The organism is Sphingomonas sp. GW821-FHT10F11 (assembly GCF_058809095.1).
On sequence record NZ_JBXASH010000002.1, the window covers coordinates 217409 to 665760 of the forward strand.

General features: G+C 66.1%; 451 protein-coding genes and 2 tRNA genes (2 of these 453 running past the window's edge). 226 read left to right on the plus strand and 227 right to left on the minus strand.

Annotated elements, in window-relative coordinates; genetic code table 11:
* From AC1RT8_RS07225 to AC1RT8_RS07345, 25 genes are all read left to right on the plus strand, one after another.
* Nucleotides 1–592, plus strand: the 3' portion of a protein-coding gene (locus tag AC1RT8_RS07225) for a hypothetical protein (RefSeq protein ID WP_493074926.1). The gene continues 56 nt to the left of window position 1, outside the view; 592 of the gene's 648 nt are visible here — the last part of the coding sequence; its start codon lies beyond the left edge, outside the window; it ends in the stop codon at nt 590–592.
* Between the two features lie 138 nt (nt 593–730).
* Nucleotides 731–2206, plus strand: coding sequence for a bifunctional DNA primase/helicase (locus AC1RT8_RS07230; RefSeq protein WP_493074927.1), 1476 nt, complete (start codon nt 731–733; stop codon nt 2204–2206).
* 115 nt (nt 2207–2321) lie between these two features.
* Nucleotides 2322–2669: a hypothetical protein gene (locus AC1RT8_RS07235; RefSeq protein ID WP_493074928.1), complete on the plus strand. Its 348-nt coding sequence runs from the start codon at nt 2322–2324 to the stop codon at nt 2667–2669.
* Nucleotides 2670–2817: 148 nt separating this feature from the next.
* On the plus strand, nt 2818–2982 hold the full coding sequence (locus tag AC1RT8_RS07240; protein WP_493074929.1) for a hypothetical protein: 165 nt from the start codon (nt 2818–2820) through the stop codon (nt 2980–2982).
* Complete coding sequence (locus tag AC1RT8_RS07245) at nt 2979–3149, plus strand: hypothetical protein (protein WP_493074930.1); 171 nt, start codon at nt 2979–2981, stop codon at nt 3147–3149. Before AC1RT8_RS07240 ends, AC1RT8_RS07245 begins: the two co-directional genes overlap by 4 nt.
* 53 nt (nt 3150–3202) lie before the next feature.
* Nucleotides 3203–3700, plus strand: a complete 498-nt coding sequence (locus AC1RT8_RS07250; protein WP_493074931.1) for a helix-turn-helix domain-containing protein — start codon at nt 3203–3205, stop codon at nt 3698–3700.
* A 1-nt stretch (nt 3701) separates the two neighbouring features.
* Nucleotides 3702–4970 (plus strand): PBSX family phage terminase large subunit, encoded by a 1269-nt coding sequence (locus tag AC1RT8_RS07255; protein WP_493074932.1) that lies wholly within the window; start codon nt 3702–3704, stop codon nt 4968–4970.
* The gene (locus AC1RT8_RS07260) at nt 4967–7150 is read left to right on the plus strand and encodes a portal protein (RefSeq protein WP_493074933.1); all 2184 of its coding nucleotides are present in this window, start codon (nt 4967–4969) and stop codon (nt 7148–7150) included. The genes AC1RT8_RS07255 and AC1RT8_RS07260 overlap by 4 nt, the downstream gene beginning before the upstream one ends.
* Complete coding sequence (locus AC1RT8_RS07265) at nt 7147–7518, plus strand: helix-turn-helix transcriptional regulator (protein ID WP_493074934.1); 372 nt, start codon at nt 7147–7149, stop codon at nt 7516–7518. Before AC1RT8_RS07260 ends, AC1RT8_RS07265 begins: the two co-directional genes overlap by 4 nt.
* Complete coding sequence (locus AC1RT8_RS07270; RefSeq protein WP_493074935.1) at nt 7515–7703, plus strand: hypothetical protein; 189 nt, start codon at nt 7515–7517, stop codon at nt 7701–7703. Before AC1RT8_RS07265 ends, AC1RT8_RS07270 begins: the two co-directional genes overlap by 4 nt.
* The gene (locus tag AC1RT8_RS07275) at nt 7697–8011 is read left to right on the plus strand and encodes a hypothetical protein (RefSeq protein WP_493074936.1); all 315 of its coding nucleotides are present in this window, start codon (nt 7697–7699) and stop codon (nt 8009–8011) included. Before AC1RT8_RS07270 ends, AC1RT8_RS07275 begins: the two co-directional genes overlap by 7 nt.
* 11 nt (nt 8012–8022) lie before the next feature.
* Nucleotides 8023–8154, plus strand: a complete 132-nt coding sequence (locus AC1RT8_RS07280; protein ID WP_493074937.1) for a hypothetical protein — start codon at nt 8023–8025, stop codon at nt 8152–8154.
* Complete coding sequence (locus AC1RT8_RS07285) at nt 8154–8348, plus strand: hypothetical protein (RefSeq protein WP_493074938.1); 195 nt, start codon at nt 8154–8156, stop codon at nt 8346–8348. The genes AC1RT8_RS07280 and AC1RT8_RS07285 overlap by 1 nt, the downstream gene beginning before the upstream one ends.
* Before the next feature lie 2 nt (nt 8349–8350).
* Nucleotides 8351–9340, plus strand: a complete 990-nt coding sequence (locus AC1RT8_RS07290) for a hypothetical protein (protein ID WP_493074939.1) — start codon at nt 8351–8353, stop codon at nt 9338–9340.
* 37 nt (nt 9341–9377) lie between these two features.
* The gene (locus AC1RT8_RS07295) at nt 9378–10400 is read left to right on the plus strand and encodes a major capsid protein (RefSeq protein ID WP_493074940.1); all 1023 of its coding nucleotides are present in this window, start codon (nt 9378–9380) and stop codon (nt 10398–10400) included.
* A gap of 22 nt (nt 10401–10422) precedes the next feature.
* Nucleotides 10423–10866, plus strand: coding sequence for a Bbp16 family capsid cement protein (locus AC1RT8_RS07300; RefSeq protein WP_493074941.1), 444 nt, complete (start codon nt 10423–10425; stop codon nt 10864–10866).
* Between the two features lie 7 nt (nt 10867–10873).
* The gene (locus AC1RT8_RS07305) at nt 10874–11185 is read left to right on the plus strand and encodes a hypothetical protein (protein WP_493074942.1); all 312 of its coding nucleotides are present in this window, start codon (nt 10874–10876) and stop codon (nt 11183–11185) included.
* 57 nt (nt 11186–11242) lie between these two features.
* Nucleotides 11243–11845 carry a hypothetical protein gene (locus AC1RT8_RS07310; protein ID WP_493074943.1) on the plus strand — a complete coding sequence of 201 codons (603 nt, stop codon included), beginning with the start codon at nt 11243–11245 and terminating at the stop codon, nt 11843–11845.
* A gap of 4 nt (nt 11846–11849) precedes the next feature.
* On the plus strand, nt 11850–12515 hold the full coding sequence (locus AC1RT8_RS07315) for a phage adaptor protein (RefSeq protein WP_493074944.1): 666 nt from the start codon (nt 11850–11852) through the stop codon (nt 12513–12515).
* On the plus strand, nt 12512–13945 hold the full coding sequence (locus tag AC1RT8_RS07320; protein WP_493074945.1) for a hypothetical protein: 1434 nt from the start codon (nt 12512–12514) through the stop codon (nt 13943–13945). Before AC1RT8_RS07315 ends, AC1RT8_RS07320 begins: the two co-directional genes overlap by 4 nt.
* Entirely contained in the window at nt 13942–14277 is a 336-nt protein-coding gene (locus AC1RT8_RS07325; protein ID WP_493074946.1) for a hypothetical protein, read from the plus strand. The genes AC1RT8_RS07320 and AC1RT8_RS07325 overlap by 4 nt, the downstream gene beginning before the upstream one ends.
* Nucleotides 14278–14352: 75 nt before the next feature.
* Nucleotides 14353–14790 (plus strand): hypothetical protein, encoded by a 438-nt coding sequence (locus tag AC1RT8_RS07330; protein ID WP_493074947.1) that lies wholly within the window; start codon nt 14353–14355, stop codon nt 14788–14790.
* Complete coding sequence (locus AC1RT8_RS07335; protein ID WP_493074948.1) at nt 14790–15647, plus strand: tail fiber domain-containing protein; 858 nt, start codon at nt 14790–14792, stop codon at nt 15645–15647. Before AC1RT8_RS07330 ends, AC1RT8_RS07335 begins: the two co-directional genes overlap by 1 nt.
* On the plus strand, nt 15634–16494 hold the full coding sequence (locus AC1RT8_RS07340) for a D-Ala-D-Ala carboxypeptidase family metallohydrolase (RefSeq protein WP_493074949.1): 861 nt from the start codon (nt 15634–15636) through the stop codon (nt 16492–16494). Before AC1RT8_RS07335 ends, AC1RT8_RS07340 begins: the two co-directional genes overlap by 14 nt.
* A complete protein-coding gene (locus AC1RT8_RS07345) occupies nt 16494–19154 on the plus strand; it encodes a hypothetical protein (RefSeq protein WP_493074950.1) in 2661 nt (886 codons plus the stop codon). Before AC1RT8_RS07340 ends, AC1RT8_RS07345 begins: the two co-directional genes overlap by 1 nt.
* Before the next feature lie 74 nt (nt 19155–19228).
* Here AC1RT8_RS07345 and AC1RT8_RS07350 read toward each other — a convergent pair whose 3' ends face one another.
* Nucleotides 19229–19603, minus strand: coding sequence for a hypothetical protein (locus AC1RT8_RS07350; RefSeq protein WP_493074951.1), 375 nt, complete (start codon nt 19601–19603; stop codon nt 19229–19231).
* A gap of 58 nt (nt 19604–19661) precedes the next feature.
* On the opposite strand from AC1RT8_RS07350, the gene AC1RT8_RS07355 reads away from it, so the two are divergent.
* From AC1RT8_RS07355 to AC1RT8_RS07405, 11 genes are all read left to right on the plus strand, one after another.
* On the plus strand, nt 19662–20195 hold the full coding sequence (locus AC1RT8_RS07355; RefSeq protein WP_493074952.1) for an NUMOD4 motif-containing HNH endonuclease: 534 nt from the start codon (nt 19662–19664) through the stop codon (nt 20193–20195).
* Nucleotides 20192–20560, plus strand: a complete 369-nt coding sequence (locus tag AC1RT8_RS07360; RefSeq protein WP_493074953.1) for a hypothetical protein — start codon at nt 20192–20194, stop codon at nt 20558–20560. The genes AC1RT8_RS07355 and AC1RT8_RS07360 overlap by 4 nt, the downstream gene beginning before the upstream one ends.
* Complete coding sequence (locus tag AC1RT8_RS07365; protein ID WP_493074954.1) at nt 20557–21024, plus strand: hypothetical protein; 468 nt, start codon at nt 20557–20559, stop codon at nt 21022–21024. The genes AC1RT8_RS07360 and AC1RT8_RS07365 overlap by 4 nt, the downstream gene beginning before the upstream one ends.
* 1 nt (nt 21025) lies before the next feature.
* The gene (locus AC1RT8_RS07370) at nt 21026–24607 is read left to right on the plus strand and encodes a hypothetical protein (RefSeq protein WP_493074956.1); all 3582 of its coding nucleotides are present in this window, start codon (nt 21026–21028) and stop codon (nt 24605–24607) included.
* 2 nt (nt 24608–24609) lie between these two features.
* The gene (locus AC1RT8_RS07375; protein WP_493074957.1) at nt 24610–24933 is read left to right on the plus strand and encodes a hypothetical protein; all 324 of its coding nucleotides are present in this window, start codon (nt 24610–24612) and stop codon (nt 24931–24933) included.
* Between the two features lie 100 nt (nt 24934–25033).
* Nucleotides 25034–25516, plus strand: a complete 483-nt coding sequence (locus tag AC1RT8_RS07380) for a hypothetical protein (protein WP_493074958.1) — start codon at nt 25034–25036, stop codon at nt 25514–25516.
* Nucleotide 25517: 1 nt separating this feature from the next.
* Nucleotides 25518–25994, plus strand: a complete 477-nt coding sequence (locus tag AC1RT8_RS07385; protein ID WP_493074959.1) for a M15 family metallopeptidase — start codon at nt 25518–25520, stop codon at nt 25992–25994.
* Complete coding sequence (locus AC1RT8_RS07390) at nt 25991–26254, plus strand: hypothetical protein (RefSeq protein WP_493074960.1); 264 nt, start codon at nt 25991–25993, stop codon at nt 26252–26254. The genes AC1RT8_RS07385 and AC1RT8_RS07390 overlap by 4 nt, the downstream gene beginning before the upstream one ends.
* Nucleotides 26251–26607 carry a hypothetical protein gene (locus tag AC1RT8_RS07395; protein WP_493074961.1) on the plus strand — a complete coding sequence of 119 codons (357 nt, stop codon included), beginning with the start codon at nt 26251–26253 and terminating at the stop codon, nt 26605–26607. The genes AC1RT8_RS07390 and AC1RT8_RS07395 overlap by 4 nt, the downstream gene beginning before the upstream one ends.
* A 10-nt stretch (nt 26608–26617) precedes the next feature.
* On the plus strand, nt 26618–26833 hold the full coding sequence (locus AC1RT8_RS07400) for a hypothetical protein (protein ID WP_493074962.1): 216 nt from the start codon (nt 26618–26620) through the stop codon (nt 26831–26833).
* Between the two features lie 72 nt (nt 26834–26905).
* On the plus strand, nt 26906–27082 hold the full coding sequence (locus AC1RT8_RS07405) for a hypothetical protein (RefSeq protein ID WP_493074963.1): 177 nt from the start codon (nt 26906–26908) through the stop codon (nt 27080–27082).
* On the opposite strand, the gene AC1RT8_RS07410 is transcribed toward AC1RT8_RS07405, so the two are convergent.
* Both AC1RT8_RS07410 and AC1RT8_RS07415 read right to left on the minus strand, forming a co-directional pair.
* Nucleotides 27035–28156, minus strand: coding sequence for an acyltransferase family protein (locus AC1RT8_RS07410; protein WP_493074965.1), 1122 nt, complete (start codon nt 28154–28156; stop codon nt 27035–27037). The genes AC1RT8_RS07405 and AC1RT8_RS07410 overlap by 48 nt on opposite strands.
* Nucleotides 28157–28554: 398 nt before the next feature.
* Nucleotides 28555–29193: an SOS response-associated peptidase family protein gene (locus AC1RT8_RS07415; RefSeq protein WP_493074966.1), complete on the minus strand. Its 639-nt coding sequence runs from the start codon at nt 29191–29193 to the stop codon at nt 28555–28557.
* A gap of 104 nt (nt 29194–29297) precedes the next feature.
* Between AC1RT8_RS07415 and AC1RT8_RS07420 the strand changes: the two genes are divergently transcribed.
* Nucleotides 29298–29630, plus strand: a complete 333-nt coding sequence (locus AC1RT8_RS07420; protein WP_493074967.1) for a hypothetical protein — start codon at nt 29298–29300, stop codon at nt 29628–29630.
* Here the strand turns inward: AC1RT8_RS07420 and AC1RT8_RS07425 are convergent.
* The 15 genes from AC1RT8_RS07425 to AC1RT8_RS07495 all read right to left on the minus strand — a co-directional run bounded on the left by AC1RT8_RS07425 (nt 29627) and on the right by AC1RT8_RS07495 (nt 41066).
* Nucleotides 29627–29755, minus strand: coding sequence for a hypothetical protein (locus tag AC1RT8_RS07425; protein WP_493074968.1), 129 nt, complete (start codon nt 29753–29755; stop codon nt 29627–29629). The genes AC1RT8_RS07420 and AC1RT8_RS07425 overlap by 4 nt on opposite strands.
* A 32-nt stretch (nt 29756–29787) precedes the next feature.
* Nucleotides 29788–30045, minus strand: coding sequence for a hypothetical protein (locus tag AC1RT8_RS07430; protein ID WP_493074969.1), 258 nt, complete (start codon nt 30043–30045; stop codon nt 29788–29790).
* A gap of 217 nt (nt 30046–30262) precedes the next feature.
* Complete coding sequence (locus AC1RT8_RS07435) at nt 30263–30496, minus strand: hypothetical protein (RefSeq protein ID WP_493074970.1); 234 nt, start codon at nt 30494–30496, stop codon at nt 30263–30265.
* Nucleotides 30493–30771 carry a hypothetical protein gene (locus AC1RT8_RS07440; protein ID WP_493074971.1) on the minus strand — a complete coding sequence of 93 codons (279 nt, stop codon included), beginning with the start codon at nt 30769–30771 and terminating at the stop codon, nt 30493–30495. Before AC1RT8_RS07440 ends, AC1RT8_RS07435 begins: the two co-directional genes overlap by 4 nt.
* On the minus strand, nt 30764–31240 hold the full coding sequence (locus AC1RT8_RS07445) for a hypothetical protein (RefSeq protein ID WP_493074972.1): 477 nt from the start codon (nt 31238–31240) through the stop codon (nt 30764–30766). Before AC1RT8_RS07445 ends, AC1RT8_RS07440 begins: the two co-directional genes overlap by 8 nt.
* Nucleotides 31240–31464: a hypothetical protein gene (locus tag AC1RT8_RS07450; RefSeq protein WP_493074973.1), complete on the minus strand. Its 225-nt coding sequence runs from the start codon at nt 31462–31464 to the stop codon at nt 31240–31242. The genes AC1RT8_RS07445 and AC1RT8_RS07450 overlap by 1 nt, the downstream gene beginning before the upstream one ends.
* A 28-nt stretch (nt 31465–31492) precedes the next feature.
* A complete protein-coding gene (locus AC1RT8_RS07455) occupies nt 31493–31672 on the minus strand; it encodes a hypothetical protein (protein WP_493074974.1) in 180 nt (59 codons plus the stop codon).
* Nucleotides 31673–31706: 34 nt separating this feature from the next.
* Nucleotides 31707–32423: a hypothetical protein gene (locus AC1RT8_RS07460; RefSeq protein ID WP_493074975.1), complete on the minus strand. Its 717-nt coding sequence runs from the start codon at nt 32421–32423 to the stop codon at nt 31707–31709.
* Nucleotides 32424–32649: 226 nt separating this feature from the next.
* Nucleotides 32650–32726, minus strand: a tRNA-Arg gene (locus tag AC1RT8_RS07465).
* Between the two features lie 57 nt (nt 32727–32783).
* A complete protein-coding gene (locus AC1RT8_RS07470; protein WP_493074976.1) occupies nt 32784–33155 on the minus strand; it encodes a hypothetical protein in 372 nt (123 codons plus the stop codon).
* Between the two features lie 2 nt (nt 33156–33157).
* Complete coding sequence (gene nth, locus AC1RT8_RS07475) at nt 33158–33820, minus strand: endonuclease III (protein ID WP_493074977.1); 663 nt, start codon at nt 33818–33820, stop codon at nt 33158–33160.
* Between the two features lie 47 nt (nt 33821–33867).
* Nucleotides 33868–34596 (minus strand): 4-hydroxy-tetrahydrodipicolinate reductase, encoded by a 729-nt coding sequence (gene dapB, locus AC1RT8_RS07480; RefSeq protein ID WP_493074978.1) that lies wholly within the window; start codon nt 34594–34596, stop codon nt 33868–33870.
* Between the two features lie 82 nt (nt 34597–34678).
* Nucleotides 34679–35368 (minus strand): phosphatase PAP2 family protein, encoded by a 690-nt coding sequence (locus AC1RT8_RS07485; protein ID WP_493074979.1) that lies wholly within the window; start codon nt 35366–35368, stop codon nt 34679–34681.
* On the minus strand, nt 35368–37692 hold the full coding sequence (locus AC1RT8_RS07490; protein ID WP_493074980.1) for a TonB-dependent receptor: 2325 nt from the start codon (nt 37690–37692) through the stop codon (nt 35368–35370). Before AC1RT8_RS07490 ends, AC1RT8_RS07485 begins: the two co-directional genes overlap by 1 nt.
* A gap of 239 nt (nt 37693–37931) precedes the next feature.
* Entirely contained in the window at nt 37932–41066 is a 3135-nt protein-coding gene (locus AC1RT8_RS07495; protein WP_493074981.1) for a TonB-dependent receptor, read from the minus strand.
* 348 nt (nt 41067–41414) lie between these two features.
* Here AC1RT8_RS07495 and AC1RT8_RS07500 point away from each other — a divergent pair, with 348 nt between their 5' ends.
* Both AC1RT8_RS07500 and AC1RT8_RS07505 read left to right on the plus strand, forming a co-directional pair.
* Nucleotides 41415–42386 (plus strand): hypothetical protein, encoded by a 972-nt coding sequence (locus AC1RT8_RS07500; RefSeq protein ID WP_493074982.1) that lies wholly within the window; start codon nt 41415–41417, stop codon nt 42384–42386.
* A 44-nt stretch (nt 42387–42430) separates the two neighbouring features.
* Complete coding sequence (locus AC1RT8_RS07505; RefSeq protein ID WP_493074983.1) at nt 42431–43129, plus strand: NAD-dependent deacylase; 699 nt, start codon at nt 42431–42433, stop codon at nt 43127–43129.
* 26 nt (nt 43130–43155) lie between these two features.
* On the opposite strand, the gene era is transcribed toward AC1RT8_RS07505, so the two are convergent.
* Nucleotides 43156–44052, minus strand: a complete 897-nt coding sequence (era, locus tag AC1RT8_RS07510; RefSeq protein ID WP_493074984.1) for a GTPase Era — start codon at nt 44050–44052, stop codon at nt 43156–43158.
* 149 nt (nt 44053–44201) lie between these two features.
* On the opposite strand from era, the gene AC1RT8_RS07515 reads away from it, so the two are divergent.
* From AC1RT8_RS07515 to AC1RT8_RS07525, 3 genes are all read left to right on the plus strand, one after another.
* Nucleotides 44202–45785: a DUF4261 domain-containing protein gene (locus AC1RT8_RS07515; protein ID WP_493074986.1), complete on the plus strand. Its 1584-nt coding sequence runs from the start codon at nt 44202–44204 to the stop codon at nt 45783–45785.
* 76 nt (nt 45786–45861) lie between these two features.
* Nucleotides 45862–46248, plus strand: a complete 387-nt coding sequence (locus AC1RT8_RS07520; protein ID WP_493074987.1) for a ribosomal maturation YjgA family protein — start codon at nt 45862–45864, stop codon at nt 46246–46248.
* Nucleotides 46249–46331: 83 nt separating this feature from the next.
* The gene (locus AC1RT8_RS07525) at nt 46332–47507 is read left to right on the plus strand and encodes a GGDEF domain-containing protein (protein ID WP_493074988.1); all 1176 of its coding nucleotides are present in this window, start codon (nt 46332–46334) and stop codon (nt 47505–47507) included.
* A gap of 5 nt (nt 47508–47512) precedes the next feature.
* Here the strand turns inward: AC1RT8_RS07525 and AC1RT8_RS07530 are convergent, their stop codons facing one another.
* The 3 genes from AC1RT8_RS07530 to lepB all read right to left on the minus strand — a co-directional run bounded on the left by AC1RT8_RS07530 (nt 47513) and on the right by lepB (nt 49807).
* A complete protein-coding gene (locus AC1RT8_RS07530; RefSeq protein ID WP_493074989.1) occupies nt 47513–47839 on the minus strand; it encodes a PilZ domain-containing protein in 327 nt (108 codons plus the stop codon).
* Nucleotides 47840–48293: 454 nt separating this feature from the next.
* Entirely contained in the window at nt 48294–48965 is a 672-nt protein-coding gene (gene rnc, locus AC1RT8_RS07535) for a ribonuclease III (RefSeq protein ID WP_493074990.1), read from the minus strand.
* Complete coding sequence (gene lepB / locus AC1RT8_RS07540; RefSeq protein ID WP_493075564.1) at nt 48962–49807, minus strand: signal peptidase I; 846 nt, start codon at nt 49805–49807, stop codon at nt 48962–48964. The genes rnc and lepB overlap by 4 nt, the downstream gene beginning before the upstream one ends.
* A 203-nt stretch (nt 49808–50010) precedes the next feature.
* On the opposite strand from lepB, the gene pgi reads away from it, so the two are divergent.
* From pgi to AC1RT8_RS07560, 4 genes are all read left to right on the plus strand, one after another.
* Nucleotides 50011–51525: a glucose-6-phosphate isomerase gene (gene pgi, locus AC1RT8_RS07545; protein WP_493074991.1), complete on the plus strand. Its 1515-nt coding sequence runs from the start codon at nt 50011–50013 to the stop codon at nt 51523–51525.
* A gap of 103 nt (nt 51526–51628) precedes the next feature.
* Nucleotides 51629–52981 (plus strand): glutathione-disulfide reductase, encoded by a 1353-nt coding sequence (gene gor / locus AC1RT8_RS07550; RefSeq protein ID WP_493074992.1) that lies wholly within the window; start codon nt 51629–51631, stop codon nt 52979–52981.
* A 35-nt stretch (nt 52982–53016) separates the two neighbouring features.
* Entirely contained in the window at nt 53017–53262 is a 246-nt protein-coding gene (locus AC1RT8_RS07555) for a type II toxin-antitoxin system ParD family antitoxin (RefSeq protein ID WP_372849943.1), read from the plus strand.
* Nucleotides 53255–53548: a type II toxin-antitoxin system RelE/ParE family toxin gene (locus AC1RT8_RS07560; RefSeq protein WP_372849941.1), complete on the plus strand. Its 294-nt coding sequence runs from the start codon at nt 53255–53257 to the stop codon at nt 53546–53548. The genes AC1RT8_RS07555 and AC1RT8_RS07560 overlap by 8 nt, the downstream gene beginning before the upstream one ends.
* Here AC1RT8_RS07560 and AC1RT8_RS07565 read toward each other — a convergent pair.
* The 5 genes from AC1RT8_RS07565 to acs all read right to left on the minus strand — a co-directional run bounded on the left by AC1RT8_RS07565 (nt 53545) and on the right by acs (nt 58310).
* A complete protein-coding gene (locus AC1RT8_RS07565; RefSeq protein ID WP_493074993.1) occupies nt 53545–54609 on the minus strand; it encodes an AbrB family transcriptional regulator in 1065 nt (354 codons plus the stop codon). The genes AC1RT8_RS07560 and AC1RT8_RS07565 overlap by 4 nt on opposite strands.
* Before the next feature lie 108 nt (nt 54610–54717).
* Entirely contained in the window at nt 54718–55389 is a 672-nt protein-coding gene (locus tag AC1RT8_RS07570) for a glutathione S-transferase family protein (RefSeq protein WP_493074994.1), read from the minus strand.
* Entirely contained in the window at nt 55386–55856 is a 471-nt protein-coding gene (locus AC1RT8_RS07575; RefSeq protein ID WP_493074995.1) for an SRPBCC family protein, read from the minus strand. Before AC1RT8_RS07575 ends, AC1RT8_RS07570 begins: the two co-directional genes overlap by 4 nt.
* Nucleotides 55853–56176 carry an ArsR/SmtB family transcription factor gene (locus tag AC1RT8_RS07580; protein ID WP_493074996.1) on the minus strand — a complete coding sequence of 108 codons (324 nt, stop codon included), beginning with the start codon at nt 56174–56176 and terminating at the stop codon, nt 55853–55855. Before AC1RT8_RS07580 ends, AC1RT8_RS07575 begins: the two co-directional genes overlap by 4 nt.
* Nucleotides 56177–56369: 193 nt before the next feature.
* Nucleotides 56370–58310, minus strand: a complete 1941-nt coding sequence (gene acs, locus AC1RT8_RS07585) for an acetate--CoA ligase (RefSeq protein WP_493074997.1) — start codon at nt 58308–58310, stop codon at nt 56370–56372.
* 112 nt (nt 58311–58422) lie between these two features.
* Here acs and AC1RT8_RS07590 point away from each other — a divergent pair, with 112 nt between their 5' ends.
* Nucleotides 58423–59436 (plus strand): SDR family oxidoreductase, encoded by a 1014-nt coding sequence (locus AC1RT8_RS07590; RefSeq protein WP_493074998.1) that lies wholly within the window; start codon nt 58423–58425, stop codon nt 59434–59436.
* Here the strand turns inward: AC1RT8_RS07590 and AC1RT8_RS07595 are convergent.
* Together AC1RT8_RS07595 and AC1RT8_RS07600 are read right to left on the minus strand one after the other, a co-directional pair.
* Nucleotides 59433–60347 (minus strand): DMT family transporter, encoded by a 915-nt coding sequence (locus AC1RT8_RS07595; RefSeq protein WP_493074999.1) that lies wholly within the window; start codon nt 60345–60347, stop codon nt 59433–59435. The genes AC1RT8_RS07590 and AC1RT8_RS07595 overlap by 4 nt on opposite strands.
* A gap of 48 nt (nt 60348–60395) precedes the next feature.
* Complete coding sequence (locus tag AC1RT8_RS07600) at nt 60396–61784, minus strand: helix-turn-helix domain-containing protein (protein ID WP_493075000.1); 1389 nt, start codon at nt 61782–61784, stop codon at nt 60396–60398.
* Between the two features lie 145 nt (nt 61785–61929).
* Between AC1RT8_RS07600 and AC1RT8_RS07605 the strand changes: the two genes are divergently transcribed.
* The 12 genes from AC1RT8_RS07605 to AC1RT8_RS07660 all read left to right on the plus strand — a co-directional run bounded on the left by AC1RT8_RS07605 (nt 61930) and on the right by AC1RT8_RS07660 (nt 75980).
* Nucleotides 61930–63456 carry an acyl-CoA carboxylase subunit beta gene (locus AC1RT8_RS07605; RefSeq protein ID WP_493075001.1) on the plus strand — a complete coding sequence of 509 codons (1527 nt, stop codon included), beginning with the start codon at nt 61930–61932 and terminating at the stop codon, nt 63454–63456.
* 67 nt (nt 63457–63523) lie between these two features.
* Nucleotides 63524–64060, plus strand: a complete 537-nt coding sequence (locus AC1RT8_RS07610) for a hypothetical protein (RefSeq protein WP_493075002.1) — start codon at nt 63524–63526, stop codon at nt 64058–64060.
* Complete coding sequence (mce, locus tag AC1RT8_RS07615) at nt 64057–64476, plus strand: methylmalonyl-CoA epimerase (RefSeq protein WP_493075003.1); 420 nt, start codon at nt 64057–64059, stop codon at nt 64474–64476. The genes AC1RT8_RS07610 and mce overlap by 4 nt, the downstream gene beginning before the upstream one ends.
* On the plus strand, nt 64476–65258 hold the full coding sequence (locus AC1RT8_RS07620) for an enoyl-CoA hydratase-related protein (RefSeq protein WP_493075004.1): 783 nt from the start codon (nt 64476–64478) through the stop codon (nt 65256–65258). The genes mce and AC1RT8_RS07620 overlap by 1 nt, the downstream gene beginning before the upstream one ends.
* 4 nt (nt 65259–65262) lie before the next feature.
* Complete coding sequence (gene scpA, locus AC1RT8_RS07625) at nt 65263–67404, plus strand: methylmalonyl-CoA mutase (protein WP_493075005.1); 2142 nt, start codon at nt 65263–65265, stop codon at nt 67402–67404.
* A gap of 110 nt (nt 67405–67514) precedes the next feature.
* Complete coding sequence (gene bioB / locus AC1RT8_RS07630; RefSeq protein ID WP_493075565.1) at nt 67515–68501, plus strand: biotin synthase BioB; 987 nt, start codon at nt 67515–67517, stop codon at nt 68499–68501.
* The gene (locus AC1RT8_RS07635; RefSeq protein WP_493075006.1) at nt 68498–68752 is read left to right on the plus strand and encodes a hypothetical protein; all 255 of its coding nucleotides are present in this window, start codon (nt 68498–68500) and stop codon (nt 68750–68752) included. Before bioB ends, AC1RT8_RS07635 begins: the two co-directional genes overlap by 4 nt.
* On the plus strand, nt 68749–70770 hold the full coding sequence (locus AC1RT8_RS07640; protein ID WP_493075007.1) for an ATP-binding protein: 2022 nt from the start codon (nt 68749–68751) through the stop codon (nt 70768–70770). The genes AC1RT8_RS07635 and AC1RT8_RS07640 overlap by 4 nt, the downstream gene beginning before the upstream one ends.
* Before the next feature lie 256 nt (nt 70771–71026).
* Entirely contained in the window at nt 71027–72439 is a 1413-nt protein-coding gene (locus AC1RT8_RS07645) for an efflux transporter outer membrane subunit (RefSeq protein WP_493075008.1), read from the plus strand.
* A 9-nt stretch (nt 72440–72448) separates the two neighbouring features.
* Complete coding sequence (locus AC1RT8_RS07650; RefSeq protein WP_493075009.1) at nt 72449–73834, plus strand: efflux RND transporter periplasmic adaptor subunit; 1386 nt, start codon at nt 72449–72451, stop codon at nt 73832–73834.
* A complete protein-coding gene (locus AC1RT8_RS07655; RefSeq protein ID WP_493075010.1) occupies nt 73824–74555 on the plus strand; it encodes an ABC transporter ATP-binding protein in 732 nt (243 codons plus the stop codon). The genes AC1RT8_RS07650 and AC1RT8_RS07655 overlap by 11 nt, the downstream gene beginning before the upstream one ends.
* Before the next feature lie 216 nt (nt 74556–74771).
* Nucleotides 74772–75980, plus strand: coding sequence for an ABC transporter permease (locus tag AC1RT8_RS07660; RefSeq protein WP_493075011.1), 1209 nt, complete (start codon nt 74772–74774; stop codon nt 75978–75980).
* A 39-nt stretch (nt 75981–76019) separates the two neighbouring features.
* Here AC1RT8_RS07660 and AC1RT8_RS07665 read toward each other — a convergent pair whose 3' ends face one another.
* The 5 genes from AC1RT8_RS07665 to AC1RT8_RS07685 form a co-directional block, all read right to left on the minus strand.
* The gene (locus AC1RT8_RS07665; RefSeq protein ID WP_493075012.1) at nt 76020–76595 is read right to left on the minus strand and encodes a nucleotidyltransferase family protein; all 576 of its coding nucleotides are present in this window, start codon (nt 76593–76595) and stop codon (nt 76020–76022) included.
* Nucleotides 76592–77527, minus strand: a complete 936-nt coding sequence (locus tag AC1RT8_RS07670; RefSeq protein ID WP_493075014.1) for an XdhC family protein — start codon at nt 77525–77527, stop codon at nt 76592–76594. Before AC1RT8_RS07670 ends, AC1RT8_RS07665 begins: the two co-directional genes overlap by 4 nt.
* Before the next feature lie 143 nt (nt 77528–77670).
* Nucleotides 77671–79875 carry a molybdopterin cofactor-binding domain-containing protein gene (locus tag AC1RT8_RS07675; RefSeq protein ID WP_493075015.1) on the minus strand — a complete coding sequence of 735 codons (2205 nt, stop codon included), beginning with the start codon at nt 79873–79875 and terminating at the stop codon, nt 77671–77673.
* Nucleotides 79872–80846 carry an FAD binding domain-containing protein gene (locus AC1RT8_RS07680; RefSeq protein WP_493075016.1) on the minus strand — a complete coding sequence of 325 codons (975 nt, stop codon included), beginning with the start codon at nt 80844–80846 and terminating at the stop codon, nt 79872–79874. The genes AC1RT8_RS07675 and AC1RT8_RS07680 overlap by 4 nt, the downstream gene beginning before the upstream one ends.
* Nucleotides 80843–81364, minus strand: a complete 522-nt coding sequence (locus AC1RT8_RS07685; protein ID WP_493075017.1) for a 2Fe-2S iron-sulfur cluster-binding protein — start codon at nt 81362–81364, stop codon at nt 80843–80845. The genes AC1RT8_RS07680 and AC1RT8_RS07685 overlap by 4 nt, the downstream gene beginning before the upstream one ends.
* A gap of 144 nt (nt 81365–81508) precedes the next feature.
* On the opposite strand from AC1RT8_RS07685, the gene AC1RT8_RS07690 reads away from it, so the two are divergent.
* On the plus strand, nt 81509–82543 hold the full coding sequence (locus AC1RT8_RS07690) for a glycerophosphodiester phosphodiesterase (protein WP_493075566.1): 1035 nt from the start codon (nt 81509–81511) through the stop codon (nt 82541–82543).
* Nucleotides 82544–82554: 11 nt separating this feature from the next.
* Nucleotides 82555–82803 carry a hypothetical protein gene (locus tag AC1RT8_RS07695; RefSeq protein ID WP_493075019.1) on the plus strand — a complete coding sequence of 83 codons (249 nt, stop codon included), beginning with the start codon at nt 82555–82557 and terminating at the stop codon, nt 82801–82803.
* A 40-nt stretch (nt 82804–82843) separates the two neighbouring features.
* On the opposite strand, the gene AC1RT8_RS07700 is transcribed toward AC1RT8_RS07695, so the two are convergent.
* Both AC1RT8_RS07700 and AC1RT8_RS07705 read right to left on the minus strand, forming a co-directional pair.
* A complete protein-coding gene (locus tag AC1RT8_RS07700) occupies nt 82844–83545 on the minus strand; it encodes an esterase/lipase family protein (protein WP_493075020.1) in 702 nt (233 codons plus the stop codon).
* On the minus strand, nt 83542–84234 hold the full coding sequence (locus AC1RT8_RS07705; RefSeq protein ID WP_493075021.1) for a TIGR02117 family protein: 693 nt from the start codon (nt 84232–84234) through the stop codon (nt 83542–83544). The genes AC1RT8_RS07700 and AC1RT8_RS07705 overlap by 4 nt, the downstream gene beginning before the upstream one ends.
* Nucleotides 84235–84257: 23 nt before the next feature.
* Here AC1RT8_RS07705 and phhA point away from each other — a divergent pair, with 23 nt between their 5' ends.
* Nucleotides 84258–85133, plus strand: coding sequence for a phenylalanine 4-monooxygenase (gene phhA, locus AC1RT8_RS07710; protein ID WP_493075023.1), 876 nt, complete (start codon nt 84258–84260; stop codon nt 85131–85133).
* 28 nt (nt 85134–85161) lie between these two features.
* On the opposite strand, the gene AC1RT8_RS07715 is transcribed toward phhA, so the two are convergent.
* Nucleotides 85162–86139 carry a 50S ribosomal protein L11 methyltransferase gene (locus AC1RT8_RS07715; protein ID WP_493075024.1) on the minus strand — a complete coding sequence of 326 codons (978 nt, stop codon included), beginning with the start codon at nt 86137–86139 and terminating at the stop codon, nt 85162–85164.
* Nucleotides 86140–86364: 225 nt separating this feature from the next.
* Between AC1RT8_RS07715 and AC1RT8_RS07720 the strand changes: the two genes are divergently transcribed.
* On the plus strand, nt 86365–86838 hold the full coding sequence (locus AC1RT8_RS07720) for a cytochrome P460 family protein (RefSeq protein WP_493075025.1): 474 nt from the start codon (nt 86365–86367) through the stop codon (nt 86836–86838).
* Between the two features lie 158 nt (nt 86839–86996).
* Nucleotides 86997–89402, plus strand: a complete 2406-nt coding sequence (locus tag AC1RT8_RS07725; RefSeq protein WP_493075026.1) for a TonB-dependent receptor — start codon at nt 86997–86999, stop codon at nt 89400–89402.
* 11 nt (nt 89403–89413) lie between these two features.
* On the opposite strand, the gene AC1RT8_RS07730 is transcribed toward AC1RT8_RS07725, so the two are convergent.
* Nucleotides 89414–90112, minus strand: coding sequence for an SDR family NAD(P)-dependent oxidoreductase (locus tag AC1RT8_RS07730; RefSeq protein ID WP_493075027.1), 699 nt, complete (start codon nt 90110–90112; stop codon nt 89414–89416).
* Between the two features lie 333 nt (nt 90113–90445).
* Here AC1RT8_RS07730 and AC1RT8_RS07735 point away from each other — a divergent pair, with 333 nt between their 5' ends.
* Both AC1RT8_RS07735 and AC1RT8_RS07740 read left to right on the plus strand, forming a co-directional pair.
* Nucleotides 90446–91042, plus strand: coding sequence for a septal ring lytic transglycosylase RlpA family protein (locus AC1RT8_RS07735; protein WP_493075028.1), 597 nt, complete (start codon nt 90446–90448; stop codon nt 91040–91042).
* Between the two features lie 11 nt (nt 91043–91053).
* Nucleotides 91054–91704 carry a hypothetical protein gene (locus tag AC1RT8_RS07740; protein ID WP_493075029.1) on the plus strand — a complete coding sequence of 217 codons (651 nt, stop codon included), beginning with the start codon at nt 91054–91056 and terminating at the stop codon, nt 91702–91704.
* Here the strand turns inward: AC1RT8_RS07740 and AC1RT8_RS07745 are convergent.
* Both AC1RT8_RS07745 and AC1RT8_RS07750 read right to left on the minus strand, forming a co-directional pair.
* A complete protein-coding gene (locus AC1RT8_RS07745) occupies nt 91701–93071 on the minus strand; it encodes a methyl-accepting chemotaxis protein (RefSeq protein WP_493075030.1) in 1371 nt (456 codons plus the stop codon). The two genes, AC1RT8_RS07740 and AC1RT8_RS07745, sit on opposite strands and share 4 nt — an antisense overlap.
* Before the next feature lie 34 nt (nt 93072–93105).
* Entirely contained in the window at nt 93106–94458 is a 1353-nt protein-coding gene (locus AC1RT8_RS07750) for a methyl-accepting chemotaxis protein (RefSeq protein ID WP_493075031.1), read from the minus strand.
* Nucleotides 94459–94623: 165 nt separating this feature from the next.
* Here AC1RT8_RS07750 and AC1RT8_RS07755 point away from each other — a divergent pair, with 165 nt between their 5' ends.
* From AC1RT8_RS07755 to creD, 8 genes are all read left to right on the plus strand, one after another.
* Nucleotides 94624–94938: an ArsR/SmtB family transcription factor gene (locus AC1RT8_RS07755; protein WP_493075033.1), complete on the plus strand. Its 315-nt coding sequence runs from the start codon at nt 94624–94626 to the stop codon at nt 94936–94938.
* Complete coding sequence (locus tag AC1RT8_RS07760) at nt 94935–95291, plus strand: SRPBCC family protein (RefSeq protein ID WP_493075034.1); 357 nt, start codon at nt 94935–94937, stop codon at nt 95289–95291. Before AC1RT8_RS07755 ends, AC1RT8_RS07760 begins: the two co-directional genes overlap by 4 nt.
* A gap of 59 nt (nt 95292–95350) precedes the next feature.
* A complete protein-coding gene (locus tag AC1RT8_RS07765; RefSeq protein ID WP_493075567.1) occupies nt 95351–95995 on the plus strand; it encodes an ATP-dependent Clp protease proteolytic subunit in 645 nt (214 codons plus the stop codon).
* A gap of 806 nt (nt 95996–96801) precedes the next feature.
* Entirely contained in the window at nt 96802–97218 is a 417-nt protein-coding gene (gene sdhC, locus AC1RT8_RS07770) for a succinate dehydrogenase, cytochrome b556 subunit (RefSeq protein ID WP_493075035.1), read from the plus strand.
* 1 nt (nt 97219) lies between these two features.
* Nucleotides 97220–97609, plus strand: a complete 390-nt coding sequence (sdhD, locus tag AC1RT8_RS07775) for a succinate dehydrogenase, hydrophobic membrane anchor protein (protein WP_493075036.1) — start codon at nt 97220–97222, stop codon at nt 97607–97609.
* Nucleotides 97609–99411, plus strand: coding sequence for a succinate dehydrogenase flavoprotein subunit (gene sdhA / locus AC1RT8_RS07780; protein WP_493075037.1), 1803 nt, complete (start codon nt 97609–97611; stop codon nt 99409–99411). Before sdhD ends, sdhA begins: the two co-directional genes overlap by 1 nt.
* A 117-nt stretch (nt 99412–99528) precedes the next feature.
* Entirely contained in the window at nt 99529–100422 is an 894-nt protein-coding gene (locus AC1RT8_RS07785; protein ID WP_493075038.1) for a glycoside hydrolase, read from the plus strand.
* Nucleotides 100423–100649: 227 nt separating this feature from the next.
* The gene (gene creD, locus AC1RT8_RS07790; RefSeq protein WP_493075039.1) at nt 100650–102044 is read left to right on the plus strand and encodes a cell envelope integrity protein CreD; all 1395 of its coding nucleotides are present in this window, start codon (nt 100650–100652) and stop codon (nt 102042–102044) included.
* A gap of 132 nt (nt 102045–102176) precedes the next feature.
* Here creD and AC1RT8_RS07795 read toward each other — a convergent pair whose 3' ends face one another.
* Nucleotides 102177–103325, minus strand: coding sequence for an alpha-hydroxy acid oxidase (locus AC1RT8_RS07795; RefSeq protein ID WP_493075040.1), 1149 nt, complete (start codon nt 103323–103325; stop codon nt 102177–102179).
* Between the two features lie 180 nt (nt 103326–103505).
* Between AC1RT8_RS07795 and AC1RT8_RS07800 the strand changes: the two genes are divergently transcribed.
* The 12 genes from AC1RT8_RS07800 (at nt 103506) to AC1RT8_RS07855 (ending at nt 115147) form a co-directional block, all read left to right on the plus strand.
* Nucleotides 103506–104291, plus strand: a complete 786-nt coding sequence (locus tag AC1RT8_RS07800; RefSeq protein WP_493075041.1) for a succinate dehydrogenase iron-sulfur subunit — start codon at nt 103506–103508, stop codon at nt 104289–104291.
* 10 nt (nt 104292–104301) lie between these two features.
* The gene (locus AC1RT8_RS07805; protein WP_493075042.1) at nt 104302–104781 is read left to right on the plus strand and encodes a PaaI family thioesterase; all 480 of its coding nucleotides are present in this window, start codon (nt 104302–104304) and stop codon (nt 104779–104781) included.
* A 4-nt stretch (nt 104782–104785) separates the two neighbouring features.
* On the plus strand, nt 104786–105898 hold the full coding sequence (zapE, locus tag AC1RT8_RS07810; RefSeq protein ID WP_493075043.1) for a cell division protein ZapE: 1113 nt from the start codon (nt 104786–104788) through the stop codon (nt 105896–105898).
* 58 nt (nt 105899–105956) lie between these two features.
* Nucleotides 105957–106283 carry a YbjQ family protein gene (locus tag AC1RT8_RS07815; RefSeq protein ID WP_493075044.1) on the plus strand — a complete coding sequence of 109 codons (327 nt, stop codon included), beginning with the start codon at nt 105957–105959 and terminating at the stop codon, nt 106281–106283.
* The gene (locus tag AC1RT8_RS07820; protein WP_493075045.1) at nt 106280–106579 is read left to right on the plus strand and encodes a hypothetical protein; all 300 of its coding nucleotides are present in this window, start codon (nt 106280–106282) and stop codon (nt 106577–106579) included. The genes AC1RT8_RS07815 and AC1RT8_RS07820 overlap by 4 nt, the downstream gene beginning before the upstream one ends.
* Before the next feature lie 134 nt (nt 106580–106713).
* Entirely contained in the window at nt 106714–107676 is a 963-nt protein-coding gene (gene mdh, locus AC1RT8_RS07825) for a malate dehydrogenase (RefSeq protein WP_493075046.1), read from the plus strand.
* A gap of 74 nt (nt 107677–107750) precedes the next feature.
* Entirely contained in the window at nt 107751–108047 is a 297-nt protein-coding gene (locus tag AC1RT8_RS07830; RefSeq protein ID WP_493075047.1) for a GIY-YIG nuclease family protein, read from the plus strand.
* A gap of 50 nt (nt 108048–108097) precedes the next feature.
* Complete coding sequence (gene sucD, locus AC1RT8_RS07835; RefSeq protein ID WP_493075048.1) at nt 108098–108982, plus strand: succinate--CoA ligase subunit alpha; 885 nt, start codon at nt 108098–108100, stop codon at nt 108980–108982.
* Nucleotides 108983–109043: 61 nt separating this feature from the next.
* Nucleotides 109044–111980: a 2-oxoglutarate dehydrogenase E1 component gene (locus AC1RT8_RS07840; protein ID WP_493075049.1), complete on the plus strand. Its 2937-nt coding sequence runs from the start codon at nt 109044–109046 to the stop codon at nt 111978–111980.
* A 30-nt stretch (nt 111981–112010) separates the two neighbouring features.
* Nucleotides 112011–113237 carry a 2-oxoglutarate dehydrogenase complex dihydrolipoyllysine-residue succinyltransferase gene (gene odhB, locus AC1RT8_RS07845; RefSeq protein ID WP_493075050.1) on the plus strand — a complete coding sequence of 409 codons (1227 nt, stop codon included), beginning with the start codon at nt 112011–112013 and terminating at the stop codon, nt 113235–113237.
* A 79-nt stretch (nt 113238–113316) separates the two neighbouring features.
* A complete protein-coding gene (lpdA, locus tag AC1RT8_RS07850; protein WP_493075051.1) occupies nt 113317–114708 on the plus strand; it encodes a dihydrolipoyl dehydrogenase in 1392 nt (463 codons plus the stop codon).
* Nucleotides 114709–114721: 13 nt separating this feature from the next.
* A complete protein-coding gene (locus AC1RT8_RS07855) occupies nt 114722–115147 on the plus strand; it encodes a hypothetical protein (RefSeq protein WP_493075052.1) in 426 nt (141 codons plus the stop codon).
* Here AC1RT8_RS07855 and AC1RT8_RS07860 read toward each other — a convergent pair.
* The gene (locus AC1RT8_RS07860; protein WP_493075053.1) at nt 115144–115821 is read right to left on the minus strand and encodes a YoaK family protein; all 678 of its coding nucleotides are present in this window, start codon (nt 115819–115821) and stop codon (nt 115144–115146) included. The genes AC1RT8_RS07855 and AC1RT8_RS07860 overlap by 4 nt on opposite strands.
* A gap of 76 nt (nt 115822–115897) precedes the next feature.
* Between AC1RT8_RS07860 and AC1RT8_RS07865 the strand changes: the two genes are divergently transcribed.
* On the plus strand, nt 115898–116530 hold the full coding sequence (locus tag AC1RT8_RS07865) for a trimeric intracellular cation channel family protein (protein WP_493075054.1): 633 nt from the start codon (nt 115898–115900) through the stop codon (nt 116528–116530).
* A gap of 3 nt (nt 116531–116533) precedes the next feature.
* Here the strand turns inward: AC1RT8_RS07865 and AC1RT8_RS07870 are convergent, their stop codons facing one another.
* The 4 genes from AC1RT8_RS07870 to AC1RT8_RS07885 form a co-directional block, all read right to left on the minus strand.
* Nucleotides 116534–117910, minus strand: a complete 1377-nt coding sequence (locus AC1RT8_RS07870; RefSeq protein ID WP_493075055.1) for a glycoside hydrolase family 47 protein — start codon at nt 117908–117910, stop codon at nt 116534–116536.
* A gap of 70 nt (nt 117911–117980) precedes the next feature.
* Entirely contained in the window at nt 117981–119744 is a 1764-nt protein-coding gene (locus AC1RT8_RS07875; protein ID WP_493075056.1) for a hypothetical protein, read from the minus strand.
* 100 nt (nt 119745–119844) lie between these two features.
* Nucleotides 119845–120993: a lipase family protein gene (locus tag AC1RT8_RS07880; RefSeq protein WP_493075057.1), complete on the minus strand. Its 1149-nt coding sequence runs from the start codon at nt 120991–120993 to the stop codon at nt 119845–119847.
* A gap of 20 nt (nt 120994–121013) precedes the next feature.
* Nucleotides 121014–121499, minus strand: a complete 486-nt coding sequence (locus AC1RT8_RS07885) for a beta/gamma crystallin-related protein (RefSeq protein ID WP_493075058.1) — start codon at nt 121497–121499, stop codon at nt 121014–121016.
* A gap of 231 nt (nt 121500–121730) precedes the next feature.
* Here AC1RT8_RS07885 and AC1RT8_RS07890 point away from each other — a divergent pair, with 231 nt between their 5' ends.
* The 4 genes from AC1RT8_RS07890 (at nt 121731) to AC1RT8_RS07905 (ending at nt 125240) form a co-directional block, all read left to right on the plus strand.
* Nucleotides 121731–122795, plus strand: coding sequence for a sensor histidine kinase (locus AC1RT8_RS07890; RefSeq protein WP_493075059.1), 1065 nt, complete (start codon nt 121731–121733; stop codon nt 122793–122795).
* Nucleotides 122792–123532 (plus strand): LytR/AlgR family response regulator transcription factor, encoded by a 741-nt coding sequence (locus AC1RT8_RS07895; protein WP_493075060.1) that lies wholly within the window; start codon nt 122792–122794, stop codon nt 123530–123532. Before AC1RT8_RS07890 ends, AC1RT8_RS07895 begins: the two co-directional genes overlap by 4 nt.
* A gap of 99 nt (nt 123533–123631) precedes the next feature.
* Complete coding sequence (locus AC1RT8_RS07900; protein WP_493075061.1) at nt 123632–124714, plus strand: alpha/beta hydrolase-fold protein; 1083 nt, start codon at nt 123632–123634, stop codon at nt 124712–124714.
* Nucleotides 124704–125240, plus strand: coding sequence for a DUF6265 family protein (locus tag AC1RT8_RS07905; protein WP_493075062.1), 537 nt, complete (start codon nt 124704–124706; stop codon nt 125238–125240). Before AC1RT8_RS07900 ends, AC1RT8_RS07905 begins: the two co-directional genes overlap by 11 nt.
* A 147-nt stretch (nt 125241–125387) precedes the next feature.
* On the opposite strand, the gene AC1RT8_RS07910 is transcribed toward AC1RT8_RS07905, so the two are convergent.
* Both AC1RT8_RS07910 and AC1RT8_RS07915 read right to left on the minus strand, forming a co-directional pair.
* Nucleotides 125388–127241 carry a tyrosinase family protein gene (locus AC1RT8_RS07910; protein ID WP_493075063.1) on the minus strand — a complete coding sequence of 618 codons (1854 nt, stop codon included), beginning with the start codon at nt 127239–127241 and terminating at the stop codon, nt 125388–125390.
* A 216-nt stretch (nt 127242–127457) separates the two neighbouring features.
* Nucleotides 127458–128372 (minus strand): LysR family transcriptional regulator, encoded by a 915-nt coding sequence (locus AC1RT8_RS07915; RefSeq protein ID WP_493075064.1) that lies wholly within the window; start codon nt 128370–128372, stop codon nt 127458–127460.
* Nucleotides 128373–128466: 94 nt separating this feature from the next.
* Between AC1RT8_RS07915 and AC1RT8_RS07920 the strand changes: the two genes are divergently transcribed.
* The gene (locus AC1RT8_RS07920) at nt 128467–129882 is read left to right on the plus strand and encodes an aldehyde dehydrogenase family protein (protein ID WP_493075065.1); all 1416 of its coding nucleotides are present in this window, start codon (nt 128467–128469) and stop codon (nt 129880–129882) included.
* Nucleotides 129883–129935: 53 nt separating this feature from the next.
* Here the strand turns inward: AC1RT8_RS07920 and AC1RT8_RS07925 are convergent, their stop codons facing one another.
* The 3 genes from AC1RT8_RS07925 to AC1RT8_RS07935 all read right to left on the minus strand — a co-directional run bounded on the left by AC1RT8_RS07925 (nt 129936) and on the right by AC1RT8_RS07935 (nt 132359).
* Nucleotides 129936–130322 carry a hypothetical protein gene (locus tag AC1RT8_RS07925; RefSeq protein WP_493075066.1) on the minus strand — a complete coding sequence of 129 codons (387 nt, stop codon included), beginning with the start codon at nt 130320–130322 and terminating at the stop codon, nt 129936–129938.
* Nucleotides 130322–131332 carry a hypothetical protein gene (locus tag AC1RT8_RS07930; RefSeq protein ID WP_493075067.1) on the minus strand — a complete coding sequence of 337 codons (1011 nt, stop codon included), beginning with the start codon at nt 131330–131332 and terminating at the stop codon, nt 130322–130324. The genes AC1RT8_RS07925 and AC1RT8_RS07930 overlap by 1 nt, the downstream gene beginning before the upstream one ends.
* 127 nt (nt 131333–131459) lie before the next feature.
* The gene (locus AC1RT8_RS07935; protein WP_493075068.1) at nt 131460–132359 is read right to left on the minus strand and encodes a LysR family transcriptional regulator; all 900 of its coding nucleotides are present in this window, start codon (nt 132357–132359) and stop codon (nt 131460–131462) included.
* A 117-nt stretch (nt 132360–132476) separates the two neighbouring features.
* Between AC1RT8_RS07935 and AC1RT8_RS07940 the strand changes: the two genes are divergently transcribed.
* Nucleotides 132477–133397: an alpha/beta fold hydrolase gene (locus AC1RT8_RS07940; RefSeq protein ID WP_493075069.1), complete on the plus strand. Its 921-nt coding sequence runs from the start codon at nt 132477–132479 to the stop codon at nt 133395–133397.
* A 123-nt stretch (nt 133398–133520) separates the two neighbouring features.
* Here the strand turns inward: AC1RT8_RS07940 and AC1RT8_RS07945 are convergent, their stop codons facing one another.
* Both AC1RT8_RS07945 and AC1RT8_RS07950 read right to left on the minus strand, forming a co-directional pair.
* Complete coding sequence (locus AC1RT8_RS07945; RefSeq protein WP_493075070.1) at nt 133521–134642, minus strand: hypothetical protein; 1122 nt, start codon at nt 134640–134642, stop codon at nt 133521–133523.
* Between the two features lie 20 nt (nt 134643–134662).
* Nucleotides 134663–134962 carry a hypothetical protein gene (locus AC1RT8_RS07950; protein ID WP_493075071.1) on the minus strand — a complete coding sequence of 100 codons (300 nt, stop codon included), beginning with the start codon at nt 134960–134962 and terminating at the stop codon, nt 134663–134665.
* A gap of 192 nt (nt 134963–135154) precedes the next feature.
* Here AC1RT8_RS07950 and uvrA point away from each other — a divergent pair, with 192 nt between their 5' ends.
* Complete coding sequence (uvrA, locus tag AC1RT8_RS07955) at nt 135155–138112, plus strand: excinuclease ABC subunit UvrA (protein WP_493075072.1); 2958 nt, start codon at nt 135155–135157, stop codon at nt 138110–138112.
* Nucleotides 138113–138125: 13 nt separating this feature from the next.
* On the opposite strand, the gene AC1RT8_RS07960 is transcribed toward uvrA, so the two are convergent.
* A complete protein-coding gene (locus tag AC1RT8_RS07960; protein ID WP_493075073.1) occupies nt 138126–139721 on the minus strand; it encodes a pentapeptide repeat-containing protein in 1596 nt (531 codons plus the stop codon).
* Between the two features lie 199 nt (nt 139722–139920).
* Here AC1RT8_RS07960 and AC1RT8_RS07965 point away from each other — a divergent pair, with 199 nt between their 5' ends.
* Nucleotides 139921–140070, plus strand: coding sequence for a helix-turn-helix domain-containing protein (locus AC1RT8_RS07965; protein ID WP_493075074.1), 150 nt, complete (start codon nt 139921–139923; stop codon nt 140068–140070).
* 104 nt (nt 140071–140174) lie between these two features.
* The gene (locus AC1RT8_RS07970) at nt 140175–140384 is read left to right on the plus strand and encodes a hypothetical protein (RefSeq protein ID WP_493075075.1); all 210 of its coding nucleotides are present in this window, start codon (nt 140175–140177) and stop codon (nt 140382–140384) included.
* Nucleotides 140385–140523: 139 nt separating this feature from the next.
* On the opposite strand, the gene AC1RT8_RS07975 is transcribed toward AC1RT8_RS07970, so the two are convergent.
* From AC1RT8_RS07975 to AC1RT8_RS07990, 4 genes are read right to left on the minus strand one after another with little or no spacing between them, the layout of a single operon-like run.
* A complete protein-coding gene (locus AC1RT8_RS07975) occupies nt 140524–140874 on the minus strand; it encodes a hypothetical protein (protein WP_493075076.1) in 351 nt (116 codons plus the stop codon).
* Nucleotides 140871–141455: a RebB family R body protein gene (locus tag AC1RT8_RS07980; RefSeq protein WP_493075077.1), complete on the minus strand. Its 585-nt coding sequence runs from the start codon at nt 141453–141455 to the stop codon at nt 140871–140873. Before AC1RT8_RS07980 ends, AC1RT8_RS07975 begins: the two co-directional genes overlap by 4 nt.
* A gap of 25 nt (nt 141456–141480) precedes the next feature.
* The gene (locus tag AC1RT8_RS07985; protein ID WP_493075078.1) at nt 141481–141786 is read right to left on the minus strand and encodes a RebB family R body protein; all 306 of its coding nucleotides are present in this window, start codon (nt 141784–141786) and stop codon (nt 141481–141483) included.
* A gap of 35 nt (nt 141787–141821) precedes the next feature.
* On the minus strand, nt 141822–142121 hold the full coding sequence (locus AC1RT8_RS07990; RefSeq protein WP_493075079.1) for a RebB family R body protein: 300 nt from the start codon (nt 142119–142121) through the stop codon (nt 141822–141824).
* A 401-nt stretch (nt 142122–142522) separates the two neighbouring features.
* Between AC1RT8_RS07990 and AC1RT8_RS07995 the strand changes: the two genes are divergently transcribed.
* Nucleotides 142523–143359, plus strand: a complete 837-nt coding sequence (locus AC1RT8_RS07995; protein ID WP_493075080.1) for an NYN domain-containing protein — start codon at nt 142523–142525, stop codon at nt 143357–143359.
* Nucleotides 143360–143462: 103 nt separating this feature from the next.
* Here AC1RT8_RS07995 and AC1RT8_RS08000 read toward each other — a convergent pair whose 3' ends face one another.
* The gene (locus AC1RT8_RS08000; protein WP_493075081.1) at nt 143463–144269 is read right to left on the minus strand and encodes a hypothetical protein; all 807 of its coding nucleotides are present in this window, start codon (nt 144267–144269) and stop codon (nt 143463–143465) included.
* 293 nt (nt 144270–144562) lie between these two features.
* On the opposite strand from AC1RT8_RS08000, the gene AC1RT8_RS08005 reads away from it, so the two are divergent.
* Entirely contained in the window at nt 144563–144748 is a 186-nt protein-coding gene (locus tag AC1RT8_RS08005; protein WP_493075082.1) for a hypothetical protein, read from the plus strand.
* A 105-nt stretch (nt 144749–144853) separates the two neighbouring features.
* On the opposite strand, the gene AC1RT8_RS08010 is transcribed toward AC1RT8_RS08005, so the two are convergent.
* Nucleotides 144854–145768, minus strand: a complete 915-nt coding sequence (locus AC1RT8_RS08010) for an OmpA family protein (RefSeq protein WP_493075568.1) — start codon at nt 145766–145768, stop codon at nt 144854–144856.
* A gap of 408 nt (nt 145769–146176) precedes the next feature.
* On the opposite strand from AC1RT8_RS08010, the gene AC1RT8_RS08015 reads away from it, so the two are divergent.
* Nucleotides 146177–147253 carry an LLM class flavin-dependent oxidoreductase gene (locus tag AC1RT8_RS08015; RefSeq protein ID WP_493075083.1) on the plus strand — a complete coding sequence of 359 codons (1077 nt, stop codon included), beginning with the start codon at nt 146177–146179 and terminating at the stop codon, nt 147251–147253.
* 274 nt (nt 147254–147527) lie between these two features.
* Here the strand turns inward: AC1RT8_RS08015 and AC1RT8_RS08020 are convergent, their stop codons facing one another.
* Nucleotides 147528–148280: a sterol desaturase family protein gene (locus tag AC1RT8_RS08020; RefSeq protein WP_493075084.1), complete on the minus strand. Its 753-nt coding sequence runs from the start codon at nt 148278–148280 to the stop codon at nt 147528–147530.
* A 209-nt stretch (nt 148281–148489) separates the two neighbouring features.
* Complete coding sequence (locus AC1RT8_RS08025) at nt 148490–148909, minus strand: hypothetical protein (RefSeq protein WP_493075085.1); 420 nt, start codon at nt 148907–148909, stop codon at nt 148490–148492.
* Between the two features lie 148 nt (nt 148910–149057).
* Here AC1RT8_RS08025 and AC1RT8_RS08030 point away from each other — a divergent pair, with 148 nt between their 5' ends.
* On the plus strand, nt 149058–149579 hold the full coding sequence (locus AC1RT8_RS08030) for a hypothetical protein (RefSeq protein WP_493075086.1): 522 nt from the start codon (nt 149058–149060) through the stop codon (nt 149577–149579).
* 89 nt (nt 149580–149668) lie between these two features.
* Here the strand turns inward: AC1RT8_RS08030 and AC1RT8_RS08035 are convergent, their stop codons facing one another.
* Both AC1RT8_RS08035 and AC1RT8_RS08040 read right to left on the minus strand, forming a co-directional pair.
* Entirely contained in the window at nt 149669–149875 is a 207-nt protein-coding gene (locus tag AC1RT8_RS08035; protein WP_493075087.1) for a hypothetical protein, read from the minus strand.
* Nucleotides 149872–150237: a hypothetical protein gene (locus tag AC1RT8_RS08040; protein WP_493075088.1), complete on the minus strand. Its 366-nt coding sequence runs from the start codon at nt 150235–150237 to the stop codon at nt 149872–149874. Before AC1RT8_RS08040 ends, AC1RT8_RS08035 begins: the two co-directional genes overlap by 4 nt.
* 223 nt (nt 150238–150460) lie before the next feature.
* Between AC1RT8_RS08040 and AC1RT8_RS08045 the strand changes: the two genes are divergently transcribed.
* A complete protein-coding gene (locus tag AC1RT8_RS08045; protein WP_493075089.1) occupies nt 150461–151306 on the plus strand; it encodes a hypothetical protein in 846 nt (281 codons plus the stop codon).
* 31 nt (nt 151307–151337) lie between these two features.
* Nucleotides 151338–151520, plus strand: a complete 183-nt coding sequence (locus AC1RT8_RS08050; RefSeq protein WP_493075090.1) for a hypothetical protein — start codon at nt 151338–151340, stop codon at nt 151518–151520.
* A gap of 30 nt (nt 151521–151550) precedes the next feature.
* Here AC1RT8_RS08050 and AC1RT8_RS08055 read toward each other — a convergent pair whose 3' ends face one another.
* Entirely contained in the window at nt 151551–152054 is a 504-nt protein-coding gene (locus tag AC1RT8_RS08055; protein WP_493075091.1) for a hypothetical protein, read from the minus strand.
* Nucleotides 152055–152160: 106 nt separating this feature from the next.
* On the opposite strand from AC1RT8_RS08055, the gene AC1RT8_RS08060 reads away from it, so the two are divergent.
* The 3 genes from AC1RT8_RS08060 to AC1RT8_RS08070 all read left to right on the plus strand — a co-directional run bounded on the left by AC1RT8_RS08060 (nt 152161) and on the right by AC1RT8_RS08070 (nt 153563).
* Nucleotides 152161–152292 carry a hypothetical protein gene (locus AC1RT8_RS08060; protein WP_493075092.1) on the plus strand — a complete coding sequence of 44 codons (132 nt, stop codon included), beginning with the start codon at nt 152161–152163 and terminating at the stop codon, nt 152290–152292.
* An 8-nt stretch (nt 152293–152300) separates the two neighbouring features.
* Entirely contained in the window at nt 152301–152783 is a 483-nt protein-coding gene (locus AC1RT8_RS08065; RefSeq protein ID WP_493075093.1) for a hypothetical protein, read from the plus strand.
* 240 nt (nt 152784–153023) lie between these two features.
* Nucleotides 153024–153563, plus strand: coding sequence for a helix-turn-helix domain-containing protein (locus AC1RT8_RS08070; RefSeq protein ID WP_493075094.1), 540 nt, complete (start codon nt 153024–153026; stop codon nt 153561–153563).
* A 28-nt stretch (nt 153564–153591) separates the two neighbouring features.
* Here the strand turns inward: AC1RT8_RS08070 and AC1RT8_RS08075 are convergent, their stop codons facing one another.
* Together AC1RT8_RS08075 and AC1RT8_RS08080 are read right to left on the minus strand one after the other, a co-directional pair.
* Entirely contained in the window at nt 153592–154953 is a 1362-nt protein-coding gene (locus tag AC1RT8_RS08075) for an aminotransferase-like domain-containing protein (RefSeq protein ID WP_493075095.1), read from the minus strand.
* Entirely contained in the window at nt 154946–155386 is a 441-nt protein-coding gene (locus AC1RT8_RS08080) for a DUF983 domain-containing protein (RefSeq protein WP_493075569.1), read from the minus strand. Before AC1RT8_RS08080 ends, AC1RT8_RS08075 begins: the two co-directional genes overlap by 8 nt.
* A 133-nt stretch (nt 155387–155519) precedes the next feature.
* On the opposite strand from AC1RT8_RS08080, the gene AC1RT8_RS08085 reads away from it, so the two are divergent.
* Nucleotides 155520–156095, plus strand: coding sequence for a hypothetical protein (locus AC1RT8_RS08085; protein ID WP_493075096.1), 576 nt, complete (start codon nt 155520–155522; stop codon nt 156093–156095).
* Nucleotides 156096–156131: 36 nt separating this feature from the next.
* On the opposite strand, the gene AC1RT8_RS08090 is transcribed toward AC1RT8_RS08085, so the two are convergent.
* A complete protein-coding gene (locus AC1RT8_RS08090; protein ID WP_493075097.1) occupies nt 156132–156590 on the minus strand; it encodes a UrcA family protein in 459 nt (152 codons plus the stop codon).
* Between the two features lie 103 nt (nt 156591–156693).
* Nucleotides 156694–157773: a phosphatidylinositol-specific phospholipase C1-like protein gene (locus tag AC1RT8_RS08095; RefSeq protein WP_493075098.1), complete on the minus strand. Its 1080-nt coding sequence runs from the start codon at nt 157771–157773 to the stop codon at nt 156694–156696.
* A 142-nt stretch (nt 157774–157915) separates the two neighbouring features.
* Between AC1RT8_RS08095 and AC1RT8_RS08100 the strand changes: the two genes are divergently transcribed.
* Nucleotides 157916–158257: a hypothetical protein gene (locus tag AC1RT8_RS08100; RefSeq protein ID WP_493075099.1), complete on the plus strand. Its 342-nt coding sequence runs from the start codon at nt 157916–157918 to the stop codon at nt 158255–158257.
* Nucleotides 158258–158276: 19 nt separating this feature from the next.
* On the opposite strand, the gene yghU is transcribed toward AC1RT8_RS08100, so the two are convergent.
* The gene (yghU, locus tag AC1RT8_RS08105; RefSeq protein ID WP_493075100.1) at nt 158277–159152 is read right to left on the minus strand and encodes a glutathione-dependent disulfide-bond oxidoreductase; all 876 of its coding nucleotides are present in this window, start codon (nt 159150–159152) and stop codon (nt 158277–158279) included.
* Between the two features lie 126 nt (nt 159153–159278).
* On the opposite strand from yghU, the gene AC1RT8_RS08110 reads away from it, so the two are divergent.
* Nucleotides 159279–159764, plus strand: coding sequence for a cysteine hydrolase family protein (locus AC1RT8_RS08110; RefSeq protein WP_493075101.1), 486 nt, complete (start codon nt 159279–159281; stop codon nt 159762–159764).
* On the opposite strand, the gene AC1RT8_RS08115 is transcribed toward AC1RT8_RS08110, so the two are convergent.
* Entirely contained in the window at nt 159755–160174 is a 420-nt protein-coding gene (locus tag AC1RT8_RS08115) for a hypothetical protein (RefSeq protein ID WP_493075102.1), read from the minus strand. The two genes, AC1RT8_RS08110 and AC1RT8_RS08115, sit on opposite strands and share 10 nt — an antisense overlap.
* Before the next feature lie 80 nt (nt 160175–160254).
* Complete coding sequence (locus AC1RT8_RS08120) at nt 160255–160866, minus strand: DUF4126 domain-containing protein (protein WP_493075103.1); 612 nt, start codon at nt 160864–160866, stop codon at nt 160255–160257.
* 140 nt (nt 160867–161006) lie between these two features.
* On the opposite strand from AC1RT8_RS08120, the gene AC1RT8_RS08125 reads away from it, so the two are divergent.
* The 3 genes from AC1RT8_RS08125 (at nt 161007) to AC1RT8_RS08135 (ending at nt 163115) form a co-directional block, all read left to right on the plus strand.
* Nucleotides 161007–161267, plus strand: coding sequence for a hypothetical protein (locus tag AC1RT8_RS08125; RefSeq protein WP_493075104.1), 261 nt, complete (start codon nt 161007–161009; stop codon nt 161265–161267).
* Between the two features lie 67 nt (nt 161268–161334).
* Nucleotides 161335–161757 (plus strand): glycine zipper 2TM domain-containing protein, encoded by a 423-nt coding sequence (locus AC1RT8_RS08130; RefSeq protein ID WP_493075105.1) that lies wholly within the window; start codon nt 161335–161337, stop codon nt 161755–161757.
* A gap of 125 nt (nt 161758–161882) precedes the next feature.
* The gene (locus AC1RT8_RS08135; protein WP_493075106.1) at nt 161883–163115 is read left to right on the plus strand and encodes a hypothetical protein; all 1233 of its coding nucleotides are present in this window, start codon (nt 161883–161885) and stop codon (nt 163113–163115) included.
* Here AC1RT8_RS08135 and AC1RT8_RS08140 read toward each other — a convergent pair whose 3' ends face one another.
* On the minus strand, nt 163116–163757 hold the full coding sequence (locus tag AC1RT8_RS08140; RefSeq protein WP_493075107.1) for a TMEM175 family protein: 642 nt from the start codon (nt 163755–163757) through the stop codon (nt 163116–163118).
* Between the two features lie 110 nt (nt 163758–163867).
* On the opposite strand from AC1RT8_RS08140, the gene hslV reads away from it, so the two are divergent.
* Both hslV and hslU read left to right on the plus strand, forming a co-directional pair.
* Nucleotides 163868–164422, plus strand: a complete 555-nt coding sequence (gene hslV / locus AC1RT8_RS08145) for an ATP-dependent protease subunit HslV (RefSeq protein ID WP_493075108.1) — start codon at nt 163868–163870, stop codon at nt 164420–164422.
* A 131-nt stretch (nt 164423–164553) separates the two neighbouring features.
* Nucleotides 164554–165849: an ATP-dependent protease ATPase subunit HslU gene (gene hslU, locus AC1RT8_RS08150; RefSeq protein ID WP_493075109.1), complete on the plus strand. Its 1296-nt coding sequence runs from the start codon at nt 164554–164556 to the stop codon at nt 165847–165849.
* A 3-nt stretch (nt 165850–165852) separates the two neighbouring features.
* On the opposite strand, the gene AC1RT8_RS08155 is transcribed toward hslU, so the two are convergent.
* The 11 genes from AC1RT8_RS08155 to AC1RT8_RS08205 form a co-directional block, all read right to left on the minus strand.
* A complete protein-coding gene (locus AC1RT8_RS08155; RefSeq protein ID WP_493075110.1) occupies nt 165853–166245 on the minus strand; it encodes a hypothetical protein in 393 nt (130 codons plus the stop codon).
* 50 nt (nt 166246–166295) lie between these two features.
* Nucleotides 166296–167030: a hydroxyacylglutathione hydrolase gene (gene gloB / locus AC1RT8_RS08160; protein ID WP_493075111.1), complete on the minus strand. Its 735-nt coding sequence runs from the start codon at nt 167028–167030 to the stop codon at nt 166296–166298.
* Nucleotides 167027–168082: an NAD(P)H-dependent flavin oxidoreductase gene (locus tag AC1RT8_RS08165; protein ID WP_493075112.1), complete on the minus strand. Its 1056-nt coding sequence runs from the start codon at nt 168080–168082 to the stop codon at nt 167027–167029. Before AC1RT8_RS08165 ends, gloB begins: the two co-directional genes overlap by 4 nt.
* Before the next feature lies 1 nt (nt 168083).
* The gene (locus tag AC1RT8_RS08170) at nt 168084–168500 is read right to left on the minus strand and encodes a VOC family protein (protein WP_493075113.1); all 417 of its coding nucleotides are present in this window, start codon (nt 168498–168500) and stop codon (nt 168084–168086) included.
* A 108-nt stretch (nt 168501–168608) separates the two neighbouring features.
* The gene (locus tag AC1RT8_RS08175; RefSeq protein WP_493075114.1) at nt 168609–169403 is read right to left on the minus strand and encodes a tetratricopeptide repeat protein; all 795 of its coding nucleotides are present in this window, start codon (nt 169401–169403) and stop codon (nt 168609–168611) included.
* Nucleotides 169400–170134: an alpha/beta hydrolase gene (locus tag AC1RT8_RS08180; protein WP_493075115.1), complete on the minus strand. Its 735-nt coding sequence runs from the start codon at nt 170132–170134 to the stop codon at nt 169400–169402. The genes AC1RT8_RS08175 and AC1RT8_RS08180 overlap by 4 nt, the downstream gene beginning before the upstream one ends.
* A gap of 238 nt (nt 170135–170372) precedes the next feature.
* Nucleotides 170373–171488, minus strand: a complete 1116-nt coding sequence (locus AC1RT8_RS08185; RefSeq protein WP_493075116.1) for a M48 family metallopeptidase — start codon at nt 171486–171488, stop codon at nt 170373–170375.
* A complete protein-coding gene (locus AC1RT8_RS08190) occupies nt 171463–172572 on the minus strand; it encodes a YjgN family protein (protein WP_493075117.1) in 1110 nt (369 codons plus the stop codon). The genes AC1RT8_RS08185 and AC1RT8_RS08190 overlap by 26 nt, the downstream gene beginning before the upstream one ends.
* Before the next feature lie 100 nt (nt 172573–172672).
* Complete coding sequence (locus AC1RT8_RS08195) at nt 172673–173608, minus strand: alpha/beta fold hydrolase (protein ID WP_493075118.1); 936 nt, start codon at nt 173606–173608, stop codon at nt 172673–172675.
* The gene (locus tag AC1RT8_RS08200; RefSeq protein ID WP_372849665.1) at nt 173605–173814 is read right to left on the minus strand and encodes a helix-turn-helix transcriptional regulator; all 210 of its coding nucleotides are present in this window, start codon (nt 173812–173814) and stop codon (nt 173605–173607) included. Before AC1RT8_RS08200 ends, AC1RT8_RS08195 begins: the two co-directional genes overlap by 4 nt.
* Nucleotides 173811–174218: a hypothetical protein gene (locus AC1RT8_RS08205; protein WP_493075120.1), complete on the minus strand. Its 408-nt coding sequence runs from the start codon at nt 174216–174218 to the stop codon at nt 173811–173813. Before AC1RT8_RS08205 ends, AC1RT8_RS08200 begins: the two co-directional genes overlap by 4 nt.
* 322 nt (nt 174219–174540) lie before the next feature.
* Between AC1RT8_RS08205 and AC1RT8_RS08210 the strand changes: the two genes are divergently transcribed.
* The gene (locus AC1RT8_RS08210) at nt 174541–177102 is read left to right on the plus strand and encodes a TonB-dependent receptor (RefSeq protein ID WP_493075121.1); all 2562 of its coding nucleotides are present in this window, start codon (nt 174541–174543) and stop codon (nt 177100–177102) included.
* Entirely contained in the window at nt 177102–179159 is a 2058-nt protein-coding gene (locus tag AC1RT8_RS08215; RefSeq protein ID WP_493075122.1) for a hypothetical protein, read from the plus strand. The genes AC1RT8_RS08210 and AC1RT8_RS08215 overlap by 1 nt, the downstream gene beginning before the upstream one ends.
* Here AC1RT8_RS08215 and AC1RT8_RS08220 read toward each other — a convergent pair.
* The 4 genes from AC1RT8_RS08220 to AC1RT8_RS08235 all read right to left on the minus strand — a co-directional run bounded on the left by AC1RT8_RS08220 (nt 179134) and on the right by AC1RT8_RS08235 (nt 183185).
* The gene (locus tag AC1RT8_RS08220) at nt 179134–179802 is read right to left on the minus strand and encodes a DUF6445 family protein (protein ID WP_493075123.1); all 669 of its coding nucleotides are present in this window, start codon (nt 179800–179802) and stop codon (nt 179134–179136) included. The two genes, AC1RT8_RS08215 and AC1RT8_RS08220, sit on opposite strands and share 26 nt — an antisense overlap.
* Nucleotides 179799–181283 carry a tryptophan halogenase family protein gene (locus tag AC1RT8_RS08225; RefSeq protein ID WP_493075570.1) on the minus strand — a complete coding sequence of 495 codons (1485 nt, stop codon included), beginning with the start codon at nt 181281–181283 and terminating at the stop codon, nt 179799–179801. Before AC1RT8_RS08225 ends, AC1RT8_RS08220 begins: the two co-directional genes overlap by 4 nt.
* Before the next feature lie 190 nt (nt 181284–181473).
* Nucleotides 181474–181728 (minus strand): DUF6356 family protein, encoded by a 255-nt coding sequence (locus AC1RT8_RS08230; protein ID WP_493075124.1) that lies wholly within the window; start codon nt 181726–181728, stop codon nt 181474–181476.
* 35 nt (nt 181729–181763) lie between these two features.
* Entirely contained in the window at nt 181764–183185 is a 1422-nt protein-coding gene (locus AC1RT8_RS08235; RefSeq protein WP_493075125.1) for a glutamate ligase domain-containing protein, read from the minus strand.
* Nucleotides 183186–183236: 51 nt separating this feature from the next.
* Between AC1RT8_RS08235 and AC1RT8_RS08240 the strand changes: the two genes are divergently transcribed.
* A complete protein-coding gene (locus AC1RT8_RS08240) occupies nt 183237–184055 on the plus strand; it encodes an LD-carboxypeptidase (protein ID WP_493075126.1) in 819 nt (272 codons plus the stop codon).
* Between the two features lie 16 nt (nt 184056–184071).
* Here AC1RT8_RS08240 and AC1RT8_RS08245 read toward each other — a convergent pair whose 3' ends face one another.
* Both AC1RT8_RS08245 and AC1RT8_RS08250 read right to left on the minus strand, forming a co-directional pair.
* The gene (locus AC1RT8_RS08245; RefSeq protein WP_493075127.1) at nt 184072–184365 is read right to left on the minus strand and encodes a YciI family protein; all 294 of its coding nucleotides are present in this window, start codon (nt 184363–184365) and stop codon (nt 184072–184074) included.
* Nucleotides 184366–184394: 29 nt separating this feature from the next.
* Nucleotides 184395–184766 carry a VOC family protein gene (locus AC1RT8_RS08250; RefSeq protein ID WP_493075128.1) on the minus strand — a complete coding sequence of 124 codons (372 nt, stop codon included), beginning with the start codon at nt 184764–184766 and terminating at the stop codon, nt 184395–184397.
* Between the two features lie 141 nt (nt 184767–184907).
* Between AC1RT8_RS08250 and thrS the strand changes: the two genes are divergently transcribed.
* The 3 genes from thrS to AC1RT8_RS08265 all read left to right on the plus strand — a co-directional run bounded on the left by thrS (nt 184908) and on the right by AC1RT8_RS08265 (nt 190565).
* Entirely contained in the window at nt 184908–186899 is a 1992-nt protein-coding gene (thrS, locus tag AC1RT8_RS08255; RefSeq protein WP_493075129.1) for a threonine--tRNA ligase, read from the plus strand.
* A 111-nt stretch (nt 186900–187010) separates the two neighbouring features.
* Nucleotides 187011–187547: a translation initiation factor IF-3 gene (gene infC, locus AC1RT8_RS08260; protein ID WP_299913759.1), complete on the plus strand. Its 537-nt coding sequence runs from the start codon at nt 187011–187013 to the stop codon at nt 187545–187547.
* 255 nt (nt 187548–187802) lie between these two features.
* On the plus strand, nt 187803–190565 hold the full coding sequence (locus AC1RT8_RS08265) for a TonB-dependent receptor (RefSeq protein WP_493075130.1): 2763 nt from the start codon (nt 187803–187805) through the stop codon (nt 190563–190565).
* A gap of 216 nt (nt 190566–190781) precedes the next feature.
* On the opposite strand, the gene AC1RT8_RS08270 is transcribed toward AC1RT8_RS08265, so the two are convergent.
* Both AC1RT8_RS08270 and AC1RT8_RS08275 read right to left on the minus strand, forming a co-directional pair.
* On the minus strand, nt 190782–191162 hold the full coding sequence (locus AC1RT8_RS08270; RefSeq protein WP_493075131.1) for a VOC family protein: 381 nt from the start codon (nt 191160–191162) through the stop codon (nt 190782–190784).
* A 20-nt stretch (nt 191163–191182) separates the two neighbouring features.
* Nucleotides 191183–193930 (minus strand): [protein-PII] uridylyltransferase, encoded by a 2748-nt coding sequence (locus AC1RT8_RS08275; RefSeq protein ID WP_493075132.1) that lies wholly within the window; start codon nt 193928–193930, stop codon nt 191183–191185.
* Nucleotides 193931–194073: 143 nt separating this feature from the next.
* Here AC1RT8_RS08275 and AC1RT8_RS08280 point away from each other — a divergent pair, with 143 nt between their 5' ends.
* Nucleotides 194074–194829: a DoxX family membrane protein gene (locus tag AC1RT8_RS08280; protein WP_493075133.1), complete on the plus strand. Its 756-nt coding sequence runs from the start codon at nt 194074–194076 to the stop codon at nt 194827–194829.
* Between the two features lie 172 nt (nt 194830–195001).
* On the opposite strand, the gene mutS is transcribed toward AC1RT8_RS08280, so the two are convergent.
* Nucleotides 195002–197581: a DNA mismatch repair protein MutS gene (gene mutS, locus AC1RT8_RS08285; RefSeq protein ID WP_493075571.1), complete on the minus strand. Its 2580-nt coding sequence runs from the start codon at nt 197579–197581 to the stop codon at nt 195002–195004.
* Nucleotides 197582–198299: 718 nt separating this feature from the next.
* Between mutS and AC1RT8_RS08290 the strand changes: the two genes are divergently transcribed.
* Nucleotides 198300–198605 (plus strand): hypothetical protein, encoded by a 306-nt coding sequence (locus AC1RT8_RS08290; RefSeq protein WP_493075134.1) that lies wholly within the window; start codon nt 198300–198302, stop codon nt 198603–198605.
* Nucleotides 198606–198612: 7 nt separating this feature from the next.
* Here AC1RT8_RS08290 and AC1RT8_RS08295 read toward each other — a convergent pair whose 3' ends face one another.
* Nucleotides 198613–199524 carry a hypothetical protein gene (locus AC1RT8_RS08295; RefSeq protein WP_493075135.1) on the minus strand — a complete coding sequence of 304 codons (912 nt, stop codon included), beginning with the start codon at nt 199522–199524 and terminating at the stop codon, nt 198613–198615.
* Between the two features lie 212 nt (nt 199525–199736).
* On the opposite strand from AC1RT8_RS08295, the gene AC1RT8_RS08300 reads away from it, so the two are divergent.
* Entirely contained in the window at nt 199737–200045 is a 309-nt protein-coding gene (locus tag AC1RT8_RS08300; RefSeq protein WP_493075136.1) for a hypothetical protein, read from the plus strand.
* A gap of 52 nt (nt 200046–200097) precedes the next feature.
* Here AC1RT8_RS08300 and AC1RT8_RS08305 read toward each other — a convergent pair whose 3' ends face one another.
* The 4 genes from AC1RT8_RS08305 to AC1RT8_RS08320 form a co-directional block, all read right to left on the minus strand.
* On the minus strand, nt 200098–200598 hold the full coding sequence (locus AC1RT8_RS08305) for a RidA family protein (RefSeq protein ID WP_493075137.1): 501 nt from the start codon (nt 200596–200598) through the stop codon (nt 200098–200100).
* Between the two features lie 81 nt (nt 200599–200679).
* Nucleotides 200680–203160, minus strand: coding sequence for a TonB-dependent receptor plug domain-containing protein (locus AC1RT8_RS08310; protein ID WP_493075138.1), 2481 nt, complete (start codon nt 203158–203160; stop codon nt 200680–200682).
* Between the two features lie 342 nt (nt 203161–203502).
* Nucleotides 203503–205089, minus strand: a complete 1587-nt coding sequence (locus AC1RT8_RS08315) for a flavin monoamine oxidase family protein (RefSeq protein WP_493075139.1) — start codon at nt 205087–205089, stop codon at nt 203503–203505.
* A gap of 1172 nt (nt 205090–206261) precedes the next feature.
* A complete protein-coding gene (locus AC1RT8_RS08320; RefSeq protein ID WP_493075140.1) occupies nt 206262–208184 on the minus strand; it encodes a TonB-dependent receptor domain-containing protein in 1923 nt (640 codons plus the stop codon).
* Between the two features lie 414 nt (nt 208185–208598).
* Between AC1RT8_RS08320 and AC1RT8_RS08325 the strand changes: the two genes are divergently transcribed.
* On the plus strand, nt 208599–209147 hold the full coding sequence (locus AC1RT8_RS08325) for a hypothetical protein (protein WP_493075141.1): 549 nt from the start codon (nt 208599–208601) through the stop codon (nt 209145–209147).
* On the opposite strand, the gene AC1RT8_RS08330 is transcribed toward AC1RT8_RS08325, so the two are convergent.
* Nucleotides 209113–209997 (minus strand): hypothetical protein, encoded by an 885-nt coding sequence (locus AC1RT8_RS08330; RefSeq protein WP_493075142.1) that lies wholly within the window; start codon nt 209995–209997, stop codon nt 209113–209115. The two genes, AC1RT8_RS08325 and AC1RT8_RS08330, sit on opposite strands and share 35 nt — an antisense overlap.
* Nucleotides 209994–210629, minus strand: a complete 636-nt coding sequence (locus tag AC1RT8_RS08335; protein WP_493075143.1) for a hypothetical protein — start codon at nt 210627–210629, stop codon at nt 209994–209996. Before AC1RT8_RS08335 ends, AC1RT8_RS08330 begins: the two co-directional genes overlap by 4 nt.
* A 232-nt stretch (nt 210630–210861) precedes the next feature.
* On the opposite strand from AC1RT8_RS08335, the gene AC1RT8_RS08340 reads away from it, so the two are divergent.
* Nucleotides 210862–211869, plus strand: coding sequence for an alpha/beta fold hydrolase (locus tag AC1RT8_RS08340; protein WP_493075144.1), 1008 nt, complete (start codon nt 210862–210864; stop codon nt 211867–211869).
* Between the two features lie 57 nt (nt 211870–211926).
* Here the strand turns inward: AC1RT8_RS08340 and AC1RT8_RS08345 are convergent, their stop codons facing one another.
* The gene (locus tag AC1RT8_RS08345) at nt 211927–213270 is read right to left on the minus strand and encodes a methyl-accepting chemotaxis protein (protein WP_493075572.1); all 1344 of its coding nucleotides are present in this window, start codon (nt 213268–213270) and stop codon (nt 211927–211929) included.
* 357 nt (nt 213271–213627) lie between these two features.
* Here AC1RT8_RS08345 and AC1RT8_RS08350 point away from each other — a divergent pair, with 357 nt between their 5' ends.
* On the plus strand, nt 213628–215889 hold the full coding sequence (locus tag AC1RT8_RS08350; RefSeq protein ID WP_493075145.1) for an NADP-dependent malic enzyme: 2262 nt from the start codon (nt 213628–213630) through the stop codon (nt 215887–215889).
* 31 nt (nt 215890–215920) lie between these two features.
* Here the strand turns inward: AC1RT8_RS08350 and AC1RT8_RS08355 are convergent, their stop codons facing one another.
* The 3 genes from AC1RT8_RS08355 to AC1RT8_RS08365 all read right to left on the minus strand — a co-directional run bounded on the left by AC1RT8_RS08355 (nt 215921) and on the right by AC1RT8_RS08365 (nt 218820).
* Complete coding sequence (locus AC1RT8_RS08355; RefSeq protein WP_493075146.1) at nt 215921–216646, minus strand: hypothetical protein; 726 nt, start codon at nt 216644–216646, stop codon at nt 215921–215923.
* A 117-nt stretch (nt 216647–216763) separates the two neighbouring features.
* The gene (locus tag AC1RT8_RS08360; RefSeq protein WP_493075147.1) at nt 216764–217552 is read right to left on the minus strand and encodes an SDR family oxidoreductase; all 789 of its coding nucleotides are present in this window, start codon (nt 217550–217552) and stop codon (nt 216764–216766) included.
* Nucleotides 217553–217674: 122 nt separating this feature from the next.
* Nucleotides 217675–218820, minus strand: coding sequence for an acyl-CoA dehydrogenase family protein (locus AC1RT8_RS08365; protein WP_493075149.1), 1146 nt, complete (start codon nt 218818–218820; stop codon nt 217675–217677).
* A gap of 224 nt (nt 218821–219044) precedes the next feature.
* Between AC1RT8_RS08365 and AC1RT8_RS08370 the strand changes: the two genes are divergently transcribed.
* Both AC1RT8_RS08370 and AC1RT8_RS08375 read left to right on the plus strand, forming a co-directional pair.
* Nucleotides 219045–219875 carry an SDR family NAD(P)-dependent oxidoreductase gene (locus AC1RT8_RS08370; protein WP_493075573.1) on the plus strand — a complete coding sequence of 277 codons (831 nt, stop codon included), beginning with the start codon at nt 219045–219047 and terminating at the stop codon, nt 219873–219875.
* Entirely contained in the window at nt 219872–221335 is a 1464-nt protein-coding gene (locus AC1RT8_RS08375) for an MFS transporter (protein WP_493075150.1), read from the plus strand. Before AC1RT8_RS08370 ends, AC1RT8_RS08375 begins: the two co-directional genes overlap by 4 nt.
* 16 nt (nt 221336–221351) lie before the next feature.
* Here AC1RT8_RS08375 and AC1RT8_RS08380 read toward each other — a convergent pair whose 3' ends face one another.
* Nucleotides 221352–221810, minus strand: coding sequence for a hypothetical protein (locus tag AC1RT8_RS08380; protein WP_493075151.1), 459 nt, complete (start codon nt 221808–221810; stop codon nt 221352–221354).
* Between the two features lie 203 nt (nt 221811–222013).
* Here AC1RT8_RS08380 and AC1RT8_RS08385 point away from each other — a divergent pair, with 203 nt between their 5' ends.
* Nucleotides 222014–222562 (plus strand): CHAP domain-containing protein, encoded by a 549-nt coding sequence (locus tag AC1RT8_RS08385; RefSeq protein WP_493075152.1) that lies wholly within the window; start codon nt 222014–222016, stop codon nt 222560–222562.
* A gap of 197 nt (nt 222563–222759) precedes the next feature.
* Here the strand turns inward: AC1RT8_RS08385 and msrB are convergent, their stop codons facing one another.
* The gene (msrB, locus tag AC1RT8_RS08390) at nt 222760–223257 is read right to left on the minus strand and encodes a peptide-methionine (R)-S-oxide reductase MsrB (RefSeq protein WP_493075153.1); all 498 of its coding nucleotides are present in this window, start codon (nt 223255–223257) and stop codon (nt 222760–222762) included.
* 182 nt (nt 223258–223439) lie between these two features.
* Here msrB and AC1RT8_RS08395 point away from each other — a divergent pair, with 182 nt between their 5' ends.
* From AC1RT8_RS08395 to AC1RT8_RS08405, 3 genes are read left to right on the plus strand one after another with little or no spacing between them, the layout of a single operon-like run.
* Nucleotides 223440–223904 carry a carboxymuconolactone decarboxylase family protein gene (locus AC1RT8_RS08395; RefSeq protein WP_493075154.1) on the plus strand — a complete coding sequence of 155 codons (465 nt, stop codon included), beginning with the start codon at nt 223440–223442 and terminating at the stop codon, nt 223902–223904.
* Nucleotides 223891–224787, plus strand: coding sequence for a sigma-70 family RNA polymerase sigma factor (locus tag AC1RT8_RS08400; RefSeq protein WP_493075155.1), 897 nt, complete (start codon nt 223891–223893; stop codon nt 224785–224787). The genes AC1RT8_RS08395 and AC1RT8_RS08400 overlap by 14 nt, the downstream gene beginning before the upstream one ends.
* The gene (locus tag AC1RT8_RS08405; protein WP_493075156.1) at nt 224787–225188 is read left to right on the plus strand and encodes a hypothetical protein; all 402 of its coding nucleotides are present in this window, start codon (nt 224787–224789) and stop codon (nt 225186–225188) included. Before AC1RT8_RS08400 ends, AC1RT8_RS08405 begins: the two co-directional genes overlap by 1 nt.
* Before the next feature lie 41 nt (nt 225189–225229).
* Here AC1RT8_RS08405 and AC1RT8_RS08410 read toward each other — a convergent pair whose 3' ends face one another.
* The 3 genes from AC1RT8_RS08410 to AC1RT8_RS08420 form a co-directional block, all read right to left on the minus strand.
* Nucleotides 225230–226471, minus strand: coding sequence for a cytochrome P450 (locus tag AC1RT8_RS08410; RefSeq protein ID WP_493075157.1), 1242 nt, complete (start codon nt 226469–226471; stop codon nt 225230–225232).
* A gap of 138 nt (nt 226472–226609) precedes the next feature.
* Entirely contained in the window at nt 226610–227851 is a 1242-nt protein-coding gene (locus tag AC1RT8_RS08415) for an ABC transporter permease (RefSeq protein ID WP_493075158.1), read from the minus strand.
* On the minus strand, nt 227848–228786 hold the full coding sequence (locus tag AC1RT8_RS08420; protein WP_493075574.1) for an ABC transporter ATP-binding protein: 939 nt from the start codon (nt 228784–228786) through the stop codon (nt 227848–227850). The genes AC1RT8_RS08415 and AC1RT8_RS08420 overlap by 4 nt, the downstream gene beginning before the upstream one ends.
* Nucleotides 228787–228917: 131 nt before the next feature.
* Here AC1RT8_RS08420 and queG point away from each other — a divergent pair, with 131 nt between their 5' ends.
* A complete protein-coding gene (gene queG, locus AC1RT8_RS08425) occupies nt 228918–230132 on the plus strand; it encodes a tRNA epoxyqueuosine(34) reductase QueG (protein ID WP_493075159.1) in 1215 nt (404 codons plus the stop codon).
* Here the strand turns inward: queG and AC1RT8_RS08430 are convergent.
* Together AC1RT8_RS08430 and AC1RT8_RS08435 are read right to left on the minus strand one after the other, a co-directional pair.
* Nucleotides 230074–230463, minus strand: a complete 390-nt coding sequence (locus AC1RT8_RS08430; protein WP_493075160.1) for a hypothetical protein — start codon at nt 230461–230463, stop codon at nt 230074–230076. The genes queG and AC1RT8_RS08430 overlap by 59 nt on opposite strands.
* Before the next feature lie 13 nt (nt 230464–230476).
* Entirely contained in the window at nt 230477–231157 is a 681-nt protein-coding gene (locus AC1RT8_RS08435; protein ID WP_493075161.1) for an EI24 domain-containing protein, read from the minus strand.
* Between the two features lie 97 nt (nt 231158–231254).
* Here AC1RT8_RS08435 and AC1RT8_RS08440 point away from each other — a divergent pair, with 97 nt between their 5' ends.
* The gene (locus tag AC1RT8_RS08440) at nt 231255–232253 is read left to right on the plus strand and encodes an adenosine kinase (RefSeq protein WP_493075162.1); all 999 of its coding nucleotides are present in this window, start codon (nt 231255–231257) and stop codon (nt 232251–232253) included.
* An 80-nt stretch (nt 232254–232333) separates the two neighbouring features.
* On the opposite strand, the gene AC1RT8_RS08445 is transcribed toward AC1RT8_RS08440, so the two are convergent.
* The 8 genes from AC1RT8_RS08445 to hisB form a co-directional block, all read right to left on the minus strand.
* Nucleotides 232334–233860, minus strand: coding sequence for an amino acid permease (locus AC1RT8_RS08445; RefSeq protein WP_493075163.1), 1527 nt, complete (start codon nt 233858–233860; stop codon nt 232334–232336).
* A gap of 156 nt (nt 233861–234016) precedes the next feature.
* The gene (locus tag AC1RT8_RS08450) at nt 234017–234394 is read right to left on the minus strand and encodes a histidine triad nucleotide-binding protein (RefSeq protein WP_493075164.1); all 378 of its coding nucleotides are present in this window, start codon (nt 234392–234394) and stop codon (nt 234017–234019) included.
* A gap of 16 nt (nt 234395–234410) precedes the next feature.
* Nucleotides 234411–234731, minus strand: coding sequence for a phosphoribosyl-ATP diphosphatase (locus tag AC1RT8_RS08455; protein ID WP_493075165.1), 321 nt, complete (start codon nt 234729–234731; stop codon nt 234411–234413).
* A gap of 31 nt (nt 234732–234762) precedes the next feature.
* Nucleotides 234763–234957 (minus strand): hypothetical protein, encoded by a 195-nt coding sequence (locus AC1RT8_RS08460; protein ID WP_493075166.1) that lies wholly within the window; start codon nt 234955–234957, stop codon nt 234763–234765.
* 136 nt (nt 234958–235093) lie between these two features.
* Entirely contained in the window at nt 235094–235864 is a 771-nt protein-coding gene (hisF, locus tag AC1RT8_RS08465) for an imidazole glycerol phosphate synthase subunit HisF (protein ID WP_493075167.1), read from the minus strand.
* Nucleotide 235865: 1 nt separating this feature from the next.
* Complete coding sequence (gene hisA, locus AC1RT8_RS08470) at nt 235866–236600, minus strand: 1-(5-phosphoribosyl)-5-[(5-phosphoribosylamino)methylideneamino]imidazole-4-carboxamide isomerase (protein ID WP_493075168.1); 735 nt, start codon at nt 236598–236600, stop codon at nt 235866–235868.
* The gene (gene hisH, locus AC1RT8_RS08475) at nt 236597–237208 is read right to left on the minus strand and encodes an imidazole glycerol phosphate synthase subunit HisH (RefSeq protein WP_493075169.1); all 612 of its coding nucleotides are present in this window, start codon (nt 237206–237208) and stop codon (nt 236597–236599) included. The genes hisA and hisH overlap by 4 nt, the downstream gene beginning before the upstream one ends.
* Nucleotides 237201–237806 carry an imidazoleglycerol-phosphate dehydratase HisB gene (gene hisB, locus AC1RT8_RS08480; protein WP_493075170.1) on the minus strand — a complete coding sequence of 202 codons (606 nt, stop codon included), beginning with the start codon at nt 237804–237806 and terminating at the stop codon, nt 237201–237203. The genes hisH and hisB overlap by 8 nt, the downstream gene beginning before the upstream one ends.
* Before the next feature lie 86 nt (nt 237807–237892).
* Between hisB and AC1RT8_RS08485 the strand changes: the two genes are divergently transcribed.
* From AC1RT8_RS08485 to gmk, 4 genes are all read left to right on the plus strand, one after another.
* Nucleotides 237893–238375 (plus strand): SspB family protein, encoded by a 483-nt coding sequence (locus AC1RT8_RS08485; protein ID WP_372849525.1) that lies wholly within the window; start codon nt 237893–237895, stop codon nt 238373–238375.
* Between the two features lie 150 nt (nt 238376–238525).
* A complete protein-coding gene (fumC, locus tag AC1RT8_RS08490) occupies nt 238526–239911 on the plus strand; it encodes a class II fumarate hydratase (RefSeq protein WP_493075171.1) in 1386 nt (461 codons plus the stop codon).
* Nucleotides 239912–240110: 199 nt separating this feature from the next.
* Nucleotides 240111–240332, plus strand: a complete 222-nt coding sequence (locus AC1RT8_RS08495; RefSeq protein WP_493075172.1) for a hypothetical protein — start codon at nt 240111–240113, stop codon at nt 240330–240332.
* Between the two features lie 51 nt (nt 240333–240383).
* Nucleotides 240384–241049, plus strand: coding sequence for a guanylate kinase (gene gmk, locus AC1RT8_RS08500; protein WP_493075173.1), 666 nt, complete (start codon nt 240384–240386; stop codon nt 241047–241049).
* A 180-nt stretch (nt 241050–241229) separates the two neighbouring features.
* Here the strand turns inward: gmk and AC1RT8_RS08505 are convergent, their stop codons facing one another.
* The 4 genes from AC1RT8_RS08505 to AC1RT8_RS08520 are packed head-to-tail and all read right to left on the minus strand — an operon-like array spanning nt 241230 to nt 243389.
* The gene (locus tag AC1RT8_RS08505; RefSeq protein ID WP_493075174.1) at nt 241230–241910 is read right to left on the minus strand and encodes an ATP12 family chaperone protein; all 681 of its coding nucleotides are present in this window, start codon (nt 241908–241910) and stop codon (nt 241230–241232) included.
* A gap of 2 nt (nt 241911–241912) precedes the next feature.
* Nucleotides 241913–242134: a hypothetical protein gene (locus tag AC1RT8_RS08510; RefSeq protein ID WP_465170096.1), complete on the minus strand. Its 222-nt coding sequence runs from the start codon at nt 242132–242134 to the stop codon at nt 241913–241915.
* Nucleotides 242131–242793, minus strand: a complete 663-nt coding sequence (locus AC1RT8_RS08515) for an HAD-IA family hydrolase (RefSeq protein ID WP_493075175.1) — start codon at nt 242791–242793, stop codon at nt 242131–242133. The genes AC1RT8_RS08510 and AC1RT8_RS08515 overlap by 4 nt, the downstream gene beginning before the upstream one ends.
* Nucleotides 242790–243389, minus strand: coding sequence for an FMN-binding negative transcriptional regulator (locus AC1RT8_RS08520; protein ID WP_493075176.1), 600 nt, complete (start codon nt 243387–243389; stop codon nt 242790–242792). The genes AC1RT8_RS08515 and AC1RT8_RS08520 overlap by 4 nt, the downstream gene beginning before the upstream one ends.
* A 137-nt stretch (nt 243390–243526) precedes the next feature.
* Between AC1RT8_RS08520 and AC1RT8_RS08525 the strand changes: the two genes are divergently transcribed.
* Nucleotides 243527–243706 carry a hypothetical protein gene (locus tag AC1RT8_RS08525; protein ID WP_493075177.1) on the plus strand — a complete coding sequence of 60 codons (180 nt, stop codon included), beginning with the start codon at nt 243527–243529 and terminating at the stop codon, nt 243704–243706.
* 284 nt (nt 243707–243990) lie between these two features.
* Here AC1RT8_RS08525 and AC1RT8_RS08530 read toward each other — a convergent pair whose 3' ends face one another.
* From AC1RT8_RS08530 to AC1RT8_RS08545, 4 genes are all read right to left on the minus strand, one after another.
* Complete coding sequence (locus AC1RT8_RS08530) at nt 243991–244530, minus strand: DUF6714 family protein (RefSeq protein WP_493075178.1); 540 nt, start codon at nt 244528–244530, stop codon at nt 243991–243993.
* Complete coding sequence (locus AC1RT8_RS08535) at nt 244527–245636, minus strand: RluA family pseudouridine synthase (RefSeq protein WP_493075179.1); 1110 nt, start codon at nt 245634–245636, stop codon at nt 244527–244529. The genes AC1RT8_RS08530 and AC1RT8_RS08535 overlap by 4 nt, the downstream gene beginning before the upstream one ends.
* Entirely contained in the window at nt 245633–246010 is a 378-nt protein-coding gene (gene crcB / locus AC1RT8_RS08540; RefSeq protein ID WP_493075180.1) for a fluoride efflux transporter CrcB, read from the minus strand. Before crcB ends, AC1RT8_RS08535 begins: the two co-directional genes overlap by 4 nt.
* 99 nt (nt 246011–246109) lie before the next feature.
* Nucleotides 246110–246925 (minus strand): hypothetical protein, encoded by an 816-nt coding sequence (locus tag AC1RT8_RS08545; RefSeq protein WP_493075181.1) that lies wholly within the window; start codon nt 246923–246925, stop codon nt 246110–246112.
* Nucleotides 246926–247030: 105 nt separating this feature from the next.
* On the opposite strand from AC1RT8_RS08545, the gene AC1RT8_RS08550 reads away from it, so the two are divergent.
* Entirely contained in the window at nt 247031–247252 is a 222-nt protein-coding gene (locus AC1RT8_RS08550) for a hypothetical protein (protein ID WP_493075182.1), read from the plus strand.
* An 83-nt stretch (nt 247253–247335) separates the two neighbouring features.
* Here the strand turns inward: AC1RT8_RS08550 and AC1RT8_RS08555 are convergent, their stop codons facing one another.
* The 6 genes from AC1RT8_RS08555 to AC1RT8_RS08580 form a co-directional block, all read right to left on the minus strand.
* Nucleotides 247336–247764, minus strand: a complete 429-nt coding sequence (locus AC1RT8_RS08555) for an OsmC family protein (RefSeq protein WP_493075184.1) — start codon at nt 247762–247764, stop codon at nt 247336–247338.
* Between the two features lie 88 nt (nt 247765–247852).
* On the minus strand, nt 247853–248170 hold the full coding sequence (locus AC1RT8_RS08560) for a glycine zipper 2TM domain-containing protein (RefSeq protein ID WP_493075185.1): 318 nt from the start codon (nt 248168–248170) through the stop codon (nt 247853–247855).
* A 976-nt stretch (nt 248171–249146) separates the two neighbouring features.
* Nucleotides 249147–250073, minus strand: coding sequence for a bifunctional riboflavin kinase/FAD synthetase (locus AC1RT8_RS08565; RefSeq protein WP_493075186.1), 927 nt, complete (start codon nt 250071–250073; stop codon nt 249147–249149).
* Between the two features lie 57 nt (nt 250074–250130).
* Nucleotides 250131–251294, minus strand: coding sequence for a dipeptidase (locus AC1RT8_RS08570; RefSeq protein ID WP_493075187.1), 1164 nt, complete (start codon nt 251292–251294; stop codon nt 250131–250133).
* Between the two features lie 108 nt (nt 251295–251402).
* On the minus strand, nt 251403–251888 hold the full coding sequence (locus AC1RT8_RS08575) for a dihydrofolate reductase (RefSeq protein WP_493075188.1): 486 nt from the start codon (nt 251886–251888) through the stop codon (nt 251403–251405).
* A 49-nt stretch (nt 251889–251937) separates the two neighbouring features.
* The gene (locus tag AC1RT8_RS08580; protein WP_493075189.1) at nt 251938–252108 is read right to left on the minus strand and encodes a hypothetical protein; all 171 of its coding nucleotides are present in this window, start codon (nt 252106–252108) and stop codon (nt 251938–251940) included.
* A gap of 156 nt (nt 252109–252264) precedes the next feature.
* Between AC1RT8_RS08580 and AC1RT8_RS08585 the strand changes: the two genes are divergently transcribed.
* Nucleotides 252265–253512, plus strand: coding sequence for a phage tail sheath family protein (locus AC1RT8_RS08585; protein WP_493075190.1), 1248 nt, complete (start codon nt 252265–252267; stop codon nt 253510–253512).
* Here the strand turns inward: AC1RT8_RS08585 and AC1RT8_RS08590 are convergent.
* The 8 genes from AC1RT8_RS08590 to AC1RT8_RS08625 all read right to left on the minus strand — a co-directional run bounded on the left by AC1RT8_RS08590 (nt 253509) and on the right by AC1RT8_RS08625 (nt 263681).
* A complete protein-coding gene (locus AC1RT8_RS08590; RefSeq protein WP_493075191.1) occupies nt 253509–254303 on the minus strand; it encodes a thymidylate synthase in 795 nt (264 codons plus the stop codon). The two genes, AC1RT8_RS08585 and AC1RT8_RS08590, sit on opposite strands and share 4 nt — an antisense overlap.
* A gap of 82 nt (nt 254304–254385) precedes the next feature.
* Nucleotides 254386–254745, minus strand: coding sequence for a beta/gamma crystallin-related protein (locus tag AC1RT8_RS08595; protein ID WP_493075192.1), 360 nt, complete (start codon nt 254743–254745; stop codon nt 254386–254388).
* A gap of 124 nt (nt 254746–254869) precedes the next feature.
* On the minus strand, nt 254870–256888 hold the full coding sequence (locus AC1RT8_RS08600; RefSeq protein ID WP_493075193.1) for an SPFH domain-containing protein: 2019 nt from the start codon (nt 256886–256888) through the stop codon (nt 254870–254872).
* Between the two features lie 68 nt (nt 256889–256956).
* Nucleotides 256957–257631 carry a hypothetical protein gene (locus tag AC1RT8_RS08605; protein ID WP_493075194.1) on the minus strand — a complete coding sequence of 225 codons (675 nt, stop codon included), beginning with the start codon at nt 257629–257631 and terminating at the stop codon, nt 256957–256959.
* 15 nt (nt 257632–257646) lie between these two features.
* Nucleotides 257647–258342 carry a class I SAM-dependent methyltransferase gene (locus AC1RT8_RS08610; protein ID WP_493075195.1) on the minus strand — a complete coding sequence of 232 codons (696 nt, stop codon included), beginning with the start codon at nt 258340–258342 and terminating at the stop codon, nt 257647–257649.
* A gap of 20 nt (nt 258343–258362) precedes the next feature.
* Complete coding sequence (gene prfB / locus AC1RT8_RS08615; RefSeq protein ID WP_493075196.1) at nt 258363–259490, minus strand: peptide chain release factor 2; 1128 nt, start codon at nt 259488–259490, stop codon at nt 258363–258365.
* Nucleotides 259491–259656: 166 nt separating this feature from the next.
* On the minus strand, nt 259657–262179 hold the full coding sequence (locus AC1RT8_RS08620; protein WP_493075197.1) for a penicillin-binding protein 1A: 2523 nt from the start codon (nt 262177–262179) through the stop codon (nt 259657–259659).
* 221 nt (nt 262180–262400) lie between these two features.
* Nucleotides 262401–263681 (minus strand): N-acetylmuramoyl-L-alanine amidase, encoded by a 1281-nt coding sequence (locus AC1RT8_RS08625; RefSeq protein ID WP_493075198.1) that lies wholly within the window; start codon nt 263679–263681, stop codon nt 262401–262403.
* A 481-nt stretch (nt 263682–264162) separates the two neighbouring features.
* On the opposite strand from AC1RT8_RS08625, the gene AC1RT8_RS08630 reads away from it, so the two are divergent.
* From AC1RT8_RS08630 to AC1RT8_RS08650, 5 genes are all read left to right on the plus strand, one after another.
* Complete coding sequence (locus tag AC1RT8_RS08630) at nt 264163–266838, plus strand: Rne/Rng family ribonuclease (RefSeq protein WP_493075199.1); 2676 nt, start codon at nt 264163–264165, stop codon at nt 266836–266838.
* Nucleotides 266839–267172: 334 nt separating this feature from the next.
* Nucleotides 267173–268525: a M48 family metalloprotease gene (locus AC1RT8_RS08635; protein ID WP_493075200.1), complete on the plus strand. Its 1353-nt coding sequence runs from the start codon at nt 267173–267175 to the stop codon at nt 268523–268525.
* Entirely contained in the window at nt 268522–269268 is a 747-nt protein-coding gene (locus tag AC1RT8_RS08640) for a DsbA family protein (RefSeq protein WP_493075201.1), read from the plus strand. The genes AC1RT8_RS08635 and AC1RT8_RS08640 overlap by 4 nt, the downstream gene beginning before the upstream one ends.
* 66 nt (nt 269269–269334) lie before the next feature.
* Nucleotides 269335–270270 (plus strand): ABC transporter ATP-binding protein, encoded by a 936-nt coding sequence (locus AC1RT8_RS08645; protein ID WP_493075202.1) that lies wholly within the window; start codon nt 269335–269337, stop codon nt 270268–270270.
* Nucleotides 270267–271040 carry an ABC transporter permease gene (locus AC1RT8_RS08650; RefSeq protein ID WP_493075203.1) on the plus strand — a complete coding sequence of 258 codons (774 nt, stop codon included), beginning with the start codon at nt 270267–270269 and terminating at the stop codon, nt 271038–271040. Before AC1RT8_RS08645 ends, AC1RT8_RS08650 begins: the two co-directional genes overlap by 4 nt.
* Nucleotides 271041–271189: 149 nt before the next feature.
* Here the strand turns inward: AC1RT8_RS08650 and AC1RT8_RS08655 are convergent, their stop codons facing one another.
* Nucleotides 271190–273055 carry a CocE/NonD family hydrolase gene (locus tag AC1RT8_RS08655; protein ID WP_493075204.1) on the minus strand — a complete coding sequence of 622 codons (1866 nt, stop codon included), beginning with the start codon at nt 273053–273055 and terminating at the stop codon, nt 271190–271192.
* A 77-nt stretch (nt 273056–273132) separates the two neighbouring features.
* Nucleotides 273133–273792, minus strand: a complete 660-nt coding sequence (locus AC1RT8_RS08660) for an FABP family protein (protein WP_493075205.1) — start codon at nt 273790–273792, stop codon at nt 273133–273135.
* Between the two features lie 168 nt (nt 273793–273960).
* Between AC1RT8_RS08660 and AC1RT8_RS08665 the strand changes: the two genes are divergently transcribed.
* From AC1RT8_RS08665 to AC1RT8_RS08680, 4 genes are all read left to right on the plus strand, one after another.
* Nucleotides 273961–274662 (plus strand): glycine zipper 2TM domain-containing protein, encoded by a 702-nt coding sequence (locus AC1RT8_RS08665; RefSeq protein ID WP_493075206.1) that lies wholly within the window; start codon nt 273961–273963, stop codon nt 274660–274662.
* A gap of 130 nt (nt 274663–274792) precedes the next feature.
* The gene (locus AC1RT8_RS08670) at nt 274793–275140 is read left to right on the plus strand and encodes a DUF6152 family protein (protein WP_493075207.1); all 348 of its coding nucleotides are present in this window, start codon (nt 274793–274795) and stop codon (nt 275138–275140) included.
* Nucleotide 275141: 1 nt separating this feature from the next.
* Nucleotides 275142–275603 (plus strand): DUF6644 family protein, encoded by a 462-nt coding sequence (locus AC1RT8_RS08675; protein WP_493075208.1) that lies wholly within the window; start codon nt 275142–275144, stop codon nt 275601–275603.
* 66 nt (nt 275604–275669) lie between these two features.
* Nucleotides 275670–276626 (plus strand): tetratricopeptide repeat protein, encoded by a 957-nt coding sequence (locus tag AC1RT8_RS08680; protein WP_493075209.1) that lies wholly within the window; start codon nt 275670–275672, stop codon nt 276624–276626.
* A gap of 67 nt (nt 276627–276693) precedes the next feature.
* Here the strand turns inward: AC1RT8_RS08680 and AC1RT8_RS08685 are convergent, their stop codons facing one another.
* Nucleotides 276694–276918 carry a hypothetical protein gene (locus AC1RT8_RS08685; protein ID WP_493075210.1) on the minus strand — a complete coding sequence of 75 codons (225 nt, stop codon included), beginning with the start codon at nt 276916–276918 and terminating at the stop codon, nt 276694–276696.
* Nucleotides 276919–277078: 160 nt separating this feature from the next.
* Between AC1RT8_RS08685 and AC1RT8_RS08690 the strand changes: the two genes are divergently transcribed.
* From AC1RT8_RS08690 to AC1RT8_RS08710, 5 genes are all read left to right on the plus strand, one after another.
* Complete coding sequence (locus AC1RT8_RS08690) at nt 277079–277810, plus strand: response regulator (RefSeq protein WP_493075211.1); 732 nt, start codon at nt 277079–277081, stop codon at nt 277808–277810.
* On the plus strand, nt 277807–279138 hold the full coding sequence (locus AC1RT8_RS08695; protein ID WP_493075212.1) for an ATP-binding protein: 1332 nt from the start codon (nt 277807–277809) through the stop codon (nt 279136–279138). The genes AC1RT8_RS08690 and AC1RT8_RS08695 overlap by 4 nt, the downstream gene beginning before the upstream one ends.
* An 84-nt stretch (nt 279139–279222) precedes the next feature.
* Entirely contained in the window at nt 279223–279918 is a 696-nt protein-coding gene (locus AC1RT8_RS08700) for a carbonic anhydrase (protein ID WP_493075213.1), read from the plus strand.
* Nucleotides 279915–281423 carry a SulP family inorganic anion transporter gene (locus tag AC1RT8_RS08705; protein WP_493075214.1) on the plus strand — a complete coding sequence of 503 codons (1509 nt, stop codon included), beginning with the start codon at nt 279915–279917 and terminating at the stop codon, nt 281421–281423. Before AC1RT8_RS08700 ends, AC1RT8_RS08705 begins: the two co-directional genes overlap by 4 nt.
* Nucleotides 281424–281579: 156 nt before the next feature.
* Nucleotides 281580–282395 carry a TorF family putative porin gene (locus tag AC1RT8_RS08710; RefSeq protein WP_493075215.1) on the plus strand — a complete coding sequence of 272 codons (816 nt, stop codon included), beginning with the start codon at nt 281580–281582 and terminating at the stop codon, nt 282393–282395.
* A 205-nt stretch (nt 282396–282600) separates the two neighbouring features.
* On the opposite strand, the gene AC1RT8_RS08715 is transcribed toward AC1RT8_RS08710, so the two are convergent.
* Both AC1RT8_RS08715 and AC1RT8_RS08720 read right to left on the minus strand, forming a co-directional pair.
* A complete protein-coding gene (locus AC1RT8_RS08715; protein WP_493075216.1) occupies nt 282601–284295 on the minus strand; it encodes a hypothetical protein in 1695 nt (564 codons plus the stop codon).
* A gap of 160 nt (nt 284296–284455) precedes the next feature.
* The gene (locus tag AC1RT8_RS08720) at nt 284456–284827 is read right to left on the minus strand and encodes a hypothetical protein (RefSeq protein ID WP_493075217.1); all 372 of its coding nucleotides are present in this window, start codon (nt 284825–284827) and stop codon (nt 284456–284458) included.
* Nucleotides 284828–285051: 224 nt separating this feature from the next.
* Here AC1RT8_RS08720 and AC1RT8_RS08725 point away from each other — a divergent pair, with 224 nt between their 5' ends.
* Nucleotides 285052–287556 (plus strand): TonB-dependent receptor, encoded by a 2505-nt coding sequence (locus AC1RT8_RS08725; protein WP_493075218.1) that lies wholly within the window; start codon nt 285052–285054, stop codon nt 287554–287556.
* On the plus strand, nt 287556–289019 hold the full coding sequence (locus AC1RT8_RS08730; RefSeq protein ID WP_493075219.1) for a CehA/McbA family metallohydrolase: 1464 nt from the start codon (nt 287556–287558) through the stop codon (nt 289017–289019). Before AC1RT8_RS08725 ends, AC1RT8_RS08730 begins: the two co-directional genes overlap by 1 nt.
* A gap of 31 nt (nt 289020–289050) precedes the next feature.
* Here AC1RT8_RS08730 and AC1RT8_RS08735 read toward each other — a convergent pair whose 3' ends face one another.
* Both AC1RT8_RS08735 and AC1RT8_RS08740 read right to left on the minus strand, forming a co-directional pair.
* Nucleotides 289051–289893 (minus strand): MBL fold metallo-hydrolase, encoded by an 843-nt coding sequence (locus AC1RT8_RS08735; RefSeq protein WP_493075220.1) that lies wholly within the window; start codon nt 289891–289893, stop codon nt 289051–289053.
* A complete protein-coding gene (locus AC1RT8_RS08740) occupies nt 289890–290192 on the minus strand; it encodes a hypothetical protein (RefSeq protein WP_493075221.1) in 303 nt (100 codons plus the stop codon). Before AC1RT8_RS08740 ends, AC1RT8_RS08735 begins: the two co-directional genes overlap by 4 nt.
* A 110-nt stretch (nt 290193–290302) precedes the next feature.
* Here AC1RT8_RS08740 and AC1RT8_RS08745 point away from each other — a divergent pair, with 110 nt between their 5' ends.
* A complete protein-coding gene (locus tag AC1RT8_RS08745; protein WP_493075222.1) occupies nt 290303–290737 on the plus strand; it encodes an Lrp/AsnC family transcriptional regulator in 435 nt (144 codons plus the stop codon).
* Between the two features lie 18 nt (nt 290738–290755).
* Here the strand turns inward: AC1RT8_RS08745 and AC1RT8_RS08750 are convergent, their stop codons facing one another.
* The 6 genes from AC1RT8_RS08750 to AC1RT8_RS08775 form a co-directional block, all read right to left on the minus strand.
* Nucleotides 290756–292045, minus strand: coding sequence for an OmpP1/FadL family transporter (locus AC1RT8_RS08750; RefSeq protein WP_493075223.1), 1290 nt, complete (start codon nt 292043–292045; stop codon nt 290756–290758).
* A gap of 49 nt (nt 292046–292094) precedes the next feature.
* Complete coding sequence (locus AC1RT8_RS08755) at nt 292095–292502, minus strand: DUF2147 domain-containing protein (protein WP_493075224.1); 408 nt, start codon at nt 292500–292502, stop codon at nt 292095–292097.
* Nucleotides 292503–292777: 275 nt separating this feature from the next.
* The gene (locus AC1RT8_RS08760; protein WP_493075225.1) at nt 292778–293347 is read right to left on the minus strand and encodes an NAD-dependent epimerase/dehydratase family protein; all 570 of its coding nucleotides are present in this window, start codon (nt 293345–293347) and stop codon (nt 292778–292780) included.
* 56 nt (nt 293348–293403) lie between these two features.
* Nucleotides 293404–294756: a sensor histidine kinase gene (locus AC1RT8_RS08765; RefSeq protein WP_493075226.1), complete on the minus strand. Its 1353-nt coding sequence runs from the start codon at nt 294754–294756 to the stop codon at nt 293404–293406.
* On the minus strand, nt 294753–295418 hold the full coding sequence (locus tag AC1RT8_RS08770; RefSeq protein WP_493075227.1) for a response regulator transcription factor: 666 nt from the start codon (nt 295416–295418) through the stop codon (nt 294753–294755). The genes AC1RT8_RS08765 and AC1RT8_RS08770 overlap by 4 nt, the downstream gene beginning before the upstream one ends.
* Entirely contained in the window at nt 295418–295783 is a 366-nt protein-coding gene (locus tag AC1RT8_RS08775) for a PepSY domain-containing protein (RefSeq protein ID WP_493075228.1), read from the minus strand. Before AC1RT8_RS08775 ends, AC1RT8_RS08770 begins: the two co-directional genes overlap by 1 nt.
* Nucleotides 295784–295899: 116 nt before the next feature.
* Between AC1RT8_RS08775 and AC1RT8_RS08780 the strand changes: the two genes are divergently transcribed.
* On the plus strand, nt 295900–297936 hold the full coding sequence (locus tag AC1RT8_RS08780; RefSeq protein ID WP_493075229.1) for a TonB-dependent receptor plug domain-containing protein: 2037 nt from the start codon (nt 295900–295902) through the stop codon (nt 297934–297936).
* Between the two features lie 13 nt (nt 297937–297949).
* On the opposite strand, the gene AC1RT8_RS08785 is transcribed toward AC1RT8_RS08780, so the two are convergent.
* The 4 genes from AC1RT8_RS08785 to AC1RT8_RS08800 form a co-directional block, all read right to left on the minus strand.
* On the minus strand, nt 297950–298549 hold the full coding sequence (locus AC1RT8_RS08785) for a YdeI/OmpD-associated family protein (protein WP_493075230.1): 600 nt from the start codon (nt 298547–298549) through the stop codon (nt 297950–297952).
* A gap of 93 nt (nt 298550–298642) precedes the next feature.
* Nucleotides 298643–299608, minus strand: a complete 966-nt coding sequence (gene glpX, locus AC1RT8_RS08790) for a class II fructose-bisphosphatase (RefSeq protein ID WP_372849403.1) — start codon at nt 299606–299608, stop codon at nt 298643–298645.
* Nucleotides 299609–299704: 96 nt separating this feature from the next.
* Nucleotides 299705–300529 carry a 2,3,4,5-tetrahydropyridine-2,6-dicarboxylate N-succinyltransferase gene (gene dapD / locus AC1RT8_RS08795; protein ID WP_493075231.1) on the minus strand — a complete coding sequence of 275 codons (825 nt, stop codon included), beginning with the start codon at nt 300527–300529 and terminating at the stop codon, nt 299705–299707.
* Entirely contained in the window at nt 300529–301191 is a 663-nt protein-coding gene (locus AC1RT8_RS08800) for a pyrimidine 5'-nucleotidase (protein WP_493075232.1), read from the minus strand. Before AC1RT8_RS08800 ends, dapD begins: the two co-directional genes overlap by 1 nt.
* Nucleotides 301192–301314: 123 nt before the next feature.
* On the opposite strand from AC1RT8_RS08800, the gene AC1RT8_RS08805 reads away from it, so the two are divergent.
* On the plus strand, nt 301315–303666 hold the full coding sequence (locus tag AC1RT8_RS08805; protein WP_493075233.1) for a S8 family peptidase: 2352 nt from the start codon (nt 301315–301317) through the stop codon (nt 303664–303666).
* On the opposite strand, the gene AC1RT8_RS08810 is transcribed toward AC1RT8_RS08805, so the two are convergent.
* A complete protein-coding gene (locus tag AC1RT8_RS08810; protein WP_493075234.1) occupies nt 303663–303899 on the minus strand; it encodes a hypothetical protein in 237 nt (78 codons plus the stop codon). The two genes, AC1RT8_RS08805 and AC1RT8_RS08810, sit on opposite strands and share 4 nt — an antisense overlap.
* Nucleotides 303900–303979: 80 nt before the next feature.
* On the opposite strand from AC1RT8_RS08810, the gene AC1RT8_RS08815 reads away from it, so the two are divergent.
* Together AC1RT8_RS08815 and AC1RT8_RS08820 are read left to right on the plus strand one after the other, a co-directional pair.
* Nucleotides 303980–304567 (plus strand): TetR/AcrR family transcriptional regulator, encoded by a 588-nt coding sequence (locus AC1RT8_RS08815; RefSeq protein ID WP_493075235.1) that lies wholly within the window; start codon nt 303980–303982, stop codon nt 304565–304567.
* 100 nt (nt 304568–304667) lie between these two features.
* On the plus strand, nt 304668–305666 hold the full coding sequence (locus AC1RT8_RS08820) for an LLM class flavin-dependent oxidoreductase (protein WP_493075236.1): 999 nt from the start codon (nt 304668–304670) through the stop codon (nt 305664–305666).
* Between the two features lie 27 nt (nt 305667–305693).
* Here AC1RT8_RS08820 and AC1RT8_RS08825 read toward each other — a convergent pair whose 3' ends face one another.
* From AC1RT8_RS08825 to AC1RT8_RS08835, 3 genes are all read right to left on the minus strand, one after another.
* Nucleotides 305694–307001 (minus strand): sensor histidine kinase, encoded by a 1308-nt coding sequence (locus tag AC1RT8_RS08825; protein WP_493075575.1) that lies wholly within the window; start codon nt 306999–307001, stop codon nt 305694–305696.
* Nucleotides 307002–307147: 146 nt separating this feature from the next.
* Nucleotides 307148–307813, minus strand: coding sequence for a response regulator transcription factor (locus AC1RT8_RS08830; protein WP_272625383.1), 666 nt, complete (start codon nt 307811–307813; stop codon nt 307148–307150).
* Between the two features lie 34 nt (nt 307814–307847).
* Nucleotides 307848–308147 (minus strand): PepSY domain-containing protein, encoded by a 300-nt coding sequence (locus tag AC1RT8_RS08835; protein ID WP_493075238.1) that lies wholly within the window; start codon nt 308145–308147, stop codon nt 307848–307850.
* 118 nt (nt 308148–308265) lie between these two features.
* Between AC1RT8_RS08835 and AC1RT8_RS08840 the strand changes: the two genes are divergently transcribed.
* On the plus strand, nt 308266–310047 hold the full coding sequence (locus AC1RT8_RS08840; RefSeq protein WP_493075239.1) for an ABC-F family ATP-binding cassette domain-containing protein: 1782 nt from the start codon (nt 308266–308268) through the stop codon (nt 310045–310047).
* A 116-nt stretch (nt 310048–310163) separates the two neighbouring features.
* Complete coding sequence (locus tag AC1RT8_RS08845) at nt 310164–311078, plus strand: DUF3829 domain-containing protein (RefSeq protein ID WP_493075240.1); 915 nt, start codon at nt 310164–310166, stop codon at nt 311076–311078.
* 1 nt (nt 311079) lies between these two features.
* On the opposite strand, the gene AC1RT8_RS08850 is transcribed toward AC1RT8_RS08845, so the two are convergent.
* The 9 genes from AC1RT8_RS08850 to AC1RT8_RS08890 form a co-directional block, all read right to left on the minus strand.
* Nucleotides 311080–313590, minus strand: coding sequence for an Hsp70 family protein (locus AC1RT8_RS08850; protein ID WP_493075241.1), 2511 nt, complete (start codon nt 313588–313590; stop codon nt 311080–311082).
* Entirely contained in the window at nt 313591–313923 is a 333-nt protein-coding gene (locus tag AC1RT8_RS08855) for a hypothetical protein (RefSeq protein WP_493075242.1), read from the minus strand.
* Nucleotides 313920–315386: a hypothetical protein gene (locus tag AC1RT8_RS08860; protein WP_493075243.1), complete on the minus strand. Its 1467-nt coding sequence runs from the start codon at nt 315384–315386 to the stop codon at nt 313920–313922. The genes AC1RT8_RS08855 and AC1RT8_RS08860 overlap by 4 nt, the downstream gene beginning before the upstream one ends.
* Nucleotides 315387–315486: 100 nt before the next feature.
* The gene (locus AC1RT8_RS08865; protein ID WP_493075244.1) at nt 315487–316443 is read right to left on the minus strand and encodes a sensor histidine kinase; all 957 of its coding nucleotides are present in this window, start codon (nt 316441–316443) and stop codon (nt 315487–315489) included.
* 128 nt (nt 316444–316571) lie between these two features.
* Nucleotides 316572–317384 carry an ATP-binding protein gene (locus AC1RT8_RS08870; protein WP_493075245.1) on the minus strand — a complete coding sequence of 271 codons (813 nt, stop codon included), beginning with the start codon at nt 317382–317384 and terminating at the stop codon, nt 316572–316574.
* Nucleotides 317385–317500: 116 nt separating this feature from the next.
* Nucleotides 317501–319675: a tetratricopeptide repeat protein gene (locus tag AC1RT8_RS08875; RefSeq protein WP_493075246.1), complete on the minus strand. Its 2175-nt coding sequence runs from the start codon at nt 319673–319675 to the stop codon at nt 317501–317503.
* Nucleotides 319659–321023, minus strand: a complete 1365-nt coding sequence (prsR, locus tag AC1RT8_RS08880) for a PEP-CTERM-box response regulator transcription factor (RefSeq protein WP_493075247.1) — start codon at nt 321021–321023, stop codon at nt 319659–319661. The genes AC1RT8_RS08875 and prsR overlap by 17 nt, the downstream gene beginning before the upstream one ends.
* The gene (prsK, locus tag AC1RT8_RS08885) at nt 321020–323080 is read right to left on the minus strand and encodes an XrtA/PEP-CTERM system histidine kinase PrsK (protein ID WP_493075248.1); all 2061 of its coding nucleotides are present in this window, start codon (nt 323078–323080) and stop codon (nt 321020–321022) included. Before prsK ends, prsR begins: the two co-directional genes overlap by 4 nt.
* Nucleotides 323081–323084: 4 nt before the next feature.
* Nucleotides 323085–324473 (minus strand): TIGR03013 family XrtA/PEP-CTERM system glycosyltransferase, encoded by a 1389-nt coding sequence (locus tag AC1RT8_RS08890; protein WP_493075249.1) that lies wholly within the window; start codon nt 324471–324473, stop codon nt 323085–323087.
* 229 nt (nt 324474–324702) lie between these two features.
* Here AC1RT8_RS08890 and AC1RT8_RS08895 point away from each other — a divergent pair, with 229 nt between their 5' ends.
* The gene (locus AC1RT8_RS08895) at nt 324703–325755 is read left to right on the plus strand and encodes a mannose-1-phosphate guanylyltransferase/mannose-6-phosphate isomerase (protein WP_493075250.1); all 1053 of its coding nucleotides are present in this window, start codon (nt 324703–324705) and stop codon (nt 325753–325755) included.
* A 215-nt stretch (nt 325756–325970) separates the two neighbouring features.
* Nucleotides 325971–326921, plus strand: a complete 951-nt coding sequence (locus AC1RT8_RS08900) for a bifunctional helix-turn-helix transcriptional regulator/GNAT family N-acetyltransferase (protein WP_493075251.1) — start codon at nt 325971–325973, stop codon at nt 326919–326921.
* Nucleotides 326922–327070: 149 nt separating this feature from the next.
* On the opposite strand, the gene pepF is transcribed toward AC1RT8_RS08900, so the two are convergent.
* The 5 genes from pepF to groES all read right to left on the minus strand — a co-directional run bounded on the left by pepF (nt 327071) and on the right by groES (nt 334751).
* Complete coding sequence (gene pepF, locus AC1RT8_RS08905) at nt 327071–328939, minus strand: oligoendopeptidase F (protein ID WP_493075252.1); 1869 nt, start codon at nt 328937–328939, stop codon at nt 327071–327073.
* Nucleotides 328940–329057: 118 nt separating this feature from the next.
* Nucleotides 329058–330680, minus strand: coding sequence for a DUF6311 domain-containing protein (locus AC1RT8_RS08910; protein WP_493075253.1), 1623 nt, complete (start codon nt 330678–330680; stop codon nt 329058–329060).
* 34 nt (nt 330681–330714) lie between these two features.
* Entirely contained in the window at nt 330715–332370 is a 1656-nt protein-coding gene (locus AC1RT8_RS08915) for a DUF6311 domain-containing protein (protein ID WP_493075254.1), read from the minus strand.
* A gap of 328 nt (nt 332371–332698) precedes the next feature.
* On the minus strand, nt 332699–334342 hold the full coding sequence (gene groL / locus AC1RT8_RS08920; RefSeq protein WP_493075255.1) for a chaperonin GroEL: 1644 nt from the start codon (nt 334340–334342) through the stop codon (nt 332699–332701).
* A 121-nt stretch (nt 334343–334463) separates the two neighbouring features.
* Complete coding sequence (groES, locus tag AC1RT8_RS08925; RefSeq protein WP_332720394.1) at nt 334464–334751, minus strand: co-chaperone GroES; 288 nt, start codon at nt 334749–334751, stop codon at nt 334464–334466.
* A 268-nt stretch (nt 334752–335019) separates the two neighbouring features.
* Between groES and sppA the strand changes: the two genes are divergently transcribed.
* Together sppA and AC1RT8_RS08935 are read left to right on the plus strand one after the other, a co-directional pair.
* Nucleotides 335020–336915: a signal peptide peptidase SppA gene (gene sppA, locus AC1RT8_RS08930; protein WP_493075256.1), complete on the plus strand. Its 1896-nt coding sequence runs from the start codon at nt 335020–335022 to the stop codon at nt 336913–336915.
* The gene (locus AC1RT8_RS08935) at nt 336912–337475 is read left to right on the plus strand and encodes a GNAT family N-acetyltransferase (RefSeq protein ID WP_493075257.1); all 564 of its coding nucleotides are present in this window, start codon (nt 336912–336914) and stop codon (nt 337473–337475) included. Before sppA ends, AC1RT8_RS08935 begins: the two co-directional genes overlap by 4 nt.
* Nucleotides 337476–337586: 111 nt before the next feature.
* Here AC1RT8_RS08935 and AC1RT8_RS08940 read toward each other — a convergent pair whose 3' ends face one another.
* The 4 genes from AC1RT8_RS08940 to AC1RT8_RS08955 form a co-directional block, all read right to left on the minus strand.
* On the minus strand, nt 337587–340418 hold the full coding sequence (locus tag AC1RT8_RS08940) for a M16 family metallopeptidase (RefSeq protein WP_493075258.1): 2832 nt from the start codon (nt 340416–340418) through the stop codon (nt 337587–337589).
* Nucleotides 340419–340512: 94 nt separating this feature from the next.
* Nucleotides 340513–341016 (minus strand): EF-hand domain-containing protein, encoded by a 504-nt coding sequence (locus tag AC1RT8_RS08945; protein WP_493075259.1) that lies wholly within the window; start codon nt 341014–341016, stop codon nt 340513–340515.
* Between the two features lie 122 nt (nt 341017–341138).
* Nucleotides 341139–341507, minus strand: coding sequence for a hypothetical protein (locus AC1RT8_RS08950; RefSeq protein ID WP_493075260.1), 369 nt, complete (start codon nt 341505–341507; stop codon nt 341139–341141).
* 101 nt (nt 341508–341608) lie between these two features.
* Nucleotides 341609–342283, minus strand: coding sequence for a Rossmann-fold NAD(P)-binding domain-containing protein (locus AC1RT8_RS08955; RefSeq protein ID WP_493075261.1), 675 nt, complete (start codon nt 342281–342283; stop codon nt 341609–341611).
* A 476-nt stretch (nt 342284–342759) separates the two neighbouring features.
* On the opposite strand from AC1RT8_RS08955, the gene AC1RT8_RS08960 reads away from it, so the two are divergent.
* The 3 genes from AC1RT8_RS08960 to AC1RT8_RS08970 all read left to right on the plus strand — a co-directional run bounded on the left by AC1RT8_RS08960 (nt 342760) and on the right by AC1RT8_RS08970 (nt 347220).
* Entirely contained in the window at nt 342760–345708 is a 2949-nt protein-coding gene (locus AC1RT8_RS08960) for a TonB-dependent receptor plug domain-containing protein (protein WP_493075262.1), read from the plus strand.
* A 101-nt stretch (nt 345709–345809) separates the two neighbouring features.
* Nucleotides 345810–346385: a glycine-rich domain-containing protein gene (locus AC1RT8_RS08965; RefSeq protein ID WP_493075263.1), complete on the plus strand. Its 576-nt coding sequence runs from the start codon at nt 345810–345812 to the stop codon at nt 346383–346385.
* A 13-nt stretch (nt 346386–346398) separates the two neighbouring features.
* On the plus strand, nt 346399–347220 hold the full coding sequence (locus AC1RT8_RS08970) for a TIGR04222 domain-containing membrane protein (protein ID WP_493075264.1): 822 nt from the start codon (nt 346399–346401) through the stop codon (nt 347218–347220).
* 16 nt (nt 347221–347236) lie between these two features.
* Here AC1RT8_RS08970 and AC1RT8_RS08975 read toward each other — a convergent pair whose 3' ends face one another.
* Nucleotides 347237–347437, minus strand: coding sequence for a hypothetical protein (locus AC1RT8_RS08975; RefSeq protein WP_493075265.1), 201 nt, complete (start codon nt 347435–347437; stop codon nt 347237–347239).
* Between the two features lies 1 nt (nt 347438).
* Nucleotides 347439–348578: a tRNA guanosine(34) transglycosylase Tgt gene (gene tgt, locus AC1RT8_RS08980; protein WP_493075266.1), complete on the minus strand. Its 1140-nt coding sequence runs from the start codon at nt 348576–348578 to the stop codon at nt 347439–347441.
* Between the two features lie 73 nt (nt 348579–348651).
* Here tgt and AC1RT8_RS08985 point away from each other — a divergent pair, with 73 nt between their 5' ends.
* Nucleotides 348652–349314, plus strand: a complete 663-nt coding sequence (locus AC1RT8_RS08985; protein ID WP_493075267.1) for a cupin domain-containing protein — start codon at nt 348652–348654, stop codon at nt 349312–349314.
* On the opposite strand, the gene AC1RT8_RS08990 is transcribed toward AC1RT8_RS08985, so the two are convergent.
* The 6 genes from AC1RT8_RS08990 to AC1RT8_RS09015 form a co-directional block, all read right to left on the minus strand.
* On the minus strand, nt 349311–350216 hold the full coding sequence (locus AC1RT8_RS08990) for a bifunctional helix-turn-helix transcriptional regulator/GNAT family N-acetyltransferase (RefSeq protein ID WP_493075268.1): 906 nt from the start codon (nt 350214–350216) through the stop codon (nt 349311–349313). The genes AC1RT8_RS08985 and AC1RT8_RS08990 overlap by 4 nt on opposite strands.
* Nucleotides 350217–350255: 39 nt before the next feature.
* Nucleotides 350256–351059: a nucleotidyltransferase domain-containing protein gene (locus AC1RT8_RS08995; protein WP_493075269.1), complete on the minus strand. Its 804-nt coding sequence runs from the start codon at nt 351057–351059 to the stop codon at nt 350256–350258.
* Nucleotides 351059–351784, minus strand: a complete 726-nt coding sequence (locus AC1RT8_RS09000; protein ID WP_493075270.1) for an HAD hydrolase-like protein — start codon at nt 351782–351784, stop codon at nt 351059–351061. Before AC1RT8_RS09000 ends, AC1RT8_RS08995 begins: the two co-directional genes overlap by 1 nt.
* Nucleotide 351785: 1 nt before the next feature.
* Entirely contained in the window at nt 351786–352346 is a 561-nt protein-coding gene (locus AC1RT8_RS09005; RefSeq protein ID WP_493075271.1) for an EF-hand domain-containing protein, read from the minus strand.
* Between the two features lie 286 nt (nt 352347–352632).
* Nucleotides 352633–353154: a hypothetical protein gene (locus AC1RT8_RS09010; RefSeq protein ID WP_493075272.1), complete on the minus strand. Its 522-nt coding sequence runs from the start codon at nt 353152–353154 to the stop codon at nt 352633–352635.
* 69 nt (nt 353155–353223) lie between these two features.
* Nucleotides 353224–354507 carry a BNR-4 repeat-containing protein gene (locus AC1RT8_RS09015; protein ID WP_493075273.1) on the minus strand — a complete coding sequence of 428 codons (1284 nt, stop codon included), beginning with the start codon at nt 354505–354507 and terminating at the stop codon, nt 353224–353226.
* Between the two features lie 323 nt (nt 354508–354830).
* On the opposite strand from AC1RT8_RS09015, the gene AC1RT8_RS09020 reads away from it, so the two are divergent.
* Complete coding sequence (locus AC1RT8_RS09020; protein WP_493075274.1) at nt 354831–355709, plus strand: S1C family serine protease; 879 nt, start codon at nt 354831–354833, stop codon at nt 355707–355709.
* Nucleotides 355706–356074, plus strand: a complete 369-nt coding sequence (locus AC1RT8_RS09025; RefSeq protein WP_493075275.1) for a response regulator transcription factor — start codon at nt 355706–355708, stop codon at nt 356072–356074. The genes AC1RT8_RS09020 and AC1RT8_RS09025 overlap by 4 nt, the downstream gene beginning before the upstream one ends.
* 58 nt (nt 356075–356132) lie before the next feature.
* On the opposite strand, the gene queA is transcribed toward AC1RT8_RS09025, so the two are convergent.
* The 10 genes from queA to AC1RT8_RS09075 form a co-directional block, all read right to left on the minus strand.
* The gene (queA, locus tag AC1RT8_RS09030; RefSeq protein WP_493075276.1) at nt 356133–357158 is read right to left on the minus strand and encodes a tRNA preQ1(34) S-adenosylmethionine ribosyltransferase-isomerase QueA; all 1026 of its coding nucleotides are present in this window, start codon (nt 357156–357158) and stop codon (nt 356133–356135) included.
* A 34-nt stretch (nt 357159–357192) separates the two neighbouring features.
* The gene (locus AC1RT8_RS09035; protein WP_493075277.1) at nt 357193–357927 is read right to left on the minus strand and encodes a peptidylprolyl isomerase; all 735 of its coding nucleotides are present in this window, start codon (nt 357925–357927) and stop codon (nt 357193–357195) included.
* A 157-nt stretch (nt 357928–358084) separates the two neighbouring features.
* On the minus strand, nt 358085–358585 hold the full coding sequence (gene coaD, locus AC1RT8_RS09040; RefSeq protein ID WP_493075576.1) for a pantetheine-phosphate adenylyltransferase: 501 nt from the start codon (nt 358583–358585) through the stop codon (nt 358085–358087).
* Between the two features lie 82 nt (nt 358586–358667).
* Nucleotides 358668–359351 carry a glycoside hydrolase family 25 protein gene (locus AC1RT8_RS09045; protein ID WP_493075577.1) on the minus strand — a complete coding sequence of 228 codons (684 nt, stop codon included), beginning with the start codon at nt 359349–359351 and terminating at the stop codon, nt 358668–358670.
* On the minus strand, nt 359348–360244 hold the full coding sequence (locus tag AC1RT8_RS09050; protein WP_493075278.1) for a polyprenyl synthetase family protein: 897 nt from the start codon (nt 360242–360244) through the stop codon (nt 359348–359350). The genes AC1RT8_RS09045 and AC1RT8_RS09050 overlap by 4 nt, the downstream gene beginning before the upstream one ends.
* 4 nt (nt 360245–360248) lie before the next feature.
* Nucleotides 360249–360488, minus strand: coding sequence for an exodeoxyribonuclease VII small subunit (locus tag AC1RT8_RS09055; protein ID WP_493075578.1), 240 nt, complete (start codon nt 360486–360488; stop codon nt 360249–360251).
* A 244-nt stretch (nt 360489–360732) separates the two neighbouring features.
* Complete coding sequence (locus tag AC1RT8_RS09060) at nt 360733–362436, minus strand: long-chain-fatty-acid--CoA ligase (RefSeq protein ID WP_493075279.1); 1704 nt, start codon at nt 362434–362436, stop codon at nt 360733–360735.
* 39 nt (nt 362437–362475) lie between these two features.
* Complete coding sequence (locus AC1RT8_RS09065) at nt 362476–362673, minus strand: hypothetical protein (RefSeq protein WP_493075280.1); 198 nt, start codon at nt 362671–362673, stop codon at nt 362476–362478.
* Between the two features lie 56 nt (nt 362674–362729).
* Nucleotides 362730–364424: a GGDEF domain-containing protein gene (locus AC1RT8_RS09070; protein WP_493075579.1), complete on the minus strand. Its 1695-nt coding sequence runs from the start codon at nt 364422–364424 to the stop codon at nt 362730–362732.
* 156 nt (nt 364425–364580) lie between these two features.
* On the minus strand, nt 364581–365162 hold the full coding sequence (locus tag AC1RT8_RS09075; RefSeq protein ID WP_493075281.1) for a hypothetical protein: 582 nt from the start codon (nt 365160–365162) through the stop codon (nt 364581–364583).
* A 190-nt stretch (nt 365163–365352) separates the two neighbouring features.
* On the opposite strand from AC1RT8_RS09075, the gene AC1RT8_RS09080 reads away from it, so the two are divergent.
* On the plus strand, nt 365353–367155 hold the full coding sequence (locus AC1RT8_RS09080; protein WP_493075282.1) for a hypothetical protein: 1803 nt from the start codon (nt 365353–365355) through the stop codon (nt 367153–367155).
* 18 nt (nt 367156–367173) lie between these two features.
* On the opposite strand, the gene AC1RT8_RS09085 is transcribed toward AC1RT8_RS09080, so the two are convergent.
* Both AC1RT8_RS09085 and AC1RT8_RS09090 read right to left on the minus strand, forming a co-directional pair.
* Nucleotides 367174–368568, minus strand: coding sequence for a hypothetical protein (locus AC1RT8_RS09085; protein ID WP_493075283.1), 1395 nt, complete (start codon nt 368566–368568; stop codon nt 367174–367176).
* Nucleotides 368552–368860 (minus strand): hypothetical protein, encoded by a 309-nt coding sequence (locus AC1RT8_RS09090; protein ID WP_493075284.1) that lies wholly within the window; start codon nt 368858–368860, stop codon nt 368552–368554. Before AC1RT8_RS09090 ends, AC1RT8_RS09085 begins: the two co-directional genes overlap by 17 nt.
* 216 nt (nt 368861–369076) lie before the next feature.
* On the opposite strand from AC1RT8_RS09090, the gene AC1RT8_RS09095 reads away from it, so the two are divergent.
* Together AC1RT8_RS09095 and AC1RT8_RS09100 are read left to right on the plus strand one after the other, a co-directional pair.
* Nucleotides 369077–369601 (plus strand): rhodanese-like domain-containing protein, encoded by a 525-nt coding sequence (locus tag AC1RT8_RS09095; protein ID WP_493075285.1) that lies wholly within the window; start codon nt 369077–369079, stop codon nt 369599–369601.
* A gap of 92 nt (nt 369602–369693) precedes the next feature.
* Nucleotides 369694–370140 carry a UrcA family protein gene (locus tag AC1RT8_RS09100; protein ID WP_493075286.1) on the plus strand — a complete coding sequence of 149 codons (447 nt, stop codon included), beginning with the start codon at nt 369694–369696 and terminating at the stop codon, nt 370138–370140.
* Nucleotides 370141–370195: 55 nt separating this feature from the next.
* On the opposite strand, the gene clpA is transcribed toward AC1RT8_RS09100, so the two are convergent.
* Nucleotides 370196–372511, minus strand: a complete 2316-nt coding sequence (gene clpA, locus AC1RT8_RS09105) for an ATP-dependent Clp protease ATP-binding subunit ClpA (protein WP_493075287.1) — start codon at nt 372509–372511, stop codon at nt 370196–370198.
* A 124-nt stretch (nt 372512–372635) separates the two neighbouring features.
* On the minus strand, nt 372636–372833 hold the full coding sequence (locus AC1RT8_RS09110; protein ID WP_493075288.1) for a DUF1192 domain-containing protein: 198 nt from the start codon (nt 372831–372833) through the stop codon (nt 372636–372638).
* Nucleotides 372834–372909: 76 nt separating this feature from the next.
* On the opposite strand from AC1RT8_RS09110, the gene AC1RT8_RS09115 reads away from it, so the two are divergent.
* Together AC1RT8_RS09115 and AC1RT8_RS09120 are read left to right on the plus strand one after the other, a co-directional pair.
* Nucleotides 372910–373911, plus strand: coding sequence for an NAD(P)H-quinone oxidoreductase (locus AC1RT8_RS09115; RefSeq protein ID WP_493075289.1), 1002 nt, complete (start codon nt 372910–372912; stop codon nt 373909–373911).
* A 28-nt stretch (nt 373912–373939) separates the two neighbouring features.
* Complete coding sequence (locus AC1RT8_RS09120; protein WP_493075290.1) at nt 373940–374530, plus strand: hypothetical protein; 591 nt, start codon at nt 373940–373942, stop codon at nt 374528–374530.
* Between the two features lie 93 nt (nt 374531–374623).
* On the opposite strand, the gene AC1RT8_RS09125 is transcribed toward AC1RT8_RS09120, so the two are convergent.
* Nucleotides 374624–375898, minus strand: coding sequence for an acyltransferase family protein (locus tag AC1RT8_RS09125; protein WP_493075291.1), 1275 nt, complete (start codon nt 375896–375898; stop codon nt 374624–374626).
* A gap of 97 nt (nt 375899–375995) precedes the next feature.
* Between AC1RT8_RS09125 and AC1RT8_RS09130 the strand changes: the two genes are divergently transcribed.
* The 7 genes from AC1RT8_RS09130 (at nt 375996) to AC1RT8_RS09160 (ending at nt 382197) form a co-directional block, all read left to right on the plus strand.
* Nucleotides 375996–376613 carry a glutathione S-transferase family protein gene (locus tag AC1RT8_RS09130; RefSeq protein WP_493075292.1) on the plus strand — a complete coding sequence of 206 codons (618 nt, stop codon included), beginning with the start codon at nt 375996–375998 and terminating at the stop codon, nt 376611–376613.
* A gap of 86 nt (nt 376614–376699) precedes the next feature.
* Complete coding sequence (locus AC1RT8_RS09135; protein ID WP_493075293.1) at nt 376700–377575, plus strand: UDP-2,3-diacylglucosamine diphosphatase; 876 nt, start codon at nt 376700–376702, stop codon at nt 377573–377575.
* Between the two features lie 5 nt (nt 377576–377580).
* Nucleotides 377581–378606 carry a glycosyltransferase family 4 protein gene (locus tag AC1RT8_RS09140; RefSeq protein ID WP_493075294.1) on the plus strand — a complete coding sequence of 342 codons (1026 nt, stop codon included), beginning with the start codon at nt 377581–377583 and terminating at the stop codon, nt 378604–378606.
* 106 nt (nt 378607–378712) lie between these two features.
* A complete protein-coding gene (locus AC1RT8_RS09145) occupies nt 378713–379393 on the plus strand; it encodes a cell cycle transcriptional regulator TrcR (protein WP_493075295.1) in 681 nt (226 codons plus the stop codon).
* 198 nt (nt 379394–379591) lie between these two features.
* On the plus strand, nt 379592–380680 hold the full coding sequence (locus AC1RT8_RS09150) for an MBL fold metallo-hydrolase (protein WP_493075296.1): 1089 nt from the start codon (nt 379592–379594) through the stop codon (nt 380678–380680).
* 260 nt (nt 380681–380940) lie between these two features.
* A complete protein-coding gene (locus tag AC1RT8_RS09155) occupies nt 380941–381432 on the plus strand; it encodes a dienelactone hydrolase family protein (protein ID WP_493075297.1) in 492 nt (163 codons plus the stop codon).
* Nucleotides 381433–381561: 129 nt separating this feature from the next.
* Nucleotides 381562–382197 (plus strand): glutathione S-transferase family protein, encoded by a 636-nt coding sequence (locus AC1RT8_RS09160; protein WP_493075298.1) that lies wholly within the window; start codon nt 381562–381564, stop codon nt 382195–382197.
* Nucleotides 382198–382274: 77 nt separating this feature from the next.
* Here AC1RT8_RS09160 and AC1RT8_RS09165 read toward each other — a convergent pair whose 3' ends face one another.
* Nucleotides 382275–382523 carry a hypothetical protein gene (locus AC1RT8_RS09165; protein WP_493075299.1) on the minus strand — a complete coding sequence of 83 codons (249 nt, stop codon included), beginning with the start codon at nt 382521–382523 and terminating at the stop codon, nt 382275–382277.
* Nucleotides 382524–383051: 528 nt separating this feature from the next.
* On the opposite strand from AC1RT8_RS09165, the gene ileS reads away from it, so the two are divergent.
* Genes ileS through AC1RT8_RS09200 form a run of 7 tightly spaced genes read left to right on the plus strand, consistent with a single transcriptional unit; the run spans nt 383052 to nt 390353 of the window.
* Complete coding sequence (gene ileS, locus AC1RT8_RS09170; protein WP_493075300.1) at nt 383052–385889, plus strand: isoleucine--tRNA ligase; 2838 nt, start codon at nt 383052–383054, stop codon at nt 385887–385889.
* On the plus strand, nt 385886–386404 hold the full coding sequence (lspA, locus tag AC1RT8_RS09175) for a signal peptidase II (RefSeq protein ID WP_493075301.1): 519 nt from the start codon (nt 385886–385888) through the stop codon (nt 386402–386404). Before ileS ends, lspA begins: the two co-directional genes overlap by 4 nt.
* Nucleotides 386397–386813, plus strand: coding sequence for a DUF3035 domain-containing protein (locus tag AC1RT8_RS09180; protein ID WP_493075302.1), 417 nt, complete (start codon nt 386397–386399; stop codon nt 386811–386813). Before lspA ends, AC1RT8_RS09180 begins: the two co-directional genes overlap by 8 nt.
* 45 nt (nt 386814–386858) lie before the next feature.
* Complete coding sequence (locus AC1RT8_RS09185; RefSeq protein ID WP_493075303.1) at nt 386859–387134, plus strand: endonuclease domain-containing protein; 276 nt, start codon at nt 386859–386861, stop codon at nt 387132–387134.
* On the plus strand, nt 387119–388033 hold the full coding sequence (locus tag AC1RT8_RS09190) for an ABC transporter permease (protein ID WP_493075304.1): 915 nt from the start codon (nt 387119–387121) through the stop codon (nt 388031–388033). The genes AC1RT8_RS09185 and AC1RT8_RS09190 overlap by 16 nt, the downstream gene beginning before the upstream one ends.
* Nucleotides 388030–388812, plus strand: coding sequence for an ABC transporter permease (locus AC1RT8_RS09195; RefSeq protein ID WP_493075305.1), 783 nt, complete (start codon nt 388030–388032; stop codon nt 388810–388812). Before AC1RT8_RS09190 ends, AC1RT8_RS09195 begins: the two co-directional genes overlap by 4 nt.
* Nucleotides 388809–390353, plus strand: coding sequence for an ATP-binding cassette domain-containing protein (locus AC1RT8_RS09200; RefSeq protein ID WP_493075306.1), 1545 nt, complete (start codon nt 388809–388811; stop codon nt 390351–390353). Before AC1RT8_RS09195 ends, AC1RT8_RS09200 begins: the two co-directional genes overlap by 4 nt.
* Before the next feature lie 48 nt (nt 390354–390401).
* Here the strand turns inward: AC1RT8_RS09200 and AC1RT8_RS09205 are convergent, their stop codons facing one another.
* The 4 genes from AC1RT8_RS09205 to sseA form a co-directional block, all read right to left on the minus strand.
* On the minus strand, nt 390402–391145 hold the full coding sequence (locus tag AC1RT8_RS09205) for a TorF family putative porin (RefSeq protein ID WP_493075307.1): 744 nt from the start codon (nt 391143–391145) through the stop codon (nt 390402–390404).
* A gap of 205 nt (nt 391146–391350) precedes the next feature.
* On the minus strand, nt 391351–392637 hold the full coding sequence (locus AC1RT8_RS09210) for a mechanosensitive ion channel family protein (RefSeq protein ID WP_493075308.1): 1287 nt from the start codon (nt 392635–392637) through the stop codon (nt 391351–391353).
* Complete coding sequence (gene metC, locus AC1RT8_RS09215) at nt 392634–393833, minus strand: cystathionine beta-lyase (RefSeq protein WP_493075309.1); 1200 nt, start codon at nt 393831–393833, stop codon at nt 392634–392636. The genes AC1RT8_RS09210 and metC overlap by 4 nt, the downstream gene beginning before the upstream one ends.
* A 10-nt stretch (nt 393834–393843) precedes the next feature.
* Nucleotides 393844–394692 carry a 3-mercaptopyruvate sulfurtransferase gene (gene sseA / locus AC1RT8_RS09220; protein ID WP_493075310.1) on the minus strand — a complete coding sequence of 283 codons (849 nt, stop codon included), beginning with the start codon at nt 394690–394692 and terminating at the stop codon, nt 393844–393846.
* A gap of 218 nt (nt 394693–394910) precedes the next feature.
* Here sseA and queF point away from each other — a divergent pair, with 218 nt between their 5' ends.
* From queF to AC1RT8_RS09235, 3 genes are all read left to right on the plus strand, one after another.
* Nucleotides 394911–395357, plus strand: a complete 447-nt coding sequence (queF, locus tag AC1RT8_RS09225) for a preQ(1) synthase (protein ID WP_493075311.1) — start codon at nt 394911–394913, stop codon at nt 395355–395357.
* A gap of 144 nt (nt 395358–395501) precedes the next feature.
* Nucleotides 395502–397772 (plus strand): glycosyltransferase family 4 protein, encoded by a 2271-nt coding sequence (locus AC1RT8_RS09230; protein WP_493075312.1) that lies wholly within the window; start codon nt 395502–395504, stop codon nt 397770–397772.
* 46 nt (nt 397773–397818) lie between these two features.
* Nucleotides 397819–399096 (plus strand): glycoside hydrolase family 130 protein, encoded by a 1278-nt coding sequence (locus AC1RT8_RS09235; protein WP_493075313.1) that lies wholly within the window; start codon nt 397819–397821, stop codon nt 399094–399096.
* A gap of 87 nt (nt 399097–399183) precedes the next feature.
* On the opposite strand, the gene AC1RT8_RS09240 is transcribed toward AC1RT8_RS09235, so the two are convergent.
* The 4 genes from AC1RT8_RS09240 to AC1RT8_RS09255 form a co-directional block, all read right to left on the minus strand.
* Nucleotides 399184–401142: an OPT family oligopeptide transporter gene (locus AC1RT8_RS09240; RefSeq protein WP_493075314.1), complete on the minus strand. Its 1959-nt coding sequence runs from the start codon at nt 401140–401142 to the stop codon at nt 399184–399186.
* A 179-nt stretch (nt 401143–401321) separates the two neighbouring features.
* Nucleotides 401322–401738: a hypothetical protein gene (locus AC1RT8_RS09245; RefSeq protein WP_493075315.1), complete on the minus strand. Its 417-nt coding sequence runs from the start codon at nt 401736–401738 to the stop codon at nt 401322–401324.
* 442 nt (nt 401739–402180) lie between these two features.
* A complete protein-coding gene (locus tag AC1RT8_RS09250; RefSeq protein WP_493075316.1) occupies nt 402181–403398 on the minus strand; it encodes a M20 metallopeptidase family protein in 1218 nt (405 codons plus the stop codon).
* A 57-nt stretch (nt 403399–403455) separates the two neighbouring features.
* Nucleotides 403456–404505 carry a phytase gene (locus tag AC1RT8_RS09255; RefSeq protein WP_493075317.1) on the minus strand — a complete coding sequence of 350 codons (1050 nt, stop codon included), beginning with the start codon at nt 404503–404505 and terminating at the stop codon, nt 403456–403458.
* A 134-nt stretch (nt 404506–404639) separates the two neighbouring features.
* Between AC1RT8_RS09255 and AC1RT8_RS09260 the strand changes: the two genes are divergently transcribed.
* The gene (locus AC1RT8_RS09260; protein WP_493075318.1) at nt 404640–407402 is read left to right on the plus strand and encodes a TonB-dependent receptor; all 2763 of its coding nucleotides are present in this window, start codon (nt 404640–404642) and stop codon (nt 407400–407402) included.
* Nucleotides 407403–407474: 72 nt separating this feature from the next.
* Here the strand turns inward: AC1RT8_RS09260 and AC1RT8_RS09265 are convergent, their stop codons facing one another.
* The 4 genes from AC1RT8_RS09265 to hflK all read right to left on the minus strand — a co-directional run bounded on the left by AC1RT8_RS09265 (nt 407475) and on the right by hflK (nt 412921).
* Nucleotides 407475–409139, minus strand: coding sequence for a helicase HerA-like domain-containing protein (locus AC1RT8_RS09265; RefSeq protein WP_493075319.1), 1665 nt, complete (start codon nt 409137–409139; stop codon nt 407475–407477).
* A 105-nt stretch (nt 409140–409244) separates the two neighbouring features.
* Nucleotides 409245–410786: a Do family serine endopeptidase gene (locus tag AC1RT8_RS09270; protein ID WP_493075320.1), complete on the minus strand. Its 1542-nt coding sequence runs from the start codon at nt 410784–410786 to the stop codon at nt 409245–409247.
* Between the two features lie 111 nt (nt 410787–410897).
* A complete protein-coding gene (hflC, locus tag AC1RT8_RS09275) occupies nt 410898–411773 on the minus strand; it encodes a protease modulator HflC (RefSeq protein ID WP_493075321.1) in 876 nt (291 codons plus the stop codon).
* The gene (gene hflK / locus AC1RT8_RS09280) at nt 411770–412921 is read right to left on the minus strand and encodes a protease modulator HflK (RefSeq protein ID WP_493075322.1); all 1152 of its coding nucleotides are present in this window, start codon (nt 412919–412921) and stop codon (nt 411770–411772) included. The genes hflC and hflK overlap by 4 nt, the downstream gene beginning before the upstream one ends.
* 70 nt (nt 412922–412991) lie before the next feature.
* Here hflK and AC1RT8_RS09285 point away from each other — a divergent pair, with 70 nt between their 5' ends.
* The 5 genes from AC1RT8_RS09285 to AC1RT8_RS09305 all read left to right on the plus strand — a co-directional run bounded on the left by AC1RT8_RS09285 (nt 412992) and on the right by AC1RT8_RS09305 (nt 415719).
* Complete coding sequence (locus tag AC1RT8_RS09285; protein ID WP_493075323.1) at nt 412992–413954, plus strand: Mrp/NBP35 family ATP-binding protein; 963 nt, start codon at nt 412992–412994, stop codon at nt 413952–413954.
* A 1-nt stretch (nt 413955) separates the two neighbouring features.
* On the plus strand, nt 413956–414387 hold the full coding sequence (locus tag AC1RT8_RS09290; RefSeq protein WP_493075324.1) for a CoA-binding protein: 432 nt from the start codon (nt 413956–413958) through the stop codon (nt 414385–414387).
* A gap of 71 nt (nt 414388–414458) precedes the next feature.
* Nucleotides 414459–414932 (plus strand): hypothetical protein, encoded by a 474-nt coding sequence (locus tag AC1RT8_RS09295; RefSeq protein ID WP_493075325.1) that lies wholly within the window; start codon nt 414459–414461, stop codon nt 414930–414932.
* Nucleotides 414932–415273, plus strand: a complete 342-nt coding sequence (locus AC1RT8_RS09300; protein WP_493075326.1) for a hypothetical protein — start codon at nt 414932–414934, stop codon at nt 415271–415273. The genes AC1RT8_RS09295 and AC1RT8_RS09300 overlap by 1 nt, the downstream gene beginning before the upstream one ends.
* A gap of 65 nt (nt 415274–415338) precedes the next feature.
* The gene (locus AC1RT8_RS09305; protein WP_493075327.1) at nt 415339–415719 is read left to right on the plus strand and encodes a hypothetical protein; all 381 of its coding nucleotides are present in this window, start codon (nt 415339–415341) and stop codon (nt 415717–415719) included.
* A gap of 6 nt (nt 415720–415725) precedes the next feature.
* Here AC1RT8_RS09305 and AC1RT8_RS09310 read toward each other — a convergent pair whose 3' ends face one another.
* Both AC1RT8_RS09310 and AC1RT8_RS09315 read right to left on the minus strand, forming a co-directional pair.
* Nucleotides 415726–417015 carry a homoserine dehydrogenase gene (locus tag AC1RT8_RS09310; protein ID WP_493075328.1) on the minus strand — a complete coding sequence of 430 codons (1290 nt, stop codon included), beginning with the start codon at nt 417013–417015 and terminating at the stop codon, nt 415726–415728.
* Between the two features lie 136 nt (nt 417016–417151).
* Nucleotides 417152–418105: an isopenicillin N synthase family dioxygenase gene (locus AC1RT8_RS09315; RefSeq protein ID WP_493075329.1), complete on the minus strand. Its 954-nt coding sequence runs from the start codon at nt 418103–418105 to the stop codon at nt 417152–417154.
* A gap of 214 nt (nt 418106–418319) precedes the next feature.
* Between AC1RT8_RS09315 and AC1RT8_RS09320 the strand changes: the two genes are divergently transcribed.
* Nucleotides 418320–419033, plus strand: coding sequence for a carbonic anhydrase (locus AC1RT8_RS09320; RefSeq protein ID WP_493075330.1), 714 nt, complete (start codon nt 418320–418322; stop codon nt 419031–419033).
* A gap of 46 nt (nt 419034–419079) precedes the next feature.
* Here AC1RT8_RS09320 and AC1RT8_RS09325 read toward each other — a convergent pair whose 3' ends face one another.
* Complete coding sequence (locus AC1RT8_RS09325) at nt 419080–419598, minus strand: hypothetical protein (RefSeq protein ID WP_493075331.1); 519 nt, start codon at nt 419596–419598, stop codon at nt 419080–419082.
* A gap of 119 nt (nt 419599–419717) precedes the next feature.
* On the opposite strand from AC1RT8_RS09325, the gene AC1RT8_RS09330 reads away from it, so the two are divergent.
* The 3 genes from AC1RT8_RS09330 to AC1RT8_RS09340 all read left to right on the plus strand — a co-directional run bounded on the left by AC1RT8_RS09330 (nt 419718) and on the right by AC1RT8_RS09340 (nt 422033).
* Entirely contained in the window at nt 419718–420944 is a 1227-nt protein-coding gene (locus AC1RT8_RS09330; protein WP_493075332.1) for a multidrug effflux MFS transporter, read from the plus strand.
* A 93-nt stretch (nt 420945–421037) separates the two neighbouring features.
* On the plus strand, nt 421038–421370 hold the full coding sequence (locus AC1RT8_RS09335) for a DNA primase (protein WP_493075580.1): 333 nt from the start codon (nt 421038–421040) through the stop codon (nt 421368–421370).
* Between the two features lie 72 nt (nt 421371–421442).
* On the plus strand, nt 421443–422033 hold the full coding sequence (locus AC1RT8_RS09340; protein ID WP_493075333.1) for a YdeI/OmpD-associated family protein: 591 nt from the start codon (nt 421443–421445) through the stop codon (nt 422031–422033).
* Between the two features lie 51 nt (nt 422034–422084).
* Here AC1RT8_RS09340 and AC1RT8_RS09345 read toward each other — a convergent pair whose 3' ends face one another.
* On the minus strand, nt 422085–423614 hold the full coding sequence (locus tag AC1RT8_RS09345; protein ID WP_493075334.1) for a GGDEF domain-containing protein: 1530 nt from the start codon (nt 423612–423614) through the stop codon (nt 422085–422087).
* A 146-nt stretch (nt 423615–423760) separates the two neighbouring features.
* On the opposite strand from AC1RT8_RS09345, the gene AC1RT8_RS09350 reads away from it, so the two are divergent.
* From AC1RT8_RS09350 to AC1RT8_RS09360, 3 genes are all read left to right on the plus strand, one after another.
* Entirely contained in the window at nt 423761–424204 is a 444-nt protein-coding gene (locus AC1RT8_RS09350; RefSeq protein WP_493075335.1) for an ExbD/TolR family protein, read from the plus strand.
* Between the two features lie 85 nt (nt 424205–424289).
* Entirely contained in the window at nt 424290–425192 is a 903-nt protein-coding gene (locus AC1RT8_RS09355) for an MliC family protein (protein ID WP_493075336.1), read from the plus strand.
* A gap of 37 nt (nt 425193–425229) precedes the next feature.
* A complete protein-coding gene (locus AC1RT8_RS09360) occupies nt 425230–425565 on the plus strand; it encodes a DMT family protein (RefSeq protein WP_493075337.1) in 336 nt (111 codons plus the stop codon).
* On the opposite strand, the gene AC1RT8_RS09365 is transcribed toward AC1RT8_RS09360, so the two are convergent.
* On the minus strand, nt 425562–425768 hold the full coding sequence (locus AC1RT8_RS09365) for a hypothetical protein (protein ID WP_493075338.1): 207 nt from the start codon (nt 425766–425768) through the stop codon (nt 425562–425564). The genes AC1RT8_RS09360 and AC1RT8_RS09365 overlap by 4 nt on opposite strands.
* A 60-nt stretch (nt 425769–425828) precedes the next feature.
* Nucleotides 425829–426014 (minus strand): hypothetical protein, encoded by a 186-nt coding sequence (locus tag AC1RT8_RS09370; RefSeq protein WP_493075339.1) that lies wholly within the window; start codon nt 426012–426014, stop codon nt 425829–425831.
* A gap of 69 nt (nt 426015–426083) precedes the next feature.
* On the opposite strand from AC1RT8_RS09370, the gene AC1RT8_RS09375 reads away from it, so the two are divergent.
* Complete coding sequence (locus AC1RT8_RS09375) at nt 426084–426791, plus strand: Crp/Fnr family transcriptional regulator (protein ID WP_493075340.1); 708 nt, start codon at nt 426084–426086, stop codon at nt 426789–426791.
* A gap of 36 nt (nt 426792–426827) precedes the next feature.
* Here AC1RT8_RS09375 and AC1RT8_RS09380 read toward each other — a convergent pair whose 3' ends face one another.
* The gene (locus tag AC1RT8_RS09380) at nt 426828–427508 is read right to left on the minus strand and encodes an RBBP9/YdeN family alpha/beta hydrolase (protein WP_493075341.1); all 681 of its coding nucleotides are present in this window, start codon (nt 427506–427508) and stop codon (nt 426828–426830) included.
* Nucleotides 427509–427772: 264 nt separating this feature from the next.
* Here AC1RT8_RS09380 and AC1RT8_RS09385 point away from each other — a divergent pair, with 264 nt between their 5' ends.
* The 6 genes from AC1RT8_RS09385 to AC1RT8_RS09410 all read left to right on the plus strand — a co-directional run bounded on the left by AC1RT8_RS09385 (nt 427773) and on the right by AC1RT8_RS09410 (nt 432850).
* Complete coding sequence (locus tag AC1RT8_RS09385; protein ID WP_493075342.1) at nt 427773–428522, plus strand: TlyA family RNA methyltransferase; 750 nt, start codon at nt 427773–427775, stop codon at nt 428520–428522.
* Between the two features lie 138 nt (nt 428523–428660).
* Nucleotides 428661–429218, plus strand: coding sequence for a TspO/MBR family protein (locus AC1RT8_RS09390; protein ID WP_493075343.1), 558 nt, complete (start codon nt 428661–428663; stop codon nt 429216–429218).
* A 22-nt stretch (nt 429219–429240) separates the two neighbouring features.
* Nucleotides 429241–429519, plus strand: coding sequence for an accessory factor UbiK family protein (locus AC1RT8_RS09395; protein WP_493075344.1), 279 nt, complete (start codon nt 429241–429243; stop codon nt 429517–429519).
* 112 nt (nt 429520–429631) lie between these two features.
* On the plus strand, nt 429632–430132 hold the full coding sequence (locus AC1RT8_RS09400) for a type III secretion system chaperone family protein (RefSeq protein ID WP_301087995.1): 501 nt from the start codon (nt 429632–429634) through the stop codon (nt 430130–430132).
* 43 nt (nt 430133–430175) lie between these two features.
* Nucleotides 430176–430937: a pyrroline-5-carboxylate reductase family protein gene (locus AC1RT8_RS09405; protein ID WP_493075581.1), complete on the plus strand. Its 762-nt coding sequence runs from the start codon at nt 430176–430178 to the stop codon at nt 430935–430937.
* A gap of 176 nt (nt 430938–431113) precedes the next feature.
* Entirely contained in the window at nt 431114–432850 is a 1737-nt protein-coding gene (locus AC1RT8_RS09410) for a di-heme-cytochrome C peroxidase (RefSeq protein WP_493075345.1), read from the plus strand.
* Nucleotides 432851–432864: 14 nt separating this feature from the next.
* On the opposite strand, the gene AC1RT8_RS09415 is transcribed toward AC1RT8_RS09410, so the two are convergent.
* Nucleotides 432865–433353, minus strand: coding sequence for a MarR family winged helix-turn-helix transcriptional regulator (locus tag AC1RT8_RS09415; protein ID WP_493075346.1), 489 nt, complete (start codon nt 433351–433353; stop codon nt 432865–432867).
* Between the two features lie 71 nt (nt 433354–433424).
* Between AC1RT8_RS09415 and AC1RT8_RS09420 the strand changes: the two genes are divergently transcribed.
* Together AC1RT8_RS09420 and AC1RT8_RS09425 are read left to right on the plus strand one after the other, a co-directional pair.
* Nucleotides 433425–434546 (plus strand): branched-chain amino acid aminotransferase, encoded by a 1122-nt coding sequence (locus AC1RT8_RS09420; RefSeq protein WP_493075347.1) that lies wholly within the window; start codon nt 433425–433427, stop codon nt 434544–434546.
* A 94-nt stretch (nt 434547–434640) separates the two neighbouring features.
* A tRNA-Gln gene (locus AC1RT8_RS09425) sits at nt 434641–434715 on the plus strand.
* A gap of 31 nt (nt 434716–434746) precedes the next feature.
* Here AC1RT8_RS09425 and AC1RT8_RS09430 read toward each other — a convergent pair.
* A complete protein-coding gene (locus tag AC1RT8_RS09430) occupies nt 434747–435490 on the minus strand; it encodes a 2OG-Fe dioxygenase family protein (RefSeq protein ID WP_493075348.1) in 744 nt (247 codons plus the stop codon).
* Nucleotides 435491–435587: 97 nt separating this feature from the next.
* Entirely contained in the window at nt 435588–438272 is a 2685-nt protein-coding gene (locus AC1RT8_RS09435) for a PAS domain S-box protein (protein WP_493075349.1), read from the minus strand.
* Nucleotides 438273–438525: 253 nt separating this feature from the next.
* On the opposite strand from AC1RT8_RS09435, the gene AC1RT8_RS09440 reads away from it, so the two are divergent.
* Genes AC1RT8_RS09440 through AC1RT8_RS09465 form a run of 6 tightly spaced genes read left to right on the plus strand, consistent with a single transcriptional unit; the run spans nt 438526 to nt 445530 of the window.
* A complete protein-coding gene (locus AC1RT8_RS09440) occupies nt 438526–439146 on the plus strand; it encodes a CerR family C-terminal domain-containing protein (protein ID WP_493075350.1) in 621 nt (206 codons plus the stop codon).
* Complete coding sequence (locus AC1RT8_RS09445) at nt 439143–440150, plus strand: HlyD family secretion protein (protein ID WP_493075351.1); 1008 nt, start codon at nt 439143–439145, stop codon at nt 440148–440150. Before AC1RT8_RS09440 ends, AC1RT8_RS09445 begins: the two co-directional genes overlap by 4 nt.
* 4 nt (nt 440151–440154) lie before the next feature.
* A complete protein-coding gene (locus AC1RT8_RS09450) occupies nt 440155–441891 on the plus strand; it encodes an ATP-binding cassette domain-containing protein (protein WP_493075352.1) in 1737 nt (578 codons plus the stop codon).
* Nucleotides 441888–443018, plus strand: a complete 1131-nt coding sequence (locus tag AC1RT8_RS09455) for an ABC transporter permease (protein ID WP_493075353.1) — start codon at nt 441888–441890, stop codon at nt 443016–443018. Before AC1RT8_RS09450 ends, AC1RT8_RS09455 begins: the two co-directional genes overlap by 4 nt.
* Nucleotides 443018–444127 carry an ABC transporter permease gene (locus AC1RT8_RS09460; RefSeq protein WP_493075354.1) on the plus strand — a complete coding sequence of 370 codons (1110 nt, stop codon included), beginning with the start codon at nt 443018–443020 and terminating at the stop codon, nt 444125–444127. Before AC1RT8_RS09455 ends, AC1RT8_RS09460 begins: the two co-directional genes overlap by 1 nt.
* 5 nt (nt 444128–444132) lie before the next feature.
* Nucleotides 444133–445530 (plus strand): efflux transporter outer membrane subunit, encoded by a 1398-nt coding sequence (locus tag AC1RT8_RS09465; RefSeq protein WP_493075356.1) that lies wholly within the window; start codon nt 444133–444135, stop codon nt 445528–445530.
* Here AC1RT8_RS09465 and AC1RT8_RS09470 read toward each other — a convergent pair.
* Nucleotides 445438–447114 carry a DHA2 family efflux MFS transporter permease subunit gene (locus AC1RT8_RS09470; protein ID WP_493075357.1) on the minus strand — a complete coding sequence of 559 codons (1677 nt, stop codon included), beginning with the start codon at nt 447112–447114 and terminating at the stop codon, nt 445438–445440. The two genes, AC1RT8_RS09465 and AC1RT8_RS09470, sit on opposite strands and share 93 nt — an antisense overlap.
* Before the next feature lie 61 nt (nt 447115–447175).
* On the opposite strand from AC1RT8_RS09470, the gene AC1RT8_RS09475 reads away from it, so the two are divergent.
* The 3 genes in view from AC1RT8_RS09475 to AC1RT8_RS09485 are tightly spaced (at most 2 nt apart) and all read left to right on the plus strand, a layout consistent with a single transcriptional unit that may run on beyond the window.
* On the plus strand, nt 447176–447769 hold the full coding sequence (locus AC1RT8_RS09475) for a TetR/AcrR family transcriptional regulator (protein WP_493075358.1): 594 nt from the start codon (nt 447176–447178) through the stop codon (nt 447767–447769).
* Nucleotides 447766–448212 (plus strand): PaaI family thioesterase, encoded by a 447-nt coding sequence (locus tag AC1RT8_RS09480; RefSeq protein ID WP_493075359.1) that lies wholly within the window; start codon nt 447766–447768, stop codon nt 448210–448212. The genes AC1RT8_RS09475 and AC1RT8_RS09480 overlap by 4 nt, the downstream gene beginning before the upstream one ends.
* A gap of 2 nt (nt 448213–448214) precedes the next feature.
* Nucleotides 448215–448352: the beginning of an HlyD family secretion protein gene (locus AC1RT8_RS09485; RefSeq protein ID WP_493075582.1), read on the plus strand. The gene runs 966 nt beyond the window's last position; the window shows 138 of its 1104 coding nt (coding positions 1–138); its start codon is at nt 448215–448217; its stop codon lies off the right edge, out of view.

Sequence of the window (448352 nt, forward strand, 5' to 3'; positions counted from 1 at the left end):
CCTTTCGGATAAGGAGTTCCGCCTGTGGGTCAAACTGATGGCCGTGGCGTCCGAAAATGAGGGTTCGATTCCTTGCATGGATGACCTCAAGCACGTCCTCAGCATGCGCTTAGACCACCTATCATCGGGCGTTGATCGGCTGATAAGTGGTGGGTTGATCGACGCATTAGGCAATGGATACGAGCCGCATAACTGGAAGAAGTTTCAATATAAATCAGACACTTCTACAGAACGTGTAACCAAACATCGCGCGAAACGAAACGTTTCAGAAACGCCCCCAGAGACAGAGACAGAGACAGAGACAGAGAAAAGAGAAGAAGAAGGTGGCGCGGCTGACGCCGCCAGCGGTCGATATGCGTTCAGTGGAAGCACGATCCGCCTGACCAAGTTCGACCTCTCGAAATGGCGCCGCGTCTATCACGCGATCCCGGATATCGAGGCTGAGCTTCTGTCCCTTGATGGTTGGTTCGAAGCGAACCCCGAGAAGCGCAAATCGTGGTTTCACATCGCGGGCGGTGCGCTCAACCGGAAGCATCAGGAATGGCTCGGCTCGTCCGCAGCGGCGGGGGCCGTCCATGAGCCGATATGCTGAGCCTCTACGAGCAACTTTCAGCGGCGAGGATTTCGCTGCGATCGACCGGCCAGGGCGAGCATCGGGCGACGTGCCCGGAATGTTCGCTCAAGCGGAAGAAGAAAACAGAGCGGTGCCTCGCGGTGCTGATCGACGCGGATGGATGGGCCGCTTTTTGCCATCACTGCCAATGGTCTGGAGGAAGTCGTGGAATTGAAGAAACCGCACGCCGATTGGCTGGACGCCCGGGGTATCGACCCGACTCTGGCGCAAAAATTCGGGCTTCACACCGTGCAGCGGGGCGGCCGCAACTGGCTCGCGGTGCCCTATGTGGAACGGGGCGCGACCGTGAACCACAAGTACCGGGTCACGTCGGAAAAGCATGCCTACCAGATGGACGAGGATGCGCCCCTCACCATCTGGAACCACGACGTGTTGCTGGACGAGTCGCTCGCCAGCCAGCCGCTGATTGTGACGGAGGGGGAATGGGACGCTCTCACGATCCTTTCCGCCGGCAAGTCCCGGGTCGTGTCCATCCCCAACGGGGCGCCCCAGCGCTCGAGCGATGATGACCAGCTTACCGAGGGCAAGCGGTATCAATGGTTCTGGCGTTGCGAGGCGCTGCTGTCGAAAGTCGGCAAGGTGATTTTGTGCGTCGATGGCGACGAGGCGGGCCAGGCGCTCGCGGCCGATCTGTGTCGCCTGTTCGGCCCGGAGCGGTGCCTGTTCGTCACCTATCCCGAGATGTGCAAGGACGCGGGCGACGTGGTTCTGATGAATGGCCACGACGCGCTTGTCCGAATGCTCGACGCGGCGAAACCCTATCCAATCAAGGGGCTTTACGCGCTCTCCGATTTCCCGGAGCGCGGGGAAGTCACATCGATGTCAACGGGCATTGTCCCGCTAGATGAGTTGATGGCGATCGTCCTGGGTACGCTCACCGCGGTCACAGGCTACGCCAACATGGGCAAATCCACGCTGCTCAACGCGGTGCTAGGCCACCTCGTCCGGCACAATATTCCGATCTGCGTCGCGTCATTCGAGACGGACGTTAAGCCGATCCTGCGCGAGCATCTCAGGGCGGCTACGGCTCTTTGCTCGCTTCACGACGCCCGCACAAAAGACATGGCAGCGATTGACGCGCTTATTGAGGACAATGTCCGGATCATTACGCAGCTCGTCGATGAAGACGATGAGATGGATCTCGATTATTTCCTCGACCTCTGCCGAACCGCGGTGCTGCGCGATGGCGTCAAATTCATCCTGCTCGACCCGTGGAACGAACTGGAGCATAAGCGCCGCCCGCGCGAGGAAGAGACGGATTATACCGGCCGCGCGCTGCGGGCGATCAAGAAATTCGCCAAGCAATATCAGGTGGCGTTCTGGATCGTCGCGCACCCCACCAAGCCGCAAGAGGGCAAGGCGGGAGTCCCTGGCCTGTACAACATCAGCGGCTCGGCGAACTGGGCGAACAAGCCTGATTACGGCCTGACCTATCACCGCGCCCAGCCCGACGCCAACCGCGCTGAAATCCGCGTGACCAAGGTGCGCATGGGGCTTCCAGGCAAAAAGGGCAGCGTGTTCGTCACGTTCGATCACCGCGATAGCACCTTCAAATCGGCTGACGCGGCATGAGCCGCCAGACATTCCACTGCTACTGCGGCTTCACCTCCGACCACCCCGGCACCTGCACAACATGTGGGGACACCCTGCATCCGAAGCGGCCCAACCCAATCACCAATGGAAGGAAATGAAAATGAACGATTATGGAATGCAGCGCGCAAATCTTGGCGGCGGCTCGATCGCAGGCGCATCGCTCGGTGGCGACAAGGCATGTGCGGAAATCCCAGTCCGCACGTTTCAGCATATCCGCCAGACAATCCAGATCGGCGAGCAGGCTGGGGCAGAGGCGCGCAAGAATCTGACGGAACTGATGGGGCGGCTCGGCATCCAGAGCATGTACGGCAACCCATGCGCCGGCACGGCAATCGCCCCCTCTGCTGGCGAGATCGAGGAAACGGATCGCGACCTCACCGAACTGGTGGACATGCTGCGCGAACTGCGCGGCCTGTCCGAGACCCTGGCCGCTCGCCTGTAATGGTTACCGTCCCTCCACATTCAAATCCGGGTGCGCGCCGGATCGAGGCCCGAGATGCGTCATGCGTCAAGTCGGTGGAGGGGTTGCGGGGTAGTAGTGCCGGCAATCTCGGGAATAGCGCAATTTTGCATCCGAAGCGGAGGGCGTGATGGGGCAGACCGAAGCAGAGAGGGTGAGCAAGCTGAGACAAGTCGGCTTCGACGACACTGCTGACGCCGTTCGCGACGCAGAGGGGGTGGTTATTCAGTCATGGGTGGTGATCGACCTCCTCGCTGAGCGCATGACCCACATCAACACAGGGAGGGAAGGGTGACGCATAGCACCAACCGCGGACGGCCGGCGCACCAGCGCGCGCGCATCATCAACGCTGCGGATTGCATGCTGGTGTCGCACGGTCGCGTGAACAAATCCCGCATCGCCCGCGAGCTGCGCGTCAACATCCGCACGGTATTTCGCGTCCTGCCAAGAATTTCGATCTAGCGAATTATGCCATATGCACAGGGGTTCGATTTTGTGACAGATGGGCTCCCGCCATGCCAGCGGATGACGCCACAATCATCGAGCACAGCGGCCTCCCTGTACCCGGACCGGGACGCGAGACCGGCTATCGCGTCGAGTATAACGAGCAGGCTCGAAAGCTATGCCTGCTCGGCTACATCGATACTGAGCTAGCCTCATTCTTTGGTGTCTGCGAGCGGACCATCAATAACTGGAAAGCTGAGTTCCCCGCTTTCTTGCAGTCCATCCGAGACGGGAAGGAAGCTGCTGACGCCGAAGTGGCAGACAGCCTGTACCGCCGTGCGACGGGCGAGAACATCATCATCGAAAAGGCCATCAAAAAGAGCGACGGATCGTATGAAGTCCTCTCCCTCAAGCAGTTCGTCCCGGGCGAGGTGCAGGCCCAGCGCCTGTGGCTGCTCAACCGCCGCAAGGGGAACTGGCGCGACAAGGTCGAGACCGAACATTCCGGCAATGTAACGGTCAATCGAGTGGAGCGTGTCATTGTCGACCCTTCAAATCCGGACCGCTAGGGTGTTCGCCCCCCTGCTTGAACCCGCGCGCGACAAAGCGGCGCATGGTGGGCGCGGTTCGGGTAAGTCGCATTTCTTCGCCGAGAGGATGGTGGAAGACTGCTTGGCTGAGCCAGGGGAGTCCGGCGGGGAGGGGTTGCGCTGCGTCTGCATCCGCGAAGTCCAGAAGGATCTGGCGCAGTCGAGCAAGGCCCTGATCGAGGATAAGTTGAGCCGTTTCAAGCTCGGCGATGCGGATGGCTTCAAGGTCTACCGCGACGTGATCGCGACCCCTGGCGATGGGATTATCATCTTCAAGGGGATGCAGGACTATACCGCCGACAGCATCAAGTCGCTGGAGAACTTCAAGCGCTCGTGGTGGGAGGAGGCGCAAGGGGCAACGCAGAACTCGATCGAGCTGCTGCGCCCGACGATCCGCGCTCCCGGCTCGCAGCGCTGGTGGAGCTGGAACCCGCGCCGCAAGGTGGATCCAGTCGATGTGATGTTCCGGGGCGAGGAGAAGCCGACAGGCTCTATCGTGGTTCAGGCCAACTGGCGTGACAACCCGTGGTTCACCGACGAACTGGAGCAGGAACGCCTGGACTGCCAGCGCATGAACCCGGACCAGTACGACCACATCTGGGATGGTGACTATGTCAGCGTCGTGTCGGGTGCCTATTTCGCCAAGCACCTGACCACGGCTCGCGCAGAGCATCGCATCGGCCGTGTTGCGGCTGATCCGCTCATGACGATCCGCGCCGTTTGGGACATCGGCGGGACCGGCGCAAAGGCCGATGCGACCGCCATCTGGATCGTCCAGTACATCGGGCGCGAAATTCGCTTCCTCGATTATTACGAGGCGAAGGGCCAGCCCTTGGCAACGCACCTCAACTGGCTTCGCGACAACGGCTACAGCAAAGCTCTTTGCGTCCTGCCGCATGATGGCGCGGCACATGAGAAGATCACGGACTCCACCTATGAGGGCGCGCTGATCGCGGCCGGCTTCAGTGTCCGCGTCGTGCCCAACCAAGGCGTCGGCGCGGCGATGCAGCGCGTCGAGGCAGCCCGGCGCCTGTTCCCGCAGATGTGGTTCGACGCTGACAAGTGCGCGGGCGGGCTGGAAGCCATCGGCTGGTATCACGAAAAGAAGGACGACAAGCGCGGGATTGGCCTTGGCCCTGAGCATGACTGGGCAAGCCACGGCGCAGACGCCTTCGGGCTCGTTGCCGTCGCCTACGAGCCGCCTCAGCAGCACCGCGAGATCACCTATTCGTCGAGGGGCATAGCATGACCGAAGACCCTGCATTGACGGAAGAGGCAGAGTTCGAGTTTGTGAACTTCCTGCGCCAGGAGCAGGAACGTGCGATCGATGTGACGCTGGACGATCGCCGCGCTGTGGCCATCGAGTTCTATCAGGGCGCTCCGTTCGGCGATGAGGTCGAGGGCCGCAGCCAGGTCGTCACCCGCGACGTGTCGGAAGTCGTCGACACGATGACGGTCGGCATTCTCGGCACGATCATCGCCAGTGGCAAGGTGGTCGAGTTCGAGACCGAGCCAGAGCCCAAGATCGGCGATGATGGGCAGCCCGAGGTCGGAGAGAACGGCCAGCCGGTCATGGTCGACTACGGCGAGGAAGCCACGGCTGCGATCCAGTATTATTTCATGCGGAAGCAAAAGGGCTACCGCATCCTGCACGACAGCCTGAAGGCTGGGCAGATCGAGAAATCCGGCATCGTGAAGACGTATGTCGAGGACCAGCCACCGATCATCGAGACGCGCGATGTGCTGGCCGGGGAGATCGACGTTGGCGACGATGGCCCGAACATTGGAGGCGTGCCCGTCACCGAGGCCGTCGCGACAGATGAGGGATGGGCGCCAGGCATGGAGTCCGTAGGCTGGCGCGTGAAGCTCTCCAAGCCTGTGCCGCCAAAGATTTGCGACGCGACGATCCCGAACGAGTTCTTCCGCGTCGCGCCCGACTGCGGTCCCGATCTGGACGAAGCGATCTATGTCGGCGAGCGCATGCCCAAGACGCTCAGCGATCTGGTGAAGCTCGGCTATGACCGCGCGGCACTCGATGACATCTGGAGCGCGGCGCCGGCAGACACGATCGTTGAGCAGGCGCGTGACAGCGAGCGCAGCCAGTCGCGGCTGAGTATCGGACAGCGGACAGGCGCGGCCAAGCTACTCTGGCTGGACGAAGAGTACCCGCTCTACGATCTGGACGGCGACGGCATTGCCGAGCGTCTGTTCGTGCACCGCATCGGCAATCAGATCCTCAAGGTCATGCCAGTCGATGAGCAGCCCTATTCGCTGTGGTCGCCGTTCCCGATGCAGCACCGGCTGATCGGCCAGTCCACGGCCGACAAGACGATGGACATCCAGCGTGTGCGCTCCGTGCTGCTGCGCCAGGGTCTGGACTCGATCTACATTTCCAACAGCCCGCGCACGCTGGTGGATGAGTCGAGCATCACCGTCGACACGATCGATGACCTGCTGACGGTTCGCGCTGGTGGACTGGTCCGGTACAAGAACACTGCGCCGCAGCCTCTAGTGCAGAACGATACGTCGCAGACCGCATTCCAGGCCATGGAGATGATGTCGAGCGAGCGGGAAAGCCGCACGGGCCTCACCCGCCAGTCGCAGGGGCTCAACCCCGACACAACCAACAAGACCGCGACCGGTATGGCGATGCTCCAGCAGAACGCGGACCAGATCGAACTCTACATCACGCGGAATTATGCCGAGGGCATCGTGATGTCGATCTTTGCCAAGCGGTATCGGCTCATGCGGAAGTACGGGAAGCCGTTCCGCATGAAGATCGAGGGCAGGTATCGCACGGTTGACCCGTCGAAATGGCCCGAGGACATCGACATGTCGATCAACGTCGGTCTCGGCACCGGCAACAAGGATCAGCGCCTCCAATACCGCATGTCGCTGCTGGGCGTGCAGAAAGAGGCGATGCAGGTCGGCATGCGCATCGTCGGCGAAGAGCAGGTCTATCAGAACATCCGCGGGCTGGTGCAGGACAGCGGTATCGGGTCGCCCAGCCAGTACGTCCTCGATCCGTCCACACTGCCACCTGAGGAGCCCAAGCAGGACCCTGGGGTGCTGAAGGTGCAGGCAGAGGCGCAACAGGCCCAGCAGGACGCCCAGAACGCTCATGAGCTGGCAATGGCGAAGCTGACGCTCCAGCAGCAGGCGCAGCAGGCGAGCGACGCCCTGAAGGCTCAGGCGAACGAACAGACGCTGGCGCTTCAGGCCGCAGCCGCTGAGCAGGCCGCGCAGCTCGCTCGCGACAAGGCAGCCGAAGAGGCGCGGCTGGCGCAGGGCAAGCAGGCATTCGAGATGGAGTTGGCGGAGCGCCGGTTCGCGTTCGAGCAGGAGATGGCGGCCAAGAAGCATGAGGCGGAGGCCGCCAATGACGACAGCATTCCGAGCAATCGGCCGGGCGGGAGTTTGGCGGAATGAACATCAAGCAAGCCCGCAAAGCCATGGGTATGACGCAAGCCCAGCTTGCCGCAGCGATCGGCGTAACAGGAACCTGGTTAGGCCTAATGGAGCGCGACAAGCGCCCGGTTGGGCGAAGGACCGAGCTTGCGATCCGACAGTTGCTATCTGACCGCGGGCTCCATGGGGAGATCAGCCCGCCAGTCGACGGCATCGCACGCAATCAACTCGTGACGGACGGGAAGGGTCGTGCCTTCCATGCCGCTGTTGCGTCATCCCCGTTCGGGACGGTTCACGTGGACGAGCAACTACTCGCGCTGTGTGGTGACCCGGCGGCTTACGTAGCAGGCGAGATGGAGCGGCTCCGCTTCTTAGCGGCGTCAAAATGAGCCGTTATTTCGCCGCCCCACGCAAGCCCGAGCACGCCGACGTGTTCGACGATTGCTATCCGCTGCTACCCGACCTGCATGTGCCCGAGCACCAGCCCGTGGACACCGGCTTAGTCGACATACGAGGCGCCGCGATCATGCGCGCGCCGAACCCCATTGGTTTTGGCCGGGACGGTGAATGGTGAACGACGAAGCCCTACGCATCGCGCGCGCCGAACAGGCAAAAGCCGCGCTCGACCAGTTCATCACGCCGGCCTTCACGGTCCTTCGCGCCGACTACCTGACCAAGCTGGCAGAGGTGGCGGCCAAGCCACTGACCGCGGACCTGCGCGCCGGCATGGAAAAGCTCGCGCTGGCGGTCAAGGTCGCGAACGAGGTGGAGGCACAGGTTCGGTCGCTTGTCGCAGACGGCGAGTTCGCCCGAGCCGATATGGACCGCGCCCTGCAAATCCAGAAGCTGCCCGCTGAAAAGCGCGCCTGGGCGGTGCTGTGATGAGCGCCGCCATGGACGCCTACAATCGCCTGCTCGCTGCTCGCCGAGTCGTAACGCCGGAAGAACAGGCAGAGACCGCCAAGGCCGACAAGCGCGATGCCCAGAACGCCCGCATCCGCCGTAAACTCGTGAAGGTGCTGTGATGCCGACCGACGAACGCGACCCCGTGATCATCAACCTGCGGGCGCAGGAGAAGACATGCCGCGACTTCGCGACCGCCTGCGATGCGAAGGCACAGGATGCCCGCAACAAGATGCAGGAAAACGAGCGCGCCGCGACTGAATCGCGCGCCCGTGCCGACAAATTCCGTGACGCAATCGAAGCCTTGGGAGCCTGACCGTGAACCTTGATGACCAGCCCGCACCCGTCGACACCGCAGTGGACGCGATCGATCCGGCCGCAGCGCCGCCCGCTATCGCCGAGCCGCAGCAGCGCGCCGAGGATGTAGACCCGGCCGACTTCTATGCGGAGGATCCTGCGCGCGAAGCCGCAACTGATCCCGACGCGGAGCCGGTCGACCCGGGTGCAGACCCTGACGCGCCAGTCGATCCTGATCGCGGCGCCGAACCTATCGCCGCGCCGCTGTCGTGGGCGAAGGACGCAAAGGACCAGTTCGCTAAGTTGCCGCGCGAGGCGCAGGAGATCATCGCGACGCGCGAGCGCGACCGCGAGACGTTCTTGCAGGCCAAGAGCCGGGAAGCCGCCCAGACCCGCCAGACGGTCGAAACCGAGGCGCGCACGGCGCTTCAAACCATCATGACGAACCACCAGCAGGCGCTGGCGCAGTACGCCGCGCAGATCGAAGTGCAGGCGCCCGACCTCCGCTTACTGAGCAGCGACGACCCGGCGCATCGGACGCTTTACTTCCAGCAGGAAGCAGCGTATCGTGCGACCTCTGCCCAGCGGGAGCAACTCACGCAGCAGATGCAGGAAGCCCAGCAGCATGCTGAGGCCATTGCCCACCACCAGCATCAGGCAGAGCTTCAAGCCGAGCATCAGTTGCTGGAGGAAAAGCTAGGTACGGATTGGTCCGATCCATCCTCGCGCGCGAAGCTGTTAGAGACCCTAACGCCCATCGCGGCAGAACTCGGATATCCCCAGGAATTGATCAACCAGGCTCGCGCCTGTGACATTCTCGCGATGAAGAACGTCGCCACACTCAAGGCCAAGGCCGACAAGTGGGACGCGTACAACAAGGCGAAGATGGTCCCGGTCCGTGACGCCAAGGGCGCAATTCCTCCCACTGCACGCCCGATCGCACCACATGGCTCCCGAGCCCCGGTCAGCATCGAAGCGCAGATGTATCCCGACGACGTTCGCCGCAACTGAGGGGGCTTGAGGGCTCCCCGAAACAAGGGAGGCCTGCATGGCCACGATTGGAAACAGCTTTCTCGGCCTCGCCGATGTCTACAAGCGCACCGACCAGAACCGCAACATCACGCCCGTGATCGAGGCGCTGAACATCATCAACCCCATCATGGAAGATGCGGTGATGATCGAGGCGAACCAGGGCACCAAGCATCTCTCGACCATCCGCACGGGCCTTCCGTCCGTCGCATGGGGCAAGCTCTATCAGGGCATCCCGCAGTCCAAGTCCGGCACGCAGCAGGTCGAGGACACGACCGGCTTCGTCGAGGGCATGTCGACCGTCGATGAGCGCCTGCTCGAGATCAGCAAGAACCCGGCCGCCGTCCGCATGAGCGAGGCTGAACCGTTCCTCGAATCCATGTCGCAGGACGTGGCGACCAACTTCTTCTATTCCGACACGGCCACCACCCCCGAGCGCTTCAAGGGCCTCGCGGCTCGTTACGGCGTTCTCGGCGGCAATGGCGCGGGCAACCAGATCGTCAACGCGGCTGGTGCAGGTTCCGACAACACCAGCATCTGGTTCGTCACCTGGGGCACGGCGCAGACCTCGCTGATCTATCCCGAGGGCACGACCGCGGGCATCAGCCGGCAGGACATGGGCCGTCAGCGCGTCCTCGATACGCTCGGAAATCCCTACTATGCCAAGGAAGAGATGTTCCGCCAGCATATCGGCGTGCGCGTCGGCGACTGGCGCTACAATGCGCGCATCGCGAACATCGACGTTTCGGACGTCGCCGCCGGCACGGTCGACCTCTACAAGTTCATGCGCCAGGCTTATTACAAGCTGCAGGTTCGCCGGAATCGCAAGATCCAGAACGGCGGCATGGTCTCGGCCGGTCGCACGGTCATCTACATGAACCGCACGATCCTGGAGGCGCTGGACGCACTCGGCACGCAGAGCACCAACGCGGCGCTGAAGCTGACGCCGATGGAACTCGAAGGCCGCGAGGTCATGACCTACCGGGGCATGCCGATCCGCGAGACCGACAGCATCATCAACGCCGAAACGGTCGTCAGCTAACGCTGGGCAAGGGAGACACGAAATGATTTTCGACACAACCGAACAGTTCAGCAACGCTCAGGCCATCACGGCAACCGCTGCGTCCACCAACGTCCTCGACACTGGCGCCACGGGCACGTCCTACGGGGCCGCTGCGGCCCATCGGCGCGATATGGGCAAGGGCACGTCCGTCCCGCTCGCCGTCCGCGTGGTGCAGAGCTTCAACAACCTGACCTCGCTCATCATCACCTACGAGGTGGCGGACGACGCAGCGTTCACGACCAACAAGACGACGGTCTTCACGTCGCCGACCTATGCGCTGGCCGACCTGGCTTCCGGTGCCCGCCACCTGTTGCCCGACGCCATCCCGGTCGGTGCCGATCGCCGCTATCACCGGCTGCTCTACACGGTCGCGGGCACTGCGCCCACGCTCGGGCAGATCACGGCTGGCGTCGTCGCCGGCAACCAGACCAACCAGACTCTGTGAGGGCGTCATGACCAAAGCAAAGCAGCCAAAGGCCTATATCTCGACCAGCGATGTCTTCGCCGCTGGAAAGTACACCAAGGCCGGTGAGCCGTTCGTGACCGACGCCCCAAAGGGCGACGGCTGGACGGAGAAAACGCCGGAAGAGGCGCACGCGATCGAGGGTTCGCTGAACAAGATTCCGGGCGATCCTCCGATTACCGAGAGCTTGGGCCTCGATGTTCTCCGCGCCCTCGCGATCACGGCGAAGGTCAATCCTGACGGCCTGAGCGCCAAGCAGCTCGTGGCTGCAATCAAGGCGGCAAACGAGCCGACGCTGTAATTCCTCGGGCGCTCGTTCGCGCGGGCGCCCGAGTCCATTTGCTGGAAGGGCGAGTAAATGACGTTCAGTCTGAGGGATCGCGTTTCCGATGCAAACCCGATGCCGGTCACTCCGGGAACATCGGCAAAATTTCCGCTCGCCAACGCGTCCGGCGTTGCGGCTGGCAGCCCCACCTACCGTGCGACCGGCGTGGGCTATGCCGCTTACGCCACCCCGACCGACATGATCACCATCACCGGTTCCGCTACCAAGACCGTCATCGTCACGGCACTGTCGGTGCAGATCCAGTCGACCGCGGCGGCGCTGCAGACGCTCTATTTCGTCAAGCGCAGCACGGCGAACACGGGGGGCACCGCGACCCAGCCAACCCCATTCCCGCTCGATAGCGCGAGCGCGGCTGCGACAGCGGTGGTGAACCTCTACAGCGCTGCGCCAACCACGGGAACCCTCGTGGGCAACGTCAATATCCTGCAGTTCTCGTCATCGACCCTGACCGCGAGCGGTGCGGCCGCGGCGCTCGGAACGGCTTCCAGCTTGGTCGATCTGCGTCAGGGCCTCGTCCTGCGCAGCGTCGCTGAGAGCCTGAGCCTCAATTACAACGGCGCGGCTTTGACGAGTGGGTTCACGGCCACGTGGTTCGTCGAGTGGATCGAGGTCTAGGCTGATGACCATCTTCATCGACGCAGAAACGGCGGACGATCTCACTACCTACGACGGGCTACTCCTATCTGTCGCCCGCTGGCTCGAACGCGACGACCTGACAGACCGGATCCCGGACTTTGTCCGTATGGCAGAAGCGCGATTCCGCGATGTGTTGGTTATGCCGGACATGGAAGTCCGAATATCGCTGACGCCAGCCGCGTTGGTGGCGCTTCCGACCGACTTCGACAGCATCCGCACGCTCGGCATTCCCGGCTATGCTGCGATGGACCAACTTTCGCCGGCTGATTTCTATGCCCTACCCAACGATATTGACAGCTCGCCACCCCTCGCGCGGCCGACAAAGTTCGCGATCGACGCAGGGAATTTCGCTTTCTGGCCGACTCCCGATCAAGCGTACACGGCAAAGCTGACCTACCGCGCCAATCTCCCCGCGCTCACTCTTCTGACGCAGACCAACTGGCTCTACAGGCGGCGCCCGGACCTTTATCTGTTCGCCTCGCTGCTCCACGCCGAGTTCTACGGCTGGAACGACGCCCGCCTGTCGCTGATCAAGGCCGCAGTCGATGAGATGCTGAGCGAGACGATGATGGCGGGCGTGCGTCGGCGCTATGGCTCAGGGCCACTGACAATGAAGCCGGCGGTGAATGAGCGCATCGGGCTGCGGTGAGCACGGCAACGACCATCTTCGGCGCCTATGAGCCGGACAAGCCGCTTCACCTCCAAGATGGCCTGACTGACATGGCCAATGCTTATGCGGGGGCGACAGGCTACCGGCCCGTAGGGCAGTTCCAATCGTTCACGGCCGCACTTCCGGGCGCGTTCAAGGGCGGAACGGCATTCGTCGCGTCCGACAACTCCGGCGCGCTGCTGGCGGGCACCGATGACGCGATCTACCGCTATTCTGGCACCGCATGGTCCGCGCTCGACACCGGTCTGACCGTACCCGAGCGCTGGCAGTTCACGCAGTTCGGCGACCTGGCTATTGCGGTCAACGGCGGCACGACGACGAAGATCGACCTGATCGCCAACACCATCGCAGACGTGCCCGATGCCCCGATCGCTGTTTGCGTCGCGACGGTGCGCGATTTCGTGGTCTACGGCCAGGCGGACGGCAACGCTGCGATGATTCAGTGGTCGGCGTTCAACAATGCTGACGGCAACACACCGGGGGTCGATCAGGCGGGGTTTCAGCCGATGCTGGCGGGCGGCCCTGTCATGGGCATCTCAAGCGGCGAGTATGGGGTCATCCTCCAGCGCTCCCGCGTCGTGCGGATGACCTATACCGGCGACCCGGATAACCCATTCCAGTTCGACCCGATCGCAGACAACATCGGCGCCATCTCGCGCGGGTCGATCATCCAGGCCGGTCTCGATGGCAGGCAGGTGTTCTTCTATTCCGACCGCGGCTTCATGCGCTGCGACGGCAACGCAGTAACCCCGATCGGCAATGAGCGCGTCGATGAGACGTTCCGTAAGCTCTACGCCCGGTCGATCGTCAACCAGATGTACGCTGCGGTAGATCCGCGCCGGAGCGTCGTCGCGTGGATGATGCCCGGCAATCCCGGCCTGACCCTGCTCTACGATTGGGCGCTTGATCGCTGGTCGAACATACGCGGCACGTTCAACGCGACGTTTTCGGGATTCTCGGCCAACACCTCACTGGAGGCACTGGATGCGCTTTACCCTGGCGGCGTCGATACTATCCCCTATTCGCTGGACGATCCGCGGTTTGCAGGCGGCGACCCGCTGTTTCTCGTGGTCGATCCGACCAACACGATCGGCACGCTGTCAGGGGCCAACGCAGCGGCGTGGTTTCAGGCGCCCTTCTCGGAATATGTGCCGGGGGTGAGCGCGCGGGTTCGGACGACGCGTCCACTCGGCGATGCTGTGTCAGGACTGACGGTCACGCTCGATGGACGTGCGCGGCTCGGCGATCCGGCGGCTACTTCTGCGCGAGGGACGCTCAACCCTTCCGGGCTCATGCCGGTTCGCATGAACAAGCGCTATATCGCGCCGCGCCTCGACTTCGCGGCTGATGCGGTCTGGACCTATGCGCAGGGCATCCAGCTTGAGGTAGAGCCGGGGAGCGGTCGGTGATCCTCCGCGTTCCCGTAACCGCCTCCAGCTCGCCGGAATGGGTTCGCCGGGCAGCGGAGGCCATCAATCGGGTGATTGAGGCCGTAGCGGGCGTCACGGCACGCGTCGACACGCTGGAAATGACGGATGCCGCAACTGATGCGGCACTGTCGGCGCTCGATGCTCGGGCGACGGCGCTGGAAACCTTCGCCGCTACCCCATTCACGCTCGCCAGCATCACGCTTCCGCCAGCTGCACTGCCTGGGTCGCCAGTCCACGGCATGCTTGCGGCCGACAGCGTGGACGGCAAGCTGAAGTTCTATGACGGCGCGGTGTGGCAGGCGCTTTACTAGGTGCCCGGCCTCTGATATCGTCCCCAGCACGCGCCCAGCCTCATTGGCAGCCGTCCACTCGAAAATGGACAGGCAATGAGCGCACTCCCCAAGACAGAGCCGCCCGAACTCATCATCGGCATGATCCGCGACCCGCTTTCGTGGGCAATGTGGCCGGTTGCGCGAGACATGCTCACTCCGGCGGCCGAACGCGGCGGCGAGGACTGGCAGGCGGTTGAGGCTGAAATCGCAGCCGATACGATGCAGCTTTGGGCGGTCATCGAGAATGGCACGCTTGCAGCTTCGGCGGTTACCCGAATTGCTCAATCCAACAGAGGGGAGGTGGTCGAAGTCTTCCTTGTGGGGGGAGAGGGTCACGTTCGCTGGCTCGCCCCCCTCAATGATCAGATCGAGCAGGCGGCTCGCAGCGTCGGCGCCGTCGCGATGCGCGCATGGGGCCGCGAGGGCTGGAAAAAGCCGCTGTCCGCGCTCGGATGGCAGTCAGTGGCCACGGCCTATGAGAAGGCGCTGTAATGGGCAAGAAATCGAAAACCGAGACAGGCCCGTCGAAGTTCAGCCAGCCGTACATCACGGCAGGCGCGAACGCGGTGCAGGGTGCTTACAACGCCAACCAGCCCAACATCGCCAACATTAGCAGCTTTCTGCAGAACAACATGGGCCGTGTCGCCGCATCGACGCTCGACAACCCCGGCTTGGCCGCGGCGGGCCAGTACAATCAGGACGTGCTCGGCGGGAAGTATCTGGGCGGTAATCCGCATCTGCAGGGCATCATCGACAGCACGAACAGCGACGTTGCCAACAAGGTCAATGGCGCGATCGGTATGCGCGGTGGGGCAGGGGGCTCTGCGCAGGCGCAGCTTCTCGCGCGCGAGCTGGCCCGCAATGAGACCGGCCTCCGCTATCAGGATTATTCGACGGAACGCGGCTATCAGGACAAGGGCGTCGCGAACGCTGCGGCACTGTCGGGCGCGAACGACAACAACATCCAGACGCTGCTCGCATACCTCACCGGCCAGGCGCAGATTCCGCAATCGGGCGCGAATAGCTACGCCAATGCGCTCGGCGGCTTGCTCGGCAATTACAACACGCAGACTTCGACGCCATCTACCGGCTCCAGCATCATGCAAGGCCTCGGGACCGCAGCCAGCATCGCCGGTATCTTCTCCGATCGGCGCCTGAAGATGGAAATCCGCAAGATTGGCGAGCATGCGGACGGGCTCGGGCGCTATGTCTATCGCTACATATTCGGCGGCCCGTCGCATGAGGGCGTGATGGCCGACGAAGTGGCGCAGCTTCGGCCGTGGGCTCTTGGCCCTGAAGTCGGAGGCTTCCTGACCGTCAACTACGAGGCCCTTCATGTTCGGCATTAAGCCCAAGGGCGGCATGTTCGGTGCACCGATGGGGCAGGCGCCGATCGGCACGCCTCCAATCTACGCGCCACCCGGCACCGAAGGAATGCCCGGCGCGGGAATGGCACCCAAGCCACAGGGCGGCTTCAACGCACCCGGGGGATGGGCGGAAAAGCTCGGCATGCTCGGCGACCTCCTGACCGGCAACCAGATGTTCACGCCGCAGATCCGCGCACGCCAGCAGCAGGCGATTGCCGAACAGCAGTATCAGCGCCAGCGTGAGGATGAACAGGCGACGTGGCTTGCACGCCAGCAATGGGCGCGGGAGAACCCTGCGCCGGTCGCTCCGCACTATTTCGAGACGAACGACGGCAGCCAAGCAGTCATCGGCCCCGATGGCAAGCCGCAGATCGTCTACAAGGACCCGACGCCCAAGGTTACGTGGATCACGTCAGACAACGGCGACGGGACGAAGTCGCTTATCCCGATGGTCAACGGCATGCCTGCGGGCGCCCCCGCTCCTGGTGGCGCTCCGGCGGCTGGCGGGCTCCCTCCCGGTTATACCGTGCGCAAGAAGGGAGGTGCGGCTTCTGGGCCGTCCACCTTTCCCGATCCGATGAAAGCGCCAGGCACCATGACAAGCGGCCGGCGCACGCCAGCGGGGAACCGACTGGTAGGCGGGGTTCCGAATAGCCATCACCTTACCGGCGATGCGGCGGACTATACCGGGGCAACGCCGGCGCAGCTCCGCGCCTATTTCGGTCCCGGCGCGCGTATCCTGCCAGAAGGTGACCACAACCACGTCACTCTGCCCGGCTACGGCCAGGTTCCTTATTTCGGCCGGCGCGGCACGACGGGGCTTCGATAATGTACGAAGAAGGCGATATCGCAGACGGCCCCAACGGCCCGCTGGTGTTCAAGGGCGGGAAGTGGGTGCCGATGGGTACCGCGCCTGCAGGTCCGCAGCCGCTGACGATCGGGCGACCTAATCCAGCGCGCCAGTACGAGGCGCCGATGGCCGCAGCAAACCTCGCCGCCAAGCAGGCCGATCTTGCGACCGCGCCGTATGATGAACGCAAAGCCAAGGCAGATGCCGCAAAGGCGGAGGCCGATGCCACAAAGGCCCAGCGGGAAGCGCAGGCCGGCGGGCTCGATCCTCGCCAAACGCAGCTCCAGAAGGATCTGTCGCTCGATGAAGTACTGACGGCGATCGACACCGCGCGCGGTCAAGCGTCGGGCTGGTCTACAGGCTTTGTCGGCAAGCGTCTCCAAGGTATCGGCGGGACGCAGGCAGACGATTTGCACGGCACGATTAGCACCATCGGCTCACGCGTGACACAGGACGTGCTGTCGCAGCTCAAGAGCCAGTCGTCGACCGGCGCTTCCGGCTTCGGTGCGCTGAGTGAGCGTGAGGGTGAAATGCTGCGCAATTCGGTCGCTGCACTGGACCAGTCGCAGAGCGCCGAGCAGTTCAAGCGGAACCTCGATAACGTCGAACTGCACTATCGCCGCATCAAGGCGATCCAGGCGGGACAGGACCCAGCAGACCCGAAGGTGCAAGAGACGTTCGGTATCGGCAAAAAGAAGGAATTCGTCCTTCCCGCAATGGGCGGGCAGGGCGGGGCACCCGGCAGTGGGCCAACGATTCCTCCCGGCGGCGCGCGGCCAGATGAGACGCAGCAATATTACGGTGGGCCGGGAGGTGGCGGCGGCCTCGCGCTCAACAACGACGGCTTCACGACCGTTCCCGATCCGACCCGCAAGGGCGCGATTGCGACGCTCGACAAGATGCTCCGTAGTGGCGTCTCCGATGCTCGGATCATGCAGTTCGCGACGAACCTTGACGCGAGTCCCGCTTCAGTCGCAGCGGCACTCAAGTTCCGACACGACAATCCCACCTACAAGGGCGGCTACAACCTCGACGCGCTGGGATTCAAAAAGGTGCCGGTCGGTTTGATCCAGCAGGGCACGAACCTCGCCGCGCAAAGCCCTGTGGGCGCGTTCGGCATGGCCGCAGGCAATGCTGTGACCGGCAACAACCTTGACAGCCTCGTTGGCCTGACGGGCGGCAACGCCGATCTCGCGCGCGCGGGGATGGCAGGGGTGGCGAATGCCAATCCAATTTCCTCGACTGCCGGCAATATCGCAGGCGGTGCCCTCGCTGCGGGCGGCTTGGAAGCGGGTCTGGGCAATGCCGCAGCGCGCTTTGGTGTCACGCGCCTTGGCCCCACTGGCATCGCTCGGGGTGCTGATGCGCTGTACGGCGGGATTTCTGGCGCTGGAGCGGCAGACAATGGCGATCGTCTCTCAGGCGGCAGCTTCGGCGCTGTAGGCGGCACACTCGGCGGCATGTTCGGGCGCGGCGTTGCGCGGGGCACGGGGGCACTGGCGCGCGGCGTTACTGATCCCGCGGTGACATTCCTGCAGCGCGCTGGCGTGCCCGTGACGGCGGGGCAGGCGCTTGGAGGCGGCGCAAAGGCACTCGAAGACAAGTTGACGAGTTTCCCCATCCTCGGCGACATGATCAACGCTCGGCGCCAAGAGGGCATTCGGGGTTTCAACGTTGCTGGATTCAACGAGGGATTGGCACCGATCGGGCAGACTGCGACAGGCCAGGTGGCAGAGCAGGGCGTCGATAACGCGCGCCAGCTTGTCGGGGATGCTTTCTCGAACGCTCTCGATGGCGTGCGCGTCAATGGAGATGCACCTTTCGAGGCGCAGATGAGGCCAATCTTCAATGCGGCCCGCAACCTCCCTGATCCGATGGCGGCCCGAGCTGAGTACACGCTCAACACCCGCGTCGGAAACTCATTCGGCCCGAATGGGGAACTGACCGGCAACGGCTTTCAGCAGTCAGTGCGTGGCCTCCAGCGTGATGCGCGCGCGGTGCAGAACGAGCCTTACGGCTACGACTTCGGCACGGTCGCACGCGATACGCAGGGCGCGCTAGAGGGCATATTGCAGCGCCAGGCGCCAGATGTCTTGCCCGCGTTCAGCAATGCGAATGAGGCATACCGGAATGTCAGCGTCCTGCGCGAGGCGGTGAACAGCGCGCGCAATGGGAACCGCTCCGGAGACACGGGCATGTTCATGCCTTCGCAGTTGGCCGACGAAGCTGCGAAGAACTCGCGCCGCTTCGGCGGGACACACGGCACTACGAACCAGCCATTTTTCGAGCTTGCGCGGGCTGGGCAGAACGTCTTGCCAAGCCGCGTCCCTGACAGCGGAACGGCGGGCAGGCTCATGGTCCTTGGCGGCCTCACCGCCGCCGGGTCGGGCGCTGGTGGCATATCTGGCGGGGATGTAGATTCTGCGAAGACTGGCGGGCTCGGAACGGCAGGTTCGGTGCTGGGTGCGGGCGCGCTCGGCTCGCTACTCTACACGCGGCGCGGGCAGCAGCTTCTGGTGAGTACGTTGCTCGATCGCCCGGATGCGCTGCGGACGCTCGGCGGTCAGTTGACGCGGGCCGCACCAGTCGCCGGCATGTTCGGCGCGGGCACTGCGCCATTGCTCCTGTCGGGCCAGTGACCGCATTTTCCAGCGACCGATCACCCCAAAAACGACCGACTTGAGCGCGACCGCGGCGGCGATTTCAAAAGCGGTCATGCTCGAGTCTCACCAATCTCGCGTTCCATCATGCGCAGAACGACGAGGTTACCCCAATAGGGCATATCCCGGCCCTCAGCTTCCCAAGCGTCCTGAGAATCTTTCATGCGGTAGGCGAGCTCTGCTGCCAACGTATCGCCATGGACGGCGCGAAACTGGCGAATCTCTGAGAGAACAAGAGCCATTCCTTCGGTGCGGTCCATGCCCACCAATTCAGGGACGTGTTCTGCGATGGTCGCCTGGTCGTCATTCAAATCTACAGTCCGTCTTGGGAACAGACCGGAGAGCCATTTTGGGAAGAGCATGTCGCGCTCAATAGCATGCCGCAGGGCCTTGGCATAGCCTCCCGCCTCTGTTACAGTTCCGCCCACGCGCCCAGCTCATCGCGAGCAGCCGTTTCCACCAGAGAAACGAGCGAGGCGCTTCCCGATGATCTCCGACGACGGTATTGTTTCCTACGAGCAGTGGAAGCCTGTGCCCGGTTGGGAGGCGCGATACGAGGCCAGCACTTTTGGCCGTGTCCGCAGCGCTGGCACAGGCGCCATCCGTGCCACCTCATGGAACAACGGTTACGAGAACGTCTCATTCTACATTGGTCGGAAATCATTTTCCAAGCGCATCGGACGCGTCATCTGCGAGACATTCCATGGCTCGCCGGTAGACGACGAGCAGGCGAACCACATTAACGCGCAGCGTTGGGATAATCGCCCTGAAAATCTTGAGTGGGTCACTCCCAAGCAGAACACCGCTCACAAGTTCGTTACCGGCACCGCGCAGATTGGGAATCGACACTGGCGACCCATTATCTCCGAAGATCAGGCCTATGAGATCCGGGAGCGCTGCGATCGGGGCGCGGAAACCCTGAGGGAAATTGCAAAAGACTACGGCATGACTGCCTCGGGCGTTTGCCACATCAAAAAGAGGACGTCGTGGCGGTACCTTCCCGAGAGGAACGCCGCATGAGTTTCGCAGATTGGAGCGCTACAGCAGCCGACAACACCTCGGTTGGCGGGGTGAGTATTGCCGAGAACTGTCCGCCGTCGAACCTGAATAACGCCGAGCGCGAGATCATGGCGGAGTTGCGGGCTGCGTTCAGCACCGCGCTGGACGCGTTTTTCGCCGCTCCGGACCTTGCAACCGCGCGCACCGCCTTGGCCGTGCTGGCAAGCGCTGGCGGCGCGGTATCAGGCAACATCACTCGCGCCAGTGCCGGGCCGCACCTTTACCACACGACTGCGGCCTTCACATCCGGCCGCGTCTTTTACACCGCAGCGGGCGCGAGCGACCCGACCTCACTGGCGGGTGATATCTGGATCACTGGGTCGTGAGCCTCTTTTGGCGCGATAGCGCTGCGGTAAAGCGCTCGGCAGGGGCTGTGTCCTTCCGCACGGCGGACGGCGTCAGCGCAGGAGATCTGAAGGCAGTCGACCAGATCCGCGTGCGCATCGCGGATGGCACGGACCCGGGCGACCTGAAGGAGGGGTACAAGCAGGGTATCCGCCTGGCAGCGCTTCCCGACAGCGCGAGCGGCTATTCCAGCGCCAAGACGGGGCCGATCACCAGCAGTTCGGTGACGGTCAACGTCGCTGGCGGGACGCCCCCCTACTCGCACTCATGGGCGCCCTCAGGCGGCGTGTCTGCGACCAATCCGACATCCGCGTCCACAGCTTTTGTCGGCACGCCACCCGCGATCGAGGGGGAGGTCGAGGGCGAACCTACCGACACGGTGACTGACGCCAACGGGCTGACGAACTCGATTTCCGTCCCCGTTTTTATCCAGCGGGGGGCATAGCGTGCGCAAATATCAGGACAGCATCAGCAGCGCGACGAGCGGCCTCCCGGTCTATCAGGCTCAGATCAGCCTCACCACGGCGGACGGCGACCCGGTGCAGGTCTATTCCGACGAAGGCGTGACACCACTTGCCCAGCCGGTGCTTACGGATGGGTTCGGCGAGTTCTGGTTCTACGTGCCCGATGGCACCTATACGCTGATCGTCGCCGATCCTGATGGCAGCAACCCGCGCCCGTTTCCGAAGACAGAAATATACGAGGACGCGCGCAACGTTTCCGTGCCGATAGGCGAGCCTGGAATCTCGCTTCCTTCCGTTGGCGCTCGTGCAGGAACGGTCGCAGCTTTCGACGGTGCCGGCAATTTCACCACGACGGTTTCGCTGGCCAGTTTCAATGCCGATGTGGCGTCTGTGGAGGCGGCCGTAACAGCCACCGCAGTAAGCGCCTCAGCAGCGTCGATCAGCGCCCTTGCCGCCAGCGTGTCCGCCAGCGTCGCAGCGGGCTCGGCAAGCAGCGCGAGCGCCAGCGCGGCGGCGGGCGCCATCTCGGCCGCATCCGCTGCAGGCTCGGCAGCAACAGCCCTCGCAGCATCGAACAGCAGCGGCAACATCGCGTTCTTCGCAACGAAGGCGGCATATACTGCGGCTCTGGCCGCACAGAGCAACCTTCAGGTGTCCGAAGTCACGGCCGACGAAAGCCGTGAAGGCCGCGTGGTGCGCTACCAGAAGGTCGGTGGAGTCGCGACGTTCGTCCGTTACATGCCGATGCAGGCCGATGTCTATGTGGATCAGGTCCGCGGCAACGACGCCAGCGACGGGCGCATCGCCTCGACCGCGGTCAAGACGCTGGCGGCTGGGCTACTGTTGACCAGTTCGGCAACGCAAAACATCTACCTCGCGCGCGGAGCGACGTGGTTCGAGAAGAATCCGCAGTTCGCCAATTGCCCGAACGCGCATGTGCAAGCCTATGGCAATGGCCGCAAGCCGCGCATCACGCCGCGCTTTGCCTTTGTCGGCACATGGACGCAGCCGGACGCGGGGACTTATCCGAACTATTGGGAGCTTCAGGCGCCGGCCTTTGCCGCCACGATCGTCAACAGCGCGTCGCTGATCTGGCAGCCTGCGCTCTATTGGGAGCGCTCCGGCGTGCGGCTGGAGGATAGCGGCATCCCCCGGTATTTCTCGGGCGGGTCGATCGCGGCCAACCGCGCTTATTGTCAGGCGCATTTCGGCACGTTCACCTGCTACCAGAGCGCCACAAGCAACTGGAATCCGCAGGCAATCGGGACCTGGGGCACGCTCTACACCTATGGCCTGACCATGCCGGACGGGAGCAACCCGAACAGCATCGCGGCCGGGCAGTTCTTCTCGACGGTGGATCAGAGCTACGCGGCCACGGTCGGGTTTTCGCAGCGCCTGAGCGACATTCGGTTCGAATGCACCGGATCGAAGGACATGATCTCGACCTATACGGGCAACGGCACCACCACGGCGGGGCTCGCGTGGAAGGTCGAGACGGTTAGCAACTGCGAATGCATCGAGGCGGCGATCCACGGCGGCGTGTGGGGCGGTGTTAACTTCGTCGGGCACCGCGCGACGGCGGCTTATCACGGGGGGCCGGTCGCCTATAGCGGCGGCGGCATCCACAACTTCCGCGCGAACAGCCAGGACGGGATGAGCGCGGGCTTTGAGATTCTCGACAGCTACGTAAAAGGCTTCGCGATCGGCATCTACACCCATGGGAGCGGCACCAACCCAGACGGGACAACCGAGCAGCACGAATCGGTGATGGTGACGAACACCCAACTGGTGAGCTGCAGTGCTGCTGTTGGGCTGGGCTTGATCCGTCGTAGCGTCGTCTTGCGCGGGCTCAGCACCTGGGATTGCAACAGTTTCACCGACGTAGGCGCGCCAACCCTGATCGCCGAGGATTGCAGGATCAGGCTTCGTGCCGGCGCGTTCGGCGATCATCGCCAGTTGTTCACCCACAACAATGATGGCGCGTCGGTCTACATGATCAACAGCTTCATCGACGCACCTTCGACCGGGACCGCGATCGGCTACACGCATGTGGCAGTCGGTTCCGGGGCTCCATCGAGCCAGAGCCAAGTGCTGAACATCTACCTGCAGGATTCGACGATCCGTGGCGTGTTCCAGTTTTCGAACACGACGCGTTCGGCCTTCAACATCCGCTCCACGCGGGGCATCTTCGGCGTCTATTACGACCAGAACAATTCGCCCTGGGCATATGGCACGGCCTGGACCGCGGATTCGTCGAGCGTCATCGAGTGCAACAAGTACACGGTCGCCGATCTCAGGACTGCCCACAGCACGAACATCGACGCCGCGGTCCTCACCGGCATCTCGGCAGTATCAGTCAGCCGCACGCTCGCCGAAGCGGATTTGACGATCGGCACGCAAGCGCAGGTAAGCAGCCGCCTCGTTACCTATGCGGGCACGCACACGGGCACCCCGGGCGATCCGACATCGACGGCGACAGTGACGTTCAACAACAACGACCGGACCTACGGGCACGGGATTTATATCTCGGATGGTAACGGCGACGTCGCGGTGGTCACCGCCTCGATCGCGGCGACCGTATTGACAGTCACAGCCGTCACAAGCGGGGCGCTGGCGGTCGGTCACTCGTTGCGGGGCACGGGCGTCGGATTCGGCACGATCATCACCGCGCTTGGAACCGGGACTGGCGGGACCGGGACCTATACCGTGAGCGTGTCTCAGACGACGTCGAGCACGACGGTAACCAGTGCGCTTCCCTATTACGGGCGCATCACGGATATCGGCACGGCCGGCGGTTCGGGCACTGCCACGATCTCCCCGGCGCCGCTCGCGAACTTCACCTCGAAGTCGTTTGCGCGCACTCATTTCAGCCGCAAGTTGTTCGATGCGACCTATATCGCGACCTATGGGGGCACCGTCACTATCTCGGCGGACGGAACGCAGATCAAGGTGGCTGACGGCACCATGTTCCCGGTCGGCATGCCGCTGCGCCTGACCCTCAACAGCAAGACGGTGCTACGGACGGTCTCGGCTGTGTCGAGCAATGTCCTGACGCTCAACCGCGCCTTCGAGTGGAAGAACGCGAGCGACGCGCGCACCTTCAATTCGGTGGACGGCACGACGGTCACAAACAAGGCGCCGCTCCCAACCGTGACACTCTCGCTGGGCACGCCCTACACCTATCGCGCGACCTTCCCGAAATGGACGGTCTCCAAGTTCGAGGGCGTGGCGAACGCGAATCCGACCGAGACGAACATCTACAACCAAGTTGGCGGGGTGTTCTCGAACGGCGCGGCACAGGTGCTGGCGGGCTATACCACGGGCGCCGTCGCGTCCGCGCAGAACGTCGGCAACCCGGCAACGGCGGACTTTAGCGCCGGGACGTTCGACCTGGGTCTGACTGTCGGGGTCAGTGACACAGTGACGATGGATGCCCAGTTCACGATCGCCGAACACCGGATGGAGACGGCTCTCGTCTCCGATCCTCAGGCAACGGGCGCGATGCTGATGGCGCTCGACCACGAGTTCACGCGCCGGGGTGCCGGCTACAAGAGCAGGATCTGACCATGGCGAAGGCAAGCAGCATTCCGCCCGCGTTCGAGCATATCGGCGCGTCTGTCATGTTCCACGACGGCGGCGAATGGATCGAGGCGACGATCTATTTCGCGATCGACGATGAGGACATGCACGCCTCGCTGACAGTCAAGCGGCCGAACGTTGAACCGGAATATGTCGAGGACGTGCCGCACTCTTCGGCGACCAGGGGCAAGCGCTTCTGGATGTGGCCTCTGGAGGCTGACACGCTGCGAGGCGCGCTGGACTCGGTTATTCCTCGCCCGGCGGCTCGCGGCGCTGTTGCTGCGAAATCTCCCAGCGGGCAACGCGCATGAAGATCGGCAACAGGATCGCAACACCAGCGGTGACGATGGCGGCTAGTATCAGGAAGTTCATGGCGCCGCATACCGCGCGCGGTGGGCAGGGTCTAGCGGCGTGAGTCTCGCGACGGTCGCACAAGCCGCAATCCGCACCACCTCGGGCGGCAGCATTAATGCCGGCATCTGGACGCTGGTAGGAATCGCCGTCGTTACAGCCGGAGGGATCGTGGTCGCGATCATCAAGCAATGGGGCCCGTGGAAGAACAGCGACAGCGCTGCGCGAGAGGCTGATTTTGCGCGGCTGCGGTCAGAGATCGCCGAACAGAAGGCCGAGCAAAAGGACCGCATCGACAAGCTCGAGGCGCGTGTCGAGAAGGCCGACACAGCGGCTGCGGCCGCGGAGCAACACGCCCTGCGATCGGACGCCAAGCTGCAAGCCGCCCTGACCGCCTGCGAGGTGCTGCTGAGCCTGGTCGAACGCGAGATGCCGGAGGCCAAGGAGATCGCGCTGGTGAAGCGCCTGCTGGCCCAGGCCGCGTCTGACGACATGGGCATTGGCGCGGGCATGCGGAAGCTGGCGATGATGAAGGGAGTTTGAGATGACATACGCACTAGGCCCGGCGTCCCGGGAGGAGATGGTCGGCGTTCACCCCAAGCTGGTGGGCGTCGTCGAGCGGGCGATCGTCCTCACGGCGCAGGACTTCACTGTCCATGACGGCTTGCGCACCGAAGCCGAACAGCGCGAGTATGTGCGCCGCGGTGTGTCGAAGGCCATGGCGTCGAAGCACATGAAGCAGGCGGACGGATTCGGCCATGCAGTCGATCTGGTGCCGTTCATCAATGGTCAGCTTCGGTGGGAATGGAAGCCCATCTACGCCATCGCTGCAGCTGTTCGAAAGGCTGCGGTCGAGCAAGGCGTCGCGCTGATCTGGGGCGGAGTCTGGGATAGGCCGTTCGAACAGCTGCCAGGCACGGCGGCCGAACTGGAGCAGGCGGTCAATTCCTATGTCGCCAGGCGCCGGGGTATGGGGAAGACGGCGTTTATCGATGGGCCGCATTACGAGTTAGCCTCGTGAACGTCCCGCACCTCCGCATCATCATCGCGTTCTGCGTAGCCGCGATCGTCGGCTACGCGATCTTCAGCGGCTGGGTAGTGTTCTATTCCAACGATGCGGCCCAGCGCGGCGACGTGATTGGCACATGGAAGAGCTTCGCGGTCGCGGCGTTCGCTTTCTGGCTCGGGTCGAGCAGCGGCGGGAAGGCCCAGCCTATGCCCGCGCCAGCGTCCGGGAAGCCAGATGACCCTATCCACACAGTAGAGGAACCCCAGCCATGAAAACCCTATTCCTCGCCCCGCTCCTGCTCGCGCTGTCCGCATGCGCGGGGCTCGGCGGACTGCTCAGCCCGCCAGCGCCTGTCACGATCACCGACAAGACCGTCCTCGACGAACAGGTCGATACGGCGGTGCAACTCAGCTATAAAGCCGCGCGCATGGCCGTCGAACTGGCTGTCGATTCTGGCAAATTGAAGGGTGCCAAGGCTGCGCAGTTTGCCGCGCTGGACAACAAGGCGTTCGCCGCGGCTGACGGCGTGCACCGCGCCTACCTCGCCGGCAACGCACCGAATTACAAGGTCGCTGCGATCGAGGCGCAGAAGGCCGTCGCCGACATCCTTTCCCTGCTGAACTAGGAGCATCGCCGTGTTCAACCTCGCCACGATCCTGAAGGCACTTCCGGTCATCGGCCCCGTCATCGCTGCGGCGCCGGAGTTCAAGGAACTGTTCGACGAAGCGGTTGCCATGCTGCACCCTGCCGACCAGGAGACGGCGAAGGCTGCGCTGGCGGACCTGTATGCGGACAATGTCGAGGGGCATGCTCGCCTGCAGGAGAAGCTGGCAGCGGCGGCCAGGCGATGACACGCGCGCAGGCCGGGCTCGACACGAACGGCGGACCCGAATAATATGGAAGCTCGCAACAAGGGTGTGAGCATGATCGCCAAGGCAGTCGAATACAACGTGAGCGGCCCGCACGCAGGGCGCTATATCGTCGAACGGGCAGACTGGAAGCTGACCGATACGGGAATGAGCCGCACCTCAACCGAGGTCAGCAAGCACGCGTCACTGGACGAGGCCAACGCCGCTCGGGGCAAGCTCGTCTCTGCGTGACAGGCGCCTCTTGATCGCTCGGCGCACGGTGTTCGTGTGCTTCTCGAACGCCAGATAGAAGCCGTATGCGACGATGATCGCAACGACCACCTCGACGAAATAGGCGGTGACACTTTTCGCGTTGACGCCCTGTCCCGTGCGGAAGCCGAGATAGGATAGCAGGCTCAGCGTCGGCCAGTGCGTGAGGTACAGGCTGTACGAGAATGCGGCGAGCGCGGTGCCGGTCGTGTTGATGCGACTGGCCAGAGCGCCACGAGGCCTCATCATCACGAGTTGCTGAATCACCAGCGCCATACCGGCGGATGCGATGATCTGCCCCGAGCGCCAGCCGCCAGGCCCCACAGTGACCGCGCGCACGCTGGCAAAAACCTCGTTGCTCAGGAATAGACCGGCGCCGGTTACGACGATCCCGGCCGCCAGCAAGCGGTTCGATCGTAGCGCGTATCGCGCCGCCAGCGCGCCGATCACCCAGCAGAACAGCAGCCCCGCATCCAGCACGCTGAACACGATCAGGCAGGCGATGATCGCCGCACTAGGCCATGGCCGAAACGCCTTGCTCGCCATGACGATCGCGAGCGCGCCGCCAAGGACATAGAACCACGCCTCGTAATTCAGGCTCCAGACGACGTTATTATAGGGAGGCACCTCCACGGCGAGCCCTTGGAGGAATGCGACGTTGCCGGCGAACAGGAGCGGGTCGAACGTCCCGAATCGCAGGTATTCCACGACCGCACCATAAGCCAGGGCAGGCACCAGCGGGAGCATGAGGCGCGTCGCTCGGTCGATCGAATAATCCAGCGGCCGGAAAGTGCCCGCTGCCGCTCGCTCGATCAGGTTGCCGCCAACAAGGAAGCCGCTGAGCACGAAAAACACCAGGACCGCCTCACGCCCGAAATGCGTCGCGCCAAACCACATGTTGACGACTGCGGTGCGATCTTCTGGCGGAAGCTTCGGGTAGAGTGCGAACACCCAAGGTCGAGTGTGATAGAGAAGCACCTGAAACGCCGCCAGAAACCGGATCCAGTCCAGCCAGGGCAATTCGCCCTTTACTTCACCCGGTGTTGCGTCCCCCATGCCCGACCCATAACGGGGTTGGCGAGCGGCATCAACTGCGACCACCCCCTTCCCGAATCGTTCGCGATCTGTTCCAGTTGCCTCCATGGGATGTGGAGGATCATCGGCCTGGGGCCCGCAATATCTGACGATCGGCGCGATGCATGACGCGGGCGTGAAGATACGCGTGCTTTGCGATCGAGAGGATCTGCCTCATTGCCCGTACAAAGACCTCGACCTGTCCGTGTTGATCGCAGCGAAGGGGCGCGATTATCGCCTCATCAATCGCCGGTGCCGCTGTCGGTTGACGCCGGGCTGCACGGGATGGAACCGCTTCTATTATCTGTGCGGTGTATATCGGCCACTATGGGACGTTGGGGCCGGCGCTCATTGGGCCGTGCTCGACGAGCGCAGGAAGGCTATTTCTCGCCCGGCCGGCGCGTCGGAAACACCGGCCCGCGCACCGTCATCCTCACAGCCGGATAGGGCCGCTGCAGCGCCACCACTTCGTCATAGGAACCGGTGAGCCAGGTATCCCAGTCCGCTTCGTCGAGGATCGTCACCATCGCCTTAGGATGGACCGGCGCGACGAGCTCGTTCGGATCGCACGTCACCATCGTGAAGCCCATCCCCTTGACCGTCTGCTGCCAGAATCCGGCGACCGCGAATATGGGCTGCGTCGTCACACCGAACCACATCTCGCCACGAAGCGGCTTCTTGCCATCGCCAAGGTCGAAGGGTTCCGGCGTCCACTCGCAGAACTCGGTGAGCGGCACGAGGCAGCGGTTCTCGGGGTTCTCGGCCAGACGACGCCACTGCGGCAAGCCGAGCTGGCGCACATTCGTCATCGCCCATTTCGCCTGACCGCCAAGCACATCCCATGACATGATATCGATGCCCCGAAGCCCGTCTTCCTCGCGCACGACCCATGCCCGGCCCTCGGGCCGTAGCTCCTTCGGGTTGAACCGGTTGTCCATCGGTGTTTCGGTGCGCCACATCGCGTTGAAGCGAGTGTGGAGCGTCTCGGGCTCGTTGTCGAAGCGGGCGCGGTTGCACATCGGGGCAGTCCAGCGTGAATCGGCACGGTCGTCAATAACTTGACTCGTCGTTCCGCGTTTGTTCTCATGTGACCGACCCCAGCCGAGTCGTATCGAGAGCAACAATGAGCACTTACATATCGATCGTCGTCACGCGCCCGGACATGGTGCCGATGATAAAGGCGTCCGGCGATATTGGCGCCTTCCTGGAAATCCTGCCGGAGCAGGATCCGGGAGATCAGTTCTTCGTCGCGACGAGTGATGGCACGCTGTTACGCGGTTCGGCCGGCGACGGGTTTCGGCTTGAGATGGTCGGGAACGCCGATGTTCTGATTGAGGGCAGGATGGCGACGTTCGATAGCCCGATAGAATGGGTATCCGTTGGCCGTACCTGGGCGGATCACCCGACACGGTACACGGCCGCACAGACGGTGCGGGACCGGGAGACGGCGGCTTAGAAGTCCAGCTCGCGGCGCTCCATTTCAGCGGCGATAGCGTCTGCCTCGGCATTGCCGGGCTCGCCATCGGTCTGCTGGAAGGCGGCGACCAGTTCCTTGTCAGTGAGGGTTGCGGGGTCGGTCATCCCCACCTCCTACCATTCCCGTGCCTTGAAAGCTATGGAGCGGGAGAGAGCGCGGCGTCGATCATTACTTCCCAACGCTCGCGCACCTCGTGCAGTCCGTAAGGCGCGTCAGGCCCAACATCGCGGCCGGCGTCTGTCATGTCGGGCGTCGGATCGCGCATCGCTTCGATCGCAGCGCGAGCGAGAGCCCTTGGATCGGCGTCCACGTTGTCCCGATCGGCACCCAGCATGATATGCGCTTCAGCAGCAGCGATCGCCCGCGCGACCCGGATAATCATCTCGTTTTCCATACCTCAATTCCTATCCCATTTCGCCCTCAAAAGCCACGCATTCCTTGACTTTCGCGGGCGGATTCGGTAGTCGGGTGGGGCTGCGGCGGCGTGGATGGACACGCGGTGGCAACGCTGCTGGACGCTGGCTGGTGTGGCCGGGAAAGACCAGCGCAGCCGGTATCAAGCCCGGCCCGCAGCAACACCCTCGCCAAGCATCTTCCACCGTCAGCCGGGATCATCGGCCGCGCAGGTATTTCGACCGGCGCGTCAATTCCGCGGCCAGGGCGTCGCATGTGTCTGCGTCGATGTGGTCGAAGTGCCATATGCCCGGCTTTCTCTCCATCATCACCTCAATGCGCAGATGGTCGCCCCATGCGCGTTGGCCGTCCGAGATCGCGAGGCGCAGGAACCCATTCGCACCGTTGATGACGCCGAACCTCCGCAAGCGCTCGCCCTCTACCTCGCTCACCCCATCTTCTCCTCAAGGGCGGAGCGGGCATTGCGCAGATAGGACACGCGAACAGTTACTCCCATCGTGTCGTCATCGTCTGGCCGCACCGCGTCTGCGCACCGGTCTGCAAACGGCTCCAGCGCCTCCGTCAGAGCATCGATCCGGGCCTCCAGCGCATCGATCACCTTCACTGCATCAGGACCGTCCGGGTTGATAAAGTGCGTCGGATAGGGTTTGTGCGGGTAGCTGCCCATCGTCAGCAGCTTCGCCTTCAGGTCGGCTGGCTCACTCATCACAGGTTCCTTCCTTGAGGCTGGGGATATGGGATTCCAGCCGCACGACCCTCGATCGATCCCACATGCAGCTAACGTGGCCATGTCCACGCATTTGGCGCTCGGTCGGGTTGATGATCTCGCCGGCAAAGCTCTCGTGGCTGAAGCCTTCGCCTGGGTAGATGCGGATACGAATACCCGAATCCATGATGGCGATCTCGGCGGCGTCGATGTCGAGCGGTGCCTGCGGTTCTGGCGCCGCGACGGCTTCCGCGACCGGAGGCTGCGTCAGCTTCAGATGCCGCTGGTAAAGCAGATCGCCGCACCAACGGGCTTCGGCGTCGGTCATGCACGCAATCTCCGCGTCGTTCAGATCCACGACATCAATGTGGCGCCAGTTCGGACGCACACCGTCTTCCGCTCCTGACAAGCCCTCGACACGGGCGGCAAGGGATAGGAGAGGGGTCAGTTTGCGTTCTGCTCGGGCCATCATACTGACCTCCCTAGGAAGGCCTGATTCCGGGTGATCTGGCCGTTGCGCTTGGCGGCGCGCTTGATCGCTGCTAGTTCAGCCTGAACCTGCTCTAGCGTCATTTCGCCAGCGTCCATACGCGCGATCAGGGCGCGCCGAACTTCCATGCTGTCCGCGACGTTGCCAGCGGCTTCCTGCTCGCGCTGGTGAGCGAACCGAGATCTGCGTTCGTCGTAGTCCATCATCCATTCCTCTCGGCAAGGTCGGGGGTCATGCGGGGGAGCCTGGGGCTTGGGGCGGCTCTGTCGTCAGGCCGATGAGATAGTTGCGGACGATGCGCCATTGTTTGGCGATCTCCGGCAATTCACACTCCATCACGCCATCGAGATAGGCGACCGAGAACGCGACATTGATCGGCAGTTCTTCCGGCGTTTCTGGCTTCTCGCTCACCGATTATCCTCCTGTACCGTCGTTGGGGGTGGGGTCATGCTGCGAGCCGACCGAACAAATCAGGCTGTTCCATATTCTGGGTCTCATTTCGTTCAGACCCAGAATATGTGACATTGCCCGACAGCCATTCGCCGAACTGGCCCGCGAGCATTTCCGCAATTCCTGGGTACGTCTGCGAGCGGTCGGACCAGCGATCATCGGAAGGCGTGAGCGCGTTCTGGCCGCTGTCGGTCTGGTTCGACCAGCGCTCGACCAACTTGCCTGAACCGCGCGGCCATTCGACCATGCGCCCGGCAAAGCGCTTGGCGGGATCCAGTATCAGTGCGGGCGGATCGTCGCCCTCGACCCAGAAGCACGTTCGCTTGCTGGCGTCCTCGCCGACCTGATAAGGCTGCACCGTGAGCCGCGGCTTCCCGTAGCGCGTCGAGAGCACGCCCACGGGGTTCTCTGCAATCTTGCGGGGTATGCGCGACTTCATCAGGCGCCGGAACTGGAACACGGCGCGGTCGGTCAGCAGATTGCGACCCGGGACGCGATGATTCCAGTGGAAGCCGGAGCCGCAGACATAGGTGCATGTCGGGAACATGACCGCGCCCGACCAGCCATCGTCCAGATGATCGAAGCAGTCGCCGACGATATGCGGACCGGGTGACTGCGTTTCGCGAATATCGATCGACACGGCATCGTAGCCGCGCGCAAGCAGGGCGTCACGCACGAGGCCGCTAGCCTCGAACATGACGGCGATGGTCACGCAGCACCCGGCACGAGCAGCGGCTCATTCCCCGGTTTCCATGCCTTCTTGGATTGAAGGCGCGCGATCCTGGCCCCGCCCTCTGGCCCCGCCAGATATGGGAGCACCCGGCTCACAGCGCGACTCGCGTACGGGATTTGTACGAGCGTACGCGGATTGTTCCCGCAAGTTCCTGCAAAGTTCTGCAGGAGCGGGGGCGTGAGGCGGCGGGAAAGTGCCAGAAAACTGGCGCACCCGACAGGATTCGAACCTGTGGCCTCTGCCTTCGGAGGGCAGCGCTCTATCCAGCTGAGCTACGGGTGCCTGGAGGCAGGCGCCTAGCAAAGCGCGGAGCCCCGCGCCAGCCGTTTTGCGCAGGGCCTATTTCTTGACGAGCTTGACCGGCTGGAATTCGCCCAGGCCGCAGGTCGGGCCGCGCGTGCCGGCGCCCGTCCGGATCACCGTGATCGTGTCGACCGAACAGAGCTGGCCAGTATGGGTTTCATAACCGAACGCCTCGTCGAAACCCAGGCTCGGGCAGCTATAGGGCAGGGTGTTGCGATAGACCTGGCCGCCGTTCATCTCGAAATCGATCACCGAGTCACTGCGCACATGACTGGCGCGGATGCGGCTGGTGGTGATGCAGCTCTCAGGTTTGCCGGTCGGGGTCGCCTCGGGGACGCGCCCCCGATCCCTCGCCGCGCCAGGTGCGGCAGCGGCGGCAACGGCAAGGGCGATCAGGATCATCCGCATGGTCAGGCCTCCTTGGGGGCGCCGCGCTTCGGGGCTGGCGTCTTCGGTTTATAGGCGCACAGATCCTCTACCACACAGCGCCAGCATTCGGGAGTGCGCGCCTTGCAGACATACCGTCCGTGCAGGATCAGCCAGTGATGGGCATGGAGGCGGAAGGGCTGGGGCACGACCTTCTCCAGCCCGAGCTCGACCGCCAGCGGCGTCTTGCCGCGCGCCAGGCCGGTGCGGTTGCCGACGCGGAAGATATGCGTGTCGACAGCGAAGGTCTCGGCGCCGAACGCGGTGTTCATCACCACGTTCGCCGTCTTGCGGCCGACGCCAGGCAGGGTCTCCAGCGCGTCGCGGTCGGCCGGCACCTCGCCGCCATAGTCGGCGATCAGCTTTTCGGAGAGGGCGATGACATTCTTCGCCTTGGTGTTGAACAGGCCGATCGTCTTGATGTGCTGCTTCAGTTCCTCTTCGCCCAGCGCCACCATCTTCTCGGGCGTATCGACCTCGGCGAACAGGCGGCGGGTGGCCTTGTTGACGCCGACATCGGTCGCCTGGGCCGACAGCGCGACCGCGACGAGCAGGGTATAGGGATTGGTGTAGTCGAGTTCGGTCTCGGGATGCGGGTTGTCCGCCGCGAGCCGCGCGAAGAACTCGACGACATCCGCTTTCTTCAAAGCCCCAGCCCCTTCAAAGACCCGACCCCTTCAAAGACCCAGCCCCTTCAAAGACCAAGCACCTCTGCCATCTGGTAACGCCCCGCCGGCTTGTCGACGAGCCACAGTGCGGCAGTAATCGCGCCCTTGGCGAAGATCGTGCGGTCCTCGGCGCGGTGGCCGATCTCGACGCGCTCGCCGGTGCCGGCGAAGATCACCTGATGGTCGCCCGCGACCGATCCGCCGCGCAGGCTTGCGAACCCGATCGTCCCTTCGGCCCGCGCGCCGACCAGGCCGGCGCGGTCGGTCACCTTGGCCTCGGCCAGCGTCGTGCCGCGGCCGGCGGCCGCTGCCTCGCCGAGCAGCAGGGCCGTGCCGGACGGGGCATCGACCTTGTGGCGGTGATGCGTCTCGACGATCTCAATGTCCCAGTCAGTGCCCAGCCGCGCCGCCGCCTCGCGTACCAGCCGCGCGATCAGCGTCACGCCGAGCGAGACGGTCCCGGTCTGCAGCACCGCGACCTGCTTGGCCGCTTCGTCGATCATCGCATGATGCTGCGGCTGGAGCCCGGTGGTGCCGACCAGGATCGGCGTGCCGGTCGCGACGGCCGCCGCCAAATTCGCCTCGAGCGCCGAGGGTGCCGAGAAATCGACCAGTACCTCGCATCCGTGCGCGAGCGTCGCCGGGTCGCCGCCGGCGTCGATCCCGCCGGCGATCGTCGCGCCGAGATCGGGCCCGACGCGGGCCAGCGCCTGGCCCATGCGTCCAGCGCTGCCGATGATTCCGATGGTGGTCATGACCCTCTTCCCGCGTACCCGATGACGTCCCGCGTCCTTGCCACAGAAGGGCGGTCCTGGGACAGGGTGGGCGGGAAATTTCCTAGGCCGCGGCGACCCCGGCCGCGACCAGCTCCTTGCGCGCGGCTTCGAACGCCGTCCGGAATGGCGGTTCTGCCATCAGCCTTTCCGCGATCAGGAGGCCGAGCATCTGGCCCGCGCTCACATCGCTGCGGAAATGCTGGCCGCAGACGATCCGGCTCTGGCCGTAACGCGCAGCACGGGCGAGGATCGGCCCGGCCTTTTCCGGCACCAGCCGCGCCAGGATTTCGCCCATCGAAAAGGCCATGGAGGTGTGCCCGCTCGGATAGCTGGAGAGCGGATCGTCATTGCGCTTGCAGCTCTTCAGCGCCGGATCGACGATATAGGGGCGCGGCCGCCTGAATTCGTCCTTGCCGCGATCGACCGTCGCCTTTTCGGTCGCGCGGACCATGTCGAGCAGGGCGCTGGTCGCGGGCAGCTTCGCCAGGTCGAAGCCGGATCCCAGCGCCACGGCGAAGATCGACCCGTTCTTGGTGTCGCCGTCAGTGCGGGCATCGGCCTCGTCGGCCGGCGACCGTGCCGTCTCGATCGCGTGAAGCTCCGCCAGCTCGGCCAGCGCCTGCGGGCTGCCGGCGAGGGGCGGCGGCGGCAGCACGCGGACCGGATCGAGATCGCCGAGCAGGGCGGGCGCCTTGTCGGCAGCGGGGGCCGCGGCGGCCAATGCCACCGCGGCCAGGATCAGGACCTTCATCAGAAGGTCAGCGTGATGTCGCCGGTGAAGGACCGGCCGGTCTGGTAATAATATTGGTCGAAATTGGTCGCGGTGGCATGGCCGATATCGGCCAGCGCGGTCTTGCTGTTCGGGCCGATATTGGTGACCGGCCGGGCGTCGAACAGGTTGTTCACTTCGACCCCGACCCGCACCGGCCCGATATCGTAGCGGGCGGAAAGGATCGCGGTGTTGTAGCCGTTGCTCTTGTAGCTGTTGTACACCGCCAGGCTGTTGGTGGTGGGGTCGGCGAACCATTGCCGCCCGATATATTTGTCGATCAGCGAGAAGCGCATCGGCCCGCTCTTGAACAACACGCCCCCGGCGGCGGTCCATTCGGGCGCGTTCGCGACCTGAAGATTGGCGGTGCCGGGATTGTCAGTCTTGGCATAGTTGCGCGACCCGTTGGCGAAGACCGCAATGCCGTGCGGCAGGGCATAGGTCACCTGGCCTTCGACGCCCTTGTACTGGACGGCGCCCTGGTTGATGAACACCGTGCCTTCGCTCGCCGGCGCGGACGGGTCAGTCGCGAACTTGTTCTTGAAATCGATCTTGTAGACATCGGCGTCGATGCTGAGGTTGCTGCCGTGATAGACCACGCCAGCCTGGTAGTTGGTCGAACGTTCCGGCTCCACCGTCGAGAAGTTGGGGCTGGCGACGTAGAGCACCGACAGCGACGGGGCGAGGAAGCCGCGCGCATATTGCGCATAGACCGCCAGGCGATCGTCGACCGCATAGTTCACCGTCGCGAAGGGCAGGTTGGCGCTATAGGTGTCGCTCAGCTTTTGCGGGAAGCGCGTCGTCTGGTTGTACTGCGCGTCGATCCGCCGGTTGAAATCGACATGCTTGAAGCCGGGCGTGATCTTCAGCCCCGGGATCGGCCGCAGCTCCAGCTCGACGAATTCCTCGGTGTGGTTGGTGTTGCTGTTCTGGTCGAACTTGATGTTGGCCGGCGTCGCGATGTTGGTCACCGGGTCCTTGGCCGCCTTCTCCGCGTAATTGGGCGCGCCGGTGACGAGGTTGACGTCGCGCTGCTGGCGATAGGTGTTCGACCATTCGATCCACGCGCCGGCGGTGATCGCACCGAAGCCGAAATCGATCCGCGTCTTCGCGATGTCGCCGAACATCCGGTATTTGTTGGTCTTGGTATAGCCCGGCACGCCGGTGGTCTTGGCGCCGCCCGGGGTGAGCGTCACCAGGTTGGCGGTGGCGATCGCGGCTGGCGTGGCGGTCGCGTAGAGCGTCACGTCGCTGCCGCTCAGCGTCTCGTTGTCATAGCTATAGGTATAGGCGCGGTTCTCGAACACCGAATTGGGCGCGATGTTGGCCTCGAACTTCACCACCTCGAAATCGGTGGTCTTGTGGGTGTGGTTGTACCCGTAATAGCTCTGCGAGGCCGGGTCGTTGTTCAGGCTGAAATATTTGCCGAACTGCGCGACCTGCGACAGCGTCGCGCCGTCCTTGTCGGGCTGGTTGAAGGTGTTTTCGTTATAGGTGCCCAGGATGGTCAGCTTCGCGTCGGGGCCGATCGGGATCATCACCTTGCCGAACACATTGTTCGAGCGGAACGGGCTGAAGGTACGGGCGCCGTCCGATCCGATATGCTGGCCGCTCAGGACGATCTCGGTGCCGCCGAGCTTCTCGATCGCGCCGCTCTGCGCGACGCCGCGCAGCATCCAGGTATTGTAGCTGCCATAAGTGCCCTTGGCCTCGATGCTCGCATCCTCGCGCGTCGCGCGGGAGAACAGGTTGATGTTGCCGCCAAAGGTCGCCTGGCCGAGCTGGCTGGCATTGCCGGGGCCGCGATCGACGATCAGCGTCTCGATCGTGTTCGACGGGAAGAAGGTGTTCGAATGGTGCGTCGGATCATTGGTGTCGCCGAACGGCACGCCATCATAGGTGACGTTGTATTCGCCGTCCTGGAAACCGCGGATCTGCGCCTTGGACTCGGACAGGCCCGGGCCGTTTGAATTGCCATAGCCGGAGACGCTGGGGGAGATCAGCGCGATCTGGTTGAAGTCGGAGGTCGCGGGCAGCGAATCCTCGATGAAGGAGCGAGAGATCACCGATTGCGGCTGCGTGGTCTGCAGCGAGGCAGTGACCGGCGCGATCTCGTTCGCGCGGGTCGCGGTCACGACGATATCGGAGCCCTCGGCCAGGTCGGTCTTCGGCTTCTGGTCGGCCGGCGTCTCGTCGGCGGGCGCCACCGCGGGCGGGGTTTCCGCATAGGCGCCAGTGGATGGAATCGAGAGCGCAAGCATGCTCACGCCGAGCAGCAGCCGCTGCGGCCTGGTGGAGGTCGACATTGATCTGGTTTTCCCTGACGCCGCCGATCGGCGCGAGGGCTGGCCTATGGAGGCTGTGTGACTCTTTTACTGCCGTGACGTTACGGATGCGTGTCAAACGCCAACATGACAGATTTTCAATGTTGCCGTTAGGAACCGGCAATGTGCAACGCTCGGGTCCGCTCCATCGTTGCCCGGAAAGAAAAGGGGCCGGCCGGTAACCGGCCAGCCCCAGTAAGCGCATGAACGCGCCGGGGAGATCAGAAGCGCCCGCGCAGACCCAGCATGACCTGACGGCCCGGATTGAAATCCGAATAGGTCGCATTGGCGAACTGGAAATAGCTGCGCTGCCGTGCCTTGAAGATATTCTGCACGTCGAAAGTCAGCTCCGGGAGACGCTTGTTGCCGAAGATCTCCCCGAGATCGAGCGAACTGCCGAAATCCCATTGCTGATATTTGTCGCTGTAGAGCGCGGCCGCCGGGATGCCGTTCTGGTTGGTGCCGGAGGCGACGAAGCCATCGGTGAAGGTCGTCGACAGCCGTGCCGAGATGCCGCCCCGCTCGTAATAGGCGGTGATGTTGTAGGTCGTGGGCGCAATGCCCGTGGCGATCGCCGGTGCCGCGCCCGATCCCTTCTGGTCGATCAAGGTCACATTGGCGCTGAAGCCGAAGCCGTTGAGCCCGAGATAGCGGCCGAGCAGGAAGTCGAGCGGCTGCACCCAGTTCCCCTCCAGGCCCTTGACCGTCAGCACGCCGCTGGCGTTGACCTGTTGGGTCAGCACCACCGTGGCCGCGGTGGGGCCGCCGCGCGAGTTGATCGCTGCCTGCTGGGTCGGCGACAGCGTGTCGAAGGTCACGCCATAGGCACCCAGCGCGCTGAACGGCACGGTGACGTTGCCGTTGACGGTGAAGCCGGTCACGTCCTTCTGGAAGGCAGCGATGCCGATATAGCCTTCCTGCCCGGTATAATATTCGGCGCCGAAATCGATATTGGTCGAGATGAACGGCGCCAGCGACGGGTTGCCGACGCTGCCGACATCGGCCGACGGGCTCGAGAAGTTGAGACCGGGCAGCATCGAGGAGGGGTTGGGCCGCGTCATGGTGCGCGACACCGCCATGCGCAACACTGCCTTGCTGCCGATATGGAACGCGGTCGTGAAGGACGGCAGCCAATTGTCGTATTTGGCGTTCGTGTACACGAAGTTCAGGATGTTGGGGTAGCAGCTGCCGTCGCGGACACCGCCCGTGCCAGGGCAACCGGCGGGCAGCGGCCCCAGGCCATCCGGGTCCTGCGCGTTGCGCGGATCGGAGATCGAGACATAGCCGCCGATCTGCTGATCGGTCTTCACCCAGCGCAGGCCGGCATTGAAGGTCAGCCGGTCGTTTGCGATCGGCAGGTCGCCATTCACTTCGCCATAGAGGCCGAGCGTCTTTTCACGGACGTAACCGCCCGAGGCGCCGGTGTTCGAGCCCGTAGCCGGCGGCGACGCGTCATGGAACGCGTCATAGTTCGATGCCTTTTTGAACTTCTCCCAGTCGACCGTGATGAAGCCGAACGAACCGGGCAGCAGATAGCCCGGAAGAGCGCTGTTCGGGATCAGGGATCCGCCATAGGTCAGCGGGCCCAGGCCGGTCGAGAATCCGGTGCCCAGCGCCGGATAGGTGGGATATCCCGCGCCCGGCGTGCCGGTGTTGAGGCCTTCGCAGGGCGGCTGGGTGTTCGGGCCGGGCACGAACACGCTCGGGCGGTCGCCGCACACCGCATTCTGGAATGCCTGGGTGTTGTCGGTCGCGCTGATCGACCGTGAGACGTCGTCATAGGCGCCGCCGACCTTCAGGTTCAGATGGGTGTCGCCCCAGGTCAGGTCGCCGCGGACGCCCTTGGTATTGGTCTCGCGATATTCGTCCTGGATGTTCACGCGGCCGCCGGGCCAGCCGAACTTGCTCGGATCGTTGAGGTTGATGTTGGATTTGATGATCGGGATGCCGCCCGCGCTATTGTCGAATTCGACCGTGACGCCGGAATTCGCCAGCGTGCTGACCAGCACGGTCGGCACTTCGCGGTGGAACTTGCTCCTGGTGTAATTGCCGTTGAGGTTGACCTTCAGAGTGTCGGTCGCTTCCCATTCCACGCCGGGGTTGACCCCCCAATAGCTCGTATCCTCGATGAACGGCCGATATTCGAGGAAGAATTGCGCGTTGTAATAGGTGCCCTTGGTCACCACGCAACCGGCCGAGCAATCGCTGCGGTCATATTGCGTATTGACCGGGATGACCGCGCCGTTGCGCCCGACCCAGTTCATGTCGATGCGGCGAAGATCGTTGTTCTTCTTCGAATACATGCCGTCGACATAGGCATGCAGGCTCTCGCCCTTATACTCCAGGCTGCCGATGAAGCTGATCCGGTCCTTGGTACCGAACTCGGTCACCGGGCGTCCGAGGCGCGGCAATAGGCCGTTATCGATCTGCCCGATATTCGCGCCCGGATTCTGCGCGAGCAGAAAGGCTTGATCGATGACGGTCCCGGCGGCCACGCCGGGAATACCTGCGTTGGAGGGCACGGTGCCGGGGATGGTGAAGTTGCCGCCGCCGGTGTTGTTTCGGTTGGCCGCGATATTCTGCGTCGCGCTCAGGTTCGGGTTGGTCAGCCCGACGGTCTCATAGCCGTTGACGTTGACCTGGTTCCGCACCCCGGCAAAGCCGACCAGCACGCCGAAATCGCCCATCGTCGTGCTGGCCAGCACCGATCCGCGATAGCCCCATTTGCCGGTATTGCTGATGTTGGTGGTCTGCGCCGAATAGGTGACGCGGGTGCCCTCGCGATCGAACGGCCGTGCGCTGCGCAAATTGACGGTGCCCGCGGCGCCGCCTTCCAGCATGTCGGGCACCGAGCTTTTGTTGACGGTCAGGCTGGTGAACAGCTCGGTCGGGAACACGTCCAGATCGACCTCGCGGTTGGTGCTCTGCGCGCCGTCGCGGCCGGTCGAGGCGACGGCGATCGGCGCGTTGTTCAGCAGCACGCGGGTGAAGTTGGTGCCGAGGCCGCGGATCGTGACCTGCAGGCCCTCGCCGGTGATGTCGCGGCTGATCGTCACGCCGGGCACGCGGTTCAGCGACTCGGCGATGTTGGTGTCGGGGAATTTGCCGATATCCTCGGCGAAGATCGAATCGGAAAAGCCGGTCGCGTTCTTCTTCGCCTGGGTCGCGCTCTCGAGGCTGGCGCGATAGCCCTGGACGACGATGTCGGCGCTGGTGTCGTCCTCCTGGGCCACTGTCCGATCCTGCGCTGCCGGGGCCGATTGGGCCGTCGCTGGTATCGCGATCATAAGGGCCGGCAGGGATCCCGCGGCGAGCAGGGTCGCACGGATATTATTCTGGCGTCGGTTGGAAATCATCTCACCCCTCCTTTGCCTCCGCTTCATGGTCGGATGGCCTGTTCAGCGCATATGGTAGCGCTATCAGGATTGTTAATAGTCAGAGTTATTAAAGTCAAGATATGCCCGGATCGGGCTGATGCCCCCAAAATGGCTATATCATGTCGGACATAAGGGCGCCGAATGGCGTCATGACGCCGACCATCGCGACTTCCGGATATTGTTGCGCTTTGCGCGGCAAACTATTGGCATTATATATGTCAGAAGTTGCCAGCGACACCCGATCGGCATTTCCCCGACCCGTCGGCGGAAAACCGATTGTCGCGGGGGCATGGTGCCGCCGCGCGCTGGCCTGACGGGAGAAAGACAATGGCCAATGGTTCCACGATTCTGGGTCCCAACCAGCTCGTCACCGGCGTGCGCGGCTGGGCCGGTTCCGACGTGGTGCTGACCGGGTCGAGCGTAAGCGACGGTGTGACCAGCGCCTTGCTCTATCTCGGTCCGCTCTATCCGACCGATAGTTCGGGCATCTGTCTCCTCACGCCCGAAATCCCGGGACAGGAAGTGACCAGCGCGACCTTCTACGGACCCGACACCTATATGTTCAATCCGGATCTGGGCGCGGGCAAAGTCCGCGCGGTCGGCAGCTACCAATATAGCGGGAGCGGGGTGCGCAATTGCGGCATGGTCTATCAGGGTCCGCCCCAGGGCGGCGGCGGCTGGTCCCCGCTCGACGTGCCGAGCAGCGAGGTCGGCGGGCAAACCGTGTGGAACACCATCGCGCACAGCACGATGGGCGATCTGGTTGTCGGCAATTACGATCTGCTCGACGTGCGCCTTTCGGGCAACGCCTTCATCTACGATATCGCGAAGGGGACCTGGCGGCTGTTCGATTTCCCCGGCTGCACCCTGACCACGGCTTACGGCATCTGGCAGAACGAGATCGGCGGCACGCGCTATACGATCGTCGGCGGCACGCAGGACGGGCACGGCATCAACAAGGGCTTCGTGGTCGCCTATGATTCGGCAACGCGCGCCTTCAGCCACCTGAAACTGTACAGCTATCTGAACCAACCCCAGCTCGTCACCCATTTCGAAGGGATCGTGGCGACGCCGAAGGGCTTCAACCTGGCGGGCGGCTCGACCGGTTCGCTTGCCTTGTTCGCCTCGATCGAGGTCAATCCCGACGGCTCGTTCGGCGACGCGACCTGGGTGCCCTATTCCTTTACCGGATCGACCATCACCACCGGCAACAGCATCTACGACAATGTCCTGATGGGCATTTATGCCGAAGCCGGGGTGGCCGGGGTCCAGAGCTATGTCGTGCCGATCGAGCCATAGGACAGATATCGCGCTCGCCCGATGGCGGGACTATCATCGAGGTCATGAGCGACATCCGAAACCTGGTGATTCTGACTGGCGCCGGCATCTCCGCCGAGAGCGGGCTGGCGACCTTTCGCGGGCCGGGCGGGCTATGGGAGGGGCACCGGGTCGAGGACGTGTGCACGCCTCAGGCGCTCGCGCGCGACCCCGATCTCGTCCACCGTTTCTACGACGCTCGCCGCGCGGCGCTGGGGACGGTCGAGCCCAATGCCGCGCACCGCGCGCTGGCGCGGCTCGACGCGAAATGGCCGGGCCAGCTGCTGATCGTCACCCAGAATGTCGACGACCTGCATGAGCGGGCCGGGGCCAGGCGGATGCTCCACATGCATGGCGAGCTGAATTCGGCGCTCTGCGCGGCGTGCGAAGCGCGGTTGCCCTGGACCGGCGACATGCTCCCGGGCACGCGCTGCGATGCGTGCGGCGCGCCGATGATGCGGCCCGACATCGTGTTCTTCGGGGAGATGCCGTACGAGATGGACCGGATCGAGCGGGCCCTGTCGGATGCCGACCTGTTCGTCTCGATCGGCACCTCGGGCGCGGTCTATCCCGCCGCGGGCTATGTCCAGACCGCGCGCTATCACGCGGCGAAGACGCTCGAGATGAACCTCGAGCCGTCGGCCGGCAGCGGCTATTTCCACGAGACGAGGCTGGGCGCAGCGAGCGAGCTGGTGCCGGCATGGGTGGACGAAATGCTCGCTTAAGATCCTCCCCGTGCCGGGAGGAACGATCACTCCACCCAGTCGAGGCCCATCTCGCGGTAGATATCCCGCTCGTCGTCCCAGCCGGGCTTCACCTTCACGTGCAGATAGAGATGCACAGGCTTGCCCATGATATTGCTCAGCTCGGCCCGCGCCCGCGCGCCGATCTCCTTGATCCGCGCGCCGCCCTTGCCCAGCACGATCGCGCGCTGGGTCGGGCGTTCGACCAGGATCTGCTGGTGGATCTCGACCGATCCGTCCTCGCGTTCCTTATACTGCTCGGTCTCGATCGCGCTGGCATAAGGGAGCTCCGCATGGAGCTGCAGATAGAGCTGCTCGCGCGTCACCTCGGAGGCGAGGCTGCGTTCCGTCGCGTCGGACACCTGGTCCTCGGGGAAATGCCAGGGCCCCTCGGGCATTGCCCTGGCCAGCGTGCGCTTCAATTCGGGCAACCCGTCCCCGGTCGTGGCACTGACGAAGAAGGTTTCGGCGAAATCGACGATGCCGTTGAGGCGCTCGGCATGAAGCAGCAGCTTCGCCTTGTCGGCCAGATCGACCTTGTTGAGGATGAGATATTTGGGTTCCGAGCGCGACGCGATCGACTCAGCGATCGGGATCACCCTGGGGCCGAGCCCGCCCTTGGCATCGACCACCAGGGCGATCACGTCCGCGCCTTCGGTCCCGCCCCAGGCGGCGGAAACCATCGCCCGGTCGAGCCGGCGCTTGGGCTCGAAGATGCCGGGCGTGTCGACCAGCAGCAGCTGGGTTTCGCCTTCGATCGCGACGCCCATCAGCCGGGCGCGCGTGGTCTGCGCCTTGGGGCTGACGATCGCGACCTTCTGGCCGACCAGCGCGTTGACGAGGGTGGATTTGCCGGCATTGGGCGCGCCGAGCACGGCGACGAGGCCGCAATGGGGTTCAGTCATATCTACCTCAGGTGATCAACGCCCCGGCACCGGGCCGGGGCGAATGTGGAGCAAGCCCCTACACTTTTGCCCCTGGCTTGTCGAAGCCTCGCGTAACCGCATCTTAAGCGCGCTCGGCTAAGCCCTGCCTGCGCAGCGGGAGCCCAGGCGTGGCAGTCATCACCTTCAGCAGACCGGTTTCCTTCCCCACCGCGCCGCTGCGCGAATTGCTGCAGAAGCATTTGCCCCTGTTCAAATGGCAATGCGGCGAACAGGATATGGGCGGTGCGAAGGAGATGGGCCGCTTCCTCGATCACATGCTGATCGTCGGCCGCTCGCCCGACACCGCGATCTTCACCGAATTGCGCAGCGTGGAGGCGAAGCTCCCCGGCCCGGCGCCGCAGCATGTCTGGCATTTGCAGGTCGGCGCCCCGACCACCGACATCTCCACCATCGCCGACCGCGTCACGCTGATCATCTGCATGACCGTGATGATCCTCGACGAGCATGACGCGATGTGCCAGCTCCGCCCGGGCGGCAACTGGCTCGGCCCGCACGACCTGCTGCGCGTGTTCAAGGTGATACTCGCCGGCGAATCCATCTCGGTCGCGGATGGGTTGGGCGTTCCGCCCGGCCATTTCGGTGCCGCGCCGGCCGCCCCCCAGGCGCCGACGATCGGCCGCGATCCGCCGCGCGACGTCACCGAACGCATGCTCGCGCCGTTGGTGCTGATGCTCGAGCGTAACCTCCAGCCGGACTGGCCGACGATCGAGCGCTTCGCCCGCGAGCTGGACCCGGACGGCGACTGGCGCCATCGCACCATGCCGGATGCCGACGTCTTGTTCGGGCGCGGTGTGCGGGTGATGGTCGATACCAGGGACGAGCCCCTCCCGCCCTTCGTCTATGAGGAAGGTTATAGCCGCAGCTTCTGGTTCAAGGGCGACAAGGGCGCCGTCGCAGCACATCGCCGCCACACGACGGTCGGCTGCGCGCTCGATACCAGCGCGGCGGACTGGGTGACGATCCGCCAGACCGCCAAGGTCATCACCCTGGTGACGGGCATGCTCGCGCGCCTGCCCGGCACGGTCGCCGTCTTCAATATGGATATCGGCACGATCTACGAGCCGGCGATGGTGGGCGGTTTCCTCAAGATGCTCGGACGCGACCAGCTTCCGGTGGCGCTGTGGAGCTGGAGCCAATGGCATTCGATGGCTGACGGGGATGTCAGCATGTCGACCAGCGGCCTCACCCCGTTCCTGGGCCATGAGATCGAAGCCTGGAACGCGCCGCTCACCTGCGAGGAAGTGCGGAGCCAGGCGAGCGATATCATCATCTATCTGCTCGATGCCGGGCCGACGATTGGGCATGGCGATACGGCGGGCCGGACCAGGGACGACCAGTCGATCCGCTGTTTCTTCGGCCCCGGCCGCGCCCGGCGCGACAAGCCGGTACGGGCGATGTTCCTCGAGTTCGGCGATCGCGGGGAGGTGCGCCCCCAGGCCGACCCGCCCCGATCGGCAGCGCCGGTCGACGCCGCCAGGATGGCGGCGCAGATGATCGATGGCGCGCTGGAGTCGGTGATCGCGAGCACCGGTTCCGAGCCGCTGCGCCGGTTGCTGTCGGATGTCGCGGCCGAGCGCGCCGGTCGACCCGTTCCGCCCGCCCCGCCGCCGACAACGCCGTCGCCGACAGCGTCGCCGCCGGCCGCATCGCCGCTTCGCCGGGCGGGAGGGTTCGGCCGCAAGGGGCTCTGACACCCGGGGGTTTCTGCGCGCGATCCAGCCCATGCCTCCATATTTTCTGGATGGGGTGCGGTGTAGTCCGGCGCCGATGACGATCCGACCGCCCCATGCCGCCGCTGCCATCGGCTTGCTCGCGATCGAGATCGCCATTGCCCTGTTCGTGCATGACGCGGTCGTGCGGCCGTTCATCGGCGACGGCCTGGCAGTGATGCTGATCTATTGCGCGCTGCGGGCCCTGACGCCGCTGAGGGTGCGGGCGGCGGTTGCCGCTGCCCTGGCGACGGCCTTCGCCATCGAGCTCGGCCAGCTCGTCGGCGTGCTCGATCTGCTCGGGTTGCGCGCCAACCGGTTCGCGGCGGTGCTGCTCGGCACCGGCTTCGATCCGATGGATTTCGCCGCCTATATCGGTGGTGCGCTGTGTGTCGTGGCGGCCGGGGCGATGCCTTCATTCCGGATGCAACAGCGGCGCACCTAAGGCCTATCCCTTAAGCAATTCTTGCCCGTTGTTAACGAATTGGGCGCAGTATCGGCCTCGATCACAATGAAACGAGGCAGAACGTGGCGACGACGCGGGATGGGATATGGATCCTTCCGTCGGGCAAGGCGATGATGGCCATCGAGAGCGGATTCGATCTTCTGACGCGCCCGGATGCGCCTCTGGACCGCGATCTGCGGCCGGAGCTGGTCGGCACCATCCTCGGCACGATCGGCATGATGACCTTCGGCGCGGTCTGCGTCGTGCTGACCATTCTTCTCTATGCCTGGCTGGCGGATGCGACGACAGGCCTGGCCCTGCTGCTGGTGGCGGGCGTCGGGCTGGCGGCGCGGCTTTCGGTGCTGGCGCGGGCGGGTCGCGCGACCGCCGCGGCCGAGCGGTGCGAGGCGGAGCGCGGGGTGATCGCCACCGGCCTGGCCTGGGCCGCCATCGTCGGCATCACCGGATCGGCCTGCGCGCTGACCGGCGACACCATCCTGCTGACGCTTTCCGCGCTGGTCGTCACCGGCCTCACCTTCGGCATGGCCTTCGCCAATGCCGGCGCGCCGATGTTCGCCCGGGTGCAGGTCGCCATCACCCTGACGCCGTTCATGCTCGCCATCGCCTTTTCGGGCGTGCCCGGCATCCGGCTGGTCGCGCTGCAGGGGCCGTTATGGCTGGTCGGCATTTTCGGCATCATCGGGCGCAGCCACCGGCTGCTCGCCGAACTGGCCCGGTCGCACCGCACCAATCGTGAACTCGCGTTCAGCGATTCCCTGACGGGTCTCGCGAACCGCGCCCGGATCATGGAGACGCTCGCCGCGCGCTGCGCCATGCCCGCCCCGCAGGATATCCGGTCGACCTATCTGCTCTATGTCGATCTGGACGGGTTCAAGGCGGTCAACGACAATTACGGGCACGGCGCGGGCGATCATTTGCTGTGCGAGATGGCGGTACGCTTTCGCGCGGTGGTGCGCTCCGGTGATATCATCGGGCGGATCGGCGGGGACGAGTTCATCATCCTCCTCGTCGATGTGACCGAGGCGCAGATCAGGTCGGTGGCCGAACGGCTGGTCATCGCCGCCGGGCTGCCGATCGACCTGGTCGGGGCGCCGGCGAGGGTGCAGATCGGCGCCAGCGTGGGCGGCGCCCGCATCGTGCCGCGCGATCCGCAGCGATCGATCCAGGCGGCCGACGCGATGCTCTACCGCGCCAAGCAGGAGGGCAAGGGCAGGCCGTGCCTCGCGGGGCTGGGCTGAGGGCCTCAGGAAAGGGTGAACTTGCGCATCGTCTCGCGCGGCAGAATGTCGTCGAAGCGGCAGCCGATCCGCCCTTCCGAGCACCAGATCACCGTCGCCGCCAGCGGCAGGCCGCCATTCAGCCTCAGCCACAGCCGTTCGCCCGGGGGATGCTCCACCGGGGACAGGAGCCGGCAGCCATAGGTCGATACGTCGCACAGAATGGCATCCGAAGGTTTCCTGCGGTGCGCCCGCGCGGTCGCGCGGGTGATCTGCACGGGATGGCGGGGCTCGGCGCGCCGGTCGAGCGACGCCGCTTGCACGGTGCGATATTGGGTTGCCCTGGAAGCCATGATTTCCCCGCCCTGCCCAAGGGGATAAGGCTGTATCGGTGAGCAAATCGTTAAGGGCGGCGGGCGCGCCGCCGGCCCCTTCGATTCAAGCGGGGGCGGTGCCTCGCTATCCTGGACCACAGCCTCCTCGCCGTGACGTCGCGACTGTTCCGGTAGAGGCGAGTAACGAGCAGGAAGCGATATGCGCGCGATGAAGAGCCTCAATACCAGCCGACCGATTCTCATAAATCGGGAAATGTTCGTCGATTTTCTGGAGGTGTTCGTTCGCCTGCCTGATGACGAACCATGTTGGAGCAAGCGCGGATCGCGGACGAATAGGGATCCTGTTCATGGATTCCCAAAGACCATCGTCAAAAAATCGAGGTCGATGTTGGCTGGCAAAAATCGCGTTTTTCTATCGGATCGACAGTATCGCGCCACCGGCTTTACTTGCATCGTTGCGGGTTCAACCCCGTCAGCTCCCCAGCTTCTCCAGCAGCGCCGCGGCCGCCGCGGTTTCGGCCTCCTGCTTGGAGCTTCCCGTCGCGGTCGCCTCGGCCAGCGTGCCGATCGAGGCTTTCACCGTGAAGCGCGGCGCATGGTGCGGGCCGGACCGCTCGACCACCTCATAAGCGGGCGTGCGCCGGTTGTTCGCCGCCGCCCATTCCTGCAGTGCCGATTTCGGGTGCTGCGGCGCTGCCGACCCCTGAGTCTTCACCCGGTCGCCCCAGGCCTTGCGGATCGCCGTGCGTGCCGGCTCCAGCCCCGCATCGAGATAGAGCGCGCCGATCAGCGCCTCCATCACGTCGCCCAGCACATTGTCGCTGTCCGCCGCGCCGTCGTCTCGCGCCTGCTTGCCGAGCTTGAGCTGCGTGCTCACGCCGATACCGCGCGCCACGTCGGCACAGACCGCGCCCGTCACCAACGCGTTCAGCCGCTTCGACAGCGCGCCTTCGGGCTCGCCCGGAAAGGTTTCGAACAGCCATTCGGCCATGACGAGGCCGAGCACCCGGTCGCCGAGGAACTCGAGCCGCTCGTAATTCGCCGCCGCCTGGCTGCCATGGGTCAGCGCGCGTTCGTACCCGGCCAGGTCGCGGGGCTTGTGGCCGAAACTTTCCTTGATCCAGTCGGAGAGCGCCCCGCTCAAAAGCCTTCCCCGATCCTCGACCAGCGCGCCGCGGTGAACCAGGTCCAGGGCAGGAGCCAGCTAGCCGAGCCGTCGGTGGAGAAGAAGCTGACCACCGCCTTGCCCTCGATCCGGTCCATCGGGACATAGCCCATGCCCGCCGGCGGATCGAAGCGGCTGTCGCCGCTGTCGTCGCGATTGTCGCCCATCACGAACACGGTGCCCGTCGGCACCGAATAGACCTGGGTCTCGTCCGCCGAGACATTCTCGCCCCGGTCGAGCACCATATAGGACTTGCCGTTGGGCAGGGTCTCGCGGAACTGCTGGTAGCGGCAGATCGGCTTGCCCTTGGCGTCATTGTCGAGGAATTCGGCCGGACATTCGCTGCCCGCCGGATAATTGGGCGTGATCGGCAAGGTGAAATCCGCCACGCGCTCCTTGGGAATCGCGGTGCCGTTCAGGATCAGCTGGCCATGGCGCATCTGGATCGTGTCGCCTGGCAGGCCGATCACACGCTTGATCACGTCATGGTCGCCGGTCGGCGCGCGGAACACGACAACGTCGCCCCGCGCCGGATCGCGGCCGAAGATGCGGCCGGGGATCAGCGGCACGCTCAGCGGCAGCGAGTGGCGCGAATAGCCGTAATTCCATTTCGACACGAACAGATAGTCGCCGATATAGAGCCGCGGCAGCATCGATTGCGACGGGATGTTGAACGGCGAGAAGACGAAGCTGCGGAAGATCAGCACCGCGATGACCAGCTTCACCAGGAAGAAGATCGTGTCGCGCGTCTCCGAACGCGGCTTTGCCGCCTCTATGGTCGCGCCGGGTTCGGGCGCGGCGGCGGGGTCGGATGCGGGCATGTCTTCGGTATCGGCCATGCGCGGCGGTTTGCGGTGGCAGCGGCGGGGCGTCAAGCCAAGCCGTCGTGAACGGTGGTTTGGAGCGGGACAGATGGGATGGCGCAGAAGGTGGAGAAGGCGGGTGATGGATGGTTTGCCGGTTCGAGGTGGCATATTGGCCGGCGCGCGCTTACCTCACGCGGACGATTAGCGGAGATGTTTCCATGCCTGCCGACTGGACCTCGATCGAAGCCTTGCCCTCGCCCAGGCTTGAGACCCTGTTCGCCGATGATCCGGATCGGCTGAAGAAACTCAGCCTCGACGTTGCCGGCCTGCATTTCGACTGGTCCAAGACTCATCTGACCCCCGAGGCGATCGCGGCGTTCGAGGCACTGGCCAAGGCGCAGGGCCTTGCGGCCAAGCGCGAGGCGCTGTTCGCGGGCGAGATCGTCAACGTCACCGAGGGTCGCGCCGCCACCCACACCGCGGAGCGCGGCGAGGGCAAGCCGGAGGATGTCGGCCTCGCCCAGGCGCTCCACGCCCGCATGCGCGCGCTGATCGACGCGATCGAGGCCGAGGCGCTTGGGCCGATCCGTCATGTCCTGCATGTCGGCATCGGCGGTTCGGCGCTCGGGCCCGACCTGCTGGTCGATGCGCTTGGCCGCGAATCCGGGCGCTATGACACGGCGATCGTCTCCAATGTCGATGGCGTCGCGCTCGAGGAAGCGTTCGGCCGTTTCGATCCGGCCGCGACCCTGCTGGTCGTCGCGTCCAAGACCTTCACCACGACCGAGACCATGCTCAACGCGGAGAGCGTGCTCGAATGGATGCAGGAAGGCGGGGTCGAGGACCCCTATGGCCGAGTCGTCGCGCTGACCGCCTCGCCCGACAAGGCGGTCGAATGGGGCGTGGACGAGACGCGGGTGCTGCCCTTCATGGAATCGGTTGGCGGGCGCTATTCGCTCTGGTCGTCGATCGGCTTCCCCGCCGCGCTCGCTTTGGGCTGGGACTGTTTCGAGGAGCTGCTCGACGGCGCCGCCGAAATGGACCGCCATTTCCGCCTCGCGTCGCTGAGCGAGAATGCCCCGGCGCTCGCTGCCTTTGCCGATCTCTATTACACGCAGGTTCGCCACGCCGAGACGCGTGCCACCTTCGCCTATGACGAACGGCTCCGGCTGCTGCCCTCCTATCTCCAGCAGCTCGAGATGGAATCGAACGGCAAGGGCGTGACGGTCGACGGCAAGCCGCTCGGCCGGCCGAGCGCGGCGATCACCTGGGGCGGCGTCGGCACCGACGCGCAGCATGCGGTGTTCCAGCTGCTCCACCAGGGTACGCATCTCGTGCCGGTCGAGTTCGTCGCGGTGATCGAACCCGGAGACAGTCTCGCCGATGATCATCATCGGCAGCTGCTGCTCAACGCCTTTGCGCAAGGCGCGGCCCTGATGAAGGGCCGCGCCAACGACAAGGATCCGGCACGCAGCTATTCGGGCGACCGGCCCAGCTCGACCATATTGCTCGACGTGCTCGACGCCCGCACGCTCGGCGCATTGATCGCCTTTTACGAGCAGCGCGTGTTCGTGAACGCCACGCTGCTCGGCATCAACCCGTTCGACCAGTTCGGGGTGGAGCTCGGCAAGGAAATGGCCAAGGCAGCGGGCGCCAGTCTGGAAGAGGGGGGCGGGCAGAAGTTCGACGTCTCGACCGAGGACCTGATCAAGCGGGCCTTCGGGGACCAATAGAACGTCATGCCGGACTTGTTCCGGCATCCACCGTGCAGCAACGCATGGCGGTCATTGTGGAAGAATGGACCCCGGAACAAGTCCGGGGTGACGAGGAACTGAGATGTCCGAGACCTACGACTACGACCTTTTCGTCATCGGCGCCGGCTCCGGCGGCGTCCGCGCGTCGCGCGTCGCAGCGGCGCACGGCGCCAAGGTCGCGGTTGCCGAGGAATATCGCGTCGGCGGCACCTGCGTGATCCGCGGCTGCGTGCCCAAGAAGCTGCTCGTCTATGGTGCGCATTTCGCCGAGGATCTGGCCGATGCCCGCCGCTTCGGCTGGAACGTGCCGGATGATTGCGCCTTCGACTGGAAGATACTGATCAAGAACGTGCTCGACGAGGTCGACCGGATCAACGGCGCCTATACCGACACGCTGAGCAACAATGGCGTCGAGATCATCCATGAGCGCGCGACGGTCACCGGCCCGCACGGCATCCGGCTCGCAAGCGGGCGCGAGGTCACCGCTAAGACCATCCTGGTCGCAACCGGCGCCACGCCGTCGGTGCCGAAATGCCCCGGCCATGAATATGGCATCACCTCGAACGAGGCCTTCCATCTCGAAGCGGTGCCGAAGCGCATCCTGATCGCCGGCGCCGGCTATATCGCCAACGAGTTCGCCGGCATCTTCCATCAGTTCGGCGCGCATGTGACCCTGATCAACCGCACCGACGTGATCCTGCGCGGTTATGACGAGCAGATCCGCGACCGGCTGCTTCAGATCTCGATGATGAAGGGGCTCGAATTCCGCTTCCATGCCGATTTCCAGGGCATCGAGAAGATGGACGATGGTTGCCTGAAGGTCAGCATGTCGGGCCATGAGCCGATCATCGTCGATTGCGTGATGTTCGCGACCGGGCGCGACCCCAACACCGCCGACCTCGGCCTCGAAACGGCCGGCGTCGAGCTCGATCCCAAGGGCGCGATCGTGGTCGACGACGACAACCGATCGACCTGCGACAGCATCTTTGCGGTGGGCGACGTGACCAACCGCATCCAGCTCACCCCGATCGCGATCCGCGAGGGCCAGGCCTTTGCCGATACGATGTTCGGCAACAAGCCGACCCGGGTCGATTACGAGAACGTCCCCTCGGCGGTGTTCAGCCATCCGCCGATGGCGGGCGTCGGCCTCACCGAGAGCCAGGCGAAGATGAAGTTCGGATCGGTCAAGGTCTATACGTCCGACTTCCGCCCGATGAAGAACGTGCTGGCCGGCCGCAACGAACGGTCGCTCTACAAGATGGTCTGCGACAGCGAGACGGACAAGATTCTGGGGCTTCACATGATCGGCCCGGATGCGCCCGAAATCCTCCAGGCAGCCGCAGTCGCGGTGAAGGCGGGCCTGACCAAGGCGGCGTTCGACCAGACCGTGGCGCTGCACCCGACCATGGCGGAGGAGCTGGTGTTGCTGCGCTGAGTCGACAAATCCGCGCGAATCTGTAGGATGACCCGATGGCACAGGTGAACATCTCGCTCCCCGATGGGCTCAAGAGCTGGGTCGACCAGCTCGTGGCATCAGGCAGCTATTCGAGCGCCAGCGATTATGTGCGCGATCTCATCCGTCGCGATGAGCGGAACGCGGCGGATTTGGCCGAGCTGCAGGCAATGATCGATTCCGGCATCGCGTCGGGAATCGACCCGCGCGATCCGTCAGAGATCATTGAGGCGATCATCGCCAAACACCGCGCCGATGCTTGATCTTCGCATCACCGGCGATGCCGGCGATGATCTCGATACGATCTGGCGATATACGCGGGAACGCTACGGCGGTGATGCTGCCGACACCTATCTGCGCGGCTTCAACGAGTTGTTCGTTCTGCTGCGCGAGCGCCCGGAGGCGGGCGCCGTAGTCCCCGGTGTGCGCCCGGAGACGCGGAGCTTCGGCTATCGGCGCCACCGCGCTTATTATCGCATCACGGAGCATCGCGTGGAGATCGTCCGTATCGCCCACAAGGCGCAGAACGCGGGCCTGTTCTTCGACTAGGCCGCACTTCCCTGTCGCCTGACCGCGAACTTCGCCAGTGCCGGGCCGAGGATCACGCAGGCGAAGAAACGCAGTGCCTGGAGCGCCATCACATAAGGCACGTCGACCTTGGTCGAAGCAGCGATGATCGCGACTGAATCCATGCCGCCCGGGCTGGTCGCGAGATACGCAGTGATCGGGTCGACGCCGCCGAAATGCGCGAGCAGGAAGCCGATGCCGGCCGAGATGCCGATCAGCAACAGGATCGACAGCAGGATGCGGGGCAGGACGCGCGCCGCTGCCCTGACGATCTCGCGAGTGAAGTGCAAGCCGATGCGCCAGCCGACGATCGCGTAGCTCGCCGCGAGCAGCCAGCCCGGCAGGTCGAACCGGACCAGCCCGGCGATATTGAGCACCGAGCCGAGCAGCATCGCGCCGATCATCGGTCCCGCCGGCAGCTTGAACCGCACGCCGAGCCAGGCGCCGACCGCGGCGATGGCCAGAGTCTCGGCAAAGGCGACAAGGTCGATGGGCGGAAACCAGTCGGCGGTCGGGCTCTCCATCCCGCCATGAGCGCCGACCAGCGCCGCGACCACTGAGGCCGTGCCTGCGACACACACCACGCGGCTATAGGTCATCACTGCGACCAGCCGCCATTCGGCGCCATAGGATTGCGCCATCAGCACCATCGCCGCCGCGCCGCCGGGCATGCAGCCCCAGACCGCGACGCTGCCCGGCAGCCAGCCCAGCCGCCCGACCAGCAGGCCGATGCCCACGCCGACGGAGAGAGTGGCGGCGGTGACGACGAAGAACACCGGCCAGTGATCGATCACCGTGCTGACCGTGCCGGCGTTGAACGATCCGGCGATCAGCAGCCCGACGAACGCCTGTGCCGCCTGGAAGGACAGGGGCGGGATGGTGACGCCCTGGCCGCGCGTCGCAATGAGGATCGCGGCGATCATCGGGCCGAGCAGCAGCCCCGCGGGAAGCCGCAACGCCTCGAGCATCCCGGCAAACGCCGCCGACAGCGCGAGCAGCAACGCCCAGCGGACGAGGGGCGCGCGCGCGCCGGCCTCAGCCATGCCGGCCGATCGGAGCGGTTGCGCGGGTGGGCGGGAGCATGCGAGCCTCGTACGGGGCGGGAGAGACGGCGTCCCTCTCGCCCCGTACGAAGCGCTTGTCTAGCCGGTTCAGGCGGCGACGGGTTCCTGTTCGGCGACACGGGCTCTCAGGCGATCCCAGGTCGTTGCCGCCAGGCTCGGCCGTGCATCCATCCGCTCGATCCAGGCGCGCAGCTTGGCGTGCGGGGCGAGGATAGACTGACCCTCCGCGAAGTGCGGCACGAAGACGAGGTGCGGCGCGAGCATCAGGTCGGCAAGCGACAGCGCATCGCCGGCGAGGAAGGGCTGGTCGCCGAGCAGCCGGGCGACTTCGCCCACCACTTCGGTCGCGCCTGGTACCGCGCCCGCGATCGCATCCTCATCCACCGGCATGCCGAACTGCGGCGCGATCAGGCGGGGGAAGGTCACCGCGCCGCTCAGTCGCGCGGCAAGATAGCAATCGGTGATGCCGATCAGCTGGTTCATCCGCGCGGCCTGTTTCGGATCGGCCGGGGTCAGCGGCGGCTCGGGCGCCATGCGGTCGAGATAGTCGAGGATCGCGCGCGTCTCGTAGAGGCGGAAATCGCCATGATCGAGCGTCGGGATCTTCTGGAACGGATGAATCGCGCGATATTCCGCGGCGCGATTGCCGCCCATCGGGATCGCCGCGAGCCGCCAGGGCAGGCCCTTCTCCTCGAGCGCCAGCAACGCCGTGCGGACATAGGGGCTGCCGGGAATGCCGTGAATGACGAACTCGGTCATTGAACCTTCTCCTCCGATTGCGCGCGTTCCGCGTAAAGCTGCATCAGGCCTGGCCAGCCGCTGCGGAGCTGTGCCGCGATCTTCTCGGCCGAGGGGCCGAAGCGTTCGAGATGGCGATGCTCGAGGGTGACCCGGGTCGATCCGTCGGCCTGGGGATCGAAACGCACCTCGACCTCGGTCTCGCATTCCGGATTGAAGGCGAAACTCGCATCGAGCTGCCAGGCGAGCAGCAGGCGCAGGGGCGGATCCCAGGCGAGCACCTTGCCCCATTCGGTCTCGGCCCCTTGCGCGTCGCGCTCATACCAGCGCCCGCCGGGTTGCGGCTCGATCACGATATCGACATGGGGTTGCGCGCCGACGGTCATGCCGGGCTTCCACCAGCGGCCCATCTGGCCGGCGAAGACCGCGAAGGCGCGATCGGGCTTCATCGCGACGGTGACTGACTGGACGATCGGGGCAATGCTCATTCCTTCTCCTCCTTCGCTTGTGCGTCCGCAAAAGCGGCGAAATTCTCGAGGCTGGTTTTCCAGAACTGGTCGAGCCAGTCGCGCATGGCGCCGAGCCCGCGCGGATCGATACGATAGATGCGGCGCGTGCCGGATGCGGTCTCGGTCACCAGCCCGGCCTCCTTCAGCAGCTTGAGATGCTGCGACACCGCCGGGCGCGAGACGGGCAGGCCGGCAGCGATCTCCCCCACCGCCGCCGGCGCCTGGCCGACGCGTTCGAGGATCGCCCGGCGTGTGGGATCGGCGAGCATGTCAAAGGCGTGCGCGACTCGGTTAGCCATGACTTACGGTAAGCCATGGGTTACGGATGAGTCAATGGCGACGTTCAGCTCCCATCCGTCTTCGCGATGACGCGACCCCGGCCAATGGACGCAGCTGGGAATTGTGCTCCCGCGAAGGCGGGAGCCCAGTCTGGGCTCCCGCCTTCGCGGGAGCACAATCTTTAGCTGAGGCGGATCAGATCGGAGCGGAGGTCTACTTCACCCGGTTCGCCACCAGATCATCCACCACCGCGGGATCGGCCAGCGTGCTGGTATCGCCGAGGCTGGTCACGTCACCCTCGGCGATCTTGCGCAGGATGCGGCGCATGATCTTGCCCGAGCGGGTCTTGGGCAGGCCCGGGGCGAATTGCAGCGCGTCGGGCGCGGCGATCGGGCCGATCTCGGTGCGGACCCATTTGATCAGGTCCGCGCGCAGCTCGTCAGACGCGGTCTCGCCCGAATTGAGCGTGACATAGGCGTAGATGCCCTGGCCCTTGATGTCGTGCGGCATGCCGACCACCGCTGCCTCGGCGACCTTGGGGTGAAGCACCAGTGCGGATTCCACTTCGGCGGTGCCCATGCGGTGGCCCGAGACGTTGATCACGTCGTCGACCCGGCCGGTGATCCACCAGTAACCGTCCTCGTCGCGGCGCGCGCCGTCGCCGGTGAAATATTTGCCCGGATAGGTGGTGAAATAGGTCTGGAAGAAGCGGTTATGATCGCCCCACACGGTACGCATCTGTCCCGGCCAGCTCTTCGCGATCACAAGATTGCCCTCGGTCGCGCCGTTCAGCACATTGCCTTCGGTATCGACCAGTTGCGGGTCGACGCCTGGCATTGGCCGGGTCGCGCTGCCGGGCTTCAGATCGGTCGCGCCGGGCATCGGGGCAATCATCGCGCCGCCGGTCTCGGTCTGCCACCAGGTGTCGATGATCGGGCAGCGGCCCTCGCCGACCACGTCGTGATACCAGCGCCATGCCTCGGGGTTGATCGGCTCGCCGACCGTGCCGAGCAGCTTGAGCGACGCGCGGCTGGTCTTCGTCACATAATCGTCGCCCTCCTTCATCAGCGCGCGGAGCGCCGTGGGGGCAGTGAAGATGGTGTGGACCTTGTGCCGGTCGACGATCTGCCAGATGCGGCTGGCGTCGGGCCAGGTCGGCAGGCCTTCGAACATCAGCGTGGTCGCGCCGTTCGCGAGCGGGCCGTAGAGGATATAGGAGTGGCCGGTGACCCAGCCGATATCGGCGGCGCACCACCAGATGTCTCCGGCGCGGTAATCGAACGCCAGCTCATGCGTCAGGCTCGCCCAGAGCAGGTAGCCGCCGCTGGTGTGGAGCACGCCCTTGGGCTGGCCGGTCGATCCCGAGGTATAGAGGATGAACAGCGGGTCCTCGGCGCCCATCGGCTCGGGCGGGCAGGTCGCGGCCTCGGCCTTCGCGGCTTCATGATACCAGAGGTCGCGGCCTGCGCGCATCGTCACGTCGCCGCCGGTCGCCTTCACCACGATGACGGTCTTCAGCGCCGGCGCGCGATCGGCGGCGGCATCGACATTGGCCTTCAGGGGAATGCGCTTGCCGCCACGCCGGCCCTCGTCGGCGGTGACCAGGAAGGCGCTGTCGCAATCGGTGATCCGTCCCGCCAAAGCCTCGGGCGAGAAGCCGCCGAACACCACCGAATGGATCGCCCCGATCCGCGCGCAGGCGAGGATCGCGAACGCAGCCTCGGGGATCATCGGCATATAGATGGTGACTCGGTCGCCCCTTCCGACGCCCTGCGCCTTCAGGACATTGGCGAAGCGGCAGACCTCGGCATGGAGTTCGCGATAGGTGAAGCGGCGCGGCTCCTCGCCCGGCTCGTCGGGTTCCCAGATCAGCGCGGTCTGCTCGCCGCGCTTCGCGAGATGCCGGTCGAGGCAATTGGCCGCGACGTTGAGCTTGCCGTCGGCGAACCACTGGATGTGGAAATCCTTCTCGCCGAACGACCAGTCACCGGCGATCTCGGGCCGCTTGATCCAGTCGAGCCGGCGCGCCTGCTCGAGCCAGAAGCTGCCCGGATCGGCGAGCGAACGGCCATAGAGCGTCTCATATCCGTCCGCATCGAAGCGCGCGCGCTTCGCCCATTCGGGTGGTACGGGATAGAGCGTCTGATCGGACATGGCGTTCTCCTGCGCGCCCTCTTTGCCGGGGGGCGGGGGGATTGCAAGCCCGGCTTGGCGCGACTTTGGTTTCAATGTAAAACCGGTTCTCCCATTGCAGTGGAGAGTGGTGATGACGGGCACGATCCTGGTGACGGGCGGCAGCGGCTATATAGCCGGCTATCTGATCCGGCAGCTCGCCGCCGAAGGGTGGAGGATCAACACCACGATCCGCTCGCTGACGCGCGAGGCGGAGGTGCGGGCCGCGCTCGGCGTGCCGGGATCGTCGATCCGCTTCTTCGCCGCCGACCTGATGGACGATGCCGGCTGGGCCGAGGCGGTCGCCGGGTGCAGCCATGTCGCACATGTCGCGTCGCCCTTTCCGCCCAATGCGGTGAAGGACGAGAATGAGTTGATCGTGCCGGCGCGGGAAGGTGCGCTCCGGGCTCTGCGCTTTGCGTCCGAGGCCGGGGTCGGCCGGTTCGTGATGACCTCCTCGGTGGCGGCGATCGCTTATGGGCACCCGGGCGAACGGACATATACCGAGGCGGACTGGACGAATGTCGAGGCGCCGGGCGTTGGGGCGTACGTCAAATCCAAGACCATCGCCGAACGTGCCGCGCGGGAATGGGTGGCCGCAAACGGCGGCGCGATGGAGTTCTGCACGGTCAATCCGTCCGCCGTGTTGGGGCCGCTGATGAGCGACGATTTCTCGGCCTCGATCGAATTCGTGAAGCGGCTGATCGACGGATCGATGCCGGGTTTCCCGCGCCTCGGCTTTGCGGTGGTCGACGTGCGCGACCTTGCCGATCTGCACGTCCGAGCGCTCACCGCGCCGGGCATGGCGAACGAGCGCTTCATCGGCGCGGGGCCGTTCATGACGATGAGCGAGGTGGGGGAAATCCTGCGCTCTCGGCTCGGGCCTGAAGCGGGCAAGGTACCGACGCGGCGGATTCCGGATTTCGTCCTCCGGCTGATGGCGCTGTTCGACAACAGCATCAGGCAGGTGACGGGCGAATTGGGCAGGACGCGGGCGGCCAGCTCGGACCATGCACAGGCAGTGCTTGGCTGGGTGCCGCGTCCGGCCGAGGAGTCGATCGTCGACACCGCGCGCAGCCTGATCGACCGGGGGATCGTGAAGGTCTAGGCGCGCTCCCGTCCCGCGATCGCCGAGAGCGCAATCCCCGCAACGATGAACGCCATGCCCCAGAAGTGGAAGGTGCGGAGCGCTTCGCCGAGCAGCAGGGCAGCGAGCAGCGCGCCGAACAGTGGCATCAGGGTGATCATCTGCCCGGCCCGCCCGGCGCCGATCGTGCCGACCGCGCGGTTGTAGAGGAAATAGGCGAGGATCGACGGCAGCACCGCGACATAGGCGAAGGCGCCGAAAGTGGCTGGCCGCCAGCGCACCGCGTCGTCCGTCAGCCATTCATGGACCGCGAGCGGCAGCATGGCGAGCGCGCCGATGGTGAAGGTCACGACGAGGAAGCTCAGCGGATCGACTCCGGGCCTGAGCCTGAGCAGCACGGTGTAGAGCGACCAGACCAGGCTCGCGGCGAGGACCAGCGCGTCGCCCGCGCCGAGCCGGAGATGGAGCAGGGTGTCGATATCGCCCGCGGACACGACCCAGGCGACCCCGATGGTCGAGGCGATCACGCCCAGGATCTGCAGCGCCCGCGCCCGTTCGCCGAAGAACAGGCGACCGAACAGCACGACCAGCGCCGGGATCGCCGCCTGGATCAGCATCGCATTGGTCGCGGTGGTATGGTGCAGGCCGGAATAGAGAAAGGCGTTGAACGCGGCGACGCCGAGAAGGCCGAGGACCAGCACCTCGCGCCAATGCGCACGCAGCGCTGGCGCATCGGCGCGCAGCCGTCGCCAGGCGAAGGGCATCAGGATCGTGGCCGCGCCTGCCCAGCGCACCAGCGCCAGGGTGAAGGGCGGGATATCGTCGCGTACCGCGCGCCCGACAATCGAATTGCCCGCCCAGAGCAGCATGACGATGGCGAGGAAGAGATAGGCGCTCGCCAGGGTAGAGCGCGCGGCGGGGGTGTCTTGCATGGTGTCTCCGCCGGGCCGTGAAGATCGCCGTTACTGCAGCGACACCCGCTAGACCACCCGGTACGGCACCGTGCCGCGCAGGTCCGGGTCGACCGCGATGTCCCGGTCGGCCGGCGGGAAGGCGCGCTGGTCGCAATCGTCGCGCGGACAAAGCCGGCAGGAGATGCCGATCGGGATCGGCGGCGCGGTCCGGTCGAGCGCGTCGGCATAGACGAAGTCCGCGGCGTGCTCCGCCTCGCAGCCGAGCGTCACCGCATAGCGACGCGGGTTGCGCGTGAAACTGCCCGAGGGTTTCACCAGCCCCTTGGCCATCGAGACATAGCGCACCCCATCGGGCGTCTCGGCATGCTGGACGACGATGCGATCGGGGATCGCGACCGCCTCGTGCACGATCCACAAGGGGCAGGCACCGCCGAAGCGGGCGAATTGCAGCCGCGTCGCGGAGTGGCGCTTGGTGATGTTGCCGGCCATGTCGACCCGGCAGAAATAGAAGGGGATGCCCTCCGCGCCCGGCCGCTGCAGCGTCGAGAGCCGGTGACACGCCTGTTCGAAGCTGACGCCGAACCGGCGGCACAGCCGGTCGATATCATGCCGCATCTGGCGCGCGGTGGCGCGGAACCGGGCATAGGGCATGGCTAGCGCGCCGGCGGCGTAATTGGCCAGGCCGATGCGCAGCAGGTTGCGCGCCTCCACGCTGGAAACGGAGGCGCCCTCGACGATCTCCTGGATGGTCCCGGCGAACTCGATCGCGACGAGTTGGTGCGCGATCAGGAAGCGGCGGCTCTCGGGCGGCATCGCGCCGTTGAGGGTGAGCGTGCCATGCTGGCGATCGAGCGAGCGGAGCGGTGCGGCTTCGTCGGGCGTCGCAATGGTGGTGATGCCATGGTCGGCGAGCCGGGCGATCAGGGCGGATTCCTCGGGGCCGAGTTCCTCAGCCAGAGCCTCGGCGGCGCGGTCGAGCGGGTCGACATAATTGCCGGCGATATGGAACCAGTCGCGCACTGCCTCCCACGGCATGCGCGCGCCCGCGCCGGAGATGCCGGAGGTCATGCTCTCCTCGACCATCTGCAGCCGTTCCTCCGCAGCGCGGACCGCTGCGTGGAGAGCGATGATGCGGTCGGCGATCTCGGGGCGTTCCTCGGCGAGCCGCTCGATCGCCTCGGGCGGTGGGGCGGGGGGAAGGACCGGATCGGCGAGCGCCGCGGTCAGGCCGGCCAGGCGCATGGCGGGCGCTTCGCTCTCGATCAGCGCGCCGGGGTGGCGGCGGCGCAGGGCGGCGGTCACCGAGGGGGTAAGGGGGCGATCGCCGCTTTCGAGCTGGGAAAGATAGCTGACGGAGATGCCGAGGCGAGCCGCCATCGCCGCCTGGTTGAGCCCGGCGCCGCGGCGGAGGGTGCGGAGCTGTTCTCCGGCATAGAGGCGTGGGGCGCGGGGCATCTTCTTTTTTCCTGAAGCCCCTCCCCTGAAGGAGAGGGCTTCAGAGGAGTACTTCGCAAAATCATCCTTCGCAACTTTGCAAATTCACATTTGCAAAACGCGCCGCACCTTGGAAGAGGGACCCTCCCTGCACCCGGAGTACCCCATGTCGTCGACGATCGAGGAGCTTGAGCGCCGGCGCGAGGCCGCCCGGATGGGTGGCGGCGCGAAGCGCATCGCGGCCCAGCATGCCCGCGGCAAGCTGACCGCGCGCGAGCGGATCCAGGTGCTGCTCGACGAGGGGTCGTTCGAGGAACTCGACATGTATGTCGAGCACAACTGCGTCGACTTCGGCATGCCGGAGCAGGTCGTGCCGGGCGATGGCGTGGTCACCGGATCGGGCACGATCAACGGCCGGCTGGTGTTCGTCTACAGCCAGGATTTCACCGTGTTCGGCGGCTCTCTTTCCGAGCGGCACGCGCAGAAGATCTGCAAGATCATGGACATGGCGATGAAGGTCGGCGCGCCTGTGATCGGTCTCAATGATTCGGGCGGCGCGCGCATCCAGGAGGGCGTCGCCTCGCTCGGCGGCTATGCCGAGGTGTTCCAGCGCAACGTGCTGGCGTCGGGCGTCGTCCCGCAGATTTCGCTGATCATGGGGCCGTGCGCGGGGGGCGCCGTCTATTCCCCCGCCATGACCGACTTCATCTTCATGGTGAAGGATAGCTCCTACATGTTCGTCACCGGCCCGGATGTCGTGAAGACCGTTACCAACGAGATCGTCACGCAGGAGGAACTGGGTGGAGCGGTGACGCATACCACGAAGTCGGGGGTCGCCGACGTGGCCTTTGACGACGATATCGAGGCGCTGCGCGCGGCCCGCGACTTCGTGGATTTCCTTCCCGCCTCGAACCGCGAGGCAGTGCCGGAGCGGCCGAGTTCCGACCCCTGGGACCGGATCGAGAACAGCCTCGACACGCTGGTGCCGGCGTCGGCCAACCAGCCCTACGACATGCATGAACTCGTGCGGAAGACGGTCGACGAGGGCGATTTCTTCGAAGTGCAGCCGACTCATGCGGCGAACATCATCATCGGCTTCGGCCGGATCGAGGGCCGCACCGTCGGCATCGTCGCCAACCAGCCGATGGTGCTGGCCGGCTGCCTCGACATCAACTCGTCGAAAAAGGCCGCGCGCTTCGTGCGCTTCTGCGACGCGTTCGAGATTCCGATCGTCACCTTTGTCGACGTGCCGGGTTTCCTGCCGGGCACCGCGCAGGAACTGAACGGTATCATCAAACATGGTGCCAAGCTGCTCTTCGCCTATGCCGAGGCGACCGTGCCCAAGATCACCGTGATCACGCGGAAAGCCTATGGCGGCGCCTATGACGTCATGGCGTCCAAGCATCTGCGCGGCGATCTCAACTATGCCTGGCCGACCGCCGAGATCGCGGTGATGGGCGCGAAGGGCGCGGTCGAGATCATCTTCCGCGGCAAGAGCCCGGAGGAGATCGCCGCGCGTACCGCCGAATATGAGGCGCGATTCGCCAACCCGTTCGTGGCGGCGTCGAAGGGATTCATCGACGAGGTGATCCAGCCGCATTCGACTCGCCGGCGGATCGCGCTCGGCCTACGCAAGCTGCGCGGCAAGAGCCTGGAGAATCCGTGGAAGAAGCACGACAATATTCCGCTCTGACGCGGATGGTTGCGCTTCGGGCCGGCTTGCGCGCAGGGTGGGGGCCTCAACAGACGACAGGTGATGCATGATCCTTTTCCTGACCATGGCTCTCCAGGCGGCGGTGCCGCCCGCGGCGTCCACCGCTGCCCCGGTGGCGCCCTGGACGCCCCGCATGAAGACCGACGCGGCGACCGGCCTTCAATCGGGGTCGGTTTCGGCTTCCTCGATCGAGGGCCGGGGGCGGCTGGTGGTGCGCTGCGACCGGCGCAGTGACAATGTCGTCTCGATCCAGTTCATCCCGGCCATGCCCTTTGCCGCCGCGACGCCGCGTCCGGTGTCGATCCAGGTCGATGGCGCGCCGCCGCTCGGCGCCAACTGGGATTTCCCCGGCAGCGGCACCTATGTCGCCGACGACCAGATCGTGACCACGCTCACCACCGCGATCGCGCACGCCAAGCAGATCAAGGTCCGCGTGATCGACCCGATGAACAATGTTGTCGACGCGACCTTTGCCGGCCCGCCGAGCGAAGCGCCGATCAAGCAGGTGGTCGAGGCGTGCGGCTACACCTTCGGTCAGGCCCCGGTGCGCGCGCCCGCGCCCAAGGCCGCACCGGCGCAATGATCATCGGCCGGCTCAACCATGTCGGCGTGGCGACGCCGTCGATCGCGGAGGCGATCCCCTTTTACCGCGACGTGATGGGGGCGACGACAATCCATGAGCCGTTCGACCTGCCGGCGCAGGGCGTGAAAGTGTGTTTCGTCGATACACCCAACACGCAGATCGAGCTGATCGAGCCTTATGACGCCGCCTCGCCGATCAACGGCTTCCTCGCCAAGAACCCGGCGGGCGGGCAGCATCATCTTTGCTATGAGGTGCCCGACATCCTCGAAGCCAGGGCCTGGTTCGAGGCGAAGGGCGCGCGCGTGCTGGGCGAGCCGCGCATCGGGGCGCACGGCACGCCGATCTTCTTCGTCCACCCGAAGGACATGGGCGGCGTGCTGACCGAGATCATGGAAACGCCGAAGGGGGAGCATTGATGGCCTATGAGCATATCCTGAGCGAGCGGCGGGGCGATGTGCTGGTGCTCACCTTGAACCGGCCCGAGCGGCTCAACGCCGCGCCGCCGGCCATGTTCGACGAGCTGCGCGAGGCGCTCGGCGCGCTGGACGGGGCGCGGGCGGTGCTGTTCGCCGGCGCGGGGCGCGCCTTCTGTTCGGGCGCGGATGTCGGGGGCGCTGCGCTCGGATCGGACAATCCCGGCGAGACGACCTATGAGGCGCTGACCAACCATTATAACCGGGCGATGGCCGCCATTGCCGATCTCGGCGTGCCCATGGTCAGCGCGGTGCGCGGGCCGGCGGCGGGGATCGGGTGCAGCCTCGCGCTCGCCGCCGATTTCTGCGTCGCGAGCGAGACGGCCTATTTCCTCCAGGCCTTCGTCAATATCGGCCTGGTGCCCGATGGTGGGGCGAGCTGGATGCTGCCGCGCCTGATCGGCAAGGCGCGCGCGACCGAGATGATGATGCTCGGCGAGCGCGTGCTCGCGGCCAGGGCCTATGACTGGGGCATGATCCACAAGGTTGTGGCCGACGATACGCTTGATGGAGAGGCCTTCGCACTGGCCGAGCGGCTGGCGGCCGGGCCGACGGTCGCGCTCGGCCTGATGCGCCGGGGGCTCGGCTATGCGCTGGAGGTCGACTATCCGGCCGCGATGCTGCGCGAGGCCGAGAACCAGCGCGCCGCGCGCGGCTCCGCGGATTCGATGGAAGGCGGCATTGCTTTCCTGCAGAAGCGCAAGCCGGCGTTCCGGGGGGCGTAAGACCGTGACCGATAAACCCACCCTGGACGCCTGGAGCGCCGCCGCCGCGAAGGAGGTGAAGGGCAAGGACCTGACCTGGCAGACGCCCGAGGGTATCGCGGTCAAGCCGCTCTACACTGCCGAGGATGTGGCCGATATCGACCCCGGCCTGCCGGGGTTCGCGCCCTTCACCCGCGGCGTGCGCGCATCGATGTATGCCGGGCGGCCCTGGACGATCCGGCAATATGCCGGTTTCTCCACCGCCGAGGCGTCCAACGCCTTTTACCGCCGCAACCTTGCCGCCGGGCAGAAGGGGCTGTCGGTCGCGTTCGATCTCGCCACCCATCGCGGATACGACAGCGATCATCCGCGCGTGACGGGTGACGTCGGCAAGGCCGGCGTGGCGATCGACACGATCGACGACATGAAGATCCTGTTCGACGGCATCCCGCTCGACAAGATGTCGGTCTCGATGACGATGAACGGGGCGGTGATCCCGATCCTCGCCTTCTTCATCGTCGCAGGCGAGGAGCAGGGCGTCCCTCAGGAGCAGCTGGACGGCACGATCCAGAACGACATCCTGAAGGAATTCATGGTCCGCAACACGTACATCTACCCGCCCGAGCCGAGCATGCGGATCATCTCGGACATCATCGGCTACACCTCGCGCCATATGCCGAAGTTCAACTCGATCTCGATCTCCGGCTATCACATGCAGGAAGCCGGGGCGACTCAGCTTCAGGAACTCGCCTTCACCATCGCGGACGGCCGCGAATATGCCAAGGCGGCGATGGCATCGGGGCTCGATCTCGATGCCTTTGCCGGGCGACTGTCGTTCTTCTTCGCGATCGGCATGAACTTCTTCATGGAAGTCGCCAAGCTGCGCGCGGCGCGCAAACTCTGGCACCGGGTGATGACCGATCTCGGCGCGAAGGACGAGCGCTCCAAGATGCTGCGCACGCATTGCCAGACCTCGGGCGTGTCACTGACCGAGCAGGACCCGTACAATAACGTCATCCGCACCACGATCGAGGCGATGGCCGCGATGCTTGGCGGCACCCAGTCGTTGCACACCAACGCGCTCGACGAGGCGATCGCGCTGCCGACCGATTTCTCCGCCCGCATCGCGCGCAACACGCAGATCGTGATCCAGGAAGAGACCGGCATGACTCATGTCGTCGATCCGCTCGGCGGCTCCTATTATATCGAAAGCCTGACCCAGGAGCTGTACGACAAGGCCTGGGAGATCATCGAGCGGGTCGAGGCCGAGGGCGGGATGGCCAAGGCCGTGGCAGCCGGCTGGCCCAAGGCGATGATCGAAGAGGCGTCAGCCGGGCGCGCTGCGCGGGTCGACATGGGCGAGGACGTGATCGTCGGCGTCAACAAATACAAGCTGGCCGAAGAGGATGCGATCGACATCCTCGACGTCGACAATGTCGCGGTGCGGGAATCGCAGATCGCTCGGATCAAGAGATCCAAGGCAGGCCGCGACGAGGCGAAATGCCGGGCCGCGCTCGATGCGTTGCGCGAGGGTGCGGCAGGTACTCAGAACGTCCTTGGCCTTGCCGTCGAATGCGCGCGGCAGCGGGCGACGCTCGGCGAGATCAGCCAGGCGATGGAGGATGTGTTCGGGCGCTACGGCACCAAACCAACGCCCGTATCCGGCATCTATGGCGGCGCGCATGAATTCGACCGGCGCTGGCTCGGGCTGCTGGACGGAGTGACGTCACTGACCCACCGTATGGGCCGCAAGCCGCGGCTGCTCGTCGCCAAGATGGGGCAGGACGGGCACGATCGCGGGGCGAACCTGGTGTCCTCGGCGTTCGGCGATCTCGGTTTCGAGGTGGTGCCCGGGCCGTTGTTCCAGACGCCCAAGGAAGCCGCCGACCTCGCCATCGCGTCGGATGTCGATGTGGTCGGCGCCTCGTCGCTGGCGGCGGGGCACAAGACCTTGATCCCGGAGCTGATCGGCCATCTGCGCGAGGCGGGCCGCGGCGATATCAAGGTCATCGCGGGCGGGGTTATCCCGGCGCAGGATTATCAGTATCTGCGCGATGCCGGCGTGCAGGGGATTTTCGGCCCCGGCACCAATCTGGTGAACGCGGCCGGCGAAGTGTTGAAACTGCTCGGGCATAATCTGCCCCCGATCGAGGAAGCTGCCGAATGAACCTGTTGGTTGCCACCCCCAGTCCGCTCGCTTCGAGCGAAGTCGAGAAGCCGGCTCCGGACGTTGCGCAGGGTTTCTCGACTTCGCTCGAAACGAACGGAGAGGGAGCGATCCGTCGTGACTGGACCCGCCCGGAAATCGCCGCGCTGTTCGATCTCCCCTTCACTGAGCTCGTCTTCCGTGCCGCCGAGATACACCGCGCGCACCACGCCGCGGGCGAGGTGCAGCTCTGCACGCTCCTCTCGATCAAGACCGGCGGTTGCCCCGAGGATTGTGGCTATTGCTCGCAGTCCGCCTCGGCGGATTCGGGCCTGAAGGCCGAGAAACTGATGGAGGTCCAGGCAGTCCTCGCCGCCGCCGCCGAGGCCAAGGCGGCAGGCTCGCAGCGTTTTTGCATGGGCGCCGCCTGGCGCAACCCAAAGGACCGCGACATGGGCGCGGTGGTGGCGATGGTCGAGGGCGTGAAGGCGATGGGCCTCGAGACCTGCATGACGCTCGGCATGCTCGAGCCGCATCAGGCGCATCAGCTCGCCAAGGCGGGCCTCGATTACTACAACCACAATATCGATACCTCGCCCGAACATTATGGCGAGGTCATCACGACGCGGACCTTCCAGGACCGGCTCGACACGCTGGAACATGTGCGCGGCGCCGGCATCAATGTCTGCTCGGGTGGCATCGTCGGCATGGGCGAGACGCGCGCCGACCGGGTCGGCTTCGTCCACACACTGGCGACCCTGCCGCGCCATCCCGAGAGCGTGCCGGTCAATGCGCTGGTGCCGGTCAGGGGTACGGTGCTGGGCGACATGCTTGCCGACACCCCGCTCGCCAAGATCGACGATATCGAGTTCGTCCGCACCGTCGCGGTTGCGCGCATCACCATGCCGCTGTCGATGGTCCGCCTCTCGGCCGGACGCGAGAGCATGAGCGACGCGACCCAGGCTTTGTGCTTCATGGCGGGCGCCAACTCGATCTTCACCGGCGAGAAGTTGCTGACCACCGGCAATGCCGGTGGCGGTGCCGACGAAGCGCTGTTCGCGAAGCTTGGGCTCAAGCCGATGGAAGGCGAGGAACCGATGCGGGTGGCGGCGGAGTGAAAATTGTTCGTGCCGCTTCGATAGGCTTCGCAGTGGTGTCCGCCGTGTTCTGGATGCTTGCCTCCACAGTCCAGTATCAAGGCTTCCAACCAATCTACAATGTTCCATGGGAACCTGCGGCTTGGATCATCGCTGTTGTCGGCGTTCTACCGATGGCCCTGTACGCGTTGATCTGCCTCTTCTTCTTCCGCTGGCTTCAGCGAAAGCTGGTGCGCCTTGCCAAGTCCGAACTCGAAAAACGAGACGATTGATGTTCAAGAAAATCCTGGTCGCCAATCGCGGCGAGATTGCCTGCCGCGTCATGCGGACCGCCAAGAAGATGGGAATCGCCACCGTCGCGGTGTATTCGGACGCGGATGCGCGCAGCCCGCACGTGCTGATGGCGGATGAGTCGGTGCGGCTCGGGCCGCCGCCGGCGGGGGAGAGCTATCTGCTCGCCGACCTGATCCTGCTCGCGGCGAAGGAAACCGGCGCGGACTGCATCCACCCCGGTTACGGCTTCCTCTCAGAGCGCGAGAGCTTTGCGCGCGCCTGTGCCGAGGCCGGCATCGCGTTCGTCGGCCCGCCGCCCAACGCCATCGCCGCGATGGGCGACAAGATCGAATCCAAGAAGCTCGCCAAGGCGGCCGGCGTCAATGTCGTGCCCGGTTTCCTCGGCGAGATCGACGATACCGAACATGCCGTGCGCATCGCCTCGGACATCGGCTATCCGGTGATGATGAAGGCCTCCGCCGGCGGCGGTGGCAAGGGCATGCGCCTCGCTTACTCGGAGCAGGATGTCCGCGAAGGCTTCGAGGCGACCAAGCGCGAAGGCCTGGCCAGCTTCGGCGACGACCGCGTCTTCATCGAGAAATTCATCGAGAGCCCGCGCCACATCGAGATCCAGGTGATGGGCGACCAGCACGGCAACATCGTCTATCTCGGCGAGCGCGAATGCTCGATCCAACGCCGCCACCAGAAGGTCGTGGAAGAGGCGCCGTCGCCCTTCGTCACCCCCGCCATGCGCAAGGCGATGGGCGAGCAGGCCGTCGCTTTGGCCGCCGCCGTCGGCTATTTCAGCGCGGGCACGGTCGAGCTGATCGTCTCCGGCGCGGACACTTCGGGCAAGGGCTTCTACTTCCTCGAGATGAACACGCGGCTTCAGGTCGAGCATCCCGTCACCGAATGCATCACCGGACTCGATCTGGTCGAGCTGATGATCCGCGTCGCGGCAGGCGAGCCGCTCGGCTTCACCCAGGACGATGTAACGCTGACCGGCTGGGCGATCGAGAACCGGGTCTATGCCGAGGATCCCTATCGCGGCTTCCTGCCCTCGATCGGGCGTCTCGTGCGCTACGATCCGCCCGAGGATGCGCGGCCCGACTATGGCCCGGTCGCGGCGGACGGGGACGCCTATGTCCGCGTCGACGACGGCGTGCGCGAGGGCGGCGAGGTCTCGATGTTCTACGACCCGATGATCGCCAAGCTGATCACCTGGGCGCCGACCCGCGACGAGGCGATCGACACCCAGATCGCGGCGCTCGACGCGTTCGAGATCGAGGGGCCGGGCAACAATATCGATTTCGTCTCGGCGCTGATGCAGCATCCGCGTTTCCGCGAAGGCGCGCTGACCACCGGCTTCATTGCCGAGGAATATCCCGACGGCTTCCACGGCGCGCCGGCATCGCCCGAGCTGATCCGCAGCCTCGCCGCGATCGCCGCCTTTGCCGCGACCGCCGAGGCGGATCGCGCGCGCCGGATCGACGGCCAGCTCGGCAAGCGGCTCCAGCCGCCATCCGACTGGGTGGTGAAGATCGACAGCGCCGAGCATACGGTGGCGATCTCGACCGACGGCCTGACCGTCGACGGCGAGGAACTGGACATCGCGCTCGAATTCACGCCGGGCGATCGCGTGATCGAGGCCGAGATCGGCGACGAAGTGCTGATCGTGAAGATCGCGCGCGCCAGCGCCGGCTTCCGCCTGACCACGCGCGGCGCATCGCATCGTGCCCGCGTGCTGCCCGCGCATGTCGCGCCTTTCGCCAAGCATCTGATCGAGAAGATTCCGCCGGACCTGTCGAAATTCCTGCTCGCGCCGATGCCGGGGCTGCTGATGCGGCTCGACGTCGCGGCCGGCGACAAGGTCGAGGCGGGGCAGCCGCTCGCCGTGGTCGAGGCGATGAAGATGGAGAATATCCTGCGCGCCGAGAAGACGGGCAGGGTCAAGTCGATCAATGCGGCGCCCGGCGACAGCCTCGCGGTGGACGCGGTGATCCTGGAGATGGAATAGACAATCGAGACAGTCGATCGAAGTCCTGCCGTCATGCCGGACTTGTTCCGGCATCCACGGTTCCGCTAATTTCTGAATTCGTGATGTGCGGCACGGTGGACCCCGGAACAAGTCCGGGGTGACGCCGCCCCGGGGCTGGTTCTATTGTGAATTGCCGTGCTCCGGGGCGCTTTCGAACGGCGAGATCGTAGCCGGACGACAAATTGCGACAATATTTCGGTGGACCCAAACAGGGGCCACATCCATTTGTGCTGGTATGTTTCGCAAGCGCATCCTTCTGTTGCTCACCGTTGCCCTGCCGCTTCAGGCGTGCGTGGTCGGCCCGGACTATGCCCCGCCCGCGCCCGGCGCGCTGGGCGTGCCGGGGGGCTATTCCACCCCAGCGCCGGCGGGCCAGCCGGCGGATATCTCCGCCTGGTGGACCAGCTTCAACGATCCGCTGCTGACCTCGATCGTCGACCGCGCGCGCAGCGGCAATCTCGATATCGCCCAGGCCGTGGCGCGGCTGCACCAGGCGCGCGAAGGGCTGGTACAGGCCCGCGCGGCACGGCTGCCGACCGTCAGCGGTTCGGCCGGCTATGGCCGCGACCTGCTCGATGCGACCGGCCCGCGCGACTCTTTCTCGATCGGGGCCGACGCGTCCTACCAGGCCGATCTGTTCGGCGGCGTCAGCCGCAGCATCGAGGCGTCGCGCGCCAGCTATGCGGGCAGCGGCTACGATCTCGCCACGGTGCAGACCTCGATCGCGGCCGAGGCGGGGCGCAACTACATCCTCGCGCGCCAGGCCCAGGCGAACCTCGCCATCGCGCGCAATTCGCTCGCCATCCAGGACGACAATCTCGAGATCAGCGGCTTCCGCGTCCAGGCGGGCCTGGTCTCGTCGCTCGACGTCGAACAGTCCCGCGCCCAGCGCGCCCAGACCGCGGCGACCATCCCCTCGCTCGAGCAGAATTATCAGTCGGCGGTCAACCGGCTCGGCGTGCTGACCGGCCAGGCGCCGGGCGCGCTCAAGGCCGAGCTGGAAGCGACCGTGCCGATCCCCGCCGGGCCCGCGACGATCGCCGTCGGCATCCCCGCCGACGCGCTGCGCCAGCGCCCCGATGTCCGCGCGGCCGAACGCCGCCTCGCCGCCGCCACCGCGCAGATCGGCGTGGCCGAGGCGCAGCTCTATCCGGCGCTCAACATCACCGGCAATATCGGCACCGCTGCCGCGTCGCTCGGCAGCCTGGCGAGCATCGTCACCGGCGGGCTGTTCGCCGGCCTGAGCCAGCTGATCTTCGACGGCGGGCGCACCCGCTCGCAGGTCCGCTCGCAACAGGCCGCGGCCGAGGGGGCCTTCGCGCTCTACAAGCAGACCGTGCTGACCGCGCTCGAGGATGTCGAGAACGCGCTGACCGCGCTCCAGGCGGCGAAGGACCGCCAGGCGCAGTTCGCCATCGCGCTCGATGCCGCGAACAACAGCGCGATCCTGTCGCGCAGCCAGTATCGCGCCGGCCTGACCGACATCACCACGCTGAATACCAATGAGAGCAGCCTGCTCTCCGCGCAGAACGGGCTGTCCAACGCCAAGGCCGACCAGGCCCAGGCGCTCGTCCAGCTCTATCTCGCCCTGGGCGGCGGCTGGGACAGCACGACAATGCCCCAGGCCCCGACGACACAGACTCCGTAGGAAAAATCGATGGCCGATCCGAACAGCAACGATCTCGATGAATTCCTCGGCGTGAAGGCAGCGCCGGCATGGCAGCGCTACGTCAAATGGGGGGCGATCGCCGTCGGCGTGATCCTGCTCCTGCTGCTCGCCAGGAGCTATTTCGCGGGCCCCGTCACGGGTGGTTATGCCACCGACGAGGTGCGCCGCGGGTCGCTGTCGGTGACCGTCTCGGCCACCGGCAAGCTTGCCCCGACCAACCAGGTCCAGGTGGGCTCCGAGCTTTCGGGCCTGGTCACCAAGGTGGTGGCCGATGTGAACGACCGCGTGGTGGCCGGCCAGCCGCTCGCCCTGGTCGATCCCTCGCGCTTTCAGGATACGGTCAACCAGAGCAAGGCCGCGCTCGATGCCGCAGTGGCGACGGTCGGGCAGAACCAGGCGACGCTTGCCCAGTCCAATGCGCAGCTTGCGCGCCTGCAGGAAGTCAGCCGGCTGTCGGGCGGGCGCGTTCCCGCCAAGACCGAGATGGAGCAGGCGATCGCCGATCGCGACCGCGCCATCGCCAATCTGCGCGCCGCGCAGGCGAATGTGGTGTCGGCGCGCGCCGCGCTGTCCTCGAACACGACCCAGCTGACCAAGACGGTGATCCGCTCGCCGGTCAACGGCGTGGTGCTCGCCCGCCAGATCGAACCGGGCCAGACCGTCGCCGCCTCGTTCAGCACGCCGACCCTGTTCGTCATCGCACAGGACCTGTCGGCGATGAAGCTGGAGGTCGCGATCGACGAGGCCGATGTCGGTTCGGTCAAGGAGGGGCAGCAGGCGACCTTCACCGTCGATGCGTTCCCGGGCAAGACCTTCCCGGCCTCGATCACGCGGGTCGATCTCGGCTCGAACCTGAGCGCCCAGACGACCACGACGACGACCACCACGACCGCGCAGGTCGTGTCCTATGGCGCGACCCTGAGCGTCGCCAATGCCGATCAGCAGCTTCGCCCCGGCATGACCGCGACGGCGGATATCGTGACCAATGCGCGCAACAATGTCCTGCTCGTCCCCAATGCGGCGCTGCGGTTCAAGCCGACCGACAACACCCCGGCCGCGGCCGCGAGCGGCGGCATCACCGGCGCGCTCGTCCCGACCCGGCCACGGCGCGGCGGTGGCGGCGCCCCGCGCACCGCGACGATCGGCGCCGGCGCGAAGCAGACCGTCTATATCAAGGGCGAGGACGGCAAGCCCAAGCCGGTCGAGATCACCACCGGCGTGACCAACGGCACCGTGACCGAAGTGATCGGCGGCGAGCTGAAGCCGGGCATGGAAGTGATTACCGGGCAGCTCGCGACCGGGGGCAAGGCCACAACCAGTGGCTCGAGACGGCGCTCGGCCGGAGCCGGTGGTGGGCAGGGTAATGGCCTTTAAGACCGACAATAGCCCGCCGTTGATCCGGCTGCGCGGCGTCACCAAGACCTATGGCGAGGGCGCAACCGCGTTCCAGGCGCTGAAGGGGGTCGATCTCGACATCCAGCAGGGCGATTTCGTCGCGGTGATGGGCGCGTCGGGTTCCGGCAAGTCGACCACGATGAACATCCTCGGCTGTCTCGATGTGCCGACCACCGGCACTTTCCTGTTCCGCGGTCATCATGTCGAACGGCTCGAGCGCGACCAGCGCGCGCTGTTGCGGCGGCGCTATCTCGGCTTCGTCTTTCAGGGCTTCAACCTGCTCGCGCGCACCACTGCGCTGGAGAATGTCGAACTGCCCCTGCTCTATCGCGGCGATCCGAAAAAGGAACGGCACGAGGCTGCGATGGCCGCGCTCGACAAGGTCGGGCTGGCCCAGTGGTGGGATCACACACCGGCGGAATTGTCGGGCGGTCAGCAGCAGCGTGTCGCCATCGCCCGCGCGATCGTCACGTCGCCCGCCGTGCTGCTCGCCGACGAACCGACCGGTAATCTCGATTCCGAACGCTCGGTCGAGATCATGGAGTTGCTCAGCGGCCTCAACCGCGATGCCGGCATCACCGTGCTGATGGTCACGCACGAGCCCGACATGGCGGCGTTTGCGCGCACCATCGTGCACTTCAAGGATGGCCTGGTCGAGCGGATCGATAGCAAGCACCATGAAGGGGAGAAGGTGTCGTGAAGAATCGCGCGCCTGCTTCTTCATCCCCCTCCCGCTTGCGGGAGGGGCTAGGGGAGGGCCTGTCGACCAAGGGCCCGCCCTCCCGTGGACAGGCCCACCCCCGACCCAGTGGCGTCGCATATCCGGGTCGATCATGCCCCCGGCATGATCGAGGGATTGCTGGGAGCAATCCCGGCCCGGATTTGCGACGTCACTCGCAAGCGGGAGGGGAGTAGCATGCTCACCACCACCTTCCTCCTCGCGATCCGCTCGATCCTTCGCCACAAGCTCAGGTCGTTCCTGACCACGCTCGGCATCATCATCGGCGTGGGCGCGGTCGTCACCATGGTGACGCTCGGCCAGGCGACCACCGCGGCGGTGCAGAAGCAGATTTCGGCGCTCGGCACCAATGTGCTCCAGGTCCGTCCCGGCCAGGGCTTCGGCCGCGGCGGCGGCGGGCCGCGGCCGCCGGATTTCAAGCCTGAGGACGTCACCGCAATCAAGGACCAGATCGCCGGCGTCACCGCGGTCGCGCCCCAGGCGCAATCGACCGCGACCGCCATCTATGAAGGCGCCAACTGGTCGACCACGATCAACGGCACCACGCTCGGCTATTTCGAGGTCCAGCCCTGGCCGCTCACCTCGGGCCGGCTGTTTACCCGGGCCGAGGAACAGGCTGGCAAGGGCGTCTGCATCCTCGGCAGCACCGTCGCCCAGAATCTCTATCGCGGCGGGGCGGCGGTCGGCACGCGCATGCGCATCGGCGGCATTTCCTGCGACGTGATCGGGGTGCTCTCGACGCGCGGCCAGGCCGGGTTCGGCGGCGACCAGGACGATGTGGTGATCATGCCCTTGAAGGCCGTGCAGCGCCGCTTCATCGGCAGCACCGACGTGCGGCTGATCCTGGTCGGCGTGGACGAGGCCTATTCGACCGCGACCGTCCAGGCCGGGATCGAAGGCCTGATGCGCGAACGCCGCAACATCACCGGCAGCAAGACCGACGATTTCAACATCTTCGACACCAAGCAGATTTCCGACACGCTGACCGGCACCACGACCCTGTTGACCAGCATCGTCACCGCGGTGGCGGCGATCTCGCTGCTGGTGGGCGGCATCGGGATCATGAACATCATGCTCGTCTCGGTGACCGAGCGGACCCGCGAGATCGGCATCCGTCTCGCCATCGGCGCGGTCGCGCGTGAGGTGCTGCTTCAGTTCCTGGTCGAGGCGGTGGCCCTGTCCTGCCTCGGCGGGCTGATCGGCCTGGTCGTCGCCCAGATCGCGATCGTCTCGCTCGCGCCGGTAATGAAGGTCAGCTGGATCTTCGTGCCGGAGATCAATGTTCTGGCGTTCGGGATTTCGGCGGTGATCGGGGTGGTATTCGGCTATTTCCCGGCGAGGCGCGCGGCGTCGTTGAACCCGATCGATGCGCTGAGGCACGAGTGACCCAAGAAGCCCCTCCCCTTCAGGGGAGGGGAGAAGACGTCACACCAACGCCCGCAACCGCTCCAGGTCTTCCGGCGTATCGATGTCGATCAGCTCAGCCGGCGAGGTCACCACATGCCTGCCTTTGCGCACCAGGTCGCGGGCACCGGCATCGCCCTCCAGCGTCAGCAGGAAATCGAATTGCCCCGCACCGAACACGGCGGGCGGGCAGGGGCGGATACCGTCGCTCGACGCGACCACCGAATGGCGAGAGTCCACCGCCTCGAGCAGATGATAGACATGCGAGGCGGTGACGCGCGGCATGTCGGCGAGCGCGATCAGCACTGCCTCTGCACCTGAGTCCCGGGCGGATTGCACCCCGAGCTTGACCGATCGCGACATGCCGACCGTCGGATCGTCATTATGGATCACGCTATAGCCCCGGCTGGCGAAATCGAGGTCGGTGCCGTTCTTCACCACGATGCGCGACTGGAAGGGAATGTCCTCCAATGCGGTGACGACATGCATCGCCAGCGGATGGCCGAGAAAGGCCTGCTCCAGCTTGTCCAGATCGCCGAAGCGTTCGGACCGCCCCGCCGCGAGCAGGATCAGGACGGTCTTGTCGACATGGATCATGCGGTCTTGTCGTCCCGTGAATTGAAGACCCCCACCATCGCCGCCGCGATCGACAGGGCGATCTCGGCCGGGCCGATCGCGCCGATGTCGAGCCCGACAGGTGCATCTATGCGGTCGAGATCGGCGGCACCAACCCCCTGGGCGACGAGCCGTTCCCGCCGCGCGGCGTGGCTGCGGCGGGAGCCCAAAGCACCGACATAGGCGGTCGGCGCGGCGAGGGCGGCGACCAGCGCGGGGTCGTCGATCTTGGTGTCGTGGCTCAGAGTCACCACCGCGGTCGAGGGGCCGGGCGCATAGGCGGCGACCGCTTCGTCCGGCCAGCGATCGTCCAGGATCACGCCGGGGAAGCGTTCCTCGGTCAGGAATCGCGCCCGCGGATCGATGACGACGGTGTCGATGCCGAGTTCGCGCGCCAGCCCGGCCAGCGCCTGGGCGATCTGCACCGCACCGACGATCAGCAGCCGGCGCGGCGGATCGTAGCGGTTGAGGAAGGCCGAGCCCGTCTCGAGCGGCCGCGCGTCGCTATGGCCGGTCTCCAGATCGGTGGCGACGGTCAGAGCCTTGCCGGCGTCGCGCGCCTCGGCGATGCGGTCGAACAGCTCCGGATCGAAACCTTCGGCCGAGACCGGCTGGATCATCACCGCGATCTCGCCGCCGCAGGGCAGGCCGACTTCCCAGGCGGCGGCATCGGCCACGCCATATGTCTTCACCTGGAAGGGCGCGCCCGCGATCACTTCGGCGGCGGTGGCGAGGATGTCGCTCTCGACACAGCCGCCCGAGACCGAGCCCTCGAACCGGCCATCGGCATGCACCAGCATATGGCTGCCGCGCGGTCGCGGCGCGGAGCCCCAGGTCGAGACGACCGTGGCGATCGCCATCGGCGCGCCTTTCCAGGCGGCGGCGGCGGCGAGGACGGTGTCGTTATCGGCCATCGATCAAACCTCACCCAAACCGTTCGTCCCGAGTGCCATCGAGCTTGTCGAGATGGCGTATCGAGGGACATATGTGTCTCGATACGGGTTCTCGACAAGCTCGACCCCTACTCGACACGAACGGATGTAGTGAGGGCGACCCCTCATACCGGCGGCAACCCCGCCAGCACCTTGTCGAGCGTCATCGGAAACTCCCGCACCCTGACCCCGCAGGCATTGTAGATCGCATTGGTCACCGCAGCGCCCGCGCCGGAGATGGTCAGTTCGCCCAGGCCCTTCACCCCGATCGGGTTGGCGTGACGGTCCAAATCCTCGACGAAAAACACGTCGAGATGCGGCACATCGGCATGCACCGGCACATGATATTCGCCGAGATCGTGATTCACGAACAGGCCGTAACGCTGGTCGATCTCGGCGCCCTCCATCAGCGCATAGCCGATGCCCCAGATCATGCCGCCGATCGCCTGGCTGCGCGCCGTCTTGGCGTTGAGGATCCGGCCCGCCTCGAACACACCGAGCATCCGCCGTACGCGCACCGCGCCGGTCACCGCGTTGACCGCGACCTCGGCGAACTGGGCGCCGTGCGCCGCCTGGCTATAGGTGCGGGCGTTCCTGCCCTGGCTGATCTTGCCCGTCGCGACGATCGGCGTATCGCCGACCAGCACGTCCAGCGCGACACGGCGGTTGCCGGCGATGGCGTGCCCGTCCTTCAGGGTCATGTTCTCCGATATGGTGTCCATGCGTTTCGCCAGTTCGGCGACCAGATCCTCGCACGCCAGCGCCACCGACGATCCAGCGCTCGCCGCGCCGAACGACCCGCCCGATCCGGCGCCGGGCGGCAGATCGGTGTCGCCCAGCTTCACATCGACGCAGCGGATCGGCAGCCCCAGCGACTCCCCCGCGATCTGGGCGAGGATGGTGTAGGTACCGGTGCCGATATCGGTCATGTCGGTCTCGATCGTGGCGTGGCCATCGGTGCCGAGCGTCACGCGGGCCTGCGAATCCACCAGCAGGTTGATCCGCACCGCCGCGGCCATGCCCATGCCGATCAGCCATTCGCCCTCGCGCACCGATCCCGGCGTCGGTTCGCGCCGCGCCCAGCCGAACATCTCGGCGCCCTTGTCGAGGCATTCGACCAGCCGCCGGGTCGAAAAGGGCTGACCCGTGGTCGGATCGGTCGCGGGCTCGTTGAGCTTGCGGAAGTCGACCGGGTCGCGGCCGAGCTGCTCCGCCAGCTCGTCGATCGCCGTCTCCAGCGCGAGCATGCCGACCGCCTCGCCCGGTGCGCGCACCGCGCCCGCCTGGACCATGTCGAGCGTCACTATTTTGTGGCTGAAATGCCGGACCGGGGCGGCGTAGAGCGGGATGGTGCCGAGCGCGACCGGCTCCATGAACCCGCCGTCCGGCCCCTGACTCACCACGCTGTCATGCCCGATCGCGGTCAGCCTGCCGTCGGCACCGGCGGCAAGCCGGATGCGCTGATGGGTGTCGGTGCGGCGATAGACGTTATGGAACAGCTGCGCCCGCGCCATCGCGATCTTGACCGGCCGGCCGATCCTCTGCGCGGCGATCGCCGCCATTACCGCCTCCGGCCCGAGCAGCTTCCCGCCGAAGCCGCCCCCGATATAGGGCGAGACGATGCGGACATCGCTGGCCTTGATGCCGACCGCGGCGGCGAGGATCTGCTTCGCCGCATGCAGGATCTGCAGGCTGGAATAGAGGGTTAGCTTCTCGCCCTCCCACACCGCGATCGAGGCGTGCGGCTCCATCGCGGCATGGACCTGGTTCGGTGTGCCATAGATTTGGTCGATGCTGGCCGCGGCCCCGGCCATCGCCGCATCGATATCGCCGATCGCGATGTCCTGAAGGCGCGAATCCTTGGGCGGGCCGCTCGCCTCGGCGACATCGGCCATGGTGTCGAACCGGCCCTCTGCCGCCTCGATCGTCACCCGCACCGCGCGCGCCGCCTCGCGCGCCGCCTCGAAGCTGGTGGCGATGGCGGCGCCGAGCACCTGGTCCCAATGATCGATCTCGCCGTTGCCGGCATGCGCCGGGGAGAAACCCGCCGCCTGGCGCGCGACACGGGGATCGTCGACGATGATGTCGATCACGCCGGGTATCGCTCGGGCCGCATCGATATCGAAGCCGGTCACCTTGCCCTTGGCGGCGGGCGCGGTGATCAGATAGCCGTACGCGACATTCTCGATCTGGTGTTCGTACCCATAGGTCGCCGCGCCCATGACCTTGAGCACACCCTCGACCCGGTCGAGACCCTTGCCCAGCACATCCTGCACTCCGCGATCGAGCGCGAGGCCGGGATGGTCGGCGTCCATCCGGTATTCGGTCATGCCGCCGCTCCCGTCAGGTCGCGCAGGCAGGCAATCAGGGTGCGGCGGGTGAGGGGGATCTTGAAGTCGTTCGATCCGTGGCCCTTCGCCTCGGCCAGCAACGCGTCCGCCGCCGCCTCGAACGCGGCGGTCGAGGGTGCCCGGCCGATCAGCGCCGCCTCCACCGCGGGATCGCGCCACGGCATCGGACCGAGCCCGCCGAACGCGAGCGCGGCCGATGCGATCCTGTGATCCTCGACCGAAACGATTCCTGCGACCGACACCAGCGCAAAGGCATAGGACGCCCGGTCGCGCACCTTGCGATAGAGCTGCGTACCCGCGGGCGGCGGGGGCAGTTCGATATGGGTGATCAACTCGCCAGGCTTGAGCACCGTCTCGATATGCGGCGTGTCGCCGGGAAGCCGGTAGAAATCGCCGATCGCGATCCGCCGCCGATCGCCGCCCGGCTGGAGCGTGACGATCACCGCGTCGAGCGCGCGCATCGCCACTGCCATGTCGCTCGGGTGAGTCGCGATGCAATGATCGCTGGTGCCCAGGATGGCGAGGATCCGGTTGAACCCGCCGATCGCGGCGCAGCCCGATCCGGGCTCGCGTTTGTTGCACGGCATGGCGGTGTCGTAGAAATAATAGCAGCGTGTCCGCTGTAGCAGGTTGCCCCCGGTCGAGGCCTTGTTGCGCAATTGCCCCGACGCGCCCGCGAGCAGCGCCCGGCTCAGCACCGGATAGCCCCTGATAACTCGGGCATCGGCGGCGAGATCGCTGTTCGGCACCAAAGCGCCGATCGTCAGCCCGCCATCGGCGCGCTCCTCGATCGTCGCTAGATCGAGCCGGCTGATATCGACCAGCTTGTCCGGCGTCTCGATCTGCAGCTTCATCAGGTCGAGCAAATTGGTGCCCCCTGCGATGAAACGCCCACCGGCCGCCACGGCGGCTTCGGGACTGTCCGCCTTGGCATAGTCGAACGTCTTCATGCTTCCGCCACTTCACGGCCGGCGGGCGCAAGCCCGGCAACCTCGGAAATCGCATCGACGATATTGGGATAGGCCGAGCAACGGCAGAGATTGCCGCTCATCCGTTCCGATATCTCGGCATCGCTCAGTTCGATATCGTCGAGCGACTCGCTGACATGGCTCGGCCAGCCCATTGCCACCTCATTGAGCATGCCGACCGCCGAACAGATCTGCCCCGGCGTGCAGTATCCGCACTGGAACCCGTCATGCTTCACGAACGCCGCCTGGAGCGGATGGAGATCGTCGGCGCTGCCCAATCCTTCGATCGTCAAGATGTCATCATCCTGATGCATCACCGCCAGCGTCAGGCACGCATTGATCCGTCGCCCGTTCACCAGGACGGTGCACGCGCCGCACTGGCCATGGTCGCACCCCTTTTTGGTGCCGGTCAGGCCGAGATGCTCGCGCAGCAGATCGAGCAGGGATGCGCGGATATCGGGGTCGGCGTCGTGCCGCGCGCCGTTGATGGTGAAGTGCATGGGGTCGCCCCTCCTGGCTGATTGGGGTAACGCGTTTGGGAAGGATCGTTTCCGGTAATGGATAGCATAGTGAAACTTTTTCGTCTGTCGTTGCGCAAGCGAAATCTTGCTGGTTTTTTCCTTGCGCTGGCGCCCGCCGGCGCGATCGGGCAGACCGCGCCGGTGACGCTGCTTTCGCCTCCCGCCCCGCTTTCCTCTCCCATCGTCATCGCGCATCGCGGCGTCAGCGGCATGCGCCCCGAGCACACGCTCGCCGCCTATGAGCTGGCGATCGAGCAGGGCGCCGATTTCATCGAGCCCGATCTGGTGCCGACGAAAGACGGTGTGCTGGTCGCCCGGCACGAGAACGACATCACCGAGACGACAGATGTCGCGAAACACCCCGAATTCGCCGATCGCAAGACGACCAAGGTGATCGACGGCGAGAAGCATACCGGCTGGTTTACCGAGGACTTCACCCTTGCCGAGCTGAAGGCGCTGCGCGCCAAGGAGCGGCTGCCGATGCTCCGGCCCGACAATAGCAAATATGACGGCCAGTTCGAGATCCCGACCTTTGCCGAGGTGATCGCGCTGGCGAAGAAGCGCTCGGCCGGCGGCCGCGCCATCGGCATCTATCCCGAGACCAAGCACCCGACCTATTTCGCCTCGATCGGCCTGCCGACGAACGAGAAGCTGGTCGCGCAACTGAATGCCGCGGGCTGGAAGGATGCGAAGGCGCCGGTGTTCATCCAGTCGTTCGAGGTGAACAACTTGAAGGCGCTGCACAAGCTGACCGGCGTCCGGCTGATCCAGCTGATGGACTCGAACGGCGCGCCGGCCGACGGTGCCGCGCCAAGCTATGCCGCGATGGCGACGCCTGAGGGGTTGAAGGCGATCGCCGCCTATGCCTGGGGCATCGGCCCCAACAAGGACATGGTGATGAAGGGCAATGACCTGCCCTCGAGCCTGGTCGCCGACGCTCATAAAGCGGGCCTGCGCGTCCATCCCTGGACCTTCCGCGCGGAGAATTTCTTCCTGCCGTCCTCGATGCGGGTCGGCTTGAATCCGCGCGGTCACGGCCGTCTTTCGGACGAAATCCAGCGTTATCTGGAGCTTGGCATCGACGGCTTCTTCACGGATTTCGCCGGTATCGGTGTTGAGGCCCGCGATGCCCGGGCCAGGCTCAAGCGCCCACAGTGAAAGAGAACCCGATGCGCAAGTTCCTGCTCCCCATGGCTGCTCTGCTCCCGTTGCTCGCCGGCGGATGCGTGAAGACCGTGGCCGGTATCGTCACCGCGCCGGTCAAGGTGGTCGGCCAGACCGCCGACTGGGCGACGACCAGCCAGGACGAGGCCGACCGCAACGCCGGCCGCAAGGCGCGCAAGGACGAAGCGAAGCGCGCGAAGGAAGAACGCAAGGCCCGGCGCGAGCGCGAGAGGGAAGGGCAAGATCGGGACTGACCCGTCGGAATCCAGACCCGGCAAGGTGGAAGACGGGCAGCTATTCCCCGCCCAATATCTTCGCGATCGCCAGCAGCACCTCGGGCCGCACCTGCACACCCATATGGCTGCTCCGCACCTCCACGCTGCGGCAGCCCGGTTCCTGGCAGATCGCGCCGTTGACAAGCCCGTCGCTCGCGCTCCAGATCGCCGTCGCGGGGACGGGCAGGGGCTCGGCCACCTCGTGCCCCAGTGCCACCACCTTCGGATCGTCGATGCGGTCGCCGGTCAGCCATTCGAAGGCGCGCCACACATTGGTCGCGCGGGGGCTGCCGGCGAAGGGCGAGCTGACCGTAATCACCTCGCGCACCAGCTCGGGCACGCGGTGTGCCGCCATGCGCGCCATGATCCCGCCCAGGCTGACGCCGATCAGCGTGATCTTCTCGCCGGTCTCGTCATGGATTTCGCGAATCCGCTCGAACAGCTTCTCGCCCTCCGGCCCGATCGCACGCGCGCCGAAATTGCGCCCCAGCCCCCAGCCATAAGCGCGGTAGCCGAGCCGGTTGAGATAGTTCCGCATCGCGAAATTCGACCGGTCGGCATTGACCAGCCCAGGCAGGACCAGGATCGGCCGCCCATCCCCCTTCGGCCCTGCGGCGAGCATATGCCGGTCCCAGAACAGTTGCCCGAGCCCCAGCGCCCCGCGCGGCAGCTCCATCGCCCAGAGCAGCAGGGAAGGCGCCCTGGTCTCGCTCGTCATCATTTGAACCATCCAAGCACCGTCACGGGAAAAGGCGTCCAGGCGCCGACCCGCACGCCGGCATGGCGTAGCGCGTCGCCGGTCCAGGCATTGCAGGTCCGGACCGCGCTGTAGCGGCCCCGCGCGTCGTAAAAGGCGTCGTAATTGCCATAGCCGACCTGATGCGCCGGCCGCTGGCCGTTCTCGCTCCGGAAGCTCGCGCGGATGAAGGCGGCAAGGCGGCGATACTCCTCGGGACGCAGCAGGATGCTGCGCGTATCGGCATCAACGCGCGGCTCGGGCACATGGTCCACATGCATCACCGTGCGCTCGCTGCCCGCCGCCGCGGCGAGGATGGTCAGCGGCTTCACATCGGCCCAGGTCGGCGTCTCGAGATAGAAGGTCCGGTCGCCCCAGCCGATCGAGACATGGCTGTACCGGGCATAGCGCGGGTCGCGCAGGTCCTCCGGGCGAAGCAGGTCGCGCCAATCCTCGCCCCCGCCGACCTGCGGCAGGACGATGCCGGTATGGACGCCGTTGCTCTCGACATAGATGCGCACGCCCGACTCGGGCTGGGTCCAGGCGCTATTGGAGGGCAGCGCCCCGCCGACCATTCCGGCCGCGGCATAGGCCAGCAGGATCCCGACCAGCCCCGCGAACGCCGCCCCGATCAGCCGTGCACCGTTCCGGAGCGGGTGGATTTTCGGCGGCATCGTGAGTGTGATAGGGTAATTCGATGACCGAAGAAACGCATGTTCTCGATCGCCCGCCCGAAGGCGCGGCACCCGACTGGACCGTCCCGCAGGACTGGTCCCATTACACCGCGGAAGAGCATGCGGTGTGGGACACGCTGTTCGACCGCCAGGCAAAACTCCTCCCCGGCCGAGCGTCCGAGGCCTATCTGCGCGGGCTGGACGTGCTCAAGCTCTCAAAGCCCGGCATCCCCGATTTCGAGGAATTGTCCGAACGGCTGATGGGCCTGACCGGCTGGCGGGTCGTGGCGGTGCCGGGCCTCGTGCCCGACAACGTGTTCTTCGATCACATGGCCAATCGGCGCTTCGTCGCGGGCAATTTCATCCGCCGGCCCGACCAGCTCGATTATCTGCAGGAACCGGACGTGTTCCATGACGTGTTCGGCCACGTCCCGATGCTCGCTGACCCCGTGTTCGCCGATTATCTCGAAGCCTATGGCCGCGGCGGCCAGCGCGCGCTGGAACTGGGCGCGCTCAAGCACCTCGCCCGGCTCTATTGGTACACGGTCGAATTCGGCCTGATCGCCGAGCCCGAGGGCCTGCGCATCTATGGCTCGGGCATCGTCTCGAGCTTCGCGGAAAGCCGCTTCGCGCTCGACGATCCAAGCCCCAACCGCATCGCCTTCGATCTGAAGCGGGTGATGCGCACCGAATACCGGATCGACGATTTCCAGCAGAATTACTTCGTGATCCCAAGCTTCGACGAGTTGTTGCGGGTGACGGTGGAAACGGATTTTGCGCCGCTCTATGCCGAGATCATGGCTGAGCCGGATGTGCCGGTGGCGGAGATCCTGCCGGATGACATGGTGCTGACGCATGGCACGCAAGCCTATGCGCTGGAGAAGGCGGCCAACCCTTAATTCCTCCCCGTTCCGGGGAGGAACAGAACTACCAGCTCCCGAATCCCGGGGTCTCCGCCGTCTTCCCGCTATCCCGCACCGGCCTGCGCCACCCAAACCGCTGCCGCTTGCGCAACTTCAGCGTCGGCCAGTCCCCGATCCGGGTCCGTCCCGCGAGGAACAGTCCCTCCCGCCGATAGGCTCGCGCCACCGCCGCCGCCTGCGTCTCGAGCAGCCCCGCCAGCACCAGGGTCCCGCCCGGTTCGAGCGCTGCTGCGATCGCCGGTGCCAGCGCGATCAGCGGCCCGGCCAGGATATTGGCGACGATCAGGTCGTACGGTGCCCGCCGCAGGATCAGCCCATGATCGAGACCGGAGGCGACCGCCAGCGCGAGCTGCCCCTTGCCATGCCCCAGCGCCACGCCGTTGAGATCGGCATTGTCCGCCGTCACCTCGACCGACGCCGGATCGATATCGGACGCCGTCGCATAGGCGCGCGGCCATAGATGCATCGCGGCAAAGGCGAGCAGCCCCGTGCCCGTCCCCACATCCACGATATTGCGGAACGTCGCCCCGCGCCGCTTCAGTCCGTCGAGCGTCAGCAGGCAGCCCGTGGTCGTCTGGTGCTGCCCCGTCCCGAACGCCCTGCTCGCCTCGATCCGGAACGCGCGCGTGCCCGGCGGCACCGTCCCGCGATTGGCCTCGGTGTGGATATAGAAACGCCCGGCATGGACCGGCTCGATCCCGGCCTGGCTCAAGGTCACCCAATCCTGCTCCACGACCGGTTCGGGTTTGGCGTTGCTCGCCGCCCCGCTCGGCACCAGCGCCCGCACGGCCGCTATGGTCGCCGCGTCGGGCTTGCCGTCGAAAAAGGCGTCGAGCCGCCAGCTCAGCGGATCGTCCTCCACCTCCTCGCTGGTCAGCAGCACCGGCGCCGGATCGAGCGCGGCGAGCGCTGCCGATTCGAAATCGATCGCCTCCGCCTCGTCGCGGGTGCAGGGCAAGGTGAGCTTCCAGCTCTCGGCCATCAGGTTTCTCCGTTCCTGCGGAGCCGCCAAGCAGAAGAATGGGGCCGCAACAAGATCGGGGGCTGCGAAAACGGGCCGCCGCGCCCAGGCGACCGCTCGCCCCGTCCGGCATCGCGTTCGGCGCCAGGAAAGGATCGTTGGACCTGAAGCGGATGGGCATGAGGATCTGCCCGGGTCACAGCATGCTGCTTCGAGCGGGCAGGGCGGGGTGGATCGATGTTGAAGGTGGCAAGCGCTGTTTCCGTACTGGGCCTGTTGTCGATCGGCCAGGCCTTGCCGCCGCGAACGATCGGGCACCCCGAGGGTTTCCGGACCTGGACGCATGTGAAGACGGCGATCAACGATCCCGAGCACGCGCCCTATGGCCGCTATCGCGGAATCTACCATATCTACGCCAATGCGCTCGCGATGCAGGGCTATCGCACCGGGCATTTTCCCGACGGCGCCGTCATCGTGTTCGATCTCCACGATCTGGCGGCGACCGGCCACCACAGCGTTGCGGCCGGGCGGCGCTTCATCGACGTGATGGAAAAGGACGCGGACGCGTTCCCCGCCACGGGCGGCTGGGGCTATGAGGAATTCGCCGCCGGCACCGGCCAGCGGCTCGGCGATCGCGATCCCGCCATGGCCGTGCGCTGCCATGGCTGCCATGTCACCCAGGCGGCGCGGGACTTCGTCTATAGTCGCATGGTGGAATGAGCGCCGGCACCGCCTCCCGAACCATCCGCAAGATCTGATACCCCGCCGATACGCGATCCCCGGTGCTACCGGCTTGCCCCGACCGGCTAGAACTATATACGGCCGTATATAGTGATTCGACGAGAAGCCGGATGGCAGGTCGGGCAAAGGGGATTTCGATGGACTATTTTCGGTCGGGCACTGCGCTGGCGTTTCTTCTCATGGGCCATGCGGCGCCCGCCGGGGCGCAGACCGTCGCGACCCCGGCATCCGCGGCAGTGCGCGTTGACGAGGACAGCGATCCCGCGCTCGGCGAGGTCACCGTCACGGCGCGCCGCCGCGCGGAGGATGCGCAGCATATTCCCGGGTCGCTGTCGGTGGTCGATGGCGAATTGCTCGACCGGTCCTATACCGTGAACACGCAGCAGCTGTCGCAACTGGTGCCGGCGCTCAACTACAGCTCGGCCAACCCGCGCAACACCGCCTTCACCATTCGCGGGCTCGGCAGCAGCGTGGTCGCGGTGAGCCAGGCCAATGACGGGCTCGAGCCGGGCGTCGGCTTCTATGTCGATCAGGTCTATCATGCCCGCCCCGCGACCGCCGCGTTCGATTTCAGCGATATCGCCCAGGTCGAGATATTGCGCGGGCCGCAGGGCACCTTGTTCGGCAAGAACAGCACCGCCGGCGCGATCAACATCACCACGCGCCTGCCGACCTTCACGCCCGAGGCGACCGAGGAGCTTTCGGTCGGCAGCTTCAATTTCGTCCAGGCCAAGGTGGCGGCGTCCGGCCCGCTGATCAGCGATGTGCTGGCGGCGCGGATCTCGGCGGTGGTCACCCGCCGCGACGGCGTGATCGACAATGTGCGCACCGGGCAGGACCATAACGGCATCGGCAACCAGGCGGTGCGCGGACAGCTGCTCTACAAGCCGTCCGAGCTGTTCCAGCTCCGCCTGATCGCCGACTTCACCAATTTCGAGAGCAATTGCTGCACCCAGGTCTATTACCGCGTGGCGGAACGGCCCGCCTCGCTGCGCACCCTGTCGCGGCAATATCCAGCGCTCGCCGCCGGGCTCGGCTATGCGCCGCCCAGCCTCAATCCCTATGACCGCGTGACCGACATCGACGCACCGCTCGGCGTCGACACCAATGAAGGCGGGGTCTCGGCGATCGCCGACTGGAATATCGGCCCGGTCACGCTCACCTCGGTCAGCGCCTGGCGCTTCTGGAACTGGGATGCGGCCAATGACCGCGACTATACCGGCATCCCGATCCAGATGGTGCAGCACATCCCGTCGCGGCAGGACCAGTACAGCCAGGAACTGCGCGTCGCCTCGAACGGCAATGGCCCGCTCAGCTATGTCGGCGGCCTGTATTTCTTCCGCCAGCGCGTGATCGGCCGGCCGATCTCGATCTATGGGCCGCAGGCCGCCTATTGGCTGATCGGGCCGACCGCCGGCGCCAACGCCACGCCGGTGCCGGCCAATCTGCTCGACGGTTACGGCACCGATGGCCGCACCGATTTCCAGTCGAACAGCTATGCCGCATTCGGCGAGGTCAACTGGCGCCCGGTCGATCGCCTGACGCTGACCGCGGGCCTCCGCTACACTTATGAGGACAAGAAGGGCAGCTACAACACCTTCGTGTTCGGCGGCCTCGCCACCTCCAACACCGCGCTGGTCAACGCCAAGCTGTCGATCCTGCGCGGGCAGAGTTATGCCGCGACGATCGGCGACGGCGCCCTGACCGGCCGCGCGAACATCGCCTGGCAGGTCACCGACACCGTCCTCGGCTATGCCAGCTTCGCGCGCGGGGCGAAGTCGGGGGGTATCAACATGTCGGGCCTGCCGCTCAACGACCAGAATCTACCCGCGCTGGGCACCGCGGTGGTGAAGCCGGAGCAGAATACCGCCTATGAGATCGGCCTGAAGACGACACTGTTCGACAACCGGCTGATCTTCAACATCGACGGCTATTACACCCGGGTCACCGATTTCCAGACGAACGTCAGCGACACCCGCGCCGCCGTCGCGCTGCGCACCTATCTCGCCAATATCCCGCTGGTGACGGTCAAGGGGTTCGAGGCCGACGCCACCGCTCTGGTCGCCCGCGATCTCTCGCTGCGCGCCTCAGTCGCCTATGCCGATGGCAAATATGTGCGATATCCGAACGGCCCGTGCCCGATCGAACTGATCGGCAACGCCGCCGCGCCCTGCAATCTCAGCGGCGTCGGCCTGCCCGGACTGCCGAAATGGTCGGCCACGGTCGGGGCGGATTATGCCCATGCCGTTCCCGGGTTCGGCAGCGGCGGCAAGGCGTTCGTCCATCTCGACGCCAATGCCAAGACGAAGCAGTTCGGCGACCCGACCGGCTCGCGCTACACCGTGATCCCCGGCTATACCGTGGTGAACGGCAGCATCGGCATCCGCAGCGGCCATGGCTGGGAACTGGCGGTGTTCGCGCGCAACCTGTTCGACCGGGATTATATCCAGAACGTCACGATCCAGGCGGGCAATTCAGGCCTGATCCTCGCGACGCCGAGCGATCCGAGGACCATCGGCCTGACCTTCCGCGCGCGGCAATAGCGCGGCCCGGCTCAGCGGACATAGCTGGCGCCGTTCACGTCGATCACCCCGCCGGTCATCGATGCCGGCGCTTCCAGGGCGAGGAAGCGCGCCGCCTCGGCCACTTCTTCCGGCATCGCGACCCGGCCGAGCGGGATGTCGGCGAGCAGTTTTTCGCCGCCGCGGCTCGACAGATACTCCTCGGCCATGCCGGTCATGGTGAAGCCCGGGCAGATCGCGAAGGCGAGGATGCCCTTGGCGGCATAGCCGCGCGCGATCGACTTGGTCATCGCGACCATGCCCGCCTTGGACGCGGCATAATGCCAGTGCGCCGGACTGTCGCCGCGATAGGCGGCGCGGCTGGCGATGTTGACGATGCGGCCCCCCGTTGCACGCTCCTGCCAGTGCCGCACCGCCAGCCGGCACAATTCGGCGGAGGCGGTCAGGTTGATGCGCATGGTGCGTTCCCAGTCCGCGACCCAATCGTCGTGCGGCCGGTCGAGCGGGTTGGCCTCGAACACCCCGGCATTGTTGATCAGCACGTCGATCCGCCCGTCGAGCTGCTCCAGCGCCGCGTTCCACAGCGCCTGCGGCCCCGCCGGATCGGCGAAGTCGGCGGGGATGCCGCTCGCCGTGCCATGGCCGACCAGGGAGACGTCGGGAAGGGTGAGGGCGCTCGCGATCGCCGCGCCGATGCCGCGGCTGCTGCCGGTGAGGAGGATGTTGGTCATGGCGACGGGCATAGCCGCGCCCACCCGCCCGCGTCACCCCCGCTGCCGGGGGATAATGGGTTCCGCCTCGCCACAGACCACTGCCGACTCAATTCGCCATCGCCGGCACGCGCCACGACGGGCGGATCGACCGGGTCAGGCTGTCGCTTCGCGCCCAATGGGTCAACGCGTTCGGCGTTCGCGGCTATTATGTGATGCCCTATCGCGGTGTCGCCCCGGACCTGGCGGCGGCTGTCAAGCGCCGGCTTCCGAGCGACGGGATAACAGCCGTTCCGGGTGGAATGCTGGCGCAGGGGCTTCAAGCCAGCGCCGGCGCCGTATAAGGTCCTGCCTATGCGGGGTTTTCGGGCGACGCTAACGGGTATCGGAGCGGCCGCCCCGCTGATGCTGTCGGCCTGCGCCGGCGGCGATTTCCGCCCCGTCAGCGACCTGCCGGTCAAGATCGGCCAACCCTATCAGGTGCGCGGCACCCTTTACGTTCCCGCCGCCGATCCGGGGTACGACATGCTCGGCTATGCGAGCTGGTACGGCAATGAATCCGGCAACCGCACGTCGAATGGCGAGCGCTTCCGGCCCGACTGGATCACCGCCGCGCACACGACCCTGCCGCTGCCCACCTATGTCGAAGTGACCGCGCTCGATACCGGGCGGCGCATCCTCGTCCGGGTCAACGACCGCGGGCCGTTCGCGCGGAGCATGCGGATCATCGACCTGTCGCAAGGCGCGGCCGACCTGCTCGGCATGAAGGCGCAGGGCCAGGCGCCGGTGCGCGTCCGCCGGGTCGAACCACCCGAGCGGGATCGCGAGCGCCTGCGCCGGGGCAAGCCGGCGCAGGAACTGGAGCCGGTGCCGGAGGGAATATTGCGCAATCTCCGGGGGCAATTGGCAGCTGCACCTTCATCGGGAGGGAGCGTCGGTTTCAATCGTTGAAAGGGGGCTGCATGAGCGAACAACGGAAGGGCGGGCTTCTTGTCGGCCTCGGGCTGCGGGCGCTCAAAGGCGGTGCCGTGGTCGTCGCTCTCGCGATCGACCAGGGCGAACCTCGCATCCTGCTCTCCACTTTCCTGGCGACCCATAGCGAGGGCGACCGTCTATCGCTCGAACCCTATGCCGTCGCGGCGGGGATGGCGCGTGGTCCTGACGGCAAGGCTTCGGCCGAAGCCGCGGCTGCCGTGGCGCAAGGGCGGGGGTGCCAGGATCAGCTCGCGGCGAAGGGCCTGCGGGATATCGTCCGTCAACTCGGGGACATAGGCCGCGACAAGGTCGTCGCTGGGCTCATCGCCAATCGCGCCGGCTGGGTCACCAGCCTGCTCGACTATAGCCTTGCCTGGGCAGATCATGTGCCCGTCGCCGAAGGACTTGCCGTCCGCGAGGCGCTCCGGTTCGGATTGGAGCAGTGCCGAATCGGCTGGGTCGAGCCGGACGAGAAATCGCTTCCCGATCTCGCGCAAGACGCGCTCGGTCTGTCATCGACAGAGATCGCCTCGCGCCTCAAGGGCCTCGGCGCAACGGCAGGCAAGCCCTGGCGAAAGGAACAAAAGGCCGCCTGCCTGTCCGCCTGGATCGTAGCTACATGCCAGGCTGATGCCTAAGCCGCCACACTCGCCGAGAAGGTATCCGCCGCGCCCTTGAGCCCGCTCAGCCGATCGTCGACCTCGCCGAACTCGCGGCCCAGCGCATCGATCTCGGTCGCCACGCTTTCGGTGTCCTCGCGAATCGTGGCGATGGTGTTGGACATGGAATCGGCGGCAAGCGCCGTCTCGTCGACCGCGGCGGTGATTGCGGTGACCGTCTGGGCCTGAGCTTCCATGGCGAAACGGATGCGGTTCGCGCTTTCCTGCACATCGGCAACGGTCGATTTGATCGACGCGTTGGTGTCGACGGTCGATCGCGTGGCGGACTGGATCGCGGCGATCTTGCTGGCGATGTCGTCGGTCGCGCGTGCGGTCTGGCTGGCGAGCGATTTCACTTCCTGCGCCACCACTGCAAAGCCGCGGCCGGCGTCGCCGGCGCGCGCCGCTTCGATCGTGGCATTGAGCGCGAGAAGGTTGGTCTGGCCGGCAATATCGCGGATCAGGCTGAGGATCGATTCGATCGACTGGGCATGGCCGCTCAGCGTCTCGGACATGCTCACGGCTTCGCCCGCCTGGCTCGAGGCGCGCGTGGCGATCTCGGCCGCAGCCTCCACTTCGCCCCGCGCATCCTCGATCGCGCGGATCAGCCCGGCGGCGGTGCGTGCCGCCTCGCGCATGGCGAGGGCGGATTGCTCGGCGGCGGCGGCGACTTCGGAGGTCTTGCCCAGCATCCCCCGCGCCGAGGCCGAGGCGCGATGCGCCTGCACCCGGATGCGGTTGCCGAGCGAGGCGGTGCCCTCGATCGACTGGGCGATGCTCTCGCTGAAATGGGCGGACCGCGCGCGGCGCTCCTCGCGCGTGCGCTCGACGTCGCGCGCGCCGAGATGCGACGCCATCACATCGGCCTCGACCAGGCCGAGGCGCTGGATCACGTCGGAGATTTCGCGGAAGCGCTTGGTGTCCGTGCCGATCTTCTGCTCGATCACCTCGAGCGAGCGGCTGTGCGCGAAGCTCAGCGACGACAGCAGGGCCTGAAGCGGGATGTTGAGCTTGTGCGATCCTTCCGCATGCCTGAACGCCATCAGCATCCACGCATCGTCGAACGGCCGCCGATATTTGGCGCGGGTATATTCGGCGCTGCGGGTGATGCGCCTGGCGAGCTGCTCCGGCCCCAGATGCGGGCGCAGGTGCGCCACCACCGGCAGCGACAGATAATGTTCCCAAAAGGCGGCGGCGATGGCCTCCTCGCTGCCATCGATCAGGCGCGCGATCTCGGCTGCGGCCGGGGCGATCGCCCCGTCCCAGTCGTAATTCGCGACATGCTCGGCAATGGAGCGCGAATCGCCGCTCCAGCCCCCTATGGTGCCCGCGCCTTCTTGCGCCATTCAGTCATCCTCCCGACACTCACGAGTCCTGGACTCACGCAGCAACCTTGGCGACGAATTCGCCCGCGCTGTTCTTGAGCGTACCAAGCCTACCATCCAGTGAATCGAATCCCTGGCCGACGCGTTCGATGTCCGAGGCGACGGTTTCGGTGTCCTCGCGGATGGCGGCGATCGTGTTGGACATCGAATCGGCGGCGAGCGCCGTCTCGTCGACCGCGGCGGTGATCGCCGTCACGGTCTGCGCCTGCGCCTCCATGGCGAAGCGGATTCGGTTGGCCGATTCCTGCACCTCGGACACGGTCGCCTTGATCGAGGCATTGGTGTCGACGGTGGAGCGCGTGGCGGACTGGATCGCGGCGATCTTCGCGGCGATGTCGTCGGTGGCGCGGGCGGTCTGGTTGGCCAGGCTCTTCACTTCCTGCGCGACGACCGCGAAGCCGCGGCCGGCATCGCCGGCACGGGCGGCCTCGATCGTGGCGTTGAGCGCCAGCAGATTGGTCTGGCCCGCGATGTCGCGGATCAGGCCGAGGATCGATTCGATCGATTGCGCATGGTCGGACAGGGTCTCGGACATGCCGACGGCAAGCCCGGCCTGGCTCGAGGCGCGGGTGGCGATCTCGGCGGCTGCCTCGACTTCGGTGCGCGCATCCTCGATCGCACGGATCAGGCCGGCGGCGGTCTGCGCCGCCTCGCGCATCGCGACGGCGGATTGTTCGGCGGCCGCGGCGACTTCGGACGTCTTGCCCAGCATGCCCCGTGCCGAGGTGGAGGTGCGGAGCGACTGGCCGCGCAGCACGCTCGATTCCTGAGTCGCGCTTTCGACCATCTGCGCGATGCCGTCGCGGAATTCGGCGGCGAGCTTGTCGCGCCCGCCCTGGGCGAGATATTCGCGGTAGGAATTATAAATGGCGACGGTGATCTCGCCCTCGAGCGCGGACAGGCGCATCAAGGTGTCGACCAGCACCGGCAGGCGGGCATCGTCGCGGTTGCGCGTGATCACGCCCAGCGCGACCCGGTCGCTCGCGTTGATCATCGACAGCAGGGCGAGCGGCGACACGTCGCCGACAAAGGCGGCGGCGACCGACCGTTCGACCGATTCGATCCAGGCCCGGCCGGTCGTGTCGAGGAAGCGGTTCTTCAAGAACACGCAACCGACCTCGATCATCTTCTCGGTCTCGTGCGGCGCCCAGACGCGCTCGTCGGCGAAGCAGCGCAGCCATTGCTGCCAATAGCCTTCGGAGATCGACCGGACTTCCGGCTCGATCACGGCCCACGCCTCGCGACTCGCGCGCGCCAGCGACCCGTCGACGTCGAAGACGCGAAGCCTGGCCGCGATATCCACCTTGGCGGCAATCGTGCCGGGGGCGGGCAAGTCACTGGGGGTCAAGGGCTAAACTCCGTATCTGTCGACCATCCGCTTCGAGGCGGTTCTGCAGATGAGCTATCGGGATAAGGTTAAAGGCGAGTTAGGAAGTAGTGCCGATTTGCGCGTAAAACCGTTCCGGTCCGCGCGGCGCTTGCGAATCAGATAAGTGTGTGCTTATGTGTCGGCATGATCCAGAGCGATATCTTCAAGGCGCTGGCCGACCCCACCCGCTACGCGATCTTCGAGAAGCTGGCGAGCGGAAGCATGAACGCCAGCGCCTTGCGCGAGGGGATGACGATCAGCCAGCCGGCGATGTCCCAACACCTTTCGGTTCTGCGCAATGCGAGGTTGGTGCGGGAAGAGCGGCAGGGCCGTTTCGTGAACTACGAGGTCGATCCCGATGGCCTGGCGCTCATCGCCGGATGGCTGACGAAGTATCGCGCCTATTGGCCGGCCCGCGTCGACGCCCTGAAGACCTTGCTGAAGGACATGGACCAATGAACGACATGAAGGGCGGAAGCGCGGCGGACCTCGTGCTCGACTATGACCTCGACGCGTCACCCGAAAAGGTCTGGCGGGCGATCAGCATCCCCGCCTTTCGCGAGACGTGGCTGCCGAAAGGAGACCTGGCTGACATGGCACCGGTCTCCTCGGCGCCAGGCGAGGAAATTCGCTACAGGATGCGGGACGGCGAACCGCCCTTCCTCGAAAGCGTGGTGACGTTCCAGCTCACGCCCAACGCGGAGGGGGGTACCAGGCTGAGAATTATCCACGGATTGGCGGACGCACGGCTGGGCAGCCGGCCGCCAAGGGCGGCGAACAACAACTGGTCCTGCCTCCTGCGCGCAGCCTGACACCGCCGCCCCGGCCCCGGAAATTTCGGAAGGAAAGGAATTCGCCCGTGCGCGAAGCGATGCAACTCGTCCCTATGGTCATCGAGCAATCAAGTCGGGGAGAACGGTCCTTCGACATCTATTCCCGCCTTCTTCGCGAGAGGATCATCTTCCTCAACGGGGAGGTCAACGATACCGTATCAGCGCTGGTCTGCGCGCAATTGCTTTTCCTGGAAGCCGAGAATCCGAAGAAACCGATCCAGCTCTACATCAATTCTCCCGGCGGCGTCATCACCAGCGGTCTCGCGATGTACGATACCATGCGATACATCAGGGCGCCGGTGCACACCCTATGCATGGGGACGGCCCGTTCCATGGGGTCGTTTCTGCTGATGGCGGGCCAGCCTGGCGAGCGTGCCGCGCTGCCCAATGCGAGCCTGCACGTTCATCAGCCCCTGGGCGGATACCAGGGGCAGGCATCCGATATCCTCATTCATGCCGCGGAAGTGGGAAAGACCAAGCACCGCATGACGAGGCTCTATGCCGAGCATTGCGGGCGCACCTATGAGGAGGTCGAACGCGCGCTGGATCGCGACACCTTCATGACGGCGGAGGAGGCGCTCGAATGGGGGCTTATCGACCATATCCTCACGGAACGGGGGGCATCGCCGGACACGGTGCCGGAGATTACGGCCGAGTCGCCGCCGGCGATAACGGACTCGTAGAGCCAGGCTGGGGCGAACGGGGGCGGCCCCACCGAATTCTGGAAATTCCGCTCACGTCACTGAAAGGCGAGTTAGGAAGTCGGCGGAATAGTGCCGCCATCGCTCTACTTCGTCATGCCGGACATGTTCCGGCATCCATCGTCTACAGGCGTTGTCGGGGATGTGGAGAGCTAGCCTGACAACAAGTGCTTCCCCGGCGACGGCCGGGGTCCAGTTGGGAAGGCCCTTGTGACGACGCGCAGCGCTACCTCTTTTGCGTTGCCCAAAACTGGACCCTGACCGTCGCCGGGGAAGTAGGGGAGCTTAGAGCAGTCGCTTTTTTGGAGCCTGAAGCGCGACTCTTGGCGCCCACAATCCGCGGGTGATTCACTTTGCCGTCACGATCTGCTGAAGTCGCCCAGCACATGCCGGTCACATCAGTGCGGCAAATAGAGGCAAGTAAAGCGCCATGAACTCCCGATACCCCTCGCGTAATTCGCCAAGTCGAGCGGCAATCATGCCATCGTCGAGTAACGCGTCTCCAACCGCATCTCGAAAGTGCAACCCAAGAACCCGTGTGCACCCTTCAAATAACGAGCGCACAGGCGCCAAGAACCGCTCGATTTTGGCCCACTCGCAAGTGGGTCGCAAAATTCAGCGAATAGTTGCCAGTCGATCGCACCGCCGCGCATTCTCCAACGCCGTTTCTACCGCCCTACTTGGCGCCAACGCCCCCATCCGCACCGCCGCTAACGTCCAATCCGCCTTGCATCGCAGCACGCGCGGACTAATACGGCGCCACTGACCGCCCGAGAGGATTTCCCGCCTTGGCTAGCCCACGCAACCCCGCCCGACCGATCTCGCCGCATCTGACGGCGTGGAAATGGGGCGTCCATATGACCGTCTCGATCCTGCACCGCGTGACCGGCGACGGACTGGCGACGGTCGGCACGATCCTGCTCGTGTGGTGGCTCGCGGCGCTGGCTGGCGGCAAGGAAGCCTATGCGTCCTTCACCGACATCTTCACCCTGGCGGACGGCAAGCTCAACATCATCGGCTATGTCTTCGGCATCGGCCTGACCCTGTCGCTGTTCCAGCACATGGCCAGCGGCATCCGCCATTTCGTGATGGATGCAGGCGCCGGCTTCGAGCTGAAGACCAACCGGGCCGGCTCCTGGCTGACCTTCTTCGCCTCGATCACTTTCACTGCCCTGTTCTGGGCCTATCTGCTCGTGGGGAAATAAGATGGGCAACGGTACCGAACTCGGCCGGGTCCGCGGCCTCGGCTCAGCCAAGGAGGGCTCGCATCACTGGTGGAACCAGCGGATCACCGCCGGCGCCAACCTGTTCCTGATGCTGTGGCTGCTGCTCTCGATCGCACGCCTGCCCAATTATCAATATGAGACGCTGCACGATTGGGTCGCCTCGGCCTGGGCCGCGATCCCGCTGATCCTGCTGATCGCCTCGGTCTTCTACCATTTCCGTCTGGGGCTTCAGGTCGCGATCGAGGATTACCTCCATAACGAGGCGCGCGTCGCCGCGATGCTCGCGCTCACTTTCTTCACCGTCGCGACTGCCGCGATCGCCATCTTCTCGATCCTCAGGATCGCCTTTGCCGCCGGAGCGCCAGTCTGATGCCGGAAGCCTATAAGATCATCGACCACACCTATGATGCCGTGGTCGTGGGTGCCGGCGGATCGGGCCTGCGCGCAACCATGGGCATCGCGGAAAGCGGCCTGAAGACGGCGTGCATCACCAAGGTTTTCCCGACGCGCAGCCACACTGTCGCAGCACAGGGCGGTATCGCTGCCAGCCTCGGCAACAACACGCCGGATCACTGGACCTGGCACATGTTCGACACCGTCAAGGGATCGGACTGGCTCGGCGATCAGGACGCGATCGAATATATGGTGCGCGAGGCGCCCGCGGCGGTTTACGAGCTCGAGCATGCCGGCGTGCCGTTCAGCCGCAACGAGAGCGGGACGATCTATCAGCGCCCGTTCGGCGGCCATATGCAGAATATGGGCGAGGGGCCTCCCGTGCAGCGCACCTGCGCCGCGGCCGACCGCACCGGCCACGCCATGCTCCACGCGCTCTACCAGCAGAGCCTGAAGTACGACGCCGACTTCTATGTCGAATATTTCGCGCTCGACCTGATCATGGAGAATGGTCAGTGCCGCGGCGTGATCGCGCTCTGCATGGCGGACGGCTCGATCCACCGTTTCCGCAGCCATGCCGTGGTGCTGGCGACGGGCGGCGGCGGCCGGGTCTATCAGTCGGCGACATCGGCCCATACCTGCACCGGCGACGGCAACGGCATGGCGCTGCGCGCCGGCATCGCGCTGCAGGACATGGAGTTCGTCCAGTTCCACCCGACCGGCATCTATGGCGCCGGCGTGCTGATCACCGAGGGTGCGCGCGGCGAGGGCGGGTACCTGACCAACTCCGAGGGTGAGCGCTTCATGGAGCGCTACGCCCCTTCCGCGAAGGACCTTGCCAGCCGCGACGTGGTCGCGCGCTCGATGGCGATGGAGATGCGCGAGGGCCGCGGCGTCGGCGAGCACAAGGATTATATCTACCTGCACCTCGATCATATCGATCCCAAGGTGCTGCACGAGCGCCTGCCGGGCATCACCGAGACGGGCAAGATCTTCGCCGGCGTCGATCTCACGCGCCAGCCGCTGCCGGTCACGCCGACGGTGCATTACAATATGGGCGGCATCCCGACCAATTATCACGGCGAGGTCGTGCATAATAAGGACGGCAATCCCGACACGATCATCCCCGGCCTGTTCGCGGTGGGCGAGGCGGCGTGCGTCTCGGTGCACGGCGCCAACCGGCTCGGCTCCAATTCGCTGATCGATCTCGTCGTGTTCGGCCGCGCGACCGGCCTGCGCCTCAAGGACCAGCTCAAGCCGAACACGCCGCACAACCCGCTGCCCGCGGGCTCGGAAGAATTCGCGCTCACCCGGCTCGACCATTTCCGCAATGCCAAGGGCGCCGCGCCGACCGCGCAGGTCCGCGCGGAAATGCAGCGCACCATGCAGAAGCATTGCGCCGTGTTCCGCGACACCGCGCTGCTGGCCGAGGGCGTCACCAAGATGGACGCGATCTATTCCAGCTTCGCCGATGTCGGCATCAGCGACCGCTCGCTGATCTGGAACACCGATCTGGTCGAGACGATGGAGCTCGACAATCTGATCGGCCAGGCGGTCGTGACGATCAAGGGTGCCGCCAACCGCAAGGAAAGCCGCGGCGCGCACATGCACGAGGACTTCCCCGACCGCGACGATGCGAACTGGATGAAGCACACCGTCGCGACCTTTAACGGCTGGGGCGGCAAGGGCGGCACCACCGAGATCGATTACCGCCCGGTGCACGATTACACGCTCACCGACGACATCGAGTACATCAAGCCGAAGAAGCGGGTTTACTGATCGGAACCCGCCATCGCCGCGGGCGACCTGGGTAAAAGCGTCTTGATTCAATAACGGACTCGACACTGATAGAGGCTTGTCCGCTGTTGCAAACGCGAGGAGCCGGCAACGAAGACGATGACGAGTAGCGCGCGGTTCCTTCTGCTGCTCGGCTGCGTCTTCCCGATGCAGATCGTCGCTGCGTGCGCGTCTCCCGCGCCGGACGTTGCGTCGCCGCCGGCGTCGCTATCGGTCGACCCCTTCTACGCCAAATATGTCGATGCGGACGGCATCCCGGTTCTGTCCTCGGCCAAGGTCCCAGACCGGGCGCTGCTGGTGGCCAGGCAGATCGTCCAGGGCATGCTCGACCACCGCCCCGATCTCGCCCAGGGGCTGGCCGCCTCCGGCTACCGCGTGGCGATCATGGCGGAGGATGAGAGCACGCTCGACCTCCCCGAGCAGCGCGACTGGAAGAAACCCGGCCGCAACGATCCCCGACTCACGCGCTGCGAGCGCAAACACTATGACGAGCGCATCGGCCGCATGACCGACCGCGCCTATTGGAACTACCGCGCGCGGGGCATGGCCGGGAAACTGACCAGCGGCGCGGTCGAGGACCTGCTCGGCCAGCGCAATTCGCGCTATTACGGCCAGACGATCTTCCTCCACGAATTCTCGCACGACATCCTCCAGGCCGTCCGCGCGATGGATCCGCGGCTCTACAAGGAGGTCGACCGCGCCTATCGCGCCGCGCTCAGGGCTGGCCGCTGGAAAGGCGAATATGCCTCGACCACGATCGACGAATATTGGGCGGTGGGCAGCCAGTTCTGGTTCAATTCCGGCCGGATCGTGATCTTCGACGGCCGCCATATCCTCTCCCATGGCGACCTGCAGGCCTATGATCCCGCGCTCTATGCAGTGCTGGGCAAGGCGTACGGCACGAGCCACCGCATCGAGGGCGATCCCTTCTACATGAGCGACGCCCGCATCCCGCCGGGGCCGCTGCCGGCCAACACCGCCGAAGTCTGCTAGCTTCAGGTAAAGCGCCGCATCGATTCAATCGGATGCCGTTCATGGCATGATGCTGTGGCGGTGCTGCCTCCGCTGCTCTTTCGCATGGCTGATGAATTTTCGGGCCGCCTGTTTTGGCTGATGGCTGGCCGTGCCTGCACCTATTCTGCACAGCCATTCCTCCCGATCCGCTTTGGCTTCCGCCGCCGCGCGCCGCTAGCTGAAGGTCTCCTAAAAGGGAGGCCAATATGTCCGCACGCCATGCGTCAGAACGCTCGCCCGGGTTCAAATTGCTGCTGCCGTTCCTGATCGGCACGCTGCTCGCGATCCCGCTCTTTGCCATCTATCTCCTTGTCTATGATCGCCAGAACCAGTCGGAGACCGCCCAGGCCTCGATCGCGCAAGGCTGGGGCGGGCCGCAGGTGATCGCCGGGCCGGTGCTCGTCATCCCCTATTCGAAACAGACCACCGAGACCGTCACCGAGAATGGCAAGCAGGTGACCAGGACCAGCACCAGCTGGCACGAGATGACCCTGTCGCCCGATGCGACCAAGCTGAAGACCGACCTGAAGCCGGATCTGCGCCATCGCTCGATCTATGACGTGGTCGTGTTCGAGGCGCGCAACCAGGGCGGGGCGCGCTTCACGCTGCCGGCCGATCTCCAGCGCTTCGGCGTCGCCCCCGATGCGCTGGCGCTCGACCGGGCGCAGATCCGCTTCGGCATCAGCGACGCGCGCGGTCTGTTCGGCTCGCCGCCTGCGGTCTCGGTCAACGGCGAGACGGTTTCGCTCCAACCCGGCAACGGCATGCGCGAGACGGGCGGATCGGGTTTCTACGCCTGGTTCGACGCGAGCGAGCTGCGCGGCCGGCCGATCGGCGTGTCCTTCGACTATGCGGTGCGCGGCAACGGGTCGCTGTCGCTGGTGCCGAACGGCGGCGATACGGCGTGGCGCGTGGTTTCGTCCTGGTCCAGCCCGAGCTATCAGGGCGGCTTCCTGCCGGTCCAGAAGGCGAAGGTCGACAAGGGGTTCGACGCCACCTGGCGCGTCGGCAATCTTGCTCTGGGTACCGCGCTCGTCTCGTTTGATCAGGCCTCCGGTGACTCCGCCACGCCGGTAGAGGGCGGTCGCGGCCGCGCCGAGGCCGGCGAGCACGAAGCACGGGTCGATCTGCTCACCCCGGTCGATCTCTACAGCCAGGTCAACCGCTCGGTGAAATACGGCTTCCTGTTTGTCGGTTTCACCTTCCTTGCCTTCCTGATGTTCGACGTGATCGGCGGGGTACGGGTGTCGGCGATCGAATATGGCCTGGTCGGATCGGGGCTGGTGCTGTTCTTCGTGATGCTGCTCGCCTTTGCCGAAGTGATCGGGTTCACGCTGGCTTATGCGGTGGCGGGTGGCGCAATCGTCTCGCTGCTCACGGCCTATTCGGCTGCGGTGCTGGGCAGCTGGCGGCGGAGCCTGTTCATCGGCGCGCTGATCTCGGCGCTCTACGGCGTGCTCTATGTGCTGCTCAGCCTTGAGGATCTGTCGCTGCTGGTCGGATCGGTGATGCTCTTCGTGGCGCTTGCCACGGTGATGTACCTGACGCGGAACATCGATTGGGGTGCGAAGCCCGATCCGCAGGAGGTGGTTCAGGAATAGGCGCCCTTCTTCCCCTCTCCCAGCGGGAGAGGGGCAAGCTGCGCAGCAGCGCGGGGTGAGGGTGAGCAGCTACGCCACCCTCACCCTTCCGCCGCTACGCGGCTCCCTCCCTCTCCCGCTGGGGGAGGGATTTTAACGCCACCGCAAATTCCCCCGCGTCAGCTCCGCGACCGACTTCACCCCCATCAGCTTCATATCCCGCTCGATCTCCGCCTGCAGCCGCCCGAGCACCCGCTCGACCCCCGGCTGGCCCGCCGCCGCCAGCGCATAGAGATACATCCGCCCGCCCGAGCAGGCCTTGGCCCCCACGCTCAGCGCCTTCAGCACATGGCTCCCGCGGCGGATGCCGCCGTCGCAGATCACGTCGATCTTGTCGCCGACCGCATCGACGATCTCGGCCAACTGGTCGAACGGCGAACGGCTGCCGTCGAGCTGGCGCCCGCCATGGTTCGACACCATGATCGCCGTCGCCCCGATATCGACCGCGCGGCGTGCGTCCTCGACCGACATGATGCCCTTCAGGCAGAATTCGCCGCCCCATTGCGCGCGGACGCCCTCGGCGGTCTTCCAGTCCATCGACGGGTCGAGCATTTTGTTGAAATAGTCCGCCACCGAGAGCGCGACATTGGTCCCCTCGGACACATGGTCCTTCAGGTTCGACAGCTCGAACTTCTCGCGGAACAGGTAATCGAGCGTCCAGCCCGGGTGAGTCGCGAAGCTGATCGCTGAGGACGGGGTCAGCTTCGGCGGCGAGGTGAAGCCGGTGCGCAGGCAGCGCTCGCGATTGCCCGATACGATCGTGTCCACCGTCAGCGCGATGCAGTCGAACTTCGCTTCCTTGCACCGTTCGACCAGCGCATGGTTCAGCCCCTTGTCCTTGTGGATGTAGAGCTGGAACATCTTGGGCGTGCTGATCGTCCGGCCGATCTCCTCGATGCTGACGGTGCCGAGGCTCGAAATGCCGAAATAGGTCCCGAACTTTTCCGCCGCGCGGGCGACGCCGCGTTCGCCATGCCAGTGGAACAGCCGCTGCAACGCGGTGGGCGACAGGAACAGCGGCATGGCGATCTTGCGGCCCATCACAATGGTGCTCATGTCGATCGTCTCGACGCCGGCGAGCACGCTCGGCACCAGGTCGCACGACTCGAATGCCTCGGTGTTGCGCCGCTTGGTCGCCTCGTCGTCGGCGGCGCCGTCGATATAGTGGTATACGGGACCAGGCAGGCGCTTGCGGGCGAGGGTGCGGAAATCCTCGACATTGTGGCAATCGCTCAGTCTCATATCTTGCCCTGTTCGTTCATATCCTGGACTTCGCCCTACGATTCTTGTCCGGCGCTCGCAACGCCTGCAACAATGCATGTTCCTGGATCATGGAGCGCGCCAAAGGGTTGCACGCGCGCGCCGAAAGGCATAGCCGCTTTCCGCGACGCACCATTTCGTTTCCGCCGGAGACTTTCAGGCATGGCCGAATTCAGACTGCCCCCGAACAGCCGACCCAAAAAGGGCGGCAAGGTCCACAAGGCAGCCGCTGACGCGAAGCGGGTCAAGAATTTCAAGATCTACCGCTACGATCCCGATGCGAACGAGAACCCGCATTATGACACGTTCGAGATCGATCTCGATTCCTGCGGCCCCATGGTGCTCGACGCGCTGATCAAGATGAAGTCGGAGCAGGACAGCTCGCTGACCTTCCGCCGTTCCTGCCGCGAGGGCATTTGCGGCTCCTGCTCGATGAACATCGACGGCAAGAACGGCCTCGCCTGCACCACCGCGATCGAGGACGTGAAGGGCGATATCCGCATCACGCCGCTGCCGCATATGGAAGTGATCAAGGACCTCGTTCCCGATTTCACGCATTTCTATGCGCAATATTCCTCGATCAAGCCGTGGCTGCAGACCGTCACCCCGCCGCCCTCGGGCAAGGAGCGGCTCCAGTCGCCGGCGGACCGCGAGAAGCTGGACGGCCTGTACGAGTGCATCCTGTGCGCCTGCTGCTCGACCGCCTGCCCGAGCTATTGGTGGAATTCGGACAAATTCCTCGGCCCGGCGATCCTGTTGCAGGCCTATCGCTGGCTCGCCGACAGCCGCGACGAGATGACCGGCGAGCGACTCGACGAGCTGGAGGATCCGTTCCGCCTCTATCGCTGCCACACGATCATGAATTGCGCGAATGTCTGCCCCAAGGGTCTCAACCCGGCCAAGGCGATCGCCGAGATCAAGAAGATGGAAGCAGAGCGAGTCGTCTGAGGCTCGCCGCGTGACCGAACCAAGCCCACCCGCTACCTTCCTCTTCGAGGAGCATCCGGATCATCCCGGCTGGATGCGGTGGGGCTTCACCGATCCGTCGCGCTACAACAGCTTTCTCGGTCCCATGATGGTGCGGGTCGATAACGGCATCGCGCGCGTCCGCATGACGCCGGAACGGCGCCATTCCAATCTGCGCGACAGCGTGCATGGCGGTGCGATGCTCGGCTTCATCGATGTCGCGCTGTTCGCCGCGTCGCGTAGCTTCGGCCTGATCACCGCTGGCTCGGCGGTCACGCTTGACCTGTCGACTCAGTTCATCGGCGGCGGCCGCATCGGCGACCCGCTGGAGGCGCAGGTCGAACTGCTGCGCGAGACCGGGCGGCTCCTGTTCCTGCGCGGGCTGGTTGTGCAGGACGAGGAGAAGGTCGCGAGCTTCTCCGCCACGATCCGCAAGTCGGCCCGGGTCGCCGCGCCACCGGCCGAGGTCTGAGAATTTGCCCAACGTCCTTGCCCGCTACGAAGCGCTGATCGCCGCGGGCGAGTTGAAGCCCGATCCCGAACAGGCCGAAGCCGCCCGCCGGCTCGACGCGCTGGCGACGGAGCTCGAAGCGGCGCCCAAGCGCGGCTCGATCCTCTGGCGCGCTCTGGGCAAGCGCCCCGATGCCCCGGCCGGCATCTATCTCTGGGGCGGGGTCGGGCGCGGCAAGTCGATGCTGATGGACCTGTTCTTCGGCTGCGTGAACATGCGGCGCAAACGGCGCATCCACTTCCTCGAATTCATGCTCGACGTCCATGCGCGGCTACGCGTCGAACGCGAGAAGGAGGTCGGCGATCCGATCCTCCCCGTCGCCGCCGCGATCGCCGAGGAAGTGAAGGTCCTCTGCTTCGACGAGATCATGGTCACCAACAGCCCCGACGCGATGATCCTGTCGCGGCTGTTCACCGAACTGCTGCGCCAGGGCGTCACGGTGGTGATGACCTCCAACCGCCCGCCGACCGATCTCTACAAGGACGGGCTCAACCGCGAGCATTTCCTGCCCTTCATCGAGCTGATCGAGACGAAGATGCAGGTGCTCGCGCTCAACGGCCCGATCGATTACCGCCGCGACCGGCTCGGCCAGGTCGAGACCTGGCTGGTGCCGAACGGCTCCGAGGCGACCGCGCAGCTCTCCGCCGCCTTTTTCCGCCTGACCGATTATCCGCCCGAGGACCGCGACCATGTGCCGTCCGAGGAGCTGCCGGTCGGCGGCGGGCGCACCCTGCATGTGCCCAAGAGCCTGAAGGGCGTCGCCGTCTTCTCGTTCAAGCGGTTGTGCGGCGAGGCGCGGGGCTCGGCCGATTATCTCGCGGTCGCGCGGCGCTTCCACACCGTCATCCTGGTCGGCATCCCGCGGCTCGGGCCGGAGAACCGCAACGAGGCCGCGCGCTTCGTCCAGCTGATCGACGCATTGTACGAGCACAAGGTGAAGCTGCTCGCCGCTGCCGATGCGCCGCCGGGCGAGCTGTACGAAAAGGGCGACGGCCGTTTCGAGTTCGAGCGCACGATCAGCCGGCTCGAGGAAATGCGGTCCGACGAGTATCTCGAACTGGGCCACGGCGCGAACTGACCCTCGCCATCGCCCGGCCGCCTGTTATCATGTCGTGTCAGGTCATGGAGGGAATGCGATGCTCGTCACCACCACCGAGAATGTCCCGGGCCATAGTGTGCGCAAGACGCTCGGCCAGGCGTTCGGCGTCGTCGTCCGCAGCCGCGGCATCGGCGGCAATATCACCGCCAGCCTGCGCTCGATCGTTGGCGGCGAGATCCCCGAATATACCCGCCTGGTCGAGGACACGCGGCGCCACGCGATCGACCGTCTCGTCGCCAACGCGGCGTTGATGGGCGCGAACGCCGTCGTGATGATGCGCTTCGATTCGGGCGAGATCGCCCAGGCGATGAACGAGGTGGTCGCGTACGGCACCGCCGTCATCCTCGATCCCGCACCCGAATGATGCTGCGCACCTTCGTCCTGGTGATCGCGATGCTGCTGTTCACCGCAGCGGTGATCGGCGCGGTGATCGATCCGGCGGTGTGGCCGACCCTGATCGCGGCGACGTTCGTGCTCGCCGGCATCGTGTTCGAACGGCGGCGGTATGGTGCGTCGCAAGCGAAACCGATCGAGGGCGGCTGGCGAGAGACGCCCGAGCGTTTCGTCGACGATGCGAGCGGCCGACCCGTAACGGTCTGGTATAATGACGCTACTGGCGAGCGCCGTTACGTCGATCCTGAGGGCAATCCACCTGCTTAAATGCACTTGCGAATTAATTGCAATAAGGTGGCGAAAATATAGGGTTTTAGCGGTTGCCCCTGTAGCAAAACGCGCCTAAGCCGCCGCGCAGTTTCGCCGCGCGCGCGGCTTTATCATTGCCGAAAGGACGAGGAATGGCCCGCAAGAAGATCGCGTTGATCGGTGCCGGTAACATCGGCGGCACGCTTGCTCATCTCGCAGCACTGAAGGGCCTGGGCGACATCGTCCTGTTCGACGTGGTCGAAGGCGTGCCCCAGGGCAAGGCGCTGGATCTCAGCCAGTGCTCGCCCGTGGAAGGCTTCGACGCCAAGATCGTCGGCACGAACGATTATGCCGACATAAAGGGCGCGGACGTCATCATCGTCACCGCCGGCGTCGCCCGCAAGCCGGGCATGAGCCGCGACGACCTGCTCGGCATCAACCTGAAGGTCATGAAGGCCGTGGGCGAGGGCATTGCCGCCAACGCGCCCGACGCCTTCGTCATCTGCATCACCAACCCGCTCGACGCGATGGTCTGGGCGCTGCGCGAATTCTCGGGCCTGCCGCACCAGAAGGTCGTCGGCATGGCCGGCGTGCTCGACAGCTCGCGCTTCAGCCATTTCCTTGCCGAAGAGTTCAAGGTTTCGGTCAAGGACGTCACGTCCTTCGTGCTCGGCGGCCACGGCGACACCATGGTCCCGGTGATCAGCTATTCGACCGTGTCGGGCATCCCGGTTCCGGACCTGATCGAGATGGGCTTCTCCACCCAGGAGCGCATCGACGCGATCGTCGCGCGCACCCGTTCGGGCGGCGGCGAGATCGTCGCGCTGCTCAAGACCGGCTCGGCCTATTACGCGCCGGCCACCTCCGCGATCTCGATGGCGGAAGCCTATCTCTACGATCAGAAGCGCCTGCTGCCCGCGGCGGTCCACCTGACCGGCCAGTACGGTGTCGACAATCTCTATGTCGGCGTGCCGGTGATCATCGGCGCCGGCGGCGTCGAGAAGGTCGTCGAGATCAAGCTCGATGCCGAGGCCAAGAAGAATCTCGACGTCTCGGTCGAGGCGGTCAAGGAATTGCTGGTCGCGTGCAAGGCTATTGACAGCTCGCTGGCGTAAAACCTCTTGTGCCCCCGCGAAGGCGGGGGCCCAGGCTGGGTCTCCGCCTTCGCGGGGATCCAGGGAGGCGCAGGGTGCGCGAGGAGAAACCGGGCTTCGTCTACATCATGGCGAAGCAGAAAAACGGAACGATCTATATTGGTGTAACCAGCGACTTACCTGCCCGCGCGTATCAACATCGCAACGGCTTGGTCGAGGGCTTCACCAAGAAATACGACTGCAAATTGCTGGTCTGGTACGAGGCTCACGATACGATCGAAGGAGCCAGACACCGCGAATTGCAGCTGAAGAAATGGAATCGGCAGTGGAAGCTGCGAGAGATTGAAACGATGAATCCGGACTGGGACGATCTGTTCGAGTCTTTGTTTTAGGTCTGGGCTCCCGCCTTCGCGGGAGCACGGCAAGCGGGAACGAGAAAAATATGGCAATCCTCGTCGACAAGAACACCAAGGTCATCACCCAGGGGATGACCGGTGAAACCGGCACGTTCCACACCCAGCAGGCGCTGGCTTACGGCACGCAGATGGTCGGCGGCGTGACGCCGGGCAAGGGCGGCACCGAGCATATCGGCCTGCCGGTCTACGACACCGTCGCCGAGGCCGTCGCGAAGACCGGTGCGACCGCATCCGTCATCTATGTCCCGCCGCCCTTCGCGGCCGACTCGATCCTCGAGGCGATCGACGCCGAAGTGCCGCTGATCGTGACCATCACGGAGGGCATTCCGGTGCTCGACATGGTCAAGGTGAAGCGCGCGCTCAGCGGTTCCAAGTCGCGCCTGATCGGCCCGAACTGCCCGGGCGTCCTCACCCCCGGCGAGTGCAAGATCGGCATCATGCCCGGCAGCATCTTCAAGAAGGGTTCGGTCGGCGTTGTAAGCCGCTCCGGCACGCTTACCTATGAAGCCGTCTTCCAGACGTCGAATGCGGGCCTTGGCCAGACGACCGCAGTCGGCATCGGTGGCGATCCGGTCAACGGCACGAACTTCATCGACGTGCTCGAGCTCTTTCTCGCTGATCCCGAGACTCAGTCGATCATCATGATCGGCGAGATCGGCGGCTCGGCGGAAGAGGAAGCGGCGCAGTTCCTCCGCGACGAGGCGAAGCGCGGCCGCAAGAAGCCGATGGCCGGCTTCATCGCCGGCCGCACGGCGCCTCCGGGCCGCCGCATGGGCCATGCCGGTGCGATCGTTTCGGGCGGCCAGGGCGGCGCCGAGGACAAGATCGCGGCGATGGAAGCGGCAGGGATCAAGGTGGCGGACAGCCCGTCCGAACTGGGCACGACGCTGCTGTCGGTGTTGAAGGGTTAACCAGGCCCCGTGCGGGGCCAACGCGGCATCACCTCCCCAGGGATGCGCCGAGGAACAGCCAATGGGCTACGAAGGCCAGGATTTCGCTGACATCGCCGGGGGCGTGAGCCCGGCGTTCATCGACGCGCTGTACGCGCGCTACAAAGTGTCTCCGGACAGTGTCGAGCCGGGCTGGCGCGGTTTCTTCGAAGGCCTGGAAGGCAATGCGACCGGCCCGAGCTGGAACCAGACCAACTGGCCGTTGAGTTCGACCGACGATCTGACCGCGGCGCTCGACCCGACCCAGATGGAGCCGGCGCCCAAGCCTGCCAAGGGCGGCGTCAAGCCTGCCGCTGCGCCGGCCGCCGCCGCGCCCTCGCAGGACGACATCGTCCGTGCCGCCGCGGATTCGATCCGCGCGATGCTCTTGATCCGTACCTATCGTGTGCGCGGCCATCTTGCCGCCAATCTCGACCCGCTTGGCCTCTCCAAACGCGAGATGCCGGCCGATCTCACGACCGAATATCACGGCTTCTCCAACGACGATATCGACCGGCCGGTCTATCTCGGCGGCACGCTCGGCCTGCAATGGGCGACGGTGCGCGAGATCGTCGACATCCTGCGCGCGAATTACTGCGGCAATGTCGGCCTCGAATATATGCACATTTCCGATGTGGATGAGCGCCGCTTCCTGCAGGACCGCATGGAAGGCAAGGACAAGGTCATCGAGTTTTCGCCGCTCGGCAAGAAGGCGATCCTCAACAAGGTGATCGAGGCCGAGCAGTGGGAGAAATTCTGCGGCCGCAAATATGTCGGGACCAAGCGGTTCGGGCTCGACGGCGGCGAGAGCATGATCCCCGCGCTGGAAAGCGTCATCAAATATGGCGGCCAGTTCGGCGTGCGCGAGATCGTGTTCGGCATGGCGCATCGCGGCCGGCTGAACGTGCTGTCCAACGTGATGGCCAAGCCGTTCCGCATCATCTTCCACGAATTCGGCGGCGGCTCCGACAATCCCGATGATGTGGCCGGTTCGGGCGACGTGAAATACCATCTCGGCACCTCGACCGACCGCGAGTTCGACGGGATCAGCGTCCATATGTCGCTGGTCGCCAACCCCTCGCATCTCGAGGCGGAGGATCCGGTCGTGTTGGGCAAGGTCCGTGCGATCCAGACGATCGCCGGCGACCTGAAGGAGCACAAGGCCTCGCTCCCGGTGCTGATCCATGGCGACGCGGCGTTCGCGGGCCAGGGCATCGTCTGGGAATGCCTCGGCTTCTCAGGCATCCGCGGCTACAATACCGGCGGCTGCATCCATTTCGTCATCAACAACCAGATCGGCTTCACGACCAGCCCGCAATTCGCGCGCTCCTCGCCCTATCCGTCGGATGTGGCGAAGGGCGTCCAGGCGCCGATCTTCCACGTCAATGGCGACGATCCCGAAGCCGTGACCTTCGCCACCAAGATGGCGATCGAGTTCCGCCAGCGCTTCCACCGCGACATCGTGATCGACATGTGGTGCTATCGCCGCTTCGGCCATAACGAAGGCGACGAGCCGAGCTTCACCCAGCCGCTGATGTACGACCGCATTCGCGCGCATCCGCCGGTCAGCGAAGTCTATGGCGCGAAGCTGATCGAACAGGGCGTGATCGACCGCGCGTGGATCGACGACAATATCGCGACCTTCACCACCTTGCTCGAAGGCGAGTTCGAGGCAGGCGCGAGCTACAAGCCCAACAAGGCTGACTGGTTCGCCGGCCGCTGGTCCGGCCTGCACGCGCCGGCCGATGCCGAAAGCGCGCGCCGCAACGTCGAGACCGGGATCGAACCCAAGCTGTTCGACTCGCTTGGCCGCACGCTGACCACGGTCCCCGACAATCTGACCATCCACAAGACGCTCGGCCGCGTGATCGATGCCAAGCGCGAGATGTTCAAGACGGGCAGTAATTTCGACTGGGCGACCGGCGAGGCGCTCGCTTATGGCTCGCTGCTCTCGGAAGGCTATGGCGTCCGCCTGTCGGGCCAGGATTCGGGCCGCGGCACCTTCTCGCAGCGTCACGCCGTGTGGATCGACCAGAAGGACGAGCACAAATATCTGCCGCTCGCGCAGATCGAGCATGGCCGGTTCGAGGTGCTGGACAGCCCGTTGAGCGAATATGGCGTGCTCGGTTTCGAATATGGCTATGCACTGGCCGATCCGAAGACGCTGGTGCTGTGGGAGGCGCAGTTCGGCGACTTCATGAACGGCGCGCAGATCATGATCGACCAGTTCATCGCGTCGGGCGAGGCCAAATGGCTGCGCGCCAACGGCCTGGTGATGCTGCTGCCGCATGGATACGAAGGCCAGGGGCCTGAGCATAGCTCGGCGCGTGTCGAGCGTTTCCTGCAGCTGTGCGCGCAGGACAATATGCAGGTCGCCAACTGCACCACGCCGGCGAATTATTTCCACCTGCTGCGCCGGCAGATGCATCGCAGCTTCCGCAAGCCGCTGATCATCTTCACGCCCAAGTCGCTGCTGCGCCACAAGCTGGCCGTGTCCAAGGCGTCGGACTTCCAGGGCGACAGTCACTTCATGCGGCTGCTGTCCGATCCGGCGGCACCGGCCGATGCCGAAGTGAAGCGCCTCGTGCTGTGCACCGGCAAGGTCGCCTATGACCTGATGGAGGCACGCGACGCGGCGGGCGACAGGAACACCGCGATCGTCCGTGTCGAGCAGCTTTACCCCTTCCCGGGGGAACCTCTGGTCGCGCGCCTGAAGAAGATGGCCAATCTCGAAGAGGTGGTCTGGGCGCAGGAAGAGCCGAAGAACAACGGCGCCTGGAGCTTCGTCGAGCCGTTCATCGAGGAATGCCTCATCGAAGCCGGGGCGAAGGTGACGCGGGCGCATTATTCCGGCCGTGCCGCCTCGGCATCGCCGGCGACCGGCCTGATGAAGCGGCACCAGATGGAACAGGCCGCGCTCGTCGCCGACGCGCTCGGCCACAATGTCCGCGAAGAAATCCGCCGCACGCGCAAATCATAAGACCGCTCCGGCGGTACCGAGGAAGATACGATGGCAACCGAAGTCAAAGTGCCCGTGCTGGGCGAATCGATCACCGAGGCAACGCTCGGCGAGTGGCTGAAGCAGCCCGGCGATGCCGTGGCGGCCGATGAACCGATCGCCAGCCTTGAAACCGACAAGGTCTCGGTAGAGGTGCCGTCCCCCGTCGCGGGCATCATGGGCCAGCAGGCCGTGAAGGTCGGCGATACCGTCCAGGTCGGCGCGATGATCGCGACGATCGACGCGGGCTCGGGCGCTCCCGCCGCCGCACCCCAGGCAGCGCAGCCTGCCGCGGCTGCTCCCGCACCCGCCACGTCGGCGCCGGCTGACGATGGTCCGGCCGCGCTGTCTCCTTCGGTGCGCCGCGCCGTGCTCGAACACGGTGTCGATCCGGCGACGGTCAAGGGCACCGGCAAGGACGGCCGCATCACCAAGGACGATGTCGTCGCCGCCGCTTCGGCAGCGCCGGCGCCCGCTCCGGCTGCCGCAGCAGCCCCCGCAGAGCCGCAGGTCGCCCCGTCGGTCGCTGCCTCGACCAGCCGCAAGGAAGAGCGCGTGCGTATGACGCGCCTGCGCCAGACGATCGCGAAGCGTCTCAAGGAAGCGCAGAATACCGCGGCGATGCTGACCACCTTCAACGACGTCGACATGACGGCGGTGATCGAGGCGCGGACGAAGTACAAGGACCTGTTCGAGAAGAAGCACGGCGTCCGCCTCGGCTTCATGGGCTTCTTCGCCAAGGCCGCGTGCCTTGCGCTGAAGGACGTGCCCAGCGTCAACGCGTCGATCGAGGGCGACGAGATCGTCTATCACGATTATGCCGACATCTCGGTCGCGGTGTCGGGCCCGGGCGGCCTCGTCGTGCCCGTCGTGCGCGATGCCGACCAGCTGTCGGTCGCGCAGATCGAGCGCACCATCGGCGACTTCGGCAAGCGCGCCAAGGACGGCACCTTGAAAATGGAAGAGATGAAAGGCGGCACCTTCACCATCTCGAACGGTGGCGTGTTCGGCTCGCTGATGTCGACCCCGATCATCAACCCGCCCCAGGCCGCGGTGCTCGGTCTTCACCGCATCGAGGACCGCCCGGTCGTCCGCGACGGCCAGGTCGTGGTCCGCCCGATGATGTACCTCGCGCTCAGCTACGACCACCGCCTGATCGACGGCCGCGAGGCCGTGACGTTCCTCGTTGCGCTCAAGAATGCGATCGAGGATCCCACTCGTATCCTGATCGACCTCTAACCATATACTGCTTGCGCTCCCGCAAAGGCGGGGGTCGGGTCTGGATCCCTGCCTCCGCGGGGGTACGTAAAGGTGCCACATGGCTGACTATGATTTCGACGTCCTGGTAATCGGCTCCGGCCCGGGCGGCTATGTCGCCGCGATCCGCGCCGCGCAGCTTGGGCTCAAGACCGGCTGCGTCGAGGGTCGCGAGACGCTGGGCGGCACCTGCCTCAATGTCGGCTGCATCCCGTCCAAGGCGATGCTCCACGCGTCCGATCTCTATGACGAGGCAGTCTCCGGCCGGCTCGCCAAGCTCGGCGTGAAGGTGGAAACCAGCCTCGATCTCGACACGATGCATGGCCAGCGCAAGGATGCGGTCAAGCAGCTCACCGGCGGCATCGAGTTCCTGTTCAAGAAGAACAAGATCGAATGGCTGAAGGGCTATGCGAGCTTCACCGGCAAGGACAGCGTCAAGGTCGGCGACCGCGAAGTCCGCGCGAAGAATATTATCATCGCCACCGGCTCCTCGGTCACCCCGCTGCCCGGCGTGACGATCGACCAGAAGATCGTGGTGGATTCGACCGGCGCGCTCGAACTGCCGTCGGTGCCGAAGCATCTCGTGGTGATCGGCGGCGGCGTGATCGGGCTCGAGCTCGGTTCGGTCTGGCGGCGCCTCGGGGCGAAGGTCACTGTCGTCGAGTTCCTCGACCAGATCCTGCCCGGCTTCGACGGAGAGGTCCGCAAGGAAGCCAACAAGATCATGAAGAAGCAGGGGCTGGAATTCCGCCTCTCGACCAAGGTCACCGGCGTGACCGTCAATGGCGACACTGCGACGCTCACCCTCGAGCCCGCCGCAGGCGGCGAAGCAACGAGGCTGGAGGCCGATGCGGTGCTCGTGTCGATCGGCCGCCGCCCCAACACCGAGGGCCTCGGCCTCGACAGGGCGGGCCTCGCCACCAACCAGCGCGGCCAGGTCGAGACCGATCACCGTTTCAAGACCTCGGTCGACGGCATCTGGGCGATCGGCGACGTGATTCCCGGCCCGATGCTCGCGCACAAGGCCGAGGATGAGGGCATCGCGGTCGCCGAGAACATCGCCGGCCTCACCGGCATCGTGAACCATGATGTGATCCCGAGCGTGGTCTATACGAACCCCGAGATCGCGGGCGTGGGCCTGACCGAGGAAGTCGCGAAGGAACGCGGCGAGGTGAAGGTCGGCAAATTCCCGATGATCGCCAATTCGCGCGCCAAGACCAACCACGAGCCCGACGGCTTCGTGAAGGTGATCGCGGACGCGAAGACCGATCGCGTGCTCGGCGTCTGGGTCATCGCCTCGGTCGGCGGCACGATGATCGCCCAGGCTGCGCAGGCCATGGAGTTCGGCGCGACCTCCGAGGACATCGCCTATACCTGCCACGCCCATCCGACGCATTCGGAAGCGATCAAGGAAGCCGCGATGGCAGTGCTGGGCAAGCCGATCCACATCTGACGGGTTGCGCGGTGTGAAGGATCAGATCGAGTTCGAGCTCCCGACACAGTCGACTTGCCAATGCTGCGGCGATGTCACCACCCATCTGGTCCGCTTCGTCAGCCGTGACGGAGCGGCCCTTGCGGTATATTTTGCGGACTATTCGGAAGGGCATGATTTCGTCAGCGTACTGGTCGGATTTGGCGATTGGGCTGATGACGCAACACCGGACGATCGACTGGCTTTTGCCTTTCGTATCTGGACTGCCGAGAATAGCTATCAGGTCGGCCTGGTCGATGCGGCGGAAGCGATGTACCCGACGTCCTATCTCGGCCGCATCCTCGATCGGGATGAAGCTCTCGGCCATGCCCTGAAGTCCGAGGTGTTCGACCTCAGCGATCATATCGTGGCCTGCGATGAGCCGGTGATCGCGTTCCTCAATCGCAAAGCCGCTGCTTAAACCGCTCGCACGCCCCATGGCCCGGCCGGCTCCGCGCCGCGCGCCATCACCGCGACCACGACCGTCAGCAGCGCCGCCGCGCCGGTCGCCAGCCACAGCGCGCCGGCGTCGAACGCGCCGTAGCAGCGCGCGCCCATCACCACGCCGCTGACGAAGCCGAGCCACAGCAACAGATACCGTACCCAGGTCCAGCGATCCGCATCGCCCATCAGCGCGCCGGCAAGGCGTTGCGCCATGCGGACCAGCGACCCGGTCATATAGGTCAGGCCGATGCTCACCTCGCCGTCGCGCAGGAACAGGCCGTTCTCGGCGCCCATCGCCGCGGCGAGCAGCAGCAGTGCCTTGGTGTTCGGCTCGAAATGCATGATCGTCGCGGCAAGGCCGAGCAGAAGGGTCACCGCGATCATCACCGCCGCCTGGGCGTGCTTTGCCCAGCGCCGCGCGATCACCGTTGCGATCATCACCCCGCTGACGAAGCTCAGCAGCAGCGCACCGGCCATGCGCACCTCGTCGTACCGCTCGGTCGCGACGGCGACGCCCAGCCGCGTCGTGTTTCCGCTCATGAACGAGGCGAAGAAGCCGCCAAGGCTCGAATAGGCAAGGGCATCGACGAAACCGGCGAGTGCGGCAAGGCAGATGGCAAGGGCGATCATCGACGGTCGATAGCGTTGCATGACACCGCTATGTCGCAGCGCGCGGCGAGTTTCCAGCCGCCTTTGCGCGGAACCGCCGCCGGCGATAGAACGCGCCATGCTTCCCCACGCACCCTGGCAATTCGGATCGATCCTTCCCTGGCTCGACCTGTTCGGCATCGCGGTCTTCGCGACCACCGGTGCGCTCGCCGCGACCCGGCGCGGCCAGACCCTGGTCACCGCCGCCTTTTTCGCGCTGGTGACCGGTGTCGGCGGCGGATCGGTCCGCGATCTGCTGATCGGTGCGCCGGTCTTCTGGGTGCATGATCCGCTGGTCGCCGCGATCTGCCTCGCGGTCGCCGGGCTGGTCTGGATCACGCCCCAGGCCTGGTGGAAGGACAAGGCGCTCGATTGGCTCGATGCGGTCGGCCTCGCCGCTTATGCGGTGTTCGGTGCGGCCAAGGCACTTGCCTTTGGCGTTCCGCCCGTGCCGGCCGCGCTGATGGGGGTGATGACCGCCTGTGTCGGCGGCATCATCCGCGACGTGCTGGCGGGCGAGCCGTCGATCCTGATGCGCCCCGAACTCTATGTGACGGCGGCGGCCCTTTCCGCCGGGCTGCATGTCGCGCTGGTTGCGCTGGGCTTTCCGGCTTTTGCAGCGGCGGTAGTGGCAGCAACGGCGGGGTTCGGCCTGCGTGCTGCGGCGATCCATTGGAGGCTCGCCCTGCCGAGCTATCGCGGGCGGCGCTGAGACCTAGCGTTTCAACCCCTTGAACACATTGCCCTCGGTCGACAGATAATTGTCGCGGTAATCGAAGCGCGGGCAATCGCTGAAGATCAGCCAGTAATATTTCATCTGCTCGGACCACCAGTAACCGGGACAGGCATCGTTCCAGGCGCCGGGTGTGGTGACGTCGCTCAGGCCGGAATAGCCGTGCGCGACCTTGCTCGTCCGCTTCATGTTCAGAAAGTGCGTGCGGGCGACGTGCCGCCAATGCTCGTCACGGTCGTGCAGCCAGAGTGTGAAGGCTGAATCGGCCAGTTCGGGGCGCAGCGCATTGCCTTTCGACCTGATTGACCAGTCGCCGGGGTCGAACGCCTCGGGCAGCACGCCGAACCGGTCCTGCGCCTTCTCCCAGCCGCGCATCGCCGCTCTGGCTTCCCCGGGCTTGCCGCCCTCGCGCAGCAGCCCGGGATAGAAAGCGGAAAGCTCGCTCTGCACCAGGTCGAGCCTTTCGCCCGTCTCGAAATCCACATTGGCGAACCACAGATCGCCCGTGGTCCGGTCGGTGAGATGTGCCAGGATCGCGGCGGTGCAGCTTCGATAGGCGTCGCGCAGGCGCTTGTCCCCGGTCAGCACCCATGTGTCCCACAGATATTCGAAATAGCTGTCGGTCGGCGGCCCGATCGTGGCGATGCGCGTTGTCCAGGCACCGGTCGTCACGTCGATCGTATCGGCGAGCAGCCCGATCTTCGACCGTTTCCCATACAGCGTCAGCATCGCGTTCACTGCTGCCTCGCCGAAACGCTTGTCTCCGGTCAGCTTCGACAGCGTGACGAATTCCGGCGCGAGCCCGCCGCCGATCTCGGCGGGGAAGCTCAGCGGATCACGGGTCCTGCCGGTGTGGAGATTGACGTAGCGCATCGGCATGCCCGTCGGCGTGTCGAACGCCGGCATCATCCGCGTCGCGAGATCATGCGCCAGCTCGAGCAGCTTTGCCTCGCCGGTCGCGAGATGGCCCGAGAGCAGCCCGCCGACCAGCCGGATCGTCGCCTCGAACACTTGCGCATCGCCGTCGAGATCGAAGCGCAGCGATTGCTTGATCCAGCGCACGCCATCCTCGAGCTCGGCATCGAGCCCCATCAGCCACAGCGTGTCCAGTGCCTCGACGATCGACAGGCCGACGGTCTGGCCAGGGATCAGGAAGGACTTGCTGGTGCCGGAGACGGGCCTGATCTCGTCCTGGCCCCAGGCCTGTTTGCGGTACTCGGCCCAGGCCCAGGCCATCTCGGCGCGGACGTCCTGCGCCAGGGCGCGCCAGTCCACCCGCTCGGTTCGCGCGAGAGCGGGCTCGGCGGCCAGCGCCGCGGAGGCGGCGGCGCTGGCCAGAAAATAGCGACGATCGATCAAGCTTCACCCCCCGATATGCAAGGGCCGCCATCTCTACACCGTCACAAGCCTCCTTCAACAGCGTCTGGTGTCAGCGATTGCCATGGCCCTTGTCGTGGCCTTGCCCCGGCTGGGGGCGCTGCGCAGCGGCGCGCTGTTCACGCTGTTGTTGCTGCTGCGCCGCCTGCTGTTGAGCCTGCGCCGCACGTTGCTGCGCCTGTTGCTGCTGCGCCTGCTGGCGTTGCTGCACCTGCTGCTGCTGGGCGGCGCGCTGTTGTGACCGCTGCTGCTCGGCCTGCTGACGCTGCGCTTCGCGCTGCTGCCGCATCTGTTGACCACGCTGTTCGGCGGCGCGCTGCTGGACCTGTTGCTGTTGAGCGGCCCGTTGCTGCGCACGCTGCTGTTCGGCCTGTTGGCGCTGCGCCTCGCGCTGCTGCCGCACCTGCTGGCCGCGCTGTTCGGCGGCGCGCTGCTGGACCTGTTGCTGTTGAGCGGCCCGTTGCTGCGCGCGCTGCTGATCGGCCTGCTGGCGCTGGGCCTCGCGCTGCTGCCGCACCTGCTGGCCGCGCTGTTCGGCGACACGCTGCTGTGCCTGCTGCTGAGCGGTCCGTTGCTGGGCACGCTGCTGCTCGACCTGCTGACGTTGCGCCTCGCGCTGCTGGCGCATCTGCTGGCCGCGCTGCTCGGCGGCGCGTTGGGGCTCCAGGACATGTTCGCGCCGGGCCCGTTCGCGCAGCGCGGCCTGTTGTTGCAGCCGCTCCTGCACCGAGCGTTGCTGGTCCACCGCGGCCCGCTGACCGGCCGCATCGCGCCGGGCATCGGCCTGCGCGCGCTGAGTCTCACGCATCTGCGCCTGCACTGCCTGTTGCTGCTGGCGGTCCTGGGCGACGCGGTCCTGCCCCGCCTGGCGCTGGGCCTGGCGCTGCAGATCGGCCGCGCGCTGTGCCTGCTGGCGCGCTTGCTCGATCGGCCGGGCGCCGCGGCTGCGGTCGGCCGGCACATAGAGCTGCGGCGGCGGGCCGGCGCGGCCTTCGCGCTGCCACGACGCGAAGCGCTGCGCCGCCCGCTCGCGGACGATCCGCTCGGGCTGGAGACGGCGGCTTTCCTCGGTCGCATGGCGCTGACGATAGGCCTGCCAGTCCGGCACGCGGTCACGCGCCTCGCGCCAGTCGGTACGGGCCGCCGCGATCACCGGACGGCGCGCCGCCCATTGCGTCGCCACCACGCCACGGCGCTCGCGTTCCCGCGCTGCCATGCGCAACGCGCGAGCCCGGGCGTAATAGCGGGAGGCGGCTTCCGCCTGGCGCTGCGCTTCGGCCGCCGCCAGATAATTGCCCCGCCGGTCATAGACGGTCGCGATCCGGCCGTCGCGATAGCCGTAGCTGTAATAGGGGTCGCGCACGAGATACGGATAGTCGGCGCCGGGCTCGTAATAATAATAGCGATAGCCGTCGTCGATTGGCTCGGCATAGGTCAGATAGTCGCCGCCGGTCTCCCAGACCCAGGGTTCGACGCCGTCATAGTCGAAATAATAATCGGGCGGCGCGTCGCCGATCGTGTCGCTGATCCAGTCGGCCCGGTCGATCCAGGCATAACGATCGTCATAAGGCGCTTCGGCATAGCCAAGCGGCCGTGCCGCCGGCAGCGCGGTTGCGCGCGGCGCATAGCGGACGGGCGTCGCCGGGCCCTCGGCCAGCGGCTGGACCTCGGGCAGCGGCGGCAGCGTGGCAAGCGCCTGCGCGTTCATGGGATCGTCGACGCTGGCCTGGCGGTTTTGCTGTCCGCAGGCGGCGAGCGCGAGGGCGAGCGCCGTCGCGCTGGCAAGCCTCAGCGAGATTCTTGTCTTTCCGGCCATGGCGAATGCTCCTCTGGCTGTTGAAGCTGCAGAGGTGACACAACGCGCCTGAACTGGCTCTGGACCCTCGGTTCATCGCAGGTCTTGGTTCAGGGAGCGGCTAGAAACGCCCGCAATCGCTGGGCGCGGGCGCGCCGGCGAAGCGCCCGCCGATCCAGTCGAGCGTGGCGGTGGCGCTGTCCGCGGCGCTCGTCACATGCCCGCCCGGCGTTGCCATCGTCATGTAGCGGACGCGAACCCCGCGCGTGCACAGCCGGCGGGCAAAAGCATGGGTGACGCTCGGCGAGACGATCACGTCCTTGCTGTTCTGCGCGATGAACAGCGGTCCCCCCGGCGCGCGCTGCCCGGCGCTGTTCTCCCGCGCGATCCGCGCCCAGGGCTGGATCTTGCCGAGGTCGACGCCGCGCAGGTCGCGGCGCAAGGCCAGAATGCCGATCACCGTGCCCAGCTTCGGCTTCTTGCCGATCGTCAGGCAGTTCTGCGCCAGCCGCCCGATCAGTCGTGCCGTCGCCGGCCGGCCGATGGTCGACAGGGGAATGCGGAAATGGCGCGACCAGCTGTCGGCGGTGAAGGCGGTCAGGAACGCGCGCACCGACGGGTCGGCCCCGCCTGTCAGGTTCGCGACCAGATCGGTCGGCGGCGCGGCGGCGGCGATGCCGACCAGCTTCAGCTCCGGGGCATAGTCGCGCGCCAGTTCACCCGCGAAGAGCGCGGCATGCGCACCTTGCGATTCACCCCATGCGGCGAAGGACTGGCCGGCACCCGCGCCGCCCACCTGGCGCGCGGCACGGACCGAATCCAGCACCGAATGCGCCGCACTCGCGCCGACCAGATAGGGGTGGGGTTGGGGCGTGCCGAGCCCGGCATAATCGGTCGCGACAAAGACGTAACCCCGCGCAAGCGCCGCGTTCAGCCCGGGCGTGGCGCCGAAGAAATTGCCGGTCGACGGCGCGCATTTCTCGACGACGCCCCAGGTGCCATGCGCCCAGGCGATGACCGGGCGCCCGCCGGCGGGCGCTGCGCCGCGCGGCGAGACGACCACGCCGGTCACTTCCTCCCGCGCGCCGCTGTCGCTGCGCGAGACATAACGGATGCGCCATGCCTCGGCGCCCGCCGGCGCGCCCGACATCGGTTCGGCCGAGATCAGCGTTCCCGGCGCCTGCGGGCCGGCCCGCTGCGGAACGGCGGCGACGGGCGTCAGGGCCAGGGTCGCCGCGCAGCCTGCCTGCATGATCCTGCGCACCGTCATCACCGTGTCTCCCGTTCCGATCAGCGCCCCAGATACCGGATGGACGAAATCTGCCAGCCCAACCCATAACGCGACAGGTTCGGCACGCGGCCCGTCACCACCTTGCACCGGCCGCGATAATTGGCGTTCTCGCAGACCTGCCAGCGCCCGCCGGCGACGAGGCTCAGCGCCCGGTCGTTCATGCCGGCGGCGCGCAGGTTGCGCACGTCATGGGTGAACACCCGGCCACGGCCGAGCATCGCATGGAGCGGATAGAGCGTCAGCCGATGCTGGACGATCGGCGGCTGGATCGGGCGCGGCGGCACCGGCGGCCGCGGCGGTTGCGGGCGCGGAGGGCGCGGCGGTTCCGGCCTGGGTGGCCGCGGCGGCTTGGGCGGGCGGGGTGGCCGGGGCTTGGGCGGCTGGATCTGCGGGCCGCCATTGCCGCCCTGGACCTGCCCGATGGCGGGCGATGTCAGCGTCAGGGCGGCGGCCAGCGCGCCCCCGATCCAGCGTTGCAGGCTCATCGGCACCATCCCCACTGTTTTCGATGGCGCTGGCTTCCCATGATTTTCGCCGCCCGGCTAGCCGGATAGAACCGGGATTGGCGCTACCTGCGCGGTGCGGCGTGCGCTGAGCAAGCCAGGCCGTGCCTCGTCTCGGGCCAGCCGTTTCTCGCTTGTCCGAACATGGGCTCCGCATGCCGGCCGGGAATCGCGTCTATCCAGCGGCGCTGCGCTCAGGCATGATCCCGCCAGATGGCCATGCGCAGGGGACAGACTCTCATCCGGTTCGCCGGCATCTGGGCCATCTGGCTCGTCGTCGCGCTGATCACGTCGGTGCAGACCTATGTCGCCGGTCTCACGGCCGGGACGCCGCAGCCATGGCTGCCTGCCTTCGGCAACGGAGTCGCGTGGTATTCGGCCTGGGCTGTCCTGACGCCGTTGGTGGTGGCGGTGGCGCGGCATTTCGCGGACGATCGGCGCGTGCCCTTGCTGCTTGCCGTCCATCTCGGCGCGGGTCTCGGCGTCGCGGTGCTGCATTCGGTGCTCTACGCTTCGCTCAACGCGATGATCTACGGCAATGCGCCCTGGGCGCCGTGGAGCAAGGATCTGTTGCTGCTCAAGCTGACCAGCAGCATCCATGTGCAGCTGATGATCTATGCGATCATCGTCGGGATCGTGCTGGGTGCGCGCGCCTATCGCACACTGCGCGACCGCGAGGTCGCCGCCGCCCTGCTCGAGGCGCGGCTCGCCGAGGCGGAGACGGCTGCCCTGCGGGCGCAGCTTCAGCCGCATTTCCTGTTCAACACGCTCAACGCGATCTCCGCCCTGGTCCCCGACGATCCGGTGACGGCGCAGAGGCTGATCGCGCGCCTCGGCGATCTGCTGCGGCTGTCGATCGACCAGCACCGGGCGCAGCGCAGCCCGCTCGCCGATGAGTTGGATTTCACGGATACCTATCTCGCGATCGAGGAGGCGCGGCTGGGGGAGCGGTTGCGCGTCGTTCGTCGCATCGCGAACGAGGCGCTGCCGGTGCCGGTGCCGGCGCTGCTGCTCCAGCCGCTGGTGGAGAATGCGGTACGCCACGGCATCGCCCCGCTGGTGACCGGCGGCACCTTGACGATCGAGGCCGACCTGGCGGGCGACAGGCTATTGCTGGTGGTGGCGGATGACGGAAAGGGCGCGGGGAAGGTCGTCGAGCGTGTCGGGCTGGGCAATGCCCGCCTGCGCCTGCAGCAGCTCTATGGGGCCGATCAATCGCTTGAGGTCGAAACCGCGCCGGGGCGCGGTTTCCGCGTCACGATCATGGTACCGCGATGATCCGCACGCTGATCGTGGATGACGAGCCGCTCGCCCGCCGCGCCGTGCGCGCGCCGCTCGAGGCGCATGGCGCGTTCACGGTGGTGGCGGAGGCGGGGCATGGTCGGGCGGCGGTGGACTCAATCGGCGCGCTGCGCCCGGATCTCGTGTTCCTCGACGTCCAGATGCCGGAAATGAGCGGTTTCGACGTAGTCGAGGCGGTCGGCGTCGAAGCGATGCCGCTGACGGTGTTCGTCACCGCATTCGATGCGCATGCGGTGCGGGCGTTCGAGGTACAGGCGCTCGACTATCTGCTCAAGCCGTTCGACGATCTGCGGTTCGGGCGCGTGCTGGAACGCGTACGCCGGCAGCTTGCCGAGGGCGGGGACCGGGGCGAAAGGTTGCGATCGATCGTCGCGACGCTTGGCGATCCGCCCCGGCTGGTGGCGCGGTCGCACGGCAGCATCAGGTTGATCCCGCTCGACCAGGTCGACTGGATCGCGGCGGCGGGCGACTATGCCGAGGTCAATGCCGGCGGCCGGGCATCGCTTCTCAACGAATCCCTGGCGTCGCTTGAGGCGCGGCTTCCCGCCGATGCGTTCGCCCGGATCCATCGTTCGGCGATCGTCCGCCTCGACCGGCTGGCGGAGGTCCGCCCCGGCGCGCATGGCGATGCCATGGTGCGGCTGTCCTGCGGTACCGAGCTGCGCCTCAGCCGCCGGTATCGCGAAGCGGTCGACCGCTATCTGACGCGCTGATCCCGTCCGGCGACGCCATGGTCCCGCCCGGCGACGGCGCCTTGCCCGGCGCGTGCTCGTCCCGCCCAGTGCGGTACGTCGCCAACCGGGAGGATGCCCATGCGCCGCGCTATATCGCTCTGTCTTGCCCTGGTTCTGCTCGCCTTGCCCCTGGCCGCGCGAGCGCAGAGCCGGCTGGTCACCGCGCAACTGACCTCTGCCAGCCTGGCCGGGAACAAGGCCGGTATTTCCCCGCTCCGCAACGTCACCGTCTATCTGCCGCCGCATTACGGGCAGGGCGACCGGCGCTTCCCGGTGCTCTATTTCCTCAACAGCTTCTTCGAGGACCAGGCGGAGCCGTTCGCCAGCCACGATGCGCGGGGGCTGCTCGACCGGGCGATCGGCGCGGGCGTGATCGGCGACGTGATCATGGTGACGGCCGACTTCACGACGCCCGCCGGCAGCTCCTGGTATGTGAATTCGCCCGTCACCGGGAAGTGGGACGACTTCATGGTGCGCGAGCTGGTCCCCTATGTCGACGCGACCTATCGCACCCTCGCCGTGCGGGAATCGCGGGGCGTGGTGGGGGACGGGGTCGGCGGCTATGGCGCGATCCGGTTCGGCATGTTCCATCCGGATCTGTTCGGAGCGGTCTATGCGATGCAGCCGGTGGGTAGCGGATCGGGCGTCCAGCCGTCCTGGAGCCGGCCGGATTTCGACCTGCTCGCCCGCGCCCGGTCGATCGACGATCTCGGCAATGATGGCTTTTCGCGGATCTTCACGTCGATCTACCAGGCCTTTTCGCCTGACGCGGATCGGCCGCCCCTCTATTTTGATCCGCCGGTGCGGCGCGTGGATGGGCATATGGTGGTCGACAGCGCGGTCATGGCCCGGTTCCACCAGCGCTTCGGCCTGATCGATCTGCTCCCGGCCCATGCCGACAATCTGAAGACGCTGCGTGGTCTCAAGCTCGATTGGGGCCGCGCCGACCCGATCTTCGACCATATCCATGGCAACCAGGCATTCGCCCACGGGCTCGACGAATTCGGCGTGCGCCATGAGGCCGAGGAGCATGCCGGGGGCTTCCGTGATCGGCATTGGGGCGAGGATGGGCGAGTCCGTACCGATGTGCTGCCGTTCTTCGCTCGGTATCTGCAGTTCGCACCGGCGCCCGGGATCGGGGAGCAAGATCATGCGGAATGAAGACGCGTTGCGCATCCTGTGCGGCCTGGCCGCGTTGTTGGTTCTGACTGGCCCGGCCTGTGCCCGGGCAGCAGAGCCTCGCGCGATGATCAGGCTCGCCGCGCAGGGGCAGGCGTCGCTGCCCGCCAGGATCGCCGACCTGGCGTGGATCGAGGGCCATTGGCTCGGCGACATGCCGGAAGGACCGGTCGAGCATGTCATCCTGGGCGCCGCCTTCGGCCATATGCCCAGCTTCGTCCGGGCGCTGAGTCCGCAAGGTCCGGTCTTCTACGAGATCAGCGTGTTCGTCGAAGTCGGCAATTCGCTCGCGGTCCGGGTCAAGCATTTCACCCCGTTGCTCGCCGGGTGGGAGGCGAGGGACGGCTATATCGACAGGTCGCTCGTCGGCCGTGACGGCGACACCTTCTATTTCGACGGCATCACCTTCGCCCGGACCGGCACTGACAGCTTCACCGTCTATTTCCTCGATCGCTTGGACGGCAAGGAGCGCGCGACGCTGGTGATTCCGTTCCGGCGCAAGACCTGAGGAGCCAGGGCTGCCGGCCATCGGCGACCATGCCCGTATGGGATCGCGTGCAGGAGGCGTCAGGCCGCGTGGCCGAAACGCCTCGGGCCGCCGGAATTCGCATCCCGACGGCCCTCGGCGGCCGGCACCAGGGGGGCTGGTGCGGGGCTAGCGCAGCTCGATCCGTGCCGAGCTGAAGCGGACATTGGCCTTCGGGCTGATCTGCCGCGCGGCCAGGGCAGGGGTGGTGCCCGTCACGCCCGTGCTCGGCTCGATCACCAGCGAGGTATCGCCATTGCCCAATGTTCGCAGCGCCTCGGTCGCGTCGAAGCTCTTCTGGTCCGGTGCATTCATGCCCGCCATGTCGTCATGGTCGCCATGCGGCGCGGTGAGGTTGAAGAAGTTGATCACGCCCAGCAGCACGCGTTTGCCGTCCGCGCCCTGGATATAGACTTCGTAGAGCACGCCCGGCGCCTCGTCGAAGGTGAAGCCGTCGATCACCACCACCGATCGCGCCGTCTCGCCGCCCTTTTCGGGCACGGCCTGGAGCATCGTCCGGCGCTGGTCGGGCGCGATCTTCAGCGGCAGCACGGTAGTGCCGCGCTGCAACGGGGTCGGGCCGGCGAGCGGATAGACACGCAATGGCCTCTCCTGGAGGATCAGGGTCGGCAATTTGATCTGCAGCGTCGCCGGACACCCGCCGCCGCCGGCATAGCTGTAGCCGAGTTGCGCGGTGGTCAGCATGTCCTTCACCGTGCGCGTCACCAGTGCGCCGGAGCCGTCGATGAAGTTGAAATTGGTGTTGAGCTGGTTCTGGTTGTTGGGCAGCCGCGCGGCCTGGTTCACCTTCAGCCAGCATTCGTAGAGCCGGTCGATATTGGTGTGGTGGGTGTAGAAGATCGGGTCGTTCCCCGCCGCCGGCACGGCGCCCATATAGCCGGTGGGGCAGTTCGCCACGCCGGTCGCGCAATGCACCGCGCCGTGCGGCGTCGCCTCGATCGCGCCGTTGAACGGGCTGTAGCTGGTCTGCAGCATCGCGTTGGTCGTCGACACGACCGATGGGGCGAGGTTGCTCGTGCCCACGTTCAACTGTGCCTGGCGGTTGGGGATGTAGAGCGGATTGGCCACCGTCTGGCCGCCCGAATTGACATAGGTCTGGTCGCGATAGGCGGCCGGCATCTGGGCGTTGGTCTCATAGTCCCAATAGGGCAGCCGCAAATTGGGGTCGCCCGCCGCCGCCTGCAGCACCTGCTCGAAATAATAGAGGTACATGCGGTGCCATGTCAGGAACTGGATCGTGCCGTGCTGGCAGGTGCACCAGGTCGCATTCTCGTCGGCATTGCTCTTCGCCTGGGCGGAGAGCCCGCTCATACCCGCGGCGCTCAGACCGGAGACGCTGGCGCAGCCCGTGCCGAAATAGGAGTGCATGTTCGCCCAATAGATCCAGCTCCGCCGGTAATTGGCGCTGCCGCGCGGTTCGCTGTTCCACGCCTTCATCTGCGCGACGCCCTTGCGCAGGCTGGCCAGCTCGGTCGTGCTCAACTGTAGCACCGATTTGCGCTGGGTGGTGATGCGCATCGGGGTGATCCGCACGCTCTGGAACTTGTTTCCGGGCGGCGCTCCGGCGGGATACATGTCGAAGGTCAGGGTCGATCCGGCGCCCGCCTTGAAGCCGAAGCTCGCGCTGCCCGTACCGCTGGCATCGGTGCGGACCTGGCCCAGCCCGCGCTGGCATTTCCAGTAGAAATCATAGGAAGTGTTGGGCGTGCCGCTGGTGATCTGCACGGTGGCGGTGGTGTCTCCGGCATCGGTCTGGGTGATCGTCACCTGGCCGCCGTTACGCGCCGGGTCCGATCCGTTGACATTGTTGTTGCCGCAGTCGGAGAAATCCTGGCGAACCAGCGGCCCCGATGCCTGCAGGTTGCCCGATTGCGCCGAGGCCGCGGGTGCGGCCGCCAGCGCGCTCATCACCAGCAGCATCGCCGCACCGCCATGCAGGGCCGTAAGCCGAGTCTTTACCATGTAAGACATCTCAAGCCTTTCTCGTTTTATGTTTTTAGAAAAGCACGCAAACATCTGGTGCGCAGCCATTAACAAAATGGCGCGTTATCCTGAGTATCGACTCACGGGTCGATCACCTATTCTTGAAATGTACGCCCGATGGAAAAACATGTCTTCAGGAACTGTCGCCAGATCGAGGGAAAAGTCTGTCCGGAATCCGTTATATCCAAACGGATGCTATTGCCCCTGCATCCGCCACTGGCCGGCATTCACCTCGCGGATCAGGTCGATCAGTGCGCGCAGGCCCGCCGGAACATGGCGCCGACCGGGATAATAGAGACAGAGTCCCGGAAAGGCGGGCGTCCAGTCTTCCAGTACGGCGACCAATCGCCCGGCGGCGATATGCCCGGCCACCGACCATTCGCTGAGATAGGCGAGACCCGCGCCGGCCAGCGCAGCCTCGATCATGAGCGTCATCTCGTCGAGGGTCAGCGTTCCCGGCACGTCGATCGCCATCGCCTCGCCACCGCGCTCGAATTCCCAATGCCAGATCGCGCCGCTCGCCAGACGTGCCCGGATGCAGCGTTGGTGGAGCAGGTCTTCCGGCACCTTCGGTCTGGAATGGCGCTCGAAATAGTCGGGCGATCCCACCACCAGCATGCGCTGCTGCGGGCCGATCGGCACCGCGATCATGTCCTGCGGCACGATCTCGGCGAGCCTGATGCCGGCGTCGAAGCCCTGGCCGACCACGTCGACCAGCCTGCCCTCGGTCACCAGCACCAGGTTCATGTCCGGATAGCGGCGCAGATATTCCAGGATGAGCGGCGTCAGGATCATCCGCGCCGCGCCGGCCGAGCTATTGATGCGCAAGGTGCCTGTCGGCGTGTCGCGGTGGCTGTTGATCCCCTCGATCGCGCCGCCGATCTCGCTCAGCGCCGGCGCGATCCGGGCGATGAACTGCTCGCCCGCATCGGTCGGCGAGACGCTGCGCGTGGTGCGGTTGAACAGCCGCGCGCCGATCCGCGCCTCGAGCGCCGCCACCGCATGGCTGAGCGCCGAAGGCGACATGCCGAGCTCGGTCGCGGCGGCACGAAAGCTGCCCAGCCGCGCCACCGCGACCACGGCATCGAACTCAGTGAGGCCGGTCTTCATTGTGCGATTTCTTGCATCACTTCATGCCGATCTGTCCAGCTTATCCGGTCAATCGGAGCACCCTATCTCGCCTCCAGCATCAATGGAGGCTCCCGTGAAAAGCATCGACACCATCTATATCGACGGCGCATTCGTCACCCCGCACGGCACCGAGTTGTTCGATCTGCACAACCCCGCGACTGGCCAGATCATCGGTACGGTCCGCCTCGGCGATGAGCTCGACACCCGCGCCGCCATCGCCGCTGCGAAGCGTGCCTTCCCCGCCTTTTCGCGTACCTCGAAAGAGGAACGGATCGCGTTGCTCAACCGCCTCGCCGACGCGGTCGAGGCGCGCAGCGCCGATCTGATCGAGGCAACGATCGAGGAATATGGCGCGCCCGTATCGCGCTCCGCCTGGACATCGGCCTATGCGGTCGCCGTTTTCCGCCTCGCCGCGCAGACCCTGCAAGGCTATGACTTCACCCGGCAGATCGGCACCGCCCAGGTCACGATGGAGCCGCTCGGCGTGGTCGGCCTGATCACCCCGTGGAACGCCAATGCCGGCTTCATCTGCGGCAAGCTCGCCATGGTCATCGCCTCGGGCTCGACCTGCGTGATCAAGCCGAGCGAGATGAGCGCGATCCAGACCGGCATCGTGCTCGAGGCGCTGCACGCGGCCGGTGTGCCGCAGGGCGTGTTCAACATCGTCAACGGTCGCGGCGACGTGGTCGGCGCTGAGCTGAGCCGTCATCCCGACATCGCCAAGATCAGCTTTACCGGCTCGACCGCGACCGGCCGCGCGATCCTCCGTGCGGCTGCCGAAAGCTTCAAGCGCGTCACGCTCGAACTCGGCGGCAAATCGCCGATGGTCATCCTCGACGATGCCGATTTTGCGGAGGCGATCCCGTTCGCGCTGATGGCCGGCTTCGCCAATAGCGGCCAGGCCTGCATCGCCGGCACTCGCATCCTCGTGCCCGCCTCGCGCCTCGCCGAGTTCGAAACGGCGATCGAGGCAGCGGTCGCGGGCATCAAGTCCGGCGACCCGCGCGATCCGGCAACCGCGATCGGCCCGATGGTCAGCCAGCGCCAATGGGACCGCGTCCAGTCCTATATCCGCAAAGGCATTGAGGAGGGCGCGACCCTGCTCGCGGGCGGAGAGGGGCTTCCCGAGGGCGAACGGAACGGCTGGTTCGTCCGCCCGACCGTCTTCACCAAGGTGAGCAACGACATGACGATCGCCCGCGACGAGATCTTCGGCCCGGTCCTCGCCATCATCCCCTATGCCGATGACGAGCAGGCGATCGGGATCGCCAACGACACCGTTTACGGCCTCCACGCCTATGTCGCCGGCAAGGACGAAACCCGTGCTCGCGCGGTGGCCGACCGGCTGGTCGCGGGCCGGGTGATCGTCAACGGCGCGCCGATGGAGCCGATGGCGCCGTTCGGCGGCTTCAAGCAATCGGGCATCGGCCGCGAGAATGGGGTGTTCGGGCTCGAGGCCTATCTCGAACCGAAGGCGGTGATGGGCTGATCGGGCCCCGGGGCCGCCCCTGCCACGCGCGGGCGGTCCCGTCCTTTTGCGCCTCAGCCTGCGCCGCCGATAAAGGGCAGGGCGGCGAACTTGGTCACGACGCCCGTCACCTTGTCGACGGCGCCCGCGATATCGTCGATCGTATGGGCGATCGCCTGAATCCGGTCGGCCTCCTTCTTCGCTGCCTTGGACAGGGTATTGATCTGGTCGATCAAGGTCCCCGCGGCGATGGCATCGTCGATCTGCTCGATGCCAAGCACGGCGTGACGGCGCAGCGTGTCGAGGATGCGGTCGTCGGTCGCCTTGGCCTTTTGAAACACGGAATCCGGGTCGTCCGAAAAAGGCGCCGACTGAAGGATCTGCATTGACATCGTCAGGTCCTGGACCAGGGTGTTGCGCGTCTGCGCCCAGGCGCCGAGCGTCTTGAGCTGCGTGGCCATCACTCCTCCTCCTTCTGCTTCAGCGTCTCGATCGCGCTGCTCGTCACGCTGGCCAGGTCGAGCACTGCGTTGATCGCCGCTTCGAAATCGACATTGCTGCCCGATCGTGCCGCCTCGGCGAGTTTCCCATGCGCGACGCCGATCGCGAGATAGCGCTGCTGTTCCCCGCTGCGCGCATTATAGTCGGCGACGCGGGCGAACAGGATGTCCTGCGCCGCCCGCAGATCGTCTGGAGACGCACCGTTCGACGCCAGCCGCGAGGCATTGACCTGCGCCTCGGTCGCCGCTTTCAGCAGCGCGGCGGAATCGTACAGATCGAGCCGATCGTCGACATCGGCCAGCAGGCCCGTCGCCTCCTGCACCAGCGGATCGGCGGCAATGACGATCTTCTTCAGGACGCGCCCGCGCTCGGCCGCCAGGAACAGCCCGCCCGCCTTGGCGACGATGGAGGCGATCGCCCCGATCTTGGCGCCGGTCGTGCCGGGCGCCGCGCCCGTCGCCTTGCGGATCGCCCCGTCGAGATTGCCGAGCGACGTGGCAAGCCCCGTCACCGAGGTGGAAAAGGCCTCCTGGTCCTTGGTGGTGTCGGCCGCGAGCAGGATCAGATTGTCGGAATAGTCCGACAGCGCCTGGCCGAGCGCCTTGATATTGGCATAGGTCGGCACCCGCTCGATCGGCTTGTTGTTGATATCGACCAGGGCGCATGGCGCCCGCGGTGCCGTGGCGGCAGGATCGGGCGGCAGCAGCAGGAGCGCGCAATCGGTCGACAGGCGCAGATCGACATGGTTCGCCGCCAGCGCCGCATGGATCCGCTCCTTCTCGTCGGCGGTCAGCGCGGTGAGGCGTTCGTCCTGCACCGCGACCGATGCCTTGGTCAGCGTCCCGAACTGGCCGACCGAGTCGCGATAGGCGGTGTTGATGCATCCGCTGAGGCAGGTCAGCATCGCCGCGACCGCGACGGCCTTGCGCCCGCGCCGCCATGGCCCCGGTTCAGCACGTGTCAGGTCCACCTGTTCCTCCTCCATTGCCGCCGATCGCCCAGGCCTGCGCAGAATACGCCTTCGCCGAACCGAACGGTCGCTTTTTGGCACCGTATCGGTGGTATCGGCGAACCGCGACTCCGATAGCCCGGGGTCGCTATGCCCGATCCCAATAAGGCGGATCGCCGAAGCTTCGCCTGAGGCTTGCGGTCAGCGCGGCGATCTTGGTCGAGGCGCTGCGATCGCGCGGATAGGCAAGGAACAGCTCGGCGCCCTCGGCCTTCAGCCCGATATCCACTTCCACCAGCGCGCCGCGCGCCAGCTGCTCATGCACGAAGAAGGTCGGCAACAGGGTGATGCCGAGCCCGGCCAGCGCCGCATCGCGCATGACCAGGCCGTTGTTCACGCGAAGCGCCGCGCGCGGCCGCAGCACCGTCCAGCCGTCCGCCCCGGCGAAGCGCCAGTCCGCATCGCGATTGGCGTAGAGAATGCCGCAATGCCCGGCCAGCTCCGCCAGGGTCGCCGGCTTGCCCTTGTCCGCCAGATAGGCGGGCGAGGCGACTAGCACGCGCCGCGTCGTCGCCAGCCGCTTCGCCACCAGTCGCGTGTCGCCGACCGGTCCGTGGCGGATCACTGCGTCGAATCCGCTCGCTGCCGCATCGACGAAGCCGTCGTCCAGCTCGAGCGTCAGGTCGATATCGGGATGATCGCGCAGGAAATGGTTCAGCGCCGGCCCAAGATGCAGGATGCCGAACCCGACCGGTCCCGACACCCGGAGCGGCCCGGCCAGCGTGCCGCGCCGCTGCGCCATCTCCGCCGCCGCCTCGCGCGCCTGGTACAGGATCTGCTGCGCGCGCGGCAGGAAGGTCTGGCCGTCCTCGGTCAGGGTCAGCTTGCGCGTGGTGCGCTGGATCAGCCTTGTGCCGAGCGTGCGTTCCAGTTCGGTCAGCCTTTCGCTCACCACCGACTTGGCGAAGCCCAGCCGCCGCGCCGCCGCGCTGATCGATCCCGCCTCGGTGATCGCGGTGAAGGCGGCGAGCCCGTCCATCTTCATCATCGTTCGGAAATCCCGGACACTAGATTCAGGATAATCCTACTAGTCCGAACAACGGATAGCGATCATTTTCCGGAGCAAGACGGGCGCCCCGGTGGCGCCCCAACAGGGGAATTTACGATGCTTCGTTCCTTGATGCTCGCCGGCGCCGCCCTGATCATGGCCGCGCCCGCTACCGCCCAGGTGCCGCCCTATCCGGCGGCCTTCCATACCGAGGAGATCGCGACGGATGGCGCGACCATCCACGTCCGTATCGGAGGCAAAGGCCCCGCCGTCGTGCTGATCCACGGCTATGGCGAAACCGGCGACATGTGGGCGCCGATGGCCGCCGACCTGATGCGCGACCACACCGTGATCGTGCCCGATCTGCGCGGCCTCGGCCTGTCCTCCAAACCCGCGACCGGCTTCGACAAGAAGACCCAGGCCGGCGACATACTCGGCGTGCTCGACCGGCTGAAGATCGCCAAGGCCGACCTCGTCACGCATGATATCGGCAACATGGTCGGCTTCGCCTTCGCCGCGCTTCATCCCGATCGCGTCGGCCGCTTCGTGCTGATCGATGCACCGGTCCCCGGCGTCGGCCCCTGGGAGGAGATCCTGAAGAACCCGCTGCTCTGGCATTTCCGTTTCGGCGGGCCCGATATGGAGCGGCTCGTCGCGGGGCGCGAGCGTATCTATCTCGAACGCTTCTGGAACGACTTCTCCGCCGACCCCAGGCATTTCACCGAAGCCTCGCGCCAGCATTATGCCGAACTCTACGCCATGCCCGGCGCGATGCATTCCGGCTTCGCCCAGTTCGCCGCGTTCGACCAGGACGCGATCGACAACCGCGCGCTGCTGGCGGCCAACGGCAAGCTGAAGATGCCGGTCCTCGCGCTTGGCGGCGAGAAGAGCTTCGGCCTGACCATGGCGGTGGTGATGCGCGGCGGTGCCGACAATGTCACCGAAGGCGTGATCCCGGGCTCGGGCCACTGGATCATGGAGGAGAATCCCGGCGCGACCGTCGCGATGGTCCACGGCTTCCTGGCCCCCGCGAAATGACGTGCCTTCGCCTGCTCGCCGCGAGCGGCGCCGCGCGGGCGGGGAGGCGCAGTTCGGACGGGCTTTGAGGGGGATGGGCGTCCGCCTCATGCGGACGCCCCGTCGCGTTCATTTCGATCGCCGTCATTTCAGCAGGTTGAAACCGCTGCCAATGAACACGCCGAACGATACCTTCTTGGTGTCCGATCGCCATCCGGCGCGAACGCCTCCCTTGAGGCCGGCGTCGCCGTGGCTGAGGAAATAGAGCGGCACATCCACCCCGACCACATTGTCCAGCGCGTCCCAGGTCACCTGGGGCGCGATCGCGATCGGGGCGATCGTGCCATCCCCGTGCCTGAACCGGTGCCTGAGCCCGAGCGCCACGAGCACGCCCTCATCGAGCGTCGGTGCGGCCGGCGATGCCGATGTGCAGGTGACCGGCGTCGTGCCGGTACTCACCGGGCAGAGTATCTCCTCTTCCGCGGCCTCGTATGCCCGCTCATAGCCGACCGATGCGCTGATCGCCGTGCTGGAGCCGCGCAGATAGCGGGTATAATAGCCCTTCGCGCTGAACTGCGCCTTCCGGGCATCATGCGCGGCGAGCGTCGTGGGATCGACATAGTCGAACTTCTTGTATCCGACCGCCGTTTCAAAGCCCCAGTCGAAGGAATCGCCCGGCAGTTGGGCCTCGTGATACGCCCCGAGCTTCCCCGGAAGATGGGTGACGATCAAGGATTCCGAGCCGTTCTCCGGATTGTTGCATTCCTTGATCTCGTCGTCGCGCGCCTTTTCCACTGCGGTCCGCTGTTCGGGGGCGGGGTTTGGGCCAAGGTCGGCGCTGCTCCTGATGAAACGGTCGCCCGCCTTGCCGCGGCAGATCGCCTGCGCCTCTTCGAAGATGTGCTCGGCGTCGGCCGAGATATCGAGCCGGGCGGAACCGCCGAACTGCCCCCAGCGCAGCGTCAGCTTCGTGCCATTGGCGAGCCCGTCCAGCGTCGCCGGCGCCGCATCGTTCTTGCCGTCGAACGGCGTCGATACGATCATGCTGAACTGCTCGAAATAGGCCGTGATGGTATTCGCCTTGCCGTCGCGGAGCTTCCGCTCGCCCGACAGTTGAAGGCCGATAGACGCGGAATCGTCGCCGGTTCCGGCGGTGACTTCGATCTGCTGGGCGGAAATGCCGCCGAAGCGATCGGTCGGCCCGGCCTCCTGCGCGCTCGCCGCCCAGGGCGCCAGAAGCAGCGCGACCGCCAGCGGGGGCACCACGCGATATCCTGGACACGCGCTCATAGCGTGAACTTCTTCCAGCCGGTGCAGTGCGGCTCGCCGGCTTGGCTGACTTCGGCCTTTTTCAGTTTGCAGACCTCGGTGGCGCCACAGGTCACCGTTACCGCCAGCGTCTCGCCCGCCTTGCCGAAGAAGGTGTAGAGCAAGGTGTGGTTCGATCCGTCGCCGCATGATCCCTCGACGTTGATATCCGCCTCGCCGGTGCCCCGGCCCGGGACCGCGACGACATTGCCGTCGATCGCGATCGCGATGATCGTGGCGCCGTCGCTCGGCTCCGTCTTGACGTGCAATCTCGCCATATCCGCCTCCTTGTTCGATGGAGAAGGCCGAATGACATGAACGCCCTGTCCCCATGCGTGACGGCCATCACGCCCCCGCAACGAATCCCCGGACTTGCCCTCGCGCGCCGCCCACCCCACATCCGCGCTTCACGCGTTGACCTCCCGCGCGGCCTCCTTTATCTCAAGAACAAATCTGGAACAGAGTGGCCTATGCTGACCCACATATCCGTCCGCGGCGCGCGCGAGCACAACCTCAAGCAGGTCTCGATCGACATCCCGCGCGACACGCTCACGGTGATCACCGGGCTGTCCGGATCGGGCAAGTCGAGCCTCGCCTTCGACACCATCTATGCCGAGGGCCAGCGCCGCTATGTCGAGTCGCTCTCGGCCTATGCGCGCCAGTTCCTCGAGCTGATGCAGAAGCCCGATGTCGATCATATCGAGGGCCTGTCGCCCGCCATCTCGATCGAGCAGAAGACCACCAGCCGCAACCCGCGCTCCACGGTCGCGACCGTCACCGAAGTGTACGACTATATGCGCCTGTTATGGGCGCGCGTCGGCATCCCCTATTCGCCCGAGACCGGCCTGCCGATCGCGGCGCAGACCGTCAGCCAGATGGTCGACCGCGTCATGGCCCTGCCCGAGGGCACGCGCCTCTATCTGCTCGCCCCCGTCGTGCGCGGCCGCAAGGGCGAGTATCGCAAGGAACTGGCCGAGTGGCAGAAGGCCGGCTTCACCCGCGTCCGCATCGACGGCGAGCTGTACGAGATCGACGAAGCCCCCGCGCTCGACAAGAAATACAAGCACGACATCGAAGTCGTGGTCGACCGCCTCGTCGTCGGCCCCGACATGTCGACCCGCCTGGCGGACAGCTTCGAGACCGCGCTGAAGCTGGCCGAAGGGCTGGCCTATGTGGATCTGGTCGACACGACGGTCGAGGCGTTGCAGGCGGGGGAGGGGAGCGGCAACGCAGTCCGCGAAGCCCCCCAAACCTTCGTCCCCGAAGGCAAGATGAAGAACACCGGCATCCCCGCCAACCGCATCGTCTTCTCCGAAAAATTCGCTTGCCCGGTCTCCGGCTTCACCATCGCCGAGATCGAGCCGCGCCTCTTCTCCTTCAACGCCCCGCAAGGCGCCTGCCCGGCCTGCGACGGCCTCGGCGAGAAGCTGCTGTTCGACGAGGAACTCGTCGTCCCCAACCACGCGCTCTCCATCAAGAAAGGCGCGATCGTCCCCTGGGCGAAATCCAACCCGCCATCGCCCTATTACATGCAGGTCCTCGGCAGCCTCGCGCGCGAATTCGGCTTCAGCCTGGAAACCCCGTGGGAGGATCTCCCCGGCGAAGTGAAGCTGATCATCCTCCACGGCACCGGCGGCAAGCCCGTCACCCTGACCTTCGTCGACGGCAAGAAGTCCTACGATGTGCGCAAACCGTTCGAGGGCGTCATCGGCAACCTCAACCGCCGCATGCTCCAGACCGAAAGCGCCTGGATGCGCGAGGAGCTGTCGAAGTATCAGAGCAGCGCCGCGTGCGAGGTCTGCCACGGCGCGCGCCTCAAGCCCGAGGCGCTGGCGGTCAAGCTCGGCATGCGCGACATCTCCTCGGTCACCCGCCTCTCGGTGGTCGATGCGCTCGCCTGGTTCACCGCCATCCCGTCGGAACTGACCAGTCAGCAGAACGCCATCGCCGAACGCATCCTGAAGGAGATCCTCGAACGGCTCGGCTTCCTCAACAATGTCGGCCTGGATTATCTCAACCTGGATCGCACCTCGGGCACGCTCTCGGGCGGCGAGAGCCAGCGCATCCGCCTCGCCTCGCAAATCGGCTCGGGCCTGTCGGGCGTGCTCTATGTGCTCGACGAGCCGAGCATCGGCCTGCACCAGCGCGACAACGACATGCTCCTGAAGACGCTCCGGCGCCTGCGCGATCTCGGCAATACCGTGCTGGTGGTCGAGCATGACGAGGACGCGATCCGCACCGCCGATTACGTCATCGACATGGGCCCCGGCGCTGGCGTCCATGGCGGCGAGATCGTCGCGCACGGCACGCTCGATCAGGTGCTGGCGTGCGAGGACAGCATCACCGCCGACTATCTCTCCGGCCGGCGCGAAGTGGCGGTGCCGGACGTGCGGCGCAAGGGCAATGGCAAGAAGATCACCGTCCACAACGCCACCGCCAACAATCTGCGCGGCGTCACGGCCAGCCTGCCGCTCGGCACCTTCACCTGCATCACCGGCGTGTCGGGCTCGGGCAAGTCGAGCTTCACCATCGACACGCTCTATGCCGCCGCCGCGCGCCAGCTCAACGGCGCGCGCGTGCTCGCCGGCAAGCATGAGAAGATCAGCGGCCTGCAATATCTCGACAAGGTGATCGACATCGATCAGTCGCCGATCGGCCGTACCCCGCGCTCCAACCCGGCGACCTATACCGGCGCCTTCACCCAGATCCGCGACTGGTTCGCCGGCCTGCCCGAAAGCGCCGCGCGCGGCTACAAGCCCGGCCGGTTCAGCTTCAACGTCAAGGGCGGCCGCTGCGAGGCGTGCCAGGGCGACGGCCTGCTCAAGATCGAGATGCACTTCCTGCCCGACGTCTATGTGACGTGCGACGTGTGCCACGGCGCCCGCTACAACCGCGAGACGCTCGAGGTGAAGTTCAAGGGCAAGAGCATCGCCGACGTGCTCGACATGACGGTCGAGGACGCGGTCGAATTCTTCAAGGCCGTGCCCCCGATCCGCGACAAGATGGCGATGCTGGCCGAAGTCGGCCTCGGTTACGTCAAGGTCGGCCAGCAGGCGACGACCCTGTCGGGCGGCGAAGCGCAACGCGTGAAGCTGGCCAAGGAGCTGTCACGGAGAGCGACCGGCCAGACCCTCTACATCCTCGACGAGCCCACCACGGGCCTGCATTTCGAGGACGTGCGCAAACTGCTCGAAGTGCTCCACGCGCTGGTCGACCAGGGCAATACGGTCGTGGTGATCGAGCACAATCTGGATGTCATCAAGACCGCCGACTGGGTGCTCGACCTCGGGCCCGAGGGTGGCGTGAAGGGTGGCGAGATCGTTGCCGAGGGCACGCCGGAGAAGGTGGCGAAGACCAAGGGGTCGTTTACCGGGCAGTATCTGGCGCCGCTGCTGGAGCGCGGTAGGGAGCGGGTGGCGGCGGAGTAGCTTGATACGTGAGTTACCGCCCTCTCAACTGGCGGTATCGTAGAAAGAAGAAACGCATCGCTGACTTCTCTAGGATTGTTTTGAATTTAGATTGTCGCTTATCGTCGTGTAGTGTCTCATTCGCCTTAAGAATTCTTACTCCTGAGTAATAAAAAAAAGAAGATATGAGCAAACTCAGAATGAGCGCTATGGAAGATGGGACACGAATTTGCGTGTCTGCCTCCCATAAAGAAAGCATGATTATCGATATAGTTATAGGCGTTAAAAGCCAGTGAGAGATAATTGAGAATGCAAACTGAACCCAATATCCGCTGGGTAATTTAAACCCTCTGTGTTCAGATATCACTCGGAGGTGTATCCATACTGGCGCGAGGACCGACCAAGGCGAGATCGCCTCGGGCACTCTGGTGCCATTCGGAAATATTGTGGGTAAATCCGAAACAGACTCCCATATCCTTGTGACATATAGGCTTACGTAAATAAATATGATAGAACTTTGAATTATACCGAACAGAGCAAAATTGTGCGGAGCTAACTGCACCTGAAGAATTGGCAGGGATATACTTTGTACTGGATCGGAGAATCCGAATACGGCAACCATGACTCCGCAAGTGATTATATTGCTGATATAAGCGGGCCGGGCCAGCGAAGTTATTCTCTCTATGCGATCTATCGGCGGGTTGAAAATCTTATCATCTGGAATCTTGGCTCCAGACAGATCGCTGCCTTGGAAGGCGCCGGACCAAATTCCCTTACACTTGCGGAGATCTGCTCCAGTTAGATTGCACCAACGAAAGGTCGTATTCGTGAGATCCGACTCGGCTAGATCCATATTTTGTAGAGAAGCATTCTTAAAACCTGAATTGGAAAAATCCGCTCCTGAGGTTTGTTCTTCACGTTCTACTTCATATTCGTAGTCTGAAGATATCAAAAAACTATTTTGACCTCGATACATTTCTTGTCCAGATAATCGCACTCTCTCAAACGAACTGCTAATTAGCTTTGCGCCACATAAATTGCTCTCAAAAAAGCGTACTCCGTCGAATGACGCCCACTGTCTGTACGAAAATTCTAGGTTAACTGAGTCGAATAGTGACCCATCGAACGATGCTTCATCTAACATGCAGTGCCGGATTGCCACATCTCGCAACTCAGCATTAAAGAGCCAAATATCTTCTAGGCTGCATGCTTCAAAGGAGCATTTATTGAAGGAGCATTTTTCAAAATGACAGCAGCCAAAATTTACATCCGACGCGACCACGTTGACGAAGGTGGACCCTTCGAAGTGTATTGAATCAAATACCCCGCCTTCGAAGATGCAATCTATAAATTTCGCGTTTCGAGCGGTTCCAAAAAACTCCACTCCTGATAAATCAAATCCTTTGAATTCTATCCCATCAAAATCCGGAGAATATTCTTCGATATTAAATGGATAGGTTGATTCTGCCCATGCTGCATTCCAGGCTTCAGCGCCTGCCTTCAGCAATGACAACGCTTTCTTGTCCCTTTTCGCTTGATCGGGGACGTGGGGGTCACGGACGTCGTCGCTATCATCAAGCGCTGTAGATGCCATCCCAAATTCCTCATCCGGCGATTGTGGTAATAACACGCCTTAGCCTCCACATGACCGGTTCTCGCGCGAAGAAAGTTCGTCACGGTGACAGTACACTTTATGAGTTACGGAGTTACGGGAGTTACGGTGACACGTGCAACAATCCCCAAACTCACCGCCCTCAGACACGCTCGCCCCTAACCCCAATGCCACGCCATCGATTCAAATCTCACATCGCCGCCGCTATCCCGGCGATATGACCTACGACCCCGCCTACGCCGATCAGGCCCGCCGTCTCTGCCACCTCGGCGCCACCGACGAAGAAGTCGCCGAGTATCTCGGGGTCAGCGTCCGCACGCTCGATCGCTGGCGCAACATCCATAGGGACTTCGCTGAGTTACGGTGACACGTGCAACAACCCCCAAACTCCGCGTTTAGACGCCCCGCGCCCTCAACCCCAACACAACGCCATCGATTCAAACCTCACATCGCCGCCGCTATCCCGGCGATATGACCTACGACCCCGCCTACGCCGATCAGGCCCGCCATCTCTGCCACCTCGGCGCCACCGACGAGGAAGTCGCCGAGTATCTCGGGGTCGGCGTCCGCACGCTCGATCGCTGGCGCAACATCCATAGGGACTTCGCTGAGGCCCTCATCGTCGGCGGGGAGCACGCCGACGCCCGCGTCGCGCGCGCTATGATGACGATGCTTCCATGAGGCTATCGAACCGAAGCGCAGAGCCATCCCGCTATCACAGCCGCCTGGCGAGGAAACGCGTTCCGCCCCGCACGCCGCAGCCGGTTGGCAACTCGCCACCGCCCGCCGTCCACCCAACGCCCCACAGCCGGGCGCCGCGTCAGCGAACCGAAAAGTCCCGCACGATCCGCGCCGAAGCCTCACCGATCGCCGCGTAATCGGCGATCGCATCGTCCACCATCTTGCGTGCATGGGCGAGGAGCATGAGGCAGGCCGGATCGCCGCTCGCCAGGAACTGGGCCATCGCGGCGCCGGCCGCGGTCGTTGCGATCGTGGTGGCGTTGCGCAGCGCATCGGCGGCATCCTGCACCGCGATCGCGGCGGATTGCGCGACCAGGTGAAAACCGGGTCCCGCGCCCTCCGTTTCCGCGAGCGGGTGGTTCGGCGCGGCAGCCCGTGCCTGGTCGATCGCCTCGGCGATCCGGGCCTGCACCGTCGACTGGTCGGTCACGGTCTCTTCCCGGCGGGCGCGGCCCTTCTGGCCGGCCGTTTCGCCGATGAGGGCGGTCGCCCGCCCGCGTCGCCGCTATCCGCCGGGGTGTCCGACATGGCGGCCGCCAGCCGGTCGAGCGCCTCCGTGGCGGCGTCCGCATCGCCGTCCGGCTGCAGCGCCCGGCTCTTGAGGATCGCGATCCCCGCCTGAATCTGCGCCTCGACGGCTGCGATCAGCCCCTGGGCCGGCCCCGCCCCCGATATCGTCCCCGATGTCGTCATTTTTGCCAAACGCGCGTTGGCGCCCGCAAGGCGCGCGCAGGTCGCGACGACAGCGGCCGAGCTGATCACCGCATCCGCCTGCTGGCGCGCGACCGCGTTATGCAGGGCGAGCGCCGAGGCCTGGGTCGCGGCGAGGTTCAGCATCGCCGCCGAACTGGCGGGTGCCAGCCCCGTCGCCATGGCATTGATCGCGTTGACGGCATCCAGGATCTGGCTGTTCACCGTCGTTTGGGGCGACGCGGGATGCGGGGCACCCGTGTCGGCGCCGCCCGGCGCGCCCGCCGCCCCGGCCGGGGCACCCTGTGTTTCGTCGGACATTGTCCTGCCTCCAGGCATGGGGGTTTCAGGCGGCGGGGTTTCCGGCCCAGTCCGCCGGCGGCGCCGGCACAGGGGCCGCCGCCTGGTGCGGCGCGCCGCCGCCGGCGACCTGCGCATAGATCAGCGCCACGCCCGCCGTCGTCGCCGCCTGCGCGGTGATGTTCATCTGCTGCTGCGCCATGGTCGCATTATGGGCCGCGTTGGCGAGCGCCTGCGCGGTCGCCTGATACAGCATGCCGATCGCCATCGCGGGCGAGACGCCGAGCACCTGGACCGACGCCTGCGTTACGGAATCGGTAATCTGACTATTGACCGAGGTTGGAAATGCCATCGATTCATCCTTGCTTCGCCGGAACGAAAGGTCGCTCAGCCCTGGTCGGCGCCCTTGTCGGCCGTCGCCGCATTGAAGATGTCCCTGGTGGCGATGCCGGCTGACGCGGTGTCGATGGAATAGAGCGTCGCCACGCCCATCGTCGTCGCGGCCTGCGCGGTGACATAGGATTGCTGCTGCGCGGCGGTGGCGTTGTGCGCCGCATTGGCGAGGGCCTGGGCGGTCGCCTGATAGAGATTGCCCATCGCGATGGCCGGGGCGTCGCCAAGAACATTGGTGTTGGCCTGGGTGACCGCGTCGGTGATTTGATCGTTGACCGCTGTTGGAAAGGCCATCTTCAGTTCCCCTGCCCATGTGTCGCCGCCACGCCGCGGCCCCGCTGCGGTAGCCGCGACGATAGGGACAATCCATCGGGAGACGCCCTCGTTTTGGTGGGATCGCGCTCGGTTTCTTCCGGTCCCGTCCTGAATTAGGGTGGAATTACGCTGCTACGTGCAACAACCCCTTAACCTCGGCCCGCCCACGCTCGTTAAAAATACGCAACCCGGTTCCAGACGGTCGACGAAGCAAGGGCCTTCATCGGCGCGCACTACCCCAATCCCCACCACCTGCCCTATGCTACCCTCATCCCGGCACCGGCGACTCAACCGACCGGAGCCGCGCCCATCACAACAGCGCCGCCGCGCCAACGCGCAGCGCCCGCGCCCCGGGCACGCACCGACAAGAAAGATCAATCATGGAAGACTATCAACCCACCACCCCGGCCCCCAATCGCCGCATCGCGCTGCTGATCGACGCCGACAATGTCTCGCACACCAAGATCGCGCTGATCCTGGCCGAGCTCTCCAAATACGGTACCGCCAATATCCGCCGCGCCTATGGCGACTGGGGCAGCGCCGGCCTGAAGGGCTGGAAGGAGAAGCTGCACGCCTTCGCCATCCGCCCGATCCAGCAGTTCAGCTATTCCACCGGCAAGAACGCGACCGACATCGCCCTCGTCATCGACGCGATGGAGCTGCTCTACACCCAGAAGCTCGACGGCTTCTGCATCGCGTCCAGCGACGCGGATTTCACGCCGCTGGTCATGCAGCTCAAGGCGAACGGCCACGACGTCTATGGCTTTGGCGAGCGCAAGACGCCGGATCCGTTCGTCAACGCCTGCACGACCTTCCTCTATCTCGACAGCCTCGCTGATCCCGCCGCACCGGCCCCCGCCGCGCGCCCCGCCGAAAAGGAAAAGAAGGACAAGGCCGCGGGCTCCGGCGCAAAGGCCAGGGCCGAGGCGTCCCCGCCGAAATCGCCGGGCAAGGTCCTCGCCCAGGATGCGACCCTCGTCACCATCCTGCGCGGCGCGGTGGAGGCGGCCGCCTGGGACGATGGCTGGGCCTCGATGCCCGCGGCGGGCAGCGCGGCGAAGCGCCAGGCCTCGATCGATCCGCGCAATTACGGCATGCGCAACTTCCCCGAGCTGTTCGAGGCGATCGGCCTGTTCGACATCTACAAGGGCGAGGGCGGCCACAGCTTCGTCGCCGACAAGCGCAACAAGGACAAGGCCCCGCGCCCGTCGCGGTGAGGGGAGCGGACATGTGGCATTTGCTTCACTCGAATTTGGGCGGGGAGTTCGCCTGGTTGGCCCCCCGCTCAGCGCTCAAGCGACATTATGGTGGCACGGCACCCTAATCGCTCGGCTCGCGAGCGCCCCAATTCGGGCTGCTTTTCAGGAACTGATCGACTCTCATGATCGAAAGACCGGTCGATCGGGTTTGCATGATCTTGCCGTCGAGTTCTTCGATGTGCCGGAACAAGATTCCATGCAGGTCACTGTCTCGACGGCTGCCATAGCTGAATCTTGCCCCCTCCGCGGCCCAGGTTCGGCGAGCGAGCAAGCCGCACAAGCGGATCGCATCGTCGATTTGCGCGTCCTCCATCTCGAATGGCTGGTTTAACGTCGGGCTGCCCGGCGCGAGAAAACGATCCAGATCCGCGACCCCGCTCTGGAAATATTTGTGGTCAGAACCTTTTGCGGCATCCTCGAGATCGCGTTTCGCCGCTTGGAATATGCCCAAAGCCTTGATGCGAGAGGTCGCGACTACCGCCTTGGCGCTATCCATCTTGCGGCAGTCTCGGAGGATGGCAGGCGAGTCCTTCAGCGCTCGCGCGTTGCCCAGCAGGCCGAAGTGAAAGCCGGCCAGCGCAGCGGCATGGGCCCGTCTTTCGCTCGCAACCGCCCGCATGAACTTGATTTGCGCCCGCGAGACAGGCCCTTGATCTGCGCCCTGAGTCACGATCAGTTGGTCAGTCGGGCCGAGACTTACGCGGTCGGCTGCTTCGAAATCCTGGCGAATCGATTGCTCGGACTTGGGAGGTGGCTGGCAGGCTCCCAGCGCCAGCAGCAATGGGAAAACCATCATACGGCGACCGAGCTGAGATACCCTTGCCTCTCGAATTGCGGAGAGCGTGTACATATTTCCCAACCCCGCCATCTTTCACTCCCGCTGGCCTTATGGAGTGCGCCCCTAGTTTGAGACAGTAAAATTAGGGACAGCCCGATCAATGTTGGCCGAGGGGATCCTGAATGTGCTCGCTTTTATGTGCCCGCCTTGTCCTCGTGGCGCAGCCCGCATTCGCGACTGAATGGACGGAAGTCAAAATCGGCCCGGACGACTCCACCCATTATACCGACCTCTCGACACTCAAGGCAGGCGATGGTGTTGGGCTGAGAACGATATAGGCCAAATGGCATTGTAGGAAACCCCGACCCTCCGGCGCTGTCGACATGAGGATGCACCTTCGGCTCGATTGCAAGGCCAACGCGTTCGCCACGCTCTCGACCTGCGAATATGGACCGGATGGCGGCCTGCTCCGCAGCTTTACCGACACTATTTTCGCCAGCATGGACGCCCAGGCACCCGGGACGATCGGGAGGGCCCTCTTCGACAATATCTGCTCGGTTATTCTGTAGCCGCTCTTCGGGCCGGGAGCGGACTGCCGCTCCCGGCCCGATGCGGACATAGGGCGACGTCCGCTCACACCCGTGACAGGGGACGCGACGCCGCTCCCGCGTACGTCACATGACGTCGACGCTCTTGCTGACCAGGATATTCACCGCGACGCGGCGGTTCTGCGCCTTGCCTTCCTCGGTGTCGTTGCTCGCCAGCGGATCCGCCGTGGCCATCCCGGTCGGGGTCAGCATCCGATAGGGTTTCCAGCCGCACTTCTGCTGGAGATAATTGATGACGCGGTTGGCGCGCTTTTCGCTGAGCGCCTGATTGATGTCGTCGCTGCCGGTCGAATCGGTGTAGCCGACCACCAGGATCAGGGCATTTTCCGTTGCCTCGGCCGTGGAGGCCGTCGTGCAGAGCTGGGCCCTGTCCTCGGCGGACAGTTCCGACTTGCCGGTATCGAAGTGCACATTGGTGGTGCCCTTGATATTATATTTGTCGATATCGCCCAGGCGGCCGCGCAGCGACTCCGTTGCCGCAGTCTGTTCCTCGAAGCGCTGGTCCGTCGCGTTGCGGATCATCGTCGCGGTCTTGAGGTCGTTCTTCCGGAAACTGATCTGGCTCGCCACCAGGCCGGCGCCTGACTGGCCATCGCCTGCTTGCAATGTCTTGATGGTGACCGGCACGCCGTTGAGCAGCGCATCTGTCCCAAGCTTGCTGGTGCCGCTGAACAGGCCGCCTCCGGCCTTGACCCGCGTAGCCTCGTTGACGGCAACGACGACACTGGAGCCGTCGGCGGTCTTGATCTTCAACTTGTCGGCATTGCGCGCGGAGATGACGCCCTTGACCTCGGGCCCTGGGGTCATCGCAGCCGGGGCAGGGCCATAGACGACGACATTGGACTCGGGCGAATTCTGCGGCGGCTGGGCTTGCTGCGACTGTGGTTGCTGCTGTTCCTGCGCGGACACGATGCCCGTCACGGACACGGCCAGCGCGGCGACCAGGAATCGCGTTCCCGCCTGTTTTGAAATGACACGCATGAGGCAATCTCCTCTAAAACTGCCCCCCGGCCGGCCTTGCGTGTCAGGTGAACCTGTCCCGCAGATGAACAAGACCGGAAAAGTCGTTACCCAAGCGGTCGGGTCGAGCGCACCGTGCGACGAACCGACATGGCCCGCGCTGCCAGCCGGCGATTTGCCACCGGGCGAATGGCCGATTCTGCCAGGCAGCGCTTCGTGCCGGCCCGGAACCACCGGCATTGGGCCGTTAGCTGCCTGATGACGGCGCCCGGCCCGCCGATCTCGACCTCAGGCCGTGGCGCGTGCCCATGGAGCAGCACCCTGCGCGGCACCACGCATCCCATCTTTATCGCCCCGAATATCAACCCCGTTGCGCTCCAGCTTCTTAATTCCTATCGGATCGATAGGAATAACTCAGCAAGGTGCGTCATGAGCAGCGATTCCGAATTCCTCTGGTACATCCCCAATCAAATCGGCGCCGGCCATCGCGGCGACACCACCCCCGCGAGCGCCGACAGCCTCGACATACTGACGGCCCACGCCAAAGCGCTCGAGGACCATGGCTGGAAGGGCGCGCTGCTCGGCACCGGCTGGGGGCGGCCCGATACCTTCACCCTCGCCACGGCGCTCACCGCGCGCACCACCAGCTTCGAGCCGCTGATCGCCATCCGCCCCGGCTATTGGCGTCCGGCCAACTTCGCCTCGGCGGCGGCGACGCTCGACGATCTGAGCGGCGGCCGCGTGCGCATCAACATCGTGTCGGGCCAGGACAATCTCGCCGCTTATGGCGACAGCGAGGGCGATCAGGCGCAACGCTATGCCCGCACCAAAGAGTTCATGCAGCTCGTCCGCCGGCTCTGGACCGAGGAAAATGTCACTTTTGCCGGCGAGCATTTCCAGGTCGCCGGCTCGACCGTGAGCCCGCGCCTTCAGGCCCGCGGCGATCGGCGTCACCCGCGCTTCTATTTCGGCGGCGCCTCCGCGGCGGCCGAGCAGGTCGCCGCCACCGAGGCCGACGTCCAGCTCTTCTGGGGCGAGCCGCTCGACGGGGTGCGCGAACGGATCGACCGGCTGAAGGGCCTGGGCAGGGATCTCGACCGCAATCTGCCGCCGCTCGAATTCGGCCTGCGCATCACCACCCTGGTGCGCGACACGACGGAACAGGCCTGGGCCGATGCCGAGGCCAAGGTCGCCGAGATGGCGAAGGGCGAGGGCAGGGGCTGGAACGACCACCGCACCTGGGTCGCCACCGGCCAGCAGCGCCTGCTCGATCTCCATGCGCGCGGCGAAGTGCTCGACGACAATCTCTACACCACGCCCGGCAAGTTCGGCGGCGGCGGCGCCGGCACGACCTGGCTGGTCGGCTCGGCCGCCGACGTCGCTGCCTCGCTGCGCAAGTACGAGGCGCTCGGCATCACCCATTTCGTGCTGTCGGACACGCCCTATCTGTCCGAGATCGGGCGCCAGGGCGATCAGCTCCTGCCGCTGCTGCGCGGCCCGGCATGACGAGGGGGAAGCGCCGGAATGTCAGTGCGGACTGACATTTCCGGCCGCGCGACAATCACAGGTTGCAAGTAAGTATATGAAATAAAGTAATATTAGTGCCGCTCCAGAACGGCGGCACCCAAAATGTCAGTGACCCTCATGACATTTTGGGAGCCACCGCTGCGCCGCGCTCGATTCAACCGCGCCGGCCATGTGCTAAAGCGGTCATGCACATCCGCCCGGGTGCACCGCTGTTTCTCATCGCTGCAATGACGTTGACGGTGCCCGCAATGGTTCACTGAACCACCACGGGCTCGATCGTCTCATCCCGGCGGCTGCGTCGGAATCTGATCGGCAGGTCGACCCAGCCCCACAGGCTCCGCGGCTGATCGATCTCCGCCAGTCCGGTCGCGGGCCACTCGTTCCGGGCGGGGAACCAGGCCGTTCCGAACAGGCGATCCCACAGGGTCGTGAACGCCCCGAAATTCTTGTCGAAATGCTTCTCTTCGAGCGAATGATGGATGCGATGAAACCGGTTGTCGCAGAAAAACACGCGCAACGGGCCAAGATTGATGCTGGTCGGCGAGTGGATGAAAGTCGCCTGGAGATGGAGAATGATCAGCATCGCCGGAACGGTTGGGCCGGTATCGGCGACGATCAGGCTTGCCGGCAGCAACAGGAACACCGCCTGGAAGATCGGCTCGCTGACATGATGGTATGAATTGGCCGCGTTAAGTTCCCGGATCGAATGATGCACCGCATGGAATCGCCAGGCGAAGACATGCTGCGCTCGATGGAACCAGTAGAAGAAAAAATCATAGATCAGCGCAGCCGCCAACGGTGCCACGACGATCGCCAGGATCCCGGCCCGATCGAAGGACATGGGCAAGGTGATGAGCGGCCTGATGCCGATCGATGCCCACAGATTGTGGAACAGCCTGAAGATCACCATGCTGATGGGCACGTAGAACGCCCATATCCCAAGCCCCATCAATCTCTGGTGAAGCGACTGCTTCTCGCGCGGAAACAGAAGTTCGATCGCCGTCATCAGCGAAAGGCTGAAAGCGCTCACAATGGCGACCGGCCGCGCTTCGGCCCATATTTCAGCGAACAGCGTCACCCGACCGTCCTATTCCGTCGCGCGATACCAAAGGATTAATGCGCCCGGAAACTCGGGGACACTATACTAGTTTCCTCGCCGCGAATCGCCGTCGGCGCGAGAGAACGCTCGACATCCGGCGCCGGCTGGTCGCATCCTCAGCAGCCGCACTCGATCTTCACTGCCTGAGGCTGGCACTCCCGCGGGCACTTCACCGCGATCGCGCGGCGGATCGACAGCATCTCGGAATAATGCCGCCGGCAGATCGCCTCATATAGCCGCACCAGCCGCCGCAGCCGCACGATCCGTATCCCCCAGACGAACAGCGACAGGAGCAGCAGGAAACTCATCGCCGTCAGCGCAGCGCAGGCGACCGGCGGCAAATGAAGCGCCGCGCACGCCACGGCGCTGGCAAAGACCGCGAGCCACAGCGAAAGCAGGATCCAGTAGTCGTGCCGCGCTGCCTTCCACACGTCGCAATGGAGCCGCAGCACAAGCTCGGCGTCCAGGGCCGCGTACGTCTTGTCCCAATAATCGTCGATCAGTGATTTGCAGGGCTCTTCGTCGCAAGCCGACATCTTCCCCTCCCGCCTCTTCGCGGCGAGCATATCATATCTACCGCGGCGATGCCTCCGAACATTACGGAAAGTTCATTCGCCATCCGATCGGGGCGGTCCTAGACAGGCCGTCCGGGATCCTCTGGTCAGGGTGGACAGGATGTTCGTGATGGCAATGGCCGCCGCGGCGGCGGCCCCGGATACGGCTCGGGCGATGACGACGGCCTATCAGTCCTTGTGCGTGGCGGAGGACGCGTCGCCCCGGGCCGTTCTCGCCCGCGCCGATCGCGGCGGCTGGCGTCGCGGCGGGGCGGATGCGCCGAAGGATTTCGATCCGGCGTTCGACCGGCTCATCCAGGCCGGCGATGCCACGCTGATGCTCGACGTGCGGGAAAGCGTGTCGCTCGGCGAACGCCGGACGATCTGCGGCATTTCCACCGCATCGCCCCAGCCGGCGCTCATCGCCGATGTCCAGGCGATGCTGGGCGTCGCCCCGACCTATCATGTCGCGGCCTCCGCGACCTTCTTCGCGTTGCGCGAGAATGGCGGATGGAGCGACGGCTCGAAGCTGACCCGCGCCGAGTTCGCGGCGGCCAAGGCGGCGGGCAGATTCTACAGCCTGGTGGTCGGCGGCACCGATCGCAACACGACGGTCTTCTCGATGCGGGTCCGGCCGGACTCCGGAGGCTAGGCAAGGCGGATCGCGATGCAAGACCGTGCCCGGATTGCCCAGGAAACTAGGTGGTCGCCCTCTCGCTCGTGAGAAATCGCTGATGATCTCTAGCTGTCATCGTCGAGTCTGATGCGGCGGCGGCTGCTTGGTGTGCCGCGCTGACGGACCACCAGTTTCTTGGCGCCCTTGCTCTCCGCCTGGGCAAGTGCCTCAACCTCCTCAACCGTGTCCGCTCGCGGATCAAGCCATGTGACAAGGAAGATATAGGCCGCCGCGCAGCTGAAACAGAATGCGATGAGGACGAGGAAGATCACGGCTTCGCCTCCGCGGGAAATCCGCTGGAGGGTGATACCCGGTCATCTGGCGTGAGGACACTGCAGGATCTCAGATTACGGCTCACGACCCTGTTGGCGCTCTCTGCGCTATCGCTCGAAATGGAAGGGTTGGGATGTTCGTCTTCGAGATAAGCAAAGGTATCCGAACAAATGCTTTCCCGAAAACGATACTCGGCATTCTCGCGCGCCGCCGCGACCTTGGCCAGTTCGACCTGAGTATCGGCCTGGATTTTATGCTCGTGCTCCGCGTGGAGGGCATAGGCGCCGTAGCCAGTCGTGCCGAGACCTAGCACTGTCGCGAAAAGAGAAACGACAAGTTTTGCATCGCGCTGCCACGTCATTGCTGCCCCCCGGCCTATCCTGACGCAGGTTATTCATCCAATGGCGCTGTCGATAGCCTACATGTCAGTTCTGGTGATAGTTTATCGGCCGGCAACCCCAGTCTTTCTCTGAATGGACCGGAACTACGATGGCACCGCGCGCCATCCAGAACGCGTGATCATCGTCACGCGCCCACCCCCGTCACGGCGCTACCCTCCGCTCGAAACAGCAGGAGCAGGAACCATGACGCGACTCTTGAAGCATGTCGCGCTGATCTCGGAATCGGCGCAGGTCTCCGCGGGCGATCTGATGAAGGTGGCGTCCGCGCTGCAGAAGCAGGCGACGCGCGATCTCGATCCGATCTGGGGAATCGGTGCGACCGTCGACGCCTTTGGCAGCGTGGCCGATATGCCGCTCGACTATTGGCCGATCATCATCCGCGACGATATCGGCTACGCCGCCGCCGGCATCCACCTCGATCGCAACGGCCAGCCCTTCGCGCTGGTCTCGGCTGATCCCGGCCGCGACGTGTGGTCGCTCACCTGCTCGCACGAAATGTGTGAGATGCTCGTCGATCCCTTCGGCGACCGGCTGGTGGCGGGTCAATCGATCAAGCCGGGTCAAGGGCGTGTGAACTATCTGGTGGAGGTCTGCGATCCGTCGGAGGACGCGTCCTTCGCCTATACCGTCAACGGCGTGGTCGTGTCGGATTTCTACACGCCGCATTATTTCGATCCGGTCGATGCGGCCGGCGTCCGCTATTCCTATAGCGGGGCGATCCGGCAGCCGCGCACGATCCTGCCCGGCGGTTACGTCTCCTGGGTCGATCTCGCGACTCAGATCTGGTGGCAGCAGACCTGGTTCACCGGAGACGCGCCGGTCTTCCGCAAGCTTGGCAAGCTGTCGTCGAAAATGTCGCTGCGCTCGCAGATCGATCGCCGGACGGCGGAATTCACCGCGCAGGCGGTCGGATCGGGCGGCGAGATGGCCCTGCGCGCCGCGCGGCCCGCCGCCTCGGCGGACGATGCGGCCAGGGCCCGGGCGGATGCGCTGCACGCGCAGATTGGCAGCCTCACCGCAAAGGCCTAGCGTCGGTCGGCGACAACCGGATGAGGATGACATGGCGCGCACGCCGGCAAAGGACGGGGAAGGGCGCAAACCCAAGCCCAAATTTTCTTCCAAACCTGCCGGCGTGCGCGCCACCTCATCGGATTTTGTGGCGTCGCTGGACAAGCCTGCATCCTCGCCGCTCGATTTCGTCAATCGCCGGATGCAGGAACTGGATGAGTCCGGGGACGCCTGACGGCATCACTGCGACCCGCTCAGCGCTGTCTTATCCCCGACACCCCTTCGCCCGCTGCAGCCCGCGAAGGAAACCGCGCCGCGCAAAGCCGGCATCGAACGCCGCATTCAGCCGCCGCTCGGCCGGCCCCGCGCCGCTCACCTCGCGGACGAGCCCGCGGAACGGGATCAGCGAATTCACCACCGCCGCCCCGCCGGCCTTGGCGATGTTGCGCTTCTTCGCCGGGGCGTCATCGTCATAATCCGGCCCGAGTACTCCGGTCAGCGCCGCGATCGAGCTGCCGATCTGCCGGCAATTGCCGGCGCCGCGCAGGGCATAGGGATCCTTGCTCACCTCGATCAGCAGCGGCGGGATCTTCGTCTTCTCGATTCCCACATCGCGCGCCGGCTGAGAGACGATCTGCTCCGCTTCCTGGCCAGTCGATCTCTTCTGCTCGGCCTGGCCCGCACCGGCCGGTGTCGCGATTCCCGCGGCAGAAACCGCTACCAGCGCGGCGAGCGCCGCGGGCAGGATCAATGATGTCCGTATCGTCATCGGCACAAGACTCCCTATGGGTGAGATCGAGGCGTCTTTGCCTCCGGCCCCCTGAACGATCGATACACGCGGGCGGCCCCGGTCGGGAAGAAATATAGCGACGCGCATGGTGCAGTCCCATACCCCCGCCAGGCGCGCGATCGCCGATGTCTCGCGCGCGATATGCAATACCGGCTATCGGACCCGGCTGACGGGCGATCCCGAGATGGCGGCGCCAGAGAAGGACATGCCCGGCTGATCGATCGCATGGTCGCCACGGCGTCGGCGCAGTGCGATCGGGAGCTGCCGCTGCTGCTGGATCGCCACCGCGAGGCCGTCAGGGCTTATTGGGCGAAGGAGGTCACCCCGCAACAACTGGCGCGGGTCGCCGCCGCACTGGCGCCCTCGGCTCTCGCCGCGCGGGAAGTGAAGGTCGAGGTCCGTCCCGGCGATACGCTGGAGCAGATTCAGGATCGTACGCGACGCGCCACTGCGGAAAAGCGCGCGCAGCTCGAGCGGTCGATGCCGGCTCCTGTCGTCGCGCCCGGCGACGAGACGCTGGCGGCGCGCGTCAAGACCTATGGAGCCACGTCGCAAAAGGACCTCGACAGCGATCCGCACGGGACGAATGTCATTATCGATGAGGCCATGCGTGCCTCGATCCATGCCGCCAATCTCTATGCGCATGAAAAAGGTTTCAGCGATATCTTCGTCGAGCAGCCGGTGCCTCCTGGTGTCGCAGAAAAATAATTTATATATATCAACATGTTATCTTCTTTTGCGAGAAAGGGGGGTAGCTTGGGCGAGAACCGATCCCCGCCCGACTAGCCGTGCCAAAACCATCCAACACTGCTGGCGCGGTTTTGCGCGGTTTCCCTCGCGGAATCGCGAAGGCCTCGCCCTGAAACGCGAAGGGTTTTGGCACACCGTCCAACAATCGCGCGCAGCGGCTTGATTCAACCGTTTCGCACCGGCGGCTATCAAGCCTCCATGCCGACAGGACGCCCTCCGCTCTATCGCCCCGCGCATGCCGAACAGGCGCGCAAGCTGTGCCGCAACGGCATGACCGATCGCGAGGTCGCCGACATCCTCGGCGTCTCGATCCGCACCTTCTATCGCTGGCGCGGCGAGCATGACGATTTCGCCGACGCCGTTCGGGTCGGCAAGGACCGGGCCGACGACCGGGCCGAGAGCGCGCTCTATCAGCGCGCGGTCGGCTATGAGTATGACGATGTGAAGGTCTTTGCCGGCGGGGCGAATGGGCCGGTGGTCGTGCCCGTTACCGTGCATGTCCCAGCCGATGTGCGCGCGACCCTGCAATGGCTCGGCTGCCGCCGTCCCCGATCCTGGTCGGCCCTGGCGCGAAAGGAAGAGTCGGCGGAGGACAAGGATTACGCGCGGCGCCTCGGTCTCGCCTTTGAGCGCGCCGAAGAGCACAGGCGGCAGAGAGAAATCGAAGACAAGATCCGCTTCGACAAGAGGGTTGCGGATGGCATCGCCGCAGGCCTCGCCGCGCATGGAATTGCCTGACGCCATTGCCTGGTCGGGAGCGTGGCCCTTACACCAAAGGCGTCGCCCTGCCGCGCGGTTGCGAGAGATGCCCGTGCAGCACGCGCAACGCCCGCGCCAGCCGCTCCCGGTCGAGCAGCCCGCCCAGCGACACCCGCGCTGCCTGCATATCGTCGTGCTCGACCGCGAAGCTGCCTGCTCCCACCACCGACAGCCCGTGCGGCCGCATCGCCGCGGCCAGGTCTTCGGCACGGAGATGGCCGGGCAGGGGGAGCCACAGATGATAGCCCTCGGCCGACCGCGCGCCCGCCAGGTCGCCGAGTACGCTCCCGGCCAGCGCCTGCCGCCAGACGATCTCGCCGCGCATCGCGCTGACCAGCTGCTCGAACATCCCGTCGCCGATCCACCGGCTCACCATCGCGGCGTTGAGCGGCGGTGCCATGATCGCGGTCTCGTGTACATCGGTGGCGAGGCGGATCGCGCTGCCCGCACTCGGTGTCCGCACAAAGGCGACGCGCAACGCCGGCGTCACGATCTTGGACAGGCTCGCGACATACCAGCAGCGCTCCGGCGCGAAGGCGGCGATCGGCGGAATCGGGTCACTGGCGAGCAGCCCATAGGCATCGTCCTCGATCACTTGCAGGTCGTGACGCCGCACCACTTCTGCGATCGCTGCGCGCTCGGCCTCGCTGACGGTCGCGGCGGTCGGATTGTCGTTGGTCGGCACGACATAGAGCGCGCGCACCGGATGGATGCGGCACGCCGCCTCGAGTGTCGCGGCGTCGATCGCCTCGAGCGGCAACAGGGTCAGGCCCAGCCGCTCGGCCAGCGCCTTGAAGCCGGGATAGGCGAACCGCCCGCATGCCACCGTGTCGCCCGCGCCGAGCGTGGAGGTCAGGATCGCATGCAGCGCATTCTGCCCGCCCGCCGTCACGATCACCTGCTCCTCGCCGCTCGGCAGGCGGCGCCGGGTCAGCAGGTCGGCGCCGGCCGCCCGATCCTGCGCGGCACCGCCCGCCGGCGCATATTGCAGCCACGCCATCTCCGATCCGGCGAGCAAAGCGGCGGACGTTTCGTTGATTGCCTGGCTCAGCAGTCCGCCGGGGATCTCCGGCGGCATGTTCATGCCCGTATCGACGAGGGGCGGCGGCACGATCGGCTCGTGCGTGGCGGCGACGAAACTGCCCGCCCGGCCCCGCGCCTCGATCAGACCGCGCAGCCGGGCGGCATCATAGGCCTTGGTTACCGTGGTCAGGTCGACGCCCAGCTTCGCCGCTACCTCGCGCTGCGGTGGCAGGCGATCGCCCCGGCGCAAATCCCCGCGTACGATCGCCGCATCGAGCGCGTCGGCGATCGCCTGATATTTGGTGCCGGTGCTGCGCGTAAGGTCGGGGAGCCACCCGTCAGTCATCGAAATTCCCGACTCCCTCTTCCGGCGCGCGGCCGTGCAGCTTGTTCCACAAGGCGCCGGTGCCCGCTTCCTGCGCCCTGTTTACATATTGCGAGGCGACCAGCCATCCCTTGATCGGCCGAAGCGGCAACAGGCACCCGAGCAGCATCACCGGGATCGAGGTCACCAGGTGCACCCAGAGCGGCGGATGATACGCCACCTCGATCCATACCAGCAGGAAGGTCAGCGGAAAGGCGACGATGCAGAGAGAGAAGAAGGCGGGGCCATCGTCGGGCGCGGCGAAGCGGTAATCGAGCCCGCACACGTCGCATTCCTTCGTCACCTTCAGCCAGGACGTGAACATGTGACCCTTGCCGCAGCGCGGGCAGAGCCCCTTCCATCCCGCCTTCAGGATCCAGCGGAATTTCTCCGTATCATTCTCAAACCGCATCATCATGCATGCCTTTTGTATCCATACAATAAGCCATACATAATGCAGGTCGCGCCGTGAATCCAGTGCTGCCGTGATTGCCCGCAATCGTGCGATCTGCCACCTTCCCGCCCGGCTCCGTCGAGAGAGGGCGCTCATGGCCAATGATCTCTTCCTGCACGTGCGCGTCATCGTCGGGGTGATCCTCGGCCTGAGCGTCAGCCGGCTGCTCCTCGGCCTCGCCGCCTTTGTCGAGCATCCCGGCAGGCGCAAGGTCAGCCTGCTTCATCTCGGCTGGGTGGCCTGGGCGCTGCTCTCGGTCATCGGCTATTGGTGGTGGGAATTCCGGCTCAACCAGATCACTGACTGGACGTTCGGGCGCTATCTCTTCATCTTCGCCTATGCGTCCTGCTATTTCCTGATCTGCGCGATCCTCTTCCCCGGCGATCTGGAAGGGTATGATGGGTATGCCGATTATTTCCTGTCGCGGCGCAAATGGCTGTTCGGCCTGATTGCGCTGACCTTCTTCCTCGATATCGGCGACACGCTGCTGAAGGGCATCGCCTATTACGAGGCGCATGGACTGATGTATTCCGTACGGGCCGTGCTCTCGATCCTGGGCTGCGCGCTCGGCGCGGTCATCGCCTCGCGCCGTTTCCAGCTCTGGCTGGTGCTTGCCGCCATCCTCGGCCAGCTCGGCTTCTTCTTCGTCTATTTCGACCGGCTGGGGTGACGGGAGCGGCGCCCGTGCGGCGCCGCTCCCGGGCCGTCACGGATAGGCCGAAGACTCGTTTTCCGGATAGGTGTTTTCCCAATCGGCCGGATAAGGCGCCTCCCAGCGTGCGGGGGCGATCCAGGCGGTGCCGCGCGGCGCGAAGTCCTGTCGGACCGTGCCGACCCGACGCATCGCGTCCCTGGTCGCGGCGTCGCGGCACGATGGCGCAAAGCTCGACGAGGCGCTGTCCGGCTCGCCCAGCCGGTCGCACAGATAGCGTGCGGTCAGGCTGACGCGGCGCCGCAACTCGCGCCAGTCGTCCCGTAGGCTCAGGTCGAGATCGCGGTAGCTGACCCGCTGCGACAGCGAATCCACATTGTCCGGCACCCGGCTCCAGCGGCCGGTGACGATGATGTCCTCCTCGGTCTGCGCCGCGGCTGGCGGGGCAGCGCCTAGCAAGGCGCCGGCCAGCAACAGCCCGCACGCCGCGGACGATAGGGAAAGGGTTTTCATGGGAGCTACTCCTGGTTCAAGGCGGCGCCTGCCGGCGCGCGATCGAACCCCCGCTCCGGCATTAACCGTCATGCCCCGGCCGGTGTTCCCTTTCGGGAGCCCGTCAGCGCTTCTCCAGGACCCCGCCCGGGCAATCCGCGGCACGCCGCACCGGGTTGCACCGCGCGGTTGCGCCCCCCGGCAAGCGCACCTGATATCCGCCCGCGAACCGCGCGTCGGGCCACAGATAATCGGTCGAGACATATTGGGCACCGCTCGCCAGCGCGGCCTCACGCCGTTTGGTGTCGTCGACCCGCGCTTCCCTGGTATCCGCGTCGGCCCGCGTCCGCACCAGATAGCCCGCCGCCACATCGCGCCGGATGCGCGCGCCATCGGCAATCGGGTCGTTGATCGTCAGATAGGCCGCGGCGGGTGACTCCTCGTCCGTGCTGATGAAGAACACGCGCCCCTCCAGCGACCGCCGCGCCCCGCGATAGCCAGCGACTTTCTCGGGCGATTCATCGAGCGCGAACAGGAAGCGCCCGCGTGCCTTGGCGAGCGTCGGCCAGTTGCCGGCGCGCACCGCGTCGCGCAGCGTAGGAAAATTGCCCTGAACCTCGTCCGGCACGATCAGCTTCTTCGCAGGCATCACTGACCGGATCTCGGCATCCAGCGCATCCCATGCCGCCGCATCGAAGGGCAGCGCGTCGATCCCGCCGCGCCATGCATTCTTCTCGTCCTTGGCGTTGAACATCAGCATGATCGGCACATGCCCGGGGTGCTTGTCCGACCAGCGCAGGATGCTGCGCAGGCACTCGGTCAGCAGCACGCAACTGCTCGAATTGTCGATGCCCGGAATGTGCAGCACCTTGAACCCGGGCCGCAGTAGCTTCGGGTCGTTCGATCCCTTCGCGTAGAAACCGCCCCTGGGATCGTAATTGACGTCGATCTCCAACTGCCGCGCGCCCGCATCGAGCTGCTCGGCCAGCGGCCGGTGGGCATAGTCGAGCATGTCCGCGATGGCCGCGTTGGCGGCGCGCACCTTCGCCATGGTTTCGGCCGGCATCGCCAGCTTGTAGCTGTTGTGCGTGCCGACCACGCTGATGTCGTTCAACCGCAGCGGCGCGGGTTTCGGGGCGGGGGCAGCGGCGAGCAACGCCAGGGGCAGGATCGCCATCGCCACGGGCATGCGCCTTGTGCTCATCGTCATTCCTTCCAGGGCCGGTCGCACTTCCCGATCGCGGCGGCGTCTTGTCAAGCCGAGCCGATTTCCGTGTCGCCCCGATGACGCTTGTATTCGGTCCGGATCGGGACCAATCATCCTCCGGCAAAAGGGGGAGGGTGCAATGAAGCTCGCCATGATTCCGTTCGCATTGGCCGCCATACTGGCCGCCAGCCCCGCCCTTGCCGAGAAATGGGTGACGGTCTTCGATGACGAGGATGCCGAGATCATGGGCCAGGTCGACAAGGACAGCATCCGGCGCGGTGCCGACGGCCTGGTCTATTTCACCGCCGAGGGTGCCGGCAAATCCGACAAGGCCGCCGATTGCCGTTCCCGGACTCTCTACACGCTCAAACTCTACGTCATGAACGGCATCGACTACCCCGACTGGCGCAAGGACGGCCGGGAGGTCGTGCCGCAATCGGTGGGCGAGGCGATGCTGCTCTACGCCTGCGCCAACGCCTGACGAGGATGGGCGCCGCCGCTCAGTCGGCCGGCGCGAGCTTGTCCTGCGTCTTCGTCAGGAAATCCGCCGCATCGTGGCGCTCGTGCAGCTGGGTCGCCGGATCGCCCGTCACGCGGTTGACCATCCGCCCGCGCTGCACCGCCGGCCGCGCCGCGATCTGGTCGGTCCAGCGCTGCACGTTCTTGTAATCCTGCACCTGCAGAAATTCGCCCGCGTCATAGGCAAGGCCCTTGGCCAGCGCGCCATACCAGGGCCAGGTCGCGATATCGGCGATGGTATAGGCGTCGCCCCCGAGATATTCGCTCTCGGCCAGCCGCCGGTCGAGCACGTCGAGCTGGCGCTTCACCTCCATCGCATAGCGGTCGATCGCATATTCGATCTTGATCGGCGCATAGGCGAAGAAATGGCCGAAGCCGCCGCCCAGGAAGGGCGCGCTGCCCATCTGCCAGAACAGCCAGGACAGGCATTCCGCCCGGGCGGCCGTCTCGGTTGGCAGGAATGCACCGAACTTCTCGGCCAGGTGCATCAGGATCGCGCCGGATTCGAACACCCGGATCGGCTCGGGTCCGCTGCGGTCGAGCAGCGCGGGAATCTTCGAATTGGGGTTTACGTCCACGAAACCGCTGCCGAACTGGTCGCCCTGGTTGATGCGGATCAGCCAGGCGTCATAGTCGGCGCCCTCATGGCCCAGCTCGAGCAGTTCCTCGAGCATGATCGTCACCTTCACGCCATTGGGCGTGCCCAGCGAATAGAGCTGGAACGGATGCTTGCCGACCGGCAGCTCCTTGTCGTGGGTCGGGCCCGCGATCGGCCGGTTGATGCTGGCGAAGGCGCCGCCATTCTCCTTGTTCCAGGTCCAGACCTTGGGGGGCGTGTACTCGGCGGCATCGGTCATACGGGGCTCCTTGCGCTATCGGGGAGGAGATAGTTGCTTTCGGTCGCGTAACCAGTGCGGCCCGGGACCGATCCGAAATAAACTGCGCCGGGTTGCAATTCCCCCGCAGGTCGAGTGGAAGCGGCCATGCGCCAGGCCCTGCTCGTGGTGGACGTCCAGCCCAGTTTCGATCCGCCTGCCTGGCTGGTCGAGGAGATCGGCGCGCTGGCCGCGACCATGTATTCGATCGCGACGGTCGAGCGCCACGACGAGGCGGTCACCCCGTTCGAGCGCCAGCTAGGCTGGAAGCCGGCGCCTGCCGATGAGAGCCTCGTCCAGACCGACGCGCTGTTCGTGAAGCACGGCTATCTCCCGCCCCTCGCGGCGATCGACCATCTCCGCGCGCTCGGCGTTGAGCGCGTACTGGTCTGCGGCATCCAGGCTGATACCTGCATCCTTGCCGCGGGCTTCGCACTGTTCGATGCCGGATTGCGACCGACCCTGTTGCGCTGGCTTACGATCGGCTCGTCGCTCGATCGGTCAGCTGCGCTGGGCGAGCGCCTGTGGCGGCATCATTTCGGCGCCGTGATCGCGTCGCGCGACGAACTCGTCCCGGACGGGTCTCACCAATAATTGGCGGGGTCGGGCGTCGGGGCCTTGCATGCTCGCGTACTGCCATGCTTGCAGGCGTAGACCTGGCGCCGCCAGTCGCGCATCGCATCGGCATAGGCGCGCTCCTTGTGATCGGCGATGCGGGCATCGCGCGACACCTCGCGGTGATGCGCGCGGAGCGCATCCCGATATGCTGCGAGATCGGCGGCATATTGCGCATCGGCGCTGGCCTGTGTGTCGGCATTGACGTCGGCGACCGCATCCTGGCGGGCGGTCGCCTGCGCCGCGACATCCTTGTTGGCGGCCGCGACATCGGGGCTGTTGACGTCATTCTCTGAACCGGACGGGGCAGGGGCGGGCGTCGTCTGGGCGGTTGCGGGGGCGGCGCTGCCCAGCAGGGCAAGCGCCAGCGCGAGGCTCATCGTCTTCATGATTCAACTCCGTACACAGGGCTTGCTAAACGGCTGCGCCGGGCCGCTGTTCCCCAGTGGCTGCCGCCCGCTGCGCGGCGCTAGCCCGCAGGTGGCGGGGCGGCCGTCCGGCCTAGCTGCATCGCCCAGCGCAGCACCCGCCGCACCATCACCAGCGCGGCGATGGCGCCCGCCAGCAGCAGCACCGCCACGCCGATCGCGATGACCGGATTGGCCAGCGCCAGCAGCAACAGCCCGCCCGTCGCCACATCCTCGGCGGTGGAAACCAGCACATTGCTCACCGGCTCCGGGCTGACATTGACCACCGCCCGCGTGCCTGCCTTGGCGCTATGAGTCAGCAGCGAAGCGCCGCCGCCCAGGATCAGCGCGATCACCTGCCATTTGGGGTCGCCGGGATCGACGATCGCCAGCGCGAGCAGCGCCCCGCCGACCGGCCGGATCAGCGTGTGGACGGCATCCCAGGCGCTGTCGATCCACATCACCTTGTCGGCCAGGAATTCGGCCAGCGCCACGACGCCTGCCACCCCGATCACCCAGGGGTTGGCCAATATATCGAGCTGGTGGAGATGCGCGGGCAGGGCGATCCAGCCGGTGTGCATCGCCACGCCGGTGGCGAAGATGCAAAGATAGAGCCGCCAGCCCGATAACAGGCTCACGCTCGCCGCCACGCCCAGGATTTCCGCCGCGCCCATAAGCTGAGGATCACATGACCCGCGCCCGCGCGCAACCGTCCCGCCGGAACACCGCGTCCACCCGCCCGTTGATACGGCAAGCTTTTCAACCAGCACGGTAAAGCAGCATGGCGACGCGAAAGAACCGGAAAGCCGAACCCATGCCCCTGATCGGCCGCAAGACGGCCATCTCGCTCGGCGCCGCGGCAGTCGCGATCGGCGGGGTGCTCGTCACCCTGCTGGCGCGGGGCCGCAGCTATGCCGCATCGGCCGAACATGCCGCGCCCGATCTCGCGCTCGACCGGTCCCACCCGGGTCCGGAGGATCGCGCGCCGCCTGCATTCCGCCCGGACCCGACCGCACCGGTTCCTGCTGCGGAGCGCGAGGCTCTGCGCCCGCCGCCGGGCTTCACCACGCACTAAACCCTGGAGGTTGCAACCATTCCGGCCCCTTCGCGTTGCGCAGGCATAACGAAACCGGGAGAGTGATATGCGTACCATGACCCTCGGCCTGCTGGCCGCGGCAACTCTTGGTGCAGGCCTCGTGACAGGCTGCACCAGCTATGGCGACGACGGGATGGACCCACGCTACCGCAGCTATAGTCAGTATGATTACGATCGGCCGGACCCGCAATATAACGGCTATTATGCCGACCGTTATTACCGCGATTCGCCGCGCTATCGCGAGCGCCGGCTGTCGCGCAACGACCGCATCTATCGCGGCCAGGACGGGCGCTATTATTGCCGCCGGTCGGATGGCACCACTGGCCTGCTCGTCGGCGCGGCGGTTGGCGGCCTGCTCGGCAACATCATCGCGCCGGGCGGCTCCAAGACCCTCGGTACGCTGCTCGGTGCAGCGGGCGGTGGCGTGGCCGGCGCCTCGATCGATGCCGACAACACGCGCTGCCGGTAACTAACGCACCGGGCGCGGCCAGGCCGCGCCCGGCCACGTCGCGTTCCTCCTAGCGCGAGATCGGGGGCACCTCTATCAAGTCCCGGTCCGGTCCCACATCGTCGGGGTCGGCTACCGGGGGAACGATGGACGATCTTCCAGCGACAGCACAGAGTGGTGCGATCGTACCGCAGACCAAAGGCCGCACGCTCGCCTCGATGAAGCAGCGTTCGGCCGAGCTCTGGGGGAGGACCCGCACCGGCCTCGCCGAAGGGCTGCAGACAGCGGGCGCCACGATCGAGAGCGTCCACCGTCGCCTCGTGCTGGTGGTCGCCGCGATGATCGGGTTGCTCGTCGCGGGCGCCATCTTCCGCAGCCTGGGCCTGCCGCAGCTCAACTATCTGCTGATCGCGATCTTCGGCATCGGGGCGCTCTATGCCTTTCTCAACCCGATCCATGTCGTCGGCGTGCTGCTGGTCAGCGGCGGCGTCGGCGCGGTACGCGGAGTGGATGGCGCGCGGGATGCATTGCTCGGCTACGCCAAATTGCTCGGGCGGGTATTCCTCGCCTTTCTGGTGCCCTTGCTGTTCTTCGCCCTCGCGTCCGGCGACCGCTCGCTCGGCACCTCGCTCACCTTTCTCGTGCTGGCGCCGGTCGCGGTGCTCGTCGTCTGGCTGTTCGGCCGGGTTGCGCCGAAGGTGGAACGCGCTGTGTTCGTCGTCATCCCGCTCGGCGCGCTGCTGCTCGCCGCTGCCAACATGCTGATCCCGCAACGCATGCTCGCCGCCATCGGCGTACCGGCGTGGCTTCGCGCCGATCGTCCGCAGGATGAGGAACTGGCTCGGCTCGAGACCCTGATCGAGAAGCGCAAGAACGAACAGCGCGCGGCCGAATTGCGGGCGATCAGCGCCAAGATCGAGGCCGGCGAGAAACTGACGCCCGAAGACGAGGCGATCGTCGCCGCGGCCCAGGCCGATCGTGTCACGCTGACCGGCTGGTTCGGCAAGAAATACGATGCGGCGCTCGCCGGGATCAGCGAGCGGGTCGAGGCTCAGCGCAAGGCCGCCGTGGCGGCAGCGGCAGCCAAGGCTCGGGCAGTACCGGCTCCGGGGCTGGTCAGCCTTCCGAACATAGGCTGGTCGATCGCCGTCGCGGTCCCGTCCGGCTACAGGCTCTGCCCCAGAGCCGACCGCGGCGAGCGGAGCTATCGCACCCAATGCCATCTGCGCGGCACGTCGGACGGCCTATGGTATGCCGGGGATTCGGACCAGTGCGCACCGGCGGTCATCGATCGCAATCGTTTCCGCAGTCGCGGCAGCGCGCAGGACGTCCGCTATCGCTTCGTGCCGGTCGCCGGCGCCTGCACCGATCCGGCCTGATCAGGCGGCGGCGGTCGCGAAGCTGCGCCGGGTTCGGCGTTGCAGCAGGATGCGCCACAACGGAATCGTGATCAGCGCGATCTGGCTGAAGCGCGCATCGACGAAGCAGAGCAGCAGCGCGCAGAGCGCACCGAGCATCACCGACCAGCCCCGCACCCGGGTCAACGCGATGATCAGGGGATCGGCATGGTCGCCGACGACGGGCGGGCTCGTTACCATCCGGTTGAGACGGACGTTGAGCAGCCCGCAGACGATCAGCGTCAGATTGTAGAAGGCATGCGGCACCAGCATGCCGAGATTGCCCGCCATGAAGGCGGTGGAGAAGGGCATGAACACGATCGCGCAAAGGAAGGCGAGGTTGGGCGCGAGCAGCGCGTCGCGGTAGTGCGCGGCAAGGCAGAAGGCGCGGTGATGCCCGGCCCAGAAGGCAGCGATCACCCAGAAGCTGACGAAGAAGCCGAAGAAGCTCGGCCACAGATGCGCCAGCGCCTCCAGATACTCGGCGTTGCTGCTGCCGATCGGCAGGCGCGGGACGTGGATCTCGATGATCAACAGCGTGATCGCGATCGCGAACACCGCATCGGAGAAGAAGACGAGCCGCTCCAGCGCATGCTCGGGCCCGCTCATATGCTTCGTCACCATCGTTTCCCCCCTGGAGCCGCGCGTCCTTATCGGGCAAGCCCTTGTTGCGGTGCAACCGCCAAAAACACGTCCGGATTGCGCACCCGCTTTTGCCATCCCATATGCGCCCCATGAGCGGGAACGACACAGCGTGGCACGGCACGACAATTCTCTCCGTGCGCAAGAATGGACGCGTCATCGTTATTGGCGATGGCCAGGTGACTCAGGGCCAGACGGTCATGAAGCCCAACGCGAAGAAGGTCCGCCGCCTCGGTGACGGATCGGTGATCGGTGGCTTTGCCGGCGCGACGGCCGATGCCTTCACCCTGTTCGAGCGGCTGGAGCGCAAGCTCGAACAGCATCACGGCCAGTTGCTGCGCGCGGCGGTCGAGTTGGCCAAGGACTGGCGGACCGACAAGTATCTGCGCAACCTCGAGGCGATGATGATCGTCGCCGACAAGGAGGTGACCCTGATCCTCACCGGCAATGGCGACGTGCTCGAGCCGGAGGCCGGCGTCGCCGCGATCGGATCGGGCGGCAACTATGCCCTGGCCGCGGCACGCGCGCTGGTCGATTATGAGGAAGATGCCGAGACGATCTGCCGCAAGGCAATGAAGATAGCCGCCGATGTCTGCGTGTACACCAACGAACGCCTGACGGTCGAAAGCCTGGACAGCGTAAACTGACCTATAAAGCCCCTCCCCTTCAGGGGAGGGGTTGGGGTGGGGGCTTCCGATTGCCCCATCTACCACCCTCATCGTGTCCCACTGCCCCACCCCAACCCCTCCCCTGAAGGGGAGGGGCTAAAGAGTAGAAAATGAACGAAGCCCTCACTCCCAAAGCCATCGTCGCCGCGCTTGATGAGCACATCATCGGCCAGAACGACGCGAAGAAGGCGGTCGCGGTCGCGATGCGCAACCGCTGGCGCCGCCAGCAGCTCGGCGCGGATCTGCGCGACGAGGTCACGCCCAAGAACATTCTGATGATCGGCCCGACCGGCTGCGGCAAGACCGAGATCAGCCGCCGCCTGGCCAAGCTGGCCGACGCGCCCTTCGTCAAGGTCGAGGCGACCAAGTTCACCGAGGTCGGCTATGTCGGCCGCGACGTGGAGCAGATCGCCCGCGACCTGGTCGAGGAAGCGATCCGGCTGGAAAAGGAACGCCGCCGAGTCGCAGTGAAGGACAAGGCCGAGGAGGCGGCGCTGGCGCGCCTGCTCGACGCGTTGACCGGCAAGGGCGCAAGCGAGGCGACCCGCGAGGCCTTCCGCCAGCGCTTCCGCGACGGCCATCTCGACCAGACCGAGATCGAGATCGAGCTTGAGGCGCAAGCCCAGATGCCGTTCGAGATCCCCGGCGGCGGCGCGCAGATGATCAATCTCAGCGAGATGATGGGCAAGGCGTTCGGCGGTGGCCAGATGAAGCGCCGCAAGCTCACCGTGCCCGCCGCCTGGGAGAAGCTGGTCGAAGAGGAAGCCGACAAGCGCCTGGACCAGGACGAGGTCAGCCGCATCGCGCTGGCCGATGCCGAGGCGAACGGGATCGTCTTCCTCGACGAGATCGACAAGATCGCGGTCAGCGATGTGCGCGGCGGTTCCGTGAGCCGCGAAGGCGTGCAGCGCGATCTGCTGCCGTTGATCGAGGGCACCACGGTCGCCACGAAATACGGGCCGATGAAGACGGACCACATCCTGTTCATCGCGAGCGGGGCGTTCCATGTCGCCAAGCCGAGCGACCTGCTGCCCGAGCTTCAGGGTCGCCTGCCGATCCGCGTCGAGCTGAAGGCGCTGACCGAGGATGATTTCGTCGCGATCCTGTCCGACACCAAGGCCTCGCTGACTCAGCAATATGTCGCGCTGATCGGCACCGAGGGCGTGGCGGTCGAGTTCACCGAGGACGGCATCCGCGCCGTCGCGAAGATCGCTGCCGAAGTGAATGGCGAGATCGAGAATATCGGCGCGCGGCGGCTGCAGACGGTGATGGAGAAGCTGCTCGAGGACGTCAGCTTCAACGCCGAGGATCGAGTCGGCCAGACGCTGGTGGTCGACGGTGCCTATGTCGACAAGCAGCTCGCGGTGATCGCCCGCAACACCGATCTGTCGCGGTTCGTTCTCTGAGCCTCAGCCTTTCGGCTTGTCATAGGGCGTGAACTTGCCCAGCCGGCATATGGGGCCGGGCACGACGCTGCCCGGCTCCGTCGGCCGGAACAGGTCGTTGCGGCACATCTGGCTGCCATGCGCCTCGATCACCAGGATCGAGGTCGGGCGCAGCGACGGGCAACTGGCTTCGAGATCGTTGCGGTAGATGTGGCGGCCCGATCGGTAGAGAAGGGTCTTGTCGTCGATGATCTCCGGCCCGCCGGCGAAGGACCGGTCGATGCAGTCGACCGGCCTGCCGGCCGTGCGCCCGGCCAGCGCCTTGGCGAGATTCTTGTCTTCGGTGCTGGCCTGCGGCGTCGCCGAAGCCGCGCACCCGGCCAGGGCGATCGCTAGCAGGGGAAACAGGATACGCATGACGATGCTCCTCGATCCGACGCCCCCGGTCGCCCGTTGATATACTTTATTCAGCCGCGAAAAGCATCCTTGGCCGCACGTCGATGACGGAGCTGCTCGGCGGATTCCGCACGCAGGAACGGGTTGGTCGCCAGTTCCTCGGCGATCGTTGTCGGCACCGTGGCCTCGCCGCGCGCCCGCGCAGCATCGACTGCCTTCATCCGTTCCCGCGTCGCCGCATTGTCAGGTTCGGCGGCGAGCGCGAAGCGGCCGTTGCTCTGCGTATATTCGTGCGCGCAATAGACGATCGTCTCGGGCGGCAGAGCGGCCAGGCGCTGCATATTGGCGAACATCTGCCCGGCATCGCCCTCGAACAGCCGGCCGCAACCCATCGCGAACAATGTGTCGCCGGTGAAGACCACCAAGTCGCCCGGCAGATGGAAAGTGATGTGCCCCGCGGTATGCCCCGGCGTCTCCAGCACGGTCGCGACATGATTGCCGAGCCGTACGCTGTCGCCCTCGGCCAGTTGAACGTCGAGCGTCGGGATGCGCGCCGCCTCGGCCGCCGGGCCGGAGACGATTGCCCCGGTCGCGTCCTTGATCGCCGCATTGCCGCCGGTATGGTCGGGGTGCCAGTGGGTGTTCCAGATCTGTCCGATCCGCCAGCCGCGCCGGTCCGCTTCGGCCAGCACCGGCGCTGCCTCGGCCGGGTCGACCGCCATGGTCTCGTCCGACACCGGATCGTGCACCAGCCAGATATAATTGTCGCTCAGCGCCGGAATGCGGACGATCTCGAGGTCGGTCATGCAAGACTCCCGGAAAGGGCGGCGCTGCCCAGGCGCTCGGTCACGGCGGCGGCGGATTCCGCGCGGGCGAGGCCGATGCCCTGGCCGGCCCAGAGCGAGGTATAATCGTCGCGCCCCTCGCTCTCCGCCCTGGCGCGCAGCGGGGCGAGCGCGGCGCTGGCATAAGGGAAGGGCGGCGCGGCGGCGCTGACGGGGCCGAGCGTATCGATCAGCCGGTTGCGCAGCCCGCGCGCGACGCCGCCGGTGAACAGGTTGGTGAAGACCCCGTCGTCAGCCGTCGCCGTTTCGAGCCGGCGGCGATGCACCGCGCTCGGCCGCGCCTCGGGCGTGCGGAGATAGGCGGTGCCGATCTGCACCGCCGCCGCGCCGAGCGCGATCGCGGCCGCCGCGCCATGCTCGTCGGCGATGCCACCGGCGGCGATCACGGGCACATGCACCGCCCCGACGATTTGCGGCACCAGCGCGATCAGGCCGACCGGACGATGACCGGCGAGGAAATGCCCGGCATGGCCGCCCGCCTCGAAGCCCTGGGCGATCACCGCGTCGCAGCCGCGTTCGACCAGATAGCGCGCCTCGGCGACGCTGGTGGCGCAGCCGAACACCAGCACCCCGGTCGCCTTGACCCGCTCCAGCAGATCCTCGTCGGGCAGGCCGAAATGGAAGCTGACGATCTCGGGCCGTACGGTGCCGACCGCGTCGGCCATTGCGGCGTCGAACGGTCGGCGCAGCGGTGGCACATCGGTCGGCGGCGCGACGCCTTCCTCGGCATAAAAGGGTGCCAGCGCGCTACGCCATGCCGTCTCGTCGGGCGGCGGACCAAGCTTGTGGCAGAAGAAATTGAGATTGAGCGGCCCGGTCGCCGCCGCGCGCACCGCCGCTGCCTGTGCGACCACCGCTTCGGCATCGAGCACTGCACAGGGCAAGGATCCTACCCCGCCCGCGCCCATCGCGGCGACCGCGAGTTCGGTCCCGGCGAAATTGGCCATCGGCGCCTGTACGATCGGCAGGTGCGCACCGGTCATCGCCAGGAACGCGCGGACCGCCGCGCCCATGTTACCAGACGCCCGTGTTGGGCATCGACACCCAGGGCTCGGCCGGTGGCAGATGGCCGTCCTGGAGCAGCTCGACCGAGATATCGTCCGGCGTGCGCACGAACGCCATGTGCCCGTCGCGCGGCGGGCGGTTGATCGTCACGCCGCCGTCCATCAGCCGCTGGCAGGTCTCGTAGATATTGTCGACGCGGTAGGCGAGGTGCCCGAAATTGCGCCCACCCGAATAATCCTCCGGGTCCCAATTATGGGTCAGCTCGACCTCGGCCTGCCCTTCTTCGCCGGGCGCCGCCATGAAGATCAGCGTGAAGCGGCCCTGCTGGCTCTCCATGCGCCGCACTTCGTTCAGCCCGAGCAGGTTGAAGAAACGGATCGTCGCGTCGGGATCGGTGACGCGGATCATCGTGTGCAGATACTTCATCGGCGGGCCTCCTTGGTCCCGCGAGATAGGCGCGCGCGACGAGGCTTGCCAGTACCGACCGGGGATCGTCGCGGCATTTTCCCTCTTCCGCTGGGAGGGGAAGAAGGCTCAGGGCTTTGCCGGTGTCGGGGCAGGAGTCGCCGCAGGCGCGGGGGCGGGCGCATCGAACTGCTTCAGCGCATTGCGGGCATTGCGCGCCGCCTCGCTGTCGGGCTTCAGCTTGGCTGCGCTGTTCCACGCCGCCTTCGCACCCGCCTCGTCGCCCAGCGCGGCGGCGATGTTGCCCGCCTCGAGCTGGACCGACGGATCGTCGCCCGCCAGCTTGATCGCCTCGGCAATATCCTTCTTGGCACGCGGCAGGTCGCCCGTTCGCCGCGCCAGGGTCGCCGACAGCAGCCAGGCGAGCGGATCGGCGGCGGCATCGACCAGCGCACGGTCGAGATCGGGCCGCGCATCGGCCAGGTCGCCGCTCGCGACAAAGGCGCGGGCGCGGTCGAGATTGGCCTCGCCGCGCTGCATGCCCTGGAGCGTGCCCGTGGCCAGCGCCGCGTTGAGCGCGCCGCGCGCCTTCATCGCCTCGCCGCTCGCCAGCCAGGCATTGCCCGCCTGCGCCCAGTAATTCGCGGCGCGCCTGTCCTTCGCGATCTCCCCGCCGCGCGCGGCCGCCTCGAATTCGGCCGCTGCCGCGGTCCAGCGCGTCTGGTTGGCATAGGAAATGCCCAGGCATTGGTGCGACAGGAAGCCGCCGCCCTCGCGCTGCCAGCGCGCGGCCTCGACTTCGGCGGCGCGTGGGTCGTCTTCGGCGAGATCGACGCAGCGATCGAAGCGCTGCTCGACGGGATCGGGGGGGCCAGAGACCGGGGCGGTGCTTTGGGCGGCAAGCAGTAAAAGGGGCAGGATCATAAGCGCTGGATCACATCCTCGACCGCCCCGATGAGCAGCGCGATATCGGCATCGCGCGACAGGCGGTGGTCGCCGTCCTTGACGAGCATAGTCTGCACATCGGCTGAACGCAGCAGTTCGGCGAGCCGGACGGTGCGGTGCCACGGCACGTCGGGATCGGCCTGGCCCTGCAATAGCCGCACCGGCCCGTCGAACGGAATCGTGCCCGACATCAGCCGGTGCGCCTCGCCCGATTGCCAGAAGCGCGACGTGTAGACGGTCGGCTGGTCCGAATAGATGGACGGCCGCTCGATCCGGCCATTCTGCAGCAGCGCGAGTTTCTCGTCGGTGGTGAAGCCCCAATCGGTGAAGTCCGGCGCGGGGGCGATGCCGACCAGCCCGACCACCCGGTCCGGCCGCGCGCGCGCCACGAGCAGCATCAGCCATCCGCCCATCGACGATCCGACCAGAATGACGGGTCCGGTGACGGCACGGTCGACCATCTCCAGCGCATCGTCGCGCCAACCCGCGAGCGTCTGGTCCTCGAATATGCCCTCGCTCTGTCCGCATCCTCCATAGTCGAACCGCAGGAACGCCCGGCCTTCCTCCTTCGCCCAGGCCTCCAGCGCGATCGCCTTGCTGCCGCTCATGTCGGAGGCATAGCCCGGCAGGAACATGATCGTCGGGCCGGCGCCTTCGGTCAGGTGATAGGCGAGCGCTGGGCGGGCGGGGGTTGGAGCCGGATCGGTCATGCGACGCCCTTATACGGACTGCTTTGCCCCGTGGAGGCGAAACTGATGGTCACGGCATAGCGCGTGCACGGGAGTCGTTGAATCGAGCGCGGGCAATGCCGGCTATATCCTTCACCCAGGGAGATATGGGACACCATATGTCCCATATCTTTCCCTCAGAAATTTGAAATTATATCGATATATTTCAATATATTAGTTGGTATTCGCCGCGACTCTCGCCGCTTGGCGGCTTACAAGGTCAGAACCGGAACCCGCTGTCCCTCTTTCGATCCGGATCCGCCGAGCAGATCGACCGGAGGCTCGCCCATTCCTCCGGCGTCAGCGTCGGCGTGAAATCCGTCCGCCCCTTTGCCGCGGCGGTGAATTGCGCGGCGCGGTCGCTCGACATCGGATGGCTCGAGAAATAATTGAGCATCTTCGCCGCACCCTTGACGTCGGTCTGCCCCGACAGCCGGCGGAAGAACTGCGCCGTCGCCAGCGGCGACACCTTGGCCTTGCCCATCTGCTCGCGCGCGAAATCGTCGGCGCGCTGCTCGGCGCCGCGCGAATAGGTCGCCGACAACAGGCTGTTGGTATAGCCGCCGATATTCCCGTCGAGCCCGCCGAGGATCACGCTCAGCCCAAGCTGGCGCAGCAGCGATTCCATCACGTCGCGGTGCTCGACATGGCCGATCTCGTGCGCGAGCACGCCGGTCACCTCGTCAGCCGACGCGGCCTTCTCGATCAGCTCGTCGAAGATCACGATCTTGCCGCCGGGCAGGGTGACCGCGTTGACGATCGGCATGTGCACCACGCGCACCTCGATCGGGCGGTCGCCCGGATCGATCCGGCGCACCATCTTGGTCAACGCCGCGAGCCCCGCCGGCGTGTTGCATGCCCGGTTGCCCAGATCGCCGACCATCAGGTCGCCCAGCCGTTGCTCGACCGAGGGCGGCACCATGCGCGCGACCACGGCCGGGCTGCGCAGCACCACGAACACGGTCAGCGCCGCGAGGACCGCGCAGACCGCGACCGACCGCCACAGGCCGAACCGGTCGATGAAGCCGCCATAGCGCACCGCGCCCGGCAGATGCGTGGCGATGTCCGCCGGCACGCCGCCCGAGAAGCCGATCCGCCACCCCGGCCGGTTCTTCAGCCCGAAGATCGTATCGCCGTCGATCGCATCCCGCGCGACGAGATCGGCAAAGGCGAACGGCCCCCAGACCCGGTCGCGCTCGGTCAGCCGGAAGCTGCTGCCTTCGGTCTCGAACAGCGGCTGGAACCGGAGGCCGCTCTCGCCGTCATAATGCCAGACGCGGACCGGGTCCGCGCCAGCCTCAGAACGCTCGTCAGAAGGCTCCGATGTCGAATGCATCCAGCAATCCTTCGCCCTGGCCGGGCTGTTTGGTGGTCGACTGGGTAAAGTCGTCGAGGCTGACCTCGCCATAAGCGTTCACATGCCGGATGAAGAAGGTCCAGTTGCGATAGCCGACGAAGATCTGGCCGATGCCCAGCGTGAACACCACCAGCGCGAAATTGCCGAGGAACAGCTTGATCCAGTCCCAGGTGCGCGCGTTGAAATCGAACTCGAGCCCGCCGAGCGACAGCTTGCCCACCACCTCGCGGAAATAGGCCGCGTAATAGATCATCGCGATCACGCCGAGTACGATGAAGAAGCCCAGGTACAAAAGCGCCCCGATGATGATGAGCATCACCGGCAGCGATTGCGGCGGCCCGCTTTCGCCCGGGCCCATGCCGGTCGCGGCCGCGAACACGCCGAATATCATGATGACGGCGAAGATGCCGACGAACAGGATGATCGGCACGAGATAGAAGAGCAGGAATTTGAGGAAGATCGAATCCGGATGGGCGTTCGCCTCGAACTCGTGTGGGCCGAAGCTCATCTGGTTCCAGCGCTCGTTCCACAGGCTGGTCATCGACCAGGGAATCAGCAAGCCCAGCGCGAGCGATCCGGCAAGCGTCCGCCACAGATAGGCCCAACCGAACCCGAAGCCCTGGCTGTTCGATCCGCCCCGGATGCCGTGCCAATAGGTCCGGCTCAGCCGGTAGCGCAGCGCGCGGAAGATCGCGACGCCCGCCAGATAGAGCAGGAAGAGATAGAGGCACAGGCCGATCAGCGCCGCGGCGCCCGGATGATCGCGCAGGAGCAGACCCTGCAGCAACAGGTTCAGCGCGGCGAAGGGCACGAAGAACAGGACGATCGCCAGCACATAGCCGATGAACAGCTCGAGCCCCGTGCCCATCCATTCCAGCCGGTCGTCGATGAAGCGGGTGCGGCTCCACAGATATTTCCGCTCGCGGGTGCGCGCCCAGAAAATATAGATGCCGAGCGTCACGATGCTGAGCAGCAGGTTGGTGAAGGCGATGGGGGCGAACTCGCGCCAGTCCCCGGTAAATTCGAAAGCGCTCGCGCGCGGCGACTCGACGTCGTGATCCATGAAAATCCCCCCTGCTGCGCCATGAGTTGGAGCGCAGCGGGGGGAAGGGGTCAAGCCGGAAAATCAGGCGGTTAGCCGTCAGGTTACCACCATATCGGTGCTATTTCGCGTCGGCGAAGGCCTTGAGCGCCATCGCGAAGGCGGCCGGCTGATCGAGCATCACGAAATGGGCGCTGTCGCCGACATCGACATAGGTCATGCTTGGCGCGGCGGCATAGGCGCCCTTGTACAGCGCGTCGGCCATCGGCCTGGGCACCGCCGCACTCCACGGATAGACCAGGGTGATCGGCGTCCCGATCGCGGCCAGATCGGGGCGGAGGTCGGTCGTCAGGTCCTCATACATCGCCTCGCCCGAGACGCGCGGATCGGCCGCCATCACCCATGCCTTTACCTTGGCGCGGGACTCGGGCTTGAGCGCGAGCTGGTTGGCCACCGCCTCGGCCTGGGCCGGATTGGCCGGCTTGCCCCAGGTCGCCACCAGCTGGTCGCGCATCGCCTTGCCCTGCGGTTCGACCATCGCGACCGTCGCGGTCGGGCCGAACATCATGCCGAAAAAGGGCAGGGAATCGACCACCATCAGCCGCGACAGATGGTCGGGATGCGCCTTGGCGAACATCAGCCCGACCAGCCCGCCCAGCGAATGGCCGACGACCGCCGCGTCCGTGATCTTGTTGCGGACGATATAGCCGTCCAGATCGCCGATGATGCCGTTCAGGATGCCAGGCTGCAGGTTCGCGCCCGGCGCCTCGCCCCCGAAACCGTTGACCTGGACGAGATAGACTTTGTGGGTCTTCGCCAGCTCCGGCACCACGCCTTCCCACACCGCACGGGGGCTTGAGAGGCCCGGGATCAGGAAGATCGCGGGGCCGGTGCCGGTCGCCTCGATCGAGATATGGTCCATCGTCTCCGCCGCGGGCGCAGCGGTCTTGGTCATGGCTGGGGCCGGGGCGGGCGCGGCATGGGCGGGGAAGACGTTGAGCAGCAGCAGCGGCAGGGCGATGGCGGCGATCAGGCGGCCTTTGGTGGCGGGGGTCATTGCATGGTCTCCTTGGAAGGGCTGGTGAAGATGTCTTCGATCGAGAGTTCGAACAGCTCGGCGATCTTGAAGGCGAGAGGCAGCGAGGGGTCGTAACGGCCGGTCTCGATCGCGTTGACGCTCTGGCGCGAGACCTCGAGCCGGTCGGCGAGATCGCCCTGGCTCCAGTCACGCTCGGCGCGGAGCACCTTGAGGCGGTTCTTCATGCCGCACCTCGCCATGCCTGGAGCTTGTTGACGCAGGCGCCGACGCCCAGCCCGGCGAACCACAGGATCACCGCGTAATAGGCATAGACATGCGGCACGAGCCCGAAATTCTCGAGGAAACCCCAGGCGGTGGCGATGCTGAGCGCAAAGCCGGTCGCGATCAGCGCCTGGCGCACCATCATGTCGCGCAGATATTCGTCGGTCTCCTCGGTCAGGTAGCGCCCGATGACCACCAGGATGCCGATGATCGGCAGCGCGGGCAGGATTCCGGCGATCCAGGCGACCGGTCCGCTCAGCAACTGGTGCTTGAAGCAGTAGACCGCGAAGAACAGCGCCGCCGCGTAGATCAGGCTGAGGACGATCACCCGCCGGTTGTAGCGTGAGATCGCTTTGCTTTTTGCCATGAGTAAAGGCTCCTTTCGAATCAGTGAAGGAGGCTTTACAGTAAAGCGTGCTTGTCTGTCAAGCCAGGTTGTCAGATAGTCGCGTGTGGTTGTCAGATGGAGCTTCCGATGCGGAGCGGGCATTGGGCCTGCGCGGGTTGGGGTTCCACATCCAACGCGCGCGACGGCCGATAGCCGGACCAGCCGTGCCACAAGTGCGGTGAAGTCCACTCCGCCCCACGCGCGACCTTGGACCCGGAAGCCGCTTCGTGGGTTGTCCAAAAAAAATCGCGGTTTGCGAGTCAGCGTCACGCCCGGTCACCGGACGTGCAGGGAGAGAGACATGCCTGTTTCGGAGCGTCTCAGCGTGCGTGCGGGACTATTGCTCGGCGCGGCAATATTTCCGGCGGTGCCGGCATTGGCGCAGACTGCCCAGAGCGATGCGCCGCCCACCCCACAGGCGGCAGGTTCCGCCCAGACGCCGCCAGCCGACGATGCCAGCAACATTCAGGACATCGTCGTTACCGGCCAGACCTCGCGCGACCGCCCGCTGATCACGTCTTCCGCCGATATCACCTATGCGACGCGAGAGACCATCGATCGCAAGGCGCCGCGTTCCACCGCCGACATGCTCGAACTCGTCCCCGGCATCTTCGTCGAGGGCACGGCGGGCGAGCTTTCCAACAATTATTCGGTCCGCGGACTTCAGGGCGGCGGGCAGCGCTTTGTCCAGCTCGAAGAGGACGGAATGCCGATCCTGTATCAGGGTGGCGGTGCCGACTTCTTCTTTTCGCAGGATCTCACGATCGACCGGCTCGAGGCCGTGAAGGGCGGCTCGTCGGGCGTGCTGACCGTCAACGGCGCCGGTGCGACGATCAATTTCATCTCGAAGCGGCCCAACTTCACCGAGCTCGAGGGCATCGCCCGCGTCACCGCCTATAATTACGGGCTGAAGCGCGCCGACCTCTATCTCTCCGCGCCGATCGCCAACAACCTCGCGTTCAGCGTGGGCGGCTATGTCGAGAGCAGCCCCGGCGTCCGCGACAACCCGTTCGATTACAAGGGCTATCGTGTCAAGGCGATGCTCGAATATCGCTTCGACGGGGGCGGCTCGATACGGCTCACCGGCAAGATCGGCGACCTGAAAACGGCTTATTATGCCGACCAACCCTATACCTACAGCAACGGCAAGCCGGGCAGCGTTCCCGGCCTCGACACCCAGTTCGGCAATATCGGAGGCGACGCCTTCAGGAACATCGCCGTGCCGGTTTCGACCTTCGTCGATCCGGATGGATTGCGCGACTTCCGCTACAGCGAAGGCGTGCGGGCCAAGACCAAGCAGCTGCGCCTCGACTTCGAAAAACCGGTGACCGACGGGCTCGAACTGTTCGTCAGGACCCGCTACCTCGATTTCAGCTATGACTTCAACGGGCTCTTCCCGGGATCGGGCACGGGCAATGCCGGACTCACCAGCGCGGTCAACTATCTGACGCCGGGTGCGGATTCGCCGATCAACAACCTGCTGACGCTCGGCACGGCAGCCTTCCCGGCGACGGTGCGCTTCGGCATCAAGAACCTGCGCACCGGCACCGTCACCGGCTCGAACCAGGCCGATGTGTTGAATGCTCTGAACGGCAACGGTTTCCTGCAGGAAACCGTGCTCAACCACGATTCCCTGAAGGGTCATGATTTCGGCGCGAATGCCGGCTTCCGCTGGGAATTCGAAAGCGGCGCGTTCAAGAATTCGCTGACCGCCGGCGTGATGTATTACGATGTCCACCGCGCGCAGAATCAGTCGGCGACCGGCACCGTGGTCAACGACGTCCGCACCAACAGCGACATTTACGACATCGTCGCCCTCGATGCGAACAACAACGTCATCGGCACGCTCAGCGACAACGGCCTTATTTCCTATGGCGACTGGGGGGTGGGCATCCGCGAGCGCGACGACAAGTCCATGTCGGTGTATATCAACGACGAACTGGCGATCGGCGACAAGCTGCATATCGACGCGGGCATCCGCTGGGAAAGCGACGAGGCGCGATTCCGCGACGGCAATGCGGCCGCGGTCAACCAGCCGGTGCCGCCCGGCACGCCCGGCGTCATCCCGACGGTGGGCTCGACCTGGGACGGGACTTTCACCACCACCCGGCGCACTCAGGAAAAGGCCGCCTGGACGGTGGGTGCCAACTATCTCATTACGCCGAGCCTCTCGGTCTATGGCCGCTACGCCAGGGGCTTCCAGACCAACAATACCGATCCGACCACCGAGATCGAATTGTACGAGGCGGGTGTCCGGTATCAGATCGGCCGTTTCTTCAGCGCTACGGCGACGGTCTTCCGCACCAACTTCAACGACCAATTCTACAATTTCATCGACCCGTCCGACCCGACACAGCAGACGAGCTTCCTCGCCGATCTGAGCACCAAGGGGATCGAGATCGATGCGATGGTGCGGCCGGTCGACTGGTTCTCGATCGACTTCGCCGGCGTGTTCCAGGATCCCAAGCTCAGCAACCTGCGGCTGAACGGCGTGGCCCAACCGACCTATGACGGCAACCGGCCCGAGCGGACGCCCGCTAGGCTCTACACGATCACCCCGACGATCAAGCTGCCGAACGGGCTGGGCTCGGTCTATGGGCGGTACAAATATATCGGCAAGATCTTCGCGGATTCGGGCAATGGCGTGGCGTTGCCGGGCTATGGCGTGACCAGTGCCGGTGTCGCCGTCAACCTGACCAAACGCCTGCAGGTAAGCTTCGACGTCGACAATATCTTCGACGTGGTCGGGCTGACCGAGGGCAATCCGCGCCAGGGCCAGACGCAGAATGCCACGTCGGGCTATTTCTACGCCCGTGGCATCGTCGGTCGGACCTTTGGCGGCTCGGTGACGATGAAATTCTGATGCCGGCACCGCTCGTTCGGGCTCTGGCCGCGGCACTATGCCTGATGGCGGCGGCGCCCGGGCCTGCCCAGCGCGCGCCCGAGCTGAGCTACCAGATCAGCGAGGGACAGAATCTCAACGCCTTTGTCCGCGACGGCAAGGTCGCCGCACATTTGTTGCTGCGGTCAGGAGACGACCCGCGCATCCTTGTCGCCTTTCCGGCGGGCAATAGCGGGGTCGGGCTATGGTTCGATCGCGTATCGGCGCCGGCGCGCTGGCAACTGGACGGCACCCCGCAGCCGATCACGCTGACCGACGGCCGGGGTCGCCCGCTCTACGGCATCCGCGCCGTGGCCAGCGTCACCGCGACGCGGCTGGCGATACGGCAGGCGGTGCTGTCGAATATCCGCTTCCTGCGCGACTATCAGGCGGTCGGCACATTCCCGGCCGACGTGGCGTCACCGATGCAGGTGGACGGAGACCGGGTTCGATATGCCCGCGACCGGGTCGATGGGGCGCCAGGCTATCGGCTTGACCTGCGGGTACTCGACGGGCGCCTCGACAAGGAGGGGATCCATGCTGGGCCAGGCGATCGCATCCGGCTGGAGATCACCGCCGCGAGTGGCGACACTCCGCTGACCGGGCTGACTCTTCCCGAACTGCTCAACGACCGTGCGGCCGACGATCCGGCGGCGCGCAATGCACTGCGTTTCCTGAGCTATCGCGAGAAATTCCTCGCCGGCTCGTGGCGCTTCGATACCTATTTCGGTCGTGACACGCTGATGTCGGTGCGACTGCTGATGCCTGTGCTCCGCCCGGCGGCGATCGAAGCCGGGCTCGGCGCCGTGCTGGCGCGGCTCAGCGAGGGGGGCGAGGTCGCCCATGAGGAAGGCCTGTCCGAATTCGCCATCCTCGACCGGCGGCAACATGGCGGCAGCGGCGACGCGCCAACGCTCGACTATGCGATGATCGACGACGATTTCATGCTCGCACCCGTGGCGGCGAGCTACCTGCTCGACCATGCGGGGCCGCGCGCGGCGCGCGCCTTCCTCGCGCGCGACATTGCGAGTGACGCGAGGCCCGGCACGGCGGAGAATGCCGGCGCGGCGCTGATGCGCAATTTGCGTTTCGTGCTCGCCCAGGCGGAACCCTTCGCCAGGGCGCCCGGCGCCACCCGCCTCGTATCGCTCAAGCCCGGCCGGATGACCGGCCAGTGGCGCGACAGCGAGGAAGGGATCGGCCGTGGGCGCTATCCCTATGACGTCAACGCCGTGTTTGTCCCGGCGGCGCTCGAGGCAGCAGATCGCCTGTTCCGCGCCGGTCTGCTCGGGCCCTATCTGGCGGCGACGGACCGGGCCGCGTTCGAGCGGGCCCGGGCGACGGCCATGTTGTGGCGCGCGCGCGTACCGGAGCTTTTTCGTGTCTCAATGTCAGCGGCCAAGGCCGGATCGATGATCCAGGCCTATGCGACCAAGCTCGGCGTGCCCGCCGGACCCGCGGTCGCCGCACTCGGCACCGCGCCGCTCGCCTTCCACGCCATCTCGCTCGACGCGAACGGCGAGCCGGTGCCGATCCTCAATTCGGACGAAGGCTTCGCCCTCCTCTTCGGCGATCCCTCACCAGCCGATCTCGATATCTATGTGGGTGCGATCATGCGTCCCTTCCCGGCGGGGCTGATGACCGATATCGGCCTGCTCGTGGCCAATCCGGCGCTGACGGACAAGGCCGAGCAGGCGCGCTTCACCGCCGGGGCCTATCACGGCACCGTCGTCTGGTCGTGGCAGCAGGCGCTGCTTGCCGCCGGGCTCGAACGTCAGATCGCCCGGCGCGACGTGCCTGCGTTGACCCGCAACCGGCTCCGCCAGGCACAGGCGCGCCTGTGGCGCGCCATCTCCGCGACCCGCGCGCTGCAGAGTTCGGAACTATGGTCCTGGACGTTCGAAGGCGGTCAGTATCGGGCGGTGCCGTTCGGCGCGGGCCGGCAGGATGTCGATGAATCGAACGCGGCGCAGCTCTGGAGCACCGTCTATCTGGCCGTAAAGCCGCCGGTCGTCATGCGGCGGACAGGAAGGCGGTGACGGTCAGCCGGCCCCGCGCCGGGTCGTCGCTCAGTAGCGCGTCCGGCGCGATCGCGCCGCTGTGGAGTAGCGCGCTGCGATAGAGGAGCGCGCGATTATAGCGCGCCTCGACCAATGCGATGCGCTCGAACAACGGCGTGCTGTCGGCGATATAAGCGGGCGCCGGCTTATGGGAGCGCAGCTCTGCGTCGAGACGCTCGAAATAGACGGGCGCACGGGCTTCGTCGATCGTCTCGAATCCGGTCGCGCGGTGACGGAAAAAGGCGGTGCCGCCGCCTTCGGGCACGAGATAATGGACAAGGGCGATCCGCCCGGCCGCCACGGCATCGACATGGGGAAGCCGCTGCTGCAGCGACAATGCTCCGGGCGCCATGGTCACGATCGAGAAGCCGGCATCGAGCAGATCGGCGCGGTCGAGGCCGAACACCTCGCGCAACACCGTGGCGACGATCGGTCGGACCGCGGGGAGATAGCCGGGTGGCAGCGGCGCGCGCAGCCCGGGATAGTGGCGACCCGCGGGGCCGAAGCGGCTCGCCTGCGCCGCCGCGCGCAAGGCGTCCGGGTCGGGCGCGAAGCCGTCGACGATCGCGATCGCCTGTTGCTCGTGGCCGATCCGCCGCGCAACGATCTCCGGCGGCGTCATGATGTCACCGCGACGCCCTGGATCCGGGCCAGCGCTTCGTCATGCGGCGGCTGCGCGGCAATGGCGCGGGCGACAAGGTCGGCAACCTGCTCGAGCTGTGTGCGATTGGTGGACGGATCGAGCGTGTCGGCGAGGGGATTGTAATCCTCGGCGACGATGCCCTGGCCGTTGAGCACGGCGAGCCAGCTCGCCTCGCGGAAAAGCTCGTCGCTGCCCACGATCACCCGGCCGGACCGGCGATAATGCGCCTCGCGCTCGACCAGCGTGTCGGGCAGCGTCATATGTCGACACCCCGTCCAGAGCGGTTGGGGCCTCTCCTGGGCATGGTAGTGGAGGATGAGGAAATCCCTGATATTGTCCATGTCCGCCGCGAACAGCGCGTCGAATCGACGCCCAAGCGCCGGGGCGCAATCGCGGTCCGGAAAGAGCGTGAGCAGCTTGGCGATGCCGCTCTGGATCAGGTGGATGCTCGTCGATTCCAGCGGCTCGAGAAAACCCGAGGAGAGGCCGATCGCGACGACGTTCCCCATCCAGTTGTGCCGCCGGCGCCCCGCGGTGAAGCGCAGGAAGCGTGGTTCGGCCAGCGCCTCGCCATCGAGATTGGCGAGCAGGGTCGCCGCCGCCTCGTCGTCGCTCACGAACTGGCTGCCATAGACATAGCCGTTGCCGGTGCGGTGCTGGAGCGGGATGCGCCACTGCCACCCGGCGGGCCGCGCCGTGGCCCGGGTGTGCGGGGTGGTCGCCGCCACACGCGCGCACGGAACGGCGACGGCGCGGTCGCACGGAAGCCAGTGCGACCAATCGTCATAGCCTGCCCGCATCACCCCTTCGATGAGCAGCGCGCGGAAGCCCGAGCAATCGACGAACAACTCGCCCTCCAATCGGTCGCCCCGCGCGGTGGTGAGTGCGGTGACGAAGCCTGTCTCCGGATGTCGTTCGACCTGATCGAGCCTGCCCTCGATCCGCGTCACGCCATTCGCCTCGGCGAGCGTACGCAAATGGCGGGCATAGAGGCTCGCATCGAAATGATAGGCATAGCCAAGCGTGGACAGGATCGAGCGGGGGTCGCTCACCGGTTTGGCAAAGCGGCCCTGGCGCGCCAGCCCGGTCGCCAGCGAGAAGGCGCTTAGCGGCAGGTCGAAGCCCTCGGCCCGCGCCTTGAACCAGCGGTGATGGAAAGCAACGCCGGGCAGCGGGATGCCATATTGCCCGAAGGGGTGGAAATAGCGGTGGCCAGGCCGCATCCAGTCGACGAACTCTATCCCCAGCTTGAACGTGGCCTTGGTGGCGTGAAGAAAGGCCGCCTCATCCAGCCCGGCGAGGTCGTTGAACCAATGGATCGTCGGGATCGTTGCTTCGCCGACGCCGACGGTGCCGATCTCCTCCGATTCAAGCAGCGTGATCGAAAGCCGCTTCCCGAAAGCCCGGGATAGGGCCGCCGCCGTCATCCAGCCGGCCGTACCGCCGCCCAGAATGACCATATGGTCGATTCGTCCCGTCGCGGCCCCAATGCGCTCCACTTGCCTCTCCCGCGCCTGTCGTCGTCGGCTCGTTCGCTCGGCAAGCTTTGCAGGCAATGCCGACTTCGACTGTTTTCTCCCTGTTAAACGCCCGGAACAAGGAGGATCGCGCCCTCGAACGGCCAGCACCGCTCCCGGAAAACCGGCCCCGTCAGATCACATATTCGACGGTCGCCATCTGAGTCTGCGCCGCCCGTGCCGCATTGCGCTTGGTGACCAGTTCGGCATGCAGCGCGGAGACGGTGTCGCTGCCGGCGGTCTTGAACACGAACGGCAGGAAAGCGTGGAGCGAACAGCGCAGGCCGCCCCACATCATCTTCATCCCGAAGCGCGAGGCGACGCCGAAATGCTCGGTATAGCTTTCGCCGACCGATTTCGGGTGATCGAGGAACAGGCGGCGGAACATGGCAGGCCTCATTGGTTGCGCTGGCGGCCGCGATATCATGCCTGTAGCCGGTTGCCAGCCTTGTTCGCGATACCCGCCAGCATATCCGCGGCAAGCTGACTGAGCGTGTCGTCCCGCGCCCCCATCACCACGATGCGGTCGCCCGGCCGCGCCTCGGCGACGAGATGCGCCGCGGCGGCATCGCGCGTCGGGATGTGGAGCGCCTTGCGGCCCGCCGCGGCGACATCGGCGGTGATGTCGCCGCTGGTCACCTCGCGATTGACGGTGCCGCCCATATAGACCGGGTCGGGCAGGACGAGCAGGTCTTCCTCGCCGAGCTTGTCCGCCAGGGTTGCGACCAGTTCGCTGCGCATCACCTTGAGCGGGCCATAGCCATGCGGCTGGAACAGGACGAGCAGCCGCCCTGGAAAGGCATGCAGCGTGTCGAGCGTGGCGGCGATCTTGTCGGGGTTGTGGCCGAAATCGTCGATCACCGCGATGCCGTTCGCCTCGCCGACCAGCTCCATCCGTCGCCTGAGGCCAGTGAAACCGCCAATCGCCCGCGCCGCCTCGACCAGCGGCACGCCCGCCGCCCGCGCCGCGCCGATCGCGGCCAGCGCGTTGGAGACGTTATGGCGCCCCGGCACCTTCAACGACACCGCGACCGGCGCCGCGCCGCGTTCGGACAGGCTGAAATCGACGCCGAACGGCCGCTGCACCAGGCCGATCGCCACGAGATCGGCTTCCTGGCCAATCGAGAAGGTCAGGCGGCGTTCCGGCGGCACGGTCATCGCCAGCGCTGCGCCGTCGCCATTGTCCAGGTTGATCACCGCGGTGGCGGCGCGCGCGATGAAATCGCCGAACAGGGTACGCAGCTCGTCGAGCGACTTGTGGTCGAGGCTCACATTGTTGAGCACCGCGACCTTGGGCCAATAGAGCGCGATCGATCCGTCGCTCTCGTCGACCTCGCTGACGAACGACTCGCCATTGCCCACGAGCGCGCTCGCAAAGGGCGCGTCGTCGCTCGCGAAATTCTTCATCACCGCGCCGTTCATCACCGTCGGGTCGCGGCCCGTCGCGTGCAGGATCCAGCCGATCATGCCGGTCACGGTCGACTTGCCCGAGGTGCCGGCCACGCCGATCGGCAAGGGTGCGGCGTTGAACAGCTTGGCGAGCAGTTCGGCCCGGCTCATCCGCTTCGCGCCGACCGCGTCGGCGGCGACGATATCCGCGATGGTCGATTCCACCGCCGCCGAGGCGACCACCGTCTGGCTCGCCGAGGTGATGCCGCTGCCGTCCTGCTTGAACAGCGTGATGCCCTTGGCGCGCAGATCGTCGAATTTGGCGGGAAGCCGGTCCTGGTCGAGCGTCCGGTCCGACCCGGCGACCCTGGCGCCCTGGCCGCTGAGGATCATCGCCAGCGGCATCATGCCGCTGCCGCCGATCCCGACGAAGAAGTAGGATTTGCCGTCGTGCATGGCTGGGCGCTATCGCGGGATTCTGGGATCGGGGCAAGCGAGAGGGTGACAATGCGGATCGGAATCGTCGCTCCGGGCAGACCGATCGACCAGGCGCTGGCCGATCGGGCGACGGCCTTTGCGGCGGGCACCTTTCCCGAGGCCGAACTCGTCTTCCACCCGCAATGCTTCCTGAGCGACGGCGGGCATTTTGCCGGGACCGACGACGCGCGGGCCGCCGCCTTTCTCGACTTCGCCAATGACGCGGCGTTCGACGCCTTGTGGTTCGCGCGCGGCGGCTATGGCGCCAACCGCATCCTCGACGCCGTGATGCCCGCGCTTGGACCTGCCGCCTCGGCCAAGACCTGGTGCGGCTATTCCGATGGCGGCTTCCTGCTCGGTGCGCTCTATGCCGGCCGCCTCGGGCGCCCGGTCCATGCTCCTTTGGTCAGCGACCTGAAGCGCGAGGGCGGCGAGGCGGCGATCGCCCGCACGCTCGCCTGGCTGGTCCGCCGCGACGCCGCCGTGCTCGAGTCCGGCCTTGGCGGGCAGCCAAGCGTTGCGTTCAACCTCGCTATCCTCAACGCGCTGATCGGCACGCCCTGGCTGCCCGACCTGACCGGCCATGTCCTCATCATCGAGGATCTGTGCGAGCCGCTCTACCGGATCGACCGGATGCTCTTCCAGATGGCGCATGCGACCCAGTTGAAGGGGATCGCCGGGGTGCGGCTCGGGCGGATGAGCGATATCATCCCCAACGATCCGCCCTTTGCCGAGGATGTGCGGCAGGTGATCGACCGCTGGTGCCGCGAGATGGGCGTGCCCTTCATGGGCGCGGCGGATATCGGCCATGACGCGGACAACAAGGTCGTGCCGTTCGGCGTCTTCTAGGGGCCGCCCGTTCGATTCAATCGCGCGGCAGTTCGCGTATTTCAACGGTGCCACCACAATCGAATACGGGATTGCCGGCCAGCAATGCCTGCGCCGCGCTCATATCCTCGGCCCGCACGCGGATATAGCCCGCCAGATGGGGACTGCTCTCCCCGGGCACGCCCTGTTTCCGGAAGGTCGCGCCTGTGCCGATCGAACTGCCGCCCCCGAACGCATCGTGCCCGCGCAGGAACGAGAAATAGCCGGGCCACATATCGGAGGAGAGTGCCGTGACCGTATCGCTATGCATCAGCATGATGAAATCCCGCACATACCTCTCCCCGAACCCAGCGCTTGCCGCTATTGTATCAAACGGCTCGGCCAGCCGATACGGACCAGGGTCTGGTCGGGGTCGCTCACCGCGAATTCGTACATGCCCCAGGGCTTGTGGGTCGGCCGCTTCTCCCGCTCGATGATCTCGTCGCGGAAGATCGCGGCGAGCGCATCGACGTCCTCGGTGTAGAGATACAGGCCGAACGGATTTCGTCCCGGCACCAGCCAGCCCTTAACCGCGGGCTGAAGATGGATGTCGCCGCCCTTGCCGTCGCTGAGCATGCGATAGTCGTCATAGGTACCGGCGCTCTCCGGCGGCTGGCGGAAGCCGAGCCGGTTGTAGAAGGCCTCGGACGCATCGAGGTCGTTGCAGGGCAGGATCGCCGTCAGTGTCGTCATAGGGGGCCGCTCCATCTGGCATAGCGTGTCGCAATGGGCTCCCGGAATGCCGATGCTACGCTTTCCGCTTCGACTTGCCTATATAGGCGCCGCGTGCATAAGCCCGCGCACCTTCCCAACACAGAAAGTACCGATTTCGTCATGTCCGAGATGTTCCGCATAACGCTGCCCGACGGTTCCGTCCGTGAGGTAGCGCCGGGGACTACCCCCGCGGACATCGCCGCGGCGATCGGTCCGGGCCTCGCCAAGGCGGCGATCGCCGCGCGCGTCGATGGCGACCTGCGCGACATCATGCGCCCGTTCGACGGCGACGCGCAGCTCGCGCTGGTGACCAGCCGTGACGAGGCGGACGCGCTGGAACTCGCGCGCCACGATTATGCGCATGTGCTGGCCGAGGCGGTGCAGGCGCTGTTCCCCGGCACGCAGATCACCTTCGGCCCTTCGACCGAGGACGGCTTCTATTACGATTTCGCGCCGAAGGACCGGCCTTTCACCGAGGAGGATCTGCCGGCGATCGAGGCGGAGATGCGCAGGATCATCGCCGCCGACAAGCCGCTCCGCCGCGAAGTGTGGAGCCGCGAGCAGCTGATCCAGCGCTGGCGCGAGCAGGGCGAGAGTTTCAAGGCCGAATGGGCCGCCGAACTGCCCGAGCAGGAGGAGCTGACGGTCTATTGGTCCGGTGGCGACTGGCTCGACATGTGCCGTGGGCCGCATCTCGCCTCGACCGGCAAGCTCGATCCCCAGGCGTTCAAGCTGACGCGCGTCTCGGGCGCCTATTGGCGCGGCGACCAGGCGAACGCGATGCTCAGCCGCATCTACGGGACCGGCTGGCTCAACAAGAAGCAGCTCGACCAGCATCTCTTCCGCCTGGAGGAAGCGGCCAAGCGCGACCATCGCAAGATCGGCCAGGAGATGGACCTGTTCCACCTCCAGCCCGAAGCGCAGGGATCGGTGTTCTGGCATCCGAAGGGCTATATCCTGTGGCGCCAGCTCGAGGCCTATATGCGCCGCCGGCTCGATGCTTCGGGCTATGTCGAGGTGAAGACGCCGCAGCTGATGGACGCGCGCCAGTGGGAGCAGTCCGGCCATTGGGGCAAGTACCGCGAGAACATGTTCGTCGTGCCGGACGAGATCCCCTCGACCGACGACGAGGCGCCGATCCTGTCGGGCAAATCCGACCTGATGGCGCTGAAGCCGATGAACTGCCCGGCGCATGTCCTGATCTTCCGTCAGGGCATCAAGTCGTATCGCGACCTGCCCATTCGCCTGGCGGAGTTCGGCTGCTGCCACCGCAACGAGCCGCACGGCGCGCTGCACGGCATCATGCGCGTGCGCCAGTTCACCCAGGACGATGCGCATATCTTCGCCCGCGAGGATCAGCTGATCGACGAGATCAAGGCGTTCTGCGATCTGCTCGACAGCATCTATCGCGATCTCGGTTTCGAGAATTATGCGATCAAGCTGGCGCTGCGCCCCGAGAAGCGTTTCGGCGACGATGCGATGTGGGACCGAGCCGAGCAGATCCTGCGGGACGCGGTCGAGGCGACCGGCCGCGCGACCGAGGAATATGGCTGGGAGGAACTGCCGGGCGAGGGCGCGTTCTACGCGCCCAAGCTCGAATTCCACCTGACCGACGCGATCGGGCGGACCTGGCAGGTCGGCACGATGCAGGCGGACACCGTGCTGCCCGAGCGACTCGATGCGAGCTATGTCGGCGAGGACGGCAATCGCCATCGCCCGGTGATGCTCCACCGCGCGATTCTCGGCACGTTCGAGCGCTTCATCGGCATCCTGATCGAGCATCATGCCGGCCGTTTCCCGCTCTGGCTCTCGCCGGTGCAGGCGGTGGTCGCGACGATCGTCTCGGACGCGGATGATTATGCCAGGGTCGTCGCGGAGAAGCTCGCCGCGGCGGGCCTGCGCGTCGAGACCGATCTGCGCAACGAGAAGATCAACTACAAGGTGCGTGAGCACAGCCTGGCGAAGGTCCCCAATCTGCTCGTCGTCGGCAAGCGCGAGTCGGAGGAAGGCACCGTTGCGCTGCGCCAGCTCGGCAGCGATCGCCAGCAGATACTGAGCCTCGATGAGGCGATCGCGATGCTGAAGAAGGGCGCGACTCCGCCCGATCTGTAACGCGCTCCGCAAGTTGTTCCCGGCGAAAGCCGGGGGCATCTTCCCCAACACGCCAAAAATCACTATATCGCCCTGTCCAACCACCAAGGAGCAGTACCTATCCGTCCTCCCATGATCCGGCGCCCGCAAGGGGCGCCCGTGCCGCTCAACGGCCCGCGCTTCAACGAATTCATTGTCTCGCCCAAGGTCCGCGTGATCGATCAGGACGGCGAGAATCTCGGTGTCATGTACACCCGCGAAGCGATGGAGCAGGCGCAGAGCGTCGGGCTCGACCTCGTCGAAGTGTCGCCCAACGCGGATCCGCCCGTCGCGAAGTTCCTCGACGTCGGCAAGTTCAAGTACGAGGCGCAGAAAAAGGCGAACCTCGCCCGCAAGTCGCAGAAGACGCAGGAGATCAAGGAGATCAAGATGCGTCCGAACATCGACGATCACGACTACGACACCAAGATGAAGAAGGTGATCGAGTTCATCGGCGAAGGCGACAAGGTCAAGATCACCCTCCGCTTCCGCGGCCGCGAGCTTAGCCACGGCCAGCTCGGCATGGCGCTGCTCCAGCGCGTCCAGGCGGACGTCGTCGAGACTGCCAAGGTCGAGGCCTATCCGCGCATGGAAGGCCGCCAGATGCTGATGGTCCTCGCGCCGAAGTAACAAGCCGGCAACACGATTTTTTTCCGCGGCGACGACGTTGCCGCGGAACTTTTCGGGCGATCGTGCCCTTCCCCAGCATTCCGTAACGTAAGCCCGACGGTCAACAGGACCGGTGCGGGCCTTTTGTTGTTTGTCTGCATCACAGACATTCAAAAAACGGATTTGGTGCCATCTATCTATGGACGAACGCGCCCGTACGGCTATCCGATGAGGATACCCAATACTCAAAAAACAAAATCTGGAGAGAGTGTCGCAATGCGTAAATCCGCGTATCTGTTGTCTGTCGCCGCCATCGCGTTCACCGTACCCGCCTTTGCGCAGGACGTCCCGACCACCCCCCAGCCCGAGGCACAGTCCGCCTCGCAAGGTACCGCCGATACAGCGACCGCCGACGAGGGCAGCGCGGACATCATCGTGACGGCCACCCGCCGTTCCGAGCGCCTGTCCGACGTGCCGATCGCGGTCTCCGCGGTGAGCCAGCAGGCGCTGCAGAATTCGGGCGCGACCGATATCCGTGCGCTGGCACAGCTCGCGCCGTCGCTGCTCGTCTCTTCCACCGGCAGCGAGGCCAATGCCTCGGCGCGCGTTCGTGGCATCGGTACGGTTGGCGACAATCCCGGCCTGGAAAGCTCGGTCGCGGTGTTCATCGACGGCGTCTATCGCAGCCGCACCGGCTCGGGCCTCAACGATATCGGCGAGGTCGACCGGATCGAAGTGTTGCGCGGGCCGCAGGGCACCCTGTTCGGTCGCAATGCCAGCGCCGGCCTGATCAACGTCATCACCAAGGCGCCGGCGTTCGACTTTGGCGGCTATGGTGAGGTCAGCTACGGCAACTACAACAACATCCGCGTTGCGGGTGCCGTCACCGGTCCCATCACCGACACGGTCGCCTTCCGCGTCGACGGCGTCTACGGCAAGCGCGACGGCTTCTATTACGACACGGTCAACAAGACCGATTACAACAATCGCGACCGCATTTTCGTGCGCGGTCAGCTGCTGTTCCAGCCCAGCTCCGACCTGTCGATCCGCCTGATCGGCGATTATACCTATCGCAACGAGAAGTGCTGCGGCGCGGTCTATGTCGATCTGCGCGAGAAGACCGATCCGACTCCGGGCGTGCCGGGCGACTATGCCGTGTCGGCGAGCAACCGCATCGTCGACATCATGACGAGCATGGGCGCCGTCTTCCCGAGCGCGAACGACCCGTACAACCGCCGCATCGCGAACACCGCGGGCCGCGCCTACAGCAACAAGACCAAGGACTATGGCGGCTCGGCCCAGGTCGACTGGAATTTCGGCGGCGCCTCGCTGACCTCGATCACGGCGTATCGCGAGTACAAGGCGGGCGGCGCATCCGACATCGATTATGGTAGCCTCGACATTGGCTATCGCCCGGATGACGGCAATAATTACCGCCAGTTCCACACCTTCAGCCAGGAATTGCGGCTGCAGGGCTCGGCGTTCGGCGACAAGCTCGACTGGCTGATCGGCGGTTATTACAGCCGCGAGGACCTGCAGGTCGTCGATAACCTGAAATTCGGCACGCAGTACGGCATGTTCGCCGCCTGCCGTGTCGTCTCGGGCGTCAGCCCGGCGGCGGTGCTGCGCAATCCGAACGCGCCGGGCTGCCTGAGCGCGACCGGCATCGCGACGCTGAACGGGGCGCTCGGTGCCGCGGCGCCGCTCGTCATCGGCAATCTCAACCGGCTGAGCACGCTCAACGACCTTGGTACGATCCGCGATGTCTATAACCAGCGCAGCGAGAATTTCGCGGCCTTCACGCACAATATCTTCAAGGTCACCGACCGGCTGAGCATCACGATCGGCGCGCGCTACACGCACGAGAAGAAGGACTTCAACGCCAGCTTCCAGAACAACAACACGATCTGCCCGGCGCTCCAGGCGGGTACCGCGCAGGGCGGTCTCGGCGGGTTGCTGACCAATCCGGCGCTCGCGTCGACGGCAGCGGGCATCATCACGCTCGGCTGCACCGGTAATTCGACGATCGGACTCAACGGCAAGACGATCAGCGACAGCCTGAGCGAAGGCGAGTTCACCGGCACCGGCGTTATCTCGTACAAGCCGGTCGACGGGCTGATGGTCTATGCGAGCTATTCGCGCGGTTACAAGGCGGGCGGCTATAATCTCGACCGTTCGGACCTCGGGCCGGCATATCTGGCGTCGACCACGGCCACCCCGAATGCAGCGTTGCTCCGCTTCGATCCGGAGACGGTCAATTCCTATGAGGTCGGCTTCAAGTACAGCTCGCGCAAGTTCACGCTGAACGTCGCGGGCTTCCGGCAGGAATTCAGCAACTTCCAGCTCAACACCTTCAACGGCACCAACTACATCGTCCAGAACATCGGATCGTGTAAGACCAGCCTGAACGGGGCGGATGGCGACAACAGCGCGGCGACCGGCGCCTGCACCTCGGGCGTGAAGTACGGCGTGCTCTCGCAGGGCGTCGAGATCGAGGCGGGACTGTACCCGGCGCGCAACTTCGCGGTGAATCTTGGCTACACTTTGGCCGACACCAAGTACCGCAACAACCTGGTCGGCAGCCAGGCGGGCGAGGCGCTCGATCCGTTCCTCGCGCTGCTGCCGGGCCAGCAGATGTCGAACGCACCGCGCAACGTGGTGACCATGTCGACCAGCTGGACGCCGGAGATCGGGACGAGCGGCCTTTCCGCCCTGTTCTATGTCGATGGCCGTCTCAGCTCCGATTACAACACCGGCTCGGACCTGTTCATCGAGAAGGCGCAGGACAGCTTCTTCCTGATGAACGCGCGTATCGGCCTGCGCGGTGCTGACCAGAATTGGAGCCTGGAATTCTGGGCGCAGAACCTGCTCGACACCAAGTACGAGCAGGTGGCGTTCAACGCGCCGTTCCAGGGTGCCGGATCGCAGTCCCAGGTGCAGAAGTTCGGTGCGCCGGCTTTTGCCACGGGGAACCAGATCTTCTCCGCCTTCCTTGCCGAGCCGCGCACTTACGGCGTGACTCTGCGCAAGCGCTTCTGATGGTGGGGCTGCGGCGGCGTTTCGATGTCGCCGCAGCCTCGCTTTCGGTGTCGCGGGTCTCATCCCTACCGTTCGCCCTGAGCTTGTCGAAGGGCTGTTCTTCCCCTTTTCCCGCGCGCCGAAGAAAGAACAGTGCTTCGACAAGCTCAGCACGAACGGGAGGGGTGGATCGCGCCCAACCGGAGTTGCTCTAGCCTGGAGCGCGTGCCGTTTGAATCAAGCAGGCGGTTCCCACAGCTCGATCGCATTGCCCTCCGGATCGTGGATGCGGGCGAACTGGCCGATCTGGGGGTCGTTCCATTCCGGCTTGGTGATGATGTCGATGCCGGCGGCGTTGAGCTGTTCGAGCAGGGAATCGAGATCGCTGACCCGCAGGTTGATCATCCACTGCTTGTCTTCGGCGAAATAGTCGGTGTCGGCCTTGAAGGGCGCGAAGACGACCGGGCCGCCCTCCGTCTTCCACGACCATTCATCCGGCGTGCCTTCGGCGCTGGCCATGCAGCCGGCGCCGACATTCAGATGCTCGCGGTACCAGGCGGACAGCGCGTCCGGATCCTTGGCGCGAAAGAACAATCCTCCAATTCCCAGTACCGGCATTTCGACTCTCCCTTGTCGGATCAGGCGGCTTCCATCATCGGCGTGCCCGCTGCCGCTTCGAGCAGGCGTTTCTCGATTGCCTTGAGGCGGGTGCCCCCCGCGATCTTGTCGCCGGTCAGGTCGGTCAGGTAGAAAGTGTCGACCGCGCGCTCGCCATAGGTGGCGACGTGCGCCGAGTGAATCGTCACCTTCGACTGGAAGAGCGCATGAGCAAGCTGGTGCAGCAGCGCCGGCCGGTCGCGCGCATTGACCTCGATCACGGTGAACCGGTTCGAGGCGCGGTTGTCGATCAGTACATTGGGCGCGATGTCGAATGCTTCGGCGCGGGTGCGGGGCAGGGGCTTCGCCAATAGCCGGTCGGCGAGCCTGGAGCGATTGGCCAGGGCATCCTCGATCGCGCCCTTCAGCCGGTTGAGCTGCGCGGCGTCGTCGAACGGGCGGCCGACCGGATCCTGGACGAGGAAATTGTCGAGCGCCATGCCGTCGCGCGTGGTGTGGATGCGCGCATCGATGATGTTGCCGCCCGCCACGCTGATCGCGCCCGCGATGCGATAGAACAGGCCCGGATGATCGGCGGCATAGACGGTGACGAGCGTCGCGCCGCGCTCCGGATAGACCTGCGCCGCGATGAACAACTGGGCCGAGCCCGCTTCCTCGATGACGCGGGCGTTGCGGGCGAGCACGTCCTCGGGCTCGGCGACCCAATAGGGTTCGGGCAGGCGCTTCACCAAGGTGGCGAAACGCTTGTCGTCCCAGCCGAGTACCGCCTGCAGCGTCTCCTGCTTGGCGGCGATGCGTTCGCTGCGCCCCTTTTGCTTGTGGCCGAGCCGGAGCACTTCCTCGGCGGATTCGTACAGGTCCGAGAGCAGCTGGCGCTTCCAGCCGTTCCAGACGCCCGGCCCGACCGCGCGGATATCGACCACGGTGAGCGTCAGCAGCAGGCGCAGACGCTCCGGGCTCTGCACGATCTCGCAGAAATCGAGGATGGTCTTGAAGTCGGAGAGATCGCGCTTGAACGCCGTCGCCGACATCAGCAGATGCCAGCGGACCAGCCAGGCGACCGTCTCGGTCTCCGCCGGGTTGAGGCCGAAGCGCGGGCAGAGGCGGTTGGCCACATCGGCCCCGAGCAGCGAGTGATCGCCGCCCCGGCCCTTGGCGATGTCGTGCAGCAGCACCGCGACATAGAGTACCCGGCGCGAGACGATCTGCTTCATGATCGCCGAGGAGAGCGGGTGATCCTCGTTGAGCTCGCCGCGTTCGATCTTCGCGAGCAGGCCGATGGCGCGGATGGTGTGTTCGTCGACGGTGTAGTGGTGATACATGTCGAACTGCATCTGCGCGACGACCTTGCCGAAGTCGGGCACGAAGCGACCGAACACCCCGGCCTCGTTCATCCAGCGCAGCACCGTCTCGGGATCGCGCGGGCTGGTCAGCACGTCGAGGAACAGTGCGTTGGCCTGGGGATCGCGGCGGATGTCGTCGGCCAGCTTCGCGTCGCGCGCGGCGGCGCGCATCGCGAGCGGGTGGATCTCCATGCCGTGCTTGTCGGCCAGCGCGAACATCTCGATCAGGCGGACCGGCTTCTTCTGGAGGAAGTCGTCGGACGGGAGGGCGAGCCGGCCGCGATCCACGGTGAAGCCGTTGAGCTTGCCCGGGGCACGGCGCAGCGTCGGCAGGCCGAAGCGGCGGCCGCGCGCGGCGAACTTCTCGTCGAGGTGCGCGAGGAAGACGCCGGTGAGGTCGCCCACCGTCTTCGCCTGCAGGAAATAATATTGCATGAAGCGCTCGACGCTCGACTTGCCCGGCCGATCGGCGAAGCGCATCCGCTCGGCGATCTCGCGCTGCAGGTCGAAGGTCAGCCGGTCCTCGGCGCGCCCGGCAAGGCTGTGCAGGTGACAGCGCACCGCCCAGAGGAAATTCTCGGCGCGGTGGAACAGGCGATATTCCGCCCGGCTGAGCAGATCGGCCTCGACCAGCTGCGCTGGCTCCGAGACATTGTACGCATATTTGCCGATCCAGAAGAGCGTGTGCAGATCGCGCAGGCCACCCTTCGCTTCCTTCACATTGGGTTCGACGACATAGCGCGTGTCGCCCATCTTCTTGTGGCGTATGTCGCGCTCGATCAGCTTGTCGGCGATGAACTGGCGTGCGGTGCCGGCCTGCACCTCGGCCCTGAACTTGGCCGCTGCCTCGTCGTACAGCGCCATGTCGCCCCAGACGTACCGCGCCTCGAGCAGGGCGGTGCGGATCGTCACGTCGCTCTTTGCCTGGCGCACCATTTCGTCGAGCGAGCGGCTGCTATGGCCGACCTTCAGGCCGAGATCCCATAAAGCGTAGAGCATCGTCTCGATGACCTGCTCGGCCCAGCCGGTCTGCTTCCAGGGGGTGAGGAAGCCGATATCCAGGTCCGAATAGGGTGCCATCTCGCCGCGGCCGTATCCGCCGACCGCGATCAGCGTCAGGCGTTCCGCGGCGGTCGGGTTGCTCAGCCGGTAGAGACGGGTGACGGTGAAGTCGTAGAGCAGGCGCAGCAGCTGATCGGTGAGGAAGGCCTGGGCGGCGGCTGCCTCCAGCCCGCGCGAGGGATGCTCGATCAGGCGGCGGCCGATCTCGTCGCGGCCGGCATCGAGCGCGGTCTTGAGGATGTCGGTCGCGGCGCGGCGGAGCGCGAGCTTGTCGTCGCCCTCAAGCGCGGCGAGCGCATCGGCCAGGGTGCGGCGATCGATGATCGCGCGGCGATGGGGGAGGGAGTCGAAGCGGCCGGTCATGGGGGCTAGGTAGTGAGTCCTTGGGGTGGCGTCACGTTCGCACTGAGTCCCCTGACGTTGACGGGCAGGGGAATTGCGCTTGCGCCGCCTTTGACACAGCTTTCTCCCTGGACAGACGCAGGGCGCTGTCGGGGGAGGATGACATGGACGGCACGCCATCGCGGCTTCGGTCGCTGATCGATACGGACGGGCTGGCGATCGGCCTGGGCGCTGTGGGACTGGGCGTGCTGGGGCTGATCGCGCGGGACTTCGCGTTCCAGTGGCAGCCGGTGCCGGCGGGCTGGCCGGCGCGCGAGGCGCTGGCGCTGCTGAGCGGGGCGGTCCTGCTGCTGGGCGGTGCGGCGGTCATCGCGCGGCGGAGCAGCGCGGTGGGCGCGGCGGTGCTGGCGGTGTGGTTCGCGCTGTTCGCCCTCGGGCTGCATCTGCCGCTGGTGATTGGCTCGCCCGGCGTTGCGTCCCTGCTCGGCGTGGCCGAACAGGGGGCGATCGCGCTGGGCGCTGCCTTGTTGTTCGCGGTGCGGGCACCCGGACGGCTGCCGGGGTGGAGCGTGCCGATGGCGCGTGTGCTGTTCGGGCTGTGCGCGATCGAGTTCGGGACGGCGCATTTCGTCTATGCCGACTTCACCGCGGCGATGGTGCCGGGCTGGATCCCCGGGCATCTGTTCTGGGCCTATGCGACGGGCGCGTGTCATTTTGCGGCCGGCGTGGCGATTTTGGCTGGCGTGCGGGTTCGGCTCGCGGCCGGTTTGCTGGCGGTGATGTGCTGGGGGTTCGCCCTGTTGCTGCATCTGCCGCGGGTGATCGGCAATCCCGGGAGCCGGATGGAGTGGACCATGTTGTTCGTAGCGCTGTCGATTGGCGGCGCGGCGTGGGTGGTGCGGTTGGCCAGCCCCAAATAATCCCCTTCCCTGAAAGGGAGGGGGAAGGGGGTGGGTGCGCGCGTCTGCGCGCTCATAAGGGGTCGTTGCGTCACGCGTCGAAGCGCCGAGCAGGGCATCGAGCCCTGCCCGCCGCTGCCCCACCCCTTGCCCCTCCCCTGAAGGGGAGGGGTTGTAACCAGAGTGGCCTCGCTCATGACTCCTTCGCCAGTGCTTTCAGGCGGTACAGCACCTCCAGCGCCTCGCGCGGGGTGAGGGCGTCGACGTCGATGCTCTCCACCTCGGCCTTGAGCGCGTCGACCTCTTCCTCCACTTCCGCCGCCATCGCCGCGAACAACGGCAGGTCGTCGAGCCCTGCGGCCAGCCCGCCGGTCTTCGCTCTCCCGGCTTCCAGCTTCGCCAGCACTGCCTTGGCGCGGGCGATCGTCACCGGGGGCAGGCCCGCCAGCCGCGCGACCGCGAGGCCGTAGCTGCGATCGGCGGGGCCTTCGCTGACTTCGTGGAGCAGGACGAGCTCGCCCTTCCATTCGCGGGCGCGGACATGGTGGAGGGTCAGCGCGTCGCAGCGTTCGGCGAGGCGGGTCAGTTCGTGGTAATGCGTGGCGAACAGGCAGCGGCAGCGATTGTCCTCGTGGATCGCCTCGACCACGGCCCAGGCGATGGCGAGGCCGTCATAGGTGCTGGTGCCGCGGCCGACCTCGTCGAGGATGACGAAGCTCTGCGGGGTCGCCTGGGCGAGGATCGCGGCGGTCTCGACCATCTCGACCATGAAGGTCGAGCGGCCTCTTGCGAGATTGTCCGAGGCGCCGACGCGGCTGAACAGGCGGTCGACCAGGCCGAGTGTGGCGGCGGTCGCGGGCACATAGGCGCCGGCCTGGGCGAGCACCGCGATCAGCGCGTTCTGGCGCAGGAAGGTCGATTTGCCGCCCATGTTCGGGCCGGTGACGAGCCAGAGGCGCGAGTCCTCGGAGAGCTTGCAGTCGTTCGCGACGAAGCGCTCGCCGCGGGCCGCGAGGGCGTTCTCGACCACGGGGTGACGGCCGCCCTCGATCTCGAAACAGCTATGCTCGACCAGAGCGGGGCGGACCCAGCCGCCCTCCGCGGCACGTTCGGCGAGGCCAGCGGCGACGTCGAGGCGGGCGAGCGCGTCGGCGGTCGCGGCGATCGGCTCGCGGCGGTCGAGCGCGGCGGCGGTGAGGTCCTCGAGATGGGCGGCCTCGGCGGCAAGCGCGTGGGCACCGGCCTGAGTCACCTTCATCGCGACGTCGTGCAGCGCGGGGGCGTTGAAGCGGACGACGCCGGCAAGGGTCTGGCGGTGGGTGAAGCCGCTGTCCGCCTTCATCAGCGGATCGGCGGCGCGGGCCGGCACTTCGATATGGTAGCCGAGCACGCCGTTGTGGCGGATCTTGAGCACCGACACGCCGGTCTGGGTGCGGAACTCGGCCTCCAGCGCGGCGATGGCGCGACGGCCGCCGGCACCGGCATCGCGCAGATCGTCGAGCGCGGCGTCATAGCCCTCCGCGATATAGCCGCCGGCCGAGGCGTCGATCGGCGGCGAGGGGACGAGCGCGCGGGCGAGCAGGTCGATCAGCCCGCCATGGCCGCGCAGTTGCGGGGCGAGGTCGGCGAGCAAGGCGGGGGGCTGGTCGATCCTGTCGAGCCGCTCGCCGAGCTTCCAGGCGCCGTCGAGGCCGTCGCGGAGCTGGCCGAGATCGCGCGGGCTGCCGCGGCCGGCGGCGAGGCGGCCGAGTGCTCGGCCGATATCGGGCAGGCTGCGGAGCGTCGAGCGGAGCGCCTCGCGCAGGCCGCTGTCGTCGTGGAGCAGCTGGACGAGATCGAGCCGGGCCTCGATGCGGGCGCGATCGACCAGCGGTGCGCCGATGTCCGCGGCGAGGGCGCGGGCGCCGGCGCCGGTGACGGTGCGGTCGACGGCGTCGAGCAGGCTGCCCTTGCGCGCGCCGGCGGCGGTGGCGGTCAGTTCCAGGCTTTCGCGGGTGGCGCCGTCGATCGCCATCTGCTGCGCCGCCTGGAGCAGGCGCGGCGGGCGGAGGAAGGGGAGGGCACCCTTCGCCGTGTGATCGAGATAGGCGACGAGCCCACCGGCCGCGGCGAGCCCCGCTCGGCTGAACTGGCCGAAGCCGTCGAGCGTCGCGACGCCGAACAGCGCCTTGAGCCGGGCCTCGCCGGCGGCGGTGTCGAACTCGCTGCGGGGGCGGAGCGTGGTCGCTGCCTCGGTATAGGCGCTGGTTTCGGACGCGATCGTCTCGGCCGGGGCGAGGCGGGCGAGTTCGGCCATCAGCCCGGCTTCTCCCGTTTCGATCAGCTCGAACCGGCCAGTCGAGACATCGGCCGCGGCGATGGCGACGCCGCCCGCGACCTCGCCGATCGCGACGCACCAATTGGCGGTGCGGGCGTCGAGCAGGGCTTCCTCGGTCAGCGTACCCGCCGTGACCACGCGGATGATCGCGCGGGAGACGAGTGCCTTGGAGCCCATGCGCGCGCGGGCGTCGGCGGGGCTTTCGGTCTGCTCGGCGATGGCGACGCGGTGGCCAGCCTTGATCAGCCGGGCGAGATAGCCCTCCGCTGCATGGATCGGCACGCCGCACATCGGGATCGGCGCGCCGTCATGCTCGCCGCGTGCGGTGAGCGCGATGTCGAGAACCGCCGCGGCGATCTTAGCATCCTCGAAGAACATCTCGAAGAAATCGCCCATGCGGTAGAAGAGCAGGCAATCCTCGGCATCGGCCTTGAGCGCGAGATATTGCGCCATCATCGGAGTCGGGGCGGGGGAAGGGGCGTGCATCCCGGGCTGGGTAGCGGGAATTTTCGGCCTCGTCATGGGGCCTGTGAGCGCCCTTGCGGCGATTTCGCAATGGCGGTGTTGGAGGGGCCGGCGATGGCGCAGTAACCCGATGGAAGATGTGTTGGAGACGGTGCCGGGTTGCGGAAAACGCCCGAGTATTCGTCGAATTTCGAGAGGCACCTGCGAGTAGGGCGAAATCGAGCGTTTCTTGAACGCTGCGCGGGAATTAGTGGTGTATGCGATGTCGCGGGTGCACGAATAGGGGTGCCCGGTGCCTCGCGGCTGCGTGACGTGCTTCGATGCTATTGCCGTTTTATTCGCCGAATTTCGCGAGGGGTATCGGATTTTCATGGAACTCTTCTTGTGACCGGAAACGAATAGTATCCGCAGCCCGTCGTGGATGTGGCGGGCCGGGCGGTTTCCGGGACATTTCAGCAGAAAGGGACGCCGGGTTGAATCGGGGGCGTCCCGTTGTCCTGGGGGTGGCTGCCATCATTTAATCGTCATGCCGGACTTGTTCCGGCATCCGCTGTGCCGCACACCCATCGGCGCCCTGGTTTGCGGGACGGTGGACCCCGGAACAAGTCCGGGGTGACGTTTCGATTTGGTCGCATTCGACTCTAATTCTACGCCGGGTGGACAGGCAATGTTAGGGTAGCATGGTCGTCCAGGGAAAGAGGGGAGCAAGGTGCTGGCAGCCAATGCGCCGTTGATCGGCGCGATCGAGGTGGCGGTGACGGTGGCCTTGACCGTGATCCTGTCCAGGCTCCTGCGCCGTCATCGGGCCTGGCTGACGGCTTTGCTGGCGGGCTGCATCGTCCCCGCGATCATCATCGTCGCCCCGTTGGTGCTGCTGCTGCGACCGGGCGCCGGCCCCGGCGACGGCATGCTCTTCGCGGCGGCGATGGCGGTGGCAAGCATTTCCTTTCCCGTCTGTCTCGCCGCGTCGACGGTCACGTCGATGTTCCTTCGCAGGAGCAGCCGCGCCGGCTGACCGGCCGCTACGGGTCCGGTGTCTTCGGGGGCTCGTCCTTCGCGGCAGGCGCCGGCGGCTCGGCCTTCGAGCCCAGCACCGACGCTTTCAGCCCCTTCCACGCCGCCACCAGCGCGGCGGCGGCCACCAGGATGGTGGTGAGCGCCTTCAGCCAGTTGGGCAGGTCCGTGAGCCACCCCCAGATCGTCGATGCGCCGATGGTGACGTGGATCGGTTGCGGCTCGACCGTGGGGCGCAGTTCCTGCGCATTGCCCTGGCTGTCGATCATCACGACGGTGGTGCGCAGGATGAGCGACAGGTCGCCGCGGGATCGCGCCGTGACCGACCAGCGCCAGATCGCGTTCGATCCCTCCGCCACCGTCTGGATCTCGGGCGACAGTGGCTTCACCTCGAAGCCAGCGCCTTCGAGCGTCGCCTTCATCTTCTGGCCGACGAACGGATGGTAATCGACCGTCCGGCCGGTGCCGCCGCCATCCTCCGCCAGGTCGTGCGGGGTGCGGTCGCCGGGCACGGGGCGCAGCGTCGCGGTCTCGTTGCCCATGGGCGTGCCGTCATCGGGCGCGGTCACGTTTCCCGTTGCCGGGCCGGGGCTCGCGACGGGCGTCGGTGTCGGGGTCGGAACCGGGGCGGCGCCGAGCGCGAGGGTGACGAAGGTCGTCTCGCCCTGGCGCATCTTGGCGGGCGCCTTGAACGAGGCGTTGCCGCGGCGCGACTGATCGAGCCAATATTGGGCGTCGGCGCAATCCTCCTCGGTGAGCCGTGTGCCCGTCACCCGGCACGGACGCAGGCGTCCCGCGGCGACCTCTATGTTGTCGCCGACGGCGACCGTGTTCATGGTGGCGCCCTCGGGGGCCTGCTGGCACGACGTCTGGGTCAGCAGCAGGGCCGACAGCAGAAGCGTGGTTGCGCGCATGGTCATCGGCGGGTCTCCCCCATATCCGGCCGGCCGATCATGCGCTCGCGCCGGCGGGCCTGCAATCGGCGCGCGACGGAGAAGCGCCGAACCGGTCCTGTTTCTCCTGCGACGGCCTGCCGTACCTGTACCCCAGATTACCGCTGCGTTCAGCATCCCGACCCGATCGCGGGCATAGTCTGCTTTCGCCCGATTTGACGGGCAGGAAGGACCAGACGATGAAGATCTCGCACATCTTTGCCGCAACCGGCCTGGCGGTTGCATCCCTCACCATCGGTACGAGCGCCGATGCCCAGCGATGGGATGGCCATCGCGGCGGCGGCTGGCAGGATCGCGGTTATCGCGGCGATGATGGCCGCGGCTGGCATGACCGGGATTATCGCGGCTATCGTGGGTATCGCGGTTACTGGCACGGGCCGCGCTACCGGCCGTACCGGCATTATCGCTGGCGCGGCGGCTATGGCTGGTACGGGCCGCGGTGCTGGACCGAGTGGCGGTACGGCTACCGGGTGCGCGTCTGCCGGTGAGGCGCTGAGCGGCGGGAGGAGCGGGCCCGCCGGTCTCCGCCGCAACGGGGCGCTATTTCGCGGCGGTCGCCTCGATCTCCACCAGGAACGCCGGGCCGACCAGCGCCGCCACCTGCACGGTCGAGCGCGCGACGGTGTTCGGGTTTTCCGCCGTGCCGAAGAACTGCTTGAAGCCTTCGTTCATGCCGGCAAAGTCCATCTTGCCGCCGAGCGCCGGGTCGCCGGCGACGAACACGGTGAGCTTGATCACGTCGCTCATCGCGAAGCCCTGCGCGGCGAGCGCGGCCTTGATCTTGGTGAGCACGCTGATCGTCTGAGTCTTCGTATCGCCGAAATCGGCGATGGTCAGTTGCGCGGGCGGGACCTTTTTCTCCGGATCGATCGGCGAGGCGAGCTGGCCGCTGAGGTAAAGCGTCGTCGCGCCGGAGTTCACGGTGACGCCCTGCAGGATGAGGCCCGGCGGCGTGTTGGCGTGGCGGACGACCAGGGGCTTTTTCGGCGCGGCCTGCGCGGCGCCGGCGGCGAAGAACAGGGCGAGGGCGGCGGCGATCATTGGCCTGGCATTCATGGGCATTCTCCCTGGAGGACGTGTCGTTGAAAGGGGCGCGGCGTCGTGGCCGCGCCCCGAGTCGGTTCAGAACTTGAAGTTGATCCTGGCGTAATAATAGCCCCCGTTGATGCCATAGGGGCTGAAGGTCAGTGGCGCGTCGAAGACATTGCCGCCATTGGCGATGGTCGGGTTGACGCCCGCCACGCCCGACGGAAGCAGCTGGATCGTCGGCGGTTTCTTGTTGAACAGGTTGTTGGCGCCGACCGAGACCTCGATCCCCTCGAACAGTTTGTAGTTGAGCTCGAGATCGGCGATCGCGGCGGTGCCGATCGTCTGGGTATAATAGGTGCCGCCATTGGGGCTGACCCTAGTCGAACTCTTGCCGAACAGCGTGCCGCGCAGCGTCGCCGAGAATTTGTCGAGCGTGTAGAAGGCCGAGGCGATGAACTTGACCCGGGGTGAGGCGGTTTCGATGTTGCTGACGGCGCCCAGGTCGAACAGCGGGATCGGCGCGCTGGCCCCGGCCGGGGTGAGGATCGCCGGCGCGAGATGGAGCTTGGTCAGCTCGGTCTTGTTGTAATTGGCCGACAGCGTCCAGTCGACGCTGCCGTAAGCGTCGAAATCGGTGTGGTAGGTCGCCACCAGATCCACGCCGCGGGTGCGCGTGTCGGCGCCGTTGGTGAAGATGTTGATGCCGGTCTGAGTCACCGTCGGATCGAGCACGTTGCCGTTGGCGACGATCGCCTGGGTGACCACCGCGAAGTTGGTCGCGCCGCCGCTGCCGAAGATCGAGCCGGTGCCGAGGATTCGGTCGCGGATCTTCACCTGATAGGCGTCGATCGTGAAGGTCAGTTTCGGGGCCGGGCGGATGACCGTGCCGATGCTGAAATTGGTCGATTTCTCGGGATTCAGATCCTGGAAGCCGAGCAGCTTGGCCGCCGCCGAATTGGCCGGGAGCTGAACGAAGGCCGAGGTCGGCGAGACGTTGGTCGCCGAATAATAGGATTCGGCGAGCGTCGGGGCGCGGAAGCCGGTCGACACCGTGCCGCGCAGCGCGAAGGCGGGCGTGATATCGTAGCGGCCGGTGCCCTTGAAGATGACGGTATCGCCGAAATCCGAATAATGTTCGTAACGGACCGCGCCGTCGAGCTTCAGCCCCTCGATCGGCGTTGCGGCGACATCGAGATAGAGCGCCTCGTTCTCGCGGCTGTGCTGGCCGGCGTCCGACGGGCGGAAGCCGGGATAGGACTGGCCGCCCTCCTTGTAGATCGAGCCCGGATCGCCCGCGCCGATCTCATAGGTGTTCCGGCGATATTCGGCGCCGAACGCGATGTTGAGCGGCTCCGCCAGGCCGGCGTCGAGCTGATAGCCGAAATCGGCATTGGCGGTGAATTCGGTCGCTTTGAAGAAGCCGTCATAGAAGTCAGTCGGTGTGAAATGGGTGTCGATGAACAGCGAGCGATTGGCGGAATCGACGGTGTAGATCTGGTTCTTGTTCTCGCCGTACGTCGTGCTGAGATCATAGGTGAAGGCGCCCAGATCGCCCTTCACGCCGCCGGTGAAGGCGAAATCGTCCTCGCGGATCTTCTCGCGCGGGTTGAAGCCGTCGGGATCGAAGACGATCGCGCCGGGCGCGCCCAGCGTGCCGCCGACACCAAGCACCGACGAGGCGATGATGCGATCGGGCACGCGCAGATTCTCGTAGGCGCTGGAGTTGCGCTTGCTGTAGGTGCCGAAGCTGTAAACATGGACCGAGCCGAAATCGTAACCCGCATTATATTGCAGGTTGGTCAGGCTGGATTCGGCATCCCCATTGATCTTGTTGACGTAGGGGAAGCCGGGGATGGTGGCGTAAAGCGCGCGCTGGGCCGGGGTGAGCGACGTCCGCAGGACGCCGTTGGGATCGGTGACGCGCGTGTCGAGCCCGCCGATCTGGGTGAAATCATGATAGCGGTGGAACGCGGTCACGTTGAGGAAGCCGTTGTCGCCCAGCCGCGTCGCCAGATGGAGCGAGCCGGCATAGGTGCGCCCGCCGGTATTGTAATATTCGCCGGCGGTTCCCGAGGCCTCGCCGCCGGCGTCGTCGTCCTTGAGGATGATGTTGATGACGCCGGCGATCGCATCAGAACCATATTGCGCGGCGGCCCCGTCCTCCAGCACCTCGATGCGGCTGATCGACAGGGGTGTGATCAGGTCGAGATCGGCGGTCGCGGCGCCCTGATAGGGTCCGCCGAGGACGGCGAGGTTCGAGGTGCCGTGTCGCCGCTTGCCGTTGACCAGCACCAAGGCGTGGTTGGGGCTGAGCCCGCGCAGCCGGGCTGACAGGGTCAGGTTGGCGGTGTCGCCGCCAAAGGCCTGGGCGGTGAAGGACGGGACGAGCTGGGTCAGCACCTGGTTGAGATTGGGCTGGCCGACATGGCTGATCGTCGCTTCGCTCAATACCTTGATCGGGGCGGCGCTTTCGGCGGCGGTGGTGCCGGTCGCCCGGGTGCCGGTGACGATGATGTCGCCCCCCTCCTGCAGCGGCTCGGCCGTGGGATCGGCGACGAATTTTTCCTGGGCCATGGCCGCCGTTTGCCATGTCATGGCCAGAGCGGTTGCCAGTGCAATAGCTGAAATTCCGCGTATATTTTTCATCGGGACCCCCATGAGTTGAGTCCTTCAGGAACCTCTCCAAGACAAAGAGACGGTCTTTCGCCGAATTTTAAGCAAGTGAGGTCAATCAGAGACTAAAGCCTCTGCGCGTTTACGGTACTACATGACAAATTTGTGTTTCCAACAATGTCCGATTCGTAAAGATTCGCAACCGATTCGGAGCATGTAACTCATTTTTATTATGCGTAGGTCGAGGTTTGTTACTTTTTTGCAACAATTACTGCCCGGGGGCGCCGTGCCGCCGGGCGGGCATCACGCAGCCCTTGTCCGGCGCGCCGGTTCGACCAGCGCCCGTTCGGACACGCGCCGGGCCAGCGCCAGCACCTGGACCTGGGCCGACTGGATGCCGCCTTCCTGCCAGCCCGGCGTCTGGCTGAGCGCAGCGCCGGCGAAATAGATGCGGCCCTCCGGCTGCTGGAGCGTGCGGAAGGCTTCGGTATCGATACGCCCTTCCTGCCGGCCCGCGGCCCCGGGGTTCCAGTTCGGCCAGGGGCCAAGGCTGTACGGCACCTTGTGCCAGTTGACCGCGAGGCCGTTGGTCAGATCGGCGCCATGACCCGGGTGCAGGGTGTCGATCACCCCGCGCGAAAAGGCGATCTGATCGGCGATCGGCCGCTTCTCGAACTCGGCGGCGATCGGTCCGGAGCAATAGCAGCCCAGGATCATGCCGCGTTCCGAATGAAGCCCGGCGGAAGGATACCAGACCAGAGTCGTCGGGCCGCCCACGAAGGAGATGCCACCATAGATCTGCTCGCGTTCCCAGAAGCGCGGGGATTCGAAGGCGACCTTGTTCGAGTGATCATAGACGACCGAGGCGATCGTCCTTTTCAGGCCGGCGGAGAAATCGGTATCGATCTTCGCGAGCACCGGGAACGGGATGGTGCAGATCATATAATCGGCGGCGATGGTTTCGACGACGCCGCTCGACGTGTCGCGATATGCCACCTCGACGCCGCGGCCGGTCTGGCGGATGCGCGAGACCTCGGCGCCGCGGATCGCAGGGCGGCGCAAATGACGGTCGAAGCCGGCATGGATCCGGTCCATGCCGCCGACGGGTTCGAACATGGTCGCCTGCATATAGAGATTGTCTTCGAACAGGGTCATCGGCAACTGCTGGTTGGCGAGCAGCTGCTCGATCGGCACGGCGCTGCCCGGCGAGGCGAAGGTGACGCCGGCACCGGGCGCGGTGGCGAAACCGGACCGTTCGGTCCCCGTGAAGGCGAAGTCGGTGCCGAGATCGCCATAAGCCCGGAGGAAGGGCAGCAGCCTTTCCTTGTCGGCGAGGCTGATCGTGCGGTCGAGCGAGCCCTGGCTGATCGCCTTGGCGAGCAGTTCCGCGATATGGCCGCGCATGTCGTTGATCGCGGTGCGCATGCGCAGCCGCTTGCCGTCGGCGCCCATGACATAGGCCGAGCGGCTCGAATTCACCTCGACCTCGAGGGGCACGCCGAATTTCTTCGCATAGCCGATCAGCCCCTGGTGGAAGCTGGGGATGCGCGCGGGGCCGGCGTTGAAATAGATGCCGTCGGAAAAGCGCGCGGTCTGGGTCTCCTCGCCGTTCATCTCGATCCTGTCGCCGTCGCGGACCGTCCAGGCGCGGCCGCCGACACGGTTGCGCGCTTCGAGCAGGGTGACGAGGAAACCGGCCTGTTCGAGTTCATAGGCGGCGGTGAGCCCGGCGATCCCGGCGCCGAGGATGACGACATGGCTGCCCTTGCCGATCGCGGGCGTCAGCCCCGACATGTCCTGGGCGCGGGCCTCGCCGACCAGCCCGAGCGCCTGCATCGCGCCGAGCGTCGCCCCCAGGCCGCCGGCCAGACCGAGCTGTTGTAGAACCATTCTGCGTGTGACCATGCGCCCCCCGACGGATAGACTGCCGAGCTGTCGGCAGAAACGCGCTGCCGGTCATCCGGCAGCGGCCTTCGGGTATCGCCTCCTAAACATCACGCCGTTCGGGACGGCATTGCATAGGTACGCCTCGGGAGCCGCCGGGGCGCGACGTTGTCCGTCGCGATTCGGTGGCTCCATCAAGATGAAATACAGCCGCAATATTTGTGCAATGCAACAGGGAATGTGAGCGGGTGCGGCACGGCGGGCGAATCGGCGGTCGCGCTGCGCGATCCGGTACGGGGCGCGGGATGGAGGCGGAGGGGCGTTCGCGTGGTTGACCGGGCGCCTGCCGGTGGAGATGCGGGTGGGTTTGGTGGGAGGAGATTGAGAGCGCAGAAGTGGTGGGGTGGGTTTGGGGGTTAAGTAAACTGGCACTGTAATATCAGTAATTAAATCACCGTCACCGGAATTCTGAAATTAGGATTTGTCCGTTGTATCAAGAGACGGTGCGACCAAAATTGCGTACTGATACGGCGATCTTGGAGGTCGGATATGGTGTGATCGCCGTAGTCCTCGAGATTTCTTCAAGGTAAGTTGCGCCCGATCCTTGAGATCGCGAAGGCCGTCATCCCATATGTTTGACAGATTGATGGTTACGCTTGGATTTTGGGGGAGGCTCTCAATAATCCTTGCAGCAAGCTGGCGAGCGCCAACGGCGCAGCGTACTGTCCCATCAGTAAGATCACCTCGCCGGACCAATAAGCGGAGTGTCTCCTCCGATTCGATCAGGTGGTCACGGTGATTTTTGAGGACTGTGTGCGCTCCAACTTGTCTTGCGGACCTCGTCAAGTCTCCCAGTTTATCCCATAGCATGGCTATGCGTTCAGACGCTGCTGCGATTTCGTGTATTGCATCAACCTGTTCGCGCCTTCTCACTCGGCGATCAGCAACGACCTGATAGACTCCCCAGATTACTGCTCCCACCGTTCCGACAGCCGACAGCCAATTCGGAACCTCTTTCCATTCGATGTACATTGGTGTCCTCAGCTCGCCCGCAATAAAACGCCAGATTAGGATGCTTGGAGCAGCGCTTATTCGTTCGCAAGCTGGTTATAGCTGAAATTAAGAAGATGTGTGCGGTGGGAAGGTCGTCTTGGTCTATCGGGTATTGCCATCACCCCTCAAACATCCACCGCCAGATACCCCGTCAGATACCGCCCGCTATTCGCCGCATAGATCCCCGGCCCCGCCGTCCCGAAGCCCTGCTGGTCGAAGATATTGCCCGCCTGCAGCCGGAAGGTCGCCGATTTGCCCGCCAGTTTGAACTGGTAGCGGCCGCCCAGGTTGAGCTGGGCGCGGGAGGGGATGATCACCAGATTGTCGATCCGCGCGGCGACGGTGCCGCGGTGGAACAGGGCTGCGTCGAGCGACAGGCCCTCCAGCAGTGGCGTGCGCCAGTTGAGGTTGAGGTTGAACAGATGGTCGGGCAGCCCGACCGGGCGCTTGCCGATGGTGCCGACCGCGTTGGCGTCGCGCGTGATGCGCGGGCGCAGGACGAAGCCGCCGGCGACCATGCCGAGCCGCTGGGTGAGGTTGCCCGAGACCGAGAATTCCGCGCCCTGGCTGCGCGTCGTGCCGGTCTGGGTATAGGTGTTCGCCGTATCGAAGCTGAAATAGGGGCGGCGCAGGTCGAACACGCCCGCCACCGCCTTGATGTTGCCGGTGACGAGCCAGCGCACGCCGGCATCCTTCTGCTCGGTCAATATGGTCGGCAGCGGCTGGTTGCGGTTGGCGGCGTTGGGCGGGGCGAGGCCGCTTTCCTCCAGCCCGCGGGCGTAGCCGGCATAGAAGGTCAGGCGCTTGATCGCGGTGACCGCCAGGGTGCCGTTGTAGAGCCAGGGATGCGAGCGCGCCGTCACGGGGGCGAGGCCGGGCAGGCTGGTAGTCTTGCGGTAGTCGGCGCGGGACACGCCGAAGCTCAGCTCGCCGACATCCTTCCAGCGGCCGTCATAGGCCATGCCGTAGGTCGCCTGCCGCACCCGGTCGTGCGATTGCGGGCCGAACACGAAGGCGGGGCGGGGCGCGGTGACCGGCGTGCCGATGCGGGTCGGGCCGAGATCGATCTCGTCCGATCCGCCGAACATCCGCCGCGCGTCGCGCTGGCGCATGCTGGCGTGGAAGACATGGAGGCGCGGGCCATCGGCGATGCTGTGGGTGATGCGCGCCTCGCCGCTGAGCGAGACGTTCTTCGCGCGGGGATCGGCGATGACCAGGCGGCTGGCGGTGCCGTCCGGCTGCAGGTCGACGAGCAGGTTGGTATAGCTGGTCGCCTGATCGAACACCGAGCGGAAGGCGCCCATACGGATCACCCAGTCCCTGGCCGGGGCGACCGAGGCGAGCACGCCGTGGTTGGTCGCGCTGTAGCGGAAGTCGGCCCAGCCGGGGCCGTCGAAGTGCCGCGCCGGCGGCTGGGGCGGGAGCCAGGCGCCGGCCGGGATGTAGAAGGGGCCGGCTTCGTCGTTATAATCGTTCGATAGCGTCCAGAAGGGCAGGATCTCGATGCCCGGCGCCGGGGTCCAGCGGGCGAGCAGGCCTTGCGCGTGGTTCCAATTGTCGGTGCCGTCGGGGAATTCGACATGGTTGACCGTCAGGCCATAGCCGAGCGAGAGGTTGGCGGTGACGGGGAGCGAGCCGTCGATCTCGATGCCGCCGCTGCCATAGGAATCGCCGTTGAGCACGATCGAGGCCGAGGCCTTGTTCGACGGGCGGCGCAGCGCATAATCGACGATGCCGCTGGGGGCGGCGAAGGGATAGCCTTGCGCGGACAGGCCGACCTTGATGCTCGAAGATTCGGAGACGATGCTGGTCAGCGCATATTGCGGGTCGAAATACAGGCCGTCGATGCGGACGTTGCCGGCTGAGGTGGGCGAGAAGCCGCGCGCGCTGCTGGCGGTGTAGATGCCGATCGATTCACGCCCGACGCTGTAGCCGAACCCGTCCTCGGCCTGGGTGACGGCATTGTCGCTGCTGCGGTCCTGTGCGGCAGCGGGGAAGGCGGCGCAGCACGCGGCCAGCCCGAGTATTGCTGCTGTTTTCCGGACCATCTGGCGCTCCCCCGCTGCGCGTTATGTTGTTTTATGACGCTAGGGCGGCGGGGGTGGGGCGCCAATGGGGTTCCCACCAACGACACGCGAGCGGGGTCGAACGTCCCGCCGCGGCCGGGGCGCGGCGAAGATCCCTCAGGTTTCCGTGTCTTGCAGCGACAGCGGAATATCACGTGGCGCGTGAAGGACACGCCATAGGTCGATATGATCCGACCGATCGAAATGGAAGGCCAGGAAGGGATAACGAGCTAGCTTTCGGGAGCGCAATCCGGGCAAGTTCAGTTCATGGGCACAGCGCGGCGAGCCGGTTCCCGGATGGTCGCCGACCAAGCTGCGGATCTAACGTCGATCGCAGCTCGTCTTTGCCTGAGCGCGCGTGCTATCCGCGGGGCAGATGCGAACGGGGAGGAATCATTGAGCCATAGCATGCGGCCGATCGGCGGGCTGGCCGCCCTGCTCGTGCTGGCGGCCTGCGGGTCGGCGGAGGAGCCGCAGGCGCCGGCGGGGCCTGCGCCCAAACCGAGCTTCGACCAGACGGTGCCGGGCGTGCGCGCGACCATCGCCGGGCTGGGGGCGCCCTGGGCCAAGCCGAGCAAGAACGAGATCGTGCCTGATCCGGCCACGGGCGGGACGATCATCGCGACCAGCGGGGACGGGGGCGAGGCGAAGCTCTACCGGTTGCCCGATGGCTGGATCCGGGAGGTCGGCCTGACCTCGGGCGTGGGCAAGAGCTGCGGCGATCCGGCCGATGTCGAGCGGGCGATTCCGTTGCTGCTGACCGGGCTCGCGACCAAGGTGAGTTTGAGCCCGGTACAGGCGCAGAAACTCAAGGTGGGACTGACCGCCGGGCCGCCCGTGACGGTCAGTCTCCGCGGGGTGCGGGTGACCGTGCAGGGCGGCTGCGTTCAGGCGCTGACCGTGACGGCGATCAGCCAGCCGGCTGCTGCGCCTTCACGTCTATGACCTTGTCCCGGTCGTAATCCAGCACGCCGGGGACCGGCGTCAGGCGATCGATCTGCAAGCCGAAATAATTGGGCACCCGGCCGCTCGCGCGGAGATCGGCCGGGACGATGGTGAAGGCGGCCAGGCGCGGATCGACCTTGTCGTCGGGGGCGGGCGGCTGCCAGCTGGTCGTGGTCAGCTTGCCGGGGAATTCGGTGGTGATCGGCGGGACGGGGCGCCCCTCCGCCTTGGCTTTGGCGCGTTCGGCCATCCAGGTGCCGACCATCGTGCCGGTATTGACGATCTGGCCGGGCTTCACCTCGAACTGGATGCTGCCCATGCACAGGCACGTGCCGCCGACGCCGGCGGCGATGATGACCGGGCCGTAAAAGGCGTAATGGCCGGGCGGCACCATCTGGAGGAAGACGGAGCGGCCCTTCTCCTTGGCGAAGCGGTTGAACGGGCCGATCGAGACCATGTTCTCCTGCTCGATCGCGGGGAAGGCGAGGTTCGCGTCGGTCGGCTCGACCGGCTTGACCGGGCGCGGGCCGCTCCTGCCCGAACCGGCCTTGTCCCAGGCAGCGGCCTCGCTGACCCAATTGGCCTGTTTCTTGACCCATTTGCCATGGGCCTTGGCCAGCGCTTCCTTCCGCCGCCGCAGATAATCGTCGATATCCTCCTTCTCCGGGCGGCGGATGAAGGTGAGCGGCGTGGCGGTCTCGGTCTGGACGATGATGTAGCTTTTCGCGGGATCGATCTCGGCGACGGGCTTGTCGGCGATCGCCTTGTATTCGCGCACCGGCGGGCCGTCTGCGGCGAGGGTGGGGGCGGCGGCGGCGGCAAGGGCCGCGGCGAGGAGATAGCGGCTCATTTGCCCAGTGCCTCCGTCTTCGGCGTTTCGCCCGAGGCGACCCTGGCCTGTTGTTTCAGATAGGCCTGGCGCTTGCCTTCCTCCAGCGAGGAGAAGCCTTCCTCGAAATTGAACTCCTGCCACATGTCCTTGGGCAGGCCGTAGCGCTCATAGCCCTTGAAATTCATGCAGCGGCGCATGTTGACCCGGCGCGTCGCGCGGACCTGGGCCGAGCCGAAGATCGCCGCGACCATGAGGTTGGCGATCGCGCCGCCCGCCGCGCCGGCGAGGGTGCCGGCATAGGGATAGGGCGTCTCCATATTGCCGAACGGGCTGGCCAGGCCGCGCGAGAGATTGTCGCAGTCGCGCAGATCGGCGAGCGCGGTTTTGAAATCCGTGCCGGCGCGGTGGAAATAATAATATTTGTCGAAGTCCTTTTCGACCTTTGGATCGGGCGTGAAGGCAAGCGCGGGCATCGGGATCGAGGCGACGTCGATCTTCTCGTCGGCTGACGGGAGGGCGACGGTCTGGGCGGTATCCGAGTCGGCGGCGGGCGCTTGCTGAGCCGGAGGCGCTTCCGCCTCCTGCGCCAAAGCGGGCGCTGCCCAGATGAGCAGCGCGGTTGCGGCACCCTGGGCCACGAGACGTTTCATGCTTCCTACCCCCCGGCGGACTCCCCGGGGGAATTATGGACAGAATGGAGTGCGTTACAAGCGGTCACGCGTCAGATCGGCATTTTGTTCACGGTGGCATCGGCGCCGACCGTCCGAGACCTTCGTATGGCTTTCCTCCCGCCCGCGTCCTTGGGACAATGCCGCTGCTTTCGCGAGGCCCTGTGACGGGCGTGGCGAGCGGCCCGGTGCAACCAGCAATGACGAGAAAACCATGTCAGAAACCATCGACCAGAACCGCCGCCGCCTCATCGGGGCGGGTGCCGTGACCCTCGCCGCCGCGCCGTTCTTGACGATCGGGGCGGCCCAGGCGAGCCCGCCCGCCGCCTTCGGGCCGCTGAAGCAGGTCGATGCCGGTCCGCTCACCATCGGTTATGTCGATGCAGGCCCGGCCGACGGCCCGCCGGTCGTGCTGCTGCATGGCTGGCCCTATGACATCCACGCCTTTGTCGAGGTCGTGCCGCTGCTGGTGGCGAAGGGATATCGCGTGATCGTGCCGCATCTGCGCGGGCACGGCACGACCCTGTTCCGCTCGGCCGATGCGCCGCGCAATGGCCAGCAGGCGGCGCTGGGGCAGGACGTGATCGCGCTGATGGATGCGCTGAAGATCGGCAAGGCGATCGTCGCCGGCTTCGACTGGGGCGCGCGCACCGCGTGCATCGTCGCGGCGCTGTGGCCGGAGCGGTGCAAGGCGCTGGTATCGGTCAGCGGCTATCTGATCGGCAGCCAGGAGGCGAACCGCATGCCGCTTCCGCCCAGGGCGGAATATCAATGGTGGTACCAATATTATTTCGCGACCGAGCGGGGCCGGGAGGGCTATGGCAAATATCGCCGCGATTTTTCCCGGCTGATCTGGGAAACCGCGTCGCCCAAATGGCGGTTCGACGATGCGACATTCGATCGCAGCATGGCCTCGCTCGACAATGCCGACCATGTCGCGATCGTGATCCACAATTATCGCTGGCGGCTTGGCCTGGCCGAGGGCGAGCCAGCCTATGACGCGCTGGAAAAGACGCTTGCCGCAGGGCCGGTGATCGCGGTGCCTACCATCACCATGGAGGGCGACGCCAATGGGGCGCCGCATCCGGAGCCGGCCAATTACCGGGCGAAATTCTCGGGGAAATATGCGCACCGCACGATCGGCGGCGGCGTGGGGCACAATCTGCCGCAGGAAGCGCCGCGCGACTTTGCCCAGGCGGTGATCGACGCGGGTAGCTGGTAGAGTCCCCGCGTCAACGATGATCCCTGCTTGGCCGAAGCAGATGTCGTCGATCTAACCTCAGGCCGCCACCCGCGCCGCGAACTCGCCCGCGCTGCCCTTGAGCGTGCCGAGGCGTGCGTCGAGCCGGTCGAAGCCGCGGCCGACGCCGTCGATATCCTCGGCCACCGCCTCGGTATCCTCGCGGATCGCGGCGATGGTGTTGGACATGGAATCGGCGGCGAGCGCCGTCTCGTCGACCGCGGCGGTGATCGCGGTCACCGTCTGGGCCTGCGCCTCCATCGCGACTCGGATTCGGTTGGCGCTTTCCTGGACCTCGGTCACGATCGACTTGATCGCGGCATTGGTCTCGACCGTTGAGCGGGTGGCCGACTGGATCGCGGCGATCTTGCTGGCGATGTCGTCGGTCGCGCGCGCCGTCTGGTTGGCGAGCGACTTGACCTCCTGTGCGACGACCGCGAAGCCGCGGCCGGCATCGCCGGCGCGGGCGGCTTCGATCGTGGCGTTGAGCGCGAGCAAATTGGTCTGGCCCGCGATGTCGCGGATCAGGCTGAGGATCGATTCGATCGACTGGGCATGGCCGCTCAAGGTTTCCGACATGCCGACGGCGGCGCCGGCTTCGGACAAAGCGCGGGTGGAGATTTCGGCGGCTGCCTCGACCTCGGTGCGGGCATCCTCGATCGCGCGGATCAGGCCGGCCGAGGTGCGGGCGGCTTCGCGCATCGCGAGGGCGGATTGTTCGGCGGCGGCGGCGACTTCGGAGGTCTTGCCGAGCATGCCGCGCGCCGAGGTCGAGCCTGCCGCGGCCTGGCGGCGCAACTCGACGCCTTCCTGGGTGGCGGCTTCGACCATGAGCGCGATGCCGTCGCGGAAATCGCCGGCGAGGCGGTCGCGCTCCTGCTTCGCATCGAACTCGATATAGGCAGTGAAGAGCGAGGCGTAGATATCGCATTCGAGCGAGCGCAGCCGGAAGAACACGTCGTTGATCCGCTGGCGCTCCTCCTTCGAGCAATCATAAAGCCGCCCGAGGATCTCGAGCATCTGGGTCGCGCCGGCGCAGGTCATCGAGATGAGCGTGGTGAGCGAGACGTTTGCGGCAAAGGCCTTGGCGACCATGGTCTCGGCCGACCGCACCCAGTCGAGCTGGTCCGGCCGGTCGTAGCGGTCGCGCAGATAGGCGATTCCGGCCTGCACCGTCCAGGCGGGGGCCTGTGCCGGCGCGCGCTCGCGGTCGCCGAAGAAGCGGCTCACTTGCGCCTGCTGGGTCTCGGCGACGCTGGCCGCCTCGGGCTCGGCGATGGTCCACATCCGGCGCGCGATGGCGAGGTCTTCCGCGGTGAAGCCGAACAGGCGCAGGCGCTCGGCGAGATCAAGCGCGTCGGCGGCGTTGCCGACGATGGGCAGTTGCTTCAGAAGGGCAGCGTCTTTCACGGCGTGGACCTTGTAACGGGCGCGGGTGTCCAAGGCCTGGCCCCCGCCGCGCCGGTTTAGCCCCCGCGCGGTTAAGGACGGGTTATGGCCGCAGCGTGTAGCGCCAGATCGGCTCCAGTGCCGCTGCCCCCACGCTTTTGCGCGGAAGAAGGGGTTTTTGCCGCCGACAGGCTTGTCCCGGCCCGATCCTTGTCGCAAGAGCCCCAGCAACGAGCGGCGGGGTTGGGCCCGGAGCAACTCCGGGATGACGTAGGGTCACATTGCCTCTAAAGGCGATGATCCTATAGGATTCGCGCCCGTGCGATGGCGACGAACGAAAGCGAGAGATGCATGGCCGACGAATCGAACGTTCAGTTTTCCGAGCGCGAGGCGCTCCTGTTCCATTCGGAAGGCCGGCCGGGCAAGATCGAGATCATCGCGTCGAAACCGATGGCGACTCAGCGCGACCTGGCGCTCGCCTATTCCCCCGGCGTCGCGGTGCCGGTGCGGGCGATCTACGAGGATCCCGCCACTGCCTATGATTATACCGCCAAGGGCAATCTGGTCGCGGTGATCTCCAACGGCACGGCCATTCTCGGCATGGGCAATCTCGGCGCGCTGGCGTCAAAGCCGGTGATGGAAGGCAAGGCCGTGCTGTTCAAGCGCTTCGCCGATGTCGATGCGATCGACATCGAGCTGAAGACCGAGGATGTCGACCGGCTGATCGATGCGATCGAGCTGATGGAGCCGAGCTTCGGCGGCATCAACCTGGAGGACATCAAGTCCCCGGAATGTTTCATCATCGAACAGACGCTGCGCGCGCGGATGAACATCCCGGTGTTCCATGACGACCAGCACGGCACCGCGATCATCGCCGCCGCCGGCCTGATCAACGCGCTGTACCTGACCGGGCGCGACATCAAGGACACGACCGTCGTGATGAACGGTGCCGGCGCCGCCGCGATCGCGTGCGCCGAGCTGATCAAGGCGATGGGCCTGCCGCACGATCAGCTGCTGATGTGCGACCGCACCGGCGTGATCTTCCAGGGCCGCACCGAGGACATGAACCAGTGGAAGTCGGCGCATGCGGTGAAGACCGAGAAGCGCTCGCTGGCCGAGGCGCTCGACGGCGCCGATGTGTTCATGGGGCTTTCCGCCGCCGGCGCGCTGCCCGCCGAACTGCTGATGAAGATGGCGGCCAAGCCGATCGTCTTCGCCATGGCCAATCCCGATCCCGAGATCTCGCCGCCCGAGGCCAAGCGCGCGCGGCCCGACGTGATCATCGCGACCGGCCGTTCGGACTATCCGAACCAGGTCAACAATGTGCTCGGTTTCCCGTTCATCTTCCGCGGTGCGCTGGATGTGCGCGCGACGACGATCAACGACGAGATGAAGGTCGCGGCGGCCGAGGCGCTTGCCGCGCTGGCACGTCAGCAGGTGCCAGAGGAAGTCGCGGTCGCCTATGGCGTGCGGCACACCTTCGGCCCCGATTACATCATCCCGGCACCGTTCGATCCGCGGCTGATGGAGATCGTGCCCGCCGCCGTCGCCAAGGCGGCGATGGATTCGGGTGTTGCGACCAAGCCGATCCTCGACATGGAGGCTTATCGCCAGTCGCTCCGCGCGCGGATGAACCCGACCACCTCGGTACTCAGCCTCGCTTATGAGGGTGCGCGTGCGCATCCCAAGCGCGTGCTGTTCGCCGAGGGCGAGGAAGAGGTCGTGCTGCGCGCGGCGATCGCGTTCAAGGACGGCGGATACGGCACGCCGGTGCTGGTCGGACGCGACGACGTCTATGATCGCCTGCGCGCGCTCGGGGTCACCGATCCCGAAAGCTATGAGGTGCACAACAGCCGCAACTCGCCGCTGGTGCCGAAGATGGTCGAGTTCCTCTACAAAAGGCTTCAGCGGCGCGGCTATCTGCACCGCGACGTCGAGCGGATGATCAACCAGGACCGCAACATCTTCGGTGCGGTGCTGCTGCAGCTCGGCGAGGCCGATGCGATGATCACCGGCATCACCCGCACCTATGCGCACACCATGCGCGAGGTGCGCCGCGTGATCGACCCCGAGGCGGGCCGCACGCCGTTCGGCATCCATCTGATGGTCGGGCAGACCCATACCGTGTTCATGGCCGACACGACGGTCAACGAGCGGCCGACGGCCGAGGAACTGGCCGACATCGCCGAGCAGACCGCTTTGGTCGCGCGGCGCATGGGCCATGAACCGCGGGTCGCGTTCCTCAGCTATTCGACCTTCGGCAATCCGGAGGGGCGCTGGCTGGAGAATCTGCGGGCCGCGGTGCAGGTGCTCGATGATCGCAAGGTCGGCTTCGAATATGAAGGCGAGATGGCGCCCGACGTGGCGCTCAATCCGAAGCAGCTCGCCAACTATCCGTTCGCGCGGCTCTCGGGGCCGGCGAACGTGCTGATCATGCCGGGGCTGCAATCGGCCAATATCTCGGCGAAATTGCTGCGCGAGCTGGGTGGCGATTCGGTGATCGGGCCGATGCTGGTCGGCATGGAGAAGTCGGTGCAGATCGCACCGATGACCAGCACGGCGAGCGAACTGGTGACCCTGGCGGTGCTGGCTGCGGGCGGGATTGCGCGATAGCTACTTCCTCCCCGGAACGGGGAGGAGCAAATTAAGGCCTGGACGGATCAACCATCGGCTTGCCGGGTTCGAACGACACCGTGGGTGAGCGCGATCCCGGCGGGGCATCGACCGAGGGCTGCATGCGCTGAATCGGATCATCGGCCGATGGCCGCATGCGCTGGAGCGGTTCCGCCACATCGTCCTCGACCCGGGTCGGCTGCGGCTCCTGGGATCCGAACGCGTGGATGCGATAGGTCTGGCGGCCATCGGGGGCTTTTGCGCCTTGCTCGGTGACCACGGTCAGGGGCGGCGGATCGATCACCATCACATGGCGCTTGTCGCCGGTCAGCAGGCTCAGCTCCTTTTCGAGCATGCCGACGAACAGCCCCCTGGTGATGCCGGGCGAGCGGAAGGCGGGCGACACATAGTCGGGGTCGGCATTGCCCTTGTCCACCCAGGCGGTGAGCCTGGTGCCGGCGCCGCCATGGATCGGGGTGAGCTTCGCGGTCATGGTCATCGCAGTCTGATCGCGGCTCTTGACGATCCAGGTCACGCTGTCGGCCGTGCGCCAGGCATTGATGACCGGCAGCACGCCGCCCGACCGGGACGGATCGGTGCCCGGCTCGCCCGGTTGCCGGCGGATGTCGCCGTCCTGGATCGCGGCAATGACGTCGCCGACCGGGCGGTCGATGTCGCGGTTATAGACGGTCGGGCGGGTCGCATAGACGCTGACCGCCACCACGGTGACACTGATGAGCAGGCTCTTCACGAGCATCGATTTTCCCCCGGCGCGCGACGGGCCGCTGTCGCCGATGGGGAGTGAAGACCGGGTGTTTCGGGAGGGTGAATGCGGCGTTAGGAGGAATTCCTCCCAGTGCGGGGAGGAACCCAGTTAGGTGTCGAGGCTCGTCCCCAGCGCTGCGTTCACCAGGCCGCCATCGACCGTGATCGTGTCGCCCACCACATAATCGCCGGCGCGGCTGGCGAGATAGATCGCGGCGCCGGCCATGTCCTCGTCCACGCCGATGCGCTTCGCAGGAATGCCCTTGGCGATCGCCTCGCCATGGTCGCGCGCGGCCTTGTTCATCTCGCTGGCAAAGGCGCCGGGGGCGATCGAGGTGACGTTGATCGAATCCATGATCAGCCGCGCGGCCATGCGCTTGGTCAGGTAGATCAGCGCCGATTTCGAGGCGTGATAGCTGTAGGTTTCCCACGGATTGAGTCGCTGGCCGTCGATCGAGGTGATGTTGATCACCTTGGCCGGACGATCCCGGCTGGCCGCCGCCTTCAGCGCTGGGTGGAGCGCCTGGGTGAGGAAAAAGGGTGACTTCACATTTAGGTCCATCACCTTGTCCCAGCCTTTTTCCGGGAAATTCTCGAACGGTTCGCCCCAGGCCGCGCCGGCATTGTTGACCAGGATGTCGAGTCTGTCGGTATGCTCGGCAAGCTGGGCAGCGAGCGCCTTGCAGCCAGCCACGGTGGAGACGTCCTGGGGCAGAGGAATGCATTTCTCGCCCAGTTCCTTCGCGGCCTCGAAACACGCCTCGGCCTTGCGCGAGGAGATGTAGACGGTCGCGCCCTGGGCGATGAATCCCGCCGCGATCATCCGGCCGATGCCGCGCGAGCCGCCGGTGACGAGGGCGGCACGGCCGTCGAGGCGGAAAAGCTTGGTGGTGTCCATGTCTTGTCTCTCCATTTTCGTCATGCCGGACTTGTTCCGGCATCCACCGTGCCGCGAACTCATCGGGTGGTGGAAAAGGTCAACGGTGGACCCCGGAACAAGTCCGGGGTGACGGATTGTTTTTACCCTCCGCGCTTGATCGTCTCGCGGGCGATGATGAGTTGCTGGATCTGGCTGGTGCCCTCGTAGATCCGGAACAGGCGCACGTCGCGGTACAGGCGTTCGATGCCGTAATCAGCGATATAGCCTGCGCCGCCGAAGATCTGCACGGCGCGGTCGGCCACACGGCCGACCATCTCGGACGCGAAATATTTCGCGGCCGCCGATTCCATCACCACGTCCTTGCCCGCATCCTTGGCGGCCGCTGTTTCCAATACGAGCGCCCGGGCGGCGAGCGCCTCGGTCTTGGAATCGGCGATCATCGCCTGGATCAGCTGGTGCTCGGCGATCGGCTTGCCGAACTGCTTGCGTTCGGTCGCATAGGCGACCGAATCCGCGATCAGCCGCTCGGCCACGCCGATGCACACTGCGGCGATGTGCAGCCGCCCGCGATCGAGCACGCGCATCGCGATCTTGAAGCCCTCGCCCTCGACGCCGAGCATGTTGGCCGCGGGCACGGGCACATCGTCAAGGATCACGTCCGCGACCTTCGCGCCCTTTTGCCCCATCTTCTTTTCGGGTTCGCCGATCGACAGGCCAGGCAGGTCGCGCGGCACGAGGAAGGCGGAGACGCCGCGACCGCCGGGCTCCTCGCCGGTGCGCGCCATGACGGTGAACAGGTCGGCCTTGTCGGCATTGGTGATGAAGCGTTTGGTACCGGTCAGGCGATAAACGCCGCCGTCCTTCACCGCCCTTGTCTTCACGCTGCCCGAATCACTGCCGACATCGGGCTCGGTCAGGGCGAAGCTGGTGACGATCTCGCCGCTGGCGATGCGGGGCAGCCAGTGTGCCTTCTGTTCGTCCGAGCCGGCCATGACCAGGCCCTGGCTACCGATGCCGACATTGGTGCCGAAGGCGGAACGGAAGGCCGGGCTGGTGCGGCCGAACTCGATCGCGACCCGCGCTTCCTCGCTCATGGTGAGGCCGAGGCCGCCATGCTCCTCGGCGATCGACAGGCCGAACAGGCCCATGTCGCGCATCTCGCGCAGCACGTCGGCGGGGATCGCATCGGCTTCCTCGACAACGGCTTCGAGCGGGCGCAGGCGCTCGGTGACGAAGCGGCGTACCATGTCGATCAGTGCGTCGAAGGTTTCGGGATCAAGGGCCACGCTTCAGTCTCTCCATCGTCATGCCGGACTTGTTCCGGGGTCCATCTCTCCCCCGGCGTCAGCGCGTGAGGAGGAATGGACCCCGGAACAAGTCCGGGGTGACGGGTCGTAGTGGAGGGGCTGCCGTCTCGCAAGCATATGCAAACCCGAAATTCCAAAAAGCCCGCATTGACCGGGCCAAACCCCATACTATGCTGACCAAAATCGAGATACAGGAGAATGGAATGCGCTTTTCGGGCAAGCGCGCCGTGGTGACCGGCGGCGCTTCGGGGATCGGCCGCGCGACGGCGTTGCGGCTCGCCGAGGAGGGCGCCGAGGTGTGGATCGGCGATATAGACGACGCCGGCGGGCAGGATGTCGCGGCGACCTCGAACGGGCGAATCCATTTCCTGCGCACCGATGTGACGAAGGTCGGGGATATCGCCGCGCTGATGGCCGCGGCCGATGCGGCAGGCGGACTGGATGTCGTGTTCAACAATGCCGGCGCTGGCGGGTCGCGTGATCCGATCGGGGAGATTTCGGCGGAAGATTGGGACCGCACCCAGGCGCTGCTGCTGCGGTCGGTCGCGATGGGCATTCGTTACGCCGCCCCGCTGATGATCGCGCGGGGCGGCGGGGCGATCGTCAATACCGCCTCGATCGCGGCGCTGCAGGCCGGCGCCGCGCCGACCGCCTATTCGGTGGCCAAGGCGGGCGTGCTGCACCTGACGACGATGGCCGCCGCCGATCTGTCGCGGTACAATATCCGGGTGAACGCGGTCTGCCCCGGCTTCATCACGACGAACATCTTCACCGCGGCGTTAAGCATCGATGGCGAGAAACGCGCCATGGCCAACGACATGATTCGGGGTATAGCGACGCATGCCCAACCCCTGCAGCGCGCCGGAAAGCCCGAGGATATCGCCGCCGCGGTCGCCTATCTGGCGAGCGACGATGCGGGCTTCGTCACCGGCACGCACATCACGGTCGACGGCGGCATGACGATCGGGCCGCGCCATAGCTGGGATGCGGAGGCGCCGTCGATGTTCGCCGCGCTCGAGAAGTTCGCGTCTTGAGTGGTGTCCTGATCGCCGCGCCGCCGCAGCGCAAGCTCGGCGCGCGGAGCCGCTGGTCGTTCGGTGTCGGATCGATCGCGTACGGGGTGAAGGACAATGGTTTCGCGACCTTCCTGCTGCTGTTCTACAATCAGGTGATCGGCCTGCCGGCGAGCAGCGTCGGCATCGCCATCATGTGCGCGCTGGTGGTCGAGGCGTTCGTCGACCCGGCGGTCGGCTATTTCTCCGATCACACGCGCAGCCGCTGGGGGCGGCGGCATCCCTGGATGTACGCCTCTGCCCTGCCGGTCGCGATCGGCTGGCTGCTGCTGTGGAATCCACCGCACTGGTCGGAGACGGCGACGCTCTTCTATGTGTTCGGCAGCGCGCTGCTGGTGCGCATCGCGCTCTCGGCATTCGAGATCCCGTCTTCGGCGCTCGGGCCCGAACTCAGCTCCGACTATGACGAGCGGACCCGGCTCTTCTCCTACCGCTATCTGTTCGGCTGGGGCGGGGGGCTGGCGATGTTGTCGCTGGCCTATGCCGTGTTCCTGGTGCCCGATGCGACTCATCCGGTCGGCTTGCAGAATGGCGATGGCTATTCGCGCATGGCGCTGTTCGCCGCGATCGTCATGGCGCTGTCGATCATCATCTCGTCGATCGGCCTGCACCACGAGATCAAGCATCTGCCCAAGGTGCCGAAATCGACCGCGAGCTTCGGCACGCATTTCGCGCAGTTCCGCGCGACCATTTCGAACAAGGCGTTCCTGGTGCTGATGGCGGCGGGCGTGTTCGCCTATACCGCGCAGGGCATCTCCTTCGCGCTGTCCAATTACATGTACACCTATGTCTGGCGGTTCGAGGGATCGGACTATCAATGGCTGTCGCTGGCGCTGCTGCTCGGCGCGGTCGGCGCCTTCTTCATCGCGCCGATGCTGACCAAAGGCGGCAACAAGCCGCGGGTCGGCATGATGCTGTCCTTCGTCAGCGCAACCCTGCTTGTCTCGCCCTATATCCTGCGGCTGCTCGGGCTGTTCCCCGAGCCCGGGTCGCCGACGATGCTGCCGATCCTGCTGGTGATCTTCCTGGTCAATACGGCGTGCAGCGTGGGCGCCTTCATCCTGGGCGCGGCGATGCTGGCCGATGTGGTCGAGGAATCGGAGACGCGCACAGGCAAGAGGTCCGAGGGCGTCTTCTATGCCGGCGGCTTCTTCGTGCAGAAGATGGTCGGCGGGCTCGGCATCTTCATGGCCGGGGCGATCCTGGCGTTCGCGGCTTTCCCCGCTGCGGCCAAGCCGGGACAGGTGCCGGTGGCGACGATCGACCGGCTGACCCTGGTCTTCATCTGCCTCGAACTGCTGTTCTACGGCCTGGCCGGGCTCTGTTATGCGCGTTTCCCGTTCGGCCGGGCGGAGCATGAGGCGCGGCTGGCGCGGAGCACCGCGGCGGCGGAACGCGAGGGCGCGCCGCACGCGCCGTGAGGTCCAGGTTGAGAACCTAGCCCGCGATCAGGCGGATAAAGGCGCTCGATACCCAGCCCGATTTGCACGGGCCGGTATAAGCGCGCGGCGAAGCGACCGGCGCCGCAACGCCGCAATCCGTCTCGGGCGCTTCCTTCGGCGCGACCACCACGCCCATCCAGCGCTGGTCGATCGAGCGGGTGCAGACGCGAAGCTGCGCGCCCGCCTCGAGCCGCATCAGTTCGTCCGCCTCGGCGAAGGGTGCGGCGCGCACCGGCAGATAGGCTTCGCCGCTGGGCAGGTTCACCACGCGGCCCAGGCTGTTGCAGGCCTGGAAGGCGGGGCCGCCTTCGCCGATCCGCACCGGCTGCGTGCCGGGGCTCAGCGCGACCGCAGCCTCGTTCTCGTTGAGCAGGACATTGTCGTTGCCGCCCGTGCCGCTCCGGTCCGCACAGGCGAGAAGGAGCAGGCACAGGGCCGGGGCGAGGGATTTCATGAAGGTGATTCTACCGATGATGCGGCGACTTGGCGAGCGCGCATTGCTCCGCGCACGCCGATCGGCGTGCGGCGAGGGCCAGTCATCGCCTCGTAAACACGGTTCGTCCTAAAAGGTTCCCTTCGTCGGGGTGGTGGGGTTCCCCATGCGGGCTCGACCTGCTTTTAGAGGCTCACGAGTTTCGCTGGACCTGAGGGGGCCACATGAATTTCCGGGCGTTTGCAGCGCGTTTGGCGCTGGTGGTTTCGTGCAGCCTGATGGCGACGACCCCCGCAATGGCGCAGTTCTGGCAGTGCGCGCCCTATGCCCGTACCATTTCCGGCATCGCGATCCACGGCAACGCCAACACCTGGTGGAACCAGGCGGCCGGCCGTTATGCCCGCGGCCATGCGCCGAAGGTCGGCGCCGTCCTCGCTTTCGCTTCCACCGGCAGAATGCGCCTCGGCCATGTCGCGATGGTGAGCGAGGTCGTCAGCGACCGTGAGGTGCTGCTGACCCATGCCAATTGGTCGCGCCGCGGCGGGATCGAGCGCAACGTCCGTGCGATCGACGTGTCCGAGGCCGGCGACTGGAGCATGGTCAAAGTGTGGTACGGCCCGAATGGCGGCCTGGGTACCAGTTCCTACCCGACCAAGGGCTTCATCTATTCGGATCGCGCCGCCGACACCGATACCGTCGAGACCGAGACGCAGGAGCCGATCGCGCCGGTGACGATCGCGTCGCTCGGCATGTCGGACGAGATCAGCTTCTGACCTTCCTTCCTCTCCCTTGAGGGGAGAGGATACCGAAGCTTGGCAGCTTGCTGCCTAGCGCAGGTTGGAGAGGGTGGGGCCACAAGCGCGCTCGCTGAAGAGCGAGCGCATCACCCTCTCCCAGCTCCGACTAGGCCTCGCTGAAGAAGCGAGACCAAGTCTGCGCAACCCTCTCCCTCAAGGGAGAGGGATAAGAATTACGCCTTCCCCGGACGGAACGTCATCGCCACGCCGTTCATGCAATAGCGCTTGCCAGTCGGCTTCGGCCCATCATCGAACACATGGCCTAGATGCCCGCCGCACCGCCGGCAATGGACCTCGATGCGCGAGAAGCCGAGCGTGCGATCCTCGCGGGTGCGCACCGCATTCTCCAGCGGCGCCCAGAAGCTCGGCCAGCCGGTGCCGCTGTCGAACTTGGTCTTCGACGAATAGAGCGGCAGCCCGCAGCCGGCGCAGGCGAAGATGCCGGCTCGATGCTCGTCATTGAGCGGGCTGGTGAAGGGCGTCTCGGTCGCCTCGTGGCGCAGCGTGCGATAGGCGGCGGGGGAGAGCTTCGCCTTCCACTGAGCGTCGGTCATCGTCACTTCGAATGTTTCGGGCGGGCCGGCCGAGGCGCTGCCGCGGCAGCCGAACAGCGCGAAGGCTGCGGCGCCGGTGCCGGCGAGAGTCAGGAAGCTGCGGCGGTCTGGGGTCATGATCGTCCTCGGGCGTAGCGGTGATGCGGATATAGGTACGCGACATTGGCCGGACGAGATGCAAGCGAAGCCAGTGACGCGCGAGCCAGGCCCCAAAAATAAATTCCCAACCCCATGTCACACTCGCCGGGGCTATCCCGTCAAGTCTGCATGCGTGCATGATGCACGCCTGGAGACAGACAATGACCGCACGTGTTCGTAACCCCCATATGCTGGCGCCCGAGAGCATCAAGGCGATGATGGCGCTCGAGACGAGCTTCGAAGGCTCCAGCCTCGGCCATAACCTGATGGAGATGGTTCGGCTCCGTGCGTCGCAGATGAACGGTTGTGCCTATTGCATCCACATGCACTCGACCGACCTGCGCAAGTCCGGCGAGAGCGAGATGCGGCTGTACATGCTGCCGGCGTGGCGCGAATCGACCCTGTACAGCGACCGCGAGCGCGCCGCGCTGAGCTGGACCGAAGCGCTGACCCGGCTCGCCGAAACCCACGCGCCCGACGCCGATTATGAGCCGGTAAAGGCCAATTTCAGCGAGGCCGAGCAGGTTCAACTCACCCTGCTGATCGGTTCGATCAACGTCTGGAACCGGCTGCAGGTGGGCTTCCGCGCGCCGCATCCGGCGGAACGCACCAGTGTCGCGGCCTGAGCCCGCGGCAGAGCTGTTCGAGGCGCAGCGGCCGCGGCTGCTGCGCCTCGCCTATCGCATGCTCGGCTCGGTCTCCGAGGCCGAGGATGTAGTGCAGGACGCCTGGCTGCGCTGGTCGCGGGTCGAGGAATCGGTCGATGTGCCGGCCGCCTACCTCACTCGCATCGTGACCCGGCTGTGCCTCGACCAGATGCGCTCGGCCCGAGTGCGGCGTGAAACCTATATCGGCGAATGGCTGCCCGATCCGCTGGTCGAGGCGACCGAGGACGGGCAGGCCGACGACCTGACTCTGACCCTGATGCTCGCGCTCGAACGGCTGTCGCCGCTGGAGCGCGCCGCCTTCCTGCTGCACGACGTGTTCGGCGTGGCGCTGAACGAGGTGGCGGGCACACTCGACCGCGATGCGGCGGCCGTGCGGCAGATGGCGGTGCGGGCGCGCAAGCATGTCAGGACGGCCCGGCCGCGCTATCCCGTCGAGCAGGCCGAGGCGGACCGCATCACGCGTGCCTTTTTCGCGGCCGCGCGCGACGGCGATGTCGCGGCATTGCAGACCATGCTGGCGGACGATGTGGCGGTCTATTCCGATGGTGGCGGGCGCGTGCTTGCCTTCCGCAACCCGATCCTCGGCGTGGCCAAGGTGCTGCGCATGTTCGCCGGGCTGGCGCGCAAGCATGTCTATCGGCCGGTCATGCTGAAGCCGGTCTCGATCGACGGGCTGCCCGGCTATGTCAGCATCGATCGCGGAGAGATATTGCAGACTACCGCGCTGGAGATCCGCAACGGGCGGATCGCGGCGATCTACATCATGCGCAACCCCGACAAGCTGGCCCATGTCGCGCTCGCCTTCGGCCAGACGCAGACTGTCATTCCGGGAGGACAATAATGCGAAGCACGATTCCGATTCTCGCAGCGATTCTCGGCCTTGGCGCGGTCGCCAACGGCCTGATCATGCTCGCCGTGCCGGCCGACTGGTATTTTGCGGTGCCCGGCGTCACCACGACCGGCCCGTTCAACCAGCATTTCATCCGCGACATCGGGCTGATCTTCGTGCTGATCGGCGCGGCCTATATCTGGGGCGCCGCGCGCCCGGCGATGCGGGTTCCCTTATGGGGCGCGGCGAGCTTCTGGCTCGCAGGGCACGCGCTGTTTCATTTGTGGGAAGTGGCGGTCGGCATTTGCGGGACGTCGGCGATCGCGCAGGATTTTCCGGCGGTGACGTTGCCGGCGATCATTGGCGTTGGGTTCACGCTGTGGGCGATGCGGGCGCGCACCCAATCGGCGTAGGCTGTACTTTACTCCCTCTCCCGCTGGGAGAGGGAAATAGGTCAGTATTTGCTGATCTCTACCGGCAGCTTGCGATAGCCATGGACGAAGCAGGCAGCGACGCGCTCGGGCTCACCGACCACATTCACCCGCATGCGGCGTTTGGCCATTTCCTCGAGCAGCGTCGAGATCTGCAGTTCAGCCAGCCGCGCGCCGACGCAGCGGTGGATGCCATGGCCGAATGCCAGATGCCGCCGCGCATTGCCGCGGTCGACGATGATCTTGTCGGCATTCTCGAACACGCTCTCGTCGCGATTGGCCGAGAGATACCAGAGCGCGAGCTTGTCGCCGGCCTTGATCTGCTGCCCTTCAAGCTCGGTGTCCTCGGTCGCGGTGCGGCGCATATGGGCGAGCGGGGTCTGCCAGCGGATGATCTCCTGCACCGTGTTGTGGATCAGCGACGGATCGCCCTCCAGCTTGGCGCGCTCGTCGGGGAACAGGTCGAGGCCATAGGCCGCTGCGGTCATCGAATTGCGTGTCGTGTCGTTCCCGCCGACGATCAGCAGGATCAGGTTCCCGAGGAACTCCATCTGGTCCATCTCGGCCATGGCGTCCGAGTGCATCATCATCGAGATGAGATCGGGCGTGGGCTCCTTGCCGAGCTTCTGGTTCCACAGATTCTGAAAATAGCCGCCGCATTCATACATGTGCTTGAGGCGTTCGAGGCGCAGCTCCTCGGTCTTCACCAGCTCGATATCGCCGGCCCAGTCGGACCAGAAGGTCAGCTTGCGCCGGTCCTCCCACGGAAAGTCGAACAGGATCGCGAGCATCTGCGTGGTCAGCTCGATCGAGACGGTGTCGACCCAGTCGAATTCCTTGTTCCATTCGAGGCTGTCGAGAATCTCGCCGGTGCGGCCGCGGATATTGTCGGAGAGGCGGACCATCTCGCTCGGCGTGAAGGCGGGCGCGACGGTGCGGCGCTGGCCGGTATGCTTGGGCCGGTCCATCGCGATGAACATCGGCATGCGCACATCGGTCGGCGAATTCTCGATGAAGTCGGCCAGCGTGATGCCGCCGGCCTGGGACGAATAGATCTCCGGCAGCGATTCGACCTGGACGATCGGCTTGTAGGTCGAGACCGACCAATAGGGGCCGAAGCCGGACTGCTCGACATAATGGACCGGCGATTCGGCGCGGAGCTGGCGGAAGGGCGCCTGCCACACATCGTCGCGGTAGAGTTCCGGCCGGCTCACATCGAGCGGATCGACCGCCGTTTCGACCATGTCCAGCGCCTGTGTCGCCATTGTCAGCTCTCCTTTGACGATAGGAAAGCCTTAACTGACACTCATGTCAATTGTGATTTGCAACGGGATCGGCGAGATGGTGGTTAGCGGAGGCGGAACGCTTCTTATTCCCCTCTCCCGCCGGGAGAGGGGAAGAGTTCACCGCCCGATCAACCCCTTCCAGTTGATCTTGCCGCTGCCCGATTGCAGCACGCCGCGGCGGAAGGCGCGGGCGGCGACGGCGATGACGATCGCGACCCACAGCAACTGCCAGGCGAGCGCCGCGACATGCGGCCAGAGGTTCGGCAGGTTCGCGGCGCGCCCGGCCATCGCATAGGGCGAGCTGAACGGGAAAATCTCGATCGCGATCGCCAGCCAGCTGTCGGGCCTCGACACCGCCTGGACCGACAGGCCGAAGATGATGATCTGCAGGATGGTGATCGGCAGCGACAGGAGCTGGAGTTCGCGCGGGGTGCTCGCCTGGGCGCCGACGCCCATGAACACCGCGCCGAGCAGCATATAGGCCATGGCGAAATAGGCGACGAACAGCAGCGAGAAGACGGGCATGCCGACCGCCGGGCCGATGTCGCGGAACGCGGCACCAAACCCAACCGGCACGAGCATGTCGATCTGGCTGGCGAGCGTGCCCCAGAAGCCGATGAATAGCAGCGCCGACCCGAACATGCCGATCAGCTTGCCGAAAAACACCGCCTCGAGCGGTACCGCGGCGGCGAGTACTTCGACCACCTTGTTGCTGCGTTCCTCCGCCATGGTGCCGACGGCCTGGCCGGCGAGGAACAGCGTCAGGAAGAAGATGCCGAACACCGCGAAAAAGGCGGAGCGCTTGTTGCCGGTCGGCGTCGGCGCGGCGCGGGCGATCGAGGTGAGGGTCGGCGTGCTGAGCGCGGCGGTGCCGCTCTTTTCCATGCGCAGCGTTTCCTCGGCGAGCTGGGCGAGGAAATTCGCGTCGCGCCGGCCGAAACCGCCATAGAGGATGGTCGGGCGCGTCAGATCGCCGAACATCGCCGCGGACGCGTCGTTGCCCTTGTCGCTGAACGCCACATGCGCCTGGCCGGCGGGGTTGTCCGCCGGGGCCTGCATGACGAGGGCCGGTGGCCGGTCGTCCCGGGCATAAAGCTGGCGCAGGCGCGCGTCGGCGGCGCGCATCGCCTCCTGCTGCGCAGGGGCGACGATCGCGACGATGCTGGCCTTCTCGACCGAGGCACTGGTGACCGACGAAGCGCCCATGCCACCGATCAGCCCGAAGGACAGCATCAGCACTGGCGTGAACAGGAACACCAGGAACATCGGCGTGAACACGGTCGCGACGAAATCGCGGCGCGCGATGGTCAGGGTCTGGCGGACGAGGCGGCGGAGATTGCCGGGAGGGAAGGCGCTCATGCCGCCAGCTCCGCGTCTTCTACCTGGTCCTTCAGGGCGCCCGGTCCGACGATGCGGACGAACGCGTCATGCAGGCCGGGCCGCTCCATGGCGAGGCCGGAGATGCCGAAGCCCCCGTCGATCAATCGTTTCAGGATATCCTCCACCCCGCTGTCGGGCACGATGAAGCGCCAGCCATCGCCGTCGCGCTCCGCATCGGGCGGGAGCAGGGCGGCGATGCCCTCTCCTTCGAAATGCGGCACATAATGAGCACGCATCGGCAGCTTGCCGCGCGCGTCCGCCACCGTGCCCTCGAACCGCGCCTTGCCGCCGGCGATGATGGTGAGCCGGTCGCACAGCCGCTCGGCATGGGCCATGACATGGGTGGAGAAGAGAATGGTGGCGCCGCGATCGCGCTGGGCGACGATCAGCGCTTCGAGCCGATCCTGATTGACCGGGTCGAGGCCGGAAAAGGGCTCGTCGAGCACCAGCAGATCGGGTTCGTGCACGACCGAGCCGAGCAACTGGACGAGCTGTGCCATGCCCTTCGACAATTTGCGGATCTTGCTGTCGACCGCATGGCCGAGGCCGGCACCCTCCATCAGGGCCACCGCGCGCTTGCGGCCGGTCTTGAGGTCGAGGCCGCGCAGCGCGCCCATGAAGGCGATCGCGTCCTTCGCCTTCATCGCTGGATAAAGCCCGCGTTCCTCGGGCAGATAGCCGACCCGATCGCTCACTTCGCGGGGGCGCTCATGGCCGAGCAGGGTGCGCGTCCCCCCATCGGGCTCGATGATGCCGAGCAGCATGCGCAAGGTGGTGGTCTTGCCGGCGCCATTGGGGCCGAGCACGCCGTAGATCAGGCCCTTGGGCACCGCGATGTCGATGCCGTCCACGACTCGGCGGCCGCCGAATTTCTTGACCAGCCCGGTGGCGCTGATCGCCAGATTGTCGGTTATCAAGTCTCACCTTCCGTTCGCCCCGAACGGGACGTGCACGCCAGATACCAGCGGTTCGTTAATGTGTCTCGACCTCTCGACACTCAAGCGAGGTGGGTCACATTTTCTGGCCGCTATGATAGCGGGTGCGCGTGCGTGACGAGATTGCCCTCAACGAACGGTTGAACGCGAAGGCGCTGGAGTTCGGCTTCGCCGCGTGCGGGATCGCGCGGGCGGACGCCGCGCCGCGTACCGCCGAGCGGCTTCGCCAATGGCTGGGCGAGGGCATGCATGGCGACATGATCTGGATGGAGGCGCGCGCGCATCACCGCGAGAGCCCCGCCGGGCTGTGGCCCGAGGTGAAGAGCGTGATCGCGCTGGGTATGAGCTACGCGCCCGCCGTCGATCCGCTGGCACTGGCCGGGGAGGGGGATAAGGGCCGCATCTCGGTCTATGCGCAGGGCGCCGACTATCATGACGTGGTCAAGCGCGCGCTGAAGGCGCTGGCACGGTGGCTGGTCGCCGAAGTGAAGGACGTGGACCTGAAGGTGTTCGTCGATACCGCGCCGGTGATGGAGAAGCCGCTGGCCGAGGCGGCGGGGCTGGGCTGGCAGGGCAAGCACACCAACCTGGTCAGCCGGGAGCATGGCAGCTGGCTGTTCCTGGGCGCAATCTACACGACGCTCGATTTGGTACCGGACGCGCCGGGCCGCCAGACCTGCGGATCGTGCGATGCGTGCCAGACGGCATGCCCGACCGATGCCTTCCCGGCGCCGTACCGGCTCGATGCGCGGCGGTGCATTTCCTATTTGACGATCGAGCATGCCGGGCCGATCCCGCATGAATTCCGCGCGGCGATGGGCAACCGGATTTACGGGTGCGACGATTGCCTGGCGGTGTGCCCGTGGAACAAGTTCGCTGCGGCGGCGAGCGCGAACAAGGCCTTTGCGCCGCGTGCGGAACTGGCCGCGCCTGCCTTGGCCGATTTGCTGGCGCTCGACGATGCGGGTTTTCGCGAAGTGTTTGCGGGGTCGCCGATCAAGCGGATCGGGCGGGACCGGATGGTGCGCAATTGCCTGATCGCTGCGGGGAACAGCGGGGCGGCTGGGCTGGTGGAGCCGGTGGCGGGGTTGCTGGGGGACGCTGCGCCGGTGGTGCGCGGGGCGGCGGTTTGGGCGCTGGGGCGGTTGGATGCGGAGCGGTTCGGTGCGGAGCGCGATGCCCGTGCGGCATGCGAGGAAGAAGAGACGGTGCGGGGCGAGTGGGCTGCAGCGAAAAGCCCCTCCCCTGAAGGGGAGGGGCTTTCTTTTACCGCACCCCCGTCCGTCCCACGCTCAGCGCCCCGACACAGCTCGCCCGGTCGATAGGGCTGCCATTGGTCTGCCGCGCATCCACATAGGTGACGACGGCCTCGCCGCGCCCCTTGGGGTAGAGATACGCATCCAGCACGCAGATCGCGTTGCCGAACTGGAGTTTTCGCGCATTGCCCTCGCGGACGTCGGCGGCGGGCTGGCCGAACAGGCCGATCAACGTATTGCCGGTCTGGCCGATCACCCGGTCGAGGCCGGCCGCGGTGCCGCCGGGGATGGGAATCGGGATCGGCACCGGCGCCGCGCGGGCCGGGCGGGGGGCCACGCCCGCGCCGCCGCACCCGGCGAGCATCAGCGCCGGCAGGATCGCGAGGGCCAGTCTCTTCATGACGCAAACACTTTCATACCCGCCGTCTTCCATGGAACAGGTGAGTGGCCATCGCCGCACCGAGAACGGGTGCGACGAGGTTGAGGATCGGCACCAGGAACAAAGCGGTGCCGGCAAGCCCCAGCGCGAAACGCTGGAAGCTGGTCGAACCGCGCCAGTTCTTCATGCCCTTGTGCGGCACGTGACGCGCGGCGACCATCTCTCCCAGATCCTGGCCGAGCAGCCAGCCATTGACGATGAAGAACAGCAGCGCCGTGCCGACCCCGGTGATCAGCAGCAGCAGATAGAGCGGCGACACCGCGAGGTTGATCAGGATCAGCCGCCCGGCCGAGCCAAGCCCCATCCTCACCGATCGGCCGAAGGGCACGTCGCGCGCCTCGGCCAGTGCTTCGGGATAGTGCTTCCCCTCGACCGCGGCGACCACATCGTCGGCGAAGATACCGACCACCGCGACGGCGATCGCACGGAACAGGAAGAAGGCGGCACCCAGCCACAGCAGCACCGTCGCAGCGCCGACCCAGCCGCCGGTCTCGGCACCCGCCCCCATCCAGGCGACCAGCCCTTGCGCGCCATACCACATGGCGACGCCGAACAGGACAAGCAGCACCAGGGTCACCCCGAGCGATTTCAGGAAGACCCGGATGATCTTCGGATCGCCGAGCTGGCCGACCGACAGGAAGAAGGCGCGGAGCATCGGGCCGGTGTAACGGGGCAGACCCTCAAGTCCAGACTGTTGCGCTCTCTTGCGCGCGCCATTACGGCCGGCCGGTATTCCCATCCAGGAGACTGACTTGACCAGCCCAACCTATGACGTGGTTGCGATCGGCAACGCGATCGTCGACGTGCTTTCCCAGGCCGAAGACGCGTTCATCACCGAGCAGGGCATGGCCAAGGGCTCGATGCAGCTGATGTTCTCGCCGGCCGAGGCCGATGCGCTCTATGCCAAGATGGGCCCGGGGATCGAGGCGAGCGGCGGGTCGGCGGCGAACACCGTCGCGGCGATCGCGGCGCTTGGCGGCACCGCGGGTTTCATCGGCCAGGTGGCGAACGACCAGCTCGGCGAGGTGTTCGCGCATGATATCCGCGCGACCGGCGTCGCCTTCACCACCGAAGCGCGCGACGGCGAGCCGACCACGGCGCGCTGCCTGATCTTCGTCACGCCCGACGGGCAGCGCACGATGAACACCTTTCTCGGCGCGTCGCAGTTCCTGCCCGAGAGTGCGCTCGACCGCGACCTGATCGCCTCGGGCGCGATCCTCTATCTCGAGGGCTATCTCTGGGATCCCGAGGAACCGCGCAAGGCGATGCGCGCCGCGATCGAGGTCGCGCGCAAGGCCGGCCGCAAGGTCGCCTTCACGCTCAGCGACGTGTTCTGCATCTCGCGTCATGGCGGCGATTTCCGCGACCTGATGGCCAAGGGCCTGGTCGATATCATGTTCGCCAACGAAGCCGAGATCCTCGCGCTGATGGAGACCGAGGATTTCGAGGCAGCGGTCGCCGCTGCGGCAGCGCAGGTGCCGACCCTGGTGGTGACGCGCAGCGAGAAGGGCGCGATCGCCATCTCCAACGGCCAGCGCGCTTCGTGCGGGGCGGAGCCGATCGAGAAGGTGGTCGATACCACCGGCGCGGGCGATCTGTTCGCGGCCGGCTTCCTGTCGGGCCAGGCACAAGGCAAGAGCCTGGAGCAGTCGCTCCGCCTCGGCGCGATCTGCGCGGCGGAGATCATCTCGCATTACGGCGCGCGGCCGATGTGCGACATGAAGGCACTGGTGGCGGAGAAGCTGGGCTAAGCGCTCACGTTCCTTCGCACCCACGAAAAAGGGGCCGGGGAGTGATCCCCGGCCCCTTTTTCTTTGCCCGTGCGGGCCGGTTATTCCACGATCGGCGGCACCGGCTGCGGCGGTGCATCGGCGTCGGTCTCATGGACCTCGACATTGCCACGCCCGACATGGCTACGGCTGTAGCTATAGACGAAATACACGACCAGGCCGATCGCGGCCCAGCCGAGGAACATCAGCTTGGTCGCCATGCCCAGGCTGAAGAACAGGTAGATGCAGCCAAGGATGGCGATCGGTGCGGTGAACATGATCGCCGGGGTGCGGAACGGGCGGCGACGGTCAGGGTCGGTACGGCGCAGCACCATCACCGCGATCGACACGGCGGCAAAGGCGAACAGCGTTCCCGAGTTGGAGATGTCGGCGAGGATGCCGACCGGGAAGAAAGCCGCGAACAGCGCCACGAAGCCGCCGGTCAGGATGGTGATGACATGCGGCGTATGGAAGCGCGGGTGGATCTTCGAGAAGACCGCGGGCAGCAGGCCGTCGCGGCTCATCACGAAGAAGATGCGGGTCTGACCGAACATCATCATCAGGATGACGGACGGCAGAGCGAGGCCGGCGGCGAGGCCGATCAGGTTGCCGACCTGAGGCCAGCCGATTTCACGCAGCGTCCAGGCCAGGGCTTCCTTCGAGCAGACGACGGCCGCATCCTTGATCGCGGCGCACTGGCTGGCGAGCTCGGCGCTGCCCGGCGACAGCGGCTGACCGCTTGGACTGGCGACCGGCTGGGCGCCGACGCTGCCGATGACGCCGGCGGCGACGAGCAGGTAGAAGATGGTGCAGATGCCGAGCGAGCCGATCAGGCCGATCGGCATGTTGCGTTGTGGGTTCTTGGTTTCCTCGGCTGCGGTCGAGACCGCGTCGAAGCCGACATAAGCGAAGAAGATCGAGGCGGCGGCAGCCGAGATGCCGGCGAAGCCGAGCGGCGCGAAGGGCGTGAACTGCTCCATGTTGATCACGGGTACGGCGAGGATGATGAACAGGGTCAGCGCCGCGACCTTGATCGCCACCAGAACGGCGTTGACCATCGCGCTCTCCTTGGTGCCGATCACCAGCAGCCAGGTGACGAGCGAGGCGATCAGCATGGCCGGCAGGTTGATCAGCCCGCCATCATAGGGGCCGCGTACGAGCATGTTCGGTATGTCGATGCCGAAAGCGTGCTCGATCAGCCCGACGACATAGCCGGACCAGCCGACCGAGACGGCGCCGGCGGCGATCGCATATTCCAGGATCAACGCCCAGCCGACCATCCAGGCGATCAGCTCGCCCATCACGGCATAGCTATAGGTATAGGCGGAGCCGGAGACAGGTACCATCGCCGCCATCTCGGCATAGCAGAGCGCGGCGACCGCACAGACGAAGCCGGCAATGACGAACGAGGCCATCATGCCGGGGCCGGCCTTTTGCGCGGCCTCCGCCGTCAGCACGAAGATGCCGGTGCCGATCACAGCGCCGATGCCGAGCATCGTCAGCTGGAAGGCGCCCAGCGATCGCGTAAGCGATTTTTTCTCGGCCGTCGCCAATATGGCGTCGAGCGATTTGATGCGTCCGAATATCATGAAATAGGGATCCCCCAATTGCGGCACCGCGGTGCCGCCGGATTTCGCCGATGGCAGCGCTCGAGCGCCGCCGATTTTCGATCGCGGGAGCCTAGCCTGAAATCAAGAGGGCGCAATCCCCAAACGCGCCGGACCGCGGCGGCGCGGCGAAAAGCGTCAGCGCGCGAGCATCGGCCCCAGCGGCGCGCCGGCGAAGATATGGACATGCAGGTGCGGCACCTCCTGCCCGGACTGGAGGCCGGTATTGGCAAGCAGGCGGTATCCTGGCGCGACCAGCCCTGCGTCGCGCGCGACGGTGCCGACCGCGCGCGCGAAACCCGCGATCTCCGCGTCGGAGGCCTTGGCGCTAAAATCGTCCCAGGAGACATAGGGGCCGCGCGGGATCACCAGGATATGCGTCGGCGCCTGCGGGTTGATGTCGTGAAAGGCGATGGCGAAGTCGTCCTCATAGACCCGCTTCGACGGGATCTCGTCGCGCAGGATCTTCGCGAAGATATTCTGGTCGTCATAGGGTTTGGTGGCGTCGATCGGCATAAATTCCCCTCCGATGTCAGGAAGAACGGCTGGCCTTCTCGTCAATCCCGGATACGCCTTCTCGGCGCCGCAACTCGGCGCGCACGTCGTCGAGCGACACATCGGCATCCGCCAGCAATACGAGCAGGTGGAAGACCAGATCGGCCGCTTCGCTGGTGATTTCCGCGCGATCGTCCCTGATCGCGGCGATCACCGTTTCGGTCGCTTCCTCGCCAAGCTTCTGCGCGATCTTGGCGCGGCCCTTCGTAAAGAGCTTCGCGACATAGGAGGTGTCGGGATCACCGCCCTTGCGCGCGCGGATCACGCTTTCGAGCGTATCGAGGAAATCATCGGCCATCAGCGCGGGCTGCCCCGGACGAGCGAGAAGGTCAATCCTTTAGGGTTTCGGCCTTCGGGCGCTTGGCGAAGCGCGCGCGCAAGGTGCGCCGGACCAGCCAGATCCCGATCGCGGCCATCACGAACAGCGCGATGTCGGAGAGTTCGGGGCTGGTGCGCGGCTTGGCCACGCCGCTGTGCGCGGCCCAGGCGGGACCGGCGAGGAAAAGGGCGGCGAGGAAACGCATGGCTTCTCTTAGCCGAGGGCTCCTAACTTTCCGTTGCCCGACTCCCTCTCCCGTTCGTTTCGAGCGAAGTCGAGAAACAAGCCTCAAGCGTTGTGCATGGTTTCTCGACTTCGCTCGAAACGAACGGATGGGGTAATCAAGCCGAGAGCGGCGTCCGCACCGGCACGCCCGCAGCCGCCAGCGCGGCATGGGCGTCGGCGATGCTCGCCTCGCCGAAATGGAAGATCGAGGCCGCCAGCACCGCGCTCGCATGACCTTCGAGAACCCCTGCCACCAGATCCTGCAGGCCGCCGACGCCGCCCGACGCGACCACCGGCACGGCGACCTGATCGGCGATGGTGCGGATCAGCGACAGGTCGTACCCGTCGCGCGTGCCGTCGCGGTCCATCGAGGTGACGAGCAGCTCGCCCGCGCCGAGCGCGACCAGCTTCAGCGCATGCTCGACCGCGTCGATGCCGGTTTCCCGCCGCCCGCCATGGGTGAACACCTCCCAATGATCGCCGACCCGGCGCGCATCGATCGAGGCGACGCAGCATTGGCTGCCGAAGCGGTCGGCGATGTCGGAGACGACCTCGGGCCGCGACACGGCGGCGGAGTTGACCGCCACCTTGTCCGCCCCGGCGAGGAGCAGAGCGCGGGCATCCTCAGCGCTGCGTACCCCGCCACCGACGGTGACGGGCATGAAACACACCTCCGCGGTGCGGCGCACCACGTCGAGGATGGTGCCGCGTGCCTCATGGCTGGCGGTGATGTCGAGGAAGCAGAGTTCGTCCGCCCCGGCCGCGTCATAGGCGCGGGCCTGCTCGACCGGATCGCCCGCGTCGCGCAGATCGATAAAGTTGACGCCCTTCACGACGCGGCCATTGGCGACGTCGAGACAGGGGATGACGCGGGCGCGGACTGTCATCTCACGCCGCCGCCGCCACGTTGAGCGCCGCAGTCAGGTCAAGCCGCCCGTCATAGAGCGCCCGCCCGGTGATGACGCCTTCGACCCCATCCACCGCATGCAGCGCGAGCACATGGATCTCGGCGATCCCCTTCACGCCGCCCGACGCAATCACCGGGATCCGCACCGCCCGTGCCAGATCGACGGTCGCCTCGACGTTACACCCCTTGAGCATGCCGTCACGCCCGACATCGGTGAACAGCAGCGACGCAACGCCCGCATCCTCGAACCGTCGCGCGAGGTCGATCACCTCGACCGTCGAGACATCCGCCCAGCCGCGCGTCGCGACCATGCCGTCGCGCGCATCCACTGCGACGACGATGCCGCCGGGGAAATCGCGTGCCGCCTCGCGCACCAGTTCCGGATTCTCCAGCGCCGCCGTGCCGATCACCACGCGCGACACGCCGAGATCGAACCAGCGCTCGATCGCCGCACGGTCCCGGATGCCGCCGCCGAGCTGGACATGGCCGGGGAAGCGCTCGACAATCGCCTTCACCGCCTCGCCATTGACCGAGGCGCCGGCAAAGGCGCCATCGAGATCGACGACATGGAGATATTCGGCGCCCTGCCCGGCGAAGATCATCGCCTGGGCGGCGGGATCGTCGCCGTACACGGTCGCACGGTCCATATCGCCCTCGGCAAGGCGCACGACCTGGCCGCTCTTGAGGTCGATCGCAGGGAAGACGATGAGGCTCATGGCCGCCACTCCAGGAAACGCGCGAGCAGCTCCAGCCCATAACGCTGGCTCTTCTCGGGGTGAAACTGCACGCCCAGCATATTGTCGCGGCCGATCGCCGCGGTGACGGGGCCGGCATGATCGGTCGCCGCGATCATATCCTCGCCTTCGAACGCATAGCTGTGCAGGAAATAGGCCTCGCCCGGCTCGATCAGCGGATGCGCGACGGAGGGAACGACGTCGTTCCAGCCCATATGCGGTACCTTGGCGGTGGGATCGCCGGGCGTGAGCAGGCGCACGGTGCCGCGTATCCAGCCAAGGCCGGGGTGAGTCCCGTTCTCCTCGCCCGCATCGGCCATCAGTTGCATGCCGACACAGACCCCGAGGAACGGCGCGCCCTCGTGCCGCACGCGGCGGTCGATCGCCTCGACCATGCCGGGCACCGCGCGCAGCGCCGAGGCACAGGCCCCGAACGCGCCCACGCCGGGCAGCACGATCCGGTCGGCCCGCGCCACCAGATCGGCGGAATCGGTGATGGCGACATTCCCGGCCCCGGCCGCTTTCAACGCATTGGCGACTGAATGGAGATTGCCCGCGCCGTAATCGATCAGCGCCAGCGTCTCAGTCACCCGCAATCCCCCCGAGCGTCCCCTTGGTCGAGGGAATCGCATCCGCCTTGCGCGGATCGATCTCGACCGCGGTGCGCAGCGCCCGGGCAAGGCCCTTGAACGCGCTCTCGACGATGTGGTGGTTGTTCTTGCCGTACAGCGTCTCGACATGGAGCGTCAGGCCGGCGCTGCCGGCGAAGCTGTGGAACCAGTGCTCGAACATCTCGGTGTCCATCTCGCCGAGGCGCTTCTGCGAGAACTCGCATTTCCACACGAGATAGGGCCGCCCCGAAATGTCGAGCGCGACGCGGGTCAACGTCTCGTCCATCGGTGACAGCGCGTCGCCGTAACGACGGATGCCCTTCTTGTCGGCCAGCGCCTTGGCGACCGCTTCGCCGATCGCGATGCCGACATCCTCGACCGTGTGATGCTGGTCGATATGCAGATCGCCGACCGCCTTCACCTCGAGATCGATCAGCGAATGGCGCGAGAGCTGCTCCAGCATGTGATCGAAGAAGCCGATTCCGGTCTCGATCGTGTAGCTGCCGGTGCCGTCGAGGTTGACGGTCACGTCGATCGACGTCTCCTTGGTGGAGCGCGAGATGGTGGCGGTGCGCATGCGCATCCCCATAGCGTGCGCCACCCATCATGCAATCTTGCTCGGGCAATCTTGACGGGGTTTCAAAGCCCGCTAGTCCATGCGCCATGAGCGATGGCCTGCCCGATAGTCTGATTCCCTATGACGAGATCGTCCAGGAGGCGTTACGCGCCGTGGTCGGCCGGGTGCTCGGCTCGGTCGCCGAGAATGGTGGACTTCCCGGTGACCATCATTTCTACATCACCTTCAAGACCCAGGCGGCGGGCGTCGACATCCCGCAGCGGCTGATCGAGCGTTTTCCCGACGAGATGACCATCGTGATGCAGAACCGCTATTGGGACCTGCTCGTCACCGACACCGGCTTCTCGATCGGGCTGAGCTTCAACCAGGTGCCGTCGAAGCTGGTCATTCCCTATGCCGCAGTGACGGGTTTCCACGACCCGTCGGTCAATTTCGAGCTGCGCTTCCAGGCGCAGGAAGGCCCTGAGGGCCCCGATCCGCATGACGAGGCGGAAAATGACGGCCCCACCGTCACCCCGGTCGAGGACGGATCCAACGTCGTCTCGGTGGATTTCAAGCGGAAGAAATAAATCCTCCCTCTCCCAGCGGGAGAGGGAAGGGGCCCAAGCGAAGCTTGGGAAGGGTGAGGGCGATTGGTCGACCTTCGTCGCCCTCACCCTTCCGGCGCTTCGCGCCTCCCTCCCTCTCCCGCTGGGAGAGGGAATTTGGAGTGACCTCGCATGACCCAAACCCGCACCGAAACCGATTCGATCGGCGCCATCGAAGTCCCTGCGGACGCTTATTGGGGTGCACAGACCCAACGCTCGATCGAGAATTTCCCGTTCGGCGAGACCGAACGCATGCCGATCGGCATCGTCCATGCCCTCGCGCTGGTGAAGCAGGCGGCGGCGCGGGTGAACCGCACGCATGGCTTGGACCCGAAGATCGCCGACGCGATCGAGGCGGCGGCTGCCGAAGTGGCCTCGGGCAAGCTCGACGATCAGTTCCCCTTGGTCATCTGGCAGACCGGCTCCGGTACCCAGAGCAACATGAACGTCAACGAGGTGATCGCCGGCCGCGCCAACGAGATGCTGGCGGGCACGCGCGGCGGCAAAATGCCGGTCCACCCGAACGACCACGTCAATATGAGCCAGTCGTCCAACGATAGCTTCCCGACCGCGCTGCACATCGCCGCGGCGATGGCGGCGACGCAGCGGCTGTTCCCCGCGCTCGACCGGCTGCACGATGCGCTGGAAGCGAAGGCGAACGTCTGGACCGACATCGTCAAGATCGGGCGCACGCATCTGCAGGACGCGACGCCGGTCACGCTCGGCCAGGAATTCGGCGGCTATGCCAACCAGCTTTATCGCTGTCGCGCGCGCATCACGCCCGGGGTGGTGCACGGCATGTGCCAGCTCGCTCAGGGCGGCACGGCGGTCGGCACGGGTCTCAACGCACCGAAGGATTTCGGCGAGGCGATCGCGGCGCAGCTGTCCGAGCTGACCGGACTCCCCTTCTTCACCGCCGAGAACAAGTTCGAGGCGCTCGCCTCGAACGATCCGATCGTCCATCTGTCGGGCACGCTCAACACCCTGGCGGTCGCGCTGACCAAGATCGCCAACGATATCCGCCTGCTCGGTTCCGGCCCGCGCTCGGGCATCGGCGAGCTCGATCTGCCGGCGAACGAGCCGGGCAGCTCGATCATGCCGGGCAAGGTCAATCCCACCCAGTGCGAGATGCTGACCATGGTCGCGGCCCAGGTGATGGGCAACAATGCCGCGATCACCATCGGCGGGCTGCAGGGGCATCTCGAACTCAACGTGTTCAAGCCGCTGATCGGGGCCAATTTGTTGCGCTCGATCCACCTGCTGAGCGTCGGCATGGAGGGATTCGCCGAGCGTTGCGTCGACGGGCTTGAGCCGAATCGCGGACGGATCGCCGAGCTGGTCGACCGCTCGCTGATGCTGGTCACCGCGCTCGCGCCCGAGATCGGTTACGACAATGCCGCCAAGATCGCCAAGCATGCCCATGCCGAAGGGCTGACCTTGAAGGAGGCGGGGTTGGAGCTTGGGCTGGTAGATGCCGCGACGTTCGACCGACTGGTACGGCCCGAAACGATGGTGTGAAAATTCCTCCCCGGAACGGGGAGGGGGACCGCCGAAGGCGGTGGAGGGGCTTGGAGCGCGGGACCGACGTTCCGCGCTCCCAGCCCCTCCACCATTCGCCGGAAGAGGCGAATGGTCCCCCTCCCCGTTCCGGGGAGGAATGAGGACGGAACCACCCGCCCGCTCACGCGCTCTTCTCCTCGAAACGGAGGGACACGCAATGAAAGCCAGCACCATCATCGGCGGCCTGATCGGCGGCGCGATCGACAAGCGCAGCGGCGACGACAGCACCGTGGACGGTGCCCTGATCGGCGCCGGCGTCGCAACCGCGGCGCGGGTGATCGTGCCGATCGCGGTGACCTTCGCGGTGGGCTGGCTGGCGCTGCGCGGCCTGGGCAAGCTCACCGATTCGGTGCTGGGCCCGCGGCCCTCCAAAAGCTGATCTGCCGCAAGACGGGTTGACGGGAGGAGGGCGCCCGCGCCACTAGCGCGCATGGACGCCCCCGATCCCGATCCGCACGGCTTCAAACGCCGCGGTGTACTCTTCGTTCTTTCCTCGCCGTCGGGCGCTGGCAAATCGACGATCGCGCGCAAGCTTCGCGAGGATCAGCCCGATCTGGTCGTCTCGGTTTCCTATACCACCCGGCCGATCCGGCCCGGCGAGGTGGACGGAGTCGACTATCATTTCGTCGACCTCGACACCTTTCGCGCGATGGTGGCGAACCACGAATTCCTCGAATGGGCGCATGTCTTCGGCCACCGCTACGGCACGCCCAAGGCGCAGGTCTGGAACGTGCTCGAGCAGGGCCGCGACATCCTGTTCGACATCGACTGGCAGGGCGCGCAGCAGCTCCACCAGCTCGCCGGCGGCGACATCGTCCGCGTCTTCATCCTGCCGCCCTCGATGACCGAGCTGCGCACCCGGCTGGAACGCCGCGCGACCGATTCCGCGGAAGTGATCGATGCACGTATGGATCGGGCGGCGAACGAGGTCAGCCACTGGGACGGTTACGACTATGTCCTGGTCAACGACAATGTCGAGCATTGCTTCGACTGTGTGAAGACGATCCTGGCGGCCGAACGGCTGAAGCGCTCGCGCCAGACCGGGATCATCGGGTTCATCCGCAAGCTGATCCGGACCTCGCCGACGGGGGAGTAAGGCCCGGCTCAGCATCGTATTTGGTGCCCGGAAGAATTCCGTTCGTGTCGAGTAGAGATCGAGCTTGTCGAGAGCTCGTATCGAGACATGGTTGGAGTGCGAGACGCGTGTCCCTCGATACGCCATCTCGGCAAGCTCGATGGCACTCGGGACGAACGGTGGTGGAGCCGCCGCCAGAAGTCAGAGCAATCCCAGAAACCGCACCCCCGCATTGAAATCCCGCCGCCGCGATTCGAGCGCGCCGAGCGACAGTTCGTCCCGGCCCCATTGCTCGGCCTGCCAGTCCTCGTCGAGCTCGACAGCGCGCCACACCTCCTCCGCCGTCGCCGCGCCCTCGGCGAGCGCCAGCGCGGCGACCAGCGAGCCGCCGATGGTGACGATCGGCGAAAGCCCCGCCAGCTCCCACGCATTGCGCGCCGCCACCGCCTCGGCCAGCCGGGCGATCGTCGCGGGCGGCTGGGGCTTGTGCATCACGCCCGAGGCGATCTCGAAATGCACATCGTAGCGAGTCCGCGCCCAGTCGAGGATCGGATCCCACAAGGCCGCCTGGCGCGCGACCAGATCGTCGGGGCTCTCGGCGCGGTAGCAGAGCAGGTCGCTCTCGCCGAACGCGGCGAGGCCCGTAGCGAAGGCGGCCGGGTCGATCCGTTCGATCGCCGCGTTGGCAAGACCGGTCAGCGGCATCGCACGCGGATCGATTTCCGCGCCTTCGGCCACGACACGCCATTCGTCGGCGACCGCTTCGGCCAGGGCAAGGGTGGGGAGGATCAGCGGCTGCTTGCCGGGAGTCCGCACCGGCTTGCCGTCGAGCGTGATGCCGCGATCCTCGCCGATCGCGACGCTTTTCCAGAATCGCTTCACCGTCAGGCCTCGGGCGGGGTTCGCCAACGCCGGGCGAGCGAACGCGGCACCGTCGCGATCATCACCAGCGCCGACAGGACGATCGCGACGCCCAGGATCTTCGGGCCCAGCGTCTGGGCGCGGCCAAGCAGCACCACGCCGAAGATCGCGCCGGCCGATCCGGCAACGCGGGTGAGCGTCATCGCCAGCCAGCGGTTGCGGGCGGTGGTATCGGGGTCGGTCATACCGTCTCCATATGGTCGGGCAGGCTCGCCACCGTCGTGGCGACGGCATGCGCCCCGGCGGCGAGCAGTTCTTCAGGCGGATGATAGCCCCAGGCGACGCCCAGCGCCCGCGTGCCCGCCGCGCGCGCCATCATCATGTCATAGCTGGTGTCGCCGATCATCACTGTCGTTTCGGGCGCGGCGCCGGCCTCGGCCATGGCCAGCTCGATCATCGAGGGATGCGGTTTGGACGGGTGGCGATCGGCGGTCTGCAAGGTGACGAAGCGGTCGGCGAGTTTGTGATGGTCGAGGATGCGGGCGAGGCCGCGATCCGACTTGCCGGTGGCGACGCCGAACAGCCAGCCAGCCCTTGCCAACGCATCGAGCGCGTCGATCATGCCCTCGAACAGCGGCTCCTCGTTCATCGCGCCCGATTCGCGTAAGGAGAGGAAGGTGGCCTTATAGTCCTCGGCGAGCGCGCGGTGCCGCGCTTCGTCGAGATCGGGGCTGAGCGCCGCGACCGCGTCGACCAGACTCAGGCCGATGATCCGGCGGATCGCGTCGCGGCCCGGCGCGACGAGTCCGCCGATCCGGAACGCCTCCTCCATCGACTGGCAGATATTGGCCTGGCTATCGACGAGCGTGCCGTCGCAATCGAACAGGGCAAGGCGGTTGGTCATGCGTTCCTCATCAGATCGCTGAGCGCCATATTGCCGGAGCGGGCGAGGCCCTCGATCGTGCCGGCCCTGTCGGCCGCGCTCTTGTTCTGGCCGAGCTTGTTGGTGCCGCGCACCGCCTCGATCGTCACCTCGAAGCCGGTGATCGCGCGCAGCATCGCGCGGAACCGGGCATCGTCCATCTTGGCGCGGGTCCAGGGGTTTTCGGGGATGACGCGCGGCTCGTGGATCGCGGCGAGCGTGTCGAGCTGCTCGACCAGGGCATCCTCGTCGATCGTCCGCGCGGTGCCTTCGATCTCGACCGCGACATAGTTCCAGGTCGGCACCTGCTGGGCCGGATCGGCATACCAGTTGGGCGTGATATAGCCGTCCGGCCCGGCGATGCTCAGGATCACGCGGGCGCCGTCGAGCAATGGGGTGAGGCGGTTGCTACGCGCGAGGTGGAAACGCGCGGCATTGTCGCCCGCCGGGACGATCGGCGCGTGCGCGACCATCGGCCCCTCGGCGGTCGCGGCCAGGATATGCGCGAAGCCCCGTGCGAACGCCCAGTCGAGCATCGCTGCGTCGCTGTCGAAGCGGAAGGCTTTGTTCGGATGCATGACGGTGGCCGTAGCGCAGATGCCGTGGGAATCAATCGTGGCGCTATTTCTTCTCTCTTCCAGCGGGAGAGGGAAGGGCCCGCTGCGAAGCTGTGGGAGGGTGAGGGTGGCATCCTGCCGACCGATCGCCCCCGCCCGTGCGCCGCTTTCAACGGCCCCTCTCTTCCGCTGGAGAGGGGATCAGCTGGCGCTCTTGGAACGGCAGCGAGGCGCCGCACGTCAACCGGCTCAACGATCCGATCGACGCGATCAGCATGCTGGAGGGGGTCGAAAAGACTACCTCCTCGATCATTCTCGCGACCAAATTACAGCGCTGAACCGTCGCGCTCGCAGCCTCATTTGCCGGCAACATGTCACAGGCACCGCGCGGGCTGACATTTGGTGGAATAAATATATAAGAAATACAGGTACTTAAATAAACAGGTCGAGAAAATGTCAGTGACCCTACTGACATTTCCAACAGCCAGGCTCGATTCAACCCCGCCCGCATATCTGTCAGGCCGTCACCATGGCATTGGCACCTCGCCCCGCATCAGGCGCCCCAGCGGCTTCGCCGTTCGCCGCGCCGGGCCTTGCGTATCGTCCTTGCGTGCGCCCGGGTTCAGCCAGCGTCGATCGAGGCGGCTCTTCCGCGCCAATAGCTATCGAGACCCTCGGATACAGATCTCTCCAGCCGCAATGGATCATTGGCCACGCGCCATTCGAGATAGTGGACCACCGCCGTCACCTGAGGACCGGTAAGGCGCGCCCACCGATCCTTTGCGTAATCGGTCCAGGTTCGTGCTTCTTCCGGTTCAATTCGCTGGTCTCGGGTGAGATCGTCGAAACCATGCGTCAATTGGGACGCGGGCTCAGCGCGCTCGAGGCGGCCAAGCAAGTCGGCGAGGAGGTAGGCCGGAAGGTAGAAACATACGGCCTCGTGCGAGAGGAAGTTCAGGGCGCTTGCCCATCCGTCCGGCGCCTCGTCGATCCATGCCGCTTCCAGCTTTGTCCAATCGTCCTTGTCCTGGAATTCGGTGACGATGGACAGTGGCTCGCTGCCTTGCGTGCTGTTGTTCAGCGGCTCGGACAAGGGCGGCCGGATCGCCGGAAACGCCGATCTGATCTCGTCGGCAATCTGCTCGGTGGCGCGACCGCTCACGCGCTTCCACGACTCCGCCGTTCGCCGCGACGAGCCTTGCGCACCGTCTTGGCGTGCGCCTTGGCCTGCTGCTTCTTCACGGCCTTGCTCGGCGGTGGCGGGGTATCGAGCGGCATGTTGTTGCCGAGCATCTCGTCGAAGCCGAGCTGCTTCAGGCTTTCCGCGAAATGCTGGGGCAGTTCGGCCTGGATGTCGATCTTGCCGCCATCGGGATGGTCGACCGCGATGCGCCGCGAATGGAGGTGCATCTTGCGGCTGATCCCGCCGGTCAGGAACGCGGCCTGGCCGCCATATTTGCCGTCGCCGACGATCGGATGGCCGATCGCCGCCATGTGCACGCGCAACTGGTGGGTGCGGCCGGTATGCGGGATCAGCTCGACCCAGGCGGTGGTGTTGCCCGCGCTCTCGATCACCCGGTAGCGCGATCGGGCGAGCTGGCCTTCCTTCTCGTCGACGTGCATCTTCTCGCCGCCGCTGCCGGGCTGCTTGGCGATCGGCAAGTCGATCGTGCCGTCCTCGATCGAGGGCACGCCGACGATCAGCGCCCAATAGGTCTTCTTGGCGCTGCGCGAGGAGAAGGCCTTGGCGAAAAAGGCGGCGGCACGCGTCGTGCGGGCGATCAGCAGCGCGCCGCTCGTATCCTTGTCGAGGCGGTGGACCAGTTTCGGGCGGCTCTCGCCTTCGAACTGCAGGCCATCGAGCAGGCCGTCGACATGCTCGTGAGTCTTGGTGCCGCCCTGGGTCGCGAGGCCGGCGGGCTTGTTGATGACGATCGCCTGCTTGTCGCGGTGGATCACCGTCTCGCGGATGAAATCGGTCTGCTCTTCGCTCAGCGGCGGGCGCTCGCGCTTCTGCGGTGCATCGGCGCGGACCGGCTCGGCCGGCGGTACGCGGATCGACTGGCCGGCGACGATGCGGTCGCCCGGCGTCGCGCGCGCGCCATCGATGCGGAGCTGCCCGGTCCGCGCCCATTTGGCGACCGTTGTGAAGCTGGTGTCGGGCAGATGCCGCTTGAACCAGCGATCGAGCCGGATGCCGTCGTCATCGGCGCCGACATTGAATTGGCGGACGTTCGACTCGTCCTTGGTGTTGGGCTTGTCGCTCATACCGCCACCCGCACCAGCGAGAGGCCGGCGAACAGGGCCAGGACCGAGCCGACGACCGAGATCGTGACGTACAGTGCCGCAACGCCCAGATCGCCACGCTGGATCATCGTCACGACATCGAGCGAGAAGGCGGAGAAGGTCGTGTATCCGCCAAGCACGCCGACGCCGAGCAACAGCCGCCAATTCTCGCCGGGCACCGAAAGGCGGGCGAGGCTGCCGACGAGCAGGCCCATGGCGAACCCGCCGATCAGGTTCACGGCAAGCGTGCCGAAGGGAAAGGCCGGCCCGAACGCGGCGAGCGTTGCACGCCCGGTGAGATGCCGCGCGCCGGCGCCCACGGCACCGCCGAGCATGACGAGGAAAAGTTGGAACATGTGGTCCCGTTAGCGCGGATTGGCGGAAATGAGAACCTTGGGGGATTATTCACGGACAGACCTGTTTTCCCTCTCCCACAAGGGGAGAGGGAGTTTAGGTCAATTCCCGTTGTTCGCCACCAGGTCCACGTCCGTCCCGCCATCGTTGCGGCTGGTCAGGAAGATGGCGAAGGCGCCGTCGTCGCGGTCGCGGGTGCCGCCAAGGACGTGCTCCGCGCCCTCGGCCTGGTGCTCGGCCGAATAGCCGGCATTGGTGGCGCGGGTATAATACCAGTCGAGTACCGTCTGCAGCGGCGCCGAGCTGGCGAAGCTGACCGCACGCAGCGCACAACCGCCGGCCTGGGTGCCCGCGGCTTCCGACACACGGGCGTCTGGATAGAGCGGCAGGTCGGCGGGCAGGCGCTGCGCCCAGCGTGCCGAATAGCGCATGTTGCCGGCACAGCCGCTGGTGCGCTTGTCTTTCTGGCGCGCGGCGAGCGCGCCGAGCGTCAGCGATTCGCGCGCCGCGTCGCATTGCGGGCAATCGGCGCCGGGAGCGGGGGCTTTCTTCAGCGTCTCGCTGGTCGAGGCGCCGGTGGCGGCGACCGCGCCGGAGGGCGGGGCGGCGATGCCGTCGGGCGGCACGGCGCCGGAATAGGGCTGGGCAGGGGGGCGGACCGCATCGTTGTTCGCCTGTTGGGCGAGCGACGGATCGACCATGATCTGGTCCTGCAACGCGCTCATCAGCGCCGGGTCGCGCGCCGTGCTCGCGCTGTTGCCGTCGACCAGTTCATTGTCGAGCGAATCGAGATTGCGGTCGCCATCGCTCCGCGCCCCGCACGCGGCGAGCGCCACGGGCAGCACGAATAGGGTCAGGCCCCGGAACCGACTGCGCACCATTTCGACCAAAAGCTCCCGCTCCAACCCTCTGAACATGGCGCATTTCCGGTTAAGGAAGCGTTGGCAATACCGGATCGGTCCCGCGCGCGCCGATTCACCATGATACTTGCGCTCGGCCCCCGGGCCCGTCATGTTCGCCTTATGCTCAATATCCTCTCGCTCCTCGTCGGCCTGCTGGTGCTGCTGCTCACCCTGGTCGGCTTCATCCCGTTCCTGGGTTGGCTCAACTGGCTGACGATCCCGCTGGGCATCGTCGGCCTGGCGCTCGGGGCGCTGTCGTCGAGCAACATGGGGCGCAACCTCAACCTGGTACTGATCATCGTCTGCGCGATCCGCCTGTTCATGGGCGGCGGCATCATCTGATTCAACACTCTTCGCGCACAGATATAAAGGGCCCGGCGATCGCTCGCCGGGCCCTTCGTCGTTTCGGGCCGATCGGTTGAGAATCAGGCGTTGAGGCGATGAGTCAGGGTGATCTCCGCGTTCAGTACCTTCGAAACGGGGCAATTCGCCTTGGCGTCAGCCGCGATCTCGGCGAACTGGTCCGCGTCGATTCCGTCGATCGTCGCGGTCAGGTCCAGGTCCGAACGGGTGATGGTGAAGCCGGCATCCTGCTTTTCGAGCGTCACTTTCGCGCTCGTCTCGAGCGTGCCGCCCGAGAAGCCCGCGCGGGCGAGGGCGAAGCTCAGCGCCATGGTGAAGCAGCTCGCATGGGCGGCCGCGATCAACTCCTCGGGGTTGGTGCCCGGACCTTCCTCGAACCGGCTGGTGAAACCATAGGGTGTGTCGGCAAGCGCGCCCGACTGAGTCGAGACATGGCCGACGCCGTCCTTGCCGAAACCTTGGTACCGGGCCGATCCGCTGCGAGTCGTCATTGTGGGTCTCCTGCAATTGGGAGGCCCGGATACACGAAGGGCGCGACTTGCGCCGCGCCCTTCGCCGTTATTTCTCGAAAGAAATCGTTTAGCGGCAGCGACGCCGGTTGTTGCTGTTGCTGCGGTCGATCTCACGACCGGCGAGGCCGCCCAGGATCGCGCCGCCCAGCGTGCCGACGGTGCGATCGCCGTGCGTGTCGATCGTGCGGCCGACCAGGGCGCCGCCTACGGCGCCGACGAGCAGGCCGGTCGTGCCGTCCGACTTGCGGCAATAGGTGCGGCCGTCGCGGCCACGCCACTCCTTGTACTTGTAATGCTTGCGGGCCTCGGCGCTGCTGACCGGAACGGCCATGGTTGCCGGGATCACGAGCGAGGCGGCGACTGCCGCCATGATCATCTTGCGCATTGTTCTACTCCCTTGCCTTGAATCAATATCGGGGTCGTAACGCTTCCGCTCTGACAGAGGTTGCATGAACCTGAAACAACATGCCGTTCATCAAGATGCAGGGCCGGAAGGGCAGTGGCTTCTTCTCCACGATATCCACGTTATCCACAGGCGCCCTGTGTCGTTTGACCCTTTGCACGACTCGGATTCAATGACAGCATCATGACTGTAAGCGGAGGATGAGGAAGCGAGAAATCGCAGAGACATCAGCCACTTATGCCAGGGTCGTGGAAAGGTGCCGCAAGGAAACCGTCCATGACGTTGGGGGAGTGTCGGACCGAGCAGGAAAGCCCGCCGTCGCGTAAGCGAAGGCTTGGCGGACCGGCAAGGAAAGATGGTCCAAGCGTCCTTTTCGATCCCAGTGATGGGGAAGGGCGTGGCCGTGAAGACCGGATACGCGCCGCCTGGCAACGGGTGGAAGGTGGTTCGGAGATAGTGGCCAAAGCGCGATTGTCGGGTTTCGGCCTGATGATCGAGCTGGCCGCCGGAGGTCGCGGCGTTGAGGCCCGAAAGGGTATCGCGCCCGACCCCGGTGACCAAAATGCGAAGCCTGATGCCGTTCGCGGCATGGGTGGAGCGTGCCGCCGAAACCAGAGGGCGCGGGTATTTCTTCGGAGATACCAAGCGGATCGAAGTCCGGCGACAGGGGGTCGGCAGCGATGCCGGCCCCCATTTTGCGTTCGCGCGCTTCCCGGCAGCGCGGTCGCGCGAGCCCTGCGCGGGCCAAGCTTGCTTCTCCCATGAACGATGCCGCCCGCGCAGGCTCGCTAGCGCCGATTGCGTCGTATCCGTTCGTGCCGAGTAGAGACCGAGTAGGCGCAGCCGTATCGAGGGCTCGTATCGAGGTACAGGTGGGGCGCGTGACGCCTGTCCCCCGATATGCGCTCTCGACAAGCTCGATCGCTACTCGGGACGAACGGGAGTGGGAGCCTTCGCTCTAGCCCGCGAGCAGTTCCTTCGCCCGGGCGCAATCCTTCTCCATCTGCGCGGTCAGGGCGTCGAGGCTGTCGAACTTCGCCTCCGGACGGAGGAAGTCGACCAGCGCGATCTCGATCGTCTGGTTGTACAGGTCGCCCGAGAAATCGAAGAAATAGGGCTCGAGCAGCTCGCGCGGCGGATCGAAGCTGGGGCGGACGCCGAGATTGGCCGCGCCGTCGAGCACCCGCCCGTCGGGCAGCCGCCCGCGCACCGCATAGATGCCGTAAGCCGGGCGCAGATAATTGCCCATCTCGATATTGGCGGTCGGATAGCCGATCTCGCGGCCGCGCTTGTCGCCATGCTGGACCACGCCCTCGATCGCAAAGGGCCGGGTGAGCAGCCGCGCCGCGCCGCGCGGATCGCCGGCGACGAGCAGGTCGCGGATCCGGCTCGAGGAGACTTCCTCGCCGTCCAGTTCCACCGGCGCGACCGTGTCGACCGAAAAGCCGTTCTTCGCGCCCAGATCGGCCAGCACGTCGACATTGCCGCCGCGCGCCTTGCCGAAGGTGAAATCCTCTCCCGTCACCACGCCGCGCACGCCGATCTTGTCGAGCAGGCGATCGGCGACGAACTCCATCGCGGTCAGCCCGGCGAGCGCGGCATCGAAGTGGAAAATGATCATCGCGTCGGCACCGGCGGCGGCGAACAGCTCCTCGCGCTGGTCGAGCGTGGTCAGGCGAAAGGGCGCGGCGTCGGGTTTGAAATGGCGCACCGGATGCGGATCGAAGGTGGCGACCAGCACAGGACGGCCTTCCGCGCGACCGCGCTCGACCGCGCGGCCGACCACTGCCTGATGCCCCATGTGGAACCCGTCGAAATTCCCCAGCGCGACGATCCCGCCCCGAAGTTCGGGAGGCACCACCGAGCCGCCGTCAAGCCGCTCCATGGGTTCGGGCATAGGGGCGCGAAGCAAGAGACACAATCCTCCCCGGCATGGGGAGGATCAGGAAGGCGCGATCCCTGCGCGCAGTACCCGAAGCACATTGCCGCCCATCACCTTGGCGATGTCCGCATCCGAAAAACCCCGGTCGATCAGCGCCTGGGTCACCGCGACGACCTGGCTCGCATCGAAGCCGGTGACCACCGCGCCGTCGAAATCGGAGCCGAGGCCGACATGGTCGATCCCGACCACGTCCCGCACATGCGCGACCGCGGCCGCGACGGCTTCGGGCTTCGTCGAGCAGATCGCCGCGTCCCAATAACCGATGCCGATCACGCCGCCGGTCCGGGCGATGCCGCGGATCTCGTCGTCGGTCAGGTTGCGGTTGACCTTGCAGGTCGCCTGCACGCCGGTGTGGCTGGCGACGATCGGGCGCCTGGCCATGGCGATCACCTGCGCCGTCGCCGCATGGCTCGAATGCGCGACGTCGACGATCATGCCGAGCTTTTCCATCCGCCGCACAACCTGCACGCCGAGCGGCGAAAGGCCGCCCTTGGCCACGCCATGCATCGACCCGGCCACATCATTGTCGAAGAAATGCGCAAGCCCCGCCATGCGGAAGCCGGCGGCGTGGAGCCGGTCGAGATTGCCGAGCTTGCCCTCGAGATCCTGCAATCCCTCGATCGAGAGCATGCCGCCCACGACCTTGCTGCCCGAGGCGCGATCCGCCAACAGCGTGTCGAGCTGGGCGGGGGTGCGGATCACCCGGAACTGGCCGTTCGAGGCGGCGGCATACCGATCGAGCTTGGTCGCGTGCCACAGCGAGCGTTCGAGCAACGAATTCCAGGTCCGCGGTGGCTGAAGGTCCGCGATGACGAGCGGAGTGATATTGTCGGTATCGCCGGTGTTCGCGTCGTAATTCTGGCCCTTGGGCGTCTTGGTCACCGAGGAGAAGACCTGCAGGGCATAATTGCCCTGGATCAGCCGGGGCAGATCGACCTGGCTGCGGTCGACCCGGTCGAGCAGGCTGCGTTTCCACAACAGGGTGTCGGCATGCATGTCCGCGACCTGCAAAGTGGCGTGGAGCGCGCGGGCATGAGGCGTGATCTTCAGCGCGACCGGCGCGACCTTGTTCATCGAGCGCTCGATCATGGCCGGGGCGAGGGTGAAAAAGGCGATCGCGGCGATCAGAATCAGGGCGAGGATGCCCCAGAGCCATTTGCGCATGTCACCCCTCCGTCGTGCCGGATTTGTTGCGGCATCTATGGCGCCGATAGAACCGGTTGGTCTGGGTATGCGGGACGATGGACCCCGGAACAAGTCCGGGGTGACGGGTCATGGTCGCTCCAACGTCACAAAGCTGTAGGCCGGCCGCTCGCCCTCGGCGGGATGGTCCTCGCGCCCGGTCTCGCGCCAGCCGGCGAAAGCGGGGACGACAGCATCGCCCTCCGGCGCGGCATGGACCTCAGTCAGCTCGATACAGTCGGCTCGGGCGAGGAACAGGGCGAAGACCTCCGCGCCGCCGATCACGGCGATCTCGGGGGCGTCGGCCATGGCGATCGCCTCGTCGACCGAATGCGCCACTTCCGCGCCCGGTGCCGACCAGCCCGCATCCCGGGTCAGGACGATATGGCGGCGGCCGGGCAGGGGAGCAGGGAAGCTCTCGAAGGTCTTGCGGCCCATGATCATCGGTTTGCCCATGGTCTGGGCCTTGAAGCGCTTGAGATCGGCGGGCAGGCGCCAGGGCAGCCCCCCGTCGCGCCCGATCACGCCATTGTCGGCGCGGGCGAGGTGGAGGGTGATGCGTGGCGAGATCGACATGAGCCGCTTATGCGATGGGCGAGGGCATGGTGCCACCGCCTTGTGCCGATCATGACAGGATCGCCCTCGGGGCACAGCCGCAGGCGAGCTTCGCCCCGGGCTTTGCCGACTTCTGCGTGGAAGCCTGAGTGTTTGTTTGCGCCGCGGTCTGAGTCACCAGCAATTGCAGCAGCGCGGCGGCCAGTGCCGCCGTGATGATCGTGAAATGAATCTCCCGCACGCTTTTTCTCCCTTTGTCCTTGTCCGACTACATATGTAATCGTCTGACTGAACGGGCGCTGAATCGGGGCGGGAAATGGAGCCGGCCGCGGCGGTATCGGTCGTTGCGCGGGGCAGGCCGCCTGTTAGGCTCGCGGTACAGCATCGGGGGGTGGAAATGGACGAGCTACGCAAGACGCCGGGCGTCTATGTCGAGGAACTGCCGGCCTTTCCGCCCTCGATCGTCGGCGTGGCGACAGCCGCCCCGGCCTTTATCGGGTACAGCGAGAAAGCGATCGAACCGGATAGTGGACGATCGCTCATCAACCTCCCCACGAAAATTGCGTCGCTGACGGACTATCAGGCATTGTTCGGCGCTGGCTGGACTGGCGATGCGACGAAGGTCGCGCCGATCCTCTGGGAAAGCCTTGCCATGTTCTTCGGCAATGGCGGCGGTAGCTGCTATGTCGTGTCGGTCGGCACCTTCGCGGATTTCACGGCCGATCTGGGCGAGGCCGGGCTCGCGCCGCAGCGCCTCCATGCCGGTCTCGAAGCACTCGCGCGGCTAAGCGGGCCAACCTTGCTGGTCGCGCCGGATGCGCTGGCGATGGCGGAGGCGGATTATTATCCCTTTGCCTGTGCGATGGTGAATCAGGGCGCTACCCTGCAGGACCGATTCGCGATCCTCGACGTGCCCGGCGGCCGCGATCCGGCCAATCATACGCCCGAGTTGATCGAAGCTGCGACCGCCCGCTTCCGCGCCGGCATGAACCTGTCGGGCGACGCTAGCAGCTATGGCGCGAGCTATTTCCCCTATCTCGATGCGGTGATCGGCGGCAATCGGCGGATCATGCCGGCGTCGCCGGCGATGGCCGGGCTCTACGCGGACACCGACACGTCGCGTAGTGTATGGAATCCGCCGGCGAACCTCTCGGTCGCGATGGTCGAGGGGGTGACGATCCCGATCAACGACGACGAACAGGGCGGCATGAACATGCCGCTGGACGGCCTCGCGGTAAACGCGATCCGCCTGTTCGCCGGGCGGGGCGTGGTGGTTTGGGGCGCCCGCACGCTCGACGGCAACAGCAACGACTATCGCTATATCCAGGTACGGCGGACGCTCATCTATATCGAGCAGTCGATCAAAGCGGCGCTCCAGTCCTTCGTCTTCGCGGCCAACACGCCACAGACCTGGGCGAGCGTTGACGCGATGATCTCCAATTTCCTGACCGGGCTCTGGCAGCAGGGCGGGTTGATGGGGGATAAGGCGTCGGACGCATTCCAGGTATCGATCGGGCTCGGATCGACCATGACCGGCCAGGATATGCTGGACGATGTGATGCGCCTCTCGGTCAAGTTGCAGATGATCCACCCGGCCGAGTTCATCGTGCTCGACTTCTCGCAGCAGATGGCGGGTTCCGACTAGACCGCGACAGGCGCCTTGATGTGCGCCTGCGCCTCGTAGCCGACGAGGCGGAAATCCTCATATTCATATTGGTCGATGCCGCCCGGCTTGCGCAGGATTTCGAGCCGCGGCAGCGGGCCGGGGTCGCGCGACAGCTGCTCGCGGGCCTGGTCGAGATGGTTCGAATAGAGATGACAGTCGCCGCCGGTCCAGATGAACTCGCCCGGCTCGAGCCCGCATTGCTGCGCCAGCATATGGGTGAGCAGCGCATAGCTGGCGATGTTGAACGGCACGCCGAGGAAGATGTCGGCCGAGCGCTGATAGAGCTGGAGCGACAGCCGCCCGTTGGCGACATGAGTCTGGAACAGGCAGTGGCAGGGTGCGAGCGCCATGGCGTGGAGGTCGCCCGGGTTCCACGCGCTGACGATCTGGCGGCGCGAGGCGGGGCTGGTCCTGATCTGCTCGATCAGTTCGGCGATCTGGTCGATATGGCGACCCTCGGCCGTCTCCCAGTCGCGCCATTGCTTGCCATAGACCGGGCCGAGTTCGCCGCCCTCGTCCGCCCATTCGTCCCAGATGCTCACCTTGCGGTCGCGCAGCCATTGGACGTTGGTGTCGCCGCGCAGGAACCACAGCAGTTCGACGATGATCGACCGGAGATGGAGCTTCTTGGTGGTGAGGACCGGGAAGCCCTTCGCCAGGTCGAAGCGCATCTGATGACCGAACACGGAGAGCGTGCCCGTGCCGGTGCGGTCCATCTGTTCCGCGCCGGTGTCGAGCACGCGCTGCATGAGATCGAGATAGGGCTGCATCGCGTTGAGATAGCGTGCGTGCCCCGGCGCGCCAAGCGGCTTGAGCGCTGCCTATGGGGATGGGACTTCCGGCCGACTCGGTTCAGCGTCGGCGGCGTGGACGAAGCGGGCGGATCGAGGAAATCTTGTCGTCCAGTCCCAACCGCGTGAGGCGGCGGATCGAGCGATCGATGACTTCGCAACGACCGCGATAATCGTCGTCGACGCAAACCTGCCATCTTCCGCTGTCGACCTGGATCGAGGAGATGCGATCTTCCATGCCGGTGCGGCCAAGGCGATCGATCGGTCCGCTGATCTCCATGCTCCTGCCGCGGAAATCGTCATCCGCGAAGACGGTGATATGGGGCCCGTACTCCCGGTCGCGATACCGGTCCTGCGCGGTCGCTGCGGGCGCTGCCGCCATCACCATCACCGTCAGTGCGAAGAGATTCAGTTTTTTCATGTCACCCTCCTCCGAGCCGGGACTCGCGCCCGCCTGACGGTGAGAAGAACACGCGGCGGATCGCTTTACAACGCAATAGAGGGGCGGGCGCGGCCCCGAAACCGCGCCCACTCCGTGCCCCGGCTTATTCGGCCGCGACTCCTTCCTCATCGTCCTGCACGACGACATGGTCGTTGGCCGCCACCGGCGTGCCCAGCATCGCCATGCCCTTTTCGGACAGCATCATGCCGATCAGCGCCTGGATCGATCCGCCGCCTTCGCGTTCGCCGCCGGTGTTGATCTGCACCCGCGGGACGATGTCGACGCCCGATTTCTCCAGTGCCTCGGCGAGCCGCTCGATCACCTGACGGGTCAGCTGATACTGCGCACCGCCCGAGGCGGCTGCCTGTTTCCCGATCGTCTCGGCCGTAGCGAGGCCGGTCTTGGTGATGCGGTCAGCCTCGGCGCCCGCCAGCGCCACGACCTTCGCCGCCTCGCCCTCGCCGATGATCCGGATGCGGTCCGACTCGGCCTTGGCCAGCGTACGGGTCTGCTCGGCATCCTGGGTCGCGCGTTTCACCGCTGCCTTGCCCTGGTTCTCCTGCACGGTGATCGACAGCTCGGATTCAGTGATCGCGGTCTGCTGGTGCGCGCGCGCCTGGGCCTCGCGCAGTTCCTTCTCGCCCTGCGCGGCGATGCGCTGCTTCTGATAGGTCGTGACCTGTTCTTCGGCGACCTGCCGCTCGCGCAGCTGCTGGAGCACCTTCTCGATCTGGTCGTTGCCGGCGGCCGCGCGGGGCGTGCCGATCAGTACCTCCTGCAGCTCGAGATTATAGCCGGTGAACTTGGCGCGCATCTCGTCGCCGGCCTGCTCCTGAATGTCGGAGCGTTCCTGCAACAACTCGATCAAGGTCTTCTTCTGCGCCACGTTCTTGAAATAGGCCGAGACCATCGGGTCGAGCGTTTGCTCGACCAGCTTCCTGATGTCGCCGAAGCGTTGGATCACCAGCGGCGCCTTGCGGTAATCGATGTGCACCACGACCGAGAGCGGCAAGGTCGGCTCGAACGCGTCGCGGGTGATCAGCGACACTTCCGAAAGGTTCTCGTCGAGCTTGTGCTGCCCGGTCGTGTCCGCATCCCATTTGAGGATGAAGTTGGTGGTCGGCACGATGACGATCTTGCCGGCATAGGTGTTGAAGGCATATTTGCCCGGCAGCAGCGGGTCGCTCCAGACACCGCGCGTGCCGCGATCGACCAGCTCGCCGTGCCGGTAGTCGTCGCCCGAGGTGTCGGCACCGTTGTCGCCGGTATAGCTGATCACCACGCCGACATGGCCGACCTCGATCACCGTCTTGGCGACCATCTCGACCGTCGCGAACAGGCGGTTGATGAAATAGCTACCCTCGACCAGCACCTGGAGCTGGCGCCCGCGGCGCCCGCCCGCGGCGATGAACTTTTCGGGATCCTGGAAGCTGTTATGGAAGGTGGCCTGGTTCGCCTGGTCGGTGCCGACTTCGGGCGCGATGATCTGGTCGGCGGTGAGCGCCGGGCCGTCATGCACCGTCACCACGCCGATCTGGTCCGACGCATCCTTGATCACGACCGCGCCGAAGCCGGTGCGCTCCTCGATGACATGCTGCATCTCGGCGAACAGGGCGTAGTCAGCCGCCTCGAGCATCAGGCCGTAGATATGTTCGCGCGTGATGATCACGAACTGGGCGAGGTTGATGGCATAGGTGCCCTCACGCAGGATCGTGCGCTGCGGGCCTTTCTGCCCACCGTCGCTCAGGAAGCGGCGCACATCGAGGAAATCCGCGGTGCGCAGGTTGCTCGCCAGGGTCTGGGTCGGGCCGAGCGGCGCGCCATCTCGTGCGAATATGTAACCGACCTGGCCCTGCGGGATAGTAACCAGCGGCTGGGCGTGAATCCGGTACTGAAACGGCACGAAAAAGTGATAGCCGCCACGCAACACCTCGGGCTGATATCCTGCCTCTCGATTGAGGGCGATTAGCCCGCCGGGTACGGAACCGCGACGACTCCATAGTTTCTCTACGATGGCGACGCGGTTATTCCCGACATATCGCACACAGCGAGAGATGGTGAAAAGTAAAACGACGACGAGCACCACGACGGCCGATGCGCCGAGCATGTACATATTTGTCATTTTGTGGAGGTGTCCTTGGGACCTTTAGACGAGCGCAAGAGTCGCGCTCCAAGTCTATTTACGCCTGTTCAATGCTGGTCACCAGCGAAATCGGAAGTTCCGTAACGGGATTCGACATAGCGCGCGATGGTGAGGGCATCGCCTTCGTCGAGCCGGCCGCGCTCCGCGTGCAGCGCGGCGACGGCATTCTCGATCCGATCGAGCGCGGCGGTCGCCGTCTCCAGGATCGCATCGCGGCGCTCGGCGGGCGCGGTGGTCAGGGCCGCTGTGGACGTGCGCACGATCTCGGCAAGGTCGAACGACAGCGCCTGGCAGCGCGGATCGGCATGGTCGCATTGCGCGGCCGAAAGCCTGTCGAGCGCGGGCGGGGCCCTGTCGCCGTACAGGCGCCGTCCCTCAGTGATGGCATGGGACAGCCGTTGGGCGGATCGTTGTGCTGCGACTCGCGGATCGCGCGCATCGCGCCGGCGGCGCGATCGGCGAAGCATCGGGTCGAGCAGGGCGGCACCGAGCGAGAAGAGCGTTCCGGACGCGGTATAGAGTGCGAGGAACCAGCCGCTGAACGGCAGCGCGAGACGGAGGACATCCTCGATGGTCGCAGCTGCCGGTGCCGCGAACAGGCAGGCGAGCGGCACCGTGACGATATAGGCGGGGACCGCGAAGTGGAGAAAGGCGCCGGCCACGATGCGCCATGGCAGGATCGCGTGATCTTCGCCGTCGGGCCCTGGATCGCCGCTGGCCACGCCTGTGCGCTCAGCCTAGTGCGGAACGTGGCAAGGCTTGATCGCCTTCGGCTCCGGCCTCGGCCCGACCGCACGGAAGGTGGCGAGATAGCCGCCGGCGGAGGGCATGTCGTGCATCTCGACCTGGCTATAGCCGACCGCCGCCATCTCGCAGCGGAGCAGGCCGGGCGGCGTGCCGTGATTCTGCGTCGGCCGGTTGGCGTCGACCACCACGACCAGGCCATCGGGCTTCAGCGAGGGGCGCATGCGCCAGAGGAATTCATAGGGCTGCTCGATCTCATGGTACATGTGCACCATCAGCACCCGATCGAAGCTGGCATCGGGCAGCCGAGGATTGGCAGGCAGACCGAGGCGCACGCTGACATTGTCGAGCCGCTCGCGCGCGACTCGTTCGGCCAGCGCGTCGCGGACGCCGGCGACGATGTCCTCGGCGAGCACGCGACCGTCCTTGCCGACACGGGCGGCGGCGCGGATCGTGTAATAGCCCTCGCCTGCGCCGATATCGGCGACGGTCATGCCCGCCTTGATGCCGGCCTTATCCATCACTTCGGCCGCTTCGTTCAGCCGGTCGCGAGCCTCCTCGGTCGACCAGCGCGACGAGATGATGTGCGCGACGGGTCGGTCGGCGGCGGGGAAGGGGCCGGCCTTGTCCTCTCCATTATCGACGCGCGGCTGGCCCGGCTCGCAGCCCGCGAGCAGCAAGGCTGCCAACGCCAGGGCCGCGGCTAGCCTCAATCGACGTCCTCCACCTCGACCGTCTCGCCGGTCACCCGCTGCGACAGCGCCGCCGCCATGAACGGGTCGAGATCGCCGTCGAGCACGTCGGACGGGCTGGTCGAGGTCACGCCGGTGCGCAGGTCCTTCACCAGCTGATAGGGCTGGAGCACATAGGAACGGATCTGGTGGCCCCAGCCGATATCGGTCTTGGTGGCGTTCTCCGCATTGGCCGCTGCCTCGCGGATCTGCAGCTCGCGCTCATAGAGCTTGGCGCGGAGCTGGTTGTACGCCTCGGCCTTGTTCTTGTGCTGGCTGCGCTGGTTCTGGCACTGCACGACGATGCCGGTGGGCAGATGCGTGATGCGCACGGCCGAATCGGTCGTGTTGATGTGCTGCCCGCCCGCGCCCGAGGCGCGATAGGTGTCGATGCGCAGCTCGCTCTCGTTGATCTCGACCTCGATATTCTCGTCGATGACCGGATAGACCCAGATGCTGGCGAAGCTGGTGTGGCGGCGCGCGGCGCTGTCATAGGGGCTGATGCGGACGAGGCGGTGAACGCCGCTTTCCGTCTTGGCATAGCCATAGGCGTTCTCGCCCTTGAGCAGCAAAGTCGCGGACTTGATGCCGGCCTGTTCGCCCGAATGCTGGTCGACCAGCTCGACCTTCATGCCGCGGCGTTCGGCCCAGCGGGTGTACATGCGCTGGAGCATGCCGGCCCAGTCCTGGCTCTCGGTGCCGCCGGCACCGGAATTGACCTCGATATAGGTATCGTTGCCATCGGCCTCGCCGGCGAGCAGCGCCTGGATCTTGTCGTGCTCGGCACGGACGGCGAGCTCGGCGAGGCTTCTGGTGCCGTCGGCGGCCATTTCCTCGTCGCCCTCGGCCTCGGCCATCTCGATCAGCTCGGCGGTGTCGTCGAGCTCGCTCTGGATCGCGCGCGTGGCGTTGATCGCCTCCTCCAGGCGGCGACGCTCGCGCATCACCTCCTGGGCGAGCTTGGGGTCGTTCCAGAGCGCCTGGTCCTCGACGCGCGCGTTGAGCTCGTCGAGCCGGCGTAACGCACGGTCCCAATCGAGGAAGCGGCGAAGCAGCGCGAGCGCGTCATTGATGGTGTCGACATGAGCCTGCGCTTCGGCGCGCATGGTGGAAACTCCGGAAAATACTCGTCATGCCGGCAGATGCCGGCTCGCAGGGATATATAGGGCGGGCTAGTAGATTCCGCCCGTCCTTGGCAAGGAGCCGGTGCCATTCGATGCGATTTAGCGCCCGTTCAGCGCGCCTGAAGGCGTTTCGGCATGGTCTCTCCCGCTAATAGATTCCACCCTGGCGCTGCAGGAAGTCGCTGTCGCGCGGCGCCGCTTCCTGGCGCTCGACCGGCTTCACTTCCCTGGGCTTGTCGGCCGCGTCTTCTTCGCTGTTGCTGCGCGCGGCACGGCGCGGTTCGCTCTCGGGCTTGAACGCTTCCCAGATCACGCTGGCCTTGGGGTCGGTGGTCGGCCAGGCGCCGAACACCGGCTTGCCCGAGGCGCGGTCGATCCTGACCATGCGCATGCCGGCGGGCGCGCGGAACGGGATCTTCTCCATCCCCTCATAGGCCTTCACCGCAAATTCCTTGAAGATCGGCGCGGCGACCGTGCCGCCCTGGGCATAGCCGCCAAGACTGGTCGGCGAATCATAGCCGATATAGACGCCGCCGATCATCTGCGGCGTGCCGCCGATGAACCACACATCGGTCGGGCCCGAATTGGTGCCGGTCTTGCCGAACATCGGCCGGTCGAGATCGCGCAGCACGGTCGCGGTGCCGCGCTGGATCACGCCCTCGGCGATATGCACCATCTGATAGGCGCTCATCGCGTCGACGATCTGGCGGCCGCGCGTCACCGGGCGGGGCATTGCCTTGCCGTTCCAGTCGGGTGCGTTGCAACGATCGCAGGCGCGCCAGTTCTCCGGCCAGATCACCTTGCCGTGACGGTCCTGCACGAAATCGATCAGGGTCGCGGGATGGCCGCGCCCCTGGTTGGCAAGGATCGCATAGGCGTTGACCATGCGCATCACCGTCGTCTCGCCCGCGCCCAGCGCGAAGGAGAGATAGGGCGGATATTTGCCGACGCCGATCCGGTCCATCAGCGACACGACATGCTCCATGCCGGTCTGCGAGGCGGCGCGGACGGTCATCAGGTTGCGCGACTGCTCGACGCCCCAGCGCATGGTGTGCGGGCCCGATCCGCCGCCGCCGAAGTTGCGGAAGCATTTCTGGCCGAGCTTCGCGCCCTGATAGACGCAGAACGGCCCGTCGATGATGATCGAGGCGGGGGTCATGCCACCCTGAAGTGCCGCGGCATAGACGATCGGTTTGATCGTCGAGCCCGGCTGGCGCATCGCCTGGGTGGCGCGGTTGAACGACTGGATGCTCGAATCGAACCCGCCCTGCATCGCCAGCACACGGCCGGTCGCCGGTTCCTCGACGACGAAACCGCCCGAGATCTTGGGAACCGAGCGCAGCGCGAAGGCGCCGCCCTCGGGCGCGACCGCCAGGATATCGCCGACCTTCAACGCGGCGAAGGCGGTGCCGCCCTGGCCGCGCACCGGCATCTGCGCGCCCCAGCTCGGCAAGGTGCCGGTCTGGCCGTTGCCGAAGCCGAGCGTGGCCGATCCGCCGCCGATCGCGGTGACGATCGCGGCGCGCCAGTCGAGATAGTCGAGCCGGAGATTGGTGTTGAGCAGCGCCGACTGCCAATTGTCGCGGGCAATCTCGACATGGCGCAGCGGGCCGCTCCAGCCGCGGCCGCGGTCGAAGCGGAGCAGGCCGTTGCGCAGCGCCGTCTGGGCGTCGAGCTGGATCTTGGTGTCGAGCGAGGTGCGCACCCACAGGCCGCCCGAATAGACGCTGTACGGTCCCGCCTTCTCGTCCTCGCCGAACTTGTCGATCAGCTGGCGGCGGACTTCCTCGACGAAATAGCCGGCGCCGGCGACCTCGGTCTTCGGGGTCTGGCGCGGCACCGCGCCGAGCGGTTCGGCCACGGCCCTGTCGTGTTGCGCCTGGTCGATGAAGTCGTTCTTGAGCATCTCGCCCAGCACATAGTTGCGCCGGTCGAGCGCGCGCTGCGTGTTGCGGAACGGATCGTAATTGGACGGGCCCTTGGGCAGGATGGCGAGATAGGCCATCTGCGCGAGGTCGAGCTGGTTCAACTCCTTGTTGAAATAGGCATAGCTCGCCGCCTCGACACCGAAGGCGTTCCGGCCGAGCGCGATCTGGTTGAGATAGAGTTCGAGGATCTGCTGCTTGGTCAGCGTGTCCTCGATCCGGTAGGCGAGGATCGCCTCCTTGATCTTGCGCGTCGGCGAATAGACGTTGCCGATCAGCAGGTTCTTGGCGACCTGCTGGGTGATGGTCGATCCGCCCTTGGCGCGGCGGCCGGTGCCCATCTTGGTCGCATAGTCGATCACCGCGCCGGCCATGCCGGGATAATCGACGCCGTGATGCTCGAAAAAGGTCTTGTCTTCCGCGGCGAGGAAAGCGCGGACGAGCAGGGGCGGATATTCCTCGTAGCTCAGCTCGACGCGGCGCTCGCGGGCATAGCTGTGGATCGGGATGCCGTCGACGCCGCGCACATTGGTCGGCAGCGGCGGTTCATAGGCGCGCAGCTTGTCGACCGAGGGCAGGTCGCTGGCGAAGACGTACCAGAAGATCGCATAGGCGATGGCGATCAGCACCGCGAGAATGGCGAGCGTCTTCACCCACCAGCGCCCCCAGACGCGCTCGACGAAACCTCGAATCCCCTCAACGTCGCGGCGGAGGCGGAAATTCACGCTGGATTCGGTACTGGTCATACAGGGCCGAGGCTCTAGCAAGTTTCTCGGGGCTTGCCAGCCTATGTCCTTTCATCGTCGGGGCATGAGGCCGGATAGCCTTGCAGGCGATGCGTTTGAATCAGGCGCGCGTAGCGCCGAGAGGTCGGATGCCTTCGCAAAATGTCAGTAGGGTTGCTGACATTTTGAAAGGGTGCCGGGCCGCTCCGCATTTCTCAAAATTATATATATTAATTAGTAACTTACTGCGACGATGATGTCACGCTGCCGGCGTTCGACGCTAGTCGCCGCGCGAAATGGATGTCGACCGCGCGCCGCACGCTTTCGGCGATGCGCTGGCGGCCTTCGCGCGAATCGATGAAGGCGGCGTCCTTCGGGTTCGAGATATAGCCGGTCTCGAACAGGATCGACGGCATGTCGGGCGCCTTCAGCACCACCAGCGAGGCCATGCGGTGGAAGTTCGCCTTTACCGGCATCAGCGGCTGCGCCTCGCGGCCGAGCAGCCGGGCGAAGCTCGCCGAGCTGTTCATCGTCTCGCGCTGGGTCAGGTCGATCAGGATCGACGAGATGTCGGCCGAGGTCGAGGCGAGGTTCACGCCCGAGATGATGTCGGCCTTGTTCTCGCGCGCGGCGAGCCGGGCCGATTCCTTGTCGGAGGCGACCTCCGACAGGGTGTAGACCGTCGCGCCCGAGGCGTCGCCGCTGCCTACGCTGTCGCAATGCACCGAGATGAACAGATTGGCCTTGAGCTTGCGCGCGATGCCATAGCGTTCCTGCAGCACGAGGAACTTGTCGTCCTCGCGCGTCAGCGCCACGCGGACCCGGCCCGAACGAAGCAGCTCGTCGCGGATCGCGCGGGCGATGCGAAGCGTCACGTCCTTTTCGCGGCGGCCGTCGACCGGGGAGATCGCGCCGGGATCGACCCCTCCATGGCCCGCATCGATCACCACCAGCGGGCGGCTGTCGTCGTCGCCATAGACTCGGGGCAAAGCAAGGCTGCGGCTCGGCCGGGGAATCGGCACGGACACCTCATATTTGCGCGCCGGGGTCACCATCCCCATGTTGAAGGGCGGCAGGAAACGCAGGCGCTGCTCCGCTGCGGCGCGGGCGAAGCTCGCATCGTCGACGGTGCGCAGCTCGAGCGTCAGTTCGCGGCCATCGGGTCCGAAGGTGCCTTCGGTGACGATCGCCGGCCGGGTGAGGTCGAACACGATCCGCGTGCCGTCCTCGCCGCGCGCCGCCTGGCGCACCGATTCGACATAGCCATTGCCTTCGACCGGCAGGCCCGGTGTGGCGCCGGCGACATCGACCGCGATGCGCTGCGGCCCCTTGAGCACGAAGCTTGAGGCGTCGGCGACGCTCTGGTCGAAGCGGATGACGATGCGGTCATGCCGGATCTCGACGCGCTCGACCGTGGCAGCCCAGGCGGGCGCGCCGCCGAGCCAGCAGGCCAGGAGTGCTAACAGGAAGGACACGGATCGGTAATGCCGTGCCGGTGTGGCAACGGTCCAGCGAAAAGGCATGGGCGGGGGGTCCCATCGAGTACACAACAACAGCACCCCGGGTAGCCGCCACCCCCTTCCAACACGGTGAAGCGACGGGGTTAACGGGCCGTTCGGCATAAAATTGCCGGTAACCCCGGCCAAAACGTGCCGGTTGCTGCGCGATGATAGCGGTGCTAGGCATGAAATTGCACCGACAAGCGTCTCTTCTGGCGCGTGTTCGGTCCCATGGCCACACCGGATTTCTCGGTGGCGGCTCTTCAGGTTGACGTTCGCATGATGCATTTTCCCCGCCCCTCGCACCGACCGGTTTCCGCCGGCGGGCTCGCGAGCGCGCAGGGTGCCCAGGGCCAGATGCCGGGGCGTGGATCGCGAGCAGAGGCATTTTTCGAAACCACAAGCGGCACGGACAAGGGCGGCAATTCCGCCACCACGTCGCCGCATCACAATCGCGCGCGGCGGATGCCGCCAGGCCCCGGACCGCGCGCCCGGAGAACAATAAATGACCATGCGTATGCTGATCGACGCGCGGCACCGGGAAGAGACCCGGGTTGCCGTCGTCAAGGGGAACCGGATCGAGGAGTTTGATTTCGAGTCCGCCGAGCGCAAGCAGCTCAAGGGCAATATCTATCTAGCCAAGGTTACCCGTGTCGAACCGTCGCTCCAGGCGGCGTTCATCGATTACGGTGGCAACCGCCACGGCTTTCTCGCCTTCTCGGAAATCCACCCCGATTATTACCAGATCCCCAAGGAGGATCGCGACGCCCTGCTGCGCGAAGAGGCGGAGCATGCCGCCGAAGAGGCAGCGTTGCGCGCGCAGATGGATGCCGAGGAGGATCTTCACGAAGGTGAGGGCGGGGGTGAAGACGACGGCTTCGAGCCCGATCCCGAATCGGTCGAGCGGTTCGAGGACGATGGCGGAGCCGATCCCGAGATAAGCGCGGAGCAGGAGAGCAAGGGCCGCGGCCGCCGCAAGCGCAGCGCCACCGACGACGCGGTCGATGATCTGCGCGAGCGCCGCACCAACCTGCGCCACCGCTACAAGATCCAGGACGTGATCCGTCGCCGCCAGGTGCTGCTGGTCCAGGTCGTCAAGGAAGAGCGCGGCAACAAGGGCGCGGCGCTGACCACCTATCTGTCGCTCGCCGGCCGTTACTGCGTGCTGATGCCCAACACATCGCATGGCGGCGGCATCAGCCGGAAGATCTCCAATGCAGGCGACCGCAAGCGGCTGAAGTCGATCATGGCCGACATGAAGCTGCCCCCGTCGATGGGCTGCATCGTCCGCACCGCAGGGCTCCAGCGCACCAAGGTCGAGATCAAGCGCGACTTCGATTACCTCGCCCGGCTGTGGGACGGCATTCGCGAGACGACCCTGGCGTCGTCGGCGCCGGCCCTGGTCTATGGCGACAGCGACCTGCTGAAGCGCGCGATCCGCGACATCTATAACCGTGACATCGACGAGGTCATCGTCGAGGGCGAGCAGGGCTATCGCCAGGCCAAGGAGTTCATGAAGCTCCTGATGCCGAGCCATGCCCGCAAGGTGAAGCATTATTCCGATCCCGTGCCGCTGTTCCAGCGCAGCCATGTCGAGGAACAGCTCGCCGCGATGTACCATCCGGTGGTCCAGCTGAAGTCCGGCGGCTATCTGGTGATCAACCCGACCGAGGCGCTCGTCTCGATCGACATCAACTCCGGCCGCTCGACCCGCGAGCACAGCATCGAGCAGACCGCGACCGCGACCAACCTCGAGGCCGCGCACGAGATCGCCCGCCAGCTGCGTCTGCGCGACATGGCCGGCCTCGTCGTCATCGACTTCATCGACATGGACAACGGGTCCAACGTCCGGAAGGTCGAGAAGGCGATGAAGGAGGCGCTGAAGAACGATCGCGCCCGCATCCAGGTCGGCCGCATCTCGAGCTTCGGCCTGATGGAGATGAGCCGCCAGCGCCTGCGCACCGGCGTGCTCGAGGCATCGACGCGCCAGTGCCCGCATTGCGAGGGCACCGGCCTGGTCCGCACCGCATCGTCCGCCGGCCTGTCGGCACTTCGCCTGATCGAGGACGAGGCAGCCCATGGCCGCGGCTCGCAGCTGCTGCTGCGCGCCAGCCAGGAGGCGGCTTTCTATCTGCTCAACCGCAAGCGCGCCGAGCTGGCCGAGATCGAGGATCGCTACGGCGTGACGATCGAGGTCGCACCGGACGGCGAGCAGGAAGGCGCACGCATGTCGGTTGAGGTCTCCGGGCCGCCGCCGGCGCACGCGCCGCGCTTCGAGGCACCGATCGAGGAATATGAGGACGATATCCCCGAGGATATCGAGGACGAGATCGACGAGGTCGAGGACGAGGAAGAAGAGGCGCCCCGCGAAACGCGCGCTCCCCGCGAACCGCGCGAGCGTGGCGAGCGGGCGGCCGATGACGAAGGTGGCTCGCGCCGCCGTCGCCGCCGTCGCGGTCGTCGCGGCCGCAATCGTCCCGAGGGCGAGGAGGGCTCGGCCCCGCGCGCCGAGGGTGAAGAGGGCGAGTCCGACGGCGATGCCGAGGCAGCCGGTGAGGGCGAAGCCGAATTCGCCGGCGAGCAGCCCGTGGCGGGCGATGGCGAAGGCGGCGAAGGCCGTCGTCGTCGCGGCCGCCGCGGCCGTCGCGGCGGTCGCCGCGGCGAGGGCGATCGGGCCGAGGGCAGCGAGTCCGCTCCGGTCGAGGCCGAAGCTGGCGAGGCAGTCGTCGAGGCACCGATAGTCGAAGAGGCGCCGGTCGAAGTCGAGGCACCGAAGAAGGGCCGTCGGCGTCCCAAGGCACGCGAAGCCGTCGAGGCTGCGGCGCCTGAGCCGGTGGTCGAAGCGGCACCCATCGTCGAGGCCGAGCCGGAAGCGGCATCGGCCAAGCCGAAGCGCGCCCGCCGCACCAAGGCCGCGGCTGCAGCCGGGGTCGTTGCCGTGCCGGAGCCTGCCGTCGAAGTAATCGAAGCGCCCGTCGAGGAAGCAGCGGCCAAGCCGAAGCGCGCACGTCGCACCAAGGCGGCTGCCTCCGGCGCGGCGGCGGTCGAGTCCCTCACGGCGGATGCGCCTGCGATTCCGTTGGGCGACGACGGTGCCGACGCGGCAGGCGGGATCGATCCCGATCCGGGCGAGGCGGGTTCGCCCCGCCGCGGCTGGTGGCAGCGGACCTTCGGGCAGTAACTGACCCGCGCCTCTGACGAGGTATGGAATGGATCAGCGCCGGCCGGGACTCGATGTCCCGGCCGGCGTTTTCCTTTTGCGGATAAGAGTGCGGAGGCGTGACCCAAACTCCACCCGTCACCCCGGACTTGTTCTGGGGTCCACTGTTCCGCAAACCAAAGGCCGGGGAATGTGCGGAACGGTGGATGCCGGAACAAGTCCGGCATGACGAAACGGGTTTGCGGCGTTCGCTCCCGCGGGAATGGAGGGGGCTTCACCCCCCATTCACCCCTTCCCCCGCAGGAATTGCCCCACTTCAATTGCCTGTGAGGGATTTCTCGGCGATATGTAGGCCATGAAGCGGCTCATCGCGGCGTTCGCGGTTTCCATCCTCCTCTGGGCGCAACCGGCCTTCGCGCAATCGATCCTGCGCGATGCCGAGACCGAGTCGATGTTCAACGACATGTCGCGCGGGCTGATCCTCGCGGCCGGGCTGTCGCCCAACAATGTCCGCGTCGTCCTGATCAACGACGATTCGATCAACGCCTTCGTCGTCGGCGGGCAGACCGTCTATATTCATTCGGGCCTGATCCAGGCTGCGGACAATGCCAATGAAGTCCAGGGCGTGATCGCGCACGAACTGGGCCATATCGCCGACGGGCATGTCATCCTGCAGGGCGCCGGTACCAAGCCGGCGATCGGCATCACCATTCTCAGCATGGTGATCGGCATCGCGGCGATGGCGGCTGGCGCGGGCGATGCCGGTGCCGGCATCCTGGCCGCCGGCCAGACCGCGGCGATGGGCAAGTTCCTTGCCTTCACCCGCGTTCAGGAAGCGACGGCCGACGCGACCGGCGCGAAGTTCCTGCGCGAGGCCGGGGTCAGCGGGCGCGGCATGCTGAGCTTCTTCAAGAAGCTGCAGAACGAGGAATATTCCTACGGCCTGGCCAATATCGACCCCTTCGCACAGAGCCACCCGCTGAGCGGTGCGCGCATCGCCAATTTGACCGGTGACGTCATGGCGTCGCCCGCCTGGAACAAGCCGAACGACCCGGCGCTGGAAGAACGCTTCCGCCGGGTGAAGGCGAAGCTGCACGGCTATGTTTCGACCTATCAGCAGACTCTGAACGATTTCCCGGAGAGCGATCAGTCGATCTATGCGCATTATGCGCGGGCCTATGCGTGGCATAAGGCCGGTTATCCGGACAAGGCCGATGCCGAGGCCGAAGCCCTGGTGAAGACAGCGCCGCACGACCCCTATTTCCTGGAGATCATGGGGCAGATCCTGCTCGAGGCCGGCAAGCCGACCGAGGCACTGGCGCCGCTGCGCGAGGCGACCGACCGGTCGAACAATGCGCCGCTGATCGCCACCACCTTCGGCCATGCGCTGATCGCGACCGACAACAAGGCGAACTATCCCGAGGCGATCCGGGTGCTGCGCCAGGCGGTGGCGCGCGACGACGACAACCCCTTTGCCTGGTATCAGCTCGGCACCGCCTATTCGCGGTCGGGCGACGAGCCGCGTGCGCTGCTGGCGACCGCCGAGCAGGCGAGCCTGACCGGTGACGTGCGCACCGCGGCCTATGCCGCGCGCGGCGCGATGCAGGGCATTCCGCCCAACACCACCGACTGGATTCGCGCGCAGGACATCGCGATGACCGCGCAGAACGAAATGGACGACAACCCGAAAAAGTATAAGCGCCGATGATCGAACGCCTGTCGAAGAATCCCCTCTCGCTCGCCGCGTTGGTGCTGGTTGCGGCGCTGGTCGGCGCGGGCGCCTTCTGGCTGTTCCAGCGCGCCGCGCCGTCGTCGCTGGGCAGCGCCGACCAGGCCCGGGTCGAGCGCGTCGTGCGCGATTATGTGCTCGCCCATCCCGAGATCATCCCCGAGGCGATGCAGCGGCTGCGCGAGCGCGAGGCGGGCAAGGTGATCGACGCCAACGCCAATGCGATCCTCAAGCCGTTCGGCAATGCCTGGGCCGGCAACCCCAATGGCGACGTCACCGTCGTCGAATATTTCGACTATAATTGCGGCTATTGCCGCGCCAGCCTGCCTCATGTCGCTCAGCTCATCGCGTCCGACCCCAAGGTGAAAGTGGTGTATCGCGAGCTGCCGATCCTGGCCGAGACCAGCGCCGCCGCGGCGAAGCTGAGCCTTGCCGCCGCGGACCAGGGCAAGTTCACCGCGTTCCACGACGCGCTCTATGCCGCCGGGCAGGTGACGCCGGAAACCATGACCGCCGCAGCCAGGAAGGCGGGCGTCGATCTGCAGCGCGCCGCCGCGTTCGGGCCGCGCGCCGAGGCGGAGATCGCCACCAACCTCCAGGTGATGCGTCAGCTCGGCATGACCGGCACGCCGAGCTTCGTGATCGGCAACCAGGTCGTCTCCTCGGTCCTGTCGTTCGAGGAACTGCAGAAAGCGGTGGCAGACGCCCGCGCGAAGAGCTGAGTTTTCGCGCTGCGGTTGTTCCGCGTTGGCTGCGTCCTTATTTGTGCGCCAACGAAAAGGGGCTTCATGGAAACCATCCTGTCCGTAAAGGGCGTCTCCAAGACCTATGCTTCGGGCCAGCGCGCCCTGGAACCGGTCGATCTCGATATCAAAAAGGGCGAAATCTTCGCGCTGCTCGGGCCGAACGGCGCGGGCAAGACGACGTTGATCAGCATCATCTGCGGCATCGTCACGCCGTCGTCGGGCAGCGTCACGGTGCTGGGACACGACGCGCTGACCGATTATCGCTCGGCGCGCCGGCTGATCGGGCTGGTGCCGCAGGAATTGTCGGTCGACATGTTCGAGACGGTGCTGGCGACGGTGCGCTTCAGCCGCCGGTTGTTCGGCCGGCCCGGGCATGACGACTATATCGAGCAGGTGCTGCGCGACCTTTCGCTTTGGGACAAGCGCAAGGCGAAGATCATGGAGCTTTCGGGCGGCATGAAGCGCCGCGTGCTGATCGCCAAGGCGCTGAGCCACGAGCCCGACATCCTGTTTCTCGACGAGCCCACCGCCGGCGTCGACGTGTCGCTTCGGCGGGACATGTGGAAGCTGATCCACCGGCTGCGCGAGAAGGGCACCACCATCATCCTCACTACGCACTATATCGACGAGGCTGAGGAGATGGCCGACCGGGTCGGGGTGATCGACAAGGGCAGGATCATCCTGGTCGAGCAGAAGGCCGAGCTGATGAAGCGGCTGGGCAAGCGGCAGATGCTGATCTCGCTGCAGGAGCCGATGACGAGCATCCCCGCGGCGCTGGGCGAATGGCAGGTCGAACTCGCCGATGAAGGCCATACGCTGAGCTATAATTTCAACGCCGAGGACGAGCATATCCCGGCGCTTCTGGCGAAGCTCGCCGAACTCGGCATCGGCTACAAGGATCTCGAGACGCACAAGAGCTCGCTCGAGGACATCTTCGTCGACCTTGTCGCCCACAAGCCGGTGGAGAAGGCAGCATGAGTGCCGGTATCAACACCCACGGCATCTGGGCGATCTATCGCTTCGAGATGGCCCGCGCGCTGCGCACCCTGTGGCAGAGCCTGGTCACGCCGGTGATCACCACCTCGCTCTATTTTGTGGTGTTCGGCGGCGCGATCGGATCGCGCATGCAGGAAGTCGGCGGGGTCGGCTATGGCAGCTTCATCGTGCCGGGGCTGATCATGCTGTCGCTGCTGACCCAGAGCATTTCGAACGCGTCGATCGGCATCTATTTCCCCAAATTCACCGGCACGATGTTCGAACTGCTTTCCGCGCCCGTTTCGGCGATGGAGATGGTAATCGGTTATGTCGGCGCGGCGGCGACCAAGTCGATCGTGCTGGGGTTGATCATCCTCGCGACCGCCGCCCTGTTCGTGCCGTTGCATATCGCGCATCCGATCGCGATGCTGACCTTCCTGATCCTGACCAGCGTGACCTTCAGCCTGTTCGGCTTCATTATCGGCATCTGGGCCAAGGGTTTCGAGCAGCTTTCGTTCGTCCCCGCACTGCTGGTCACGCCGCTGACCTTCCTCGGCGGCGCTTTCTACTCGATCGACATGCTGCCCGAGCCGTGGCGGACGGTGAGCCTGTTCAATCCGGTCGTCTATCTGGTCAGCGGGTTTCGCTGGGCGTTCTTCGACAAGGGCGATGTCAGCGTGCTGGTGAGCCTGGGCGTGACGGCGCTGTTCCTGGTGGCGTGCCTCGTGCTCGTCGGGTGGATCTTCAAGACCGGGTGGCGGCTGAAAAATTAATCCTCCCCGGAACGGGGAGGGGGACCGCCCGCTTCTTCAGCGGGTGGTGGAGGGGCTTGGAGCGCGGGGCGGCGGTTCCGAGCTCCAAGCCCCTCCACCATTTGCAGAAGATGCAAATGGTCCCCCTCCCCGTGCCGGGGAGGAACGGATTACATCACCGGCAGCGTCACCTTAGACCCCGCGCAAACCTTCTGCGTGGCCTTCACAAAATCCCCCGCCTTGGCCCGCATGATGTTCGGCACGAATTTCTGCGGGTTGCGGTCGAGCATCGGGAACCAGCTCGACTGGACCTGCACCATGATGCGGTGGCCCTTGAGGAAGACATGGTCGCGCTCGTGCAGCGGCACGTCCCACGCCACCACCTTGCCCGGCACCAGCGCCTGAGGCGCGGTGTCGCTGGTCAGGAAGCGGCCGCGGCGCACGTCCATCGCGATCGGCAGCTGATAGCCGTTGAGTGACTTCGCATAGTCGCCCGTCTGGAGCTGCTCGGGGTTCTTCACATAATTGTCGGGGAAGACGTCGATCAGCTTGACCACGAAATCGCTGTCGGTGCCGCTGGTCGACGCCATCAGCTTTGCCGCGACGGTGCCGGTGACGGTAAGGTCCTCGGTCAGTGACGCGGTCATGTAGTTCAGCACGTCGGGCCGGCCGCCGAGGAAGCGCTGGTCGGCCGCTTCCCACCAGCGCCAGTCGGGGCTGAGATAGGTGCCCGACATCGGCCGCTGGCGGAACGGCACCGGGTTGGCCGGATCTGAGACATAGTCGCGGCACGCCTCGCCGGCCGCGGGCGCGGCGAAGGACAGCGAGCCGTCGGCATGGAGGAACAGGTCCTTCGCCTTCGCGCCGGCGGCGGGCCAGTTCTTGTACTCCTGCCATTTCCAGCTGCCGCTCTGGAAGCTCTTCACCCCCGCCTCGGGGCGCTTGCCCTTGCCGTGAAGCCAATAAGCGAAGAAGGGCGCCTCGATCTGCTCGAGGAACTGCTGACCGCTCGGCACGCCGTACGGGATCGGGCCGAGGCTGTCATTGGCCGAGCGCCAGGTGCCATGCGCCCAAGGGCCCGAGACCATCGACACCAGCCCGTCGGGATCATTCTGCTTCTGCTTGAAATAGATTTGCCACGAGCCCCAGGGATCCTCCTGATCCCAATAGCCGGCAACGTTGAGCGTCGGCACCGTCGCCTTGCCGAGCGAGTCGCTCCAGCGCTGATCGGTATAGAAATTGTCGTGATTGGGGTGGTCGAGCAGCGAGGTGAACATCGGCACCCGGCCCTTGAAGTAGAGCTTGTCGAGATTCTCGACCGGGCCGAGCTTCAGGAACCAGTCATAGGTGTCGTAGCTGTCATATTCGAACGCCTTGTTGTCGGTCTTGTCGATCTGAAGCGAGGAGACCCAGTCGGTCGCATAGCTCAGCCGCAGCGCGCCGTTGCGGTGGAGATCGTCGTTCATCCAGTAATCGATCCACGCCGCCTGGGGGCTGACCGCCTTCAGCGCCGGGTGCGGATGGGCGAGCGCGACCGCGGCGGCGAAGCCGGGATAGGAGACGCCGAACATCCCGACCTTGCCGTTATTGTCCGGCACGTTCTTCACCAGCCAGTCGATCGAATCCCAGGCGTCGGTCGCCTCGTCGATCGCCTTGGGGTCGTTCGGGTGGACCGCGGTCGACAGGGTGAAGACGCCGTCGGACTTGAAGCGCCCGCGCATCGACTGCGAGACGAAGATATAACCGTCCTTGTCGAGCGCCGCCCAGGCCTTGGGCACCGAGGCGGGCGCGGTGAGGTTCAGGCCGTACGGCGTGCGCGAGAACAGGATCGGCAGCGGGCCGCTCTGGTTACGCGGGCGCAGGATGACGGTCTGCATCTTCGCGCCGTCGCGCATCGGCACCATCACCTCTTCGAGGATATAGGGCGATTGCGCGGCGGTGGCGGGAGTGGGGGCGGCCTGGGGGCGGGCAAGGACGGGAGCTGTCGCGCCGAGCAGGAGAGCGGCGAGCCCGCAGGCGGATTTCAGATGAGGCACGAGCTTCTCCGTGGCTGGATGGCGCGCATCCTGCGGTTGGGGGAAGGGAAGTCAATCGCGGCGTGGCGATCGGGCCGTCACGGCGCCTTCTGGGCAGCCCGTTTCGCCAGGATGGCCGCGAGCGGATTGGGTCTGGGTTCGCCGACCTTCCTCAGCGTGTTCTGGTCGCGGTGGGCGAAGGGCTCGTCGCGGCCGTGCACGATGAGCATCGTATCGGTGACGTAGCTGAAGCTGCCGTCCGGGTTGAAGCTGATCTCGATCCGGTAGCTGTCGGTGCGGAAGGCATATTCGAGAAAGGCCGTGGAGCAGATGCCGTTCTCGGTCTGGCCGCGCGTGGCAGTCACCACGATGCTGTCCGCGTCGGGGGTCGCCTGGCCCGAAGCAAGCGCGACCTGTCCGCGCGGGATCGCGACGGTCTGCAGGACCATGCCGGTCGCCGGCTCCCACAGCCAGTATCCGACCTGGTCGTGGAAGGTGATGTCCTCCTCCTCGGTCGTGATGTGGATATGGTAGCGCAGGCCGTAGAGGAGCTGGGGGCCGTTCGCCTGCGGGTCGATCGGGTCGAAGGTGATGTGTTCGATGAACACGCGGCGCTCCGGCCCGTCGGCCTTGGGGTTCAGGTCGATGCCCTTGCGTGCATGCCAGCGCCCCGCCAGTCGCCGCAGCGGCCCGAGATTGGCGAGCGTATCGGGATCGACGTCGCTCGGCTCGGTGAAGACATCCTCGTGCAAGATCATCGGGGTCCTTTCCGGAGCGAAGGCTGGGTCGATCGCTCTTCGCGCCCCTTCGAAGGCGGCGCAAGGGGCGGGTGCATGCGAATATTGAGACCGGAATGGCACTTATTCGCGCCTGAGGGGTTTCAGTACGCAATCGTATCGAACGATTAGAGACTCAGGAGCAGGATTATGAAGATCATCACCTTTTGCAGCGCCGTCGCGCTTGCCGCGATCGGCACCGTGCCGCTGGCGGTGCAGGCGCAGGATTGGCGCGGCAGCAGCAATTCGGGCTGGGACCGCGATGCCTTTTGGCGCGGCGCGTCCGATAGCCCGCGCGAGCGCATCTCCTTCCTGCAGCGGCGGATCGATCGCGGCGTGGCCGATCGCAGCCTCGACCGGCGCGAGGCACGCCGCGCGCAATATCAGCTCAACAGCATCCGCGCCGACCTGAACCGTGGCCGGCTGACGCCGCAGCGTCGCCAGATGATCCTCACCCGCCTCGACGATCTCAGCCGATCACTGCGCTGGGCGCGCCAGAACGACCGGGACGGCTATGGGCGTGACGATCGCGGCCCGATTGCCGGGCGCGACGACGATCGCCGCTTCGTGACCGATTACGACGCCTCGCGCTATTATCGCGACGATCCCCGCTATACCGAACGCCGCCTGGGGTCGAACGACGAGGTCTATCGCGGTTCGGACGGGCGCTATTATTGCAAGCGCAACGACGGCACGACCGGCCTGATCGTCGGCGCCATCGGCGGCGGCATCCTCGGCAACATCATCGATGGCGGCCGCAATCGCGCGGCCGGCACGCTGATCGGCGGGGCGCTGGGCGCGCTGGCCGGCAAGTCGATCGACCAGAACAACAGCGATATCCGCTGCCGCTGATCGGCGACCGCGCCAATGGCGCGACAACCAATGCCGTACAAGGCCCCGCCGGCGTTCTCGGCGGGGCCCTTTTTTCGTGGAAATTCCAGCCGGATCGGCATTTAATGGGGCTCTCGTCCAGGAGGATATCATGGTTCGACACCTGATCTTTGCCGCCGCCGCGTTTTCGTTTCCCGCCGCCGCGATCGCGCATCATGGCTGGAGTTCCTACGACGCCGAAAAGACGCTGACGATCACCGCGCCATTGACCGCGGTGTCGTGGAGCAACCCGCACGGCTCCGCCAAGGTGGTCTGGCAGAAGAAGACGTGGGACGTCGTGCTCGCCCCGGTCGCGCGAATGGAAGCGCGGGGGCTCACGCCCGAGATGCTCGGCCCGGGCAAGCCGGTCACCCTGGTCGGCTATGCGCGGCGGGACGGTACACCCGAGATGCGCATCGAGCGGGTGATCGCCGGCGGCAAGACGATCGAGCTGCGCTAGGGTGGAGGCGCTGGCCGCCGCGATCGAGGCATCGTCGTTCGGCAGTTTCGCACGCGGATCGTCTTTCGCCTATCCGCTGGCCAATCTGGTGCACCTGCTCGGGCTGGTGCTGCTGATCGGCGGCATCGGCGTGGTCGACTTGCGGCTGATCGGGGCGTTTCGCGGCTTGCCGGTGGTGACGCTGTCGCGCGCATTGACGCCGCTCGCCCTTGGCGGGCTGGCGCTCATGGCGCTGAGCGGACCGGTGTTGTTCGCCGCCGATGCCGTCTCGCTGGCCAAATCCGACCTGTTTCGCTGGAAGCTGGTGCTGATCGGGCTGGCGCTGCTCAACGCGCTCGCCTTTCGCCGGCTCTGGTCGGAGGAGGATGGCGAACCGCGCCTCGCCCTGCGTTTGCTGGCTGCCGTATCGATCGCGACATGGCTTGCCGTGGCCGCGCTCGGCCGATTGATCGCCTATGCCTGAGAGAGATTGTCGAGTCCGCCGCACCGGTTATCATTGCGCGGTCGATTCGACTTTCCGGGGGATGTCATGGTCAGTTTCATCACGCGCCGTCGCGCCTTGCGGGCTGCCGCGATCCTAGCGGTCGCCACGGCCGGCGGCGCCGTCGCCGAGACGATCACGATCAGCGGGCGTTTCCCCGCGCAGAACCGCGAGGCGAGCTATTTGCGGCGGCTGGCGATCGACCAGTTCCGCGGCCGCGACGGCGCGCAGCTTTCCAATGCGATCGGCAATGCCCTGTCCCAGGCCCAGAACAGCGGCGGGCCGCATTTCACCCTGCTCGGCGATCCCGGCGCCCGGGCCGATGGCGTGCTGAGCGGATCGGCGACCTCGGACTGGGAGGAGCACCGCGTGCAGCTGACGCGCAACCGCTGCGTCGAGCGCGCCCCGCCCGAGCCGGGCAAGCGCGGCGAGGGCAAGTGCAATAAATATGAGGATGTGCCGGTCCAGTGCACCGAGCGCACCACGAGCCTGACGGCGTCGCTGCGTATCGTGCGCACGCGCGACGGGGCGATCGTCTACACCGTGACCAAGCCGCGCAGCGAGACCGTGAGCTGGTGCCCGGGCGAGAGCCCGTCGCGCAGCGCCGAGGCGACGATTTCGAGCATGATCGACGGGATCGCGGGCGAAGTCCGCAGCGAGATCGCGCCGCACGGCGAGACCTACAAACCCCGCTACCGCGAAGACCGCGCCGGCCTGTCCAAGCCGCTGTCGGACCGGTTCAAGGCAGTGCTGAAGCAGACCAAGAGCGACAGTGCGGGCGCCTGCGCAGGATGGGAATCGATCGACCGCGAGCAGCCGGGCCAGCATGCGATCCTGTTCAACATGGGTCTCTGCGCCGAAGAGCGCGGCGATTATCCGCGCGCGATCGACCTGTACCGGCGCGCCGGGGCGGCGAAGCGCGGCGACGACGTCAATACCGCCATCGGACGGGCGCAATCGCTGATCGCGGGCGCCGAGGACGAAGCGCGCTTCCGGCGGCGCTAGCAAAAAAAAGCCCGTCATGCCGCGCAGGATCGGCATGACGGGAAGGGGGCAGGATAAAAGGGAAAGCTTAGTTGCGGGCCACCGGCGCCTTGGTCGGCTGGTCGTTGCGCGCGATCTCGGAGGCCTTCGCCTCGCATTTGACCACTGGCGTGACGACGCCCTTGCCGTGCGGGGCAAGCTGCGGCGCGAGCGCGCAGGTCTTCGCCGCGTCGGAGCGGGGAGCGTCCGATACGGCGAAGGCGGGGACGGCGGCGCTCAGCAGCGCGGCGCCGAGAATGGTACGGACAAGCATGGACTGTTCCTCGTAAATGATTGCGAGTATGCCCAATAGCCGAGCCGGTTTTGCTGGCCGGGCACCGGTCCGTGACAAATTGTTTCTGGCCGGATTACAGTCGCGGAAGCGATTGACCCTTACGGAACGCGTACTTACCTCGCACTGCAACATGACAGCAATGAACCAACGCCTCAGCCCCGACGTCGCCCCCACCATCCTGCTGGTCGAAGACGACCCGGCACTTCGCACGCTCTCGACGCGCGCGTTGCAGGAGCATGGCTATATCGTCCGCCCGGCCTCCGCCGCGCCCGAGATGTGGCTGGCGCTGAAGGCAGGGCCGGTCGATCTGGTGCTGCTCGACATCATGCTGCCGGGCACCAGCGGCATCGATCTGTGCCGCCAGCTGCGCAAGACCAGCGATGTGCCGATCATCTTCGTCAGCGCCAAGGGCAGCGAGACCGACCGCGTGATCGGGCTAGAACTGGGCGCCGACGATTATCTCGCCAAGCCGTTCGGCACGCGCGAGCTCGCCGCCCGGGTCCGCGCCGTGCTGCGCCGCGGCGCGCTCGACCGGCGCGGCGGCGAGCGCGAGCAGGGCGTGCTCGGCTTCGACGGCTGGACGGTCAACCTGCCGCGCCGCGAGCTGCTCTCTCCCGCGGGCGCGGTGGTCGAGCTGACCGGCGCCGAGTTCGACCTGCTCACCAGCCTGCTCGACCATGCCGGCCGGGTCATCGCGCGCGAGCGGCTGATCGAATTGTCGCGCACGCGCCTGACCGACAGCTCGGATCGCAGCGTCGACGTGCTGGTCAGCCGCCTGCGCCGCAAGCTCACCCAGGGCGACAGGCCGGCTCCGATCGTCACCGTTCGCGGCGTCGGCTATATGTTCAACACGGGCGTCACGCGCAGTTGAGGCATTTCGTGCGCCCGTCGATCGGCCTGCTCGGGCGGATCGTCGCGATCCTGCTGCTGGTCGTCATCGTCGAGTTCACCGCCAGCACGATCCTTTATGAGCGCGCGAGCCATTTCTCCCTGAGCGGCGACCGGGCGCGGCGGCTGGCCGAGCATCTGGTGATCGCGCGCCGTCTCGTCGCCGAGCTGCCCGCCGGAGAGCGCCCGGCGATGGCGGCCGAACTCTCGACCGATCACTATATGATGGCCTGGGAACGCAGCCGCCCGCCGCCCCCGCCGCTCGCGCCGTCGCTGGACAGCATGCGCAAGGAAGTCGTGGCCTGGGAGCCGACTCTGTCGCCGACCGACCTGCGCTTCCGGGTCGTGTCGCTCGGCAGCAGCTCGGTGGTGGTCGGGGGCGTGACCCTGCCTGACGGGAGCTGGCTGCATTTCCAGACGCTGAAACCCGTCCCCAATCTCGATTTTGCGCCAAGCCGCATCCTCGTCGCCTCCTTGCTGGCGATCGCGGCGATGTTGCTGGGCGGCCTGCTGATCCGCCGCACCCTCCAGCCGATGCGCCAGCTTGCCGACGCCGCCGATCGGTTCGGCAGCCCCGACCAGGCGCAGGTGCCCGAGGCTGGCCCGGGCGAAGTCCGCCGCGTGATCGGCGCGTTCAACCGCATGCAGGCGCGAATCCACCGGCTGATCGTCGATCGCACCCAGGCGCTGGCCGCGGTCGGGCATGACCTGCGCACGCCGCTCGCCCGGCTGCGGCTGCGCGCCGACCGGGTCGTCGAGCCCGATCTGCGCGATACGATCCATGCCGACATCGCCGAGATGGAGGCGATGGTCTCCTCGCTGCTCGCCTTTCTCGGCGGGGATCGGGATGCCGAGGCGCCCGCCCTGATCGACCTGGCCGTGCTGTGCGCCACGATCGCCGACAATGCCGGGGATACCGGCCGGGACGTGCGCTATGTCGGCCCGGATCACTGCGATGCGGTGATCCGCCCGTCCGCGATGCGCCGGGCGATCGGCAATCTCGTCGAGAACGGCCTGCACCATGGCAATGCCGTGACGATCACGCTGGCCGGGCGGCGCGAGCATATCACCATCTGGGTCGATGACGACGGCCCGGGCATCCCGCAGGAATCGCTCGAGGCAGTGCTCGAGCCCTTCGTCCGGCTGGACAGCGCGCGCCGCCGCGACACGGTCGGCTTCGGGCTCGGCCTGTCGATCGTGGTCAAGACGATCGAGAATGAAGGCGGTTCGCTGCGCCTGTCGAACCGCCGCGAAGGCGGCCTGCGCGCCGAAATCATTCTGCCGCTCGGGAGACATGATTCCTTACAGTGATGCGGCGTCGCAGCAAAATAGCCGCCCTAGATAGCCTGCCTAAGCCGCGCCCGATGTGTTGGAGCCGGCAGCAGGAGCTAAGCAGTGAACGACCTTATCGGCCGAGTCCTCAGTTTCGAGAAACAGGTTTTCCCCAACCAGAGCGCTCTCTTCGCCAAGCTGGTGAATGACGGGCAGAGCCCCAAGGCCCTGATGATTTCCTGCGCGGATTCGCGCGTGGTGCCCGAACAGATCATGCAGGCCGGGCCCGGCGACCTGTTCGTGTGCCGCAACGCCGGCAACATCGTCCCGCCCTTTTCCAATCATAATGGCGGCGTGTCCTCGACGGTCGAATATGCCGTGATGGCGCTTGGCGTGCGCGACATCATCGTGTGCGGCCATTCGGACTGCGGCGCGATGAAGGCGCTGATGAACCCCGAAGGGCTCGAGCGCATGCCCAATGTCGCGGCGTGGCTGCGCCACAGCAATGCCGCGGCCAGCGTGGTCAATGAATGCTACCCGCATATGGAGGATGCCGAGCGGGTTCGCACCGCCGCGCTGGAAAATATCGTCGCGCAGATCGCGCATCTGCGCACGCATCCCTCGGTCGCCTCGGCGATCGCCCGCGGCCAGATGACCCTGCATGGCTGGTTCGTCGATATCCGCGAAGGCGCGATCATGGCGCTCGACGGCGTGAGCGGCCGCTTCTCCACCGTACGCGACGATCGGCCGCTGCCGGTCGCGGTGCCGGCGGGGCAGCGCCTCGCCAATGGCGTCGAGTATCTGGAGGCGGCGGAATGAAGCTCGCCGGTTTCGAACTGCCGTCGTTCGGCACCGTCTCGCGCGACTTCACTGCCTCGATCGTCGTCTTCCTCGTCGCGATGCCGCTGTGCATGGGCATCGCGGTGGCCTCCGGCGTACCGCCCGAAAGAGGGTTGATCACCGGCATCATCGGCGGTGTCGTGGTGGGCTTCCTCGCCGGATCGCCGCTTCAGGTCAGCGGCCCCGCCGCCGGCCTTGCCGTCATCGTGTTCGAGCTGGTGCGCGACAAGGGCCTGTCCGCGCTCGGCCCCATCCTGATCCTCGCCGGCATCATCCAGGTGATCGCCGGCATCGCGAAACTGGGCGGCTGGTTCCGCGCCATCTCGCCCGCCGTGGTCCACGGCATGCTCGCCGGCATCGGCGTGCTGATCGTGGTCGGCCAGTTCCATGTCCTGTTCGACGCGACGCCTCTGTCCAGCGGCCTCGCCAATATCGCCGCGATGCCGGGCCGGGTGCTCGGCCTGTCGATGGACGTGTCGGGCGTGGAACGCGCCTTCGCGATCGGCCTGCTGACCATCGGCACGATGTTGGGTTGGGAACGCTTCCGCCCGGCCGCGCTGAAACAGGTGCCGGGCGCGCTGATCGGCGTGATGGCCGGCACCCTGGCCGCGTTCGGCCTGGGGCTGGACGTCACCCGCGTCGACGTGCCCCAGTCGATCGCCTCGGCGATCGCGCTGCCCGGGCCCGACCTGCTGGCGAAATGGATGGACCCGTCGGTGATCGTCGCGGCGCTCGCCATCGCCTTCATCGCCAGCGCCGAGACGTTGCTGTCGGCCGCCGCGGTCGACAAGATGCATGACGGCGTGCGGACCAACTACAACAAGGAACTGCGCGCCCAGGGCATCGGCAATCTGCTGTGCGGCCTCGCCGGCGCCCTGCCGATGACCGGCGTGATCGTGCGCAGCTCGGCCAACGTCCAGGCGGGCGCCACCACGCGGCTGTCGACCATATTGCACGGCGCCTGGATCCTCGGCTTCGTCGCGCTGCTGCCCTGGTTGCTGCGCGAGATCCCGATGGCCGCGCTCGGCGCCGTGCTGGTCGTGACCGGCTGGCGCCTGGTGAGCATCGCCCATGTCCGCCATCTGTTCGGCAATTACGGCCTGCTGCCCGCCGCGATCTGGGCGATCACCCTGATCCTGGTGGTGGTCGAGGACCTCCTGACCGGCGTACTGGTCGGCATCGGGCTATCGCTGCTCGAGCTGATCCCGCATGTCCGCCGCCTGCGCCTGAAGGTCGCGTCGCACGACGACGATCAGGGCAGGGCGGTCCAGCTCTCGGGCAGCGCGACCTTCGTGACCCTGCCCAAGCTCTCCGACGCGCTGGAGGAACTGCCCCAGGGCGAAAAGGTGCGGCTCGACGTGTCGCGGCTGGCGACGATCGACCATACCTGCGCCGAGCTGCTCAAGGACTGGCTGGTCCGCCGCCGTGCCGCGGGCCATCCGGTCACCGTCATCGGGGCTCCTCCCACATTGGCGGCGCACTGAGCAACAATTCGTCACGAAGCGGCAACCAAGGCGATTCCGCCGATCGTTAGACAAGCGTATCCGGGCCGACCGTTTCCAGCTGCCATTCCCCGGGCAGCGAGAGAAATGGCGGACCCGGGCCGCAGGTGGGGACCCTAACCATTAAAGGGGTATCCCATGAAAACTCTCTACATTCTGAGTGCCGCCATGATGTCCATGGCCGCCATCCCCGCCGCCGCGCAGGAGACCGCGCCGCCGCCGGCCGTCACGGTCTCCGGCAGCGTCGCGCTCGTTTCCGATTACCGATTCCGCGGCGTCTCCCAGTCCGACAAGGAAATGGCGATCCAGGGCGGCATCACCGTCGCGCATGAGAGCGGCTTTTATGCGGGCGTCTGGGGATCGAACCTGGCCGGCTGGGGCACGTTCGGCGGCTCCAACATGGAACTCGACCTGATCGGCGGCTATAAGCGCTCGTTCGGCGGGGCCACGGTGGATGTCGGCCTGACCTGGTACATGTATCCGGGCGGCGCCGACCTGACCGATTTCGCCGAGCCCTATGTGAAAGTCAGCGGCACCGCCGGCCCGGTCAATTTGCTGGCCGGTATCGCCTATGCGCCCAAGCAGAAGGCGCTCGGCAATTTCTCCAACACGCCGCAGAGCCTCGGCCAGAGCGAGGACAATTTCTACATCTGGGGTGATGCCAGCGCCGGCATCCCGAGCACGCCGATCACCGTGAAGGCGCATCTCGGCTATTCGGACGGCAATCCCGGGCTCGGCCCGAACGGCACCAGCGTGGCGCCGACCGGCAACTATATGGATTGGCTGCTCGGGGTCGATTATGTGCTCGGCCCGGTCACGCTCGGCGCGGCCTATGTCGATACCGATATCAGCACGGCCGAGTCGGCCTATCTGCAGCCGAACTTCTCCAGCACCAAGGACGGCTCGTCGATCGCGGGCAGCAGGCTCGTGGTGTCGGTGACCGCGGCCTTTTGATTACAGGAGCGCCGCCGCCTGTTTTCAGCCCCTCCCCTTCAGGGGAGGGGTAGGGGGTGGGGTAGCGGGGGGGGGGGGGGGGGGGGGATCGGGGCTCGATGCCCCGATCCACGCTTCGATCTGGAGGTGAGGATTCTTGTTGGCGTGCAGACGCACGCCCCCACCCCTAGCCCCTCCCCTGAAGGGGAGGGGTTGAGTGTTCCTCTTACCTCAGCTTCCCGAACAACGGCTTCGCTGGCACCGTACTCCCCGCATAGCTCGCCTTCTGCTGGAGCAGCCAGGAGAAGTCCCCGGTCAGCTGGCCGGATTTCGTCCCGGTGCCGGTCGCCGGATCCCAGCTGGTCCAGATCCCCGCCGAGCTGTGGCAGCCGGTGCAGCTTTCGGTGATGAACGACAGGGTGTTGACCCCCGGCGTTACCGGCTTGCCCAGATTGTTCAGCGCCGAATTCCACACCGGCGGCTCGACTGGGCCGCCATTGGGGCAGTTCATGCCGTCAGGCAGCTCTTCGCTGTTGCACGCCGCCTGATTGCCCTTCTGGAAATAGGTTTCCATCGTGATGTTGGTCAGGAAGGTCGGGGTCGGATGACCGCCGGGCTTGTTGGTCACCGCACCGGGCAGGCCGCTGTCCCAGGCCGAGGGCGGAGCGCTCGGCTCGGTCGGCCACTGGGTGTCGATCAGCTGATAATATTGCCAGACGCTGCCCATCTTATTGAGCGCCGCCTGCGCCTGCGCGTTCAGCGCCACCTTGTCCCCGGGGATCGGGATCGCGCGCCACGCCTGGGTCGGGATGCGCGGATAGACGCCGTTCACCTTCACCGGCAGCTGGTTGACCGCGCAGCCCGGGCAATTGGTGTCGACGAAGGACGGCTTCAGCGCGGGATGCGCGACCGGATCGACATCCAGATTGTCGATCTGCTCGAAGGTCGACCAGATCCATTGCGGCGAGGTCGAGCTCTTGTGGCCGATATGCATGCCGACCAGGCCGACCGTCACCTTGCGCTCGAGCTGGGCGCCGTCGGGGCCCTGGTCGATCACCACCGCGGGCTGGGTGTGGAAGCGGCTGAAATCGTCGCTGCCCTTTTTCAGGATGCGCCAGGCGAATTTCAGCTCGGTCGATCCGCCCCAATCCTTGTCGGGCGTGCCGAACGGCATCTGCACCTTGCCGCCGCCCTGCGTGAAGGCGACCTGGCCGTTGATGTTGTACAGGCTGTTGGCGCAAAGATACTCGACCTCGTTCGGGTCGATCATGATCTCGTAATAGACGAACTCGCCATTCTGATCGATCAGCGGGCCGGAAAAGGCCTGCTGGATGTCGCCGAGATTGGAGGCGTTCAATTCGCCCACCGCCGAGACCACGCCGAGGAAGCGCGTCTGGCGCGGATCGGCGCCGGCGGTCGCCTGGGCCGAAAAGGCCTTCAGCCCGCGGCTGACCGGCTTGCTCAGGTCGCGGCGGAGCAAGAGGGTACGCGCGCCCGATTTCTGCGCACAGGCGGCCGGCGTCGCGCCGTCCGCCTGGAAGATCGAGTTCGACGTATGCCACAAGGTCCAATGCGGCGCGCCGAAGCTGGTGTCGGTGATCTTCGGTGCGGCCTTGCCCTCGTTATCGGTCGGCCAGTTCAGCGCCAGGAACATCTGCCAGGAATAGAGATCGAACTCGCGCTGGACCTGGGCGAACTTCTTCTCGCCTTCGAGCTTCTTCTTGAGCGCGATGTCCACGTCGCCCGGGAATTGTGCGGTCACGTCAGGCGCGAAATCCGGGAAGGCGGCAAGATAGGACGGCCCGGCCGGCTTGTCCGGCTTCACCGTGCAGGCGGCCAGCAGGCCGATCCCGGCGATCGTCGCCATCGCGACGGCAGCACCGCGCCGGCCGATCCGGCGCCCCTTGATCGAATATTGCATCATCGTCCCCCATGCGAATTTGGGCGACGATTACGCAGTCGCCGGCGTTGCGCCGCCCGCAACACAAGGCAGGAGCGCGGAGGCGGGACGATATGCCCGGGGGTTGTTTATGCAATCGGAGACGAAATCGTTTCGGTGGCAACCCCAATCGGGGAGGCGGTCAGATCGCGCCCGGCCGGACGATGCTCATCATCCCGCCGGAACCGAGTACGACCACCCAGTCGAGTGCTCGCAGGTCCTTGCCCGCGGTACAATGCGCGATCCAGGCATGATGGCCCTCCACCGGCGCATGCGCGGCCGATCCGGTCAGCGCGGGGCATTCGCCGCCCGCATCGGTGATCGCCTTGAGCAGCACGGCATCGCGCTGCTTGTCGGTCAGCGCGTTGATGCGATCGGCATAATAATCCTTCTCGGCAGGCTTCACCGGCGCGGTCGCAGCGGCGGTGCCATTGTCCGGGGCCGGAGTGGGGGCCTGCTCGCACCCACCGAGCACGAGGAGGGCGAGCGCTGAGGTCAAGGCTGCGGTCTTCATGATGCGAACTCCGATTGGGCGTGGCCCGGTTTGCCACAGGGACTGTCCCAGGCAAGCGCGAAAGCGCCTGCTCCGGCGCCTCCTTTCGTCCACCTCCAACAACGCGCGAACGCAAAAAACGCTTCCGGCGCACCGGTGTCATCACGGTGCAACAGAGGCGCCGCGCGCTTGAAACCATCGCTCCCTACCGCGCCTCGTGCTGCAGATGCGAAAAAGGGTTAGATGTGAAAAATTTCCAGCTTGTTGTTCGACTTGGCCTTGCGACTCTCCTGGCCACCACCAGCGCGACCGCGCTCGCGCAATCGGCGCCCGACGCGGCCCGGGCGGCCGAGGCATCGGCCGACGGCGACGATATCGTGGTCACCGGCCGCGCCGGTTCGGGCGACCGGACCAAGCTGGAGACCAGCTATGCCATCACCACCTTGTCCAACGCGACGCTCAAGTCGCGCGCGCCTTCCAGCGTCACCGAGACGCTGAAGTCGGTGCCCGGCTTCTGGGTCGAGGCCTCGGGTGGCGAAGGCAGCGGCAACGTTCGCGCGCGCGGCATTCCGGTCGACGGCTTCGGGTCGATCAACCTGCTCGAGGACGGCTTGCCGGTGCAGCATGATCCGTCGCTTGGCTATCTCAATGCCGACCAGGCGTTCCGCATGGACGAATCGATCGACCATATCGAGGTCGTGCGCGGCGGCCCGTCTTCGGTGTTCGAACCCAACGCGCCGGGTGGCGTCGTCAACTTCATCACCAAGCGCGCCGGCGACACGTTGTCGGGCAATGCGCGGCTGCTCTACGGCCCGACCGCCGATCTCTACCGTTTCGACGGCTGGGTCGGTGCGCCGCTCGGCGGCGGCTGGAAGTTCGGCATCGGTGGCTTCTATCGCAACGAGCAGGGCGTGCGCGATCCGGGCTATACCGGCAACAAGGGCGGCCAGATCCGCGCCGACCTGTCGAAGGACTTCGACCGCGGCCATGTCAGCGTCAGCTACAAGCGCCTGTCGGACAAGGCGGTGTTCTACACCGGCATCCCGCTGACCAAGGACAGCGAGGGCGATATCGTCGGCATCGCCGGCTTCGATCCGCATTACGGCACCACCGCCAGCCGCGCCACGGCCTTCCTGACCCTGCGCAGCGCCAATGGCCCGGTGACTTTCAACAACACCGACGGCTCGCGCATCCGGCTCGATCAGTTCTCCGCCATGGCCGATTACGAGATCGCCGATGGCTGGACGCTGTCGAACAAGGCACGCTACCGCGATTCCAACACGGTGCGGAACGGCGTCTATCCGGCCGCGATCAACACCGCGGCGGGCTACATCGCCTCGAAGCAGACGACGCTGCTGAACGCCTTCCCGACCGCGACGGCGGTGAAGCTGCGCTATACCGACACCGGCGAGGCGTTCGACATCGCCGGACAGAACGGCAATGGCCTGATCTTCGAGAACAGCGCCCGCCCGGTGACGGTGGACGAGAGCGAGTTCCTCGACGACCTGCGCCTGACTCACAAGTTCGAGATGGGCAGCATGACGCACGACGTCGCGCTCGGCGTTTATTTCGCGCATATCGACGAGACCTTCCGCCGTTATTCGGCGACGACCTTGCAGGACGTGTCGGACAATTCGCGCCTGCTCGATCTGGTCGCGGTCAACGCGGCCGGCCAGGTGGTCGGATCGCTGACCCAGAATGGTGTGTCGCGCTACGGCTCCGAATTCGCCAACGGGTCGGGCAGCCAGGATACGATCGCCGTCTATGCCTCGGACGAATGGCAGGTGACCCCGCAGCTGCGCATCGATGGCGGCATCCGCTATGAAAGCGTCACGGCCAAGGGATCGCAGGAGAACAGCAAGACCGTGAACCTCGGCGATGCGACCACGCTCGCAGACGACAATGTGCTGACCGGCAGCGGCGTGTTCATACCGTTCGATCGCCATTTCGACCATGTCGGCTACACCATCGGTGCCGACTGGCAGTTCAGCCGCTCGGCGGGCGTCTTCGCGCGCTATACCTCGACCTTCCGCCTGCCCAGCGTCGGCAGCTTCATCACCAGCGCGACGGCCCAGCCGGTCACGCAGAACATCCGCATGGCGGAAGCGGGCGTGAAGCTCTCGACCCCGCTGATCAGCCTGTACGCGACCGGCTTCCTGACCGATTTCGACAGCTTCTCGATCGGCAATTTCGTGTTCAATTCGGGGACCGGCGGCTACACCCAGCAGACCATCTATACCGACACCCGCTCTTATGGCGTCGAGATGGAAGGCACGATCCGTCCGGTCCACTGGTTCGATTTCACCGTCAACGCGACGGTCCAGAAGCCGGAATTCCGCAACCTGCGCTTCACCGAGCTGGTGTCCGGCGCGCCGGTCAATCGCGACTATAGCGGCAACCAGTTGCTGCGCGTGCCGCAGCTTGCGCTTCGTGCGACCCCGGCGGTCACCCTGCTCGGCGACCGGCTGCGCGCGCAGATGGATGTCGAGCATTATTCGAAGCGCTATGCCGATGCCGCCAACACCTCGAAGCTGCCGGCCTATACCGTGCTCAATGCCAGCGTGCGCTTCAACCTGACGAAGCAGATCACGCTCTGGGCTTATGGCGACAACCTCAACAATTCGCTTGGCCTCACCGAAGGCAATCCGCGCGCGGGCGAGTTGACCAGCGGCCAGGCCAATGATCAGCTGTTCATCGGCCGCCCGATCCTGGGCCGGAACGTGCGCTTCGCGGTGGACTTCGCCTTCTGATGCTGATTGCCCGCACCCTGATCGCCGGCCTGCTCCTCGCCATCGCCGCACCGGTGATGGCGGGACAGGAGGTGCCTGCCGATTACAGCCTTACCGGCCAGATCACGGGCGCGGACAACCAGACCTACAAGGAAGTGCCGTTCGATGTCCCTGCGGGCGTCGAACGGGTCACCGTCACCCTGGCCTATGACAAGGCGGACAAGACGGTGATTGACCTGGGCATATGGGACCCGGAACGCTTTCGCGGCTGGAGCGGCGGCACCCGCGACCGTTTCACCATCAGCGAGAGCGATGCCTCGCCCGGCTATCTGACTGGCAAGGTGACGCCGGGCCGGTGGCGGGTGATGCTCGGCGTGCCCAATATCCGCTCGGCAAGCCGTAGCGCGTACACGGTGAAGGTCTATTTCGACCGGGGCGAGGCGCGCCGCGCCACCGCCGCGATTGCCGATGCGCCGATCAAGCCGGGGCCGGGCTGGTACCGCGGCGACCTGCATATGCATGACGCCAACAGCGATGGCAGCTGCGCCAGCCAGTCGGGCAAGCGGGTGCCGTGCCCCGTGTTCCGCACGATCGAGGCGGCGGCCAGGGCCGGGCTCGATTTCGTCGCGGTGACCGACCACAACACCGTCGCGCATTTCGGGGCGCTGCGCGAGTTGCAGCCTTTCTTCGACAAGACGCTGCTGATCCCGGGGACGGAGATCACCACCTTCCACGGCCATGCCAATATCTTCGGCCCGGCGCACTGGGTCGATTTCCGCGCCGGCACGCCCGACGTGCCGGATCTGCCCGCGCTGGAGCGGGGCGTCGCGGCGGCGGGCGCGATCCTGTCGATCAATCACCCGAACTCGCCATCGGGCGAGATCTGCATGGGCTGCGGCTGGCAGTGGCCCGACACTGACTATGCCGGCGTCACCGCGGTCGAGGCAGTCAACGGCCCCATGGCGGAAGGCCCCTATGCCGGTATCGGCTTCTGGTATGCGCGGCTGAACGAGGGCAGGCACCTCACCGGCATCGGCGGCAGCGACAATCACGATCCGGATGCCGGCAAGGCGATCGGCCGGCCGACCACGGTGGTGCAGGCGCGGGAGCTGTCGATGCCGGCGATCCTGGACGGCATCCGCGCGGGCAATGTGTTCATCGATGTCGAGGGCACGCGCGACCGGCTGCTCGAAGTCGAAGCAGTGTCGGGCAAGGCGCGCGCCGCGATGGGCCAGACCTTGGCGGCCGGGGCGACGCTGAGCGTTTCGGTTCATGTCGTTGCGGCACAGGGCGGCACGCTCGAGCTGATCGCGAACGGCGTGCCGATCGCGGGCAAGCAACTGGTTCTTTCGAGCGGCGACCAGCGGATCGAGCTGGCGCTGGGCCGCAAGCAGGCCTGTGGGTGGATCAGCGCGAATGTACGGTCCGGGGCCGGGCGGCCATGGTTGATCGGCAACCCGATCTATGTGGGGTGCCGGCGGTAGCGCGGCCGGAGAACGCCGCCGGCCGTGCCTGTCAGACGTCCCAGTTCAACCACGCACCCGGCTTGAGCGCCTGAACGATCACGCCGCGGCGCGCGCCCTCCACCCTGGTACGCTGAAGCGCGTCGGATATCTCCTCATATCCCTCGGCGCCGCGAACGCCGTAATGGATCGGCACCAGGATCTTCGCGCCAAGGATGCGCGCGGCGGCGACCGCCTGCTCGGGTGCCATGACGCTGGAAACCTCGGCGGCGGGCTGGCGCCAGGCGAAGCGCGCGCCATTGATCGGCAGGAACACCGCGTCGAAGGGGCCCAGCTGCCGACCGATCTGCCACCACGCGCCGTGCCAGAGCGAGTCGCCCGCATGCAGGATGCGCCGTCCGCCGCCGCTGATCACCCATGACGCTTGCGGGTCGCCATAACCGTCGACGGCGGGCACTGCGGTGACGACGAAGGAGTCCCCGAGGAGCTGCGGTTCCCATAGCGGCGCGGACCGGGCCCGGCTCACCCCCGGGACGACGATCGCGCCGACGCTCGCGGGATAGAGCAGCAGGCCCTGGTCGCCGAGCGCCCTGGCGATGGCCCTGGGGTCGAAATGATCGGGATGGCGATGCGTGATCAGCGCGTACCGGTCGCCCGTGAAGTCGCCAAGGTCGGGCAGGGGGTCGGGCAGCGCTGTCTCCCAGACGGCGGGGTCGGCAAGCAGATCGACGCCCAGCGTTGCCTCGGGCAGCGCCAGCCTGATCCCCGCCCAGGCCAGCCGCTGAATTCGGAGTGTCCGGCGTTCGGCCGCGAAGAGCGGCTGTGTGGCCAGCATCGCTGTCGCGCCGACACCGAGAAAACCTCGGCGGGTGAGGCCGGTCCGGTCCCCGGTCACAGCAGATTGAAGCCGAAAAGACGAACGCCCGTCTCCGAACGCGGCTGATGCTGGCTGTCGGCCGCGAAGAACAGATAGGCTCCGGCCCCGAAGCGCTCGTCGCCCTCGATCAACTCGCCCGAGACCACGAGCACGGCTTCGCCGAACGCACCATGCTCGTCCACGTGCGGCCACTCGGTGCCGGGGTCCATATCGACGAACCACGCGCGTACATTCCCCAGCGTCGGAACGTCGCGGCGATAGCAGCCGGGACCGACCTTGACGGGTGGGATGTCATCGGGGTTGAGATGCGTAAGCATTGAAGCGCCTCCGTTGTCGCGAAGCACGCAGCTAGGGATTACGGATGCCGGATATGGCCGCGATTATGTCGTTCGAGCCGGCGATCTGCCGGCATGGAGGAGATTGACGGGTGCTCGACGACAAGGACGAAGCCCTTATCCTCGCCCTGGAGCGGGATGCGCGCGCCAGCGTCGTGGCCCTGGCCCGCGACATCGGCTTGTCGCGCAGCGCCACGCAGGAGCGTCTCGGACGACTCCAGCGCAACGGCACGATCGCGGGCTATACGGTGGTGCGCGGCCGGGCCGACAGCCGGACGCGCCTCAACGCCTGCCTGATGATCCGCCACGCGCGCGGCGGAACCTGTGCCGGCGCGATCGCCCCGCTGAAACGCCTTCCCGAGGTGAGGGGCATCCAGTCGCTCGCCGGCGACCCGGACCTACTCGTCCAGGTCAGCGCCATCGACGCCGCCGATCTCGACCGCATCGCCGAAGCGGTGCGCGCCTTGCCCGGCATTGGCGTGGTTACCACTCATGTCGTTCTGGCCGACCACCTGCGCCGGCCCTGAAAGGCACGCGCGTCGCCGTCAGAAGGTCACCCGGCCTCCCAGCGAAAACACCAGCGCATGCGCGTTGCGCAGCGCGCCCGAGGTGAGGATCGGGGTTTGCGCCGCGGTGCCGGCATAGGCTGCGGTGACCCGGTCGATGCTCTGGTCCTCGAAGCTGACATAATTGGCGCCGGCATCGATCGTGAAGCGTGAGGTGAGCTTGTAGCTGCCGCCCGTGCCGAAATTCCACCGGTTCGAATCGGGCACGCGGGCATCGCGCTGGCCGTTCTGAGTCGGGGTCTGGCCGCGCTGGACGCCGGCGCGCAGGGTCAGGCGCGAGGTTGCGTCATAGTCAACGCCGCCCGCCACGCTCAGGCTGTTGCGGTAGAGTTCGGGGATCGCCGCATTGATCGGCGCGCCGAGGCGGATCGCGTCGAAATCGCTCCAGGTAAAGCGCGTCGCCTGCGCGTTGAGGGTCAGCTTCGGCGCGACCTTCACCCGGGCGCCGACGATGATCTGCGCCGGCGTGTCGAAGCGCGCTTCGACACCCGAGAGCGCCATGTTCGAGCCTGCCAGCGGGCCGACCAGGCCGTCGATCGTCAGGTCGCCCTTCAGCCTGTGCTTGATCCCGGATTTATAGGCGATGCCCACGGTAATGAAGTCGTTGTGGAGCTGCACGCCGGCGCTCCAGCCCAGGTCCCAGCCATGGCCCTTGAGCTGCTGATGCCCGTCCGGCAGCGACGCGAGCACATTGGGCAGCGCATTGCTGAGGCTGGCATCGGTATATTCGACGTTCAGCCCGGCCCCGACGCGCAGCCAGTCGGTCACCGCCACCGCCACCGATGGCTGGATGTCGATGGTGAGCAGCTTGGTGCGGTCGGCCGAATAGCGCGCCCAGCTGTCGGCGTCGTAATCCGTGGTGAAGCTGTAGGGCGAGGTGACGGCCAGGCCGAACGCGATCCGGTCGTTCAGCGGGATCGCGATCGCGCCGGAGGGCAGCACGCCATTGGTGATCGGATTGCGCGAACGCTGCTGCCCGCCGACCGGCGCGAAGGGCTGGCCCGGGCGGCCGATCAGCGTGCCGGTATCGACCACCTCGCCGCGCGGCAGGATCGCGGCGACGGCAAGCGCCGCTTCGGCATCGGTCGAGCCGGCGATCGCGGCGGGGTTCCACCACAGCGACTGCGCACCGGTATCGGCCACTTCGCCCGAGAAAGCGCGTCCCGCCCCGCGCGCCGATTGTTCCTGCAGATAGAAGGCCTGGGCATGCGCGGTTCCGGCAAAGGCAAAGAACGACGCGGCGACAAAGGAGGTCTTGAAAAACGACATGATATCAATCTCGTAAGCAGTACACGCCTTGCGGCAGGGGAGCTGGAAATCAATGGGCCCGTATCCAGGTCTGGGTCTTGCAGAACGGCTTGAACACGCAGCCGCGCAGCTTGAGCTGGTTCGCCCCGGCCAGGGTGATCTCGGCATTATAGGTCTTGCCGTCTTCGGCATTGTAGATCTTGCCGCCGACCCAGCCATCGCCCTGCCGCGTGAAGCCGCCGAGGATCTGCAGGCCGCGTAGCGGCCGGTTGCGCAACGCAGCGTCACTGTTCTTCGCGTCCTTGAAGTTGGGATCGGTGCGCAGCTTGTCCGACGTCACGAGACGCCCGCAGATCGACGGGCCGCAGCGCGCGATCTCGACGATCCCGCCCCGGGTCTCGGTCTTCCAGCTGCCGATGACGGCATCCGCCGGCTGGGGCGCTCCCGCGAGAGCGAGGGCGGCCAATATCAGTGTCATAGTGCGATCTTTCCTGTTGCCGGACCCTCGGGTTGGGTGCGCGTCGTGGCGCGATGCCGGTCCGCCCTGCAAAGCGCGCCAACGGCCCGGTGGGTCCGTCGGAATCGCGATTTCTTTTTCCGGTCTGGCAAGGGCAATCCGCAAGGCATGGCACGCCATACGCTGTCGAGGGGTGCGGTTGGCCCTATACTTGCGTTTGACCGGCGATCAGGTGACTGGCGATCAGGGCGGCCCGACACGACGCCTCGAACGGTCTCGGGACTGGCGCCCCGGCGTTATGCCGGGACTCGGGGAGTGCCGTTCGCGGCTGCCGGGAGCAGAGGATGATGGCGAATGACGGGCTGAAGGCGGACGTCCTGCTCGCGGCTGTTGGCCGAAGGACGCATCCTCGCCATGACTCGAGCATATAGCGCATCGCCCGTTACCCGATGCGCGTAGAGTGGCTCGTTCGGGTCCGGTTCGATGCCATCGCCGGGGAAATATCCGATGCGGTCGGTGACCACGCGGGCGCCCAGCGCGCGATACTGTGCGGCGAGATGCTCGACGCTTATTTTCGCCCGGCCGTAAGCATTGTGAGCGCCGATCCACAGGGACGACGGCACGAAGATCGCCTCATAGCGGCGCCAATTGTCGAGATGCCCGGATACGCGCTCGACATGGCCCTCGGGGTCGCCGTGCTCATAAGCGAGATCGAAGAAATACGGCCGCACGCCGGGCGCGGGATCGCAGGGCGGGGCATCGCCAATATCCACGCCCTGGACCTCGAAGCCTGCCCCGAGCAGGCGAGAGACGAACGCCCGGCCGAGGCGCCCCCGGGAGCCGGTAACGATCGCAGCTTGTTTCATTTCTCCCTCGTATCGACGTGTCCGCCATGGCGATAGCGAAAGCTGCGATGAGGCAGTCAATCTGCCGGCGTCGTCCAGCTCAACGACACGCACAGGCCGCCCAGTTCGGCGGCGCCGAGCAGGATCTCGCCTTCGGTCGCCTCGACCAGGTCGCGGACGATGGCGAGGCCCAGGCCGTGGCCGGTGCCCGCCTCGTCAAGCCGTCCGCCGCGCATCAGCGCGGTCGCGGCGTTGGTGTCGTCGATGCCCGGGCCATCGTCTTCGACCGTGAGGACGGTTCGCTGCAGCACATCGGCTCCGCCCGTGATCCGAACCATCCGCCGGGCGTGGCGCGTGGCATTTTCGATCAGCGCGCCGAGCATTTCGGCCAGGTCCTCGCCGGCGACGGGAACGGTCAGCGCGTCGGCGATGGCGACGTCGAAGGCGATCATCTCGCCGCGCTCGCTATGCTCGATCACGCCGATCAGCCGTTCGACCACTTCTCGCGGATCGGCATGCGCGACCTCGGCGGCCCCGCGCGCCGCGGCGGCGCGGGAGCGGGCGAGCTCGGCCTCCAGTGCGGCGCCGACGGCGGCGATGGCGCGCTCCAGGCCATCGGCGGCATCGTCCGCGCCGGCGGCGCGCGCGCGACGGGTCTGGGCTGCCAGCACGGCGAGCGGGGTCTTCAGGCTGTGTGCGAGATCGGCGGCGCGACTGCGGGCGCGGGCGAGGTCGGCGCCGCGGGCATCGGCCAGTGCGTTGATCGCCTGTGCGAGCGGGCCGATCTCCGCCGGATAATCGTCGGGCAGGCGGGCGGCGGGGTTGCGCCGCAACCGCTCCATCTGGCCACGGATCCGGGCGAGCGGGCGCAGGCCGAGCTGGACCTGAGCCCAGGCGGCGGCCGACAGCACGATCCAGAGCAGCAGCAACGACACCGCCAGCTCGCGGCCGAATTCGCGCTCGGCAAGGGCGATGTCCTTGTCGTTCTCCGCGACCTGCACGATCACGGCGGGCCCGTTCCGGTCAGGCCGGACGATGCGATCGACCACCAGCAGCCGATCACCGAACGGACCGGCGATCTTGTGCGTTTCCCATGCGCTGTCGCGTGCCGGGGAGGGGGCGAGCTTCTGGTCCCACAAAGACGAGGATCGCTGCGCGCCACTGGCCGCCGACAATTGCCAGTAGAGCCCGCTTGCGATCTGCTCAAAGCGGCGATCCTCGGGGAGCACGTCAGCGACCGGCACACCATCCGGCCCGATCCTGAGACCGGAGACGAGCACTTCGGCCGAGCGGATCAGCCCGGCTGCCTCCCGCCGCTCGACATGGCGTTCGAACAGCCAGGTCAGGCCGAGCCAGGCCAGGGCAAGGGCCAGAAAGAGGGCGATCGCCGCCGCCGCGAGCAAGCGGAGGCGGAGCGAGGCCAGCTTCACGCGTTACTGCCAGCGAGCAGATAGCCGAAGCCACGCCGCGTCTCGATGATGTCGGCGCCGATCTTGCGGCGCAGCCGGGTGACGAGCGCCTCGATCGCATTGGCGCCATTGGCATCATCGGCGCCGTAGAGATGCTCGGCGATCTCGCCGCCCGAGACGGCGCGGCCAGGGTTGTGCGCGAGCAGGTCGAGGAAACGGAATTCGAGCAGCGACAGGCGCACCGGGCGTCCGTCGATCGTGGCGGTCATCCTGAGGGTATCGAGCGACAGCCCGGCAACCGTCAGCACCGGCGATGTCAGGCCGGCCGCGCGACGGACAAGGCCGCGCACCCGGGCGATCAGCTCGCCCATCTGGAAGGGCTTGGCGAGATAGTCGTCCGCGCCGGCCTCGATCCCCTCGACCTTCTCGGTCCAGTCGGAGCGGGCGGTGAGGATCAGCACGGGGAAGGCGCGACCGGCGGCGCGCCAGCGCTTCAGCACGGTCAGCCCGTCGATGCGGGGCAGGCCGAGATCGAGCACCGCGACGGCATAGTCCTCGGTATCGCCGCGGAACCAGGCAGTGTCGCCGTCAGTCGCATGGTCGACCAGAAAGCCGGCCGCGCCCAGCGCCTCGACCAGGTCGGCCGCCAGCTCCGGATCATCCTCGACCAGCAGTGCCCGCATCAATCATCCTCGATGCGGACGACGGCGCCGGTCTTCGCGTTCAGCTCCACCTCGCGCACGCGCCCATTGGGGCTGAGGATCTTCACCTCATATTTGAAGCCCCAGCTTTCCTGCTCGATCTCGACCTTCAGCACCTCGCCCGGCACGCGCGCCTGGGCGTTGGCGAGGATGCGGGGAAGGGGGAGGAACTCGCCCTTGCGCAGGGCCTCCCGGATCGCTGCCTGTTCGCGCTGCTTGCGTTCGGCCTTGCTCGATTGAGCGTGCGCGACGGCATCCGATCCGAACGCGACGGGCACCGCGGCAAGCATCAGGCCGCCCAAGGCAGCGATGCCGGTGAGGCGGAGGGTGGGGGCTGTCGGTTTCATGGGACGGAAGATGCCATGCCCTTGCTGACATCAAACTGACGGTCGTCGCAAGGCCCGCGTCAGCGACGGGCTGCCAGTGCCGCTGCGTCATCGCTACGCACCGGGAGCCTTCCACCATGTTTCGTACATCCAACGTTGCCCGCGCGCTCACGGTGGCCCTGATGGCGAACGCTTCGGTTTCCGTCGCCCATGCCCAGACCGCCGAGCGCACCGGCGTCACGCAGTTCCCGGCCGATTCCTTCGCCCGTTCGCAGCCGACCACGGCGCTGGACATGGTGAAGCTGCTGCCGGGCTTCCGGCTGGTCGATGGCGATGCCGATCTGCGCGGCTATGCGGGTGCGGGCGGCAACATCCTGATCGACGGCCGCCGCCCGGCGAGCAAGCAGGATAGTCTGGAGGATGTGCTGAAGCGTATCCCGTCGCGCGGGGTCGACCATATCGAGCTGATCCGCAGCGGCGGGGCCGGTTTCGACATGCAGGGCCATGCGGTGATCGCCAATGTCGTGCGCAACCGCATCGGCGCGCTGTCGGGCCGGATGTCCGCGGAAGGGTCGCTCTTCCGCCACGACTATCAGGGGTACCGGGTCGGCGGCGAGATGACGTACGGCGTGGGTGACAAGGTGCTCGACCTGGCCGGCGCGATCTATACCGAGATCGACGACGAGCACGGCTTCGGCTTGCGCAACCGCTACGACCGCAACGGCGCCCCCATCCGCATCGCCACCTATGCCCAGCCCGAGGGCGATGACGTGAAGGAGCTGTCGGGCAGCTATCAGCAGGGACTGGCCGGCGGCACCGTGCGGATCAACGGATTGCTCAAGAACACCGACATGTTCGCCAATATCGCGGACCATGTCACGGCGCCGACCGCGTTCGAGGCGTCCGGTACCGAGCGCGTGAAGACGCGGGCACGGGAGGCGGGCCTGCAATATACGCGGCCACTGGGGGTGCGCAGCCAGATCGAGCTGATCGGCATCCACCGCACCACCGGCATCGACGGCACCGACCGATCCTTCTCGCCGGGCGGCGAGGACATGACGCGGGAACTGTCGGACGCGAGCGAGACGATCCTGCGCGGGGTGTTCCGCCGGCAGGGGCCGCTCGTCTCGGTCGAAGCGGGTGTGGAGGGCGCGCTCAACGTGCTCGACAGCCACAGTGTGCTCGAGGAGGACGGGGTCAACATTCCGCTGCCCGCCGCCAATGTGCGGGTCGAGGAGAAGCGCGCCGAGCTGTTCCTGACCACGACCTGGCAGGTGGCGTCGAAGCTGATGCTGGAAGTGGGCGGCCGCTACGAGACGTCGCGCCTCACCCAGAGCGGGGATTCGTCGCTGACCAAGTCGTTGGCCTTTCTGAAGCCGCGGATGCTGGCGCGCTGGTCGCCGTCCAGATCGAACGAGCTGCGTTTCCTGGTCGAGCGCGAAGTGGGGCAGCTCGATTTCGGCGACTTCATCAGTTCGCCCTCTTTGACCAGCGGCACGGTGACTGCCGGCAACAAGGATCTCGAGCCCGACAGTCTATGGCGTGCGGAAGTCGCCTGGGAACACCGGTTCGGCACGGGATCGATGGTGCTGACCGCGCGGCACGAGGCGATCAGCAACGTGGTTGACCGCGTACCCGTGTTCGTGCCGGGCGGGGTGTTCGACGCGGTCGGCAATATCGGCAACGGTACGCGCGACGAGGCGCAGATCGACCTTAACCTGCCGCTCGACGGTTTCGGGCTGAAGGGCGTGACGGTGCAGGCCAACGGCGTGGCGCGGCGCAGCCGCGTGACCGATCCGGCGACCGGCGAGCGCCGCCGCATCTCGGGCGACCTGCCGGTCGAGGGCAAGATCAGCGTCACGCACGACCTGCCCGCACAGCATCTGCGCTGGGGCGCGACCTATGTGCTGGCCGAGGAGGAGATCAGCTACAAGATCGACGAGATCGAGGTCGATCGTCTGCCCGACCGGGTCGACCTGTTCGTCGAGTATAAGCCGACGCCGCAATGGACGCTGCGTGCCTTTGCCAAGAACGTGACCAACAGCCCGGTCACCCGCATTCGCGACCGCTATACCGGCCTGCGCGGCACCGCACCGATCAACTATGTCGAACGGCGGGAACTCAACAGCGGACCCTATGTTGGCCTGTCGGTGCAGCGGACCTTCGGGAAGTAAGCCGTGACGACGATCACCGATCGCGCTGAGGGTAGATCGTCTCGCCGCGCTTGAGCATCTCGACGAAGGTCTCGATCTTCTTCTTCCGCCCGGCCTCGGTCTTCATATTGTGGGTGCGGAAGGCGAGGGCGAAGCGGTTCTTCTCGGTCAGTCTCGCCAGCATCGCCTTCGCCTCGGGCTCGGAATCGATCGCGGCCTGCAGGTCGTCGGGGATCTTCATGCCCTTGCCGCTGCCATAGGCGCGGTCCCAGCGGCCATCGGCCCTGGCCGCCTCGACCTGCTTCAGGCCGTGTTCGGTCATGCGGCCCTCCTCGATCAGGCGGGCGACATTGTCGATGTTGATCTTGCTCCAGATGCTCTTCGCGGTGCGCGGCGTATAGCGCTGGAGATAGCTCTTCTCGTCCAGCCCCTTGCGCACGGCGTCGATCCAGCCCCAGCAGAGCACCACATCGATCGCTTCCTTCGGCGTGATCGACGGAAGACCCGAGGCGACCTTGTGGATCTTGATCCACACTTCGTCCTGGCTGTGATGATGCTTGCCGAGCCAAGCTTGGAAGGCTGCGCTGTCCTTGAATTCGTGGACCTTCGCGGGATCGACCTTCACGGCTGCCATGCTTCTTCCATCATATCGGGGGTGTTGCCGGATGACGGGGATTAGCAGAGCTGGCGACGCGGGGCACCGTATGGCGATCTCCGGCGCCGGAACTCAGATGCGGTGCTCGCCCTTCACCCAGCGCACGGTGCCAGAACTGGCGCGCATCACCACGCTCTCGGTGGTCATCACCGATGCCTTGCGCTTCACGCCCGCCAGAAGCGAGCCGTCGGTCACGCCGGTCGCGGCGAAGATGCAGTCGCCCTTGGCCAGTTCGGTCAGGTCATACTGCTTGTCGAGGTCGGTCACGCCCCATTTGCGGGCGCGGGCGCGCTCGTCGTCGTTGCGGAACAGCAACCGGCCCTTGAACTGGCCGCCGACGCAGCGCAGCGCCGCGGCGGCGAGTACGCCCTCTGGCGCGCCACCCGAGCCGAGATAGATGTCGATCGTGGTGTCGGGGTTGGTCGTCGCGATCACGCCGGCGACGTCGCCGTCGCCGATCAACATGATGCCGCAGCCCAATGCGCGCAGTTCGGCGATCAGTTTCTGGTGGCGCGGGCGATCGAGCACGCAGGCGATGATGTCGGAAGGCTCGACGCCCTTGGCGGCGGCAACTGCCTTGACATTCTCGGTCGGGCTCCGGTCGAGGTCGATGATGCCCTCGGGATAGCCTGGGCCGACTGCGATCTTGTCCATATAGACGTCGGGCGCGTTGAGCAGGCCGCCCTGCTCGGCGATCGCCAGCACCGCGAGCGAGTTGGGGCCGGCCGTGGCGCAGATGGTGGTGCCTTCCAGCGGATCGAGCGCGATGTCGATCTTCGGGCCCTTGCCGATCGCCGAACCCACCTTCTCGCCGATGAACAGCATGGGGGCTTCATCGCGCTCGCCTTCGCCGATCACCACGGTGCCGTCCATGTACAGCTCGTTCAGCGCCTCGCGCATCGCCTCGACGGCGGCGGCATCAGCCGCCTTCTCGTCGCCGCGGCCGACGAGCTTGGAGGCGGCGATCGCCGCTGCTTCGGTCACGCGGACCATTTCGAGCACGAGGACTCGGTCGAGGACCTTGCTGGCGGTAGTCATGGACGGTGGATTCCCCTCGGATGTTGGGGCGGGATAGGAGCGAGGTGTGACGTTGTCGAGACTGAGTTCCCCTCCCGTTCGCGGGAGGGGAGGATATCAATCCCTGAGCAGTTCGTTGATGCTGGTCTTCGACCTGGTCTGCGCGTCGACGCGCTTGACGATCACCGCGCAGTAGAGCGCCGGCTTGCCGTCTCCGCCGCCCAGGCTGCCGGGGACGACCACCGCATAAGGCGGCACCTCGCCGCGGAACACTTCGCCGGTCGCCCGGTCGACTATCTTGGTCGAGGCGCCGAGATAGACGCCCATCGACAGTACCGCGCCCTCGCCGACGCGCACGCCCTCGGCGACTTCGGCCCGCGCGCCGATGAACGCGCCGTCGCCGATGATCACGGGATCGGCCTGGAGCGGCTCGAGCACGCCGCCGATGCCGGCGCCGCCCGAGAGATGGACGTTCTTACCGATCTGCGCGCAACTGCCGACCGTGGCCCAGGCATCGACCATCGTGCCTTCGCCGACATAGGCGCCGATATTGACGAAGCTCGGCATCAGGATCGCGCCCTTGGCGATGAAGGCGCCGCGCCGCGCAACGGCGCCGGGGACGACGCGGATGCCTGCCGCGCGGAACTCGGCCTCGCCCCAGCCGGTGAACTTCGAGGGGACCTTGTCGAACGCCGGCGCACCGGCCGAGCCGCCATCGACCAGTGCGTTGTCGTTGAGGCGGAACGACAGGAGTACGGCCTTTTTGAGCCACTGGTTGACGCGCCAGCCGCCATTGCCGTCGGGCTCGGCGACGCGGGCCGCGCCGGAATCGAGCAGGCCGAGTGCGGTCTCGACCGCGTCACGCACCGCGCCGGTGGTGGCGGTGCTGATCCCGTCGCGCGCATCCCATGCCGCCTCGATCGTGCCCTGCAAGTCGCTCATCATGCCTCCAATATGTCTTCCAGCCAGTGCCGGATATCGTGTGTCGTGAAATCGATATAGCTGCGGTCCATGTCGGACGCCTGTTCGGAGCCGTTGTCGACCCACACCGTCGTCATGCCGATCGCCTTGGCGGGTTTCAGGTTGCGCGCCATGTCCTCGACGAACAGGCTTTCCACGGGATCCAGGCCGAACGCGGCGCACAGGCCGGCATAGGCCGATTCCTGCGGCTTGGGTTTCAGCTCCATCGCATGGATGTCGTGCACCGCCTCGAAGGTCGCGCCGAGACCGAGCCGGTCGAGCACCCGATCGGCATAGGGCGTGTCGGCGTTGGTGAAGACGATCTTGCGCCCCGGCAGCTTCGCGATCGCCGCGGCGAGGGGCAGATTCTCCTCGAGCACGTCCATCTCGATATCGTGGACGAAAGCGAGGAACTGGTGCGGGTCGACGTGATGTTCGGCCATCAGCCCGGCGAGCGTAGTGCCGTGGCCGAGGAAATAGCCCTTCTGGATGCGGCGCGCCTCGACCAGGTCGCAGCCGAAACGTTCGGCGATATAGGCGCCCATCTTGCGGTCGATCTGATCGAACAGCCGGGCGCTCGCCGGGTACAGCGTGTTGTCGAGATCGAAAATCCAGTTGCGGATGGGTTCGAGACGCGCGAGCATGGCGCCGGGCTCTAGGCGCGCACCGCGCCGGGGGCAAGGCGGGTGCGGGGGCATGGCGTTAGGCGCCGGTAAAGCAACGACAACTAGTATAGCCGCGCTCTCTTCTGAACGGTGGGAACCGGCATGACGTGCGTGATCAGGCCGCAGCTCCTGCGCTCGGCCGCCCTTGCCTGTCTGTTCGCGACGGCGGCGTGCGGCGGTGGGGGAGGTGGCGGCGGCGGGGGTATCGGCAACACGCCGACCCCGACTCCCGGTCCGACCCCGACGCCGGTTCCCGCACCGACCCCGGCGCCCACACCGACTCCCTCCAGCAACGATACGGGCGAATATCGCGCGACGATCGGCGCCGTCTCGGCGAACGCGCTGGCAGCCTATGATCGGGCCGCCACGGGTGCGGGCATCACAGTGGGCGTGATCGACAGCGGCATCGACCTGCAGAGCGAGGAATTCGGCAACCGGATCAACCCCAACTCCACCTCGACCGCCGGCAACGGTACGGTCGATGACGAGGGCGGGCACGGCACCGCGGTGTCCTTCACCATTGCGGGGCGGCGTAACGGGGCTGGCACGCACGGCATCGCGTTCGATGCGTCGCTGATCGTAGCGCGCGCCGACACGCCGGGTAGCTGCGCCGATACCTCGGATGATGGCGGGTGCTCGTTCAACGACAATGCGATTGCCCAGGGCCTCGACCTGGCACGGACCAACGGCGCGCGTGTCGTCAACATCTCGCTTGGCGGGGATGCGCCGAACAATGCCGTGATCCAGGCGATCAACCGCGCCACCGCCGCGGGAATCGTGATCGTGATCTCGGCGGGCAATGATTTCGACGAGCATCCCGATCTCGCCGTCAACCCCGATCCCTTTGCGCAGGTCGCCAATCTGCCCGATGCGCATGGGCTGGTGATCATCGCCGGATCGGTCGGCGCCAATGATTCGCGCGCGGTCGGTGCGGACGCCATTTCCGCCTTCAGCAACCGGGCCGGCAACAGCATCGCGCATTATCTGGCCGCGGTCGGCGAGTGGGTGCGGGCACCGGATCAGACCGGCACGTCGTTCCTCTGGTCCGGCACGTCCTTTTCCGCGCCGCAGATCGCGGGCGCGGTGGCGCTTCTCGCCCAGGCCTTTCCCAACCTGACGGGTGCGCAGATCGTCGATATCCTGTACCAGTCGGCACGCGATGCCGGGGCCGCCGGCGACGATGCGGTGTATGGTCAGGGTGTGCTCGACCTCACCCGCGCTTTCTCCCCGATCGGCACGAGTTCCGTCGCGGGGACGCATTCGGCCGCCTCGTTCAACGTCAATGCGACGCTCTCGGCACCGATGGGCGATGCGCGGCAGGGCGAACTGGGCGCCGTGATCCTCGACGGCTATAGCCGCGCCTTCGCGATCGATCTTGCCCGGACGATCGACCGCAGCGGTCCGCCGCGCGCCTTGGGCGGTGCGCTGCAATCGCGGCAGCGCAATTTTTCCGCGGGGCTGAACGACGACATGACCGTGGCGCTCACCGTCGCGCCGGTGCGGGGTGGCGTTGACGTCTCCCGCACCGCGCTCAGCGGCGGCCAGGCCGAACAGCCACGGGCGATCGCCGGGATCGTGATGAAGCGCCTGGGGTCCGACGCGAGCATTGCCTTCGGTTTCGCCGAGGGCGGCTCGACGCTGACCGCGCGGCTCGCCGGCCGGGCGGACCCGGCGTTCCTGGTCGCGCGCGATCCGGTGCAGGGGCAGGGCTTCGACAGCAGCATCAAGGGGTCAAGCGCGATCCGCCAGCAATTCGGGATGATTGGCCTGACCGCGGCGGTCGAGAGCGGCGACGTGCTGACCCGCGATGCCGATCAGATGCCGGCCCTGTGGAGCCGCTATTTCCGCTACGGCTATGATCGCGCCTCGATCGCGGTCGATCGCCAGTTCGGTGGCCTGAATGTCGGCCTGACCGGCACGCGGCTCGCGGAATATGATACGGTGCTCGGGGCGCGTTTCGGCAATGCTTTGGGCGGCACCCGCGGGACGAGCTGGTTCCTCGACGTGGCGGCGCGCTGGGACATGGGCAGCGGCTGGTCGATGGGCGGGTCGTTGCGCCAGGGCTGGACCCTGGCCGATGTGCGCGGCGGGCTGGCCGGCCGCGGCATGATCCGCACCAACGCCTTTGCCGGCGATATCGGCAAGAACGGCCTATTCGGCCGCTCGGACAGTTTCGGCCTGCGCCTCGCGCAACCGCTCCGCGTGGCGAGCGGCGGGATCGATCTCAGGCTGCCGACCTATTATGACTACGATCTGCTCGCCGTGACTCAGTGGACGACCCAGCGGCTCAACCTCGCGCCGACCGGCCGGGAGATCGACATGGAGGCTCGCTATGCCCTGCCGGTCTGGGGCGGGGCGTTGCAGACCAACATCTTCTGGCGGAAGGACCCGGGCAATTTCGCGGCGCTGCCGGACGATGCGGGCGCCGCCCTGCGCTATTCGGTCGCGTTCTAGGCTGGAATAGCCGTTTGGGTGATGCGTTCATGCGCGTCGGTCAGATGGAAGCCATACGCGTCGATATCGTCGAGGCAGCTATTCACATCGACCCCGGCATGTGGTTCGTCCCGATGCATGTCGAGCGACTTGAACGCCGTCCATGGGGCGTAGCGCGACGGCAGGTTGGCGCCAGCGGGGTCGGTGGTGAAGCCGAACACCCGTCCGGGCCCTCGGAAAGTGTGAATCAGCATGGCGCTTCTCCTGGGCTCTCAATCGTGCCATCGCTTGACACTGTGTAAAGTCGCATTGGCTTTGTCCTGAGGTTTACACCATGTCAAGTTCTCCGCCGACGACGCGAACGCGCATCCTCCAGGCCACGCTTGCGTTGATCCGGCGGGGCGATACGCCGCTGACGATGAGTCGGATTGCGAAGGAGGCAGGACTTTCGCGTCAGGGGCTCTATCTGACCTTTGCCGACCGGGCAGACCTGTTCATTGCCGTGCTGCGCTATGTCGACGGGCAGCGCGGCATCGTTCAGGAGCAAGTGAAAATTCGCGCCGCGCCCAGCGGAGTCGACGGATTGCTGGCGATCATCGATCGCCAGGCCCGGTGGAATCCCGACTACAAGCCGCTGGCCGACGCTTTCGAGCTTCTGCGCCGGCAGGATCCAGCTGCGCAGCAGGCCTGGCAGGATCGGCAGGACGACCGGCTGGCAGGGTGTCGTGCCGTAGTCGCCCGGATCGATGCTGAAGGGCGGCTTCGACCCGATCTCGATCCAGCGCTCGCGGCCGACCTTGTCTGGACGGTGACATCGATCGAGACCTGGGACGATCTTGTCGCGAAGCGGGGATGGTCGGCGGCGGACTATCGTACATGGGCGGCGGAACTGCTGCTTTCCGCGCTGACCGTGCGTCCGTGAAGCGCAGAAAAGCATTATGCGCGGTGCCGATAGCATTGCTTGTGGTCGTAGCTGACCGGAGGGCTTCCACCGGCGCGCCGCGCACCCCATCTTGCGCAGCATGACAGCCTATTCCTTGCTCGATCTTGTTCCCGTCACTGAAGGCGGCGGCGTTTCCCGATCCCTCGCCAATGCCGCCGATCTCGCCCGGCACGCCGAAAGTCTCGGTTTCAGTCGCTATTGGGTGGCCGAGCATCACGGCATGACCGGCATTGCCAGTGCCGCGACCGCGGTGGTGATCGCGCATGTCGCGGCGGCGACCAGGAGTATCCGGGTCGGGGCGGGGGGCATCATGCTACCCAACCACGCGCCGCTGGTGATCGCGGAGCAGTTCGGGACGCTCGACGCACTGTTTCCGGGGCGGATCGATCTGGGCCTTGGTCGCGCGCCGGGATCGGATCAGATCGTCGCGCGGGCACTCCGCCGCACGCTGGAAAGCGATCCCAACGGTTTCCCGCGCGATGTGGTCGAGCTGCAGAGTTATTTTGCCGATGACGGCCAGACCGGCATCCGCGCGACGCCGGGTGTGGGCGCCGATGTGGCGTTGTGGATATTGGGGTCCAGCACGTTCGGCGCGCAGCTCGCGGCGATGCTGGGGTTGCCCTATGCCTTTGCCTCGCATTTCGCGCCGGACGCGCTGGACCAGGCGATCGCGATCTATCGGCGCGATTTCCGGCCCTCGAAGGTGCTGGCCAGGCCGCATCTGATGGCCGGGTTCAACGTGTTTGCCGCGGATAGCGATGAAGAGGCGGAATTGCTGTCGAGTTCGCAGCAACAGGCGTTCGTGGCGTTGCGCACAGGCAATCCGGGGCTGCTCAAGCCGCCGGTGCCGGGCTATCGCGCGACGCTCGGGCCGCAGGGCGAGCGGATCCTCGATCATGTGCTGCAATGTTCGGCGGTGGGGAGTCCGGGGACAGTGGCGCGCGGGATCGCGGCGTTCGTGGAGCGGACTGGCGTGGACGAGCTGATGATCGCGAGTTCGATCTACGATCATGAGGCGCGCAAGCGGAGCCTGTCGATCACCGCCGAGGTGATGCGGGAATTGAAGGTAGCTGCTTAATCCTTCCCGAACTCGCTCGGGGAGGAATTAATTGGCCGCCGGCAATCTCAGGCGCACCATCAGCCCACCGAGATCCTCGCTTTCCTCGAGCGACACCGTGCCCTCGTAAATCTCCGCCACGTCCCGCACGATCGCCAGCCCCAGGCCAGTCCCCGGCTTGCCCGTATCCAGCCGCACGCCGCGGTCGAAGATGCGGATGCGTTCCTCGTCGGGAATGCCGACGCCGTCATCCTCGATCAGGAACTCCACGAAGCCCGCCTGTGCGCCGACGGTGACGAACACGCTGCCGCCACCATATTTCGCGGCATTCTCGATCAGATTGCCGAGCATCTCATCGAGATCCTGGCGCTCGACATGGACCTGCAGGTCCTTCGGGCCGGTCACGTCGATGCGGACATGGCGGTAGAGCCGCCCCACCGCCCGCTCGACCGATTCGAGGCTGGGCCAGACGTCCGCGCGGCTGTGCGCCGAACCCCGCCGGCCGACAGCGCGGGCGCGGGCAAGGTGGTGGTCGACCTGGCGGCGCATCGTCCGCGCCTCGCGCACCACCGTCTCGCCGAGATCGTCGGCCTGGGCGGTGGCGGCGTTCATGATTACGGTCAGCGGCGTCTTGAGCGCATGGGCGAGGTTGCCCGCGTGGCGGCGCGCCTCCTCGGCCTGCTTCTCGTTATGTTCGATCAGCGCGTTCAGCTCCTCGACCAACGGCGCGACCTCATTGGGCATGGCGCGTTCGACCTGACGCGACTTGCCCGCACGCATCCGCGCGATCTCCTCGCGCACGCGGCGGAGCGGCCAGAGGCCGTAAAAGGTCTGGAGCGCGGCCATCACGATCAGGCCGAGTGCAAGCGGCAGGAAGCTGCGGATCAAGGTCCGGCGCAGCACGCTGATCTGCGCGTCGAGCCCGTCGCGGCTCTGCGCCACCTGGAAGCGCCAGCGGATCGGCGACCCCGGCAGCTTCACGTCGCGTTCGAGGATGCGCAGCTTCTCTTCGCCGAACTGCGCGCTGTCATAGGCGTGGACGGCCATGTCGCTATGGTCGCTGCCAAAGGTCATCCGCCGGTCCCAGAGCGAGCGCGACGAGAAGGGCTCGCGGCCCTTGGCGCTGACCTGCCAGTACAGGCCCGAATAGGGTTCGAGGAAACGCTGGTCGGCAGGCTCGCGGTTGAACACCACCTCGCCGTCCGGTCCGATCTCCGACGAGACGATAAGGGCGGTCAGCACATATTCGAGCTGGTCGTCGAAATTGCGCGTGACGGCCGCCGCCAGCACGCGGTCGAGCGCGAAGCCGCCGCCGGTGAGCAGCAGCAGGATCCACCCGGCCGCAATGAAGATCATCCGCCGGCTGAGCGAGCCGGTGGTCTTCTGCTTGGGGTAGACGGTCGGGGCCGGACGCTGTTCCTCGACCGGTTTCGCGGGCGTGACCGGGGTTGCGGCCGCGGACACAGCCTCGCCGTCAGCCACTGGACGTCACGGGCGTTCGATCACGCATCCGGATCCTCGAGGCTGTAGCCTAGCCCCCGGATGGTGGTGATCACGTCCTGGCCCAACTTCTTGCGGATGCGGGTGACGAACACCTCGATCGTGTTCGAATCGCGGTCGAAATCCTGGTCGTAGATATGCTCGATCAGTTCGGTGCGGCTGACCACCTTGCCCTTGTGGTGGAGCAGATAGCTGAGCAGCTTGTATTCCTGCGCGGTCAGCTTGACCGGCTCGCCTGCCAGGGTGACCTTGCCCGAGCGGGTGTCGAGGCGGACATCGCCCGCGGTCAGTTCCGACGAGGCATTGCCCGAGGCGCGGCGGATCAGCGCGCGCAGGCGGGCGATCAGCTCCTCGGACTGGAAAGGCTTGGCGACATAATCGTCGGCGCCGGCATCGAGGCCGGCGACCTTGTCCGACCAGCTGTCGCGCGCGGTGAGCACCAGGACGGGCGCGGTGCGGCCTTCCTTGCGCCAGCGGTCGAGCACGGTCAGCCCGTCGATCTCGGGCAGGCCTAGATCGAGCACGATCGCGTCGTAATTCTCGGTGGAGCCGAGGAAATGGCCTTCCTCACCGTCGGTGGCGAGATCGATGGCATAGCCCGCGCCTTCCAGCGTGTTCTTCAGTTGCTGGCCCAGGCTGGGCTCGTCCTCGACGATCAGAACGCGCATAGGTTTATCCCTTCAGACGGCGCCTTGGTGGCGCTCAATTACCGTCCTGGCCGATGACCTTGCCCGAACGGGCATCGACATACACCCAGATGACAGTTCCCTTACGCACGAACTTGAGCGTGTAAATACTCGTTGCCGGATCGAGCTCGACGCCGAGATATTGCGAGCCGGCCATCCGCGGCAGTACGCGCGCCTCGATCTCGCGCAACGGCATGATGCGGCCCTTGCGCAGCTGATCGAACGCTTCCTGCTGGTCGCGCTTCTGGATGGGTTCCGCAGGGGCGGAAACCGGGCCAAGCGCAGCGAAGGCGGATAACGCAAGTGGTACGAGCATCTTCATTGCGTCTCGCATAGGGAGCCGGGCTTGAACAGCCTGTGAATGCTTCGGTCAGGCAAGCGCAACTTCCTGGGGCAACTTGCCGGGGCGGGCGCGTCGCCCTAACGGAGCCCGCATGGCAGCCCCAATCCTCGCATATGAAAATCTCGGCATCATCCAGGGATCGGGGTGGCTGTTTCGCGGCCTCGATATCCACGTGCAACCGCGCGACCGGCTTGCGCTGATCGGGCGCAACGGTGCGGGCAAAACGACCTTGCTCAAACTGATCGCGGGCAAGATCGAGGCGGATGAGGGCCGTCGGACGATCGTGCCGGGTACGCGCGTGATCCTGCTCGAGCAGGAACCCGATCTCACCGGCTTCCCCACGCTCAGCGATTATGTGCTGTCGGGCGACGACGCGCCGGCGCGACACGAAGCAGAGGCGATCGCCGACCAGCTCGGAATCGATCTAACGCGCGAATCCGCTAGCGCCTCGGGCGGCGAGCGGCGGCGGGCAGCGATCGTCCGTGCGCTGTCGCAGGACCCCGACGTGCTGCTGCTCGACGAGCCGACCAACCATCTCGATATCGTTGCGATCGACTGGCTCGAGGATTGGCTGTCGCGCTTCCGCGGCGCCTTCATCGTGATCAGCCATGACCGCACCTTCCTCACCCGGCTCACGAAGCAGACTCTGTGGCTCGATCGCGGAACGGTGCGGCGCGCCGAGATCGGCTTTGGCGGGTTCGAGGCGTGGACGGAGACCGTCTTCGCCGAGGAGCAGCGCAACGCCGAGCGGCTCGACGCCAAGCTCAAGATCGAGGAGCATTGGCTGCTGCGCGGCGTGACCGGCCGGCGCAAGCGCAACCAGGGGCGGCTCGCGAAGCTGAAGGACATGCGCGCCGAACGCGCCTCGATGATGGGACCGCAGGGCACTGCGAACCTGACCATCGGCACCGATGACGCGCGCACCAAGGTGGTGATCGACGTAAAGGGCGTGTCCAAGAGTTTCGGAGATCGTCCGATCATTAAGGACCTGACCCTGCGCATTACGCGTGGCGACCGGATCGGCATCGTCGGCGCGAACGGCGCGGGCAAATCGACCCTGCTCAAGTTGCTGACCGGCGAGCTTGCGCCCGACGTGGGGCATATCCGGCTTGCCAAGACGCTCGACGCGATCGTCATCGACCAGCAGCGCAGCCTGATGGCGCCCGACAAGACGGTGCGCGAGGTGCTGGCAGATGGCGGCGACTGGATCGAGGTCCAGGGCGTGAAGAAGCATGTCATCGGCTACCTCAAGGAGTTCCTGTTCGAGCCCGGGCTGGTCGATGCGATGATCGGCACGCTGTCGGGCGGCGAGCGATCACGGCTGTTGCTGGCGCGGGAATTCGCACGTCCCTCCAACCTGCTCGTGCTGGATGAGCCGACCAACGATCTCGACCTTGAGACGCTCGATCTGCTGCAGGAGGTGATCAGCGATTATGACGGCACCGTCCTGATCGTCAGCCATGACCGCGACTTCCTCGACCGCACGGTGACGATCACCTTGGGGCTCGACGGGTCGGGCACGGTCGATGTCGTCGCCGGCGGCTATGAGGATTGGGAAAAGCGCCGCAAGCTGCGCGTGTCGGGCGGCAAGCGCCCCAATCCGCGCAAGGCGGAACCGACCGCGCCGCCGCCGGCCAAGGTCAAGCTGACCTATAAGGACCAGCGCGATTACGAATTGCTGCCGAAGCGGATCGAGGAGCTGGACAAGGCGATCGCGCGCGACGAGGCTGCGCTGGCCGACCCCGATCTCTACGCGAAGGACCCCGCCGCGTTCGACCGGCTGATGAAGGCGATCGACAAGGCTCGCGCGGAGAAGGACACGGCCGAGATGCGCTGGCTCGAGCTGGCGGAGATGGCTGAGGGGCTGGGCTGAGCGTCGACCGGTTCGTCAGGTGGCGGATTCGCGCCCGTCCGGAGCGGATCGAAAATGCGTTTCGTGCATTACGCCCCTGGAACGAAACAGGGGTCGATTGCATGCAGGCAGGGATGGTGCGCCGGGGCTTGGCCCTGGCCGGATTGCTCGTTCTGGGGGCGTGCGGCCCCACCGGTGGGGCCGGCAATGAAGCGACGGCGGTTGCCGCCGACAGCTCGCCCGCCGCTGCGGCGAAGATCGGCGCTTATACCGATGCCTATAATGCCCTGCTTGACACGTACGGCCTGCCCGTGACCGTCCAGGCCTATAAGGAGGCGAAGATCGCGAGCCGGTCGCCTGCCGACGACATCTCGATCAGCCAGGGCTGGATAGAAAATGCCGAGGGCAAGCTGAAGGCCGCTCGCGCCTTGCCGGGCAGCCTGGGCGCGCTCGACACCGCCGCGGCGAAACTGGACGATGCGCTGACGAAGGTGCTGGCGCGGCTCGAACCGCTCTATGCCTATTACAATGCCAAGAGCTATCGCCAGGACGGGCTCGAACGCGGCAAGCGCGAAGACGCGCAGATGATCGCGGAATTCGATGCCGCCATTGCGGCCCTGGATGATTTCAACACCGCGCTGCTGAATCAGCGCCACGCTCGCGTGGAGAGCGAGCTTGCAGCGCTCAAACAACGGGGCGACACGCTCGGTTATACCAACAAGCTGGCGATGCAGCAGGCGGAGGATCTGGTCGGCCTGTTCAAGAAGCCCGCCGATCTGAACGATCCGGCGGTGCTGGGCAAAGCCGATACGCTGGCTGCCTCGATCGAGGCGCTGCTGTCCGAACAGCAAAAATCCATCGCGGCCGCCAGGACAAAGGCGGCCGAGCCGGTGGAGAAGAGCAGGATCGGGATGTACGGCGTCGTTGTCGATCTGCTCGGATCGATGGTCGGGCAATATCGTCAGCTGAAGCAGTCGCACAGCGCGAGCGACATGCAATCTACTGTCGATGCCTATAACCGGGCCGTCAGCGCGGCGAACGGGATTCCTTGAGCTAGCGCCGGAGCCCCGCCAGCGCCGCTGCATCGCCCGCCCGGCCGCTGGTGCTGGACAGGATCGAATAGATCTCACCAATGACGTTGCGCAGGTCCGAGAAGCTGCGCGCGGCAATGGCCGCTTCGCCGCGTACCACCAGCGCATCGAACCGGCCGGCATCGAGCGCCGCGTGCCGTTGTTCGCGGCGCAGATAGGTGAACTGGTCGATCAGGAAATCGGGCTGTTCGGTGAGCACGCGGTGGAGGATCGCGGTCATCGCCTCGATCGCGCGCTCGGCGACCTTGAACTGGCCGTCGTCGAGAGCGCGCTGCGCGGTCGCATAATGCTGCTGGACCTGCGCATGGGCCGATTCGCTCATCGAGGCGGTGAGCTGGCGGGCGAGGCGCTCGGTCTGGGCGAGGTCGCTGGCGAGCACCGCGGCGCGCAGATCGGGGCGGTGGCGCAGACGGGAGATTTCCTGGCGGATCAGCCGCGCTTCTTCGGTGATCGAGCGATAGCCATCGGCTTCGTCGACGGTGCGGAGCCGGTCGAACTGCTGATCGAGGCGTCGGCGCAGCATCGCAATCTCCGGCTGGCAATGCGCGCGCAGCGTGTCGGAGATCGCGTCGAAGCTGCGGTCGACCGCGGTCAGCGCGTCGGTCGCGAAGGCCCGGCCGTTGGTTCCGAAATCGATCCGCGCCAGATCGTCGACATAAAAGCTGTGGTCGCGCAGATGCAGGCCCTGTTCGGGGATTTCGACCGAGCAGCGGATCAGCTGGCTGTCGTCGATCTGCCAGTGCACCACCACCTGGTCGCCCGGCATCAGCGGCGCGACATGCGGGGGCAGGTCCTCACCGCTCAGCCGGAAGGAGCCGATCAGCAGGTTTGCCTCGGGTTCGAGCACGCCCTCGGCCTGTTCGTAGAGCTCGATATCGATCCAGTCGGTCGCGCCGGGTGCCAGCTTGCGCGCCGAGCGCAGCGCCTTCACGCCCTTTTGCGGCAGCATCTCCCCCTTGCGGACGATCGGTTCGAGGATGTTGATCGAGCGGACCCCGTCTCCGTCCTCGACCTTCACGGCGATGGTGCTGGTGCAGGGTGCGCCCGCCGCGACCGCGGAGATGCGGGTGACGATGAGGTCGGTACAGGCATCCTCGATCCGGACGCCTTCCGCATCGACGACCGTCATGGTCACCTTCGTCTCGCCGGCGCCGAGCTGAACGGTGAAGATCGGCCCTTCGGCAACCAACCGCTCGCCATAGTCGCGGCCGTCGCTGGCGGTAGCGGTGACGCGCAGGCCCGCGGCGTCGCCGACGGCGGTGACCCGGATGCGCGCCCGATCCTTCGCGGTCCGCGCCTCGAAATCATAGGAGACGCGGGTGCCGGCATCCTGCTGCACGCGGCTCTTCTTGCTGACGGTCTCGCCGTCCGACCATTGGCGGCTTTCGGCATAGACCGCGGCACCGCGCGCGACCGCGGTCATCGGATCGATGTCGAGATCGGTCTCGATGCCGAGTTCAAGCGGCACGCGGCGGCGGACGATCGGCATGCGCGAGGGGCCGCCGATCAGCACGACCTTGCTGATATCCTCGGGCGTATAGCCATTGTCGGCGATCACCTTGCGGCACAGCTCGATCGAGCGATCGACCTTTTCGGAGACCAGTTCTTCCAGCGCGTCGCGGGTGAGCACTGTCTCGATATAGATCGGCCGGCCGGCCAGGTCGGTTGCCCCCACCTCGCGCTCCGACACGAAGATCATCGCCTCTTTCGAAGTCGACAGCTCAATCTTGGCCTGTTCGGCATTGGACAAGGCGAGCGCGATCAGGCGGCGGAATTCGGGGCGCTCCTGCGTATCCTCGGGCAGCTGGAATTCGGCCTTGAGCCAGGGACGGACGACCGAATCGACGATCATGCGGTCGAAGTCGCTGCCGCCGAGCATGTTGATGCCCTCATGCGCTTCGATCGAGACCGAGCCGTCGATCGCGCGGACCAGCGCTACGTCGAAGGTGCCGCCGCCCAGATCATAGACCAGGAACAGGCCGGTGCGGGATTCGGGGCGTTCGAGACAGGCTAGTGCTGCCGCGACGGGTTCCTGCAGCAGGCCGACCTGGCCAAGCTCGGCGGCAAGCGCGGCGCGGATCGTCGCTTCGGACTGCATCTGGTTGAAGGCTGCGGGTACGGTGACCACCGCGCCCTGGATCTCCGTGTCACCGATGCCGGCGCGAACCTGCTTGAGCAGCTGGCGCAGCACTTCGGTGCTTGCCTCTTCCGGCGTAATCGTGTCGCCCTCATTGCCGAAGGGCAGGGTGGTGCTCGTGCCGAGCAGGCGCTTGAAGCGCGCGGCGATGCCTTCGGGCGCGATGCGTAGCTGGTCATAGGCGCGCTTGCCGACATAGCGGCCGCCATTGCGGTCGCGCATCACCACCGAGGCGAGCACGTCCTCGCCGCTGACGGCCTTGAACAGTTCGAGCGTGCCGCCGCGATTGCCGACGATCGCCGAGTTTGAAGTGCCGAGATCGATTCCGAGATACATTCAGGCGTTCCTCAACAAGACTTTCCCGGCGACGATCGGTGACGAGGGTCCCATGATGGTCGGCTCGATCGTCGTGTCGACGACCGCGTCGGCATCGACGTCCTCGGGATTGATCGGGCTGGCGGGCAAGGCGGGCGACCAGGGTTCGCCGTCGAAGGTGACGAGGCGCATCGATTGCCGGTCGAGGATCGATTCCAGCTTGCGCCGGGCGAAACGCAGCGTCGCCTCTCCGCTCTGCACCCGGGCCTCGGGCGCGAAAGCGAGCTCGCGTTCGAGCGCGAGGCAGAGCTTCCAGTAATTGACCGCAAGCTCGGCCAGCGCGCCCTCGCTCATCGGGGCGTCCTGGGCGGCGGCTGGAGGAAACGTACATCGTCGCGCAGCTTCACCAGCACTTCCTGGGGCGGGACCTGCTCGATCATCCAGCCCATCAGGATCAGCGCGGTGTCGCGATAGCCATATTCGTTGTTCAGAGTGATCCCGAGGTCGCGCAGCACCCACCAGGGTCCGGCGACCTGCGGGGTGGTCGACTTGCAGGATTCCTCGAACGCGTAGATCAGTTCGCCGATCAGCCCCGGCGCGTCGGGGGCGATCACGGCGCGCGGCAGGTGCCGCGCGAATTCCCGGTGATGCTTGCGGACCATGTCACAGGTACTGCGCAGCCGCTCGAACAGCGCGTTGGAGATCAGCACCGGCATCTCGTTCTCGATGACCTGCTTCAGGTTCGGCACCTGGGCGAAGCAGGTGACGAGGGCGCGGGCGAGGCGAAGCGCGATCTCGAACTGCTTGAAGTCATTGGCCAGGTCGACCGCGAGTTCGCGGATGCGTTTGAGGATCGCGGCCGAGGACGGGTCGTCGAGCCCGCGCGCCGCCTCCAATATCTGGATCGGGCGGCGGAGCTGCGACCACATGTCGAGCGAGGAGAGCAGGGTGGTCGCGATCCCCTGGTCGAAAGGCCGTTCGCGCAGCCGGTCGACATAGGTCGAGATGCGTTCGCTGAGCTGCTCGAGCCGGCGGTCGATATTGGCCGCATGCGCCGCGGCGACTTTCTCCAGGAACACCGTGCCGCGCCCATCGCTGGTGGCGGCGGAACGGAGCATCGCGCTGGTCAGCGCAGTGCGGCCATCCTGCGAGTCCGCGAAGCAGGGCGCGAGCGTTGCCGCGATCTCGCCAAGCCGGTCCTCGACCGCCCGGTCCCATTGCTCCGGATCGATCGGCTTGAACCCGGCGCGGAGCCGCGCCTCGTCGATCCGGTCGAGCGTGGTGTCGGCATTCCATAGCTGCGCGTCGCCGAGCACGGCGAGCGTTGCGTGGAGGTCGCTTGGCCGGGCAGCGGCGAGTGTCGTGCTGAGGTTCAAGCGGGCCAGGCCGTACGCCGAATCCCGCCCATCGGCGATCGTGACGATGTCGCCTGCGACGATCGCCGCACGAGCCTTCGCCTGAGCTTCGGTCGAGCATTCGGGAAGCCAGCCAAGTTCCTGGCCGAGCCGGTCGCGCGCCGAGAGCAGGCGCGCGCGCGCCGCATCGAGCCGCGCTGGATCCTGCCCGGGTTCGAACGACAGATCGTCGAACGCCTGGCTGATGCGCTCGCTCGTCGCGTCGAGCGCGATGCCAAGGATGGCGAAGGCGTTTTCCGCCAGCGCGATCATGCCGTCGGCGGTCTGGTGGCCGGCGGTATCGTCTTCCGGTGCCTGCTGCCGCGCGACGATACGGCGCAACCGGTCGGCCGTTTCCGGCGTCTCGACGGGGGGCTCGACTTCGGATTCGGCGACGGGGGGCCGCCTGCTCAGCCAACTCACGGTGCGCACTCCCGAACGATCCGGCGCGCGCGAAACGCGACGATGCCGATAGAGAGAATGCCGGGGACGGGTAAATATTCGCTTTAGGAAGGGAGCGTTTTCAGGCCTCCAGCCGCATCACCACCCGCGTGCCGCTGTCGTGGCTCTCGGTGCTGAGCGTCCCGCCGGCTTGGCGGGCGAACGCTTCGACCAGCCGGCCACCCAGGCCGTTGCCCTTTTCGGGCAAAGCGGCGTCCTTCGGCATGCCGACGCCGTCGTCGGCGATGGTCACGCGCCAGCCGCCCTTGGCCCGGTTGCGCAGGGTGACGGTGATCGTACCGAGATCGCGCCCGGGAAAGGCGTGCTTGGCGGCGTTGGTGACGAGTTCGTTGACGACCAGCCCGATCGAGACGGCGCGATCGCGCGGCACCGCCGCCTGGTCGCTGTCGCAGGACAAGGTGATGCCGCCCTGGAGGAACAGGGATTCGGCGAGCGCGGCGCAGAGATCGGTCAGATAGTCCCTGATCTCGACGGTGCCTGGCTGGCCGGTGCCGCGATATAGGTGGCGGTGCGCGCGGGCGATGCTGTCGACGCGCATCTGCGCCGTTTCCAGCGCTGCCACCGTTGCCGGCTCGCTCGCCCGGCGCTTCTGCAGGTCGAGCAGGCCGGCGACGATCGCGAAATTATTCTTCATCCGATGGTCGAACTCGGCGAGGAACAGGTCGCGATCGGCGATCTCGCGGTCGCGATCCTGCGTGGCGTGCTGCGCGGTGCGGCGGAACAGCTCGGCGATGGCGATGGTCATGATCGCGGTGACGATGACGATGCCGACGGAGAAAGCGCCCGCGCTGTTGACGAATTTGAACGAGCGCTCGATCGGGTAGAGGAAATACCAGATATAGACGATCATGATCGTCGCGGTCAGCGCGCCGGCAAAGGCGCGGGCGAACAGGGTCGCAAGCATGATCGCCGGGTAGATGAGCGCGAACGGCGCCGCGCCACCCGCGGCCATGTCGAAGATCAGCCGCAGAATCCGCGCCCCGACCACGATCAGGAAGGTGACGCCGAGCTGTGTCACCCAGACGGGTATCGCCGGCGATAATCTTTCACATAGATCAAAGGCACCGACGCGGGACATGGGCCAAGTCAGCCAGCTCGCGCGTCCAAGTCAAGCGGCGTTACGACAAAGATGAGCCAGATCAATGACTATCTGAGAGGTCTTCCGTTCCGACCGGCCAGATCGGTAATATAGTGCCAGGCGACCCGGCCCGAACGGCTGCCGCGCCGTGTCGCCCAGCCGATCGCCTCGACCGGATCGAAGGGCAGGCCATAGGCGTCGGTATAGCCCTTCACGATCGCGATATAGGAATCCTGGTCGATCACATGGAAGCCGAGGCTGAGCCCGAACCGGTCGGCAAGCGCGAGCTGGTCGTCGACCGCATCGCGCGGATTGATCGCGCTTTCCTGTTCGGCGATGTCGCGCGGGATCAGGTGGCGGCGGTTCGAGGTGACGATCAGCCGGGCATTGGCGGGCCGCGCCTCGGCGCCGCCCTGAAGCATCGAGCGGAGCGCGCGCGCATCGCCCGCCGCGTCGAAGCCGAGATCGTCGATGAACAGCACGAAGGACCGCGGCAGCGGCGCGATGGCCGCGAACAGCGCGGGCAAGCTATCGAGCCGGGTCGTCACCACCTCGATCAGCGCCAGGTTGCCGCCCAAGGCCTGGAGGTGGGCGACCGCGCTCTTCACCAGCGCCGACTTGCCGGTGCCGCGCGCGCCCCACAACAGCGTGTCATGCGCTGCGGCGCCTTTCGAGAGGCGGTCGAGATTGTCGACCAAAGCGTTCTTCTGGAGATCGATGTTCTGGAGCTGGTCCAGCGGTAGCCCGGCAAAGTCGCGTGCCGCGATCAGCGTCTCGACGCGCCAGACATAGGCCGGGTGCGCCAGCGGATCGGCTGCCGGCGGGGGCGGCGGCGCCAGGCGTTCGAGCGCGTCGGCGATGCGGATCAGAGGGTCGGTCATCAAGGCTCCAGCGTCACCCTGAACTCGTTTCAGGGTCCAGGCGCGGCCATCGACCGCGCGCGTGACGCCTATGATCGCGCATGGATGCTGAAACAAGTTCAGCATGACGGAGAAGTTCAGCCGTTGAGCGTCCTCAGCACCGCCTGGGCCGCATCCCGGTCCTGGAAGCTCGGGTCTGCCAGTGCCGCCTGGATCTGCTCCGCCGCCGCCGCCTTGCGACCGAGATCGGCATAGACCTGGCCAAGGTGCCAGCGCAGCACGGCATGGTCGGGCGCGATCGACACGGCCTTTTCGAGCAGTTGCAGCGCCGGGCCATTCTCGCCCGACTGATAGAGCGCCCAGCCATAGGCATCGGTCGCGGCGGGGTTCATCGGGGCGAGCCGGTAGGCGGCCTTGCCATAGACAAGCCCGGTCTGATCGTCTTCGTCGCCGAGATAGGCATAAGCCAGTTCAGCCAGCAGCGCGGCGTCGCGGTTGCCGACGCGCTGACGCAGGCCCTCCAGGGTCTCGATCGCCGAATCCCATTCCCCGCCGGCGATCTGCCAGTGCGCGGCGAGGCGCTGGCCGGCGATGTTCTGCGGGTTCTGCGACAGGAACAGCGCGAGCACATTGGCCGCGGCGGGCCGCTGGCCGGCGCGGTCGAGCGCGTCGACCGCGCGGAGCATGGTCGGTTCGTCGAAATGAATGTCGGCGGCGCGGCGATAGGCAGCGGCGGCATCGGCGTAGCGGCCCAGCACCATCAGCGTGTCACCGACCGCGAGATGCGCGGCAGGCGCGCCGGGGTTGTCGCGGGCGAGTGCCTGGGCCTGGACGAGTGCGTCGCCCGCATCGCCCGAATCGATCAGCCCACGCAGATAGCCGACCCGGCGCACGGGATCGTCGGGCGCCTCGTTCGCGGCGGCGGCGAGGATCGGCAGGCTGTCGTCGGTGCCGAACGGGGTCGATCCCTCGCGTGACGGCCAGGCGGCGCGGTCGAGGAACCTGCCCGACCAGTCGCGTTCGCCGGTGCGCTCGAAGGCGCGGGCGACGAGGCTGAGCGTATAGGTGTCGGCATCGCCGCGCAGCGCCACCGGGCGAAGCGCCTCGAGCGCACCCTTCGCGTCGCCCGATCGCAGCAGCGCAGCGCCGAGCAGGCGGCGCGCGGTGATGTTCATCGGCTGGCGGCCGACGACCTGGCGGAACTGCTCGATCGCCTGCTCGTAAGCACCGGCCTGATAGGCAAGGGTGCCGCCGAGCAGCAGGGCCCCGGGGATGTCGCCGAGCTGTCCCGCCGTCCGCTCCATCAAGGTACGGGCGAGATCGAAATTGCCGACGCGGGCGGCGAGCACCGCCTGGAGATAATAGGCCTGCGGGCTGCCAGGCCGCGCGGCGAGCGCCTTGCGCGTCGCGTCGAGCATGTCGCCATAGCGGCCAACATCGCCGAGCGTGCCGGCATATTCGATCAGCGCCGGGTGGAAATAGGCGTCATGCTTCAGCGCCTGCTCGAACCAGGGCAGGGCTGCGACCAGGCCGTATTGGCCGCGGACCAACTCGCCGCGCAAGGTCAGCGCTTCGATATTGTTGCGGTCGATGGCGAGGGCGCGAGTGGCGGCGTCGATCGCGCCGGCAATATCGCCGCTATTGTAACGCACCCGGCCAAGATCGGACCAGGCGGCGCTGTCGTCCGGCGCTGCGGCCAACACGGCGGAGAGCGTGCGTTGCGCGCCCGGCAGATCGCCCTGCGCCGCGAGCGCCCGGGCACTCACGCGTGCCGCATAGCCGGCATAAAGCGGTTTGGCCCTGGCCGCCTCGGCCAGGGCGCGCTTGGCGTCGCCCTGGAGCAGCCAGGCATGGGCATAGAGTTGGTGTGCGCGTTCGATGTCGAAGCCGACCACCCGAGCACGCCCCAGTTCGCCTTCCGCCGCGACGCCGTCGCCGAGCGCGAGGAAGATGCGGGCCATCACGGCATGGGCGAGGCCCCAGTCGGGATCGGCCTTGATCGCCGCCTGGGCATGGGCGCGGGCGGCGCTGATATTGCCGAGTTTGAGCAAGCCGAGGCTCTGGCCGAGTTCGACCCGGGCGCTGGTGGCATCGGTGCGCGCCGGGCGCGTCACCGCATAGGCGAAGGCCAGCGCGCACAGCAGGGCCGCGCCGCTCGCGACGATGAACACGCCCCAGCGCCGCGTGCGCCCGGCCCTGGTCCGGGAGCGCCGCCGCCGCCGCCCATTGGCGCGCGCGGGAAGGTCCGGTGCCGCGACGGGTTCGGCACGAACGGAAAAGCGGGTCGGCGATTGCTCAAGCATGGAGGTCATAGCTCTTCAGCAGGTCGTACAGCGTCGGACGGCTCACCCCGAGCAGCTTGGCGGTGTTCGAGATATTGCCCTCGGCCCGGGTCAGGGCGTGACGGATCGCCTTGCGATCGGCTGTCTCGCGCGCCGCGCGCAGGTTGAGCGGCAGGTCGTCGGCGCCCTCGGCGAGGTCGAGATCGGCGGCGGTGACCAGCTTGCCCTCGGCCATGATCACCGCGCGCTTCATGCGGTTCTCCAGCTCGCGGACATTGCCCGGCCAGCCCCAGGCATCGATCGCCGAGCGCGCGTCGGGCGACAGGCCGGTAACCGCGCTGTTCATCGACTTGGCATATTTCTTCAGGAAATGCCGTGCGAGCAGCCCGGCATCGCCGCTACGCTCCGCGAGCGACGGGATGCGCACGACGATCTCGGCGAGGCGATAATAAAGATCCTCGCGGAAGCGCCCTTCCGCGACCATCGTATCGATATCCTGGTGAGTCGCGCAGACGATGCGGGTGTCGACCGGGATGGCCTTGCGCCCGCCGATCCGCTCGATCACGCGCTCCTGCAGGAAACGCAGCAGCTTGACCTGGAGCGGCAGCGGCACGTCGCCGATCTCGTCGAGGAACAAGGTGCCACCATTGGCCTGCTCGATCTTGCCCTCGGTCGTCTTGACCGCGCCCGTGAACGCGCCCTTTTCGTGCCCGAACAGCTCGCTTTCCAGCAGCGTGTCGGGGATCGCCGCGCAATTGATCGCGACGAAGGCGCCGCGCGCGCGGGAACTCGCATCGTGCAGACCGCGGGCGAGCAGTTCCTTGCCGGTACCGCTCGCGCCGAGCAGCATCACCGACACATCGGCGCCGGCGACGCGTTCGATCGTGCGCGTCACCTTCAGCATCTCGGGTGAGGCCGTAATCATGCCGCCCAGCGCCGTCTCGCCGTCCTGGCGCTCGGCGAGGCGGCGATTCTCCGCCTCGAGCGCATGGACGTGGAAGGCGCGGGCGACGATCAGGCCGAGCGCGTCGATGTCGATCGGCTTGGCATAGAAATCCCAGGCGCCGTCGCCGATCGCCTTGAGCGCGCTTTCGCGGGCACCGTGGCCGGAAGCGACGATCACCTTGGTGTCGGGCTTGAGCGCCAGGATCGCCTCGAGCGTGGCGAAGCCTTCGGTCACGCCGTCGGGGTCTGGCGGCAAGCCGAGATCGAGCGTGACCACCGCCGGTTCCTCGGCGCGCAGCGCGTCGAGCGCCGAGGCGCGGTCGCTCGCGACGATCACCTCATAATCCTCATAGGCCCAGCGTAGCTGGCGCTGCAGCCCGAGATCGTCCTCGACGATCAGCAGCTTGGGTTTGGGGGTGCCGGTGCCGTTCATGCCGCTTTCCCGAACTGCATGTCGCGCGCGGCGGGCAGGGTGACGCGGAAGCGCGACCCTTCGCCCTCGCGGCTGGTGACCTCGAGCGTGCCGCCCATCGCCTGGGCGAGCTGGAGCGCTTCATAGGCGCCGATGCCGAAGCCGCCGGTCTTCGACGAGACAAAGGGTTTGAACAGTTTTTCGCGCAGGAAGGCAGGCGACATGCCGCAGCCTTTGTCGATCACGTCGATCTCCACTCGTGTGTCTTTTGCTCCAACCGCGATCGTCACGGGCTCGGCCGGGTTGCTTGCCTCGATCGCGTTCTGGACCAGATGGCCGAGCAACTGCTCGAGCCGGGCCGGGTCGGCAAGCGCTACCGCCTCGCCGCGCGAGACGGTGGCGATCGGGTGCAATGTGCGCCGCCGCGCCGCGACCCGCTCGACCAACGGCGCGACCTCGACCGCGCGCAGTTCCTCGGCGCGGCCGGAGTGATGCTGGGAGAGGCGGGCGAGCAGGTCGTTCATACGCCCGGCCGAATCCTGGAGGGTAGCGATCATATCGGCGCGGAATTCGGGATTGTCGGCATGCCGTTCGGCATTGCGCGCGGTCAGGGTGAGCTGGCTCACCAGATTCTTGATATCGTGCATGATGAAGGCGAAGCGGCGGTTGAACTCGTCGAAGCGCTGCGCATCCGACAGCGCCTCCTGAGCGCGTGCCTCGGCGAGATAGCTCGCCACCTGGCGGCCGGCGATGCGGAGCAGGTCGAAATCCTCCCAGTCGAGCGACCGGTCGACCGGCGGGCGGGCAAGCAGGATCGCGCCCTGTAGCCGGTCGAGATGGACCAGGGGCACCAGCGCCCAGGCGATGCTCTCGTCGGTCATCCACAAGGGCACGCTGGCGAGTTCGCCCGGCTCGGCGGTGTCCCCGCGCACCATGTCGAGTTCCACGATCCGGCCGGTGGTGGCGAGATAGGTCGCGAGCGCCTCGTCACCGCCGATCGGCGGCAGGCCGTCGCGCGCCCACTTCCAGTCGGCACCGATGCCAAGACCTGTCCCTTCGGGCACGAGCAGCAGCCCGGCGGGAGAGTCGGTGAGGTCGGCCACCGCCTTGACGATACGCTCGTCGAGCGGCGCTGCGCCTTCGCCGGGCTTGCCCAGGGTATCGGTGAAGCGGGTCCATTCGGCGCGATAATCATAGCGGTGACGGAAGAAATGCTTGGCGACCTTCACCTTCGCCCAGGCGCGGACCCAGGGCGAGGAGAGGATGGTGAGCACCGCGGCGGTCGACCCGAAGACGAAGGCGGTCTGCAGCACGCGGGCATTGTCGCCGCCGAACGCAGCGATCGCGCTGGTCGCGGCGAGCATGATCACCGCATAGAGCAAGGTGACGGCAAAGGTCAGCGTCTGCCACGCGACCGTCCGCGACAGCTGGAGCGTCCAGTCGCCGTTGCGGTGAACGGCGATGGCGAACACCGGCGCGGCCAGCACCATGACCGCGCCGCGGCCGGCGATCAACTCGCTCGGCGCGTTGCCGGTCAGATAGGTCGTCGCATAGAGCAGCAGATCCACGCCCCACATCGCCGCAAGGGCGATCACCACCAGCGAAATGCCGCCGCGCGCACGGGGGGCGACGGCCGAATAGAGATGGTTGACCAGGACCAGCGCACTGATCGCGACCATGGCGCGGAGCAGGGTCCGCACCGTGCCGAGCGCCGGCACCACGCCCGGGCCGATCGTCTCATCGGCGACCGCGAGGCCGGCCCCCATGATGACCAAAATGGCCACGACGCCGTAAATGATCGCGACCGCGCGCGCCTCGGGCCCGCCCCCGTCGCGGCGGACCAGCACGAACATGAAGCCGAGCCAGGCGATGTTGCGCGCGCTTTCGGCGATGCGGGTCACCAGGTCGGATGGCCCGATGCCCGCCACGGCCAGCGCCCAGAGCGCGGTGACGCCGAGCGCGACGACGAAGGTCAGACGGGGCAGGGCGGTCCCGGCATCGCGCAGCCGAGTCAGCGCGACGCCCGCGAAGAGCAGGGCGGCGAGCGCGTGGCTCCACAGGATGGCCGTCACCGGCATCGGATCAGCGTGCCCCCTCCGGCCAGAGCACGACGCGGATCGTTTGCAGCAGGATCAGCACGTCGAGGAAGGGCGAGTAGTTCTTGGCGTAATACAGGTCGTATTCCAGCTTCTGCCGGGCATCGTCGATCGAGGCGCCATAGGGATAGTTGATCTGCGCCCAGCCGGTGATGCCTGGCTTCACCATGTGGCGCTCGGCATAATAATTGAGCTGCTGCTCGAGGTCCTCGACGAACTGCGGACGCTCGGGCCGCGGGCCGACAAAGCTCATCTCGCCCTTCAGCACCGACCAGGTCTGGGGCAGTTCGTCGATGCGCAGCTTGCGGATGATTCGCCCAATCCGGGTGATGCGCGGATCGTCCTTCTCCGCCCATACCGCCTTGCCGTCGACCTCGGCATCCTGCCGCATCGAGCGCAATTTGATGACGTCGAAGCCGACACTGTACAGGCCGACGCGGCGCTGGCGGTAGAAAGCGGGCCCCTTGCTCTCCAGCTTGATCGCGATCGCGGTGACCAGGATCAGCGGCAGGGTCAGGGCCAGCAAAGCGAGGCTGGCGGTGATGTCGAACAGCCGCTTGAACATGCTCGACAGCATGCGGCCGGAGGAGAAGCCATCGGAGAAGATCAGCCAGCTCGGGTTGACGCTCTGCAGATCGACCCGGCCGGTTTCGCGTTCGAGGAAGGTCGAGATCTCGTTGACGTGAACGCCGGTGGTCTTGATGCGCAACAGGTCTTTGAGCGGGAGGGCGTTGCGGCGCTCCTCCAGCGCCAGCACCACTTCGCTGGCGTTGAGCAGCACGACATGGTCGGCAAGATTGTAGATCGCGTCGCGCGCGATCGCCTCGGGGATGACCCGGGCCGGCTCGCTCATCGAGACATAGCCGACCACGACGAAGCCGGCGCCGGGCGTGGCGGCGAGCGCCTTGAGCCGCGCGGCGCGGGCGCCCGCGCCGAGCACGACGACGCGGCGCTTGAACACCTGGCCGCCGAGCGTCTTGCCGAGCAGGATGCGCAGCGCGACCAGCAGGCCGATCGCGATGCCCATCGAATAGAGCAGGTTCGAGCGCCAGAAGGTGATCGAGGGTACCAGGAAGAAGATCACGCTGAGGAAGATCACGCCCAGAGAGATCGCGACGAGCAGCCGGGCGGCGGCAAAGCGCAGCGACTGGAGCGCACCGGCACCGTACACGCCGACCGCGATCATCGCGAGTTCGACCGAGGCGGCGAAGGTGACGAGCTGGGGAATGCGGTTCTCGATCGGATCGATCAGGCTGCCGATCTGATGGATGCGCAGCGAATAGCCAAGCTCCCCCGCGACGACCAGCAGGACGAGGTCGAACAGGCCGAGCAGCAGCACGGCGTTGGGAATATAGTGCTTGAACAGCCTGATCATCGTCGTTCCAGCCTCTACGACCCACGTGTAAACAAATCCGACACGCTGCACGGGCTGTCGCAGAAATTGACAAACAAAGGTTGAACGCCGCGAACTCAGAGGATTCGCCACCTTGTTCAGCCCTCTCCTTCGAGGGGGCTTTTGTGTGTCGATGGACCCTTCCTTGATCCACGACAGTTCCTATGCCGCGCCTCCCGGGCTAAGGGAGCGCGTCACAGGAGATCAACGAATGCCGCTTTCCAAGCCGATCATCCCTGTCATCCTGTCGGGCGGATCGGGCACGCGCCTCTGGCCGATGTCGCGACCCGAACGGCCCAAGCAGATGCTGGCGCTGACGGCGGAGGATACGATGCTCCAGCTGACCGCGCGGCGCGCGTGCGGGGAGCGGTTCGCGGCACCGATCGTCGTCGCCAACGCGCTGCATGCCGATATGGTCGAGGAGCAGCTCGAAGCGGTCGAGTCAGCGGCACAGGCACTGATTCTGGAACCGATGGGCCGCAACACCGCACCCGCGATCGCGCTGGCGGCGCTGGCGGCGGGCGGCGGGACGGATCCTTTGCTGGTGATGCCGTCCGACCATGTCATCACCGATGTGCCGGCGTTCCACGCCGCGATCCATGCCGCGATGCCTTTGGTCGCTGAAGGGTGGCTGATCACCTTCGGGATCGATCCGCAGGCGCCGGAGACGGGCTATGGCTGGATCCATGTCGGCGAGGAGATTTCGGGCGGCGTCCACCGCGTGGCGAAGTTCGTCGAGAAGCCGCCGCGCGACAAGGCCGAGGCGATGCTGGCGGCGGGCGACCATGCCTGGAACGGCGGCATCTTCCTGTTCCGCGCCGATATCTATCTCGGCGCGCTCGCTGCCTATGCGCCCGAGATGTTGCATGCCTGCCAGCAAGCGATGGCCGATGCGCTGACCGAGGGATGCCGGATCTACCCCGACGCTGATGCCTTTGCCGCCTCGCCGGCGGATTCGATCGACTATGCGGTGATGGAAAAGGCCGAGCGAGTCGCGGTGGTGCCGGTCAGCATGGGCTGGAGCGATGTCGGCAGCTGGGACGCATTGCACGAGATCAGTACGGGCGACGCCGATGGCAACGTGCATCACGGCGAGGTCATCGCGATCGATACCGCCAATTGCCTGGTGCGGAGCGACGGCGTGCGCATTGCGATCGTCGGGGTGGAGGATCTGATCGTCGTCGCCAGCGGCAACGATGTGCTGATCCTGCCGCGCGGGCGCAGCCAGGAAGTGAAGAAGCTGATCGAGGCGATGAAGGGGTAAGCGACAAGCCACCCCGGCTGTTGGAGAGTTTTGGCACACCTGTTCGAGGGTTTATGTCAGAAGCCTTCGAATATTATATGTTAAAATCAATGGCTTAGGAAATTTCATCGCAACGGTTCGTCGTGGCGGTGTGACAAAACCCGCCTGGATCGCATGGCACTTGCATATCAAATACCGCGTTATATAACGTGTTATGTGATTGGGAGAAGCGACGCATGGCAGGCGATATCGTTGCCGAACTCGGGCATCTTTTTCTCGGGACCCGGCTGAAGCGGCTGGCGGAGCGGATGCAGGCCGATGTGCAGAAAGTGGCGGCCGGCGCGGGCTTGCCCATCCAGCCGAGTCAATATCCGTTGCTGGCCGCGATCGAACGCGAAGGCAGCATGACGGTCGGCCAGATCGCCGAGACACTCGGCATCAGCCAGCCCGGGGTCACGCGCAACATGGCGAGGCTGATCGAGCTCGGGCTGGTCGACATGACGCGTGAGGGACGGGACCAACGCCAGAAATCGCTGTCGCTGAGCGATGCGGGCAAGGCGGCGATGGCGGTGTCGAAGCGCGAGGTCTGGCCGCGGATCGACATGGCGGTCGCCGCGATGTGCGCGCCATTGGCCGGCCCGCTGCTCGGTCAGATCTCGGCGATCGAGCGGGCGCTCGACGAGAAGCCGCTCGATCGGCGCGCTGCCGATCTCGGGCTGACGATCCTGGGCTATGACGATTCGCTGGCGCGCGATTTCCACGACATCAATATCGAGTGGATCGAGACGATGTACCGGCTGGAGCAGGCCGACCGCGACGTGCTGGAGAATCCGCGCGAGCGGATCATCGATCCGGGCGGGGACATCCTGTTCGTCGAGGCCGAGGGGCTAGGCCTGGTCGGGACTTGTGCTCTGCGGAAAACCGGGCCGGGGCAGTTCGAGCTGACCAAGATGGGCGTGCTCGCCTCGGCTCGCGGGCGAAAGGCAGGGGAGTTCCTGCTCCGCGCCGTCATAACGCGCGCCGCCGACATGGGGGCGGAGACGCTCTATCTGCTCAGCAACCGCAAGAGCGAACCGGCGATCCATCTCTACGAGAAACTGGGCTTCGTGCACGATGCCGACATCATGCGCGATTTCGGCGCCCGCTATGAGCGGTGCGACGTCGCCATGCGCTACCGGCCGGCGTAGGGCCGGCCCCGTCGACAATCGTCATGCCGGACTTGTTCCCGCATCCACTGGCCCGCAAGAGCCTTGGCCTTTGATGTGCGGCACAGTGGACCCCGGGACAAGCCCGGGGTGACGGAAGATGTGTTGGGGGCGCTCGAAAACTTAGCCCGTCACCCCATCAGCGCCTCGGCCTGATCCAGCGTATCCTTGAACGTCGCGACCACCGCCTGGTAGGGCGCGGGGCTGGCCATATCGAGGCCGGCGCGCTTCAGGATCTCGACCGGATAGTCGGATCCGCCCGCCTTCAGCACGCCGAGGTAATTGTCCCGCTCCCTCGCGCCGCCCTTCAGGATCGAACGGGCGAAATAGGACGCGGCCGAGATGCAGGTCGCATATTGATAGACGTAGAAACTCGAATAGAAATGCGGGATATACGCCCATTCGGCGGCGTAAGCCGGGTCGATCGCGACCTTGGGGCCATGATAGCGTTTCAGCAGGTCGAGATAGATCGCGGTGAACTTCTCGCCCGACAGGCCTTCGCCCGCCTCGGCCTGGTCGTGCACGGCAAGCTCGAACTCGGCGAACATCGCCTGGCGGTAGAAGGTGCCGCGCATCGCCTCGAGCTGCTGGCCGAGATAGAAGAGCTTCTCCTCCTTGGTCTTGGCCTGCTTGACCATATAGGCGGCGAGCAGCTGTTCGTTGCAGGTCGAGGCGATCTCGGCGAGGAAGATCGGGTAATCCGACTTCTCATAGACCTGGTTCTTGTTGGCGAGCAGCGAGTGCATCGCATGGCCCCATTCATGGGCATAGGTCGTCATCCCGTCGTAATTCTCGCCGAGATTGAGCAGCAGATAGGGATGCAGGTCGTACGACGCGCCCGGGTTCATATAGGCGCCGGATTTCTTGCCCGGGCGGGGCAGCGGGTCCATCCACTTCGCCGCCGTCGCCTTGGCGAACAGCGCGCCATATTCCGGACCGAGCGGCTTGACCGCCTCGATCGTCGTGGTGCGCATCTCCGGCACGGTCACCTTCTTGTCGAGCTGAACCAGCGGCGGATAGATGTCGTAATAGGCCATGTCGGGCAGCTTGAGCATCCGGCGGCGCAGCTCGAAATAGCGGTGGAGCTGGGGCAGGCCGTTGTTGGTCTCGGCCACGAGCGAGCGGTATACCGCCTCGGGCACGTTGTTGCCCGACAGGTACATCGCCAGCGAGGTCGGGTATCTGCGCGCTTTCTTGCGGAAGATGTCGGCCTTCACATGGCTGAGATAGGCGGTGCCGAGCGAGCTCTGGAACCTGCCATATTCGGCCCAGAAACTGTCGAACACCAGCTTGCGGTCGGCGCGGTTGGGCGCGTCGCGGTTGAGCGTATAGGCCTGGTCGTCGAGCCGCACCTGCTTGCCGGTGGACAGGGTGACGGTCGGCCAGGGAATGTCCGACGCGACGAGCTGCTCGCGCGTGTCGCGTGCGCCCGAAAAGGGCGAGGCGGTGCCGGCGAGGAGATTCTCGCCTTCCGGCGAGAGGGTATGTTCTTCCTGGCGCAATATGTCGGCGAGGTAGAAATCGAAGCGGTTCTTGAGGGTCTGGTTCGCGGCGACGAAGCCGTCGATCTTCGCCTTGCCGACCGCGAGCAGTTCGGGCGCGATCCAGGAGGTGGCCTCGCCAAAGGCGGTGAACATGTCGTTCGCCTGGGCCTGCTTCTCCTGCGCGGCGGCGACGCGAAGGTCCTCGTCGGCCTTCAGGCTGATATAGGTATAGACCCGGCTGGCGACGCGGCCGAGATCGGACTGGGCGACGAGCGCCGCGGCGAGCGAGTCGGCGCTGGTGCCGAGCGTGCCCTTGAACCTGAGCAGCCCCGGGATCTTCGCGAGCACATCCTTGCGCGCGGCGTCCCAGGCGGCGTCATTGGGGTAGAGTTCGCTCAGGTCCCAGGCGGCGACGGTGCCGGCGGTGGCTGCATCCTGCGCCCAGGCGGGCATGGCGGCGGCAAGCGTGGTCAAGGCAGCGGCGGCGAGGGCCTCGCGGCGCGAAAGACTGGTCATGTGACGGGAATCCCCCAAAGTATCGATTGCGACGAGTTTGTCGCGCTTATCGGCTCTTGGGAAGAGGGTGTGCCGACAAACTAAGGCACTTCTGCTGCGAACGGCATGCGCAACCGGCTCAACGGCACAGGGTAGGCGGTGGCGCGGGCCTTGCCGGCGGAATGAAGGCGATGCCGTCGAGCATGCGCACGCGCGCCGCGATCGAGGGCGGTGCGTTCTCGCCCTGATAGAGGATGTAGAGGCGCGTGGGATCGAGCCGGCCGGCAAGGAAGGCGCGGCGATCCGCGTCGATGCGCGGCTGCGCCGACCGGGGCACGCGCGAGACGTACATATGCCGCATCGGGCGGCAGGCGCGCATCGCCCGCCAGCCGATCTCCTCGATCAGCTTCAGGTTGCGGAAGGGATCCGGCGGCTGCATTTCGATCGCCGAGGCGCTGGCGATCACGCCGTCCCAGCGTGGATCGCGGGTAAGCTCATAGGTGCCGGGCCGAGCGGCGCGCGCGGTCAGGCCGCGCAGCGCGCCGAGCATCGGCGACATATCGGCGATCTGCAGCACCAGCGCCGCGGCAAGCACCAGCGTGCGCCGTTCGAGCCGGTAAACGAGCAGGATCGCGACATAGACCAGCGTATAGGCGACGGGCCAGAACAGCCGGCCCGAAGCGCGCACCACGTCGAGCAGGTCGATCAGCGGCCGGGGCAACGGAACGAACAGGATGACTTCGCCTCGAAAGAGGACGCAGTTGGTGATCGCGAGCAAGGTCAGCACGGCATAGGCGGGCAGCAGCCAGCGCAGCTCGCCGATGGGGCTGTCGACCGGGGGGGCGGCGCGGTGGATCCTGCTGGCCATCGCGACAAGGACGAGCAGGATCAGGCCTGCACCGAGATATTGATAGCCCTCGAACCCGCGGCCCTGGTCGTTCGGGGTCGATGGGAAGAACAGGCTGTAGCCGGGATTGGCGGGATTGATCAGTGCGTCCAGCGCCATCGGAAAGGCGCCATAGGTGCCCGTCGAGATGGGGGGATCGGCAAGCCCGTGGAGCAAGGCAAGACCGGACGCCAGCGCCAGCACCATCGCGACCATGGCGGCGACCCGCCGGCGATCGGCGCCATTTCCGGCCACGATCTCACGCAGCATCGCGCTGCCCCAGATCGCGCCGACCAGCAGCAGCATATAGCTGTGGACCAGTCCCGCCACGCCGATCACGGCCAGCCAGTGCCACCAGCGGCGCGACCGGTCGCGATCGAGAAAGATCCACAGCGCCCACAGGATCAGCCAGTGCGAACAGAGGTTCGAATGGACCGAACGGTTGTAGAGCGTGGGCAACAGGGTGAGCAGCGCGGTGCCGATCCAGGCGCTGGAAAAGTCCGGCGCCCTGTCGCGCAGCAGCAGCCAGGCGAAGCGCACATGCAGCGCGAGGCTGATCAACAGCCACCAGCCGATGAACTGCACGCTTGCCGGAAGGAAGGGCGCAAGGGGTTTCAGCAACAGCCCGAGCAGGGGATTGCTGTCCGTCATCAACAGATGGATTCCCTCCGGCGACAGGATCAGCGGCGTTCCGGTGCCGGGCCAATTGCCCGATTGCAGATAAGCCGCGAGCCCGAGCGCGTTCGGCCCCCAATCCTGCCCGCTCAGCACCCAGCCGACATTGGCGATGTCGAGCGTCGCCGGATTGATCCATGCGAGGAAAGCGTAGGCGACGATCGCCGAAAGGGCCAGGAAACGGGGAAGCGCGGCGGTCATGGCCTGCTTCTGCCGCAGAGGCGCGACCATATGGTTAACGTGGATTGGGCGGGACCGGCGCGATGACCGACACCCCATCTAGCGTCGTGATCCGGTCGACCAGCGGCGCGGGCGCCTTGCCGTCGAGCAGGACATAGAGGCGGCGCGGGTCGGTCTGGCCCAGGATGAACGCGGCGCTGTCGGTCCTGAGGCGCCGCCGCACCGCCACCGTCTCGCGCGAGGCGTAGAAGAAGCGGACCGGCTTGCCCGCGATAATCGCGCGCCAGGTGACTTCCTCCATCAGCGCCAGGTCGCGGTACATTTCGGGCGGCTCGAACTGGATCATGTCGGCCTGGGCGATCAGCGCGTCCCAGCGCGGATCGAGCGTGCGATGATAAGGGCTGTTCCGCTCGGCCCATCCGCCGCTTCCCCGCGCCGAGGCGAGCAGCGGCATCATGTCGACGACCTGCAGCAGGAGCGCGCCCGCCAGCAGCCAGGTGCCGAAGCGCATCCGCCCGACGATCACGATCGCCGCGAAGGCGAGGGTGTAGAGCACTGGCCAGAACATCCGCCCCGCCGCGCGGATCGGATCGAGCATCGTCCCGACCCAGTCGGGCATGGGCAGGCTTGCCACGATCGCGCCGTGCCAGATCAGGCGCGGGCCAAGGGCGACGATGGTCAGCACCAGGAAAGCGGGCAGCAGCCAGGCGAGGCGGCGGAACAGCAGGTCGTCGCGGATCTCCGCCCAGCGGCGGACAGCCTGGAACAGCGCGACGGCGACGAGCGCGAGCAGCCCGGCACCGAGATAGTTCATGCCCTCCAGCGCCTGCCCGGGATCGAGCGCCTTGGCCGGCAGCAGCGCGGAATAAGCGGCGGTATTGGGATTCCACAGCGCGTCGAGCGCCATGGAGAAACCGCCATAACCGCCCACCTTCATGGTCGGCTCGCTCACCGTGCCGAGCAGGATCGGCACGATCAGCAGCGGCGCGACCACCAGGGCGACATCGCCGATCATGGCGGCGCGGGCCCGGCCATCGGGGGCGAGCAGGAACTGCCGCAGCATGGCGCTGGCCCAGATCGCTGCGACCATCACCAGGATATAGGGGTGGATCAGGATCGCGGCGGTGACGACCGCCACCCACCAGCCCGGTCGCGCCGACCGCTCAGCATCGACATAGATCCACAGCGCCCACAGGATCAGCCATTGCGCGCAGAGATTGACGTGCCCGAAGCGGGCGAGGAGCACCGGCATCAGGGTCAGCAGCGCGGCGCCGATCCAGGTCGTCAGCGGATTGGGCGTAAAACGGCGGACCAATGCCGCGGCGAAGGCGGTGTGGAGCAGGATGCAGGTCAACAGCCACCAGCCGATATACTGGATGCCGACCGGCAACACCGCGGCGAAGGGGCGCAGCACCAGGCCGAGCAGCGGATTGCCGTCGGTCAGCGAGAGCGGGATGCCGTCGGGCGCCATCAACAGGTTGGAATGGAGCGACGGCCATGGCGGCGGCGCGCGCAGATAAGCGGCCATGCCGATCGCGGCCTGGCCGTGATCATTGCCGTCGAGCAGCCAGGCGATGCGGGTCGGGTTGAGGACGTTCGGGTTCTGCCAGCTGAAGAACACGGCCACGCTCAGGGCGAGCCAGGGAAGGATCCAGGTGAGCAGGCGGCGCATCGGGGGAGGGTCATGGCGGAGTAGGGGGCGAAAATCCATGCACCTTGTTCCTCCCCGGCACGGGGAGGGGGACCATTCGCCTCTTCCGGCGAATGGTGGAGGGGCTTGGAGCGCGGAACCAGTGTCCCGCGCTCCAAGCCCCTCCACCACTTCGTGGTCCCCCTCCCCGAGCAAGCTCGGGGAGGAACAAGAAAAGGGCCGGAGGTTTCCCTCCGGCCCTTCTCTTTTCCAGCCGGTTGGCCGGGTGGTCTGGATCGGCGCGGGCGAAGCCCGCGCTGTCGTCGGTCGGGATCGTCGGCGTTGCCGCCGACCCGCCGTCCGTCCTCGGGCGAGTCCTGCGCCAGCATGGCGCAGGCCGCCCTTCGGATCAGAAGTCCATACCGCCCATGCCGCCCATGCCGCCGCCGCCCATGGGCATGGCGGGCTTGTCTTCCGGCAGCTCGGACACGGCGGCTTCCGTCGTGATGAGCAGGCCGGAGACCGAAGCCGCGTCCTGCAGGGCGGTGCGGACGACCTTGGTCGGGTCGATCACGCCGCTCTCGACGAGGTTCTCATACTTCTCGGTCTGGGCGTTGAAGCCCTGGGTCGGGTCGTTGCCCTCGAGCAGCTTGCCCGAGATCACCGCACCGTCATGGCCGGCGTTCGAGGCGATCTGACGGACCGGCGCATAGAGCGCCTTGCGGACGATATCGATGCCGCGGGTCTGGTCGTCGTTCGCGCCCTTCATGCCCTCGAGCGCCTTGGTGGCATAGAGGAGTGCCGTGCCGCCGCCGGGGACGATGCCCTCTTCGACAGCCGCGCGGGTTGCGTGGAGTGCGTCATCGACGCGATCCTTGCGCTCCTTCACCTCGACCTCGGTCGAACCGCCGACCTTGATCACGGCAACGCCGCCGGCGAGCTTGGCGAGACGCTCCTGGAGCTTCTCGCGGTCGTAATCGCTGGTGGTGTTCTCGATCTGCTGGCGGATCGCGTCGGTGCGGCCCTTGATCGCGTCATGGTCGCCGGCACCATCGACGATGGTGGTGTTGTCCTTGTCGATCGTGACGCGCTTGGCCTGGCCGAGCATGCCGACCGTGACGGACTCGAGCTTGATGCCCAGGTCTTCCGAGATCATCTCGCCCTTGGTCAGGATCGCGATGTCCTCGAGCATCGCCTTGCGGCGATCGCCGAAGCCCGGTGCCTTGACCGCTGCGACCTTCAGGCCGCCGCGCAGCTTGTTCACGACGAGCGTGGCGAGAGCCTCGCCCTCGATGTCCTCGGCGATGATCAGGAGCGGACGGCCCGACTGAACGACGGCTTCCAGGATCGGGAGCATCGCCTGCAGGTTCGACAGCTTCTTCTCGTGGATCAGGATGTACGGATCGGCGAGCTCGACCGACATCTTCTCAGGGTTGGTGATGAAGTACGGGCTGAGATAGCCACGGTCGAACTGCATGCCCTCGACGACGTCGAGCTCGAATTCGAGGCCCTTCGCTTCCTCGACGGTGATCACGCCTTCCTTGCCGACCTTCTCCATCGCCTCGGCGATCTTCTCGCCGACGACGGTGTCGCCGTTAGCCGAGATGATGCCGACCTGGGCGATTTCCTTGGTGCCCGAAACGGGCTTGGAGCGCGCCTTGAGGTCCTTGACGACTTCGATGACCGCGAGGTCGATGCCGCGCTTCAGGTCCATCGGGTTCATGCCGGCCGCAACCGACTTCATGCCCTCGCGAACGATCGCCTGGGCGAGCACGGTCGCGGTGGTGGTGCCGTCACCGGCGACGTCGTTGGTCTTCGAGGCCACTTCGCGCAGCATCTGCGCGCCCATGTTCTCGAACTTGTCCTTGAGCTCGATCTCCTTGGCGACGGTGACGCCGTCCTTGGTGATGCGCGGAGCGCCGAACGACTTGTCGATCACGACGTTGCGGCCCTTCGGGCCAAGCGTGACCTTCACCGCGTCGGCGAGGATGTCCACGCCGCGGAGAATGCGCTCACGCGCGTCACGCGAAAACTTGACGTCTTTCGCTGCCATTTTACTTTTCCTCTTGCTTGTTCCCCCGCGAAGGCGGGGGTCCAGATTCTTGGTTCAGGACAGGGTCCCCGCCTGCGCGGGGACACGGAGAAATCAGCGGGTGATCCCGAGCCCGTTGGCGTCAGCCAACAATCCCCAGGATATCGGATTCCTTCATGATCAGCAGGTCTTCACCGTCGATCTTGACCTCGGTGCCCGACCATTTGCCGAACAGGATCTTGTCGCCGGCCTTGACGTCCAGCGGGGTGATCGTGCCGTCCTCGGCGCGGGCGCCGGTGCCGACGGAGACGACTTCGCCTTCCTGCGGCTTTTCCTTGGCGGTCTCGGGGATGATGATCCCGCCCGCGGTCTTCTCTTCAGCCTCTACGCGGCGGACGAGGACGCGGTCGTGCAACGGACGAAAAGTCATATGCGCTAGTCCCTTTTCAATTGGGTCGATGAATCATTGTTAGCACTCGCCTGAGGTGAGTGCCAGCGAGGTGCATATGTGCCCGCACCCGCTCCGCGTCAACGGTCTGCCGCCGGAAAAATGCCACCGGCTGTCGTTCCGCCCGGGTGCGTGCCCTGGCGCCGGCCGTCTCCGGCGAGCGCGCCTTTCAGGGCTGGTACGGAAGTTTACTCCCGTTCGCGCTTGCTCTAGCGGTGCGGTGCAACCGCATATGCAGGGGAACGATTTCGTGAAACTGGTTCGGGGCGCCTGGAAGATCCTGGTCGGCATCAAGGACGCGCTTGTCCTGATCGCCATGCTCGTCTTCTTCAGCCTGCTGTTCGGCGCGCTTTCCGCGAAGCCCGGGCCGACCGTGATCCGCGACGGCGCGCTGGTGCTGCGGCTCGACGGCCAGATCGTCGAGCAGCCGGCCGAGGCCGATCCGTTCGCCACGCTGGGCGGTTCGGCCCCGGTGCACGAATACCGCCTGCGCGATCTGGTCCGCGCGCTCGACAAGGCGAAGGACGATGATCGGGTGAAGGCGGTCGTGCTCGATCTCGACTCGTTCGGCGGAGGATATCCCGCGGCGGTCGACGAGGTCGCCAATGCCGTGCGCCGCGTGCGCGACGGCGGCAAGCCGGTGCTTGCCTATGCCACTGCCTATACCGATTCGGGCTATCGCCTCGCCGCCAATGCCAGCGAGATCTGGATGAGCCCGATGGGCGGCACGCTGTTCATGGGCCCGGGCGGATCGCAGCTCTATTACAAGGGCCTGATCGATAAGCTCGGGGTCACCGCGCATGTCTACCGCGTCGGCAAGTATAAATCCTATGTCGAGCCTTATACCCGCGCCGACGCTTCGCCCGAGGCGAAGGAAGAGACTCTGAAGCTCTACGGCGTGCTGTTCGGCCAGTGGCAGGAAGCGATCGCCAAGGCCCGGCCCAAGGCGAAGTTCGCCGATTTCCTGAGCAAGCCGGGCGAGGTGATCACCGCAGTCCAGGGCGACATCGCCAAGGCGAACCAGCAGGCCGGCCTGGTCGACAAGCTCGGCACGCGCTTCGATTTCGGCAAGCGCGTGGCGGAGATCGTCGGGTCCGACAGCAACAAGCCGGCCGGCAGCTTCAACACGATCAAATATGCCGCCTATGTCGAGGCCAATCCGCTGCCGACCGGCGGCGACGCCATCGGCGTGCTGACCATCGCCGGCGACATCGTCGACGGCCGGTCGCGCACCGGCAGCGCGGGGGCGGATACGGTCAGCAAGGCGCTGCTCGACGGGCTGGCGAAGAAGAACCTCAAGGCGTTGGTCGTTCGGATCGATTCGCCCGGCGGCTCGGCGCTCGCGTCCGAGGACATGCGCCGCGCGATCATGGAGGCCAAGGCGCAGAAGCTGCCGGTCGTGGTGTCGATGGGCAGCCTGGCCGCGTCGGGCGGTTACTGGGTATCGACCGCGGGCGACGTGATCTTCGCCCAGCCCAACACGATCACCGGGTCGATCGGCATCTTCGGTATCATCCCGTCGTTCGAGAACACGCTACGCAAGATCGGCGTCACGACCGATGGCGTGAAGACGACGCCGCTGTCGGGCCAGCCCGACGTGATGGGCGGCTTCACGGCGGAGACCGACACGATCTTCCAGGCGGGTATCGAGAATGGCTATCGCCAGTTCATCACCCGCGTGTCCGAGGCCCGCAAGCTCAGCCCCACGCGCGTCGACGAGATCGGCCAGGGTCGCGTATGGGACGGCGGCACGGCGCGTCAGATCGGCCTGGTCGATCGTTTCGGCGGGCTGAAGGATGCGGTCGACGAGGCGGCGCGGCGGGCGGGCCTGAAGCCCGAGGACGTGCACGCCGAATATCTGGAGAAGAAGCCGGCCTGGTTCGGCAAGTTCGTCCAGAAGCTGGTGGGCGACGATGACGACGACGAGGCGAGCGGCGAAGGCACCGACGCCTTCACCCGGATCTCGGCCGAACGCCGCGCGATCTTCGCCCGCGCGCTGGGCGACGTGAAGCGAATCGGCACCGGCGCCGCGATCCAGGCCCGCTGCCTGGAATGCGAAGGCCTGGGCGGCGGCTTCGGTACCGCGAGCGCCTCGGCCTCCGACATCAGGCTTCTCGATTTCGTACTCGCAAAGGTGACTCAATGATCGCAATCCGCGCCGCCCGACCCGACGACGCTGCCGCCATTGCCGGAATCTACGCGCCCTATGTCGAGACCGGGACGGTTTCGTTCGAACTTGAGCCGCCGGACGCCCGGGCGATCCGGACTCGCATGGCTTCGTCCGAAGGTCTCTATCCCTGGCTGGTCGTCACCAATGGCGACGAGGAGGGCGGGGTGCTCGGCTATGCCTATGCGACCAAATTCCGCGACCGGCCGGCGTACCAATATATCGTCGAGACCTCGGTCTATCTCGCCAGCGGCACCCAGGGGCAGGGCAATGGCCGGCAGCTCTACGAGTCGCTGGTCGCGACTCTCCGCGCCCAGGGTTTCACCCATGCGATCGGCGCGATCGCCTTGCCCAACGATCATTCGATCCGCCTGCACGAATCGGTCGGCTTCCGCCGCACCGGCGTGCTGCGTGAGGTGGGCTACAAGCAGGGCCGCTGGATCGATGTCGGCTTCTGGCAGCGCGAACTGAACCCCGCGACCATCCCGCCGATGGAGCCCAAGCCGTTCAGCGAAGTGGGGCTCGTGCGGAACGGATGACCTTCCCCTCTCCCCTTGTGGGAGAGGGAAGGGGCCCATCGCCTTAGCGACGGGGTGAGGGTGAGAGGCACTGAAGCCACCCTCATCCGGCCCTCCGCAGGGAGAAGGGTTTTACTTGAGCGCGGCTGTATCCAGTTTCAGCGCGCTGGCCGGGATCAGCTCGAGGTTGGGATAGTCCTTCCTGAGCGCGTCGATGAAGTCCTTCGAGTCGCCGACGACGACGATGCTCGCCCGGCTCGGATCGAGCAGGCGCGCCGCCGCTGCCTGCACCGCCGCCGGATCGACCGCCGAAACCTTGGTGGTGAAGGCCTTGAGTTCGCTCAGCGGCACGTCCTGCACGACATAATCGCCCAGCACGTCGGCGATGCCGTCGGTCGTCTCCACGCCGCGGCCGAAATCGCCGATCAGCGTCGCCTTGCGCGGCTCGAGTTCGTTCGCGGGCACGGGCTCGGCACCGAGACGCCTCATCTCGGCGATCATGATCGCGACCGTTTCCGGCGCGGTCGGGTTCTTGGTCTGGGTCCGTGCCGAGATCGACCCCGGCATACGGCGCGCCGACACGGAACTGCCCGCGCCGTAAGCGAGGCCGCGCTTGATCCGGATTTCCTGATTGAGTCGCGACGAGAAGCCGCCGCCGAGCACGGTGTTGGCGACGCTCGCCGGATAGAAGGCGGCGTCGCGACGCGCGATTCCCGGCCGCGCGACGACCACGCCGGCCTGACCGGCACCCGGCATATCGACCACGATCACACGCGGCTCGGGAGAAGGCTGCGCGGCTGGGGCAGTGGCAGCCTGCGCGGCACCGGATTTCCACCCGGCGAAGTTCTTCTCCGCCAGTGCCCTGGCGGCAGCGGAGGTGATGTCACCGACCAGGATCAAGGTCGCCTGGCCTGGCTGCCACGTCCTGGCATAGGCGCCGCGAATGTCGGCCGCCTTGATTGCCTTGAGCGATTCGGGCGTACCGGACAGGACATGGCCATAGGCCTGATTGCCGTACACCGCGCGGCTCGCGACCAGGCTGGCAAGCTGCGCCGGATCCTTGAGGGTGACGGTGACGCCGTCGATCGCCTGAGCGCGGGCGCGTTCGATCTCCTCGTCGGCGAAAGCGGGGTTTTGCGCGACGTCGGCGAGGATGGTCAGCGCCGGGGCGGCCTGATCCGATTTCACGGTCACCGCGATCGACGAGCCATCCCAGCTCGCGTCGCTGCCGATCGATCCGCCAAGCGCCTCGATCTGGGCGGCGATCTGGGTGGCGGAACGAGTCCTGGTGCCCTTGGTCAGCAGGTCGGCGGTAAGGCTGCCGACCCCGGCGCGGTCGGCCGGGTCGGCGGCACCGCCGCCGGTAGCGACCAGGGTCGCGGTCAGCAGCGGCAGGTCATGCTTCTCAACCACGAGCACGCGCAGGCCGTTGGCGAGCTTGATCTCCTGCGGCGCGGGAATGGCAGCAGCGATCGGCGTGCCCGCGGTCGGTGGCGCCACGCGCTGGCCGTCCGGGGCCGGTGTCACGATCTCAACGTCGGCCGGGGCGACCAAAGGCGCGACCTGCACCGTCGAAGCGATCGTCACCGTGTCGCCTTTGGCACCCGCGGGTGCGCTCTCGGCCGGGAGATAATGGATCGCGGCCGACCGCTCGTCGCGCAGATACTTCTTCGCCACGCGCTGGAGGTCGACCGCCGTCACTTTGGCGATCTCAGCGATCTGGCGGTCGGACGCGCGCGGATCGCCGTTGATGATCACTGAAGCGGCCAGCGCCGAGGCCTTGCCCTCGGCCGTTTCGCGGCCCCGGAGTACGCCGGTCAGGATCTCGTTCTTCGCTTCGGACAGCTCGGCGGCGGTGACCGGCGCATCGCGCAGCCGCGCCACTTCGCGGCGCAGTGCCGTCTCGCCGTCATCGGCGGTCTTGCCCCCCGCGAGGATCGCGAACACCGCCAGATTGCCCGGACCCTGCTTGGTGTCGAGATAGGTCTCGGCACTCTGGGCGAGCTGGTCGCGATAGACGAGCGTCTCGTAGAGCCGCGAACTCTCGCCCTGCGATAGCACGGCGTTGAGCACGGTCAGCGCCGGCATGTCCGCATTGCTGTCGGGCGGCACCGGATAGCTGATCATCACTGCCGGCAGCGGGGTGTTCTGCTCATAGACGGTGACATGAGTCGCGTTGGTCCGCTCCGGCTCGGTCACCGTCACGCGCGGGATCGGGCGGTCCGGCTTCTTGATGCCGGCGAAATACTGGTCGACCCAGACGTCGAGCTGCTTCGGATCGAAATTGCCCGACACGACCAGGATCGCATTGTCGGGTCGGTAATAGGTCGCGTGGAAGGCCCGGACATCGTCGATCGTCGCGCTTTCCAGATTCTCCAGGCTGCCGATGCCAGGTCGGGCATAGGGGTGCTTCGTGTAGGAGATCTCCGGGAAATAGATCGAGAAGAGCTTGCCATAAGGCTGGGCGAGCGTGCGCAGACGCAGCTCCTCCTTCACCACGTCGCGCTCGGAGGCGAAGCTCTTTGGCTCGACCACCAGGCTCGCCATGCGGTCGGCCTCGGCGAACAACAGGCGCTGGAGGTGGTTGGCGGGCACCACCTCGTAATAATTGGTGTAATCGTCATTGGTGGAGGCGTTGTTGTAGCCGCCGACGTCCTCGGTCAGCCGGTCCATCTGCTCGGAGACGAGGTTGCGCGTCGCCTTGAACATCAGATGTTCGAACATGTGCGCGAAGCCCGAGCGCCCGGCGGGATCGTCCTTTGACCCGACATCGTACCAGACCTGCACCGAGACATTCGAGGTGCCGGTATCGCGGATCGCATAGACTCTCAGCCCATTGGCCAATGTGCGTTCGGTAAAATCGAGCGGTTTCGCCGCAGCGGAAGGCGCTGGCGCTTTTTGCGCTAGCGCCGAAAGCGGGAGCAGGGCGGCGCCGAGCAGAAGGGCGGCACGATAAAGACGCATGAACGACTCCGGATATGCGGGAGGATATCGAGAGGTGTCGCGTCCGGGTCGGGCTGTGTCAATTGCACCAGACACCGGCCCACGGCGCAGGGCTTTATCGGCCGGATGGTTTCGGTTTGTTGTCCGCAGGGCCGGTGGGGCCGACCGGGCCGATCGGCACCGCGGCGTTGCTCGCCGCGCGCTTCTCGGCGGGGGTGACCACGCCGTCATGGTTGCTGTCCAAGCTGTCGAACGCCGCCAGCGCACGCGAGCCCGCTTCGGTGCGGCTGAGCTTGCCGTCATGATTGGCATCGACCGCATTGAAGGCCGCGGCGGCGGCGGTGAGCAGCTTCTGCGCCTCTTCCTTCGATGGCGCGCCGGGCGTGCCGGGCGGCGTGCGGTTCAGCACCGCGCCCATCCGCTTGCCGAACTCGGCGCGGCTCATGAAATTGTCCTTGTTGGTGTCGGCGAGGTCGAACACCTGCTTCACCTGCGCCTGGATCTGCGCGCGCGTGACGTTCCCCGTGACCGGCCTGGCCTTCGTCGCCTGGGCGTGGAGCGATGGAGCGATGGCCAGGGCGGCAAGGGCGGTTATCCCGGCGAGAGCGATGGGGCGCATGATACTCCTTTCACTGGCGCGCCGACGGGCGCACGAGGCGTTTCAGCGCATGCGCTAGGCGCGGCAAGCTATCCCTAGCGTGAACGGGCCGGGAGGACGCGGGCGCCGGACGTGTCGTCCGGTCAGCCGGTCTGCAGGATGAGGGCGAGCACGATCAGGGTGGCCATGCCCGCCGCGATGCTCGTCGTCCGGCCCATGGCGCGAGACCGCGTCCAGCCGCTGGCCCCGAGGCTGAACAGGAGGGCAAGCAGCGCCAGCACGAAGCTCAGCGTCATCGCCACTTGCGCGGTTCCGGCCAGGCGCGAGGCGTCCGTCGGAGCATCGGGATGCAGCGCCGCGATCAGCATGGTCGAGGCGACCACCGCGACGATGAACCCGACCGAGGAAACCACCGCCCCGCTGATCGCCACCGCCGCTGGCCGGGTCCGTTGCCCGGCGGTGAGAAAGGTCGCGAGATAGGTCGCGGCGAAACCGCCGAGAAAGGCGCTCAACGCGCCGATCTAGGTGGCGAGCGTGGAGAGATAGGCGGGGGCGAGATGCTGCATCGGCGAATGCTAGGCCGGGCCGGCCGCGACGGGCAAGCGGGAGCGTGTCAGCAACGGGGTTCGGCGGCGTTGTTGATGTCCGCATTGCCGAGGATCCTTTTGGCATAGCCGCCCCTGGCGACGGCGATCATCGCGCGGCCGATCTTTTCGGTCGTCGTCGCCAGCCCGGGCGACAGCGCGCCCAGCGCCGAGGTGAGCGGCCCAATCATGGCATAGAGAATGCGGTACCAGCCGGTCCTCGAGACGATGCCGTGGAGCGGCTGGATGAAGCCGGGGCGGAACATGTAGCTCGCGGCGAAGGGCAGGGCGAACAGCGCATTCTCGGTGCGGCCCTTCACCCGCGCCCACATGACTCGCCCGCGCTCGCTGCTGTCGGTCCCGGCGGCAGTCACGCAGATGAAGGTCATGCCGGGATTGATCTGGGCGAGCAGAGTCGCGATCGTCATCGTCAGGTCGTGGGTGACGCGGGTATAATCGGCCTCCGACATGCCGACCGAGGAGACGCCGAGGCAGAAGAAACAGGCGTCGAACCCGGACAGCTCGCCCGCCTTGTCGGCGATCGCGAACAGATCGGGCAGCAGAATCTCGCGCAGCCTGGGGTCGTTCCGCCCCGAGGGCGCGCGGCCGACCGTCACGAGGCTGTCGATGCCCGGGTCGAGCAGGCATTCACGCGACACACCCTGCCCGACCATGCCGGTGGCGCCGAAGAGGAGAACGTTCATGCGTTTTCCGATAACAGGCGCCGCGATGGGCGGATAGCGGTCGTGGAAACCGGAATTCGCTCACGATTCGGCCTGGCGTGGACACCGCCGAACCGCTTCCGGCGCGGCTTCGCACATGCGAAAAATCTATGACGGCAAATTGAACGCGCAAGCGGATCGGCAAATGCCCGTCCCGACGCTCGGGCCCTCAGGGAAACGCGCCCGAAATGGGCGGTGTGTCGCGATATCCCGGGCAAAGGGCTTGTAAATCTACAGCGGCCATATTCCGCATCAGTATTGCAACCCTGCAACACAGACCGGAATCGAACAGTTCGGACACTTTACAAAGGCTTGGGCAAGATACAGCCTTATAACATCCAGGGTGTGTAATAGCACCCCTGAACAGGCTGCACATCTTACGTGCGTAACTCGGGGAATCTGTTTCAATGCCAGTGAACACTCTTTCGCGCCTGCGGGCAGGCGCGGCTCCTATTGCTATGCTCATCGGTCTTTCGGCTGCTCCGGCCTTCGCGCAGACTGCGCCCGCCGACTCCGTCGATCAGTCAGCCGAGGCAGCGGACGCGCCCGACATCGTGGTGACCGGCTCGCTGTTCCGCCGCACCGATACCGAAACGCCGTCGCCCGTCACCGTGCTGACCGCCGAGAGCCTGGACAAGGCAGGCATCACCACCGTCAACGATGCGATCCGATCGGTTTCGGCCGACAGCGCCGGCTCGATCGGCACCGGCTTCCAGAGCGGCTTCAGCGCCGGCGGCGCCGCGGTCTCGCTGCGCGGTCTTGGCGTGTCCTCGACCCTCGTGCTGATCGACGGCCTGCGGTCGACCAACTTCCCGATCAACGACGACGGCCACAACGCCTATGTCGACCTCAATTCGATCCCGTTCAGCCTGATCGACCGCGTCGAAGTGCTGAAGGACGGTGCGTCCTCCACCTATGGTGCCGATGCGATCGGCGGCGTGGTCAACCTGATCATGAAGAAGCAGTTCACCGGCATCGCCGGCACCGTCGCGGCAGGCGTGGCGCAAGAAGGCGATGCGGGGCACCAGCGCGCCGACCTGACGCTCGGCTATGGCGATTATGCGGAGAAGGGCTGGAATTTCTACGTCAACGGCGAATATCAGCATGACGGCCGGGTGACCAACCACAGCCGCGGCTTCCCGTACAACACGACCGACCTCAGCTCGATCGGCGGCCTCGACAACAACACCGCCGACAGCACCCTCACCACGGCGACGCCGAACGCGGTCGTGGTCCGCACCAATCAGACCGATCTCAACAACCCGCTCGCTGGCGGCACCTCGCTCTTCGCGAGCGGCCTGCAGCCCAATGGCTCGGCCTATAGCAACTACACGTCGCTGAACCTCAACTGCGCCCGCGGCAGCTACACCGTCGCGACCGGCGCTGCCCGCGGCACGGGCTGCAAGCACGACCTGGTCGACGAATATTTCCAGCTCGCGCCGCTGCAGGAGCGTTATGCGTTCAACGGCCGGTTGAGCATCCGGCTGAGCGACAGCATCGAAGCCTATGTCACCGGCAGCTATTCGCATGATTTCGTCAGCATCCTGAACGCGCCACGCGCGCTGCGCGCGACCCAGCCGTTTGGCGGGGCGCCCGCGCTCGCGTCGAGCAACCCGGGCATCGTGCTGCCGGTCTATGTCTGCGGCACGGGCCTCAATTGCGCGACCGCGGCCGATCGTCGCCTCAACCCGAACAATCCTTATGCGGCGGCCTATGCCAATGATCCTGCGAACGGTGCGGCGCGCATCTATTACCTGTTCGGCGACATCAAGGCGGGCAGCGATCGCACCAACGAAGTGATCCGCGGCGCGGCCGGCCTGTGGGGCAGCTTCGAAGGCGGGTGGGACTGGCGCGTCGACGCGGTCGGCGCGAAGGACAATCTCAGCATTACGCAATACGGGTTCATCAACATCCCGAACCTGCTCAACGCGATCAACACCGGCGCGTATAATTTCGTCGATCCGTCGCTGAACAGCGCGGCGATCCGCAGCTTCGTCTCCCCGAACGTCACCACGCCCTCGACCTCGTCGATGGTGTCGCTCGACGCGTCGGTGACCAAGAAGCTGCTCGAACTGCCGGGCGGCGCGTTGCAGCTCGCGATCGGCGGTCAGGTGCGTCGCGAGACGCTGACCAACAACAACCAGAATGCGCGGCTCGACACCTATACGCTGACCACGTCCTCGGCGTTCGGTCAGCACACCGTCTCGGCCGGCTATTTCGAGATCGACGCACCGGTCCTCGACATCCTCGATATCACCGCCTCGGGCCGGTACGATCATTATTCGGAAGGGTTCAGCCACTTCTCGCCCAAGGTCGGCTTCAAGTTCACCCCGATCAAGGAACTGGCGATCCGTGGTACCTATTCGCAGGGCTTCCGCGCGCCGACCTTTGCGGAGAGCGGATCGCGCAGCCAATATGCCGGCTTCTCCACCTTCACCCCGCCGGCCTCGTTCCTGGCCGCGCATGGCGGGGTCGTGGGCAACACCAACCCCTATGCCCAGGCCTATCAGCTCGGCTCGGGCCTGGTCGGCAATCCCAATCTGAAGCCGGAAAAGTCGCGCAGCTTCACGGCCGGCGCGATCTTCCAGCCGGTCAACTGGCTCAGCTTCACCGTCGACTATTACAATGTGAAGAAGTCGGACCTGATCGTTGCCGGTCCGCTCGTCGGCGATGCGCGCAACGCCTATTACAGCAAGTCGACACTGGCCGAGGCGATCGCCGCGGTCGCGGCGGTCGGTCCGGGCTATTCGGTCAACGTCGTCGACGCGCCCGATCCGCTCTTCCCCAACGCGCTGCCCCGTGTGCTGATCATCAACGCGCCGTTCGTGAACGCGAACTATGCGATCACCTCGGGCATCGATTTCTCGGCGACCGCCAAGATTCCGATCAGCGACGGTATCCGCTTCACCAGCCGGCTCGAAGTGACCGATGTGCTGCAATATGATCTGCACACCTCGGGCGGCGTGCAGAAGTTCGCCGGGACGCTTGGCCCGTACGAGCTGTCGTCGGGCAACGGCACGCCGAAATGGCGCGGCAACTGGCAGAACACGCTGGAGGTCGGCAATTTCTCGCTGACCGCGACGGCCTATTATGTCGGCCGGATCAAGTCGATCGCCAACGACGAACGCACCGGCGACGACTGCGTCCTCAACAACCAGTACGCGACCGGCGACACTGCGAAGGGCGCGCAATTCTGCTACATCCACAGCTTCATCAACACGAACCTGAACGGTACGGCGCGGGTGAACGACAAGTTCAGCCTGTTCTTCGACGTGGGCAATCTGTTCAACGCCCGGGCACCGATCGCGCCCGGCGCCTATGCCAGCGCGCCGAACTTCCTCACCACCTGGCATTATGCCGGCCTGATCGGGCGCACGTTCAGGATGGGCGCGAATTTCGCCTTCTGATCGCCCGGCCAACTAAAGGGGCGGTTCCTCACGGAGCCGCCCCTTTTTATTCGCGCCGCGGTCATTGAATTTTAACGCCTACTATGTTAGTAGGGTTTTAGATGAGCGAGACGAATCGTCTGCCCACGTCCTGCCCGGATCACCCGGTCTGGGCCTCGCTTTTCCCCTATATCATCGGCCCCGAAGACGCCGCGCTGACCTTCACGGCGCGGCTCGCGCGCGAGAATGGCTGGAGCCTGGCACAGGCCGAACGGGTGATCGGGGAATACAAGAAATTCTGCTTTCTGGCCGTCACCGGCGAAACCGAGGTCACCCCCTCAGACGCTGTGGATCAGGCCTGGCACCTGCACCTCACTTATAGCCGGGACTATTGGGAATGCTTCTGCCCCCAGGTCCTCGGCCGCCCGCTGCACCACGGCCCGACTGCCGGTGGCGCGGGTGAGCGGGGCCGCTTCTTCGACCAATATGCCGATACGCTGAAACGCTATGAGCAGGTCTTCGGCGAAACGCCGCCCGAGGACATCTGGCCGGGCGCGGCGCGGCGGCTGATCGACGATCCGAGGGCGCGCCGGGTCCACCCGCGCGACGCCTTCATCATCCCCAGGCGCATGGCGCTGCTGTCCCTCCTGATCATCCTGCTTGCAGCGGCAGTCCTTGCATCTGTGGTGTCACGGTAGAGGAGCATTGATTATGTCTCTCGGACCATTCGACCTGACCGGCGGCCCCTTCCTCCAGCTCTACATGATCCTGCTGGCGACGACGATCGTCGCCGGCTTCATTATCCCGCGCTGGCTCCGCCCAGAAGGCCGCTCGGCGCGCGTCGGGGATACCGGTCAGCTTGCCTATCTGGCGGGCGGCGCCACCCGCTTCGCCGACGCGGTGGTGACCCGGCTGCTGGCGGCGCGCTCGCTCGTCATGATCGGCAAGAAGAGTTTCCATGTCGCGGCGCGCAGCGGGGGGGATACGCCCGCGGATCGCAGTGTGCTGGCGATCCCCGGCGAGGTGCGCTGGCCGGTGATCGAACTCGCGCTGAAACCCTATGCGCAGCCGGTGCGGAGCAAGCTGATCACTGCGGGCCTGATGATGGATGACGGGCTGACCCTGCAGATGCGCTTCTGGCAGACTCTGCCCTATCTGCTGCTGCTGGCCTTTGGCGGCATCAAGTTGCTGGTCGGCATGGAGCGCGGCCGGCCGGTCGGTTATCTGACCTTGCTGATGATTCTGACCGCGGTCTTCGCGCTGATCCGCTGGGCGGCGGTCGATCGCCGGACCCAGGGCGGCCGTGCGGCGCTGAACAAGGCGCGGCGCGATGCCGAGCGGTTGCGCCGCGCGCCGACCGCGGGCGAAACCGACCATGCGGTGGCCCTGTTCGGCACCGGCGTGCTGGTCGGCTCGGGCCTGGGCGATTTCCACACGCTACGCACCGCAGGCTCGAGCGACGGCGGTGGCGGCTCGAGCGACGGCGGCGGTGGATGCGGCGGTGGTGGGTGTGGCGGATGCGGCGGCGGCTGACCGCCGGCCGCGACGGTCAGCGCCTGTGGCGCGACCGGTTGGCGTAGAGCAGGGCGGCGACGATGGCCGCTGAGCCGATGCCGAGCCCGATCGTCGTCAGCGGCCAGCGCTTCGCCTTGGCGGCATCGCTGGTCGCGGCGGCCGCTTCGCGCTGCTCCTTGGCGGCGCGGGTGGCGGCGAGGATTTCGTTGGTGTCGTCCTGATCGTCGGTAGCCAAGTCACTCTCCCTTGGGCGGGCCAGCATAGTCCCGTCTGAACGCATCGGCAAAGGCCGCGATCCGCCCGCCCGCTATCGCGTCGCGAAGATCGGCCATCAAGACCTGATAAAACCACAGATTATGCTCGGTCATCAGCATCGCGCCGAGAATCTCGCCGGCGCGGACGAGGTGGTGGAGATAGGCGCGGCTCCAGGTGCCGCAGACCGGGCAGGGGCAAGCGGGGTCGAGCGGGCCGGTGTCCTCGGCGAACTTCGCGTTGCGGATGTTGATCGGTCCGGTGCGGGTGAAGGCCTGGCCCGTGCGGCCTGATCGCGTCGGCAGGACGCAGTCGAACATGTCGATGCCGCGCTCGACCGCGCCGACGATATCGTCTGGCTTGCCCACGCCCATCAAATAGCGCGGCTTGTCGGCAGGGAGCTGGCCCGGCGCGAAATCGAGACAGCCGAACATCGCCGCCTGCCCCTCGCCGACCGCAAGGCCGCCGACCGCATAGCCGTCGAAACCGATATCGATCAGCGCCTGGGCGCTTTCGCCGCGGAGCTGCTCGTCGAGCGCGCCTTGCTGAATGCCGAAGATCGCCGCGCCTTGCGCATGCGTGCCGCCGCCGTCGAAGGCGTCGCGGCTGCGCTTCGCCCAGCGCATCGACCGCGCCATGGCGGCTGCCTGCACTTCCTTGGTGGAAGTGGTCGGTACCAGCTCGTCGAACGCCATGACGATGTCGGAGCCGAGCAGGCGCTGGATCTCGATCGAGCGTTCGGGGGAGAGCGTATGGCGGGTGCCGTCGAGATGGCTCTTGAAGGTGACGCCGTCCTCGGAGCGGGTGGTCAGGTCGCTCAGGCTCATCACCTGATAGCCGCCGCTGTCGGTCAGGATCGGCCGGTCCCAGCCCATGAAGCCGTGCAGCCCGCCGAGCCGTGCGACGCGCTCAGCGCCGGGGCGGAGCATCAGGTGATAGGTGTTGCCGAGGATGATGTCGGCGCCGGCCGCGCGCACATCGGCGGGCTTCACCGCCTTGACCGTCGCGGCCGTGCCGACTGGCATGAAGGCCGGGGTGCGGATCGTACCGCGGCGCATCGCGATCTCGCCGGTGCGGGACTTGCCGTCGGTGGCGTGGATGGTGAAGTCGAAACGGGGGGACATGGATGAGCCTCTAGCGACGGAAGTCGGCGCCTGTCGACACGCATCGCTTCGCGGGCCTAGACATTGCCCCGTCATGGCCGACGAAACGACCGAAAAGCTGCGCGAGATGGCGCGGCATCGCGGGCTCAAGCTGAAGACGTCGCGGCGACGCAAGCCGGGCGGCGATTTCGGGCTATATGGGCTGGTAGACGCAGCGGACAAGCCGGTGCTGGGCATCGGCGGCAAGGGGCTCGAGGCGAGCGCGGCGCAGGTCGAGGCCTATCTGCGCGACGCGATGCGCGCGACGTGGAAAAGTTCGGCCGGGACGGTGAAGGCGCGGAAGAAGGTTACGGCGCCACCCGAGCCGGAATCCGAGCCTGAGCCTGAACCAAAGCCGGCTCGCAAGCCGAAGCCCCCGCCCAAACCCAAGTTCAAGGTCGCCGTCGCCAACCTGTTCGCAAAGCTCCCGGGGGCGAAGCGTGCCGAAGCCTTTACCGCACTGCTCGACCGCCCCGGCGTGAGGATCGAGCGGATCGTGTCCAACGGCCAGGCGACGTCCGAGGACGAGCCGATGGTGCAGGAGCAGGACGAATGGGTCGTGTTGCTGCAGGGCGAGGCGGGGATCAGGATTGAGGATTCGGTGGCGGTGACGCTCCGCCCCGGCGATCATCTGACGATTGCCGGCGGGCAGCGGCATTGGGTAACCTATACCGCCAAGGATGAGCCCACGGTGTGGCTCGCGGTGCATATCGGTTAAAGCGCCAGTTCCCAGATCTCGCCTTGCTCAGGCGCCCCGAATTCATGGTGGATCTCGGTCTTCACGATCTCGAACCCGGCGCCGGCATAGATGCGCCGCGCGCTCAGCAGTACGCTGTGAGTCCATAGCCGCAAGGTCGTATAGCCCGCCTCACGCGCGAAGCTGACGCAGCGGTCGACCAGGTCGCCGCCGATGCCCATGCCGCGCGCCCATGGCTCGACATAGAGCAGCCGGAGCTGGGCGATCCCCTCGCCGACATCGACCACGAAGATCGACCCAGCCATCACGCCGCCGCTCTCCGCGACCCAGCATTGCTCCCGGCCCACCCGATAGTCGCGGAGGAAGGCCGAGGTGACCTCGCCCAGCAGCACTTCCATCGGCGCCGCCCAGCCATGGCTCTCATGGTAGAGGATTGCCTGGCGCGCGGTGATCATGCCCATATCGCCTGGCCCGAAGGTGCGGACGGAGTAGCCGGCGGTGTCGCTCGCGGAGAGCAACCCGCGCGCCGTATCGAGCGCGGTGACCAGCACGCGCCGGTCGGCCTCGGCCAGCGGTGCGACCCGCTGCTCCAGCACCGCGCGCTGGCGCTTGTCGAGATCGGCGAACATCTCCCGCCCCGCCGCGGTCAGCGAGATCGGGCGGCGCCGGGCATCCTCGCCGCGGCCACGCTCGATCCAGCCATGCGCCTCGAACTTGCGCAGCATCCGGCTGGCATAGCCTGCATCGAGCCCGATCACCTCTTGCAGGTCGCTCGCCACGGGCCGGTCGCGCGTCGCGATCTCGTAGAGCAGCCGTCCTTCAGCAAGCGACAGGGCGCTGCCGAGAAAGCGCTGATCGAGCGCGCCGGAGAATTTGGTATAGAAGCGGTTGAACGCACGCAGCGAGGGAATGGTCGAGTCCATGTTCCTTTGATGCTGCCAATACTTGACGATGTCAAGTAATCACGGCGGTGCGAAGCGCTCCAGCATCTCGTGAAAGGCCGTATCCGCCGCCGCCTGCGACCGGACGTCGATCAGGCCCTTGGGCTCCGCCTCGGCGATCTTGTATTCGGCCTCGACGAATGCCTCGATCTCAGCGGGCATCGGCGCCAAGCCGAGTTCGCGCGTCTCCGCCTTGCGCGCGATGAGATCGGCGATGATCGCCCGGAACTGCGCCGGCGGCTCGCACTCGGCGATCAAGGTCGGGAAATGCATCGGCGGCGTGGCGCCCGGATGATGGCGCATCCAGCGCAGCACCGCGGCCGGGCGCAGGATGTAGAAGAGCCGCTTGATCGCGATCCCGTCTTCGTCGCTCGCGCGTTTCCACTGCTGCATGCCGAGATGGAGATAGTGGCGCCTGACCAGCGGAAGCGGCGCATGGGCGTCGGCAAAGGCGAGCAGGGCATCGCGAAAGGCCGGATCGCCGCGATAGACGATCGGCGAGCGCAACCATTCGATCGCCACCGCATTGCCCTTGACGATCAGCCGCAGGGCCTTGGCGACATCCCATCCATTGACGTCGAGCAGCCCGTCGAGCGGCGTCTCGATCACGTCGCGCTTCGGCCAGAGGGTGAGATAATCCTGCCGCCGCCGGACATAGAGGAACCGGCAGTCATAATCGCTGTCGGGCGAAGCGAAGCCCCAGGCGCGGCTGCCGCTTTCGATCGCCAGCGGCGTGGCGACCCGATCGTCGCGCAGGATCGCCTCGAGCCGCGCATCGATCGCCGCGACGGTCGCGGCATCGAAATCGCCAGGGATCGATCGCATCAGTCCTGCCGCTGCTCGTCGCCGCTCGCGCGCACCTCGCCCAGCAACAGCCGGGCGACCTCGTCGGGATGCTCGAAAAACAGGTCGGGCCCGGCATTCGTCAGCGCCTCGCGGTGCGCATAGCCCCACAGCACCGCGCCGGCGGTGACCCCGGCCTTGCGCGCGGCGGCGATGTCGCGCGTCTCGTCACCGATCGCGATCGCCTCATAGGGCTCGACATAGGCGCGGCGCAGGACCCGGCGATAGCGTGGCGCCTTGCCGAACAGGGACGCGCCGCATTCGAACCAGTTGATCCGCGCGACATTGGCGGGCCCCAATATCGCCCGCGCGTTCGCCTCGGAATTCGAGGTGACGAGCGCGATCTTGAACCCCGCATCGGCCAGGCCCCGGAGCAGCGGTTCGACCCCGTTGAACAGCGCGATCTTGTCGGTCTGCTGGGCGAGCAGCGCATGGAGATAGCGGCCGATGCCGGGCAGCTTCCAGCGCGGGATGCCGAGATAGCGGATCACCTCGCGGCTCGTGCGGCCGCGCAATATCTCGACTTCCTCGGGCGTGACCCGGCGGAAGCGGAAACGCTGGGCGAGTTGATCGGACATCGACAGGAACCAGTCGCCGCTGTCGGCCAGGGTGCCGTCGAAATCGAAGATCACCAGCCGATAGCGGCGCGGCGCCCCGTCCGGAGCGGCGCTGCCCTTGGGGCCATCCGGGGTGGAGCAGAAATTCATCTTACCGCTTGGGTTTCTTGCCGCGCGGGTCCGGGCGATCGCCGATGGCCGTGGCGCGGATCGTCAGCAGCTCGGCGCGGGTGATCGCGCCGTCCTTGTCAGCGTCGAAACGGGCGAACAGCGATTCGAACTGCGCCTGCAGCTCGGCCAGGGTGATGCGGTTGTCGCCATCGGTGTCGACGGTGAAGGGGCTGGGCAGGGCGTTGCGATCGCCCAGCCACAGCAGCGCCCAGTCGCTATAGCCGATATAGCCGATCGATCCGCTATGCGCGGTATCGATGGCGGCGAAGCTGCGTTGCACACAGGCCTGCAGTTCGGTGCGGGTGACCTTCGCGTCGCCATTCGCATCGCACGCCGCGATCATCACCGCGACCGGCTCGGCGACGATCGTCGCGGGCGGCTGACCGCCCGGGGCGGCGGAGATCGGCGGGCTGCCGCCGGACGGGAGCGTGACCGGCACCCTTTGCCGCGCGTCCTGCGCGGCGGCGGGAGGCGTGGCGAGCGGGCAGAAACCGAGAAATGCCCCGGCGGCGGACAAGCGGATGGCGGAAAGGGCTTTCACGGAATCGGCACGCTCGCTCAACCAGGGGTGCTGAACCGATAGCCGGATTCGGGCGGCTGGCGATAGGTTGTTGTGCGGTGCGGCGGACGAAGGGGTGGGCATGGTTGAGGTTTAGGATGGAGAGGGGGTGGGTTGAATCGAAGCGGTTTGTTGGGAATGTCAGTAGGGTTGCTGACATTTTGCGGTGGGGAGATTCAGTATAAGATAATGATATTTAATAATATTATTCAAAACGCGCTCATCGACCAGCGGTACATTGCCCTTGTTGAACCGGGCCCCGTACAGGCTAGCATTCCGGGTCCGAGCAGCGCGTGACCGAAGATCCGTCGGCAGCGACTGCGGGCGCATCGGGGATGAGGACTGACTTGGGCTGCGCCTCGCCGGCTAACCCCTCCTGTCCGGTATCGACGGGAATGCTGGACAGCGCGAACCGACGATCGCCCTTGGCCGTGGCGACCGTGACGGAGCCGGATTTGACGTCTTTCAGGCGCCAGCCGGGGCGCAATTCCTGTCCGAGCATCACGGTGCGGGCAGTGCCGGCTGCAAGCTGGAACGTCGCTGAGGATCGTGCGCCATCCATCATGACCCGAGTCAGGATCGGATCAGGTTCGGCTTGGGGGACTGACTCCGGCACGGACTGCGCCACGTTCATGGCGGAAGGGACGATCACGATCCCCGATTCCGCGGACGGGGTATCTCTCGAATGCGGCGCGAACAGCAGGATCAGGATGCCCAGCGCCGCGGCCAGCGCAAGGGACGCCACGGCGATCGATGATCGGCCACCTGCCGGTGCCGGGCTTCTGTCCATCACGTCCTTGCTCCAGCGTTTTCGATCCAGATGCTCCGGCGGACATCCAGCCGCCGGAGCATTTTCTCATCAGGGCAGGGTATTGCCGACGGTGACGACATAGAGTCGGCCGCGGTCGGCATCGATTTCCGTCGGCGCGGCGGCGTAGATCACGTCCTCGGTGCTGGTCTTCAGCACGCCTGAAATACGCGAGACGCCAGGCTGGCCGGTGGCGAGCGCATAGGGGACATAGCCCGGGCTTTCCGCTCCCATCAGTCCGACGCCGGACACGGTGAAATAGACGCGGGCGCGTGTCCCGTTGTGCGTCGTCTCGACCGCCGCTGGGACGTTGTCGGTCGCGGTGAAGATCTTCACCTTGTCAGCCCAGGCGCTGCCGTTCCAGCGCAGGCGATACACGTCATAGTCGAAGGCATTGGCGCCGCCGTCGGTGCGGTAGCGATACGCCACGCTCGGCCGGTTGAGGTGATCGACGGTGAGCCCCGCGGCCTGGATGCCGATCCCCGTATCCGAATTATTCCACAGCTCTCCGGTGGAAAGGCCCTGATAGACCAGATTGGCGGTGGTGCGCGTCACCGGCAGGGTGACCGCGGTGCCGTTGGCGGTACGCCATTGGGCGGCGGCGACGTCATATTTGATATAGGAGCCGTAATGCCGCAGCGCCCTCGGCATGCCATAGGCCCATTCGAAAGCGAGGTGGACATTGCCGGCGCTGTCGACCTGCAGATCGTCCGGATAGACATAATTCCCCGTTTCGCGCGCGAACACGGCGGTCTTCGACCAGCTATTGGCGGTGTTGTTCCAGCGATAGAGTTCCCCCTGGCCGGCGCCGCTGAAGTGATTGCGGATCATCAGATAGATATCGCCGTTCGGAGCATGCTCGGCGATCGGATAGGTGGCGCCGACGGTGCCGGGCATCTCGCCGACGCGGCGCAGCGTCGCGGAGGGGTCGTTTGGCGCGCTCGAGCGGAAATAGCGCCAGTCGTCGACATGATGATCGGCCCAGACATGGATATAGCCGTCGCCATCGACGGCGATGGTGGGCTGATCATGGCCGATATCGTCGGGATGGCTCCAGATCGCCCCGAACTGGTCCTTGAGCGATCCGATCACCCAGGCGCCGTTGCCGACCTTCACGCCGATCTTGACCTGATGGGTCCCCGCCGCGGTGCCGGGCGCATTGAACGCGACATAAGTGGTGTTGCCCTTGACGACCATCGGTCGCCACCAGGCCGCCTGGTTGGAGGAATCGGTTTCGGCGGGGACCTGCTCGACAGTCACCTGGGCCTGGGCTCCAGCGGCGAGCAGGGGCGACAGGCACAGCGCCGCCGTCAGCGCAATCGAATGAACACGCATTATCTCTCTCCTGATTTGTTCTCAGCTTATCGGGTCGTTCAACTCCTTGAGTTCACGCTACAAACACGCCTTGCCTGGAATGTGCCAATTATAGCAACAATACTGGGCCTTTTAGCGAAGAGAAATTACGTCATAGCCCTTATCCGCGCAAGCCATTGTTGCTTGATTAGCTCTATAGAGCTCGACCGCGCAGCGCCATTCAATCGTCGCCGGGTTGACGTGCTCGAACGGCCGGTCCGTTCAGGCGGAGAGGACCTACCCGGCCGGGCAGTAGCGAAGCACCGAGGCGACACCCTATCTCCGCGTGCACAGGAGATTTGCCCATGGCCACCACCGCATCGACTTTCGCCGAGCTTTCCGCGTCGCTCGCCGACCTCGCCGCCGCTACCACCCCCTCGATTGTCGAAGTCCAGTCGCATCGCTCGCTCGCGAGCGGCTTCGTCTGGCGCGAGGGGTTGGTGATCACGCCGGACGAGACGCTGGCCGACGAAGGCTCGATCGACATCGAGGAGTCCGACGGCACGGTGCGGAACGCGACGCTGGTCGGTCGCGACGCGGCAACCGATATCGCTCTGCTTCGGGTCGAGGGTCTCAAGGCTCCAGTGGCGACGCTTGACAACCTGGCCGTCCGACCCGGCGCGCTCGCGCTGATCGTGGCGGCTGCCGACAGTGCGCCGCTGATCGCGTTCGGCGGCATCGCCGCGGTCGGGCCCGCCTGGCAATCGATGCGCGGCGGTACGATCGACGCACGGATCGAGCTTGACCTGCGGCTGCGGCAGCGCGCCGAGGGCGGCCTCGCCGTCGACGGGGCCGGCGGGGCTTTCGGCATGGCAGTGCGCGGCCCGCGCGGCCGGACGCTGGTCATCCCGGCGGCGACGATCGATCGGGTCGCGGCGCAGTTGTTCGACCATGGCCGGGTCCCGGTCGCCTATCTCGGCGTCGGCCTGAAGGATGTCCCGCTGGACGACGGCGGCCATGGCGGCATGGTGATGACGCTCGACCGCGACGGACCGGCGGCACGCGCCGGGCTGCACCAGGGAGATATCATCCTGTCCTGGGCTGGCGTTCGGATTCCGCATGTCGGTGCTCTCCTGCGGACGCTGCGCACGACACCGGTCGGTTCCGAGGTTATTCTGCTCCTTCGGCGCGGGGGCGCATCGCTGGAGGTGAAGGTGACGATCGGGGATCGGCCGGAACGGTGAGCATTCGCGATCCAGCAACGGGTCTGCGCCTCGCCATTCGCGTCGACGAGCCGGCGCTTGCCGCCCGGCTTGCCGACATCCTGAGTCGGGTCCCGGAACTACGGATCGCCGGCGCCGGTGAAGCGTCGGACCTGATCCTCAGCGCATCCGACGCGGGTGAGAACGGGTTCGAGCTGACGCCGCGCGAGCGCGACGTGATCGCGCTGCTTGCCGAAGGTTTGTCCAACAAGGCGATCGGCCAGCGGCTCGGCATTTCGCCGGACACGGCCAAATTCCATGTGGGCCGACTGATCGACAAGCTCGACGCGACCGGGCGCACGGATGCGGTGGCCCACGCGGCGCGGCGGGGAATCATCCAGCTCTAGGACGACTCCGGTGCGGACGCGGCCTCCTGCTTTCGCGACCTCGCCGACCAACTCCACCTCACGGCAGCAACAAGGATCCATCCCCGTACGAATAAAACCGATACCCCGCCCCAATCGCATGGGCATACGCTGCCTGCATCCGCTCCAGCCCCATCAGCGCGCTCACCAGCATGAACAGGGTCGATTTCGGCAGATGGAAGTTGGTCACCAGGCCGTCCACGCCCTTGAAGCGATAGCCGGGAGTGATGAAGATCGCGGTGTCGCCTTCGAAGGGACGGATCGTCCCGTCCTCGTCCGCCGCGCTCTCGATCAGGCGCAGGCTGGTGGTGCCGGCGGCGATGATACGGCCGCCATTGCGACGTACCTGGTTGAGGCGCTCCGCCGTCGCCACCTCGATGCGGCCCCATTCGGCGTGCATGCGGTGGGCGTCGGTATCCTCCGCCTTCACCGGCAGGAAGGTGCCCGCGCCGACATGCAGGGTCAGCGTCGCATGGCCGATGCCGGCCGCGGCCAGGCTCTCCATCAGCGCGGGCGTGAAGTGCAGCGAGGCGGTGGGCGCGGCGACCGCGCCCTTCTCCGCCGCGAACATGGTCTGGTAATCCTCCGCGTCGCGCGCATCGGCGGCGCGGCGGGCCGCGATATAGGGGGGCAGGGGCATATGGCCGGCGCGCTCCAGCAGCAGCTCGACCGGCTCGTCGCCCGCGAACGTCAGGGCCAGGCTGCCATCCTCGGCCTTGTCGCTCGCGACCGCGCTGACGCCCGCGCCGAAATCCACGCTGTCACCCTCGCGCAGGCGCCGGGCATTGCGGATGAAGGCGCGCCAGCGGCGCGGGCCTTCGCGCTTGTGCAGCGTCGCGCCGATTTTCGCATCACCGCGTCGGCCCTCGAGCTGGGCGGGGATCACGCGGGTGTCGTTGAAGACCAGCAGGTCGCCCGCGCGCAACTGTCCGGGCAAGTCGGTCACGGCCAGGTCGCGCGTGGCATCGCCGTCAAGCACCAGCAGCCGCGCCGAATCGCGTGGTGAAGCCGGCCGGAGCGCGATGCGTTCCGGCGGCAGATCGAAATCGAAGAGGTCGACCTTCATCGTATCCTCGCTGCCCGCGTGGAGCGGGCGGCGCTTATTTCGCCTTTGCCTTCGGGGCAGGAGCCTTGGGCGCCGGCTTCTTCGCGCCCGCCGGTACCTTCACCACCAGCGGCGCGGCGGGTACGTCGGTCAGCGACAGGGTCGGCGCGACCACTACCGGCGCGGGCGGCGGTGCCGTGTAGGCCGGGGGATTGTCCGACCCGATATAGGCGTGGAGGATCCTGGTGGGGTTCGCCGGCGGCTCGCCGCGCTGGATCGCGTCGACATAGTCCATGCCCTCGATCACGCGGCCGAACACGGTGTATTTATGATCGAGCGTCAGGCGCGGCTGGAAGACGATGAAGAACTGGCTGTTCGCGCTGTCCTCATTGTCGGCGGTGCGCGCCGCCGAGACGGCACCGCGCACATGCGGCAGGAAATTGAACTCGGCCTTCATGTCGGGCAGCGTCGATCCGCCGGTGCCGTCGCCCTTGGGGTCGCCGCCCTGCGCCATGAAGCCGTCGATCACGCGGTGAAAGGCCAGCCCGTCATAGAAATGCTGGCGGGTGAGCTCCTTCACCCGGTCGACCATCTTCGGCGCCGCATCCGGGCGCAGCCAGATGACCACGCGGCCGCCGGTCGACAGGTCGAGATACCATAGATTCGCCGGATCCCTGGTGGGGATCGGCGCGCGTCCCGCGACCGGGGTATCGAGGTTCTGGGCGGTCGCCGCGCCCGTGACGAAAAGGGCGGATACACACGCGATCAGGCTGGCAATAAAACGCATCATATCCCCGTAACATCCTGGCCCTGACACTTCGGGCCCGTAAGGCGTTGCAGCGCGCTTAGAGCAAATCCCCGCTTGCGCCAATCTGAACATCCCGCTGCAAACCGTCCTCTTCCGACGCAACCGTGGCGCTCGTGTGGCAGGCGCCGAGGAAATCGCGTCAGCTGCCCTTGCGGCCGATCTTCTCGACCCGGGCGGCAACGTCCGCGGCGACATTGGGGGGGACGAACCGGTCGATCGGCCCGCCATAGAGCGCGATCTCCTTGACCAGCCGGCTCGCGATCGGCTGAAGCGAGACGTCGGCCATCAGGAACACCGTCTCGACGCGCGGATTGATCTGCTGGTTCATGCCCGCCATCTGATATTCATATTCGAAATCGGCGACGGCGCGCAGACCGCGCACGATCACCCGGGCGCCCTCGCGCTCGGCGAAATCCATCAGCAGCGAATCGAAGCTGACGACATGGATTTCCCCGCCGATCCCGGCCACCTCGCGCTGGACCATCGCCATGCGCTCGTCGAGGTCGAACATCGGCGATTTGGACGGATTGGTCGTCACGCCGATGACGAGCCGGTCGACCAGCTTCGCCCCGCGCCGGATGATGTCCATATGTCCGAGCGTGACGGGATCGAAAGTGCCGGGATAGACGCCGGTACGGATGGTCATGTCGACTGCCTTTGCCAAGCACGGGAAGATCGAGAATGGGTTCGGGAACGGGGACTGCGGGGGCGGCGTGCAGGTGTCAAGGCCGCATCACGTTCCAATCGACCCGGCCGGTGATGCCGCGGACGCGGCGAAAGCTCGAAGCCTGCCAGATCGCCCAGGGGCGGGCGCCCCAGTTCGGCTCGAGCACCAGCCGGCGCAGCCAGAGCGGGCGGTTCACGCGGGTGCCGAGGCCGTAGGCGGCATCGAATTCGCGGGTGAGGTAGAGCGTGACCGGCTGGCCGAACCGCGCCTCCACCGGGCGTATGAAGGCGGCCAGCTCCGTCATGAGCGCCGCGATCGATGGGCGCGCCGCGCAATTGCCGCCGAATTCCAGGTCGATGACCGGCGGCAGTGCGGTGGGGTCGATCGGCACGGTGGCGATGAAATTGGCGGCCTGGTCGGCGCCGGAACGGCACAGGGTGAAGAAATGATAGGCCCCGCGCGCGATGCCGGCCCGGCCTGCGCCGGCCCAGTTCTCGGCGAAGCGCCGGTCGCGATGGTCGCCGCCCTCGGTCGCCTTGATATAGGCGAAGTCCACCTGCTGCGCGGGTAGCGCCGACCAGTCGATGATGCCCTGATGATGCGAGACGTCGATGCCCTGGCGGGGATAGCGCCATGCCGAGGGGCGCCAGTGCAGCGCATATTGCCAGGCGCCGACCGTGATCGCCGCGATCAGCAGGACCGCGGCAGTGATCCGCCAGAGCGGGCGGGTCCCGGTTATCGGTCGCGTTCCAGCGTGAAGCGCGCGATCTGGCGCAGCAGGTCCGCCTCGGCGCCGAAGCCCTGAAGATGCTGGATTGCCTGATCGACCAGCATCCGGGCCTGTTCGCGCGCGCGGGCGACGCCGAGCAGCGACAGAAAGGTTTCCTTGCCCGCACCCTCGTCCTTGCGCAGCTTCTTGCCGGCGGCCGCCTCGTCGCCCTCGACGTCGAGCAGGTCGTCGGCGATCTGGAAGGCGAGGCCCACGTCGCGGGCATAGCCGCGAAGCGGCGTGCGGCCGTCCGGTGCAATACGGCCGAGGATTGCGCCTGCCTCGACCGAACAGGCGATCAGCGCGCCGGTCTTCATCGCCTGAAGCCGGGTGACGGTCGGCAGGTCGAAGCTCGCTTTCTCCGCCTCGAGGTCCATCATCTGGCCGCCCGCCATGCCCGAAGGGCCAGCGGCGCGGGCCAGGTCGAACACCAGTTCGCTCCGCACGAAGGGGTCGGGGTGAGTCGCCGGATCGGCAAGGATCTCGAAGGCGAGCGCGTGGAGGCAATCGCCGGCCAGGATCGCGGTGGCCTCGCCGAACATCTTGTGCACGGTCGGCTTGCCGCGGCGCATATCGTCATCGTCCATCGCGGGCAGATCGTCATGGATCAGCGAATAGACATGGATGCACTCGATCGCGGTCGCGACGCGGCCGGCGCAATCGCGGTCGACCCCGAACAGCCGGGCGGTGGCGAAGACCAGCAACGGGCGCAGCCGCTTGCCGCCGCCGATCGCCGCATGCCGCATCGCCCGGTACAGATCGGCACGGGGATCGTCGGGAATCGCCAACAGGACGTCGAGCCGCCGGTCGACATCGGCGCCGACCTGGGTGAGCGCCGCCTGCAGCGACAGGGACGCCGTCATCGGATCAGCCCGCGGCAAAGGGCTGGGTGCCGGCGGCGCGGCCTTCGCTGTCCAGCCGGATCGCCTCGATCCGCGCCTGCGCGGCGTCGAGCCGGTCGGCGCAGCGGCGACGCAGCTTGTCGCCGCGTTCGTACAGGCTGATCGCCTGGTCGAGCGGCGCCTCGCCGGTTTCCAGCCGCGAGACGATCGTCTCCAGTTCCTTCAGCGCGTCCTCGAACGACAGCTCTTCAATGGGTTTCTCCATCATGCCGCTATGCGGCAGGCGGGCGAGGGGGGTCAAGGATGGGTGCTTGCTATCCGCGTCGGAAAAGGGCGGAGGCGGAATGGCGTCCTGATGCGGTCGCTGGAAATTTCCGTCATGCCGGACTTGTTCCACCGTTCCGCATGTATTGCGGCTGTGAAGTTTGCGGCACGGTGGACCCCGGAACAAATCCGGGGTGACGGGAGGAAGTGGGTCGGGCTCACGGCGATGTCGCGAGTAAGGTTCGTTATCCGACGCTTGAAGCCGCCTTAGCCATCACTTCGGCCACCAGATCCTTGCGGCTGAGCTTGCCGATCATCGTCTTGGGCATGGTCAGCCGGATCACGACCTGGTCGACCCGCTCGTGCCGGCCGATCTGGGGATTGAGCCAGTCGCGCAGCTCCTCGCCGGTCGCGGTCGCGCCGTCGTTGAGGGTGACATAGGCGCGTGGCTGCTCGCCGCGATACGGATCGGGCAGGCCGATCACCATCGCTTCCTTCACGTCGGGATGATGGTGCAGCACTGCCTCGATCTGGCTCGGGAAGACCTTGAAGCCGGAGACGGCGATCATGTCCTTCAGCCGGTCGACGATCTTGATGAAGCCGTCAGCGTCGATCGTGCCGACATCGCCGGTGCGCAGCCAGGTCCGCCCGTCCGCATCGGTGATGAACACGTCGCCATCGGCATCGGGCCGGTTCCAATAGCCCTTCATGATCTGCGGGCCGGTGGCGATGATCTCACCCGGCTCGCCTTCGGGGGGAGGGCGGGTCGGATCACCCTTGTCGACCAGCCTGACCCAGGTGCCCGGGATCGGCTGGCCGATCGTGCCGGACTTGCCTTCGCCCTCATAGGGATTGGCCGAGATCACGCCCGAGCTTTCGGACAGGCCATAGCCCTCGACCACCGCCGAGCCGGTCGCCGCCTCGAACCTGGCCTTGAGCTCGGCCGGGAGCGGCGCACCGCCCGAGATGCAGACGCGGAGCGACGAGAAATCGGTCGCGGCCAGTTTCGGATGGTCGAGCAGCGCCTGATACATGGTCGGCACGCCGGGCAGGGCGGTCGCCTTGGTGCGGTCGATCGCCGCCAGCACCTGGCCCGCTTCGAAGCGCGGCAGCATCACGATGCAGCCGCCGTTGAGCACGGTGCGGTTGAGCACGCAGGTATTGGCGAAGACATGGAACAGCGGCAGCACGCCGAGGATTCGGTCGGCCTGGTTCGGATGCGGATCGAGCCCCATCACCTGGCGCGCATTGGCGCTCAGATTCTGGTGGGTCAGCATCGCCCCTTTGGGCGTGCCGGTGGTGCCGCCGGTATATTGGATCAGCGCGACGTCATTGACCGGATCGATCGCGGCGGTGGGGTGAACGCCGTCATTCGCGATCAGCTCGGAAAAGGCCATGATTCGGGGGTCATGCGGCCGCTTGGTCACTTCGCTGCGCTTGAACAGCCGGTAGAGCACCGATTTCGTTGCCGGCAACGCGCCTGCGACCGATCCCACCACAAGCCGCTCCAGGCTCGACCCGTCGAGCACTTCGAGCGCGGTCGGCAGCAATGCGCTGGCCGAAAGGGTGAACAGCAGCTTCGTCCCCGAATCGGCGACCTGATGCTCAAGCTCGGCGGGCGTATAGAGCGGCGAGAAATTCACCACCGTCGCGCCGAGCTTGAGGATGCCGTAATAGGCCGCGAGATAATGCGGCACATTGGGCAGGAACAGGCCGATCCGGTCGCCCGGGCCATAGCCCAGCGCCTTAAGGCCGGTCGCGACCCGGTTCGCGCCGTCGAGTGTCTCGGCATAGCTGTAATGCCGGCCGAGGAAATCGATCAGCGGCGCAGTGCCGCTCCGGGCCGCCGCTTCGTCGAAGAACGCGACCATCGATTGTGGCGGATAGGCGCTGTCCCAGCGCGTGGGGTGGCGATAGGAATCGCGCCAGGCGCTTTCGGGATCAGTCATTGACAGGAGTGTAAGCAGCGGTCCGGCACGGTGCAAGCGTCAGGCGAAGCGCTTTTCGGTCCAGGTGATGAGCACCGAGATCGCCACCAGCCCGAAATCGATCGCCGCCTGGAAGCTGCGCGGCGCGCTGTCCCCCCGATCATGGGTGAGGATGCGGAGGTCGGCCGAGGGATGGCGCGCGGCCATGATCAGCAACGCGGCCGCCGCGATGATCAACCCAGTTCGACGATTACGCATCGCATGACTCCCGTGCCGTCTTCCATAGGCTCGAGGGAGTGTCGGGGCAAGCGACGTCAGGCGGCGATTCGCCCCTGATTCCGGGTGCAGCGCGCCCGGTCGCGGCCCGCCGCCTTGGCTTCGAACAGCGCGCGGTCGGCGCCGCGATACAGCGCCTTCCAGTCGGTTTCCTTCGTCAACGGGCCGCTGCAGGTCCCGATGCTTGCCGTCACCGACAGGTCGTACGGCATCCGCGCGGCGCGCAGGCGCGCGAGGATGTCTTCGGCCTCGACTGCCAGCCCGACCGGCGTGATGATCGCGAACTCCTCGCCGCCGATCCGCGCGACCAGCGCCTCGGCGGGCACCGACTGGCGCAGGGTGCGGGCGAACACGCGCAGCACCTCGTCGCCGCCGTCATGGCCGATCGTTTCGTTGACCCGCTTGAAATGGTCGATGTCGGCCAGCAGCAATATCTGCTCGCCTTCCCGCCCGATCGCGTTGCGCAGAAAGGCGCGGCGATTGAACAGACCGGTCAGCGGATCGGTGTCGGCCAGCAGCCGCGCCGCGATCTCCTGCTCGCGGGCTTCGTCGCGTTCCAGGCTGAGCAGGCGAATGCGATAGGCGATGGCGAGGCTGGAGAAGAGCGCCTCAACTGTCATCGTCAGGATCGTCGAATTGTCGAGCCAGAAGCTCCAGCTGATCGCATTCAGGGAACTGGCGATGCGGAAGGCGGCCAGCACGATCGGCGCGGCCCAGGCGATCGCGAACATCCACAGATAATTGCTCCGCGTCCGCCAGCCGCGCCACAGGATCGGCACGACGATGCCGATCTGGGCGATGAACACGAAGGAGAAGAATTTGTCGAACAGGGTGATCTGCCACGGCGCCAGAGTCGCCAGCAGCGCGACCGTGGTCAGCATCAGGACGCAGATCACATTGCTTGCCCTGGCCAGCCAGCCGGCGAAGACGCGCGGTTCGAAGAAGGTGCGGGCGAACAGCATCGCCGCGACCGCCGCCAGGCCGAGCGAGGCATAGTTGATCCGCAGCCGATCATTGTTGACGATGTCAGGCCAGGCCCAGGCCAGCGCGCCCGACGACGATGTCGCATAGACCATCAGCGCGAGCAGCATGCCGCAATAAGCGAGCTGAAAACGGTGGCGCAGCGCGCCCCATAGCGCGAGATTATAGACGAGCAGGGCGACACACAGCCCGGCGAACCCGGCATAGACCGATCCCATCACCAGGTTCGCATTGGCGCTTTCCGCCGGCGTCGCGATGCGGGCGCCGACCAGGATACCGCGCAGATTGGCGGCGCCCTCGACATGCCAGAGCAGCCGGACGAGCGGCGCGCTGCGCTCGGGCAGCCCGCGCTCGATGATCGCGCCGAGCTGAAGATGCCGGGTCGCGGCCCGGCCGTCGGTCACCGCCGAGACGATCGTTCCATCGGCATAAAGTGCATGGAGCGTAACGCGTTCCTGCCACAGGCTGCCGATGCGGATATCGACCGCGCCGGTCGCGCGGACCGGGGCGGAGAGGGCCCAAAAGTCACCCGAACCGAGCTTGGTCTGGCGGACCTTGCAGTCGAAGCGGGCGGGTTCGGCGAACAGGGCGCGCGGTGCCATGCCCGGCACGGCACGCGCCACGCATATCGCGACCGGCCGGCCGGCGAGCCCGGTCTGCGCTTCTGCCGGCACCGCGCCGGCAAGCGCGGAGACGAGCAGCGCGCCGATCAGCGCCAACAGACTGAAAACCCACCCCTTGAGCATGGGCATGGTGTACACCGGAGATGGCGAACAGAAGGTAAAGGGCGGAACATAGCTGGATTACGCCTCGGGGCAGGTGTCCTCGGACCAAACCATCTCTATGATGACCTCAGGCCCTCGCCAAGATCGCTCGACCCGAGTTCTTCCATCATGGGCCATTGGAATCTAACGGGGATCGATCTCGGGACCGCTGTCCAGCGCCAGCCGTCCAGTGTTCGAGAATCCCATTGTCTCCCAAAATGCGATCGCGTCGAAGCAGCGCGCTGCCTTGCCAAGCGGCGAGTTAAGGAACCGTACCATCCGGACCCAGAGGGCAGGGTTCCAGCTTTCGACGATGTCGCTCAATTGCCGTTTCCAGGCATTGTCGTTCTGGGTCAATACGATCCTGAGGCTCTTGTCGAAGCAGCGCGCGACAAGCTGGGGTTCATCAAGCGATCGCAGGATCAGCGCGCGCAGGGCGATGACGTAAAGAAGTGACTGAGCAGCGAAGAAGCGATGATTGCCGCGCAGGTCCGGCTCATATTTGGCCTCGGCCGCCTCAAGATGGTTGATCGCCGACCAGAGCACGCTTCTTTTGTCCGACGCATGATCTGCATCCTGCAGTGCCCCCGATGCGGCGCGCAGATCATAGGATACGAGCAGGTCCGCAAGGTCCTGTTCGATGAACTGGCGCAGCCGGCTGGCTCCCCTGGCAATTCCGATGAGGTCCATAATCCTCCGTCTTCGGCGTGCCCAGCTGTCGGTCAAAAAAATGCAGCGTCAGCCTAACTTGTTGGCGCGACGGCAAAAGAACTTTAGGTGGGCAAATGCAAGCAGGCGATTATTTAAGGAGATAAAGTAAAAACAGACCGTGTCATGACAGTTCGATGATATCATGCTCGCAACAAGGCTCCCCAGGACAGGATAGGAACGAACTAACAGCATTCGGAGGTATGGCATGCCCGCGACAACTGCTCGCCCTGTGTCCTCGCCCTCATTGGCGCCGATAGCGGGCGTTCTCGCCGCCATCGCCCTGGTCGCCGCTGTGTTCTCCCTAGTACAGACTCAACGTCACTACAGCGCTGCAACCAAAGCATATCCCTGGCTTCACTGGGCCGATGGGCAACGCACCCTGGCGGATCGCTTCAGGTTCGCCTTCTCCAGCACGGAGCAAGTCGCGACCGAGCTGGCGCCGGCGGCGGTTCTCGGCATCGATGCGCTGCCGCTCGACTTCACGCTCGAGAGCAAGCCGTCCGATGGGGTTGAGCTGATCAAATCGCTGAACGGTATCAACGAGGCCTGTGCGATGAGCAATGTGTCTCTGCCGCAATGCGGTGAAGCTGCGGTCGCGCGACGCCATGCACACCTTGGACAATCCCTGGCCGCGATTCCGCTCAAGGATGACTATTGGATCGAGCGCAAGGGTTCTGTCCTGGCATTCCTCCAGCTAATCGAGACATCGGTGAAGGTATGCGGACTGACGCCCTACCGCACTGAGACCGCTTTGCTGGTCCGCCCCGTCGATGGCTATGGCAAGAACGGCGTCACGGGGTGGAAGAGCCTGGCCCCAGGCGAATGTCAGCAGGTCGATTTTGGAAAATACCATTATACCCCAAAGATCTACGCTCATAGCCGCGGGGCCGACAGTAGCGCGATCGGGCTGCTGCGCGAGGATGCGCGCTATGCGGCGACCTGGCAAGGACGCGACGTCGCGTGGGGCGGGGTCGGCATCGGTTCCGAGCGCAGCTGCGCCGGCGCCGTCGGCGATGAGCCCCAGGCAGCGCGATGTGGCCTGTTCGATGCACCATTGGGCTTCCGCGCCGTCGAAACGAAAACGAGCGAGGGCGTCGCGCAGGCTACCTGGCTGATCGCTGATCCGGGTCTGTGTTCCCCCAATTGTGCATGGGGCGAGGCAAAGGACGGCTTGCCGATCGACGGGCTGCAGCGGAACGCTGCCGGGCTGGCGACGCTGCTCACCATGCGCAAGGCGTACCGCGAGCAATTCGGGACCGTCCAACCCTATGTGAACGGGATCGAGGTCAACGACGACAATGGGCAATATCGCGAGGGCGTGCGCGTGATCGTGGCGGCGGCGCAGACGCCCTTTGGCGTCGGAAGCCCGTTTCGGGTGGGGGATGTGATCACCGAACTCGCCGGAGTCCCGATCTTCAGCGGCGAGGATCTGAAGCTGGCGCTTGCTCAGTTCATCAGGACCTCAGGCGCGGACAAGACCTATCGCTACCAATATTGGCGGTTCGACCCGAAGCGCGGCGAGGCCGTCAAATTTGAGGCGACCGGCACGGCCTATTTCGACGCCGACTATTGGCTAGCCCATGGCTATTCCGGGTCGGAGGTCCGCGCCGTGGTGGAGGGCGCCCTCAATGCGCTCTCGTTTGGATGGTACCGATGGTTCGGATGCCTGGTTAAACGCGTCTTCCAGGTCGTGCCTTCTTTCACGGCCTGCAATATCGCGGCGGCCAATGAGTGGATGCTGATGCGCCAGCTTTATCCCGATTATTATTCCTGGGGTGGGGTGCCCGCGATGCTGTTCTCGCCCATCCAGGTCGTGCTTTCGGTCGCAAACATCACGGTCTCGGCGGCAACGGGGTTGATCATCGAGTTGCTCGAGTCCGGCATGTCGGTTGCGGCCGAGATGGCGCCTGGCCAGGGCATCGAGATCACCGCGCAGCAATTCGCCCTCTCGGTGGTGGAAGGACGGGTGGCGGCTTTCGGCACCGCGCTGATCCGCCCGGGCGTCTGATCGGGGGCCTTGGCAGGATCAGAGTTCGGCGAGCTGCATCGCAACGAATCCGACCTTGGGCAAGGTGGACGAGAAGCTTCGCCACCCGTCTCGCAGTTCCTGCCGTTCCAGCGGGGCGAGTTCAGTATCGAGCAGCTTCGGGAACTGCTGCTCGAGCTGGTCAGATGCTGCGCGGATACGGGCACAGGCGCCCAGCAAGGTCACCTCAAGCGTGTCGCCCAGCTGGCGCATTTCCGGGACCGTCGTCGGCAGCGCGATCGCGGGCCGGTCCCTGATATAGGTATAGAAGGCAACGCGCCGAAAGATCGCCCGAACCATCGCCGTCTGGTATCCGAGCGTGTCGGGATCCTCCCCATAGCGAGCTTTGATCGCGTCGGCCTGATCCGACACGACCTTGACCTCGTCCTCGCCCATCGCTTCCATCCGCTCGGTCGGGAGCGGCGCGTACAGCGTCCGGAGTTCCTCGCGCATCTGTGCCCTCAGCGTCCGTTCGCGCACGAGGCTGTCGATCGCGCCAAAGGCGAACATGCAGTGCAGCGTGCGCATGATATCGAGGCACAGGAAATGCGCGTGGTTCGGACCTCCGCCGGTCAGTTGGAGAAGGCGCTCGAACCCGTAGATGTCACAAAAGCATTCCTGCAATAGGTCGAGGTTGCCGAATGCTGCGCGTAGCGGCTCGAGCCGGCGCGCGCGCTGCAGCAGCGTCCAGGCGTCGGCCTTTTGGAGCAACTGGCGCTCGATCGAATAACTGTCGCCCGGAAATTCGACAAAGAGGTAGCGATTGAGATATTGCTCGACCGACGCAAAGAGGTCGTCCTCCTCTTCCTTCGAAAGGTCGAGGTCCTCCATCTTGTAGTCGAGCGCGGCGGCGAACACCTTACCGATCCCGGCGACGCTGCCGCGCACCATGTTGAGCAGGGCGCTGTCGATCTTCGTCGCGGCGCCGAAAGCCAGATGGCCGAGTTCGTGCCCGAGGATCAGGCGCTCGACGGTCACGTTCGCCGCGTAGGCTCTGGCAGACTCCACCTCCGGAACTGGCCCAAGGCCCTTGCGGCTCTCGGCGATGAACTGGTTAAAAATGTCCGCCTCGGCGCCGAGGCCAGCCATGTTGAGCCGCAGGATGTAATATTGCTCCAGGACATAGAGCGGCCACCGGTCGCCCCACTCGAACGCCGACGCGAGCGCGGTGATCCAATGCGCCTCCGTGGAATCGATGACGATCGCGCTGACGCCGGCGACGTTTAGAGCCTGGCTCCTCGCCTCGATCGAGGTGATCGCGCAGATATAGGCCTCATCGAGGTGAAGCAGCGCGTCGATCCCCGTGACTGGCCAGATCGACACCCGGCCGGTGAGCAGGGTGCGGCTGCTCTCTAGCGCGAGTTGGACGAGTCGCTGCTTACGGCTTGAGATCATCTTTGACCACGTCGAGCGCCTTCAGGATCGCCGCTTCGGAGACACCCTCGATGGTCATTCCCTTATATCGAAATTTGATTGCCTGGCCCGCCTTGATGCGGGCTATCAGAACGTCGCCGATCTTTTTGATGAGGGGAACGGAGAGCGCGACGAAGAGGACTGAATTGGCGTCGAGGCCGCCAAAGCCGGAGCCGCTGGTTTCGACGGCGTCCTCGGACAGCTCGATGAGTTCGTGGCTCAATTCAGAAAGATGCGGCGGAATGACGATTTCGAGTGCCTCGGCGCCAATCATCGAATCGCTCCCTCCAGATCAACCGGACGTCATGACTAGCAATGCCCGCTGGGTCCCGCACGCGTTGTCGTATGCATTGATTGATATCACCCATCTTAATTTCGAGTCGGAGATTTGGTCTTTGGCCAGTTCTCCGCCCCCAATCGGCCACCGACCGTTCAGCCCCGATCAAGCCCGGAGGGCGCACCCGGAAGATCAGTTTCGGGAGCGATCGCCATGCGTATCTCTTTTGTCCTCATCATCGGCCTGTCCTGGCTTGCCGCCGCTTCTCCTGCGGGCGCGCGGGAGCCGACGCCGATCGCGCTCGGCGCGAATCCGCTGATCGACTATTCGGGTTATGTCGCCCTGACGAAGAAGGTCGGCCCCTATCGCGCGAAACGGCTGCTCGGCCTTGGGGAATTCCGCCAGCGTGCCGCCGCCGAAGGGGCATTGCTGCTCGACGCGCGCTCGGCCGAGGCGTTCCGGCGCGGGCACATCGAAGGCGCGGTGAACCTGCCCTTTTCCGACTTTACCGCAGAGAGCCTCGCGCAGGTCGTGGGGACCGACCGTACCAGGCCGATCTACATCTATTGCAACAATAATTTCCGGAACAATGTCGCACCGGTGATGACCAAGTCGATCCAGCTCGCGCTCAATATCCAGACCTTCGTCAACCTGGTCGGCTACGGTTATCCCGAGGTGTGGGAACTGGGTGAGGCGGTCGACATGAACGATCCGGCGATCGGCTGGGTCCGCGGATAGGCCGCTGTCCGAAGGCGGGACAGGGGTAACGCTTGTCTTTCCGCCTGCCCGCGCTTCTACTGTTAACCATCTTCGACGGTAGGAGACGGACCATGATCCGGGGATTGCTGCTGTTCGCCGCGATGGCGGGGCTGACGACGATGGCCCATGCGTATGATCGCTACGAAACCCGTTCGATCGCCGTTCCTGCCATCGATCTCGACCTTTCGACCAGCGCCGGCGTCGCGGAACTCCATCGCCGCGTCGAGCGCGCCGTGAACCGGATCTGCGAGGGCGACCGGGATTGCCGCGAAGATGCCTGGGCGAGCACCGAGGAACAGGCCTCCGCCGCGATCGCGCGCGACCGCTGGATGCGGCGCCTTGCCCGCGAACGCGAGGCGGAGCTGCGCGCCTGCGGCCGCTATGGCTGCGCTCCGCCGCCGGAACCCGTTCATTATCAGCCACCACCGCCACCGCCGGTGCCCTCCACCGTCACCATGCAGGGCGGCACGACCGTGACGGTCGTCGTCCAGACCAGCCCCGGCTATTACCTGCCCTGATATGAAAAAGGCCGCGGCATTGCTGCCGCGGCCTCTTCATCGGGTGGACTGACGCTTATTTGGCGTCGACGCTTTCCGCCTTGCCCTTCTTCTTCGGCTTTTTGGGCGGCGCGGGGACGATCTCGAACGCCAGGGCGCCGTCCTTCATCTTCACGCTCACCTCGCCACCATGGACGAGCTTGCCGAACAGCAGCTCCTCGGCCAGCGGTTGCTTGATCTTCTCCTGGATCAGCCGGCCCATCGGCCGCGCGCCATAGAGCTTGTCATAGCCCTTGGTGGTCAGCCACGCCTTGGAGTCGTCGTCCAGGCTGATGTGCACATGACGGTCGGCCAGCTGAAGTTCGAGCTGGAGGATGAACTTCTCCACCACCCGCGCCACGACTTCCGGCGGCAGATATCCGAACGGCACGATCGCATCGAGCCGGTTGCGGAATTCCGGCGTGAACATCTTCTGCACCGCCTGCTCGTCCTCGCCCTCGCGGGAGAGATTGCCGAAGCCGAGCGTCTCGCGGGCCATGTCCGACGCGCCGGCATTGGTCGTCATGATCAGGATGACGTTCCTGAAATCGACGGTCTTGCCGTGGTGGTCGGTCAGCTTGCCGTTGTCCATCACCTGCAACAGGATGTTGAACAGGTCCGGATGCGCCTTCTCGATCTCGTCGAGCAGCAATACCGAATGCGGCTGCTGGTCGACCGCGTCGGTCAGCAACCCGCCCTGATCATAGCCGACATAGCCGGGAGGCGCACCGATCAGCCGGCTGACCGAATGGCGCTCCATATATTCCGACATGTCGAAGCGCTGGAGCGGGATGCCCATGATCGAGGCAAGCTGACGCGCGACCTCGGTCTTGCCCACGCCGGTCGGGCCGGTGAACAGGTAATTGCCGATCGGCTTGTCGGGGTCGCGCAGGCCAGCCCGGCTGAGCTTGATCGCGGAGGCGAGCTTCTCGATCGCGGCATTCTGCCCGAACACGACCCGTTTGAGATCGGTGTCGAGGCTTTCCAGTGCCTTGGTGTCGTCGGCCGAGACCGATTTCGGCGGGATGCGCGCCATCGTCGCGATCACGGCTTCGATCTCGCGCGTCGTAATGGTCTTCTTGCGCTTGCTCGGCGGCACCAGCATCTGCATCGCGCCGACCTCGTCGATCACGTCGATCGCCTTGTCCGGCAGCTTGCGGTCGTTGATGTAGCGTGCCGACAGCTCGACCGCCGATTTGATCGCGTCGGGGGTGTATTTGACCTTGTGATGGTCCTCGAACGCGCTGCGCAGCCCGGTCAGGATCTTGACCGTGTCCTCGATCGTCGGCTCGTTGACATCGATCTTCTGGAAGCGCCGCAGCAGCGCACGGTCCTTCTCGAAGTGGTTGCGGAACTCCTTGTAGGTGGTCGATCCGATGCAGCGGATCGTGCCCCCCGACAGAGCCGGCTTGAGCAGGTTGGACGCATCCATCGCGCCGCCGCTGGTCGCGCCCGCACCGATCACGGTGTGGATTTCGTCGATGAACAGGATCGCGTCGGGCAGCTTCTCCAGTTCGTTGACGACCGCTTTCAGCCGCTCCTCGAAATCGCCGCGATAACGAGTGCCGGCGAGCAGCGCCCCCATGTCGAGCGAATAGATGACCGCGGGCAGCAGCACCTCGGGCACGTCGCCCTCGACGATTTTCCGCGCCAGGCCTTCCGCGATCGCCGTTTTACCGACCCCCGGATCGCCGACGTACAGCGGGTTGTTCTTCGAGCGGCGGCACAGGATCTGCACGGTGCGATCGACCTCGGGGCCGCGGCCGATCAGCGGATCGACCTTGCCGTTCTTCGCCTTCTCGTTGAGGTCGACGGTGAACTGCTTGAGCGCGCTTTCGCTCTTGCCCTTGCCCTCGGGCTTCTGGGTCTTCTCTTCCTCGGCGCCCTTCACTTCGCGCGGCTCCGGGGCGGCGCCACCCTTGCCGACGCCATGCGAGATGAAGCTGACGGCATCGAGGCGGCTCATGTCCTGCTGCTGGAGGAAATAAACGGCATAGCTCTCGCGCTCGCTGAACAAGGCGACGAGCACGTTCGCGCCGGTCACTTCGTCGCGGCCCGAGGACTGGACGTGGAGGATCGCGCGCTGGACGACGCGCTGGAAGCCGGAGGTGGGCGAGGGGTCGGTCGCGGCATCGACCTTCAGCGCTTCCAGCTCGGTATCGAGATAATGGGCCACGGTTGCCTTGAGCTCTTCGAGGTCGACCCCGCACGAGGTCATCACCTTGGAGGCATGCTCGTCGTCGATCAGCGCGAGCAGCAGATGTTCGAGCGTCGCATATTCGTGGCGCCGCGAGGACGCGGCTTCAAGCGCCTTGTGGAGGGTTGTTTCCAGCGCGGATGCGAAAGAAGGCATTAGTTTACTCCATGCGGACCGCAACGAGACGGACGGCCCTTTCCTCTTATGTCGGAAGGCAGGGCGCCCGCATCAAGCACTTGACGAACGCTCCGGCCTGATCGCCGTGCCGGAGCCTCGCCGCTCATCGCTTGAATAGATCGTTGGCGCTTGCCCTGTGGTTAACGGCGCGCGTCAACCGGGTCTTCGTTCGGACGATTTCAGCCTCGAGCGCCTCGATCCGTGCCTGGCATTCCTCGACCGACAGGGGATCGAGGTCTTGCCGTGCAAGCTCGGTAAGCGGATCGCCCGCTTTTCGCGCGAGAATCTCGTCCGGGTCCATGGCATGGAACGTTGACCCGGCAGGCCGCGATGTCAATAAGGCCGGGCTATTCCGCGACGGGGGGCGGGCGGATTCTATGGTTAACATTCCGACGGTGATGCAGGCAATCGACCCCGAGGCTCCCGGCGGGCCCGAGGTGTTGCGCCTGGTCGAGCGCCCCGTGCCGATACCCGGCGGGGGCGAGGTGCTGATCCGCGTCGCCGCCGCCGGCGTCAACCGGCCCGAGGTGATGCAGCGCAAGGGCCTGTATCCGCCGCCGCCGGGTGCACCCTCGATCCTCGGCATGGAAGTCAGCGGCACGATCGTCGCGGTGGGGGAGGGCGTCCAGCCCGAGCTGGTCGGCCAGCCGGTCTGCGCGCTGATAACCGGCGGCGCCTATGCCCAATATGCCGTCGCGCCGTACGGCCAGTGCCTGCATGTGCCCGAGGCGCTGTCGATGGTCGAGGCGGCGGCGATGCCGGAAACGCTCTTCACCGTCTGGACCAATTTGTTCGAGCGCGGTTACGCGAGCGAGGGCGACACGGTGCTCGTGCATGGCGGCACCAGCGGGATCGGCACGATGGCGATCGGTCTCGCCAACCTGTTCGGCCTGACCATCATCGTCACCGCCGGATCGGACGGGAAATGCGCCGCGGCAAAGGCCCTGGGGGCCGATCATGCGATCAACTACAAGACGCAGGATTTCGTCGCCGAGGTGAAGGCGATCACCGGCGGCAAGGGCGTCGCGGTGGTGCTCGACATGGTCGGCGGCGATTATGTCCCGCGCAATCTGCAATGTCTCTCCGATGACGGCCGCCATGTCTCGATCGCGGTGCAGGGCGGGCTGATGGCGACGATCCCGATCTTCGAGATCATGCGCCGGCGCCTGACCCTGACCGGCTCGACGCTGCGCCCGCGCGACACAGCGTTCAAGAGCCTGGTTGCCGACGAGCTGGCGCGCACCGTCTGGCCGCATGTCGAGGCGGGGCAGCTCAGGCCGGTGATCGACCGGACCTATCCGCTTGCCGAGGCACCGGCCGCGCATGAGCGGATGGAATCGGGCGACCATGTCGGGAAGATCGTGCTGACGATGGAGTAGGCGCCGGCTCGTTTTTTGGGGGAAGAATATGGCTAAGAAACATCCCGTGATCAGGCGCGACGAGACGATCCGCAGCGTGCTGCTCGGCATGCTGGTGCTCGCGGTCGTGACGGTGCTGCTCCTGTCCGATCGTCCCCTCATCATCGGCGACCGGGCGTGGGTGATTGCCGGCGCCGAGATCCCGGCGGGCAAGGGGCCGGCCCATTTCAATGCCAGCCTCGACACGTTCGGAGTGCACATCATTAAGCTGCGGCATCGGCCGTCCTTCGCGCCGAAGGCCACCCTCCCTGTCGAGGGACGGGAATCCTACGAGCTGCCGACGACGCTGCGGTTCGGCTATTCGATCATCGAGACCGATATTCTCGGCATGCCCTTCGTGCCGCGCAAGGATTACGGCCATGTCATCTATATGGAGACGCCGACCGAGTTCATCGCGGCGCCCGTCACCGACGACTATCTGAAGCAGATGAAATTCCCCGCGGACAAGCCGCTCAGTCTGCTCGCCTATTCCTGGTGGAATCATCTGTGGGGCTGGCTGTTCGTGGTCGCCGCGGCCGGCATCGGCTGGTTCGAACTCGGCGCGCTGCGCCGCCGCCGCGAGGCGCTCGACCTGATCTAGGCTTCCAGGGCCAGTCGGACTCACCTCGTTCGAAACGCTATGGGTCCGCAAAAGCTGCCATGCGGTTACCGGCCCTGTAGCGGAGGTTGCGAACTAGGTCCGCCTGGTCAAAAGCCTCGACGCGAGCCAGCGCCTGACCGGCTCGTCGAATAACTTGAGCGACGCATACGCCACCGTGACGGCAAGGATGAACACGCCCAGTCCAGCCAATGCCCCCTGCGAAGGGGGGATCTTTCGGTCGATCACCCAACCGGTGTACATATAGATCAGCGGGTAATGCGTGATGTAGAGCGGATAGGACAAGTCGCCGAAGAACCGCGCGACCCGTACCGACGGCCCATCGGCCCCCTTCTCACCAGCGCCGATCGCAACGATCAACGGGAACAGCAGGATCACGCAGCCGGCCTCGTACAGCCCGTTGACCCAGAGCCGCTCGGTGCCCCCGAAGCGAGGCAGCGACAGGGCGACGATCAGCATCAGGCTGCAAAGCCAGAAAGCGCCGGGCAGCCGGATCCGCTTGCCGAGCCGCATCAGCAGGATGCCGCCAAAGAACGGGAACATCACGCGCGTGAAGCCAATCATGATGCCCTGGGCGTCGAGCGACCAGCCGCCGATCAGATCACCCCGCTTGCCAAGGACGAGGAGGAGCAGGAGCGCAACCGCGGACAGCGCAACCAGCACGCCGAGGCCGCGATTGGACAGCCTTCGCAGCCCGACCGCGTACAGGACATTGGCGCAATATTCGTAGAACAGCGACCATGCCGGGCCGTTGAGCGGGTAGGTTTCATCCCATCCGCGGATGTCCGCCGATTTGGGCAGCGGGATCATCGCGCAGCCGATCAGCATGACGAGGATGACCTGCCAGGTGGAGCTACCCGCAATCTTCGGGAAAATGGTCCAGTCCTGGAACAGGAACAGTGCCGCGCCGATCACGCTGCCCAGCACCACCATCGGCTGGAGCCGGACCAATCGCCGCTTGTAAAACGCCCATTGTCCCATGCGTCCCCAGCGATCGTCATAGGCGTACGCAATCACGAAGCCCGACAGCAGGAAGAAGAAGTCGACTGCCAGATAGCCGTGATTGATGATCTGCTTCTGCGGATTGTTGCCGGCATAGGCTTCGAACAGGTGGAAGACGACCACCAGAAGCGATGCGACGCCGCGCAGGCCGTCGAGAATAACATAGTGGCTCTTCGCTGGTGCCGTGGCGTCGGTCGAGGTTGCGGCGGCGCTGATCGGCATGTTCATCCATCGCTGGCAGTGGCAAGGCGTATTGTGAACGTTCCCAAGAAGGATCGCAATATGCGTTCGAAAGTCGGATTTCAGCCAATCACGACCTGGTTTGACGCAGGTAGCCGTCGCGCGCACGGGCGATCGACAAGGGCTGCTTGTCAATCGCCCGCTGCATTTGATTTGACGCTCGGCGCGGGGCCGCCATGAAGGCGGCAACAAAGGGGAGCGCCACATGTCCAGCCTGATCCTCCACGAATATGCCGCGTCGGGAAACTGCTACAAGATCAGGCTCACCGCCGCGCATCTCGGCATCCCGCTCGAACGCCGCGAATATGACATCATGAAAGGCGAGACCCGGTCCGAGGCGTTCCTGGGCGGCGTCAACGCCAATGGCCGAATCCCGGTGCTCCAGGTCGGCGACGATTATCTGCCCGAAAGCGGTGCGGCCTGCCTCTATCTCGCCGACGGATCCCATCTGATCCCGCACGACCGCTACGACCGCGCCGACATGTTCCGCTGGATGTTCTGGGAGCAGTATAATCACGAGCCCAGCATCGCGACTCTGCGCTTCTGGCGCCTGTTCATCGGCGAGGCCGGCTTGAACGACCTGCAGCGCGCGCAGATTCCGGCCAAGCAGGCGGCGGGCGAAGCCGCCCTCGAGCTGATGGACGACCATCTGGCCCAGACGCCCTTCTTCATCGGCGACCGGCTGACGCTCGCCGATATCGCGCTCTATCCCTATACCCATGTCGCGGAGGAGGGCGGTTTCGACCTTTCGCGCTACCCCGCCGTCCGGCTCTGGCTCGCCCGGGTCGCGGCCGAGCCGCATCATATTGCGATGAAAGCGTAACCCGCCTTTCACATAACGGGAATCAAGCTGTAACATAAAGCGGCCATAGCGCAGGTCCATCAGGGGCTTTGCGGGATATTGCCAAGATGGACGCCATCACCAAAATCGCGATGGATAACAGCATCGCCGATTTCGCCGACTTCGCACATTCCAAGCCATCGATTCCGGAACGCGAGGTCACCGAGCGCCGCAAATATCGCACGATCTGGATTTCCGATATCCATCTCGGCACGCGCGGCTGCAACGCCGATATGCTGATCGACTTCCTCGACCATGTCGACAGCGAGCGGATGTATCTGGTGGGCGACATCATCGACGGCTGGCGGCTCAAGAAGAAATTCTACTGGCCGGCGTCGCACAACGACGTGGTCTGGCGCATCCTCAAGCGCGCCAAGCGCGGCACCGAGGTGATCTACATCCCCGGCAATCACGACGAGGTCGTGCGCCAGTTCACCGGGCTGGATTTCGGCGGCGTGTCGATCCGCCGCAACGCGATCCATCAAACCGCCGATGGCCGCCGCCTTCTGGTGCTGCACGGCGACGAATTCGACGCGATCACGCTCGCGCACAAATGGCTCGCGCACGTCGGCGACGTGGCGTATGAATTCATGATGGCGCTCAACAGGTTGGTGAACGCGTACCGCCGCTTCTTCAAGCTGCCCTATTGGTCGCTGTCGAAGCATGCCAAGGCGAAGGTGAAGAACGCGGTGGAGTTCATCTCCAATTATGAGGAAGTGATCGCTCAGGCGGCCGGCGCGCGTGGCGTCGACGGCGTCGTGTGCGGGCACATCCACACCGCCGAATTCCGCAACATCGGCGGCATCGAATATTATAATGACGGTGACTGGGTGGAGGGCTGCAATGCGCTCGTCGAACATTTCGACGGGCGGATGGAGCTGCTCCACTGGCCCGACGAGATCGCCGAACGGGAAGCGGCGAAGATCGAGATGCTGGCGGCCTGACGAGCGTGCGTATCGCGATCGCCACTGATGCGTGGACCCCCCAGGTGAACGGCGTGGTGCGGACGCTGCAAGCCGTGCGCGCCGAGCTTGAACGGCAGGGGCATGTCGTGATGGTCGTCTCGCCCGACCTGTTCTACTCGATGCCCTGCCCGACCTATCCGGAGATCCGCCTGGCCTTCGCCCGGACCCATGCGGTCGGCAGGATGCTCGCCGATTTCAACCCGCAGGCGATCCATCTCGCGACCGAGGGGCCGGTGTGCCTCGCCGCGCGGCGCTGGTGCCTGATGAACGCCTTCCCCTTCACCACCGCCTATCACACCCAGTTCCCCGACTATGTCTCGGCGCGGACCGGGGTGAACCCCGAATGGGTGTGGCGCTATATCCGCTGGTTCCACGCGCCGGCCCAGTCGATCCTGGCGTCGACGCCATCGATCGCCGCGACGCTCCGGGAACATGGCCTGGGCAAGGTCCGTCATTGGGGCCGCGGCGTCGATCTCTCGACCTTCTCGACGGCGGTCGGGCCCGATCCGGCGCTCGCCGCGCTGCCCGGCCCGATCCAGCTCTATGTCGGCCGGGTCGCGGTCGAGAAGAATATCGAGGCGTTCCTGGCGAGCAGCCATCCCGGCACCAAGATCGTCGTCGGCGACGGCCCGGCGCGCGCGTCGCTCGAGGCGCGCTATCCCGAGGCGAAGTTCCTCGGCCCCCGGTTCGGCGCCGAACTGGCTTCGGCCTATGCCAGCGCGGACGTGTTCGTCTTCCCCAGCCGCACCGATACGTTCGGGCTGGTGATGATCGAGGCGCTCGCCTGCGGCGTGCCGGTTGCCGCCTATCCCGTCACCGGCCCGGTCGACGTCCTGACCGACACGGTCGGCGCGATGGACGACGATCTGACCGCGGCGATCGCGCGTGCGCTGACCAGGGATCGTGCGGCCTGCGCCGCTTATGGCCGCAGCTTCACCTGGGAAGCGAGCGCCCGCCAGTTCCTGAGCGCGCTGGTGCCGGTCGACGGGGACGAGGCGATCGCGGCGTGAGCCTTGCCACTCCGCTCAAGGGCGACTAAGTCATCATCATTGTGCGGCCGCTCCGAAAGGGGCGGCCCTTATTGTTTGCGCTCTTAGTGCTTTTAAGGAGTTCCCGGTGGCCCAGCCGCTCATGCCCCACGCGACCGCCTCCTGGCTGGTCGACAACACCTCGCTCAGTTTCGAGCAGATCGCCGAGTTCTGCGGCCTGCACATCCTCGAGATCCAGGCCATCGCCGACGACACCGCCGCGACCAAGCTGACCGGCCGCGACCCGGTCCGCGCGCACGAGCTGACCCAGGACGAAATCGAGAAAGGCCAGGCCGATCCCGACCACCGCCTCGTCATGCTGAAGGGCCCGGATCAGGTCCGCCGTACCAAGGGCCCGCGCTACACGCCCGTTTCAAAGCGTTCGGACAAGCCCGACGGCATCGCCTGGATCATCCGCAACCATCCGGAGATCTCGGACGGCGCGATCGGCAATCTGATCGGCACCACCCGCACCACCATCGCCGCGATCCGCGATCGCAGCCACTGGAACATCGCCAACATCACCCCGAAGGACCCGGTGACCCTGGGCCTGACGACTCAGCGCGAGCTCGACGCCGCGGTGGCGAAGGCAGCCAAGGCTGCGGGTCTCGAGGCGCCGGTCGATACCCGGCTCGAGGGCGACCGCGAGGCGTTGATCACCGAATTGCGTGCCCAGCGCGACCAGCTCGCGCGCGACGCGGAGGCGGCCGAAGCGGGCGAGGAAGCAGCCCCCAGCGAGCCGACCGCGGAAAGCCTGTTCCGCCGTTGAGGCGGGTGCCGGCGCCGGATATCGGAGCGGCAATTACCACTGGCGTCATGCCGGACTTGTTCCGGCATCCATGTATCCGCAAAAGCAACCGGTGTTGCGTTTGCGGAACGATGGACCCCGGAACAAGTCCGGGGTGACGCAATGCGTTGTCGCATTTGCCGCGTGACTCGCCCGTCATTCCGTTGCTAGTCGCAACCTATGGCAACCGCTTCCCGCTCCGATGCCGCGTTCGTCGCGGATGAAAGCTTCGTCCCCACCAGCCACAAGGGCTTGACCTATCCGTTCGGCGGTCGCGAGCCGGCGGCGGGTGACGTCATGACGGTGGCGCCTGGCATCCAGTGGGTGCGGCTGGCCGTTCCGGGGCCGCTCAAGCACGTCAATTGCTGGCTGGTCGACGATGAAGGCGGAGTCGCTTTGGTCGATACGGGCATGAACCTGCCCGACGCGCGCGAGGCTTGGAAGACCGTGTTCCGCGGGCCGCTCGCGGGCACGCGCATCACGCAGATGATCGGCACGCATTTCCACCCCGACCATGTCGGCCTGGCCGGCTGGATGTGTTCGCACCATGCGGCTCCGCTGGTGATGACGCGGGGCGAATGGCTCACCCTGCGCTCGGTCCTGCTCGATGCGCGTGATGTCGTGCCCGACGAAATGATCGCCTTCTGGCGTGGCGCCGGCTGGAGCGACGAACAGGTCGACCACGCCAAAGCGCGCGGCTGGTCCGGTTTCCGTCGGATCGTGACGCCGATGCCGCTCAGCTATCGCCGCATCAAGGATGGCGACAGCATGACGATCGGCAATGCCGCGTGGCGCGTCGTGGTCGGCTCGGGCCATAGCCCCGAGCATGCCTGCCTGTTGAACGAGGCGGCCGGCGTATTGATCGCGGGCGACCAGGTCCTGCCGCGCATCAGCCCCAATGTCTCGCTCGGCGTGACCGAGCCCGAGGGCGATCCGCTCGGCGAATGGTTCGCCTCGATCGCCAGGCTCCGCCTGTTGCCGCACGACCTGCTGGTCCTGCCCGGGCATGGCGACCCGTTCACCGGGCTCCATGCCAGGCTCGATGCGATGGATCGCGAGCACCGCGAACGGCTCGACGAACTCGAGGTCTTCCTCGCCGAACCGCGCCGCGCGGTCGATTGCTTCGGCCGGCTGTTCCGCCGCGCGATCGGGCAGGACATGCTCGGCATGGCGACGGGCGAGGCGCTGGCGCATCTCCGCCGGCTGGAGGTCGAGGGCAGGGCGGTGAAGGACGTGCAGGCCGGCATATGGTGGTACCGCGCGGCCTGAGGCGTCTGCCGGCGCGCATTTTGCCCGGACGCGCGTGCGATAATGATACAAAGGCGGCACGCGATGAAGAAGCGCGCCCAAGTCATGGCCGAGGCAGGATGATCGCCCGCCTCCTAAAGTATTGTGAAAAACAGATAGTTAGGTCCCAACAAGAACGCGTGGGCCTGCTGGCGTAAAATCCCTTCGTTTTGGTTGTATCGCGGCCCTCTTGAGGTTACGCTTTTGTTAATCCGCACAGGGGCGGCGTTAGGGGAGTCACCATGCCAGATATCAACGATCAGCCCGTTGTGGGTTTCGAGGCGCTGGGCCGTACGCCAGTCGGTCGTCGCGGCGTCATGCGCCGCATGGCCGCGCTTTCGGTCGCTCCAGTCGTCGCCGGCTTCGGTGTGCTTGGCTTTGCCGGCTCCGCCTTTGCCGCGGCCGATGATTCGCGCCTCAACGCCCGCAACCTCCGCTACGCGCTTCGTGGCGGCAAGATGCTCCACGGCTATTTCGCCTCGCCGCGCGGCAAGGCGAATCTGGGCGTGGTCGTGGTGATGCCCGATCAGGCCGGTGCGGACGCCAAGGCGCAGGAAACCGCGCGTCGCTATGCGCTCGCCGGTTATATGGCGATCGCGCCAGATCTCGGTGCGACCTTCAAGAGCGGCAATCGCGACTCGATGGTCGCCGAAATGATGAAGACGATGCCCGAGCTGAAGCGCCTGTCGCACAGCAACAGCAAGGTCTCGAAGGTCAGCGTCGTCGCCGCCTGAGGGTAGCGATTCGACGTTCAGCACGAATTTTCCGACCGGCGTCAGGGGCGACCTTGACGCCGTTCGCTTGCCATGTTCCATTTATGTTCTGCGAAGGCGAGTCGGCAGGAACCACAATGGGAGGACGAGATGGCTGCGGACCTGATTTTGTACACCAACCCGATGTCGCGTGGGCGGATCGCGCGCTGGATGCTCGAAGAGAGCGGCGCCGATTATGAGACGGTGGTGCTCGATTACGCCTCGACGATGAAGCAGGAACCCTATCTGTCGATCAACCCGATGGGGAAGGTGCCGGCGATTGTCCATAAGGGACATGTCGTCACCGAATGCGCCGCGATCTGCGCCTATCTGGCGGATGCCTTTCCCGGGGCCGGCCTCGCGCCGCCGACCGCCGATCGCGCCGATTATTACCGCTGGCTCTTCTATGCGGCGGGTCCGGTCGAGCAGGCGGTCACCAACAAGTCGATGAACTTTGCGCCCAACGAACAGCAGCAGCGTTCGGCGGGATACGGCAATTACGATCTCGCGGTCGACACGCTTGAAAAGGCGGTGTCGGCGCATCCCTATATCGCGGGCGACAGCTTCACCGCGGCTGACGTCTATGTCGGCTCGCAGGTCGTCTGGGGCGTCCAGTTCGGCACCTTGCCTAAGCGCGACGCGTTCGCCGCCTATGCGGAACGCATCACGACGCGCGACGCCTATCGGCGCGCCAACGACAAGGACAATGCGCTGATGCCGGCGCCGGAGCCTGAGGCGGCGGGTTGATACATTTCATTTCCTCTCCGCTTGTGCGAGAGGGGCTTTAAGCTCGTACCTCCGATCGCCTGCCCCGGGGGCCGCCCTCAAACTGCACGCAGCCCCGGGTGGACGCCCCGGCGGATATTGCTGAGATAGAGTTCGTCGTCCCGGCGCTGCTCCTGCCACATGCGGTGGATGCGGAGTCGCACGCGGCACCATTTCTGCACCTCGTCCCACCGGCCGCCCTGGGTCGCCTGCGCGATGTTGCGTTCGATCGCCTCGAGCGAGCGCTCGCCCAGGCCCATCGTCTCGCGTGCGAGTACGGCTATTTCGTCCCCGCCTGTCATCGTCATCTCGCGCTCCCGTTCGGGCAATTGAACAGGCTAGACGAGCGCCGAGGGGCCGCGGTTCCGGCGAATCATGCCTAAGCGAGGCTTAACGGCCGGGGCGGATGTTTCTTTCGGGAGTCGCGGCTGTCGATTCACGCATCGGAGTCATGTCGCTATGGCTGGCGGGTCGACCGGACCAGGCCCGAAGTACAGCATGAAGAAAATCCGATACCCCTCGCATAAATATTACTTGCGGCACTCAATGCTGCCCGGCTCATCACGCAGTCACGTGAAGGTTAGTCCGCGAGTTGCAAGATCGCGATGCCCCATCGCCGCGAAAAGATTCCGCAGGCCGGAAATAGCGCTCGATTTCGGCCCTCTCACAGGTGGGTCGCATAATTCCGCGAATATTTGCCACGCTCCGCCGCGCGAACTTGCGGAGTCCAAGGATGGACTGCCGAATTACAGGCGCTCCAACACCGCGTCATGGCGACGGCTCTCGTGGCGCGGGTCTTTCAACCCATCATCCTCTCGTCTAAAGCCCGCTCACTCATGACCGACGCACCCGACTATCGCGACACCGTCTTCCTCCCGAAGACCGATTTCCCCATGAAGGCCGGCCTCGCCCAGAAGGAGCCGGCTATCCTCGAGCGCTGGGCGAAGATCGGCCTGTACGATCGCCTGCGCGAACAGCGTAAGGGGCGCGAGCGTTTCATCCTGCATGACGGCCCGCCCTATGCCAATGGCGACATCCATATGGGCCATGCGATGAACAAGGTGCTGAAGGACATCATCGTCCGCAGCCAGTCGCTGCTCGGCAAGGACGCGCCGTACGTGCCCGGCTGGGATTGCCACGGCCTGCCGATCGAATGGAAGGTCGAGGAAGCGTACCGCGCGAAGAAGCTCGACAAGGATCAGGTGCCGGTCGCCCAGTTCCGCGCCGAATGCCGCGCCTATGCCGAGAAATGGGTCGCGGTGCAGCGCGTCCAGTTCGAGCGGCTCGGCGTGATGGGCGACTGGGAAGACCCGTACCTCACCATGAAGTTCGAGGCCGAAGCCGCGATCGTCAACGAGCTGCTGAAGTTCGCCGAAAGCGGCCAGCTCTATCGCGGCGCCAAGCCGGTGATGTGGTCGCCAGTCGAGAAGACCGCGCTTGCCGAGGCCGAGGTGGAATATGAGGATGTGGTGTCGACCCAGATCGATGTCGCGTTCGAGATCATCGAGGCGCCGAACGCGCCGGAGCTGGTTGGCGCCCATGCGGTGATCTGGACGACCACGCCCTGGACGATCCCGGTGAACCAGGCGCTGAGCTATGGGCCTGAGCTATCTTACGACTTGGTCGAGTTTGGAGGTCGGAGATTCCTTGTCGCCTTTGGCTGCCAAGCAAAGTCTATGGAGCGTTGGGGCTACGAACCTCAATCCGGTGAGGGTGGTCTGGCGGGAATGTACAGCGGCTCACAGCTCGCTGGCGCCGTCGCCCGCCATCCGATGCACAAGCTCGGCGGCTTCTTCGCCAAGCCCCGCCCGTTCCTGCCAGGCGATTTCGTCACCACCGACGCCGGTACCGGTCTGGTCCATATGGCCCCGGATCACGGCGAGGACGATTTCCTGCTGTGCAAGGCGCACGGCATCGACCCGGTCTTCGCGGTCGACGGCGCCGGCATGTTCCGGCCCGACTGGTTGTGGCTGGGCGGGCAGGGCAGCGTCATCAACAAGAAGTTCGTCGCCTCGGACGGCCCGATCTGCACCGATCTGCGGGAGGCGGGGGCGCTGCTCGCCGCATCGGACGACTTCCCGCATAGCTATCCGCATAGCTGGCGGTCCAAGGCCAAGGTGATCTTCCGCGCGACGCCGCAATGGTTCATCCCGATGGACGAGATCAAACAGGATCTCGCCGTCGCCGAGCCGATCGAGCTTGGTGCCGATGTCGGCTTCGCGCCGATGCTCGGCCACGGCGTCGGCAATGCGCCGACCTTGCGCGAGATCGCGCTCGACGCGATCGAGCGGACGCGCTGGGTGCCCGCGCGCAGCCAGAACCGCATCCGCGCAATGGTCGAGCAGCGCCCCGACTGGGTGATCAGCCGCCAGCGCGCCTGGGGCGTGCCGATTGCGCTCTACGTCAACCGCGTGACCGGCCAGTATCTCAACGATCCGGCGGTCAATGCGCGCATCGTCGACGCGTTCAAGGCCGGCGGTGCGGACGCGTGGTTCGCGGCCGACCATCAGGCTTTGCTCGGCAAGAAATATCGCGCTGACGACTATGAGGTGATCACCGACATCCTCGACGTCTGGTTCGATTCGGGCTCGACGCATGCCTTCGTGATCGAGCAGCGTTACGGCGAGGGCGTCCGCGCCAATCTCTATCTCGAAGGCTCGGACCAGCATCGCGGCTGGTTCCAGTCGTCGCTGCTGGAAAGCGCCGGCACGCGCGGGCGTGCGCCGTACGATGCGGTGCTGACTCACGGCTTCGCGCTGGACGGGCAGGGGCGCAAGATGTCGAAGAGCCTCGGCAATGTCGTCGATCCGCTCAAGATCATCCAGGAATCGGGCGCCGACATCCTGCGCATGTGGGTCGCGCAGACCGATTATTTCGAGGACGTCCGCATCGGCAAGGAAGTGCTGAGCACGACCAGCGACGCTTATCGCAAGCTGCGCAACACCTTCCGCTATCTGCTCGGCGCGCTCGACGGGTTCAGCGATGCGGAGAAGGTCGACACGCGGCACATGCCCGAGCTTGAGCTCTACGTGCTCCATCTGCTCGGCCGGCTCGATGTCGAGCTGAAGGCCGCGACCGAGAATTACGAGTTCAACCGCTATCTGCGGCTGCTCACGGATTTCGCGCAGGAAGACCTGTCGGCCTTCTTCTTCGATATCCGCAAGGACAGCCTCTATTGCGACGCGCCGGACGATGCGAAGCGCCGCGCCTATCGCACGGTGCTCGACATCCTGTTCCACGCGCTGGTCCGCTACGCGGCGCCGATCCTCTGCTTCACCGCGGAAGAGGTGTGGCAGGAGCGCTATCCCGACGATCAGGGATCGGTGCATTTCCTCGAATGGCCGGTCCTGCCCGCGCTGCCGGGCGACGATGCGGTCGCGACGGTCTGGGCCGATGTCCGCGCGCTCCGCGTCCAGGTGACCGAGGCGATCGAACCGCTGCGCCGCGAGAAGATCGTGCGCTCCAGCCTCGAGGCCGAAGTGGTCGTCCCGAAATCGCCCCTGTCGAATGAGGCGCTGGCCGAACTTTTCATTGTGGCGAAGGTCACGACCGGCGATGCCGTGTCGGTCACCCGCACCGCTTTCCACAAATGCGGCCGTTGCTGGCGCCATCTGCCCGACGTCGCGGAAGATGGCGCGCTCGACGATCGCTGCGCAAAGGTCGTTTCGCGATGAAGAAGCTTCCGCTTGTCGGCCTCGTCACCGGCGCCGTCCTGTTCGTGGTCGATCAGGCCACCAAATACGGCATCACCGAAGTGCTTCGCCTGGATGCGTCGAGTCTGGGGCGGGAGATCACCTCTTTCTTCACCTTGCGCTTTGTCGCCAATCGGGGTGTGTCGCTCGGGTTGCTGCATGCCGATACCGAGGCGATGCGCTGGGCCCTGGTCGCGCTGACCGCGGCGATCGCAGTCGGCGTGCTGGTGTGGATGCTGCGCGAGCCGAACCGGCAGGACCAGGTTGCGCTCGGCCTGGTGCTCGGCGGCGCGGTCGGAAATATCCTCGATCGCATCCGGTTCGGCTATGTCGTGGACTTCGCGGATTTCCACATTGGGGCATGGCGCCCCTTTTTGGTCTTCAATGTCGCCGATGCGGCGATTACGATAGGAGTGCTCATCCTGCTTGTGCGAGCGCTCCTGGTGCGCGACAAGCCGCGGGCAGGGCGTGCTTCAGTGGAGAATATGAATGCGTAAGTTGGTGTCGATCGCAACCGGGCTTGGCCTGGCAGCCCTGCTCGCCGGTTGCGGCCATGGCGGCATGGACCGTGCCCGCCCCGACGAGTTCGCCGTCGCCCGGCAGGCGCCTCTGGTGATCCCGCCCGATTTCTCGCTGACCCCGCCCCAGCCGGGCGCGGCGCGCGCCAATGACGTGAGCCCCAATGCCCAGGCGCTCGACGCGCTGTTCGGCGGCAAGTCGGCACGCTCCGCCTCGGAAAGCGCGACGATCGACGCGGCCGGCTCCGAGGCTGCCGATCCGGGCATCCGCTCGGCCGTGGGCGATCCCGGCACGACGGTCGTCGACAAGGGCTCGACCACCCGCGACATCGTCGCCGCCCCCGAAGGCGACGGCCAGGACGCCCGCGCCGCGACGGCGAATCCCTAGTCGAATCTCCCCTCCCGCTCGCGGGAGGGGTCGGGGGAGGGCTTGTTGGACAAGGGCTACGGCAGACCGACGCTCCGCGCCCGCGAATTGCGCGCCAACGCGACGGATGCCGAACGCCTGTTGTGGGCTTGTCTCAGAGCGCGCAAAGTTGCCGGCGCTCGCTTCAATCGGCAGGTGCCGATAGAGGACTTCGTTTCGCGGTCCGCCAAGCTGATCGTCGAAGTCGACGGCAGACAGCATGATTCAAACCCGTCTGCGGATGAGGTACGAACACGGTATCTTGAAGCGGGGGAGAGTAGAGTTTCATGCGCGCGATCCTGATCCGCAGGCTCGCGACCGCGATTCCGACGTTGCTCGCGGTCATCCTGCTGTCGTTCGTGCTGATGCGCGCGGCGCCGGGAAGCCCGTTCGACAGCGAGCGTCCGCTCGACCCCGCAACCCGCGCCGCCTTCGCGGCCGCTTACGGTCTCGACAAGCCACTGCCCGAACAGGCCGCGCGCTATCTCGGCGGCGTGCTGACCGGCGATTTCGGACCTTCCCTGGTCTACAAGGACTTCACCGTCGGTGCGCTGATCGGGCAGGGGCTGCCGGTGTCGCTCACTCTCGGCGGCCTGGCGTTGCTGCTGGCCCTGGCGCTTGGTATCGGCGCCGCGACCTTTGCCGGGACTCACGCAGGCGGTTGGGCCGACCGGGCGATCATGACGGTCGCGACGTTACTGACGGCAATCCCCACCTTCGTGACCGGCCCGGCGCTTGCCCTGGTCTTCGCGCTGTGGCTTCAGGTGCTGCCCGTCTCCGGTCTGGACGGCGCCGCGTCGCTGGTGCTGCCGGTGGTCGCGCTGGCCCTTCCGGTCGCGGGTGCGATCGCACGACTGGCGCGGGCAGGGCTGGCGGTGGCGCTGGCGCAGGATCATGTGCTCACCGCCCGGGCGCGGGGCCTCACGCCACGCGCCATCCTGTGGCGGCATGCCCTCAGGCCGGCGCTGGTGCCGGTGGTGAGCTATCTCGGGCCTGCCGCCGCGGGTTTGCTGACCGGCGCGGTGGTGATCGAGACGGTGTTCGGCCTGCCCGGCCTCGGCCGCTATTTCGTCCAGGGCGCGCTCAACCGCGACTATCCGCTCGTGTTGGGGGTCGTCATTCTCTACGCGGGCCTGATCCTGCTCTTCAACCTGATCGCCGACCTTGCCTATGGCTGGCTCGATCCGCGGGTGCGCGGATGAAGATCGCTGGGTGGACCATCGTCGCGGTGGTGCTGGCGGCGCTGCTGCTGCCGTTCGCGCTGCCCTGGAGCTATGATCAGATCGACTGGAACGGCGTACGCGCGGCGCCCTTCACGCACGGCCATCTGCTCGGCACCGACAGCGTCGGGCGCGACCTGCTGGCGCGGACCTTGATCGGCACGCGGATCACCTTGACGGTCGCGGCGGCAGCGGCGCTGGTCGCGTTGCTGATCGGCACTGCCTGGGGCGCGATCGCCGGCTGGGTCGGCGGACGGGTCGACGAGGCGATGATGCGCGTGGTCGATGCGCTCTACGCGCTGCCCTTCATGTTCGTCGTCATCCTGCTGATGGTCGTGTTCGGTCGGTCGATCGTGCTGGTCTTTCTCGGCATCGGCGCGGTCGAGTGGCTGACCATGGCGCGGGTGGTGCGCGGCCAGGTGATGGCGCTGCGCCACCGGCCGTTCGTGCTCGCGGCGGAAGCGGCCGGGGCGCCGTCTGGCGCGATCCTGCTGCGGCATGTGCTGCCCAATGTCGCGGGCGTGGCGCTTGCCTATCTGCTGCTCACCGTGCCGCAGGTGGTGATGGTCGAGAGCTTCCTCTCCTTCCTCGGACTCGGCGTGCAGGAACCGCTGACCTCGCTCGGCATCCTCGTGCATGACGGGGCAGAGGACATGGACGTCGCACCGCTCGCGCTGCTGGTGCCGGGCGGCGTGCTGGTCGGCCTGATCCTCGCTTTGACCGCGCTGGGCGAGCGCCTGCGCGACCGGCTCGCGCGGTGACGCTGTACGCAGTCGAGCGGCTGGGCGTGGAGATCGGCGGAATGCCGCTGGTCAATGACATGAGCTTTGCGGTCGAACCCGGCCGCTGCACCGCGCTGGTCGGCGCGTCGGGGTCGGGCAAGAGCCTGTCCTGCCTTGCACCGTTCGGTCTGAGCGCCGGCATCGCAAGCGGATCGGCCCGCTTCGAGGAGCGCGAACTGATCGGCATTAGCGAAGCCGATCTCCGCCCGATCCGCGCGCGCGCCGGGTTCGTGTTCCAGCATCCGCTGACCGCGCTCACACCCCATCTGAAGATCGGTGCACAACTGACCGAGGCGGCGATGGCGCTGGGCGGATCGCGGCCGGATCGGGCGGCGCTCGCGGCGATGCTCGACCGGGTCGGGCTGAGCAGGGCTGAGGCGAAGCTCGACGCCTATCCGCATCGATTGTCAGGCGGCGAGCGCCAGCGCGTACTGATCGCCGCCGCCATCGCGCATGGGCCGTCGCTCCTCATTGCCGACGAGCCGACCAGCGCACTCGATGCGCATCTGCGTCATGCGATCATGGAGGCGCTGGCGCGGCTTCGCGATGACGGGCTGGGTCTGTTGATGGTCAGCCACGATCTCGCGCTGGTGGCGCGCCATGCCGACCGGATCGTGGTGTTGGAGGAAGGAAAGGTGGCTGAGGCAGGCTCCGCCGATGACGTCATGACGCATCCGGCGAGCGATGCGGCGCGGGCGCTGATTGCGGCCTGCCCTGGGCTGGACGATCCAGTGCCGATCCTGCCGGCGACAGGCAGGACCCTGATCGAAGCCCGTGGGATTCATGTCGGCTTTCGCGCACCTGGCTGGCGCGGCGGGCGGATCGTGGCGGTCGATGACGCATCGTTCGTGCTGGCGGAAGGCGAGGCGCTGGCGATCGTCGGTGCCTCGGGCTCGGGCAAGTCGACCCTGGCGCGGGCGATCGGGCGGATCGGGCCGTGCGACGGCGGCGCGGTGATGTGGCGGGGCGATGCATTGCCGCCGCGCGGGGCGATGCGACGCGACCATCGCGCGCGCATGCAGGCGGTGTTCCAGGATCCGGCGGCGAGCCTCGACCCGCAATGGACGGTGGCGGAGAGCGTCGCCGAGCCGTTGCGTCACCTGATGCCAGAGCTGACCACCGCCGAATGTCGCATCCGCGCGATCGAGGCGCTGGAAACGGTCGAGCTGGGCGCTGCCTTTGCCGATCGGCGCCCGGCGGGCCTGTCCGGCGGGCAGGCGCAACGCGTTGCGATCGCGCGGGCGCTGGTCGCGTCGCCCGATCTGCTGATCCTCGACGAGGCGACTTCAGCGCTTGACGTGCTGGTGGCGGGGCGGGTCCTGGAGCTGCTCGAGCGGCTGCAACGGACTCGCGGGCTCGCGATCCTGATGATCACCCACGATATCGCGGTGGCGCGCCGGCTGTGTCACCGGATCGCGGTGATGGAGGCTGGCCGGATCGTCGAGGAAGGGCCGTCCGACGCCCTCATCACCTCGCCGCAGTCGGCCGCGGCCAAGGCGCTGATTGCTGCGAACAGATAAGCAAAAGGGGACGGCGCGAGCCGTCCCCTTCCACCCTTGACGAAGTGCTTAGAAGGAAGCGCCCAGCGAGAAGACCACACCGGAGCCGCTCAGGTTCCGGTTGCCGAGGTACACGTCCTTGTTGGTGTCCACATAGCTCGCACCCAGGGTCAGGTGATTCCAGGTCACCGTCGCGCCGAGGCCCCAATCGGTATAGCTGTCGCCAATCGAGAGGTAGCTCGGGCCGAAGGTGTGGCCGAGATGCGCGGTCAATCCGATCGGCGTCTTGGGGATCGACGCCGAAAGATCGCCTGCGAGATAGAGGTTGTCTTCCTTGCCATTGCCGACACTGAGCGCGTTCGACTTCGGTGCGTAGTTTGCGGTCACCTTGCCCGTGACCGGACCGGTTGTCGCGGAGACGGAGACATAGGGCTCGACGAAGTCGGTCGGCGCATTGCCACCGCCCGGATAGTAATAATAGAGAACGCCGCCATCGAGCTTCACGCCGTTGCCGAAGGTGTGCGAATAGCCCAGGATGAGATCGAGTTCCTGATCGCTGCCGGCAGCAATATAGTCGTCGATCGTCGAACCCCAGACGGTCGCGTAGAAGCCTGACTCGTGGCTCACGGTGAAGGTGCCCTGCAGCGCAACCTTCTTGTCGGTCTGCGAGATGCCGCGGAAACGGTAGTCCGATACGACGGTGGCACCGCCGGTGACGGTGATGGCCGGTGGCGGCGCGGTTTCTTCCTGCGCGAGGGCCGGCGTGGCGAAGGCGAGCATCAGCGCGCTGAGGCTGATCGTGGAAAAGCGCATGGGTATCCCTTTCGATATGAAAACGGGTCCCCACCTGCAGGCCGAGTGGACGAGGCATCTTTTGGCGGGTCGTTTAACGACCCTGTGCCAATGTTTCCGTTCGGTAAGGAAAGATTGCCGAAATGCGCTGCAGCGCACAACATAATTCTGTCACACGCCCGCCGGTTTGCGGAGCATGTTGCACCTGCGCAACAGTGGCGGGACGTCAGGACAACGGGTTTGCCGGGGGAAAATCCTGGCTGATATGGACCTGGCGATGGGGGAAGGGGATCTGAATCCCATGTTCCTTGAACAGCCACCATAGCCGGTTGAGCACGTCGGATCGGACATTGCCGACGCCGCTTTCGGGGTCGCTGATCCAGGCCAGGATGTCATGTTCGACCCCGCTTTCGCCGAAACCGGTCAGCCAGACGTTCGACTTGGGGCTGTTGAGCACCCGCGGACTCTCGGTCGCGGCGCGGAGCATCAGTTCCTGGGCGAGCTTCAGATCGCAGCCATAGCCGACCGTCACCGGAATCCGCACGCGTACGTTGCGGTCGGTATAGGACCAGTTCTCGACCTCGTTGGTCATGAGGTTCTCGTTCGGGATCAGATGCTCCTTGCCGTCGCGCGTGAGCACGGAAACCGCGCGGATGCCGATGCGGTTGACCCAGCCGAAGCTCTCCCCGACGACGATCACGTCGCCCGGTTTGATCGAGCGGTCCATCAGCAGGATGATCCCGGCGATCAGGTTGCCGATCGTCTTTTGCAGGCCGAAGCCTATCGCGAGGCCGAAGGCGCCGGAGAAGACGGCGAACGCCGTGAGGTCGATATCGAGCAGGTCGATGCCGATGAAGAAGGCGATGGTGACGACCGCGATGGCCGCGAGTTTCTGCGCGAGCAGCTTCTGCGTCGGGTCGAAGCCGCGCGAACCGGCGATCCAGTGCGCCATCGCGCGGTTGACCAGCCGCACCCCGGCAAACAGCGCGACCGCCGTGACGGCGATGATGATGAGTGACAGCAGCGAAAAGCGGCGCTTGCCGATGTCGAAGCCGATGCGTTCGAGGACTCGCGTTATCGGCTCGAGCCCCCCGACGGCGTGACTGAAGATCGCAACGAACAGGATCGCCGCCACCATCCAGGCCATGTAGCGCTGAATGCCGAGGCCACGGAGAATCGAAACGCTGGTGAGCCCAACTGCTGCCCCTAGCGCGAGCCCGATCGGGGCACCCGCAAGCGGCGGCCAGGACGCCGCGTTGAGCAGGATGGCCAGCAGCAGGGCAGCGGTGCCGTGGCGCAATATCCGGTGCAGCCGATCGCCCACGCCCTCGGCATGGTGCCCCAGCCGCTGCTTCCATTCCCGCTCCGCGATTGGCCCGACGAATCGACCCATCATCACACTGCAGGCCAGCGCGGCGAGCACCAGCCCGCCAGCGATGGCAGCCTCGTTCACCATGCTCTGCGAAATCGTCGCCAGCCCCTGCGCGCGCAGCCAGGCGGCGACCGAATTCATGCCAGCGCGGTCCGGAACCGTTCGAGCCCCGCATCGAGATCCGCGATCAGGTCGTCCGGATCCTCGATGCCGATCTGCAACCGCACCAGCAGCCCAGGATCGCGGCGCCTGGTGGCGGTGCGATAGCGTGCCGGGTCGACTGGCAGCGCCAGGCTCTCGAACCCGCCCCAGCTATAGCCGATACCGAAATGCTCGAGCCCGTCGATCAGCGCGGAGCGCGCTTCCTCGGTCGCGTCCTTCAAGGTGAAGGAAAAAAGCCCGGTCGATCCCTTGAAATCACGCAGGAACAGGTCGTGGCCGGGGCAGTCCGGCAAAGCGGGGTGGAACACCGCCGCAACCTCTGGCTGCGCCTTCAGCCAATGCGCGATCTTCAGCGCGCTGGACTGGTGCTGGGCAAGGCGGATGGCGAGCGTGCGCAGGCCGCGCGAGCCGAGCCAGCAATCGTCCGGGCTGGCGATCTGGCCGAGCTGGAAGCTGGTATCGCGCAGCTTCGCGAAATGGCCGGGTGCGGCGGTGACCGATCCGAGCATTACGTCCGAATGGCCGACGATATATTTGGTGCAGGCAAGGATCGAGAGGTCGATGCCGCGCTCGATCGCGGGGAAGAACAGGGGCGTCGCCCAGGTATTGTCGAGCAGGGTCACGATGCCGCGCGCCTTCGCTGCGGCCACGATAGCGGGAATATCCTGCACCTCGAACGTCAGGCTGCCAGGGCTTTCCATGAGGATCGCACGCGTCTTGTCGCCGATCAGGTCGGCGATGCCGGCGCCGATCAGCGGATCGTAGAAGCGCGTCGCGATGCCCATGCGCTTGAGCAGGCCGGTGCCCATCGACCGGGTCGGATCGTAAGCGCTGTCGGGCAGCAGCAGTTCGTCGCCGGGCGACAGCACCGACAGCAGCGCCGCGGCGATTGCCGCCACGCCCGAGGGATAGAGGAAGGTCGCCTCGGCGCCCGGCTCCAGATCGGTCAGCGCATCGGCGAGCGACCACTGCGTCGGGGTACCGCGCCGGCCGTAGAACAGCCGGTGATGCGTATCGCGCCCGCCTGCCGCGCGGAGCTCCGCGACCGAACCGTAGAGGATCGTCGATGCACGCCATACCGGCGCATTGACGATCCCCTGGGTCCATTCAGGCCGACGTCCGGCCGAGACGACGCGGGTCGCGTCGCCCTTGGGGTAGCCGTCCTTGTCACTCATTCATTATCGCTCACACTGTTCCCATTGCCTTGGGGGTTGACCGGTCCGCGCCCCATTCGGACCAGCTGCCGTCATAGACGGCGGCTTCGTTGCCGAGCAGGTGCGCACCGAAGGCGAGGGCCGAGGCGGTGATGCCCGACCCACAGGTCATGACGAGCGGCCTGGCCAAATCCACACCGGCCTTGTCGAATTCCGCCTTCAGCGCTTCGCCCCGCTTCCAGGTGCCGTCGGCGTTGAACAGCTGGCCATAGGGCAGGTTCTTCGATCCCGGGATGTGCCCGGCATGGGTGGCGGGGCGGGGATCTGGCTCCTCGCCGGTGAAGCGCGCGGTGGAGCGGGCGTCGAGGACCTGTTCCGCGCCGCTGTCGAGATTGGCCTTCATCTGGTCGAGGGTGCGCACGCTCTTGTCGTCCGCCCAGACGGTGAAGTGGCGGTGGCGCAGGCTTTCCTTGCCGCTTGCGACATCGCGGCCCTCGGCCTGCCATTTGGCGAGCCCGCCGTCGAGGATCGCCACATCATGCGCGCCGAAGAGGCGGAGCATCCACCAGGCGCGCGCGGCGGTGTGGTGCGGGGCATTGTCGTACAGCACGACGCGGCTGCCATCGCCCAGACCGAGCGATTGCATGCGGCTGGCGAATTTTTCGGGCGGGGGCAGCATCGAGGGCAGGGGATTCGATGTGTCGGAGATATCTGCGAGATCCATGAATACCGCGCCGGGGATATGCGCCGCCTCATATTCCGCCGCCGCATCGCGCGGCGCTTCGCCGGGCAGGGTCGTGAAATAGGTGGCGTCGACGATCCTGAGGTCGTTCGCGCCCAACTCGTTCGCGAGCCATTCCGTCGTAACCAGCGAGTCCATGTGTTCCTCCTAACAAGTCCGCTCGGGTCGAGCATCCGGGGAATCCCCTCCATCTACCGTCCCGGGGAGGAAGAACGACCCAAGGCCGAGGCACTGGGCGGAAGGAAAGGAATCTCCTGCGCTTATCTCTAGCCAGTGGCGGCGGCGGCGTCGAGCCGAACGCGGCGCGATTGCTCGATCCGTTCCATTTTGCGCACCGGCACCCTAGATAGTCCGCCATGACCCCCAAGCATCTCGGCCAGGCCAGCGCGCTGCCCGCTTCTCCCGAAGAGGCGGTGCTCGATTATGTCCCCAATCCGCGCCCCGGCCGCCTCTATCTGGTGCGTTTCGCCGTGCCCGAATTCACCTCGCTCTGCCCGGTGACGTCGCAGCCCGATTTCGCGCATCTCGTGATTGACTATGCGCCGGGCGAGACGATCGTCGAATCCAAGTCGCTGAAGCTGTTCCTCGGATCCTTTCGCAACCACCAGGCATTCCATGAGGATTGCACCGTTGGCATCGGCGAGCGGCTGGCGGCGGAGATGAAGCCGGTCTGGCTGCGAATCGGCGGCTATTGGTATCCGCGCGGGGGTATGCCGATCGACGTGTTCTGGCAGTCAGGACCGCCCCCCGAGAGCCTTTGGCTGCCTTCCCAGGATGTCCCGGGATATCGCGGGCGGGGCTGAGCCGTTCATTTCGGCTTAATCTTGACCTAGATTATCGCGAATCTCTTGTTGCGCTGCAGCATTGCTGCAACCATATTGAAACTTGGCCGTTCGTGGGAGGCAATTCCGGGGCTCCCAGCCCCGTTTCACAAGAGGTTTCAATCGATGGCTCTATCGGAAAAGGTCGTGACCCCGATCGATCACCTGGCATTGATCGGCAATTTCCTTCCTCGGAAATGCGGCCTTGCAACATATACTACCGATACGTTCACCGCGTTGAAGGGCCGATTCCCCGACCTGAAGATCGACGTCTATGCGATGGACGATCATCCCGGCCGCTACGATTACCCAGCCGAAGTGACCGCGAGCATCCCTGACCAGGATCGACTCGCCTATATCGAGGCCGCCCGCGCGATCGAGCGCAGCGGGGCGCAGGCGCTCTGGGTCCAGCACGAATATGGCATTTATGGCGGCCCGGCGGGCGAGCACATCCTCGCCTTGCTCGACCGGGTATCGATCCCGGTCATCGTCACGCTCCACACGATCCTGGAAAAACCGAGCGCCGATGAGCGCCGGGTGATGGAAGGGCTGTTGCGCCGTGCCGCGAAGATCGTGGTGATGGCCGAACGTGGCCGTGAGATCCTGGAGCGGGTCTATGGCGCAAGCCCGCGGGCGATCGTGATGATCCCGCATGGCGTGCCGGATCGCGCTTTCGTCGATCCCGAGACGCTCAAGGCCCGGTTCGGCTGGGAGGGGCGCAAGACGCTGCTGACCTTCGGCCTGCTCGCGCCCAACAAGGGCATCGAGACGATGATCGATGCGTTGCCGGCGATCGTCGCCGAGCATCCAGACGCGCTATATGCCGTGCTTGGCGCGACCCACCCGAACCTGGTCGCGCATGAAGGCGAAGCGTATCGTGACCGGCTGAAGGCGCTGGCCGAGGAACATGGCGTCGCGGGGCATGTCGCGTTCATCGATGCGTTCCTCGAACATGAGGCCCTGATCGACTATCTCCAGGCGGCCGACATCTATGTGACGCCGTACAACAACCCCGCGCAGATCACCTCGGGCACGCTGTCCTACGCCGTCGGCGTGGGCAAGGCGGTCGTCTCGACGCCTTATGTCCATGCGACCGAGATTCTCGCCGACGGGCATGGCGTGCTGGTCGATTTCGGCGATGGCGCCGCCTTTGCGCGCGAGATCAACGCGCTGCTGGGCAGCGACCGCAACCGTATCAAACTGTCCGAGCGCGCTTATGCGCGAGGCCAGACGATGATCTGGCCGCGCCTTGCCGAAGTGGCAATGGGCGAGATCGCCGATATGGTCGCGACCAAGCCGCGCCGCCTTGCGCCCAAGGTGCGCCTGATGCCGCTCAAGCCGGATATCGCCGCCGTCGAGCGGATGAGCGATTCCACCGGCATGTTGCAGCATTCGATCTATTCGGTGCCCGATCGCCGCCATGGCTATTGCATCGACGACAATGTCCGCGCGCTGATGCTGATGACCGCGATCGACACGCTCGACGAGGGCGTGCGCGACAAATGGATGACGGTCTATGCGTCCTTCATCCAATATGCCTGGAACCCGGACAAACGCCGTTTCCGCAACTTCATGAATTTCGATCGCACCTGGTGCGAGGACTATGGGTCGGAGGATTCCAACGGCCGCACGATCTGGGCGCTGGGTGTGACCGCGCGTCGGTCAACCCTTGCCAAGCATCGCGATTGGGCGGTGCGGCTGTTCGACGAGACGGCGTCACTCGCCTTCGAGCTGGGCAGCCCGCGCGCGCAGGCCTTCGCCATGCTTGGTGCGGCGGCGATGCTCGGCGCGCATCCGGGGCATGAGCTGGCGCGCAACATCCTGGAGCGTTTCTCCAACGACCTGCTTGCCCTGGTCGAGGAAGCGCGGCGCCCGGAATGGGAGTGGTTCGAGATCGTGCTGGCGTACGACAATGCGCGCCTGCCCGAGGCGCTGATCCGCGCCGGCATGATGCTGGGGCGTGAGGATCTGCTGAAATGCGGCCTGTCGACCCTGAGCTGGATCGTCGCGCAGCAGACCTCGCCCGAGGGCCGCTTCCGCGCGATCGGCACGGAGAGCTTCGGCCGCGCCTATGAAGAGCCGCTGCCGTTCGACCAGCAGCCGCTCGAGGCACAAGCGACGATCGATGCCTGCTCCGCGGCGTTCAAGGCGACCGGGGACCCGCGCTGGGTCGAGGAAGCGCAGCGCGCCTATCGCTGGTATCTGGGCCAGAACGATCTCGACCTGCCGCTGGCGACGGCGCAGGACGGCGGCTGCTTCGATGGGCTGATGCCGACCGGCCTGAACCGTAATCAGGGCGCCGAGTCGATTCTGGCACTGCAATTGGCATCTTGCGCCATTTCGGGGCTTTCAAAGCGGGTCGAAAGCGTGGCAGGACCGGAGCGCGCCGTCGCATAGCCTCGCTAGCGACGTCGCCGAGACGTCCCAGGTGCGAGGCCCACACGTGATCGAACTGTTTCACCACGCGTTGCGGCTGCATGCCGATCCTTCCCGTGTGGTGGTGCGCCCCTTCCATCTGGCCTGGGCCGGAAACGGCGGCAGCCGTACCGAGCGGCTGGTCAGCGAAGTGATGCAGCTCGATACCGCCGCGACGCGGGCCGAGCTGGAACTGGTGCTCAAGGATTTCGAGGCGCGCCACTGGCAGACGCGGCGCGTCTTCATGACGCGTTATGACGAGATCGAGGAGATGCTCGGCCTCGACGGCAGCGAGATCGGCGACGAGAAGCGTCAGCTGATCGGCGCCTATTTCTGCCATGAATATAGCTATGCCGCCGCGGCGCTGATGAACCCGAGCGCCGTGCCGCATTTCGACCAGACCGGTATGCCGGAAGGATCCTTGCGTATCCTGATGTCGCTGCGCGCGGTGGGCGAGGGGCATATCTCCTCGGTCGCGTTCCGCGAGGGCATCATCACCAGCAAGAACGAGCTGAAGCTGGCGCCCGAACCCCCCTTCGCAACGGCGACCGACGCGGTCGGCCAGGACGAGGAGGAATTGCCCGAAGGCGAGATCACCGTTTATCGCCACCGCGATTCCACCCTGTCGGGCACGGTGATCTTCCCGATCACCGCCGCGCAGTCGAAGGGGCTGGAGGATCTGCGCCTCGTCAAGTTCACGCATGACGACGGCTCGGCCGAATGGCTCGGTACCTATACCGCGTACAACGGATCGGCGATCCAGTCGGAGTTGCTGCGCACCCGGGACTTCCGCGCGTTCGACCTGGTGCCGATGAGCGGCCCGGCCTCGCGCAACAAGGGCATGGCGCTGTTCCCGCGCAAGATCGGCGGGCAATATATGATGATGGGGCGGCAGGATGGGGAGAACCTCTTCCTGCTCAAGTCCGACACTCTCACGCACTGGGAAGAGGGCGAGAAGCTGCTGACCCCGCATTACCCGTGGGAGCTGGTGCAGATCGGCAATTGCGGCCCGCCGATCGAGCTCGACGAGGGGTGGCTGATGCTGACCCACGGCGTCGGTGCGATGCGCAAATACTCGATCGGTGCGGTGCTGCTCGACAAGGAGGATCCATCGAAGGTGCTCGGCCGCACGCGCGAGCCGATCCTGGCGGCGGCGCATGAGGATCGCGAGGGCTATGTGCCCAATGTGGTCTATAGCTGCGGGGCGATCCGGCATGGCGACAAGCTGTTCGTGCCGTACGGCGTGGCGGACAGCTCGGTCGCGTTTGCGTTCATCGATATCAAGGTGCTGCTCGGGGCGATGTGAGCGAGCATGCAAACGTCGCGGACGCTTGCTGCTCACCCTCACCCGACCTCGCTACGCTCGGCCACCCTCTCCCGCAGGGAGAGGGATTCAGGTCTGCGACCCAGCCATTGCCTTTGTCCGGCTGTAGAGCAGCCAGATCAGGCCTGCGAACGCTACCGGCGCGGCGAACAGGGCGATCGTCTCGAAGCTCGCGCCCACCACCGCCAGCGGCGCGTCCTTGCCCGAGGCGCCGACGATGCCGGCAAAGGCCACTCCGAACAGGCTCTCGCCGACGATCAGGCCGGTTGCGGCGAGCGTGCCCATGCGCTCGGCAAAGGCGGGGTTGCTCTGGCGCCTGGCCCATTTGTCGTAGAAATGGCCGATCAACGCGCCGACCGGGATGAGCAGGGTCAGCGCCATCGGCAGGTAGATGCCCATGCCGACGCCGAGCGGGGGCAGGCGCATCTTGCCGGCGCGGCCGAGCATCTCGTCGAGGAAGATCACCACCACCCCGATGCCGGCGCCGACGCCGATCAGCCGCCAGTCGAGATCGCCGCCGAGCACGCCCTTGGCGAGCGACGAGATCAGCGCCGCCTGGGGCGCGGCGAGCGCGGTTTCCTTGGCGTTGGGCGCGCCCTGGAAGGTGAAGGCGGTGTTGAGCAGGTCGAGCACCGGCGGGATCACCAGCGAGCCGAAGATCACGCCCAGCACCAGCGCGAACTGCTGCTTCCACGGCGTCGCACCGACGAGCTGGCCGGTCTTCAGATCCTGGAGATTGTCGTTGGAGATGGTCGCGACCGAGAAGACGATCGCGGTGGTGAACAGCGCATAGGCGATCAGCGCGTTGGTGCGCGCGACATCGGTGCTGTGGCCGTAGATCGCGACCAGCAGCAGCGAGGCGCCGAGTACGGCGAGGATGCCGACGCCCGACACCGGACTGTTCGACGCGCCGATCAGGCCGGCCATATAGCCGCAGACGGCGGCGATCACGATGCCGATGACGAGGATGTAGAGGATCGTGCCGAGAATCACCGCGAAGCCGTGGTCGTGAATCGGGCCGCCGGCGGAGAAGCTCCACAACAGCCAGGCGATCGGGGGCAGGGTGCCGAGGATCGACAGGCCGACAATGCCGATCGGCAGGTCGCGCTCGGTCAGCTCGAGGATCGATCCGCCCTGGCGCGCGCGCGACGCGGCCATGGCGGAGCGGATGCCGCCGATGATCGGGCCGAGGATCTTGAGCAGAGTCCAGATCGCCGCGACGCCGATCGTGCCGGCGCCGATGAAGCGGACTTCGGACCGGAAGACGGTGCTGACCACGGTGTCGAGTTCGCCCGGTACGCCGCTGGTGAGATAAGGCATGAGGCCGCCCCAGGCGATCATCATGCCGAGGAACATCGCCGCGCCGACCGACAGGCCGACGAGATGGCCGACGCCGATCAGCGCCATGGAGAAACTGGTCGAGGCACCGGTCGCGCCGCCGCCGACGCGGAAGTTCTTCACCGCCGCAGCCGCGACGAGTTGCATTGCCGCGAGCAGGGCGAATCCGGCGGACACGACCGAGCCGAGGATGATGACGCGCAGGCCTTTGGCATTCTCCTCGTCGCCGTCTTCCGCGGCGCCGACCTTGAGCACTTCGGCCGCGGCGACGCCCTCGGGATAGGGCAGGTCCGATCCCGTCACGAGCGCGCGGCGCAGCGGCACCGAGAACATCACGCCGAGGATGCCGCCGACCGCGCAGACCGCCGCGGTGGTCCAATAGGGGAAGCCGGTCCACCAGCCGACCAGGATCAGGCCAGGCAGCACGAAGATGATCGCGGCCAGGGTGCCCGCGGCGCTCGCGATCGTCTGGACGATGTTGTTCTCAAGGATGTTGGCATCCTTGAAGAAGCGCAGGATCGCCATGGAGATGACCGCCGCCGGGATCGACGTGGCGAAGGTCAGCCCGACCTTCAACCCGAGATAGACGTTGGCGGCGGTGAACAGGACGGTGATGAGCCCGCCCAGGATGATGCCGCGGATGGTCAGCTCGGCGAGCGGACGGGCGGCTGGGGTCGTGGATGCTTGCATGGGGTCATGTGGCATAATTGGGCGGGACTGCGACAGTGGTTTCTATCGAGACGAGTTTTGCCCTTAAGCCCCTCCCCTTCAGGGGAGGGGTTGGGGGTGGGGCATTCCCGCAAATGCAGTGTTCAATGGCTGCTCGGAGTCCCCCACCCCAACCCCTCCCCTGAAGGGGAGGGGCTATATTAGGCCCGCCCGTACCGCCTCTCGTAGAGCCAGCCGCCGAGCCACACCGCCGGGAACGCCGTCACCGCCAGCGCGATCGGGTACCATCTCGGGCCGAGATTGAGGTTCCAGCTCAGCAGCACGCCGGCGATGCCGCCGAGCGTGCCGATCACCGCCAGGATGATCACGTGCCGCATCCTTGCGCGCGGCGCGAGCCAGGCGGTGACGAAGCCGCCGGCAACGGTGAAGAGGCAGCGATAGGCGAGGGCGAGGAGGTTGTGCCACGGGTTCCACATCGCCCCGCGCGGAATGATCCCGGTGGAATGCATGAGTTCGTCGGTGCCGTTATGAGTCATCACGATGAGGACGAAGCCGACAAGCACGGCGGCGACGCTGCGGAGATAGAGCCACAACATGCTGGCTGGTCGATCGGTCATTCGGCACTCCCCCGGTAGTGGGCCGATGATGCCATAGCTTCCGGAAGCTGGACAGGCCGTCCGCCCGCTCATTCCAGCCGTTGACCGGCCCGCGCAAGCTGCTCTGCGTTTATTGCAGCCTGCGGCGAATCGGGCGGGCGGTCTGAGGGCGATTCTCCAACAGGCTCACCTGTTTTCACCTGTTATTTCAGGCTGAATTTTTTCTCACCTGTTATGTTGGATTTTGTCAGCAGATTTCCGGTTGTTTTTCAAGATGATGCCGCCGCTCACCTGTTATCGGGATAACAGGTGCGGAACAGGTGAATAACAGGTGCCGATTCCGCGGAACAGGCAATGAGAATGAGCGGGTCCGGTTCGCTTTGGGGCGAGCGTGGAGCGGGTCGGATGGTAGCGTCTCACGGTCGCATTTGAATCGACACGCTGTTTTTTGGCAGTCGCGGACTCAATCGAACCCGTTGTCGAGAAACCGCTCGGCGACGGCGCAGTGCATCGCCACACCGCGCGCCATCACCTCTTCCTCGATGGTCATGCGGGTATTGTGGAGCGGCGGGTTGGTCGGGGCGTCACTGCCCTTGGGCGCCACGCCGAGAAAGGCCATGGAGCCGGGGATCTCGCGCAGGACATAGGAGAAGTCCTCGCCGCCCATGATCGGCGCCTGCATCGTGCGCCACGCGTCCGGCCCGCCCAGCTCCTCGGCGACGCTGCGCATCAGGCCGAGCGCGCGGGGGTCGTTCATGGTGACGGGATAGCCGTCGTCGATCACCACCTCGGCGGTGCAGCCATGGGCGAGCGCGATATGCTCGGCGATGCGGGTCAGGCCTTCGCGCGCCTTGGTGCGGGTGGCGTTGGACAAAGTGCGCAACGTGCCCTTCATCTTCACCTCGTCGGGCACGATATTATAGGCCGAGCCGGCATTGATCTGGGTGATCGACAGCACCGCCGGATCGGTGACCGGGATGTGGCGCGCGACAAAGGCGCTGAGCGCGGTGACGATCTCGCAGGCGACCGGGATCGGATCGATCCCCTCATGCGGCATGGCGGCATGGCCGCCCTTGCCGCGCACGGTGATGTTGAGCGCGTCGGTCGAGGCGAGCAACGCCCCCGGGCGGCTCCAGAACACGCCGGCGGGCGCGTTGGGCATGATGTGAAGCGCGAAAGCTGCCTCGGGCCGGGGCTCGTCGAGCAGCCCGTCCTCGATCATGTAGCGCGCGCCGTGATAGCCCTCCTCGCCGGGCTGGAACATGAAGACGACCGAGCCCGACAGCCGGTCGCGCCTGGCGCAGAGCGCGCGGGCGGCACCGACCAGCATGGCGCTGTGCGCGTCATGACCGCAGGCATGCATCGCGCCGGGCACCTGCGAGGCGAAGGGCAGGCCGGTTTCCTCCTGCATCGGTAACGCATCCATGTCGCCGCGCAGCAGCACGGTTCGGCCATTGTCGCGGCCGCCGCGCAGGATGGCGACGAAGCCGGTGGTCGAGGTCCCCTCGCGATAGTCGAGGGGGAGCCCCACCAGCGCTGCCCTGATCTTCTCCGTCGTGCGCGGGCAGTGAAGCCCGATCTCGGGATCGGCATGGATCGCGCGTCGGAGTTCGACCACATCGGCAAGCTCGGCCTCGGCCGCAGCGCCCCAATCCTGGCGAAGATCGAGAGTGGCGTCCATCGTACGAGTCCTTTGTCGCATTGCCGAAGGGCGAGCCTACGCCTCTGCCAGCGCCGCTTACAAGCCCAGCGCGGCCTTGATCCGCCCCCAACGCACCAGCTTGAAGTTCTGCGCCCTGGGCGCATTCTTCCCGTCCTGCGCGATCATCACGCCATCCGGGAAGGCAGGGCCGAAATCGCCGGTCGCGATCTCGATGCCGTCGGTCTCCTCGGTCGCGCCGAAGGTGCCGGGCGCGACGCGGAAACGGCCGACATAGCTATCGTCGGCGAGGCGATAGACAGCATAGGCATTGTCGCCCTGGCTCGAAACGACGAGATAGCCGCCGCTGGCATCCTTCGCGATGGCGACGCCTTCCGCATCGGCGACGATCTGCCGGCCGTCCGCCGCGGCGATCTTCACCGGTTCGACCGGGCCGCCGGCGCGCGCATCGAAGCGCCACAGGCCGACATCCTCCTCGGCGACATAGAGCCGGCCGGCATCGGCATCGACCGCACAGCCTTCTGATTGGCTGCCGAGCTTCATGGTGCGGACGATTTTGGCCTGGGGTGCCTTGCCCGATAGGTCGAGTGCGAGCTGGCGAATCGTGCCGTCCTTCACGACCATGAAGGCGTAGAGCGCATTGGGCGTATTGTAGAGACAGATGCCATAGGCTTCACCGGTACCGGCCGGGACCTTGCCGAGGGCGGTCAGCTTGCCCGCCGCTCCGTCGAGCGCGAACAGCGCGACCTGGGCATTGGCGCGATCGCTGCGGTCGCTCGCCGCGACGAGGATCCGGCCGCCATGTTCGGCCAGGTCGACATTATTGACCGCGCCGGCGTTGTTGAAGTCGCGGACCTTGCCGTCGAGGCCATAGACATAGAGCCCGGCTTTCTTGTCGGTGCCGACAATCAGGCTCGCGGCGGGGTTTGCCGGATTGCGCCAGATTGCCGGGTCATCGGCCGCATCGGCATTGGCGGTGGCGACCGCCTCGGTCTCTGCGGAGGCCTGGACGGTGACCACGGGAAGGGCCGTGGAAGCAGGTTGAGAGGCAGTCTGCGCCTGTGCTGCGTCACAAAACAGCAACGCCAATGTCACTGAAATGTAACGGATATCGCACTTACAGTTCATGTTCGACTCCTACCGGCAGTGATCGAGGCGCCCGTTCGCACGCGCCACATAACCGGTCAATTCATCGCAAAAGGGGGTCTATCATGGTTCGCAAGGGGACATTTCTGGGGGGCTGCGCGCTTGCCGCGCTCTTGATGCCGATCAATGTCGCGGTGGCGCAGGAAGCGCCGGGCGAGGCGCAGGCGCGGGAATCGGCCGAGAATGCGAGCGACATCATCGTCACCGGCTCCCGCCCGATTGCGGAATCGGAAGCATCCGCGCTCGCGGTGCAGAAGAATTCCGTTTCGCTGGTCACGGTTGCAGCGGCCGACAGCGTCGGCCGCCTGCCCGATCAGAACATCGCCCAGGCGACCGGGCGTCTGCCCGGCGTGGCGGTCGAGCGCGACCAGGGCCAGGCGCGCTACATCTCGCTGCGCGGCGCGCCCAATTACTGGACCACCCTGTCGTTCGACGGGATCAACATCGTCAGCCCCGAGGGTCGCGATGCGCGCTTCGATTCGATCCCGTCGGCGATCGCGTCGCAGATCGTCGTCTCGAAGGCGGTGACCCCGGAAATGCCCGGCGAGACGGTGGCGGGCAACGTCAACGTCATCACCCGCTCGGCCTTCGACTATACGGGCGCGCATTTCGCCGGCAAGGCCGGTTTCGGCATCGCCGAGCTCGGCAACCGCAAGCAATATGAAGGCTCCGCCGTCGTCTCCGATCGCTTCAACCTGGGCGGCGGCGAGGTCGGCGTGCTGCTGTCGGGCAGCTATTACCAGCGCGCGATGGTCACCGACAATTTCGAGACCGATTACGAGCGCGTCTCGCAGGATACGCGGCCCGGCAACGCGACGCGCTTCTGGGCGCATGAGGCGGAGAACAAGCTGTATCGCCTGACCCGCCGCAACTGGTCGGTCTCGGGCCGAGTCGATTACAAGCCCGATTCCGACAACACGATCTCGCTGCGGTCGATCTACACGATCTTTACCGACGATGAGGCGCGCGACAATTACCGCTTCGATCTCGATGATCGCCAGGGCGATCTCGTCGCCAACAGCGCCGCGTGCCCTACTACGGTGAACACGACCCCGACCACCAGCGGCTATGCCGATATCTGCATCGGCAACACCCCGCAAAAGGGCACGGTCTACGGCATCGACATCCGCCAACGTTCGACCTTGCGCGCCTTCCGCCAGTCGATCTTCACCAACACCCTCGCCGGCGATCATGATTTCGGCGACAGCTGGCATCTGGCCTGGGTGGGCAACTACACCCAGTCGAAGGACGATCGCTCAGTCGTCGGCGAAATCGCCTGGGACAGCCCGAGCACACGCACGCTGCGTCCTACGGTGAGCTATGATTTCAGCGACCCTAATTTCTCGCGCCTGGCGCTCTTCACCACCACCCAGCTGAGCGGTCCGACCCGCTATCAGGCCGGCACGGCGGTGACCGCAGTCGACAGCTTCACCAAGCCGCCATCGTCCTTCACCGTGCTCGATGCGGTCGATACGACCGATGCCTATACCGGCAAGCTCGTCCTCTCGCGCGACCTCGCGCTGTTCGGCGGTGAGGCCGTGCTCAAGGCCGGGTTCCAGTTCGATCAGCGCACCAAGGTGGCCGATGAGCAGCAGATTCTGCTCGGGTCCGATTCCGCCACGCGCGCTGCGGAGTTCGCCAAGGTCGGCCTGCCGAACGATTTCAACCAGTTCGCGCTGAGCGACCCGTTCGCCGGCAAGATTCCGTTGGGTTATAGCTTCCACTATTTCGACACCGACAAGATGCGCGCTGTTTCCGAGGCAGCACGCGCCAATTTCGCCTTCACGCCCAACACGGGCAATAATTACCGCGTGCGCGAGCAGGTCTATGCCGGTTTCGTGATGGGCACGGTCAAGTACGACTGGGGCTCGGTCCTCGGCGGCGTCCGGGTCGAGCATCTCAAAAACAGCGGCGAGGCGATCAAGCTGGTTGGCACGACCCCAAGCGGATTGGTGACCGCAGAGTCGAGCCAGACGCTGTTCTTCCCCAGCCTGCACCTCAATTTCAACGTCGATGACACCAAGAAATTGCGCCTCTCGTTCAACTCGGGCGCCGCGCGGGCCGACTATGATCAGCTACGTCCGAACATCGTCATCAGCGACGCCAACCAGACGATTTCGAGTGGCAACCCCGACGTGAAGCCGGAACGCGCCTATGGCGTTGACGCCTATTTCGAATGGTATGTGCGCCCACAGGGCTATCTGATGGCCGGCCTGTTCTACAAGAAGGTCAAGGACGTTCTGTATCGCCAGACCCGGAAGTTCGGATCTGCCGAGTTGGACAGCGGCGTGAATATTCGTTCGGGCTACGACTTTTCCAGGATCACCAATGGCGGCGACGGGCGCGTGTTCGGTGCGGAAGTGGCGGCCCAGCTGCAGATCGAGCCCTGGACCAGCGATCTCGGCCTGCCCGGCTGGATGGGCGGCTTCGGTATCTCCGCCAACCTCACGGTCAATGACAGCGAAGTGACCAAGCCCGCGATCGGCGCCATCCCGGCGCGCAAGGTGCGGCTGCCCGGCACGTCCGACCTGATCTACAATGTCGGCGCCTATTACGAGAAGTACGGCATGTCGCTGCGCGTGCAGTATCAGCGCCGCAGCACCTGGCTGGACGGCATCGCTGACGACCTGACCGACGCCGGCGACACCTATTGGGCGGCGGACGACGAAATGGACATCTCCGCGCGCTACGCGATCACGAAGAATTTCGAGATCTATGCCGATGTCTCGAACGTGCTCAACAAGCCGGGCCGCCGTTATTCGGAGCCGGGCAACCTGCTTACCGCGACCGGCACGCCCAGCCCGACCAGCACGGTCCAGACGATCGAATGGGAGCGGTTCGGCCGCCGCTATTCGGGCGGGGTCCGGGTCAACTTCTGAAGCCAGTCCACCGCAAAGTGGCGTGCGCGGCCCGTCGTCCTTCGGGACGGCGGGCCGCGCCATATCCGGCGCTTACCGCCCTTTGAACAACCCGCCGAGGATCCCGCGCACCAGCCCGCCGACGATGCCCGAGCCGGCGCCGCGTGACGAGCCGAACACCGCTTTCGACACCTCGTTCGCTACCGACCGGCCGACCGCGGAGGAGGCGGAGCGGGTGGCCGAGGTAATGGCGCGGTTCCACGGGGAATTGGCGGCGGCGCGCTCCGCTTCCTTCTGCTGCTGAGCGGCGAGCTTCGCCTGGCGATCCGCCTCGCGCTGATCGGCGATACGCTGGCGTTCGGCCTCCTTCGCGGCGCGGGCGTCTTCCTTGGCCTGGAGTGCGGCGGTCTTGTCGGCTTCCGTCTTTGCGGCGGCCTCGGCGGCGGCTGCGCTGGCCTCCTGCGATTTCGCGGAAAGGATTTCTTCCGCCGATTCGCGGTCGATCAGCGTGTCGTATTTCGCGCCGATCGGGTCGGTCTGGATCATCACGCCGCGCTCGACCGGGGTGACCGGGCCGACGCGCGAGGCCGGCGGCTTGATAAGGGTGCGCTCGACCGGGGCGGGCGCGCCATCGGGCAGGAGCAGCGAGACCAGCGCCTCGCCGACCTTCAGCTCGGTAATCGCCTTTTCGACATCGACACCGGGATTGGCCCGGAAAGTAGTGGCGGCCGACTTCACCGCGGCCTGATCGCGCGGGGTGAAGGCGCGCAGCGCGTGCTGGACTCGGTTGCCGAGCTGGCCGGCGACCGTGTCGGGGATGTCGATCGGGTTCTGGGTGATGAAATAGACGCCGACGCCCTTCGACCGGATCAGGCGCACGACCTGCTCGATCTTCTCGAGCAGCGCCTTGGGCGCGTCGGCGAAGAGCAGATGCGCTTCGTCGAAGAAGAAGGCGAGGACCGGCTTGTCGGGATCGCCGACCTCCGGAAGGTGCTCGAACAGCTCGCTCATCAGCCAGAGCAGGAAGGTCGCATAGAGCTTCGGGCTGGCCATCAGCTTGTCGGCGGCGAGGATGTTGACGATGCCGCGGCCCTTGTCGTCCACGCCGATGAAGTCGCTCATCGTCAGCGCGGGCTCGCCGAAGAATTTCTCGCCGCCCTGACTGCGCAGCTGGAGCAGCGAGCGCTGGATCGTGCCGATGCTCTGCTTCGAGACGTTGCCGAGCGTGGTGGTCAACTCGTCGGCGCGTTCGCCGCAATTGACCAGCATCGCCTGGAGATCGTCCAGGTCGAGGAGCAGCATGGCTTCCTTGTCGGCGACGTGGAAGGCGATGGTCAGCACGCCTTCCTGTACCTCGTTCAGGTCCATCAGCCGCGAGAGGAGCAAGGGCCCCATTTCCGAGACGGTGGTGCGGATAGGGTGGCCCTGCTCGCCGTACAGATCCCAGAATTGCACGGGATTGTCGGCATAATGCCAATCCTCATAGCCGATCTCCTTCGCGCGGGCGGCGAAGATCTCGTGCATCTTGGACGTGGGGGAGCCGGCCATGGCGAGGCCGGACAGGTCGCCCTTCACATCGGCGACGAAGCAGGGAACGCCGGCGGCCGACAGGCCATCGATAATGCCCTGGATGGTGACGGTCTTGCCGGTGCCCGTCGCGCCCGCGATCAGGCCGTGGCGGTTGGCGCGCTTGAGTTCGAGCTGCTGGCGCTGCCCGTTCGCGTTGCTGCCGATGAAGATGCTGGTGCCGTCCGCCATAGGTCCTCCGGAGTTGGGAGGGCGGTATCGCGCGATTCAGGGCGGGACGAAAGGTGGGGAGGGTAAATTCCTCCCCATGCAGCGCATGGGGAGGAATCGAAGGGCTTACTTGATCTTCACCGCGCGGAAGACGGCGGGGTTCTTGCCGCGCTGGACCAGCAGCGCGATCGTGGTGCGGCCGGCGGCCTTCGCCTGGGTGACCACGCCGGCGAGATCGGCGACGCTGCGCGTGGGGACGCGGTTGGCCGAAAGGATCACGTCGCCGCGCTGCAGGCCCTTGGTCGCCGCATCGCTCGACTGATCGACGTCGACGACCACCACGCCCTGCACGGCAGGGTCGATGTTGAGGCCGCGCGCGATGTTCGGGGTCAGCGGCTGGACCGACAGGCCGAGCGCGTTCGCGCTCGCCTGCTGGCCGCTTTGCGGACCGCTTTCGGGCAGGCCGTCATCATCGTCGCCGCCGCCGTTCAAATTGGCGAGCGCTTCCTCGGACGGACGGGTGCCGACCAGCGCAGTGATGGTCTGGCGCTTGCCGTCGCCGCGGATGATCTCGAGCGGCACGCGCGTGCCCGGGGGCGTGTTGGCGACGAGATAGCTGAGCGTCTGATCGGGCGTCACGTCCTTGCCGCCGACCCGGACGACGACGTCGCCCTGCTTCAGCCCGGCCTTGTCCGCGCCTTCGCCCGGTTCGATGCGGGAGATGATCTCACCCTGGTTGGCCGACAGGCCGAAGGCGGCGGCCATGTCGTCGGTGAGCGGCTGGATGCCGACGCCGAGATAGCCGCGCTTGACCGCGGTGCCCTTCATCAGCGTGTCGATGATCGGCTTGGCCTCTTCCGCCGGAATGGCGAAGCCGATGCCGACATTGCCGCCGGTCGGCGACAGGATCTGCGAGTTGATGCCGATCACGTTGCCGCCGAGATCGAACATCGGGCCGCCGCTATTGCCCTGGTTGATCGACGCGTCGGTCTGGATGAAGCGGTCATAGGCGCCGCCCTGGCCGGTGACCCGGTGCAGCGCCGAGACGATGCCGGCGGTGACCGTCGAGCCGAGGCCGAACGGGTTGCCGATCGCGACGACCCAGTCGCCCACGCGGGCGCGGGCCGAATCGCCGAACTTCACGAAGGGCAGGCCCTTCGCCTCGATCTTGAGCAGGGCGAGATCCGAGGCGGGGTCGCGGCCGATCAGCTTCGCGACATATTCCTTGCGGTCGGTCAGGGTGACCTTGATCGATTCGACCGTGGCGCCCTTGGCACCGGCCGCGATCACATGGTTGTTGGTCACGACATAGCCGTCGGGCGAGATGATGAAGCCCGAGCCGAGCGACTGCGCCTCGCGGGTGATCGGCTGGCCGTTATTGCCCTGGCCCTGGCCGAACTGGCCGAACAGGTCGCCGAGCGGCGTGCCAGAAAAGGGGTTGGTCGGCTGCTGCAGGGTCACGCGCTGCGTGGTCGAGATGTTGACCACGGCGGGCTGGAGCGTGGCGACCATGTCGGCAAAGCTCATCGGGGCGCCGGCCTTGGGGGCGGCGGCGGCGATGGTGCCGGGCTCGTTCTGCGCGACCTGACCTGCTGGCGGCTCCAAAGTCATGGCAGCGGCAGCGCCGCTCAGGAGCAGGGCACCGGTGATGGCGTAAGCGTAGCGCACTTGGGTCGTTTCCTCTCGTCTGCCGTATCGCGACAACCGTCCGTGTTGCGGATGGTTGCTGAACGGCGATTGAATATGAACCGCCTGAAAGCTTTCCCGAACGATTCAGGCTCAGCGACTGCCCTTGAATTCCTTGAGATAGGCATTGTCGGTCGACAGGACCATGGACGTCGTCCCCTTGGTCGTCGGATCGCCGTCAGCCCCGAAGGTGTGCCGATAGGACTGCATTGCCCGGTAGAAATCGTAGAAGCCCGGGTCCTTGCTGAAGCTTTCGGCATAGATGCGCGCGGCATTGGCGTCGGCTTCGGCGCGGATGATCTGCGCCGCCTTCTGGCCCTGGGCGATGGTCGAGGCGCGCTCCTGCTGACGCGCGGTGCGCATTCTTGCGAGCGCGCTATCCAATGGGCTGCCGTCGGGCAGGTCGGCATGCTTGATGCGGACGTCGACGACCTGCACGCCATACTGGCCGGCGAGGCGTTGCAGGCCGGCCTGGATATTGTCCATCACCTGGCCGCGCTCGGGGCTGAGCAGCGCCGCGAACGGGCGCTTGCCGAGTTCGTTGCGCAGCGCCGAGCCGAAGAGCGGCTGAAGCGCGTCGATCACACGCTGTTCGGTGTTGGACGAGCTGCCGGTCGAAACCACCGCCTTGAGCGGATCGACGATGCGGAAGCGGGCATAGGCGTCCACCTGGAGCCTGAGCTGGTCGGTCGAGATCACCGGCGTGTCGTCAAGATCGACGTCGAGCACGCGCTTGTCGACCCAGACGAGCCGGTCGATGAAGGGCCAGCGCGCGATCAGGCCGGCGCCGGTGCTGCCGAACTTCTCGTTCGGGCGCCAGCGGTTGATCGCGTCGCCGACCGGCTGCTCGAAGCGCAGGATAACCGCCTGCTTGGTTTCGGGCACGATCGCGAAGGTGCTCGCGGCGAGGATCACCAGCAGCATCAGCGAGATGCCGATCGCGATCGGATTGCGGAAAAGATTGCTCATTGGCCGCCTCCCTGCACCGGCGCGGGGGTTGTCGCGGTCGCCGCTGGAACATCCGGCAGGCGGCGCCCGCCATTGGGCAGCGGCAGATAGGGAACCACGCCTGAGGCTTCGACGATCGTCTTGTCGGTCTTGGCCAGAACCTGCTCCATCGTCTCGTAATACATGCGCCGGCGGGTCACCTCGGGCGCGAGCTTGTACTGTTCGTACACCTTGTCGAACGCGGCGGCCTCGCCCTGGGCATGGGCCAGCACCTGCTGGGCATAGCCGCGCGCCTGGTTGGTCATGCCCTGCGCTTCCTGCTGCGCGGCCGAGACCGATTTGAAATCGTCCATCACCTGAGACGGCGGCGCGGCCTGCTTGATCGCGACACCCTGGATGCGGATGCCGGCATTATAGCTGTCGAGGATCTGCTGCATCGTGTCCTGCACGCGCAGCTCGATCGCGTTGCGGCCCTGGCCGATCGCGTCGTCAAGCGCGGTCGTCGCGATCACCGCGCGCATCGCACTTTCGGCGGTGGCGCGCACCGTCTCGACCGGCTTGGCGATCTGGAAGGCATAGTCCTGCGGATTGCTGATGTCCCAGCGCACCGAATAGTTGAGATCGACGATGTTCTGGTCGGCGGTGAGCATCAGGTTCTCGCCGCCGCCGCCATCGGCCGGGAAGGTCTCGGTGTTGATCTTGCGCACATCGACCTTGGTGACGCTGGCGAAGGGCGCGGGCGGGGTCAGGCGGATGCCCGGCTCGATCGTGCCGGCATAGCGGCCGAGATAGGTGACGACGCCGCGCTGCTGCGGGCCGATCGCGTGGAAGCTGGTGAAGACCAGCCAGGCGAGCACGATCAGGCCGACGCCGATCGCCCACAAGCTCCGGGCGTTGGGCGTGCCGGGGATGCGCGGACGACCGCCGCCCGATCCGTTGCCGCCGCCACCGCCGCGGGCGCGGCGCAGGAACTCGTCGAGCGCGCTGGGCCCGGCGCCGCGCGGGCGGCCCTGCGGGGGCACCGACCAGGGATTACGCGGGCCGCCGTCATTGCCGTCGCCGGAGCCGCCGCCCGACCCGCCCTTGTCCGGACCGCTGCCCCAGGGGCCTTTCGGATTGTCGGACTGAAGGATGGTGAAGCGCTGTAGCCAGCGGGGAAGGGTCGTCATGACTCCTTTATAGGACCGTAGCGGCGGAAAAACAGTGGCAAGCGCCGTTAACGCCCCTATCTGCGCAACGATGACCGATATCGCCGCCCTGAACGCCGCTCTCGACCCCATCGCCGGAAAGCGCGCGACCGCGCGGATCGAGGGCGACAAGGCGAGCATCTTCCTCGATGTGACCGGGCTTGACGAGGCGGCGCGCGATGCGATGGAGGGCGACGTGCGCGCCGCGGCGGAGCGCATTCCGGGCATCGCGACCGTCCGGATCGCGCTGACCAGCCAGCGCACGCGGCGCCTGCTGATCGCGGTGGCGAGCGGCAAGGGCGGGGTGGGCAAATCGACCGTGTCGGCCAACCTCGCCATCGGCCTGCAGGCGCTGGGGCGGCGCGTCGGGCTGGTCGATGCCGATATCTATGGGCCGTCGCAGCCGACGCTGATGGGCGTGCGAGGGTCGCGACCGACCGCGAAGGACAAGCTGCTCGAGCCGGTGGCGACGCCGTACGGCGTTCCTTTGCTCTCGATGGGACAGCTCGTCGCGCCCGACCAGGCGATCGCGTGGCGCGGGCCGATGGCGGCGAATGCGCTCGGCCAGCTGATCGATGCCGACTGGGCGGCGCAGGACACGCTGGTGATCGATCTGCCGCCCGGCACCGGCGACGTGCAGCTTTCGATGATCCAGAAGCACAAGCCGGCGGGCGCGGTGATCGTCTCCACCCCGCAGGACCTGGCGCTGATCGATGCGCGCCGCGCGATCGACCTGTTCCAGAAGGCGGGCGTGCCGGTGATCGGCATCATCGAGAATATGGCGGGCTATATCTGCCCGCATTGCGGCGAGGTGTCCGATCCGTTCGGCCGGGGCGGCGCCGAGGCCGCGGCGGAAGAGTTGGGGATCGAGTTCCTCGGCCGGATCCCGCTCGACATGGCGATCCGTTCGGCGTCCGACGCGGGCGTGCCGCCGGCGAGCGGGAACGGTGTCGAATCCCTTGCGTTCTCCGGCATCGCACAGCGCGTGTTTCACTGGATCGAACAGGGACGATAAGATGCCACTCACCAGCGATACGGAGATCAAGGCGCTGCTCGACGAGGTGCGCACCATCGCCCTGGTCGGTGCCTCGGATCGGCCCGACCGGCCGTCTTACCGGGTGATGCAGTCGCTTCAGGCGCATGGCTACCGCGTGATCCCGGTCAATCCGCAGATCACCGGTGAGCATATCCATGGCGAGTTCGTGTTCCGTGAGCTGGCGCAGCTCGGCGACAAGATCGACATGGTCGATATCTTCCGCAATTCAGCCGCGGCTGGCGAAGCGGTCGACCAGGCGATCGCGGTGGGCGCAAAGTCGGTGTGGATGCAGCTCGGCGTGATCAACGAGGCCGCCGCTGCGCGCGCCGAGGCGGCCGGGCTGAAAGTGGTGATGAACCGCTGTCCGGCGATCGAGATTCCCCGGCTGGGGGTGGCGCCGATCAGCGCCTGAACGGCGGCGCCCGCGCTTGCGTGAGGGCCGGCCGCACTGCATGATGGCCGGGACTTCGGGAGTCGCGGATCATGCTGGCATTGCTCACGATTCTGGCGCTCCAGGCGGCGCCGGCGGCCAAGGCCGAGCCCGAACGATGGTCGATCCTCGTGCCCGTGCCGGACGAACCATGCCGGCCCTCCCGCAAGAGCGACAGCGCGGCCGGTAGCGACGCAGCCCGGACCGATAGCGATGGCGATGTGGTGGTGTGCGGCGATGCGTTGCCAAGCCAGCGGCTGCCGCTTCCCGGGGAGCCGGTGCCGAATGTGCCGGTGCCGTCGAATCGCTATCTGACGGGCAGCGGCGCGCTTGCCGCCGACGCGACTCCCTGCGCCGCACGGCAGGGCGGCTGCCAGGTCGGGTTCGGGCCGCCGCTCATTCCGATGATCACGGGCGCGGCCGGGTTGATCAAGGATGCGCTCAGGAAGCACCCGGACAAATCGGGCCGGATTCCCATTCCGCTCGACGATCCCCCGCGGCCGGCAACCGCCGAGCCGGCGAAATGATGATCGCAGCACTGCTGGCGCTGCTCCAGTCGGCCTCCGACGATGCGATCGTGCGGTACCGCGAGAAGACCGCAGCCGGCCCGCGCTGCGCGGCTGCGACGGAGCCGGACGAGGTGACCGTATGCGGGCGGCGCGATGCCGATCGCTACCGCGTGCCCTTGGTCGAGCGCGATCCGGCCGACCCGAAGAACGAAGGCGTGCCGATGGAGCGCGAACGCATGCTCGCGCGCACCTCCAATTGCGCGGAGAAGTCGATCTTCCTGATCGGCTGCGGGAAAGTGGGCGTGTCGGTCGGCACCGGCGGCGTCCATCTTGCCGGGGAGCGCCCGCTGGCCCCTTGAGCGGTTGCGCAACCTATTGGTAGCTGGGCGGTTGTCGTTGCGATACCGAAAAGGGGATTTTCGCGATGCTTGTGCTCACCATGTTGTTGATGGCGGCTCCGCCGGTGGCGGATCGGGTTCGGGTGAAGCATCCCGCCCCCGTGGTGCGCAAGGCGAGGGTCGCGCGCAAGGCGCGGCGGGTGCGCAAGCCGATCTCGATGTCGGTGATCAAGCCGCGCACGCTTGGCTGCGCCGGCGACCCGATCTGCGTCACGGGGAATCCCCAGTCACGCTATCGCCTGCCTTTGCCGCAGACGCCCGAACCGACCACCAAGGACATGGCGCTGGCCGAGGACGGCACAAGGTGCGCGCTGGTCGGCCAGACGATCTGTCCGCGCCGGACTCGCACGATCATCCATATGGGCGACGCAGCACCGGGCGTGCCGGCGTCGGCAGTGATCCGATAGCGGCTATCAGCCGAGGATGTGCATCCACATCGGCTGACCGGCCAGGCTCTGCGATCCGCGCAGCTTCTCCAGCGCCTGGGCGACCGCGCGCTCGGGCCCTTCGTGCGTGACGATCGCGACGAGGACGGTGCCGTCGGGCATCGCGCCGCGCTGCATCAGGCTTTCGATCGAGACGCCGGCATCGCGCATCGCCGCGGCGATCTCGGCCAGCACGCCGACCTTGTCGGCCACGGTGAAGCGCACATAGGCGCGGCCGCGGCGTTCGCCGGTATCGGCGGGCTTGTGTACCGCCAGCGCCTTGGCGGGCATGGCATAAGCCGGACCGAATTCGCCACGCGCGATGTCGATCAGGTCGGCAACCACCGCGGACGCGGTCGGGCCGTCACCCGCGCCGGCGCCCTGGAACAGCAGCAGGCCGACGAAATTGCCCTCCGCCACCACGGCATTGGTCGCGCCGGTGACGTGCGACAGCGGGTGACTGGTCGGCACGAGATGGGGATGGACGCGCTGGAACAGCCCGCCCGGGCCATCCTCGGCGACGCCGATCAGGCGCACGCGGTAGCCGAGCGCCGCCGCCTCGGCGATATCCGCGCCGAGCAGATGGCGGATGCCGCTGGTCGCGACATCGGCGAAGGCCGGGCGCGTGCCGAAGGCGAGGCTGGCGAGGATCGACAGCTTGTGCGCGGCGTCGACGCCGTCGATGTCGAAGCTGGGATCGGCCTCAGCGAAGCCGAGCGCCTGGGCTTCGGCGAGCACTTCGGCGAAGTCGCGGCCCTCCGCCTCCATCTTGGACAGGATGAAATTGCAGGTGCCGTTGAGGATGCCGTAGACCCGAGCGATCTCGTTCGCTGCGGCGCCTTCGCGCAGGCCCTTGATCACGGGGATGCCGCCCGCGACCGCTGCTTCGAACTTCAGTGCGACCTTGGCGGCCTCGGCGGCCTCGGCAAGCTCGAGGCCGTGATGGGCAAGCATCGCCTTATTGGCGGTGACGAAGCTCTTGCCGCCGGCAAGGGTCGCGCGAGCAAGGGCGAGGGCAGGGCCGTCCGATCCGCCGACCAACTCGACCACGACGTCGGCGCCTTCGTAATGCGCGAGCGCGCTGGTATCGTCGACCCAATCGAACCGGCCGATATCGACGCCGCGATCCTTGGCGCGGTCGCGCGCCGAGACGGCGACGATTTCGATCGGCCGGCCGGCGCGGCGCGCGATCAGCGCCCCGTTCGCGTCGATCAGCCGGATCACGCCGCCGCCAACGGTTCCGAGCCCGGCAAGTGCGACGCGCAGCGGTTTGGTCATTCGTCTTCCACCTTCGTCACCCCGGACTTGTTCCGGGGTCTACCGATCGACAAGCGCGAGCATCCACGTTTCGCGCCGCCGTCGCGGCTGCGCTAGCGGAGGAGTGGACCCCGGAACAAGTCCGGGGTGACGAAATCTATTTCTTCACCAGTCCGATCTCGACCAGCCGCTCGTGGAGATAGTCGTGCGCCGTTATCGGGGTCGGATAGCGGTTCGGATTCTCCGCGGTGATGCAGCCTGGCAGGGTCTCGATCAGGAAATCGGGCGCGGGATGGAGAAAGAAGGGCATCGAATAGCGCGAATGGCCGCGCCGCTCGGGCGGCGGGTTGACGACGCGGTGAGTGGTCGAGGGCAGGACATGGTTGGTCAGGCGTTGGAGCATGTCGCCGACATTGACCACCATCGCGCCTTCGGGCGGGCGGATCGCCAGCCAGCGGCCGTCACGGTCGAGCAGTTCGAGCCCGGCCTCTTCGGCGCCGAGTAGTAGGGTGATGAGGTTGATGTCCTCATGCGCGCCGGCGCGAACGCCCTCGGCATCGAGCGGGATCGGTGGATAATGGAGCAGCCGCAGGATCGAATTTCCGTCCTCGACCGCATGGTCGAACCAGTTGGGGGCGAGCCGCAAATGGCGCGCGATGGCCGAGAGCAGCCGGTCGCCGGCGCGGTCGAACGCCGTGAACAGCTCGAGGAAGGTCGATTCGAAGCTCTCCGGCCGCGTCGGCCAGATATTGGCGGGCATGTCCCCGGCGAAGCGGTGATCGGCGGCTAGCTGGCGGCCGACATGCCAGAATTCCTTCAGGTCGACATGCTTGGCGTCCTTGGCGATCTCGGTCTTGAATGGGGTGTAGCCGCGCTGGCCGCCGCCGGCCGGGGTGTAATAGCCGCGCTTCTCCTCTTCGGGCAGCGCGAAGAGTTCGGCGGTCTCTTTCCAGGCGCGGTCGATCAGATCCTGCGGGATGCCGTGATCGGCGATGACCGCGAAGCCGAAGCGTTCGAACGAACCGCCGAGCGCGGCGGCAAAGGCATCGGGATCGGCCGCTTCGTCATTGAGCGACAGCGCGGGAACCTGGGCGGAAGGAGTATCGAGCATGACTGGTGTCCGTGATGGGGAATGGGCCATGATAGCGCCATCCCCGGGACACGAACAGTGCGCGGTGCAGGAGATGCCGCCTGCGCACCCTCGAATGGCGTGGCGCAGCTACCACCGATCTGGGGCTGAAAGCGGATTACGCGCCTGCCTTGGATCGCGGAGTCTGCTAGGACACGATCCTCGTGCATGGACAGTCAGTCGAAAGGACGGCGCCATGATCAAGCATTCCGTTTCACGTCGTTCCCTGCTCGCCGGCGCAGCGTTGGCAACCGTCGCGCTCGAGGTGCCGTCCTTCGCGATGGCGGCTGACCCCAAGCGGAAAACGACCCTGACGGCCGCGCAGGCCATGGCGAAGCTCAAGGTCGGCAATGCGGATTTTGTCGCCGACAAGCCAACTGAATCGGATCTTTCGACCGAGCGTCGTCTCGCGCTCGCCGAAGGCCAGGAGCCGTTTGCGACCATCGTGTGCTGTTCGGATTCCCGTGTCGGACCTGAGCTGCTGTTCGGCGCGGGACTCGGGGAATTGTTCGTGGTGCGGTCGGCGGGCAACACGCTCGATATCGCCGGCATCGGGTCCGTCGAATATTCCGTCGGTCAGCTCGGCGTGCCGCTGATCGTGGTGCTGGGGCATGAGAAATGCGGGGCGGTCGATGCCGCAGTCGATCTCGTCCTGCGCGATACGCTGTTCCCCGGAGCCATCGGGGACATGATCCAGCCGATCATCCCCGCGGTGCTGACCGCACAACGGGTGAAATCGGACGAAAGCCTGGTCGAACGCTCCATCGAGGAGAATGTCAGGCGGGTGGTCGAGCGGTTGCGGCGTTACGCCGAGCCGGTATTGCTTGAGCCGCAACGCGCCGGAAAACTTCTGATCGCGGGCGCAGTCTATTCGCTCAAGACGGGCGCGGTGCGTTGGCTCGAAAGCTGAGCATCTTTGAACCTTGCACCCGCGCCGAAAGTCGCCACCGGGCAGCCTAATTGAGCGTGATGACGCCCTTGGACTTGTCGCTGCCGTCAGCGGTCAATTCAAGCTTGAACGGCTTCTTCTCGTCGGTCGTGCCAGTCAGGCCGTTGCCGTTCGGCACGACGTTGAAGCCCGCGCCGTTGAGCTTCTGCTGGAACCAGTCGCGCACTGTCGTCGGGGTGGCCGGGCTCTGGAAGGAGACGCGGACGCTGTCCTTGTCGTCGCTCTTGCCTGCCTCGTCATGCGACTCGACATTCATCCCGGAAATGGTCGAGCCCGGATAGAGGTGCACGCCGTTCATTTCGAAATCGCCCGCGTCGAGATGGATCTTGGGCAGGTTGAGCTTACCCGAGAAGCCGGGGACATTGATCGCGACCGCACCGGTATTGCCGTCCATGCTGGCCACGAGGTTGCCATCGGCATCGGTGCTGTTGATCGAGATGGAGGTGCCCGTCTTCGAATCGTCGCAGGCGGAAAGCATGACGGCGAGGGTGATCGCTGCCAGGGGCGCGGCCAGGGAACGAAGCATGAGGCAGTCTCCGAGAGTGAATTAGTCAACTAATACACTAGGCATGCATATGGCCGTCGTCAAGTATTTCCGGCGAAACTGGGGTGACCTTCGCCGTCTCATCTGCGACAGGCCCCCGCATGACCGCCGCCTCGTCTCTCGACTCCCGCAACAGGGCACCGTTCGGCTTTCGCGAATTCGTCGTGATGGTCGCCTCGTTGATGGCGCTGGGCGCGATCGGGGTCGATACCATGCTGCCCGCGTTGCCGGCGATCGGCGAGCGGCTGGGCGTCACGACCGAGAATGAGCGGCAATATGTCATCGCGATCTATCTGATCGGGCTCGGCGCGGGGCAGTTGATCCACGGGCCGCTGGCCGACCGGTTCGGGCGGCGGCCGGTGATGATGTGGGCGCTGTTCCTCTACGGTATCGGCAATGTTGTGGCGGCGGTGTCGGGCAGCTTCGAGCTGCTGCTGATCGCACGCCTGCTCGGCGGGGCCGCGGTGGCGGCGACTCGGGTGGTGACGGTCGCGATCGTGCGCGACTGTTATTCGGGGCGGCCGATGGCGCGGGTGATGAGTCTCGCGATCATCGTCTTCATGATCGCGCCGGTGCTGGCGCCGACCCTGGGGCAATTCATCCTGCTGTTCGGATCGTGGCGGCTGACCTTCAGCGTGATCGCGGTGCTGACCGCGATCGTGCTGGTCTGGTTCGCGCTGCGCATGCCCGAGACCCTGGCCGGCGAGCGTGTGCCTTTTTCGATCGCGCGTCTGGTCGAGGGTTATCGCACGACCCTCACCGACCGCTGGTCGCTCGGCTATACGCTGGCGGGTACCGCGCTTCAGGGCGCATTGTTCGGCTACGTCACCTCGGTGCAGCAGATCGTGACGACGGTATTCGACGCCGGGAAGCATCTGAACCTCGTCTTCGCCGGCACCGCTGGCATGATGGCGGCCGCCAATTTGCTCAATTCGCGCCTGGTGATGCGGCTCGGCTCGCGTTTCCTGTCGCACAGCGCCGTGGTGCTGCTGATCCTCATCTCGACAGCGAATGTCGCGATCTGGTTCCTCGGCGGCGAGAGCCTGATCCTGTTCGTCGTCCTGCAGGCGCTGACCATGGGCTGTTTCGGCCTGGCCGGCGCGAATTTCAATGCGATGGCGATGCAGGACATGGGTGAGATCGCCGGCACGGCCTCCAGCGTGCAAGGCTTTATCAGCGTGACGCTGGGCGCGGTGATCGGCATGTCGATCGGCCAGTCCTTCGCGGGCACGACCCTGCCGCTGCATGCCGGCACGCTGTGCTGCGGACTGATCACCCTGGTCATCGTCGCGGTGACCGAACGCGGCAGGCTGTTTCGGCCGCATTGAGCGCGCTTCGTCGCAAGACGGTGGAACCGCTTTGATGTACTCTCGTTCGCTTGATGACTCCGCGATATTGCGGCTGGGAGACGGACGATGAGCATGGGCGGCTATCAGGTGCCTGGCGAAGGCACCGGCGACGACGGTTTCGACGAGGAAGGCTATGACGAGAGCCAGCGTGCGGAAATCCTGGAGGTCACCCGCGACGGCCCGAGCGACGGCACGATCCTGACCGACCTCAATCCGGATATCGGCGACGACGACGATGACGACGACGATCCCGAAATGGAGAGCGACGAGATCGGCGACGAGGACGAGGATGCCGACGAGGATGAGGACGATCTGGTCGAGGACGGGCTTCAGCAGGATTTCGACGAGGACGATGTCGACGAAGAGGATCTCGGCGACGCGGACGAGGCGACGCTGAGGCCGTGAAGCCGCGCGGCGGGGCCGGATTGACTGGCCCTCCCGGCGCTGAATAGGATCGCCGGCGCAAGGAGTTCCGCCATGCCGACCGATCCCCGTACCGACGCCTATATCGAGCAGCAGGCCGACTTCGCGAAGCCGATCCTGCGGCACATCCGCGCGCGCGTGCATGCCGCCTGCCCCGAGGTGGTCGAGACGGTGAAATGGAGCAGGCCCTTTTTCGATTATCGAGGCCATCCGCTGGCGATCATGTCGGGATTCAAGGCGCATGCGAGCTTCGGCTTCTGGCGCCGTGACGCGCTGAAGACGGGTCAGGAAGGCGAGGCCATGGGGCAGTTCGGGCGGCTGACCTCGGTCGCAGACCTGCCCGGCGATGCCGAACTCGACGCGCTGATCCGCGAGGCGGCTGCGCTGATCGACGCGGGCGACGGGGCGATCAAGCGCAGGGCCGGGCCCAAGCCTGAATTGGAGGTTCCGCCGGAACTCGCCGAAGCCATGGCGGGCGACGCGGCGGCGACCGCCACCTTCGCGGCTTTCCCGCCAAGTTGCCGCCGCGAATATTGCGAATGGATCGGGGAAGCCAAACGCCCCGAAACCAAGGCGAAGCGCGTCGCGGAAGCGATCGTCATGCTGCGCGAGGGCAAGCGCCGGCACTGGAAATACGGTATGTGAGAGGCTGAGCGGGAACCCCTTGCGATACGCTCGCGCGTTGAGGTTGGCCGTCTATCGCACCTGCTGGCCCGGGATCGGCAGGATCTGTTGAGCGACCCGGTTCCGGCCTGTCTGCTTCGCTTCGTACAGCGCCGCATCGGCGATCGCGAGCAACGCCTGAGGATTGCCGGCGGTGACCGCCGCGGCATGGCCGACTCCGATGCTGATCGTGACAAATCCGCAATCGGCCGGCGAGGCGAGCCGCAACCGTTCGATCGCCATCCGCATCGCGTCGGCGATCGAGGCTGCGTGCGTTGGGTCCGTCGCTGGCAGGATCGCCGCGAATTCTTCGCCGCCATAGCGTGCGACCAGATCAGTACCGCGCGTGGCACACTCCGAGAGAGCCGTGGCCACCGCGCGCAGCCGTTCGTCGCCGACGGGGTGGCCGAACCGGTCGTTGAGCAGCTTGAAATGATCGATGTCGATCATCAGCAGCGCCAGCCCTTCGCCGCCCCTGCGCGCACGCCCCCATTCGCGGAGCAGCACGTCGTCGAACTGGCGGCGGTTGGGCAGGCCGGTCAGGGCGTCGATCCTCGACAGGGCGTCAAGCCGGTCCTGCTCCGCAAAGCTGCGCGTCTGGACGAGCACGCTGCGCAGGCCCACCCCAAGGGTCGCGGTGATGAATCCGGCAATGGCGAGGCCGGGGCGATCGCGCAGGAGGATCGCGGAGACGACCAGCAGCGTGGCGGCCAGCATGAGCGGGCTGGCCGCGCGGACCAGATGGGCGACCCGCTGTCGAATACGGGCCGGGGCTGCGCGGTTGGGCCGGTAGCCAAGCGCGAGACCGGCCATGACGAGGAACGGCAGGTCGATCACGAGATCGACAATGGTGCCATAGTCCGTGTCCATCTGGACATGGTTGATATAGGCGGCGGCCAGCAGATAGGTGACTGCAAACGCCGTCAACACGCCGAAAAAGGATCGCCTGGCCGCGTCAGTGGCCGTCACGAACCGGGCGAGCGAGAACAGGGCGATGAACAGGTTCTCGATGTCGAACATGAGCCGCAGGCTGAGCACGCCTTCGGCACTGGCACCGGTGGGGCTCGCAAAGGCGAAGGTGTGTTCGAAGAACAGATAGCCAAGCACCAGCGCGAGCGCCGCGTCCATCAACCGGACATACCAGAACTCGTGTTCGGGGCTCGCGGCGGCGAAGATCAGCGGGACGCCGTAGAGCACGAACAACAACATGCTGAGCCCGTCGACGCTGTCGCTCACGCCGGCGAACAGGGTGGCCGCCATGGCCGCCGTCATTCCGGCCGACCACAGGAGCATCGCGAGCGCAATCGCCGCCCATCCGTCCGAATCCGCCTTGCGCGACATGCGTGAGCAACAGGCGGCAGCCGCCAGCATCGGCGCCAGGATCAGGAAGGTGAAGGACAGGGGGACCGACCGGGAGGGGAACAGACTCAATGCCAGGGCATGCGCGGCAAGATAGAGCAGCGGCAGCGCTGGAAGGAGGCGGGTCGCCGCGGATTCGCCCGGGGTTCGGCGCGCATCATGCGTTTCGACGCCATAGGAAGCGGTCTGTACGCCTTGCCTCATCGATCCGTCCTCAAGGCGGACAGACTATCGCAAGGATGTTACCAAACATTCATCGCAGGTCGCCGATCGATCGGGGGTGCAGGCTGGCGCTTGTCGTCTTTGCCTTTTATGATATGGTGTAACGTCACCATATGAGGGAGGACATGATGAGCGCACGAGCCCTGGCGTACCGGCAATCACGCATCCACGACCCCGAGCCGCTTTCGGCGTTGAACATCACGCCGCTGATCGACGTCCTGCTGGTCCTGATCGTGACGCTGATCATGACCATCCCGTTGATGACGCACAAGGTGCCGATCGACCTGCCGGCGGGCGGTATTCCCACCGCCCAGGCGAATGTGGTCCACCGGATCGATCTGAACGCGGCCGGGCAGATCTCCCTCGACGGCACGCCGGTCGACCTGGCCGGGCTGCGGTCGCGGCTCGACGCGATCCGGGCCGATCCCGATGTCCAGCTTCAATTCAGTACCGATGGCGCCACGCGCTACGAGCGGTTCGACCAGACGCTCGCGGTGATCAAGCGCGCCGGCATCACCAGGCTTGGCTTTGTCGGCAACGAGCGGTTCCGGAACTTCGACGCCGCTGAATAACGTCCGGCGAACTGGGTTGCAGGGGAACGTTGCCGCGTGGCACGGCGTTGGGGCGTTCCCCTGCAACCGACAAGGCTTTCTTCCCATGCGCTATTTCGTCGCGCTTCCGTTGCTCCTCGCGGCAGGCTGCTCGCCCGACAAGCCGGTCACCAACACGATCGACATCAATATGGCGGCGGAACAGGCGCAGGGCAGCGTCGATGCCTATGCCAACAGCCAGGGGAACGAGACGGCACCCGCAGCCGAGGTCGCGCCGGGCGCGGTCGCGACGCCCGCGCCGCTGACCCCGCCCGAGCCCGGCACGCCGGGCGGCTTGCCCGACGATCGCACACCGATCTCCGAAGCGCCCTTCACCCCCGACAGCGCGCAGGGCGCGGCGACTGTGGTCCAGACCTATTATGCGCTGCTCGGCGAGGGCAAATACCGCCAGGCCTGGGCGTTGTGGGATGACGGCGGCAAGGCATCGGGGATGAGCGCCGATGCGTTCGCCGCAAGCTTTGCCCGATATTCCGAATATCACGCCAATATCGGCGCGCCGGGTGAGATCGATGCGGGTGCCGGGCAGCGCTATGTCACGGTGCCGGTGCAGGTTTACGGCCGGCTGAAGCAGGGGGCGACGCCGGTCTATATGCTGGGCAGCGTCACGCTTCACCGGGTCGGCGATATCGACGGCGCCACCGCGGCGCAGAAGAGCTGGCATATCCGCAGCGCCGACATCAAGCCGACCCCGGTCGCCGGCGGCCGGGCGCCGGACATCGTCACGGCCGGCTATCGCTGCGTCGACGGCAGCCGGATCAATGTCCGCTTCGACAATGGCGCCGACACGGCGACGATACGCTCTGGCGGCAAATTGGTCGCGGTGCTCAAGGGGCAGCGGCCGGCCTCGGGCATCTGGTACGCCGCGCGGGGTTACGAACTGCGCGGCAAGGGGCAGGACGCCACCTTCACCCAGCCGAACATGCCGCCGCTGGCGTGCCGTTCGAACTAGGCTAGTCATACGGGGACCTATTCGACGGATCCCGCTCATGCCGACACTGCTGCTTCTCGTTGCGTCCAACTGCTTCATGACGATCGCCTGGTACTGGCATCTCAAGGGCGGGATGACGAAACCGTTGATCTGGGTAATCCTGATCAGCTGGGGCATCGCTCTGTTCGAATATTGCCTCGCGGTGCCGGCCAACCGGCTCGGCTATGCCTCAGGCTGGAGCGGCGGTCAGTTGAAGGTTGCGCAGGAAGTGATCACGCTGCTGGTGTTCGGCATATTCATGGTCGCGGTGCTGGGCGAGCCGCTGAGCTGGCGGCATGCGGGCGCGTTTCTCTGCCTGATCGGCGCCGCGGCGTTCCTGTTCGCCGGACGTTAGTTGGCGTTCAGCGCCGCGGCGAGGGCGACGAGATCGCTGTTCTGGACTGCCTCTCCGGTCGCATCGGTCGGCGCGACAGCGGCGGCCTGATTGTCGGGCTGTCGGGAAGGGGCGTAGCCGGCGACGTCGACAGCGGTCCACAGGATGCCCCCCGCCCAGATCAACGCCGACCAGCGGCTTCGGAAGAGTTTGGCGAAGGGCATTGGCGGTTTATGCGGCGGAGGCAGTTAAGGCCGTCCTCGGCGCCATGGTAAATGCGCTGCCTATTCCGGTCGCTTGTCCTTGCTCGACTGAAGCTGCGCCTCACTCGCCGCTGCTGCGATGGCGCTTGCGGATTTCGAAGCAGCGTCGGGCGTGAAGGAAACGGCGAGACCATCGGGTCCATCAAGCATCACTTCCCCCTCCTCCGCCGTCACCGTGGTGGGGATGTCATGGACCTTGATCGACATGGCGAAATAACCTTTCCCGGATTAACAAAAACGCAGGCGCGACCGGGACGGTTCCGATAAGGTGTAGCGATGTACACACGAAATTTCCTGAAAACCCACCAGACCCCGAAACTCAGCGAGGCCGAGGCGGCGTCGCTGGAGGCGGCGGTAGGCCGCACCGCGGAGTTCCGCGCGAAGCAGATCATTGTGCGCCAGCAGGTGCCGTTGAGCCAATGTACCCTGCTGCTGGAGGGTTTTGTCGAGCGCTACAAGGACACGCCGGAGGGGCGGCGCCAGATCCTGGCGATCCATGTGCCGGGCGATTTCGTCGATCTGCACAGCTATCCGTTGAAGCGGCTCGAACATTCGGTCGCGGCGTTGACCGCAGTGAAAGTGGCATTGTTCCCGCACCCGGCGATCCGCGCACTGACCGAACAATCCTCGACGCTGACGGAACTGCTGTGGCGTTCGACTCTGATCGATGCGGCAATCAACCGCGAATGGATCGTCTCGGTTGGCGCGCGCTCGGCCGCGGTGCGGCTCGCGCACCTGTTCTGCGAGATGTACATGCGGCTCGAACGCGTGGGCCTGACCGACGGCCTGCGCTTCGCCTTCCCGCTGACTCAGATCGATCTGGCCGACGCCACCGGGCTGACCCCGGTCCATGCCAATCGCATGCTGCGCCAGCTGCGCGAACAGGGATTGGTCGAGTTCCGCGCGGGCAGTGCCACGATCCTCGACTGGCCTGGGCTGCGGAGCTTCGCCGAGTTTGAGCCGGGATATCTGTTCCTGGAGTGATCCTGCTCCCCTCCCCCGGAGGGGAGGGGCTTCAGATCACCGCGCGTCCCCGCCCAGATAATGCGCCTGCGCAGCATCCGTCGCGTTGACCGCGAGGATCGAGCGGGCGTCGCCGGGCGGGCGGGGACGGCCCTTGCGGTCGCCGGCGGCGTGGATGACGCGGTCGAGCAGTTCCTGCCCCTCGCTCCACCAGCCGATCCCGCTGGCCGCGTTGATATGGCCTTGTTCGCCTGCATCGACGAAATGGCTGCCCCAGGTCGCCGCCAGACTGTGGGCGCGCTCGATCGTGATCCATGGATCGTCGCGGCTGGCGACGAGGATCGACGGGAAGGGCAGGGGCGCGATCGGCGTCGGCGCGAACGCCCGAAGGTCGACCTGCGCATCGGTGCGATCGACATCGGCCGGCGCGACGAGCAGGGCGCCGGCGACCGGCCAGCCATAGGGCTGACGCGTCAGTTCCGCCCACCAGGCGACGGCGAGGCAGCCAAGGCTGTGCGCGGCGAGGATGACGGGCGCCTGGGCCGAGCGGATCGCCTGGTCGAGCTTGGTCACCCAGGCATTGCGATGCGGCGTATTCCACATGCCGAGTTCGACGCGAACCGTATCCGGCCGCGCGCTTTCCCACAGGCTTTGCCAGTGCGAAGGTCCGGATCCGCCCAGACCGGGAACGGTCAGGATCGTCGGTTGGGCCGGGTCGTGGGGCGAAAAGCTTCCCATGATGCGCACTCCTTGAAGTGGGGCCTTGAAGAGGCGAGAGGCGTGGCCGCGCGAAGCTCTAGGGGACGCCGTGCGACCACGTCTCCCAAGGCGAAAACTTATTCCTACTATTTAGATAGGCAATAGACGCTGCGACCAACGGAACAGGCGCCGCGACGATCCGAAACGGACCCATGATCCCGTCGCAAAAGAGGCCGGACTCATCGTTCCGCACCCGATCGGCAAGAGGCTATCGCGCCGCGACTCGGCTTGGTAGGGCAGGGCATGGCCAAGCTTCGCGCCGATCAGATGCTCGTCGATCGCGGCCTCGCCGAGAGCCGGACTCGCGCGCAGGCGCTGATCATGGCGGGGCTGGTGTTCGCGGGCGACCGCAAGATCGACAAGCCGGGACAGCAGCTCGCCGAAGACATGGTGCTCGACGTGCGCGGGCGCGACCATCCCTGGGTATCGCGCGGCGGGATCAAGCTGGCGCATGGGCTCGACCATGTCGGCTGGGACGTGGCCGGCGCGGTCGCGATCGATGTCGGTTCCTCGACCGGCGGCTTCACCGACGTGCTGCTCACGCGCGGCGCGGCGCGGGTCTATGCGGTGGACAGCGGCACCAACCAGCTCGCCTGGAAGCTGCGCCAGGACCAGCGCGTGATCGTTCATGAACAGACCAGCGCGCGCATCCTGACCGCGGCGCACATTCCGGAGCCGGTCGACCTGATCGTGTGCGATGCAAGCTTCATCGGCCTCGCCAAGGTGCTCGAGGTGCCGATGGGGTTCGCCAAGGACGAGGCGCGCCTGCTCGCGCTGATCAAGCCGCAGTTCGAGGCGGGGCGCGAGGAGGTCGGCAAGGGTGGGGTGGTGCGCGATCCGGCGATCCACGCGCGGGTCTGCGCCGAGGTGGCGACCTGGGTGGAATCGCGCGGGTGGCAAGTCGAAGGCGTTGTCGAGAGCCCGATCACCGGCCCCGAGGGCAATATCGAATTCCTGCTCGCCGCGAAACGATCGGCCGGGGACCAGCCCTGAAACAGGGCGGGACAGATTCTGTTCGCAGGTGCGAAATTTATCCGAGGATTTGCGCCCGCCTTATTCTATAGTGGACTATCATATGTTCGCTCCGGTCGTGCCGTCATCGGGCGCGGGGGGCTGGAAGGGCTTGGAAGCTTGAGAGAAATCGCATCGAAACAGCAGCTCCGGCTGGCGTTCATGCGCTGGGCGGTGGTGACCGTTCCGTTCATCCTGCTGCTGGGGTTCACCTCGGCGCGGCTGGCGCCGAGCGGATCGGCGAACAGCTGGTACGCCGCGCTGGTCAAGCCGGCCGAGACACCGCCCGATTGGGCGTTTCCGGCGGCCTGGGCCGCGATCTACATCCTGCTCGGCCTTGCGCTGGCGATGATCATCCATGCGCGCGGATCGCGCTTGCGCGGCCCGGCCATCGCGTTGTTTTCGGTCCATATGGTGGTGAACCTGATCTGGTCGCCCCTGTTCTTCGGCATGCATCAGGTCAACTGGGCGCTGGTCACCATTGCCGTGCTGTTCGTCCTCGCCTTCGCTATGACGATATTGTTCGGCCGCATCAGGGCCGGCGCGGCATGGCTGCTGGTGCCGTATCTGGCATGGCTGGTCTATGCCGGGTTGCTGACCTATCGCATCGCGGAGCTCAACCCGGGGGCTGAAACCCTTGTGCCGTCGTCCTCGACGTCCCAGATCATCAACATCTGACACGAATTTACGGGATCATCCGATGCAGTCCGACAACAAGATTTTCGACGATTTCGTGAAGTTCATGAACGGTGCCGCGGGCACATTGGCCGGCATGGGCCGCGAAGCGGAGCAGGGCGCGCGGTCCAAGGCGAAGGAGTGGATCGGCGGTCTCGACTTCGTCAGCCGCGACGAATTCGACGCGGTCAAGGCGATGGCCGCGGCCGCCCGCGACGATGCCGATGCACTGCGCGCGCGGCTCGATGCGCTCGAAGCGGCAGCGAAGCCCGCTGCTCCGAAGAAACCCAAGGCAGGAGCCTGAACGATCTTTTCCACAGCTTTTTCTACAGGTCTATCCACGCTCTGCTTGTGCGCCCAGCCTTATCAAGGCACCACATCTGGTGTCATCATGGCAGCACGGAAGGGATGGCGTGATGCTTGACGAAGCCGATTACGAACGCGACGACGCGGCGCCCATCGACATGCTCGAAAGCTATTTCGCGGCGCATGGCTGGGAGCATGAGCGCCAGGACGACGAGGTCATCGCCAAGGTAAAGGGCAGCTGGACTCAATATGAGCTGCGGGCGCTGTGGCGCGACGAGGACAGCGTCATCCAGTTCCTCGCCTTCCCCGACATCCGAGTCACCGACGAACGCCGCAGCGCGATCTACGAGGCGATCGGGCTGATCAACGAGCAGCTCTGGGTCGGCCATTTCGAATTATGGTCGTCGAGCGGCATCCTGCTCTACCGCCACGCCGCGATGATCGAGGGCGAGAATGGCACCATGTCGCTCGGCGCGGCGGAGCTGCTGGTGGAATCGGCGATCGACGAGTGCGAGCGCTTCTATCCCGTGTTCCAGTTCGTGCTGTGGGGCGGCAAGACGCCGAAGGAAGCGCTTGCCGCGGCGATGACCGAGACCCAGGGCGAAGCCTGACCCGGTGACCATCGACAGGATCTGGCTGATCGGCTGCGGCAATATGGGCGGCGCGATGCTGCGTCGCTGGATCGTCAGCGGCGCGATCGCGGCCGACCGGGTCGATGTGGTCAACCGCGCGGATCGCGACCTTCCGGAGGGCGTGCACCAGGCGCGCGACCTGCCCGATGGGCCGCTGCCCGACCTGGTGATGCTGGGCATGAAGCCGCAGCAGATCGACGAGATCACCAGCCGTTACGGCGAGCGGCTGGCCGGCGTGCCGGTGCTGCTGTCGATCCTCGCCGGCGTCGAGAACGCGACCCTGGCCAGGCGTTTCGACGCCGGGGCGATCGTGCGGGCGATGCCCAACCTGCCCGTCGGCATCGGCAAGGGCGTGGTCGGGCTCCATTCGGACGATGCCGATGCGCGTGCGCGCGATGCCGTCTCCGTCTTGATGGCGCCGCTCGGGCTGGTCGAATGGATGTCGGACGAGAGCCTGTTCGACGTCGTGACTGCCTTGGCGGGGAGCGGACCCGGTTTTCTCTACCGGGTCATCGATGCGCTGGCCGCGGGGGGCGAGGCGCTCGGCCTGCCCGCCGACCAGGCGCAGCGCATGGCGATCGCGACGGTCGAGGGATCGGCGATGCTGGCGTCGGCGGCTGACGTTTCGCCCGCGGTGCTGGCTGACCGCGTCGCCAGCCCGGGCGGGTCGACGCGCGAGGGGCTCAACATACTCGATCGCGACGACGCGTTGAAAGTCCTGATGCGCGAAACGCTGGCGGCGGCGACACGCCGCAACGCTGAAATGGCGGCCGCGGCGCGCTAGGTTTCGGGTATCGGGGGGCATCCTCCCGAAATGGTTTCAACTCCGATTGCCCGAATCCGCCGGACATGATGGTGTCCCGATCGGAAGCGGGCGGCGCACGTCGCCCTTCCTGGACTTGCCGGAATCTCGTTCGGCCGGCCGCGTATTGCGTAAGCACTTTCGTCCGGGGATCGGTGATGCGCAAAGTCTTCCTGAAAAGCTGTATTTCGGCGTCGCTGATCGCGGCGAGCTTTGCCCTGCCGGTCGTCGCGGGCGGCCAGGTGACCTATGTCGATCAGGGCGCGGCCTGGACCGATGCCACGCGCAGCGATTTCTATACGCGCGACCAGGGATCGCAGATGATCCCGCTCGCCTGGCTGAACGCGCTGACCACCGCCGACGGCAGGCCGTTCCTGGGCGACCAGTTCGCGCGCTACGGCTATCTGCCCAATCCGGGTTCCGACCTGCCGATCGGCTTCACCAGGGCCGGGGCGCCGGGGCAGGAAGTGGCGGGGATGGCCTGCGCCGCCTGCCACACAAGGCAGATCGTCGTCGGCAGCCAGCAATATCGCATCGATGGCGGGCCGGCGCTGGTCGATTTCCAGGCCTTGCTGACCGATCTGGTCGACGCGGTCGGCCGCGTGCGGGTGACCAATGCCGCGTTCGCGACCTTCGCAGCGGCGGTGCTCGGGCCTAACGCGCCGGCGAAGAAGGTCAAGCAGCTCCGGACGGACGTCGACCTCTGGTATCTCCGCGAGAATGCGATGCGGAACAACGCCTTCCCGACGCCCTTATGGGGTATCGGGCGGCTCGATGCGGTCAGCATGATCTTCGACCGGCTGACCGGGCTCGATCTGGGCAAGCCGCCCAGCTATCTGATCGAGTCGAACATCAAGATCGCCGACGCGCCGGTGCGCTATCCCTTCCTGTGGAACGCGCCGAAGCAGGACTACACCCAATGGCCGGGTTTCTCCGCCAATGGCAGCGACATTTACGGCCTGGCGCGCAACACCGGCGAGGTGATGGGTGTGTTCGGTACCTTCCGGCCGAAGAAATCCTTCTTCCACCTGTTCGGGATCGACTTCATCGGCAAGGGCACTTCGCACCAGCAATCGACCGATTTCGACGGGCTGCTCAAGCTGGAGGATCTGGTGCAGTTGATCGGCGCGCCGAAATGGCAATGGCCGGTCGATCCGACGCTCGTCGCCCGCGGGCAGGAGATTTACAACTGGTCGCAGGATCAGGGCGGATGCGTCTCCTGTCACGGCCAGACGCCGGGCAAGAAACGCCTGCCCAACCAGGCGACCTGGGCGACCCCGCTGCTGGACGTCGGCACCGACTCGCACGAGTATGACATCCTCGCGCGCGAATCCGATCCGGGTGTACTGAAGGGCGCGCACATCCCGTTCCTGATGCCGCCGATCAAGAATCCCGCGACCTCGTTCAGCCTGCTCGGCGTCTCCGTCGGCGGGTCGATCCTGCAGAGCGGATCATGGGTGCCGGCGATCTGGGGCAATCTGATCGCGAAGCAGCAGGGGCCGAAGGGGCCGGCGCCGTCGGACCAGGTGAAGCAGGCGCTGAACGATTCGTTCGACGACGATGCGGCCGCGCCGACCGACGGCAAATATCGCTACGAGTCGCGCGTGCTCTACGGCATCTGGGCGGCAGCGCCCTATCTGCATAACGGGTCGGTCGCGACTCTGGCCGACCTGCTCAAGCCGGCGGACCAGCGTGCCGCGTCCTTCCTGGTCGGCCCTTATTACGACACCCAGGCAGTCGGCCTGGCCGCCACCCAGCCGGGCCTGAACGGCCTGCGGGTCACCACCGGATGCGACCAGCGCAATTCGGGCAACAGCCGGTGCGGGCATGAATTCGGCACGACCCTGCCCGAGGCGGACAAGCTTGCGCTGCTGGAATATCTGAAGACGCTTTGAAGCCCGAGGGACGGTTAGTCCCGGAGCCCCTCGACCCGCGTGCGCTCATTCTCGGGGATGAGCCCTTCGAGCACGGCCCAGAATCCGCTCACCGCGGATTGCCCGGCACTGGCATAGGCAGCGGACAGCCGTTCGCGCAGTGCCTCGAACAGTTCGTTCTCCAGCGCCTTTCCGGCCTCGGTCAGGCGCAGCAGACGCTGGCGACGATCACGCTCGCCGGGGCGCGTGTCGACCAGGCCGCGATCACCCAGCTCGGTCAGCACGCGGCCGAGCGATTGCTTGGTGATCGCGAGCAGCGCGAGCAGCTCGCTGACGGTCATGTCGGGCTGTCGGGCGATGAAATAGAGCGCGCGGTGGTGCGCTCGGCCGAGGCCCTGCGCCGCGAGCCCGCGATCTATCGCGCGCGTGAGGTGACTATTGCCGAAATAGAGCAATTCCATTCCGCGGCGAAGCTCGGGCTCCCGCAGGAAAAGCGGGGAAGCGGTCGTTGACGGGGCTGCCATGTTGACCGGATTTGGCTCCTTCCGTACTGAGCTTCAACCCCGAAATTGTAACAAAATGTAAGAATGGAACCATGCTCGACATTACCACCGACGGGATCGATGCGGGCGCCGGCCTCGCCTTCACGCATGAACCGCATCCCGGGCCCGTCGATGCGAACGAGCGTACCCGCCTGCTGGAGAACCCCGGCTTCGGGCGAGTCTTCACCGATCATATGGTGACGATCCGCTATAACGAGACTCAAGGGTGGCACGATGCGCGCGTGGAGGCACGGGCGCCGTTCCAGATGGATGCTTCCTCCGCGGTGCTGCATTATGCGCAGGAGATTTTCGAAGGCATGAAGGCCTATCGCCTGGCCGACGGCAGTACGGCGCTGTTCCGGCCCGAGGCGAATGCAGCGCGGTTCCGCAGCTCGGCCCAGCGCATGGCGATGGCCGAACTGCCCGAGGAACTGTTCCTCGAATCGATCCGCCAGCTGGTGCGGATCGACCGGGACTGGATCCCGACGTCCGACGGCGGCTCGCTCTATCTGCGTCCGTTCATGATCGCGAGCGAAGTGTTCCTGGGGGTCAAGCCGTCATCCGAATATCTCTACGCGGTGATCGCATCCTCGGTCGGCGCCTATTTCAAGGGCGGCGCCTCGGCGGTCACGCTCTGGGTGTCGGAGGAATATACCCGCGCCGCGCCCGGCGGCACCGGCGCCGCCAAATGCGGCGGCAATTATGCCACCAGCCTGGTCGCCCAGGCCGAGGCGATTCGCCAGGGCTGCGACCAGGTGCTCTTCCTCGATGCGGCCGAGCGCCGCTGGGTCGAGGAGCTGGGTGGCATGAATATCTTCTTCGTGTTCGATGACGGCACGATTTCAACGCCGCCGCTGACCGGCACGATCCTGCCCGGCATCACCCGCGACTCGATCCTGAAGCTGGCGAAGGACATGGGCCTCACCGCGCGGGAAGAGCCCTATTCGATCGACCAGTGCCGTGCCGACGCGGAGAGCGGCCGGCTACGCGAGGCGTTCGCCTGCGGCACCGCCGCGGTGGTCGCGCCGATCGGGCAGATGAAGATGCGCGGCGGCGATTTCACCATCGGCACCGGCGGCCCCGGCCAGACTACCTTGCGCATGCTGAACGCGCTGACCGACATCCAGCGCGGCAAGGCGCCCGATCCGCACGGTTGGGTGGAGCGACTCGACTAAGCTTTCGACGATCACGCCCGTTGCGGGAATCGGTCGCGGTGCCTAAAGGCCTGCGCTCACCGGTTCCCGTCGGGTCGTTCTGACGGGTTCTCACTGGGGCGTCGCCAAGTGGTAAGGCAGCGGCTTTTGATGCCGCCATTCGCAGGTTCGAACCCTGCCGCCCCAGCCAGACCTTGTTTTCCGGAAATCGCGGCGCGGCGCTAAGCGGGCTCCGCGAGCCAGGTGACCACCAGCGCATCACGCCAGGCAGGTTCGCCTGGATCGATCGGCCGGATCGGCGTGACGCCGTGGCGGATGCGGTGGTCGTCGAGCAGGACGCCGTCACCGGGCGCGGCGAGGGTGAACTGCCCGATCCGCCTGCCCTCCTCGTCCCCGATCTCGGTCACGCCGTCGGAGACGTTCCGGCGATCGACCAGCATCACGAACACCCAGTCAACGCCGTCCCGGTGAAGCCCTTCGGGTGTCGGCCGCCCGGTCTCCGCCGGCGAGGTCTCGATCCGGAACTGGTGGAGCTCGACGTGCCAGGCCTGATCGGCCGGATGTCTTCCCACAGCGGAGATGATCGGCGTCCAGGCAGCCAGGATCGCCTGCAGGACAGGATTGGCGAGCGTCTCGGGCAGGACCGGCTCGAACCATCGCTGCACGTCGCCGTTCAACGGATTATAGTCGCGGCTCTGGAAGTGAGGCTGGCGGGGCTTGGGGTCGATCGCGCTGCCGGAAACCCTGAGGGCGGCATGCCGCCGCCGCCGGTACCGGCCGCCATCGGCCATGTAGAGATCGGGGCCGAGCTCGTCCCAGGAAAGGGCGAAGGCCTTCCAGGCCTGGCGAGCCGCCGGGCCGAGATGCGCAAGCACGGCATCGGCGGAGAGGCAGACATAGCCATCCCCGGCAAGCGCGGTTTTCAGGGTGTCGACAGGTCCCGTCAGGTCCGCGATCTCAGTCAATCATTGCCTCTTTCCCTGGCGCCCACCTTTCGACGAAGCCCCTCTATACCGGGGGGCGGGTGACAGAAAGGGACGAAGGCATCGATGACCTCCGATATCACCCCTCTTCGCCTGTCAGCTCCTCGGGGATCGGCAGGGTGAAACAGAAGGTCGCGCCGCCGCCGGGCCGGTTCTTGCCCACCAGCGTGCCGCCATGCGCTTCGATGATCCTACGGGAGATCGACAGGCCGATGCCCATGCCGCTATCGGGTTTGGTGGTCGAGAAACGTTCGTAGAGATTGTCCAGGATCTCCTTCGGGATGCCAGGTCCGTTGTCGCTCATTTCGATCTCGACCATGTCGTCGTCCACGCGCCGCGATGCGATCAGGATGCGCCGCTTGGCGCGGGGCTGGTCGCGCAGTGCGTCGATCGCGTTGCGCAGCAAATTGACCAGGACCTGCTGCACCTGGACCCGATCGGCGAAGACGCGCGGCGCCGCCGGATCGAAATCGAAGTCGAGACGCGTGTCGAACGGGCGCGTCCCGACCATCACGAGATCGACCGTGTCACGGATCAGGTCGGCGAGCGGTTCGGCGCGCATGTCGACGTCGCGCTTGGCCATGAACGCACGCATGCGGCGGATGATCTCGCCGGCGCGGAGCGTCTGCTCGCCGCCCATCTTCAGCAGGTCGATGATCCCCACGGGGTCGTCGCCGCGCTCGGTCATCATGCGGGCGGCGGCGACGAGATTGGAGACCGCGGCGAGCGGCTGGTTCAGCTCATGCGCGAGATCGGCCGCGAGTTCGCTCATCGCCCCCTGGCGCGACAGATGCGCCAGCTCGTTGTTGAGATCGCTCATCCGCTCCTCGGTGCCGAGTCGTTCGGAGATGTCGGTGAAGAACATGGTGACGCGCAGTTCGCCGCCCGACCGGGAGACGCCGACCTGTATCTCCGCCGGGAACACGCGCCCGTCGGCGGTCAGGCCGGTGCCCGGTACGGTCCGGCCGATCGCCGTGGTCTGCCCGGTGTCGACATAATTGCGCAGCGCCCGTGCGTAGCGCTGACCCTCCTCCTCGGTGGCGAGCATCGTGAAGTTCCGGCCGAGCACCTCGTCCGCGCGGTACCCCCACATCCGTTCCGCCGCGCTGCTGAAGCTCTGGATGTCGCCATGCTCGTCTATCACCACCATGGCGTCGGGCACCGTCTCCAGGATCGAGCGCAGCTGGGCCTCGCGTGCGCGGAGCGCCGCCTCGCGCGCCTCGCGCTCGGTCGTCTCCAGGCAGACGCCGACGGTACGGATCAGGTTGCCAGCATCGTCATAGATGCATTTGGAGGATCCCTCGATCGAGCGAGAGAAGCCGTCGACCGGCCTGAGGCGGCAGCGGAAGCTGACCTTCTCGGTACGGGAGGCGATCGCGCGCGTTATCGAATCGCGCATACGCTGTTCATCCTCCGGCATGATCAACGCGCGCCAGCTTTCGACATCGCGCATCGTGCCGCTTTCGAAGCCGAGCCGCAGCTCCGCGCCGGGCGACCAGTTGATGAGTCCGGTGGCGACGTCCCATTCGAACACGCCGACCTCATGCGCGGCCATGGCGAGTGCGAGCCGCTGCTCGCTGGCCCGGAGCGCCGCCTCGGCGTCGACCCGTTCGGTGATGTCGAGCAGGGTCAGGATGATCATCGGCTCCCGGTCAGCCATGTCGGCGGGCTGCTGCTGCTCGATCACGCAGACCTTCGCCCCGTCCCGGCGGGTCTCGACCAGATCCTGCTCATAGTCTGCGCCCATCAGCGACAGGAAGGGCGATCCGGAATCGGCGCAACGCGACTGGAGCAACTCATATTTCCGCCGTCCCACCGCCTCCTGCCGCGAATAGCCGTACAGCCGCTCGCAGCCGACCGACCAATGGGCGATTACGCCGTTTGGCGTGACGAGCGCCACGTTCGACGTGTCGAGCGCCCGCGCCAGATAGGACAGCTCGCTCTGCTGCTGCAGGACGCGCGACGTTGCCCAGGCGATCAGGCCGCCGACGATCAGGATGTTGCCCGCAACCACCGCGATATCGGCGCCGGCCTCCGGCAGGAGCCGGTGCCGCAATATCCAGGCTGCCGCGAGCGAGGGCAGGATGGGGAGGATCAGGATCGCCGGAATGGCCCGGCGGAAAGATCCCCATTCGTCGCCGCCGCCGGAAAGCAGCGCCGTCCAGCCGTGCGTGGATCGGGGTAGGATCAGCGCGATGGCAATCGCCATGGCGATCAGGCTGGCGGGCAGCGAACTCAGGAATTCGGCCGAGGCGCCGGCCTGGGACCGGGCGAAGAGGATGATCACGCAGCCGGTCGCCGCGGCCAGCAGGGCGGTCCCCGCGAGCAGGATGCTGATATCGTCGACCCGGCGGAGGCGGCGCGGACTGAGCAGGATCGACAGGGACAGCAGCAGGAAGGAGAGCGCGGCGCCGATCGAGGGAAGACCCGGATAGGGCAGGCCGGTGCGGGCAAGCTGGTTCGGGAAGAAAGGGTGCGGGAGCTCGATCTGGATCACGCCCATGTAGCGCAGCATCGACCAGGTCGCGATCACGCAGGGGATGCCTGCGAAAATGGCCGCCAGGCGCCTCTTTTCGGAGAGTGCGGCAAGGGCCGCCAGGGCGAGAAAACCATAACCGACCGCAGCCCAGGGCCGGATCGGGAAGCCGGGAATGCCGAAGGTTTTCAGCGACTCGTTGTCGACTACCCAGCCACCAAAGCTTGCCCCCGCAAGCAACAGGGCGAGGACGATAAATCCTCCAGCTCCAGCCCTGGTTTTCAGCATCCCCCCAATTCCGCAGCCACCATGCGGTTCACTATATGCCCCCCAATCGCCCGCGATGATAACCGATCAGGAAATCTTTCGAGGGTGAATTCCTTCTTAGCCTTTATTCGGGAATCGGTGGCGCTTCGCATACGTAGATATACGGAAGCCCCGTGAATTCGGAACCCTCCGCGAAGTCGGCGGCGCCCGGAGAGCGTCACGTATCGCCCCAGGGCAGTTGCATTGTTCGTTCGAACGAACTAATGGACGAGTCGTGAAAAGCGAACCCCTTCTCGACACCGCCATCGAGCAATTCGGCCGGCACGGCTTCGAAGGCGCGAGCACGCGCCAGATCGCCAAGGCGTCGGGCGCGGCGATGTCTTCGATCACCTATCATTTCGGCGGCAAGGAGGGGTTGTACCTCGCTGCCGCCGACCGGATCGGCCAGGGCATCTCGGAGATCCAGGCGCCGCTGTTCGCCATGGCGCGGGCTGCGGCGATCGAATCGCGCGAGCAGGCCGTCGAGTGGCTGTTGCGGCTGATCGATGGCTTCGCCCAGATGATGCTGCGTCCGGAGACGGAAGTCTGGGCGCGCTTTATCATCCGCGAGCAGCTCGACCCGACCGAGGCGTTCGACCGCATCTATCGCGGCGCGATGGAACCGATGGCCGGCACCTTCGTCGCGCTGCTCGGGCGCATCCGCACCGATCTGGACGAGAAGGAGGTTCGCGCCCTGGCGCTGCTGTTCTTCGGCCAGGCGCTGGTGCTTCGCGCGGGCCGTGCCTCGGTCTGCCGGATCATGGGTGTCGAGCGGATCGACGAAGACACCGCCACTCTGCTGCGCGCCCGCCTGCGCGCGAATGTGCACTGCATCCTGATGGAGAAGCTGGCATGAACCGCCGCATCATCATAGTGATCGTCGTGGCCGCCGGCCTGGTGATCGCCGCTATCGCCACCCGCGGCTTCGGCATCTTCCCGCGCGCCGGCGACGGCGATCTGACCCTGCACGGCAATGTCGATATCCGCGAGGTCGACATGGCCTTCCGGGTCGGCGGCCGGATCAGCGCGATCGGGGTGGAGGAAGGCGCGAAGGTCAAGCAGGGCCAGCCGCTCGCCCTGCTCGACACCGCCACGCTCGACAGCCGGATCGGCCAGGCGGATGCGCAGCTTGCCCAGGCGCAGGCGCAACTCGCCAAGCTGCGCAACGGCAATCGCAGTCAGGACATCGCCCAGGCCCGTGCCCGGGTCGCGGCGGCGCAGGCGGTGGTGGAGAATAGCGAACGCGACTATCGCCGCCGCGAGCCGCTGGTCGGCCCCGGCGCGATCAGCCGCGATGTCTGGGACCAGACCGTCGGCGATCGGGATCGTGCCCGCGCCCAGCTTGCCGAGGCGCGCCAGGGCCTGTCGCTGCTGGTCGCCGGCACGCGGCCCGAGGATATCGAGGCGGGGCGCGCCCAGGTGCAGGCGGCGGCCGAGGCCCGGCGCAACGCCGCGACCGATCTGTCCGATACCCGCCTGATCGCCGCGTCGGCAGGCACGGTGATTACGCGTGCGAGAGAGCCGGGCGCGATCGTCCAGCCCGGCGAGACGGTGCTGACCCTGTCGATCGACCGGCCGCTGCGCGTGCGCGCCTATATCGACGAGTCCTCGCTCAGCCGCATCAGCCCCGGCATGGCCGTGACGGTGACGGCGGACGGCAATCCCAAGGCCTATCATGGAACGATCGGCTATATCTCGCCGCGTTCCGAATTCACGCCCAAGTCGGTCGAGACCGAGAGCCTCAGGACCGATCTGGTCTATCGCCTGCGCATCATCGTGTCCGATCCCGACGATGCGCTCCGCCAGGGCCAGCCGGTCACCGTGAACGTGACCGGCGCCCGCCCGGCACATCGGAACTGATCCGGTGGCCGATGCCGTCGCCAGCGTCGAGAATCTGGTCAAGCGCTTCGGCGCCGGGCCGGCGGCGCTCGACGGTGTCACGCTCTCGGTCGTGCCGGGGCGGCTGACCGGGCTGGTCGGCCCGGACGGTGCGGGCAAGACCACCCTGATCCGCATCCTGGCCGGGCTGATGGCGCCGACCGAGGGCAGGGCGGAGCTGCTCGGCAAGGCACCGGGCGATGCGCTCGACGATCTCGGCTATATGCCGCAGCGCTTCGGCCTCTATGAAGACCTGACCGTCATCGAGAACCTGACTCTCTACGCGCGGGTCCGCGGCCTGCCCGACGACGAGCATCGCGCGACCTTTGACCGGCTGCTCGACTTCACCGATCTCCGGCGCTTCCAGGACCGGCTGGCGGGCAAGCTGTCGGGCGGCATGAAGCAGAAATTGGGCCTTGCTTGCGCGCTGGTGCGCACGCCGAAGGTGCTGCTACTCGACGAACCGAGCGTCGGCGTGGATCCCGTGTCGCGGCGCGAGCTGTGGTCGATGGTGGGCGAACTGACCGGCGAGGGTATCGGGGTGCTCTGGTCGACCGCCTATCTCGACGAAGCGGAGAAATGCGACTGGGTCTATCTGCTCAGCGAGGGCAAATTGCTGTTCGGGGGCCCGCCCGCAGAGCTGACCGGCAAAGTCAGGGACAGGTTGATCCGGGTGACCGGATTCGAGGAGCGGCGTCGGCAATTCCTGACTCACGCGCTCGACCGGGACGATGTGATCGACGGGTCGATCCAGGGCCGATCGGTGCGGCTGCTGATCGCCGACAAGGCGTCCGTGCCCGATGCGGCGGCGCTCGACGCAGGTCCGAATACCAGGATCGAACCGGCCGAGCCGCGGTTCGAGGACGGTTTCATCGAGATCCTCGGCGGCGGACCGCCGGGGACGAGCAGGCTTGCCGCCGCCTATCGCACGATCGAGGAAAGCGACCGGCCGGCGATCGAGGCGAAGGGGCTGACCCGGCGCTTCGGTGACTTCACCGCCGCGCACAACATCAATTTCGAGATACCGCGCGGCGAGATTTTCGGGCTGCTCGGGCCCAATGGCGCGGGCAAGTCGACCACCTTCAAGATGCTGTGCGGCCTGTTGACGCCGAGCGCCGGGACCGGGTCGGTTGCAGGCAACGACCTGCGTTCCGCCCGGGCGGATGCGCGTGCCTCGCTCGGATACATGGCGCAGAAATTCTCGCTCTATGGCGATCTCAGCATCCGGCAGAATCTCGATTTCTTCGCCGGCGCCTATGATCTCGACCGCAATCGCGCGCGCCGCGCGATCGAGACGATGACCGAGATTTTCGGGCTGGGCGCGCATATCGACGAGAATGCCGCCTTGCTGCCGCTCGGGGTGAAGCAGCGCCTCGCGTTGGCCTGCGCGGTGATGCATGAGCCGCCGGTGCTGTTCCTCGACGAGCCGACCTCGGGCGTCGACCCGGTGATGCGGCGCGAATTCTGGACTCACATCAACGGCCTGGTCGAAAAGGGCGTGACCGTGCTCGTCACCACCCATTTCATGGACGAGGCCGAATATTGCGACCGGGTGACCCTGATCTACCGGTCGGAGCAGATCGCGACGGGTACGCCCGACCTGCTCAAGGCTGAGGCGGGGAAGATCGCCGGTATCGACGATCCGACGATGGAGGACGCCTTCATCGCGCTGATCGAGCAATCGGACCGCAACCGCGACGCGGCGGAGCGCGCGGCGGCATGAGCGGCGTACGCTTCGATCCGCGCCGGCTGGCGGCGCTGGTGCGCAAGGAAGGCGCGCAGATCATGCGCGATCCCTCGACCTTTCTGATCGCCTTCGTCCTGCCGCTGATCCTCCTGTTCCTGTTCGGCTATGCGGTGTCGCTGGATACGCCGCGCACGCGCATCGCGCTGGTGCTGGAGGACAGCAGCGCGCCTGCGCTCGGGCTTGCCCAGGCCTATCAGAATTCGCCCTATTTCGACGTGGCGCTGGCGCGGTCGGTGGCGAGCGTGCGCGGCATGATGGTCGATGGGCAGGTCCGCGCGATCATCGTCATCCCGCAGGATTTCGGGCAGGGCGCGACGCGCGGCAAGGCGCCGCCGATCCAGATCATCACCGACGGATCCCAGCCCAACACGGCCAATTTCGCGGCCGCCTATGGCGAGGGCGTGCGCGCGAGCTGGGCGGCGGCCGAAGGGCTTGACGCCGGGGCGGGCCAGGCGGCGGCCATCAGCGTCAACCCGCGCTACTGGTACAATCCGGGCCTGCGCAGCCGCTTCTTCCTCGTGCCCGGATCGATCGCGATCGTGATGACGATGATCGGCACTTTGCTGACCGCCCTGGTCGTCGCACGCGAATGGGAACGCGGCACGATGGAGGCGATGATGGCGACGCCGATCAGCATGGTCGAGTTCGTCGCCAGCAAGGTCATCCCCTATTTCCTGCTCGGCCTTGCCTCCATGGCCTTGTGCAGCGTGATCGCGGTGACGGTGTTCGGCGTGCCGTTTCGCGGATCGATACTGGCGTTGCTGGCGATCGCCTCGGCCTTTCTGATGCCGGCCTTGGGCCTTGGCCTGTTCATCTCGGCCTCGACCAAGAACCAGTTCGTCGCGAGCCAGGTCGCGCTGCTCACCGCCTTCCTCCCGACCTTCCTGCTCTCCGGCTTCCTGTTCGAGATCGCGTCGATGCCCTGGCCGATCCGGCTGATCACCTATGCCGTGCCGGCGCGCTACCTGATCCCGTCGCTTCAGACGGTGTTCCTGGCGGGCGATCTATGGGCGCTGATCCTTCCCAATATCGCGATAATGCTCGGTTTCGGCGCGCTGTTCTTCTTCCTGACCTTCCGTGCCACGCGCAGGAGCCTCGACTGATGCGGCGGCTGCGGGCGATGATCGTCAAGGAGATCTGGGCGGTGCTGCGCGATCCCAAATCGCGGATCGTGCTGGTGGTGCCGCCGTTGCTCCAGCTCTTCATCTTCACCTTTGCGACCACGCTCGAGGTGCGCAACGTCGATATCGGAATCCTTGACCGCAGCGGCGGCGCGCACAGCGCCGAGATCGTGTCGCGCATCGCGGGCAGCCCGAACTTCCGGGAGATCCACCGGCTGACTTCGCCCAAAGCGCTGGAGGACGCGATCGACCGGCAGGAGGTGATCGCGGCCGTGGTGATCGACGAGGATTTCGACCGGGCGGTGACGGCGCACCGGCCGGCGATGATCGGCGTGGTGCTCGACGGCCGCCGGTCCAACGCGGCGCAGATCGTGTCGGGGTATCTCTCGCAGATCGCGGGGGGTGTCGGCGCCGATCTCTCGCCCCGGTCGCGCGGGAGCGGTGACATCACCGGCGGCAGCGTCGTGACCAACTGGTACAACCCCTCGCTCGACTATATCTGGTTCACCCTGCCGTCGCTGATCGCGATCATCACCTCGGTGGCGGGGCTTGCCGTCACTTCGCAGACCGTGGCGCGCGAGCGGGAACTCGGCACGTTCGACCAGTTGATGGTCTCGCCGCTACGGGTGCATGAGGTGCTGATCGGCAAGATGGTCCCGCCGTTGCTGGTCGGGCTGTTCAACGGCACGCTCTATCTGATCGTCGCGCCCCTCGTGTTCGGCGTGCCGTTCACCGGATCGCTGATCCTCTTCTACGTCTCGCTGATCGCCTATATGCTCGCGCTGATCGGGGTCGGCATGCTGGTGTCGGCGGCGTCGGCGACTCAGCAACAGGCGTTCCTGGGGTCCTTCCTGGTGACGACGCCGCTGATCCTGCTGTCGGGCTATGCCAGCCCGATCGACAACATGCCCGGCTGGCTGCAGATCGTAACCTATGCCGATCCGGCCCGATACTTCCTGGTCATCGTCCAGGGGCTGTTCCTCAAGGCGATGCCGGCGGCCGCAGTGTTCCATCAGCTCTGGCCCCTCGGCCTCATCGCCTGCCTGACCCTGAGCGCGGCCGCCTGGCTGTTCCGCGCACGCATGGAGTGATTCCAATGCCTCGCCTTCTTCCCCTGCTCCTCGCGGGCGCCGCGCTTGCCGGTTGCACCGTCGGACCCGATTACAAGCGCCCGGCCACGCCCGGTTCGACAGCGGACTGGGTCGAGCCGGGCACGCCCGGCGCGGTCGACCTCGCCTGGTGGAACCGCTTCGGCGATGCGCGGCTTTCCGCGCTGGTCGCGCAGGCGGTCGCGAGCGGGCCGGACCTGGCCGAGGCCGAGGCGCGGCTGGCCGAGGCGCGCGCCAATCGCGCTGCGGTAGCGGGAACGCGCCTGCCATCGGTGACGGCCGAGGGATCGGCGACCGAGAATGTGCTGAGCAAGAACGGGCAATTGCCGATCGGCGAGATCCCGGGATTCCAGCGCGAGTTCCGCCTGTTCGACGGTGGCTTCGATGCGAGCTGGGAGATCGACCTGTGGGGCCGCCAGGTGCGGCAAGGCGAGGCGGCGGCGGCGCGCGAGGAAGCGGCGCTGTTCGCGCGGCGTGACGTGATGCTGTCGCTGATCGCAGAGGTGGCGCGCAATTATCTCGATCTCCGGAACGCGCAGGCGACGGCCGCGACCGCGAAGGCGACGGCGGAGGCGGATGCCGATCTCGCGCGGCTGACCCGGCTGCGCTTCGAGGCGGGCGAGGCCTCGCGGCTTGACGCCGAGACCGCGGAGGGCGCGGCCCGAGCCAGCGCGGCTGCGGTGCCGGATGCGGAGGCAAGCGCGATGGCGGCAGCCTACCGTATCGCGACTCTGGTCGGATCGACGCCCGAGGATGTCGGGGCGATGTTGCGCGCCCCCGCGCCGCTGCCGGCCAGCCCCGACGAGATACTGGTCGGCGTGCGATCCGAACTGCTCGAGCGGCGCCCCGATGTGCGCAGCGCCGAGCGCGAGCTGGCCGCCGCGACCGCCGATATCGGTGTCGCGACCGCCGACCTCTTCCCGCGCTTCAGCCTGTTCGGCAGCATCGGGCAGCAGGCGCGCAATCCGGGCGACCTGTTCTCGGGTGACAGCACGCGGCTCCAGATCGGGCCGAGCGTCTCCTGGCCGATCTTCTCGGGCGGCACGATCCGCGCGCAAATCCGTGGCGCGGACGCGCGCGGGCAGGGTGCCGCCGCGCGCTACGAAAAGGCAGTGCTGGGGGCGCTGTCGGACAGCGAGACGGCGATCAATCGCTTCCTCAATGCGCGGATCGCGGCACAAGAGGCGGGCGCGTCGTTGGAACGCGAGCGTGCGGCCTTCGCGCTTGCGGAGCGGCGCGTGGCGAGCGGGGAGGATGACAGGCTCGTGCTGGCGCGGGCGCGCAAGTCGCTTCTAACCGCGGAGCGGCGCGCCAGCGACACAGCGGCGCGCAAGGCGCAGGCGGCGGTTGCGCTGTTCAAGGCGTTGGGTGGCGGCTGGAGCTAGTGCGTCGACCGGGGCGGCGCTCGCCTGTTGGGGAGGCCGGCAGAAGGGCACCATCACCAGCGCTGCGATGAACAGCCAGGCCATGATTCGGAACACGTCGTTGAAGGCAAGGGTCAGCGCCTCGCGGCCGACGACTCGGCCCATCACCGCCTCCGCCATCAGCATCGCGCGGGTGGGATCGGGTGTCATTTCGTGCATCATGCGCGCGAGATCGCCGAGCGTGTCGGTGGCGATGCGGGATGAGCTGCCCAGCGCCTCGCTGATGCGCAGCGCATGGAGCCGGGTCATGTCCTGCAGCCAGGTGGTGACCAGCGCGATGCCGATCGCGCCGCCCAGATTGCGCATCAGGTTGAACAGGCCCGAGGCGTAGCGCAGCTCCGGCCCGGCAAAGCCGTTGAGCGCGAGGCCGACGCTGGGGACGATGCACAGCATGATCGCGAAGCTGCGCACCGCTTGCGGCACAAGCAGGGCGGCGAAGCCCCAATCGGGCGTCATGTAGGAGAAGAGCCATAGCCCCGTCGCGAACAGGCCGAGGCCGAAGGTGATGACGATCCGCTGATCCACCCGCTGCGACAGCGCGGCCGCGATCGGGACGCTGCAGAGTTGGACCAGGCCCGCGACGAACACCGTCGTGCCGATCTCGTTGGCATTATAGCCGCGCACCCGGCCAAGGAAGAGCGGGACGAGATAGGTGCCGGCGTAAAGGCCGAAGCCGATCACCAGGTTGAACATGCAGGCGAAGACGAAGGTGGGTTTCCGAAACGGCGAGAGCTTTACGATCGGGCTGCCCGACCGGACGGAGCGTTCGAGGAACAGCAGGAAGGCGATGAAGGCGATCCAGGCGCCTGCGGCAATGCTGGTGTCGCCGAACCAGCCGTTCTTGGGGCCTTCCTCCAGCACATATTCGAGGCCTGCGAGAAATACGGCCATCGATGCGAGATGGACCCAGTCGATCCTTTTGAGCATCGACAGGTCGGCGCGATCGACCTTGATGACGACAAGCGCGAGCATGGTGACGAGCGCGCCCGGCAAGACGTTGACGTAGAATACCCAGCGCCAGCCTGCCGCATCGGTGATCCAGCCGCCGAGTGTTGGGCCGAGCGTCGGGGCGAGGACTGAGACCATGCCGAGGATCGCAGGGATCATCGCGCGCTGCTTGCCCGAGAACATCGCGAAGCCGGTGGCAAACACGGTCGGGATCATCGCGCCGCCGACGAACCCTTGCAGCGCGCGGAAGGCGATCATCGATTCGATACTCCAGGCGAGACCGCACAGCGCGCTCGCCATGGTGAACAAGCCGGCGGAGAGCGCGAACAGCCAGCGGGTCGACATCGACTGGGCAAGGAAAGCGGCGAAGGGGATCATCACCAGCTCCGCCATCAGATAGGCGGTCTGCACCCAGCTGATCTCATCCGGCCCGGCGGAGAGCCCGGCCTGCACCTCGTTGAGCGAGGCAGCGACGATCTGGATGTCGATCAGCGCCATGAACTGGCCGAACGCCATTACCCCGAAGATCAGGAACTTGCGCTTGTCGGGCAGCGCCATCGGATCGATCGGCGCGCCGACGATTGGGGTATCTGACATCGGCGCTTGTCCTTGGCGGTCTTTATATTATATGCGTCATATAAAGGAGATCGGCAAGGCCATGCGGTACGACAGCGATCACAAGAGCGAGACGAGACGCCGCGTCCTGAAGGAGGCGGCTCGCGAAATCCGTGCCAAGGGCCCGGGTGGCGTTGCCGTTGCCGGGATCATGGCGCGTGCAGGACTCACGCATGGCGGTTTCTATGCGCATTTTGAATCGAAGGACGCGCTGATCGCCGCGGCGATCGAGACGATGTTCGAAAGCGCGGGGCGTCGGTTCGATCTGGTCAATGCCGACGGCGATCCGCGCGCGACACTGATCGCCTATGTCGATTTCTATCTATCGCCCGAACATCGCGATTCCCGAGAATATGGCTGTCCGCTGCCGGCACTGTCCGGCGATCTGGCCCGGCTCGATCCGGAAGCACGGGTGCGCTTTGGGCAGGGCGTGGCGGGGCTGACCGGGCGGCTGGCCGGTTTGCTGGGTCGCTATGGTGTGGCCGAGCCGGATAGCGCTGCAGGATCGATGCTGGCCGAGATGGTCGGTGCGGTGACCCTGTCGCGCGCGGTTGCAGATCCGGCGCAGTCCGATGCGATCCTGGTACGGGCGCGGCGGTCGGTGATCGGCCGCTTCGGGCTGGAGAAGGCGCAATGACCGACACGCTGGACCGCGCCGCCATGAGCGGCATCGAGCAGTTGCGCGCGATGGTCGCGACGAGCCGCCAACCACCCATCGGCGAGACGCTGGGATTCTCGCTGGTCGAGGTCGAGGAAGGCCGCGCGGTGTTCGAAGGCAACCCGGACCGCCGTGTCTACAACCCGATCGGCAGCGTGCATGGCGGCTATGCCGCGACCCTGCTCGATTCCGCCTGCGGAATCGCCGTGCATTCGAAGCTGGCGCACGGGCAGGGCTATACGACGCTCGAGCTCAAGATCTCCTATGTGCGCGGCATGACGGTCGACACCGGCGTGGTGCGCGCCGAGGGCATGGTGATCAGCATGGGGCGCCGTGTCGCCTTTGCCGAGGCGAAGCTGACCGATGCGGCGGGCCGGATCCTCGCGACCGCTACTTCCACCTTATTGGTGATCTCGTCGTGAACATGGCCGCGACGATCGACGTGCCGGTCGAGGCGAAGCCGCGCCGCCGTATCAGCCGTAACCCGCTGATTGCGGCTGCGGTCGCCATCCTGATTGCATTGGCGGGTGTCGCCTGGCTGCTATCGCCGCGCACGTTGGAG

Coding starts and splice junctions, on each gene's coding strand:
- AC1RT8_RS07840 (WP_493075049.1), top strand. CDS start 109,044: ATGGGCTACGAAGGCCAGGATTTCGCTGACATCGCCGGGGGCGTGAGC.
- AC1RT8_RS09410 (WP_493075345.1), top strand. CDS start 431,114: ATGCGCAAAGTCTTCCTGAAAAGCTGTATTTCGGCGTCGCTGATCGCG.
- AC1RT8_RS09190 (WP_493075304.1), top strand. CDS start 387,119: ATGCGCGCGATCCTGATCCGCAGGCTCGCGACCGCGATTCCGACGTTG.
- AC1RT8_RS08690 (WP_493075211.1), top strand. CDS start 277,079: ATGAACCAACGCCTCAGCCCCGACGTCGCCCCCACCATCCTGCTGGTC.
- AC1RT8_RS08025 (WP_493075085.1), bottom strand. CDS start 148,909: ATGTCGGCTTGCGACGAAGAGCCCTGCAAATCACTGATCGACGATTAT.
- AC1RT8_RS09135 (WP_493075293.1), top strand. CDS start 376,700: ATGGACGCCATCACCAAAATCGCGATGGATAACAGCATCGCCGATTTC.
- AC1RT8_RS08005 (WP_493075082.1), top strand. CDS start 144,563: ATGAGGATGCACCTTCGGCTCGATTGCAAGGCCAACGCGTTCGCCACG.
- AC1RT8_RS08810 (WP_493075234.1), bottom strand. CDS start 303,899: ATGCTGATTCACACTTTCCGAGGGCCCGGACGGGTGTTCGGCTTCACC.
- AC1RT8_RS08070 (WP_493075094.1), top strand. CDS start 153,024: ATGCCGACAGGACGCCCTCCGCTCTATCGCCCCGCGCATGCCGAACAG.
- AC1RT8_RS08340 (WP_493075144.1), top strand. CDS start 210,862: ATGTCAGAAACCATCGACCAGAACCGCCGCCGCCTCATCGGGGCGGGT.
- AC1RT8_RS07880 (WP_493075057.1), bottom strand. CDS start 120,993: ATGACGGTGCGCAGGATCATGCAGGCAGGCTGCGCGGCGACCCTGGCC.
- AC1RT8_RS07555 (WP_372849943.1), top strand. CDS start 53,017: ATGGCACAGGTGAACATCTCGCTCCCCGATGGGCTCAAGAGCTGGGTC.
- AC1RT8_RS07680 (WP_493075016.1), bottom strand. CDS start 80,846: ATGAAGACGTTCGACTATGCCAAGGCGGACAGTCCCGAAGCCGCCGTG.
- hflK (WP_493075322.1), bottom strand. CDS start 412,921: ATGACGACCCTTCCCCGCTGGCTACAGCGCTTCACCATCCTTCAGTCC.
- AC1RT8_RS08450 (WP_493075164.1), bottom strand. CDS start 234,394: ATGCCGATCGACGCCACCAAACCCTATGACGACCAGAATATCTTCGCG.
- hslU (WP_493075109.1), top strand. CDS start 164,554: ATGAACGAAGCCCTCACTCCCAAAGCCATCGTCGCCGCGCTTGATGAG.
- AC1RT8_RS07235 (WP_493074928.1), top strand. CDS start 2,322: ATGAAAATGAACGATTATGGAATGCAGCGCGCAAATCTTGGCGGCGGC.
- AC1RT8_RS08990 (WP_493075268.1), bottom strand. CDS start 350,216: ATGGACTCGACCATTCCCTCGCTGCGTGCGTTCAACCGCTTCTATACC.
- prfB (WP_493075196.1), bottom strand. CDS start 259,490: ATGCGCGCCGAAGCGCAGGCTCATGTCGACACCATCAATGACGCGCTC.
- AC1RT8_RS08220 (WP_493075123.1), bottom strand. CDS start 179,802: ATGACGCCGCCGGAGATCGTTGCGCGGCGGATCGGCCACGAGCAACAG.
- AC1RT8_RS09405 (WP_493075581.1), top strand. CDS start 430,176: ATGGGCGGCGCGATGCTGCGTCGCTGGATCGTCAGCGGCGCGATCGCG.
- AC1RT8_RS09130 (WP_493075292.1), top strand. CDS start 375,996: ATGTCCAGCCTGATCCTCCACGAATATGCCGCGTCGGGAAACTGCTAC.
- AC1RT8_RS09370 (WP_493075339.1), bottom strand. CDS start 426,014: ATGTCGATCAAGGTCCATGACATCCCCACCACGGTGACGGCGGAGGAG.
- AC1RT8_RS08460 (WP_493075166.1), bottom strand. CDS start 234,957: ATGCGTTTCCTCGCCGCCCTTTTCCTCGCCGGTCCCGCCTGGGCCGCG.
- glpX (WP_372849403.1), bottom strand. CDS start 299,608: ATGACTACCGCCAGCAAGGTCCTCGACCGAGTCCTCGTGCTCGAAATG.
- AC1RT8_RS08185 (WP_493075116.1), bottom strand. CDS start 171,488: ATGCATTCGACATCGGAGCCTTCTGACGAGCGTTCTGAGGCTGGCGCG.
- queF (WP_493075311.1), top strand. CDS start 394,911: ATGACCCCCAAGCATCTCGGCCAGGCCAGCGCGCTGCCCGCTTCTCCC.
- mutS (WP_493075571.1), bottom strand. CDS start 197,581: ATGATGGCGCAATATCTCGCGCTCAAGGCCGATGCCGAGGATTGCCTG.
- AC1RT8_RS09375 (WP_493075340.1), top strand. CDS start 426,084: ATGTACACACGAAATTTCCTGAAAACCCACCAGACCCCGAAACTCAGC.
- AC1RT8_RS08225 (WP_493075570.1), bottom strand. CDS start 181,283: ATGGTCATTCTGGGCGGCGGTACGGCCGGCTGGATGACGGCGGCGGCC.
- queA (WP_493075276.1), bottom strand. CDS start 357,158: ATGAAGGTCGACCTCTTCGATTTCGATCTGCCGCCGGAACGCATCGCG.
- AC1RT8_RS07935 (WP_493075068.1), bottom strand. CDS start 132,359: ATGATGAAGATGGACGGGCTCGCCGCCTTCACCGCGATCACCGAGGCG.
- AC1RT8_RS07860 (WP_493075053.1), bottom strand. CDS start 115,821: ATGCAACGCTATCGACCGTCGATGATCGCCCTTGCCATCTGCCTTGCC.
- AC1RT8_RS07315 (WP_493074944.1), top strand. CDS start 11,850: ATGACCATCTTCATCGACGCAGAAACGGCGGACGATCTCACTACCTAC.
- AC1RT8_RS08895 (WP_493075250.1), top strand. CDS start 324,703: ATGCCGCTTTCCAAGCCGATCATCCCTGTCATCCTGTCGGGCGGATCG.
- AC1RT8_RS07590 (WP_493074998.1), top strand. CDS start 58,423: ATGACGGGCACGATCCTGGTGACGGGCGGCAGCGGCTATATAGCCGGC.
- AC1RT8_RS09325 (WP_493075331.1), bottom strand. CDS start 419,598: ATGCTTCGTTCCCTGGCCGCGCCCCTGGCAGCGATCACCCTCGCCGTC.
- AC1RT8_RS08430 (WP_493075160.1), bottom strand. CDS start 230,463: ATGAAGAGACTGGCCCTCGCGATCCTGCCGGCGCTGATGCTCGCCGGG.
- AC1RT8_RS07800 (WP_493075041.1), top strand. CDS start 103,506: ATGGCCGAATTCAGACTGCCCCCGAACAGCCGACCCAAAAAGGGCGGC.
- AC1RT8_RS08315 (WP_493075139.1), bottom strand. CDS start 205,089: ATGGTTCTACAACAGCTCGGTCTGGCCGGCGGCCTGGGGGCGACGCTC.
- AC1RT8_RS07250 (WP_493074931.1), top strand. CDS start 3,203: ATGCCAGCGGATGACGCCACAATCATCGAGCACAGCGGCCTCCCTGTA.
- AC1RT8_RS08040 (WP_493075088.1), bottom strand. CDS start 150,237: ATGACGTGGCAGCGCGATGCAAAACTTGTCGTTTCTCTTTTCGCGACA.
- AC1RT8_RS07765 (WP_493075567.1), top strand. CDS start 95,351: ATGCAACTCGTCCCTATGGTCATCGAGCAATCAAGTCGGGGAGAACGG.
- AC1RT8_RS08195 (WP_493075118.1), bottom strand. CDS start 173,608: ATGACCCCCGCCACCAAAGGCCGCCTGATCGCCGCCATCGCCCTGCCG.
- AC1RT8_RS08000 (WP_493075081.1), bottom strand. CDS start 144,269: ATGGCGGGGTTGGGAAATATGTACACGCTCTCCGCAATTCGAGAGGCA.
- phhA (WP_493075023.1), top strand. CDS start 84,258: ATGACCGAAGAAACGCATGTTCTCGATCGCCCGCCCGAAGGCGCGGCA.
- AC1RT8_RS07885 (WP_493075058.1), bottom strand. CDS start 121,499: ATGAGCCTGCAACGCTGGATCGGGGGCGCGCTGGCCGCCGCCCTGACG.
- AC1RT8_RS07895 (WP_493075060.1), top strand. CDS start 122,792: ATGATCCGCACGCTGATCGTGGATGACGAGCCGCTCGCCCGCCGCGCC.
- AC1RT8_RS07685 (WP_493075017.1), bottom strand. CDS start 81,364: ATGCACTTCACCATCAACGGCGCGCGGCACGACGCCGACCCCGATATC.
- AC1RT8_RS07610 (WP_493075002.1), top strand. CDS start 63,524: ATGATCCTTTTCCTGACCATGGCTCTCCAGGCGGCGGTGCCGCCCGCG.
- AC1RT8_RS08280 (WP_493075133.1), top strand. CDS start 194,074: ATGGACGGCACGCCATCGCGGCTTCGGTCGCTGATCGATACGGACGGG.
- thrS (WP_493075129.1), top strand. CDS start 184,908: ATGTCCGAGATGTTCCGCATAACGCTGCCCGACGGTTCCGTCCGTGAG.
- AC1RT8_RS07575 (WP_493074995.1), bottom strand. CDS start 55,856: ATGAGCATTGCCCCGATCGTCCAGTCAGTCACCGTCGCGATGAAGCCC.
- AC1RT8_RS07265 (WP_493074934.1), top strand. CDS start 7,147: ATGAACATCAAGCAAGCCCGCAAAGCCATGGGTATGACGCAAGCCCAG.
- AC1RT8_RS07965 (WP_493075074.1), top strand. CDS start 139,921: ATGACCTACGACCCCGCCTACGCCGATCAGGCCCGCCGTCTCTGCCAC.
- lpdA (WP_493075051.1), top strand. CDS start 113,317: ATGGCTGACTATGATTTCGACGTCCTGGTAATCGGCTCCGGCCCGGGC.
- AC1RT8_RS07655 (WP_493075010.1), top strand. CDS start 73,824: ATGGCCTTTAAGACCGACAATAGCCCGCCGTTGATCCGGCTGCGCGGC.
- AC1RT8_RS07360 (WP_493074953.1), top strand. CDS start 20,192: ATGAGTTTCGCAGATTGGAGCGCTACAGCAGCCGACAACACCTCGGTT.
- AC1RT8_RS07865 (WP_493075054.1), top strand. CDS start 115,898: ATGCTTCCCCACGCACCCTGGCAATTCGGATCGATCCTTCCCTGGCTC.
- AC1RT8_RS07675 (WP_493075015.1), bottom strand. CDS start 79,875: ATGACCGAATACCGGATGGACGCCGACCATCCCGGCCTCGCGCTCGAT.
- AC1RT8_RS07305 (WP_493074942.1), top strand. CDS start 10,874: ATGACCAAAGCAAAGCAGCCAAAGGCCTATATCTCGACCAGCGATGTC.
- AC1RT8_RS08985 (WP_493075267.1), top strand. CDS start 348,652: ATGGCCGACGAAACGACCGAAAAGCTGCGCGAGATGGCGCGGCATCGC.
- pgi (WP_493074991.1), top strand. CDS start 50,011: ATGCCTGCCGACTGGACCTCGATCGAAGCCTTGCCCTCGCCCAGGCTT.
- AC1RT8_RS08840 (WP_493075239.1), top strand. CDS start 308,266: ATGGCAGCCCCAATCCTCGCATATGAAAATCTCGGCATCATCCAGGGA.
- AC1RT8_RS07420 (WP_493074967.1), top strand. CDS start 29,298: ATGAGCACTTACATATCGATCGTCGTCACGCGCCCGGACATGGTGCCG.
- AC1RT8_RS07755 (WP_493075033.1), top strand. CDS start 94,624: ATGATCCAGAGCGATATCTTCAAGGCGCTGGCCGACCCCACCCGCTAC.
- odhB (WP_493075050.1), top strand. CDS start 112,011: ATGGCAACCGAAGTCAAAGTGCCCGTGCTGGGCGAATCGATCACCGAG.
- AC1RT8_RS08230 (WP_493075124.1), bottom strand. CDS start 181,728: ATGTTCCGCCGCCTGTTCCTCGATCACCCGAAATCGGTCGGCGAAAGC.
- AC1RT8_RS09290 (WP_493075324.1), top strand. CDS start 413,956: ATGCCACTCACCAGCGATACGGAGATCAAGGCGCTGCTCGACGAGGTG.
- AC1RT8_RS09110 (WP_493075288.1), bottom strand. CDS start 372,833: ATGGACCCGGACGAGATTCTCGCGCGAAAAGCGGGCGATCCGCTTACC.
- AC1RT8_RS08165 (WP_493075112.1), bottom strand. CDS start 168,082: ATGGGCGCGGCGGTCCGCGCGTTCCTGGCGATGACCGGTGCGCACCTG.
- AC1RT8_RS09470 (WP_493075357.1), bottom strand. CDS start 447,114: ATGTCAGATACCCCAATCGTCGGCGCGCCGATCGATCCGATGGCGCTG.
- AC1RT8_RS08320 (WP_493075140.1), bottom strand. CDS start 208,184: ATGGTCCGGAAAACAGCAGCAATACTCGGGCTGGCCGCGTGCTGCGCC.
- AC1RT8_RS08080 (WP_493075569.1), bottom strand. CDS start 155,386: ATGATGCGGTTTGAGAATGATACGGAGAAATTCCGCTGGATCCTGAAG.
- AC1RT8_RS09475 (WP_493075358.1), top strand. CDS start 447,176: ATGCGGTACGACAGCGATCACAAGAGCGAGACGAGACGCCGCGTCCTG.
- AC1RT8_RS08870 (WP_493075245.1), bottom strand. CDS start 317,384: ATGACCGACCCTCTGATCCGCATCGCCGACGCGCTCGAACGCCTGGCG.
- AC1RT8_RS08130 (WP_493075105.1), top strand. CDS start 161,335: ATGCGTACCATGACCCTCGGCCTGCTGGCCGCGGCAACTCTTGGTGCA.
- AC1RT8_RS08785 (WP_493075230.1), bottom strand. CDS start 298,549: ATGGCAGCCGTGAAGGTCGATCCCGCGAAGGTCCACGAATTCAAGGAC.
- AC1RT8_RS07785 (WP_493075038.1), top strand. CDS start 99,529: ATGACGAGTAGCGCGCGGTTCCTTCTGCTGCTCGGCTGCGTCTTCCCG.
- AC1RT8_RS09090 (WP_493075284.1), bottom strand. CDS start 368,860: ATGATTGGCGCCGAGGCACTCGAAATCGTCATTCCGCCGCATCTTTCT.
- AC1RT8_RS07740 (WP_493075029.1), top strand. CDS start 91,054: ATGAGCGAACAACGGAAGGGCGGGCTTCTTGTCGGCCTCGGGCTGCGG.
- AC1RT8_RS09295 (WP_493075325.1), top strand. CDS start 414,459: ATGCTGGCATTGCTCACGATTCTGGCGCTCCAGGCGGCGCCGGCGGCC.
- AC1RT8_RS08750 (WP_493075223.1), bottom strand. CDS start 292,045: ATGTCGTTTTTCAAGACCTCCTTTGTCGCCGCGTCGTTCTTTGCCTTT.
- AC1RT8_RS07665 (WP_493075012.1), bottom strand. CDS start 76,595: ATGATCCATGTCGACAAGACCGTCCTGATCCTGCTCGCGGCGGGGCGG.
- AC1RT8_RS07660 (WP_493075011.1), top strand. CDS start 74,772: ATGCTCACCACCACCTTCCTCCTCGCGATCCGCTCGATCCTTCGCCAC.
- AC1RT8_RS08600 (WP_493075193.1), bottom strand. CDS start 256,888: ATGACAAATATGTACATGCTCGGCGCATCGGCCGTCGTGGTGCTCGTC.
- AC1RT8_RS08890 (WP_493075249.1), bottom strand. CDS start 324,473: ATGATCAGGCTGTTCAAGCACTATATTCCCAACGCCGTGCTGCTGCTC.
- AC1RT8_RS07900 (WP_493075061.1), top strand. CDS start 123,632: ATGCGCCGCGCTATATCGCTCTGTCTTGCCCTGGTTCTGCTCGCCTTG.
- msrB (WP_493075153.1), bottom strand. CDS start 223,257: ATGACCCCAGACCGCCGCAGCTTCCTGACTCTCGCCGGCACCGGCGCC.
- mdh (WP_493075046.1), top strand. CDS start 106,714: ATGGCCCGCAAGAAGATCGCGTTGATCGGTGCCGGTAACATCGGCGGC.
- AC1RT8_RS09330 (WP_493075332.1), top strand. CDS start 419,718: ATGACCGCCGCCTCGTCTCTCGACTCCCGCAACAGGGCACCGTTCGGC.
- AC1RT8_RS09455 (WP_493075353.1), top strand. CDS start 441,888: ATGAGCGGCGTACGCTTCGATCCGCGCCGGCTGGCGGCGCTGGTGCGC.
- AC1RT8_RS09060 (WP_493075279.1), bottom strand. CDS start 362,436: ATGACTGATCCCGAAAGCGCCTGGCGCGATTCCTATCGCCACCCCACG.
- AC1RT8_RS08210 (WP_493075121.1), top strand. CDS start 174,541: ATGCCTGTTTCGGAGCGTCTCAGCGTGCGTGCGGGACTATTGCTCGGC.
- AC1RT8_RS09050 (WP_493075278.1), bottom strand. CDS start 360,244: ATGACGGCGTCCCTGTCGCTGCAGGCGGCGCTCACCCAGGTCGGCGCC.
- AC1RT8_RS07595 (WP_493074999.1), bottom strand. CDS start 60,347: ATGCAAGACACCCCCGCCGCGCGCTCTACCCTGGCGAGCGCCTATCTC.
- AC1RT8_RS08625 (WP_493075198.1), bottom strand. CDS start 263,681: ATGCCTTTTCGCTGGACCGTTGCCACACCGGCACGGCATTACCGATCC.
- AC1RT8_RS08125 (WP_493075104.1), top strand. CDS start 161,007: ATGCCCCTGATCGGCCGCAAGACGGCCATCTCGCTCGGCGCCGCGGCA.
- AC1RT8_RS08850 (WP_493075241.1), bottom strand. CDS start 313,590: ATGTATCTCGGAATCGATCTCGGCACTTCAAACTCGGCGATCGTCGGC.
- AC1RT8_RS08835 (WP_493075238.1), bottom strand. CDS start 308,147: ATGCTCGTACCACTTGCGTTATCCGCCTTCGCTGCGCTTGGCCCGGTT.
- AC1RT8_RS08200 (WP_372849665.1), bottom strand. CDS start 173,814: ATGAAGAACCGCCTCAAGGTGCTCCGCGCCGAGCGTGACTGGAGCCAG.
- AC1RT8_RS08140 (WP_493075107.1), bottom strand. CDS start 163,757: ATGGTGACGAAGCATATGAGCGGGCCCGAGCATGCGCTGGAGCGGCTC.
- AC1RT8_RS08670 (WP_493075207.1), top strand. CDS start 274,793: ATGGTTCGACACCTGATCTTTGCCGCCGCCGCGTTTTCGTTTCCCGCC.
- AC1RT8_RS07430 (WP_493074969.1), bottom strand. CDS start 30,045: ATGGAAAACGAGATGATTATCCGGGTCGCGCGGGCGATCGCTGCTGCT.
- AC1RT8_RS09250 (WP_493075316.1), bottom strand. CDS start 403,398: ATGGACGCCACTCTCGATCTTCGCCAGGATTGGGGCGCTGCGGCCGAG.
- prsK (WP_493075248.1), bottom strand. CDS start 323,080: ATGCCGGTGACGGCCATCCTGTGGAGCCACGCGCTCGCCGCCCTGCTC.
- AC1RT8_RS08360 (WP_493075147.1), bottom strand. CDS start 217,552: ATGGACACCACCAAGCTTTTCCGCCTCGACGGCCGTGCCGCCCTCGTC.
- crcB (WP_493075180.1), bottom strand. CDS start 246,010: ATGTTCCAACTTTTCCTCGTCATGCTCGGCGGTGCCGTGGGCGCCGGC.
- AC1RT8_RS08645 (WP_493075202.1), top strand. CDS start 269,335: ATGGAAACCATCCTGTCCGTAAAGGGCGTCTCCAAGACCTATGCTTCG.
- AC1RT8_RS09070 (WP_493075579.1), bottom strand. CDS start 364,424: ATGCCCATGCTCAAGGGGTGGGTTTTCAGTCTGTTGGCGCTGATCGGC.
- AC1RT8_RS08120 (WP_493075103.1), bottom strand. CDS start 160,866: ATGGGCGCGGCGGAAATCCTGGGCGTGGCGGCGAGCGTGAGCCTGTTA.
- AC1RT8_RS09480 (WP_493075359.1), top strand. CDS start 447,766: ATGACCGACACGCTGGACCGCGCCGCCATGAGCGGCATCGAGCAGTTG.
- AC1RT8_RS08940 (WP_493075258.1), bottom strand. CDS start 340,418: ATGCGTCTTTATCGTGCCGCCCTTCTGCTCGGCGCCGCCCTGCTCCCG.
- sucD (WP_493075048.1), top strand. CDS start 108,098: ATGGCAATCCTCGTCGACAAGAACACCAAGGTCATCACCCAGGGGATG.
- AC1RT8_RS09445 (WP_493075351.1), top strand. CDS start 439,143: ATGAACCGCCGCATCATCATAGTGATCGTCGTGGCCGCCGGCCTGGTG.
- AC1RT8_RS08065 (WP_493075093.1), top strand. CDS start 152,301: ATGGTCGCCACGGCGTCGGCGCAGTGCGATCGGGAGCTGCCGCTGCTG.
- AC1RT8_RS08520 (WP_493075176.1), bottom strand. CDS start 243,389: ATGCATCCGAACAAAGCCTTCCGCTTCGACAGCGACGCAGCGATGCTC.
- gloB (WP_493075111.1), bottom strand. CDS start 167,030: ATGACCGACCTCGAGATCGTCCGCATTCCGGCGCTGAGCGACAATTAT.
- AC1RT8_RS09205 (WP_493075307.1), bottom strand. CDS start 391,145: ATGCGCTTTTCCACGATCAGCCTCAGCGCGCTGATGCTCGCCTTCGCC.
- AC1RT8_RS07670 (WP_493075014.1), bottom strand. CDS start 77,527: ATGGCCGATAACGACACCGTCCTCGCCGCCGCCGCCGCCTGGAAAGGC.
- AC1RT8_RS08115 (WP_493075102.1), bottom strand. CDS start 160,174: ATGAAGACGATGAGCCTCGCGCTGGCGCTTGCCCTGCTGGGCAGCGCC.
- AC1RT8_RS08265 (WP_493075130.1), top strand. CDS start 187,803: ATGCGTAAATCCGCGTATCTGTTGTCTGTCGCCGCCATCGCGTTCACC.
- AC1RT8_RS09355 (WP_493075336.1), top strand. CDS start 424,290: ATGCGCTATTTCGTCGCGCTTCCGTTGCTCCTCGCGGCAGGCTGCTCG.
- AC1RT8_RS07485 (WP_493074979.1), bottom strand. CDS start 35,368: ATGAAGGTCCTGATCCTGGCCGCGGTGGCATTGGCCGCCGCGGCCCCC.
- sdhA (WP_493075037.1), top strand. CDS start 97,609: ATGCCGGAAGCCTATAAGATCATCGACCACACCTATGATGCCGTGGTC.
- AC1RT8_RS08730 (WP_493075219.1), top strand. CDS start 287,556: ATGCTGATTGCCCGCACCCTGATCGCCGGCCTGCTCCTCGCCATCGCC.
- AC1RT8_RS07980 (WP_493075077.1), bottom strand. CDS start 141,455: ATGTCCGACGAAACACAGGGTGCCCCGGCCGGGGCGGCGGGCGCGCCG.
- AC1RT8_RS08295 (WP_493075135.1), bottom strand. CDS start 199,524: ATGACCATGCGCGCAACCACGCTTCTGCTGTCGGCCCTGCTGCTGACC.
- AC1RT8_RS09065 (WP_493075280.1), bottom strand. CDS start 362,673: ATGCGTAATCGTCGAACTGGGTTGATCATCGCGGCGGCCGCGTTGCTG.
- acs (WP_493074997.1), bottom strand. CDS start 58,310: ATGTCCGATCAGACGCTCTATCCCGTACCACCCGAATGGGCGAAGCGC.
- AC1RT8_RS08965 (WP_493075263.1), top strand. CDS start 345,810: ATGAGCGAGACGAATCGTCTGCCCACGTCCTGCCCGGATCACCCGGTC.
- AC1RT8_RS09240 (WP_493075314.1), bottom strand. CDS start 401,142: ATGCAAGCATCCACGACCCCAGCCGCCCGTCCGCTCGCCGAGCTGACC.
- AC1RT8_RS08075 (WP_493075095.1), bottom strand. CDS start 154,953: ATGACTGACGGGTGGCTCCCCGACCTTACGCGCAGCACCGGCACCAAA.
- AC1RT8_RS08275 (WP_493075132.1), bottom strand. CDS start 193,930: ATGACCGGCCGCTTCGACTCCCTCCCCCATCGCCGCGCGATCATCGAT.
- AC1RT8_RS07565 (WP_493074993.1), bottom strand. CDS start 54,609: ATGGCTGAGGCCGGCGCGCGCGCGCCCCTCGTCCGCTGGGCGTTGCTG.
- AC1RT8_RS08720 (WP_493075217.1), bottom strand. CDS start 284,827: ATGAAGACCGCAGCCTTGACCTCAGCGCTCGCCCTCCTCGTGCTCGGT.
- AC1RT8_RS07530 (WP_493074989.1), bottom strand. CDS start 47,839: ATGGCTTCCAGGGCAACCCAATATCGCACCGTGCAAGCGGCGTCGCTC.
- AC1RT8_RS08960 (WP_493075262.1), top strand. CDS start 342,760: ATGCTCATCGGTCTTTCGGCTGCTCCGGCCTTCGCGCAGACTGCGCCC.
- AC1RT8_RS09160 (WP_493075298.1), top strand. CDS start 381,562: ATGGCTGCGGACCTGATTTTGTACACCAACCCGATGTCGCGTGGGCGG.
- dapB (WP_493074978.1), bottom strand. CDS start 34,596: ATGACCACCATCGGAATCATCGGCAGCGCTGGACGCATGGGCCAGGCG.
- AC1RT8_RS08555 (WP_493075184.1), bottom strand. CDS start 247,764: ATGACGACTCGCAGCGGATCGGCCCGGTACCAAGGTTTCGGCAAGGAC.
- AC1RT8_RS08270 (WP_493075131.1), bottom strand. CDS start 191,162: ATGCCGGTACTGGGAATTGGAGGATTGTTCTTTCGCGCCAAGGATCCG.
- AC1RT8_RS08235 (WP_493075125.1), bottom strand. CDS start 183,185: ATGCACGACGGCAAATCCTACTTCTTCGTCGGGATCGGCGGCAGCGGC.
- hslV (WP_493075108.1), top strand. CDS start 163,868: ATGAGCGGGAACGACACAGCGTGGCACGGCACGACAATTCTCTCCGTG.
- AC1RT8_RS08495 (WP_493075172.1), top strand. CDS start 240,111: ATGAAAGCCAGCACCATCATCGGCGGCCTGATCGGCGGCGCGATCGAC.
- AC1RT8_RS09285 (WP_493075323.1), top strand. CDS start 412,992: ATGACCGATATCGCCGCCCTGAACGCCGCTCTCGACCCCATCGCCGGA.
- AC1RT8_RS08760 (WP_493075225.1), bottom strand. CDS start 293,347: ATGAAACAAGCTGCGATCGTTACCGGCTCCCGGGGGCGCCTCGGCCGG.
- AC1RT8_RS07230 (WP_493074927.1), top strand. CDS start 731: ATGGATGGGCCGCTTTTTGCCATCACTGCCAATGGTCTGGAGGAAGTC.
- AC1RT8_RS07440 (WP_493074971.1), bottom strand. CDS start 30,771: ATGAGTGAGCCAGCCGACCTGAAGGCGAAGCTGCTGACGATGGGCAGC.
- AC1RT8_RS08775 (WP_493075228.1), bottom strand. CDS start 295,783: ATGAAACCGACAGCCCCCACCCTCCGCCTCACCGGCATCGCTGCCTTG.
- fumC (WP_493075171.1), top strand. CDS start 238,526: ATGACCCAAACCCGCACCGAAACCGATTCGATCGGCGCCATCGAAGTC.
- AC1RT8_RS08995 (WP_493075269.1), bottom strand. CDS start 351,059: ATGCGATCGATCCCTGGCGATTTCGATGCCGCGACCGTCGCGGCGATC.
- AC1RT8_RS09255 (WP_493075317.1), bottom strand. CDS start 404,505: ATGAACTGTAAGTGCGATATCCGTTACATTTCAGTGACATTGGCGTTG.
- uvrA (WP_493075072.1), top strand. CDS start 135,155: ATGCTGACCCACATATCCGTCCGCGGCGCGCGCGAGCACAACCTCAAG.
- hflC (WP_493075321.1), bottom strand. CDS start 411,773: ATGAGCAATCTTTTCCGCAATCCGATCGCGATCGGCATCTCGCTGATG.
- AC1RT8_RS09085 (WP_493075283.1), bottom strand. CDS start 368,568: ATGATCTCAAGCCGTAAGCAGCGACTCGTCCAACTCGCGCTAGAGAGC.
- AC1RT8_RS08435 (WP_493075161.1), bottom strand. CDS start 231,157: ATGCTCCGCGCCTTCTTCCTGTCGGTCGGCCAGCTCGGCGATCCGAAG.
- AC1RT8_RS08875 (WP_493075246.1), bottom strand. CDS start 319,675: ATGACCTCCATGCTTGAGCAATCGCCGACCCGCTTTTCCGTTCGTGCC.
- AC1RT8_RS08445 (WP_493075163.1), bottom strand. CDS start 233,860: ATGATATTCGGACGCATCAAATCGCTCGACGCCATATTGGCGACGGCC.
- AC1RT8_RS08335 (WP_493075143.1), bottom strand. CDS start 210,629: ATGAAACGTCTCGTGGCCCAGGGTGCCGCAACCGCGCTGCTCATCTGG.
- AC1RT8_RS07990 (WP_493075079.1), bottom strand. CDS start 142,121: ATGGCCTTTCCAACAGCGGTCAACGATCAAATCACCGACGCGGTCACC.
- AC1RT8_RS08900 (WP_493075251.1), top strand. CDS start 325,971: ATGGCAGGCGATATCGTTGCCGAACTCGGGCATCTTTTTCTCGGGACC.
- AC1RT8_RS09460 (WP_493075354.1), top strand. CDS start 443,018: ATGCGGCGGCTGCGGGCGATGATCGTCAAGGAGATCTGGGCGGTGCTG.
- groL (WP_493075255.1), bottom strand. CDS start 334,342: ATGGCAGCGAAAGACGTCAAGTTTTCGCGTGACGCGCGTGAGCGCATT.
- AC1RT8_RS07355 (WP_493074952.1), top strand. CDS start 19,662: ATGATCTCCGACGACGGTATTGTTTCCTACGAGCAGTGGAAGCCTGTG.
- AC1RT8_RS08585 (WP_493075190.1), top strand. CDS start 252,265: ATGGACGAGCTACGCAAGACGCCGGGCGTCTATGTCGAGGAACTGCCG.
- AC1RT8_RS08780 (WP_493075229.1), top strand. CDS start 295,900: ATGTTTCGTACATCCAACGTTGCCCGCGCGCTCACGGTGGCCCTGATG.
- AC1RT8_RS08820 (WP_493075236.1), top strand. CDS start 304,668: ATGACAGCCTATTCCTTGCTCGATCTTGTTCCCGTCACTGAAGGCGGC.
- AC1RT8_RS07450 (WP_493074973.1), bottom strand. CDS start 31,464: ATGGACTACGACGAACGCAGATCTCGGTTCGCTCACCAGCGCGAGCAG.
- AC1RT8_RS07950 (WP_493075071.1), bottom strand. CDS start 134,962: ATGGCGAGATTGCACGTCAAGACGGAGCCGAGCGACGGCGCCACGATC.
- AC1RT8_RS08935 (WP_493075257.1), top strand. CDS start 336,912: ATGATCGCAATCCGCGCCGCCCGACCCGACGACGCTGCCGCCATTGCC.
- AC1RT8_RS09055 (WP_493075578.1), bottom strand. CDS start 360,488: ATGGAGAAACCCATTGAAGAGCTGTCGTTCGAGGACGCGCTGAAGGAA.
- AC1RT8_RS08815 (WP_493075235.1), top strand. CDS start 303,980: ATGTCAAGTTCTCCGCCGACGACGCGAACGCGCATCCTCCAGGCCACG.
- AC1RT8_RS09385 (WP_493075342.1), top strand. CDS start 427,773: ATGGCCAAGCTTCGCGCCGATCAGATGCTCGTCGATCGCGGCCTCGCC.
- AC1RT8_RS09420 (WP_493075347.1), top strand. CDS start 433,425: ATGCTCGACATTACCACCGACGGGATCGATGCGGGCGCCGGCCTCGCC.
- groES (WP_332720394.1), bottom strand. CDS start 334,751: ATGACTTTTCGTCCGTTGCACGACCGCGTCCTCGTCCGCCGCGTAGAG.
- AC1RT8_RS08665 (WP_493075206.1), top strand. CDS start 273,961: ATGAAGATCATCACCTTTTGCAGCGCCGTCGCGCTTGCCGCGATCGGC.
- AC1RT8_RS08250 (WP_493075128.1), bottom strand. CDS start 184,766: ATGACGACACTGACGGCGATCCTGCCCTGCAACGACCTCGATGCGTCC.
- AC1RT8_RS09315 (WP_493075329.1), bottom strand. CDS start 418,105: ATGCTCGATACTCCTTCCGCCCAGGTTCCCGCGCTGTCGCTCAATGAC.
- AC1RT8_RS09080 (WP_493075282.1), top strand. CDS start 365,353: ATGCCCGCGACAACTGCTCGCCCTGTGTCCTCGCCCTCATTGGCGCCG.
- AC1RT8_RS08020 (WP_493075084.1), bottom strand. CDS start 148,280: ATGACGGCGATCGAACTTCTGTTTCCGCGCGAGAAGCAGTCGCTTCAC.
- AC1RT8_RS08970 (WP_493075264.1), top strand. CDS start 346,399: ATGTCTCTCGGACCATTCGACCTGACCGGCGGCCCCTTCCTCCAGCTC.
- AC1RT8_RS08050 (WP_493075090.1), top strand. CDS start 151,338: ATGGCGCGCACGCCGGCAAAGGACGGGGAAGGGCGCAAACCCAAGCCC.
- AC1RT8_RS09400 (WP_301087995.1), top strand. CDS start 429,632: ATGCTTGACGAAGCCGATTACGAACGCGACGACGCGGCGCCCATCGAC.
- AC1RT8_RS07715 (WP_493075024.1), bottom strand. CDS start 86,139: ATGGCCGAGAGCTGGAAGCTCACCTTGCCCTGCACCCGCGACGAGGCG.
- sseA (WP_493075310.1), bottom strand. CDS start 394,692: ATGGACTCGCTGGTTACGACGGAATGGCTCGCGAACGAGTTGGGCGCG.
- AC1RT8_RS07695 (WP_493075019.1), top strand. CDS start 82,555: ATGCGCAAGTTCCTGCTCCCCATGGCTGCTCTGCTCCCGTTGCTCGCC.
- AC1RT8_RS07725 (WP_493075026.1), top strand. CDS start 86,997: ATGGACTATTTTCGGTCGGGCACTGCGCTGGCGTTTCTTCTCATGGGC.
- AC1RT8_RS08630 (WP_493075199.1), top strand. CDS start 264,163: ATGACCATGCGTATGCTGATCGACGCGCGGCACCGGGAAGAGACCCGG.
- AC1RT8_RS08485 (WP_372849525.1), top strand. CDS start 237,893: ATGAGCGATGGCCTGCCCGATAGTCTGATTCCCTATGACGAGATCGTC.
- AC1RT8_RS08550 (WP_493075182.1), top strand. CDS start 247,031: ATGCTCAATATCCTCTCGCTCCTCGTCGGCCTGCTGGTGCTGCTGCTC.
- yghU (WP_493075100.1), bottom strand. CDS start 159,152: ATGACCGATGCCGCCGAGTACACGCCCCCCAAGGTCTGGACCTGGAAC.
- AC1RT8_RS07890 (WP_493075059.1), top strand. CDS start 121,731: ATGGCCATGCGCAGGGGACAGACTCTCATCCGGTTCGCCGGCATCTGG.
- AC1RT8_RS07490 (WP_493074980.1), bottom strand. CDS start 37,692: ATGTCGACCTCCACCAGGCCGCAGCGGCTGCTGCTCGGCGTGAGCATG.
- AC1RT8_RS09195 (WP_493075305.1), top strand. CDS start 388,030: ATGAAGATCGCTGGGTGGACCATCGTCGCGGTGGTGCTGGCGGCGCTG.
- AC1RT8_RS09230 (WP_493075312.1), top strand. CDS start 395,502: ATGGCTCTATCGGAAAAGGTCGTGACCCCGATCGATCACCTGGCATTG.
- AC1RT8_RS08590 (WP_493075191.1), bottom strand. CDS start 254,303: ATGCAGCCCTATCTCGATCTCATGCAGCGCGTGCTCGACACCGGCGCG.
- AC1RT8_RS08955 (WP_493075261.1), bottom strand. CDS start 342,283: ATGAACGTTCTCCTCTTCGGCGCCACCGGCATGGTCGGGCAGGGTGTG.
- AC1RT8_RS08535 (WP_493075179.1), bottom strand. CDS start 245,636: ATGAGCGACAAGCCCAACACCAAGGACGAGTCGAACGTCCGCCAATTC.
- clpA (WP_493075287.1), bottom strand. CDS start 372,511: ATGCCTTCTTTCGCATCCGCGCTGGAAACAACCCTCCACAAGGCGCTT.
- AC1RT8_RS07735 (WP_493075028.1), top strand. CDS start 90,446: ATGCGGGGTTTTCGGGCGACGCTAACGGGTATCGGAGCGGCCGCCCCG.
- AC1RT8_RS08515 (WP_493075175.1), bottom strand. CDS start 242,793: ATGACCAACCGCCTTGCCCTGTTCGATTGCGACGGCACGCTCGTCGAT.
- AC1RT8_RS09000 (WP_493075270.1), bottom strand. CDS start 351,784: ATGAATTTCTGCTCCACCCCGGATGGCCCCAAGGGCAGCGCCGCTCCG.
- AC1RT8_RS08545 (WP_493075181.1), bottom strand. CDS start 246,925: ATGTTCAGAGGGTTGGAGCGGGAGCTTTTGGTCGAAATGGTGCGCAGT.
- AC1RT8_RS08825 (WP_493075575.1), bottom strand. CDS start 307,001: ATGATCTTCATTGCGGCCGGGTGGATCCTGCTGCTGCTCACCGGCGGC.
- AC1RT8_RS08090 (WP_493075097.1), bottom strand. CDS start 156,590: ATGAAAACCCTTTCCCTATCGTCCGCGGCGTGCGGGCTGTTGCTGGCC.
- sdhD (WP_493075036.1), top strand. CDS start 97,220: ATGGGCAACGGTACCGAACTCGGCCGGGTCCGCGGCCTCGGCTCAGCC.
- AC1RT8_RS07500 (WP_493074982.1), top strand. CDS start 41,415: ATGGCCAATGGTTCCACGATTCTGGGTCCCAACCAGCTCGTCACCGGC.
- AC1RT8_RS08205 (WP_493075120.1), bottom strand. CDS start 174,218: ATGGCAAAAAGCAAAGCGATCTCACGCTACAACCGGCGGGTGATCGTC.
- AC1RT8_RS09320 (WP_493075330.1), top strand. CDS start 418,320: ATGATCAAGCATTCCGTTTCACGTCGTTCCCTGCTCGCCGGCGCAGCG.
- AC1RT8_RS08215 (WP_493075122.1), top strand. CDS start 177,102: ATGCCGGCACCGCTCGTTCGGGCTCTGGCCGCGGCACTATGCCTGATG.
- AC1RT8_RS08565 (WP_493075186.1), bottom strand. CDS start 250,073: ATGGAGCGGCTTGACGGCGGCTCGGTGGTGCCTCCCGAACTTCGGGGC.
- AC1RT8_RS09100 (WP_493075286.1), top strand. CDS start 369,694: ATGATCCGGGGATTGCTGCTGTTCGCCGCGATGGCGGGGCTGACGACG.
- AC1RT8_RS07260 (WP_493074933.1), top strand. CDS start 4,967: ATGACCGAAGACCCTGCATTGACGGAAGAGGCAGAGTTCGAGTTTGTG.
- AC1RT8_RS07600 (WP_493075000.1), bottom strand. CDS start 61,784: ATGCCCCGCGCCCCACGCCTCTATGCCGGAGAACAGCTCCGCACCCTC.
- AC1RT8_RS09380 (WP_493075341.1), bottom strand. CDS start 427,508: ATGGGAAGCTTTTCGCCCCACGACCCGGCCCAACCGACGATCCTGACC.
- AC1RT8_RS07375 (WP_493074957.1), top strand. CDS start 24,610: ATGGCGAAGGCAAGCAGCATTCCGCCCGCGTTCGAGCATATCGGCGCG.
- AC1RT8_RS09155 (WP_493075297.1), top strand. CDS start 380,941: ATGCCAGATATCAACGATCAGCCCGTTGTGGGTTTCGAGGCGCTGGGC.
- AC1RT8_RS08575 (WP_493075188.1), bottom strand. CDS start 251,888: ATGTCGATCTCGCCACGCATCACCCTCCACCTCGCCCGCGCCGACAAT.
- AC1RT8_RS08805 (WP_493075233.1), top strand. CDS start 301,315: ATGACGTGCGTGATCAGGCCGCAGCTCCTGCGCTCGGCCGCCCTTGCC.
- AC1RT8_RS09395 (WP_493075344.1), top strand. CDS start 429,241: ATGCAGTCCGACAACAAGATTTTCGACGATTTCGTGAAGTTCATGAAC.
- hisA (WP_493075168.1), bottom strand. CDS start 236,600: ATGAGCCTCATCGTCTTCCCTGCGATCGACCTCAAGAGCGGCCAGGTC.
- AC1RT8_RS07705 (WP_493075021.1), bottom strand. CDS start 84,234: ATGCCGCCGAAAATCCACCCGCTCCGGAACGGTGCACGGCTGATCGGG.
- lepB (WP_493075564.1), bottom strand. CDS start 49,807: ATGCCCGCATCCGACCCCGCCGCCGCGCCCGAACCCGGCGCGACCATA.
- infC (WP_299913759.1), top strand. CDS start 187,011: ATGATCCGGCGCCCGCAAGGGGCGCCCGTGCCGCTCAACGGCCCGCGC.
- AC1RT8_RS09210 (WP_493075308.1), bottom strand. CDS start 392,637: ATGAATTCGGTCGCCGCCTGGCTGCGCGCGCAGGGGCTGGCGACGATT.
- AC1RT8_RS07405 (WP_493074963.1), top strand. CDS start 26,906: ATGATCGCCAAGGCAGTCGAATACAACGTGAGCGGCCCGCACGCAGGG.
- AC1RT8_RS08650 (WP_493075203.1), top strand. CDS start 270,267: ATGAGTGCCGGTATCAACACCCACGGCATCTGGGCGATCTATCGCTTC.
- AC1RT8_RS08055 (WP_493075091.1), bottom strand. CDS start 152,054: ATGACGATACGGACATCATTGATCCTGCCCGCGGCGCTCGCCGCGCTG.
- AC1RT8_RS08310 (WP_493075138.1), bottom strand. CDS start 203,160: ATGGCCCAGGAAAAATTCGTCGCCGATCCCACGGCCGAGCCGCTGCAG.
- AC1RT8_RS09015 (WP_493075273.1), bottom strand. CDS start 354,507: ATGCGTGTTCATTCGATTGCGCTGACGGCGGCGCTGTGCCTGTCGCCC.
- AC1RT8_RS09350 (WP_493075335.1), top strand. CDS start 423,761: ATGAGCGCACGAGCCCTGGCGTACCGGCAATCACGCATCCACGACCCC.
- AC1RT8_RS09095 (WP_493075285.1), top strand. CDS start 369,077: ATGCGTATCTCTTTTGTCCTCATCATCGGCCTGTCCTGGCTTGCCGCC.
- AC1RT8_RS08370 (WP_493075573.1), top strand. CDS start 219,045: ATGCGCTTTTCGGGCAAGCGCGCCGTGGTGACCGGCGGCGCTTCGGGG.
- AC1RT8_RS09435 (WP_493075349.1), bottom strand. CDS start 438,272: ATGCTGAAAACCAGGGCTGGAGCTGGAGGATTTATCGTCCTCGCCCTG.
- AC1RT8_RS07425 (WP_493074968.1), bottom strand. CDS start 29,755: ATGACCGACCCCGCAACCCTCACTGACAAGGAACTGGTCGCCGCCTTC.
- AC1RT8_RS08660 (WP_493075205.1), bottom strand. CDS start 273,792: ATGATCTTGCACGAGGATGTCTTCACCGAGCCGAGCGACGTCGATCCC.
- AC1RT8_RS07415 (WP_493074966.1), bottom strand. CDS start 29,193: ATGTGCAACCGCGCCCGCTTCGACAACGAGCCCGAGACGCTCCACACT.
- lspA (WP_493075301.1), top strand. CDS start 385,886: ATGAAGAAGCTTCCGCTTGTCGGCCTCGTCACCGGCGCCGTCCTGTTC.
- AC1RT8_RS07730 (WP_493075027.1), bottom strand. CDS start 90,112: ATGACCAACATCCTCCTCACCGGCAGCAGCCGCGGCATCGGCGCGGCG.
- AC1RT8_RS07495 (WP_493074981.1), bottom strand. CDS start 41,066: ATGATTTCCAACCGACGCCAGAATAATATCCGTGCGACCCTGCTCGCC.
- ileS (WP_493075300.1), top strand. CDS start 383,052: ATGACCGACGCACCCGACTATCGCGACACCGTCTTCCTCCCGAAGACC.
- AC1RT8_RS07700 (WP_493075020.1), bottom strand. CDS start 83,545: ATGATGACGAGCGAGACCAGGGCGCCTTCCCTGCTGCTCTGGGCGATG.
- AC1RT8_RS07985 (WP_493075078.1), bottom strand. CDS start 141,786: ATGGCATTTCCAACCTCGGTCAATAGTCAGATTACCGATTCCGTAACG.
- AC1RT8_RS09360 (WP_493075337.1), top strand. CDS start 425,230: ATGCCGACACTGCTGCTTCTCGTTGCGTCCAACTGCTTCATGACGATC.
- AC1RT8_RS07795 (WP_493075040.1), bottom strand. CDS start 103,325: ATGAGACTGAGCGATTGCCACAATGTCGAGGATTTCCGCACCCTCGCC.
- AC1RT8_RS09180 (WP_493075302.1), top strand. CDS start 386,397: ATGCGTAAGTTGGTGTCGATCGCAACCGGGCTTGGCCTGGCAGCCCTG.
- AC1RT8_RS08045 (WP_493075089.1), top strand. CDS start 150,461: ATGACGCGACTCTTGAAGCATGTCGCGCTGATCTCGGAATCGGCGCAG.
- AC1RT8_RS08710 (WP_493075215.1), top strand. CDS start 281,580: ATGAAAACTCTCTACATTCTGAGTGCCGCCATGATGTCCATGGCCGCC.
- AC1RT8_RS07570 (WP_493074994.1), bottom strand. CDS start 55,389: ATGACCGAGTTCGTCATTCACGGCATTCCCGGCAGCCCCTATGTCCGC.
- AC1RT8_RS08415 (WP_493075158.1), bottom strand. CDS start 227,851: ATGAGCGCCTTCCCTCCCGGCAATCTCCGCCGCCTCGTCCGCCAGACC.
- AC1RT8_RS09345 (WP_493075334.1), bottom strand. CDS start 423,614: ATGAGGCAAGGCGTACAGACCGCTTCCTATGGCGTCGAAACGCATGAT.
- AC1RT8_RS08740 (WP_493075221.1), bottom strand. CDS start 290,192: ATGCTTACGCATCTCAACCCCGATGACATCCCACCCGTCAAGGTCGGT.
- AC1RT8_RS07620 (WP_493075004.1), top strand. CDS start 64,476: ATGGCCTATGAGCATATCCTGAGCGAGCGGCGGGGCGATGTGCTGGTG.
- AC1RT8_RS07970 (WP_493075075.1), top strand. CDS start 140,175: ATGACCTACGACCCCGCCTACGCCGATCAGGCCCGCCATCTCTGCCAC.
- AC1RT8_RS07605 (WP_493075001.1), top strand. CDS start 61,930: ATGTCGTCGACGATCGAGGAGCTTGAGCGCCGGCGCGAGGCCGCCCGG.
- AC1RT8_RS08510 (WP_465170096.1), bottom strand. CDS start 242,134: ATGACCGACCCCGATACCACCGCCCGCAACCGCTGGCTGGCGATGACG.
- AC1RT8_RS08300 (WP_493075136.1), top strand. CDS start 199,737: ATGAAGATCTCGCACATCTTTGCCGCAACCGGCCTGGCGGTTGCATCC.
- AC1RT8_RS07745 (WP_493075030.1), bottom strand. CDS start 93,071: ATGGCGCAAGAAGGCGCGGGCACCATAGGGGGCTGGAGCGGCGATTCG.
- AC1RT8_RS09010 (WP_493075272.1), bottom strand. CDS start 353,154: ATGGACAGAAGCCCGGCACCGGCAGGTGGCCGATCATCGATCGCCGTG.
- AC1RT8_RS07645 (WP_493075008.1), top strand. CDS start 71,027: ATGTTTCGCAAGCGCATCCTTCTGTTGCTCACCGTTGCCCTGCCGCTT.
- AC1RT8_RS09300 (WP_493075326.1), top strand. CDS start 414,932: ATGATCGCAGCACTGCTGGCGCTGCTCCAGTCGGCCTCCGACGATGCG.
- AC1RT8_RS09265 (WP_493075319.1), bottom strand. CDS start 409,139: ATGGCGGACGGCACCAGCATCTTCATCGGCAGCAACGCGAACGGGCAG.
- AC1RT8_RS09260 (WP_493075318.1), top strand. CDS start 404,640: ATGCCGATCAATGTCGCGGTGGCGCAGGAAGCGCCGGGCGAGGCGCAG.
- AC1RT8_RS07925 (WP_493075066.1), bottom strand. CDS start 130,322: ATGGCCACGCAGCTCAAGACGCTCGGCGCCTGGGCGCAGACGCGCAAC.
- AC1RT8_RS08620 (WP_493075197.1), bottom strand. CDS start 262,179: ATGACCAGTACCGAATCCAGCGTGAATTTCCGCCTCCGCCGCGACGTT.
- AC1RT8_RS07275 (WP_493074936.1), top strand. CDS start 7,697: ATGGTGAACGACGAAGCCCTACGCATCGCGCGCGCCGAACAGGCAAAA.
- AC1RT8_RS08060 (WP_493075092.1), top strand. CDS start 152,161: ATGGTGCAGTCCCATACCCCCGCCAGGCGCGCGATCGCCGATGTCTCG.
- AC1RT8_RS07410 (WP_493074965.1), bottom strand. CDS start 28,156: ATGGGGGACGCAACACCGGGTGAAGTAAAGGGCGAATTGCCCTGGCTG.
- tgt (WP_493075266.1), bottom strand. CDS start 348,578: ATGTCCCCCCGTTTCGACTTCACCATCCACGCCACCGACGGCAAGTCC.
- AC1RT8_RS07505 (WP_493074983.1), top strand. CDS start 42,431: ATGAGCGACATCCGAAACCTGGTGATTCTGACTGGCGCCGGCATCTCC.
- AC1RT8_RS09310 (WP_493075328.1), bottom strand. CDS start 417,015: ATGACCAAACCGCTGCGCGTCGCACTTGCCGGGCTCGGAACCGTTGGC.
- AC1RT8_RS07905 (WP_493075062.1), top strand. CDS start 124,704: ATGCGGAATGAAGACGCGTTGCGCATCCTGTGCGGCCTGGCCGCGTTG.
- AC1RT8_RS08385 (WP_493075152.1), top strand. CDS start 222,014: ATGAATTTCCGGGCGTTTGCAGCGCGTTTGGCGCTGGTGGTTTCGTGC.
- AC1RT8_RS07875 (WP_493075056.1), bottom strand. CDS start 119,744: ATGGCCGGAAAGACAAGAATCTCGCTGAGGCTTGCCAGCGCGACGGCG.
- AC1RT8_RS08380 (WP_493075151.1), bottom strand. CDS start 221,810: ATGAAATCCCTCGCCCCGGCCCTGTGCCTGCTCCTTCTCGCCTGTGCG.
- AC1RT8_RS07910 (WP_493075063.1), bottom strand. CDS start 127,241: ATGGTAAAGACTCGGCTTACGGCCCTGCATGGCGGTGCGGCGATGCTG.
- AC1RT8_RS07650 (WP_493075009.1), top strand. CDS start 72,449: ATGGCCGATCCGAACAGCAACGATCTCGATGAATTCCTCGGCGTGAAG.
- AC1RT8_RS08015 (WP_493075083.1), top strand. CDS start 146,177: ATGAGCAGCGATTCCGAATTCCTCTGGTACATCCCCAATCAAATCGGC.
- AC1RT8_RS09150 (WP_493075296.1), top strand. CDS start 379,592: ATGGCAACCGCTTCCCGCTCCGATGCCGCGTTCGTCGCGGATGAAAGC.
- AC1RT8_RS07270 (WP_493074935.1), top strand. CDS start 7,515: ATGAGCCGTTATTTCGCCGCCCCACGCAAGCCCGAGCACGCCGACGTG.
- AC1RT8_RS09340 (WP_493075333.1), top strand. CDS start 421,443: ATGCCGACCGATCCCCGTACCGACGCCTATATCGAGCAGCAGGCCGAC.
- AC1RT8_RS07295 (WP_493074940.1), top strand. CDS start 9,378: ATGGCCACGATTGGAAACAGCTTTCTCGGCCTCGCCGATGTCTACAAG.
- AC1RT8_RS08405 (WP_493075156.1), top strand. CDS start 224,787: ATGCGAAGCACGATTCCGATTCTCGCAGCGATTCTCGGCCTTGGCGCG.
- AC1RT8_RS08110 (WP_493075101.1), top strand. CDS start 159,279: ATGCGCCAGGCCCTGCTCGTGGTGGACGTCCAGCCCAGTTTCGATCCG.
- AC1RT8_RS07820 (WP_493075045.1), top strand. CDS start 106,280: ATGATGCTGCGCACCTTCGTCCTGGTGATCGCGATGCTGCTGTTCACC.
- AC1RT8_RS08635 (WP_493075200.1), top strand. CDS start 267,173: ATGAAGCGGCTCATCGCGGCGTTCGCGGTTTCCATCCTCCTCTGGGCG.
- AC1RT8_RS08135 (WP_493075106.1), top strand. CDS start 161,883: ATGGACGATCTTCCAGCGACAGCACAGAGTGGTGCGATCGTACCGCAG.
- AC1RT8_RS08190 (WP_493075117.1), bottom strand. CDS start 172,572: ATGGATCACGACGTCGAGTCGCCGCGCGCGAGCGCTTTCGAATTTACC.
- AC1RT8_RS07310 (WP_493074943.1), top strand. CDS start 11,243: ATGACGTTCAGTCTGAGGGATCGCGTTTCCGATGCAAACCCGATGCCG.
- AC1RT8_RS08410 (WP_493075157.1), bottom strand. CDS start 226,471: ATGGCGACACAGGCGCTGGACATGGTCGAAACGGCGGTCGATCCGCTC.
- AC1RT8_RS07335 (WP_493074948.1), top strand. CDS start 14,790: ATGGGCAAGAAATCGAAAACCGAGACAGGCCCGTCGAAGTTCAGCCAG.
- hisF (WP_493075167.1), bottom strand. CDS start 235,864: ATGACAGTCCGCGCCCGCGTCATCCCCTGTCTCGACGTCGCCAATGGC.
- AC1RT8_RS08945 (WP_493075259.1), bottom strand. CDS start 341,016: ATGCGCCCCATCGCTCTCGCCGGGATAACCGCCCTTGCCGCCCTGGCC.
- AC1RT8_RS08355 (WP_493075146.1), bottom strand. CDS start 216,646: ATGCTCGTGAAGAGCCTGCTCATCAGTGTCACCGTGGTGGCGGTCAGC.
- AC1RT8_RS08705 (WP_493075214.1), top strand. CDS start 279,915: ATGAAGCTCGCCGGTTTCGAACTGCCGTCGTTCGGCACCGTCTCGCGC.
- AC1RT8_RS08755 (WP_493075224.1), bottom strand. CDS start 292,502: ATGACACTGATATTGGCCGCCCTCGCTCTCGCGGGAGCGCCCCAGCCG.
- AC1RT8_RS07345 (WP_493074950.1), top strand. CDS start 16,494: ATGTACGAAGAAGGCGATATCGCAGACGGCCCCAACGGCCCGCTGGTG.
- AC1RT8_RS07445 (WP_493074972.1), bottom strand. CDS start 31,240: ATGGCCCGAGCAGAACGCAAACTGACCCCTCTCCTATCCCTTGCCGCC.
- prsR (WP_493075247.1), bottom strand. CDS start 321,023: ATGAACGGCACCGGCACCCCCAAACCCAAGCTGCTGATCGTCGAGGAC.
- AC1RT8_RS09035 (WP_493075277.1), bottom strand. CDS start 357,927: ATGATGCGTTTTATTGCCAGCCTGATCGCGTGTGTATCCGCCCTTTTC.
- gmk (WP_493075173.1), top strand. CDS start 240,384: ATGGACGCCCCCGATCCCGATCCGCACGGCTTCAAACGCCGCGGTGTA.
- AC1RT8_RS08100 (WP_493075099.1), top strand. CDS start 157,916: ATGAAGCTCGCCATGATTCCGTTCGCATTGGCCGCCATACTGGCCGCC.
- AC1RT8_RS08685 (WP_493075210.1), bottom strand. CDS start 276,918: ATGCTTGTCCGTACCATTCTCGGCGCCGCGCTGCTGAGCGCCGCCGTC.
- AC1RT8_RS08030 (WP_493075086.1), top strand. CDS start 149,058: ATGGCAATGGCCGCCGCGGCGGCGGCCCCGGATACGGCTCGGGCGATG.
- AC1RT8_RS08175 (WP_493075114.1), bottom strand. CDS start 169,403: ATGATCCTGCCCCTTTTACTGCTTGCCGCCCAAAGCACCGCCCCGGTC.
- AC1RT8_RS07285 (WP_493074938.1), top strand. CDS start 8,154: ATGCCGACCGACGAACGCGACCCCGTGATCATCAACCTGCGGGCGCAG.
- AC1RT8_RS09245 (WP_493075315.1), bottom strand. CDS start 401,738: ATGACCGATCGACCAGCCAGCATGTTGTGGCTCTATCTCCGCAGCGTC.
- AC1RT8_RS08085 (WP_493075096.1), top strand. CDS start 155,520: ATGGCCAATGATCTCTTCCTGCACGTGCGCGTCATCGTCGGGGTGATC.
- AC1RT8_RS07280 (WP_493074937.1), top strand. CDS start 8,023: ATGGACGCCTACAATCGCCTGCTCGCTGCTCGCCGAGTCGTAACGCCG.
- AC1RT8_RS08570 (WP_493075187.1), bottom strand. CDS start 251,294: ATGCGCAAATGGCTCTGGGGCATCCTCGCCCTGATTCTGATCGCCGCG.
- AC1RT8_RS08155 (WP_493075110.1), bottom strand. CDS start 166,245: ATGCGTATCCTGTTTCCCCTGCTAGCGATCGCCCTGGCCGGGTGCGCG.
- AC1RT8_RS07470 (WP_493074976.1), bottom strand. CDS start 33,155: ATGCGGATGATCCTGATCGCCCTTGCCGTTGCCGCCGCTGCCGCACCT.
- AC1RT8_RS07395 (WP_493074961.1), top strand. CDS start 26,251: ATGAAAACCCTATTCCTCGCCCCGCTCCTGCTCGCGCTGTCCGCATGC.
- AC1RT8_RS09020 (WP_493075274.1), top strand. CDS start 354,831: ATGGCCACCACCGCATCGACTTTCGCCGAGCTTTCCGCGTCGCTCGCC.
- AC1RT8_RS07520 (WP_493074987.1), top strand. CDS start 45,862: ATGACGATCCGACCGCCCCATGCCGCCGCTGCCATCGGCTTGCTCGCG.
- AC1RT8_RS09305 (WP_493075327.1), top strand. CDS start 415,339: ATGCTTGTGCTCACCATGTTGTTGATGGCGGCTCCGCCGGTGGCGGAT.
- AC1RT8_RS08680 (WP_493075209.1), top strand. CDS start 275,670: ATGGTCAGTTTCATCACGCGCCGTCGCGCCTTGCGGGCTGCCGCGATC.
- AC1RT8_RS08350 (WP_493075145.1), top strand. CDS start 213,628: ATGGCCGACGAATCGAACGTTCAGTTTTCCGAGCGCGAGGCGCTCCTG.
- AC1RT8_RS07940 (WP_493075069.1), top strand. CDS start 132,477: ATGCTTCGTTCCTTGATGCTCGCCGGCGCCGCCCTGATCATGGCCGCG.
- gor (WP_493074992.1), top strand. CDS start 51,629: ATGTCCGAGACCTACGACTACGACCTTTTCGTCATCGGCGCCGGCTCC.
- AC1RT8_RS08180 (WP_493075115.1), bottom strand. CDS start 170,134: ATGACCGATCCGGCTCCAACCCCCGCCCGCCCAGCGCTCGCCTATCAC.
- AC1RT8_RS08240 (WP_493075126.1), top strand. CDS start 183,237: ATGCGGATCGGAATCGTCGCTCCGGGCAGACCGATCGACCAGGCGCTG.
- AC1RT8_RS08095 (WP_493075098.1), bottom strand. CDS start 157,773: ATGAGCACAAGGCGCATGCCCGTGGCGATGGCGATCCTGCCCCTGGCG.
- AC1RT8_RS08010 (WP_493075568.1), bottom strand. CDS start 145,768: ATGCGTGTCATTTCAAAACAGGCGGGAACGCGATTCCTGGTCGCCGCG.
- mce (WP_493075003.1), top strand. CDS start 64,057: ATGATCATCGGCCGGCTCAACCATGTCGGCGTGGCGACGCCGTCGATC.
- era (WP_493074984.1), bottom strand. CDS start 44,052: ATGACTGAACCCCATTGCGGCCTCGTCGCCGTGCTCGGCGCGCCCAAT.
- AC1RT8_RS09365 (WP_493075338.1), bottom strand. CDS start 425,768: ATGCCCTTCGCCAAACTCTTCCGAAGCCGCTGGTCGGCGTTGATCTGG.
- AC1RT8_RS07815 (WP_493075044.1), top strand. CDS start 105,957: ATGCTCGTCACCACCACCGAGAATGTCCCGGGCCATAGTGTGCGCAAG.
- AC1RT8_RS08395 (WP_493075154.1), top strand. CDS start 223,440: ATGACCGCACGTGTTCGTAACCCCCATATGCTGGCGCCCGAGAGCATC.
- AC1RT8_RS07330 (WP_493074947.1), top strand. CDS start 14,353: ATGAGCGCACTCCCCAAGACAGAGCCGCCCGAACTCATCATCGGCATG.
- AC1RT8_RS08770 (WP_493075227.1), bottom strand. CDS start 295,418: ATGCGGGCACTGCTGGTCGAGGATGATCCGGAGCTGGCGGCCGACCTG.
- pepF (WP_493075252.1), bottom strand. CDS start 328,939: ATGACCAGTCTTTCGCGCCGCGAGGCCCTCGCCGCCGCTGCCTTGACC.
- AC1RT8_RS09165 (WP_493075299.1), bottom strand. CDS start 382,523: ATGACGATGACAGGCGGGGACGAAATAGCCGTACTCGCACGCGAGACG.
- AC1RT8_RS07760 (WP_493075034.1), top strand. CDS start 94,935: ATGAACGACATGAAGGGCGGAAGCGCGGCGGACCTCGTGCTCGACTAT.
- AC1RT8_RS08305 (WP_493075137.1), bottom strand. CDS start 200,598: ATGATCGCCGCCGCCCTCGCCCTGTTCTTCGCCGCCGGCGCCGCGCAG.
- AC1RT8_RS07340 (WP_493074949.1), top strand. CDS start 15,634: ATGTTCGGCATTAAGCCCAAGGGCGGCATGTTCGGTGCACCGATGGGG.
- AC1RT8_RS08170 (WP_493075113.1), bottom strand. CDS start 168,500: ATGAAGTATCTGCACACGATGATCCGCGTCACCGATCCCGACGCGACG.
- AC1RT8_RS08595 (WP_493075192.1), bottom strand. CDS start 254,745: ATGAAAAAACTGAATCTCTTCGCACTGACGGTGATGGTGATGGCGGCA.
- AC1RT8_RS08560 (WP_493075185.1), bottom strand. CDS start 248,170: ATGCGCAAGATGATCATGGCGGCAGTCGCCGCCTCGCTCGTGATCCCG.
- AC1RT8_RS09120 (WP_493075290.1), top strand. CDS start 373,940: ATGGCTAAGAAACATCCCGTGATCAGGCGCGACGAGACGATCCGCAGC.
- AC1RT8_RS08715 (WP_493075216.1), bottom strand. CDS start 284,295: ATGCAATATTCGATCAAGGGGCGCCGGATCGGCCGGCGCGGTGCTGCC.
- AC1RT8_RS07240 (WP_493074929.1), top strand. CDS start 2,818: ATGGGGCAGACCGAAGCAGAGAGGGTGAGCAAGCTGAGACAAGTCGGC.
- AC1RT8_RS09335 (WP_493075580.1), top strand. CDS start 421,038: ATGGGCGGCTATCAGGTGCCTGGCGAAGGCACCGGCGACGACGGTTTC.
- AC1RT8_RS08855 (WP_493075242.1), bottom strand. CDS start 313,923: ATGAGCGAGGGCGCGCTGGCCGAGCTTGCGGTCAATTACTGGAAGCTC.
- AC1RT8_RS09415 (WP_493075346.1), bottom strand. CDS start 433,353: ATGGCAGCCCCGTCAACGACCGCTTCCCCGCTTTTCCTGCGGGAGCCC.
- AC1RT8_RS08915 (WP_493075254.1), bottom strand. CDS start 332,370: ATGGATTTTCGCCCCCTACTCCGCCATGACCCTCCCCCGATGCGCCGC.
- metC (WP_493075309.1), bottom strand. CDS start 393,833: ATGAGTGACAAGGACGGCTACCCCAAGGGCGACGCGACCCGCGTCGTC.
- creD (WP_493075039.1), top strand. CDS start 100,650: ATGTCCGCACGCCATGCGTCAGAACGCTCGCCCGGGTTCAAATTGCTG.
- AC1RT8_RS07915 (WP_493075064.1), bottom strand. CDS start 128,372: ATGAAGACCGGCCTCACTGAGTTCGATGCCGTGGTCGCGGTGGCGCGG.
- AC1RT8_RS07580 (WP_493074996.1), bottom strand. CDS start 56,176: ATGGCTAACCGAGTCGCGCACGCCTTTGACATGCTCGCCGATCCCACA.
- AC1RT8_RS08640 (WP_493075201.1), top strand. CDS start 268,522: ATGATCGAACGCCTGTCGAAGAATCCCCTCTCGCTCGCCGCGTTGGTG.
- AC1RT8_RS07385 (WP_493074959.1), top strand. CDS start 25,518: ATGACATACGCACTAGGCCCGGCGTCCCGGGAGGAGATGGTCGGCGTT.
- AC1RT8_RS08830 (WP_272625383.1), bottom strand. CDS start 307,813: ATGCGCGTTCTGATCGTCGAGGACGAGCCCAGCCTGGGCCAGCAACTG.
- dapD (WP_493075231.1), bottom strand. CDS start 300,529: ATGAGCGACTTGCAGGGCACGATCGAGGCGGCATGGGATGCGCGCGAC.
- AC1RT8_RS07995 (WP_493075080.1), top strand. CDS start 142,523: ATGGAAGACTATCAACCCACCACCCCGGCCCCCAATCGCCGCATCGCG.
- AC1RT8_RS08800 (WP_493075232.1), bottom strand. CDS start 301,191: ATGCTCGCGCGTCTCGAACCCATCCGCAACTGGATTTTCGATCTCGAC.
- AC1RT8_RS08455 (WP_493075165.1), bottom strand. CDS start 234,731: ATGGCCGATGATTTCCTCGATACGCTCGAAAGCGTGATCCGCGCGCGC.
- AC1RT8_RS08910 (WP_493075253.1), bottom strand. CDS start 330,680: ATGACCGCCGCGCTTCCCCGTTTCCTGGCCCTTTCGGCGATCGTCGCC.
- hisB (WP_493075170.1), bottom strand. CDS start 237,806: ATGCGCACCGCCACCATCTCGCGCTCCACCAAGGAGACGTCGATCGAC.
- AC1RT8_RS09115 (WP_493075289.1), top strand. CDS start 372,910: ATGGTTAACATTCCGACGGTGATGCAGGCAATCGACCCCGAGGCTCCC.
- AC1RT8_RS09465 (WP_493075356.1), top strand. CDS start 444,133: ATGCCTCGCCTTCTTCCCCTGCTCCTCGCGGGCGCCGCGCTTGCCGGT.
- AC1RT8_RS08330 (WP_493075142.1), bottom strand. CDS start 209,997: ATGAGCCGCTATCTCCTCGCCGCGGCCCTTGCCGCCGCCGCCGCCCCC.
- AC1RT8_RS07560 (WP_372849941.1), top strand. CDS start 53,255: ATGCTTGATCTTCGCATCACCGGCGATGCCGGCGATGATCTCGATACG.
- AC1RT8_RS07300 (WP_493074941.1), top strand. CDS start 10,423: ATGATTTTCGACACAACCGAACAGTTCAGCAACGCTCAGGCCATCACG.